385 protein-coding genes, 10 tRNA genes, 14 pseudogenes and 5 riboswitches (1 of these 414 running past the window's edge) are annotated in these 430,687 nt (G+C 35.4%); of the genes and pseudogenes, 138 read left to right on the top strand and 271 right to left on the bottom strand.

Features of this window, described 5'->3' with window-relative positions; translation table 11 throughout:
- Window positions 1-102 precede the first annotated feature (102 nt).
- The 11 genes from ACFOZ1_RS10205 to ACFOZ1_RS10155 form a co-directional block, all read right to left on the bottom strand.
- Window positions 103-179 (bottom strand) — tRNA-Ile (locus tag ACFOZ1_RS10205).
- A 13-nt stretch (window positions 180-192) separates the two neighbouring features.
- A tRNA-Gly gene (locus ACFOZ1_RS10200) sits at window positions 193-266 on the bottom strand.
- Between the two features lie 43 nt (window positions 267-309).
- A tRNA-Arg gene (locus ACFOZ1_RS10195) sits at window positions 310-386 on the bottom strand.
- A 63-nt stretch (window positions 387-449) separates the two neighbouring features.
- A tRNA-Leu gene (locus tag ACFOZ1_RS10190) sits at window positions 450-533 on the bottom strand.
- A 91-nt stretch (window positions 534-624) separates the two neighbouring features.
- Window positions 625-697 (bottom strand) — tRNA-Lys (locus ACFOZ1_RS10185).
- A gap of 119 nt (window positions 698-816) precedes the next feature.
- Window positions 817-891: transfer RNA gene (locus ACFOZ1_RS10180), tRNA-Gln, on the bottom strand.
- A 7-nt stretch (window positions 892-898) separates the two neighbouring features.
- Window positions 899-975: transfer RNA gene (locus tag ACFOZ1_RS10175), tRNA-Asp, on the bottom strand.
- A 21-nt stretch (window positions 976-996) separates the two neighbouring features.
- Window positions 997-1,068: transfer RNA gene (locus tag ACFOZ1_RS10170), tRNA-Glu, on the bottom strand.
- Window positions 1,069-1,080: 12 nt separating this feature from the next.
- Window positions 1,081-1,171, bottom strand: a tRNA-Ser gene (locus tag ACFOZ1_RS10165).
- 1 nt (window position 1,172) lies between these two features.
- Window positions 1,173-1,247: transfer RNA gene (locus ACFOZ1_RS10160), tRNA-Asn, on the bottom strand.
- 168 nt (window positions 1,248-1,415) lie between these two features.
- Complete coding sequence (locus ACFOZ1_RS10155) at window positions 1,416-1,868, bottom strand: SprT family protein (protein ID WP_390198990.1); 453 nt, start codon at window positions 1,866-1,868, stop codon at window positions 1,416-1,418.
- A 70-nt stretch (window positions 1,869-1,938) separates the two neighbouring features.
- Here ACFOZ1_RS10155 and cmpA point away from each other — a divergent pair, with 70 nt between their 5' ends.
- A complete protein-coding gene (gene cmpA / locus ACFOZ1_RS10150; protein WP_390198988.1) occupies window positions 1,939-2,052 on the top strand; it encodes a cortex morphogenetic protein CmpA in 114 nt (37 codons plus the stop codon).
- Between the two features lie 43 nt (window positions 2,053-2,095).
- On the opposite strand, the gene ACFOZ1_RS10145 is transcribed toward cmpA, so the two are convergent.
- The 15 genes from ACFOZ1_RS10145 to acpS all read right to left on the bottom strand — a co-directional run bounded on the left by ACFOZ1_RS10145 (window position 2,096) and on the right by acpS (window position 15,267).
- Window positions 2,096-4,294, bottom strand: a complete 2,199-nt coding sequence (locus ACFOZ1_RS10145; RefSeq protein ID WP_390198987.1) for a Tex family protein — start codon at window positions 4,292-4,294, stop codon at window positions 2,096-2,098.
- Window positions 4,295-4,611: 317 nt separating this feature from the next.
- Window positions 4,612-5,217 (bottom strand): SpoIIE family protein phosphatase, encoded by a 606-nt coding sequence (locus tag ACFOZ1_RS10140; RefSeq protein ID WP_390198985.1) that lies wholly within the window; start codon window positions 5,215-5,217, stop codon window positions 4,612-4,614.
- The gene (sigB, locus tag ACFOZ1_RS10135) at window positions 5,217-6,008 is read right to left on the bottom strand and encodes an RNA polymerase sigma factor SigB (RefSeq protein ID WP_390198984.1); all 792 of its coding nucleotides are present in this window, start codon (window positions 6,006-6,008) and stop codon (window positions 5,217-5,219) included. The genes ACFOZ1_RS10140 and sigB overlap by 1 nt, the downstream gene beginning before the upstream one ends.
- Complete coding sequence (rsbW, locus tag ACFOZ1_RS10130) at window positions 5,980-6,456, bottom strand: anti-sigma B factor RsbW (protein ID WP_390198982.1); 477 nt, start codon at window positions 6,454-6,456, stop codon at window positions 5,980-5,982. The genes sigB and rsbW overlap by 29 nt, the downstream gene beginning before the upstream one ends.
- A gap of 1 nt (window position 6,457) precedes the next feature.
- Window positions 6,458-6,787 carry an STAS domain-containing protein gene (locus ACFOZ1_RS10125; RefSeq protein WP_390198980.1) on the bottom strand — a complete coding sequence of 110 codons (330 nt, stop codon included), beginning with the start codon at window positions 6,785-6,787 and terminating at the stop codon, window positions 6,458-6,460.
- Window positions 6,788-6,879: 92 nt separating this feature from the next.
- Window positions 6,880-7,884, bottom strand: coding sequence for a PP2C family protein-serine/threonine phosphatase (locus ACFOZ1_RS10120; RefSeq protein ID WP_390198978.1), 1,005 nt, complete (start codon window positions 7,882-7,884; stop codon window positions 6,880-6,882).
- A gap of 73 nt (window positions 7,885-7,957) precedes the next feature.
- On the bottom strand, window positions 7,958-8,365 hold the full coding sequence (locus tag ACFOZ1_RS10115; RefSeq protein WP_390198976.1) for an anti-sigma regulatory factor: 408 nt from the start codon (window positions 8,363-8,365) through the stop codon (window positions 7,958-7,960).
- Between the two features lie 2 nt (window positions 8,366-8,367).
- Complete coding sequence (locus ACFOZ1_RS10110; RefSeq protein ID WP_390198975.1) at window positions 8,368-8,724, bottom strand: STAS domain-containing protein; 357 nt, start codon at window positions 8,722-8,724, stop codon at window positions 8,368-8,370.
- A gap of 12 nt (window positions 8,725-8,736) precedes the next feature.
- Window positions 8,737-9,603, bottom strand: coding sequence for an RsbT co-antagonist protein RsbRA (locus ACFOZ1_RS10105; protein WP_390198973.1), 867 nt, complete (start codon window positions 9,601-9,603; stop codon window positions 8,737-8,739).
- Window positions 9,604-9,909: 306 nt separating this feature from the next.
- The gene (locus ACFOZ1_RS10100; protein WP_390198971.1) at window positions 9,910-10,260 is read right to left on the bottom strand and encodes a type II toxin-antitoxin system PemK/MazF family toxin; all 351 of its coding nucleotides are present in this window, start codon (window positions 10,258-10,260) and stop codon (window positions 9,910-9,912) included.
- Window positions 10,261-10,263: 3 nt separating this feature from the next.
- Window positions 10,264-10,548 (bottom strand): CopG family ribbon-helix-helix protein, encoded by a 285-nt coding sequence (locus ACFOZ1_RS10095; protein WP_390198970.1) that lies wholly within the window; start codon window positions 10,546-10,548, stop codon window positions 10,264-10,266.
- A gap of 401 nt (window positions 10,549-10,949) precedes the next feature.
- The gene (gene alr, locus ACFOZ1_RS10090) at window positions 10,950-12,071 is read right to left on the bottom strand and encodes an alanine racemase (protein WP_390198968.1); all 1,122 of its coding nucleotides are present in this window, start codon (window positions 12,069-12,071) and stop codon (window positions 10,950-10,952) included.
- 175 nt (window positions 12,072-12,246) lie between these two features.
- Entirely contained in the window at window positions 12,247-13,263 is a 1,017-nt protein-coding gene (locus ACFOZ1_RS10085) for a LolA family protein (protein WP_390198966.1), read from the bottom strand.
- An 84-nt stretch (window positions 13,264-13,347) separates the two neighbouring features.
- Window positions 13,348-14,850, bottom strand: coding sequence for an NAD(P)H-hydrate dehydratase (locus tag ACFOZ1_RS10080; protein ID WP_390198965.1), 1,503 nt, complete (start codon window positions 14,848-14,850; stop codon window positions 13,348-13,350).
- Between the two features lie 57 nt (window positions 14,851-14,907).
- The gene (acpS, locus tag ACFOZ1_RS10075; RefSeq protein ID WP_390198963.1) at window positions 14,908-15,267 is read right to left on the bottom strand and encodes a holo-ACP synthase; all 360 of its coding nucleotides are present in this window, start codon (window positions 15,265-15,267) and stop codon (window positions 14,908-14,910) included.
- Window positions 15,268-15,594: 327 nt separating this feature from the next.
- Here acpS and ACFOZ1_RS10070 point away from each other — a divergent pair, with 327 nt between their 5' ends.
- Window positions 15,595-16,362 (top strand): rhomboid family intramembrane serine protease, encoded by a 768-nt coding sequence (locus ACFOZ1_RS10070; RefSeq protein WP_390198961.1) that lies wholly within the window; start codon window positions 15,595-15,597, stop codon window positions 16,360-16,362.
- Window positions 16,363-16,408: 46 nt separating this feature from the next.
- Window positions 16,409-16,846: a hypothetical protein gene (locus ACFOZ1_RS10065; protein ID WP_390198959.1), complete on the top strand. Its 438-nt coding sequence runs from the start codon at window positions 16,409-16,411 to the stop codon at window positions 16,844-16,846.
- 64 nt (window positions 16,847-16,910) lie between these two features.
- Here ACFOZ1_RS10065 and ACFOZ1_RS10060 read toward each other — a convergent pair whose 3' ends face one another.
- Complete coding sequence (locus ACFOZ1_RS10060; protein ID WP_390198957.1) at window positions 16,911-18,362, bottom strand: degradosome RNA helicase CshA; 1,452 nt, start codon at window positions 18,360-18,362, stop codon at window positions 16,911-16,913.
- A gap of 690 nt (window positions 18,363-19,052) precedes the next feature.
- Here ACFOZ1_RS10060 and ACFOZ1_RS10055 point away from each other — a divergent pair.
- Window positions 19,053-19,958 carry a DMT family transporter gene (locus tag ACFOZ1_RS10055; RefSeq protein ID WP_390198955.1) on the top strand — a complete coding sequence of 302 codons (906 nt, stop codon included), beginning with the start codon at window positions 19,053-19,055 and terminating at the stop codon, window positions 19,956-19,958.
- Here the strand turns inward: ACFOZ1_RS10055 and ACFOZ1_RS10050 are convergent.
- The 9 genes from ACFOZ1_RS10050 to ACFOZ1_RS10010 form a co-directional block, all read right to left on the bottom strand.
- Entirely contained in the window at window positions 19,955-20,683 is a 729-nt protein-coding gene (locus tag ACFOZ1_RS10050; RefSeq protein WP_390198953.1) for an alpha/beta hydrolase, read from the bottom strand. The two genes, ACFOZ1_RS10055 and ACFOZ1_RS10050, sit on opposite strands and share 4 nt — an antisense overlap.
- A 281-nt stretch (window positions 20,684-20,964) precedes the next feature.
- Window positions 20,965-21,309, bottom strand: coding sequence for a YppG family protein (locus ACFOZ1_RS10045; protein ID WP_390198951.1), 345 nt, complete (start codon window positions 21,307-21,309; stop codon window positions 20,965-20,967).
- A 66-nt stretch (window positions 21,310-21,375) separates the two neighbouring features.
- Window positions 21,376-21,618: a glutaredoxin family protein gene (locus tag ACFOZ1_RS10040; RefSeq protein ID WP_390198949.1), complete on the bottom strand. Its 243-nt coding sequence runs from the start codon at window positions 21,616-21,618 to the stop codon at window positions 21,376-21,378.
- 87 nt (window positions 21,619-21,705) lie between these two features.
- Window positions 21,706-22,173: a MarR family winged helix-turn-helix transcriptional regulator gene (locus ACFOZ1_RS10035; RefSeq protein ID WP_390198948.1), complete on the bottom strand. Its 468-nt coding sequence runs from the start codon at window positions 22,171-22,173 to the stop codon at window positions 21,706-21,708.
- A gap of 211 nt (window positions 22,174-22,384) precedes the next feature.
- Window positions 22,385-23,785 (bottom strand): hypothetical protein, encoded by a 1,401-nt coding sequence (locus tag ACFOZ1_RS10030; protein ID WP_390198946.1) that lies wholly within the window; start codon window positions 23,783-23,785, stop codon window positions 22,385-22,387.
- Window positions 23,775-24,467 (bottom strand): ABC transporter ATP-binding protein, encoded by a 693-nt coding sequence (locus ACFOZ1_RS10025; protein WP_390198944.1) that lies wholly within the window; start codon window positions 24,465-24,467, stop codon window positions 23,775-23,777. Before ACFOZ1_RS10025 ends, ACFOZ1_RS10030 begins: the two co-directional genes overlap by 11 nt.
- Window positions 24,468-24,572: 105 nt before the next feature.
- A complete protein-coding gene (locus tag ACFOZ1_RS10020; RefSeq protein ID WP_390198942.1) occupies window positions 24,573-24,893 on the bottom strand; it encodes a thioredoxin family protein in 321 nt (106 codons plus the stop codon).
- A gap of 69 nt (window positions 24,894-24,962) precedes the next feature.
- Entirely contained in the window at window positions 24,963-25,775 is an 813-nt protein-coding gene (locus ACFOZ1_RS10015) for a DUF368 domain-containing protein (protein ID WP_390198940.1), read from the bottom strand.
- Between the two features lie 18 nt (window positions 25,776-25,793).
- Window positions 25,794-26,954, bottom strand: coding sequence for a CapA family protein (locus ACFOZ1_RS10010; protein ID WP_390198938.1), 1,161 nt, complete (start codon window positions 26,952-26,954; stop codon window positions 25,794-25,796).
- Between the two features lie 151 nt (window positions 26,955-27,105).
- Between ACFOZ1_RS10010 and ACFOZ1_RS10005 the strand changes: the two genes are divergently transcribed.
- From ACFOZ1_RS10005 to ACFOZ1_RS09975, 7 genes are all read left to right on the top strand, one after another.
- Entirely contained in the window at window positions 27,106-27,798 is a 693-nt protein-coding gene (locus ACFOZ1_RS10005; RefSeq protein ID WP_390198936.1) for an ABC transporter ATP-binding protein, read from the top strand.
- The gene (locus ACFOZ1_RS10000; RefSeq protein ID WP_390198934.1) at window positions 27,795-29,126 is read left to right on the top strand and encodes an ABC transporter permease; all 1,332 of its coding nucleotides are present in this window, start codon (window positions 27,795-27,797) and stop codon (window positions 29,124-29,126) included. The genes ACFOZ1_RS10005 and ACFOZ1_RS10000 overlap by 4 nt, the downstream gene beginning before the upstream one ends.
- A gap of 312 nt (window positions 29,127-29,438) precedes the next feature.
- Entirely contained in the window at window positions 29,439-30,353 is a 915-nt protein-coding gene (locus ACFOZ1_RS09995) for a carbohydrate ABC transporter permease (protein ID WP_390199013.1), read from the top strand.
- Window positions 30,354-31,181: a carbohydrate ABC transporter permease gene (locus ACFOZ1_RS09990; RefSeq protein WP_390198933.1), complete on the top strand. Its 828-nt coding sequence runs from the start codon at window positions 30,354-30,356 to the stop codon at window positions 31,179-31,181.
- Window positions 31,182-31,244: 63 nt separating this feature from the next.
- A complete protein-coding gene (locus ACFOZ1_RS09985; RefSeq protein WP_390198931.1) occupies window positions 31,245-32,555 on the top strand; it encodes an ABC transporter substrate-binding protein in 1,311 nt (436 codons plus the stop codon).
- 119 nt (window positions 32,556-32,674) lie between these two features.
- Window positions 32,675-34,483: a cache domain-containing sensor histidine kinase gene (locus ACFOZ1_RS09980; protein ID WP_390198929.1), complete on the top strand. Its 1,809-nt coding sequence runs from the start codon at window positions 32,675-32,677 to the stop codon at window positions 34,481-34,483.
- Window positions 34,464-36,068, top strand: coding sequence for a response regulator transcription factor (locus ACFOZ1_RS09975; RefSeq protein ID WP_390198928.1), 1,605 nt, complete (start codon window positions 34,464-34,466; stop codon window positions 36,066-36,068). The genes ACFOZ1_RS09980 and ACFOZ1_RS09975 overlap by 20 nt, the downstream gene beginning before the upstream one ends.
- An 85-nt stretch (window positions 36,069-36,153) precedes the next feature.
- Here the strand turns inward: ACFOZ1_RS09975 and typA are convergent, their stop codons facing one another.
- The 3 genes from typA to ACFOZ1_RS09960 all read right to left on the bottom strand — a co-directional run bounded on the left by typA (window position 36,154) and on the right by ACFOZ1_RS09960 (window position 40,143).
- The gene (gene typA, locus ACFOZ1_RS09970; protein ID WP_390198926.1) at window positions 36,154-37,977 is read right to left on the bottom strand and encodes a translational GTPase TypA; all 1,824 of its coding nucleotides are present in this window, start codon (window positions 37,975-37,977) and stop codon (window positions 36,154-36,156) included.
- Window positions 37,978-38,107: 130 nt separating this feature from the next.
- Window positions 38,108-39,454 (bottom strand): sensor histidine kinase, encoded by a 1,347-nt coding sequence (locus tag ACFOZ1_RS09965; RefSeq protein WP_390198925.1) that lies wholly within the window; start codon window positions 39,452-39,454, stop codon window positions 38,108-38,110.
- Window positions 39,451-40,143, bottom strand: a complete 693-nt coding sequence (locus ACFOZ1_RS09960) for a response regulator transcription factor (RefSeq protein WP_390198923.1) — start codon at window positions 40,141-40,143, stop codon at window positions 39,451-39,453. The genes ACFOZ1_RS09965 and ACFOZ1_RS09960 overlap by 4 nt, the downstream gene beginning before the upstream one ends.
- Before the next feature lie 208 nt (window positions 40,144-40,351).
- Between ACFOZ1_RS09960 and ACFOZ1_RS09955 the strand changes: the two genes are divergently transcribed.
- From ACFOZ1_RS09955 to ACFOZ1_RS09940, 4 genes are all read left to right on the top strand, one after another.
- Window positions 40,352-41,581, top strand: coding sequence for a S1C family serine protease (locus tag ACFOZ1_RS09955; RefSeq protein WP_390198922.1), 1,230 nt, complete (start codon window positions 40,352-40,354; stop codon window positions 41,579-41,581).
- Between the two features lie 615 nt (window positions 41,582-42,196).
- Window positions 42,197-43,177: an oxygen-dependent tRNA uridine(34) hydroxylase TrhO gene (trhO, locus tag ACFOZ1_RS09950; protein ID WP_390198920.1), complete on the top strand. Its 981-nt coding sequence runs from the start codon at window positions 42,197-42,199 to the stop codon at window positions 43,175-43,177.
- A 183-nt stretch (window positions 43,178-43,360) separates the two neighbouring features.
- Window positions 43,361-44,731 (top strand): MATE family efflux transporter, encoded by a 1,371-nt coding sequence (locus tag ACFOZ1_RS09945; RefSeq protein ID WP_390198918.1) that lies wholly within the window; start codon window positions 43,361-43,363, stop codon window positions 44,729-44,731.
- A gap of 103 nt (window positions 44,732-44,834) precedes the next feature.
- Window positions 44,835-45,320, top strand: coding sequence for a glutathione peroxidase (locus ACFOZ1_RS09940; RefSeq protein WP_390198916.1), 486 nt, complete (start codon window positions 44,835-44,837; stop codon window positions 45,318-45,320).
- 252 nt (window positions 45,321-45,572) lie between these two features.
- Here ACFOZ1_RS09940 and ribH read toward each other — a convergent pair whose 3' ends face one another.
- From ribH to ACFOZ1_RS09890, 10 genes are all read right to left on the bottom strand, one after another.
- On the bottom strand, window positions 45,573-46,043 hold the full coding sequence (gene ribH / locus ACFOZ1_RS09935) for a 6,7-dimethyl-8-ribityllumazine synthase (protein WP_390198914.1): 471 nt from the start codon (window positions 46,041-46,043) through the stop codon (window positions 45,573-45,575).
- A 1-nt stretch (window position 46,044) separates the two neighbouring features.
- The gene (locus ACFOZ1_RS09930) at window positions 46,045-47,265 is read right to left on the bottom strand and encodes a bifunctional 3,4-dihydroxy-2-butanone-4-phosphate synthase/GTP cyclohydrolase II (RefSeq protein WP_390198913.1); all 1,221 of its coding nucleotides are present in this window, start codon (window positions 47,263-47,265) and stop codon (window positions 46,045-46,047) included.
- 11 nt (window positions 47,266-47,276) lie between these two features.
- A complete protein-coding gene (gene ribE, locus ACFOZ1_RS09925) occupies window positions 47,277-47,915 on the bottom strand; it encodes a riboflavin synthase (protein ID WP_390198911.1) in 639 nt (212 codons plus the stop codon).
- Complete coding sequence (gene ribD / locus ACFOZ1_RS09920; RefSeq protein ID WP_390198909.1) at window positions 47,915-49,003, bottom strand: bifunctional diaminohydroxyphosphoribosylaminopyrimidine deaminase/5-amino-6-(5-phosphoribosylamino)uracil reductase RibD; 1,089 nt, start codon at window positions 49,001-49,003, stop codon at window positions 47,915-47,917. Before ribD ends, ribE begins: the two co-directional genes overlap by 1 nt.
- Before the next feature lie 233 nt (window positions 49,004-49,236).
- A riboswitch (FMN riboswitch) is annotated at window positions 49,237-49,388 on the bottom strand.
- A gap of 60 nt (window positions 49,389-49,448) precedes the next feature.
- The gene (gene murB, locus ACFOZ1_RS09915) at window positions 49,449-50,360 is read right to left on the bottom strand and encodes a UDP-N-acetylmuramate dehydrogenase (RefSeq protein ID WP_390198907.1); all 912 of its coding nucleotides are present in this window, start codon (window positions 50,358-50,360) and stop codon (window positions 49,449-49,451) included.
- A 180-nt stretch (window positions 50,361-50,540) separates the two neighbouring features.
- A complete protein-coding gene (argF, locus tag ACFOZ1_RS09910) occupies window positions 50,541-51,476 on the bottom strand; it encodes an ornithine carbamoyltransferase (protein ID WP_390198905.1) in 936 nt (311 codons plus the stop codon).
- On the bottom strand, window positions 51,473-54,697 hold the full coding sequence (carB, locus tag ACFOZ1_RS09905) for a carbamoyl-phosphate synthase (glutamine-hydrolyzing) large subunit (RefSeq protein WP_390198903.1): 3,225 nt from the start codon (window positions 54,695-54,697) through the stop codon (window positions 51,473-51,475). Before carB ends, argF begins: the two co-directional genes overlap by 4 nt.
- A complete protein-coding gene (locus ACFOZ1_RS09900; protein WP_390198901.1) occupies window positions 54,690-55,784 on the bottom strand; it encodes a carbamoyl phosphate synthase small subunit in 1,095 nt (364 codons plus the stop codon). The genes carB and ACFOZ1_RS09900 overlap by 8 nt, the downstream gene beginning before the upstream one ends.
- A 333-nt stretch (window positions 55,785-56,117) precedes the next feature.
- A complete protein-coding gene (gene argH, locus ACFOZ1_RS09895) occupies window positions 56,118-57,542 on the bottom strand; it encodes an argininosuccinate lyase (RefSeq protein ID WP_390198899.1) in 1,425 nt (474 codons plus the stop codon).
- A complete protein-coding gene (locus ACFOZ1_RS09890) occupies window positions 57,539-58,798 on the bottom strand; it encodes an argininosuccinate synthase (RefSeq protein WP_390198897.1) in 1,260 nt (419 codons plus the stop codon). Before ACFOZ1_RS09890 ends, argH begins: the two co-directional genes overlap by 4 nt.
- Window positions 58,799-59,089: 291 nt before the next feature.
- Here ACFOZ1_RS09890 and ACFOZ1_RS09885 point away from each other — a divergent pair, with 291 nt between their 5' ends.
- Window positions 59,090-60,025: a DUF4349 domain-containing protein gene (locus ACFOZ1_RS09885; RefSeq protein ID WP_390198895.1), complete on the top strand. Its 936-nt coding sequence runs from the start codon at window positions 59,090-59,092 to the stop codon at window positions 60,023-60,025.
- A gap of 214 nt (window positions 60,026-60,239) precedes the next feature.
- On the opposite strand, the gene ACFOZ1_RS09880 is transcribed toward ACFOZ1_RS09885, so the two are convergent.
- From ACFOZ1_RS09880 to lepB, 7 genes are all read right to left on the bottom strand, one after another.
- The gene (locus tag ACFOZ1_RS09880) at window positions 60,240-60,677 is read right to left on the bottom strand and encodes a DUF4064 domain-containing protein (RefSeq protein ID WP_390198894.1); all 438 of its coding nucleotides are present in this window, start codon (window positions 60,675-60,677) and stop codon (window positions 60,240-60,242) included.
- A gap of 121 nt (window positions 60,678-60,798) precedes the next feature.
- Window positions 60,799-61,275 (bottom strand): DUF456 domain-containing protein, encoded by a 477-nt coding sequence (locus tag ACFOZ1_RS09875; RefSeq protein WP_390198892.1) that lies wholly within the window; start codon window positions 61,273-61,275, stop codon window positions 60,799-60,801.
- A 115-nt stretch (window positions 61,276-61,390) separates the two neighbouring features.
- Window positions 61,391-61,921 carry a type 1 glutamine amidotransferase domain-containing protein gene (locus ACFOZ1_RS09870; protein ID WP_390198890.1) on the bottom strand — a complete coding sequence of 177 codons (531 nt, stop codon included), beginning with the start codon at window positions 61,919-61,921 and terminating at the stop codon, window positions 61,391-61,393.
- Window positions 61,922-61,964: 43 nt separating this feature from the next.
- Entirely contained in the window at window positions 61,965-62,615 is a 651-nt protein-coding gene (gene thiE / locus ACFOZ1_RS09865) for a thiamine phosphate synthase (RefSeq protein ID WP_390198889.1), read from the bottom strand.
- The gene (gene thiM / locus ACFOZ1_RS09860) at window positions 62,616-63,419 is read right to left on the bottom strand and encodes a hydroxyethylthiazole kinase (protein ID WP_390198887.1); all 804 of its coding nucleotides are present in this window, start codon (window positions 63,417-63,419) and stop codon (window positions 62,616-62,618) included.
- Window positions 63,416-64,237 carry a bifunctional hydroxymethylpyrimidine kinase/phosphomethylpyrimidine kinase gene (thiD, locus tag ACFOZ1_RS09855; RefSeq protein WP_390198886.1) on the bottom strand — a complete coding sequence of 274 codons (822 nt, stop codon included), beginning with the start codon at window positions 64,235-64,237 and terminating at the stop codon, window positions 63,416-63,418. The genes thiM and thiD overlap by 4 nt, the downstream gene beginning before the upstream one ends.
- Window positions 64,238-64,333: 96 nt before the next feature.
- Window positions 64,334-64,445, bottom strand: a riboswitch (TPP riboswitch).
- A 14-nt stretch (window positions 64,446-64,459) separates the two neighbouring features.
- Complete coding sequence (lepB, locus tag ACFOZ1_RS09850; protein ID WP_390198885.1) at window positions 64,460-65,008, bottom strand: signal peptidase I; 549 nt, start codon at window positions 65,006-65,008, stop codon at window positions 64,460-64,462.
- Between the two features lie 199 nt (window positions 65,009-65,207).
- On the opposite strand from lepB, the gene ACFOZ1_RS09845 reads away from it, so the two are divergent.
- Together ACFOZ1_RS09845 and ACFOZ1_RS09840 are read left to right on the top strand one after the other, a co-directional pair.
- On the top strand, window positions 65,208-66,386 hold the full coding sequence (locus ACFOZ1_RS09845; RefSeq protein WP_390198884.1) for a CynX/NimT family MFS transporter: 1,179 nt from the start codon (window positions 65,208-65,210) through the stop codon (window positions 66,384-66,386).
- Between the two features lie 74 nt (window positions 66,387-66,460).
- On the top strand, window positions 66,461-66,772 hold the full coding sequence (locus ACFOZ1_RS09840) for a hypothetical protein (protein ID WP_390198882.1): 312 nt from the start codon (window positions 66,461-66,463) through the stop codon (window positions 66,770-66,772).
- 352 nt (window positions 66,773-67,124) lie between these two features.
- Here the strand turns inward: ACFOZ1_RS09840 and ACFOZ1_RS09835 are convergent, their stop codons facing one another.
- From ACFOZ1_RS09835 to pflB, 3 genes are all read right to left on the bottom strand, one after another.
- Window positions 67,125-67,544 (bottom strand): organic hydroperoxide resistance protein, encoded by a 420-nt coding sequence (locus ACFOZ1_RS09835; protein WP_390198880.1) that lies wholly within the window; start codon window positions 67,542-67,544, stop codon window positions 67,125-67,127.
- Window positions 67,545-67,675: 131 nt separating this feature from the next.
- Window positions 67,676-68,410 (bottom strand): pyruvate formate-lyase-activating protein, encoded by a 735-nt coding sequence (gene pflA, locus ACFOZ1_RS09830; RefSeq protein ID WP_390198878.1) that lies wholly within the window; start codon window positions 68,408-68,410, stop codon window positions 67,676-67,678.
- Between the two features lie 37 nt (window positions 68,411-68,447).
- Complete coding sequence (gene pflB, locus ACFOZ1_RS09825) at window positions 68,448-70,709, bottom strand: formate C-acetyltransferase (RefSeq protein WP_390198877.1); 2,262 nt, start codon at window positions 70,707-70,709, stop codon at window positions 68,448-68,450.
- 256 nt (window positions 70,710-70,965) lie between these two features.
- Here pflB and ACFOZ1_RS09820 point away from each other — a divergent pair, with 256 nt between their 5' ends.
- On the top strand, window positions 70,966-72,132 hold the full coding sequence (locus tag ACFOZ1_RS09820) for an iron-containing alcohol dehydrogenase (protein WP_390198875.1): 1,167 nt from the start codon (window positions 70,966-70,968) through the stop codon (window positions 72,130-72,132).
- Between the two features lie 317 nt (window positions 72,133-72,449).
- Here the strand turns inward: ACFOZ1_RS09820 and ytzI are convergent, their stop codons facing one another.
- Window positions 72,450-72,596: a YtzI protein gene (gene ytzI / locus ACFOZ1_RS09815; RefSeq protein ID WP_390198873.1), complete on the bottom strand. Its 147-nt coding sequence runs from the start codon at window positions 72,594-72,596 to the stop codon at window positions 72,450-72,452.
- A gap of 157 nt (window positions 72,597-72,753) precedes the next feature.
- Between ytzI and ACFOZ1_RS09810 the strand changes: the two genes are divergently transcribed.
- Window positions 72,754-73,002 (top strand): hypothetical protein, encoded by a 249-nt coding sequence (locus ACFOZ1_RS09810; RefSeq protein ID WP_390198871.1) that lies wholly within the window; start codon window positions 72,754-72,756, stop codon window positions 73,000-73,002.
- A gap of 59 nt (window positions 73,003-73,061) precedes the next feature.
- Window positions 73,062-75,662 carry a bifunctional acetaldehyde-CoA/alcohol dehydrogenase gene (gene adhE / locus ACFOZ1_RS09805; protein ID WP_390198869.1) on the top strand — a complete coding sequence of 867 codons (2,601 nt, stop codon included), beginning with the start codon at window positions 73,062-73,064 and terminating at the stop codon, window positions 75,660-75,662.
- Between the two features lie 600 nt (window positions 75,663-76,262).
- On the opposite strand, the gene ACFOZ1_RS09800 is transcribed toward adhE, so the two are convergent.
- Genes ACFOZ1_RS09800 through ACFOZ1_RS09790 form a run of 3 tightly spaced genes read right to left on the bottom strand, consistent with a single transcriptional unit; the run spans window position 76,263 to window position 78,400 of the window.
- Window positions 76,263-76,616 carry a DUF1360 domain-containing protein gene (locus ACFOZ1_RS09800; RefSeq protein WP_390198867.1) on the bottom strand — a complete coding sequence of 118 codons (354 nt, stop codon included), beginning with the start codon at window positions 76,614-76,616 and terminating at the stop codon, window positions 76,263-76,265.
- Window positions 76,617-76,663: 47 nt separating this feature from the next.
- Entirely contained in the window at window positions 76,664-77,614 is a 951-nt protein-coding gene (locus ACFOZ1_RS09795) for a bile acid:sodium symporter family protein (protein ID WP_390198865.1), read from the bottom strand.
- 9 nt (window positions 77,615-77,623) lie between these two features.
- Window positions 77,624-78,400, bottom strand: a complete 777-nt coding sequence (locus tag ACFOZ1_RS09790) for an ABC transporter ATP-binding protein (RefSeq protein ID WP_390198864.1) — start codon at window positions 78,398-78,400, stop codon at window positions 77,624-77,626.
- 335 nt (window positions 78,401-78,735) lie between these two features.
- Here ACFOZ1_RS09790 and ACFOZ1_RS09785 point away from each other — a divergent pair, with 335 nt between their 5' ends.
- The 5 genes from ACFOZ1_RS09785 (at window position 78,736) to ACFOZ1_RS09765 (ending at window position 83,556) form a co-directional block, all read left to right on the top strand.
- On the top strand, window positions 78,736-80,205 hold the full coding sequence (locus ACFOZ1_RS09785; RefSeq protein ID WP_390198862.1) for a catalase: 1,470 nt from the start codon (window positions 78,736-78,738) through the stop codon (window positions 80,203-80,205).
- A 464-nt stretch (window positions 80,206-80,669) separates the two neighbouring features.
- Window positions 80,670-81,188, top strand: coding sequence for a diaminobutyrate acetyltransferase (ectA, locus tag ACFOZ1_RS09780; protein WP_390198860.1), 519 nt, complete (start codon window positions 80,670-80,672; stop codon window positions 81,186-81,188).
- Between the two features lie 55 nt (window positions 81,189-81,243).
- On the top strand, window positions 81,244-82,512 hold the full coding sequence (gene ectB, locus ACFOZ1_RS09775; protein ID WP_390198858.1) for a diaminobutyrate--2-oxoglutarate transaminase: 1,269 nt from the start codon (window positions 81,244-81,246) through the stop codon (window positions 82,510-82,512).
- A gap of 51 nt (window positions 82,513-82,563) precedes the next feature.
- Window positions 82,564-82,950 (top strand): ectoine synthase, encoded by a 387-nt coding sequence (locus ACFOZ1_RS09770; RefSeq protein WP_390198856.1) that lies wholly within the window; start codon window positions 82,564-82,566, stop codon window positions 82,948-82,950.
- A 168-nt stretch (window positions 82,951-83,118) separates the two neighbouring features.
- Window positions 83,119-83,556 (top strand): YueI family protein, encoded by a 438-nt coding sequence (locus ACFOZ1_RS09765; protein ID WP_390198854.1) that lies wholly within the window; start codon window positions 83,119-83,121, stop codon window positions 83,554-83,556.
- 64 nt (window positions 83,557-83,620) lie between these two features.
- Here the strand turns inward: ACFOZ1_RS09765 and ACFOZ1_RS09760 are convergent, their stop codons facing one another.
- The 5 genes from ACFOZ1_RS09760 to ilvD form a co-directional block, all read right to left on the bottom strand.
- Window positions 83,621-84,808 (bottom strand): aminotransferase-like domain-containing protein, encoded by a 1,188-nt coding sequence (locus ACFOZ1_RS09760; RefSeq protein WP_390198852.1) that lies wholly within the window; start codon window positions 84,806-84,808, stop codon window positions 83,621-83,623.
- 98 nt (window positions 84,809-84,906) lie between these two features.
- The gene (locus ACFOZ1_RS09755; RefSeq protein WP_390198851.1) at window positions 84,907-85,701 is read right to left on the bottom strand and encodes an ABC transporter ATP-binding protein; all 795 of its coding nucleotides are present in this window, start codon (window positions 85,699-85,701) and stop codon (window positions 84,907-84,909) included.
- Window positions 85,694-86,680 (bottom strand): ABC transporter permease, encoded by a 987-nt coding sequence (locus ACFOZ1_RS09750; protein WP_390198849.1) that lies wholly within the window; start codon window positions 86,678-86,680, stop codon window positions 85,694-85,696. The genes ACFOZ1_RS09755 and ACFOZ1_RS09750 overlap by 8 nt, the downstream gene beginning before the upstream one ends.
- A gap of 130 nt (window positions 86,681-86,810) precedes the next feature.
- Window positions 86,811-87,845: an ABC transporter substrate-binding protein gene (locus ACFOZ1_RS09745; protein ID WP_390198847.1), complete on the bottom strand. Its 1,035-nt coding sequence runs from the start codon at window positions 87,843-87,845 to the stop codon at window positions 86,811-86,813.
- A 442-nt stretch (window positions 87,846-88,287) separates the two neighbouring features.
- Window positions 88,288-89,976: a dihydroxy-acid dehydratase gene (gene ilvD / locus ACFOZ1_RS09740; RefSeq protein ID WP_390198845.1), complete on the bottom strand. Its 1,689-nt coding sequence runs from the start codon at window positions 89,974-89,976 to the stop codon at window positions 88,288-88,290.
- 214 nt (window positions 89,977-90,190) lie between these two features.
- Between ilvD and ACFOZ1_RS09735 the strand changes: the two genes are divergently transcribed.
- On the top strand, window positions 90,191-90,724 hold the full coding sequence (locus ACFOZ1_RS09735) for a M15 family metallopeptidase (protein WP_390198843.1): 534 nt from the start codon (window positions 90,191-90,193) through the stop codon (window positions 90,722-90,724).
- A 32-nt stretch (window positions 90,725-90,756) separates the two neighbouring features.
- Here the strand turns inward: ACFOZ1_RS09735 and ACFOZ1_RS09730 are convergent, their stop codons facing one another.
- Genes ACFOZ1_RS09730 through ACFOZ1_RS09690 form a run of 9 tightly spaced genes read right to left on the bottom strand, consistent with a single transcriptional unit; the run spans window position 90,757 to window position 100,584 of the window.
- Window positions 90,757-91,758 carry an NAD(P)/FAD-dependent oxidoreductase gene (locus ACFOZ1_RS09730; RefSeq protein WP_390198841.1) on the bottom strand — a complete coding sequence of 334 codons (1,002 nt, stop codon included), beginning with the start codon at window positions 91,756-91,758 and terminating at the stop codon, window positions 90,757-90,759.
- A gap of 12 nt (window positions 91,759-91,770) precedes the next feature.
- Window positions 91,771-92,799 (bottom strand): type 2 isopentenyl-diphosphate Delta-isomerase, encoded by a 1,029-nt coding sequence (gene fni, locus ACFOZ1_RS09725; RefSeq protein ID WP_390198840.1) that lies wholly within the window; start codon window positions 92,797-92,799, stop codon window positions 91,771-91,773.
- A 13-nt stretch (window positions 92,800-92,812) separates the two neighbouring features.
- Entirely contained in the window at window positions 92,813-94,276 is a 1,464-nt protein-coding gene (locus ACFOZ1_RS09720) for a phytoene desaturase family protein (protein ID WP_390198838.1), read from the bottom strand.
- Entirely contained in the window at window positions 94,273-95,385 is a 1,113-nt protein-coding gene (locus tag ACFOZ1_RS09715; RefSeq protein WP_390198836.1) for a glycosyltransferase family 2 protein, read from the bottom strand. Before ACFOZ1_RS09715 ends, ACFOZ1_RS09720 begins: the two co-directional genes overlap by 4 nt.
- Window positions 95,382-96,080 carry a lysophospholipid acyltransferase family protein gene (locus tag ACFOZ1_RS09710; protein ID WP_390198835.1) on the bottom strand — a complete coding sequence of 233 codons (699 nt, stop codon included), beginning with the start codon at window positions 96,078-96,080 and terminating at the stop codon, window positions 95,382-95,384. Before ACFOZ1_RS09710 ends, ACFOZ1_RS09715 begins: the two co-directional genes overlap by 4 nt.
- On the bottom strand, window positions 96,058-96,774 hold the full coding sequence (locus ACFOZ1_RS09705; protein WP_390198833.1) for a carotenoid biosynthesis protein: 717 nt from the start codon (window positions 96,772-96,774) through the stop codon (window positions 96,058-96,060). The genes ACFOZ1_RS09710 and ACFOZ1_RS09705 overlap by 23 nt, the downstream gene beginning before the upstream one ends.
- A 13-nt stretch (window positions 96,775-96,787) precedes the next feature.
- Window positions 96,788-97,624, bottom strand: coding sequence for a phytoene/squalene synthase family protein (locus ACFOZ1_RS09700; protein ID WP_390198831.1), 837 nt, complete (start codon window positions 97,622-97,624; stop codon window positions 96,788-96,790).
- 4 nt (window positions 97,625-97,628) lie between these two features.
- Window positions 97,629-99,080, bottom strand: a complete 1,452-nt coding sequence (locus ACFOZ1_RS09695) for a phytoene desaturase family protein (protein ID WP_390198830.1) — start codon at window positions 99,078-99,080, stop codon at window positions 97,629-97,631.
- Complete coding sequence (locus ACFOZ1_RS09690) at window positions 99,070-100,584, bottom strand: phytoene desaturase family protein (RefSeq protein ID WP_390198829.1); 1,515 nt, start codon at window positions 100,582-100,584, stop codon at window positions 99,070-99,072. The genes ACFOZ1_RS09695 and ACFOZ1_RS09690 overlap by 11 nt, the downstream gene beginning before the upstream one ends.
- Before the next feature lie 218 nt (window positions 100,585-100,802).
- On the opposite strand from ACFOZ1_RS09690, the gene ACFOZ1_RS09685 reads away from it, so the two are divergent.
- The 4 genes from ACFOZ1_RS09685 to ACFOZ1_RS09670 all read left to right on the top strand — a co-directional run bounded on the left by ACFOZ1_RS09685 (window position 100,803) and on the right by ACFOZ1_RS09670 (window position 105,269).
- Window positions 100,803-101,714 (top strand): MerR family transcriptional regulator, encoded by a 912-nt coding sequence (locus tag ACFOZ1_RS09685; protein ID WP_390198827.1) that lies wholly within the window; start codon window positions 100,803-100,805, stop codon window positions 101,712-101,714.
- The gene (gene pepT / locus ACFOZ1_RS09680; protein ID WP_390198825.1) at window positions 101,711-102,952 is read left to right on the top strand and encodes a peptidase T; all 1,242 of its coding nucleotides are present in this window, start codon (window positions 101,711-101,713) and stop codon (window positions 102,950-102,952) included. Before ACFOZ1_RS09685 ends, pepT begins: the two co-directional genes overlap by 4 nt.
- A gap of 196 nt (window positions 102,953-103,148) precedes the next feature.
- Window positions 103,149-103,925 (top strand): class I SAM-dependent methyltransferase, encoded by a 777-nt coding sequence (locus ACFOZ1_RS09675; protein WP_390198823.1) that lies wholly within the window; start codon window positions 103,149-103,151, stop codon window positions 103,923-103,925.
- Between the two features lie 561 nt (window positions 103,926-104,486).
- The gene (locus ACFOZ1_RS09670) at window positions 104,487-105,269 is read left to right on the top strand and encodes a TIGR00266 family protein (protein WP_390198821.1); all 783 of its coding nucleotides are present in this window, start codon (window positions 104,487-104,489) and stop codon (window positions 105,267-105,269) included.
- Between the two features lie 47 nt (window positions 105,270-105,316).
- Here the strand turns inward: ACFOZ1_RS09670 and ACFOZ1_RS09665 are convergent, their stop codons facing one another.
- The 7 genes and pseudogenes from ACFOZ1_RS09665 to ACFOZ1_RS09635 all read right to left on the bottom strand — a co-directional run bounded on the left by ACFOZ1_RS09665 (window position 105,317) and on the right by ACFOZ1_RS09635 (window position 113,127).
- A complete protein-coding gene (locus tag ACFOZ1_RS09665; protein WP_390198819.1) occupies window positions 105,317-105,559 on the bottom strand; it encodes a MerR family transcriptional regulator in 243 nt (80 codons plus the stop codon).
- 12 nt (window positions 105,560-105,571) lie between these two features.
- The gene (locus tag ACFOZ1_RS09660; RefSeq protein ID WP_390198818.1) at window positions 105,572-106,312 is read right to left on the bottom strand and encodes an exonuclease domain-containing protein; all 741 of its coding nucleotides are present in this window, start codon (window positions 106,310-106,312) and stop codon (window positions 105,572-105,574) included.
- A complete protein-coding gene (locus tag ACFOZ1_RS09655; RefSeq protein ID WP_390198816.1) occupies window positions 106,303-107,265 on the bottom strand; it encodes a DUF294 nucleotidyltransferase-like domain-containing protein in 963 nt (320 codons plus the stop codon). Before ACFOZ1_RS09655 ends, ACFOZ1_RS09660 begins: the two co-directional genes overlap by 10 nt.
- 26 nt (window positions 107,266-107,291) lie before the next feature.
- Window positions 107,292-108,560 (bottom strand): ammonium transporter, encoded by a 1,269-nt coding sequence (locus ACFOZ1_RS09650; protein ID WP_390198814.1) that lies wholly within the window; start codon window positions 108,558-108,560, stop codon window positions 107,292-107,294.
- 245 nt (window positions 108,561-108,805) lie between these two features.
- Window positions 108,806-110,742 (bottom strand): annotated as a pseudogene (locus ACFOZ1_RS09645) (fructose-specific PTS transporter subunit EIIC).
- A gap of 88 nt (window positions 110,743-110,830) precedes the next feature.
- A complete protein-coding gene (locus ACFOZ1_RS09640; RefSeq protein ID WP_390198812.1) occupies window positions 110,831-112,750 on the bottom strand; it encodes a BglG family transcription antiterminator in 1,920 nt (639 codons plus the stop codon).
- Window positions 112,751-112,974: 224 nt separating this feature from the next.
- Window positions 112,975-113,127 (bottom strand): hypothetical protein, encoded by a 153-nt coding sequence (locus ACFOZ1_RS09635; protein ID WP_390198810.1) that lies wholly within the window; start codon window positions 113,125-113,127, stop codon window positions 112,975-112,977.
- Window positions 113,128-113,264: 137 nt separating this feature from the next.
- Between ACFOZ1_RS09635 and ACFOZ1_RS09630 the strand changes: the two genes are divergently transcribed.
- The gene (locus ACFOZ1_RS09630; RefSeq protein WP_390198809.1) at window positions 113,265-113,633 is read left to right on the top strand and encodes a carboxymuconolactone decarboxylase family protein; all 369 of its coding nucleotides are present in this window, start codon (window positions 113,265-113,267) and stop codon (window positions 113,631-113,633) included.
- Between the two features lie 295 nt (window positions 113,634-113,928).
- Here the strand turns inward: ACFOZ1_RS09630 and ACFOZ1_RS09625 are convergent, their stop codons facing one another.
- Window positions 113,929-114,639, bottom strand: a complete 711-nt coding sequence (locus ACFOZ1_RS09625) for an EcsC family protein (protein WP_390198807.1) — start codon at window positions 114,637-114,639, stop codon at window positions 113,929-113,931.
- A gap of 133 nt (window positions 114,640-114,772) precedes the next feature.
- Between ACFOZ1_RS09625 and ACFOZ1_RS09620 the strand changes: the two genes are divergently transcribed.
- Together ACFOZ1_RS09620 and ACFOZ1_RS09615 are read left to right on the top strand one after the other, a co-directional pair.
- Window positions 114,773-115,486, top strand: a complete 714-nt coding sequence (locus tag ACFOZ1_RS09620) for a DUF421 domain-containing protein (protein ID WP_390198805.1) — start codon at window positions 114,773-114,775, stop codon at window positions 115,484-115,486.
- Window positions 115,487-115,660: 174 nt separating this feature from the next.
- On the top strand, window positions 115,661-115,843 hold the full coding sequence (locus ACFOZ1_RS09615; protein ID WP_390198804.1) for a hypothetical protein: 183 nt from the start codon (window positions 115,661-115,663) through the stop codon (window positions 115,841-115,843).
- 63 nt (window positions 115,844-115,906) lie between these two features.
- On the opposite strand, the gene ACFOZ1_RS09610 is transcribed toward ACFOZ1_RS09615, so the two are convergent.
- Entirely contained in the window at window positions 115,907-116,791 is an 885-nt protein-coding gene (locus tag ACFOZ1_RS09610) for a glycerophosphodiester phosphodiesterase family protein (protein WP_390198802.1), read from the bottom strand.
- Between the two features lie 245 nt (window positions 116,792-117,036).
- Here ACFOZ1_RS09610 and ACFOZ1_RS09605 point away from each other — a divergent pair, with 245 nt between their 5' ends.
- The 5 genes from ACFOZ1_RS09605 (at window position 117,037) to ACFOZ1_RS09585 (ending at window position 122,160) form a co-directional block, all read left to right on the top strand.
- Window positions 117,037-118,230 (top strand): glycosyltransferase family 4 protein, encoded by a 1,194-nt coding sequence (locus tag ACFOZ1_RS09605; RefSeq protein ID WP_390198801.1) that lies wholly within the window; start codon window positions 117,037-117,039, stop codon window positions 118,228-118,230.
- A gap of 38 nt (window positions 118,231-118,268) precedes the next feature.
- A complete protein-coding gene (locus ACFOZ1_RS09600; RefSeq protein WP_390198800.1) occupies window positions 118,269-118,859 on the top strand; it encodes a TVP38/TMEM64 family protein in 591 nt (196 codons plus the stop codon).
- Window positions 118,860-118,876: 17 nt separating this feature from the next.
- A complete protein-coding gene (locus tag ACFOZ1_RS09595) occupies window positions 118,877-119,881 on the top strand; it encodes an LTA glycolipid anchor biosynthesis glycosyltransferase, IagA/BgsA family (RefSeq protein ID WP_390198799.1) in 1,005 nt (334 codons plus the stop codon).
- Between the two features lie 298 nt (window positions 119,882-120,179).
- On the top strand, window positions 120,180-120,932 hold the full coding sequence (gene map, locus ACFOZ1_RS09590) for a type I methionyl aminopeptidase (RefSeq protein WP_390198798.1): 753 nt from the start codon (window positions 120,180-120,182) through the stop codon (window positions 120,930-120,932).
- A 28-nt stretch (window positions 120,933-120,960) separates the two neighbouring features.
- Complete coding sequence (locus tag ACFOZ1_RS09585; protein WP_390198797.1) at window positions 120,961-122,160, top strand: DUF4317 domain-containing protein; 1,200 nt, start codon at window positions 120,961-120,963, stop codon at window positions 122,158-122,160.
- A gap of 52 nt (window positions 122,161-122,212) precedes the next feature.
- Here the strand turns inward: ACFOZ1_RS09585 and ACFOZ1_RS09580 are convergent, their stop codons facing one another.
- Entirely contained in the window at window positions 122,213-123,400 is a 1,188-nt protein-coding gene (locus tag ACFOZ1_RS09580) for an aminotransferase-like domain-containing protein (RefSeq protein WP_390198795.1), read from the bottom strand.
- Between the two features lie 135 nt (window positions 123,401-123,535).
- Window positions 123,536-124,900 carry a YjiH family protein gene (locus ACFOZ1_RS09575; protein WP_390198793.1) on the bottom strand — a complete coding sequence of 455 codons (1,365 nt, stop codon included), beginning with the start codon at window positions 124,898-124,900 and terminating at the stop codon, window positions 123,536-123,538.
- Window positions 124,901-125,134: 234 nt separating this feature from the next.
- Here ACFOZ1_RS09575 and ACFOZ1_RS09570 point away from each other — a divergent pair, with 234 nt between their 5' ends.
- The 4 genes from ACFOZ1_RS09570 to ACFOZ1_RS09555 all read left to right on the top strand — a co-directional run bounded on the left by ACFOZ1_RS09570 (window position 125,135) and on the right by ACFOZ1_RS09555 (window position 129,326).
- Window positions 125,135-125,689, top strand: coding sequence for an ECF-type riboflavin transporter substrate-binding protein (locus ACFOZ1_RS09570; protein WP_390198791.1), 555 nt, complete (start codon window positions 125,135-125,137; stop codon window positions 125,687-125,689).
- Window positions 125,690-125,714: 25 nt separating this feature from the next.
- Entirely contained in the window at window positions 125,715-127,433 is a 1,719-nt protein-coding gene (locus ACFOZ1_RS09565; protein ID WP_390198789.1) for an ABC transporter ATP-binding protein, read from the top strand.
- Window positions 127,424-128,254: an energy-coupling factor transporter transmembrane component T family protein gene (locus ACFOZ1_RS09560; protein WP_390198787.1), complete on the top strand. Its 831-nt coding sequence runs from the start codon at window positions 127,424-127,426 to the stop codon at window positions 128,252-128,254. The genes ACFOZ1_RS09565 and ACFOZ1_RS09560 overlap by 10 nt, the downstream gene beginning before the upstream one ends.
- A gap of 133 nt (window positions 128,255-128,387) precedes the next feature.
- A complete protein-coding gene (locus tag ACFOZ1_RS09555; RefSeq protein ID WP_390198785.1) occupies window positions 128,388-129,326 on the top strand; it encodes a magnesium transporter CorA family protein in 939 nt (312 codons plus the stop codon).
- A gap of 111 nt (window positions 129,327-129,437) precedes the next feature.
- Here ACFOZ1_RS09555 and ACFOZ1_RS09550 read toward each other — a convergent pair whose 3' ends face one another.
- The gene (locus ACFOZ1_RS09550; RefSeq protein ID WP_390199011.1) at window positions 129,438-129,974 is read right to left on the bottom strand and encodes a VUT family protein; all 537 of its coding nucleotides are present in this window, start codon (window positions 129,972-129,974) and stop codon (window positions 129,438-129,440) included.
- 129 nt (window positions 129,975-130,103) lie between these two features.
- Window positions 130,104-130,152: riboswitch (PreQ1 riboswitch) on the bottom strand.
- 59 nt (window positions 130,153-130,211) lie between these two features.
- Window positions 130,212-131,690, bottom strand: a complete 1,479-nt coding sequence (locus ACFOZ1_RS09545; RefSeq protein ID WP_390198783.1) for a malate:quinone oxidoreductase — start codon at window positions 131,688-131,690, stop codon at window positions 130,212-130,214.
- A 228-nt stretch (window positions 131,691-131,918) separates the two neighbouring features.
- Between ACFOZ1_RS09545 and ACFOZ1_RS09540 the strand changes: the two genes are divergently transcribed.
- From ACFOZ1_RS09540 to ACFOZ1_RS09530, 3 genes are all read left to right on the top strand, one after another.
- Window positions 131,919-133,007 carry a YibE/F family protein gene (locus tag ACFOZ1_RS09540; RefSeq protein WP_390198781.1) on the top strand — a complete coding sequence of 363 codons (1,089 nt, stop codon included), beginning with the start codon at window positions 131,919-131,921 and terminating at the stop codon, window positions 133,005-133,007.
- Window positions 133,004-133,756: a YibE/F family protein gene (locus ACFOZ1_RS09535; RefSeq protein ID WP_390198780.1), complete on the top strand. Its 753-nt coding sequence runs from the start codon at window positions 133,004-133,006 to the stop codon at window positions 133,754-133,756. The genes ACFOZ1_RS09540 and ACFOZ1_RS09535 overlap by 4 nt, the downstream gene beginning before the upstream one ends.
- Before the next feature lie 219 nt (window positions 133,757-133,975).
- Window positions 133,976-138,187: an endo-1,4-beta-xylanase gene (locus ACFOZ1_RS09530; protein ID WP_390198778.1), complete on the top strand. Its 4,212-nt coding sequence runs from the start codon at window positions 133,976-133,978 to the stop codon at window positions 138,185-138,187.
- A 206-nt stretch (window positions 138,188-138,393) separates the two neighbouring features.
- Here the strand turns inward: ACFOZ1_RS09530 and ACFOZ1_RS09525 are convergent, their stop codons facing one another.
- From ACFOZ1_RS09525 to ACFOZ1_RS09505, 5 genes are all read right to left on the bottom strand, one after another.
- Window positions 138,394-138,603, bottom strand: coding sequence for a heavy-metal-associated domain-containing protein (locus tag ACFOZ1_RS09525; protein WP_390198777.1), 210 nt, complete (start codon window positions 138,601-138,603; stop codon window positions 138,394-138,396).
- A gap of 16 nt (window positions 138,604-138,619) precedes the next feature.
- Entirely contained in the window at window positions 138,620-139,306 is a 687-nt protein-coding gene (locus tag ACFOZ1_RS09520; protein WP_390198775.1) for a Crp/Fnr family transcriptional regulator, read from the bottom strand.
- A complete protein-coding gene (locus ACFOZ1_RS09515) occupies window positions 139,287-141,209 on the bottom strand; it encodes a heavy metal translocating P-type ATPase (protein WP_390198774.1) in 1,923 nt (640 codons plus the stop codon). The genes ACFOZ1_RS09520 and ACFOZ1_RS09515 overlap by 20 nt, the downstream gene beginning before the upstream one ends.
- Window positions 141,210-141,291: 82 nt before the next feature.
- A complete protein-coding gene (locus tag ACFOZ1_RS09510) occupies window positions 141,292-141,996 on the bottom strand; it encodes a sulfite exporter TauE/SafE family protein (RefSeq protein WP_390198772.1) in 705 nt (234 codons plus the stop codon).
- A gap of 9 nt (window positions 141,997-142,005) precedes the next feature.
- Complete coding sequence (locus ACFOZ1_RS09505; protein ID WP_390198770.1) at window positions 142,006-142,905, bottom strand: LysR family transcriptional regulator; 900 nt, start codon at window positions 142,903-142,905, stop codon at window positions 142,006-142,008.
- Between the two features lie 110 nt (window positions 142,906-143,015).
- On the opposite strand from ACFOZ1_RS09505, the gene ACFOZ1_RS09500 reads away from it, so the two are divergent.
- On the top strand, window positions 143,016-144,206 hold the full coding sequence (locus ACFOZ1_RS09500; protein ID WP_390198768.1) for a coenzyme F420-0:L-glutamate ligase: 1,191 nt from the start codon (window positions 143,016-143,018) through the stop codon (window positions 144,204-144,206).
- A gap of 241 nt (window positions 144,207-144,447) precedes the next feature.
- Here ACFOZ1_RS09500 and ACFOZ1_RS09495 read toward each other — a convergent pair whose 3' ends face one another.
- Both ACFOZ1_RS09495 and ACFOZ1_RS09490 read right to left on the bottom strand, forming a co-directional pair.
- Window positions 144,448-146,379: a fructose-1,6-bisphosphatase gene (locus tag ACFOZ1_RS09495; protein ID WP_390198766.1), complete on the bottom strand. Its 1,932-nt coding sequence runs from the start codon at window positions 146,377-146,379 to the stop codon at window positions 144,448-144,450.
- A gap of 254 nt (window positions 146,380-146,633) precedes the next feature.
- Window positions 146,634-147,575, bottom strand: coding sequence for an NADP-dependent oxidoreductase (locus tag ACFOZ1_RS09490; protein ID WP_390198764.1), 942 nt, complete (start codon window positions 147,573-147,575; stop codon window positions 146,634-146,636).
- A gap of 211 nt (window positions 147,576-147,786) precedes the next feature.
- Between ACFOZ1_RS09490 and ACFOZ1_RS09485 the strand changes: the two genes are divergently transcribed.
- A complete protein-coding gene (locus ACFOZ1_RS09485; protein ID WP_390198763.1) occupies window positions 147,787-149,004 on the top strand; it encodes a dicarboxylate/amino acid:cation symporter in 1,218 nt (405 codons plus the stop codon).
- A 99-nt stretch (window positions 149,005-149,103) separates the two neighbouring features.
- Window positions 149,104-150,111: a GGDEF domain-containing protein gene (locus ACFOZ1_RS09480; protein WP_390198761.1), complete on the top strand. Its 1,008-nt coding sequence runs from the start codon at window positions 149,104-149,106 to the stop codon at window positions 150,109-150,111.
- Window positions 150,112-150,382: 271 nt separating this feature from the next.
- Here the strand turns inward: ACFOZ1_RS09480 and ACFOZ1_RS09475 are convergent, their stop codons facing one another.
- Entirely contained in the window at window positions 150,383-151,282 is a 900-nt protein-coding gene (locus ACFOZ1_RS09475) for an alpha/beta hydrolase fold domain-containing protein (protein ID WP_390198759.1), read from the bottom strand.
- Window positions 151,283-151,427: 145 nt separating this feature from the next.
- On the opposite strand from ACFOZ1_RS09475, the gene ACFOZ1_RS09470 reads away from it, so the two are divergent.
- On the top strand, window positions 151,428-151,991 hold the full coding sequence (locus ACFOZ1_RS09470) for an NAD(P)/FAD-dependent oxidoreductase (RefSeq protein WP_390198757.1): 564 nt from the start codon (window positions 151,428-151,430) through the stop codon (window positions 151,989-151,991).
- Window positions 151,970-152,605: an NAD(P)/FAD-dependent oxidoreductase gene (locus ACFOZ1_RS09465; protein WP_390199010.1), complete on the top strand. Its 636-nt coding sequence runs from the start codon at window positions 151,970-151,972 to the stop codon at window positions 152,603-152,605. Before ACFOZ1_RS09470 ends, ACFOZ1_RS09465 begins: the two co-directional genes overlap by 22 nt.
- Window positions 152,606-152,623: 18 nt before the next feature.
- Here ACFOZ1_RS09465 and ACFOZ1_RS09460 read toward each other — a convergent pair whose 3' ends face one another.
- Window positions 152,624-153,880 carry an EAL and HDOD domain-containing protein gene (locus tag ACFOZ1_RS09460; protein ID WP_390198755.1) on the bottom strand — a complete coding sequence of 419 codons (1,257 nt, stop codon included), beginning with the start codon at window positions 153,878-153,880 and terminating at the stop codon, window positions 152,624-152,626.
- Window positions 153,881-154,023: 143 nt separating this feature from the next.
- Window positions 154,024-155,043 (bottom strand): YeiH family protein, encoded by a 1,020-nt coding sequence (locus tag ACFOZ1_RS09455; RefSeq protein WP_390198753.1) that lies wholly within the window; start codon window positions 155,041-155,043, stop codon window positions 154,024-154,026.
- Between the two features lie 120 nt (window positions 155,044-155,163).
- On the opposite strand from ACFOZ1_RS09455, the gene ACFOZ1_RS09450 reads away from it, so the two are divergent.
- Window positions 155,164-156,039 carry a LysR family transcriptional regulator gene (locus tag ACFOZ1_RS09450; protein WP_390198751.1) on the top strand — a complete coding sequence of 292 codons (876 nt, stop codon included), beginning with the start codon at window positions 155,164-155,166 and terminating at the stop codon, window positions 156,037-156,039.
- A 46-nt stretch (window positions 156,040-156,085) separates the two neighbouring features.
- Here the strand turns inward: ACFOZ1_RS09450 and ACFOZ1_RS09445 are convergent, their stop codons facing one another.
- The 16 genes from ACFOZ1_RS09445 to ACFOZ1_RS09370 form a co-directional block, all read right to left on the bottom strand.
- On the bottom strand, window positions 156,086-156,730 hold the full coding sequence (locus tag ACFOZ1_RS09445; RefSeq protein ID WP_390198749.1) for a hypothetical protein: 645 nt from the start codon (window positions 156,728-156,730) through the stop codon (window positions 156,086-156,088).
- On the bottom strand, window positions 156,727-157,113 hold the full coding sequence (locus ACFOZ1_RS09440) for a pilus assembly protein (RefSeq protein ID WP_390198747.1): 387 nt from the start codon (window positions 157,111-157,113) through the stop codon (window positions 156,727-156,729). Before ACFOZ1_RS09440 ends, ACFOZ1_RS09445 begins: the two co-directional genes overlap by 4 nt.
- Window positions 157,106-157,546, bottom strand: a complete 441-nt coding sequence (locus tag ACFOZ1_RS09435) for a hypothetical protein (protein WP_390198745.1) — start codon at window positions 157,544-157,546, stop codon at window positions 157,106-157,108. Before ACFOZ1_RS09435 ends, ACFOZ1_RS09440 begins: the two co-directional genes overlap by 8 nt.
- A gap of 15 nt (window positions 157,547-157,561) precedes the next feature.
- On the bottom strand, window positions 157,562-158,209 hold the full coding sequence (locus ACFOZ1_RS09430) for a hypothetical protein (RefSeq protein WP_390198743.1): 648 nt from the start codon (window positions 158,207-158,209) through the stop codon (window positions 157,562-157,564).
- A complete protein-coding gene (locus ACFOZ1_RS09425; protein ID WP_390198741.1) occupies window positions 158,196-158,579 on the bottom strand; it encodes a hypothetical protein in 384 nt (127 codons plus the stop codon). Before ACFOZ1_RS09425 ends, ACFOZ1_RS09430 begins: the two co-directional genes overlap by 14 nt.
- 26 nt (window positions 158,580-158,605) lie before the next feature.
- The gene (locus ACFOZ1_RS09420) at window positions 158,606-159,187 is read right to left on the bottom strand and encodes a hypothetical protein (protein ID WP_390198739.1); all 582 of its coding nucleotides are present in this window, start codon (window positions 159,185-159,187) and stop codon (window positions 158,606-158,608) included.
- A 45-nt stretch (window positions 159,188-159,232) separates the two neighbouring features.
- On the bottom strand, window positions 159,233-159,814 hold the full coding sequence (locus ACFOZ1_RS09415) for a hypothetical protein (RefSeq protein WP_390198738.1): 582 nt from the start codon (window positions 159,812-159,814) through the stop codon (window positions 159,233-159,235).
- Between the two features lie 44 nt (window positions 159,815-159,858).
- Complete coding sequence (locus ACFOZ1_RS09410) at window positions 159,859-161,562, bottom strand: autotransporter outer membrane beta-barrel domain-containing protein (RefSeq protein ID WP_390198737.1); 1,704 nt, start codon at window positions 161,560-161,562, stop codon at window positions 159,859-159,861.
- A 51-nt stretch (window positions 161,563-161,613) separates the two neighbouring features.
- The gene (locus ACFOZ1_RS09405) at window positions 161,614-163,020 is read right to left on the bottom strand and encodes a vWA domain-containing protein (protein WP_390199008.1); all 1,407 of its coding nucleotides are present in this window, start codon (window positions 163,018-163,020) and stop codon (window positions 161,614-161,616) included.
- A gap of 46 nt (window positions 163,021-163,066) precedes the next feature.
- The gene (locus tag ACFOZ1_RS09400; protein ID WP_390198736.1) at window positions 163,067-163,270 is read right to left on the bottom strand and encodes a hypothetical protein; all 204 of its coding nucleotides are present in this window, start codon (window positions 163,268-163,270) and stop codon (window positions 163,067-163,069) included.
- A 56-nt stretch (window positions 163,271-163,326) separates the two neighbouring features.
- The gene (locus tag ACFOZ1_RS09395) at window positions 163,327-164,259 is read right to left on the bottom strand and encodes a type II secretion system F family protein (protein WP_390198734.1); all 933 of its coding nucleotides are present in this window, start codon (window positions 164,257-164,259) and stop codon (window positions 163,327-163,329) included.
- 4 nt (window positions 164,260-164,263) lie between these two features.
- The gene (locus ACFOZ1_RS09390; RefSeq protein ID WP_390198732.1) at window positions 164,264-165,190 is read right to left on the bottom strand and encodes a type II secretion system F family protein; all 927 of its coding nucleotides are present in this window, start codon (window positions 165,188-165,190) and stop codon (window positions 164,264-164,266) included.
- Window positions 165,187-166,533, bottom strand: coding sequence for a CpaF family protein (locus ACFOZ1_RS09385; RefSeq protein ID WP_390198731.1), 1,347 nt, complete (start codon window positions 166,531-166,533; stop codon window positions 165,187-165,189). Before ACFOZ1_RS09385 ends, ACFOZ1_RS09390 begins: the two co-directional genes overlap by 4 nt.
- Before the next feature lie 13 nt (window positions 166,534-166,546).
- Window positions 166,547-167,698, bottom strand: coding sequence for an AAA family ATPase (locus tag ACFOZ1_RS09380; protein WP_390198729.1), 1,152 nt, complete (start codon window positions 167,696-167,698; stop codon window positions 166,547-166,549).
- Window positions 167,699-167,739: 41 nt separating this feature from the next.
- Window positions 167,740-168,390 carry a Flp pilus assembly protein CpaB gene (cpaB, locus tag ACFOZ1_RS09375; protein WP_390198727.1) on the bottom strand — a complete coding sequence of 217 codons (651 nt, stop codon included), beginning with the start codon at window positions 168,388-168,390 and terminating at the stop codon, window positions 167,740-167,742.
- Between the two features lie 397 nt (window positions 168,391-168,787).
- Window positions 168,788-171,670, bottom strand: coding sequence for a glycosyl hydrolase 115 family protein (locus ACFOZ1_RS09370; RefSeq protein ID WP_390198725.1), 2,883 nt, complete (start codon window positions 171,668-171,670; stop codon window positions 168,788-168,790).
- 205 nt (window positions 171,671-171,875) lie between these two features.
- Between ACFOZ1_RS09370 and ACFOZ1_RS09365 the strand changes: the two genes are divergently transcribed.
- The 4 genes from ACFOZ1_RS09365 (at window position 171,876) to ACFOZ1_RS09350 (ending at window position 175,693) form a co-directional block, all read left to right on the top strand.
- Window positions 171,876-172,244, top strand: coding sequence for an ArsR/SmtB family transcription factor (locus ACFOZ1_RS09365; RefSeq protein WP_390198723.1), 369 nt, complete (start codon window positions 171,876-171,878; stop codon window positions 172,242-172,244).
- Entirely contained in the window at window positions 172,237-174,360 is a 2,124-nt protein-coding gene (locus ACFOZ1_RS09360; protein WP_390198721.1) for a heavy metal translocating P-type ATPase, read from the top strand. Before ACFOZ1_RS09365 ends, ACFOZ1_RS09360 begins: the two co-directional genes overlap by 8 nt.
- Window positions 174,361-174,598: 238 nt before the next feature.
- Window positions 174,599-175,207, top strand: coding sequence for a transglutaminase-like domain-containing protein (locus ACFOZ1_RS09355; RefSeq protein ID WP_390198719.1), 609 nt, complete (start codon window positions 174,599-174,601; stop codon window positions 175,205-175,207).
- A 141-nt stretch (window positions 175,208-175,348) separates the two neighbouring features.
- A complete protein-coding gene (locus ACFOZ1_RS09350; RefSeq protein WP_390198717.1) occupies window positions 175,349-175,693 on the top strand; it encodes a hypothetical protein in 345 nt (114 codons plus the stop codon).
- Between the two features lie 142 nt (window positions 175,694-175,835).
- Here the strand turns inward: ACFOZ1_RS09350 and ACFOZ1_RS09345 are convergent.
- From ACFOZ1_RS09345 to ACFOZ1_RS09325, 5 genes and pseudogenes are all read right to left on the bottom strand, one after another.
- Window positions 175,836-176,669: pseudogene (locus ACFOZ1_RS09345) on the bottom strand (DMT family transporter); the annotation flags it as partial.
- A gap of 616 nt (window positions 176,670-177,285) precedes the next feature.
- Window positions 177,286-179,175 (bottom strand): ABC transporter permease, encoded by a 1,890-nt coding sequence (locus ACFOZ1_RS09340; protein ID WP_390198715.1) that lies wholly within the window; start codon window positions 179,173-179,175, stop codon window positions 177,286-177,288.
- On the bottom strand, window positions 179,150-179,914 hold the full coding sequence (locus tag ACFOZ1_RS09335; protein WP_390198713.1) for an ABC transporter ATP-binding protein: 765 nt from the start codon (window positions 179,912-179,914) through the stop codon (window positions 179,150-179,152). The genes ACFOZ1_RS09340 and ACFOZ1_RS09335 overlap by 26 nt, the downstream gene beginning before the upstream one ends.
- Window positions 179,915-179,996: 82 nt before the next feature.
- Entirely contained in the window at window positions 179,997-180,998 is a 1,002-nt protein-coding gene (locus ACFOZ1_RS09330; RefSeq protein ID WP_390198711.1) for a sensor histidine kinase, read from the bottom strand.
- A complete protein-coding gene (locus ACFOZ1_RS09325; protein ID WP_390198710.1) occupies window positions 180,995-181,699 on the bottom strand; it encodes a response regulator transcription factor in 705 nt (234 codons plus the stop codon). Before ACFOZ1_RS09325 ends, ACFOZ1_RS09330 begins: the two co-directional genes overlap by 4 nt.
- Before the next feature lie 322 nt (window positions 181,700-182,021).
- Here ACFOZ1_RS09325 and ACFOZ1_RS09320 point away from each other — a divergent pair, with 322 nt between their 5' ends.
- The 4 genes from ACFOZ1_RS09320 to ACFOZ1_RS09305 all read left to right on the top strand — a co-directional run bounded on the left by ACFOZ1_RS09320 (window position 182,022) and on the right by ACFOZ1_RS09305 (window position 187,265).
- Window positions 182,022-182,348: a four-helix bundle copper-binding protein gene (locus ACFOZ1_RS09320; protein WP_390198709.1), complete on the top strand. Its 327-nt coding sequence runs from the start codon at window positions 182,022-182,024 to the stop codon at window positions 182,346-182,348.
- A 149-nt stretch (window positions 182,349-182,497) separates the two neighbouring features.
- Complete coding sequence (locus tag ACFOZ1_RS09315) at window positions 182,498-183,217, top strand: YebC/PmpR family DNA-binding transcriptional regulator (protein WP_390199006.1); 720 nt, start codon at window positions 182,498-182,500, stop codon at window positions 183,215-183,217.
- Between the two features lie 126 nt (window positions 183,218-183,343).
- Window positions 183,344-185,371, top strand: a complete 2,028-nt coding sequence (locus ACFOZ1_RS09310; protein ID WP_390198707.1) for a BMQ_0737 family morphogenetic spore coat protein — start codon at window positions 183,344-183,346, stop codon at window positions 185,369-185,371.
- 97 nt (window positions 185,372-185,468) lie between these two features.
- Window positions 185,469-187,265, top strand: coding sequence for a M3 family oligoendopeptidase (locus ACFOZ1_RS09305; protein ID WP_390198705.1), 1,797 nt, complete (start codon window positions 185,469-185,471; stop codon window positions 187,263-187,265).
- Between the two features lie 161 nt (window positions 187,266-187,426).
- Here the strand turns inward: ACFOZ1_RS09305 and ACFOZ1_RS09300 are convergent, their stop codons facing one another.
- Window positions 187,427-189,118, bottom strand: coding sequence for a methyl-accepting chemotaxis protein (locus ACFOZ1_RS09300; protein ID WP_390198704.1), 1,692 nt, complete (start codon window positions 189,116-189,118; stop codon window positions 187,427-187,429).
- 369 nt (window positions 189,119-189,487) lie between these two features.
- Between ACFOZ1_RS09300 and ACFOZ1_RS09295 the strand changes: the two genes are divergently transcribed.
- The 6 genes from ACFOZ1_RS09295 to ACFOZ1_RS09270 all read left to right on the top strand — a co-directional run bounded on the left by ACFOZ1_RS09295 (window position 189,488) and on the right by ACFOZ1_RS09270 (window position 193,752).
- The gene (locus ACFOZ1_RS09295) at window positions 189,488-190,000 is read left to right on the top strand and encodes a DUF6773 family protein (RefSeq protein WP_390198702.1); all 513 of its coding nucleotides are present in this window, start codon (window positions 189,488-189,490) and stop codon (window positions 189,998-190,000) included.
- The gene (locus ACFOZ1_RS09290) at window positions 189,997-190,203 is read left to right on the top strand and encodes a helix-turn-helix transcriptional regulator (protein ID WP_390198701.1); all 207 of its coding nucleotides are present in this window, start codon (window positions 189,997-189,999) and stop codon (window positions 190,201-190,203) included. The genes ACFOZ1_RS09295 and ACFOZ1_RS09290 overlap by 4 nt, the downstream gene beginning before the upstream one ends.
- A gap of 161 nt (window positions 190,204-190,364) precedes the next feature.
- Window positions 190,365-191,483 carry a hypothetical protein gene (locus ACFOZ1_RS09285; RefSeq protein ID WP_390198699.1) on the top strand — a complete coding sequence of 373 codons (1,119 nt, stop codon included), beginning with the start codon at window positions 190,365-190,367 and terminating at the stop codon, window positions 191,481-191,483.
- Complete coding sequence (locus ACFOZ1_RS09280; RefSeq protein ID WP_390198697.1) at window positions 191,480-192,253, top strand: hypothetical protein; 774 nt, start codon at window positions 191,480-191,482, stop codon at window positions 192,251-192,253. The genes ACFOZ1_RS09285 and ACFOZ1_RS09280 overlap by 4 nt, the downstream gene beginning before the upstream one ends.
- A complete protein-coding gene (locus ACFOZ1_RS09275; RefSeq protein WP_390198696.1) occupies window positions 192,246-193,112 on the top strand; it encodes a hypothetical protein in 867 nt (288 codons plus the stop codon). The genes ACFOZ1_RS09280 and ACFOZ1_RS09275 overlap by 8 nt, the downstream gene beginning before the upstream one ends.
- A gap of 1 nt (window position 193,113) precedes the next feature.
- Window positions 193,114-193,752: an ABC transporter ATP-binding protein gene (locus ACFOZ1_RS09270; RefSeq protein ID WP_390198694.1), complete on the top strand. Its 639-nt coding sequence runs from the start codon at window positions 193,114-193,116 to the stop codon at window positions 193,750-193,752.
- 64 nt (window positions 193,753-193,816) lie between these two features.
- On the opposite strand, the gene ACFOZ1_RS09265 is transcribed toward ACFOZ1_RS09270, so the two are convergent.
- From ACFOZ1_RS09265 to ACFOZ1_RS09255, 3 genes are read right to left on the bottom strand one after another with little or no spacing between them, the layout of a single operon-like run.
- Window positions 193,817-195,637 carry an SEC-C metal-binding domain-containing protein gene (locus ACFOZ1_RS09265; protein WP_390198692.1) on the bottom strand — a complete coding sequence of 607 codons (1,821 nt, stop codon included), beginning with the start codon at window positions 195,635-195,637 and terminating at the stop codon, window positions 193,817-193,819.
- Window positions 195,638-195,667: 30 nt separating this feature from the next.
- Window positions 195,668-196,000 (bottom strand): branched-chain amino acid transporter permease, encoded by a 333-nt coding sequence (locus tag ACFOZ1_RS09260; protein ID WP_390198690.1) that lies wholly within the window; start codon window positions 195,998-196,000, stop codon window positions 195,668-195,670.
- Window positions 195,997-196,716, bottom strand: coding sequence for an AzlC family ABC transporter permease (locus ACFOZ1_RS09255; RefSeq protein WP_390199004.1), 720 nt, complete (start codon window positions 196,714-196,716; stop codon window positions 195,997-195,999). The genes ACFOZ1_RS09260 and ACFOZ1_RS09255 overlap by 4 nt, the downstream gene beginning before the upstream one ends.
- Window positions 196,717-196,911: 195 nt before the next feature.
- A riboswitch (SAM riboswitch) is annotated at window positions 196,912-197,018 on the top strand.
- 83 nt (window positions 197,019-197,101) lie between these two features.
- Here ACFOZ1_RS09255 and ACFOZ1_RS09250 point away from each other — a divergent pair.
- Window positions 197,102-197,548, top strand: a complete 447-nt coding sequence (locus tag ACFOZ1_RS09250) for an OsmC family protein (protein ID WP_390198688.1) — start codon at window positions 197,102-197,104, stop codon at window positions 197,546-197,548.
- A 101-nt stretch (window positions 197,549-197,649) separates the two neighbouring features.
- On the opposite strand, the gene codA is transcribed toward ACFOZ1_RS09250, so the two are convergent.
- From codA to ACFOZ1_RS09225, 5 genes are all read right to left on the bottom strand, one after another.
- On the bottom strand, window positions 197,650-198,906 hold the full coding sequence (codA, locus tag ACFOZ1_RS09245; protein ID WP_390198686.1) for a cytosine deaminase: 1,257 nt from the start codon (window positions 198,904-198,906) through the stop codon (window positions 197,650-197,652).
- Window positions 198,907-198,909: 3 nt separating this feature from the next.
- On the bottom strand, window positions 198,910-200,163 hold the full coding sequence (codB, locus tag ACFOZ1_RS09240; RefSeq protein ID WP_390198684.1) for a cytosine permease: 1,254 nt from the start codon (window positions 200,161-200,163) through the stop codon (window positions 198,910-198,912).
- Between the two features lie 468 nt (window positions 200,164-200,631).
- Window positions 200,632-201,420, bottom strand: coding sequence for a DUF6339 family protein (locus ACFOZ1_RS09235; protein ID WP_390198682.1), 789 nt, complete (start codon window positions 201,418-201,420; stop codon window positions 200,632-200,634).
- Entirely contained in the window at window positions 201,410-202,258 is an 849-nt protein-coding gene (locus ACFOZ1_RS09230; RefSeq protein WP_390198680.1) for a hypothetical protein, read from the bottom strand. Before ACFOZ1_RS09230 ends, ACFOZ1_RS09235 begins: the two co-directional genes overlap by 11 nt.
- Window positions 202,259-202,261: 3 nt before the next feature.
- Entirely contained in the window at window positions 202,262-204,178 is a 1,917-nt protein-coding gene (locus ACFOZ1_RS09225) for a hypothetical protein (protein ID WP_390198679.1), read from the bottom strand.
- Window positions 204,179-204,773: 595 nt separating this feature from the next.
- Here ACFOZ1_RS09225 and ACFOZ1_RS09220 point away from each other — a divergent pair.
- On the top strand, window positions 204,774-205,253 hold the full coding sequence (locus ACFOZ1_RS09220) for a DUF2798 domain-containing protein (protein WP_390198677.1): 480 nt from the start codon (window positions 204,774-204,776) through the stop codon (window positions 205,251-205,253).
- A gap of 146 nt (window positions 205,254-205,399) precedes the next feature.
- Here ACFOZ1_RS09220 and ACFOZ1_RS09215 read toward each other — a convergent pair whose 3' ends face one another.
- A complete protein-coding gene (locus ACFOZ1_RS09215; RefSeq protein WP_390198675.1) occupies window positions 205,400-206,260 on the bottom strand; it encodes an AraC family transcriptional regulator in 861 nt (286 codons plus the stop codon).
- A gap of 146 nt (window positions 206,261-206,406) precedes the next feature.
- Between ACFOZ1_RS09215 and ACFOZ1_RS09210 the strand changes: the two genes are divergently transcribed.
- The 6 genes and pseudogenes from ACFOZ1_RS09210 (at window position 206,407) to ACFOZ1_RS09185 (ending at window position 210,760) form a co-directional block, all read left to right on the top strand.
- Window positions 206,407-208,377, top strand: a complete 1,971-nt coding sequence (locus ACFOZ1_RS09210; RefSeq protein WP_390198673.1) for a glycoside hydrolase family 31 protein — start codon at window positions 206,407-206,409, stop codon at window positions 208,375-208,377.
- Window positions 208,378-208,850: 473 nt separating this feature from the next.
- Window positions 208,851-209,270, top strand: a complete 420-nt coding sequence (locus ACFOZ1_RS09205; protein WP_390199002.1) for a VOC family protein — start codon at window positions 208,851-208,853, stop codon at window positions 209,268-209,270.
- 52 nt (window positions 209,271-209,322) lie between these two features.
- On the top strand, window positions 209,323-209,487 hold the full coding sequence (locus tag ACFOZ1_RS09200) for a hypothetical protein (protein ID WP_390198671.1): 165 nt from the start codon (window positions 209,323-209,325) through the stop codon (window positions 209,485-209,487).
- A 169-nt stretch (window positions 209,488-209,656) separates the two neighbouring features.
- A pseudogene (locus tag ACFOZ1_RS09195) lies at window positions 209,657-210,184 on the top strand (ATP-binding protein); the annotation flags it as partial.
- A 93-nt stretch (window positions 210,185-210,277) separates the two neighbouring features.
- Window positions 210,278-210,484, top strand: a complete 207-nt coding sequence (locus ACFOZ1_RS09190) for a transcription initiation factor TFIIIB (RefSeq protein WP_390198669.1) — start codon at window positions 210,278-210,280, stop codon at window positions 210,482-210,484.
- Window positions 210,485-210,544: 60 nt separating this feature from the next.
- Entirely contained in the window at window positions 210,545-210,760 is a 216-nt protein-coding gene (locus ACFOZ1_RS09185; protein ID WP_390198667.1) for a hypothetical protein, read from the top strand.
- Window positions 210,761-210,971: 211 nt separating this feature from the next.
- On the opposite strand, the pseudogene ACFOZ1_RS09180 reads toward ACFOZ1_RS09185, so the two are convergent.
- Window positions 210,972-211,409 (bottom strand): annotated as a pseudogene (locus tag ACFOZ1_RS09180) (ferritin-like domain-containing protein); the annotation flags it as partial.
- A gap of 151 nt (window positions 211,410-211,560) precedes the next feature.
- Here ACFOZ1_RS09180 and ACFOZ1_RS09175 point away from each other — a divergent pair.
- Window positions 211,561-211,965, top strand: a pseudogene (locus ACFOZ1_RS09175) (cupin domain-containing protein); the annotation flags it as partial.
- Window positions 211,966-212,088: 123 nt separating this feature from the next.
- Here the strand turns inward: ACFOZ1_RS09175 and ACFOZ1_RS09170 are convergent.
- From ACFOZ1_RS09170 to ACFOZ1_RS09155, 4 genes are all read right to left on the bottom strand, one after another.
- Window positions 212,089-212,628, bottom strand: a complete 540-nt coding sequence (locus ACFOZ1_RS09170) for a hypothetical protein (protein WP_390198665.1) — start codon at window positions 212,626-212,628, stop codon at window positions 212,089-212,091.
- Window positions 212,625-213,386 carry a MerR family transcriptional regulator gene (locus tag ACFOZ1_RS09165; protein WP_390198664.1) on the bottom strand — a complete coding sequence of 254 codons (762 nt, stop codon included), beginning with the start codon at window positions 213,384-213,386 and terminating at the stop codon, window positions 212,625-212,627. The genes ACFOZ1_RS09170 and ACFOZ1_RS09165 overlap by 4 nt, the downstream gene beginning before the upstream one ends.
- Before the next feature lie 78 nt (window positions 213,387-213,464).
- The gene (locus ACFOZ1_RS09160; RefSeq protein ID WP_390198662.1) at window positions 213,465-214,778 is read right to left on the bottom strand and encodes an LLM class flavin-dependent oxidoreductase; all 1,314 of its coding nucleotides are present in this window, start codon (window positions 214,776-214,778) and stop codon (window positions 213,465-213,467) included.
- 34 nt (window positions 214,779-214,812) lie between these two features.
- Window positions 214,813-215,565 carry a 3-oxoacyl-ACP reductase gene (locus tag ACFOZ1_RS09155; protein WP_390198660.1) on the bottom strand — a complete coding sequence of 251 codons (753 nt, stop codon included), beginning with the start codon at window positions 215,563-215,565 and terminating at the stop codon, window positions 214,813-214,815.
- Between the two features lie 115 nt (window positions 215,566-215,680).
- Window positions 215,681-215,781: riboswitch (TPP riboswitch) on the bottom strand.
- A 348-nt stretch (window positions 215,782-216,129) separates the two neighbouring features.
- Between ACFOZ1_RS09155 and ACFOZ1_RS09150 the strand changes: the two genes are divergently transcribed.
- Complete coding sequence (locus ACFOZ1_RS09150; RefSeq protein ID WP_390198659.1) at window positions 216,130-216,333, top strand: hypothetical protein; 204 nt, start codon at window positions 216,130-216,132, stop codon at window positions 216,331-216,333.
- Window positions 216,334-216,399: 66 nt separating this feature from the next.
- Here the strand turns inward: ACFOZ1_RS09150 and ACFOZ1_RS09145 are convergent, their stop codons facing one another.
- On the bottom strand, window positions 216,400-217,740 hold the full coding sequence (locus tag ACFOZ1_RS09145; RefSeq protein WP_390198658.1) for an MATE family efflux transporter: 1,341 nt from the start codon (window positions 217,738-217,740) through the stop codon (window positions 216,400-216,402).
- 86 nt (window positions 217,741-217,826) lie between these two features.
- Here ACFOZ1_RS09145 and ACFOZ1_RS09140 point away from each other — a divergent pair, with 86 nt between their 5' ends.
- On the top strand, window positions 217,827-219,107 hold the full coding sequence (locus ACFOZ1_RS09140) for a DUF2254 domain-containing protein (protein WP_390198656.1): 1,281 nt from the start codon (window positions 217,827-217,829) through the stop codon (window positions 219,105-219,107).
- 31 nt (window positions 219,108-219,138) lie between these two features.
- Here ACFOZ1_RS09140 and ACFOZ1_RS09135 read toward each other — a convergent pair whose 3' ends face one another.
- On the bottom strand, window positions 219,139-219,471 hold the full coding sequence (locus tag ACFOZ1_RS09135) for a hypothetical protein (protein ID WP_390198655.1): 333 nt from the start codon (window positions 219,469-219,471) through the stop codon (window positions 219,139-219,141).
- Between the two features lie 284 nt (window positions 219,472-219,755).
- On the opposite strand from ACFOZ1_RS09135, the gene ACFOZ1_RS09130 reads away from it, so the two are divergent.
- Complete coding sequence (locus ACFOZ1_RS09130; protein WP_390198653.1) at window positions 219,756-221,918, top strand: type IA DNA topoisomerase; 2,163 nt, start codon at window positions 219,756-219,758, stop codon at window positions 221,916-221,918.
- A 510-nt stretch (window positions 221,919-222,428) separates the two neighbouring features.
- Here the strand turns inward: ACFOZ1_RS09130 and ACFOZ1_RS09125 are convergent.
- The 3 genes and pseudogenes from ACFOZ1_RS09125 to ACFOZ1_RS09115 all read right to left on the bottom strand — a co-directional run bounded on the left by ACFOZ1_RS09125 (window position 222,429) and on the right by ACFOZ1_RS09115 (window position 223,690).
- Window positions 222,429-222,710, bottom strand: a complete 282-nt coding sequence (locus ACFOZ1_RS09125; RefSeq protein WP_390199001.1) for a nucleoside recognition domain-containing protein — start codon at window positions 222,708-222,710, stop codon at window positions 222,429-222,431.
- A gap of 174 nt (window positions 222,711-222,884) precedes the next feature.
- Window positions 222,885-222,992, bottom strand: a pseudogene (locus tag ACFOZ1_RS09120) (prolipoprotein diacylglyceryl transferase family protein); the annotation flags it as partial.
- 542 nt (window positions 222,993-223,534) lie between these two features.
- On the bottom strand, window positions 223,535-223,690 hold the full coding sequence (locus ACFOZ1_RS09115) for a hypothetical protein (protein ID WP_390198651.1): 156 nt from the start codon (window positions 223,688-223,690) through the stop codon (window positions 223,535-223,537).
- Window positions 223,691-224,030: 340 nt separating this feature from the next.
- On the opposite strand from ACFOZ1_RS09115, the gene ACFOZ1_RS09110 reads away from it, so the two are divergent.
- From ACFOZ1_RS09110 to ACFOZ1_RS09090, 5 genes are all read left to right on the top strand, one after another.
- The gene (locus ACFOZ1_RS09110; RefSeq protein ID WP_390198650.1) at window positions 224,031-225,884 is read left to right on the top strand and encodes a heavy metal translocating P-type ATPase; all 1,854 of its coding nucleotides are present in this window, start codon (window positions 224,031-224,033) and stop codon (window positions 225,882-225,884) included.
- Window positions 225,885-226,074: 190 nt separating this feature from the next.
- Window positions 226,075-226,308: a heavy-metal-associated domain-containing protein gene (locus tag ACFOZ1_RS09105; RefSeq protein WP_390198648.1), complete on the top strand. Its 234-nt coding sequence runs from the start codon at window positions 226,075-226,077 to the stop codon at window positions 226,306-226,308.
- 44 nt (window positions 226,309-226,352) lie between these two features.
- On the top strand, window positions 226,353-226,658 hold the full coding sequence (locus ACFOZ1_RS09100) for a hypothetical protein (protein ID WP_390198646.1): 306 nt from the start codon (window positions 226,353-226,355) through the stop codon (window positions 226,656-226,658).
- Between the two features lie 67 nt (window positions 226,659-226,725).
- Window positions 226,726-226,959, top strand: a complete 234-nt coding sequence (locus ACFOZ1_RS09095) for a heavy-metal-associated domain-containing protein (RefSeq protein ID WP_390198644.1) — start codon at window positions 226,726-226,728, stop codon at window positions 226,957-226,959.
- Between the two features lie 114 nt (window positions 226,960-227,073).
- Entirely contained in the window at window positions 227,074-227,781 is a 708-nt protein-coding gene (locus ACFOZ1_RS09090) for a Crp/Fnr family transcriptional regulator (RefSeq protein ID WP_390198642.1), read from the top strand.
- Window positions 227,782-227,932: 151 nt separating this feature from the next.
- Here the strand turns inward: ACFOZ1_RS09090 and ACFOZ1_RS09085 are convergent, their stop codons facing one another.
- From ACFOZ1_RS09085 to ACFOZ1_RS09070, 4 genes are all read right to left on the bottom strand, one after another.
- Window positions 227,933-228,652 carry a hypothetical protein gene (locus ACFOZ1_RS09085; protein WP_390198640.1) on the bottom strand — a complete coding sequence of 240 codons (720 nt, stop codon included), beginning with the start codon at window positions 228,650-228,652 and terminating at the stop codon, window positions 227,933-227,935.
- Window positions 228,642-230,390: a site-specific integrase gene (locus tag ACFOZ1_RS09080; RefSeq protein ID WP_390198638.1), complete on the bottom strand. Its 1,749-nt coding sequence runs from the start codon at window positions 230,388-230,390 to the stop codon at window positions 228,642-228,644. The genes ACFOZ1_RS09085 and ACFOZ1_RS09080 overlap by 11 nt, the downstream gene beginning before the upstream one ends.
- A complete protein-coding gene (locus tag ACFOZ1_RS09075) occupies window positions 230,387-231,190 on the bottom strand; it encodes a hypothetical protein (protein ID WP_390198636.1) in 804 nt (267 codons plus the stop codon). Before ACFOZ1_RS09075 ends, ACFOZ1_RS09080 begins: the two co-directional genes overlap by 4 nt.
- Window positions 231,191-231,317: 127 nt before the next feature.
- The gene (locus ACFOZ1_RS09070; RefSeq protein ID WP_390199015.1) at window positions 231,318-232,751 is read right to left on the bottom strand and encodes a hypothetical protein; all 1,434 of its coding nucleotides are present in this window, start codon (window positions 232,749-232,751) and stop codon (window positions 231,318-231,320) included.
- Between the two features lie 210 nt (window positions 232,752-232,961).
- On the opposite strand from ACFOZ1_RS09070, the gene ACFOZ1_RS09065 reads away from it, so the two are divergent.
- Complete coding sequence (locus tag ACFOZ1_RS09065; protein ID WP_390198634.1) at window positions 232,962-233,399, top strand: DUF2188 domain-containing protein; 438 nt, start codon at window positions 232,962-232,964, stop codon at window positions 233,397-233,399.
- Between the two features lie 65 nt (window positions 233,400-233,464).
- On the opposite strand, the gene ACFOZ1_RS09060 is transcribed toward ACFOZ1_RS09065, so the two are convergent.
- The 3 genes from ACFOZ1_RS09060 to ACFOZ1_RS09050 form a co-directional block, all read right to left on the bottom strand.
- Window positions 233,465-234,016, bottom strand: a complete 552-nt coding sequence (locus tag ACFOZ1_RS09060; protein ID WP_390198632.1) for a DUF488 domain-containing protein — start codon at window positions 234,014-234,016, stop codon at window positions 233,465-233,467.
- A gap of 300 nt (window positions 234,017-234,316) precedes the next feature.
- The gene (locus ACFOZ1_RS09055; RefSeq protein WP_390198630.1) at window positions 234,317-234,841 is read right to left on the bottom strand and encodes a DUF1129 family protein; all 525 of its coding nucleotides are present in this window, start codon (window positions 234,839-234,841) and stop codon (window positions 234,317-234,319) included.
- Window positions 234,831-235,175, bottom strand: coding sequence for a PadR family transcriptional regulator (locus tag ACFOZ1_RS09050; RefSeq protein ID WP_390198999.1), 345 nt, complete (start codon window positions 235,173-235,175; stop codon window positions 234,831-234,833). Before ACFOZ1_RS09050 ends, ACFOZ1_RS09055 begins: the two co-directional genes overlap by 11 nt.
- Before the next feature lie 558 nt (window positions 235,176-235,733).
- Between ACFOZ1_RS09050 and ACFOZ1_RS09045 the strand changes: the two genes are divergently transcribed.
- A complete protein-coding gene (locus ACFOZ1_RS09045; RefSeq protein WP_390198628.1) occupies window positions 235,734-236,576 on the top strand; it encodes a CvfB family protein in 843 nt (280 codons plus the stop codon).
- Window positions 236,577-236,639: 63 nt separating this feature from the next.
- Here ACFOZ1_RS09045 and ACFOZ1_RS09040 read toward each other — a convergent pair whose 3' ends face one another.
- The 6 genes and pseudogenes from ACFOZ1_RS09040 to ACFOZ1_RS09015 form a co-directional block, all read right to left on the bottom strand.
- On the bottom strand, window positions 236,640-237,071 hold the full coding sequence (locus ACFOZ1_RS09040; RefSeq protein WP_390198626.1) for an RpnC/YadD family protein: 432 nt from the start codon (window positions 237,069-237,071) through the stop codon (window positions 236,640-236,642).
- A 624-nt stretch (window positions 237,072-237,695) separates the two neighbouring features.
- Window positions 237,696-238,205, bottom strand: coding sequence for a hypothetical protein (locus ACFOZ1_RS09035; RefSeq protein WP_390198625.1), 510 nt, complete (start codon window positions 238,203-238,205; stop codon window positions 237,696-237,698).
- 48 nt (window positions 238,206-238,253) lie between these two features.
- Window positions 238,254-238,781, bottom strand: a complete 528-nt coding sequence (locus ACFOZ1_RS09030) for a zinc metalloprotease (protein WP_390198624.1) — start codon at window positions 238,779-238,781, stop codon at window positions 238,254-238,256.
- 262 nt (window positions 238,782-239,043) lie between these two features.
- The gene (locus ACFOZ1_RS09025; RefSeq protein ID WP_390198622.1) at window positions 239,044-239,514 is read right to left on the bottom strand and encodes a hypothetical protein; all 471 of its coding nucleotides are present in this window, start codon (window positions 239,512-239,514) and stop codon (window positions 239,044-239,046) included.
- 83 nt (window positions 239,515-239,597) lie between these two features.
- Window positions 239,598-239,732 (bottom strand): annotated as a pseudogene (locus tag ACFOZ1_RS09020) (recombinase family protein); the annotation flags it as partial.
- 77 nt (window positions 239,733-239,809) lie between these two features.
- Window positions 239,810-239,911, bottom strand: coding sequence for a helix-turn-helix domain-containing protein (locus tag ACFOZ1_RS09015; protein ID WP_390198620.1), 102 nt, complete (start codon window positions 239,909-239,911; stop codon window positions 239,810-239,812).
- 183 nt (window positions 239,912-240,094) lie between these two features.
- On the opposite strand from ACFOZ1_RS09015, the gene ACFOZ1_RS09010 reads away from it, so the two are divergent.
- Window positions 240,095-240,664, top strand: a complete 570-nt coding sequence (locus tag ACFOZ1_RS09010) for a recombinase family protein (protein WP_390198618.1) — start codon at window positions 240,095-240,097, stop codon at window positions 240,662-240,664.
- A pseudogene (locus ACFOZ1_RS09005) lies at window positions 240,654-243,613 on the top strand (Tn3 family transposase). Before ACFOZ1_RS09010 ends, ACFOZ1_RS09005 begins: the two are co-directional and overlap by 11 nt.
- Window positions 243,614-243,641: 28 nt before the next feature.
- On the opposite strand, the gene ACFOZ1_RS09000 reads toward ACFOZ1_RS09005, so the two are convergent.
- Complete coding sequence (locus ACFOZ1_RS09000) at window positions 243,642-244,190, bottom strand: Rpn family recombination-promoting nuclease/putative transposase (RefSeq protein ID WP_390198617.1); 549 nt, start codon at window positions 244,188-244,190, stop codon at window positions 243,642-243,644.
- A 157-nt stretch (window positions 244,191-244,347) separates the two neighbouring features.
- Window positions 244,348-245,055 carry a DNA alkylation repair protein gene (locus ACFOZ1_RS08995; RefSeq protein ID WP_390198615.1) on the bottom strand — a complete coding sequence of 236 codons (708 nt, stop codon included), beginning with the start codon at window positions 245,053-245,055 and terminating at the stop codon, window positions 244,348-244,350.
- A 142-nt stretch (window positions 245,056-245,197) separates the two neighbouring features.
- On the opposite strand from ACFOZ1_RS08995, the gene ACFOZ1_RS08990 reads away from it, so the two are divergent.
- The 4 genes from ACFOZ1_RS08990 (at window position 245,198) to ACFOZ1_RS08975 (ending at window position 250,529) form a co-directional block, all read left to right on the top strand.
- Window positions 245,198-245,998, top strand: coding sequence for a DnaD domain-containing protein (locus ACFOZ1_RS08990; protein ID WP_390198613.1), 801 nt, complete (start codon window positions 245,198-245,200; stop codon window positions 245,996-245,998).
- Window positions 245,995-246,330 (top strand): hypothetical protein, encoded by a 336-nt coding sequence (locus ACFOZ1_RS08985; RefSeq protein ID WP_390198611.1) that lies wholly within the window; start codon window positions 245,995-245,997, stop codon window positions 246,328-246,330. The genes ACFOZ1_RS08990 and ACFOZ1_RS08985 overlap by 4 nt, the downstream gene beginning before the upstream one ends.
- The gene (locus tag ACFOZ1_RS08980) at window positions 246,317-247,582 is read left to right on the top strand and encodes a replicative DNA helicase (protein ID WP_390198609.1); all 1,266 of its coding nucleotides are present in this window, start codon (window positions 246,317-246,319) and stop codon (window positions 247,580-247,582) included. The genes ACFOZ1_RS08985 and ACFOZ1_RS08980 overlap by 14 nt, the downstream gene beginning before the upstream one ends.
- 124 nt (window positions 247,583-247,706) lie before the next feature.
- Window positions 247,707-250,529, top strand: a complete 2,823-nt coding sequence (locus tag ACFOZ1_RS08975) for a DEAD/DEAH box helicase (protein ID WP_390198607.1) — start codon at window positions 247,707-247,709, stop codon at window positions 250,527-250,529.
- 351 nt (window positions 250,530-250,880) lie between these two features.
- Here ACFOZ1_RS08975 and ACFOZ1_RS08970 read toward each other — a convergent pair whose 3' ends face one another.
- Window positions 250,881-251,291, bottom strand: a complete 411-nt coding sequence (locus ACFOZ1_RS08970) for a (deoxy)nucleoside triphosphate pyrophosphohydrolase (RefSeq protein WP_390198605.1) — start codon at window positions 251,289-251,291, stop codon at window positions 250,881-250,883.
- Between the two features lie 202 nt (window positions 251,292-251,493).
- Between ACFOZ1_RS08970 and ACFOZ1_RS08965 the strand changes: the two genes are divergently transcribed.
- From ACFOZ1_RS08965 to ACFOZ1_RS08945, 5 genes are all read left to right on the top strand, one after another.
- On the top strand, window positions 251,494-253,029 hold the full coding sequence (locus ACFOZ1_RS08965) for a response regulator transcription factor (RefSeq protein WP_390198603.1): 1,536 nt from the start codon (window positions 251,494-251,496) through the stop codon (window positions 253,027-253,029).
- 124 nt (window positions 253,030-253,153) lie between these two features.
- On the top strand, window positions 253,154-254,800 hold the full coding sequence (locus ACFOZ1_RS08960; RefSeq protein ID WP_390198601.1) for a sensor histidine kinase: 1,647 nt from the start codon (window positions 253,154-253,156) through the stop codon (window positions 254,798-254,800).
- 245 nt (window positions 254,801-255,045) lie between these two features.
- Window positions 255,046-256,362 carry an ABC transporter substrate-binding protein gene (locus tag ACFOZ1_RS08955; protein ID WP_390198599.1) on the top strand — a complete coding sequence of 439 codons (1,317 nt, stop codon included), beginning with the start codon at window positions 255,046-255,048 and terminating at the stop codon, window positions 256,360-256,362.
- An 88-nt stretch (window positions 256,363-256,450) separates the two neighbouring features.
- The gene (locus ACFOZ1_RS08950) at window positions 256,451-257,365 is read left to right on the top strand and encodes a carbohydrate ABC transporter permease (RefSeq protein WP_390198597.1); all 915 of its coding nucleotides are present in this window, start codon (window positions 256,451-256,453) and stop codon (window positions 257,363-257,365) included.
- Window positions 257,362-258,189 carry a carbohydrate ABC transporter permease gene (locus tag ACFOZ1_RS08945; protein ID WP_390198595.1) on the top strand — a complete coding sequence of 276 codons (828 nt, stop codon included), beginning with the start codon at window positions 257,362-257,364 and terminating at the stop codon, window positions 258,187-258,189. The genes ACFOZ1_RS08950 and ACFOZ1_RS08945 overlap by 4 nt, the downstream gene beginning before the upstream one ends.
- 80 nt (window positions 258,190-258,269) lie before the next feature.
- Here the strand turns inward: ACFOZ1_RS08945 and lacZ are convergent, their stop codons facing one another.
- The 20 genes from lacZ to ACFOZ1_RS08845 form a co-directional block, all read right to left on the bottom strand.
- Window positions 258,270-261,386: a beta-galactosidase, LacZ type gene (gene lacZ, locus ACFOZ1_RS08940; protein ID WP_390198594.1), complete on the bottom strand. Its 3,117-nt coding sequence runs from the start codon at window positions 261,384-261,386 to the stop codon at window positions 258,270-258,272.
- 16 nt (window positions 261,387-261,402) lie between these two features.
- Window positions 261,403-262,029: a bifunctional 4-hydroxy-2-oxoglutarate aldolase/2-dehydro-3-deoxy-phosphogluconate aldolase gene (locus ACFOZ1_RS08935; RefSeq protein WP_390198592.1), complete on the bottom strand. Its 627-nt coding sequence runs from the start codon at window positions 262,027-262,029 to the stop codon at window positions 261,403-261,405.
- Window positions 262,030-262,044: 15 nt separating this feature from the next.
- On the bottom strand, window positions 262,045-262,998 hold the full coding sequence (locus ACFOZ1_RS08930; protein WP_390198590.1) for a sugar kinase: 954 nt from the start codon (window positions 262,996-262,998) through the stop codon (window positions 262,045-262,047).
- Between the two features lie 11 nt (window positions 262,999-263,009).
- On the bottom strand, window positions 263,010-264,158 hold the full coding sequence (dgoD, locus tag ACFOZ1_RS08925; protein WP_390198589.1) for a galactonate dehydratase: 1,149 nt from the start codon (window positions 264,156-264,158) through the stop codon (window positions 263,010-263,012).
- A 14-nt stretch (window positions 264,159-264,172) separates the two neighbouring features.
- On the bottom strand, window positions 264,173-264,934 hold the full coding sequence (locus ACFOZ1_RS08920) for an IclR family transcriptional regulator (RefSeq protein ID WP_390198587.1): 762 nt from the start codon (window positions 264,932-264,934) through the stop codon (window positions 264,173-264,175).
- Window positions 264,935-265,086: 152 nt separating this feature from the next.
- A complete protein-coding gene (locus ACFOZ1_RS08915) occupies window positions 265,087-265,905 on the bottom strand; it encodes a MerR family transcriptional regulator (protein ID WP_390198585.1) in 819 nt (272 codons plus the stop codon).
- 33 nt (window positions 265,906-265,938) lie between these two features.
- Window positions 265,939-267,279 (bottom strand): MATE family efflux transporter, encoded by a 1,341-nt coding sequence (locus ACFOZ1_RS08910; protein WP_390198584.1) that lies wholly within the window; start codon window positions 267,277-267,279, stop codon window positions 265,939-265,941.
- Window positions 267,280-267,437: 158 nt separating this feature from the next.
- Window positions 267,438-268,190: an isoprenyl transferase gene (locus tag ACFOZ1_RS08905; protein WP_390198998.1), complete on the bottom strand. Its 753-nt coding sequence runs from the start codon at window positions 268,188-268,190 to the stop codon at window positions 267,438-267,440.
- Window positions 268,190-269,023 carry a DUF817 domain-containing protein gene (locus ACFOZ1_RS08900; RefSeq protein ID WP_390198583.1) on the bottom strand — a complete coding sequence of 278 codons (834 nt, stop codon included), beginning with the start codon at window positions 269,021-269,023 and terminating at the stop codon, window positions 268,190-268,192. Before ACFOZ1_RS08900 ends, ACFOZ1_RS08905 begins: the two co-directional genes overlap by 1 nt.
- A gap of 15 nt (window positions 269,024-269,038) precedes the next feature.
- The gene (locus tag ACFOZ1_RS08895) at window positions 269,039-269,260 is read right to left on the bottom strand and encodes a helix-turn-helix domain-containing protein (RefSeq protein ID WP_390198582.1); all 222 of its coding nucleotides are present in this window, start codon (window positions 269,258-269,260) and stop codon (window positions 269,039-269,041) included.
- A gap of 9 nt (window positions 269,261-269,269) precedes the next feature.
- Entirely contained in the window at window positions 269,270-269,761 is a 492-nt protein-coding gene (locus ACFOZ1_RS08890; protein WP_390198580.1) for a DUF2975 domain-containing protein, read from the bottom strand.
- 225 nt (window positions 269,762-269,986) lie between these two features.
- Window positions 269,987-270,454: a hypothetical protein gene (locus tag ACFOZ1_RS08885; protein WP_390198578.1), complete on the bottom strand. Its 468-nt coding sequence runs from the start codon at window positions 270,452-270,454 to the stop codon at window positions 269,987-269,989.
- 10 nt (window positions 270,455-270,464) lie between these two features.
- Entirely contained in the window at window positions 270,465-271,361 is an 897-nt protein-coding gene (locus tag ACFOZ1_RS08880) for a hypothetical protein (RefSeq protein ID WP_390198576.1), read from the bottom strand.
- 748 nt (window positions 271,362-272,109) lie between these two features.
- Window positions 272,110-273,342: an endo-1,4-beta-xylanase gene (locus ACFOZ1_RS08875; RefSeq protein WP_390198575.1), complete on the bottom strand. Its 1,233-nt coding sequence runs from the start codon at window positions 273,340-273,342 to the stop codon at window positions 272,110-272,112.
- Between the two features lie 196 nt (window positions 273,343-273,538).
- Entirely contained in the window at window positions 273,539-274,069 is a 531-nt protein-coding gene (locus ACFOZ1_RS08870) for a GNAT family N-acetyltransferase (protein ID WP_390198573.1), read from the bottom strand.
- 157 nt (window positions 274,070-274,226) lie between these two features.
- Complete coding sequence (locus ACFOZ1_RS08865; protein ID WP_390198571.1) at window positions 274,227-275,795, bottom strand: BCCT family transporter; 1,569 nt, start codon at window positions 275,793-275,795, stop codon at window positions 274,227-274,229.
- Between the two features lie 174 nt (window positions 275,796-275,969).
- Window positions 275,970-276,641 (bottom strand): hypothetical protein, encoded by a 672-nt coding sequence (locus tag ACFOZ1_RS08860; protein ID WP_390198569.1) that lies wholly within the window; start codon window positions 276,639-276,641, stop codon window positions 275,970-275,972.
- 217 nt (window positions 276,642-276,858) lie between these two features.
- Window positions 276,859-277,032 (bottom strand): hypothetical protein, encoded by a 174-nt coding sequence (locus ACFOZ1_RS08855; protein WP_390198567.1) that lies wholly within the window; start codon window positions 277,030-277,032, stop codon window positions 276,859-276,861.
- A 246-nt stretch (window positions 277,033-277,278) separates the two neighbouring features.
- Complete coding sequence (locus tag ACFOZ1_RS08850; RefSeq protein WP_390198565.1) at window positions 277,279-278,064, bottom strand: MerR family transcriptional regulator; 786 nt, start codon at window positions 278,062-278,064, stop codon at window positions 277,279-277,281.
- A gap of 150 nt (window positions 278,065-278,214) precedes the next feature.
- On the bottom strand, window positions 278,215-279,780 hold the full coding sequence (locus ACFOZ1_RS08845) for a Vga family ABC-F type ribosomal protection protein (RefSeq protein WP_390198563.1): 1,566 nt from the start codon (window positions 279,778-279,780) through the stop codon (window positions 278,215-278,217).
- 430 nt (window positions 279,781-280,210) lie between these two features.
- Between ACFOZ1_RS08845 and ACFOZ1_RS08840 the strand changes: the two genes are divergently transcribed.
- Together ACFOZ1_RS08840 and ACFOZ1_RS08835 are read left to right on the top strand one after the other, a co-directional pair.
- On the top strand, window positions 280,211-280,732 hold the full coding sequence (locus ACFOZ1_RS08840) for a sigma-70 family RNA polymerase sigma factor (protein ID WP_390198561.1): 522 nt from the start codon (window positions 280,211-280,213) through the stop codon (window positions 280,730-280,732).
- Entirely contained in the window at window positions 280,725-281,654 is a 930-nt protein-coding gene (locus tag ACFOZ1_RS08835) for a hypothetical protein (protein ID WP_390198560.1), read from the top strand. Before ACFOZ1_RS08840 ends, ACFOZ1_RS08835 begins: the two co-directional genes overlap by 8 nt.
- Before the next feature lie 55 nt (window positions 281,655-281,709).
- Here the strand turns inward: ACFOZ1_RS08835 and ACFOZ1_RS08830 are convergent, their stop codons facing one another.
- The 4 genes from ACFOZ1_RS08830 to hxlA all read right to left on the bottom strand — a co-directional run bounded on the left by ACFOZ1_RS08830 (window position 281,710) and on the right by hxlA (window position 285,784).
- Window positions 281,710-283,809 (bottom strand): tetratricopeptide repeat protein, encoded by a 2,100-nt coding sequence (locus ACFOZ1_RS08830; RefSeq protein ID WP_390198559.1) that lies wholly within the window; start codon window positions 283,807-283,809, stop codon window positions 281,710-281,712.
- 467 nt (window positions 283,810-284,276) lie between these two features.
- Window positions 284,277-284,429, bottom strand: a complete 153-nt coding sequence (locus tag ACFOZ1_RS08825; RefSeq protein ID WP_390198557.1) for a small acid-soluble spore protein P — start codon at window positions 284,427-284,429, stop codon at window positions 284,277-284,279.
- A 160-nt stretch (window positions 284,430-284,589) separates the two neighbouring features.
- Entirely contained in the window at window positions 284,590-285,147 is a 558-nt protein-coding gene (hxlB, locus tag ACFOZ1_RS08820) for a 6-phospho-3-hexuloisomerase (protein WP_390198556.1), read from the bottom strand.
- Window positions 285,148-285,151: 4 nt separating this feature from the next.
- A complete protein-coding gene (gene hxlA, locus ACFOZ1_RS08815) occupies window positions 285,152-285,784 on the bottom strand; it encodes a 3-hexulose-6-phosphate synthase (RefSeq protein WP_390198555.1) in 633 nt (210 codons plus the stop codon).
- Window positions 285,785-285,916: 132 nt separating this feature from the next.
- Here hxlA and ACFOZ1_RS08810 point away from each other — a divergent pair.
- Both ACFOZ1_RS08810 and ACFOZ1_RS08805 read left to right on the top strand, forming a co-directional pair.
- Window positions 285,917-286,255, top strand: a pseudogene (locus ACFOZ1_RS08810) (winged helix-turn-helix transcriptional regulator); the annotation flags it as partial.
- A 6-nt stretch (window positions 286,256-286,261) separates the two neighbouring features.
- The gene (locus ACFOZ1_RS08805; protein WP_390198996.1) at window positions 286,262-286,573 is read left to right on the top strand and encodes a winged helix-turn-helix transcriptional regulator; all 312 of its coding nucleotides are present in this window, start codon (window positions 286,262-286,264) and stop codon (window positions 286,571-286,573) included.
- 49 nt (window positions 286,574-286,622) lie between these two features.
- On the opposite strand, the gene melA is transcribed toward ACFOZ1_RS08805, so the two are convergent.
- The 5 genes from melA to ACFOZ1_RS08780 form a co-directional block, all read right to left on the bottom strand.
- On the bottom strand, window positions 286,623-288,125 hold the full coding sequence (gene melA / locus ACFOZ1_RS08800; protein WP_390198554.1) for an alpha-glucosidase/alpha-galactosidase: 1,503 nt from the start codon (window positions 288,123-288,125) through the stop codon (window positions 286,623-286,625).
- A gap of 203 nt (window positions 288,126-288,328) precedes the next feature.
- Window positions 288,329-289,204, bottom strand: a complete 876-nt coding sequence (locus ACFOZ1_RS08795; RefSeq protein WP_390198553.1) for an AraC family transcriptional regulator — start codon at window positions 289,202-289,204, stop codon at window positions 288,329-288,331.
- Between the two features lie 679 nt (window positions 289,205-289,883).
- The gene (locus tag ACFOZ1_RS08790; RefSeq protein WP_390198552.1) at window positions 289,884-290,504 is read right to left on the bottom strand and encodes a hypothetical protein; all 621 of its coding nucleotides are present in this window, start codon (window positions 290,502-290,504) and stop codon (window positions 289,884-289,886) included.
- A gap of 774 nt (window positions 290,505-291,278) precedes the next feature.
- Complete coding sequence (locus tag ACFOZ1_RS08785; protein ID WP_390198551.1) at window positions 291,279-291,866, bottom strand: LysE family transporter; 588 nt, start codon at window positions 291,864-291,866, stop codon at window positions 291,279-291,281.
- Window positions 291,867-291,998: 132 nt separating this feature from the next.
- Window positions 291,999-292,904, bottom strand: a complete 906-nt coding sequence (locus ACFOZ1_RS08780; protein WP_390198550.1) for a LysR family transcriptional regulator — start codon at window positions 292,902-292,904, stop codon at window positions 291,999-292,001.
- A gap of 579 nt (window positions 292,905-293,483) precedes the next feature.
- Here ACFOZ1_RS08780 and ACFOZ1_RS08775 point away from each other — a divergent pair.
- The 4 genes from ACFOZ1_RS08775 (at window position 293,484) to ACFOZ1_RS08760 (ending at window position 298,749) form a co-directional block, all read left to right on the top strand.
- Window positions 293,484-294,956 (top strand): glycoside hydrolase family 5 protein, encoded by a 1,473-nt coding sequence (locus ACFOZ1_RS08775; RefSeq protein WP_390198549.1) that lies wholly within the window; start codon window positions 293,484-293,486, stop codon window positions 294,954-294,956.
- Window positions 294,957-295,272: 316 nt separating this feature from the next.
- Window positions 295,273-295,857 (top strand): helix-turn-helix domain-containing protein, encoded by a 585-nt coding sequence (locus ACFOZ1_RS08770; RefSeq protein WP_390198548.1) that lies wholly within the window; start codon window positions 295,273-295,275, stop codon window positions 295,855-295,857.
- 336 nt (window positions 295,858-296,193) lie between these two features.
- On the top strand, window positions 296,194-297,009 hold the full coding sequence (locus ACFOZ1_RS08765; RefSeq protein ID WP_390198994.1) for an alpha/beta hydrolase: 816 nt from the start codon (window positions 296,194-296,196) through the stop codon (window positions 297,007-297,009).
- Window positions 297,010-297,057: 48 nt separating this feature from the next.
- Window positions 297,058-298,749, top strand: a complete 1,692-nt coding sequence (locus tag ACFOZ1_RS08760) for a sugar-binding protein (protein ID WP_390198547.1) — start codon at window positions 297,058-297,060, stop codon at window positions 298,747-298,749.
- 43 nt (window positions 298,750-298,792) lie between these two features.
- On the opposite strand, the gene ACFOZ1_RS08755 is transcribed toward ACFOZ1_RS08760, so the two are convergent.
- The 8 genes from ACFOZ1_RS08755 to ACFOZ1_RS08720 all read right to left on the bottom strand — a co-directional run bounded on the left by ACFOZ1_RS08755 (window position 298,793) and on the right by ACFOZ1_RS08720 (window position 308,807).
- The gene (locus ACFOZ1_RS08755; protein WP_390198546.1) at window positions 298,793-299,557 is read right to left on the bottom strand and encodes an AraC family transcriptional regulator; all 765 of its coding nucleotides are present in this window, start codon (window positions 299,555-299,557) and stop codon (window positions 298,793-298,795) included.
- Between the two features lie 764 nt (window positions 299,558-300,321).
- Window positions 300,322-301,281: a carbohydrate kinase family protein gene (locus ACFOZ1_RS08750; protein WP_390198545.1), complete on the bottom strand. Its 960-nt coding sequence runs from the start codon at window positions 301,279-301,281 to the stop codon at window positions 300,322-300,324.
- Between the two features lie 91 nt (window positions 301,282-301,372).
- Window positions 301,373-302,827 carry a glycoside hydrolase family 32 protein gene (locus tag ACFOZ1_RS08745; protein WP_390198544.1) on the bottom strand — a complete coding sequence of 485 codons (1,455 nt, stop codon included), beginning with the start codon at window positions 302,825-302,827 and terminating at the stop codon, window positions 301,373-301,375.
- 14 nt (window positions 302,828-302,841) lie between these two features.
- Entirely contained in the window at window positions 302,842-304,443 is a 1,602-nt protein-coding gene (locus tag ACFOZ1_RS08740; RefSeq protein WP_390198543.1) for an ABC transporter substrate-binding protein, read from the bottom strand.
- A gap of 16 nt (window positions 304,444-304,459) precedes the next feature.
- The gene (locus ACFOZ1_RS08735) at window positions 304,460-305,356 is read right to left on the bottom strand and encodes a carbohydrate ABC transporter permease (RefSeq protein WP_390198542.1); all 897 of its coding nucleotides are present in this window, start codon (window positions 305,354-305,356) and stop codon (window positions 304,460-304,462) included.
- Window positions 305,357-305,372: 16 nt separating this feature from the next.
- Window positions 305,373-306,317 (bottom strand): ABC transporter permease, encoded by a 945-nt coding sequence (locus ACFOZ1_RS08730; RefSeq protein WP_390198541.1) that lies wholly within the window; start codon window positions 306,315-306,317, stop codon window positions 305,373-305,375.
- 801 nt (window positions 306,318-307,118) lie between these two features.
- On the bottom strand, window positions 307,119-308,102 hold the full coding sequence (locus ACFOZ1_RS08725; RefSeq protein ID WP_390198540.1) for a LacI family DNA-binding transcriptional regulator: 984 nt from the start codon (window positions 308,100-308,102) through the stop codon (window positions 307,119-307,121).
- Between the two features lie 300 nt (window positions 308,103-308,402).
- Window positions 308,403-308,807, bottom strand: a complete 405-nt coding sequence (locus tag ACFOZ1_RS08720) for a YkvA family protein (RefSeq protein WP_390198539.1) — start codon at window positions 308,805-308,807, stop codon at window positions 308,403-308,405.
- A gap of 509 nt (window positions 308,808-309,316) precedes the next feature.
- On the opposite strand from ACFOZ1_RS08720, the gene ACFOZ1_RS08715 reads away from it, so the two are divergent.
- The 4 genes from ACFOZ1_RS08715 to ACFOZ1_RS08700 are packed head-to-tail and all read left to right on the top strand — an operon-like array spanning window position 309,317 to window position 313,253.
- The gene (locus tag ACFOZ1_RS08715; RefSeq protein ID WP_390198538.1) at window positions 309,317-310,537 is read left to right on the top strand and encodes an extracellular solute-binding protein; all 1,221 of its coding nucleotides are present in this window, start codon (window positions 309,317-309,319) and stop codon (window positions 310,535-310,537) included.
- A complete protein-coding gene (locus tag ACFOZ1_RS08710; protein ID WP_390198537.1) occupies window positions 310,524-311,363 on the top strand; it encodes an ABC transporter permease in 840 nt (279 codons plus the stop codon). The genes ACFOZ1_RS08715 and ACFOZ1_RS08710 overlap by 14 nt, the downstream gene beginning before the upstream one ends.
- The gene (locus ACFOZ1_RS08705; protein ID WP_390198536.1) at window positions 311,360-312,214 is read left to right on the top strand and encodes an ABC transporter permease; all 855 of its coding nucleotides are present in this window, start codon (window positions 311,360-311,362) and stop codon (window positions 312,212-312,214) included. Before ACFOZ1_RS08710 ends, ACFOZ1_RS08705 begins: the two co-directional genes overlap by 4 nt.
- 1 nt (window position 312,215) lies before the next feature.
- Window positions 312,216-313,253: an ABC transporter ATP-binding protein gene (locus ACFOZ1_RS08700; protein WP_390198535.1), complete on the top strand. Its 1,038-nt coding sequence runs from the start codon at window positions 312,216-312,218 to the stop codon at window positions 313,251-313,253.
- Window positions 313,254-313,377: 124 nt separating this feature from the next.
- Here ACFOZ1_RS08700 and ACFOZ1_RS08695 read toward each other — a convergent pair whose 3' ends face one another.
- The 21 genes from ACFOZ1_RS08695 to ACFOZ1_RS08595 all read right to left on the bottom strand — a co-directional run bounded on the left by ACFOZ1_RS08695 (window position 313,378) and on the right by ACFOZ1_RS08595 (window position 331,086).
- Entirely contained in the window at window positions 313,378-314,394 is a 1,017-nt protein-coding gene (locus tag ACFOZ1_RS08695) for a Vps62-related protein (protein ID WP_390198533.1), read from the bottom strand.
- A 173-nt stretch (window positions 314,395-314,567) separates the two neighbouring features.
- Window positions 314,568-315,413 (bottom strand): metallophosphoesterase family protein, encoded by an 846-nt coding sequence (locus ACFOZ1_RS08690; RefSeq protein ID WP_390198530.1) that lies wholly within the window; start codon window positions 315,411-315,413, stop codon window positions 314,568-314,570.
- A 12-nt stretch (window positions 315,414-315,425) separates the two neighbouring features.
- The gene (locus ACFOZ1_RS08685; protein ID WP_390198528.1) at window positions 315,426-316,244 is read right to left on the bottom strand and encodes an inositol monophosphatase family protein; all 819 of its coding nucleotides are present in this window, start codon (window positions 316,242-316,244) and stop codon (window positions 315,426-315,428) included.
- The gene (locus tag ACFOZ1_RS08680; protein WP_390198526.1) at window positions 316,237-316,956 is read right to left on the bottom strand and encodes a GntR family transcriptional regulator; all 720 of its coding nucleotides are present in this window, start codon (window positions 316,954-316,956) and stop codon (window positions 316,237-316,239) included. Before ACFOZ1_RS08680 ends, ACFOZ1_RS08685 begins: the two co-directional genes overlap by 8 nt.
- Window positions 316,957-317,452: 496 nt before the next feature.
- Window positions 317,453-318,022, bottom strand: coding sequence for a hypothetical protein (locus ACFOZ1_RS08675; protein ID WP_390198523.1), 570 nt, complete (start codon window positions 318,020-318,022; stop codon window positions 317,453-317,455).
- Complete coding sequence (locus tag ACFOZ1_RS08670) at window positions 318,015-318,653, bottom strand: ABC transporter ATP-binding protein (RefSeq protein WP_390198993.1); 639 nt, start codon at window positions 318,651-318,653, stop codon at window positions 318,015-318,017. The genes ACFOZ1_RS08675 and ACFOZ1_RS08670 overlap by 8 nt, the downstream gene beginning before the upstream one ends.
- Entirely contained in the window at window positions 318,650-319,450 is an 801-nt protein-coding gene (locus ACFOZ1_RS08665) for a hypothetical protein (protein WP_390198520.1), read from the bottom strand. The genes ACFOZ1_RS08670 and ACFOZ1_RS08665 overlap by 4 nt, the downstream gene beginning before the upstream one ends.
- A 1-nt stretch (window position 319,451) precedes the next feature.
- The gene (locus ACFOZ1_RS08660) at window positions 319,452-320,063 is read right to left on the bottom strand and encodes a hypothetical protein (RefSeq protein ID WP_390198518.1); all 612 of its coding nucleotides are present in this window, start codon (window positions 320,061-320,063) and stop codon (window positions 319,452-319,454) included.
- A gap of 88 nt (window positions 320,064-320,151) precedes the next feature.
- The gene (locus ACFOZ1_RS08655; RefSeq protein ID WP_390198515.1) at window positions 320,152-320,967 is read right to left on the bottom strand and encodes a hypothetical protein; all 816 of its coding nucleotides are present in this window, start codon (window positions 320,965-320,967) and stop codon (window positions 320,152-320,154) included.
- Between the two features lie 183 nt (window positions 320,968-321,150).
- Window positions 321,151-323,085, bottom strand: coding sequence for an SGNH/GDSL hydrolase family protein (locus ACFOZ1_RS08650; protein ID WP_390198513.1), 1,935 nt, complete (start codon window positions 323,083-323,085; stop codon window positions 321,151-321,153).
- A gap of 195 nt (window positions 323,086-323,280) precedes the next feature.
- Window positions 323,281-323,580 (bottom strand): rhodanese-like domain-containing protein, encoded by a 300-nt coding sequence (locus ACFOZ1_RS08645; RefSeq protein WP_390198510.1) that lies wholly within the window; start codon window positions 323,578-323,580, stop codon window positions 323,281-323,283.
- Window positions 323,581-323,595: 15 nt separating this feature from the next.
- On the bottom strand, window positions 323,596-323,955 hold the full coding sequence (locus ACFOZ1_RS08640) for a rhodanese-like domain-containing protein (protein ID WP_390198508.1): 360 nt from the start codon (window positions 323,953-323,955) through the stop codon (window positions 323,596-323,598).
- A gap of 1 nt (window position 323,956) precedes the next feature.
- Window positions 323,957-324,247, bottom strand: a complete 291-nt coding sequence (locus ACFOZ1_RS08635; protein ID WP_390198505.1) for a metal-sensitive transcriptional regulator — start codon at window positions 324,245-324,247, stop codon at window positions 323,957-323,959.
- 97 nt (window positions 324,248-324,344) lie between these two features.
- Complete coding sequence (locus tag ACFOZ1_RS08630; protein WP_390198502.1) at window positions 324,345-325,127, bottom strand: sulfite exporter TauE/SafE family protein; 783 nt, start codon at window positions 325,125-325,127, stop codon at window positions 324,345-324,347.
- Between the two features lie 63 nt (window positions 325,128-325,190).
- Complete coding sequence (locus ACFOZ1_RS08625) at window positions 325,191-325,418, bottom strand: sulfurtransferase TusA family protein (RefSeq protein ID WP_390198500.1); 228 nt, start codon at window positions 325,416-325,418, stop codon at window positions 325,191-325,193.
- A gap of 43 nt (window positions 325,419-325,461) precedes the next feature.
- Window positions 325,462-326,589 (bottom strand): MBL fold metallo-hydrolase, encoded by a 1,128-nt coding sequence (locus ACFOZ1_RS08620; RefSeq protein WP_390198497.1) that lies wholly within the window; start codon window positions 326,587-326,589, stop codon window positions 325,462-325,464.
- Window positions 326,590-326,672: 83 nt separating this feature from the next.
- Entirely contained in the window at window positions 326,673-327,068 is a 396-nt protein-coding gene (locus ACFOZ1_RS08615) for a DsrE/DsrF/DrsH-like family protein (protein WP_390198494.1), read from the bottom strand.
- A 12-nt stretch (window positions 327,069-327,080) separates the two neighbouring features.
- Entirely contained in the window at window positions 327,081-327,632 is a 552-nt protein-coding gene (locus ACFOZ1_RS08610) for a sulfurtransferase TusA family protein (RefSeq protein ID WP_390198492.1), read from the bottom strand.
- 609 nt (window positions 327,633-328,241) lie between these two features.
- The gene (gene rbsK / locus ACFOZ1_RS08605; protein ID WP_277679931.1) at window positions 328,242-329,162 is read right to left on the bottom strand and encodes a ribokinase; all 921 of its coding nucleotides are present in this window, start codon (window positions 329,160-329,162) and stop codon (window positions 328,242-328,244) included.
- A gap of 18 nt (window positions 329,163-329,180) precedes the next feature.
- Window positions 329,181-329,840: a ribulose-phosphate 3-epimerase gene (gene rpe, locus ACFOZ1_RS08600; RefSeq protein WP_277679930.1), complete on the bottom strand. Its 660-nt coding sequence runs from the start codon at window positions 329,838-329,840 to the stop codon at window positions 329,181-329,183.
- A gap of 250 nt (window positions 329,841-330,090) precedes the next feature.
- Window positions 330,091-331,086 carry a LacI family DNA-binding transcriptional regulator gene (locus ACFOZ1_RS08595; RefSeq protein ID WP_277679929.1) on the bottom strand — a complete coding sequence of 332 codons (996 nt, stop codon included), beginning with the start codon at window positions 331,084-331,086 and terminating at the stop codon, window positions 330,091-330,093.
- A gap of 161 nt (window positions 331,087-331,247) precedes the next feature.
- On the opposite strand from ACFOZ1_RS08595, the gene ACFOZ1_RS08590 reads away from it, so the two are divergent.
- A complete protein-coding gene (locus ACFOZ1_RS08590) occupies window positions 331,248-332,621 on the top strand; it encodes a PTS transporter subunit IIC (protein ID WP_390198487.1) in 1,374 nt (457 codons plus the stop codon).
- Window positions 332,622-332,921: 300 nt separating this feature from the next.
- On the opposite strand, the gene ACFOZ1_RS08585 is transcribed toward ACFOZ1_RS08590, so the two are convergent.
- Window positions 332,922-334,565, bottom strand: a complete 1,644-nt coding sequence (locus ACFOZ1_RS08585; RefSeq protein WP_390198484.1) for an amidohydrolase — start codon at window positions 334,563-334,565, stop codon at window positions 332,922-332,924.
- A 161-nt stretch (window positions 334,566-334,726) separates the two neighbouring features.
- Window positions 334,727-335,494 carry a GntR family transcriptional regulator gene (locus ACFOZ1_RS08580; RefSeq protein ID WP_390198481.1) on the bottom strand — a complete coding sequence of 256 codons (768 nt, stop codon included), beginning with the start codon at window positions 335,492-335,494 and terminating at the stop codon, window positions 334,727-334,729.
- Between the two features lie 382 nt (window positions 335,495-335,876).
- Here ACFOZ1_RS08580 and treP point away from each other — a divergent pair, with 382 nt between their 5' ends.
- The 4 genes from treP to ACFOZ1_RS08560 all read left to right on the top strand — a co-directional run bounded on the left by treP (window position 335,877) and on the right by ACFOZ1_RS08560 (window position 341,575).
- On the top strand, window positions 335,877-337,826 hold the full coding sequence (gene treP, locus ACFOZ1_RS08575) for a PTS system trehalose-specific EIIBC component (protein ID WP_390198478.1): 1,950 nt from the start codon (window positions 335,877-335,879) through the stop codon (window positions 337,824-337,826).
- An 85-nt stretch (window positions 337,827-337,911) separates the two neighbouring features.
- Window positions 337,912-339,561 carry an alpha,alpha-phosphotrehalase gene (gene treC, locus ACFOZ1_RS08570; RefSeq protein ID WP_390198475.1) on the top strand — a complete coding sequence of 550 codons (1,650 nt, stop codon included), beginning with the start codon at window positions 337,912-337,914 and terminating at the stop codon, window positions 339,559-339,561.
- Between the two features lie 188 nt (window positions 339,562-339,749).
- A complete protein-coding gene (locus ACFOZ1_RS08565) occupies window positions 339,750-340,394 on the top strand; it encodes an FMN-dependent NADH-azoreductase (protein ID WP_390198473.1) in 645 nt (214 codons plus the stop codon).
- Window positions 340,395-340,612: 218 nt separating this feature from the next.
- Window positions 340,613-341,575, top strand: coding sequence for an aromatic acid exporter family protein (locus ACFOZ1_RS08560; protein ID WP_390198470.1), 963 nt, complete (start codon window positions 340,613-340,615; stop codon window positions 341,573-341,575).
- 281 nt (window positions 341,576-341,856) lie between these two features.
- On the opposite strand, the gene ACFOZ1_RS08555 is transcribed toward ACFOZ1_RS08560, so the two are convergent.
- From ACFOZ1_RS08555 to ACFOZ1_RS08425, 27 genes and pseudogenes are all read right to left on the bottom strand, one after another.
- Window positions 341,857-342,519: an ABC transporter ATP-binding protein gene (locus tag ACFOZ1_RS08555; RefSeq protein WP_390198467.1), complete on the bottom strand. Its 663-nt coding sequence runs from the start codon at window positions 342,517-342,519 to the stop codon at window positions 341,857-341,859.
- The gene (locus ACFOZ1_RS08550) at window positions 342,516-343,736 is read right to left on the bottom strand and encodes an ABC transporter permease family protein (protein ID WP_390198464.1); all 1,221 of its coding nucleotides are present in this window, start codon (window positions 343,734-343,736) and stop codon (window positions 342,516-342,518) included. Before ACFOZ1_RS08550 ends, ACFOZ1_RS08555 begins: the two co-directional genes overlap by 4 nt.
- A complete protein-coding gene (locus ACFOZ1_RS08545; protein WP_390198461.1) occupies window positions 343,733-344,173 on the bottom strand; it encodes a hypothetical protein in 441 nt (146 codons plus the stop codon). Before ACFOZ1_RS08545 ends, ACFOZ1_RS08550 begins: the two co-directional genes overlap by 4 nt.
- A 345-nt stretch (window positions 344,174-344,518) precedes the next feature.
- Window positions 344,519-344,848 (bottom strand): hypothetical protein, encoded by a 330-nt coding sequence (locus ACFOZ1_RS08540; RefSeq protein ID WP_390198458.1) that lies wholly within the window; start codon window positions 344,846-344,848, stop codon window positions 344,519-344,521.
- A 145-nt stretch (window positions 344,849-344,993) separates the two neighbouring features.
- Window positions 344,994-345,653, bottom strand: a complete 660-nt coding sequence (locus ACFOZ1_RS08535) for a response regulator transcription factor (protein ID WP_390198456.1) — start codon at window positions 345,651-345,653, stop codon at window positions 344,994-344,996.
- Window positions 345,650-347,992, bottom strand: coding sequence for a sensor histidine kinase (locus ACFOZ1_RS08530; protein WP_390198453.1), 2,343 nt, complete (start codon window positions 347,990-347,992; stop codon window positions 345,650-345,652). Before ACFOZ1_RS08530 ends, ACFOZ1_RS08535 begins: the two co-directional genes overlap by 4 nt.
- Window positions 347,993-348,033: 41 nt before the next feature.
- Complete coding sequence (gene comX, locus ACFOZ1_RS08525; protein WP_390198450.1) at window positions 348,034-348,198, bottom strand: competence pheromone ComX; 165 nt, start codon at window positions 348,196-348,198, stop codon at window positions 348,034-348,036.
- 18 nt (window positions 348,199-348,216) lie between these two features.
- Window positions 348,217-349,131, bottom strand: coding sequence for a polyprenyl synthetase family protein (locus tag ACFOZ1_RS08520; protein WP_390198448.1), 915 nt, complete (start codon window positions 349,129-349,131; stop codon window positions 348,217-348,219).
- Window positions 349,132-349,305: 174 nt separating this feature from the next.
- Window positions 349,306-349,404, bottom strand: a pseudogene (locus ACFOZ1_RS08515) (IS3 family transposase); the annotation flags it as partial.
- A 663-nt stretch (window positions 349,405-350,067) separates the two neighbouring features.
- Window positions 350,068-350,976: a class II fructose-bisphosphate aldolase gene (locus tag ACFOZ1_RS08510; RefSeq protein WP_390198446.1), complete on the bottom strand. Its 909-nt coding sequence runs from the start codon at window positions 350,974-350,976 to the stop codon at window positions 350,068-350,070.
- A 31-nt stretch (window positions 350,977-351,007) separates the two neighbouring features.
- Window positions 351,008-351,463, bottom strand: coding sequence for a PTS sugar transporter subunit IIA (locus ACFOZ1_RS08505; RefSeq protein ID WP_390198443.1), 456 nt, complete (start codon window positions 351,461-351,463; stop codon window positions 351,008-351,010).
- A gap of 5 nt (window positions 351,464-351,468) precedes the next feature.
- Window positions 351,469-352,878 carry a PTS fructose transporter subunit IIC gene (locus ACFOZ1_RS08500; RefSeq protein WP_390198441.1) on the bottom strand — a complete coding sequence of 470 codons (1,410 nt, stop codon included), beginning with the start codon at window positions 352,876-352,878 and terminating at the stop codon, window positions 351,469-351,471.
- Window positions 352,871-353,809, bottom strand: a complete 939-nt coding sequence (pfkB, locus tag ACFOZ1_RS08495) for a 1-phosphofructokinase (RefSeq protein ID WP_390198438.1) — start codon at window positions 353,807-353,809, stop codon at window positions 352,871-352,873. Before pfkB ends, ACFOZ1_RS08500 begins: the two co-directional genes overlap by 8 nt.
- A gap of 138 nt (window positions 353,810-353,947) precedes the next feature.
- On the bottom strand, window positions 353,948-354,724 hold the full coding sequence (locus ACFOZ1_RS08490; protein WP_390198435.1) for a MurR/RpiR family transcriptional regulator: 777 nt from the start codon (window positions 354,722-354,724) through the stop codon (window positions 353,948-353,950).
- Between the two features lie 548 nt (window positions 354,725-355,272).
- On the bottom strand, window positions 355,273-357,099 hold the full coding sequence (locus ACFOZ1_RS08485; RefSeq protein ID WP_390198432.1) for a DUF262 domain-containing protein: 1,827 nt from the start codon (window positions 357,097-357,099) through the stop codon (window positions 355,273-355,275).
- Complete coding sequence (locus tag ACFOZ1_RS08480) at window positions 357,092-358,393, bottom strand: DUF262 domain-containing protein (protein ID WP_390198430.1); 1,302 nt, start codon at window positions 358,391-358,393, stop codon at window positions 357,092-357,094. The genes ACFOZ1_RS08485 and ACFOZ1_RS08480 overlap by 8 nt, the downstream gene beginning before the upstream one ends.
- A 165-nt stretch (window positions 358,394-358,558) precedes the next feature.
- Window positions 358,559-359,425, bottom strand: coding sequence for a GIY-YIG nuclease family protein (locus ACFOZ1_RS08475; RefSeq protein ID WP_390198427.1), 867 nt, complete (start codon window positions 359,423-359,425; stop codon window positions 358,559-358,561).
- A 242-nt stretch (window positions 359,426-359,667) separates the two neighbouring features.
- The gene (locus tag ACFOZ1_RS08470) at window positions 359,668-359,886 is read right to left on the bottom strand and encodes a cysteine-rich CWC family protein (protein ID WP_337018484.1); all 219 of its coding nucleotides are present in this window, start codon (window positions 359,884-359,886) and stop codon (window positions 359,668-359,670) included.
- Between the two features lie 85 nt (window positions 359,887-359,971).
- Window positions 359,972-361,645: a LeoA/HP0731 family dynamin-like GTPase gene (locus tag ACFOZ1_RS08465; protein WP_390198424.1), complete on the bottom strand. Its 1,674-nt coding sequence runs from the start codon at window positions 361,643-361,645 to the stop codon at window positions 359,972-359,974.
- Window positions 361,632-363,905: an AAA family ATPase gene (locus ACFOZ1_RS08460; RefSeq protein ID WP_390198422.1), complete on the bottom strand. Its 2,274-nt coding sequence runs from the start codon at window positions 363,903-363,905 to the stop codon at window positions 361,632-361,634. The genes ACFOZ1_RS08465 and ACFOZ1_RS08460 overlap by 14 nt, the downstream gene beginning before the upstream one ends.
- Before the next feature lie 258 nt (window positions 363,906-364,163).
- On the bottom strand, window positions 364,164-365,012 hold the full coding sequence (locus tag ACFOZ1_RS08455) for a TIR domain-containing protein (RefSeq protein WP_390198419.1): 849 nt from the start codon (window positions 365,010-365,012) through the stop codon (window positions 364,164-364,166).
- 398 nt (window positions 365,013-365,410) lie between these two features.
- Entirely contained in the window at window positions 365,411-369,196 is a 3,786-nt protein-coding gene (locus tag ACFOZ1_RS08450) for a hypothetical protein (RefSeq protein ID WP_390198416.1), read from the bottom strand.
- A gap of 227 nt (window positions 369,197-369,423) precedes the next feature.
- Window positions 369,424-369,900 carry a TIR domain-containing protein gene (locus ACFOZ1_RS08445; protein WP_390198413.1) on the bottom strand — a complete coding sequence of 159 codons (477 nt, stop codon included), beginning with the start codon at window positions 369,898-369,900 and terminating at the stop codon, window positions 369,424-369,426.
- A 17-nt stretch (window positions 369,901-369,917) separates the two neighbouring features.
- Entirely contained in the window at window positions 369,918-370,586 is a 669-nt protein-coding gene (locus tag ACFOZ1_RS08440; RefSeq protein ID WP_390198410.1) for a hypothetical protein, read from the bottom strand.
- Window positions 370,587-370,702: 116 nt separating this feature from the next.
- On the bottom strand, window positions 370,703-372,247 hold the full coding sequence (locus ACFOZ1_RS08435) for a caspase family protein (protein WP_390198408.1): 1,545 nt from the start codon (window positions 372,245-372,247) through the stop codon (window positions 370,703-370,705).
- Between the two features lie 216 nt (window positions 372,248-372,463).
- Complete coding sequence (locus tag ACFOZ1_RS08430; RefSeq protein ID WP_390198405.1) at window positions 372,464-376,804, bottom strand: Eco57I restriction-modification methylase domain-containing protein; 4,341 nt, start codon at window positions 376,802-376,804, stop codon at window positions 372,464-372,466.
- On the bottom strand, window positions 376,804-377,541 hold the full coding sequence (locus tag ACFOZ1_RS08425) for an N-6 DNA methylase (protein WP_390198403.1): 738 nt from the start codon (window positions 377,539-377,541) through the stop codon (window positions 376,804-376,806). Before ACFOZ1_RS08425 ends, ACFOZ1_RS08430 begins: the two co-directional genes overlap by 1 nt.
- Window positions 377,542-378,419: 878 nt before the next feature.
- On the opposite strand from ACFOZ1_RS08425, the gene ACFOZ1_RS08420 reads away from it, so the two are divergent.
- The 14 genes and pseudogenes from ACFOZ1_RS08420 to ACFOZ1_RS08355 all read left to right on the top strand — a co-directional run.
- Window positions 378,420-378,926, top strand: coding sequence for a hypothetical protein (locus ACFOZ1_RS08420; RefSeq protein ID WP_390198400.1), 507 nt, complete (start codon window positions 378,420-378,422; stop codon window positions 378,924-378,926).
- Between the two features lie 25 nt (window positions 378,927-378,951).
- Window positions 378,952-379,710 carry a hypothetical protein gene (locus ACFOZ1_RS08415; protein WP_390198399.1) on the top strand — a complete coding sequence of 253 codons (759 nt, stop codon included), beginning with the start codon at window positions 378,952-378,954 and terminating at the stop codon, window positions 379,708-379,710.
- Window positions 379,711-379,905: 195 nt separating this feature from the next.
- Window positions 379,906-380,397, top strand: coding sequence for a JAB domain-containing protein (locus ACFOZ1_RS08410; RefSeq protein WP_390198396.1), 492 nt, complete (start codon window positions 379,906-379,908; stop codon window positions 380,395-380,397).
- A gap of 113 nt (window positions 380,398-380,510) precedes the next feature.
- Entirely contained in the window at window positions 380,511-381,596 is a 1,086-nt protein-coding gene (locus ACFOZ1_RS08405; protein ID WP_390198394.1) for a tyrosine-type recombinase/integrase, read from the top strand.
- 2 nt (window positions 381,597-381,598) lie between these two features.
- Window positions 381,599-383,512: a tyrosine-type recombinase/integrase gene (locus ACFOZ1_RS08400; protein WP_390198391.1), complete on the top strand. Its 1,914-nt coding sequence runs from the start codon at window positions 381,599-381,601 to the stop codon at window positions 383,510-383,512.
- A gap of 1 nt (window position 383,513) precedes the next feature.
- The gene (locus ACFOZ1_RS08395; protein WP_390198389.1) at window positions 383,514-383,879 is read left to right on the top strand and encodes a DUF6262 family protein; all 366 of its coding nucleotides are present in this window, start codon (window positions 383,514-383,516) and stop codon (window positions 383,877-383,879) included.
- A 107-nt stretch (window positions 383,880-383,986) separates the two neighbouring features.
- Window positions 383,987-384,355 (top strand): ArsR/SmtB family transcription factor, encoded by a 369-nt coding sequence (locus ACFOZ1_RS08390; RefSeq protein ID WP_390198387.1) that lies wholly within the window; start codon window positions 383,987-383,989, stop codon window positions 384,353-384,355.
- Window positions 384,348-386,480, top strand: coding sequence for a heavy metal translocating P-type ATPase (locus ACFOZ1_RS08385; protein ID WP_390198384.1), 2,133 nt, complete (start codon window positions 384,348-384,350; stop codon window positions 386,478-386,480). The genes ACFOZ1_RS08390 and ACFOZ1_RS08385 overlap by 8 nt, the downstream gene beginning before the upstream one ends.
- 77 nt (window positions 386,481-386,557) lie before the next feature.
- Window positions 386,558-386,842: pseudogene (locus ACFOZ1_RS08380) on the top strand (class I SAM-dependent methyltransferase); the annotation flags it as partial.
- A 181-nt stretch (window positions 386,843-387,023) separates the two neighbouring features.
- On the top strand, window positions 387,024-387,416 hold the full coding sequence (merR, locus tag ACFOZ1_RS08375) for an Hg(II)-responsive transcriptional regulator (RefSeq protein WP_001863748.1): 393 nt from the start codon (window positions 387,024-387,026) through the stop codon (window positions 387,414-387,416).
- 28 nt (window positions 387,417-387,444) lie between these two features.
- The gene (gene merA / locus ACFOZ1_RS08370) at window positions 387,445-389,085 is read left to right on the top strand and encodes a mercury(II) reductase (protein ID WP_390198380.1); all 1,641 of its coding nucleotides are present in this window, start codon (window positions 387,445-387,447) and stop codon (window positions 389,083-389,085) included.
- 159 nt (window positions 389,086-389,244) lie between these two features.
- The gene (locus ACFOZ1_RS08365) at window positions 389,245-390,567 is read left to right on the top strand and encodes an ISL3 family transposase (RefSeq protein ID WP_009374086.1); all 1,323 of its coding nucleotides are present in this window, start codon (window positions 389,245-389,247) and stop codon (window positions 390,565-390,567) included.
- Window positions 390,491-390,976 carry a class I SAM-dependent methyltransferase gene (locus tag ACFOZ1_RS08360; protein ID WP_390198378.1) on the top strand — a complete coding sequence of 162 codons (486 nt, stop codon included), beginning with the start codon at window positions 390,491-390,493 and terminating at the stop codon, window positions 390,974-390,976. Before ACFOZ1_RS08365 ends, ACFOZ1_RS08360 begins: the two co-directional genes overlap by 77 nt.
- Window positions 390,977-391,130: 154 nt before the next feature.
- Window positions 391,131-391,259, top strand: a pseudogene (locus ACFOZ1_RS08355) (JAB domain-containing protein); the annotation flags it as partial.
- Window positions 391,260-391,600: 341 nt separating this feature from the next.
- Here the strand turns inward: ACFOZ1_RS08355 and ACFOZ1_RS08350 are convergent.
- Window positions 391,601-392,431: a hypothetical protein gene (locus ACFOZ1_RS08350; protein WP_390198376.1), complete on the bottom strand. Its 831-nt coding sequence runs from the start codon at window positions 392,429-392,431 to the stop codon at window positions 391,601-391,603.
- Window positions 392,428-393,288 carry a hypothetical protein gene (locus ACFOZ1_RS08345; protein WP_390198373.1) on the bottom strand — a complete coding sequence of 287 codons (861 nt, stop codon included), beginning with the start codon at window positions 393,286-393,288 and terminating at the stop codon, window positions 392,428-392,430. The genes ACFOZ1_RS08350 and ACFOZ1_RS08345 overlap by 4 nt, the downstream gene beginning before the upstream one ends.
- Before the next feature lie 107 nt (window positions 393,289-393,395).
- On the opposite strand from ACFOZ1_RS08345, the gene ACFOZ1_RS08340 reads away from it, so the two are divergent.
- From ACFOZ1_RS08340 to ACFOZ1_RS08330, 3 genes and pseudogenes are all read left to right on the top strand, one after another.
- A complete protein-coding gene (locus tag ACFOZ1_RS08340; protein ID WP_390198370.1) occupies window positions 393,396-394,070 on the top strand; it encodes a helix-turn-helix domain-containing protein in 675 nt (224 codons plus the stop codon).
- Between the two features lie 32 nt (window positions 394,071-394,102).
- Window positions 394,103-394,249 carry a hypothetical protein gene (locus ACFOZ1_RS08335; protein ID WP_390198367.1) on the top strand — a complete coding sequence of 49 codons (147 nt, stop codon included), beginning with the start codon at window positions 394,103-394,105 and terminating at the stop codon, window positions 394,247-394,249.
- A gap of 13 nt (window positions 394,250-394,262) precedes the next feature.
- A pseudogene (locus tag ACFOZ1_RS08330) lies at window positions 394,263-395,297 on the top strand (recombinase family protein); the annotation flags it as partial.
- A 627-nt stretch (window positions 395,298-395,924) separates the two neighbouring features.
- On the opposite strand, the gene rlmH reads toward ACFOZ1_RS08330, so the two are convergent.
- The gene (rlmH, locus tag ACFOZ1_RS08325) at window positions 395,925-396,404 is read right to left on the bottom strand and encodes a 23S rRNA (pseudouridine(1915)-N(3))-methyltransferase RlmH (protein WP_390198991.1); all 480 of its coding nucleotides are present in this window, start codon (window positions 396,402-396,404) and stop codon (window positions 395,925-395,927) included.
- A 139-nt stretch (window positions 396,405-396,543) separates the two neighbouring features.
- Between rlmH and ACFOZ1_RS08320 the strand changes: the two genes are divergently transcribed.
- On the top strand, window positions 396,544-396,903 hold the full coding sequence (locus ACFOZ1_RS08320; protein WP_390198364.1) for a Lin0512 family protein: 360 nt from the start codon (window positions 396,544-396,546) through the stop codon (window positions 396,901-396,903).
- 23 nt (window positions 396,904-396,926) lie between these two features.
- The gene (gene mgrA / locus ACFOZ1_RS08315) at window positions 396,927-397,919 is read left to right on the top strand and encodes an L-glyceraldehyde 3-phosphate reductase (protein ID WP_390198362.1); all 993 of its coding nucleotides are present in this window, start codon (window positions 396,927-396,929) and stop codon (window positions 397,917-397,919) included.
- Window positions 397,920-397,998: 79 nt separating this feature from the next.
- Here mgrA and ACFOZ1_RS08310 read toward each other — a convergent pair whose 3' ends face one another.
- Complete coding sequence (locus tag ACFOZ1_RS08310) at window positions 397,999-398,193, bottom strand: hypothetical protein (RefSeq protein WP_390198359.1); 195 nt, start codon at window positions 398,191-398,193, stop codon at window positions 397,999-398,001.
- A gap of 95 nt (window positions 398,194-398,288) precedes the next feature.
- On the opposite strand from ACFOZ1_RS08310, the gene ACFOZ1_RS08305 reads away from it, so the two are divergent.
- Together ACFOZ1_RS08305 and ACFOZ1_RS08300 are read left to right on the top strand one after the other, a co-directional pair.
- Window positions 398,289-399,251, top strand: coding sequence for a LacI family DNA-binding transcriptional regulator (locus ACFOZ1_RS08305; protein WP_390198357.1), 963 nt, complete (start codon window positions 398,289-398,291; stop codon window positions 399,249-399,251).
- 25 nt (window positions 399,252-399,276) lie between these two features.
- Complete coding sequence (locus tag ACFOZ1_RS08300) at window positions 399,277-399,681, top strand: GNAT family N-acetyltransferase (RefSeq protein ID WP_390198355.1); 405 nt, start codon at window positions 399,277-399,279, stop codon at window positions 399,679-399,681.
- Between the two features lie 11 nt (window positions 399,682-399,692).
- Here ACFOZ1_RS08300 and ACFOZ1_RS08295 read toward each other — a convergent pair whose 3' ends face one another.
- From ACFOZ1_RS08295 to ACFOZ1_RS08230, 14 genes and pseudogenes are all read right to left on the bottom strand, one after another.
- Entirely contained in the window at window positions 399,693-401,414 is a 1,722-nt protein-coding gene (locus ACFOZ1_RS08295) for a methyl-accepting chemotaxis protein (RefSeq protein ID WP_390198352.1), read from the bottom strand.
- A 330-nt stretch (window positions 401,415-401,744) separates the two neighbouring features.
- A pseudogene (gene manA / locus ACFOZ1_RS08290) lies at window positions 401,745-402,700 on the bottom strand (mannose-6-phosphate isomerase, class I).
- A gap of 290 nt (window positions 402,701-402,990) precedes the next feature.
- Complete coding sequence (locus tag ACFOZ1_RS08285; protein WP_390198349.1) at window positions 402,991-404,208, bottom strand: S1C family serine protease; 1,218 nt, start codon at window positions 404,206-404,208, stop codon at window positions 402,991-402,993.
- A 39-nt stretch (window positions 404,209-404,247) separates the two neighbouring features.
- A complete protein-coding gene (locus tag ACFOZ1_RS08280) occupies window positions 404,248-405,045 on the bottom strand; it encodes an MBL fold metallo-hydrolase (protein ID WP_390198347.1) in 798 nt (265 codons plus the stop codon).
- Window positions 405,029-405,973 (bottom strand): two-component system regulatory protein YycI, encoded by a 945-nt coding sequence (locus tag ACFOZ1_RS08275; protein ID WP_390198345.1) that lies wholly within the window; start codon window positions 405,971-405,973, stop codon window positions 405,029-405,031. The genes ACFOZ1_RS08280 and ACFOZ1_RS08275 overlap by 17 nt, the downstream gene beginning before the upstream one ends.
- Window positions 405,954-407,318 (bottom strand): YycH family regulatory protein, encoded by a 1,365-nt coding sequence (locus tag ACFOZ1_RS08270; protein WP_390198342.1) that lies wholly within the window; start codon window positions 407,316-407,318, stop codon window positions 405,954-405,956. Before ACFOZ1_RS08270 ends, ACFOZ1_RS08275 begins: the two co-directional genes overlap by 20 nt.
- Window positions 407,315-409,147: a cell wall metabolism sensor histidine kinase WalK gene (gene walK, locus ACFOZ1_RS08265; protein ID WP_390198340.1), complete on the bottom strand. Its 1,833-nt coding sequence runs from the start codon at window positions 409,145-409,147 to the stop codon at window positions 407,315-407,317. Before walK ends, ACFOZ1_RS08270 begins: the two co-directional genes overlap by 4 nt.
- Window positions 409,148-409,153: 6 nt before the next feature.
- Entirely contained in the window at window positions 409,154-409,858 is a 705-nt protein-coding gene (yycF, locus tag ACFOZ1_RS08260; RefSeq protein ID WP_390198337.1) for a response regulator YycF, read from the bottom strand.
- Between the two features lie 258 nt (window positions 409,859-410,116).
- Window positions 410,117-411,541: a peptidoglycan DD-metalloendopeptidase family protein gene (locus tag ACFOZ1_RS08255; RefSeq protein ID WP_390198335.1), complete on the bottom strand. Its 1,425-nt coding sequence runs from the start codon at window positions 411,539-411,541 to the stop codon at window positions 410,117-410,119.
- A 362-nt stretch (window positions 411,542-411,903) separates the two neighbouring features.
- A complete protein-coding gene (locus ACFOZ1_RS08250) occupies window positions 411,904-413,190 on the bottom strand; it encodes an adenylosuccinate synthase (protein WP_390198333.1) in 1,287 nt (428 codons plus the stop codon).
- 189 nt (window positions 413,191-413,379) lie between these two features.
- On the bottom strand, window positions 413,380-414,765 hold the full coding sequence (gene dnaB / locus ACFOZ1_RS08245) for a replicative DNA helicase (protein WP_390198330.1): 1,386 nt from the start codon (window positions 414,763-414,765) through the stop codon (window positions 413,380-413,382).
- 134 nt (window positions 414,766-414,899) lie between these two features.
- Complete coding sequence (gene rplI / locus ACFOZ1_RS08240; protein WP_390198327.1) at window positions 414,900-415,346, bottom strand: 50S ribosomal protein L9; 447 nt, start codon at window positions 415,344-415,346, stop codon at window positions 414,900-414,902.
- Window positions 415,343-417,322, bottom strand: coding sequence for a DHH family phosphoesterase (locus ACFOZ1_RS08235; protein WP_390198324.1), 1,980 nt, complete (start codon window positions 417,320-417,322; stop codon window positions 415,343-415,345). The genes rplI and ACFOZ1_RS08235 overlap by 4 nt, the downstream gene beginning before the upstream one ends.
- A 32-nt stretch (window positions 417,323-417,354) precedes the next feature.
- Window positions 417,355-418,296 (bottom strand): YybS family protein, encoded by a 942-nt coding sequence (locus ACFOZ1_RS08230; RefSeq protein WP_390198321.1) that lies wholly within the window; start codon window positions 418,294-418,296, stop codon window positions 417,355-417,357.
- Window positions 418,297-418,493: 197 nt separating this feature from the next.
- On the opposite strand from ACFOZ1_RS08230, the gene ACFOZ1_RS08225 reads away from it, so the two are divergent.
- Window positions 418,494-419,276, top strand: a complete 783-nt coding sequence (locus ACFOZ1_RS08225) for an HAD family hydrolase (RefSeq protein ID WP_390198319.1) — start codon at window positions 418,494-418,496, stop codon at window positions 419,274-419,276.
- A gap of 50 nt (window positions 419,277-419,326) precedes the next feature.
- Here ACFOZ1_RS08225 and serA read toward each other — a convergent pair whose 3' ends face one another.
- The 7 genes from serA to ACFOZ1_RS08190 all read right to left on the bottom strand — a co-directional run bounded on the left by serA (window position 419,327) and on the right by ACFOZ1_RS08190 (window position 425,243).
- Window positions 419,327-420,913 carry a phosphoglycerate dehydrogenase gene (gene serA / locus ACFOZ1_RS08220; protein ID WP_390198317.1) on the bottom strand — a complete coding sequence of 529 codons (1,587 nt, stop codon included), beginning with the start codon at window positions 420,911-420,913 and terminating at the stop codon, window positions 419,327-419,329.
- A 499-nt stretch (window positions 420,914-421,412) separates the two neighbouring features.
- Window positions 421,413-421,643, bottom strand: coding sequence for a 30S ribosomal protein S18 (gene rpsR, locus ACFOZ1_RS08215; protein WP_390198314.1), 231 nt, complete (start codon window positions 421,641-421,643; stop codon window positions 421,413-421,415).
- Window positions 421,644-421,673: 30 nt separating this feature from the next.
- Window positions 421,674-422,210, bottom strand: coding sequence for a single-stranded DNA-binding protein (gene ssb / locus ACFOZ1_RS08210; RefSeq protein ID WP_390198312.1), 537 nt, complete (start codon window positions 422,208-422,210; stop codon window positions 421,674-421,676).
- A 15-nt stretch (window positions 422,211-422,225) separates the two neighbouring features.
- The gene (gene rpsF, locus ACFOZ1_RS08205) at window positions 422,226-422,516 is read right to left on the bottom strand and encodes a 30S ribosomal protein S6 (RefSeq protein WP_390198310.1); all 291 of its coding nucleotides are present in this window, start codon (window positions 422,514-422,516) and stop codon (window positions 422,226-422,228) included.
- A gap of 143 nt (window positions 422,517-422,659) precedes the next feature.
- Window positions 422,660-423,760, bottom strand: a complete 1,101-nt coding sequence (gene ychF, locus ACFOZ1_RS08200; protein ID WP_390198307.1) for a redox-regulated ATPase YchF — start codon at window positions 423,758-423,760, stop codon at window positions 422,660-422,662.
- A gap of 201 nt (window positions 423,761-423,961) precedes the next feature.
- Window positions 423,962-424,159, bottom strand: coding sequence for a DUF951 domain-containing protein (locus ACFOZ1_RS08195; protein ID WP_390198304.1), 198 nt, complete (start codon window positions 424,157-424,159; stop codon window positions 423,962-423,964).
- Window positions 424,160-424,226: 67 nt separating this feature from the next.
- On the bottom strand, window positions 424,227-425,243 hold the full coding sequence (locus tag ACFOZ1_RS08190; RefSeq protein WP_390198301.1) for a YkvI family membrane protein: 1,017 nt from the start codon (window positions 425,241-425,243) through the stop codon (window positions 424,227-424,229).
- A gap of 142 nt (window positions 425,244-425,385) precedes the next feature.
- Between ACFOZ1_RS08190 and ACFOZ1_RS08185 the strand changes: the two genes are divergently transcribed.
- On the top strand, window positions 425,386-425,892 hold the full coding sequence (locus tag ACFOZ1_RS08185; RefSeq protein ID WP_390198298.1) for a DUF1648 domain-containing protein: 507 nt from the start codon (window positions 425,386-425,388) through the stop codon (window positions 425,890-425,892).
- A 37-nt stretch (window positions 425,893-425,929) separates the two neighbouring features.
- Here the strand turns inward: ACFOZ1_RS08185 and ACFOZ1_RS08180 are convergent, their stop codons facing one another.
- Together ACFOZ1_RS08180 and ACFOZ1_RS08175 are read right to left on the bottom strand one after the other, a co-directional pair.
- The gene (locus ACFOZ1_RS08180; protein ID WP_390198295.1) at window positions 425,930-426,628 is read right to left on the bottom strand and encodes a DUF554 domain-containing protein; all 699 of its coding nucleotides are present in this window, start codon (window positions 426,626-426,628) and stop codon (window positions 425,930-425,932) included.
- A gap of 33 nt (window positions 426,629-426,661) precedes the next feature.
- On the bottom strand, window positions 426,662-429,628 hold the full coding sequence (locus ACFOZ1_RS08175; RefSeq protein WP_390198293.1) for a Tn3 family transposase: 2,967 nt from the start codon (window positions 429,626-429,628) through the stop codon (window positions 426,662-426,664).
- A gap of 145 nt (window positions 429,629-429,773) precedes the next feature.
- On the opposite strand from ACFOZ1_RS08175, the gene ACFOZ1_RS08170 reads away from it, so the two are divergent.
- On the top strand, window positions 429,774-430,349 hold the full coding sequence (locus tag ACFOZ1_RS08170; RefSeq protein WP_041098603.1) for a recombinase family protein: 576 nt from the start codon (window positions 429,774-429,776) through the stop codon (window positions 430,347-430,349).
- 114 nt (window positions 430,350-430,463) lie between these two features.
- Window positions 430,464-430,687, top strand: the beginning of a protein-coding gene (locus ACFOZ1_RS08165) for an AraC family transcriptional regulator (protein ID WP_010731423.1). Its footprint extends 622 nt past the window's final position; the window shows 224 of its 846 coding nt (coding positions 1-224); it begins with the start codon at window positions 430,464-430,466; its stop codon lies beyond the right edge, outside the window.

The following is a 430,687-nucleotide window of genomic DNA, read 5'->3' as shown; positions in this document are numbered from 1 at the left end:
TCTCAAATAAAGTTGACTTTAAGCTCGCTTCTAAAAGCTAGCATTTCTTACTATATATCATACTGGTTGTTTTGTTCAGTTTTCAATGATCAAGTTTATAAATGGTGGGCCTGAGTGGACTCGAACCACCGACCTCACGCTTATCAGGCGTGCGCTCTAACCAGCTGAGCTACAGGCCCATTTATGAGTTAATGGAGCGGGTGAAGAGAATCGAACTCTCGACATCAGCTTGGAAGGCTGAGGTTTTACCACTAAACTACACCCGCATATATAGTTATAATATTTTTCGGTTACGCACAATAAATTAAGTGGCGCGCCCGAGAGGAGTCGAACCCCTAACCTTTTGATCCGTAGTCAAACGCTCTATCCAATTGAGCTACGGGCGCTTGTTGAAGCGACATACTCTAATATATCACGAAGCGCTTGTTGTTGTCAAGTCTTTTTTTAAGTGCGGTCGAGAGGACTTGAACCTCCACGGGATTACCTCCCACTAGGCCCTCAACCTAGCGCGTCTGCCATTCCGCCACGACCGCAATATATCAATTTGATTAAAGCAAATTGTGCTACGGAAGTTTGTTGAAAAGTGGAAAACACATGAGATAATTATCCGTCCACAAGTAAAAATGAGCCATGGAGGATTCGAACCTCCGACCCTCTGATTAAAAGTCAGATGCTCTACCAACTGAGCTAATGGCTCGTGATTGTGCATCTGCTTTAAAGTGATCAAATAAAAATGTGAAAATTCGATCAAACTCTATTAAATAGTAATTCGTCATACTTGACGAATTCTCATTACTTACAAATGCAATAAAAAAATGGCTGGGCTAGCTGGATTCGAACCAACGCATGACGGAACCAAAAACCGTTGCCTTACCGCTTGGCTATAGCCCAACAAAAATGGCGGTCCGGACGGGACTCGAACCCGCGACCTCCTGCGTGACAGGCAGGCATTCTAACCAACTGAACTACCGGACCCACTTATCAAACTATAACTTATGACCCGTACGGGATTCGAACCCGTGTTACCGCCGTGAAAGGGCGGTGTCTTAACCGCTTGACCAACGGGCCAAAAAAAAATAATGGCGGAGAAGGAGGGATTTGAACCCTCGCGCCGCTTACACGACCTACACCCTTAGCAGGGGCGCCTCTTCAGCCACTTGAGTACTTCTCCTTGGCTCCACAGGTAGGATTCGAACCTACGACCGATCGGTTAACAGCCGATAGCTCTACCACTGAGCTACTGTGGAATAATGTTTTGTCATTTATTAGCGACGTTAAATATAATATATCATTTCGTTTGTCTTGTCAATACTTTTGAAAACTTTTTTAATAAGACAAACTTATTTAATAACGAAGCTTATATAACTTAACATATTTCAGAATGGTTCGTCAATAGTTTTTATGAAATTTCTTCTTTAGCAAAGCGCTAATTTCCCTCCACATTTCCCGCATCTATACTTATTCATATTTATTTTTCTTTTTCTTTTATATAGCCAATGACACTTTGTACACTCAAATTGATACGTATACGCTACTTTCATAGAAGGTAATGGATTGCAGTGTCTAGGTGAACCTGTTTTTGCAAGCAATGCCTTAAACTCTGGATCTCGATGCATATACCCTTTCCCCTCAATATGTAGATGGTAATGACATAATTCATGTTTAATAATGCCTATGAATTCTTCTTCACCTAATTCTTCTAAATATTTTGGATTCAATTCGATTTTTCTTTTCGATGGTAAGTACCTACCACCTGTCGTTTTTAATCGATTATTAAAAGAAACTTCATCGATAAAGGGCTTGTTGAAATAAGTTACCGATAATTGATGAACTAATTCTTTTAACTGTTCCTTATTGTATTGCTTCAATCTAATCACACCTTTTATTCATCCTCATACAATAATAGCATATTATCACAATAATTCGGAGGGATTCACTATGCCTACTTGGCTTAGAAACCAGTTAACAGGTGCTTTCTTAGAAAGGAATAAAAAACGCATCCTCATATTAAATCAATGTTGGTTTTTCTATTGTAACAAGATGGATGACTAAAAAAAGACTTTCAGGCAATGTCCTGCCCAAAAGTCTCTACTCACTATTCTTTTACCATTGTTAAAGCTATTCTTTGTTTCGCAACATCGACACTGTCCACCCAAACTGTTACAACATCACCAACAGAAGCAATGTCCATCGGATGTTTCACAAACTTATTAGACATCTTAGAAATGTGAACAAGCCCATCTTGTTTTACACCGATATCTACAAATACACCAAAATCAACTACATTACGAACAGTACCTTGCAGCTCCATCCCTTCACTTAAATCTTCCATTGACAAGACACTTTTCTTTAGTAATGGTTGTGGGAAATCATCACGTGGATCACGATTCGGACTAATTAATGCTTTTAGAATATCTTCTAATGTTGGTACACCTATATTCAATTTCTCGGCAATTGCTTGCTTATCTAATGTTTGTAATTGGCTCGTTAATTTATCTGTTCCTAAATCGTTTGTTGTACATTGAATTTCTTTTAACAATTGTTTTACAGCACTATAACTTTCTGGGTGTATTGGCGTGCGATCAAGTGGCTCATCACCTTCCACTACACGCAGAAAGCCGATACTTTGTTCATATGTTTTATTTCCAAGTCTCGGTATTTCTTTTAATGTCTTTCTATTTGTAAATTTACCGTATTCATCTCTATATTTTACAATATTATTAGCAACTGTTTTATTTAACCCAGAAACGTATTGTAATAAAGAAGAAGATGCTGTATTTACATTCACACCAACTTGGTTAACTGCAGTCTCAACGACAAATGTCAAGGATTCATTCAATTGCTTCTGACTTACATCGTGTTGATATTGCCCAACACCTATTGATTTCGGATCGATTTTTACCAATTCAGCTAATGGATCTTGCACTCTTCGTGCTATCGATACAGCACTTCTTTCTTCGACTTGCAAATCAGGGAATTCTTCTCTGGCTAACTTAGATGCTGAATACACACTCGCACCCGCTTCATTTACAATAATATATGCAACATTTAAGTTATTTTTTTCAATTGTATCTGCAATAAACTGTTCTGTTTCTCTGGAAGCAGTGCCGTTACCTATTGCAATTAATTCAATTGGATGTTGTTTAAATAAAGATACAACTTTTTTCTCTGCACCTGCTATATCATTTTTTGGCGCAGTGGGATACATAACATCCACTTCTTTTACTTTACCTGTATCATCAACAACTGCTAGCTTACACCCTGTACGAAAAGCCGGATCCACACCGAGCACATATTTACCTTTAAGCGGGGACTGTAATAGAAGATTCTTTAGATTCTTTGAAAAAATATCAATCGCTTGTTGTTCCGCTTTTTCTGTTAACGTCGCTCTGACTTCTCTTTCTACGGATGGTTGAATTAATCTTTTATAACTATCTTCTATTGTTTCTATAAGTAATGCTTTGTTTGTCTCATTTGTACTAGATCTTAATATTTTTTTCTCTAAGTAATGATATATTGCATCAATTGGAGGTTCGATTGACACTTTAATGACATCTTCCTTTTCACCACGATTCAATGCAAGAATACGATGCGAAACGATGGAGCGTACTGCTTCACTATACGCATAGTACATTTCGAAAACTTTCTTCTCATCAAGCTCTTCCTTCTTCACACTTGATTGAATAGTCCCTTTTTGTAATGTTTGCTCACGAATGTATTCTCTATATGTCGGTTCATCTGCAATCCACTCTGCAATAATATCTTGTACTCCCGCTAATACATCTTCTATTGTATGTAATTCGTTCTCTTCCGATAAATACGCATGAGCTTCTGCCCGGATATCGATATCCTCTTGCGAATACACGCGCTTCGCTAATGGTTCTAATCCTTTTTCTTTCGCAACTGTCGCTCTCGTTCTACGTTTTTGTTTATATGGACGATATAAATCTTCTACTTTTTGTAATTTTGTAGCTTTTTCGATTTCTTGCTTTAATTCTGCAGTGAGCTTTCCTTGTTCTTCAATCAATCGAATAACTTCTTCTTTGCGATCTGCTAAAGCATTCACATATTGCCATGATTCTTGTATTTCGCGAATCTGTACTTCATCTAATGAGCCTGTTACCTCTTTACGATACCTTGCAATAAAGGGCACGGTATTGCCTTCATTTAATAATTCAATTACACTTTTCACTGATTTCAATGCTACTTTTGTCTGTTCGGCTACAGACTTGATCAATACTTGTTTATCTGACAAATTTGTTCCTCCTCGTATAACAATAGCGTAAGCGTCCATTTAGAAACGTAGCGAATGGAGTGAAGCAAACATCACGATGTGCTTGTGAATCGGTAATGACTTATACTCACCAGTACAAGCGTGACTAAACCCCACGCATTCAGATGAGGTAAGTCTTCTATATTGATGGTTGATTCATAAAGTCACCTAGTTTCCGGATCATAGAGCTGGATATGGATATTGCTGTATGTAATCCACCTAGCAAATTCATGTGCTTTTCTAGCTTTCTCTTTCTTATTTTATCACAGTGTGAATCGTCTGTAACATTATCCCCAATTAATTTAATTATCATAATTAAAAAGACTTCCCCATTGTTTCTATGAGAAAGTCTCTTTGGTATATTTCATCGCTATTAATGTTGTATCATCATCTAACTTTTGTTGATATAAGTATGCAAATGTATCTGTTATATGATGGACATTATTATGTAAAAAGTAAGGATTAGAAATTTCTTTTTCCGTTACCCCATCTGAGAACATAATAAAAATCATATCTTCTTCTATCTTGTCTGTAATGATTTTGAACGGACGATCATATCCACTTAAATAACCTGCTTGAGGGATATTCCGTTTTTTTACATTCTTATTCAATGTCAATAAACCGATATTACCAATTGAAGAATAATGATATTTTTGCTCGATTAAATCAATTTGTAATATTCCTAATACGACTCCACGTTTACCGACTAATTGTTGATTGCATTTTTGTAATAATAACTTCACAGGCATATCACGATTACTCTTGATTGTTTCTATGACAATTTGCGATGATTCCTTTGCATATTCTCCACTACCTAAACCATCTGCAAGTGCACAGATAAAGTATTCCTCATCTTGCTCATAGTAATAGCTGTCTCCACAATAATAGTTTCCGTTTTTCGCTTTTTGAAAAACTGACACTTCTACTTGTTGACTATTTGGCATTAACGAGTTGCCTCCATATTTTCTGCTTGTAGTGCTTCTCTTAGTTTTTTAATCGCTTGACGTTGGATTCTGGATACATGCATTTGGGAAATCCCTAATAATTCACCAGTTTCTTTTTGACTCTTACTTTCAAAGTACGTGTAACGTAATATTTGTTGTTCTCTTTCACTTAGTATTGGTAGAATCTTTTCCAATAATAGTTGACGATCAATATGTTCGTATCCATCATCACTATTTCCAATTAGATCAAGAATAGAAACTTCACTACCATCTGAATCGGCTTCTAGCTTGCGATCAACAGATAAAGCATTATAACTTTGACTCATCTCCATTGTTTCTAGAACTTCTTCTTCCGAAACCTCTAAATATTCTGCAATCTCTTTCACAGTTGGTGACTTTTGGTTCTCTGTTGTTAAGAAGTCAATGGAGTGTTTAATCTTTGGTCCGAGTTCTTTAATACGTCTTGGTACATGTACACTCCATGTTTTATCACGGATAAATCGTTTTATTTCACCAATAATTGTCGGGATTGCAAAAGATTCAAAAGATTTACCGATTTCTGGATCATATCTTCTAATCGCCGCTAATAATCCTAACATGCCTACTTGTTCTAAGTCTTCATAAATCATGTTATTTTTCGCATATTTTCTTGCGAGTGATCGAACAAGTTTTTGATAGGTTAGGACGATTTTCTCTTGTATATCATTATTATCAGGGTTCAATTGAAAATCTTTAATCCATTGGTAAACCTCATCCTCCCGATTATGGTGTGGTTGAGATTTGGTCGCCATTCACATCCACCTCATTTTCACGGAGGTATTTCGTCATTAAAACAATTACTCCATAGTCGTTTTTGATTTCAACTTTATCCATCAATGCCTCAATCAAGAATAATCCAAAACCGCCTTCTCTTAACTCTTCGATAGACTGGTCACTTTTGTAAGGTCCTGTTTCAGATTTGACATTGTTTAAATCGAAACTTCCTCCGCGATCTGCTACCATCACTTCTAGTCTGTCTTCATACATACCAAATCCTATCGTTACTTCTCCTTGTTCACCATTGCTATAGGCATGTGTTGTCGCATTAGACATCGCTTCAGAAATGGCAACTTTCAAATCCTCAATCTCTTCATACGTAAAACCCATTCGATTCGCAATTCCAGACGTACTTAATCGCACTACACCTACATATTCTGCTTTTGCTGGCACTTTCATTTCAATGAAGTCAAAGGTTTCCATTTTATTTCCCACCTCGTACAGTTGAGTCAATATTTATAATATTATCAAGCCCTGTTATTTCGAATAATCGACGTACACGATCTTGTAATGAGACTAATTTCAGTTCACTTTCGAATTCTTTCGTTGCTTTTAGCGCGCTAATAAATACTCCTAAACCCGTACTATCCATATAATTGACATCTTCTAAATCGACAATTACGGTAGCTTGTCTGTTCTTCACTAATGGTAACAAAGCTTCTTTTAGTTTCGGCGCTGTATATGCATCTATTTCACCCGCTAGTTTAAGCGATTTTGTAACCTCTTGTTCATTTACTTCAATCGATAAATTCAATGTTCTATACCTCCTACTTCAGTCCATATAATCCAAATCGTTCTTTATATCGACTTGTACAAATTCTATTCCCTAATAAGTATTAGCTAAACTTATTTTTTTAAGAAAATCAATGTGAAATCATCCCTTAATTGGAAATCTTGTAATTTTACAAAATGACGATATACCTTCTCCACTGCTTCTTGTGCAGGTAAGTCCATATATTGCCTGATGACACGCAACACTTCATCTGATTCTACAAACTTCTCTCCTATTCGGCATTCTGTCACACCATCTGTAAGTAATACAATAATATCGCCTTTTTCTAGTTGAATTTCACATTGTTCATAGGAAGCATCTGTTGTGACACCTAACACAAGTCCATTTGCTTGTATTTCATGGAATGTATCTTCTTTTGCATTATAATAAAATCCTGGCTCGTGCCCTGCCGATGCAAATTTCAATGTGCTTGTGTCTGAATGGTATAACCCGTAAAACATAGTAATAAACATACTCGCATCTACATTTCTTTCCACGACACGATTCAAATTATCCAAAATAAAAGGTGGGTCCATTCTCGTTTCAGGTACACTATCTAAGGAATATTTAATCATCGACATCGCAAGTGCTGCTGGGATTCCTTTGCCAATTACATCCGCAATTGCGATACCTAAATTCCCATACTCATCTGAAACAAAATGAAAATAATCTCCATTCATTTGATTAGCTGGAACGCTTATTGCTCCAATATCTAAATGAGGTACCTCTGGAATCGTTGTTGATAAGAGTGTTTGTTGCATATTTGCTGCAACAGATATTTCTGATTCTAACTTCCCTTGTTTTTCTCTTAATGTTTGAAATTCTTGATGAGCAAGTCCATACGAAATCATTGTTTCAAGCAAGAAATTTAATGATTTATCAATCTCACAAGGTAAGTCAGGATAAAGGTCCTTCAATGCTTGAATATGAATATGAATAATTTCCTCTGGTAGAATATTTTTTTGCATCGATATTTTACTGAATTGTTCTGCTTGATATAACGAATTCTCATCTTCTGTAGTAATATATTTGTCTAATAACTTACGGTAACTGTCCACTTCTAAACGAAAGGGCTCCATCTTCACTACCTCCTAACTTCGGCATCAGCTATAATGTATAACTCTTTATCTATGATAGGTAGTATTCGCCTCTTTATTTTCTAACCCATTTTATTGATGTGATGATTGTTCCTTTATCTCTTTCTGAAACGATATCAAAATCATCCATTAATCTTTTTACCCCTGGCAGCCCAGCTCCAAGTCCACCTGATGTGGAATAACCATCTTCCATCACTTTACTTAAATCAGCGATACCTGGCCCCTCATCTGCAGCTATCACTTTAAGGCCAATCCTATTCATATCCCCAACAATTTCGAAGGAAACCATTCCTTTTTGGGCATATAAATAAATATTTCGTGCAAGTTCTGAAATTGCAGTAGCTATTCTTGCTTGATCGACAGTGCCAAAACCTAAATCTTTCGCTTTCTCGCGACCCATCTGTCTAGCTGCAACAATATCCCATTCTTTCTTTATTTGTACATAGGATGGAGTTGTTGTCATAATCACTCCTCCAATTCCTGGCGAAGTTTAATCAGTCCTTGTTCTAAGTCAAGCGCAGTCGGTACATTTCGCATATGAATGCCTAAATCAATTAACGTCATCGCAACGGCAGGCTGAATACCTGTCAACACCACTTTTGCTCCCATTAAATCTGACATTGATACAACATCGCCTAATACTTTTGCAATAAATGAATCAATGATATCTACAGATGTTAAATCAATAACAACACCAGTCGCTCCACTTTTATGTATTTTACTTAAAAGGTCCTCTTGGAATTCGATAGCTGTCTGATCGTCTAAATCAATTTGGATAGATACCAATAAGTAGTTGTGCAATTTCAATATTGGTATTCTCATAAACTCCCCTCCTTATTTTAGTGAACCTAGAATTTCTGTAATTTCTTTGCCTTTTGGTTCACCTTTTTCTACGATTTCTCTTTTCGTCATTTTCAATGCTGTCTTAAATCCTTTTCTTAAAGAACTCTTAGTTGGGAATTTACTTAAATCAATTCCTAAATTAACAATTGTTTGTGCAATCTCAGGTCTGATTCCTACCAAGATACATGTAGCACCGATTAACCTTACCGCTTCTGCAGCTTGGATAATGTGATGAGCCACCATTGTATCCACAACAGGTACACCTGTAATATCAATGAGAACGACTTCTGCATTATGTTTGATGACACCCTCAAGTAAATTTTCCATAATTAATTTCGCTCGATCTGTATCGATTGTTCCAATAAGTGGCATAATTGTAATATTATCCATTACAGGAATTAAAGGCGCTGATAACTCTTGCAATGCTAAACGTTGAAGTGATACAGTATGTTCCCAACTTCCAGAATATTCATTCACTAACTGGTTAATAATTGGTTCTACCCAATTATCTACAACAGACATAATTTTTGAAAAGCTATTGGAATCTACTACTTCTGATTGACTTAAAATAAAATCGATGGTTACTCTTCTAAACGTTTGCAACCCATCTGTAATATAACTTAATGGCCAACCTAAATTAATTAAACGCTCAGAAAAATCCTCGAATGCCGATGTATTACGTTTTTGGTTAATACTTGAGAATATGACATTCACAAATTCTCTGTTTGTTGTATGATATAACTCTTCTGATATATTTGCAGTATAATCATCTTGCTTTTTACTTGCTAATTCTTCTAGCCAATTTTTAGCGATTTCATCACTATTTTCGACTACAATTTTACGTAAAGCTTCTGGCATTTCTATTACCTCCGATAATTATCACTAAATATTTTATAAATGTATTTTGCATACATACTATTTTACATGAACTATTTACAAAAAACGATTATTTTGTAGTTTAAAGTACAAAAATTATCAATGATTGACATTTTTCTCTATTTATATGTGATGTTGCGTCACATGTGGCAGAGTATTTTTACTTACAATTGGTTTACACTGCATCTCAAAACACGACAACAAAAAACTCCCACGCCACAATTCGACATGGGAGTTAAACAATGAGGGAGAATCTAATCTACTGTGTGTTTATAGTAAAATAAAGCATTAGAAATCAGTTAACCCTAAGCTAATCTCTAATCCTTTATCAATCTTTTCCATCATTGCACTATCTAAATGCGTTATTTTATCAGTCAATCTTTGTTTGTCGATTGTACGAATTTGCTCTAATAAAATAACAGAATTCCGTTCAAATCCATATTTTTTAGCATCAATCTCTACATGCGTCGGTAATTTTGCCTTTTGAATCTGCGCAGTAATTGCTGCAACAATGACAGTAGGACTAAAACGGTTACCAATATCATTTTGCAATACTAATACTGGTCTTACTCCGCCTTGTTCTGAACCAACTACAGGTGAAAGATCGGCGAAATAAACATCGCCTCTTCTCACAATCAAAACCTACACCCCGCCGCTCACTAAGCGCTCAAGTGTAACTTCTGCCTCCTCTTCAGCTTGGAAAGCTTCTGAAGCAATATTTAGATTAATCTTAGCCATTTCCATATACCCACGTTGCATGGATTCTTGAATATGACGTCTTTTCTTTTCTCGCAAGTACGTTTTTGTTGCTTGACAAATAAAATCGCTTAAATTACTATCTTCACTTTTCATCAAGCCATCCACCTCATTTAGCAGGTTTTTAGGTAATCTCACCGCAACTTCTTGTAAGTCTTCAGACAAAACCATACACCTCCACCAACATTGACAAGCTCAAAATATTAATCCACTAATATCATACCATTCTAGAAAGCTGTTGCAAAGGGAATTCTGCAAATTTCTTGATTTTTTTCTATAGCGAGAAAGAATAAACAGGTGCTAAATATGGATATCCTTGATCGACAATCTTATCTAGCATACATGTCCAGAACCAAAGCCATTCCGCTACGTTTCTAAACGGGTGCTTTTTGCTTTTGTTTCGTCTAGCACAAGCACCCAGAAACTACGCGACTTCGTAAACCTCCCTACGATAAGTCATCTTCGGTTCGTTCCTCACCGTGATTCCTTTATCTCAGTTGGTTCACTCCAGTCGCTACGTTTCTAAACGGGTGCTTTTTGCTTTTGTTTCGTCTAACTAAATTATGCCACATTTATTCGATATATATTCGTGGGACACGGGAACTTAGCATGCATGCAATTTCGTAGTTAATTGTATTCAATTTATCTGCCCATTCATCCATCTCGATTGTGTCCTTTCCCTGTGTTCCAATTAACGTTACTTTATCGCCTAATTTTGCTTCTTTAGGAAGTCTAATCATAAATTGATCCATACAAATTCTTCCTACAATTTCACATCGTTCTCCATTCACTAAGACTTCTTGCCCTTGGAGCCCTCTGCGTATCCCATCTGCATAACCTAATGGCACAGTACCAATCCACTCTAATTCTTTTGCTTCGTATGTTGCTCCGTAACTAATTGTCGTCCCACGTTCTACTCTTTTTACATTGATCAGTCGACTATATAACGACATTGCTGGTTTTAGTGTAATTGGCCGCTCTTCTTTTACTACTCTAGATGGATATAAGCCATACATACTAATACCATAACGAATGTAATCAAGCATTTTATCTGGGAATCGCATACTTGCCGCACTATTTCCCGTATGAAGTAATACGTTCTCATGATTATCCCAATACTTTTGAAAAGTATCATATAGCTTGTCAAATTGTGTTTGCTGCATTTCAAAATGCGTCGTGTCTGTTTCATCTGCTACTGCAAAATGCGTAAAAATCCCTTCTAATTCAAAATTAGGATGTTGTAATAAAGATAAGATTGTGATCAATTCTTCTTCTGTTCTTATGCCAATCCTACCCATACCTGTATCCCATTTGAGATGGACTTTAATCGCCTTCGTTATATCCAGTGCTCTCACTTCTTCTATCCATTCCTTGTGAAAACATGTCACCGTAATCTCATGTTGAATCGCTAACGGCACATCTTCTGGTCTAATCCAACCTAATACAAGTATAGGTGCATTAATCTCTGCATTACGCAAATGCAATGCTTCATCCAATGTTGCTACTGCTAAGCGGTGTGCTCCTGCTTTTAACGCTGCCTTTGCAACTCTTATATCTCCATGCCCATATGCATTCGCCTTTACGACTGCGTATATCCTCGTATGATTCGGAAGTTTTTGCTTTAATTGTTCTATATTATCTATAATATGTTGTAGATTCACTTCTATCCATGAATCGCGGTAAAACTTATTCATTATGCCTTAACCCTTTCTGCCTTTTCTTTATCTATCCATTATACATCACCATAACGATCTACAACACAATAAAAAGTGAAAGCGATTATTTATGCACAATAGAATAATAAGTTTAAGCAAACAAAAAAAAAATAGCACAAACCAACTTTCTTAGTCTATGCTATCTTTTTACTAATTATTTAATTGCTTGTGTATGAATAGATGTTGCGACATCTATCATTTCTTGTTTTGTTAATTGATCACTTGCCAAATAATAGTTCACACCATTATATTGCCATTCTATCGATGCTTGAGACATTGCACCAACTGTAAATCCTAAATCTACTGGGTCGCCATTAATCACTTCAGGTGATCCTGTACTCGTAGGATATGTTGTGACTACCTCTTGAATAATTGTAAAATTCTTCTCACCTTCATACGATAGCATGACACGCTTTCCATTCTCCGTGTCCATTTGGTTCTCTTCTATAAGTTCTGCACCTAATTGTTCTGCTGGATAATACACTGTTAATTCCTTCGACGTATCTTCATCTGCCATTACAGGAATCCCCAAAATACTGCTTGTCATATTCTTCTCCATACTAAATGTATCTTCAGGTAATTCTGGGTCCAATGTAAATGACGTAAACTCTACTTCTACTAATTCGTTTCTGTCATGATCTAACACTTTCACTAACACAGGTGCATATGTTTTTTTGTCAAAATAGATTGTTTGATATGGTAAGTTACTATTACTCTCATAACTTGTCTTTGTTTCAAAAACAAAGTATTCTTCTGTTTGCGTAAATATTGCCTCTTTATCATCTACAATGTCTTGTATTAATGATTGCACTAAATATGGTTGGCTATTATTTGCAGGCCAATCACTTTGGAATTTAAAACTTTTGTTCAGTGCTGGAGTTAATACAAATACACCATCTTCATTACGAAGGATAATTTGGCTACTTCCTTCATCTTGTTCATTCTTCAATAACACACGGTAGAAATCATTTTTCTTATGAGTGACATCAATACGAAATGCTTGTTCTTCTTTGCCTGTTTTTAATTTCATTAAGGCTTGCGTCTCGTATGCATTCATCTCTTCTACCATTTTCTCTAATTTACCTACTACATCTTCTTTTGATTTTTCTCCACATGCTGCTAATGTAAACATAAAGCACAAACCTATTAGTAATACGATATATTTTTTCACCGTCACTACTCTCCTTTGTCTCATTTTAGAAAAGCGCTTCTATATTTACGCTACTTTTCTTGGGACAAAGGGAACGATAACACGTTAGAAAATTGTACGAAAGACTTGCGATAAACCATCAATTACATCAGATGCAAGTAAATCATATTCCGTATGTTGTCCACTTTCTACTAATAATTCTGCAGACTTCCCGTGAATATAACAAGCATTGCAAATCGCTTCCGTTATCGATTGGTTTTGCATAATCATAGAGAGCATGATCCCTGCTAATACATCTCCACTACCACCCTTAGCTAGGCCCGCATTACCAGTATCACTTACATATTGCGTACCATCAGGACATGTAATAATTGTAAATTTTCCTTTTAAGACAATATACACATTATTTGTCATGGCATACTGTTTAGCAAGGAAAAATGGTGACCGTTTCCATTCAGATATAGTTTTTCCTGATAACATCGCTATCTCTCCAAAGTGTGGTGTAAGGATAACAGGTGCTATTCTCTCTTCTCTTATCGGCAATAATGGTTTCAGATGCGTTAATCCATCCGCATCCACAATAATAGGTATCTCTTTTTGTTCAAGCAGATTATTCATTATATCTTTTGAAAAAGGTTCTTTGCCTACTCCCATTCCCATTGCAATTGCATCAAATCGTTGTACATCATTTCTATTGATTATAAAATGATTCCATTGTTCATACATCGCTTCTATACAATGAGATGCAATAATAGGAATGGTATCTTTCTCCGTAGCAACGGTAATCAACCCTGCTCCTGATCGCAATGCAGCCTTTGTAGCTAATACGACCGATCCTGGCATTTTATGACCACCAATGAGCAATCCTTTTCCATGCGTTCCTTTATGAGCAAATCGATCTCTTCTCGGAAGAGTTGATGCAATGTCCTCCTTTGTCCATTTCTTTACATAGCTATTTGATTGATAAGAAATAGAAGGAATACCAATTGACACCACTTCCCATTCTCCATAATACGGAGCACCCCATTCTGTAAACAATGATTGCTTTGGTGCCTCCACAACATAAGTCTTAGTTGCTTTCACACTTATGTCTAGTGCTGTCTGTTCGTCTGCAGGAAGTCCACTAGGAATATCTAGAGCAATCACTTTTTTTGACCATTGATTGATCGATGCAATGATTTCTTTCATTGGACTTCTAACCTTACCCTTTACACCAATCCCTAACATTGCATCAACAATGACATCAAATGGCTCTAATTCCTTGATGAACTCTTCTGGACTTTCCATGAATGAACACACACCATTTTGCAACAAAAATAATTGTTTATGAAAAAGCGCGTCTCCATTTATTTTCTCATTAGGAACTACTTGAAAGACATGAATAGAAAAACCTGCTTGCATTAAGTATCTTGCAATTACAAATCCATCTCCACCATTATTACCACTACCAACCAATATCGCAATGGAATTTGTTTTACACTCACTTTGAATGATGCGTTCTGCAATGCTTCTCCCTGCATTCTCCATCAATAATTGACCGCTCATTCCCCCTTGCTCTATCGCATGTCGATCTAATTCGTACATTTCTTCCGCGGTTACGATGTACATCTTGTTCCCTCCTACCCGCATTAAAATAGTATGAGACAACCTCTCTTAATATACCGATTATGATTCAATTATTACTTGTGCTATGGCATATTCTTTACTATGAGAAATCGAGAGGTGAAGCTTGTTAGATTCTAATCCATGAAGCGAGAGAATCGGTGCGCCTAACTCACTTCTCTTTATTTCCATATCCTTAAATCCAACTTCCCCTCCAATACCTGTTCCAACAGCTTTTGCACAAGCTTCTTTTGCAGCAAATCGCCCTGCAAAATATTCGATTTTTCTTTTTTCGGTTGGAAGCTGGTTATACAATTCTATTTCGTTTTGTGTTAACACACGAGCAATTATTTTCGGTTTTTTTTCTATTATTTCTTTGATTCGATCAAGTTCAATAATATCAATTCCTATTCCTTTAATCATGGTGATACTCCTATTTTTTAATTGATTTTTTATTATAATTATTAGTGAGATGAAGGGGCTTTTTTATTTATTTGGTTCGTTGGTTGGTTACTTTGGAATCGAGATGGCATGTGTTGCTCGTGGGATTCCTGCGTGGCTCGTGGAATTCCTGTGTGGCTCTTGGATTCCCTGTGTGGCTCTTGGATTCTCTAAGTCTCTTTTGTATTAGTATAGCGCACTACCCTTTTGTTGAGAAGTAAAAGTGTGGTAGTTACTATATCCTATCAAAGTTTTGTGCTAAGATTAGGAATAAAGCGGTAATGATTGAATGAATGATGGAGGTATTTTATGTTCTTAAGAACGGAAAGTTTCAAAGACTTTATGTATTTTTACCCTGTGACGTTCGTGCTCATTGTGATACAAATTTCCATTTGGTTAATTAGTAATATGATTGATCCTATTGGGAATATCATTTATAACTATGGTGTTGGAAATCACTACCTTATACAGCAAGGGGAGTATTGGCGATTATTCACATCTATTTTCTTACATGCAGGGATTGGTCACATTGTATTTAATTCCTTTTCTCTTATCTTATTTGCACCAGCATTAGAACAAATGTTAGGAAAGTTTAAATTATTATTTGCATACTTTTTTACAGGCGTAGCTGCAAATATCCTTTCATTATTCGCAAATGCAGAATCAATGAATTATTATTTAGGTGCATCTGGAGCTATTTATGGTTTATTCGGACTGTACATGTTTATGGTATTATTCGAAAAGAAATTAATCGATCCACAAAGCGCAAAAGTAATTACAGTTATTATTGTGATTGGAATCATTATGACTTTTATTCGACCAGGAATAGATATTACAGGTCATTTATTTGGATTTATTGCTGGGATTGCATTAGGGCCAATTATCTTAAAAAATGTAAAAGCCTATTCTCCTTACAGAAATAGACGTCGAAAATCTACAGATGACTCGATTGGTTTTGATCCAAATCGTTGGAACAAAAAAAGATATAAATATAAAAAATATGTCAAACCAATTATCACGACAATTTTTATCATTTTAGTATTACTTGGGGTTATGGCAACATTATTACAAAGATAGTACATAGTCCAAGTTTTATACATAAAAATAAGTGAGGGGGAACATTATGGTATCATTATCGTTATTCGTTATTGCTGGACTCATTGCTGGGATTGGCATTCTCGTTGTATATAAAAGACTTGTATACAGACTTGCAAATCTAATCAATGAGAACAAATTTAATCAACAATCCTTACAAAAGGAGCAAACGAAATATTTTATTTCCGTTGCGTTAATTGAAGCGTTACCAATTATTTTGTTTGTTTTTGGCTTTGTTAACGCTCAAGACGCAGCAATAGATTTTTCAAGTAAAATCATACCATTCATTATTATTTTGGGATTGGCTGCTTTTTGTATTGCTCAAGTATTTATTACAAAACAAGAGATTCCTACAGAAAAGTTGTCTTCAAGCGAGCAAAATTTGATTAAAACATTTCATTTTGTAGGAATCGCGACAATTCTCGCAATTCCTACATTATCGATTGTCGGAATACTTGTTGTATAATTTCCCAATCAAAAAACCTGAACATCGTAGTAGAAAATACTACATTGTTCAGGTTTTTTATATATTAATCTTTGCTACGTTTATTTTGGAATTTACGGTTACGTCCGCCTTGCTTCCCTTTTCTTGCATTGAATCCACGCTTGTTGTCGTTTCTAAATTTTTTGTTTTTTGAATTGCCTTTTCCTGCACCTTTCACACTAACAGGCTGTACAGAGCTTAATGTAACAGGTGTTTGGCGACGTTCTTTAGTTAACATTTTTAGTACTGCTGACACAATTGTTACAGAATCGTACTCTTCTAACAATTCCGTTGCTGTCTCACGATAATCTTGTAAGTCTCTCTTCTCGATTGTTTTCGCGATTTTTTGTACTGTTAACTGTTGTTGACCACGTTTTGCTTCATCAAAGCTAGGTGGTGTCATACGTTTCATTTTACTTTTTGTTACTTTTTCAATTAAGTGTAAATGCGGCACTTCTCTTGGTGTAATAAATGAAACTGCTTCACCCATTTTACCAGCACGACCTGTACGCCCAATACGGTGTACATAGCTTTCTGGATCTTGTGGAATATCGAAATTGTATACATGTGTTACACCTGAGATATCTAATCCACGCGCTGCCACATCTGTCGCCACCAATATTTCAATACGACCTAATTTAAATTTATTTAGTACAGATGAACGTTTCCCTTGTGTTAGGTCACCGTGGATTCCTTCTGCTCTAAATCCTCTAGCTTGAAGTCCTTCTGTTAACTCATCTACACGTTTTTTCGTACGACCAAAAATAATTGCTAATTCAGGTACATGTACGTCTAATAAATTTGTTAATGTGTCGAATTTTTGCTTTTCATGAACTTCAACGAAATACTGGTCAATATTAGATACAGTCATTTCTTTTGATTTCACTTTTACTTCTTCTGGTTCTTTCATCAATGTCGCAGCAATATTTCTAATTTCTTTCGGCATTGTTGCAGAGAAAAGTAATGTTTGACGGTCTTCTGGAATTGCTTTTAAGATGTCACGAATGTCATCAATGAATCCCATGTTTAACATTTCATCAGCTTCATCTAATACAGCAACTTTTACATCTTCGACACGGATAGTCTTACGACGCAAGTGATCTAATAAACGACCTGGTGTTGCTACAACGATATGCGGACGGTCTTTTAATGCACGGATTTGTCTTTCCATATGTTGTCCACCATATACTGGCAATGTACGGACACCTTTGATTTTTGCTAGTTTGTGCAATTCTTCTGATACTTGAATAGCCAACTCTCTTGTTGGAGCTACTACTAAACCTTGAATTTTACGGACACTTGTATCAATTTTTTCAATCATCGGAATACCAAATGCAGCTGTTTTACCAGTACCTGTCTGAGCTTGTCCGATAACGTCTTTTCCTGCAATTCCTAACGGGATGGTTTGTGCTTGTATTGGTGTTGCTTCCTCAAACCCCATTTTTTCTAATGCTTTCATAATTGAATCTGAAATACCTAATTGATTAAAATTTGTCACTATTTATTTCTACTCCTTTAACTTTAAAGTCTCATCTATTTATCATTTTTCTTCGTTATCTTCAGTTTACCCATATATTCGTTATTAGTAACGGAATTTTTGAACATGTAAGGAAGATGTTTGGCTACAAAGAGACAGAGGACCTGCCTTCTTTGTTGCAGAAGCTTTCACTGCGTGGCATCATAGAAATGTACTTGTGTGTTTGTTTGCATGAAATTAAATATCTCTCACATTACTTGTAAAAACAGTGATTACTATTCATAATAAAGTGAGACCTAAATCAGTATGAGTTATTTTGCCTTACTGATTTTGTAGCGAGACTTATCAGGCAGTTAGCGTTCGCTTATCCATAACTAATTTTTCAAATAGGATTCGGAACGATGACACCATGATAAACATATTCAGTAAAAACATGCAAACATGAATATTGTTTTATCTAAGTGCGTAAAAACTGCAGATTCAGCATATATCTGCAACTAGATATTCTATAATTTTCTGCAATGAAAAAAGCCTTCCTCCACATTTGGAAGAGGCTTTTAAATGACCAATCAATGGATTAGTCTATCATAACACATTCTTCCTGTTTATTCTATATATATTTTTAAAATTTTTATTATGTTCTTCAAATAATACGTAGTGATGCTTATTACAGTACCCCAAATATGAAAAGTCGAATTGGTAGGTGAAAATGTGAAAGACAACAAGTTCTATTCTTATATGATTATGATTATTGGTATCCTAGCAGTTTCTACTGCTGCCATTTTCGTTAAGCTTGCAACAGAAGTTCCACCTGCTATGATTGCAAATTACCGTTTATTATTTGCAACAATTACTTTGTTACCATTCTTATTGATTTTTAAACGAAGAGAACTAGTTCAGTTAACAAAAAAAGACTGGTTATTGATTGCACTTGCTGGTATTAGTCTCTGTATATACTTTATCCTTTGGTTTCAATCCTTACACTATACTTCTGTTGCTAGTTCTGCCATCTTTATTGCATTACAACCAATATTAGCTTTTTTGGCAACATCTTTATTGTTTAAAGAGCGATTTTCCCAAGGTGCTACTATTAGTATAATTATTTCTATAGCTGGTTGTTTTATTATTGCATGGGGCGATTTAAAGCAATCTAGTACGCTATTTTACGGAGATATATTAGCATTGCTCGCGACTTTCTTTATCACGGTTTATTTTTTACTTGGACAAAAAGTACGCAAACACGTCTCTTTATTAACATATACGACGACTGCCTATTTATTCGGAACCATTGGTGCAGTTCTATTCAATATCGTACTAAGAAATGATTTCTTTTCTTATAGTACTAAAGAATGGGGAGTGTTTGTTTCTATTGCGATTGTTCCAACTGTGATTGGTTTAAATTTACTTAATTTAGCACTAAAACGAATGCGCACATCTTTATTCTCCACAGGAATTATTTTTGAGCCTGTAGCTGCTAGTCTCTTAGCATTTATTATTTTACATGAAAATATTTCTTGGTGGCAATGGCTCGGAGGAATGATTTTGATTTTCGGTCTCCTTTTATTCATTGCAAGTACAAGAAGAAAGCGTAAAATGAAAGTAACCATAACACCTTAACTATTTTCAGCTAAGGTGTTATGGTTTTGTTTGTCTTGCAAAAATCTCACTACACTCGTAATTAATATATCCCGATCTTCTCCTAAACAAATTAAATGTTTTGAATCGTGAAAATACATAATTTCTGCATCTACAGGTATTTCTTTATCTAAGTAATGCACGGATTTAAATGGTACAATCCCATCTTGCATTCCTTGGGCAATAAACACAGGGCAATGAATATCCTGTAAATAAGGTTTGGTGAATTTCATACATTTTAAAAATTCAATTGTTGCCCTAACTGGAATCGACCCATATTTACTTTTATAATGATTAAATAGCGGATCTGTTCCTAGTTTTTTGCGAATTGCTTTTTGACCAAACATTACAATGTCAAGAGATATTCTCGGAATGCTAATGTATCTCCTACTAGTGGATAATAACACTAATTTCTCGCACGTATATTTAGCAGCTAAATATGCAGCAATCATACCACCCATCGAAAAACCGATAATGTATATCTTTTCGTGTCTTTTACTTAAATCAAAATAACACTGTTCACAATGTGTAATCCATTCCTCATAGGTCACTTTCGATAAATCTAATTCACGCCCTTCACCTAGTCCATGTCCTGGTAAACTAGGTGTTATAATTTCCCAATCGGTTGTCTCTTCCAAATAATTAGCCAAAGGCTCTACTTCATATGGCCCCCCTGTAAATCCGTGAATGACTAAGCACCCTGACACAACGATCCCTCCTTTAGTAGAATCCTATATTCTGTTCCTTTACCTACACGAACATGCCAGTTATTTATGTAGAATCATTCATGTATCAGTGGTTCATTGTATCTAAATTTGTTATCATTTTCGTACAAATAGTTTACCCTCTTTTCAACATCATTAGACATGATTTTAGCTAATGGATATAGTCTATCCTTCGATTGATTTATTTTTGCTCATACAAATAATCCGAACTATTGATATAGGCAACCTAAACAAGTCCGGATTTTACTAATATTATTTCTCTATTATGCTTTGAATGATTTAACTAAATTCGTCACATTTTTCACTAATGGTGATACTTGTTGATATGTTGCCGCTAACTGGTTCACCGTTTGGAATACTTTGTCAAAATCCATTTCGCCATCTTTTGTCTGAAAATAACTAATAAAAGGATTTGCCTGTTTTCCTAAATTTGGTGATGGTTGGTAGGTAGGATACGGCAATGGCAATGTCGGTTTTTGGTAATATTGAAATGGAGTCATTGTTGTTGCCTGTTGCATGTAGTCAGGTGATACATACGGATTTTGTTGATAATGTGTCTGTTGGTTTGGATAATTTTGATAATATTGATAAGGGGGTCTATGTTCCATACAACTTACCTCCGTTTCTATACACATCTATTCTTATAATAGGCTATGCACGAAAGGAGAATTTGTTCATCTCAATCCTAATACTTTGATTAAGTGTTCTTTTTGAAAACCTAACAAGAACTTACCTGAAGGAATTTTGACTGCTGGTGTCGCATAAACTTGGTTTGCTTGCAATTCCTTCAAATGTTCTTTTGTATTCGAAATATTCTTTATTTCATATGACATTTGATTTTTATCTAAAAAATCGATTAATTGTTCACATTCCTTGCAATTGTCACTAATATATACATCAAGCGTTTGTTTTGTCATTGTTGTTCCTCCTAATAGCAATTGTACCTATTAGTTTATACCCATTTTACTATATAAAGAAACATACAATATGCTTTTTTGTCATTTTTATTTATGTGATAATTCATTTGCAAAGTGTCCCAATTTTTTTAACAATTCAATTGCTTGTGTTTTTTCTTCTTCATCTAATCCAGCAGTAATTGCTTCGATTTGCTTCCAATGATTAGGGAAAATATCATTAAGTAACTTTTCGCCACTTTTCGTAATCGACGCAAAGATGATACGACGGTCTTTTTCATATGGCGTTCTTTTTACATACCCTTTTTTCTCTAATTTATCAACAACATATGTAATGCTCCCACTTGCCAATAATATTTTATCACCAATTTTCTGCAATGGTTGTTCCCCTCGGTGGTACAATAATTCTAATACACCAAAATCTGTTGTATTTAACCCATAACTTCTAATATCATCTGCTACTTGATCTGACACCGCTCTATATGCTTTTGATAGTACTACAAATAATTTGAGAGATGGGTCTTGCTTTTTCTCTTCATATAACGATCGTTCATTCATCTCTTTTCATCCTCTCATGTCTCTATGCACGTATTATATGGAAAGCAGTACAATACGTCAATATAATTATTACCATTTTTTTCTTATACATCTAAAATTAGTATCCTTTGTGGCATACATAAGCCTAATAAAGTATGAAATAATTTCAGAACAACAATCTGCCCTCTAAAACAATGTAGGTCTTAATCCTATCTCATTCTAATTAGATAATCTATAAAGTACGAGATAGATACAACCAATAAACAATCAAAATAACAATATAGACATAAAGTAATGGTTGATATGCTACGAAAAATATTATGATATATGTCACAGGACTAATGATTTGTTCTAATACGCTACTTTTATACCATTTATGATTCATTTTTTTCACCTGAACTGCTACATTTGTCTGAACGATACAAATAGTCGCAATGGACACTAGTATCACTTGCAATATAATCATCATTAATGAAACATGATGAATCATTAATAATACTACATAAACTATTAGTAACAAAAACAAAAATGGGGTAATACATGTAAGATATGCCTTCACAATATTTGTCATGCTCCATGGTATGCTATGCAAAAGTTTTTCACTGAAGCCTGCACGAAAATAACTTACTATGAATTGATTCACTAAAAAGATTGCGATAATAACAGATAATGCCTGTAACCATACTGTTTGGTAGCTCAATACTCCAAGACAAAGAACGATACAAGCAAGTGTATTCCATGACGCTTCTTTATGCTTTGCTAGTTCCTTTATCCACAATCTTCTAAATATGACTGTCTTATTCTTATAGTCAAAAGGCTTCTTCTTATAAGATTGTGGAATCACTTGTCGCATAAGTGATTTTCTTGCTGGTTTTATTTCTACTTTACTTATTTTGTTGATAAAAAACATATTCCATATTTTTCGATCACTTTCTTCTATTACCTTTTTCCAATCTACTTTTTTTACTCGTTTTTTCCATAAAACAATATTTAGTATGGCTAATACCACAATGAACAGGAAACTAAACAAGTCTTCTATTTCTAGCATAAAAAAGAGAAATCTTACTAAACCAAATGAAAATAGAAACGAAAAATAGACCTTTACTTTCGTCCATATCGACAAGGAATAAAGATACCATTGCGGTAATAATAATAGCACTGAAATAATGACACTAAAAACAAAGAATTGTAGCATGAATGTTGTTGTAAATGGCGTGAACAAAGTAACTAAGACAAAAACCACACCTTGCACAAGAAAAGTTTTACAAATGGTACGAACAAAGATGGCAAACCATACATCTTCTTTCTTAAATGGTAGTGTCATCAATTTATATTCCGCACTCGTTATATACATACCTGGAGATGCAGACGTGAGTGAAAGTGCACGTAAAGAATATATAATCGCTAGTATAGATAGAACATATACAGCATTGTCTTCTACTAAATCAAACCATTGTTTGTATTTTTTCAATTCATCATAGATAACGAAGAATCCAATACCTATGAAGAAACTTAAGTATACTGCAATGGTTTTGTCTATCGCTACACCTAGCGCCATTCGATAGAGAAGCTTTTTCTTTGCTCTTCTACTTTTGTGAATAAATCGAATGACAGAGCTCGTCTTACTCCCCATCTTCTCTTCTCCTCTTTAAATCATCAAAGTCACGCATGTCTCTTTCTTCTAATACTACTCCATTTTGTAACATCACATATTTGCTAGCGATTTTTTTTACACGATCAAGTTGATGGGAAGTAAGTAACACACTCGTACCTCTATCTGCTTTTAGCTTAATCAATTTTTCTAATTCCATTGCCGCATGCACATCTAATCCCATAAATGGCTCATCGATTAATAGTAATGCACAATCAGGTAATAGTGCACATATCGTTTGGACTTTTTGGCGCATTCCTTTTGATAATGATTCCGGATACTCATCTAATTTATCTTCAATTTCAAATAATCGCGTATATTTCTCTACCCGTTTCATCCAGATATCTTCAGGTATTTCATAACTTTGGCCATATAATTGAAAATGCTGCATGACAGTTAATTCGGATAATAAGAATGGTTCTTCTGGTATGTATGCAATTTCTTTCTTAAATGCAAGAAATTCATTGTCTTGATTCCATTGGTTAATGGTAATGGTACCTTCTTTCTTCTCTTGCCATCCCATAATTGCTTTCATGGTTGTCGATTTCCCTGCACCATTATGACCTAATAGTGCGAGAATCTCTCCTTTATTTATAGTAAAGGTAATATCTTTCAAAATTGTATGTAGCCCAATATCTACTTGTACATTTGTCAGCTGTAACATCCAATCCCTCCTATCATATATACGTTTAAACGATTAATAAGTTTCAAACAAAAAAAACTCCGTTATATACAAGGTTGTGCATGTATATAACGGAGTCTTAGCTATTTAACCCAATTCTTGTTGTAAAAATTCAATGACATCATCAGGCGTTTTTGTATAAGCACTATGGCGATGCGCAATTTTTTTGTCATTCTGAAAAATAAGCAAACTTGGAATTCCCATTACGTCATATTTTTGAGCTAATCCTTCTACTTCATCACTATTTACTTCATACCACTCATATCTATTATAGGATTCAAGAATATCTCCAATAAACATGTCCATACGCTTACAGTCTGGACACCAATCTGCGTAAAACTTAATAATTACAGGTTCACTTGATTGAATGATTTCATTAAATTGGTCAACTGATTTTATTGCATTCATTTTCATGCTCCTTTTTGTATGTTTATCCAAAACGTATCATTTTTTATTACTTAACGCAAATGGATTGTATTATTTGTACTCTACCCTGCCTAGAATATATGCTACAAGCAGACCTAGAGCGAATGTCAATATACATACGATTGACTGTATCATCGTAGTAGGGAAACCAGGAAAAATAACGAAGATTGATCCGATTACCATTCCAATAACAAAAGCATATGTAATGATCGGAAAGTGTTCTAAGCAATAATGTATGACTTTACTCATTAGTAAGATACCTAGAACAATTCCTATACCTACAACTGCAATCACGAATAAATTCCGCTCATTTATTGCATTAATAATAGTCGTATATGAACCAATTATCAATAATAGAAAGGATCCACTAATACCTGGTAGAATCATTGCAGCGCTTGCAACAAATCCAGAAAGGAATAACCATATATATGTAGATGTCTCGAATGTCTTTACGACCTCTGGTTCACCTGTATGAAAGAAGACCATAGAACCGACTATACACATACCAATTAGAATGAATAGGTAATGCATCAGCTTAAAGTTTTGCTTCGCATTTGATTTGTTAAATAAAAATGGTAACACTCCTATTATCAGACCAAGAAAAGCAAATTGTGTTGGTCTCGGATAGTACTCAAATAACCATTCAATTAGTTTGGCCAAGATGACAATTGCTGATAATATACCTATACCCAATGGGATTAAAAAACCTAGATGTTTTTTATACTCCCTACTAAATAAACCATTGATCGATTCAATCAATCGATCATATATTCCTAAAACAACAGCAATCGTCCCACCACTTACTCCTGGAACGACATCACTTGCCCCCATAATTAACCCTCGAAATATGTTCTTCCATTCCATCGAAATTTTTTCTCCTTTTTACTCGATAATTTGTAATTCCGGCATCCATTGTTGCACATGTTGTTGTATTTCTTCATAATGTGCTTGATGATTGTCCAGCTGTTCTTCTGTCACTTGATGAAAAGGTAATACTTGAAAATTAGCCATTTTCCCCTTAATAACATCATATTGAACGAATGTTGGTAAGAATGACGGATTAGACACTTCTATTATTGTATCATCACTATAACTGATTTTGCTAACTTGAAATTGCAACATCCCACCAATTCGTTGATACAATTGCTCTTGACCTGATAGGAAATTTCCTAATGAATACGCAACTAACGTTTTTTGACCATTCTTTCCTTCCAGCCATTCCACCGGTTGTACTACATGTGGATGATGACCGATTACAACTTCTACCCCTAAATCACTAGCAAATTGCGCTAACTCTTGTTGGTTATCATTTGGTAATCTCTCATACTCATTTCCAAAATGATAACTTAGAATAATGACATCTGCACTTTCTCTCGCCACTTTCACATCTTCTTCTATTTGCTCTTTATCAATTAAATTAACTAAATAGTCTTTCCCACTTGGAACTGGTATCCCATTCGTTCCATACGTATAACTTAGAAAACCTACTTTGATTCCTTCCGCTGTTTCGATTACTCTCACTTTTTCTCGGTCAGCAGGACTTTTGTAGCTCCCTGTATAGGGCATGTCGATTTTTTCATAATGAGCAATGGCGTTTTGAATGGCGATTTCTCCTCTATCTAATGTGTGATTATTCGCCATTGTAACGATATCTACTCCTACTTCTTGAAAATTGTCAGCTAACTCTTCTGGACTATTAAAGCTTGGATAGGAAGATAAACCGATATCCTTTCCACCAATGATGGTTTCTTGATTAGCCATTGTAATCGTAGGTGTCTTTAAATAATCATCCACTTCTGTTAACATCGGCAAAAAGTTATATCCTTCTCCCTCTACCGCAGTATTATATACTCTGTCATGTATCAAAATATCTCCAATTGCTGCAATTGTTATTTCTTTTATATCTGGTTTAATTGATTCTACAAAATTTCCTTCTGTTTGTTTCAATGTTATTGCAGTAGTAGTCTCTGTCTGCTTCTCATATGATTGACAACCAGCTAACACAATAAGGAACAGCAACAATAATCCTATTCGTTTGTTCATGATGTCATACCTTTCTCGACCTATACTTTTTCGAAAATCTCTTCTATTTTATCATAATGTATTCTTTTTTTTTGAAAAAATGAAATAATTAGCAAATATATTTCGTCTTACTAGAGAGATGGCTCTTATATTAAATCAAAGGGGAATTGTTATGATCGAAGTTAAAAATCTTTGCCAAACTTTTGAACTAGGCAAGAAACAAAATAAAATGAAATTAGATGTACTAAAAGATGTTAGCTTTCAAATGAACAAAGGAGATATATTAGCAGTGACTGGTCGTAGTGGTTCAGGTAAATCTACATTACTGAACCTTATTGGTGGGCTGATGAAACCTACGAGTGGAGAAATTATGATTAATCAGACTAATGTAACGAACTTTTCCGAAGGTGACTTTGCAACTTTCCGTTTGGATAATATTGGTTTTATTTTTCAAAACTTTCAGTTGATTCCGAGTATGACAGCATACGAAAATGTAGAATTGCCTCTTGTATTAAAAGGTGTAGCAGAAAACAAACGCGCTTCCATTGTTTTAACGACATTAAATCGCGTTGGACTTGAAGCTTATAAAGATCATTATCCAAGTGAATTATCTGGTGGTCAACAACAACGAATTAGCATTGCACGTGCATTAGTCATTGAACCACCTATTATTCTTGCAGATGAGCCTACAGGTAGTTTAGATAGCGAAACAGAACAAGAGATATTATCGATTATTCAACAGTTAAACAAAGAGTCTAATATTACATTTATTATTATCACCCATGATGATGCGGTAGCAAAAATCGGCAATAAGCACATACATTTACATGATGGCAAACTGGTAAAAGAAGAGGTGGCAATATGAATATAAGAGATCAATGGCGATTTGTATCAAAAAATATGAAAAAAAGTAAATCTCGTGTTTTTATGACGATACTCGCTACAGCAATGGGAGTAACCTTTCTTATTGTACTTGCTTCTGTTGCATTCGGCTTGCACGATACACTAATTAAACAACATCTTGAAAATAATACGGTAACTAAAATTGAGGTATATGGATATGAATCAGATGATACATTTAGATCTATCACGGATGAAGACATTCAAACATTTGAAGCATTAGATGGAGTGAAAGCAGTCACGAGAAGGGTTGAATTATATCAATCTCCACTCTTTACAATTAATGATTACTCTGCTCATTCTTCTACTATTGTCACTCATTTCCCATCTGAAATTGCCTCAGGATTACAATTAAGTGAGGGAGAGCTACCTACTAAAGATAATGAAATTGTAGTAGGACATGACTTTGTAAAGAATTTAGCACCTATAAATGTAGCAGAAGAAGAAATATATGATGAAAATTACGATATTAAAGAAGAATATCAATATACTGAATCGTTAGTTGGCAAAGAAATCGATATGACTGTTTCAAGCACGGTAGATGATGAGGAAGTAACAAAGACATTTCCAGTTACGATTTCTGGAGTTATTGAAAGCCCAAGCAGAGATTGGCTGACAGATAATTCTGTATATATTTCTGATGCGATGTTAAAGGAAATCGAAGCATTCACTAACTCGCCTAGAGGCGAAATGGAACCACAAGGTGAGGGAACAGAAGAAATGTCAGGCTATACAAGTGTCTATGTATACGCAAATAGCTTAGAAGAAGTAGAAGGAATTAGTGAAGCACTAAAAGATGATAATTATCTCGTTTACTCTGTTGCAGATGAAATGAAACAAATCAATATGATATTTACCATTATAAAAGCCGGACTAATTTTCATTGGAACCATTGCTATTCTTATTGCTTCCATTGGGATTTATAATACCATGACAATGGCGGTAACAGAAAGAACACCGGATATTGGTATAATGAAAGCATTAGGTGCACACCCTAAACAAATCAAACAGATTTTCTTACTTGAAAGTAGCTTCATTGGATTATTTGGTGCACTTGTTGGAACAATTGTCGCTTATCTTATTAGTATAATCGTCAATATTGGAATACCTATGATTCTAGAGAGTGTGTTTAGCGAGAAACTTCCTGAAGGGTTTCAGTTCTCATCCATTCCACTTACACTTGTTCTCATTTCTACAGTAATTTGCTTTCTTGTCACTATTCTATCTGGTCTCAAACCAGCGCGAAAAGCTACTCGGATTGATGTTTTAAAGGCATTACGACGAGAAATATAGCTATATCATGAAAAAAATAACGAAACTCCTTTATTATGTTTGAAAGGAGTTTCGTTATTTAAATTAGTGTAATCAAATAAAAATTATTTAAAAAGTATCTTATCAGACGCAAGAAAAAGGGCTGTATCTATTTCAAATTGCGACAAAGAACCTGTCCTTATATCCCCATGTCAATTTAGTACTCTTTTTTGGTCAATATTGTTTCTCTTAATTTAAAGCGTGAGCGTTTATAATTAATTTTGAAAGCGTTAACAATAAATGTAGGAGGTGGTGTGATCTATGAGAACGGAGGTTGATATAGATGAGACATATATGCGAAAAAAAACAAATGTAGAGTTGAAATCAAAGCGAAAGACACGTATAAAAAAAATATTGGTATACGCTACATTCGTTGGCCCTGCACTACTATTCTTTTTAACGATTCAAATTGTTCCTTTTATTATGGGAATTTATTATTCTTTTACATCGTGGAATGGAGTTAGTTCAGTGGTAGAATGGGTGGGTTTAGATAACTATATAAAAATCTTTACAGATGATTCTAAATTCTTTCATTCTTTCTTATTTACAACCAAGTTTATGTTTGCTTCCGTGTTAATTAGCAATATAATCGGGTTGGGCTTGGCTTTGCTTTTAAACATGGCACTAAAAACCAAAAACATTTTACGAACCGTATTTTTCATTCCAAACGTTATTGGAGGATTATTATTAGGATTCATATGGCAGTTCATCTTCATTAAAGGATTTGCATCCATCGGCGACTTGACTGGTTTAAGCTTTTTTAATCAACCATGGCTAGGTGATGAAGTAACTGCATTTTGGGGAATTGTTATTGTGTTTGCTTGGCAAATTAGTGGATACATGATGATTATTTATATCGCAGCACTACAAGGCCTGGATAAAAATGTGTTGGATGCAGCTCGAATCGATGGAGCGTCTAGTTTCGGAATGTTGACTAGAATTATCATCCCATTAATTTTACCAGCATTTACAATTTGTTTTTTCTTAACTATATCAATGGCATTTAAAATATTTGATTTAAATATTTCTTTGACAGGTGGAGGTCCATTTAACTCTACAGAGTCTGTTGCCATTAATATTTATCAAGAAGCATTCCAAAATAATCGATATGGATTAGGTAGTGCAAAATCTATTTTATTCTTCATCGTTGTCGCGATTTTCACAACAGTACAGGTAATGGTTACGAAGAAGAAGGAGGTGGAAGCATAAATGAATGAAAAATATACTTCAAAGACGTTTCTTGTCGAGGTTTTTGCGATCTGTTTAGGAATACTTTTTCTTATCCCCTTTTATTTCGTTATCATTAATTCTTTAAAAGGTTTTTCTGCCATTTTGTTAGATGCTGCAGCTTGGCCGAAGGAATTTTTATTTAGTAACTATACAACAGTATGGGAAGTTTTAAATTTCCCTAAAGCTTTTCTGAATTCCTTATTCATAACTATTTTTAGTATCATTGGGATCGTTTTAATTAGCTCGATGGCAGCCTGGAAGATGGTCCGCACACCCGGAAGAATTAGCTCGATTCTGTTTATACTATTTGTTTCGGCAATGGTCATTCCATTTCAAGCAGTCATGATTCCATTAGTTAAATTAGGTGGTATGATAGGAATCATGAATAGTATTCCAGGGATTGTCATGATGTATTTCGGATTCGGTGTTTCCCTATCTCTATTTCTTTATCACGGATTCGTTAAAACGATTCCGCTTGAGATTGAAGAATCAGCTAAGGTAGATGGATGTACGCAATTTGGAGTGTTTTGGCGGATTGTTTTTCCATTATTAAAACCAATCACCATTACGGTTGTTATTTTAAATACATTATGGATATGGAATGATTACTTACTACCACTCTTAGTCTTACAAGATGCTGAATTAAGAACCATTCCATTAGCAACCAGTTCATTTTTTGCACAATATACAAAGCAATGGGACATGGGATTAGCAGGACTAGTATTAGGGATTGCTCCTATTATTATCTTCTTTTTATTTTTACAAAAACATATTATTAAAGGAATTGCCGCTGGCTCAATTAAGTAAGCGATACACTTTACAAGGGATTTATTTAGTAAAATAAAATATATTCAAGGAGGTAATTAATTTATGAAACGTGTTCTATTTATATTTATTACAATGTTATTCGCGGTTGCTATCATTGCAGGGTGTTCATCAAGTAATTCTAGTTCAAATGATGATAGTACGAACTCTAATGAAGGGTCAGGAGAGTCTGAAAATGGTGCTGACAATGATGAAAAGGTAACACTTGACTTTTTCCAGTTCAAAGTAGAAATTGCTGACCAATTAGAAGCAATGATTAAAGAATATGAGAATGAAAATCCAAACGTTAAAATTAATCTAGAGACAGTTGGTGGAGGGGCTGACTACGGCGCTGCTTTAAAAGCAAAATTTGCCTCAGGAGAAGAACCGGATATTTTTAACAATGGTGGCTTTAAAGAATTAGAGCTATGGAAAGAGCATTTAGCTGATCTTTCTAATGAACCTTGGACTGAAAATGTACTTCCAATTGGAAAAGTGCCGATGACAGATACTGATGGTAAGCTGTATGGTATGCCAGTAAATCTTGAAGGTTATGGGTTCATTTATAATAAGGACTTATTTGAACAAGCTGGGATAACGCAACCTCCTACAACACTTACTGAATTGAAAGAAGCTGCACAAAAACTAGAAGATAACGGAATCACTGCATTTTCTGCAGGATATGGTGAGTGGTGGATAATCGGTCAACACTTGTTAAATATTCCATTTGCACAACAAGATGATCCAGTTGCTTTTATCGAAGGATTATATGATGGTAGTGAAACCATAGTCGGCAATGAAAAGTTTGAGCAATTCCAAGCTGTAATTGATACAGAAGTTGGGTTTGGAAATGACAATCCAATTACCACAGACTACAATACACAAGTGACATTGTTCGCATCTGGTGAGACGGCAATGCTTCAACAAGGGAACTGGACTGAAAATATGATTTATGAAATAAATCCAGATATGAATATGGCATTTTTACCGATACCATTAAATGATGATGCGGAAGCGGATCGTTTACCAGTAGGCGTTCCTAACAACTGGGTATTAAATAAAGACTCTGAAAATTTAGATGAAGCAAAAGCATTTTTAAACTGGATGGTTTCATCAGAAACTGGTCAACGTTATATCACAGAGGAATTTGCGTTTATTCCTGCGTTTGATAACATTGAGCCAGTTGGACTAGGGGCATTAGGTCAATCCATTCTCGAGTACTCAAAAGCTGAAAAAACAATCCCATGGACTTGGTTTAGATGGCCAGATGGTGCGAATCAAGAGTTTTCTGCCAAAATTCAAGAGTATGCATCTGGTAGAATTGAATACTCAGATGTTGTGCAGTCAATGCAGAGCATTTGGGACGATATGAAATAATCCACTTTGTGAAAAGCATGTCCTGTTCTTGGGCATGCTTTTCATATATCAAGTATATGCATGGAATAGTGCCTGTTGTATACTTGATATAGTACATCATTAAAAAGGGAGGGAACCTTATGATAAGGAAAAGCATTCGAAATAAACTTATCGTTCTATTATTAGCAATCACGATTATTCCTTTTGGTACCTCCATTGTGATTACGTATTTTTATACGAAAGAATCTTTAAAAGATGAATTTATTGAAGAAAATGTAAACCTTCTATATCAAGGGAAGCTTAATATAGAAAGTTATATCAATGATTTAAAAGATTTAACTCTCTCATTTTATAATAATCCAGATTTTATGAGCTATTTAAAAGGCCATGGACAAGATAATCGTTATATGACATTGGATACGATAAAAGATGTTATGGTGACCATTCTATATGCGGAAAATAATATTAAGCGTGTGACCATTACATTCCCAAAACAAGATAATGGAATGCAAAACTTAGTATTCGTATCAAAGCAATCAACCCTTACTTTTTCTTCAAGACTTAATCATGAAGATCAATCTTATTTTACAAAAGCGGATGCAAATCCATTTAACATGTATATCGAACCTGCTCACTCTCAAACTGATACTGATGAGAAAGCGGATGTGATTACCCTTCATCGTTCATTAAAGGATGTCCCTCTTAATAGACAATTAGGATATATGTCTATTGATATTTCACCAAGTAAAATTCTTAACATGAGCGAAAAACTTTACAACAAAGATTCAGAAGAGTTTTATATCTATACAGAGGAAGGGAATAGCATTTTTAGTTCAAATCCAGACATCACAAGGCGGCAATCTCATCCTGAATGGTTGACGTACTTATTAAATACAGAAGACAGTAGTGGTACCTTGGATTGGGATGATGCATCTTTTCAAGGTGTGATGGTTTATCATAAACTTCCTGAATCATCAGGAGGCTGGATTCTTGTCAAACAAATTCCTTATAGTTCTTTATTTCAAAGCGCCTTAAGTGTGGCAAAAATCAATATTTTATTTGGTATCGTTGGATTAACATTAGTCATTTTAGCTACATTACTTGTTTCCTTTAAAATAACATCTCCAATCCGAATATTACTCAAAAATATCCATCAAGTCGAAAATGGGAACATGGAGGTCCAATTTCAATCCTTAGGCGATGATGAAATTGGTATGTTAGGTCATCGTTTTAAAAGAATGATAGGGAGAATTAATGATTTAATAAATCGTGAATATAAATTAAAACTAGAGAATACAACAAATCAACTCAAAGTCCTTCAGTCACAATTAAATCCACATTTTTTAAACAATGCACTTCAATCGATTGGAACAGTAGCATTAAAAAATAATGTGCCACAAATTTATTCACTTGTAACACATTTATCACAGATTATGAGATATGGAATGAATATAGAAGAAGATATGGTCCCATTAATCCGAGAAAGAGATTATATCCAGGCGTACCTACTCTTGCAACAAGAACGATTCGAAGACAAATTAACGTTTACGATTGAATTTGAAGAGCAAATGTTAGAAGCAAAAATACCAAAAATGTTATTACAACCAATTGTTGAAAATTATTTTAAACATGGATTTGATAGTGGAGATAAGGTCGGTAAATTAAAAATTAAAGGGACAGTAGAATCAGGTAACTTAGTGATTAGAATACGAGATAATGGTACAGGGATATCTGATCAACGGATGAAAGAAATTTATCAATGTATCTATGATAGTGAAAATAACAGCGAAGCGAATATTGGATTAAAAAATGTGTACCGCCGATTGAAGTTGTATTATGGCGAACATGCGAATTTACAGCTTAACAACCTAGAGTTTGGAGGTTTTGTAGTTACAGTTCAACTTCCAATGGATATGGATGGTGATAAAAATGAAGGCCATTATTATTGATGACGAAAAACATGTAAGAGAAGGTATATTGTTATTAGCTAATTGGGAACATGTCGGGATTACAGAAGTACTTGAAGCAACCGATGGAGAAAAAGGCATTCAATTAATTAAAGCACATAAACCTGAAATTATCTTTACCGATATGAGTATGCCCAACAAAGATGGAATCACATTGTTGAAATGGATACACAGTTCTGAATTAAAAAGTAAAACAATTGTTGTGAGTGGGTATGATGATTTTCATTACATGAGAAGTGCTTTATATTATGGAAGTTTCGATTACATTTTAAAACCAATTGATCGAAATTTGCTAAATGAAACATTAGAAAGAGCTGTCCTTAAATGGCGAGAACAAGATGAAAAGAGACAATCTTTACTAGAAAAAAATCGAGTGATTAATGAAGTAAAACCTCTCTATTGGGATCAACTACTTACCGGAGTCATATACCAGAAAAACCCATCTACAGCAACGATTCAAAAAATACTTAAAGAATTTAAGATTAATGTAGATAAAGTAAAATGTATTGTGTCTATTCTTCCTATTCATAAGTTTTTAATACAAAAATTCAATGGTAATCGTGATGTTGCCTTTTTTGCAATATTAAATATTGTAAATGAAGTTGTTCGAAACAAAAATAGAGGGATAGGATTTCGGAATCTGAATAAAGAAGATGAAATCATTATTTTGTTATGGAATGCTCCACAGCCACACTTCATTGTAGAAAAGATATATGCCATTATTTATCAATTTATCAAAATGAAATGTACTATTTTTATGGGTGATGAGATGACTTGTACATTACATTCCTATCAAAGTGCATCAATGGTGCTGCAAAAGTATCCTTTATTAGAAGGCGAAATAGAAAAGAAAGTAGTCACACCAAAAGAAATCAATCATAAAACGAACCTCCATTTATTAGATTATGGACAGGAACTTAAATGGGCATTACAAAGATGTAGTAAGGATAACCTTAATGAGATTTTGCAGCGATTATTTAAGCAATTATGGGAGTCACATAACCTTTCAATAGAACAATTACAATTATGGGATAAGCAATTTAAGATATTAAGGAAAAACTGGCTAGAAGAATATGATATGGACGAATATGAAGATAATTTTAATGGGGATGGTTTTTGGAATGAGGATGGCAGCTTTTCTTTTCAAAAATTTACGGAAGTGAAACAGAAAGAATTTCATAATTTAATGAATTTACTTGAAAAAGAAAAGTATCAAAAAGGAAGAACGAGCATTCAAGAAATCGAGTCATATCTGAGAGAACATTATTATTTAGATATAAAATTACAAGACATCGCAGATCGATTCTTTCTCAGTCGTGAGTATATCTCTAGGAAATTCAAGCAAGTATATCATGTGACGCTTACAGAATATGTAACAGAGATACGGATAGAAAAATCAAAGGAATTATTAGAAAATCCACACCTAAAAATCTATGACATCGCAAAAGAAGTTGGATACAAAGACGAAAAATACTACAGCAAAGTGTTCAAAAAAATCAATGGTCAAACTCCAAACCAATATAGACAATACATTAGAACAGGTCTTCATACCCCTTCTAGCTCTTGAATTGGAAATAATTCTTATTATAGCAAAAAAGAACCTCTCTGTTAGATAAGAGAAGTTCTTTTTATTTATAGACATGATGTTTGTCTTATTTTTTCTTTGAAGCTTTTTCACGTTCATTTTTATTTAAAATTTTCTTACGAAGACGAATTGATTCAGGTGTTACCTCACAATATTCATCATCATTTAAATATTGAATCGCTTCTTCTAATGACATTTTTCTTGTTTTACGAATGGTTGCAGTTTGGTCTTTATTTGCAGAACGAACATTTGTTAAATGCTTCTCTTTTGTGATATTAACTGTTAAGTCATTCTCACGATTATGTTCTCCTACAATCATTCCTGCATATACATCTGTACCTGGATCAACAAAAATAATTCCTCTATCCTCTAAATTCATAATACCATATGTTGATGCTTTTCCATTTTCTAGAGCCACAAGTACACCTTCACGACGTCCACCTACTTGACCTTTTACAAATGGTGCATATTCTTCAAACGTATGGTTAATGATACCGTATCCTCTTGTTTGTGTCATGAATTCAGTTGCATAACCAATTAATCCACGAGATGGAACTTTAAATTCCATGCGCACTTGACCATTGCCGTGATTAATCATATCAATCATTTCACCTTTACGCGCACCAAGTGATTCCATAACAGGTCCAGTATAATCTTCAGGTACATCAATTTGCACACGTTCAATCGGTTCACATTTTACACCATCAATTTCTTTAATAATAACTTCTGGTTTAGATAATTGAATTTCGTATCCTTCACGACGCATGTTCTCAACTAGAATAGATAAATGTAATTCTCCACGTCCTGAAACAATCCATGCATCAGGAGACGCTGTTTGTTCCACACGCAAACTTACGTCTGTTTCTAATTGGGATAACAAACGTTCTTCAATCTTTCTAGATGTAATATGCTTTCCTTCACGTCCAGCAAAAGGACTATTGTTTACAACAAAAGTCATTTGTAATGTCGGCTCATCTATACGTAATACAGGTAATGCTTCTTGATGTTCTGTTGGACAAACTGTTTCCCCAACATTAATATCTTCCATTCCTGCAACAGCAATAATATCTCCTGCTTTTGCTTCTTGGATTTCAATTCTTTTTAGTCCAATAAAACCGAACAATTTAGATACACGGAAATTCTTAACAGAACCGTCTGTTTTCATTAAAGAAACTTGTTGGCCTACTTTAATCGCACCTCTAAACACACGTCCAATACCAATACGTCCTAAATAATCATTGTAGTCTAATAATGTAATTTGGAATTGTAATGGTTCTTCTGCATTATCAATTGGTGCAGGAATATTCTTTAAGATTGTCTCAAAGATTGGCTCCATTGATTCCTCTTGTGTATCTGGTTCATAACTTGATGTACCATTTAATGCTGATGCAAATACAACTGGGAATTCTAATTGATCATCATCTGCACCTAATTCAATAAATAAGTCTAATACTTCGTCAATTACTTCTGATGGGCGAGCATTCGGGCGATCGATTTTATTCAATACCACAACAGGGCGAAGTTTTTGTTCTAAAGCTTTCTTTAATACAAAGCGTGTTTGAGGCATACATCCTTCATATGCATCTACAACAAGTAATACACCATCAACCATCTTCATAATACGTTCTACTTCTCCACCGAAGTCAGCGTGTCCAGGTGTATCAAGGATATTAATATGAATATCTTTATAATTAATAGCTGTATTTTTAGCTAAAATTGTAATACCACGTTCTTTTTCGATATCATTTGAATCCATTGCACGCTCATCTACTTGTTCATTATCACGGAAAGTACCTGATTGGTGTAATAATTGGTCAACTAACGTTGTTTTTCCGTGGTCAACGTGGGCAATAATCGCGATATTACGGACATCTTCTCTGAATTGCGTCATGTAAATATTCTCTCCTCTTTCGAAAAACATAGGTAGTTTAATGTAACTATCTGTGTTTTGCTTCTTATCATGTGACGTTCACTTCTTAGCAACTTTTAGATTATATCACAAAAGTCTAAAAATAATATAGCTATTTGTCATATTTTACGAACTGTATACAAAAAACTGCACCACCATCTGCATGATTTCGGGCGAATATCGTTCCACCCGATTTCTCCACAATTGCTCTTGCAATCGCTAGACCTAATCCTGTCTCACCATTTTCACCTTTCACAAAACGATGGAATAATTTTGTTAATAACTCTTCATCAATTCCATCTCCGTCATCCTTCACTTCTATTCTTACATTTTTATTGATTTCATATACAGATAACTCCACTTTTGTTGTTGCATGACGCAGCGCATTCGTCACAATATTCATAATTGCCTGTAACATTTTCTCATAATCAAATGTTAAAGTATGTTGTTCTACCCGCTTTAACGTAATGTCCACATTTCGCTCATTAGCGATTGGCACCGCTCTTACCATTATTTGTTCCATAAATGTTTCCATTTCTATTTTTTCTTCTTTATAAATATTCTCTTCACTATCTAACTTCGCAAGTAATATAATTTCATTAATAATTTTTTTTAGTCGATAAATTTCTTCTACCATGACATTAAGGCCACGTTCTGCTTCTTCCCCTTCAAAAATCCCATCTTTAATTCCTTCTGCATAGCCTTGGATTGTCATTAAAGGTGTCTTCAATTCATGGCTTGCATTTTGGAAAAATTGACGTTGAGATTGAATGAAGCTATTTAATTCATTCGCCATTTCAACAACACTTTTTTCTACTTCTTTAATTTCACCTGTTGCACTAATTGCTTCCATTTGATCAAATTGACGTTTCTCTATTTTCTTCAATTGATAGCGTAATTTTGTTAATGGTGTAACTAATTTCGTTGTTAAATAATGACTTAATAGCACCGCAACTGCAATTCCAATTAAGAAAATCGAAATAAGTCTACCAATTAAACTCTCCCTTACCTCTTGCAAATCGTCTAGCGGTGTGAGTAAGACAAGTTTCTGTGTCGTATAGGAAGATATAATCGGGATAATAGAAACAACATATTTTTCATTTCCACTTTCCCACAACGGCTGTTCAGGATCGTCCATATCATAACGAGTCACAAATGAATCTAATTGATCCACATTCGTAATAGAAGAAAAAACAATTTTTTCTGTTTTATCATCATAGGCAAACACTTGTAAGTTATATGCATTTAACAAACGCAGTAATGTTTGTGCATTATAACTATTATTTAGATCTTCATATAAAATAAAATTAACGATTAATTCTCCCTTGTCTTCTAATTGTCGTTGTTCATCTTTAATTAACATTTGAAGCATCTGAGAATATACTGTAATTCCCGCAATTGTCATAATAATTACGAGTAATGTAGTGAATGCTATCGTTAATTGGTATTGTAATTTCATTCTTCTTCCCCTTGAAGATGAAGTCTGTATCCATATCCCCAAACAGTTTCTACAGGTAAACCATGTAACTTCTTACGTAATCGCTTCACAAGGTCATCTACTGCTCGGTCGCTCCCAAAATAATCATCACCCCAAATTAGCGTCAATAATTCTTCTCTCGAAAAAGCACGATTCGGTTGTTTTGCAAATATCTCTAACATATCAAATTCTTTTGTTGTCACATCAATCTCTTTTTCTTCCCAAAACACTTGTCTTGCTGCTTTATCCATTTTCAAATGATCTACTTCTAGTAAATCTGTTGATTGTGTTGTCATGATTGGTTGTAATTCCGTTCGTTTAAATAAACGCTTTACTCTTGCAACTAGCTCTCTTGGACTAAATGGTTTTGTTAAATAGTCATCACTACCTAATTCCAATCCTAGAATTTTATCCACTTCTTCATCTTTAGCCGAAATAATAATAATTGGTACTTCACTTACTTGGCGAATTCTCTTACATAACTCATATCCATCCATTCCAGGCAGCATAATATCTAATATCCACATATTCGGTTGTCCAGATTGTGCTAATTCCCACGCATCTTCTGCGCGTTCGGTTACAGTAACTTCATATCCTTCTTTCTTTAAATATGCTTTTACAATATCACGTATATTCGCGTCATCTTCCACAAGATAGATTTGTTGATTCACATTGACTTCCACCCTTCAGCACTATGCTAATATCGACAATCTTTGATTTATATTATATTTTCGCACATTTTTCTAAAAAAATTAAGTATAGATAGTCATTCCATCATCAGTTACACATTTTTTCTACAATTATCCCATTATTATGCCATAAGTAATGGATACAATAGCATTGTAAGAAACAATACTACTTGAAAGGAAGGGGACAACTATGAACGAACAAGATAAGCAATTATATACAGATCATTCGAATAAAGCGCCTAAAGAGAAAAACCTAGGGGGCATGTTATTAAGTGGTGTTGCAGGAGGTTTGATTGTCGCATTATTTAGTGGGGGGATTTTTCTTTCTATGTTAGATGATGACAGTGCGAATAATGAAGCACAATCTGCTCCTACTGAAGAAACTACCGAGACAGCTCAAAATACGGAAGCTGTTGCTACAACAAATGTATCCAATGATGAGACGACTTCGTTAAGTAGTGCGATTTCTAAAGTATCAGATGCAGTTGTTGGTATTTCTAATATCAGACAAGTGAATTTATGGGAAGAAGCAGATGCAGCTGGAACTGGTTCAGGTGTCGTATACAAAAAAGACGGTGAATATGCCTATGTCGTGACAAATAATCACGTTGTTGAGGGTGCACAAGATGTAGAAGTAGTATTAACAAACGGCGAACATGTACAAGCGAAAGTGCTTGGAACAGATGCTCTAACTGATTTGGCTGTACTACGCATCCCGAGCGAACAAGTAACGACAGTCGCACAACTTGGCTCATCTGAGAGCTTAACTGTTGGGGAAACAGCTATTGCGATAGGTAATCCTTTAGGTACTGAATTTGCTGGATCCGTTACCCGAGGAATCATTAGTGGACTGGATAGAGCTGTCGATGTTGATTTAAACAGTGACGGAACACCTGATTGGACAACAGAAGTAATCCAAACAGATGCTGCAATTAACCCAGGGAATAGTGGTGGTGCATTAATTAATACAAATGGAGAAGTTATTGGTATTAATTCCATGAAAATTGCACTAGAAGCTGTCGAGGGAATTGGATTCGCAATACCAATTGATGATGCGAAACCAATTATTGAACAATTAGAGCAAGGACAAGAAGTTAAACGACCATTCTTAGGTATTAGTGCGGTTGACCTTGATACAGTACCAGCTCGTCACAAACAAGAAACACTTCAATTAGAAGAAAGCATTGAAAATGGTGTAGTCATTGCAGATGTGGAACTTAGTTCACCTGCCGAAGAAGCAGGTCTACAAAGATATGATGTAGTTACAAAAATAAATGACCATGACATTCAATCTATGCTCGATTTAAAAACATATCTCTATCGTGAAACAAAAATTGGCGATGAAGTAACCGTCACGTTCTATCGCGATGGAAAACAACAAACAACTGAATTAACTTTAGTAGAACAAAATAACTTATAAAAATGCAAAAATCCAAATGATTCGAAAGCTATTTACCGAATTGTTTGGATTTTGTGCGTATAATCAATCTATATAAACTTTGAGATGGTGTATGTGCTTTGAAACCGCTTCGGCTTGTCTGCTTTTTTATCTTTACAATTGGAGTAATCATAAAAAATGTTGGCTTTATTCCATATCGATTATGTTATTGTAATTAGATTACAATTCATAATCGTTTCAAACCAAAATGCTAATACTCGCAAACATTGTAGAACTTCAACGTAGCGTGGGCGCCCACTCCCACTCCTATGGGGTCCTTTTTCCTGAAAATCCACTTTTCCAAGCGGTCTGTGCTTGGAAAAGTTAGTTGAAGGAAAAAGCCCATGGAAAGGGGAGTGGACAAGCCGGAGCGGGGTATACGCACACTATTTATTTCATTGCCAAACACTAAATATGGTATCATTCGTGGTTTGTGTGAAGAATCCTTTAATCCATAAAAACACTTGATTACAATACTTAATATTGATTTTAGTAGGGAAAGTTTGATACAATATATGCTTGCAAGAGACAATGAAATAAATAACCCAACCTAATACCTTGTATCTTGCAAATACAAATTAATAGGTGGTAGAGAAAATGGAAACAAAGGAAAAATATCAAGTATTACTGTATTACAAATTCGTAACAATTGAAGATCCAGAAACGTATGCCAATGAACACTTAAATTTCTGTAAAGAATTAGATTTAAAAGGTCGAATTCTAGTTGCAGAAGAAGGGATTAATGGCACTGTTTCAGGAACTGTTGAACAAACGAACAAATATATGGAAGCAATGCATAATGACCCTAGATTTAGTGACATGGTGTTCAAAATTGACGAAGCTGAAGGACATGCATTTAAGAAAATGCACTGCCGCCATCGTCCAGAACTAGTAACACTTCGACTAGGTGAGGAAAATGTTGATCCTCGTGAGAAAAATGCTGACTTCTTAGATCCACAAGATTTCTACAAAGCAATGCAAGAAGAAAATACAATCATTCTAGATACTAGAAATGATTATGAATATGAACTAGGTCATTTCCGTGGCGCAATTAATCCAGATATTGATAGCTTCCGTGAATTGCCACAGTGGATTGAGTCAAATCGCCAAGAACTAGAAGGTAAGAAAATTCTTATGTACTGTACTGGCGGTATTCGTTGTGAAAAATTTGGTGGTTGGATGAAAGAAAAAGGATTCGATGATGTTGCACAATTACATGGTGGAATCGTAACATACGGTAAAGACCCAGAAGTACAAGGTGAATTATGGGACGGTCAGCTCTACGTATTTGATGAACGTATTTCTGTACCAGTAAACCGCAAAGAGCATGTAGTAGTCGGCAAAGATTACTTCGATGGAAAACCATGCGAACGTTATGCAAATTGTGCAAACCCTGAATGTAATCGCCAAATTCTATGTTCTGAAGAGAATGAACACAAATATTTACGCGGTTGTTCCCACGAATGCCGAGTACACCCACGCAACTTATATGTAAAAGAACAAAATTTAACACAAGAAGATATTGACGCAAGACTAGCTATTATCGCAGAAGAAGAGAAAATGCAACAAGCACAATAAGCAATTTAAAGGAAGAGTCCATTCATAGAAATATGAATTTGACTCTTCTTTTTTATATCTATAGTTTCTAAAGCAATTCATTTAATTTACCCATAGTTTCGGTTCATTCTATTATGTAAAATAAACCTTGATAGCGCTTTATTATCAGGAAGACATCTAGGATAACTGAATTGGTGGGATATGATGACAACAGATGAACAAATAAGAAAAAAGATGCGCTTACTTGCAATTACATGGCCTATATTTATTGAAGTTTTTTTAAACACTTTCATGAGGATAGCAGATATATTCATGCTTAGCTTCGTATCTGATGAAGCAGTTGCTGCTATTGGTGTAGTAAACCAATTAATGATGTTTACATTCGTCTTATTTAATTTTACCGCAATGGGCACAGGTGTGGTTGTAGCACAATTTGTTGGTGCTGAGAAATGGCATGATGTGAGTAAAACGATTGCAAATGCAATATTTATTAATTTATTATTTGGTATCTTTATAAGTAGCGTCGTTGTACTATTTAGATATTCGTTTCTAGATTTATTTCAATTACCAAAAGAATTACTCGTATATGCAGATCAATACATTCTAATCGTTGGTGGAACTTTATTCACACAATCCATCATGATGACGATTTTCTCTGTTTTACAAGCACAAGGATTCACAAAAGAAGTGATGTATATTGCATTAGGAATGAATGTGTTTAACATTATAGGTAATGCACTATTTATTTTTGGATTGTTTGGTATACCTACATTAGGTGTAATGGGTGTAGCAATATCTACCGCTATTTGTCGAGGGATTGCCGTAATTGTTGCTTTTATTCTGCTATACAGAAAAACAACCATTCCATTGCACTTACGCGATTATTTTATATTAAAGAAAAGATATGTGAAGAAAATCTTACAAATAGGTATTCCTGGTGCTGGAGAACATTTATCTCACAACCTTAGTCAACTCACGATTACTGTCTTTATCACAATGTTAGGCACACAGGCTTTAACAACAAGAATTTATACACAAAATCTTACAAATCTAATGACGGTTTTCTCTTTATCGATTGCAAAAGGCATGCAAATATATATTGGACAGCTAGTCGGTGCAGGTAAATTAGAAGAAGCATATAAAGAAATGTATCGTGGCTTAAAAATCGCTACTATTGTTGCATTAATCATAGGAAGTCTCATTGCTATATCTGGTGAATGGTTACTCGGATTTTTCACAAGCGATTCGGATATTATTGCACTCGGATCTATTATTTTATTCTTAGGGATGATATTAGAACCTGGAAGGACATTTAATCTTGTTATCATTAGTTCATTACGCGCTTCAGGAGATGCCACTTATCCTGTTCTAATTGGTATTCTGTCGATGTGGGGAATTAGTGTAACGCTTGCCTATTTATTCGGATTGCCATTAGGATATGGCTTAATTGGTATTACTATTGCTATCATTATAGACGAATGGTTTAGAGGCGGCTTAATGTTCTGGCGTTGGAGAAGTAAAAAATGGCAAGAGAAAAAACTTGTAGAAAACGATACTCTCGTAACTTCAAACTAATGGTTTCTATACCAGAAACCTCTCATCCATACGTTCAAGACAGATAACTTCGTTGCTATCATTCCATATGTTATCATAAAAAGAAAAAGGAGCGATTTGTTGTATGTCTGTTTTTGATATTCAGGTTGAAAAGGTAAATGGAAATCAAGTACCATTAGAAGAATATAAAGCAAAAGCAATGATCATTGTCAATACAGCAAGTAAATGCGGGTTTACTCCACAATTTGATAGTTTACAATCATTATATGAAAAATACAAAGAGGATGGATTGATTATATTAGGGTTTCCTAGTAATCAATTTATGAATCAAGAACCAGGCTCTAGTGAAGAAGCTTCAGAATTTTGTAAATTAAATTACGGTGTCAGTTTTCCTATGTTCGCTAAGATTGATGTAAGGGGAAAAAATGCACACCCACTATTCAAGCACATCACAAAAGCTGCACCTGGAATTATTTCAGATCAAATCAAATGGAATTTTACCAAATTTCTACTCGATGAAGATGGAAATGTTGTAAAAAGGTATGCACCTAAGACTGACCCAAATGAAATGGAAGAAGATCTTAAAGAACTTTTAGGAATTTCAATGTAAGAGATTGTTACAAAACAATTCTATAATTACAAAAAATCCAAACGATTCGGCAAACAGCTTTTCAATCGTTTGGATTTTTACGTAATGAAAGATAAATTACAGATAACTCTATTTGGTTATCTAAAGCTTTTGTATGTGCTTAGCAATCGCTCCGACTTCTCCGCTTCCCTTTCCGTGGGTTTTTCCCCACAGGAGCGGAAACAGACGCCTTCGCTTTTTTATACTCTACAACTATAGTAACGATAAAGAACTTTAGTTACCCATTTCATTTAATAAGTTTGCCATTTCAATTGCGGAGATGGCAGCTTCTGCACCTTTGTTCCCTGCTTTTGTTCCTGCACGCTCAATAGCTTGTTCGATAGTATCTGTTGTTAGGACACCAAATATTACCGGAATCCCTGCATCTAATGATACTTTAGCAACTCCCTTTGATACTTCACCACTTACATAATCAAAGTGCGGTGTAGATCCACGAATGACTGTACCTAATGTAACAACAGCATCATACTTTCCTGATTCGGCCATTTTTTTCGCAACTAATGGTATCTCAAATGCACCTGGTACCCAAGCTACATCCACATCATCTTCATTTACCCCATGACGACGAAATGCATCTTCTGCGCCACTTAATAATTTGCCTGTAATAAATTCATTGAAACGCCCTACAACAATTCCTACCTTTAAACCTGTACCTACTAACTTACCTTCTAAAAGATTACTCATTTCAAATTCCTCCTCCATCTTGGTTATGTTTAACATGTAAAATGTGATCTAACTTCTCTACTTTTGTTTGTAAATATTTTTCGTTATTTTTATTTGCTGGTATTTCAATTGCTTTTCTGCCAACAAGCTCTAAACCATATTCTTCAATACTTTTTAGTTTACGTGGATTATTTGTTAATAACTCAATCTTACCAACACCGAGATCACGTAAAATCTGGACACTTATTGCATAATCTCTTAAATCATCAGGGAATCCTAATTGGTGATTTGCTTCCACTGTATCGTAGCCTTCTTCTTGCAATTTATATGCTTTCATTTTGTTAATAAGGCCAATACCTCTTCCTTCTTGTCGCATATAGACAAGTACACCTTTGCCCTCTTTTTCGATTAATTGTAGAGCTTTCTCTAATTGAGGCCCACAATCACATCGTAATGATCCAAACACATCACCTGTCAAACATTCAGAGTGTACTCTTACAATGGTTGGTTCATTCGGCTTAATGTCACCTTTGTATAATGCAATATGCTCTTTATTCGTATACTTTTCCGTGTATGCTACTAATTTAAATTCACCAAATGATGTAGGCAAATGAATCTCTGTCTCTCGTTGAATTAATTGGTCATACCTTTTTCGATATTTAATTAAATCCTGAATCGTAATCATTGGCATATCAAACTTCTCTGCAATCTCTTCTAAGTCATGCTTACGTGCCATCGTACCATCTTCATTCATTATTTCACAAATAACTGCAACTGGTTTAGATTCAGCTAAACGTGCTAAGTCTACAGCAGCTTCTGTATGTCCTGTTCGTTCTAAAACACCAGCATTTTTTGCAATTAACGGAAAAACATGTCCTGGTCGTTTAAATTCAAAAGGCTGTGCTTCATCATCTACTAATTTATTGATTGTCAATGCGCGCTCATGTGCACTAATTCCAGTATGTGTTGTATGATAATCTATACTTACAGTAAAGTTTGTTCCATGTGCGTCTGTATTGTTCGTAACCATTGCACCTAATTGAAAACGTTCTGCATACTTCTCTGACATTGGTGTACAGATTAAGCCTCTACCTTCTGTTGCCATAAAGTTAATAACATCAGGAGTAGTCTGTTCTGCTAACGCAACAAAGTCGCCTTCATTCTCTCTGTCTTCATCATCCATTACAATAATCACTTCGCCATTCTTTAACGCTTCTATGGCTTGTTCTATCGTTCCTTTCATCTGTGTGCCTCCTAAAAACCGAACTGTCTCAGTTTTTCTTCTGTTAAATTGGATTCCTGCTTATGATGAGATGTTTCCATTAGTCTCTCCATATATTTTGCCAACATGTCAAATTCTATATTGACAGTGTCCCCTTGATTTTTATCACCTAAAATAGTTGCTGCTTGTGTTTCTGGGATTAGAGAGATAGTAAAGCCTGAATCATCTACATTAAATACAGTTAATGACGTCCCATCTACTGTAATCGAACCTTTTAATGCAACATATTTTGTATGTGGAACATTAATGTATATATACTTCGCATTGTCTTCAAGCCACGTCCGTGCTATCTTTCCAACAGTATCGATATGTCCTGACACAAAATGACCACCAAATCGACCATTAAAGGACATAGCCCGCTCTAAATTTACAATTGATTGACTACTTAATTCCGAAAGAGAAGAACCACGAAATGTCTCTGGTATCACATCAACGGTAAATGTTGTGGTTGTATAAGCAGTAACTGTTAAACAAACACCATTCACTGCAATACTGTCACCTATTGATACATCTTCAAGAACCTTCTTTGCTTCAATTTGAAGTTTTAATGCATGATTTAATTGCTTGATGGAACGAATACTTCCTTTTTCCTCTACAATACCTGTAAACATCATGCTTCTTCCTTTCTTTTTGCGATAATTTTAATATCCGGTCCTATTTTTTCTACAGAGTCAATACATACATACGTCGCTTCACTCATCCATTGTGGAGAGATTCCTCCTACCACACTTCTAGCATCTACTCCACCTAATAACTTCGGGGCAATATACCAATGACATTGATCAAAAAGTTTTGCTTGTAGAAAAGATGCATGCACTGTGCCTCCACCTTCGACATAAATGGACTGCACCCCTTCTTCATATAGCCTTTCTAATACATCACGTATTACCAATTTATCTCCAGGCATATGAATGACTTTTATATGTGGATAGTTTTTTCTAAAAGCTTCCACTCTACTCGTCTCACTTGTCACAATCCAAGTAGGGGCTGATTTATCCAATATGTTCAGTTCTCCTGTTAAAGACAATTTAGAGTCCAAAATAATTCGAATTGGATTTTTCCCACCTTGTGGTAACCTTGTTGTTAAGCTTGGATTATCTAATAACACCGTGTTCTTACCTACTAAAATGGCATCATGACTATGCCTTTCTCTATGCACATCTACCCTTGCTTCCTCTGAAGTGATCCATTTGCTGTCGCCAGTACTCGTTGCTGTCTTGCCGTCTAGTGTCATGGCTGCTTTTAATGTAACGTACGGAAGTTTTTTTGACATATAATGAAAGAACTTTTGATTCACATTCCTTGCTCGCTCTTCTAATATGCCCACTTCTACTTCGATTCCAGCATCTCTTAATAATTGAATACCTTTACCTGCAACCTTAGGGTTTGGGTCTACACAACCGATATACACTTTTTTTAACTTTCGCTGAATGATTAACTCTGCACATGGAGGTGTTTTACCAAAATGCGCACATGGCTCTAGTGTGACATAAATGTCTGCACCTTCTGCTTTCTCTTTCGCTTGCTCTAACGCATGTACCTCTGCATGAGCTTCACCAGCGTGTAAATGTGTACCTACACCTAATAATATGCCATTCTTAACAACAACAGCGCCAACGGAAGGATTTGGGCTTGTTTGTCCATTCGTTGCCTCGGCTAAGTCTAATGCTAATGCCATCCATTCTTCTTTTGTTTTCATTTACTCCACCTAATTTCTCAGATGATTCTTATCTATCTATGAATACAATCATTCCTTTTACAAAAAGACGTAAAACCCCCTAAGCAATTATACCTAGGGGGTTCATCTTTATATGCATATATATAATGGTGTAATGGGTAACACAAATAAAGAAAATAATCGCGCATATTGTCATATCGCGTCATCTTCGTCGTACCCGAATAAACATAAATACTGTGATCTATGCTCTCCAACCATTCCTTTTCCCATCCAGACTATCACTGTCGGTTTTGGATTTGCACCAAATCAACTTTCACATGTGTACACATGATCCAGGTCACGGACTTAAAAGTTACGTCACTTTCTTACCGTCGGTCGGGAATTACACCCTGCCCCAAAGGAATTTCATCTATTCAATTAATTAAATTATATAGCAACATCACTTGTAATTGCAAAGAATTGAGTTCTAATCTTCACCTAATATACGTACTTCTCTTTCTAAATCCACATCAAATCGGCTTTTTACTTCTTTTTGGACCATTTCAATCACACCAATATAATCTGTTGCTGTTGCATTACTTTTGTTCACAATAAACCCTGCATGTTTTGTCGATACTTCCGCTCCTCCAATACCTTTTCCTTGTAAATGGCTGTCTTGGATTAACTTACCTGCGAAATATCCTGGTGGACGTTTGAACACACTTCCACATGACGGATATTCTAATGGTTGTTTTGATTCACGCTTATATGTTAAATCATCCATTGTTGCTTTTATTTGATCAAATTCTCCGTCCTCTAATTGAAAACATGCTTCTAGCACGATATAATTTTTTTCTGCTATATTACTCTTTCGATAAGATAAATCCAGGTCTTCTGCAAGCACTTTTTGGACATTTCCATCTTCATCAACTACAATAGCAGATTCTAAACAATCCTTTACTTCTCCACCATATGCACCAGCATTCATATATAATGCTCCACCAACAGTACCTGGAATTCCACAAGCGAATTCTAGACCTGTCAAACATTTCTCTAATGCATAACGAGATGCATCAATAATTCTTGCACCACTTTGGGCAATCAACTTTGTACCTTCAGTTCTAATGCCATCGAATTGTTTTAAATTTAATACAATCCCTCTAATTCCACCATCTCGTACAATCACATTCGATCCATTACCTAATAAAGTGAAGGGTAACTTCTCTTTTTTTGCATATTGAACAATTTTTTGCACTTCTTCCACTTTTGTCGGTGTAACGAAAAAGTCTGCTTTCCCACCTAATTTTGTGTATGTGTGATTTTTAAGTAATTCATCCATAAAAATGTTGTTCTTATCTATCAGTTTAGCTAAATCATTCATCATTTGTTGTTTAGTCATTTTGGTACCAACCCTTTACAGTTCTATTGTGTAAATGTTCTACACAATTAATCTTTATTATAGCAATAATGAAATATGAACTGCAACAAGTGAAAATATGCGAAAATATTCAGCACACAGTAAAAACGAACGACCCTTATTGGAATCGTTCGTTGGCGTTCATTTATTATTTCGTTCGCTTTAACCCATTAAAGCAACCATTAGTGCTTTTTGTGCGTGCAGACGATTTTCTGCTTCTTGGAATACAACAGATTGTGGTCCGTCTATGATATCTGCAGTTACTTCTTCTCCACGATGTGCTGGTAAACAGTGCATAAAAATGGCATCAGATTTTGCATGTGCAAACAATTCATTGTTCACTTGGTATTTTGCAAATGCTTGTTCACGTACTTTTTGTTCTGCTTCTTGCCCCATACTTGCCCACACATCAGAATAGATAATATCCGCATTAGCTACAGCCTCAATCGGATCTTCTGTCACCAACACTTCTGTTCCTTCTGCAAAAGACTTCGCTAATGCAGTAATATTCTCATTCGGTTGATAACCTTTTGGTGCAGCAATCGCAACATCAAGCCCCATTTTGGCACAACCAATCATTAAAGAATGAGCCATATTATTCCCATCACCAATGTATGTTAGTTTTAATCCTTCTAATGTGCCTTTTACTTCTTTAATTGTTTGTAAATCTGCTAATACTTGGCATGGGTGATAATCATCAGTTAAACCATTAATCACTGGAATGGAAGCATTCTCTGCTAAATCCTCTACATCTTTTTGAGAAAATGTACGAATCATAATCCCATCTAAATATCCTGATAACACTTGTGCAGTATCAGAGATCGGTTCCCCTCTCCCTAATTGGATGTCATTTGAGCTTAGGAATAGTCCTGTTCCACCAAGTTGATAAATTCCAGCTTCGAAAGAAACACGCGTACGCGTAGAAGATTTCTCAAATATCATGCCCAATGTTTTACCTTTTAAAGGTTCATATACTTCCCCGTTTTTCTTTTTTTCTTTAATTTGAGCAGCTAATTCCAAAATATATCCAATTTCTGCTTTCGAATAATCTGCTAAAGTTAATAAATCTCTGCCTTTTAATTGTTCTTTAAAACTCATCGTATCGCTTCCTCCTTTATATTTTGGTCTTTTTGATATGCCTGTATCGCAACAGGTAATTCTAGCTGCTCTTGTGTTGCCTGAATATATGCAACAAATGTTTCATTGGATGTAAAGCATGTTGTGTCAGACTTTAGACAAGCTTCTCTTAATGTGACATGTCCATCATGCTCTCCAGTACGATTTGTATCTACTACAAGTGCATATTCTTCTTCTAAGCAACTTGATTCTGCTTCTTCTAAAGAAACAACTCGATCGACCGCAATTTTATTGTCTAGCATTTGTTTGGTTTGTGCATCTGTTTCAATGACAACATGCAACTTTCTTAACGTATCTATGAAGTCTTCATTCACATTTGTTACAGATAAAAATACTTTGTCAGACTCCTTTAATTGTTTCAGACTATTTTCTTTCCAACCAAATGCTTTCGCCATTGCTTGATTTACACTTGTACCAATACCGATAGCTTCTCCAGTCGATTTCATTTCAGGTCCTAATAATGGGTCCACACCAGGTAATTTATTTGTAGAAAATACCGGCATTTTCACTGCATAATATGGGACATCTTTATGCAAGCCTAACTTCCATTTTTGACCCTTTAATTGTTCGCCCATTTGCACACGTGTTGCCAAATCTACCATTGGCACACCTGTTACTTTACTTGCAATCGGAACTGTTCTTGAAGCACGTGGATTCACTTCAAGTACATATACTGTCTTTCTGTCATGACTTAAAACAAATTGAATATTCATAATCCCTTTTATATCTAATTCTTTCGCAATTTGCTTTGTATATTGTTCAATTATTTGTTTATGAATCTCTGTTAAATTCGGAGCAGGGAAAATGGCTATACTATCACCTGAGTGCACACCTGCTTTTTCTACATGTTCAAAGATTCCTGGAATTAATACATCTTCTCCATCACAGATTGCATCAATTTCCACTTCATATCCCTCGATATATTTATCAATTAATAATGGGAAAATTCGATTTGCGTATTGCTTTTCAGATAGACTTACCAAATAATCTTTTAATTGTGTTTCATGATGTAAAATAACCATCCCTTGCCCACCAATCACATAAGATGGGCGCAATAAGATTGGATAACCAATTCTATTGGCAGTGTCCATTGCATCATCCAATGACAGGACAGTGTCACCTGGAATATGCGGAATCGATAATTTTTGTAATAATTGATAGAATAAATCTCTATCTTCTACTGCATCAATTGCATGTAAGGCGGTACCTGATATCGCAACACCTGCTTGAGTTAATCCTTGAGCTAAATTGATGGCAGTTTGCCCACCGAATTGAACTAGTACACCGTCCGCTTGCTCTTTTTTCACGATATGCAACACATCTTCTACTGTCAATGGCTCAAAGTATAGGTGATCTGCCGTATTAAAGTCTGTACTTACTGTTTCTGGGTTGTTATTAATGACAATTGCATCAATATCTTGTTCTTGTAGTGATTTGGCTGCATGTACAGAACAGTAATCAAATTCTACCCCTTGCCCGATTCGAATCGGACCTGAACCTAATACAACCATTCGTTTGTTTCCTTGTAAAGGTTCCACTTCATCTAGTTCATTCCAAGTACTATAGAAATATGGCGTTTCTGCAGAGAACTCTGCCGCACAAGTATCTACCATTTTGTAAGATGGCGCTAAATTAAATGACAGTACTTTCTCCATTACTTCTTCTTCTGTTACATGAAATAGTTTTGCAATTGTTTTATTAGAGATAGCAAATGCCTTCACATCTTTAAAGTCTTCTGAAGTAAGCTCATCCCACGACTTCTGTGCTAATTCTTTCTCTTTTTCGATCATTCTGTTTAATTCATATAGGAAAAATTTGTTAATTTCTGTGATTTGATGAATTTCGTCAACAGAATAATCTCGTCTTAGTGCTTCTGCCACGATAAATATACGTTCATCTGTCGCTTTATCTAAAGCTACTTCTAATTGTTCATTCGAATATTTCTCTACACCATCTAAATGTAAGGAATCTAATCCAATCTCTAATGAACGAATTGCTTTATTCAATGCTGCAGGAAAATTTCTAGCTAGTGACATGACTTCACCTGTTGCTTTCATCTGTGTACCTAACAGCCTATCTGCTTGTGTAAATTTGTCAAATGGCCATCTTGGTATTTTTGCTGCAATGTAATCAATGGATGGTTCAAAACTCGCATATGTATCACCTGTAATTGGATTAATGACTTCATCTAAGTGATAACCTAGTGCAACTTTTGCAGCAATTCTAGCAATTGGATAACCTGTTGCTTTACTAGCAAGTGCACTTGATCTACTTACACGAGGATTCACTTCAATTATGATATAATCATCATTCTCTGGATTTAATGCAAATTGAATATTACATCCACCAATGACACCTAATTCACGAATTACTTTTACAGAAGATGTTCGCAGCATTTGGTATTGTCGATCTGTTAATGTTTGTGATGGTGCCACAACAATACTGTCTCCTGTGTGCACACCAACAGGGTCGAAGTTCTCCATGTTACAAACAATAATGCATGTATCATTAGAATCACGCATTACTTCATATTCAATTTCCTTCCATCCTTTCACACTTTGCTCGATCAATACTTGATTAATTGGACTATAATGCAATCCATTTTTTACAATTTGGCGTAATTGTGTTTCATCATCTGCAATTCCACCACCTGCACCACCTAACGTATATGCAGGACGAACAATCATTGGAAACCCTACTTGATTAGCAAAACCAACCGCTTCCTCCACTGAACTTGTAGACAAACTCTCCGCAATTGGTTCGCCTATCTCTTTCATCATCGATTTGAAGATTTCTCTATCTTCTCCCTTTTGGATCGTTTCTAAAGGTGTACCGAGTAATGTTACGTTATGTTTCGCTAACACACCCGCTTCATCTAATAACACCGCCATATTTAAACCTGTTTGCCCACCTAAAGTAGGCAAAATACCATCAGGCTTCTCTAACTCTATAATTTTTGTAATAGATTCACATGTTAATGGTTCAAGATATACTTTATCTGCAATATTTTCATCTGTCATAATCGTAGCGGGGTTGTTATTTACTAATATTACTTCTACCCCTTCTTCTTTTAGTGCAAGACACGCTTGTGTTCCTGCATAATCGAATTCAGCTGCTTGCCCAATAACGATTGGACCTGAACCGATTACGAGTACTTTCTTTATATTATCTAACTTAGGCATGCAGTTTCTCTCCCTTAGTGATGAATGCTTGAACAAAATCTACAAATATATGATGTGTGTCAATTGGTCCAGGATGTGCTTCTGGATGAAATTGAACAGACATTAAAGGTTTACTTTTATGTTTTAATCCTTCAACTGATTTATCATTTACATTAATATGTGATACATAAAAATGATCATTATTAACCGAATCATAATCAACGACATATCCATGATTCTGTGATGTAATCATGACTTTTCCAGTTTGTAAGTCTTTGACAGGATGATTGCTACCACGATGGCCATATGGCAAACGTTTAGTTTCCGCGCCATACGCTAACGCAATCAATTGATGACCTAAACAAATTCCCATTGTCGGAAAATGTTCTGCTATTTGTTTGATATCATGTAATTGTTTCTTTAGTGCCTTCGGGTCTCCAGGGCCATTGGATAATAAAACCCCATCTGGATCCATCGACTGTATTTCTAAATAACTCGTATTATATGGAACTACTGTCACATCACAGCCAAGTTCTACAAGTGAATGTGCAATCGAATGTTTGTAACCAAAGTCCATGACAACAACTTGTGGTGTTGGAACAGCAGATGGACGGTTTGTTTTGTATACTACTTTTTCCTTTACAGATACCTCTGCTACAATAGATGGATTTACTTCGTTTACTAAAGGTGTGTCCTCTGGATTATCTGTAATCTTTCCATATACTTCGCCGTGTTCACGAATAATCTTCGTAAGAGCACGTGTATCAATATGAGATAATGCAGGAATATCGTATTTCTCTAGCATTTCTATTAATGTATGTGTACTCTCATAATGCTCTGGATTTTCACTAGGTGTGGATACAATAAATCCTGCTAATGATGGTTTGATACTTTCGTAATCAATACGATTCCATCCATAATTCCCGATTAGCGGATATGTCATTGTCACGATTTGTCCTGCATAGGAAGGATCTGTCATCACTTCTTGATAGCCCGTCATCGCAGTATTAAAAACTAATTCTCCTTCTACTTTAGATGGTTTACTTAACCATTTCCCCTCTAATACATCCCCTGTATTTAAAACAAGATAGCTTGTTGGTCTTTGCATAAACTCTCCTCCTTGTATTACATCCCTTATCTATATAAAAATCCTCAAGTTCAGTTTTTATAATTATACTATAATATTTATAATTATGCACTAAATATTATAAAAATACATTTATTTAATCTCAATATACGAGTTGCGCTAACTTTACTGTGTATAAATTAATCAAGATTATACTAAATGTAATGTAACACTTCCTTAGTTAAAAACATTGGCGTCGGAATTTGATACGTTATACTGGTCTACTATGTATCGCCACTATACTTAGAAAAACTAAATCTCAAATCACAAAAAAACTAAGTCAACTGCTTATGGCAGAGACTTAGTTTTTTCTTACTATTTCATCCATACATTTACTTTTTCAGCAAATGTGGATACCCATTCCTTCGTATCATTTAGACGTTGATTAGCAAAACTAATTTGTTCTTGTACTCTACCTTTAGCAGTGCCACCTGCTACATCTCTTGCATTCACTACAGTTTCTGGCTTTAATACATGATAAATATCTTCATCAATTAACTCAGAAAATTGTTTGAATTCTTCCATCGTTAGATCAAGCAAAAATTTATTTGATTGAATACAATATAACACGGCTTGTCCCACAACTGCATGTGCCTCTCTGAATGGCAATTCTTTATTAACAAGATAATCTGCTAGGTCTGTTGCATTAGAGAAATCCTCTGCAACTGCTGCATACATATTCTCTTTCTTCACTTCCATTGTCGAGATCATTGGAGCAAATAATGCAAGTGCACCTTTTAATGTTTCTACAGTATCAAACATACCCTCTTTGTCTTCTTGCATATCTTTATTATATGCAATTGGGAGGCCTTTTAATGTTGTTAACATCCCTATTAAATGACCATACACTCTACCAGATTTCCCACGAACTAATTCTGCGACATCTGGATTTTTCTTTTGAGGCATCATGCTACTTCCTGTACAGAACGCATCATCTAATTCAACAAATTTGAATTCCGCACTAGACCACTGTACTAATTCTTCACTCAATCGAGATAAATGCATAATTATTAAAGATGCATTTGCTAAAAACTCTACAACAAAGTCACGATCACTTACTGCATCCAAACTATTTTCGACAATTCCGTCAAAATTCAGCTGTTCTGCAACAAAGTGACGATCAATCGGGAATGTCGTACCAGCAAGTGCTCCTGCACCAAGTGGGGAGCGATTCACACGTGGAAAGCTCCCTTTTAGTCTTTCAATATCGCGCTCAAACATCGAAACATATGCCATCATATGATGGGCGAACAACACTGGTTGAGCACGTTGCAAATGTGTATAACCTGGTAAAATCGTCTCCAAGTTCGCATTTGCTTGTTCTATCAACGATGTTTGTAAATTGGATAACAATTCAACTATTGTGACAATTGCATCACGCAAGTATAAGCGCATATCCAATGCTACTTGATCATTTCTACTTCTACCTGTGTGCAATTTACCACCAACAGCTCCAATTTCATCGATTAACAGTTTTTCCACATTCATATGAATATCTTCATTTGCTTCTGTTAATTCCGCTTCACCTGCAGTAATCTTATCTGCTACAATTTTCAATCCTTTTTTTATCGTTTCCGCATCTTCATGTGGAATAATATTGCATTTAGCCAACATCGTAACATGTGCTAAGCTTCCTTGGATATCATATTGTGCCAGCTTTTGATCAAAGCGAATCGATGCTGTATATTCATCGACTAATTCATTTGTTGGCTTTGTAAATCGTCCGCCCCATAATTTCATTGTTTCACTGCTTCCTTCATATCTATTTTTGTTTTCTCCATAATCTTCGCTTTATCTGCATGTACATTATTTACAGTAGAATGTACTTTTGTTGGTAATCCCCATAACTTAATGAATCCAAGTGCTGCTTCATGATCGAATTCATCACCTTTGTTGTATGTCGCAAGATTGAAATCATATAATGAATTATCAGATTTACGACCAATGACAAATGCTTGCCCTTTATACAATTGTACTTTAGCTACACCATTTACATACTTTTGTGTTTCTGTGATAAATGCTTTTAGTGCATCTGTAAGTTGTGTAAACCATAATCCATCATAGATTGCTTGCTCTAATTGTTGTTCAACAACTGGCTTGAATTTTGTCACTTCTCTTGGTAATGTGATGGATTCAATCTCTTGGTGTGCTTTAATTAATGTAATTGCTCCAGGTGCTTCATATATTTCACGCGATTTGATACCAACTAAACGGTTCTCGACATGATCAATTCTCCCAACACCATGTTTACCCGCAATCTCATTTAATTTCAGAATAAGTTCATGTAACGGATATTCTTCTCCATTAATCGCAACAGGCTTCCCTTGTTTAAATTCGATTTCCACAATTTCTGGTTGATCAGGAGCATCTTGTGGAGATACAGTTAATTCAAACGCATCCTCAGGTGCTTCTGCCCACGGGTCTTCAAGAATTCCACATTCATTTGCTCTTCCCCAAAGATTTTGATCCACACTATATGGACTATCTAAATCAATCGGAATTGGAATACCATTCTTTTCTGCATATTTAATCTCTTCATCTCTTGTCATTTTCCACTCACGAACTGGTGCTACAATTTTTAAATCTGGATTTAATGCAGTAAAGGCCACATCAAAACGCACTTGGTCGTTTCCTTTTCCAGTACATCCGTGTGCAACAGCTACAGCTCCTTCTTTCTCTGCAATGTCTACTAATACTTTTGCAATTAGGGGACGAGAAAGTGCAGAAACTAATGGATATTTCTTTTCATACATTACATTTGCTTGTAGTGCTGGTAACACAAAGTCTTCTGCAAATAATTGTTTTGCATCAACAGAATAAGATTTAATTGCACCTACATCAATTGCTTTGTTTTTTACAAATTCTAAATCCTTTCCTTCTCCTACATCTAATCCTACTGCAATGACATCATAGTTATATTCATCTTGTAACCATTTAATTGCAACAGAAGTATCTAATCCTCCAGAATATGCCAATACCACTTTTTCTTTACTCATGTATATCTCTCCTCAATATATAATCTATCATTTTGTGTCGTTAGTAATTATGTATTATTATGCACTATTAAGTATATTAATTCAATAGTTATTGCCTAACTTTTTAAAAATTTTTATTTTTATCCCCATTTATTTAGTCACTAGTACAATTAGAAGGTTCGAAAAAATGAATAAATATAAAGTAAGACGTATATAGAAATCATTCGCCATTTTTAATCTGTAACTTATGCGATATTTATACGACAAATAAAGTAATAAATAAGTGAAGCAAGCAAAAAAGGGGGTTCTTTTATGTCAAAAAAATATTTGTTTCTCTGTCTTATTTTCTTTTTTTCACTAGTTGCTTGTTCAAGCGATGGTAACATGTCAAATGAAAGCGCTGATAGTCAAGTGGAGATGGATACCGCACCACAGATGGAGAAAGAGTCTCTTCATGAGATTGGAAGTAATGAGATAAGGAATGAAGAGATGAACAATACAGAGGACACAAGTGATCAAAGTAAAGTAGAAGAACAATTTACGGAACGAAAAATCATTTACAATGCGAATCTGTATGTAGAAACACCTAAGTTCGATCAATCTATTTCTTTAATTGAAGAAGAGGCAGTGAAAGTAGGTGGATATATCGTTTCTTCCTCTTCTTATGGTAATACGGATAAAGAAAACCGTAGCGGCTCACTCGTTGCAAGAATTCCATCTGATCACTTTCAAGCATATTTGACTATATTTGAACAAAGTAGTGATATGAAAATACTTGAACGGTCTGTAAGTGGAGATGACGTGACAGAACAATATGTCGATTTGAATGCGCGCTTGAAATCAAAGCAAGTTGTGGAAGAACGATTACTCGCATTCATGAAAGATGCAGATAAAACAGAAGATTTGTTAAAAATCTCTTCTGATTTAGCTAAGGTACAAGAAGAAATTGAGCAATTAACAGGTAAAATCAATTATCTAGAAAACCAATCTGATTATGCGACAGTTGAATTCTCCATCACAGAAAGGAAGAATGAGATTCCATCTGTTGAAAATGAGTCAAAGCATACTTGGGAGTTAGCAAAAGACCAATTTAAAGAAAGTGTGCAAGCCATTTTTGCATTTGTATCTAGCTTGTTCGTTTTCATAATTGGTAAATCTCCAATTCTTGTTCCGTTCCTTGTCATTGCTATTCTCATTTGGACAGTGATGAAAAAGAAGAAAAAAAGGAATGATACGACACCATCTTAATCCGTAATTATGAAATTAATTCTGATTGAATAATCTACGGAAAAGGAAATGAACAAGCCGGAGTGGTTGCAATGCACATAGCGAAGCTCAAAATGGTCATATAAAATTACATTTCATTCTCCCTTCTAAATACGCAAAAAATCCAAACAATTCGGTAAATAGCTTACGAATTGTTTGGATTTTTTTTCAAGTTCAAGAATTCTTTTATTTCTATTTAATACGATACTTCAACAGACTCGGTTTTTGGTTTACGTACTAGACCCATAATTCCTGCAATAATGTAAAAAATACCAGCAAAGATGGCAAAACCAAATGTAACAAGTGTTGTAAGGCCACCAACAACAATTAAAATAATAGATGCTGGTTTTGGCTTTTTATTATTACGGAACATAAACATTGCTACAATACCTAAAATAACACAAACAACAGCAATGATTGTAATGATCGTACCAAAAGTGCCCATACTGTTCATAACTAATTCGACCGCTTGTTGCTCTTCTGCAGATACACCTTGCATACTTTCTGCCAATATCTCATTCATTATTTCCTGACTATTATTTATCAAAATAAGAGATCCACCAAATGCTGCACCAATTAAGTACACAAATGCTCCTATCCCCGTTAAAATTACTTCCCCAATTCTACTTATCATTGATTTTCCTCCTCTACAAATTATACAAATTGTATGCGTATTATAGTTAGGTTATACGTATTATCATACCTAATGGTTTCAATTTTGTATAAAATTAATTTCTCTCACTTGATATATCTCATTAAATTGCAATAAAGAACCATATAATCATCACAATTTGAATAACTATTTTGGCAATCGTACCACCTAAAAAGCCTAATAAGGAGCCAAATGCCGCTTTTAGTGCTTCATCTGCACCTTTTTTCTGTAGTAACTCTGTAATAAATACAGCGATGAATGGCACAACAATAATACCGATTGGAGGAATGATAAAAGAACCAATAATTACACCAATTGCTGCGATTCTCTCTCCCCATTTGGTCCCGCCATATTTCTTAACAAAATAACTGTTGGCAATAATATCTGAGACAATCAATACAATCGTCAGCACAATCATTGCACTCCAAAATACCCAACCAATATTATCACTTGTTAACATAAATTGATAAAGTAAAAATCCTATCCATAGTACTAATACAGATGGAATAATTGGAAATATTATACCAACGAATGATAAGGCAAATGCAACGATGATGAGTGTCCACCATAAAAAGTCCATAAGAATCCTCCATTTTTTTATTACATTTTACCATATTAATAGAAATAAGTAGATTTTTTGTAGATTATCATCCAGAAGAAAAAGCCTCGTTTGTTAGCAACAAGGCTTATCATCATTACATTTCATTATTGGCTAATACATCTGCATATGCTTTTACATATGGAGGTAAGTCAGGTGGTCTTCTACTTGAAATAATATGACCATCTACGACAACATCTTTATCAAACCAAAGGGATCCTGCATTCGTCATATCATCTTTGATACCTGGTGTACTTGTTACTTTTTTTCCACGTAGAATGCCTGCAGATATTAATACCCAGCCCGCATGACAAATTTGTCCAATCGGTTTCTTCGCTTCATCCATTGCTCTGATCATATGTAGCACTTCTTTATATCTCCTAAGCTTATCAGGAGCCCATCCTCCTGGGACTAGGATGCCATCATATTCATTGACATCGATATCTGCAAAAGAGAAATCTGATTCAGCAGGTACCCCGTATTTACCGATATATTTCTTATTTCGTTCTTTTGCAACTAAATCGACCATTGCACCTTCTTCACGTAAACGCAAGATAGGATACCATAATTCTAAATCTTCAAAGTCCTCTTCTAATAGAGCTATTACTTTCTTACCTTCTAATCGCATGTTCTCTCCTCCTTCTCTTTTTAGTGTAACAGAAACTATATCATTACCTAAAACTTACTGCATAACTCGTATATGCATCAAACACTTGTGCAACACTCCTCGGATTGTTCGCATTACTTATTGCTGAAATGATAGAGACGCCATCCGCCCCCGCTTTTATAATTGGAAAGACATTCGTCATTCCAATTCCACCAATTGCAACAATAGGCAAATCACCCACAGCTTGTCGAATATACGCTAACCCTATTATATCTATTGGCTTTTTCGCATCACTTTTTGTCTTCGTACTATATATCGGACCAACACCAATATAATCCGCACCATCTTCCATTGCCTGTATTGCTTCATCCTTATTTGTAGCCGAAACACCTATAATCCAATCACTTGGACAAGTGCGTTTAATTACATCTACTTTCGCGTCATCTTGGCCAACATGAATGCCATCCGCATTTACAGCGATAGCAAGGTCTACATCATCATTCACAATAAATGGTACATTGTATTGATGACATAATTGCTTCATCTTCTGTGCTAAATCTAACTTCATGTCTCCAGTATAAGCATTTTTCCCTTTTTCACGAAATTGAAACATAGTAATACCGCCTTGTAATGCTTCTTCTAACACCTCTAACGGATTTCTTGTTGTATTATTACTACCCATTATAAAATATACGCGTAACCAAGAACGATTCATTTATATACTGCCTCTTTCTAACTTTGTTGTTGCGATAATGGATTGTGCATCCACTTCTTCACTTGTGATTGCATATAATTGATTAAGTAACTCTATCTGGAAGTCCCCTGGCATTGTCGCATGTTGACTTGCATTTTGTGCTACAACCCCATAATAACTTAGCGCATGACTACTCGCTTGCACTACATCTTCTTCCACCGCTAAAAATGCAGCAACGACAGAAGATAGTAGGCAACCAGCACCTGTAACTTTTGTCAGAAGCTCATGCCCATTACTCACTGTTGTCACATAGTCACCATCCGTTATATAATCCACTTGGCCAGTAATAATGATTGGTACCCCTAAATTTTGATATGCTACACGAATTAGTTCTTCCATATTATAGCTACCTGCTGTGTCTACACCTTTCACTTCTGCATCTATTCCTGCGAGTGTAGCAATCTCACTTGCATTCCCTCTAATAACAGTAATTTGAACCTGTTGTAAAATTTCTTTTGCCTTTTCTGTTCGAAACGTTGTGGCACCAACACCCACTGGATCTAGCACAACTGGAATGTTTCTCTTATTCGCAATCTTACCTGCCAAAATCATTGCATGTACTTGTTCTTTCGTTAATGTACCAATATTTAAGACAAGCGCATTTGCAATCGAAGCCATTTCCTCTACTTCTTCCGGTGCATTTGCCATCACAGGGGATGCACCCAATGCATACAAACCATTTGCAGTAAAATTAGTGACCACTTGATTCGTAATATTGTGTATTAATGGTGATTGTTCGCGAACTTTCGCTAAAATATGGCTCATTGTCTCACTCCTTTAGTTGGTAGCCCTTGTAATCGATAACCCCAATGGTTTGTTGGCCCATTCCCTTTACCTAGTTCTAATGAATACTTAATGGCATCTGTAATGAAACGTTTACTCAATTCTACCGATTCCTTAATTGTCCGACCTTTTGCTAGTTCTGCTGTAATACATGCAGAGAATGTACATCCAGTGCCATGTGTATGATGTGTATCAATTCTCTCTGAAGAAAAATAATGAAACGCTTCTCCATCATACAATACATCTTTCGCTTCGCCTTCCATATGCCCACCTTTTACGACAACAGATTGTGCTCCCAACTGATGCACAATCACTCGTGCAGCTTCTTTTTGATCTTCTATTGTTTTTATTGAAAAGTTCACTAGCCACTCTGCTTCTGGTACATTTGGTGTCACAACAGTTGCTAGCGGCAGAAGTGTATCCCTAATTACGGCACGTGATGCTTCTTCCATTAATGGATCCCCGCTTTTTGCAATCATTACTGGATCAATCACATATGGTATTTGACTATCTTTTATTTTGTGAGCGATTAATTTCATCATTTCATTTGTTGCAATCATTCCTGTTTTGATTGCATTTGGCTTTATATCATTCCAAACTGCATCGAATTGTTCTTCAATAAAATCAATTGGTAAATGAATTACACGTTGGACCCCTATAGTATTTTGAGCAACAACAGATGTAATCACACTCATTCCATATACTTCTCGCTCTTGGAAAGTTTTTAAATCTGCTTGAATTCCTGCACCTCCTGATGGATCTGTACCTGCAATTGTTAAAGCACTCTTCACATGACTCATAACAACTCTCCCTCTCATTTTTTCTTATTCAATAAAAAAGCCACTCCAATATAAAATGGAGTGGCTTTTGTATATACTTATCATGTGTATGATACATCTAACCATACTCCACTTTCCTACGTTGGTCTTAACCAATTCAGGTTCAAAGGGATTGAAAATCATTATTTTCATCTCAGCTATTTATCTAATAGCACCCCTAGCGGATAGTATCTATTTAATTGTTTAATTAATAAACCCGATTGCATCTAATGGCCATATACGTAACTTCACATCTCCAATTACAGATTCTTCATCAATAAAACCAAACTCTCGGCTATCTTTACTAATACGTCGATTATCACCAAGTACAAATAATTTGCCTTCTGGAACAACTTCTTCCCCAGTTAAATCATACAAAGTAAAGTTATTCGTTAATAATTCATCATCAGAAAGTCGCGACTTCGCTTGCGATAGATATTCTTCGTCATATTCTTTCCCATTAATAATGAGTGTGTCATTTTTCATTTCGATTGTATCCCCAGGAAAACCAATGACTCGTTTTACATAATTATCATTCGAATCTGGAGCTTCAAATGCAATTTCATCAAATCTATCAATTTGACTTATTTTACTTAAAATAATTCGATCTCCATCTTCCAGATTAGGCATCATTGACTCACCTTTTACAACGGATGGTGTAATTAAAAAGTGACGACACAACAATACAATGACAACAGCAATTAATAATGCTTTTACCCAAGACAATAATTCTCGTACCAATTTATTATCCATGCTTTACCTTCTTTCACTCACATCTTCATTGGTTTATTTCCTAGTTTACAATAAATGTGGTATTCTATATAGCATTGTTATGTATTTTTTTCCGTACATCATTTATTTTAACATAATTATCTAGTAATGAGTAAATGATTATAACATAAGATTTTCATTTTCATTCTTAGACGAGTCATAGACTAAAAGGAGTATTTACATGAACAAAAAAAATCACTATATATTATTTATTATTGCTATTATTTTTCTTGCATTTAATTTAAGGCCTGCAATTACATCTATTGGACCTATCATAGGTATTATTCGTGATGATTTGGAATTAAGTAATTGGACTGTTGGCTTTATTACAAGTTTACCTTTATTAGCATTTGCTGTAATGTCACCAATAGCACCTCGTATCGCTAATCGAACAGGAAATGAACGTGCACTATTGTATGGCTTACTTCTATTATTGCTAGGGATTATCGTACGCTCTATTCCTTTTATTCCACTTCTATTTATCGGTACAACTTTAATCGGGATTGGGATTGCAATGGTTAATGTTATTCTGCCAAGTTTGATTAAAGGAAGCTTCCCAACAAAAATCGGCCTAATGACAGGATTATATACCACATCTATGTCTATATTTGCCGCGATTGGATCTGGTGTAAGTTTTCCTATTACAGAAAAACTACAATTCAACTGGGAATTATCACTATTAAGCTGGGGTCTAATTGCTATAGTCGGAATAATCATTTGGATGTTTGCAATGAAAACAAAAGGGGAAGATAAAGATATTCAATTACATGAACCTAGTGCAAAAAAGATGCTTCGCTCCAGCATTGCTTGGCAAGTTACTGCATTTATGGGCTTACAGTCTTTTTTATTTTATGTCACGATATCATGGTTGCCAGAAATTTTAATTGCAGACGGCTATGATGCAACTACAGCTGGTTGGTTTGTTGCATACATGCAATTTATCAGCCTGCCTGCAACATTTCTTACGCCAATTGTTGCAGGGAGGTTGAAAGATCAACGAGTAGTTGTATATGTATTTGGAACGTGTGCAATTTTTGGATATGCAGGATTACTATATCATCCTACATTTTTGTTAACTGTTCTAAGCATTACACTTATAGGATTCGCGCTTGGTGCTAGTATTAGCTTAGCACTAGCTTTACTTGGCTTACGTACAAAAAATGCACGCCAAGCTGGGGAATTATCTGGTATGGCTCAATCATTTGGATACTTACTTGCATCGATTGGGCCAATATTAATTGGCTTTTTATTTGATATTAGTGGCTTATGGTTCTCATCTATTATTGCGCTTATTGTTGTGACAGTAATCATGATAGCATTTGGTGTTGGAGCAAGCCGTGATAAATATGCACTTGATTAAAATGGTTTACTTTTTATAAGAGGAAGCATATAATGAACTACTGCACTAATTTTTTAAAAATGGAGGTGGAAGATTTGAGAAAATTAATTATTTTTTTATGGTTAAGTATATTAATCGCTATTCCACTTCACCCATCCATTACATCCATTCATGATGGAACGCACTATCCAATATCTTTCACTTTGGATCTGCATGATACAGATACATCTTCAACAGAATTGCAAGTAGGAACAGATAAATTTATTGTAGCAAGCGGCATTTTCATTCTTATTATGTTCTATGCACTTCGTTTTTATCGCTCAATAGATTTCCTTCAACAGATCATTACGCAATTAACGGCTCGATTTTATCAATCGAATTATTTGATCTCTTCTACTAGTAACTAATATTTTTACTAGATTGGGAGGGGAAATATATGTTTTGGTTTCGTATGGCAATGATAGGATTATTTTCAGCAACAGCTTTATCTGTAACTATTTATCAAGGAATTGAAGTTTTCCATGCTTTTCAAAATATATTTCATGATAGAGTGTAATAAAACATATCAAAATTTAAAACAGGGATTCTCAGAATGATAAATAAGTCTCATGAGCATTATTCTTGAGTCTTCTATAATAAATAAATCGCACGAAACTAAAGTTTGAATTCTTTAGTTTCGTGCGATTTTATTTTTGCGTTATTGCTTTTGTTTCATCCAGCTCCAACACCCAGAAACTACGGGTGTTTCCGCTTTTGTTATTATACAGCTTTCGCTTTTAGTTCTACGTCGATATTTCCTCTTGTTGCTTTAGAGTATGGACAGAAATCATGAGCTGCTTTAGCTAATTCTTCTGCTTCTTCTTGTGATACGCCTTTAATTTCTACATGTAATACAACACCAATTTTGAATCCGCCATCTGCTTCGTCTTTTAATAGACTAACGTCTGCCGTAATTGTTGAATCGATTTCTTTCTTTTGTTTCGATGCAATTAAATTAAGTGCACCATCATAACATGCAGAATATCCAGCTGCAAATAATTGTTCTGGATTCGTTCCTTCACCTGAACCGCCTCCAGCAGGATTAACTAGATTTAAATCAATAATCCCATCATTTGACTTCACATGACCATCACGGCCACCTTTCGCAGTTGCTGTTGATGTAAATAATACATTACTCACACTATCCACTCCTTTAATTATTGTTTCAAAACCGTTATTGGTTTCTATTTCTATTCTACCAATACTATTCCTTTTTCACCAATAATTAAACATGAGTAATGAAGACTATTCACCAAACCATACACAACTGACTAATAATTTGTCACATTTAGAATGGCCTCTGCATTCTTCACACGTTCACTTGATGGTGGTTCAACACCTTCTAATGGATATTCGATTCCAAGCGCTTCCCATTTATATACACCTAATTTATGATATGGTAGCACTTCGACTTTTTTTACATTGGATAATGTCGCAATAAATTGTGATAACCTATTTAATGCCGCGTCATCATCACTTACTGTTGGTACAAGCACGTGTCTAATCCATACAGGAATGTTCCTCTCTTTTAAATATTCTGCAAAAGTGAGGATATGTTTGTTTGTCATCCCTGTTAACTTTTTGTGATTTATTGGATCAATGTGCTTTAAATCTAATAATACGAGATCTGTTACCTCCATTAATTCATCTAACTTTTCCAAAAAGTGAGGTGAAGTGGAGAAGCATCCACCGCAACTATCAATTGTTGTATGCACACCTATTTTTTTTAATTCTATAAATAATTCTGTTAGAAAATCGACTTGTAATAACGGTTCGCCACCACTTACTGTTACTCCACCACCAGAAGCTTGAAAAAAAGGTAAGTATGATTCAATATCATTCACTAATTCTTGAACAGTCACATGTCTCCCTTTATCTCTGCTCCACGTATCTGGATTATGACAATATTGACAACGCAATAAGCAACCTTGCATAAAGATTACATATCGTAGTCCAGGTCCATCGACTGTTCCACATGTCTCCACAGAATGAATTCTACCAATCATCATACTCACCTCTAAATATTTATTTCCTCACATTCGATTACATACTTTCATGGAATGTTCGGTTAATTACATCGATTTGTTGCTCTCTAGTTAATTTATTAAAGTTCACTGCATATCCAGATACACGTATCGTTAATTGTGGATATTGCTCCGGATGTTCCATTGCATCTAACAATGTTTCGCGATCAAATACGTTCACATTTAGATGGTGCCCGCGTTTTATAGCATAACCATCAAGCATACCAACTAAGTTATTAATTCTTGCTTCTTCTTCTTTTCCTAATGCTTTTGGCACAATAGAGAATGTATTAGAAATACCATCTAAGCAATACTCATACGGCAATTTAGCAACAGAGCTTAAGGATGCTAATGATCCATTTGTGTCACGTCCATGTAGTGGGTTCGCACCTGGAGCAAATGGTTCTCCAGCTTTTCTTCCATCAGGTGTGTTCCCTGTTTTCTTACCATACACCACATTTGATGTAATTGTTAAAATCGATTGAGTAGGTACAGAATTTCTATATGTTTTATTTTGGGCAATTTTGTTCATAAATGTTTTTACTAATTCTTTGGCAATTTCATCTACACGATCATCGTTGTTACCATATTTAGGGAAGTCCCCTTCAACTTCGTAATCTACAACTAAACCATTCTCATCACGAATTGTTTTTACCTTTGCATATTTAATTGCAGATAGAGAATCAGCGACAACCGACAACCCTGCAATACCACAAGCCATTGTTCGGAGTACTTCTCTATCATGTAATGCCATTTCAATACGCTCATAACTATATTTATCATGCATAAAGTGAATTACATTCAATGTATTTACATATAAGCCTGCTAACCAATCCATCATTTTATCGTATTTCGCTCGGACTTCATCATATTCTAAATACTCTGATGTAATTGGTTGATAATTCGGTCCCACTTGTAACTTTAACTTCTCATCCACTCCACCATTTATTGCATAAAGTAATGCTTTTGCTAAGTTGGCTCTAGCTCCAAAGAATTGCATTTGTTTACCAATTCGCATTGCAGAGACACAACATGCAATACCATAATCATCACCATATTGCTCACGCATCAAGTCATCACTTTCATACTGAATGGAGCTTGTTTGAATCGATATTTTTGCACAGTATTTCTTAAATCCAGCTGGTAATTGTGTTGACCATAATACTGTTAAGTTTGGTTCAGGTGCAGGCCCTAAGTTCTCTAATGTGTGTAAGAAGCGGAAAGAGTTCTTAGTAACTAATGGCCGACCATCTAAAGCAATACCACCTATAGATTCTGTTACCCATGTTGGATCCCCACTAAATAATTCATTATAGTCAGGTGTTCTTGAGAATTTCACTAATCTCAATTTCATGACAAAGTGATCCACTAATTCTTGTGCTTCCTCTTCTGTCAAAACTCCTGCACGAATGTCTCGTTCCATATATATATCTAAGAATGTAGAGACACGACCTAAACTCATTGCAGCACCATTTTGTTCTTTAATTGCTGCAAGATATGCTAAATATAGCCATTGCACAGCCTCTTTTGCATTTGTTGCTGGTTGAGAAAGATCAAAGCCATAAATCGTACCTAATTGTTTTAATTCTTGAAGTGCTCGAATTTGTTCCGCAATTTCTTCGCGATCTCGTATCACTTCTTCACTCATGATACCATTGCCACCGACTATTTCTAAGTCTTCTTTTTTCGCTTCAATTAATCTATCGACACCATATAATGCAACTCGACGATAATCCCCAATAATTCGGCCACGACCATAAGCATCAGGTAGTCCTGTTATAATTCCAGCTTTACGAGCAAGCAACATTTCTTTCGAATACGCATCAAATACGCCTTGGTTATGTGTTTTACGAAACTCTGTGAATGTTTTCACAACATTGTCGTCAACTTTATATCCATACGATTCTGCTGCTGCCACCGCCATTCGTATACCACCGAATGGTTGCAATGACCTTTTGAATGGGACATCTGTTTGTACACCGACGACTTTTTCAGTCTCTTTGTTTAAGTATCCTGCGTCATGTGAAGTGATTGTTGACACAATTTCTGTATCTAAATCATATACTCCACCCCGTTCCATTTCTTCCTTCGTTAATTCCATTACTTGCTTCCATAATTCTAATGTATTATTTGTAGGATTTGCTAAAAACTCTTCATCCCCATCATATAACGTATAGTTTTTTAGAATAAAGTCTCTTACATCAATTTCTGACTGCCACTTTCCTTTTTTAAAACTTTCCCATGCGTTTTCGCGACTACGGATTTCATCTAATACTTTCATTCTATATGACCTCCTGTATAAAGTTTGTGCATTATTGAACATATTTCATATTTTTATTATATTCCTCTTTATTTGATTTGTCATGTGAAATTCATCACATTTAACAGATAGAAAAGTAAAATTACGAATTTGTTCACAATTGTACATTCCTACTAACTATTCATTCCCAAAACAAAATACTTTACAGCAAAAAGAATAATTGCCATAGTAATACTACAATATAATGAAGAAATTCATTTTCAGGAGGTAATGATGGATGCAAAACTTTATTTTTCATAATCCAACAAAATTATACTTTGGTAAAAATCAACTAGAAAATCTCACGCAAGAACTTTCTAAATATGGGAAAAATATATTAGTTGTTTATGGTGGCGGAAGTATTAAACGAAACGGTGTATACGATCAAGTCATGACTATTTTAAAAAATGCAGACAAACAAGTTTTTGAGTTAAATGGTGTGGAACCTAATCCGCGTGTATCTACTGCAAGAAAAGGAATTGAATTGTGTCGTGAGCATCAGATTGACTTACTTCTTGCAGTTGGTGGTGGTAGCACAATTGATTGTACGAAGGCAATTGCAGTTGGTGCGAAATCTGATAATGACATCTGGGATATTGTTACAAAGAAAGCACAAGCGACAGATGCCCTGCCATTTGGGACAGTTTTAACACTTGCAGCAACTGGTTCTGAAATGAATGCAGGTAGTGTCATTACAAATTGGGAGACAAAAGAAAAGCATGGTTGGGGTAGCCCCTACTCGTATCCAGCATTCTCAATTCTCGATCCTGTATTTACAAAGAGTGTACCAAAAGACCAAACCATTTATGGAATCGTGGATATTATGTCACATGCATTAGAACATTATTTCCATCATGAACCAAATACATTCTTACAAGACAGAATGGTAGAAGGTATTCTACAAACAATGGTAGAAACTGGTCCGAAGCTTGTAAAAGATTTAGAAAATGAAACACTACGAGCAACTGTCCTTTATAATGGCACAATGGCACTAAACGGTATGGTGAATATGGGTTATCAAGGAGATTGGGCTACACACAATTTAGAACATGCCGTATCTGCTGTACACGATATTCCTCATGGTGGTGGACTTGCTATACTATTCCCACATTGGATGGAATACGTAATAGATGAGAATGTAGAACGATTTAAACAATTTGCTTTAAGAGTATTTCATGTCGATCCAGAAGGTAAGTCTGATAAAGAGATTGGACTAGAAGGAATCAAACAACTCCGCAGATTTTGGACTGAAATCGGCGCACCAAGTCGCTTAAGTGATTATTCTATTGACGAATCTACTATTGAAATGATGGCAGATCATACAGTAAGTGCGAGAGAAGAATTTGGTAACTTCAAAAAGCTAAACAAACAAGATTCGATTCATATTTATCGACAAGCATTATAATGAAGGAAAGCGGAGAGAATAAAACTCCTTATCTAAACAGAAGATGGACTTTGGATAAATGCAACAGATAGCTTGCTGTGCTGTATAGCGATTTATATGTTTTCATTGTTGCTAAGCATTTCTTCATACTTTAGGAAGTTTTTAGGCAGACGAACATAGCTTATGTCGTCTGCCTATTCTTTATAAGCAATTGTATTCTCCAAACAGAGAAAAGCCTTAAACCTACTTATGAAAGTGGTTTAAGGCTTTAACATTTATTACAACGCTATAGTTTTATAGTAATCTTGCTTCTATAGCCAATTAATTCTTCTTTACATCTAATTCTTCTTTACATCGTCAGAAAAGTGTTCTTCTGGTAATGGATCTACTGTTTGTTTATATCCATAACCTTTATTCAACGTCATAATAGATAGTGCTAACACCATAATTACAACAATAATACAGACAATAATCACAACCCACACATCGTTTCACCCTTTACAAAATGATGGATTAAGTATAACACATTTTTAATTGTGAAACATTTCACAAATTAGACAAAAATACCCCAAACTGTATGCGCTATCATCTGATATGATGATACCAAGAAAGAAATCACTATACAGAAAGGGGTAGAAAACAATGATCTCTTTTCAATGGATTGATTTTCAAACAGACACAAACATATATACACAAGATACTTTTGAACAAGAGGTTGGTGATACTTTTGAAGCATTATTTATAGAAGAAGGGCATAATTATCCTGCAATCATATGGACAACAAACTATGTCATCCTAATTAAAGCTTCAGCACGTATGTATCAAGATATTACTTTTGTAAAAGTTGCTCGTCATCCAACAAATGAATCAAATGTTATGCATTACTACTAATCTTTTATGCTCAATGTTTCACAAATATATATTTCATTTTACTTAGGAGGAAGAGAATAATGGTAACTAAACCGATTGAAAAAGAAAAAGTTTCTGTACAACAAGTAATTGACAATAAAGTGAAGCAAGGAAAGAAAGCATTACAAGCACTAAAACAATTGAACCAAGAAGAAGTGGATCACATTGTAAAGGAAATGGCACTTGCTGGGTTAGATGCACATATGCATTTAGCAAAAATGGCAATTGAAGAAACAAAACGTGGTGTCTACGAAGATAAGATTATTAAGAACATCTTCTCAACAGAATATATTTATCACAACATTAAGTACGATAAAACAATTGGAATTATTAGAAACAATGAGCATGATGGAGTCATTGAAATTGCAGAACCAATCGGAGTCATCGCTGGTGTAACACCTGTGACAAATCCAACTGCTACAACGATGTTCAAAACATTAATTGCAATAAAGACTGGAAACCCAATCATCTTTGCATTTCACCCATCTGCACAAAGAAGTAGTAGTGAAGCAGCAAACATTCTTTACCAAGCAGCATTAAAAGCAGGTGCACCAGAACATTGTATCCAATGGATAGAAGAGCCTAGCTTAGAAGCTACTCAATTATTAATGAAACATGATCATATTGCACTTATTTTAGCAACTGGTGGCGCAGGTATGGTAAAAGCTGCTTACAGTTCTGGAAAACCAGCTCTAGGTGTTGGACCAGGTAACGTACCTTGTTATATCGAAAAAACAGCGGAAGTGAAACGCTCTGTGAATGATTTGATTTTATCTAAAACTTTCGATAATGGTATGATTTGTGCATCTGAACAAGCAGTCATTATTGATAAAGAAATTTATGATCAAGTGAAGCAAGAAATGATCGACAATCAATGCTATTTCGTTAATAATGAAGAACGCCAAAAACTAGAAAAACTTGTTATCAATGAGAATACATGTGCAGTAAATCCGAATATCGTTGGAATGAGCCCAGTAAAAATCGCAGAAATGGCTGGTATTAAAGTACCTGAAAATACAAAAATTCTTGTAGCAGAATTACAAGAAGTTGGACCTCAAGCACCACTTTCACGTGAGAAATTAAGCCCTGTACTTGCATGCTATAAAGTTGGCAGTACGGAAGAAGGCTTACAACGCTGTGAAGAAATGCTAGAATTTGGTGGTCTTGGACACTCAGCAGTGATACATGCAACAAGTCAAGAAGTCATTGAAGCATTTGGTAAGAGAATGAAAGCAGGGCGTATTATTGTCAATGCTCCATCTTCTCAAGGGGCGATTGGAGACATATACAATGCCTACCTCCCTTCACTCACATTAGGATGCGGTTCTTATGGAGGAAACTCTGTATCTACGAACGTTGGTACAGTTCACTTAGTCAATACCAAAAAAGTTGCAAAAAGGAATGTGAATATGCAATGGTTTAAAGTTCCACCAAAAGTGTATTTTGAGAAAAACTCTGTACAATATTTAGCTAAGATGCCTAAAATCACAAAAGCATTTATTGTTACGGATCAGATGATGGTGAAATTAGGTTACGTAGATAAAGTACTTTACTATCTTCGCAAACGACCAGATTATGTACATTGTGAAATTTTTTCAGATGTAGAACCAGATCCATCTAAAGAAACCGTCATGCGTGGTGCAGAAGAAATGAAGAAATTCAATCCAGATGTCATCATTACAATTGGTGGTGGATCTGCGATGGATGCAGCTAAAGGAATGTGGTTATTCTATGAAAATCCTGATATTGATTTTAATGGATTGAAACAAAAATTCCTTGATATAAGAAAACGTGTTTATAAATATCCTGAACTAGGTAAAAGAGCTAAGTTTGTTGCTATTCCTACTACTTCTGGTACGGGTTCTGAAGTAACATCATTCTCTGTTATTACAGATAAAGAAAACAATATTAAGTATCCATTAGCGGATTATGCTTTAACACCTGACGTTGCAATTATTGACCCGCAATTCGTCATGTCTGTTCCACCAACTGTTACTGCTGATACTGGTATGGACGTATTAACACACGCGATTGAAGCATATGTATCTAATATGGCAAATGATTATACAGATGGTTTAGCTATTAAAGCAATTCAACTTGTATTTGAATATTTACCGATTGCTTATAAAGATGGTGCAAACGAAAAAGCTCGCGAAAAAATGCATAATGCATCAACAATTGCTGGTATGGCATTCGCGAATGCATTCCTTGGTATTAACCATAGCTTAGCACACAAATTAGGGGCAGAATTCCATATTGCTCACGGACGTGCAAATGCCATTTTAATGCCACATGTTATTCGTTACAATGCAAAAAAACCATCAAAATTTGTAGCATTTCCTAAATATGAGCACTTCATTGCAGATCAACGTTATGCAGAAATTGCTAAAGTATTAGGATTACCAGCTAGAACAACAGAAGAAGGCGTGGAAAGCTTAATTAAAGCAATAAATGATCTCGCAAAGAAATTGAATATCCCAATGAGCATTAGAGAAAATGGTGTAACAAAAGAAGAATTTATGAAACAAGTGGACAGATTAGCAGACAAAGCATTTGAAGACCAATGTACAACAGCAAACCCTAAATTACCATTAGTTAAAGAACTAAAAGAAGTATATTTACAAGCATTTAAAGGAATCTAAGAACAAAATCTAAAAGCGCTCGTTTCAAAACGGGCGCTTTGATTTGTCCATATATATCACGCTTTTATTATAGTCCCGAACATTTCTACAATATTCACATAAACTAATACAAGTAATGACACATTACAATCGAATATGAAGGGGTTATGTGTATGACTAATACATCAGAGACAACTACGACAGCGACTACTTCTTCTACAACTAAACGTAAAAAATCTAGACGTCGCAAATCTTGTAGCTGTAGTAGCTATAAGAAACAGAATAAAAATACCTAATTGCAATCTATTTAAGAGTTCGTATCTTCTTATATTATCAGTATTACGACTGTTTAGGATTTAAAATGAGATACGAATGAATACGGACTTATATCAATATGGCAAAAGCGCAACTGAGATTAGGACAAAAGAATTCTTTCATTGCAAAAATCCAAACGATTCGAAAACCATTTACCGAATTGTTTGGATTTTGTGCTTGTTAGGAATAAAATGAGATAGAACTCTATTTGGTTATCTTGAGCTTTTTCTGTGTACATTGCAACCGTTTCGGCTAGTCACTTATTTTAAACCTAGTGGTGCAAAGTCTTTTTTTAATTTAGCAGGATTATATAAAGTATGAAACAATCACTTCTATAATTGCTGCAAATGCCGCTATTGCTAAAATAATAGTGAGCGGCATAAAAATTATTGGAAAATAAGTAAATCCGAAAAACAAAAATATAGAAACCCATACACCTACACACCAATGGCAACTTAATAATTCACCTATCCACCGTCTCAATCCAGTCCCTTTATAAGATACGATTTCTTCTACAGTGCCGTCTGCAAGTACATTCTCTTCTCTTTCCAAGAATGGCGCTCGAATAAATCCTGTTATTTTATCATAAACAATTAACCTAGTTAATCGAAATGCGGCTAAAGATAATAGCAATAAGGACAGCCATGTAATCATATACACACCTACTCTCTCTGATTTACTATTATCTTATTACCTTTTTGCTTCAATCATGACTCTTTTACATGTTGCTTTCTTTGCAAAAATTTACTATAGAATGATGCCAATACTTGCTGGAATAGCATGCCTGTCACTACAGGAACCGCCACTGGACCTGGAAAATATTGAACAGCAATGACTGCACCCACACTAATATTCCTCATTCCTCCACTAAATGTTAAAGAAATAATATCTGCATTCTCTCTTTTAAAACTTTTTGCAAAAAACCATGCTAACAAATACCCTGTTCCTGCGATAAAGAACATAGCAATGGCTATCTTAATCAAATTCCAATTAATGTTACTTAAATATGGTGCGACCTGAGCACTATTAATCATAATAACAAGTGCTAATGTTATTTTAGAGAACGGAGCGAGCCTTGGACTCCACACTTCATGCACTTTTCCCTTTGTCCATTCATGTAACAACATCCCCATAATGGATGGAATCACAATCATTATCAATAATCCCTTCATCAATTGCCATACTTCGAGATCAATCGATTCCCCAACAAATAAAGAAAGTGTAAATGGCACAAGAAATGGCGACAATATCGTATCAATTAATATAATGGATAATGTCAATGCAACATTCCCTTTATTCATCGATACCCAAATAAAACTTGTCACACCTGTTGGGATAATCATTGCTAATACAAAACCAATAATGGTTAGTTCATCCCCTGGAAATGTGAGCGCACCAATTAACCATGCCCATAATGGCATAATAATATGTAATAATAGTAAAGCAATCAAGACAGAAAGTGGATGTAAAATTACTCGATGTAATGCAACAAAATTTAAACTCAAGCTTCCCGCGAATGTCATAAATGCGAAAATATATAATACAAATGGCTCTAATTGAGAAAATATTGATGCAAAATAGACACCAATAATGACACTACTTGGTGCAATGAATGGCATAATTCGTTGTAATTGTTGATTAAGTTTGTTTAACATCATGATGTTCTCCTAATTCATTCTGCGTAGTAATGGCCTTTCATTCATCCAATCTATTGTCACTTTTATCCCAAAAAATTCACTCAACATTTCTCCTGTAAGCATACTACTTGTATCTCCACTCGCAAATACTTCCCCACGTTTCAATAATAATGTTTTATTAAATGTTGGTAAAATCTCCTCGACATGGTGTGTCACGAAAATCATTGTTGGAGTAACTTTTTTTGCTAATGATTCGATTGTATCTAACAATTTCTCTCTAGCAATAAAGTCTAGTCCATTCGTTGGTTCATCAAGTATCAATAGTTTAGGGTTCCCCATTAATGCTCGTCCTATTAATATTCTTTGTTGCTCTCCTTGAGACAATGTTCGGAATTCTCGGTTTGCATAGTCATAACAGTCTAGTTCTTTCAATAGTTCTATCGCCTTTTTTCTCATTGTGTCTGTTGGTTCTTCATATAATCCAATAGAGGCAAATCCCCCACTTAATATAACTTGATACGCTGTGTCTGTGCCATATAACTTCCCTTTAATAGAGGAAGATACGATACCGATTTGTTGACGCAATCGCTCCCCTAACACATCTTTGCCAAATGTCTTTCCAACAACAGATAATTGCCCATTAGTAGGAAAATAATCAGCAACAAGCATATGCAATAATGCACTCTTGCCTGCTCCATTTAATCCGACTAACGCCCAATGTTCTCCCTTGTTCACTTGCCAGTTAATATTATGTAAAATCCATTTGCCACTTTTCCTTAGAGAAATACCTTTCATATCTATCACCATTCTTCTCACCTCACCTTAAGTATACATCTTTCTCCCATCCTCACATACAATTTATCATATTTTTTCAAAAAACTATTGAAAATGATTATCATTATCGTTATAATGAATTTAGAGCACGATACAAACGTGCACGAAACATTCCCTTTACACATATCTTTTGTTACCCCCAATCAACAAAAGTTTCTAGGATGTTTCCCAATCCATTGAGTGCAACTATTTTTAATAGCTGCCTCTTTTTTTATGTTCTTATTTAAAATAATTTTAAATAAATATTGATTTTTATGAGATTTGTATTATAATAAAAGATGAATTCTTTATTAAGGAGAGGTGCTTACATGAGTGAAGAAAAAAAATATCTAACTACTGCATCTGGTGCGCCAGTTGGCGACAATCAAAATTCCATTACTGCAGGTCACAGAGGTCCAACATTAATCCAAGATGTACATTTACTAGAGAAATTAGCGCATTTTAATCGTGAAAGAGTACCTGAACGTGTTGTACATGCCAAAGGTGCGGGTGCACATGGTTATTTCGAAGTAACGAATGATGTTTCTAAATATACGAAAGCAGCATTTTTATCAGAAATCGGAAAGAAAACGCCAATGTTTATCCGTTTTTCTACAGTTGCAGGTGAATTAGGTTCAGCTGATACTGTTCGAGATCCTCGTGGTTTTGCTGTGAAATTCTACACAGAAGAAGGTAACTATGATTTAGTTGGTAACAATACACCAATCTTCTTTATTAGAGATGCAATTAAGTTCCCTGACTTTATTCATACACAAAAACGTAACCCACAAACAAACTTAAAAGATCCGAATGCCGTTTGGGATTTCTGGTCACTATCACCTGAATCATTACACCAAATTACTTATTTACATTCAGATCGTGGAATTCCAGCTACTTTACGTCATATGAACGGATATGGTAGCCATACATTTAAATGGGTAAATAATGATGGAGAAGCAGTTTGGGTGAAATATCACTTTATTGCAGACCAAGGTGTAAAAAACTTAGACCCTGCTACTGCAACGACAATTGCTGGAGATAATCCAGATTACCATACACAAGATTTGTTTAATGCCATCGCTGAAGGTGACTATCCATCATGGACATTAAAAGTACAAATCATGCCAATTGAAGATGCGAACACATATCGTTACGATCCATTTGATGTAACAAAAGTATGGCCACACGCTGATTACCCATTAATTGAAGTTGGTCGTATGGTATTAGATCGTAATCCAGAAAACTACTTTGCTGAAGTAGAACAAGCTGCATTCTCTCCTGGTCATTTTGTTCCAGGAATTGAAGCATCACCTGATAAAATGCTTCAAGGTCGTTTATTTGCATATTCTGATGCACACCGTTACCGTATTGGTGCAAATCACGAAGCATTACCAATCAACCGTGCGAAATCACCAATTAATAATTACCAACGTGATGGACAAATGCGCTTTGATGGTAATGGTGGCAGTGCACCTAACTATGAGCCAAATAGTTTCAGCAGTACACCAAAAGAAACTCCTGAAAGCAAAATTAGTCCATTTGAAGTAACAGGATTTGCTGATAGTGTTGCATACGATAGTGATGATCACTATTCACAACCACGTGCATTATTTAATGATGTAATGAATGACGAAGAACGCGAACGCTTAATCCAGAACTTCGCTGAATCAATGAGCGGCGTAACTCGTGAAGGTATTATTGAACGTCAATTAGAAAACTTCTATAAAGTAGATCCAGCATTAGCTGAAGGTATTGCAGAGAAATTACAAGTAGAAGTGCCAGCACATTTAAAAAAGTAAATTAAATCAATAAATAAGATTGAAATAAGAGATTTCTTTCATTAAAACAATCCAAACGATTCGAATGCTATTTACCGAATCGTTTGGATTTTATTTGTATTAGAGGATAAGTCTATTTAATGATTTTGAAAAAAGGAAAAAGCCCATGGGAAGGGGAGTGAGTAAGCCGAGTCGGGTTATACGTAATCGTTTCATACTTAAAACAAAAAAAGAAGTTTACTCTTTTGAAAAATGGTTATATATCAAATGAGTAGAAAAGCAAATCTTGCCTATTTAAGAGAATACATGACAATATGAGAGTATTTATTAATCATTCATAAAAGAGATACTTGTAAAGATAGTAAATCAACATTAATCCAGAATAATCAGATTATTAGCGGTTTGCGAATCTCTTTGTTTGTCTGTAACATTATATATGTACGATTTGCGCAACGAAAAATTGCCAAATACGAAAGGAGTAAGTTGTGATTAATACTAACAATAACAAAAAAGCGGTATCTCTTGATGTAGAATATAAGCATCCTACTAAAGAAGATGGTGCTGCTATGTGGGAATTAGTTACACAATCAACACTCGATACTAATTCATCTTATAAATACATTTTAATGAGTGAATATTTTGATGAAACATGTGTAGTAGCAAAACAAAATAACAAAGTAGTCGGATTTATTACTGCATTTATCCCTCCAAAGAAACAAGACACCATTTTTATATGGCAAGTAGGAGTAGACGCTTCCCAACGAGGTAAAGGAATTGCATCACAAATGTTACACTTTCTAATGCAAAGTGACGCTTGTGAGAATATTAAATATGTGGAAGCAACTATAACACCAACTAACCGTGCTTCTCAATCGTTATTTGAACGTTTAGCGAGAGAGTACAATACTAACATCCATTCTAGTTCATTTTTCACGAAAGAACTGTTTCCAGGTCCTGATCACGAAGAAGAGTTAAAGTTTGTTGTGGGCCCTATTGTAAAGTAGTAATTCAGAATATTCAAAGTATTCTGTATTTAATTATGAGGAGGAATTTATAAAAATGAGTAAACATATTGATATTATTAATAAGTATGAATCTGTTGTACGAAGCTATGTGCGTAATTTCCCAACAGTATTCACAAAAGCGAAAAAACATAAAATGTGGGATGAATCTGGTAAAGAATATTTAGATTTCTTCTCAGGTGCAGGTGCCCTTAATTATGGCCACAATGATGACAAAATGAAACAAAAACTTGTGGATTATATTATGGAAGATGGCATTACACATTCCCTTGATATGGCATCTATTGCAAAGGCAGATTTCATTGAGAAGTTCCAAGAAGTCATCTTAAAACCAAGAGAGCTTGATTATAAAATGATGTTCCCTGGACCAACTGGAACAAATACAGTAGAAAGTGCATTAAAACTTGCACGTAAGGTAACAGGTAGAACAGACATTATTAGTTTCACTGGTGGATTCCATGGAATGACAATTGGTTCTTTATCTGTAACAGGGAATTCTATGAAGCGTCAAGGAGCAGGTATTCCATTACAGAATACTGTAACAATGGCATATGATAACTATGTTGACCATGATACTTTAGTATATTTGGAACGTTTCTTAGAAGATAATGGTAGTGGTGTAGCCATTCCAGCCGCAATGATTGTAGAGACAGTACAAGGTGAAGGTGGAATTAACGCTGCCCGCTTTGAATGGTTAAAGAAAATTGAAGAGATATGTCGTCGCTGGGGAATATTATTAATTATTGACGACGTGCAAGCAGGTGTAGGGCGAACTGGTACATTCTTCAGCTTTGAAGCTGCTGGCATTAAACCTGATATTGTATGTTTATCTAAATCTCTTAGTGGTTATGGTGTACCATTAGCTGTGACATTAATTAAACCAGAACTAGATATTTGGAAACCAGGTGAGCATAATGGTACGTTCCGTGGTAATAACCATGCATTTGTTACAGCGACAGCAGCATTAGATTATTGGGAAGATGAATCTTTTGAGCAATCTATCCATGAAAAATCTGAGATTATCTATGCATCCTTACAAAAAATTGTTTCTGATTATCCTGAATTAAAAGGAGAAGTTAGAGGACGTGGATTTATGGTAGGGATTGCGTCAGAAGTAGAAGGGCTTGCTTCTAAAGTAGCCGAGAAATGCTTTGCAAAAGGCTTAATCATGGAAACAGCAGGGCCAAATGATGAAGTATTTAAACTATTCCCGCCACTTACTATTCCAAAAGAAGATTTGGAAAAGGGCTTAGCAATTATTGAAGAAAGTGTTAGAGATTCTGTTAAAGACCCTGTTACTAATTAATTTAGTAATATGGTTAATTATATAGATTACAATTAGGAGGCAATTTATTTTATGAAAGTAGTAAAATTAAACGATATTTTAGGTACAGATAAAGATGTAGATGGCGGTAATTGGATTAGCCGACGTCTAATTAATAAAAGTGATGGAATGGGTTATTCCGTTAACGATACAATTATTAAAGCAGGTACAGAAACTCATATTTGGTACCAAAACCATTTAGAATCTGTGTATTGTATTGAAGGTGAAGGCGAAGTAGTTACATTAAGTGATAACAAAGTATGGCCAATTACAAAAGACACTTTATATGCATTAGATAAAAATGATGAACATTTATTAAGAGCTAGAACAGATATGAGAATGGTATGCGTATTCAACCCACCACTAACTGGGAATGAAGTTCACGATGAGAATGGTGTATATCCAGTAGACGAAGATTAAGATTGCATAGGGAAATTTATCCTTAACTATTGACCAATAATATACAATAAGAAATCCCCGTTTCTTATCTTAAAAAGGAAATCGTCCATCGACATTTGTTTCGATGGACGATTTTATTTCCATTTTGTTGTATACTATATATAGAATTGTTTAATTAGAGGTGTGATCATGAGTCAAAAAAAGATGGATGATTATATTCAAGAAGGCATTTATGGTCCGAAAGAAATACGACCAGATGAACGAAGGAGATTTTTAGGTACAATAAGAGAAAGAGTTGTGCTTGTATTAACGCAAGCAGAAGTACGCGGCGAAAAAGGGATAAAAGAACTTACTGAAGCAATGAAACAATACCCTTCCTCTAAAATGTTATTAAATGGGGACATGAACTTTCGCTTTTTCAAACCTTATAGAGAAGTAGCAAACCAACATAAGATTTCGTACACTTCCATAACAGACAAAGCATCTACATCTAATTATGGATTAGTTCTCACAATGCCAGATGCAATTGACAAGGAAGAAATATTTCTTCCAGAAGAAAAAGAAGTACCACAAGAAGAAGAAACTAAAAAGACGAGTTGGTGGAAGAAGTTATTTGAGACCGACTAAAAATATAACGCTAGGAACAAATTGTATCGTTGTTCCTAGCGTTTTTTTGAACGAAGCATTAGTATTAATTGTGTACTTTTGCATTTTCTAACACTTTCACGAGTTTTTCCATTCCCTCGCGAATAAGCGCTGGAGAAGAGTTCGTGAAGTTTAAGCGTAATGTATTCTCTTCTGCATCGGATACATAAAATGGCGCACCAGGTACAAAAGCCACACCTTCTTTTACTGCCTCGTCTAAAAGTGCTGTTGTGTTCATTTCCTTTGGTAGAGATACCCAGAAGAACATCCCACCTTTAGGAGCAATGTAACTCAATCCTTCAATAGATACAGAATCTAATAACTCTTTCATTACCAACATTCTTTCGTAATACGTATCTCGAATTGTTTGGATGTGTTGATCTATATCAAAGTCCTTCAATAAATGTACGAGCGCATGTTGGCTAATAGAATTTGTATGCAAGTCTGATGCTTGTTTTGCTTGTGCCATTATTCGAATAATTTGGTACGGACCTACAATCCAACCAATTCTCATCGCAGGTACTACTGTCTTTGAGAATGTACTTGTATAAAGCACAAGGTTATTTTCATCTAAAGATGCGATGGATGGTGGTGCTTGTTCTTTATCAAATTGCAATTCCCCATATGGGTCATCTTCAAAAATAACAACATGGTACTTGTTCGCGAGCTCTAACAATTTAAGTCGACGTTCTAATGACCAAACCTTTCCTGTTGGATTAGAATACGTTGGGACAACATATATACATTTTGGTTTAAATTTAGCGATTTTTGCTTCTAAATCCTGAATGATCATTCCATCATCATCAGAATCCACTGCTACTACTTTTGTCTCATAGGATTCAAACACTTGTAGTGCTGCTAAATATGTTGGGTTTTCTGTTAAAATCACATCACCTTTGTTAAACATTACACGTGAGAATAAATCTATTGCTTGTTGACTTCCCGATGTTACAAGAATATTCTCTGCTTGTCTAACCAATCCTTTTTGTTTCATGCGTTCTGCTAGTAAATCACGTAGTTCCTTTACACCTTCTGTTTCTCCATATTGTAACGATTTTGTGTTTGTTGTTACAGCTTTATGAAAAGCTTGGTCAACTGCTTCAATCGGAAACAGACTTTCTTCAGGTAATCCCCCAGCAAATGAAATGATATTCCCTTGATTAATAACCTTTAATATATCCCTTACTGCAGAGGATTTCAGGTACTTTACACGTTCTGAAAAACCATATTTCATAGTCCTATTCCTTCCTTCTCCTATATATGCTCACACTTTTTTCTTTCATTGTGTTTAGAAAAGACAGCTACTTGTTATAAGTAACTGTCCTGTAGAATTTAACCAAGTACTGCTCGATCGCTTTCTAACTGCTTACCTCTTATTCGCTGGAATTCCTTCAAAAGCTTCTCTATCGTTAATGCTTGTTTTTCTTCACCTGATACTTCTAAAATAATCTGACCTTTATCCATCATAATGAGACGATTTCCTAAGTCTAATGCTTGTTGCATATTATGTGTAACCATTAATGTAGTTAATCCAAATTGTTGGACAACTTCACCTGTTAGCTTTGTAATTAATTCTGCTCTAGATGGATCTAATGCAGCAGTATGTTCATCTAATAATAAAATATTCGGCTCCGTAAATGTTGCCATTAATAAAGACAAAGCTTGACGCTCTCCTCCAGATAACAAACCAACTTTTGCATTGAGTCTATTTTCAAGACCGATGTGTAGCGTTTCTAAATGTTCTTTAAATAGCGCTCGTCTCTTTTTGTTTACGCCAAATTTCAATGTGCGTTTTTTGTTACGTGCATATGCCATGGCTAAATTCTCTTCAATTGTCATAGTCGGAGCTGTCCCTGCCATCGGGTCTTGGAACACTCTACTAATATAGCGCGAACGTTTATATTCAGGTAATATGGTGACATTTTCACCATTAATGGAAACGGAACCGATGTCTGGCTTTAATGAACCTGATATCATATTCATTAAAGTGGATTTTCCTGCACCATTACTACCAATTACAGTAACAAAATCCCCTTGCTTAAGTTCTAAATTTATTTTTTGTAGTGCCTTCTTTTCATCTAATGTTCCTTCATTAAAGGTTACAGAAAGGTTATCTACTTTAAGCATGGTTATCCCCCATTCCACTAGAAAGCATTGCCCGCTTCTTCTTCCTTCTTTTTTCTTTGTTTGCTTTAATTAACTTAGGGGCAATCAATGCAATAATAACAATCACAGCAGTAATCAGTTTTGCATCCCCTGTCTCTAAAAACTTCACTTTGAGTGCAAGTGTTAACACGATACGATAGACAATAGCTCCACCTATAACAGCTAGTGTCGTTCTTGCAATTGTCTTTGTTCCAAAAATAGCTTCACCAATAATTACAGATGCAAGCCCTATAACAATCATTCCAATTCCCATATTCACATCAGTGAATCCACTATACTGGGCAACAAGCGCACCAGATAATGCTACTAATGCATTCGAGATTCCTAGACCAACAATTGTTAATGTATCTGTATTCGCTGAAAAACTACGTATCATTTTTTCATTATCACCTGTCGCTCGTAATGCCAATCCAACCTCTGTCTTCAAGAAGTAATCCGTGATAAATTTAATAATGAAAGTAATAAATATCATGACAATTAATACAACCCAAGTACCCGGAAGTCTATCTGCACCGAGTGTAGTTAAAATACCATTAAAAAAGGCATCTATCCCTAATGCTTCCCAAATACCTTCTAATTGATTGAATAGTGTCGGTTCATTCAATAGAGCGACATTGGGTTTACCCATAATTCTAAGATTAATAGAATACAGTGCAATCATCATTAGGATCCCTGATAATAAAGGATTAATCTTCCCTTTCGTATTTAGAATTCCTGTAACCATCCCTGCGAGAAATCCTGCAATAATCGCATAAAATGTCGCAATAATTGGAGGTACACCATTGACTATAGAAATAGCTGCAACAGCCCCACCTGTCACAAAGCTACCATCTACTGTTAAATCAGGGAAATCTAAAATACGAAATGAAAGATATACCCCTAACGCCATCAGCGCATATATCATCCCAGATTCTACTGCACTGAACATCGAAATTAACATCCTACTCTCCCTTTCTGTCCGATAACACGTATGCTTATAGAAAACCTCGACACCGACTATGTCCATGTCGAGGTTATATGTTCGTGCACAAGCGTCCCTTTACCTAAGTACGCTTATTTTAGAAACGCATTTACTCTTTTTCTAACAATTCTGCGTCAGCATCCCAATCTTCATTCCATTCTACACCTTGTGCATCTGCAGCTTCTTTATTAATGAATAATTGCATGCTCGGTGGAATTTCTACAGGGATATCTGCAGTTGTCTTTTCTCCTGTTAAGATTTCTACTGCCATCTCTCCAGTTCTATATCCTATTGTAAAATAATCAATTCCGAATGTCGCAAACCCACCACGTTTTACAGAATCTGGCTCACCAACAAGTAATGGAATATCTTGTTCCTCTGCAACTCCTATTACTGCTTCTAATGCAGAAACTACTGTATTATCTGTAATAATAAAGAATACATCTGCATCCCCAACTAATGATGTGGCTGCTTGTTGTACTTCTGAAGAATTACCTACAGTTGCTTCAGACGTAGACAAACTTGTTCCCTCTACCGCTTGATTTACTGCTTCAATTTGTGCAACAGAATTCGCTTCACCCGCACTATAAATCAAACCAATTGTTGCTCCTTCAAAATATTGATCAATAAATTCAACTGTTTGTTTGATAGAATCAGGATGTAAATCTACTACACCAGTAATATTCTCACCCGGTTGGTCCATTCCCTCAACCAAACCACTTTCCACTGCGTCTGTTACAGATGTAAACAATATCGGAATATCCTTTGTTGCATTTAATGCACTCTGCGCACTCGGTGTTGAGTTTGCAAAAATTAAATCCACACCATCTGCTACGAAATTATTTGCAATTGTTACTGCATTATTTTGATCATTTTGAGCGGATTGGAAGTCATATTCCACTTCTAATCCTGCATCTTCTAATGCTTTTTGAAACCCTTCATATGCTGCATCTAAAGATGGGTGCTCAACAATTTGTGTTGCACCAATTGTATATACTTCATCCGTTGTATTTGCATCGCCTTCTTCTACGTCGTTCTCTCCCGAAGTCGAACCATTACTTGAATCGTCCCCACTTGTTCCACAAGCCGATAATACCATAATTGATACGAACGTTATTAACAATAACCATATCCCTTTTCTCATATTCTCTAATCTCCCCTTATTGTCTAAATATTTTGTATATTCATGATAATTATTTAACATTATAGCATAGCTTTGGTGCAATCGGTATACTTTCTTATCATAATAATAGATTGAAATAATTGGATTTGATTTGAGAGTTGAGGTGTGACGCAGGAATCTGTTGAGCCATACTGGGATTATTCGCGGGACGCTGGAATCTGGTGAGCGACGCAGGGATTATTCGTGTGACGCAGGATTTATTGAAACTCATCATTAATTATTTAATAAAAGGCATGTTATTAACTTCTTGGTTAATGGATTTCTGGTGTGTCTGCTGGAATTCGTGCGTGATTTCTATTTTCCCTGCGTCACTCTCGCGCTCCCTGCGTGGCTCCCATTTTCTCTGCGTCACGTTAATTTTGCATATAATAAAAAACAAGAGGTGCTACCCTCTTGTTTTTTATTAATCTTTACGGTTTATAAAATCTGTTACTGCCCCTTGAGATGAGCATGATACATTGTGTGCGTATTTACCTAAAACTCCTCGTTTGTACAACTCTGGTGCTTGCCATTTGTTACGACGACTCGCAATCTCGTCTTCTGATACTTCCATTGTAATTTCTTTTTGTTCAGAGTCAATTGTAACGATATCGCCCTCTTCTAGGAATGCGATTGGTCCACCAACTTGTGCTTCTGGTGCAATATGTCCAACGACAAGCCCATGTGTACCTCCAGAAAAACGGCCATCTGTTAATAATGCGACTTTTTGACCTAGTCCTTTTCCTACTAATATGGCTGAAATGGATAGCATCTCAGGCATTCCTGGTCCACCTTTTGGTCCAACATAACGAATAACAAGTACATCTCCTTCTTTAATGTCGTTATTCATCACTGCTTTTGTCGCTTCTTCTTCTGTATTAAATACACGTGCAGGCCCTGTATGGCGTGTTACTTTCACTCCGGAGACCTTCGCTACAGCCCCACTTGGTGCAAGATTTCCTTTTAACACAACAAGTGGACCATTTTTGCGGTAAGGATCACTAAATGGACGAATAATATCTTGTTCTTCCCCTAGAATTGGTGCATCTGTATAATTCTCAGCGATTGTTTTACCTGTAACCGTTAGACAATCACCATGTAAGTAACCATTTTCTAGTAGCAATCGCATTACAGCGGGAACTCCACCAATCTTATGCAAATCTTCCATTACATATTTACCGCTTGGCTTTAAATCAGCTAAATGTGGTACTTTTTCTTGAAGACGATTGAAATCATCTATTGTCACGTCTACTTGTGCAGCATTCGCAATTGCTAATAAATGAAGCACAGCATTTGTCGAACCTCCTAATGCCATCACGACTGTAATTGCATTTTCAAACGCCTTCTTTGTTAGGATATCTTTTGGATAAATTCCTTTTTCTAATAACTGATAAACTGCTTCTCCTGCTTTGTGACAATCTTCTAATTTTTCTTTAGATTCTGCTGGATTAGATGAACTTCCTGGCAAACTCATACCAAGTGCTTCCACAGCAGTTGCCATCGTGTTCGCTGTATACATTCCACCACACGATCCCGCTCCTGGGCATGCAGCACATTCTATTCCTCTTAATTCTTGATCATCAATATCCCCATTATTATGTTTACCAACACCTTCAAATACAGAAACAATATCAAGCTTTTGACCATTACGATAGCCTGGTGCAATCGTACCACCATATACGAATACTGCTGGTACATCTGAACGCGCTATCGAGATTAAACAACCAGGAATATTCTTGTCACATCCACCTATTGCTACATATGCGTCTAGATTCTCTGCTCCTACAACCGTTTCAATCGAATCTGCAATGACATCTCTACTCGGTAAGGAATATCGCATTCCAGACGTCCCCATAGAAATACCATCAGAAACAGTGATAGTATTGAAAATCATCGGCACACCACCACTCTTACGTGCACCTTCTTTTGCTTGAATTGCTAAATCATCTAAATGAATATTACATGGGGTCACTTCACTCCATGTACTTGCAATCCCGATCATCGGTTTCTTAAAATCTTCATCTGTCACTCCGACTGCACGTAACATGGCGCGGTTCGGTGCTCTTTTTGCATCATCAAATACATGACTTTTAATACGTAAATCTTTTTTCATACGATTTGGCCTCCCAATGCTCTCTAAATTTTATCTTGATGTTATGCGAATCTTTCACACTAACCACCATGATATGTCTTACTTTATTCCTTTATTACGCATGCTATAATAGATACTGGTTGTCCATATAATCGATAAAAACTTGCATATATCCATCGTAACATATTACGTAATATTTTCGAAATAATCAGAACATTTATACAAGGAGAATTTCATGAAATTTCGCTTTCTTATCTTTATAGCCATTATCATTGGGGCTATTTTTATCTATCAATATAGTATGTATAAGGAATATAGCAATAGGCCTTTACCTACAAGTTTACATCCTATTGTTGCTGAAAAAGCAGATGCGCTTCAAAATCAAGCAGAGAAAATTGGTATTCCTATTATTATTACAGATGCATTTCGTTCATTCGATGAACAAGATGCGATATATGCGAGAGGACGAACAACGGATGGCCCTGTCGTTACCTATGCTAAAGGTGGCGAATCTTATCATAATTATGGTTTAGCGATTGACTTTTCCCTATTGCCAAGTCCTGAAAGTGCTATTTGGGATTTAGAGTATGACGGGAATCAGAACGGACAGAGTGATTGGATGGAAGTAGTGGATTTAGCGAAGGATTTAGGATTTAGTTGGGGAGGAGATTTCACCAATTTTAAAGACTATCCCCATTTACAGATGGATTTGGGATTAAGTATTCGTGAATTAAGAAAAGGAAAAAGACCTGAAGATGTCATAGAATAATGACATCTTCTTTATATCTCCGTTATTAGCTGTCACTTTCTGGTCTGATAGATTACTGTACTATATACTTGTTCTTTCGCTTTTGGATTTATTTGCATATGTGCATGGTTAATTGCTGTCATTGCATCTGTATACCCTGTTGCAATTAACATAGTCTTCCCAGGATATTGGACAATATCTCCTGCAGCAAAAATTCCTGATACATTTGTCTCCATACATGCATTTACATTGATGCGGCCTTTTTCCATAACGATACCCCATTGTGTAAATGGTGTCTCTTGCAATGAAATACCGTTATATGTAATCAAACAATCTGCTTTAATTGTTTGCTCCACATGATTGCTTGTTTCCTTTATAATCATTCCTGTCAATGTGTCATTTTCGATAAGAAAGTCTTTTATTTTCGTATTCTTATAAATGTTTACTTGTGCGTTCTGTAATGCTTCTTGCTCTTCTTCTGTAATATGCTGAAATGTTTGTTGATTATTAATAATCGTCACTTCACTTGCGACTTTACTTACATATAGTGCCCAACTCACATTCACTTTACTGTTTCCTGTAATTACGACATGTTTGTCTGTATAAGATACTAAATCATCTAATGTAGTTGGGACCGTTTCTTTAAAGGATTGAGGGGATAATGCATCCCATTCTTCTGGTCTTTTTGCATGAAAAGTTCCAGCACCTGTTGCTAAAAGTACTTTCTTCGCTTGATACTTTTCTTTTGTGGATGTTGTTAAAGTGAACCCATCTTCTTGTTGATCTATATTTGTAACAAATTGACCTACTACTACTGGTGGTTGATGTCTTCTTGCTTGTTCCTCCATTTGTTTAACTAGTTGTTCTCCTAATATTTCAGGTAATCCACCAACATCATAGATTAATTTTTCTGGGAAGAATTGCATAACTTTTCCGCCTAATCGTTGTTGCGACTCAATTAACAAAACATCTAATCCTCGCATTGTCGCATAATATGTCGCGAATAAACCTGTTGTTCCACCGCCAATAATAACAATATCAAATGTTTTCTGCATATCCTCACACCTTTATATCTTTTCGATTCGATTCGTTTTCTTTAATAGAGGGATATCTTTACAACCAATACCAAACATGGTCATTTGCATTTCTAATTCTTTTATTTCCATCCATGTCAATAACTCATCTATAGATGTCACTGCTTCTTTTAACACAGATCGTGCAAATCCAACATGACTGGCACCGAGTGCAATAGATTTACAAGCATCCATTCCGTCCTTAATCCCTCCGCTTGCAATTACTTTATCATTTGGTAATATACGACATACATCCTGTAAACACATAGCAGTGGGATTTCCCCATGAAGCAAATACTTCTGCAGCAGCCTTCTTGATTGGTTCATTCGAACGTAATTTTTCAATTTGGCTCCAAGATGTCCCACCTGCACCAGCTACATCAATAAATTGAATCCCTACATCCTTTAGCTGTTGCGCAACTTCCCCATCAATTCCAAAGCCGACTTCCTTTACACCTATTGGTACTGGTAGCTTCTTTACGACATGTTCAATTTTAGGCAATAAATTAGAAAAATTCGTGTCTCCACCTGGTTGAATAACCTCTTGTAATGTATTTAAGTGTAACACAAATGCGTCTGCTTCTGTCCATTCCAGTATTTGGAGTAATTCTTTTTCTGTTAATCCTTCATTCAATTGCACTGCTCCTATATTGGCAATAATCGGGATTGTCGGTGCATACTTTCTTAATTGAAAAGAAGTGCGATATGCTTCACTCTCCAGCATAATTCTTGTTGAGCCTAATCCTAGCATCCAGCCTCGTTCCTCTGCCGCTGTCGCTAGGCGCTGATTAATGGTTTCTGCTAATTCCACGCCACCTGTCATCGAACTAATTAAGAAAGGTGTCTTCAATTGCTTACCAAAAAAAGATGTGGATAATGTGATTTCATTAAAATCAATTTCAGGAAGTGCATGATGAATGAATCGAAATTGTTCTAAGCCATTTGCCATACCCTTGCCTAGAGATTGCTCAGATAAACTTAACTCAATATGTTCACTCTTTCGCTTCTGTATCGAATCTGCCATGTGTATCCTCCTTCTATTCGTTCACGATTGCCCTTGCTGTAACTTGTCCTGATTTTACTACAATAGGCGTCCCACCACCCGGATGGACAGATCCACCTACAAACCAAAGATTATTGTATTTTTTTGATTTATTCGGTAAACGAAAAAATGCCTGTCTCCAATTATTCGAACTCAGTCCATATATACTGCCTTGATAGGCTTCTGTATGTGTATATAAATCCGCTGGCGTCATTATTTCTTCATATTCAATATGCTCAGATAAATCATGCAGTCCTCTTCGCTCTAACTCTGCTATAATTTCAGATTTGTATCGTTCTTTATTCGTGTTCCAATCTTGTTCACTAGTAAGTGCTGGTGCATTTACTAGAATAAATAAGTTACTAGAATCCATATTCGGAATCACCGAATCATCCTCATAACCAGAATAACATACATAAATCGTTGGCTTGGTTACCATCTGTTTGTCTATGAATATTTCTTTAAATTCATCCTGATAATTTGCCGGAAAGAAGACTTGATGATGTTTTAACATAGAATAGCGCTTCTTTATTCCTAAGAGAATAGCAAAACCGGATAATGACGGCTCAATATGTTTGATTTTTCTAAAAGTCGGATCATCTTGTAACCATTTATGATAGAATGTCAATGCATCCATATTACACACAATCGTATCCGCTGTATATGTAGAGTTATTTGTCCTCACACTAACAATCTCATCCGATTTTTTCTCCAAATCGATGACCTCTGTATCAAAATGAAAAGTCACTCCAAGCTCTTCAGCAAGTTTTTTGAATGCTAGAGCAATTTGAAAAGTCCCACCTTTTACACGATATACTCCTAAATTCCCTTCAATATGTCCCATCATACCAAATATTGCTGGTGCTTTATATGGTGATGACCCAACATATGTTGCATAACGCCCGAACATAGCTAGTGTATTCGGGTGCGTAAAGAATTGGTTTAACCATTTTTGGTATGCTGTAAATGGATGGATTTTTAAAAAATTGGTAATAAGTGAAACATCCAATGTACTCTTCCACCCTATCATCGCACGATTTAAAAAATGCTTCTCAGCCGTTTCAAATAATTTCTTACTTGCATACAAAAATTCTCGATACTTATTCGCATCTGTCACACTATACTTCGCAATCATTGATTCTACTTTTTCTATATTTGTCGAAAACTGTACAACATGATGATTGGCAAAATAATTGGTCGTACCTGATTCTACATGCTCAAACTGTACATAATCTTCCATTCTTCTTCCACAATCACTAAATACAGACTGAAAAACAGACTTCATCGTAATGGTACTTGGGCCTAAATCGAATGTATATCCATTCACTTGGCGTTGTTGAAGTTTTCCACCTACTTGTCTATTTTTCTCTAATACATCTACTTTATACCCATTGTTCGCTAAGTAAATAGCTGTTGTTAGGCCCGCTAATCCTGCTCCAATTACTATAGCTGTCTTCATTCGTAATGTCGTCCCTTCCATGTGTATCCTTTTTTTACATATGATTGACTAGCAGCATACACTAACAAACCTATAACAAATATACTACTCACAGCGATAAACAATGAATGGGTGATGGATAATCTATTTACTTTATCCACTATTGCCTTTGTCAGTATAGCTATTCCTATACATATCATAGAAAGTATGCGAACACTTCCATTCATCATAAGACCAACAACTGGAAGTAAATATAAGAATAGATAGTAGCTACAAATACCAATTAACAATAGATTATTTTTGTTGATGCCATGATAGCTATTCTTCGCATATCCTTCGATCACTTCTTTTGGTGTATGATACATTCGCATATACACATATCGGTCAATTTTTAATAATAATGCAGGGTCATGATACGCTTTTACTCTTTTAAATAATGCCATATCATCTACCATTGCATCTTTTATTGTTTCATGCCCACCGATTTTATTGTATGTATGTCTGTGGATTGCAATAAATCCCCCATGTGCTGCTGCGAAGATTGGATTCGTTGATTTCTGAACATACGCAATTGGTAAATGTGTATAGATTAAATATGCCATCATTGGAACTAGTAATCTTTCTAACCATGTACCTACAATTTGTCTAGGAAACCCTGAAATAATACCTTGCTTCTGTCTAGTAAGATGCGGCGTCAATTTCTCGATTGCGTCTTGTTGCAGACGAACATCTGCATCTATAAATAACAACCACTCACTTGTTGCAAGTTCTCCTAATTGATGACATGCATAGACTTTCCCTTTCCATCCTTCAGGAAGTTCTTGTCCTTTCACATATTGAATCAAAGCAGGATACTTCTCTTCATAGTGTTTGATTATATTTTTTGTAGCATCAGTAGACTGATCATCTACTATAATAATCTCACTTGGTACATGACTCTGGTTTAAAATCGATTCCAAACATGCTTCTATATTTCTTTCTTCATTTCGTGCAGGGATACATACAGATAGATGGACAGATTCCCTCTGTCCATCTATTGCACCCATTTTAGGAATGGCGATGATATTCCAAATAACAAAGCCACATTGAGACAATAAACAAATAAGACAAACAATAATCAGCACCATCATTGTCGTTTCCACCAATCTAACCAATCACTTGTCGACTTGGTTGGCTTTATCAATGAATAGGAATCCGTCATTTCTTTCTTTATCAGGATATTTTTTTGCCTAGTTAGTTGATTCGTCATCGCTTGTTCATACATACTCAATGATTCACTTTCGTCTTCTGTCTTTATAGTATCACTGCAGATCAATAATACAGAGGGCTTTTGTTTCTCTGTAAAGTAATAATGCAATGTAACTATTTGAACATTTGCAATGGGATTATTGTCGAGAAGATGAGCTAGCCCTCTTTCAAATGTGATGGGTGTGTCTTGGTGCTGAATACGTCCTTGCGGAAATAACCATATATGCTTATTTTGATGAAGAAGTGTTTCACAATACTTAAATGTGCGAAGAATGTCTTTGGGTTTATTCCTGTTTACAGAAAATGCACCAAGCTTCCGAAAAAAGGGGTATTTCTCGATTCCTTCTTCCTCCATCATCATATAATGAGCATCTGTAGATGTCTGATGAATCAAATAAAACAGCAGTAATCCATCCCACCATGAGCTATGGTTTGCGATGTGAATCGTTGGTGTACTTGATGAATGATGAAGCTTGCCAATTACATCAACGGATGAAAAGTGTCTTCGGATTAAATAATAATGTAAATAGAAATAGAAAAATTTTGCAAAGTACTTATTTTTCTTTGCTTTTTGCATAATGATACCTTCCTTCCGCGAGCGTCATTCCCGCAATCATTGGCACAAGCATAAATAAGTATCCTTCTTTGACAGTCAACATCCCAAACATAAAGAGTATTGCTTGAAAAATACATGTACCCTTTCTTCTTTCACGTAATGATATGTTTCGAATAGGTACAAAAAGACTCAAAAAACTTCCAATAACAAACCATGCAATGAAATTAGAGAGAGGAATAGAAAAATAGTCTCCATCACCTGTCCACTCCCAAAAGTTTAAAACTACAGCAGCTGGGTCTAGAACCAGATCTAATATGACAATCCAACACCCTACTTCAATCGCTCGATACACTTTTGATTTTGTGTTCGATAATAGAATCGCTGTATAAATGACACCTAACCATGCAAATCCTAAAGTAAATGGTACCCCAAATAGTTTTGCACCAAGAATTGATGTGTACGTATATTCGCCAAATGGAAAACCTGTTGCCACACCTATCGCCTCAATTGCAAAAGTCACGATACATATAAGACATGCAATCAGCCAATCAAAGTTTCCCTTTGCGTACAGGCTTATGGATGCCCATGCAAATAAAATAAGAAAGATTGCTACTGAAAATAATAAGTAGTCTGGCAATGTGAAGAAGAACATTAGTGTGAATCCAATCCCGTACCATACTAAAAACAATGGATACACAATATTTCGTTTTGGCATATTTCTATTCTCCTTACTGATGTACTTGTTTGAGTAACAACCCTTTTCTTGCATTACTTACAATTGCTCGCTTATTAAATACATCATATTGATTTTGTTTCACAACTTCTAATATCTCTCTATAATATTTCGTTGCAAGATTGATAGAAAATGCACTTTCGTTTGGATATGTGCTAATACCATTTAAGCCTTCATAAAACCACATTTCCGCTCTATTTTCTAAATCTTTCAAAACAGATATAAAAGCATCATTAATGATACCTTGTCGAAAATGATCAAACGAATAATTATAACGCTGAAACAACTCCATCGGTATATAACGTCTTCCTAACCGTTTATCTTCGCCAACATCTCTTATAATGTTCACAATCTGCATTGCTTTTCCTAGCGCAATTCCCGCTTGCTTCACTTGCTCATTTGGTTGATTATGCAAAACCGGGAGTAACATTTCACCTACAGAACCAGCTACATGATAGCAATATGACTCCAACTCTTCCATCGTAGAATAGGATGTTTGTTCAAAATCCATACGCTGGCCTTTCATCTGTGTAAAAAAGGGTTCCTTCGTAATAGGGAAATGATCAAATAAATACCGTAATGCTGGCCAAATAAAATGTCCATTTGCTTTATCTAAATGAATAAAATGCTCTTCCAATTCATCTAATGTATATGGGGATTTGTCTGGTTCATCTACCGCATCATCTATCATTCTACAAAACGCATACATTATGTATACGGCTTCTCTTCTAGGGGAAGGTAAATATTTAAATGCATGATAAAAGCTAGAAGAACCTTTTTTGATCATCATGGTACATGGTTCTATAAACGTATGTTGTCTTGCTGTCAACATATGATCAACTCCCTTTTTGATTAATATATTCTGCTAGTAATTTCGCTCCTTGCATGACAATTGGTATACCGCCACCCGGATGAACAGATGCCCCAACCGCATATAAACCTTGGATACTTGGATGGATTAGTTGTGGTCTAAATCCGCCTGATTGAGATAAATGTGGTGCAATGCCAAAACTCCCCCCACCATATAACCCACTTTCTTTCGCATCTTTTGGTGAACGGATGGATAGCCAGTCGATTGCATCCATTAATCCTGGGAAAGCTTGCTTCTCGATTCGTTCTAATTGTTTTAGTACTATCTGTTCTTTCACTTCATCCCACGCGATATCATCGTTTGCAGGTACTGGGATGAGTAAGTAAAGAACACTCTCGTTCTCCGGTGCTGCTTCGTGATCAATCGTAATTGGATTAAAAACATAACATGACGGATTTTCGGTGAGTTTTTTCTTAACAAAAACATCTTCCATATGTTTACTAAAATCATCTGGCATAAAAAATTGATGTGTTGTTGTATGATAGAATCTTTTTTTTACACCTACATATGCTAGGAGACATCCTGAGGACGGCTTGTATTTCTTCTCTTTTTTTCTAGACGATTTTGGGAGCATCTTATTCAAATACGGATATTCCCCATTAAATATCACCACATCATAGTTCACTTGATCGCCATTTTCTAATTCCACACCAACTACTTGTTTATTTTCAATAAGCATATTGGTTACTTTTGTCGATTGGTGGATGGTAATCCCTCTATCTATACAAACTTCCTCGATGATGTCTATTAATGATGCATATCCACCTTTAAGGTACCAAATACCAAATGCATGCTCCGCATAACCGATTAATCCATAAAGTGCAGGCACACTATACGGAGAACCTCCAATATACAAACTTTGCAAACTATACATCTCTTTAAGCAATGTGTGATCAAAATATTTCTTTACATACTTATCTAAATCAAGGTAAGATCGTGATTTTGTAATAAATCGAATATTCTCATAGGATAGAAACTCTTTTAATTTATGAAAAGACTTACTTAAGAAAGCATCAAAACCAAACGTATAGACTTGCTTCATATCTTCTGTATATTGCAGAAATCGTTCACCATATCCAGGGAAATTCTTCTCTATTTCTTCTGCCTGCTTATCGATATCACGCCATTTCGTTAGTTTGATACCTGAATAAAAATACATATCATATAAAGGGTCGCATGGTATAAGGTGTAATTTTTCCTTTGGAATACCTGCATCTCCTAAGATAGATAGTAAGACATCTGGTAATAAAACAATCGTCGGTCCTTGATCGATTTTGTACTTTCCATTCGTTTCAAAGGTTAATCTTCCACCGAGTTTTTGTTCCTTCTCATAAATAGTCACATCATGCCCGTTTGTCTCTAGCAATAATGCTGTAATCATTCCACCAATACCCGCACCAACTACACTAACTTTCATAGGTTACAACCTCTTTAGACACCGTTTTTTCTTTAGAATATTGTTGCATTAATAGATCTGTACTTATAATGGCTGATTGGAATATTGTCGGTAATCCACTACCAGGATGTGTTCCTCCACCTACAAGAAAACAATTTGCTACATCTTCAAATTTATTATGTGGACGAAAATACATCATTTGATCTAAGCTATGTGCTAAGTTAAATGTTGCCCCTTTATACACATTGTAAGTATCTTGCCAATCTCTCGGTGTAATGACATGTTCCACTTCAATGAATGGGCGAATTGCTTCTCCTACTTCCTTCTCTAATCTATCTATCATCGATTCTTTTAATCTATTTTTCTCCTTATCCCAATCGATATCTGCTTCTAGATTCGGTACAGGCATTAATAGATAAACAGCTGATTTATTCTTACCTGCTAATGTTGGATCAAGCACACTAGGATTGTGAATATACATCGATGGGTCTTCAGATAATGTTTGTTGTACTGTCATTTCTTCTACATTCTTCTTATAATCTTCAGCAAATAAAACCATATGATGCGGTAACGCGATAGGTTTGTTCATCCCGACATATACCATAAATGTCGAACAAGATAATTTCTTTTTCTCTACATAATTGTTTGTATATTTTTTTCTATCCGATTCCTTCAATAAGTTCGTCACAGCATAACCGAAGTCTGCATTAATAATCACATCATCTGCTTTTATAATTTGCCCATCATGTAATTTAATCCCTTTTGCCTTCCCATTCTCTGTCACTATTTGTTTAACTTCTTTATTCAGATGGATTGTTCCATTGTATTCTTCCACTACTTTAGCCATAGCGTCACAAAGTGCATTTACCCCACCAATGGGATGATACAAGCCATACCGATGCTCTAATAAAGAAAGGATAGTGAACGTACCAGGACAATCCCAAGGCGACATGCCTAAATATTTCGCTTGAAAAGAAAATGCCCATTTCAGTCTTTCATCATTGAAATATTTACTAAGTCTTCCATATACCGTATCTAGTGCATGTAATTTCGGTAATGCTTGCCACATTTCTTTTGTAAAAAAATGACCGATAGAATGAAATGGTTGCTTAAGTAATGCGAGTACACGATCGAATTTCTCCCCTTCTAAACGAAGAAATTTCTCGTAACCTGCTTCATCCCCAGGAAAGTGTCTTTTAATTTGTTCGTATGTTTGATGAAAATCTTTGCTAGGCTCGAACTTCAAGTCACCGAATTTCAACGTATAAAGCGGATTCACTTCTTTTAATTCGACATAATCAGCTAATTTACGATTTACTTTACTAAAAATTTCTTCTAATACTTGTGGCATCATAAAAAAGGTTGGGCCTAAATCAAATGCATACTCTTCTAATTGTAATCTAGAGGTACGACCACCTATTATCTTTTGTTTTTCGTACACTTCTACTTTGTAGCCATTTCCACTTAATAGCATTGCTGCTGCTAGTCCACCTGGTCCTGCACCGACTACGATTACTTTCTTCATCAATACCACTCCTCTCTCTTCATTATTTCGTGACATTGTGTTTCACTTATTATAAACTAAGTGTATAACTTTTGTATAGATATTTGTATAACTTTTGTATAACTTTTTGAAATAGGAATAAAGAATGTATAGGAAAATGATTTCTGCTTAAAATGAAAGTTGGCATGCAAAATATACTAATTTTGTGCTAATATTACTTGTTAGAAGGGAGTTTCACCATGTATGGGATTAAAAAGGTAGCTGAATTAACTGGTATATCTCCTATTACATTAAGAGCGTGGGAAAATAGATATGATGTTGTTAAACCATCTCGTACTGATGGTGGAACGCGTTTATATACGCAAGAAAATGTAGATGATTTACTGTGGGTTATATCTGAACGAGAAACAAAGAAAATAACGGTAAAAGAAGCCATGCGATTATTACAAGAAAAGAAAGAAAATAATCGTACTTCATCAATCCAACCACTAACTTTGGACCTCGCATATGCTTACGAAACTAAATTATTGCTAGCATTGCGATCCTTTCATACAGAAAGCGCGGATAAATTGGTTGATGAGATGATGAAGATGTATGACTATGAAGACGTATTTCATCATATCTTCATTCCAATCCTCTATAGAGTAGGAGAGTTATGGGAAACAAAGGAATTACAAGTTGCCCAAGAACATTATATTAGTCACTATTTACAACAAGTGATAGAACATTATTTATTTAAAATTCGCACAACAGCTGATGCCCCGAAAGCATTGGCTCTTTGCCCACCTAAAGAACTGCATGTAATCGGGCTTTACCTTTTTTCTCTATTTTTAAAAAGAAGAGGAATGGATGTTATTTTTATCGGAGAGAATACGCCTTTTGCTAATGTGAAGGCAATTGTAGAACAACAGAACATTGCACTTGTGTGTTTGTCAACAACGATGCATGATTATACAGAAGATATCATTGATCTCATTCAACAACTAGAGCAAATAACAGTGAATAAACCAGATATTCTTGTAGGTGGGAATGGCACTGTCAAACTCCCTACAGAGCTCCAACAATATATTATTCCAAATTTACTTAATGAATGGGAAGAATGGTGGAAGTCAAAATCTTTTTCTACTGATATAAAAGGAGAATTTACATGAAACAACAGTTAATCGAGCGGCTCGTAAGATATGCCAAAATCAATACACAATCAGATGAATCCTCTAATGAGTGTCCATCAACGAAAGGACAGTGGGATTTAGCGAATTTGTTAGTTGAAGAATTAAAAAGGATAGGAATGGAAGACGTTACAATAGATGAACATGCATACGTGATGGCAACATTACCTAGTAATATTAGTGAAGACGTACCGACAATTGGGTTTTTAGCGCATGTAGATACGGCAACAGATTTCACAGGTGATGGCGTCAACCCGCAAATCGTAACAAATTATCAAGGTGGACCAATTACACTTAATGAAGCAAAACAAATTCATCTATCTCCTAGTGAGTTCCCTGAATTATCTAATTATATTGGAAAGACATTAATTACAACGGATGGCACTACACTTCTTGGCGCAGATAATAAAGCAGGAGTTGCAGAAATCATGACTGCAATGCATTATCTTATCGAGAATCCGCACATTCCACACGGGAACATTAGAGTGGCATTTACTCCTGATGAAGAAATTGGTAGAGGGCCTCATTTATTTGATGTAGAACGATTCCAAGCAGATTTCGCCTATACCATTGATGGCGGACCATTAGGAGAATTGCAATTCGAAAGCTTTAATGCAGCTGCTGCAAAGATCACAGTAAAAGGAAATAATGTGCATCCTGGAACTGCAAAAGGGAAAATGATCCACGCACTAAAGATTGCAATAGCCATACATGATGCACTACCAAAAGACGCTACACCTGAAGCGACAGAGGGATATGAAGGGTTTTACCACCTCTTATCATTAAATGGAGATGTAGAAACAGCCCAGCTATACTACATTATTCGAGACCACGACAAGGAAGCTTTCCTAGAAAAGAAAGCAAACTTGGAGCAGATTGTGGCGAAAATGCAACAACAATATGGTGAGAAACAAATTATTTTAGAAATGAAAGACCAATATTATAATATGGCAGAAAAAATCAATCCAGTTAAACATATTGTCGAGCTTGCATCTGATGCCATGGAAGCAGTTGGAATAACACCTGATATTAAACCAATTCGTGGAGGTACAGATGGATCTCAATTATCCTTTATGGGATTACCTACACCGAATATCTTTACGGGCGGAGAAAACTTCCATGGAAAATATGAGTATGTGTGCGTAGAACATATGGAAAAAGCTGTACAAACCATAACCAAGATTATTGAATTAAATGCAAGAAAACAAGGAGACAAATAAAAATACCTTTCTAGAAGCGTTATTGCCCCAACTCTTTCATCGTGTTAGAGTTGGCTTTTTTTAGTCAGAAAATTATAAAATGAAGCCTTACGGACAAATTTAACAAGCTAAATCGGCAACGTCCAAAAACTAGACGTTTCTATTTTTGTTCATTTATTTGAATTTACATTCTCAAAAAAAGTAGGTGGCTAAATAAGTGAAAATTACGACAGCAGGTAGGGTAACGAACAAGCTAGTACAGAAAGCAAAACAACTGTCCTCAACACATCAACTTGACTATGTTGAACGTACAGGACATTCTATCGAAGGATTAAAGAACATAGTGATGGATGATTTACTTATTGTAGGTTCTGATAAAATCTTTTTTTCTCCATATAAGAGTTCTGATAAAGTATTCTTCCACCCTAATTTATCTATGATTCGTGCAAAAAGAATTGCGAATCGTGAGCAGGACCCTTTTATTGAAATTGCACAATTAGAGAAGGGAATGTCTGTACTAGATTGCACACTTGGACTTGCTTCAGATAGTATCGTAGCAAGCTATGTTGTTGGCCCATCTGGCACAGTTGTCGGTGTTGAGGGGGACCGTGCATTATCTATACTTACAGAAGATGGATTAAAAAATTTCACTAGTGGATGGAATGATATAGATGATGCGATGAAGCGAATCCATGTACACTATGCCGATCATTACGAGTATTTACAAAGCGCACCGACAAATGGGTTTGACGTCGTTTATTTCGACCCGATGTTTGATAAGGCTATCTCCACTTCACATGGGATTAATACAATTAGAATACAAGCCATTCATACGGAATTATCCAAAAATGTGATTACGGAAGCAAAGCGCGTTGCTAAAAAACGTGTCATTTTAAAAGACCACTGGCAAAGTAGGCGATTTCATCAGTTAGGCTTTATCCAACATACAAGAAAAACCTCTGCCTTTCATTTCGGAACAATTGAATTACAGTAAAATAATTAAATATATACATTTTTCATTAAAGAAGCCTCCATGACACGAAGTCTGGAGGCTTTATCTTATCTAGTTAAATACTTACACAATGAACTAGTTCGGATTAAATTATTGATGTTTCACAATAGCTGGTTGAACTTGGGAGTTTGTGTCTAAATTCATATTTACTTTTAGCTTCTTACGTCTGGAAGAAATCTTTTCAACCACTGATAAAACTAAAAAAGTAAGTAGAATAGTTAAAGTTACCATGTATAGAGAAGTTACCATAGTCAACTATCCCCTTTCCCGTTTAAATTTCTTCATTTATTAATGAATTCATCTATATACTATCATATTTTATTGATTTGTAAATATATTTTATATAATTCTTTTAAATTCTTTTTTATTCTCTATATTGTATGCAAATACTCAAGATTTGCGTTAACAAATTGGAGGTGGAACAATCAAATAAATCATGTCTTCATCTGGCTATTTATTTGCAAATATTTTTTTGAATTAAATGAAACATAACGTAAAACTGTGCGTATACATAGTAAATTCGAATTCAGAGGAGATGGCAAAGTGAATAATCATGAGATTGATTTCAAGTTGTATGGAGATGATATGCAATTCGTCGAGGTAGAGTTAGATCCACAAGAAACTGTAATCGCTGAAGCAGGTAGTTTAATGATGATGGATCAAGAAATTAAGATGGAGACTATTTTCGGTGATGGCTCATCTAATCAAGGTGGGTTAATGGGAAAATTAATCGGCGCAGGAAAACGTGTCATCACTGGTGAGAGTTTATTTATGACGACATTCACAAATACAGGTGTTGGTAAAAAGCATGTATCCTTCGCCTCTCCTTATCCAGGTAAAATCGTGCCAATGGATTTAAGTGAATTAAATGGAAAGATTATTTGTCAAAAAGATGCTTTTTTAGCTGCTGCAAAAGGCGTTTCTGTTGGTATAGAATTCCAAAGAAAAATTCGAACTGGCTTCTTTGGAGGAGAAGGCTTTATTATGCAAAAATTAGAAGGAGATGGCTTAGCATTTGTTCATGCAGGGGGAACCATTCATTCTAGAACATTACAACATGGCGAAAAACTAATAGTGGATACTGGTTGTTTAGTTGCAATGACAGGTTCTGTTGATTACAATATTGAGTTTGTCGGTGGTGTGAAAACAGCACTTTTTGGTGGAGAAGGTCTATTCTTCGCAACATTAACAGGTCCTGGAACAGTATGGGTACAATCATTACCATTCAGCCGTCTTGCAAGTAAGGTATTTGCAGCCTTACCAGAGAAGGGCGGAAACAAAGGAGAAGGCGGTATAGGCGGATTGTTTAATATGTTTAATGAATAATATAAAAAAACACCTATTTTGTTCATACATCTTGAACAAAATAGGTGTTACTCTTTTAGCATTGCTTTCACACCCGCAATATTAATACCTTGATCTATTAACCCCTTAATTTCTTTTAACCTTTCAATATCATTGAATGAAAATAACCTTCTGTTCCCCATATTTCTAGTTGGGGAAATTAAACCTTGTTCCTCGTAGTAACGGATTTGACGTCCAGTCAGATGTGTGAGTTCTTCCACCACACTAATAGGGAATGTAGCTTTATTATTTGGTATATCGCTTTTCAACATACTTACTCCTTCCTATGAAGATGGTAAGCTTGCAATATGTGTATACGCATCTTTTAAGTTACGAAAACCCATTTGCTCTACCCTTTGTATACAAATAGACCAAATTCTTGCTGTCGCTAGTGCATCATATAATGCATGATGTCTTTTACTTACTTCAATGTTGTAATAACTACACCAATCGTCTAATGTTACATATTTCACTTCAGGAACAATTACTTTGGTTAAAAAGGACGTATCAATAATACGATGTTGAAAATTCGTTTTTAAAATTGTCCAACTAGCATGCTTCATAAATTGCTTTTCGTGACTGGAATGATGTGCGACTAATGTATCACTTTTGACAAATTGAAAAAAATGTCTCAATACACTTTCTAATGGAGCAGCTCTTTGTAATTCGAATGAAGTAAGTCCTGTCAATTCCATAATATCATGACTTAAAGGCACATCATACTTTACCGTTCTATAAAATAAATCTTCTTTTTGAATCTCCGCTCCAATCATTTTCACTGCACCAATCGATAATATTCGATCTCCATTATATGGGTAAAAACCTGTTGTCTCCATATCAAATACAATCACCGGTAATTCTTTCAATGGGATATTTAAAACATCCTTCTTTTTTAACTCTCTTTGTAAATTCCGTATATATGCTGCCTTACTAAAATCTGATGAATTAGAAAGTGCACCCGGATTCTGTCCATAAAGTTTGCCACCCATTTGTTTTAATAGTTGCAACATTTGATTCATTCCCATATGGAACACTCTTTTTTGATTTCTTTTTTCACTATTTCAAACAATTGTGCTCCTTTTTTCATATATTCTTTCAACTCCTGTTTTTCACTTTTTGTTAATGTATGGACAGATAGATAATGCACATCATCATAGTCTGTATTATTTTTCGTATGATTAAAACGAAATTGTAATAACTGTTTGAATAATTCTTCATACTCTTCCAAAAAAGGATACGTGCCTTTTAGTTCAGCTATACGTGAAGTTGTCGAATGTTGATCACAATTATTTAATAAAGCTAGTAGTCGTATTGCATTCACATACGGAAAAAACGCTGCTGTTTTTAAATGAATCGAGCCAGTTCTTCTACCTGATCTTTCTGGCAATAGTTGGCCAAAAATACCAATACTTTTTCTAATAAATCCTACATTATCCACTAACCTCATATATGTGGATGGATTTCTTTTTAAATACAGAAATGCTACCTGCTTTATTTGAGATAAAAAATCTGCGTTTCCAACTAATACACGAGAATCAAAAAATGTAGAAAAGTGACGGAGCGATTCCCAACTGGACTCCTCTAGCCATTCCTTTACTTGCCTATGCCAACCATCTATCGAATTCGTCCATAATGGTTCTGAGGCCATTACTTTACCATCACACATTGGATAACCTATATATTCTAATCCAACAGCAATTTCTTTGCCTAATAGCAAGAAAGGTTCCTTTTCTACCTCTCCATCATAAATAATCCCATGATCTTGATCAGTAATAACAGATTGTTCACATCTCGCAGCACTCCCCATGACAAAAAAAGCGAAGGAGGCAGGGAGTGTCCCCTGCTCTTCTTGATACTTCTCGACAGCAATATTCACTGTTCTACTCATCAATTGATTGTGGAAAGTATTCCAATCTTGATATGTCATTATTTTCTTTTGCTCTATTTCTTTAAAAGCTCTCAATTCCTCATAATCCATAGCAGAAGTCAGCTCCTTCTGTGTCGTTACTTCGCTTCTCTTTCTGTTGGATGCGGAATATTTTCTGGATACCCATAGCTACCATGCTCACTTAAATCCAAACCAATAATTTCTTCTTCTTCTGTAACTCGGATACCACCCATTACTTTATCCATCACTTTTAGAATAATAAAAGATACGATAAATGCATAGACGCCACTTGCTACAACTCCAAGAATTTGCACACCTAACTGTTCAAATCCACCATTATAAAATAAACCTGGTAAGCCCCAATCCATTCCTACTGACAATGCTTCTGTTGCAAAAAATCCTGTAGAAATGGTTCCCCATACACCTACAGTACCGTGTACAGATAATGCAAAAATCGGATCATCAATTCGTGCTCTATCGAAGAAACGCATACTACCATATACAATAAGTCCGCCGATTGCACCAATTAATACAGCTGCCCACGGTTCTACAAATCCACATGATGCTGTAATTGCAACTAAACCTGCCAGTGCACCATTTAACGTTGTAGGTACATCTGCTTTCCCTGTCAATGCCCATACGAGAAACATTGCTGCAATAGCCCCCGCTGCTGCTGCTAATTGTGTGTTTAAAATAACATATCCAAAGAACGCATCAGATAGACCAAACGTACTTGCACCATTAAATCCAAACCAACCTACCCATAATAACAATACCGCAAGTGCTGTATATACTTGATTATGACCTGCTAATTCATTGGAGGAACCATCTTTGTTGTATTTCCCAATTCTTGGTTTTAAGATAATCGTTGCAGCAAGTGCTGCCATCGCACCAGTTAAGTGAACAACTGTTGAACCAGCGAAGTCCTGCTTCCCATGATCTGCTAACCATCCTCCACCCCATATCCAGTGTGCAACAACTGGATACACAAATGCGGAGAACAATACTGCAAAAACAACATATGCAGATAGTTTAGCTCGTTCAGCAAAGCCACCAAATGCAATCGTTAAAGCAATTAAGGCAAACATCATTTGGAACATAAAGTCTACTGCAGGCGATAATCCTTCTTCACTAAATGAAGCATCACCATAAAAGAAATTAGATAATCCTATAAATGCATTTCCTTCTCCATAAATGAAACCATATCCGACAGCCCAAAATACTAAAGAACCAATTCCAATTGTAAAGATGGTCTTTCCAGCAATATGTCCTGCGTTTTTCATTCGTGTCGATCCTGCTTCAAGTAAAATAAAGCCACCAATCATCAAGAGAACCAAAAATGTTCCAATAATAACCCACAAATTATCCATAAGTACCATTTCCATTTGCTTTCCTCTCCTTGTAAATAGTATTAACATTAACTGTTAAATACAGTTTACTTATGATTGGAAATATCAGCTATTATTGTGTGAGGTTTTCTAACATGGTTTTTACATGGATGTTTTTTATACGATATTTCATGATGGATTGTGCTTACTTAAACTCTAGATTGTTAAGCGTGCCATACAAAAAAAGAGGCTAAACTATCTAAATATAGATAAAGTTCAGCCTCTAATTCCATTGATTGTATTTATTTAATTTGGTCTAATAATTGATATGCTTCTTCATTAGATTTTACATGAATTAATTGTTCTCTAAAATCGTCATCCATTAGTTTTCTTGATAGCATTTGCAGAATTTTTAAATGTGCATCTCCTTCTGCATGCTTTGGAACAGCAATCATAAAGATTAATTTTGCTAATGATTGATCCGCACTATTCCAGTCTACTCCATCCTTTTGTACACCAAAGACAACTCTAGGTACTTTAACTGCATCCGACTTACCATGCGGGATCGCTACATTCATCCCAATTCCTGTTGAACTTTGGTTTTCTCTTTCAAGAATAGCTTGTTTAAATTCTTCTGTTGACGATAACGCATTCGAATTGGCAAGCTTTGCAATCATCTCATCAATAACTGCATCTCTTGTCTTCTCTTTTAAATTTGTATCAATTAACTCAATAGAAGTAATATCCGTTAATTTGTGGATGTCTTCTACTTTATTTTCTTGCGGTAGATCTTTTTCTACTTTTTCTTCACTTTTAGAACTATTTTTGTTTTTGATCATAGATGTATCTTCATCTTTTTTAAGTAATTTAATCATCAATGCCGTTACAATCGAACCAACAATAATAGCGACAAAGAACATAAGAACATTATCCACAGCACCTAATATACCAACAATAGGTCCACCATGTGCTACTCGATCACCAACATTACTTAACATCGCAATAACAGATCCTGTCATGGAACCTACCATAATACTTGGGATGACACGTAATGGATCTTGTGCTGCAAACGGGATAGCACCTTCTGTAATACCGAAGAATCCCATCGTAATGGAGGCTTTACCTGCTTCTCGTTGTGATTTCTCAAATTTACTTTTGAACAACAATGTAGCCAATCCAAGACCAATTGGTGGCACTGCAATCGCAACAGCAATTGGACCCATTATTTCATAATTTCCTTCACCAATCATGGCAGAACCAAATAGAAATGCTACCTTATTAACCGGACCACCCATATCAAATGAAATCATTGCACCTAGTATTAATGCTAATAGAATGGAACTTGTTCCTTGCATTCCTGCTAACCAACCAGTTAATGATTCAAACACTTGTGCTACTGGCGCACCGATAACTAAAACAAATAAAATACCAACAATTAAAGAAGACAGGACAGGAATAATAATAATTGGCATGATTGGTTGCATCATTTTTGGAACTTTCACTCGCTTAATCCAAAGCGCAACATACCCAGCTAAGAAACCTGCAATAATCCCACCTAAAAATCCTGCACTTGCTTCACTTCCATAAAAACTACCATTTGCTGCAATAAAACCACCAATCATACCTGGTGCTAAACCTGGTCGATCTGCAATACTATATGCAATATACCCTGCTAAAATAGGTACCATAAAGCTAAATGCTGCTGCACCAATTTGTTCAATTGTTTTCCAGAATGAGTCTTCTGGAATAACGATCCCTGACTCAGTAGGTTGGCCACCAATTGTTAATGCAATGGCGATAAGTAACCCACCGACAACGATAAATGGTATCATGAATGAAACCCCATTCATCAAATGTCTGTATATTGGATTTTGTTTCGTAGACTCTGATGAAGTTGGCATCTTATCTTTGTTACTACCTTCCCCTTTATATACAGGAGCATCGTTAGACATTGCCTTTTCTATTAACCCTTTTGGATTTCTAATTCCTTCTTGCACACCTGCAGTAATTATTTTTTTCCAACAAAACGACTTTTATCTACCGCTTTATCTGCTGCAATAATAATCGCATCCGCTTGTTCAATATCGGCTTTTGTGAATTCGTTTTCTGCGCCAATAGAACCTTGTGTTTCCACTTTCATTGTTACATTCATTTCTTCAGCTGCTTTTTCAATATTTTCAGCTGCCATATACGTATGCGCAATTCCATTTGGACATGATGTAATCGCTAATAATTTCATATTTACTCACCTCTTCCTTTTTATTATAGCTTTTACTATTTACTTATTAATTGCTTCTTATTACCGCAAGTTGTGGAAATTCAAACATTTATGATAATAATTGTAGGATTGCCTCTGGAGTTTTTTGTTCTCTTAATTGTTCAACTAAGAGAGGGTTTCCTGCAAGTCGCGATAATTGATGAAATAAATGACGTCTTTTTTCAGAGCTTTCTTTCTTTAACATAAGGAAAAAGACAATCGATACTTTTTCTGTTCCCCAATCAATTGGTTGCTTAAATGTTGCTAGTACAATTATTGATTTTTTTACACTATTCGGATTTCCATGAGGAATAGCTATACCACCACCAATAGCTGTAGCTGCGATTCTTTCTCGTTGTAATGCCTCTCTTATATAATTCTTCTCCACAATCCCTAATTCATACATCTCTGTTGCTAATTTTTCAACTACACTAAAGCGATGCATTGGTTGTAGATGTGGATAAACAAATTCTTCTTTCACATAATCTTGTAAGGAATTTTTGTCTTCTTCTTGTTGAATTGTCAAATTGTTTAATTGTTTGATTAATTTTGCCTTGTCTTCTTCTGTGAATAATGGAGAGACTTTTAAAAAAGGTATACGAACAATAGGAATGTCCATTGTCGAAACAATAAAATCCACTTGATTATGACGCAAGAACTGTGTTAATTCATTGTGTGGTAATGTTCCTACAATCGTAATATTAGATAAATTGGATACAATTCTTGAGCGCAAGATTTCTGATACACCAATTCCCATATGACAAACAATCACCATTTTGATATTACGCTTATTCCATTCCTTAATCCTTTCCATTGATGCTTGAAAGTGCAATGTTAAAAATGCAATCTCATCTTCTGGCAACACGTACGGTAGGGTTTTCTTCATATCTGATAGTACAGAAACTAAAGCGTCAAACATAAACGGATACATTTGTTTAATATCTGCAACCAATGGGTTCTTAAGTGGTAAATTGTATTGTAGCCTTTGTATAACAGCATATAAGTGCTTTTTTAATCCATCAATCAACTTGTCGTCTTGTTGGAAAGAAGTTAAAAGCAAAACCGCTAATCGTTTAGATAATTCACTTGTAATGGACTCCGCTTGTTCTTTTACTGCCAGATCAATTGGGTAAGGATATGCTTCTTTGTCTGATAACTTTGATCCTATTAAATGAATGGCGATATAAGTTAATTCCTCCTCTGGTACCTTCATAACAAAATACTTCTCTATTTTCCCCATACATGTTGCTATTAATTCATATTCCCGTTTGTGTATAATTTTACTCTTCATATGTTCGTCTATTTCCACATAGCATTGCTTTTTAACTCTTTTTATCGTCAACAATATATAAAGTACAAGTGTATGTAAGCTTTCATCTGTGATAGAAAGACGATATGCTTTTAACTGTTCTAGTACAATATCCTCTATTTGATTTGCATCATGAAATACATCTTTTTGAATCAATGGGTGTGTAGATAATTCAAACTCATTTAATTCAATAATTGATTGACGTATATCTTTCTCTTTTCCTTCTACAATAAGACCAATTCTTTGTTTTGATGTAATAAAAACATTTCTTTTATTTAACCAGCTATTTAATTCTGTAATTGTTTTTCTTACTGTCTTTACTGAAACATAGTACTCATTCGCAATTACTTGTAATGAAGAGTATTCAGACATAAGAATGCCATACAATATTTCTTGTTTTTCGTCATTAGTAATCACATGTTCTTTGGATTGGAAACGTTCTTTTTCTATGTTCTTCAATAAAGCTGTTCTGTTCTCAGTTGAAATACTTAAAGATACTCCCTTACTTGGTTTGCGAATAATATGTGCATGATAATCGCGTAAGTATTCTTCGATTTTATCTAAATCATTTCTAATCGTTTTCTCCGAACATTGATAGTCAGTTGCAATTTGTTGAATTGGCAAAAATGATCCTTCATATCTAATTAATGTAAGAATAATCTCTAAGTGTCTAGTCTTCAAAAGTTCTCACTCCTTTCATCCCTATCGTTCACTTCAAAAAATGCAATGTGCGTATCATTCAAGTTTCTTACTGTTTATTTTTCTAAATAGTTTTCCTTTCTTTCAAAGAAAACATTCCTTTCCATGCATAGAAACTTGTATCATAATAATGCCAAAAGACCTAGTCAGCGGAATGAGACTAGGTCTTATTATCATAAAACTTTTATCGAATTTTGTCACATTTTTTAGAAAAGATTAAATACATAATTAATTAAAAACCAAATAATTCCGAAGAAAATAATTAAATACGTAATATACTTAATTGCTGCCACACCGACTTTACTAGAATCCGACTTCTTTTCCGTTTTTTGAACTTCTACATCTTTATTCTCTGTCATACTCATCACTCCTTGTAGTGTTTGTTAATACATGTAATACCCAGCGAATGATTTCATCAAACATTCAAAAGTGATCCTCACTTCACGAATAGAAATAGCAGAACGTGAAACATTATAGTGAAAGGTGGTATGAAAAAGTGGAAAAACCTAATTATTTTGATCAATCTATTGAAGATTATAAACGCGGCACAACAAAAATGAAGCAATATTTACCTGAATTGACGCAAGGTTATGATAATTTTACACAAGAGGCGTTTAAAAAAGGATCCATTGATCAAAAACAGAAGCAGTTAATGGCATTAGCAATTAGTATATATGCACAGGACGAATATTGTATTATTTACCATACGAAAGGTGCAGTAGAACATGGAGCTACAGACACAGAGATAATGGAGACTTTAGGCGTCAGTGCAGCATTAGGCGGTGGTGCAGCCTTTGCTCAAGCAGTTACTTTAGCGTTAGATTGCTATGCACATTACAAAAATGGAAATATGAGTCATGATTAGGTGAGCAAGCACAAAAAAATTGACCAATGTTAGAAAGCCCTGAATGTTTACTATTAGTAAGCGTTCAGGGCTTTTTTCTCTCAGTTATTTCATTTTCTGCTAATGTCTCTAGTTCATCTATACGATCAATGATACCTTCTAATGTGGTAATGTCTTGCCTACATAAGAATGTATGTTCTACACAAACTATACAACATGTCTTACAATCTGTATAGCTATTTCAAGTAACTTTACATTTAATTTACAATATACGTAATTCTTAATCCTCTATCACATTTAACAAGAGAAATACTTACTATTTATCTGCCATTATTCTTAATCGATAACTATTCTTCGCTGTTTCTCCTAATTGATCTAATAAATTGTAATTTGCATATGCTCCTATAATTGCCCCAAACCCAGGAATCATTTGAAATAATTTTACTAAATCAATATAGTCCCTGTATTCTTGTTGAAATGTACGCCAATCCATATCCATCACTTTATGCTTTTCTTCTGCCCAGTTTTTCAATAAATGATACGTCTCACGCTTTTTGTTATCATTTGAGAATGCTAATTGAAATACATGTAGTAAATATAGTCTTTCTTCATATGTGGAAGTATCATGACCATAAATTGTGGCAACTTCAAATAGAAATTTCATCTTAATAGATAACAACAAAGGAAAATCAGCTAATCCTAATAGAATCCCCCCGGCACCTGTTCCTGCCCCTTCTAACATCGCAGTCTTTCGATATGTGACTAGTTTTTGTTCCACAAGCGTCTCTCTTTCTTCTAGAGACAAATCTGGATACACTTGCTTTGTCGTAAAATCTGACCCAACTAATGTTGCTTTTATCATTTGTTTCATTGCTTCTGTAACTGTTTGGTGTGCCTTCTCAGGTATCATTCCATTGATTTTATCTTGTGCTTTTTTTGACCATTGCTTCCATACATTATTATTTTTTAAAATTTGTAGTTCCCATTTCAATAGTTCTTGGTATGCTTTTTGTTCATACGCATTCATCGATTTGTAGCATCCTTTCTAACAGTTGTATCTTTATATACGTGTGAACCTTAAGAATGTTCCAATAAAATACACGAATCGTATGTTTCTTGTTTCTTTGTGCAAACTAATTCAAATGAAGGAGGCTTCGTTTATGATAGAAGATTTATTAATTGTTGTTGGACGAATTATTACGATTTTGCCATTATTACTACTTATTACATTATTTATGGGAAAGAGAGCAATCGGAGAGCTACCAGTCTTTGATTTCCTTGTCATTATTACTTTAGCATCTGTTGTTGGGGCAGATATCGCGGACCCCAACATTCATCACTTGCCAACAATCATTGCAGTCATTGCAATTGGCTTACTTCAAAAAATTGTTTCCCATCTAAAATTAGCTAATCGAACAATTGGGCGTTTTTTAACATTTGAACCAACCGTTGTCATCACAAACGGATTGCTCCTACACAAGCAATTAAAGAAAATAGGATATTCTGTAGATAATATTTTAGAGATGTTAAGAGACAAAGATGTGTTTGATATAAGTGAAGTAAAATTAGCCATCATTGAAGCAAATGGCTCTCTTACTGTATTAAAAAGGCCTGAGTTATTAACTGCAACGAAACAAGATATTGGAAAACAAACAGCCTTTTCCCCCATCGCTTATCCTGTTATTTTGGAAGGGACCATTTGCACAGATATTCTCACTTTTCTTCATTTAAATGAACAATGGTTAGAAGGGCAGTTAAACCAATACCATTATACACCTAGTGACATCTTTTTCGCTTCTGTTAACGAGAAAAATCAATTACATCTGTGTCCATATACAGTGCCGTCTGAGTCTGTACCACCTATTAGGCATTAATGAATATTACAGTTTAATTACATTTATAAAAAAATGCATTTTTTGAGATTAATAAATCTATAATGTGGTATCTGTACATTATAAAAGCAACATGAAAAAAGACACTTCGCCAAATGGTTACATTAGTCGTCTCAGCTTATTATTAACCTACCAAAATTTTGAGGAGGAATCATGATGAAATGTAAAAGTTGTGATGGAGAAGCTTTAGTTCGTTGTTCCAGTTGTTCAGGTGAAGGGATTGATTATGGTATTCACAAGTGTGAAACATGTGCAGGAGAAGGACAATTAGCATGTTTAGAATGTGAAGGTACTGGTAAGGTAAGTTTATTCAAAAAATTTGGTTCAAAAACCTCTTAATCCAATTGTAGAATATATTCACTTTGAGATAAGACAAGGAGCAGCTATTGGAAATGCCTCTAGCTACTCCTTTTTTAATTTGGTTAAATAGTCCGGAAAATCTGTAAAAATACCTGTCACACCCATTTGAATGAGTTCTTTCATTTCCTTCTCATTATTTACTGTATATGCATGTACCAATAAATGATTGGCTAGAATTTTCTCGACAAAATCGTGATGCAATGATTGGTAATTCACACCAATTCCTATTGCATATTTTTTTATCTCTTTTATCTCTCTCTTCGTTAGTTCTGCACTTTTCTTAAATGAATACAATTGGATTAGTGGCACGCTTGGTTCTAGTTTTGCAATGCTTTTTAGCGTTTCATCATTAAATGACTGGATGATTACTCCACCTTCACGATCATTCTGTAGAATGCCTGTTTCTCGTAATACATCTAGGAGAAGTACCTCCAAGCCATTTGCCTGCTTCCATTCAATATAATAATTCACTTCTTGCCCAAACATTTCTATTATTTCTTCAAGCGTCATCAATTGACTAGAGACTGGTTCTTTTTCAGGATGTTGTGTATAAAACCATGTACCTACATCCATCATTTTTAGTTCAGCTAATGTATAGTCACTTACCTTTCCTTTCTTATTTGCCACACGATTCAAATCTTTATCATGAATTGCAACGAGGTGCTTGTCTTTTGTAACATGCAAATCGATTTCTAAATAATCTGCTTCCATCTCTTTAGCTAATTGATAGGAACGAGCCGTATGTTCTGGGGCATGTCCAGAAGCACCTCGATGCGCAATGTTCAACACTCGTTCTTTACTTAACAAGCTCTCCTGCTTATTAAAAATTGATACGGGCAATGCCTCTTCTTCCTTTGATGGAATGGATGTGAACATGATGATTCCGAAAATAAGTGCAATAATTAAAATAGCGATTGTCCTTTTCATTGACTCACCTTTCTAGAGAATAATTTTTATAAATAATTAAAGGAATTTTGTATTTTATATCGAATATGTTACAAGTGAGGGGATTTTATTTTCTACATGTTACTATACTGGATTTGTATACATTTGCGTTGTTTGTTAACAAATCTTTATTAATAATTAATATGGAATTAAAACTACTCACTTATACTAATGAAGTACAATCAAGCATATGGTTTCCATGAGTAAATAAATTTGGGGGATTACATATGAAAATATTAATTACAACAGAATGGTATTCTCCTGTGATTAACGGAGTCGTGACTTCTGTTATAAACTTAAAAAAGGAACTTGAACGCCTCGGCCACGAAGTCAAAATACTCACATTATCAGAAGAAAAAAAATCGTATACGAAAAAGGATATTTTTTACATTAGTTCATTAGGTGTCGGTAAGATTTATCCTGGTGCAAGAATTACTTTGTCCAAACATAATAAATTGCTTCAAGAAATAATTGACTGGCATCCAGACATTATCCACAGCCAATGTGAATTCAGCACATTCAGATTAGCAAAACATCTCTCCAGACAATTACACATCCCAATTGTGCACACATACCATACTGTATATGAAGATTACACACATTATTTTTCGCCAAATCAAAAATGGGGCAAAGCGATGGTTGCACTATTTTCTAAGAAAGTACTTAAGCACACAACAAATGTCATTGCACCTACAGAAAAAGTTAATAAATTGTTAGTTGGATATGGTGTGAAAAGGCCTATTTCCGTGATACCTACTGGCATTGATTTAACTAAATTCCAACAATCCATTAAAAAAGCAGAATTACATAAACTACGCATAAAACTCGGCATTCCTAAGGAAAATAAAATACTACTATTTGTCGGAAGGTTGGCAAAAGAAAAGAATGTAGAGGAAATTTTATATTACTTAAAAAAGTGGAACCCAAAAACGACCACATTTCTCATTGTTGGGGATGGGCCTTATAGAGAAACACTAGAAAATTATGTAGCAACAAATCATATCCAATCAATGGTGAAATTTGCAGGTATGATCAAACCTAGCCAAATCGCAGCATATTATCAATTAGCAGATGTATTTATAAGTGCATCGAATAGCGAAACACAAGGATTAACCTATATTGAAGCAATGGCTAGTGGACTCCCTCTCCTTTGTAAACAAGATCCATGCCTAGATCATGTCATTATAGATGGATATAATGGTTGGCAATTCTCATCATACGGAGCTTTTCACTGCTATATCAATCAGCTTTTTCAGACACTACACTTACACGAATACATGGTGAATAATGCAAAAGAAAGAGCATATGCTCACTACTCGTCTGTAATATTTGCAAAATCTGTGGAAGCATTATACTATGATGCGATTTCTTTATATAAAATGAGACCTCAACCTGTCACCATTCTAGACTCACATTCTTAATTTGGATGGTAAGAAATAAAAAGGACACTATTTAAACTATGAATAATCAACTTTTTAAAATTATTTGGCATACGGTGACAGTTCTCGGGATTGTTGCGACAATTTTATTTTTTATTTATGGAATTCAAACAGAATTATTTTACTCTGAACAGGCATTAGAGGATTTTTTAAATCAATTTGGTATATGGGCACCATTGTTTTTTGTCTTTTTTCAATTCATCCAAGTGGTTTTTCCTATTGTTCCTGGTGGAATTGGATGTCTTGGTGGTATTTTAATTTTTGGTCCTGTCATGGGGCTTATTTATAATTATATTGGCATATGTCTAGGCTCTATTGTTGCATTTCTTATCGCAAAAAAATATGGCGATGGTGTACTGACACTTTTATTTAAACCAAAATTGAGAAAAAGATATCGCCGATGGGTTGGTGATAAACGTTTTGACATGTTTTTTACATTTATGATCTTCTTCCCATTGTCACCTGATGATTTTTTGTGCTATTTAGCTGGTACAACAAAGATGTCCTTAACTAAATTTACGATTATTATTCTAATCGGTAAGCCATTGCCAATCGCTGTCTACAGCTTTGGATTAGAAATTATTTTTCGTTACATTGTTTCATTTTTTTAATTTATGGAGGGGTATGTGTGAAAGTATTATTATATTCTGGATCGATGAATTTAGTAAATCGCAGCGGAATTGGTCAAGCAATGAAACATCAAAAAAAAGCATTGGAATACATGAATATTTCTCACACGATGGACCGTAAAGAAGCATTTGACATCATCCATATTAATACGATTTTTCCTAACTCACTCTGGATGAGTATGGTAGCAAGACGAAAAGGAAAAAAAGTCGTGTATTACGCACATTCTACAATGGAGGATTTTAAAAACTCTTTTATTGGTTCGAATCTCATCGCACCATTATTTAAAAAATGGATTACTTTTTGTTATAATCGTGGCGACATTATCATTACACCAACAGATTACTCCAAAAAAATATTGCAAACCTATTCAATAAAGCGCCCTATCTATAATTTGTCGAACGGCATTGACACAAGCTTTTTCGCAAAATCTGAGGAAGCGCGAAAAAGATTTAGAAAAAAATATAAACTTGCGAATGATGAAAAAGTTGTGATTTCTGTTGGTCATTATATGGAGCGCAAAGGAATTCTTGATTTTATCGAACTCGCAAAACAATTACCCCATTACCAATTCTTTTGGTTCGGACATACTAATTTAAATATCGTACCGTCAAAAATAAGACGAGCATTAAAGACAGACTTACCTAACCTCCACTTTCCCGGATTTATTAGCAGGCAAGAATTACGCGATGCCTATAGTGGGAGTGATTTGTTTTTATTTCTCACTCACGAAGAAACAGAAGGAATCGTATTATTAGAAGCATTAGCAGCAAAACTCCCGATTTTACTTCGTGACATCGAAATATATGAAAACTGGCTAACAGACGGCGAACACGTATATAAAGCAACCACACTAGAAACATTCCAACAAAAGTTAGAACAAATACTAGAACAACAATGCCCTCCCCTAACCGAAAAAGGGTACAAGCTAGCCCAAGAACGAGACATCACCACCATCAGTAAAAAATTAGTAGAATTATATACCAAAAGCGAAAGTGCCCGTTAAGAAACGTAGGGACTGGAGTGAACCAACTGAGATAAAGGAATCACGATGAGCTTGCGAATCGATGATGACTTATCGTAGGATGGTTTACGAAGTTCCCTAGTTTCTGGGCACTTGAGCTAGACGGACCAAAAGCGAAAGCGTCCGATTAGAAACGTAGGGATTGGAGCGAACCAATAGAAGGAAAAGTTCCCTGTCATCCATGCAGTTTTTCGTGTAAGTGTAGTATAATAAATATCTAATGGCATTTTCAACACAATGATTAGATCGTAAATTATCTTAAAATAAGGATGGTTGCAACATGATTGTGAAAACAACGGAAGAAATACAAAAATTAAAGGAAATCGGGAAAATTGTTGCAGAAATAAGAGATACTCTCGTTTTGGCAGCAAAACCAGGTGTCACAACAAAAGAATTAGATTTGTTGGCAAAAGAGCTTTTTGATAAAAATGGAGCTATCTCTGCACCGAAGGGAGAATATGATTTTCCTGGGTTTACATGTATTAGCGTAAACAAAGAGGTTGCACACGGGATACCGAGCGACAGAGTAATTCAAGATGGTGATTTAGTAAATATTGATGTGTCTGCATCAAAAGATGGTTACTTTGCGGATACTGGCATTTCTATTGTGATTGGGAATGGTTCAAAGTTAAAACAGAAACTTTGTGCTGTAGCTAAAGAAGCATTTGATGCAGGATTAGCCTATGTTCAACCAGGTGCAAAAATTAGTCAAATCGGTAATGCTGTTGAGCAAACAGCAAAGAAAAATGGTTTAACTGTCATTAAAAACCTTACTGGACATGGAATTGGAAGAAAGATTCATGAGGCTCCTAATCATATTTACAACTTTAAAAATACATGGGATGACGAAGTATTAAAAGAAGGAATGGTTATTGCGTTCGAACCTTTTATCTCTTCCAATGAAGAAGAAGTATTTCAATTAGATGATGGTTGGACGATTGCTGCAGAAAGAAGTTTTGTTGCGCAAATTGAACATACAATTATTCTAACAAATGACGGCCCAATCCTTACAACAGTAACAGAAAGTAAATAATGAGCAATACAATGATGGAGTGTTTTAAATGAATAAGAAAGATATAGCAGATATTCGCAAACAATTTAAATTAGATAATGATTTATTAAAGCTAAAAGAGATTTTTAATGTATATATTATGAAGGAATCAAGTGACATCTATCATCAACAAAGTCAACCATTTGAGATGCTAGATCAAGACGAACAAGAATTATTTTTGTCCAATTTCAAAAAAGTTCTTACAGGTAACTTAGATGAGAAGATATTTGAATTGAAATTCTCACCGAACGCAGAAAATCATAGTCAATATATTTTACATCGTGGATTGCTTACAGAAGATATGGATGCATGGAAGGAAGAAATGTTGTTACTTGTTGAAAAAATGTTACAAGAACATACATATGAAATGGATATTGTCGTTACATTCATTCGCGGAGAATATTACAAACCGATGAAGCGTCGTAGTACGGAAGATGAAGAAAGTGCCCGAAACGCGGTATACTCTCATCCGTTTATTCTGTGTAGCTTAAATAAAACACAAGACCCCAAAAAGGAACTTCACTTTGACTATGTAGAACGGTCTTTTAAATATAATGTAGTCGTCGATCCTGTTATCAATCTAAATGCCCCTATCGCTGGGTTTTTGTTCCCATGTATAACAGATAATGCACAAGATGTAAATCGTGTCTTGTATACAACTGGAAAGGCAAATGAACCTGATCCTCATTTTATTGAGGATGTGTTGAATGCGGAAGAAACGCTAACAGCAAAAGATGACAAAATCGTCTTTGAAGAAGTGGTCCGGGATGCTGTTGGTCACCAATTAAGTACGACAACACTTGCAAATGTATATGAAGAGATTCATAGAGTCATGGAAGAGAACGAAGAAGAAGAGGAAGAACCACGACTTGATTACAGAGATGTGGAAAGAGTACTTAAAGTAAGTGGCATTGAAGACGTCGATACAGAAACAGTAGAAACAGCCTTTAAAAACGTAATAGACGATGAGAAGTACGAAATGAAAGCACGTAATATTGTACCAAAATTCGAATCCAAGTCGATAAAAATAAATACAAAAGTAGCAAATATTGCAGTGAGTCCACAAGATTTAAAGTTTGTAAAACAAGTTCACTTTCATGGAAAAAGGTATTTAATGATTGAAGTGGAAGAAGATACTATTATTGATGGATTTACAATGATACCAGAAGCATTTACAGCAATTCGACCATTAACAGACGAAGAAAATTAATATCTAAACAACGAAAAAGGTTCGCCTATACCAAATGGCGAACCTTTTCTAATCATAAGTTTTGTTTTTTCTCTTTTATCAAATCTGCCAACAGCTTCACACCTGTCTCGATTTCTTCCATTGATGCATAGCTAAAAGAAAGACGCAAATAATGTTTTCCATTATTCGGATTTAAGAAGAAATAACGACCAGGTAAATACGCAACACCACGGTCTAGGGCATCTTGCAATAACTGATTTGTATCGATCCCTTGTACTTCTACCCATACAAAATAGCCACCTTCTGGTACAATCCAATGCACAATAGAAGGCATGTGCTCATTTAAACTTTTTATCATGCAATCCCGTTTTTGCATATATGCTTTTCTAAGTATTTCTAAATGTGTTTGTTGGTCATTATTCGCTAAATATGTCGACATAATCGCTTGTGTAAATGGGTGATCTAAGTCTTTTTTGAACCAATAAAGTGATGTAATTAGTTCTTCTGTTGCGACAATGTAGCCAATACGTAAGCCTGGTGCGACTACTTTTGATAATGAACCAACATAGAGTACGCGATTCTCCTTATCGAGCGATTTTAATGTTGGCAACTCTTTATTGAAATATAATTCCCCATACGCATCGTCTTCTAATATATGAAAATCATAATGAGAAGCAAGTGCTAAGAGATGCCTTCTTCTCGCTAATGGCATTGTCGTACCAGTCGGATTCTGGAATGTCGGAATCGTATAAACAAAGCGTGGTAAAGACTGACCTTGACTTTGTCTCATCTCCAAAAATTCCTCTAGCTTATCTGTTCGTAATCCTTTCTCATCTACAGGTATACAAATTAATCTGTTGGTATAATTACGAAAAATTTCTAATGCTTCCATGTATGTTGGATCTTCTACCACAACTAATGTCTCTTCATCTAGAAAAATACGTGCAATTAAATCAATAGCTTGGCAAGCACCTGCTGTAACTAATAGCTGATTACTATTTGCTCGTAAGTCGCGCTTTTCTAACCGATGGATTAATTGTTCTTTTATAGCATCTAACTTTGGTGTGCCTAAATAATGTAATGGTAAATCCTGTTCCTCATCAAGAAGCTTGCTCGTTGCTTTATTTATTTCTTTAACTGGTACTAACTCTTTTGATGGAAAGCCTGAACTTAATCGAATACATTGATCAGGCAATGTCGGCATCCATTCACCTGGTGGATCGTTTTGTAATGCATGTGTAATATGTTTAGAGTAATTCAATTCGACCGAACACCTTTCTCTTCATTCATAATCTATGATGATCATTTTATAAACATGGATAAACAGTAAAATCCGAACCATTCCATCGAATAAGTTCGGATATATCGCCACTCTTGTTATAATTGTTTCTATTCGTTAAAAAAACAAGAAATGTGCCATTAATGCAACAACAGGTAATGTAATAATCGTTCTTTGTAAGAAAATTATAAATAATTCTAGGAACGATAACGGAATCTTAGATTTCAATAATAAGATACCTATTTCCGACATGTAGATCAATTGTGCCAATGACATAACACCAATTACAAAGCGTGTTAATTCTGATTCGATTCCACTACCAATTACTGCAGGCAAAAACATATCTGCAAAGCCTACAATCATTGCAGGTGCAGCTTCTTTTGCTTCTGGAATCTGTAAAAGTTCTAAAAACGGAATAAATGGATACGATAAGAAATCAAAAATCGGTGTCATTTCTGCAATAATTAATGCAACCGTTCCCAATGCCATCACGAGCGGAATTAAAGAAAACCAAATATCGATTACATTAAGGATACCATCTTTTATTACATTTCGATAGCTTTTTACTTGTGTTGCTTTTTCAACAGCTTTTTCCACACCAAATCTAAAGCTAGATACACCACTTGGTACATCTTCATCAATTTGTTTCCCTATCGACTCTTCGTATGTGTCTTTTTTAAGCGAAAGTGGTGGAATTCTTGGGACAATAATTGCTGCAAAGATACCTGCAACCACAACAGTAAAATAAAATTCCACAAACATATGGTCAATTTCTAGAAATTTTGCAATTACTAAACTAAATGCAATCGATGCAATCGAGAAGTTTGTTGCAACAACTGCCGCCTCACGCTTCGTATAATAGCCTGATTCAAATTGTTTGGTTGTAAGTAATACACCAACAGTTCCACTACCCATCCATGAAGCTAGTGCATCAATAGAAGAACGACCTGGTAATTTAAATAATGGTTGCATTACTTTTCTAACAATCGTACCAATAAAGTCCATCAGCCCAAATTGTAATAATAATGGCATAAATAAACATGCAAAGAAAAACCACACCATTAATACAGGAATCAGGTCAAATAACACCACACCACCTGTTAAACTAGATGAAATAAAAGATGGTCCTGTCTCTGTTAATGTCATAAATGCAAAGATTGCCCCAATACAACGCATCACAAGCCAAAATGGGGAAATATCGAATAAACTTGTTAAGAACGGACTATTTTTTATACTAGACAATGGAATGATTTTTGCAATAATCGCTCCAAGTGCCGAGATGATTAAGATAATTGTCATAATTAATGGAATATAATCTGCTAATAATGCTTGTAAACTATCTGCAAAAATCCCTAGTACAATCGTTACTTTGTCTCCATCTGAGACAGGTATTAAAAATAAGATAATCCCTAACAAAGATGGTAGCCAAAACTTCATATATTGAATTGCTGTATATTTTTTATGTTGATGTATCGTATTCATGTTGTTCTCTCCATATCTATCAATTTTCGTAATTATAAATATATCATTTTATTGTATAATTATGCAAGGACCATTTATTAGAAAGTTTTCATAAAACGACATATTTCGCGATGTTCTAGATATCTCATACTCTCACAAAAAAATAGTAGTAAAAGATTACAAATTTATATACGCAAACAGGAGAAAATCGTATATAGTAGAAGAAAATACATAAGAGAAAAAGGAGATCACGGAATGTTAGGAAAATTATCTATTAAAACAATTGTGGCAATCGGTATTGGGGCTGCTGTGTATGTCATTCTCGGACGGTTCGTTACAATTCCAACAGGGATACCTAATACAAATATAGAAACAGCTATTGCCTTTCTTGCATTTATGAGTGTGCTATTTGGCCCTATTGCTGGTGGACTAATCGGTTTAATTGGCCATGCATTGAAAGATGTACTAATGTGGGGTTCTATATGGTGGAGCTGGGTGCTTGTATCCTTATTTGTTGGTTTCTTTATTGGTTTACTTGTCAAACGAATTCGTATGGAAGACGGGGAATTCGGTGTTAAACAGATTGTGACATTTAATGTCGTACAGGTATGTGTGCAGATTGTTGGTTGGTTTATTCTAGCGCCATTATTAGATATTATCATATATGCTGAACCAGCGAATAAAGTCTTCACACAAGGAGCCGTTGCAGGGATATCAAACATCATCTCTGTTGGTGTGATTGGTACATTATTATTAATTGCATATGCAAAAACACGTAGCAAAGGAAATAGTCTTTCAAAAGAAGTGTAATCGTTACTAGTAGAAGGAGAATGACATGAAACAACCTGTGATACAATTTGAACAATTTACATTTAAATACCATAGTCAAACAGAACCTTCTCTAATAGATATGGATTTAACGATATATGAAGGCGAGAAAGTCCTCATTGTAGGACCTTCTGGCTCTGGAAAAAGCACACTGGCTCATTGTCTCAATGGGCTAGTTCCTTTTTCATATAAAGGTAACATGACAGGTAATCTACTCATAAAAGGCACCCCAACTGCTTCATTAGATATTTTTACATTATCTAAAAGGGTTGGAACTGTGCTTCAAGATACAGATGGACAATTTATCGGATTGTCTGTTGGAGAGGATATCGCCTTTACTTTAGAAAATGAGTTAGTACCACAAAAAAAGATGCATGATATTGTTGAAAAGACCGCAAAATTAGTTGATATTCATCACCAAATGAATTATTCCATACATGAATTGTCAGGGGGACAAAAACAACGGGTATCCTTAGCAGGTGTAATGGTAGATGAAGAAATAGACATCTTATTATTTGATGAACCATTAGCGAATCTTGACCCAGCTACAGGAAAATATGCAATGGAACTCATTGAACGGGTTCACACAGATACAAATAAGACCATTATCATGATTGAACATAGAATAGAGGATGCACTACACATCCCTTTTGATAGAATTATTGTCGTAAATGAAGGATGTATTGTTGCAGACATGACACCAGATGCCTTACTTGCTAGCGATATATTGTCTGATGTACACATTAGAGAACCATTATATACGAAAGCACTTAAATATCATCAATGTCTGGTAACAGAGGAAATGCAACCAGCCCATATCGACACATTACACATTTCTAACCAAACAAAGCTAGCATTACAACAAAAGATGGACGAGGACTTTTCTACATCGACGCAACCTAGAGCCAACCACACTGTACTTGATGTAAAAGATGTTACCTTTTCTTATGACAAGAAAAAAATTATTGACTCCATCTCTTTTCAAATAAAGGCAGGTGAAATGGTGGCAATTATCGGAAAGAATGGTGCTGGTAAGTCGACATTATCCAAAGTCATCTGTGGATTTGAAAAGTATTCAGATGGAACGATTATGTTTCATGATCAAGATATACGTGATAAAACGATTTTTGAGCGGGCGAAGCATGTTGGATATGTGCTACAAAACCCAAATCATATGATTTCCAAACATATGATTTATGACGAAGTAGCATTAGGGTTAGTACAACGCGGACTTACTGAAGAAGAGATAAAAGAACGAGTATATGAAACATTACGCATCTGTGGATTATATCCTTATCGAAATTGGCCGATTTCTGCATTAAGCTTCGGTCAAAAGAAACGGGTGACGATTGCTTCTATTCTTGTATTGAATCCTTCCATTCTTATTTTAGATGAACCGACAGCAGGACAAGATTTGCGTCATTATACAGAAATGATGGAATTTCTTCTTACATTGAACCGACAAGGGATTACCATTATTTTCATTACACATGATATGCATCTCATGCTAGAATACACCAATCGTGCACTTGTATTAGCTGATGGCAAATTGATTGCAGATAAAGCACCTGTTGATATCTTAACAGATGACCAGATTATTGCTAAAGCAAATCTTAAACGAACTTCTTTATTTGATTTAGCAATAAAGTCTGGAATGACGCATCCAAAGGCATTTATCGAACAATTTATTTCGCATGATAGAAAGGTTAGAAAAACATGGCAGTAACAAATATGCTTGGCTATATAGACAAACAATCACCTGTGCACAAATTATCAGGTGTTTCCAAACTAATTATTTTCTTGCTTTGGTCTACGATTGCAATGTTGACATATGATACTAGAGTCTTACTGATTCTGTTCGTGCTCAGTTTAGTTGTTTTTAAGCTTTCTAAAATTAAATGGCAAGAAATATCATTTGTCGTGTGGTTTATCCTATTTTTCCTCGCATTAAATAATGTGGCGATTTATTTATTTTCACCTGAAGAAGGTGTCTCCATTTACAATAGTTCTCATGTCCTTTTTGAAATGACAAATAGATATACTGTGACATTGGAGCAACTTTTTTACCAATTTAATATTACTTTAAAGTATTTTGTTGTGATTCCAGCAGCATTATTATTTATTGTGACAACACATCCAAGTGAGTTCGCTGCATCCTTAAATAAGATTGGAGTCCATTACAAAATCGGTATGGCAATTTCGCTTGCATTGCGATATATCCCAGACATCCAACGTGACTTTAGAACAATTGCGCAAGTACAACAAGCACGTGGGATTGATTTGTCGAATAAAGAGAAACTCACCAAACGATTAAAAAATGTTGTAGCGATTATTATGCCATTAATTTTTTCGAGTCTAGATCGTATCGAAACAATTAGTAACGCAATGGAATTACGAAGTTTTGGTAAACATAACAAACGCACATGGTATAGTGAACGACCTTTAACAAAATTAGATTACCTTACATTACTGATTAGCAGCCTACTATTTATCTTGTTTATGATTATCACATTCCATGATGGAACAAGATTTTATAATCCTTTTTAAAAAGCGTGGAAAGTAAAGTCCGCGCTATTTTTCTTTTTTAAGAAAGATTACACATACAGTAAAATGGGTATAACGTTACAAAGGCACCTACCAAGATAGCGGTGTGTCGTTTTTAGATAAGGAAGTGTGTCGTATGTATACAATTTATAAATCAAATGAAACTGGTGTGCTAGAAGAAATCCAACAAATCGAAAAGAATTGCTGGATTCAATGTATTGCACCAACAAAAAAAGAAATCAATGAATTACTAGAATCATGTCAAATTCCTGATTATTTCATTGAAGATGCACTAGATTTAGAAGAATCAGCAAGGGTCGAACATGACGCAGACTCCAATGCAACATTAGTTATTCAAGACTTACCTGTAACTGTCCCTACAGAATCGGATATGTTCGCATTTAAAACCATTCCGATTGGGATTATTCTAACAAATGATGTGATATTAACAGTATGTCATCAAGCAGTCCCTTCTCTAAACAATTTAGAAAAAGGGATTCACACATCCATGAAGAGTCGCTTTGCATTACAGTTATTGCTAATGATTGCTAGCATGTATGTCGATCATTTGAAATCATTAAATAAGCAACGTATTCGTATCGAGAAAAATTTAAAAGATGCTTTGACGAACAAAGAACTGTTTAAATTAATGGAAATAGAAAAAAGTCTGATTTATTTCCTTACATCACTAAAAGCAAACGATGTAGTATTAAAGAGATTATTGCGTACACAATCAATTAAGATGTATGAGGAAGATAAGGAACTGTTAGAAGATGTGCTAATTGAATCACAACAAGCAATTGAAACAACAGAATTGTATACGAACATTGTCGAATCAATGTCCTCTACCTATTCCTCTTTGATTTCAAATGAAATGAATAGTGTAATGAAAACTTTGACGTTATTTACCATATTCCTCACATTACCAACACTTGTTTTCAGCTTTTTCGGGATGAATGTGATTCTACCTATTTCTGATAGAAGTCCGATTGGTTGGATCATTACATTAGGCATCTCTCTTTTATTATGCATTGTTGTCGCAGTCTTCTTATGGAGAAAAAGAATTTTCAAATAAAAAGTGATATAGCTATTAAGATTGCGGATTGATTTGTTAATATAGTTAAATCTAACAAAAGAAAAAAATGAGCGGAACATGACACAATTGTTTGTCTGTCCCGCTCCTTATTTATGCTGCCACTTGGCTTTGTCTACTCACGTATACTTTGTTCACAACAAGTGCACCGATCAATTGAATCATTGTTTTTGCAATGACTTGACCAAGAATAGCAAAAGGAATAGCTTCCCAAGGCAGTATTCCTGCACCTATTGGACTTAAACCAATAATGACAAATACAACAGAATCGAGCAAACCACCAGCTAATCCGCTATAAAACACTCTCCATGCAAGTGGTAACTTTAATCTTGTATAGATTTCCGTATCTGCTGTCTCCGAAATGGCGAAGGACAATGCAGATGCCATCACAATCATCAAACTATCTCCTAACATAAATGAAACAAGTGCAGACAATACCAACGCAATAAAGATAAAGCCATATGTTTTCGGACGACCATACTTATTCTGTACTAAATCACGAAAAATAAATGTTCCTCCAATAAATAATGTACCTGCTGGAATAATGAACATCCCAACTTGTAATGGCATAAGTGCCGCCGTAACTACATTTGCAGTCACGATTGACACAAGATAAAGTAAAACTCTAATCAATGTAATTTCCTCCTTCAAATCAAAAACCCTCTCATCTGCCGAATATAACGGTATCTAAGAGGGTTCATAGCACAACATATGTAGAAACAAAAAAAAGCCACATCCAATATGGACATGACTTTCATTGTATCCATAGTTTTTTATAGAGGGTTAAAAAGCTATGAACCTCTCCCGAGCGGGTATTTTATTATTCATTTATAGTAAATGCTTTTTTTCTTTTTGTCAATCTCTCCATTATTTTAAACCTAGTTGAGTTGACGTCATGTTGTTTACATTCGTCAATAATTCTGGATTGTGTTGAAGAGATTCGCCATAGGATGGTACCATCTCTTTAATTTTCGGCTCCCATTCTTTTATATGCTCTGTGAAACAACGTTCTAACACTTCAAGCATGACTGTAACTGCTGTCGAGGCACCAGGAGATGCGCCTAATAGTGCTGCAATCGAACCGTCTTGTGCTGTGACCACTTCTGTACCAAATTGCAATGTTCCCTTGCCTTTTTCAGTATCTTTGATCACTTGTACACGTTGACCTGCAACTAACAAATCCCAATCTTCACTCTTTGCATTTGGGATAAAATCACGTAATTCTTCCATCCGCTTCTCTTTAGATAATAACACTTGTTCAATTAAATACTTCGTTAATGCAAAGTTCTTCACACCTGCTGCTAACATTGTAAATAAATTATGTGGCTTCACTGATGTAAGTAAATCAAACATTGAACCTGTTTTTAAAAATTTAGGTGAAAATCCAGCAAATGGACCAAATAATAATGACTGCTCCCCATCAATATATCGTGTATCTAAGTGCGGAACAGACATTGGTGGTGCACCAACCTTTGCTTTCCCATAAACTTTCGCATGATGTTGAGCGACAATTTCTTTGTTCTTACATACCATAAATAAGCCGCTAATTGGAAATCCTCCAATATGCTTGCTTTCTGGTATACCTGACTTCTGGAGCAAATGCAAACTTCCGCCACCTGCACCAATAAAGACAAATTTCGCTTGATGCTGTTGCGTTGTTCCAGTCTTCAAGTCACGAACACGCAGCTCCCAAGCCCCATCTGTTGTTCGTTTCAATGTATCTACACTATGATTATAAGAAATTTCTACACCGTTATCGCCTAGTTGTTGTAGTAATTTCCTTGTTAATGCACCAAAATTTACATCTGTACCTGAATCGATTTTTGTTGCCGCGATGGGTTCCTTGCTTGTACGATGTTGCATCATTAATGGAATCCACTCACTTAATTGTTCTGGTTGATCTGAAAATTCCATTCCATGAAAGAGCGGGTTTGTAGAGAGCGCTTCAAAACGCTTTTTGAGAAAGTTGACATTGTCGTTTCCTTCGACAAAACTCATATGTGGTAATGGCATAATAAATTCACTTGGGCGCTCTATTAATCCTTTGTTCACTAAAAAAGCCCAAAATTGCTTGGATACTTGAAAATCTTCATTGATTTTAAGTGCTTTTGTAATGTCAATGGAACCATCTGCTTTTTCCACTGTATAATTTAGTTCACATAAAGCGGAGTGTCCTGTTCCAGCATTATTCCATTCATTCGAACTTTCTTCTCCAGCTTTGTCTAATTTCTCAAAAACTTTGATATTCCAATCTGGAGCTAATTCCTTTAATAGCGATCCAAGTGTCGCGCTCATAATTCCTGCACCAATTAAGATTACGTCTGTTTTCGTAGTATTGCTGCTCATTTTTAGACCTTCCTTATTCCATTAGATTTTAACGAACCTATATAAAGTTGTATCATCCTCTAATCGCTTACATACTATTAGTTTATCATTATTAGAGTTGGAAGAAAATATCTATCTATGATTATATAATAAGTTATTGTTTGTTGCCTTACTTCTCTTAAAAAAGTTGATTATCGAATCATTATTCACATTCATGATATAATCGGTACGGACTTGGAGGTATATATGATGACATTTTTTAAAAAAATCCATCCTTTCTATTTCATTATGGCTATCTTATTTCTGCTATCCCTTCTATTTGTTACGAACAATGAGGCGTTTTATTCTGACACCATTGTTGATGTTACAGAAGTGAAAGAAATTGCCAAGGAAGAACTAGTTGATGGAAATGGTAATAAAGATAGGCTATACACACTAGAAATTACCGGAGAAATACAAAATGGAGAAAGTAAAGGTACATCAATCACAATAGAACATCAATATAGTCAGTCACAAGCGATCTCTTATCCATTAGCAAAAGGAGATACGTTTTTTTTGGGAGACGATGGTGACTCTGTAGGCAATCTTAAACGAGATGTCTATATTGTATTAATCGGTTGGCTATTCATTCTTGTCTTACTATTTGTCGGCCGAAAACAAGGTGCGTTATCTGTACTTAGTTTAGCAGTAAATGCCATCATCTTATTTGTTGCTTTGGATATCTATGCACAACATCCAAATATAAACTTATTAGTGATTTGTGGAATCAGTATTGTATTATTCACTATTTTGTCATTATTTATGGCTAGTGGCAATAGTGCAAAAACATATACTGCTATTCTTGCGACATTTATTTGTACATCTATGTCTTTACTCATTACATTTGTCGCCTTTTATCTTACAGGGGAACAAGGATTACGGTACGAAGAAATGGCATTTGTGAGTAGACATCCACAACTCATTTTCCTTGCTGGTTTGTTAATTGGTTCGTTAGGTGCGGTGATGGATGTAGCAATCACAATGGCTTCTTCCATGTTTGAATTATATGAAAAAAATCAGGCAATCAAAGTGTCTGTATTGAAAAAAGCTGGAAAAGAAATTGGACGAGACATTATGGGAACAATGACGAATATCCTTTTTTTCGCATATGTTAGTGGTTCGATTCCGATGTTGCTATTGTATTTCAAGAATGGTTCTCCGTTAGACTTTACCATTACGGTGAACCTATCAATGGAAATAGCCCGTGCATTAGCTGGTGGAATTGGGATAGTGTTAACGATTCCTATTACGATTTACTTATCGATATTTTTCATTAAAAGAAAGCAGGCGATAAAATGAATGTCCTTCTGTTACTATCCATCATTTTATTTATTTTAATGGCAAGTATTGGAGGTAAAAAAGGTGTGCGTTCATTTATTGCTTTATTCCTCAATTTTGTTATTGTCATTAGTACAGTACTTGTGATGAATGATCCTGATGCAAATCCGATTATCTTAACACTCGTAGCATGTAGTTTAATTAGTGCAATTAGTTTATTTTACATTAACAAAGTAAACAGTAAGACAGTGCTTGCCTTTCTCGCTACTATTGTGACGACACTCTTGTTGTTGTCCTTTATCTTTCTATTAACGAATCAAGCGATGATTCACGGATTTGGTGAAGAAGAATCTGATTCTTTAACGATTTATTCTGTCTATATTGGTCTAGATTTCTTAAAAATCGCGATATCTGTCATCATTATGAGTACAATTGGTGCCATTGTTGATGCAGCTATTTCTATTACCTCACCAATGCGAGAAATATTTGATCAACATCCTAAGATTTCAAGACAAGAATTATTTCGCTCCGGAATGACCATTGGCAGAGATATATTAAATACAAGTAGCAACACGCTATTCTTTGCCTTTTTTGGTGGATATATCGGTCTTTTGATTTGGTTTAAAGATTTAGATTATAGCTTTGGTGAAGTACTCAACGCAAAAGTTTTCGCAAATGAGCTCATTACTATTTTTATTGCAGGAATGGGTGTAATCATTGTCATACCTATTGCCGCATGGATGACAGCAAACTATTTAGTAAAAAAATAACAAGCAGGGATTCTCTCCCCTGCTTTTTTGTTCATTAAGAATAAACCTATTCTCCTATTTATCTATAGTATTTAAAGTTTTACACCACATTTCTAAAAAGAGGTTTAATTTTTATAGTTTTTCCTTTAGTTTTCGTATTTCCTTACGGTAGCAATGTCGTTAAAATTACAAATTGTAAGCGTTTTAATTATTATAGTATTGAATGGAGGAAAGAAAAGAATGAGGAAAAACTTCAAGAAATTCTTTGCATTATTACTTATTTTCACACTAGCTTTTCCTACAACATGGTTAAACCCTACTGTACATGCAGAAGAAAGCGACGAAGCAATACCTGTGTTGTTATACCATCGCATTGTAGACAATCCTACAAACGAATGGACAGACACCAGTGTCGAGGAATTGGAACAAACTCTAGAACATTTACAAGAAAATGGGTTTACTAGTTTAACTGCTGAAGAATATGTAAAAATAAAAGACGGGGATTTGGAAGCGCCTGATCGCCCTATTTTACTTACATTTGATGACGCAACTCCAGACTTCATTACACACGCACTTCCAATATTAGAAAAATATAATATGCATGCAGTACTTTTTGTTGTATCCGATTGGATTGATGGAGATTATAGCATGACTAGTGAACAACTAACATCATTGGTGAACAACTCCTTAGTAAGTCTTCAAAATCATACGAAAACACATACACAAGATACAATCTGGACACCTAACATTACAGCTGAGCAAGCGAATGAAGAGATTGCTGCAGCTAACGAATACTTAAAAACACTTACAGGAACTGATCCAATTCTAATGGCATATCCATATGGTGCCTATAATGAACATGCTATAAAAGCAAATGCGGATAATGGCATTCGATATGCTTTCAAAGCATGGTCAGGTGATGAGGGTCCATTCGAAATGGGAAGATATTATATCAAAATGGAAACAACCGTAGCCGACATCGCTAACTGGTTAGGTGTTCCTTTAGAAGAAGACCCCACTGATCCTAACACCGATGGCAAAGTTATTTTGCATCACAATTTTGAAGATGGACAAACAAATGGTTGGTCTCATATTTCATGGGAAGGAACTGCAGTAACAGAGGTTACTTCAGAGCAAGCATATGAAGGAGCACATGCACTTCATTTCCATAGTCGAGAAAAACGTGCAACGAGTCCATCACTTGATTTAACTAACGTATTAGAAGAAGGGAAAGAATACAACATTTCCTTTAAAGCAAAAATTAGTGAAGGAGCAGATGATTTTCACCTTGCAAGTAAAGTAGAATCTCCTGAATTAGATAATAAGAATCCATGGCTTATAGGTAACAAAAATGTGACAGCAGACGAATGGGTTGCATTTGAAACAACCTATACTGTTCCTAAAGATACAACTGAATTCCGTATTTGGTTTGAAGCAAATGATGCACAGAATCAAGATTTAGCAAAAGCAGATATTTTTATCGATGATTTCATAATTAAAGATCTGACAGAAGAATCAGTAGAAGAACCTACTCGTCCGCCTGCAGAGGAATTCACACCAATTACATTTGAAGATGGGACTACAAGTGGATTTGAAGGTCGTAGTGGCACAGAAACATTAACAGTAACAGATGAAGCAAATCGTACAGAAAATGGTACTTCTTCTTTAAAAGTAGAGAACCGGACAGAAACTTGGCATGGTCCTTCATTAAACGTAGCTAAATATATCGATAAAGGTGAAGAGTACCGCATTACCGCTTGGGTTAAATTGATTTCTCCTGAATCTTCACAATTACAACTGTCCACACAAGTAGGAACAGGTGATAGTGCAAGTTATAACAGTATTCAAAGCAAAACCATTACAACTGCTGATGGTTGGGTTCAATTAGAGGGAACATATAGATATAACAGTATTGCAAATGAAGCATTAACCATTTATGTAGAAAGTACTAATAATGCTTCTGCTTCCTTCTATATTGATGATATTACATTTGAACCAACAGGATCAGGTACTGTCGATATCGAAAGAGACTTACAACCATTAAAGGATGTATATAAAGAACATTTCCTGATCGGGAATGCCGTATCCATGACAGAATTTGAAGGTACTCGACTAGAATTATTAAAGATGCACCATAATTTAATTTCTGCAGAAAATGCAATGAAACCAGGATACGCTTACAATGGAGATGGTGAATTTGATTTCACAGCAGAGAATGAACTAGTTCAAAGAGCATTGGATGAAGGGTTAAAGATTCACGGACATGTGCTTGTATGGCATCAACAATCAGAAGAGTCGTTACATACGGATGCTTCTGGTAATCCATTACCACGTGAAGTAGCACTTGAGAACCTTCGTACACATGTGAAAACAGCTGTGGAGAACTTTGGTCCTAACGTCATTTCATGGGATGTAGTTAATGAGGCAATGAATGATAACCCTCCTAATCCGTCTGATTGGAAAGGGGCACTGCGCCAATCTGGTTGGTTAAAAGCTATCGGAACAGATTATATTGAAGAAGCATTCAAAGCAGCAAAAGAAGTCATTGATGAAAATGGCTGGGATATAAACCTTTATTACAATGATTACAATGATGATAATCAAAATAAAGCAGAAGCCATTTATCAAATGGTTAAAGAAATAAATGAAAATTATGCGAGTGAGCATAATGGCGAGAAATTAATTGATGGCATTGGTATGCAAGCACACTATAATTTGGCCACAAAAATCGAGAATGTGAGAAGTTCTTTAGAGAAATTCATTTCATTAGGTGTCGAAGTTGGTGTAACAGAACTTGATATCGCAGCAGGAACGAACAGTGTATTAACAGCAGAAGAGGAAAATGAACAAGCATATCTTTATGCACAATTATTCTCATTATACAAAGAACATAGCGAGCATATCTCTCGTGTAACTTTGTGGGGATTAAATGATGCTTCAAGCTGGCGTAGTGAGCAATCACCACTCCTATTTGATAAAGATTTAAAAGCAAAAGCTGCTTACTATGCGATAATCGATCCAGAGAAATTTCTTGAAGATTATGAACCACCTAAACTTCCTGATGCAAAAGAAGGCACAGCAGCTTATGGTACACCAACAATTGATGGAGATGTGGATTCCATATGGGAAGATGCGATGACATTACCAGTTTCTCAATATCAAACAGCATGGCAAGGTGCAAATGGTACAGCAAAAGCATTGTGGGATGAGGAGAATTTATATGTACTTGTAAAAGTAAGTGATTCTTCTTTAGACAAGTCGAGTGAAAATCCGTGGGAACAAGATTCCGTAGAAGTTTTCGTTGATGAGAATAATGGTAAGACTACTTTCTATGAAGAAGATGATGGACAATATCGCGTGAACTATAGTAATGAAGCATCCTTTAATCCTGCTGGTATAGAAGAAGGATTTGAATCAGCAACTGTCACAGCAGACAACGGGTATACAGTAGAATTTAAGATACCATTACGCACAATAGAGCCAAGCGACCAACATAAAATTGGTTTTGATGTGCAGATTAATGATGGAAAAGACGGTGCACGTCAAAGTGCCGCAACATGGAATGATTTAACAGGTGTAGGTTATCAAGATACTTCTGTTTATGGTGTATTGACATTGGAACAAGCGACATCAACACCAGATCCGGATCCAGACCCGACACCGAATCCAGATCCTGAGCCGAATCCAGATCCAGAACCAACACCAGATCCTGAGGAGCCGAACAAGCCAGGTGAACCAAATGACACACCGAAAAAAGATCTAGTTATCGTTAACCCAACTGTAGAAGATGGCAAAGTAACGATAACGAATGAAGACATCGAGCTATTAAACGAAAATGGTGTACTACACATAGACTTGAGCAATCACAACTCTACAGTAGAGATTACGTTAACAAGTGAACAAGTCAAACATTTAAAAGCACAACAAGCAACGGTCATCATTCAAAAGCAAGATGTTCAATTACACATACCTGCTTCTAACTTTACAAATGGCGATGAAGCAGTAACGATTGCGTTAACAAAAATGAAAGACATCGAACAAGCGATTAGTGCCGTATATGATTTTAGTATCCAACAAGGAGAAATCGAAGTCACTCAGTTCGATACACCAATTTTATTAGGATTTACTATCGACACAGAACAAACGAAAGATACTACTAAAGCTAAAATTTACTATTGGAAGGAAACAGATGAGAAATGGGAAGAAATCGGTGGCGAACTAGATAATAATCGTATCGTAGCAGAAACATCTCATTTTAGTACATTTACTGTGTTCGAAAAAACAACAGAAGGCGAAGAAAATATAGATCCAAAACCAGAAGAAAACAACGGAACAAACGAGCTACCTAATACAGCAACAGATATGGGTAACTATTTGATAATTGGAATTGTACTCCTAATAATCGGAGCAATAGCAATCCTCATCATTAGAAGGAGAGATTCAAAAGCGTAAGCGTCCGGTTAGAAACGTAGTGACTGGAACTAAGCAACTGAGATAAAGGAATCACGATGAGCTTGCGAATCGATGATGACTTATCGTAAGGCGCTTTGTGAAGTCACCTAGTTTCTGGACGCTGAAGCTAGATGATTCAAAAGCGTAAGCGTCCGGTTAGAAACGCAACCACCGTAAGCAATTCCTAATTGCTTACGGTGATTTTTTTATTTTTTCACAACATAACCCAAATCCTGTATCACTTTCTCAAGTGCATGATGTGACGTCTTTTTTTCATCATAATCTACTTTCACTTTGCTTGAATGGAAATACATTTTCGCACTTTCCACTCCTGTTACTTTTGTTAAAGCACTTTCTATCTTTTTTACACATGATGGGCAACTTACTTCTTCTAAATAAATATTTGCTTTTTCCATATTCACACACGCTCCTTTATTTATCTAAAGATAACAAGCCTTCGACATCATTCATTTTGATTTTTTTATTTGACAGCTGTTCAATATAGCCTTGGTTCTCGAGTGATGTGAGCTTTCTACTTAATGTTTCAGGTGTTGTACCTAAATAGGATGCAATGTCTTTCTTCGACATAGGTAATTCGACTATCTTTTTATCTCCATCTAGTAATTCAACTAAATACAATGCTAATCTTGTTTCCACTTTTTCTGTTGCAACAAGCGCTGTCTGTCTTTCTGAAACTTCTAAACGGCGAGAAAATTCCTCCATAATCTTCCACGCAATCTTAGGATATTTTTCTAACAATTGTTGCAACGCCTTTTTGGTTAGGACACAAATCGTTGCATCTATCATGATTTCGGCATAAGATTCATAGCTTGAGGAATGAAATATTGCTAATTCACCCGTGAAATCGCCCTGTCTTAAAAACCGAACTAATTGTTCCTTCCCTAGATCATTTAATCGATAAACTTTTACAATGCCTGTATGCACAATATACAATGCGTCTGCATCTATCTGTGGTTGATAAAGAAATTCCCCTCGCTTAAATGATCGTGGTGTCGCTAGCGCGGTAATTTCAAGCATTTCTTCCTTAGACAAATGGTTAAAAATTGGTACAGCTGCGACACAGTGCTCCATATGATGATTACATCCTGATTGGTGCATGTTGTTTCCTCCTTGCTTTCATGAAGTGAAAAATAGGGTTGTTTCCCTTTTGATTTGAACGAAAATGATGCAATCGCATTGCGTTCAGTATAACAAGTAAAACACTTGCTTCATGTATGAACATCCCATTAGCTAAATGAATGTGTCCTTGTAATACTCCGATAAGTAAAAAGGCAACTGTAAGCATGGCAATGGCAATATTTTGTTTCATATTTCTTATCGTCACTTTAGCTAAAGAATGAGCATGGGCGAACTGACTTAATTGGTCTGCCATTAAGACAATATCTGCTGTCTCCATTGCCACATCTGTGCCACCTTCGCCCATTGCAAGTCCAATATCCGCTCTTGCAATTGCTGGCGCATCATTCACACCATCCCCAACCATCGCAATCATGTGCCCTTTTGCCTGCATTTGCTTAATGATTTCTGCCTTGTCTTCTGGAAGTAATTCTGCTTTAAATCCATCTAACTCTAATCGATTTGCAACCATTTTTGCTGTATGTCGATTATCCCCTGTTAGCATCATGACATTTTTCACGCCACTATTTCTCAGTTGTTGAATCGCACTAACTGCGTCTTCTCTTATTTGGTCAACAATCGCGATCATCCCAACTACTTTTTGGTCCATTGCAACAAATATGACAGTACTACCGATTTGTTCTTGTGTTGTGGCGTCATTTAGTACTTCTTCTGGTAACTGTATATCCTCTTTCAGCATTAATTTTCGATTACCTATATAAAGCTTCTTGTTTGAAAGGACTGCTTTTACACCTTTTCCTTTTACAAATGTGACAATTGATGCGTCTTTACTTATGTCTATCTTTTCTTTTTTTGCTTGTTGAACAATGGTCTTGCCTAAATGGTGTTCCGACCTCTTCTCAGCAATAGCAACATATTGTAACAATGTCTGTCTATCCATAGATCCATAAACGGTGATATTCGTTACTTCAGGCTTCCCTTTTGTTAACGTACCTGTTTTATCAAAAAATAATGTATCGATTTTTCGAAGTCTGTCTAGCACCTCTCCACCTTTGATTAACGCACCATGCTTCGCTCCATTTCCAATCCCGACAACCGTGGATACAGGTGCACCAATCACAAGTGCACCAGGACATGCGATAACAAGAAAAGTAATAGCAATAGAAATCTCTTTTGTAAAAAGGTATACAAGAATCGCTAGGACAATAATAGACGGTGTATAGATAGATGCAAAACGATTAAGGAATCTCTCTGCTTTTGTCTTTGTTTCCTGTGCTTCTTCTACTAGATTGATAATTTTTGCATACGTAGTATCTTCACCGACTTTTGTTGCATACATCTCGATATAGCCATCTTCAACAATTGTCCCTGCATATACATGATGCCCAATTGTTTTAACTGCTGGAATGGATTCACCTGTAATGCTCGCTTCCATAATAGATGCAGAACCATCATACACTTCCCCATCTACCGGTACTTTCCCGCCAGGCTTAATGCGTATCTTTTGCCCTACTTTCACTTGTTCTGTCGGCACTTTGTATTCTATATTGTTTTCTAACACTATCGCTTCTTCTGGCTGCAAGTCTAATAATGCTTGTAGAGAGGATCTCGTCTTCCGTAATGTTCGTGCCTCTAAAAAATCCCCAAGTAAAAATAAAAAAGTAACCATAGCTGCTTCGATATATTCCTGTATAAATAAAGCACCTATAACAGCAATCATCACAAGTAATTCAATACTGAATGTTCTGTGCATACTCGCCTGGATTGCCTTATATAGGATTGGCATACTTGCTACGATTGTTGCTAGTAAATAGAACATATTACTCCAAGTTGTTTCATCTCTCCAATCAAGTACAAACGCTAATGCAATACAAATCGCTGTGATAACTAATAACTTATTTTTATGTTGAATGAATAGGTACATCGCACTCTCTCCTTTCGATACATTTATCATAGTTGATAATGAAAGAAGAGAAATTGACCTAAATCAATTTTTTAAAAAATATTTACAACAATAAATAGATTGCTGTAAATAGTAATAATGCATAAACAAGTTTTTGGAAGACTTGTTGATTCATTTTACGAAATAGTAGTTGCCCTAGAAATAGTCCGATAAATACGAATGGCAAGGTAAGGCCACTTGCTATCCACATCTTGCTCGTCGTTCCTGCGAAGAGCAGTTGAATGATAAGACTAATGCTGTAGATAAATAAATAGAAAGCTAGTGTGGTGCCTCTTAATTTCTCTTTGTTTGTATTTACACTCGCAAAATACAGTAACAATGGTGGCCCTGGCATTCCCATACTTGTTGTAAATAAACCAGATAATGTTCCGACAAAAATATCTCGATTCTTATTTTGCTTCACTCGTAATTTTGCAATTAATAATAGTGTGAGAATAAATAACACAATACTTACCCATAACTTTAACTTCTCTACATCGAGTAGTAGAAAAAGAAGCATGCCTAATGGAAGGCCTGCGATACTTCCGATAATTAGTCGCTTCAATGTTTGGAATTCTACATCTTTTTTTATTTTTGTATAAAGTAAAATTGAAATAACTAGCGACAATAGTAAATTGATTTGGATTGCTTCATTTGGTGCAAATAATAACAATAAAAAGGGTGTGGCTAAAATAGAGAAGCCAAAGCCCGTACTTGTTTGTAATATCGATGCAACTAATATAATGACAATAAGTAATACACTATCCATTTTTTACTCCTAACATGATTCATTTTGGCCCTCTTGAATGACTTCGACGAATTTCTTTGATGCCGGAGACAATGGGACACTTTTCAAATAGGCAACCCCGACGTTTCTCGGTGGTATTTGATCCTTCATCTGGATCTCGTGTACAATGCCTTTCTGTAAATACTCTTTAGAAAATTCCCTCGTCACACATGCGATACCTAAGTTAATCTTAGCAAACTCCAGTAACAAATCATATGAGCCTAATTCGAATTCTGGTTCTAATTTTATTCCTTTTGATAGTAAGAAATCTTCTACATAATGACGTGAGTTAGAATTCGGTTCTAAGAAGATGAGCGGTAATTCATTCAATGCTTTCATTGCTAACGGTTCTTTTATCTTTTGTTTATATACCTCTCCACAAACAAAGATATCTTGAATTTCCATACATGGTAGTTGTTCTAATGTTGGGTCTTTTAATGGGAAGTTACAGACAATGACATCTACATCGCCTGATTTCAATAATGCCGTAACTTCTGTTGTGGTACCATTTACTAATTTGAATCTAATTTTTGGATAATTGTTATGGAATGTCTCTAAATAGGACAACAAAAAATATTTAGAAATGGTGTCCCCTACTCCAATCTTCAATTCTCCTGCTGTTAAATTCTTAAATTCCAAAATTTTCTCTTCTCCTGTACGGATTAAATTGATTGCAGAATAGACATAATCAAACAACAATGCTCCTTCATCAGTTAATGACACGCCTTTTTGATTACGAGTAAATAGTCTTGTGTCTAATTCTTTCTCTAATTGCTTCATTGCTTGACTGACAGCTGACTGTGTCATATATAAATGTTTGGCAGCCTTCGAAAAACTCTCATGTTGACCTACTATAATAAAGATTCGATACAAGTCTAACTTGTTTACCATCCATTAATTCTCCTTATATATATTATTACTAATATTAATTTTACTTATATAGTAACATTATTGTATAGTGAATGTATCATTTATTATTTACTTTAAGGGGCGAATATCAAGTGGAAAGAGTTATTGGAACTGTAGTAAGAGGCCTTCGTGGTCCAATTATTAACCAAGGAGATGCGATTGAAGAGATTGTTGTGGATACAGTTTTGCATGCAGCATCTGTTGAAGGCTTTGATATACAGGATAAAGATATTGTCGCAGTAACAGAATCTGTTGTTGCTCGTGCACAAGGAAATTATGTAACAATGGATCATATTGCTAGTGATGTAAAGAATAAGTTCGGTGATGAAACAATTGGGGTCATCTTCCCAATTTTAAGTAGAAATCGTTTTGCGAACTGCTTAAGTGGTATTGCAAAAGGCGCAAAGAAAATTGTGCTTATGTTAAGTTATCCATCAGATGAAGTTGGAAACCACTTAGTAGATTTAGATACATTAGATGAAAAAGGAATCAATCCATGGTCAGATGTTCTTACAGAAGCAACATTCCGCGAACACTTCGGATATAACAAGCACACATTCACTGGTGTAGATTATATTGATTACTATAAATCTTTAGTTGAGGCAGAGGGTATTTCTTGTGAAGTGATTTTTGCCAATGACCCTAAAGCGATATTAGCACATACGAAGCATGTATTAGCATGTGATATCCATACACGTCAGCGCACGAAACGTATCTTACGCGCAAATGGTGCAGAAACGGTATATAGCCTTGATAATATCTTATCAGAATCCATTGATGGTAGTGGATATAATGAAGCATATGGCTTACTCGGATCTAACAAAGCAACAGAAACAAGTGTGAAATTGTTCCCGAGAAATTGCCAGCCAATTGTAGACAAAATCCAAGCATCATTAAAAGAAAAGACGGGAAAAAATGTCGAAGTGATGATTTATGGCGATGGCGCATTCAAAGATCCTGTCGGTAAAATATGGGAGTTAGCAGATCCTGTTGTTTCCCCTGCTTATACAAGCGGATTAGACGGCACACCAAATGAAGTGAAATTGAAGTATTTGGCTGACAACAATTTTGCTGACTTAAAAGGTGAGGAATTAAAACAGGCCATTTCTGATTACATTACAAATAAAGAGGACGACCTTGTTGGTGCAATGGAAGCCCAAGGAACAACACCACGTCAACTGACAGATTTAATCGGTTCCTTATCTGACTTAACATCAGGAAGCGGCGACAAAGGAACACCAATGATCTACATCCAAGGATACTTTGATAACTATACAAAGTGAAATACAAAAGCGGAAACGTCCGCTTAGAAACGTAGAGACTGGAGTGAAACGACTGAAATAAAGGAATCACGACGAGGTACGAGTCGATGATGACTTATTGTAGGGAGTTTTGCGAAGTCTCCTAGTTTCTGGACGTTGCAGCTGGACGATACAAAAGCGAAAACGTCTGGTTAGAAACGAAAAAGACTAGAACAAAGAAAGGAATTAACCTTCCCTATGTTCTAGCCTTTTTTTCTATCCTTTAATCAATATATTTATATTCCATCAGCATTTTTAATCTATCAATCTGGTCTTGTAATTGTTCTCCAGTATTGGTTTCTCTTACTTTCTTTCGTTCTAATTCTTTATCCACGACACGCTTTACTGATAAAACATCTGCACCATTTTCTATCATTTCTGCTTTCGAATTGAACTGTTGGTGCGCAACTAATTGCATGCCAAAAGAATTATACAGTAAAGTATATCCTGCTATTCCTGTTGTCGATTGGTAAGCTTTTGAGAAGCCCCCATCAATCACAATCATCTTACCATTTGCCTTAATCGGATTCTCTCCTTCAATCTCCTTCACAGGTGTATGACCATTAATAATATGTCCTTTATCAGGATCCAAATCAAATTCTGTTAAAATGCGACGACACACCTCCTCGTCTTCTCTCAAATAATAATAAGGGTTTTTCACTTCTTTATGTGTATGCTTATCTGCAATAAAATAGCGCTCAAATGTAGTCATGGCACGTTTTCCAAATAGTGAGGAATACTCCCCTGTCCATAAGTACCATACCATATCTGTAGCTAAATCATCTGTCACGTCGCGATGTGAAAAGGCATAACGCAAAAAGGATTCGAATGTATCAAGCAATGCGCGTCCTTTATAGACTGTCCCTTCCATTTCCATTGAGGCAAGTTCTCCTGACTCGTTAAGTGGAATACAACCATGGATGAGTAAGTTCCCATTGTAAGGTAAATAAAGGCTACCTTTTTTCATCAAAAATTTCATATGTCTAGCTAGCTTCTCGGAATGTTGGACAGAAACTAGTAATTTATGAATGACTTCTTCCTCTTCGTCTAATAACGCTGTCGGATTATCTGGATTAATCGTATGGAAACATGTATTTTCTAATGGATACATTGTGTCACCTATAGATATTTCACCCGTATCATAATTGATTTTTTCTAATACTAAACGATCTTCCATATTGAAAAATGGACGTCTCTTAATAATCGGACTTTCTAATTTGAATTGAATCATCGCAATCGCTTGGTGAATTTTTGTAATTTGTAATGCTTCATGTTCTGATAATGCTTTGTCTTTATGTTGTTTCGGTCTAAATGCTGGATTATCTTCATAATATTTCTCTGCTAATGTTAATAATGGACGTAAATTAATGCCATATACATCTTCAATAATATCCAGGTTGTCATATCTTGCACAAATCCGAATAATATTAGCCAGACATACTTTTGAACCTGCATATGCACCAAGCCACAAAACATCATGATTTCCCCATTGAATATCTACAGAATGATACTGAATGAGCGTATCCATAATTTTATCAGGATCTGGTCCACGGTCATAAATATCGCCGACCACGTGTAGATGATCGACAATTAGTCGTTGGATGGTGTAGGAAAGGCCAGTAATTAATTTATCAGACTGCCCTAATGTAATGATTTGTTGCATGATTTGTTCGTAATATGTCTTTTTATTGGAATATTTATCTGATTTATATAGTAATTCCTCTATTACATAAACAAATTGTTCTGGTAATGCTTTACGTAATTTGGATCTTGTGTATTTAGATGAAGCATATGGAATCAGTGTAATCATGTCACAAATCACTTGTTGATACCATTGGTGCAATGCGTCTTTATTTGTTAGTTGGTTCTTCATTAGTTTGATTTTTTCTTCTGGATAATACACAAGTGTTGCAAACTCATTAATCTGTTGTTCTGTCATTGTATCTTTGAAAATATCTTTGATTTTTTCTTTTACTTTACCTGAAGCATTTCGAAGGACGTGTTGAAATGCATGGTATTCTCCATGTAAATCACTAACAAAATGCTCTGTACCTTTAGGCAAATGTAGAATTGCTTCAAGATTAATAATTTCCGTTACGACTTTCTCTTCTGTATCATACTTTTCTGCAAGTAATTCCAAATACTTTGTATCCATTATTACAACACTCCCTCGTTTCTCTTCACTCTAATTATACGAACTATTGTAACAATAAATACAACGTATATCCACTATTATTATCTAATAATGCAACATATTTAATTCAATGTGTTGTTTTTAATAAAAACAGAAGTTTCTGCCTCATTTCGTCAAAATAAGCTTCATTTCCCAGGAAATATACACATATTTATCTTTTATAAAAAAATAAACTAGGTGCCTCTATAAAAGAAACACCTAGTTTGTCATTATGATTAATTCATTGATATAACAATTTTTCCTGTTGCATGATGCGTTTCGCTTAGTGCATGGGCATCATAGATTCCTCTACCTGAGAATGGTAATGTATTCCCCACAATGCTTTTTAATTTACCTTGCTCCATCAATGCGGCTAATTCACTTAATTGTTTTCCATCAGGTTGTAACCAAATGCTTTTTGCTACAACATTTTTCTCTTTTGCTTTGTCTTGATTCGGTTCACCTACAATCGAAATGATACGCCCTCCTTGTTTTACAATGTCAAAACTTTCTTCTTGCGTTTTTCCTCCGATTGTATCTATTACTAAATCCACTTCATGTCTGATATCTTTTATATCTGTTGTATGATAATCAATCACTTCATCTGCGCCTAATGATATAAGCAATTCATTGTTTTTTGGACTTGCGGTTGTGATCACATATGCTCCTTTTTCTTTCGCTAATTGGATTGCATATGTTCCTACACCACCTGCACCTGCGTGAATCAGTACTTTTTGGCCACTTTCAAGCTGACCATGGTCAAACAATGCTTGGTATGCTGTCAGTCCAGCAAGTGGAACAGCAGCTGCATCTTCAAATGACACATCCGTTGGTTTCTTTGCTAACAAATTCGTATCTACAATCGTATATTCAGCATACGTACCAAATCTCGTTGTATCAGGGCGAGCGAAGATTTCTTCTCCGACTTTCCATTCTGTTACCTCTTCACCAACTGCTTCTATAACACCTGCTACATCCCAGCCAAGAATAATTGGAAATTCCCAATCAAACATTTGCTTCAAATATCCTTCACGTAATTTCCAATCTATCGGATTAATAGACGTCGCTTTTACCTTTACTAGTACTTGATTTGCACCTAACTCTGGTAATGTCACTTCTGCTTCTTCTAATACATCTTTACTACCATATTTATGAATAACAACTGCTTTTGTTTGCATCTATTACACTCCTAGCAACTGATTTATTTGTAGTATTCACTACTTACTTTAAGTAATACCACAAATCCACACAATTTCAAACATTGCTGCTTATGGGCCAATTCATTACATTTTTTTCATCGATGATTAGCGATTTAAATGTTTGTCCAAGTTATATATAAGGGATATAATGAATAGTTGCTAAGAAAAAAAGAGAAAGGTAGGAGGTTGAATGAATCTCTGGAAAACATATAAACAGACAAGCTTGGTTATTAAAATGTCGATTGGCTTTTTATTAGGTATCATTATTGGAGTGATTGTTGGTCCTTCTATTGAGGTAATCAAGCCGCTTGGAACGATTTTAATCAATTTATTAAGTATGATCGCAATTCCTGTTGTTTTCTTGACAGTCGTACTTGCAGTAAATAATATGAATCCGAAAGAACTAGGGAAAACAGGTGGAAAGCTTGTCTTATACTACAGTATCACAACAGCAATGGCCGTACTGATTGGATTAGGACTTGCACTTATCATCAATCCTGGAGCAAATTTGACGCTTCCAAACGCACAAGTAGATGAGCCTGCGAATCCCTCTTTCAGCGATATTTTGTTAAATATTGTACCAGATAATATCTTTGCCGCATTTAACTCTGGTAATTTAATGGCTATTTTGTTTCTAGCAATTATTATTGGTTATGCATTATCTACAATGAAGCATGCAAATGATCCAAAATTAGTGAAATATGGCACGGTGTTGCAAGAAGTATTAGAAGCATTGAATGAGCTATTCTTTAGAGTATTAAAAGGAATTTTGTTATATGCGCCGATAGGAATTTTTGCTATTGCAGCTTCGACATTCGGTACGCAAGGATGGGATACATTCGAGTCCTTACTTAAGTTTACCGCGGTATTTTATCTTGGAGTGATCCTGCTGTGGGCATTTGTCTATACTGGGTTTTTAAAGTTTTCTCGTGTGTCTATTCGAAAATTCTATACAACGATTCGTCGTTCTTTTACAACTGCTTTCTTCACATCTAGTAGTGTAGCAACATTGCCCATCGCGATGGAAGATGCAAAAAAATTAGGTGTATCTGATAAAATTGTTCATTTCAGTCTTCCATTAGGAGCTATTTTCAACTCTGATGGCGGTGCACTTCGTATGGGAGCATCGATTGTTTTTGCCGCAAATGTGACAAACGCAAATTTTTCAGCAACTGATTTAGCAATGATTGTTGTGATAGGAACATTACTATCTATTGGAACAGCTGGTGTACCTGCAGCTGGATTAGTAACTTTGGCCGCTGTATTAACATTGTTTGACTTGCCGCTAGAAATTGTTGCATTAATCGCTGGTGTAGATGCTTTAATTGGGATGGCTGGAACTGCATCTAATGTAGTCGGAGATATTGTTGGTGCAGTTGTAGTGGACAAGAAAGGGAAAAAGGCTTAGATTCTATCACGCATCTTCTATCTGCATATAGCTAACACATAGGTATTTTGATATAATTATATTAAAATACCTACTACATCTTGATGGGGCGTAATAATGATGAATCAATATGAAAAACTAAAAAGACAAATGTATATGATTATCTTGCCGATTATTGTAATTGCAAGCATAATGGGTCTTTTATTGTCTTCTTATTCGAATCCAATGAATACGTTTATGTTATCAATTTTTATCATTGTTTTCACATTTTCATTCATTTTATTACTCTTCCCAAACACATTACAGATAGTAGAATACTTGAACCTTACCGTTATCAGTCTTTTATTACTCGTAAAGTTTTATAATATTGTCACATTCGATATGATTGAATTACAGCATCCACATACAGGTAGCTTTACATATTGGACGCCACTTATTCTCGTATTTATTTTTATTTCCTTGTCTAAAAAAGCTGGATTAATCTATGCTTTCCTTATCTGGATTTGTCTTGTTGTCATTGGTTCTATTCATTTACATGATATCCCAGCAGTAGGGGTAGAACGTCTACTACAATTCTATCTATCTAATTTTGTATATATTATCTTTATCTTTTTTGTACGTAATGTCATTACTTACTATACCGAAAAAGAGATGGTTGAGAAATTAGCTTATTACGATACATTAACAGGTGTAGCGAATCGAAGAAAGATTTACTTGTGGCTAGATGAATGTGTAAAAAAGAAGCAAATATTTTCAGTTATCTTGTTCGATATTGATTATTTCAAATCCATTAATGATACATTTGGTCATGCTATTGGGGATTCTGTCTTAAAAGAAATTACAGATGTTGTCATCTCTCAATTAGAACATAGTGATAATATGGGCAGATGGGGTGGAGAAGAATTTATCATTGTATCAAGAAGACGACGTGAAGATACTGCCATACTTGCAAATAAAATAAGAAAAGCCATTGAAGATCATACTTTTGAAACAGCAGGGACAATTACTGCGAGCTTTGGAGTTTCTATTTACGAAAACCAACCAATGCCATTATTATTAGAGCAAGCAGATCATGCTTTATACCAAGCGAAACAAAACGGGAGAAATCGAGTGGAAATTTCACCATAATAAATACCTGAGTTGGGACATAAATATTGTTCTTCAAACAAAACACGAAGGATGATACGACAAGACTATAACTAGTTATTGTGTGCTATGATTCGTGTGCGTATACCCCACTGCTGCTCACAAGCACATATAAAATGCTCCACATTACCAAATAGAGTTACCTATTAATGTGCAAAAAAATCCCAATGATTCATAAATTAATTTCGAATCATTGGGATTTTTGTAATGAAAGAATACTATTATCTCCATCTTTCGGTTGATAGTATTTTAATCAAATTGGCTTTTTTAAATGTGCCTGTAAAAACTTCTCTGTCACATCTAACACTTGGGCATTCCAAATACCCGGTCCATGATCTGCGCCAATCACTTTGTAAAATATCGCTTGCTGGTCATTTTCTCTTAATGCTTTGTACATTTCAAGGCTTTGATGAATATGTACAACCCCATCACAATCTCCATGAACAATTAAAATTGGTGGTAATTCTCTCGTTAAATCTTGATGCAATGGACTCGCTTTTTTCGCCGCTTCTGAATACTCTTTTACACTTCCACTGATCAATAACCCTTCCGGCGCATCGTCGGCATCATGATCCAAAATATCATTATATTTTCCTAGAGTTAACAAATCCGTTACACCATAATAATCAATGACTGCGTTTACATTATCAGATTCATCTGCATATAAATCATTTGTATACTCTCCCATTGTTAGTCCTGTCATTAATGCAAGGTGCCCGCCAGATGAATCTCCCCACACTGCTACTCGCTTTGTGTCTACATGATATGTTTCTTTATTTTTTCGCATAAACCGGATTGCACACTTTACATCTTCTAATGCTGCAGGAAATGGTGCGAGATCTGTTTCGCGTATTTCTACACTTGCAACGGTATACCCTTTTGCTGCAATATGTGCGAGATTCGAAATATTAGCATAGATATCTTGCTTCCTCCATGCAGATCCTTGGATAAATACAACTAAAGGAAAAGTTGTGTCTTGCTGTTGTGGACAAATAATTTGAAGTTTTCGAGTCACTTCACCGTATGTTGCGTACACGATATCTGGATGAAACGCACACGAATAATAGTTGCCCGCTTCAGGATAATCCCCATACAATACTTGTGTCCCACTTGGTAATTCATTTGCAACTTTACGCGCTTTTACCTTATCCATCTATTTCACTCTCTTCTATATTTTTCTTTATTTTACCACACTAAAATGTTAAGAGTTCTTTGAAGATTACAAATATAGAAAAAGGAATGAAATAATCGCTGATGGTTATATTAAAAATATCATTTTTCATATGGAGGAATACACAGTGGATTTACAAGCAGATATTTCTTGTGATGTATTAATTATTGGTGGCGGAAGTTCCGGAGCTCAATGTGCCTATTATTTGGCAAAGAGCGAATTAGATGTGGTTATCATAGAGAAAAATACCATTGGTAGTGGGAGTACGAGTAATAATACTGCACTGATTCAGTATTCTGGTGAGAAGATATTTACAGATATGATACATACTTTCGGTGAAGACTATATCAATACACATCTTCGCCTATTAAAAGAAGCAATAAACGAGATGGAGATGGCAGCTAAGGAAGCCTCTATTGATTGTGAGTTCCATCGCAGAGATACATTATATGCCGCAAGTAAACCAGAAGACTTACCGAAATTGAAACAAGAATATGACTATTTAAAACAACAACAATGTGAAGTGGATTTTCTTTCTAAAGAAGAAATAGAAGCGAAATATCCTTTCACAAGATCTGGAGCAATCTATTCGTATAATGATGCAGAAATTAATCCATTTAAATTCACACATGCACTCATAGAAGATGCTGCCAATAAAGGGGTGTACAGATTTATGAAAACACAGAAGTAAATGGGCATCGTTACAATAAAGAAACAGACACAGTAGAGATTACTACAAGGAATGGGCAAACGATTTTCGCAAAAAAGGTGATTTACTCTGCTGGTTACGAAGGCACTGACATTAAAAAGGAGAAGACCGTATCCTTTGTAAGCACGTATACTGTGACAACAAATCAAATAGCAGACCTCTCCACATGGTACAAGCGGACACTCATTTGGGAAACGGCTCGACCATATTTATATTTACGTACGACAGATGACAATCGGATTATTATTGGTGGACTTGATGATCATACGAACTATCCGGAAGACAGAGATAGCAAATTAATGCATAAAAAAAATAAATTAATACAAGAATTAAAACACATGTTTCCTGCAATCCATGCAGAGCCCGAATTCTTTTCGGCTGCTTTTTATGGCGGAACCGTAGATGGAATCCCAATCATCGGCAAATATGATGCATTTCCAAACAGTTATTTCCTTTATGCATTTAGGGATAATGGGACAGTATATAGTCAACTACTCGCAAAATTAATTGTACAAGAGATTACAGAAGGCTATTGCGAAGAGGTCTCTTTATATTTAGAAGACCGTCCACAGTTGGATCAAAAAAACGTGCACTGAAATCACTCTGTGCACGTTTTACTCTATCGTATGTAATTCTTCTTTTAATACATCTAACACCCATGCATTCGCACATTGATACGCATTTGCGACATCTTCTTTCGATAAGTTTAATTTCGATATGTAGAAATCAACCTCTTCCCACTTCACTCGTTCAAATGCTACTGCGAGATGATACACATCTGTTAATATGCCTGGTATTTCTTTTAGTGCATGTTCAATTGTTTCTTCTAAGGATAAATTTTTGATTAAGCGATCTAATGGTTGACGTAAAATGGCTGGTAATTGTGAGAAATAGCCAACCAAAAATGCTTCCTGCTTGTACTCTGGTACGAGCATTTCTGCAATATTTTCACACATTTTCGCACGGTAATATGAACTTTTCACAAGTACATCGGCACCATTTATCGGATTTTGCTTTAAAGAATCTCTTAGTGCAAGAACATGTAACCATTTCTTTATTTCCTTTTGGCCTAATAATACAACAGCTCGTTCAATCGAATTGATTCTTTCTACCCTTCTATATGCAGGTGAATTAATTAATTTAAGTAACTTATATGATAAAGAGAGGTCCTTTTGAATAATTTCCGCGATTTGTAATAAATCAAATTCTTTACGATTGATACGCTCAATTAATTGGACATATGTGAAGTAATTAGATGGTATTTCATGCGACTCCATCACTTTTGGTTTCATAAAAAAATACCCTTGGAATAATTCAAATCCTATCTCCCGAGCTGCTTTAAAGTCTTCCATTGTTTCAACTTTTTCTGCGAGTAAAGTAATATGCGGATACAATGCTTGGATTACTTTTGCAAGCTTCGCCCTTTCTTCGTGGCTCGTAATCGCGAGAAAGTCTACTTTAATATACGTTAAATAGGAGATCATCTTCTCTTTGTGCCATTGTAAAAATAACTCTGATGTAACATCATCTAATGCAAGTCGATAGCCATGGTGTGATAATAGAATGATTTTTTCTTTCATTTCTTCTGTGAGGGTAATGTCCTCAAGTAATTCTATAATTAGGTCTTTTGGTGAAAATTGTCTTGCTAACTCTTGCGTAATTAAATTGTCTGTAAAATTAATAAATACTGGCTTTTCCCCTGCTAACTGCTCCATTCCGATATTTAAAAAGGCATTTATCATCACTTCTACAGTTGCTAAGTCCCCATTCCACTCTTCTGTAGGTTGTTCACTTCGATACAGTAATTCATATCCATACAAATGACGCTCCCTATCAAGAATAGGTTGCTTTGCTAACATCACTGAATTCACTCAAACCCCACCCGACTGTATTCTCGTTACAATTAGAATAAAAAATGATAAATAATTATCAATCAACTTCTTTTATATCGGCATTTTTTGTCTATTTATTAGTAAATATTAGCATATTTATGAGAGGATTTGAAATAAATGATCTAAGCAACAAAGAAAGTAACTAAAATATAACCCAAACATACTAGTAAAACTGAACCAATAAATCCTGCAACAAATGGTCTTATTCCAATTTTACGTAGTGCTTTGAATTCTACTTGTAAACCAAGTCCTGCCATAGCCATTGCGAGTAGAACATATGCGATGTTCACAATGTTTGTTGCAACCTGCTCTGATACTATGCCTAATGTATGCACACCACTCATTAGAAGGAAACCAAAGATAAACCATGGAATAATCGATACTGTCTGTCCTTTTTGTCTTGACCCAGATTCTTTTCTTTGAAAGAGATATCCAATAAGTAAAGCAACTGGTACTAATAATGCGACACGTGTTAATTTCATAATAATCGCTTGGTTCATTGCTTCTTCTCCACCGACATTCGCTGCTGCAATCACATGTGCTACTTCATGCAAAGTACCACCTGTCCATACACCATAAGCTTCTGATGACATCGACAAGAATGGATAGATACTTGTATACAGCAATGTAAATAATGTACCTAATATAGCTACATTTGTCGCACTAACAGCGACTTCCTCTTCTTTTGCTTTTACTTGAGGTGCAATCGCCACAACTGCTGCCGCTCCACAAATCGCTGTCCCGCATGCTGTTAATACACTGATTTCTTTTTTGACATGGAGCATCTTAGCTATCACATATACCACCACAAGGGTAAAAATAATATGGATAACAGCAATCAAGAATACTTTTGCTCCCGCATGATAAATATCAAGTAAATTCAATCGCACACCAAGTAAAATAATACCAACTTTAAGCAGTCTCTTACTGGAAAAAGTTACACCTAGCTTGCTTCCGTCATTTAACCCAATTACTGCTCTCCAAATCATTCCTATAATGATTGCAATAACTAATTGCCCCATCACAGATAAAAAAGGTATCTTGGCTAATACACTAGCGATGATTGCAATACCGAATGTCAGTAAGATACCCTGTCCATATCGCTTCATTACTTCCATCTGCTTCTTTGCTGTCATTCCCATTGTTGTCACTTCCTCTAAATATTTTACTAGTTTTACTTTAAGTGCTATGCAATAATTAGTAAAATACATATATGTGATTGCAATGATTAGTTTTATTAATGATAAAAAGGTGGTGTGGCTATGAATGAAGATGCACTAAAAACATTTATTACGATTGCAGAGGTCAAGAATTTCACGAAAGCTTCTGAAATCCTGCATATATCCCAACCAAGTGTCAGTTTACAAGTCAAAAATTTAGAGAAGGAATTCGGTACAGAACTATTTATACGTTCCCCAAAACATGTACAAATTACACCAACAGGGGAAATACTGTACAAACGTGCCAAACAGCTACGTTCTCTCTATGAACAGACAAAAGAAGAAATTGTTGCCTATCATCACAAAATTCAAGGAGTATTAGTAATTGGAGCTAGCTTTACAATTGGGGAATTTATCCTTCCCTCATTATTGAAAAAGGTGCAAGATTTCTACCCTGAACTTGAATTACAAATCATTATAGGTAATACGGAGGAAATTATTGAAAAGGTGCGGATGTTTCAAGTAGATATTGGCTTAATCGAAGGACAAACAAATGATACCGAATTGCAGATTCAGCCATTCATGGAGGATGAACTTGTCCTCATCTCTTCACCTACACACATGTGTTTAGAAGAGTGTGTCGACATACATGAATTACACGATCAACAGTGGATTATAAGAGAAGATGGCTCTGGAACAAATGAATATGTGAAACATTTTATTCGTACAAATGGACTGAAGGTAAAGCGCCTTATGACAATTAGTAGTAATCAAGGCATTAAAGAAAGTGTGATTAATGGAATGGGAATATCTTTGTTATCTTCCTATGTGGTAGAACGCGAACGAAAACACGGGGAATTAGCAGTAACTAGAGTGAAGAACAAACCCTTTACCCGCACACTATCTTACATTTACACACCGATTGGCAAAACAAAGAAAAGTGTGACAGCGTTTATGGAAATCATCGATTCGATGTAAATATGAAAAGGAAGCATCGTCTCCAAAATTGGCTACTATGCTTCCTTTACTCATAGATTAATCGTAAATAATCTAATGTGGGACCTATCCCTTTCCCTGCAATCTTATCTTCAATCTCAGGGATATAGGTTTCATCAGCTATACTTGTATAATTAATGGTTGTCTCTACTTCTAAGCGCCATTCTTGGTTTGACAAAATGATTTGGGTGTCTGCCTGATTGCCATGATTGTCTTGGACGACACCAGTTACTGTCGCGTATATTTTGTCATTTAATCCTTCTTGAATAAAATGCTCTCGTATCTTATCTTTTAATAATGGATGTGTATTGATTTCATTTAATAGTACTGTATCCAATGCTTTTACATATGCTTGGTCATCTGTCATTCCTGATGATCTGTAATCCGATTGTTTCTCATCAACTAATTCCTCGATTGTTTTCATATCATGGTGTACTCTACCCGGAATCGATAATGGATCATCATCATATGCTTCAATCGCTTTTTTTGTTTCTGTAATGATCACAGAAGTCCCTGCAATTGCTGCTTGTTCTGCAGAGTTCGATGATTGGACACCTGTCACAAAAATATTCGAGATATTGATGACAAGTAGAAATAATAAAGCAACAATACTGATTAACCATATTAAGTAAATCGCCGCATTTCCTCGCTCATCTGTGCTTATACATCTCATCTTACTAACACCTGACTCACAATCGATTCATCGAGTGTAATCGATGTACTTGGTTTCCATTGAGTCGGAACAAAAATTAGCGAATGACGCACCTTCACATTTAATTCGAACTTGCCATTACTATCTAGCATCACCACTTGCATATTCTCGTAATCTACAACAGAAGTGTCACCAATTGCTTGCTTCACTGTATCTTCTGCTTCATATATATCTGTTGTTGCAGCAAATGTCTTCGCACCAGCATTTGTGGCCGTTTTGACAGTATGAATCGCGTAGCCTGAAGCAACAACTTGCCACAATAGCAGAAAGAAGAGAAAGAAGAAAGGCAAGATTCCTAAAAATTCAATGCTTAATGCTCCCTTTTCATTTTTTAGTTTATCCATTTTGAAGCCCCCTGCTGGAATGCTTATTTAACTTGTATTGGATATACCAAATATGAAAAAAGAATAATAAATAGGAATTAAACTCAATCTCACTATCTGCATCCTCTAGTACCTCTTTTATTCTAAAGATAGAATAGTAAAGCAATGCGATAAATAAATAGGCACAAATCAAATCAATCGAATCAAGTACATACAGTCCATAAAGAGATAAGATGAATTCACTAATCACTGAAATAACTAGGGATAGACTTAAATAAATTGTTGCAACAACCCACCATTTGAAGGGAATCTCGTTCTTTTCCTTCACGAATTGAAATGCAGGTTTTGTTGAAAGAAACCAATATCCAATATAGATACCGAATGTAACAATGGAAAGAAGCACAACAATAAATAGATTTCTTTTCTTAAAGTCTTGCGTCGTATCTTTTTTCATTTACTTTTTCATCCTTTATGAATTAAGTCGATAACGTTGCGTAAGGTAAAATATTAAGAAAGGGAAAATACATGCATTGACGATTGCCTTTGTTATGCCATAGACATAGAAATTACTTTCAAACTGGTCAAATGCTTGCAGTAACAAACTGTAGACTAAAACTTGGGAACAGATAACAACAAGCAAATCAAACAATACAAAGATGTTTTCTTTTTTCAAAATACTCCCAATTGATTGCATTATTTTTTTTGCATTTAGGTAATGAATGGTGAATGGAAAGAGTAATAAGAGTACACCACAAATCACTGTCGGGATAAATCCAATTGGCATGCCTATCATTGCGACAATATATAATGGGATACTAATACATAGCACGATACCAAAATGCTTGATAAATTCTTTCATTAAATCTAGTAATGTCGGTTCTTCTTCATCTTCTAAATCACTCTCTGCTAGCCTACGATACATTGGAATAATACAGATAAAATTCAACAAGATAAAATATAATGTGTACATACTCGGATACTGGTCTTGTGCTAGCACGTCATATAAATAATATGTCGCAAAATAGAGAAATAAGGACAATGGAATTACAATAAGTAAGCTACTCATCATGATTTTGATAAGGTATCGATTATATATTTCCAAACTAGTTTTGATCATTGTTTGTTCGCTCAATTCTTTTATTAATTTGCATAAAAATACATGCTGTTACCAATGCCATCACACTACTTGAAATCAGATTTTCGTTGACAGCAATTGGATTAAAAAGGACTGGTATTCTAAGGACAATTACAGAGAACAAGATATTAATAACTGTAAAGACAATTGCCGCTAAAAATGTTGCGAAATATGGTGTTTTTTTATTCCATAAAGGCGCAAAAACACCAATCGCACCATAAGAGAGAAGGAATGTCGTAATCACAACCCATTCAACAGGTAACAAATTAAACATACCAATGATAAATCCATAAACAAGTGTAAGCAGAAGACTCACACCGATTGCTTGTATAAAACCCCGAAATTGAAACATAATTATCCTCCAATTAATTTGACAAACTATTTCTTCATCAACTCATCCATTTCCTCTGGTTTAATTAACAAAATTGGTGCAAGGAAGAAAAACATTAAAGATAGAAGAAATACAACTACTGCTACTACAAGTGCATCTGCATTTGCATGATATAACGAGCCCATATAGGCACTTATCCCAAACACCATGACAAGCACCGTATAGATAAGAAAAATCTTTCCTAATTTTGATTTGTACGGTTTTTGGACACCAAACGCAATTTCTTTTGCATATAAATATGGCACTATTATCATAATGAGTAACATACCTATTCCAAACCAAAATGTGAATGTCAGAAAATAAAGTCGTAATAAGGGAATGGCGAAATAAATTGCCAGTGTATTGGTCATGACATAAGACAATAAGGAATAATATCGTTTCGATTGAAATTTTAATTTTCGCCAAAATGTATAGAACAACACAAAGGCAATGATTGCTAGAAACAAATTAAATAAAAATAAATTTAAATTCACTTCTGGAACGACACTTGCTAAGAATCCCATACCTACAAGTAGAAGAGTTGTAGCGATGATCCTACTCTCTTTGAATGTTACTTCTTTACCACTCATAAGTGCACCTACCTAACTTTTTTTAGAGTAATGGCAGCCTCCAAACTATTTCTTCATCAACTCATCCATTTCCTCTGGTTTAATTAACATGATTGGTGCAAGGAAGAAAAACAATAAAGACATAAGAAATGCAACTACTGCTAATACAAGTGCATCTGCATTTGCATGATATAACGAGCCCATATATGCACTTATCCCAAACACCATGACAAGTACTGTATAGATAAGAAAAATCTTTCCTAATTTAGATTTGTACGGTTTTTGGACACCAAACGCAATTTCTTTTGCATATAAATATGGCAATATTATCATAATGAGTAACATGCCTATTCCAAACCAGAATGTGAATGTCAGAAAATAGAGTCGTAACAAAGGAATGGCGAAATAAATTGCCATTGTGTTAATCATGACATAAGACAATAAGGAAAAATATCGTTTCGATTGAAATTTTAATTTCCGCCAAAATGTATAGAACAACACACAAGCAATGATTGCCAGGAACAAATTAAATAAAAATAAATATAAATTACCTTCTGGAATGACACTCATTAAGAAACCCATACCTACAAGTAGAAGAGTTGTTGCGATGATTCTACTTTCTTTAAATGTTACTTCTTTACCACTCATAAGTACACCTACCTAATTTTTTTTAGAGCAATGGAGGGATCTCCTTACCCTCCAAAGAGACTGCCGATTTTGGAGATCCCTGCTGAAATGCCATCTTTCACTGACTTCGCGGCGTTAACTACACCATCATAGCCTTTCTTGACAAATCCGGTGACTGCTTTTTTCACTTTTCTCCCTGTTGCTGTTCCATTGATTAAATAGGTTGTACCGAATCCTGCTAACAACCCGACACCTGCTCCAATAATGGTACCAACACCCGGAACAACAGAACCCGCAAGCGCGCCTGCTGCTGCACTTGAAGCCATACTACCGATTGCAGTTGACGCAACGCCTACTGCCACATCTGTTGTTAAAGATGCCGCAAAATCTGTTGTCTTTAGTCCACTAAAATCGGTGAAGCCATTCGAATGTGTCGATACCGAACCGATAGATGTCAAAGCAACACCTACTGGTCCACCTAGCTTTAACATATTCGACGGTTTCCAAAAACTACTTGATGCAACATTCCAAGAACTATTCAAGGATGATTTCGTTGCACCAGCTACCGTTCCCCATAAACTAGGTCCACCAATCTTTTTCGTACCCATAAATGCATTGTATCTTGCTTCACCAATTCGTCTGGAATTCGGACCAAATTGTGTACTGTTTCCATCGTAATTATAAGAACGATAGCGATCATAAAACCAATTACCAATCGAACTATTTAAACTGTTCTTACCATATACCGCATAATACTTACTATCAGCGATTTGCTTAATATTAAAACCTGCGTATGTAGCAATCGCGCCTTGTGCAACAGTATCGGCAAAGCCTAATATATATTTCTTCACATCACCTGTTACATTGACAATTGCATCTACTACATTATTACTGTCTTTTGTCGAACTAAATGCTAAGTTTAATAGAGAAGGTGCTTCTCCACCATCTGTTGCATTTCCATTCGTGCTATTTCCATTTGCGCTGGTGTCACCAGTAGAACTGTTCCCACCATTAACTGGATTACCGTTTGCGTCGACATTAGCTCCATCAATTGGATTCCCATTTGCATCGACATTCGCTCCATCAACTGGATTGCCGTTTGCATCAACATTTGCCCCATCAATCGGGTTGCCGTTTGCATCGACATTTGCCCCATCAATCGGGTTGCCGTTTGCATCGACATTTCCTGTACTAGATCCATCTCCGCCAGTTACCGAGTCACCACTCGTGACATTATTACCAGTAGAACTAGTCTCGCCACTATTAATAGCAGAGCCACCTGTTGTTGCATCTCCACTCGTGATGCCAGATCCGTCTCCACTAGCATTCCCAGCGTCTGTTGCATTCCCATTTATTGCGGTTCCACCGGTTGTGGCATTTCCTGAATCGACTTGGCTGCCACTTGTAATGGCATTCCCAGCTTCTAGAGCATTTCCGCTTATGATAATCGAAAAAGATGGTGGTGCATTTGGTGTAATAAATTGTCCATTTGTTAGCAGACTTCCTTCAATAATTGGCTGTCCTGCGTTCAATCCTTCTGATGTATCTATACTTGTCCCATCATTGTAAGCTTCCCCGTATTCATAGACTTCTCCAGGTGCAATAAATTCACCACCTGAAATGGGATTCCCTGGAGTAATCGCAGATCCTGGAGTGATTGCTTGACCTGGTGTAATAAAACTAGCTAAACCTACAAGTGGGAACATGTTCCAAAAAAGAATGACACTTACTACAACAATCGATAGACGCCTAGTAAAACTTCTTTTCATGACTGCTCCTTTCAATAAAGGGCGGGAAAAACCCCACCCTATATACACTACTTACTCCTGATTTTGATTATACTTCTTCTCTAGCTCTGCTATCGCATCTTTGAAGGAATTTTCGTTCCATTTTTCCAATTTATCTTTTAATGCTTTATTCTCTACTCTCATTGCATCATGGTATTCATCATTGATTACACGTAATGCTTTATGTGTGTCTTCCGTTATTTGATTTGTTGTCAAATAAGCATCAAACAAATATTCAAGTGAGTCCTCTTCTTCCCATAAACGCTGACCATTTATGGTTGTATGCACAAAAATATCAATGCTATTCTGTGACTCTTTTAGCTCGAGCTTCTCCATGCCTTTTTCTTTCCACGTCGCCCATGCTTCTGCCAGATCATTGATTTTATCAAATTCCGCTGCTAACTCCTTTTGGTCTTTCACTGTTTGATAAATTCCTTCTGCAGCTGTAGCAATTTCTTTCAAATGGTTTTGTCCTTCTCCATCAACATCAAATCCAATAACATTAATAATTGGTTGGATATTCGAATCATAGAATGTCTTCGCTACTTTGACAGGCTCTGTCTCACACGTCTCGATGCCATCACTCACGAGATAAACGATGTTCGTATTACTTTCTCCATCAAATGCTTGCAAATCTTCTTGTGCCTTTTGTAAAGCCAAGCCATTTGGTGTCCATCCTGCAGGTTTAACAGATGACAATGACTCTGCAAATGCTGCCTTATCGTAAGAATCAAACCCATAAATGATGTCTGAACTACTACAAGATAATGCTTTATCACTATCTGCACCTGTTCCCTCATGACCGAAGACACGTAGTGCTACATTCGCATCACTTGGTAGTTCTTCCATGAAGGCTGTTATGGTTTCTTTGGCCACATCCATTTTTGTTTTATTGCCAATGGGTTGTGCCATACTACCAGAGGCATCTAGTAAAATACTAATATTTAATTGTTCTTTAAAGGCATATCTAGGGTCCTCTACTTCAGGTGTTCCCAATAATTGAAATTTTAATTGTGTTAAAATTTCTTCTTCTCCAATGAAGTCATCCTGCACAAGCTTTAATGATTCACGGAAAAAATGGTCTATTTCTGCCTCAGTAGGTTGCTCACTTATACTAGGCGCATTCTCTCCTAACGCTTCGATTAATTGCGCACCTTCAAGCATGACGCCATCTTTGTTATTGTATATTTCACGTGCATACTCGCCTTGTGGTTCCTTTGCTAATTCTTCCATGGTAGTCGGCAAAGGCTCTGTATCAAAATTTTCTTCACTTGTTGTTTCTTGATTGGCGTCTTCTGGTTCTTCCTCCTGCGTCGTATCTGGTTCTTCATCTGGTGTAATGACAGTCCCAGCATCTAAAGCATCTTCTTCTGGTGCTTTCGGTTCCTCGCTACAACCAATTAAGAGAGCGAAACATAACATCGTTAGACATATTCTCATTTTCAACAAAATAAACCTCCCGTGAAAAGCACATTCCGATATACAATTAACCTACCATCTCTTGAATTTTGCTTATGATATTAGAAATGATAGTTGTAATTCCACCTTGTTGATCACTAATTGCTGTAGATACAATTCCTAATACTAGAATTAATAATGCTGCAATTCCTAACCACTCTAATGACTGTGCACCTTTCTCATTGTTTAAATACCCCATTGCTTTTGTATACCATTCTGTCATTTTTTTCATTTTTACCTCTCCTTTAATAGTTTTTTATATTGGAATGGTGAACGAGTCACCATTGCTTATTGAAATAAATCAAAGATATTACTATTCTGACTAAACATATTCAATACCATTAAGCCACCGATTAATACAAGGGCAGACGGTAAGACAACAAATGTCGTAATTAACGTTACCTTTGGTGATGCCTTTGCTGCTTTTTCCTTGATTAATTCTTTTTTTAACTTTCGCATTTCTAGTGATTGTTGATGAAATGTTTTGGATATTGGAATCCCTAACTTTTCTCCTTGAATCAATGCTTTAATTAATAGCTGAAATTCTTTACTTGTGTTTCGTTTCAGTAACATTTGATAAGCGGCTGTTCTCGGTACACCTACTTGTACTTCTTGGATAAATCGCCCGAATTCTTCTTGTACCGGCCCTTCAAAGTATGGGACAATATCGCGTAATGCTTGGTCAAGTCCAACACCCGCTTTCAATGTCACACTCATTGTATCTAAGAAATCTGGTAGCTGATAAGATAATTCCTCTTGCCGATTTTTAGCCTTTGACTTAATCCAAAATATTGTTGCTAAATAACCAACAATTGGATAAATAATGACAGTAAGCTCGGAAAATGGGAATCGCAAAATCATTGCAACACCACCGACAATTAATCCAATGATAAGAAAGAAAATCTTCAATCCTTGGAATCTTTCTGTTGTTAAGCGGTATGGATGACCTGCTTCTGTGAGCCATTTATCGACATCATGGTCTTCACTGTAGAAGTTGATGCGTTGACCAATTGATGTGAAATCATCTGCATAGTGAAATATTTTGGATACTAACTTTTCTTTTCTTGATTGTTTCTTATGAAAAATATCTTCTAAATAATGCTCTTCTTTCGCCTTTTTCTTCAACTCACCTTTGTATACCGTATATTCATACCCATACTTCAGCGCTAAGCCTATAAAGAAAAGCGTCAGAATGATAAATAAAATGATTAAACCATCCATTTGCTCACACCTTTATATTGGTCACTTTCTGTACTAAATAAAATGTTAAGGCAGTACCGAGAATAAAGAACACGAGTAAAATCAACCCGATTCCTGTAAAGAGTGGATCAAGAAACCCATCAATGATATTATTCATCATCAACACTAAGAAAATTGGAATAATCGGAACAAGAATAGCTACATAGCGTTGTTCTGCTGTCATTGTTTTTATCTCTTGCTTTAACAATTTTCGATCATCTAATGTCTGGCTCATCTCATCTAAAATGGAGGAAATGCTTCCACCCGCTTTTTTCTGAATCAGAATTGTCGCAACAAATAGTTTAAATTCCTTGTTATTGACACGTGATTCCATTTTTTTAATTGCCATATCAAATGGAATTCCTAATGATAGTTCATGTGCTAGTTGCTTAAATTCTACTTTTGCTGGGTTGGCAATTTCTTGTGCGACCATCTGAATGCCTTGATTTAATGTCATTCCAGATCGTGTAGAGTTTGCAAGTATTCTACAAATCTCTGGTAACTGCTCTACTAATCTCTCATTCATCTTGTTCTTTCTAACAAGGAACATAATCCTTTTTCCACCTTCTACAAGCAACAAAGATAAAAATATACTAATCAAAAATTTCAGGTTAAACATGTTGACTAATAAAAGGATGATTCCCATACATGCAACAAATTGTGCTGCAATAAATTCAGATGGAGTAAAAGGGATATTTGCTTGTTTGAGCTTTCCATACATAGGCTCAGCCATTTCTGAATGGTCGTATTTATCTCCAATTAAGACAATAAAACTTTTTCTTTCTTGATCTGGTTTGTAGAAATCTTCTGCCTTTTTGCGCCATGTTCGTTTTGTCCTTCTGTAATCTAAGAAATATGCTAGGAACAAAATAAAACATAGTGTAGCAAGTGTTGTGACAATCATTGGAATCATACGCGAACCTCCTCTTTTTGAGGGGTGAAAAGTGCTTCTGTAATATCATTACCAAATGTCTGCAGTCTTTCTAAACATTGTGGAATATAGCCTGTTGGTGTAAAGTGTCCGACTATTTCTCCTTTTTCTGTCATGTGTGTGCGTTTGAATGTGAAAATCTCTTTAATACGATGCTCTCCATCCGTATCTTGCACGACTTCAGAGATTGCAACGACTTTACGTGTTCCATCTGTCAGCCTTGTGACTTGGACAATAATATCCAATGCGCCAACAATGTATTCCCTGATGATTCTTGCTGGGAGTTCTAACCCTGCCATAACGACCATTGCCTCGACACGCCGTAATGCATCATCTGTGGAATTAGCATGGACTGTTGTAATCGAACCTTCGTGCCCTGTATTCATTGCTTGTAACATATCAAATGCTTCACCACTACGGACTTCCCCAACAATGATTCGGTCTGGACGCATTCTCAGCGCATTTCTTACTAATTGACGGATGGTTATTTCCCCTTTTCCTTCCACGTTCTCAGACCTTGCTTCCATTCCGATTACATTCGGACGATCAAGTCTTAGTTCGGCAGAGTCTTCAATTGTAATGACTCTCTCACCATGCGGGATATGTGCTGCTAATACATTCAGTAATGTTGTCTTACCAGAACCTGTACCGCCTGAGATAAGTGTATTCAATTTCGATTTGGTTACAGCTTGTAAGAATGTTGCCATCTGTTGATCGAATGTATGGAATTGGAGCATATCCTCGATTTGAAAAGGTTCTTTTCGGAATTTACGAATCGAAACAAGTGTCCCATTTAAACTAACTGGTGGGATTACTGCGTTCACACGACTTCCATCAGGTAATCTTGCATCAACCATTGGCGAACTCTCATCAATTCTTCTTCCAATTGGTGCAACAATTCGGTCGACAACATGTCTGACATGCTCATCATCTCTGAATGTAATCGTACTTAGTTCTAACTTACCGAATCGTTCAATATAGACTTCATCATGTCCATTAATCAATATCTCTGTAATCGATTCATCTGCAATGAGCGGTTCTAAAGGGCCAAAGCCAACAGATTCATCTAATATTCGACTAATCAAAAGGCTTTTTTCTTGTCTTGGAATAATAACTTTTTCCTCTGACATGAACTGAGAAACTAACTGTTCAATTTTAAGTCTCATCTCGCCTTGACTTAAACTTGTTAATGCTTCTAAATTCGTATCTCTTAACAATCGACTTTTGTAATGCTCGACAAGTCCTTCAATATACTGATTATTTTCACTGTTAACCGGTTTTGTTGTAATTGTCTGATTGATTCGTCGGTCAAATAATGATGCCATCCGAACACACCTCCTAACTTAAAACCGATTTGGCGAACTTGCGAATATCTTTGGAAAAAGGGATGAGCTTCTCCTTTTGTGCTTTACGAATGGGCTCACCTTTATTCATAAATGTCTGCACTTTCTTATAGTCTTTCCTAATGGATGCTGTAATCGGATATCGAACTAATTCTTTTAAATCCTTTTCTTTCAGTTCCATTTCTTTTGATGTTTGATTTAAAATGATTTCCATGCTTGACTTTAAGTCCATTCCTAAGCGTTCACTTAGCTCTTCAAAATGCTTTAATACTTTTAATGACGGCGTATCTGCATGGAGTACATAATAGAGCTTATCCGCCTCCTCCATCGCTGTGACAGTATTCTCGTCAATGGCAGATGGCAAATCAACAATACAGAAATCAAAGGAACGTCGACATGCTCGTAATAAGCGACTAATAAAGTCTCCATCAATGATTTCTTGCGCTTCTGCATCTGTTGGACTTATGAGTATCTCTAATTTAGAATGACTCTCTGTCTGTGAAACATTTCTAATATGATTCTCATTCAATTCATGGATGACAGGTTTCAAATCAACAAGTGATCGATTGGTTTCTAATGACATGATTGTTTCGACTCCACCAAACTGGAGATTCAAATCAATTAACAATACTTCTGCTGCTGATTCCAATTTAATCGTTTGGGCAAAAGTAGAAGCAATCGTTGTTCTTCCTGTGCCACCTTTTCCGCTATAAAATGCATAAATCTGTCCACGACCACGCCCAAAAACAACAGCCGACTCTTGATCTGAATGGACTCTTAATTTGTAATTTTGTTGCATCGTTGGAAAACGGCTAATAAATAAACTCAATTCATCAGGCAAAATAAAGAATTCCTCTGCGCCTGCACGCATGATATTCCGTAATAAACTAATATCAGAATCTGTCGCTAAGAAAATCACATAGGTAAGGGCATGAATCGATTTCACATATTGGACCTGTTCCACAGCATAATCAGTATTTGCTTGAATAAAGATGACAAAATCCCTTGTCTGGCGATTGATTTCTCTCGATACATCTTTCGATTCAATTACAGTTACACTATTTTCCTCCCTATTAATGGAGTTTAGCACTTGATTGGTTATCGTTTCTTCTTCACTAACAATTAATATATCTAACTGTTCACTCATGATTTCTCTCCTTGGCTACATACATGCGTTATAGTTATGTACTACTCTTTCGCTTGTTCTGTCTCTTCTTGATCGTTCCCACTCACTTGTGCGTCATTTCCTACATTTGCTTTTAAAATACGAATATATTCCGCATAATTTTGTTGATGGATTAACTTTTCTGCATCTTCTGTAGATAACTCAACAGCAACCCCTTGGAAATTCTCCTCTGTTCCTTGCGCATATACGACAGGGACATCTGTTAAAAATGTCGTTGTTTCTTCATCACTGGATACAATAATGTCAATTCGATCTAGCGCTTCAATCACTTGGTCAAATTGAATGTTCTCTGTTCTGTGGATGGAGACTAGTCTATGATTCTGATCTTTTAGATTGGATACTGGCTTAATCATATTCTTTGTCAACATATCCCCTGCACTTAATGGGACAACAGATACTTTATTTCTAATTTCTGCTATATCCGTGATGTGTGAATCTGTAACGAATTTATTAGGAATTTCCATCACTGTGAGTTGATTCTCTTGTAACAGTACTCTTGAGGCGATATCTCCTTTTGCCACATAGATTTCTGTCATTCCACCAAGTTCTGCATTCAACTCTTTTACTTTTTCGTATACAAGGTATCCTGCAACAAGTGCTAATATAAATGCTAGTATAAAAAATATTCCTGCTCTTTTCTTTGACTCTATCATCTGTGGATCTCCTTATCTTCATGACTCTGTTATTCACAAATTGTTCACACTTTTATCAGTTTACTATGTTCTAACAACAACAAAAATTTGTCAAATGCACAAATTAGTTACAAATGACTATGGAACTTTTTTCTACAATTTTCTACATTTACATTTTTATAAAAACATGTTGATAGTCTTTCAAAGTCTGTAAATAACTACCACTTGTTTAGGCGTTTTAAACCGTTTTTTATAAAAAATGATTCTATCTTACCATTTTTATTTTTTTTGTGAAAATGGTGTAATCCTTGATATCTCGAATGCGAGATGATTAATTCGGACTATTTCTCCTACTTTTGAATATAGAAAAAAACCGAACCTTTTCTATTATTTACATAGAAAAAATTCGGCATAGTGATTAATATACTTTACCTGTGTAATACGTCTCTTTTGGTCCTAAATAACTTTGTAACGGTTCTTTGCCAAGTGGATAGAGGACGATTTTTTCGAGGACAAATCCCGGGCTTCCTGCATAGATTCGCAAGGTATTCTGTCCTTTTCGGCATGCTACTTGTACTTCTTTTATACGAATATGATTTAATACACCTACTGCCCAATCCTTATCATCTACACGATAGTGCTTCGGTAATAATAGGACTTTTTCTGGTTGTGCATCATTGAGTTGGAGATGACAATAGATTGTCGTATCGTAAGCTACAGGATTCGATGGTTGCATATACAATTGAACAGTGTAGTCTCCTGCTTTCGATACGACAAAGGAATAGTCCACATATGGTGCATCAGATGGCTTAAGATAAGTAGCTGTCGTCGGAAATGCTTTTATTGCAGACAGTGTTTTCCCATATCCATGGATGACTTCAAATTGATGATGCTCACCACTGTTAGCCACGCTTGCTTTATTGGAAACAAAATGCTCTGCTTCTATCGAGATATATCCTAAAGTATCGACAAACGTGTAATCAGGTAATTTGTCTAGATACATCGGTCGAACTGGCACATGAATCGTGCACATTCCTGTTGGTGTCTTCACGTAAATGTTCCCTTCTGTCTCTTCTAGTATCTTCTCTCTGTCAACAGTAACTTCTATCCTCACAGTGTGGTTCTTTGCATCTAGTATGCCTTCCAATGTGGACAGATGGAGCCAGTCTTCCTCACATGTTATGGTAAAGCTTGTCTCTCTATCACTAAGTGTACTTATCGTAAACGATGCGCTCGCTTTGTCATATTGCAAGAAATCTTTTAAATGTAAATGATGTGTGTGCCATAAGCTTCCTTCACTTTGCTCACCAGTCCCTGTTATTTCCACTAGCAATCTCTCTTTATTTTTTGGAAACACATGCATTGCAATGGGATATTGGCACTCATCTTCATTCCAATTTACAAAACCAATATGTTCTGAAAGGCCCATCCCATACCATTTGCCATCATCGATTGTATGGTATTCTTCGACAAGTGTTTTATCTCGATCTAAGCATTCTTTTATTTTTTCTGCATAGCTATTTGCTGCTAGTTTCCCTTTTTCCGCTGCATCATGATTCTTTGTTGTCCACAACCATAATTTATGTACATTCAGGTTCGCGACAGCAGGATAATATAAAAGGGAGAAGAATGCAGAAAAATCACTTGCGTCTACCTTTTGATATAAATCCTCTGCTATTTCAAGCAAATCATCAATCATTGCAAGTAAGTCATCTGCCTCTTCGTTATGCACAGGATGATACACATGTGCGTTCACATGCTCTGGTCTACGTCGATGAGCGATTTTCGTATACCCATTGATGAGTTCTACTGCCTTCTCTAATTGGTCTTCTGTGAACTTCCCTGTAAATTGTTTTCGGATCCATTGCCTTGTGTATACATCCGTTTGATTAATTGCATTTGTTCCCCATTTGTCAAAATCATAGGCTAAGTCTAAAAAGTAAGACAGCGGAAATTCTTGTGTTGCTATATCTCCAACATTCACCACCCACAAGTCTCTGACACCATAATCATAAGCCATCGACATTTGCTCCCATATCTTAGGTAAATAAGAACTATTCACCCACTCATACGAAATCGGCCCTCCATGATAATCGAAATGGTAATACATACCGTATCCGCCTTTGTGCTTACGCATTTCTTCTGTTGGTAATGTGCGCAAATTCCCATGATTGTCATCACAAAGCATCAGAATCACATCATCTAACAAATCTGTTTCGATCAGACCTTTCGCATTTTCATCCCCATAATAAAATGGTTCTACTTCTTTGTACAACGCGAGCATTCGTGGTACCTCTTTTAAATTGGCATCGACATGTTCTTCGATTAATTGATGCTGTGTTTCGATAACATCACGTAATAAGTCAATATTATCTTGTAATGTCGCATCTTTTCCCATAATCGAAGTATCCTGCTCCCCTCGCATGCCAATTGTAATCACATTTTCAAATTGGCCACAGCGTTTTAACCCATCTTCCCAAAATTTTGTAATGCCTTGTCGATTCGTAATGAAATTCCATGCATCACCATAAATCGAATCTTTCCCTCTGAGATATTTATATTCTTCCCCGTACCGTAAGCACGGTTCATGATGGGATGCACCAATCACAACACCTAATTCATCCGCAAGCTCTACACTTTGTAGGCCTGGTCCTTCGTCATTAAATCTTGCTGACCACATTGCTGGCCACAAATAATTCCCTTTTAGACGGAGTAATAATTCAAAGACGTGTGCATACATTTCCGCGTTAAACCCACCAAAACGTTCCATTGCCCAATTACCAAATGCAGGCCATTCATCATTAATAAAGAACCCACGAAATCGGACAGAAGGCTCTTTCGATACATACTGAAACGCTTCTTCTAATGTGAATTGCGTCTTTTTCTCCGGCTTTACATTCGACCAATTCACAAGTGGCGATACACCTAGTAATTCCGACAAATGGAACAAGCCATAAATAGTTCCACGCTTGTCACTACCTGCGATGACTAACGCGTTCTCCACTCCAGGAATCGGTTCTTTCACTGTTTGGATTAGAAAAACTTCTCTTTTTCCTCGTACTTTGGTTAAATCTATTTGCTTATTTTTCTCTAATTGATCGAGAATTGGGCTATGTTGGATCGTTCCATAAATAATAGCTGTTGATGCCAATTCACTCTTATCAGACGTTTCCGTTGGTTTGTTATCAAAAATAAGTGCAATGTCTGCCATCACTTTTTGAGCAATTTTCCTGACACCACTGTACGCTTCTTTTTCGACGTAAAATAGTGCTTGATGATCTTTACTTGTCAGATTGAACATGATTCGCTCCCACCTTTATTTAAAAACTATTTGTATCTAGCTTAAATTATTTTGTATACGCTTTCCTTTTTGTGCGTAATTGTATATAGTTTTCAAAGGATTTGATGAGAAAAATGAAGATTTATTATTCAAATGCCTATTTGAATATTTTTTCATCTATTGTATACTATATTCAAACATTCATTTGAATAAGGTTGGTGAGAAAATGACGAAGAAGGATACATGTGATATCTATTGTTATGACGAGGAGAAGGTGAACCGCATACAAGGTGCCTTACAATCTGTTAATATACGGGGTGTCGCACAAATGTTAAAAGCAATTGCTGATGAAAATAGAGCTAAAATTACTTTTGCCCTTTGCCAAGACGAGGAATTATGTGTCTGTGATATTGCAAATGTAATCGAATCATCGATAGCGACTGCCTCCCATCATTTGCGTACATTACACAAACAAGGAATCGTGAAATTTAGAAAAGAGGGCAAGTTAGCTTTTTACTCATTAGATGACGCACATATTGAACAAATTATGATAATCGCATTAGCACACCAGAAAGAGAGGGAAGTTCATGTCTAATCAACTTACAGAAGAAGAAATGACAACATATCGTGTACAAGGATTCTCTTGTGCTAATTGTGCAGCTAAATTTGAAAAAAATGTGCAAGAACTACCTGGTGTGCATCATGCAAAAGTAAATTTTGGTGCATCTAAAATCTATGTACATGGAAATACAACAATTAAGCAATTAGAACAAGCAGGTGCATTTGAAAATTTAAAAGTTCGCAATGAAAACGAACAAAGAGTAGCTCGAGAACCATTTTGGAAGCAAAAGGCGAATCGTAAAGTATACATTTCTGCATTAGTACTTGTGATTAGTTGGTTTCTAGCAATGCAATTAGGTGACGATTCACTGATTCCTACAATTGGCTATGGATTATCTATCGTTATTGGTGGTTATGCTTTATTTATGAAAGGCCTGAAAAATTTGCGTACGTTACACTTCGATATGCATACATTAATGACCATTGCAATTATAGGTGCAGCGATTATTGGGGAATGGAGTGAAGGAGCAACTGTTGTCATTCTATTTGCAATTAGCGAAGCATTAGAACGCTATTCGATGGACAAAGCTCGACAATCGATTGAATCATTAATGGACATTGCGCCAAAAGAAGCATGGATTCTCCGGGACAATCAAGAAATGTTGGTGCCTGTGGATGCTATACGAATTGGAGATCTGATGATAGTTAAACCTGGGCAAAAATTAGCAATGGACGGCATCGTCGTAAAGGGAACCTCGACAGTAAATCAAGCGGCGATTACTGGAGAAAGTGTGCCAGTATCTAAAACAGTAGAAGATGAGGTTTTTGCAGGGACACTAAATGAAGAAGGGTTACTTGAAGTAAAAGTAACGAAGCGAGTAGAAGATACTACATTAGCGAAAATTATCCATTTGGTAGAAGAAGCACAAGCAGAACGAGCTCCTTCTCAAGCATTTATTGATACATTTGCAAAATACTACACGCCATTTATTGTCATTCTCGCTTTCCTCATTGCAGTCATTCCACCATTCTTCGGTGGTGATTTTAGTGAATGGTTGTATCAGGGATTGGCTGTATTAGTTGTTGGTTGTCCTTGTGCTTTAGTTGTTTCTACACCTATCACTATTGTGACTGCAATTGGAAATGCAGCGAAAAATGGTGTGCTTATTAAAGGTGGCATTTACTTAGAAGAAACAGGCTCACTCCAAGCAATAGCTTTTGACAAAACAGGGACATTAACAAAAGGGACCCCGACTGTCACAGATATCTTGACATATAGTGGTAATGAACAGCAATGGTTGGCAATAACAGCAGCAATGGAAAAAGGCTCGAATCACCCTCTTGCTAGTGCCATCACTAGAAAGGCAGATGAAGCCGGAGTACCTTTTAATCATATAGTAATAGAGAAATTCCAATCCCTCACAGGGAAAGGGATTAAAGCACACATGGATTTAGAGCAATATTATGTCGGAAGTCCTGCGCTTTTTGATCACTTATCCATGGAGATACATGTGCAAGAACAAATCACCGCATTACAATCTGAAGGTAAAACGGTCATGGTTGTAGGAACAGAAAAAGAAATAGGTGCGCTTATTGCAGTAGCTGATGAAGTAAGAGAATCATCGAAAGAAGTCATTCATCAATTGAATCAGATGGGTGTCGAAACAGTGATGTTAACAGGAGATAATAAACGTACCGCGGAAAAAATCGGGCGTCAAGTAGGGGTATCCGATATACAAGCAAATTTACTTCCTGAGGATAAATTACATTTTGTAAAAGCACTTCGAAAAAAATATCCGCGTGTTGCAATGGTCGGTGATGGCGTCAATGATGCTCCTGCACTAGCAGCCTCAAATGTTGGTATTGCAATGGGTGGCGCTGGAACGGATACGGCACTCGAAACAGCGGATATTGCTCTTATGTCGGATGATTTAAATAAATTGCCATACACTATTTCCTTAAGTCGGAAAGCACTAGTGATTATTAAACAAAATATCACTTTTTCTTTAGTCATTAAATTAGTTGCGCTACTACTAGTTGTACCAGGTTGGTTAACACTATGGATCGCCATATTCGCTGATATGGGAGCAACATTACTCGTGACATTGAATAGTTTGAGATTGATGAAGTATAAAAGTGGGAGTGTCTGAAGTGAACCTACAATCTATGCTAATTTCCATACGTATATTAACTAAATAATTATTAAGAAGGTTTTGCTAAGTTTAGTTGTCGATTATTGATTTCAGGAAGTACTGATGCTTATTCAACTCCCTCCGTTCGATTCATTTTACTCGTGAATATTTGCTAACGGGGGTAGTTTATCCTCATAAAAACATTTGAATAAACTTTCATTTATTGTATAATTATGCAAACGAGAGGGGGATTTCCATGCAATTAGTTCCTGAGTCGTCAAATTTAATAGAATATATAGAAGAATTAGAAACTGTTGATTATTCACACCCTTTAATTCAAGAGAAAATAAATGTATTGTTTAATGATGAATTATCAGAGCTAGAGAAAGTTAAAACAGCATTCGAATTTGTACGAGATGAAATATCTCATTCCTGGGATATACAAAGTACAAGGGTAACCTGCAAAGCATCCGAGGTTCTTAAATATAAAGAAGGTATCTGTTATGCGAAATCAAATTTATTAGCAGCTATATTAAGAGCTGTAAATATTCCAACTGGTTTTTGTTATCAAAGATTGATGATATTTGATACGCCTGAAGAGGGTTATTGTTTACATACATTGAATGGTGTATATATAGAATCCTTGAATCGTTGGATACGGTTAGATGTTCGTGGAAATAAACCAGGAGTGCAAGCTGAATTTTCTATAAATGAGGAAATTTTAGCATTCACAATTCGAGAAGAGTTTGACGAAAGAGACTATCCCATCATATATACTTCACCTACTGAGAAAACTATTGCTACTTTAGAATCAAACACAAATGCTTTAAAAATGTATATAAATCATTTACCTGACGCTTTATAATCATACAATTATGTCCACATATTTCTTGAACTAACGGCACGAATGTTTCATAACTGGTATTAGCCTTCTTTCGTTATAGTGCATTAGAGTTCAGTAACAAATAAGAATACTAAAAATCGATTCAGATTTGAGGGGGATTATTTGAGTATAGATAGTGACAAATTGGTTACATTTCTTATTATGTGGGGAATACCTATTTTTATGGTAATCAGAACTTATCTAAAAATGGATGTACATGATAAAAAATCCGTAAAAAGCGATTTTAAGAAACCCCGATTCGTTTTCACAATTGGTTTTATTTATACTGGTATGTTGATATCTCAAATTGGAAGTATTCTTCTATCAGAAATAATCAACTTGGTTGGAATTATCATACTCGCAGTAGGTGGCATTGTATCAGTAGTTGATATGTGGAGAAAAAACAGAATGAAAAGTATATTTGTATTTTTGCTAATTACGCTAGCAATATATTTTTTGTATGGATAAAGCAGAAAAAAGTGCTTTAGTTATAGACACTATTACTAATTTTCCACTCTTATATCAACAATAACCTTTTCACATAACCCTAAAAAAGCTAGATCCAATGGAATATCATGTTGCATTGGATCTAGCTTCATTATTTGTACAACTATTTTTCTGCTTTCCGATAATTCACAATAATAATTCCGAACGCCACCATCACAATGGATGCGAGTATCATGATATTGAGTGTCTCACCACTAATAAACATCGCAGACAATAACACACCAGACACTGGAACGATAAATTTATACATCGTGATTTTACCCGCTTTATTGTATTTTAATAAGGAATACCAAAGCGCGAAAGCAACTGCAGATAAGAGTGCAGAGTACAATAATAACCCCCAGCCAAATGGTGTAAATGTAATCGCACCTTCTTGCAATTGAGGATACCCGATTAGTAATAACACAATCGCACCTAATGTAAGTTGCCAACCAGTAATAGCAAATGGGTGGATCCCTGTTGCTAGTTCCTTCGCCATAATTGTTGCAATCGCACTAGTCAATCCAGAAAGAATCATAAATCCTTCCCCATCCCAGCTAAAACTCAACTCAAACGACTGGCCCCAATTTGCCAAGACAATCCCTACAAATCCTGCAAGAATCCCTAGCCACTTTTGCTTCGTCAGACGGTCATTTTTGTAATAATAATGTGCAAGTACTACAGTCAAAAAGACCCCACTTGATGATAAAATAGACCCTTGCATACCTGATACAACCGCTAACCCATTATAGAAAAAGTAGTATTGTAGTGCTGTTTGAATCACACCTAGTAGTACTAACACAAGTAACTGCTTTTTCGTCACAAGCAGTTGTTTTCGATCAATAAAAAATAAACAAAGTAATACAAGTACCCCAGCTATTAAAAAGCGAATGCCTGCAAATACCATTTTCGCAATCACATCATCAGCCGCCATCTGTAGTTCGATATAACTTATTTTGAGAACAGGGAATGCACTCCCCCAAAGTATCGAACAAAAAACAGCAATGAATACAGCTGACAATGGATTGATTAAAAGTTTTTTCAACACCTGTCATCTCCCACTAATTACTAGCAAAACATCTTAAAGGACATATCTCCCATGAAGATAAGCCCTAACCTTATTTCACTACGCAAATAAGATTATCGTATGCCAGAAAGAAAGAAGAAGCAAGTAAATTGCATCAAAAGCGAAAGCGTCCGATTAGAAACGTAGATACTGGAACGCATCAACAGAAATAAAGGAATCACGGTGAGCTTGCGAATCGATGATGACTTATACTCACCAGTACAAGTGCGACTAAACCTCATGTATCCACATGAGGTAAGTCTTCTATGTTGATAGTTGATTATCGAAGCCACCTAGTTTCTGAGCGCTTGAGCTAGACGATTCAAAAGCGAAAGCGCCCGTTTAGAAACGTAGAGACTAGAACGCATCAACAGAAATAAAGGAATCACGGTGAGCTTGCGAACCGATGATGACTTATTGATCGTTGATTCGTGAAGTCTCCTAGTTTCTGGGCGCTTCAGCTAGACGATTCAAAAGCGAAAGCGCCTGCTTAGAAACGCTATCCCTATCAAACCATATTCCGCTTCACTTGTTTCACATAAAAATATCGCGCAATAAAGAAGTATGCAACTTGAATCACAGCAAAAGAACCTAATACAATCGCGGATTCTGTTACTAAATTATAATCAAACATATGTGATAATGCTGTTAATGCAACAGCACCATGGATTAAGGCTACGAGAATTGGTGAGAAAAAGAGGATAGCTAACTGTTTCGTTAATACTTTCGAAAGCTCTTGATCTGTTAAACCAATTCGTGAAATAGAGCGGAATTTTTGGCTTTCTGCTTCAAAATCTGTGAATACACGGAAGTAAAGAAAGCTTCCTGCTGAGACAAAGAATACTAACCCTATGAATAAACCAATAAACAAGACAGGTCCATAGCCTTTTTCAATTTGGTAAAGGGTATAATCGACATAATGTGCCTTATATTGCAATGTCTCCTCTAATCGCTCCCCAATTTGAATGACTTTTTCTGTATCTAAATCCTCAAATTCTATCGCAACAGTGACATCACTATATGTCGGTGTCCCTAATTGAGCATATATATCATCACTTACAATATACGCACCATTTAATTCATAAAGAACCGAAGAATGAATCACATCACTAGGCTTGATGACTTCACCATTTTGGAGAGGAATCGTCCCTTTTTTTAATTGTTCACTTGCTTCGGGGCCTTGAGTAATCATTGCTTCACCTTGCTCCATAATCAATGCTTCATCATTACTAGGATGCACTTCTTCTTCACCTATTAATCTAGCAAAATTATTATAATCAGATGCTTTTACTACAAGTACATCTGAATCGACATTGTTGATTTCAAAATTGGTTTCAGTCATTTGTGCTGATTGTGCTTTGATTTGCTTTTCCTTTAATATCGTATGCAATTGTTCGATATCTTGCTCGATTTCTTCCTCTGTATCATCACCAAATGGTGTATACGTAATCGCATATGGTGTATACTCTTTTACCCCTTTAGTTAAATACGCGTGAAATCCAAACAATGTCCCTACCGCACTGAAAGCGACTGTTGAGATAATTGCAACCATAAAAAATGTGCGTGCATTATCTTTCATTCGAAATGATAAATCAGAAAATAATAGCATGTTGGTTTTATGCCAGAATACTAGTTTGTTTTTCTTAAGTAATCGAATGATGTATACACTTAATTGTGTAAATAATAGATACGTGCCGAGAATAACGACAATCACGACAGGAATCATTACAAATATAACCTCGGCACCTTTTGCATACATTGCCGTCACATAGCCAGCTACTAATAGAAGTGCAGCTAGAATGGACAAAATAATAGATGCTTTCGGCTCTCCTTTAGACTGCTTATCCCCTTTAACTAAATCGACTAATTTGCTTGTACGTAAAATAAATGTGACGAGTATAGAGATACAGAAAAATAACACGACAAAGCTAACTAGTGTCACGATAATAGCCATTGTTGGGAAATAGAAATATAGAGACTCGTCAATAATCAATACATTCTCTGCAATTAATAGAATCGCTTTTGCAAACAACAAACCACTTAAGATTCCAGCAACAGTTGATGCGATTCCGATAAACATATTCTCAAGGAACACCATCCATCTGATTTGTCTGTCTGATGCACCAAGCATGAGTAATAGCCCAAATTCTTTCTTCCTCGATTGCAAAAAAGCACTCATCGAATACAAAATAAAGAAGAAAGAAAAGACATAAATAATACCACCAGCAACGCCCATCCCAATTAACGCATTTTCATGGATATCTGCTAATGCTGGATGAAATGCAAAAATAGCAAAAGTAAAGAAGACCATTACAGTGAATAAGCTACTTAAGAAATACGCGATATATAACCGTTTATTCCTAAGTACATTCTTAAAGGCGAACTGACGAAAAGTCATTATTATCGCCTCCCATCAATGAAAGCATGTCAATGATTTTCTGGAAGTATGCTTGTCTACTCTCCCCACAATAGATTTCTGCATGTAGCTTTCCATCACGTATAAAAATAACACGATCGGAATAACTAGCAGCTTGTGGATCATGTGTCACCATTAACAAACTTGTATTTTCCCTTTTATTAATGGACTCAAGCATCCCCATCACGTCTTTGGATGCTTTTGAATCAAGGTTCCCTGTTGGTTCATCTGCCAATAACAATTTAGGTTGGTGAATCATCGCTCTAGCAATTGCCACACGTTGCGCTTGACCACCAGATATTTCGTAAGTTCGTTTTGCTAAAATAGAAGCAATCCCTAAACTATCCGCAATTCTTTTTGCTTTTTTCTTCATTTCCTTTACACTGACACCTTCTAATGTGAGTGGTAAGACGATATTTTCTTCGACTGTTAATGTGTGAAGCAAATTGAAATCTTGAAAAATAAAGCCTAATTCATTTCGTCTGAATTTTGCTAAATCATTTTTCTTCAGAATATGTGGATTTCTCCCTTCAATCTCCACTGTTCCGGTTGTTGGCGTATCGTTTGTGGAAATAATATTTAATAATGTTGTTTTTCCACTACCTGAGGGACCCATTATTGCGACAAACTCGCCCTTATCTACTTCTAATTGGATATCTGTTAATGCGCGATACGCTACTTTACCTTCATATACTTTGCTTACTTTGGTTACTTTCAGCATCATCATTCTCCTTTTTTCTTGTTCTTAATGTAAGTATAGTGGCATCCGCACATAGGAACTATCGATTATGCTTTCAGTAACCTTACACCTTTGTAAGGTTTTGTGATTCTGTAAAAATGATACGCACAATAGTCCCTTCTCCAACAACAGATTCTAACTCTACTCTATGCTCTAATTTATTCATAACTTCTTTCACTAAATATAAGCCCATCCCTGTTGACTCTCGGTATGTACGTCCATTTTCCCCTGTATAAAATTTGTGAAATACCCGTTTTTGATCTGCTATAGGTATCCCAACACCGAAATCCTTCACTTCCAGTACGACATTTGTTGACCTTTCGTATAAAGAAATGTGAATATGATTCGCGCTCCCTGCCGAATATTTCACTGCATTATGTACGAGCTGTGTCAAAATAAAGAAAAGCCACTTCTCATCTGTTTCGACTGTAATGCCTTCTTTTTGCTCGATGATTTGTGGAAATACTTCATTTCTTATGTAAAATCGTTTATTTTCTACATTCACTTCCCGAATGAGCTTAGATAGTACGACTGGCATAATATGAAAATCCCCTTCAATTGTCCGAAGCCTTGCCATATACAAAACGGTGTTAAGACCATCCCGCATCCGATCTGTCTCCTCACGTATACTAGATGATTCTGGTTCATCTAACCCTTGTGCGGTCAATTCAATCACGGACAATGGTGTTTTCATTTGATGCACCCAACGATCCATAAATAAAAGGTGCTCATCCTGTTGTTCTTCTGCTCTTTGCAATTTGTCTTGATACAGCTGATATTGTGTTCGCAATAATTGATCAAGTGATTCGGCAACAGGTGCTTGGTCTGTCGTTTCTAAGGAAGCATCAAGTGATTGTAATGTACTTTCTAATTTCATATAAAAGTTGCGACGACTATGATAGCGATAGATTAAAAAGGCAATAAGCACTACTGTAGACAAAAAGTTAGCATAGATGATGACATTCATGCCTCTGTAGCCATCGAGGTAAAATAATAAAGATAGAAGCGCTAATTGACTGAGATGAAAGACGATATACCCGATATGTTCTCGCAAAAATAGTCTCATTTGGTCCCTTCTCTCCATGTAATACGCATACGATACCCCGCACCCCTTACTGTTTCCACTGCATGTTCGATTCCGATTTCTTGAAATTTCTTTCTTACCCGTGTGATGTTGACATTCAATGTATTTTCATCGACAAAGGATTGATCATCCCATAATTTTTCCAACAAATCATGTCGTCCTGCAATTCGTGGGTATCTGTCCATTAATACTTCAAGAATATCTGCTTCCTTTTTTGTTAATGTCGTTGTCTGCTTGTGACATGTCAGCTCTAATCTCTCTGGATAGAGCTCTAACCCATGTAAGCTAATGACTCTTTCCTCAAACTTTGTCGCATACTCTCCGTATGCTCTGCGCAATTGGCTACGAATTTTTGCCATTACAATATCAGGATGGAATGGCTTTGTGATAAAATCATCGCCACCATTCTCAATTGCCATCACTTGATCCATCTCTCCAGTCCGTGCAGATAAAAATATGACAGGGCAAATCGATGCTTTACGAATTTGGCGACACCAATAATACCCATCATAACTAGGTAAATTGATATCCAACAACAGAAGGTGCGGATTCTCTTGATGAAAAAGCACATCAATTTGATCAAAATCAGTAGCAACAATTACTTCATACCCATATTTTTCGAGATGTGAAGCTAGATGTGCTGCGATTTTTTTGTCATCTTCTACAATCATTATTTTTTCCATAGCCACCATATCCTTCGTTTGTTTTGTTTATGTTTGTTTATATGAGTAGTATATCAAAAAGTGGGGTTGTGGTGGATTCCGGCGTGGTGATGGGAATTCCTGTGTCGCTCTGTTTTTTCCTGCGTGGTGGGTGGAATTCCAGCGTCGCTCATTTTTTTCCTGCGTGGCGGGTGGAATTCCGGCGTCGCTCTGTTTTTTCCTGCGTGGTGTGTGGGATTCCTGCGTCGCTCGTAATATTCCTTTATGATGTTTAATTCATTTAGCTCTGGGAATAGTAATAGTGGAAATCAATTTACAATAAATCTAGGAGGTTACTTATCTTATGACACAACACACACATACTGAACTTTTGGAAACTTTACATGAATGTATGACTGCTTGTAATCACTGTTTTGATGCTTGCCTTGGTGAAGAGGATGTTAAAATGATGTCTGCTTGTATTCGCCTAGATCGTGAATGTGCGGATATGTGTAATTATTTAGAAAATGCGATTACACGTAACTCACCATTTGTTGCGGAACTTGCTGCAGCTTGCGCAAAAATTTGTGAGGCTTGCGGGAATGAGTGTAAAAAGCATGAACATGAACACTGTCAGCGCTGTGCGGAAGCTTGTTTGAAATGTGCAGAAGCTTGTAAAAAAGTTGCTTAATATACAAAAGGATCTGAAGAGCGTATTGCTTCAGGTCCTTTTTAAATTGAAAAAAATACCTTTTTATATAATATACATCACTACACGCATAGATTAGATTGGTGTATAATGAAGTGAAACAAATAAGTCAATCGAAAGAGAGTGTTAGTATGGGTCGTAAATGGAATAATATTAAAGACAAAAAAGCAGCAAAGGACAAGAATACTAGTCGTATTTATGCTAAATTTGGTCGAGAAATTTATGTGGCAGCGAAGCAAGGAGAGCCTAACCCAGAATCAAATCAAGCATTAAAAATTGTCCTAGAACGTGCCAAGACATATAGTGTGCCTAAATCGATCATTGACCGTGCAATCGATAAAGCAAAAGGCGGCGATGAAGAGAATTTTGATGAACTACGATATGAAGGCTTCGGACCAAGCGGATCGATGCTTATTGTAGATACATTAACAAATAACGTGAATCGAACAGCAGCAGATGTACGTGCGGCATTTAATAAAAACGGCGGGAACATGGGTACTTCTGGTTCTTGTTCTTATATGTTTGACCACACAGCAGTATTCGGTATAGAAGGCATTGAAGCAGATGAAGTGATTGAACTTTTGATGGAAAAAGATGTGGATGTACGTGATGTCATTGAAGAAGATGGCACTGTGATTGTATATGCAGAACCAGATCAATACCATGCTGTTCAAGAAGCATTGAAAGAAAAAGATATTACGGAATTTACTGTAGCAGAATTGACCATGCTCCCACAAAATGAAGTAGCATTAGCAGAAGAAGACATCGAACAATTTGAAAAACTAATCGATGCACTTGAAGATTTAGAAGATGTGCAACAAGTGTATCATAATGTGGATTTAGGAGAATAAAAGCAATAGGAATACGTCTAATGGGTAGATGAAGGATTTTATCTATACATTAGGCGTATTTTTTATCCCGATTTCATAGGTGGTTGCATAACTTATTATGGATAATAAAAAAAGTAGGTGTAAATAATGAATCCTGAGTTATGTGAGCTATTAGACAATGGGGGGATTGTAAGCTGTCATATTACGGACGAATATGGTAATCCAATCAATCCATTGTCACACCATTCAACTTTATGCGAAGAAATATCTAGTGAAAAAAGAGAAGACGTCACATTTACGATTGAAAATGGCACACAAATCACCTTACAAAATGTGACACTACGTAAATCTGGGTATGTTGTAGTTCAAGTATCTAATGGTATCGATACATGTGTGTCTGAACCCATCCCATTCTGCAAAATTGAACATGTACTGTTATGCGCACCAAAAGGAACGGATATTCTTTGTACTATTACAGGTTTCTCATGTGATGCTACTATTCACTGTATGAACGGACAATTTGACTCTGTTGACATCGCACTAAACTTTTGCCAAGATATAAAAGCTATTTATCCTATCACCATTCAACTCACTGCTGATTTTTGTCAGCCAAGAGAAACATTTATTCCTAATGCATGCACATATCCTATACCACCTAATTCATGTGAAAACATCGATAATACAACCATTCTTCATCCACAACAAAATCAATCTAGACAACAACAAACGGAAGATGTGTGTATTCAAACAGAAAAAGTATACGATTGGGTTACAAGCCAGACGAATATTTCGATACGAAAAACAGCTGATCAAGCACCATTTATATGTGATGTATGTTCTATTGGGATGTTCGTACCAGCTGTTATCGTATGTGAACATATCATCTCAGGTCAAGTAACTTGTAATGGGGAACCTGTTGCAAATGCACCTGTTACCTTCTCTGCAACTTCTGATGCTATATCTTTCAATCCTAACCCAGTATTTACAGATGCAACTGGTCATTTTGAAACTGTCGCAACAGTCGATGAGGGTACAGAAGATACTGAAATTACTATTACAGCAACAACCGTCGCAAATGATGAAGAACTATCTATCACTTTACCAACCATAATTCGTTGCGCAGAAGAACCTTGTCTTTTATTGCTATTTGGTCCTGAAATCGTAAATTGTAGTGATGTGATTTCTGGACGTGTTCGTTGTGGTAACACATTCATCCCTGATGTGGAAGTAACTCTATCAGCCAATCCAGCTATTGTCACTTTTAATCCAAATCCTACCTTTACTGGTTTGAACGGGAACTATTTCTCAGGGATCTCTGTCCCACCTGGTACACCTCTGACAGATGTAGAAATAACTGCTTCTGCAACTGTGGAAGGAGAGCTATTAAGCGAAACTATTACGGTAAGTGTCCTATGTGAACGGGATTGTGAGTTAACGATCTCAGCGCCCCCACTCATTACTTGTGAGGGCGAAATTACCGGCACATTACTTTGCGACGGGTTACCAGTATCAGGAGTAGAAGTAGCATTTAATGATTTCCCTAATATAGGCACTTTCTCACCAAATCCTGCTATTACCGCTGCTGATGGGACTTTCTCCACAACTCTAACAATACCTGAAGGCACGCCATTATTATCGACAACGATTATAGCTACAGCGACAGTAAATGGCGACACTCTTGAAAGCGTCGTAAGGGTACAAGTGGAATGTCCTGAAGAAGAATGTCCATGTAAATTTAGAATTGGCGTGGAAGGTGGCGCTGCTCCAGCTAGTGTAAATATAACAGTAAATAACACACCTGATACATTGTCCGGTACAATTAACGTTACGGCAATACAATGTTTTGTTGCTGCACCAATGTGTAACCCAGCTGTAGATAACTTCAATGTGGCATTCGGTAGCGGTGGAGATACGATTAATTTTATTTTAGGTAGAAGAATCGAGATCGAATGTGAAGGAAATACTTTCGCACGTGTCAGAGGGACTGCTAGAGCTACTGGAAATGTCCTTCCTGATGGCATTTATGAAGTAACGATTACATTAACAATTGGCGCAATGAATATGGGCTTATGGACAGTTGATGCAACAGATTTCCATGGGAATACATTCTCTACTACCTTTTCAAGCATGATTAATCCGATGACATTTATTGGGGAATGTGAAGATACCCCTTAATTTTAAATAAAACAGCAATGAGGTTTTCTTGACTTATTGCTGTTTTATCGTTTCAATTAGTTTATGAAATGGACAATAAAGAAAGGAGCTATCTCAAATGAAATACAACCAAACATGGGACCTTGATTCCATCTTTCCTGGTGGAACGAAATCAGAAGCATTGCAAGCAAAAATTGCAGAGGTAAAGCAACAAGTTGATACATACCATACATTACTCATGAATTGGCAAGAAGCGACTCCAACAAGCGAACAATTCATCCAAATATTACAGGCACAAGAGACATTTACGAATGGATTATCACAAGCTAGTACATTCGTGAATATGTGTCATGATGCATATATGGATGATGAACATGCCAATGTAGTAAAAGGTCAATTAATGGAACTTGCAAGTAGTGTCCAGATATTATTTAATACATTTACCAAAAAGATTGTAGCGATTCCTGAAGAGGCCTGGCAACCATTAATCCAGACAGATGGATTAAAAGAAGTGATGTTTGCATTAGAAGAAATTCGCACAGATGGAAAACGACTGCTATCAGACGAAGAAGAAACACTTATTGCCGAATTGAGCAAAGATGGCCTAAGTGCATGGAGTTCGACATACGATACGGTTGTTTCGATTATGACGATTCCATATACAGACAAAGACGGAGAGACTATAGAGCTTTCGATCGGTCAAGCGATGAATCGAATGTATGGTGATCCAGATCCTGATATCAGAAAGCAACTTTTTGAAAACTGGGAAATCGCTTGGAAAAAACACGCACCCATTTTTGCTGATTTATTGAACCACTTAAATGGCTATAGACTCACATTACAACGTAAACATGAGTACACCAATCATTTAGAAGAACCGCTTGAGCTAAACAGAATGAAAAAGGAAACACTTGATGCAATGTGGTCAGCTGTAAGCAAAAAGAAAAAAACTTTCCTACAATTTTTAGAGACAAAGGCTAGATTATTAGGCTTAGAAAAGTTAGGTTGGCAAGATGTAGACGCACCGCTTTCTTTCGCAAAAGAGGAATCCAAGTCTATGTCTTACGAAGAAGCATGTGATTTTATCATAAATAATTTCGCAACATTCGGTCCGAAATTAGCTAGTTTTGCAAAAAAAGCTTTGGAAAATCGTTGGGTTGAAGCAGAAAATAGACCAAATAAGCGCCCTGGAGGCTATTGTACTAGCTTGCCTGAATGGAAAGAATCACGCATTTTTATGACATTCACTGAGACGACTAGTGATACTAGCACATTGGCGCATGAATTAGGTCACGCTTTTCATAGTGATGTGATGAAAGATTTACCTACATTAAACCAACACTATGCAATGAATGTGGCCGAGACTGCGAGTACATTCGCTGAGACCATCATTGGTAATGCTACAGTGAATCATGCGACAACAGCAGAAGAAAAACTGTCTCTATTAAATGCAAAATTAGAAAATGCTACAGCGATGTTTATGAACATTCATGCTCGTTTTTTATTTGAAGATGCATTTTACAAAGAAAGAGCAAATGGCATTGTGTCTACTTCTCGTTTAAATGAGTTGATGTTAGCAGCACAAAAAGAAGCATATGGCGATAGTTTGGCAAGCTACCATCCACATTTCTGGTGTAGTAAGCTACATTTCTTTATTGATGACGTCCCTTTTTATAACTTCCCTTATACATTTGGCTATTTATTTAGTTTGGGAATTTATGCGAATTATTTAGATCACGCGGAAGGTTTTGAAGATAAATATATCGCCTTATTAAAAGACACTGGCTCTATGTCTGTGGAAGACTTAGCAGAGAAGCATTTGGGTGTGGATATTACAGAAGAGGCATTCTGGCTACATGGGATAGAATTAGTGGAAAGAGATGTGCAGGCATTTCTAGAATTGGCAAATCAATAACAAGAGCAAACTATAGAATTAGAAAAATAGGTCCCTAATCCATTTAGGTCAATCACCGTATATTGTCATGGTGATTGACCTAATTTTACATGTGTTTATACATGCTACCTACTTGAGATGTCAAAAAAACTTTTATCTGAACAGACATCTTTCAACATAATTTATACTTTATATTTACTTACAAGATCATTTAACTCTTCCGCTAATTTAGCAAGTTGCTCTGAACTATCCGCTACTTCATCCATCGAACCGCTCGCCTGTTCCGCAGATGCAGCTGTTTGTTCTACACCAGCAGCAGCTTCTTCAGAAACAGAAGCAACTTCTTCTATCTTTTCATTCATCTCTCGGCTACTTGAAGCAATTCCTGAGAGACTTTCAGATACATATTTCACGCTTGATACCATCTCGGAAACAGCGCTACTAATATCATTAAATGTTTCACTTGTCGTCTTAATTTGGTCTGTCCCTTGTATCACCTCATTATATCCCCCTTTTAATGAGTCAGCAACAACACTAGACTCCACTTGGATATTGGATACAATTCCTGTAATATCATTAACAGACAATGCTACTTGCTCTGCCAATTTTCTTACCTCATCTGCAACTACCGCAAATCCTTTGCCATGCTCTCCTGCTCTTGCTGATTCAATGGCAGCATTTAATGCTAAAAGGTTTGTTTGTTCTGCTACATCTTTAATTACTGAAACGAGTTTGGAGATTTCCTGTGATTGTTTGTCTAAATTTTGCATTTTATCCACTGCGTCTTTCACAATCGTATCTATCTTCGCCATCTGTTCCGTGGATGAATGCATTAATTGACTTCCTACTGTCGTCATTTCTAATACTCGTCCTGAATTTTCTTGTATTCTTACTCCATTTTCATTTGCTTGTTCTACTTTATCAGAAAATGTACCCATGATTGTGGACAAATCACTTGCACTACTCGCCTGTGTCTCCGCTCCAGTTGCTAGTTCCTCCATCGTGGTTGCCACTTGTTCTGTCCCAGCTTTTACCTCACTTGCTGCCTGTGTCAATTCCTCACTTTGACTCGAAACCGTTTCAGACACTTCCGCGATTCGATTTAAGAGATTACGATTATTTTGACTCATTTTGTTTGTTGACATAACTAGTTCTGCTACTTCATCTCGCGCTTTTGTTTCTAAAGGCGGCTGGCTCATATCCCCATCTGCTAGTTGATTCATTCGGTTTCTCACTGCTAATACCGGCTTTGTAATAGAAGTAGATGTGACTAGCGCAATAATTACACCAATTATTAGAATGATACTTGAGATAATGGAGATAAATATGATAATTGCTTTACCTATATAGACACTTTTGTTCGCGATTCCCATTACATCGGAAGTTTTTTCATTCGCTAACGCTTCAATCTCATCTGCAATATTTTGTGTAAGTTGTTTCGCTTCCAGTAATATATTCAAGGCTTCTTCTTGATTACCAGATTCATATTCTGTAATGGCATCTGTCAGTGTGGATTCCCATTCATGTTTTGTGGTGAACAAAGCATTCATTTTCTCTTGATTCCCTAACGCTAACAATTCTTCTTCTATTTGCTTTCCTTTTTGGATAGTTTCTTCAAATTGTTTTTTTATATCTTCATCATTATATAGGAAATATCCGCGTATCAATGACGAACTCTGCGCCATATTGTAAGAAAGGTCTTTATCTAATATCAATAAAGGAAGTTGTTCTTCCACCATTTCTTTTGTATCATTGTTGATTCTTTCAAAAGAAAGATATACCAACACACTCATTGTAAAAACTAATGCAATAACAATTCCAAAACCAAACATAATCTTTGTTTTAATACTTTTAAAATTAAACAGTTTTTTCATTTTAGTACTCCCATTCCTATTTAATACTTCCTAGTACATATTGCTGATTCTACTGTATTCTTCATTGCCAAACATATGTGTAGTTATTTGTTTAATTTGTTTCTAATCTCTTTAGTCACCTGATTTCTTAATAAGTTGATTGTTTATTTAATAAATATGGAATAGAACCAATCATTCATACTCTTTCATATATCGGTTACTCTCACGATAAAGTGAAGCTAAAAAAAGGTGGTATTATAAGGGACTTGTATTACCGTCATATGAAGGTACAGTAATTTTTATTTTACCTTTTGTTATATATATATTGCATTATGACATGTATTTAATTTATAATGTAATCAATAACAAACATAAAAGGACGTGTATGCCATGCAATTATTTAAGAAAAAACATCTGGATGAACGAGTAGAAGCGGAGAAAAATAAGATTTATCGTGAAACCTATCTGCTTATTGCTGCAATATGTACCATTTCTATTTTGTTCAAATTTATAACAAATGGGATTTCCATCGACATCATCTATACGGAATTAATTATTACTGTCGCAGCAAGCTTTTATATTGCCTTTCGCTCTACACAAAAAGGGATTTTCTCATCAGATATAGAATTAGAGGAGCAGCATAGCAAATCTAGCTATATAAAAAAGAATCTAGTACTCGGTATTGTAACAGGGGTCATTTTGGGGCTTATCTTTGGTTTGAATAGTGCGATTAATTATGCCGATACAACAGGACAATCTATTTATTACTTTTTCCTGACTTTTGTTACTACTCTTCTTTTCTATGTTCCTGTGCTTGTTGTGATTCTTCTAGTAGGCTATACTGCTGCTAAGAAAAGTAGTGACAAAGCAATTGAAAGACAATTAGAGGATGACGAAGGATGAAAAATATCAAATTAAAAGTCGCAAGAGTGGAGCATGATCTCTCTCAAGCAGAACTCGCAAAAAGAGTAGGTGTCACAAGACAAACCATTGGATTAATTGAACAAGGAAAATATAATCCCACATTGCAATTATGTATTGCCATTTGCAAAACATTAGATCGTACATTGGATGAGCTGTTTTGGGAAGATGAAACAAAATCTTGAGTAAAGCGGGTTTTCCCCCTCTTCACTCAAGCTTTTTTGTTATTTCAAATAATTTCAAAAAAAAAAGGATATTGTAAATTATTATCGAATTATACTATATATCCATTTAATATAAATTGTTGTGATTTATTGAAATTTTCTCACAAAAAAGGAGTCTAAAAATGAAGACAGTTAACTTTGTTTTTTATATCTCAATATTATTTCTTGCAGCATGTAGTAATGACGTACAGCCTTCTACACCATCTATAGGTAATCTAAAAATGGACGTGAACATAGAGGATGTGAGTTATCCAGATCAAGTGAAAGTCTATGAAGCAAACTATATTGAACTGGATGTAAATGATGTTACTGATTTACTAATCAAAAATGAAATTATAGATGATGAAATATATGCAATGGGACATCAATTCCAAACAGATACAGAATCACTAATTATCTACGATGGCGGAGAAGCAATGGGCATGCAATCTGGTGTTAATGGTGGGTTTCTTTATATTCATAGACCTACTAATGATATGATTGATTACTATACGATAGCGTCCATTCATGCAGGTCCCCCATTATTAGATGCCCAATTAGATAAATATAATCAAAATAAAGATTTTGCTACATTTCAGGATTTAGATTTCAAACCATATAAAGAGGCTGAAAAAGAAATAGATAGTGTATTGTCTTCCATTGGTATAGAAGGTATCCAAACAGAACTGGTTTATGCATTAGATACAGAAACAATGAAACAGCATGAGGCTTTGTATCGCAAGTTAGATACAGAAACAGATTTAAAAGATGTCAATTGGAATAGCAATCAAGAAGCTTACCTATTTATTAGTCGTCAACAAATAGATAATATTCCGCTTATCAATTTTATTTGGCAAGAGAAGACAAGAGATGTAGAAGAGGCAACTGAAACAGAAGTATACGCGATTTATAATTCAAATGGTATACATCAATTAAGCGTTACTAATTACTTCTCCATAGTGGACAGTCAGGCCCCTGTTGATATTCTTAATCTATCAGAAGCGCTAGATATTGCAGAAAAATATTATTCTTCGATTATCTTATCTAAGGGAACTGTAATGGACAAAGCAGAATTATTTTATATTGCTATAGAACAAAACCATTCATACAAACTAACTCCAGCATGGGTTTTTCAACTAGTAAAAGAATCAGAAACACCCGATACTCCTAATAGCAAACCTGAGAAATATGTTGATTACAGTTATTTTGTCATTGATGCAATAACAGGTGATATCTTAACACAGACTGGGGAGAGCCAATGAAACGATATCTTTTCTTACAATGGACGAACATGAAACAAGCTCTATTTTCACTAAAATTTATGATTGTTACATTATTAATATGCTGCATTCTCTTTTTAACTGTATTACCAGCATATACATCTACTATGGATGTAGTGGGTTTATTAAGTATTGGGTTAGGTGGAACACATGGTAATTTAATGCTTGTACTAGGCACATTACCAATCATTCCTTTTGCTATATCCTTTGCTACTGATTGGGAGCAGAAAGTAATTCATCCTTGGATTATTCGATCAGGTATGTATCCGTATGCTACAGCAAAGGTAATAACAAGTGTGCTATCTGCCTTCCTTGCTACATTTTTCGGTTTAAGCATATTTGAACTCCTTGCATCTATCGGACTTCCTTTCCATCTAAATAGTTATGGAGTTGAACCATATATGTACTTTATCGACCATGATCAAACTGTGTTGTATTTTATATTTTACAACACACATATGGCACTCAGTTCTTTTATATTTGCAGGAATTGCGTTTTTTGTATCTACAATGATTCCGAATAAATTCGTTACAATTGCGGCACCAGTCGTTTTCTATTATCTCTCTCATCGTTTCACTTCAACATTAGATATACCTATGTATACAAAAGCACTAACTATTTTTGAAGGAGTATATAACCCAGGTACACCTGGAGAATCTATTCTGTACAAATTTACTACTTCTATCATTATTGTAGCAATACTTTCCGTCTTATCCATCATACAAATTAGAAGGAGGATGCTACATGCTTAATATGCAAAACATTTTCCTTTGTTCAACGATGACTATTCGAAAATGGGGTGTCAATCCTAGAATATATAGTATCTTTATCTTACTTTTTGTTTTCTTACTCTACCATTCATATGGTTTGTATGCGTTTTCTGAAGAGGTTGGACATAGAATATCACCATGGCTATTTTCCCATTTAACTTCATCACCTGTCTTACAAATATTTGCGTTTTTTGCTGTTTTACTCTATTGTGATGCTCCATTTCAAGATCGACATTCACCATTTGTCATGATACGTACAGGTAGGATGAATTGGATTATTAGTCAAATTGTATATATCATTTTTTCCTCATTTATTTATACGTTCTTTATTTTTTGTAGTAGCATCCTTGTAATACTTCCACGTGTTGTGTTTCAAATGGAATGGGATACGATTATGGTTTCTCTAGCTAGAGATGTCTCTCTTGCATCAAATAATGTCACCATTTTCTTCAATCCGTTAATTATTGATACTATCACACCCATTTACGCTACTTTAATCGGATTTTTATTTTTTTGGATGGGCACTACTTTTATTGGAATGACTACATTTTGCTTTAATATTATGTTCAGAAACATGGCTGGTATTGTCGCAAGTGGGATTTTTATTGGTATTTCCTATTTTTCTAATTATCTTGGTTTTTTAGTTTTCGGCTATACTATATTTTATTTCTCACCACTCAGTTGGATGAGTATATCGAATATAGATATTACAGGACAAACTTCCCTTCCATCCCCATTGTATTGTTTTGTGATATTGGTTACTTCAATTATTGTTATGGGGATTATTGCGGTTACCTTATTTAATAAACAAGATATAACAAATAGAGTTGGAGGAAATTAAATTGACAGAATATATAGTAAGAGTATCCCATGCGACCAAACGCTTCAAAAATACACTTGCATTAAAAGATATTACTGTAAATTTTGAAAAAGGGAAAATTCATGGAATTATTGGGAGAAATGGATCAGGAAAAACACTTTTATTTAAAGCAATTTGTGGATTTCTTAAATTAGATGAAGGTGAGATTTATGTACACAATAAAAAAGTAAAACCAACCATACCACAAGATATTGGTATCATTATAGAAGAACCCGGATTTATCGATCATTTAAGTGCATTTAAAAACCTAAAGCTACTTAGTTCTATTAAGAAAAAAATAACAGATACTCAAATAAAAGAGGCCATTGCAATAGTAGGTCTTAATCCTTCTAGTAAAAAGCATGTACATAAGTTCTCTCTAGGAATGCGTCATCGCTTAGCAATTGCTCAAGCAATTATGGAAAATCCAGAGCTGCTAATTTTGGATGAGCCCATGAATGGTTTAGATAAAGAAGGCGTACTTGAAATGCGTGAACTATTCAAAAAGCTTAAACAAGACGGACGAACCATTATATTATCATCCCACTACGCAGAAGATATTGAAGTACTCTGCGAAACCGTACATGAAATGGATCAAGGAATCATGACGAAAATAAGTTGAAACAAAGGCTTGAGAAAACCGGTTCCCCCTTCTCCTCAAGCCTTCTCACATTCCTTCTATACCATTACCCAAAAAACTTCTTCTCACATTGTTTTACAAGTTCTATTATTTCTTTTTCCACTGCTATTTTATCTTCTTTTGCTAATTCTTTAATCAATGCCTTGATTGTTGAGGTGAATTCTTTGTAATGCGTTTTGCTCATATATTGGTCATACATGTCGAATATATCCTTTGTGAAAATAGCTTTCCAAAAAGACATGTCACATGCGTCCCAACTCTCTATCTCTTTTTCCTCTAATAAGTCTCGTAAATCATACAGATTCGTGCGATATTTTTTCTCTGTTGCTGCGGATTTTCCTTTTGTTTTCTCCACATAGAAAGAAACTATATCTGCTGTATAAAATGCGTCCACTGTCGCTGGAGTGAAGCCCAATCCTTCGTATATCGGAATATCACTTCTTAATATAACCGTTTTGCGTTCTTTCTCAAGTGGTACCTCACTAACAGAACTATAGCGTTTCTCTCCTCCTGTCACAAATGGAGACAAAGGTAATCCTAACTCTTTACGCACAGTATTGAAGTCTGCTGTCACATCCACTTCCTCAAATGTACGCATGACGTGATGATACATATTGTATTCGGAATCTTTTAGATGGACGTCCACTACATCTGTCTTCCCTTGTGCCATTAACTCTCGTAGTGATTGATTGTTGTATGCAGGGATTGGCTGATTTATCTCTTCTTGATTGTTCAATTGCGCATATAATCCAAAATAGTGCGGCGTCTCTTTACTTAATCTGACAACAGACTGCTGGATACTTACATTTAACGGCGATAAGAATGTCTCTTCTTCTTCATTTTCAAGTTCCATCGCATCATTTAATTTCGCTATTTTCTTAGAGAATGTATGCGGAATCTCTTCTTCATATGTAGCTAAAAGTAACTTATTGCCGCGGATTTCTATATGTGCATGTAAGTTCATGAGAATAACTTGTTCATCCAACATGTTATCAGTATATATTTTCTTCGAGTTTACCCATATTAATTGCTTCTTCTCTTCATCCCACACATCTATTTCAAATAATTCATTATTGTAGAAGAAATTCTCGACACGTTCAACATCATGTAACTTATATTGACGACGGTAGTGTGTCACTTCTGTTTCTTTTATATCGTCGTCTTCTAACGTACTCTCTGTTGCTTGAAGTATCTCTGGATAATAGTCACGCATTACTTGCTCATGACTCAGCCCATGTTCCTCTACAAGCTTATCTACATATTTTTTGGCACGAACAATCCTTTTTGGACTCTTAATTTCCCTCACACCATTAAAGTAATACAAATCACCCATTTTCTCTAATAAACCAATTGTAGACATCCACGGAAATTTAGATGGCAAATTCTCAGGTGCATTCGATACTTTGTATGTTTCTTCTGTATTCAAATCTTTAAAAAGTGTATAGTCTTCGGTTTGGTCGACTGCTTCTACAAATTGGAGCTTTAATTGTGCCCATTGCTCTGCCATTTCTCTTTCCTCTTGTGTAAGGCGATTCCCTTTCTCTTTTAGGAACCATTCAATCCCACGCATGCCATTATCAAATGTATAGCAAAAAGTTAGCCAAAATTGAGTGAATGTTGGATACGCACTCGTTTCTAATTGATGATTCGTTCTTTTCTTAAATTGAGATTCTAACGGTATGAACTTACTTGTTGGCAATTGGGTATAAAGGAAATCTCTAATTTGTACTACTAGTGCTTCTTTTTGTTGATAAAACTTCTCTTCTCTCAACCCTTTTAATTGCACAACGGTCTCTTTTTTCATACAACATTTCTTATATTTTTTACCACTACCACAAGGGCATGAATCATTTCTTCCTACTGACATCATAACACTCCATTCACACATATATTTACGTCAAAAAATAGTCTGTACCAATACCATGTACACAATTGTCCCACCAGCAATTGATAAGAACATCTGCTTTTTCCACACATGTAGTAAAACAACAACAGCTACGCCGATCAATTCTGGTATGCCATGGCTCCCTTTGAATACATGGATATCTTTCAATGAATACACAACCAAAAGCCCGATTACCGCAGCAGGCAGGACTTTCCCAAGGTATTGGATGTATTTCGGTGTTGGTTTCCCTTGAGGAAAGACAAGAAATGGGAGAAATCTCGTTACCATTGTACCAAGTACAACCATTGCAACGATCATGATTTGTTGACCTATACTCATTGTCATTGTACGGAGACCCTCCCTTTCTCTAATGGCTTTCTAGCTAATGTAAGTATTCCTAAAATGGCAATCATTGCTGGAATGATAAATGCGCCCTTACCAAAAAGAAGAAGACACACGACAGATGCAGCAATCCCAACAAGGGAGCTCACATGCCTGTCTTCTTTCATCCATTGTTCTATAAAAATCACGACAAACAATGCTGTCATGACAAATTCTAGACCTTCTGTATTAAATGTAATCAAATATCCGAAGACTCCACCAATCGTCGCACCAACGACCCAATAGATTTGGTTCAATATTGTCACGAAAAACATGACTAAGCCTTTATCTACATTTTTTGGCACATCAATAGATTGGTTAATCGCAAAGGACTCATCACAAAGCCCAAAAATCATGTACCATTTCTTCTTGCCAATGCCTTTATATGTATCTAGTAAAGAAATGCCATAAAATAAATGACGTGCATTCACCATTATTGTAAGGAAAAAAGCATACACCGGATTAAATGCACCAAGCAACAAATTGGCTGTAATAAATTCCATGGATCCTGCAAATACCACCATACTAATTATAAATGGATACATTGCATGAAACCCTAATGAATGCATAAAAATCCCATATGCAATTCCTAAAAAGGTAAACCCTGCTAAAATCGGAATGGTATGGGGAAATGCAACCTTGAGTGCTTGTATCCATATGGTTCGTTTCGGGGTATCCATAGGAGTCTGTTCTTTGTCTAATGGAATAAATTCTCTCTGTTCATGCAATTTCTTTTCCTCCTACTTCCTCTATCCATTACTTACTATACACTATTTTTGCGTAACTATAGAAGTATAACATATTTTTACGTATTGACAGGCCTTTATAGTCGTGGTATATTATCTGAAAATTCATACAATAATAGATTTGTACATGACTCATCTCGAGAGAGGGAGGGACTGACCCTAAGAACTCTCAGCAACCGCTTTTCACTAAAAGTAAGGTGCCAATTTCAGAAGCAAGTATTTGCTAAAGATGAGAAGACACGGCAAAAAGCAATTAGCCCCTTCTCATCTTTTTTGAGAAGGGGTTGTTTCGTATGATAAAACAAAGGGAGAGTATACAATGACCATCCAAACATTTAAAGCAACAGCACAACTAAAGGAAAAATATCTAGTAGAAGCTACTGCAAGAAATCATTCTGTGTTAGTCGATGAACCAAAATCACTAGGTGGTACAGATGAAGCAATGAACCCAGTCGAATTATTGTTATCTGCATTAGGCGCATGCCAGTCTATCGTTGCACGTACCTATGCAAAGAAATTCGACATTGACCTGCGTGATTTTCAAGTGCAGCTAGAAGGCGATATTAATTTAGATGGCTTCTTTGACAAAGCAGATGTGCGGGCAGGTTATTCCGATATCCGTGTTACGTATACGACTGATACAGACGCACCTGCTGAAAAAGTAGAAGCATTCATTGCATTCTTAGAAGCGCATTGCCCTGTTGGTGATACAATCGAAAATACAGTAAATGTAACATCGACATTTCATATCGAGCAAAAAGCTTAAGATGAGATAGGTGTGTGAACAGAGCTACTTTTGCTCTATTCACACACTTTTCATCCTTCATAAAGAAAAACTCGCCACTAAAAAGTAGCAAGTTCTCTCATTTATCTCTCAAAATCTATTTTCATTTCTTCTTTTAAATACACAGATGCTTCTTTCGGCTTTGTCTCGGCAATCTTCACACCATTACGGTAAGATGCTAGCACTTCTGCTTGCTTACGAATCGCATCATAACGATTGGTTGCATTCAAAATAATAAAGTTAGCAGGCTTGCCTTCTTCAATTCCGTAGTTGTCTTGAATATTCAATGTTACGGCACTATTCTCTGTAATAAAATCAAACGATTCATTGATTTGGTGATAGCCCATTAATTGTGTGACATGGATACCCATATGAAGAACTTGTAACATATTACCAGTACCTAGTGGATACCATGGGTCAAAGATATCATCATGACCAAAGCTCACATTGATGCCAGCTTCTGATAATTCTTTTACTCGTGTAATTCCACGACGTTTTGGATAATCATCAAATCTTCCTTGTAAATGTATATTTACTAACGGGTTCGCAACAAAATTAATCTTCGCTAAACCTAATAGCTTCATCAATTTCGATACATATGCACCATTATAAGAATGCATTGCCGTTGTATGACTTGCTGTTACTTTACTTCCAAGTCCACGCTTGTACGCTTCAGCTGCGACCACTTCAACAAATCTCGATTGTTCATCATCAATTTCATCACAGTGAATATCTACAAGACGATCATATTTCTCTGCTAAATCAAAAGCAATCTTCATCGATTCGACGCCATCTTCACGCGTGAATTCAAAGTGTGGAATTCCACCAACAACGTCTGCACCCATTTTTAATGCTTCTTCTACTAATTCCACTCCATTAGGGAAAGATAAATAGCCATCTTGCGGAAATGCAACTAATTGCAAATCAACATAATCCTTCATCTCTTCTTTTACTTCCAACAATGCCTTCATTGCTGTTAAAGATGGATCACATACATCCACATGTGTTCTAACATGCTGAATACCTTGAGCAATTTGCCATTTCAATGCTTTTGTTGCTCTTAATTTCACATCTTCTACTGTCAATGATTTCTTACGTTCTGCCCATGTCGAGATTCCTTCAAATAATGTACCACTTTCATTCCATTTCGGCTCACCTGCAGTTAATGTTGTGTCCAAATGGATATGTGGCTCAATAAATGGTGCACTCACAAGCTTTCCTTGTACATCTATTGCACCTTCTACCGGTTTTGCCGCTTCTATTTTTGAGAATTTCCCGTTTTCTATATGAATATTCCATAGACCTTCCTGTTTTGGCAATGCTGCATTTTGAATAATCATCAATTACGCTCCTTTTTCTATTGCCACCTTCTTATTCGTGCTTGCCGCTCTCTCTGTCACTAATACCAATACAACAAAGATGATGACTGCACTAATAATTCCATTTAGTGGCGGAATTCCTGGTAACCACTGTGCTGATGCAAATCCACCTACCCATGCAATAATTGCTGGCCAGCGAACGGTTTGGAATGTCATCTCCTCTAGTTTCTTGTAACGACCTTTATTTAAAATAAAGAAGTCTGCTAGCAAGATTGCACCAATTGGAGGTAATGCACCACCAAGCAATGTTAACCATCCTACAAAGTTATTATACAACCACATTGCAAAGATTGTCCCGATAATACCATTGAAAATAACCAATTTACTTTTCTTAATTTTCGTAATGTTGGAAAAACCTAGTCCTGATGCATATAACGCATTGTCATTTGTTGTCCAAATATTTAACCCTAACACGATAATCGCTGGAATAATTAATCCTTGTACGAACATCACTTCTGAAATATCTCCAAGTCCTGTAGAGATTGCTCCTACAGCTCCGAATAAGAACATTAATGAGTTTCCGATAAAGAATGCGATCAATGTTGTAATTACAGCTGTCTTCTTTGTGTTCGCAAATCGAACAAAGTCAGGTGTCAATGTACCTGCACTCGCGAATGACCCAACACAAATCGTTAAGGCTGCTGCAAGTCCGATGGTTGCTTCTGGTTCGTATGCAAACAACTCACCGATTCCACCTAAATCTTCTACTGCAATTCCTACAGAAATACTCCCTAGTATCGCAATCGCTGGTACTGCAATAAAGCTCAAAATCGCTAATGCTTTCATTCCGAAAAAGGCACTCGCTGTCATCACCACACCGGATACAACGATAAGTATCCACATATCGATTCCTGTAACTTTGTGAACAGGTACTGCAAACATCGCAAGTCCTACTCCGAACCAACCAACTTGTGTTGCTCCTAATAGAAAGGATGCTAAATAAGATCCCTTTTCACCAAATGCATAACGTGCAAGTAAATGTGTCGACAAGCCTGTCTTTGCTGCAATGAATGCTAATCCACTCGTATACAAGCCTAAAATTAAATTCCCTAATAACACCATCCAAATAAATTCTTTCATTGTAAGGCCAAGTCCAAGTTCCCCACCTGATAACATACTAGCAGAGAAGAAAGTCAGACCTAACATAACAACAAACATTTTTAGAAACCCAGCTCTGTGGGATTGTGGTACAGCTTGTAATGAAAATTCTTTATCCATTTATATTTCCCCCTTGTCTTGTTACTGGTACCGTGCCGAACGAGGGACTCTTCAAAAGCGAAAAACGCCCGTTTAGAAACGTAGAGACTGGAGTGAACCAACTAAGATAAAGTGAGACTTCAATCAGTTAGAGTTGTAAACTCTGACTGATTGGTAGCGAAACTTATCATAGGGCAGTTTGCAAAGCCTCCTAGTTTCTGGGTGCTGGAGCTGGATGTTGCCATATCAACTCACTAATTTTATCCACAAAAAAAGCTCCTCGTCCGACTGACAAGAAGCTCATGGAAATCAACTACCTATATGCACAGTTTGCGCACATAAGTCGTCCATTTTCCAAATCCGTTATCCTTGTCAGCCTCACTGGACTGAATTAAAGGTACCAATATTCATTTGCATATATTATCTCAAGATAGAGGAAATCTGTCAATCATCAGATAATGGAAATTGTCGAAAAATGTTGCGCATTTGTTAAGCAAATGCATTTTCCTCTACAGAAGTATTCTCTTCGACATTAATCATTCCTTTATAATAGTATCCTAAATACTCCACGAATAATTTCTTTAATTCTTCCTTCTCTAGCATTGGTGATAAGACAATAGGATAACTTTTGTTAAATTCAAAGATTACTCTTCTTCCATAACGCTCGTCATCTCCGAGGTCCTCTCGCCCTTTTATCTGTGCCTTTAATATCTGTGATAAATTCAATTCCTCAATAATATCTAAAATGTGAATAAGAAACAGATCGTTACGGAATATCTCAGATTTAATAATATAATTATACACATCTAAATTATCAACAATCTGTTCATAATACCTAACTTTGTCCTCTTCACTAGTAATAGTATCATGAATATATTGTGCAGCAAGTATGCTCTTGTAAATATAATTCTCCCAATCAAATTTTTTCAGAACAACATTATGAAACTTACTCTTGTTATCTAGTACAACTGGATATTTGTCGATAATATAATCACGTTTTTTTGTTAACAATAAACTATGCCAGAAACGCTCATCAAGTAGGATTTCTCGGTCGATATCTAAATATGATTCAGAAATAATGCGAAATGCTTCCAAAAAATCCCGCTTTTTCTGTACTTCACTGCCTCTTCCCATATAAATAGGGAAATCTGGTGCTTCTCTCAGATAAACGGTTTCCTTTGAAAAATATTCTTCTTTATCATTTAGCTTATTTTTTACGAAATCCTCATATAACTTATCATTTGCTTTGTATCCTTTTTCTAGCAATTTAATTTCCATGAGAGACCATCTCCCCTAATGTTGTCGTATACTTCTCGATAATTCGATCAGAAATCGAATAAATGACTTCATCCACATTATCAAAATTCAATTCTGTCACCTTTTTGGATTTCATTAAATGGTATAATTTCAAATCTAATGCCCCACTTGGTTCCTCTATCTCATCGATATCCACATCTCCATCCACACTATTATTCACAATAAACGTGTGCAATGCCTTTGTCAGTCCTGCATAGATATATGGATTATTCAATATTTTACTATTGGAAAGATGATTAAATTGATACGCTTCTTTTTTATAATGAATAATTATTGTTTCTTGTCCAAGCTCTATTTTAATATCTGATTTTAAATGTTCATCTAGTCGTTTTTCAAAAATGTCATACGGTTTTTTCATACTTCCATCAAATATGACCACGTTCGAGTATCCTAGCAATCCAAATTTAGGTACTTGAATTTCTTCTTTAAATTGTTGATAGAAGTCATTTAAATCTTCATTTAGTGCAAAAGGAATTTGTTCTTTCGCTTGTATGTGTAATTGAATAGAAGTACGATTGCCTAATGATAAGCGTGATTTGTGAATTTTAACCATTTCTTGGCCTTGTGCTAATCGATAAAATTTGTTGTCCTTTGATTGAATGATTAGAATCAGTTCTGCTTTTTTATTTCGTATAAGGTTATTTATAAAAGCAGATTCAATCTCGTATGAAATGGTTATATAGTAATAATCTACATTTTCATTTACATTCACATCTAGTTCGAAATGATTTTCCGTATAACTATTTGTTCTTCCTGATAATACAGGGTATGGGAAGTTTGCGTCTTTTTTATAAATCATCTATCACACCTCCACATAATAGATAAATTTTAGAGATCGATTGATTGTTGGATTTAACGTACATTCTAGTTGTGCCATACCATTTCTAATTGCAACATTTTTTATTTTATTTTTACTAGACTCACAGATTTTATTTATCTGTCGATCATAGATAGTGTGGTAACTTTGGTTAATACGAAATTCGTCATTATACTCCACTCCCATTCCATCAATTACTGCGATGACTATATCACATGTTGTCGCATCTTTTATTTGTTTACTTTTCGTAAAATAAAACTGAATGATCTCTTTATCACGTAAAATAATTCTTTCTACCATTTCTGGATGTGCACTATATCTTTCTTTATCGACATTTCCTTTTTCCGTGTTTACTTTTTGCCACTTAAGTGGGTCTCTTTTCTTCTTTTGCTTGTTCTCATCGGCTGGTTTCGTCTTTGCATTCGGGTTTCCATCGCGCTTTTCTTTTTTTGATTTCTTTCCCGAAGATTTGACTAATGTCTTGCCATTATTTACTCGAACGGTTTCCATTGTTTTTTCTAGATCTTTCTTAAATTGGGTCTCTACAACATACAGAATATCTTCTGTGTCCATAAATCCATCAGTTTCATTATGTTCTCTAATTGCTTCATCAATAATTTTCGTGATTTCTTTTGAGAGATTATTAATAAATCTAGTTGCTTGGCGTTTTAATTTAGGATCATTAAATTGTTCCTTTGATAATTTGGTATGTGATTCATTTTCTAATGATTTCAAGTATGCATCTTCTTTATGTCCACCTATCAAGACAGCATTGAACGGTTTTGTAGCATTGCCATTTACAGTGAAGTCTTCTATTTTCATACCAACTGTACGAACAATGGCTACTCGTCCTTTGGGAATCCGTTCATCATATTGAAAGTACAAATCAAATGCATAGGTATCCTCTATATTAGACACCACAATCCTTCTTGGTTCACAATTTTTATATGTATCGACATATAAAGGTGTAAATACCTTTTTTGTTTCTTGGATCGACTGATTATAATACATTTCACTTTTTATATAGTCTAAGACAGTATCTTTGTTAATCTCTTTTTCATTTACTCTTACTTCTAACTTATTATTCAAAATAGAGATAAAGAAACTGTCACAAATACTCTTAATAATTTCTATTTCATCATCATACTCTTTGCGTAAATAAGGAATAATGATTTTTAATCCTCTGGTATCTTTTCTAAATATTTCATGAAAATTATTTTCGTATGGGTAAAATTTTGTTTTATTACTTTCATCTTGCTTCATATCAGTAAAATATCCTGATGAACGATAGGCCTTTTGCTCATATTCGTGTTCAATTAACTGCACTGTTCCACCTAAATGCTGATCGCCATCTTCGTCACAATTAGCAAAATACATGATATGTAAATCGGATGCAGCATTTGAGGCGATTTTACCAATACCGTGCGAACCGCCTCGCACAACTTCTACTTGTTTGTCTTCTTCTTCAAAGTGCACACCTTTATTGTAAGCATAAATTCCCCATGTATCTGTTTTAGAATTACTCTGGCCATTTTTTGCTCCTGTTAGTCCTTTTGTATGAACATCTTCAAAGGATATGTAGCGTACCACTTCTTGATCTAATTGTTTTTTCATATGATGAATGGTTTCTCTTGTATAACTATTTCTACCCTCTAGACACATAATTCTCTTTTTCACATCATCTATGCCAGGAATATCCTGTACACGTATATCTCCAGTACAAATCTTCACAATTACTGGTTCTTCACTTCCTGGTAAATGCCCATCTAGAGAGTTTTGTATATTCTCTCTTGTTAAACCTGTCACTCCCATTCCGAAGAAACGTTCTAAACTACGATTAAAGTTTGATTCTTCTATATTAGGAATGGGTGAAAACTTCCATTTATCTTCATATTTACTCACTTGCTGCACCCCTTACATTTGATCACCATTTTTTCATTTAGCAAATATTATGAGAAGGCGTAGTTGCATACCCCACAACTAAACTCAATTCTTCGTAAATGTTTGATCTCCAATTAAAATAGCATATGTATTATTGATTATTGCTAGCACACCTAATGGATAAAATTGTCTCATAATCTCGACTTGTACTACTTTTTTCTATACAAGAACATTATGTAGATGCAAAGTATTCAAAATAAAATCCATTGCTACCTCATGCTAAAAATCAGAATAGAGAGGCATCTCTTTTGTAACAACCATAGATAAGTATGGCTGTTTCTTACATTCTGTTACATGATTTTTTCATATATTAGTAACTACTATTCTGACATTGATATATAATTACGTTTTCTAGTAGAACATCATATATTACTTAATCCGCATCTATTCATCACCTAATTCTAGACACATAAGTGTGTCTATTTTACCATATTCTATCTTATATGGAAGCTGCATTTAGTAAAATATACACAAATAATGTTCACAAAATGTTCACTTATGAAGAAAAAATTATTCTGCTATACTCATTTCTTGTGTAAGAGAAAGGATGAGGAGATTGCCAACAAATAAAAAGGAAAGCTTACAATTCGGAATCATCATGTGCTGTGGGATGGTTGCAGTTATGTCTATTTACAATATGTGGATGAATGGAGGGATCGGTCACTTGACTTTTGCGGACATAGCCATCGAGGTCGGAATCGGGTTCGTTGTGGCATTATTGTTAGACTTATACATTGTCGGACCACTTGCCAAAAAAGTCACGCTAGCATTGCCATTTACCCAATCTAATAAAGTAGCATTTGTTCTATGTATGTCTACAAGTATGATCATAGGCATGGTATTTTTTATGTCGATGTTTGGGTTAGTTTTATCTTACTTCCATCACAGTATTGGGGATCAATCAGTCGCTGTCGCATACAGTACCATTTTCGCGAAAAATTTTATTCTTGCATTGCCATTGCAATTACTTATTATGGGTCCATTAGTGCGGTTTATTTTTGTGAAGTTTGTGAAGAAAGAGAATCGGTTTGCTTGATGTGAGATCACTTAATAACTAACCATACAATGAATAGCAATCATGCTTCTGTTCGATTATTTATGATTACAACGTTCTTCAAAAAATTACAATTGGGTCTGATTCTCTCTATAGACAAATGTTTATAGCAGAAGTCAGACCTCTTTTTAATTATTTTTAAAATATTCACTTGGCGTAGCATTTTTTAGTTTTTTGAAGACTCTTCCAAAATACGTTAAGTTTGTATAGCCAACCATAAAGGCGACCTGCTGGACGGTATACTTGCGCGTCCTTAGTAAATGCTCCGCTTCATGGATTCTTAGCATGTTCATGTATTCCGTTAATGTTTTTCCAGTTGCCTTTTTGAAGAGAGAACAAAAGTAATTAGGGCTTAAGCAACACATACTTGCTGCCTGTTTTATGGATAATGGCTCATGGGAAGAATGACTCAAATGTACGAGAACTGGATCAATGGAACCTTTCTCTTGATTTTGCTTTTGAAGAGAAGTATCTCCCGCCTTCTGAAAAATATAGCCAATTGACTCTAGTAATCTTGCCTTCACTAATAATTCATAACCAAATGGCTTATCGAAATAATCACGCATAACATTCATCAAACACTCTTTAATTAGGAGTGATTCAGGGCTATTCGCTTTAAAATAAGAGGGAATGTCTCTATCCTTGGAGAGTAAAGGCAATATATATTTCTTTTCCGTATTGTCTAAGCCGAGATTTCTAATTAAAGAATCATTAAAAACAATCGCATATAGCTCACTATCCCTAGATTTAGGAAAAGCAGAGTGAATTTGTTTGGTATTGACAAATACGAGGTCTCCTTTTACTAAGTCTTGAAATGTCGATCCTACTTGAACACGAAAAGAGCCATTTGCAATAATAATCCATTCTAAATGTTCATGCCAATGAAGTGGAATGATGTGAGGCTCAGGGTAATGAATGTGAAAGATATTAATTGGAAAAGTTTGATCAGGGATTTGTGTATGCTCTTTCTTCGATAACATAAGGGACATCGCTAATCTCCTCAAAATCGTAATATTGTACGAGTCTTTCTTAATATTCAAAGTAGATTATTACTCCAAATCATACGTATAATTCCATTATACAATGCCTTTTGTCGCAAAGTAAATCGGCATATATTAAGGAGGAGAGTCGTACTATGTTCAAAACAAATGGAAATTGTCTAATCAGAGAATATGATTCAGAAAAATTATGGATTGAACCATGGGGAGAGAATTCTCTACGAGTCAGAGCATCCTACACTGCAATTGAAGATTGGGATTGGGCGCTTTTGCCAAAGGAAGATATACAGGTAGAAATCCAATTAAAAGAAGATGTTGCCACAATTGTAAACGGCAAAATTAAAGCAGAAGTGAAGAGCAATGGGCAAGTCACTTTTTATAACGAAAAAGGTAAGATATTACTAAGAGAATCAGAAAATACCTATCAATTAAAGTATGGGGGCAGAGAATTAATTCCCCATCCAGGAAGCAGTGATTATAAACTAACCCTGCGTCTTGAATCAGATCCAAAAGAAAAACTCTATGGAATGGGACAATACCAACAACCTTTTTTAAATCTTAAAGGTTGCATGTTAGAACTAACACATAGAAATAGCCAAGCTAGTGTGCCATTTGTAATGTCTAGCTTGGGATATGGTATGCTTTGGCATAATCCAGCAGTAGGCCGTGTCAACTTTAACTTAAATGTAACGGAATGGACAGCACCTTCTACAAAGCAATTGGATTATTGGATTACAGCAGGAGATAACCCAGCGGAAATCGAAGAATCCTATGCTTCTGTTACAGGTACCGTACCGATGATGCCTGACTATGGGATGGGCTTCTGGCAATGTAAACTAAGATATCAAACACAGGATGAGTTACTAGAAATTGCTAGAGAGTATAAAAGAAGGAAGCTTCCCATTTCGGTGATTGTCATTGACTTCTTTCACTGGACAAATCAAGGAGATTGGAAGTTTGATCCTCAGTATTGGCCTGATCCAGAAGGAATGGTAAAAGAACTGAAAGCAATGGGGATTGAATTAATGATTTCTGTATGGCCAACGGTACAAACAGAGAGCGAAAATTATCAAGAAATGATTGAAAAAGGATACCTTGTTCGATCAGATCGTGGTGTACGCACACAATTTCAATTCTTAGGGCAAAACGCGATTTTTGATGCGACAAATCCTGATGCACGTCACTTTTTGTGGAAAAAGATTAAGAAAAATTATTATGATAAAGGTATTCAAGTATTTTGGCTAGATGAGGCTGAACCAGAATTCACCGTATATGATCATGATATTTATCGATATCATCTAGGTTCTAGCTTACAGGTGGGGAATATCTATCCAAGTAAATATAGCCAGACTTTTTATGATGGAATGAAAGCAGAAGGGCAAGAAAATATTATTAACCTCGTTCGTTGCGCGTGGGCTGGTAGCCAACGTTATGGCGCCCTAGCATGGTCTGGTGACATACATTCGAGTTTTGAAGTCCTAAATAATCAAGTACGTGCAGGCTTAAATATGGCTATCGCAGGTATTCCTTGGTGGACAACTGATATTGGTGGCTTCCATGGAGGTAATCCTGATGACCCTTCTTTCCGCGAATGTATTATTCGCTGGTTCCAATACGGTGTGTTTTGCCCTGTATTCCGCTTGCATGGGGATAGAATGCCTATGCAAAAGCCAATAGGCACTACTGGCGGTGGGCAATGTCATAGCGGTGCCGCGAATGAAGTATGGAGTTATGGTGATGAAGCTTATGAAATATTTAAGGAGTCTTTACATCTGCGCGAGCGTCTTCGCCCTTATATTTCAGAGTTGATGCTACAAGCACATAAGAAAGGCACCCCACCAATGCGCCCATTATTCTATGATTTCCCAAACGATCAGACAGCATGGGATGTTGAGGATCAATACATGTTTGGGCCTGATATATTAGTAGCACCTATCTTGAAAGAAGGACAAAGAAACCGTCGTGTATATTTACCAGCTCATGCAGATTGGGTCGATCCTTATTCTAGGAAAAGGTATCAAGGTGGGCAAATGATAGCTGTGGATGCTCCATTAGAACGAATCCCATTATTCTTAAAAAACGACGCTAATTTACCAATTGTTGATTAAGAAATAATATAGATGGACGTATCGTCACAATCGGTAATATTTTTCCATAACGCATAAGTAGCTCCACTTACACATACAGTGCTAGCACTTGTAACTGTAAGTGGACTACTTTTTTAGTATATTACCTCCTATCTATTTTTGGAACTCATTCATAATTTTATGGGGTATTTGGCAATTTTGTGGTAAAATTACCAAGAGGCAGTTTTCTAGATATGTATTAATAATTCTTCCAATAACATAAGAAGAGGATGGTCATGAAACGATATGTTAAGATTTTCTTTAGTGTGCTTGCACTCAGTGTCATTATCTTTTTTATTCTTGTCCATTACATATTTAAAAGCGATAGTGGTTACAGCTATGCGCACTTAGAAACTATGATATTCGCCTTTGGGTTTACTATTATTCTACTACTCTGTTTTATCACAGCATTACTTTGCTACTTCTTAGAATCTAAGAAAAAGAACGCAAATTTAATGAACAAAAAATTGCTACGCATCGGTACCAACTATATTCCTGTAACGGATGTGGAACGTGCTACAGACTGGTACATCCACAATTTAGGTGCAGAATTAAGTTATCAAGATGAAGATAAAGCAATCATAAATCTTGCCAATCAGAGTATATTTCTTGTTCAATCAGATGCACAACAAAGTTCTAATTTTGTAGATATTCATGGAGAAGAATGGGCTTCTGTCACTTTTGAAGTAAATGGATTGGAAGCACTCGAAAAGATTCACAAGGAATTTTTAGAGAAAGGCGTGCGAGTTGGTGAGTTAGAAGACAGAGGCCATCCCGGACGAAATTTTGTCTTTTATGACTTAGATGGCAATAAATTTGATGTATGGAGTGAGCTAAGTCCTGTTTTCAAAGAAAAATTCATGGACCAAACATAACATTCACTTTTTAACAGATGAGATCAACAAATAAGGAAATGGGGGAATTGAAATGAACGATTGGGTTATTCTGATTGCACTTTTTCTATTGGGAATTTCCATTGAAATTGTTGCTGCAAAATATATCGAAAACAACAAAGTGAAAGTCCCTGTCATTGTTCTGACATGGCTGATTATAGCAACTGTACTTATTACGATATGGTTGCTTCGTAAATAGTTTTTTTCTTATAAAGGCGATATCTTTTTACTACCTATAGTATTACTTCTATTAGTATATCTTGTCTTGACTTCACCACACAAACACTTACACCTCAAGAATCATCATTTAGTATTAATCTAACTTTTATTTTATTAATCTAACTTTTATTTATGGAACAGGAGGATACATGTTGACTAGAATTCATATTATGGGAGCTTCTGGGTCTGGAACTTCTACTCTTGGTGCTGCATTATCTGAAGTTCTAAACTATCCACATTTAGACACGGATGATTACTATTGGACAACGAAATATACTGTTCCAAGACCAATAACGGAGAGAAAGGCTTTATTAGAAAAAGATATTACATCCATAGATAACTGGATTCTATCTGGTGCAGTCTGTCGTTGGGGAGATGAATATAAAGAGCATTTTGACCTTGTTGTATTCTTATGGATTCCACAAGAATTAAGAATGGAAAGATTAAAACAGAGAGAATTAGAGCGATATGGAGAAGAAATCTTGACTGGTGGCAGTAAGTGCGAGCAATCAAAAACCTTTTTGGAATGGGCCGCATTATATGATCACGCCGGTGTAGAAGTCAGAAGCAAAGCCCTTCATGAACAATGGATGGCGGCTTTATCTTGTCCAGTATTAAGAATAGAGGGTGACTATACGGTTAATGAACGAGTAAACTTTGTCAGGGATTATCTACATATTATCCACACGAAACACAACAATATGAAACGAATTTCTCATCCATTCGTATACATACCAAGAACATAACTGAAAATGGAGGTTGGTTTTCAAATGATGCATCCTACAAATGTGACAGAATGCCCTAAATGCGGAGGCAAAGAATTAGGTAAAGGCAAACAAAGAGGCTATGCAGTATTATATCCAGATAATAAGATGAGCTTTGGATCGGATATCGAACACATTATTTGCATTGAATGTGGATTTATTCTGGAAAGTTATGCGAAGAAACCGGAGAAGTTTAAGGGGACGATTTATTAAAAGTGTTGCGCATAACACTTGACATTAAAGGAATTCCAGAAAAGAAGCGGAGGAGATGAAATGAATATACGAACAAAAATAAGTATCGCCTTAGGTGTGTTAATTTTCGTAACAATAACCTTTTTCATTGCTACCCAATCCTATTTAAACAACAAAGAACTTAGACTTGCTAGTGATAGATGTTATGAAAATGGTGGCTATCCAAAAGTTGAAAGTGATTCACTAACTTTACATTATTCATTTACCTGTGAGAAAGTACAAAAGTCGATGAAATAAAAATATCCTTATATGGATTTTTGCCATAATCAACAAAAGCATTCGAAGATAGAATTCGAATTGCAAGCGAATAATATATTCATTATATTGATTATTTGTAGGATTATAACTTATTGAAGAGCGATGCAATAAACCGTTTCATTTCGCTTAAAAAAAACCAGAGTATAATAGGAAAATAAGTATTCTTATTATACTCTCATTTTGTACAACATTAATTTCTAGCGAGCCCTCTTTCAAACGCTTCAAGATGATTCAAAGAAGCATTGCGAAGTTGTTGGAATACAAACCTCACATCTGCCGGAATAACGTATGTTAAAAACTTTTCATACATAGATATATTCTCTATCTCTCCTTGAACCCCAACCCTAAATGCTTCTTTTATACTTTGTGGCGTGATCACAAAATTCATCGATATATTTTCGGGTAAAGGCACTTGATACTGTTCGAAAAGTGGTAATAATGCCTGTATATGTCTCTGTTCTGCTTGTTTTATTTGGGAAAAAGTACGAATATCTCCAAAAGTCCTTAATATAGTATCATATCTTGCTTGTGCAAGGTATTCATCTTGAAGAGCAAATATTAACATTTGAGGAAGTGTGAGAGAGGTAGCATTTAATGCCGCTTTAGCTCCATAATCATTCCATTGACGATGATTATCTTCTAGATAAAAATTCATTGGTGTTCTCCTTCTCGTTCATTTTCACTATAGTTTATGCGATAGGTGTAGGTTACCGTGCACGTCTTTTCCTTCTGTTAGAGGATCTGTTAGAGGAAATGTTACTTTTTTAAAAATATAAAAACTTTATGATGATTCTGCAATCAAGATCCCTGCTGGAACATGGCATAATTTAATCAATACTGGTAATACTCCTCTCGAACTATATTCCATTTATGCCCCGCCTAATCATCCATTTGGAACGGTTCACTTTACCAAAGCAGATGCAATACTTGCAGAAGAAGGGCATGGAAATAAACATGTCTTTGGTAAGACCCGGGATGAATGGGTAAAGTATACGGAATTTTTAGTTGATGAGGGGCTAGAAGATGTTAAAAGAGGTATAAATGCTACACATATACTTCAAGAGTTTATACTAATGGGAGTTCTTGTAGGGAAAGGTTATTCTCCTGAAAAGGCATATGAAACAGTAGAAGAGTGGGAACGGACAGGAGAATCGAAACTTCTCCAGCAAAGTAAAAATATGTAGGGATTGAACAATTTACACATGAAGAGACTCATCTTTTTTCTTGTAAAAGTATAGTAAAAAGTCACGTTAAAAGAATAACCACCCCCACTTCCAACAAAAACGAAGTGGGGCCAAAACTATCCTTTAAGCCTTTACCCCTCGTGGCCAAATAAAATAGGAAATAGCTATAATCAAATCAACTCCTACTATGAGTGTCCACAATCGTATCATCCCAGACATTGCTTCTGTCTTCGTCGCATCATTAATAAAAAAGATGACAAAGGCCAAAATCCCCGCTCCGATTACATAAGAGAAAACGTGCTTCCCCCACCCTTTCAAGTAATGAAATGCATATTCCCGTCCAACTAACTTCACTGGCTTCGGGCCTTCTTTTGTCACATAATAACGAAAACGCTCATCTGCCCATTGAATCATACTTTTTCCGAAAACGATGGAGACACCGATATACACCGCTGCTAATCCATGTGCCATCGTTGCTGTCGCGCCTTGTGCTAAATCGTATCCTGTAAAAACTAACAGCATTAAATCAATAATTGGTGTTAATGCCAGGATAAATAAACCTAGCATTGGCTTTTTCCAAATGTATCTAGTAAACAATCCTAGAAGAATCACAAGCCAGAAGCTGATTTCACAAATAATAATAATCCATGCGATAAGATTCATTTCTCTTCCTCCTGGCCTTTTTCGTTTTCCATAAATATATGAAACGCAACTTCTAAAAATTCAGTGACTTCTGGCTCAATCGGATAAAAGCCCGCACGTTCCGATTTCTCAGGTGATTTTCTAATTTCCCATACTTTTTCACCAAAATCTGTCTCATTCCCATATGTCTCTTGTTCCTTTTCCAACATCCGTTTGACAATACGTTGGATTTCCGGAGAAGACGGCCCTTTCGACATCTCCTTTTTTAATCGGCCTAATAAAGCAATCCACTCCAATGTGTCCGGATCTCCGCTGTTCATATTTGGCAACATATCCAATAACTCTTGGTCATTGTCATCAAACATTTCTTCTCTATACACTTCTTTTTTATCTGCATTTTGTTGGTATAATTGAATCAATTTTTGGACAGATGGTAAATCAATCTTTCCATTTAACATGACTTCATTCAGTAATCCTTGAATCGTTTTTTCCATTTCTATGATTCTCTTTTTTTCGTTTCTGACATAGCCTAATTGTTTCTTCAATCCTGTAAACCAATCATGCTCTGTATCTGCTAACATCTCTTTGATTTCCTCTAATGTGAAGCCAAGTGACTTGAGAAACTGAATTTCTTGTAGCTTTTTTAACTCTTTTTCTCCATATAACCTATGCCCACCTTCTGTCTTACCTGCTGGTGGTAGCAAGTCGATTTGGTCATAGTAGCGCATTGTCCGAACAGTGATACCTGTTTGCTTAGTAACTTCCTTAATTGTTAACAAAAGCGACACTCCCATCTTTGTATTAAGTATAGTATACAAAATGACGTAAGGTCACTTTCAAGAGGAAATTTAAAAAAGTTACACAGTTGTTAAATCTAAATGCTCGCGAAAAGTATTTCCTGTATATTCTGTTCTGAAAATACCTCTTCTTTGCAATTCTGGAACAACTAATGCAACAAAATCTTCTAAACTACCAGGCAATGTAGGTGGCATCAAATTAAATCCATCCGCTACACCTGCGTCCAACCATTCTTCCATCTGATTCACAATATCTGTTGGTGTGCCTACGATAGTGAAATGTCCACCTCCTGCATTTAGATATCCTAATAATTCCCTTACAGTCGGATTCGTATCATGTATAATCTCGAGAATTGTTTCATAACGACCAACAGGACCAGTAAATGCTTCAACTGGAGGTAGTGGTGGTACTTTTTGATCTAATTCCCAATTGGAACAGTCTTGTTGAACAAAAAAACTCAGTTGTTTTAAAGCCGTTTCAATAGGTAACAACTCATCTAAAGCTCTTTTTTTCGCTAAAGCTTCCTCGTAGGTTCGTCCAACATATGTAACTAATCCAGGAAATATTTTAATATGTCGATGGGTAGAGAGTGTTTGATTCATTTGGTCATCTAACTTTTTCCTGAACCTCTTTGCTTGCTTTATGTTCCAAGAAACGGAATATACGGCATCTGCATAGTTGACAGCTAGAGCAATACCTTGTTTCGAAGCGCCTGCTTGCATAGCTACCGGTTTACCTTGTGGGCTCTTTGGTGTGGTGGAAGGTCCTTGTACTTGAAAGTAATGCCCATCATGATGAAAAGGTTGAATGCTAGATGCATCGATTAACTTTCTTTCGGAACGATTGTGTAAAAATGCGTTTTTGTCCCAAGACTCAAACAGCTTATTCATTACTTCAGCGAACTCTTCTGCCTTCTCATAACGTTTCGCATGTGGTGGGAGTTCTTTCATACTATGGTTTTGTGCCTCTAAATCTGTCATAGATGTAACGAGATTCCAACCAACACGTCCTTTTGTTATATGATCCAAACTTAATAGTTGTCGTGCAGCTGTGTAAGGATTGGAAAACGTACTAGAAATCGTAGAGACCAATCCAATATGTTTGGTCACTTGTGCAATTGCTGTTAAATTAATGAGTGGATCAAACCAAAATGCTGGCATCATATTAGGATGATTAGCCGCGAATGATTGGTTGTCAGCAAAGAATACAGCATCAAAGAGCCCTTTCTCTGCTAACTGTGCTAAGGATTGGTAATACGTGATATCACCAATCCGTTCTACACTTGAATCAGGCAACAGCCATGCCGCTTGATGATGGCCCGTTCCATATAGTAACACACCTAAATGAAGTTGCTTCCTTTCGTTTCTTTCCATTTATAGAACACCTCAAAATCTATCATTTTTTCTATTAATTCATTGTCAATCCGCCGTCGACTGTAATATTCTGCCCTGTAATTCCATCTGCATTTTCTGAAGCTAAAAAAGCGACCATATTGGCTACATCTTGAGGTGTCGTTACTTTTTTCAATGGAGTGGATTGTGCAATCAAGTCAAATACTTCAGGCGTTGTAACAGCACTTGCATCTGTTGTTTTCAATAGACCACCTGAAACTACATTTGCTTTTATTCCGAAAGTACCTAGTTCTGCAGCGATATTTCGCGTAAAACCTATCAATCCAGCTTTTGCCGTCGTATATTCATGATATGGGACAACTGGATTTTGATATAAATTCGTTCCAATATTAATGATTGTTCCTTTTTTTCGTTCGATAAATTGTGGAATTACACTTTGACATGTATGAAATGCCGCCTTTAGAGTCCCATCTAGCTGCTTTTGGTAATCCTCCCAATCTAGCTCTGCAAAAGGCTTTTGTTGTGTTGGGTCAAATTTGAAGTCTACTAGTGCATTGTTTACAACAACATCTATTTGGCCAAAATACGCTGTTGCCTTCTCTACCAGTTGATTCACTTCTTCTCTATTCGTTACATCTGCTTGAAGTGCAATGGCTGTTCCTTCCACTGCCTCCGCTACAAGCGCCAACGCAGCCTCTTTACTTTTGTTGTAATTAACAACAACTTGGAATCCTTGCTGCAACAATGTTTGTACAATTACTTTTCCTAAACCTCGACTACCACCTGTTACTAATACTGTTCTAGACATTTTGACAACTCCTCTATTTTTTTGCATCAAAAAATGCACAACAGACCCGTAGGAAAGTTGCGCATAAACAAATAATGACATATCAAAAAACAAAGCACACGTGTACTTTATGTATGTATTATAGTTAACACTTTCCTACGCTAGTTCTAACTAGTTCAGGTTCAAAGGGTTTGAGTACACACTCATCTCAGTTAAAAAACACCCCTAGTGCATCTATTTGAATTATCTTCGATGTTACCTTTGTCAGAAAATTATGTCAAGTCATAACAATATTTACTTTTACATCCAACCATCTTTAATTAACAAACTTAGACGGTGGTATGTTGTAAAATTTATTAAATACTTTGGAGAAACTATATGAATCTGGATAGCCGAGCTTACTTATGATTTATAGAACAGCATATTGTTTCGGCTTACACTTATATCTCCCAGGCCACCAACTAAAATTGTGAATATCACTTAACAAGGTACTACTTTTTTATTAAAAGCACTCTTATATTTGGCTTTTAATGTTAAAATAGTAATTAATTACGATTACAATATGTGGACAGGAGGAAGGTAAGAGTGAATAGAAAATTACCTAAAAAATATTCCATACTATTTTTTATAGCTATTTCTTTAACCATTTTGATAAGAGTTTACAGTGTAGTAACTGATGGCAAGAACTTGTTCTCCATCTATAGTTTAGACATACTAATTCTATTGATTATATTGATTGTGAACGTCATCGTATTTATGTTTAGTAAGTCTAATAGCGAGGAAAGTTGAGAGTTTTTTTGCTCTGCAGATGTTTGTGGTACTTATCACATTGAAGGAACAATCCACCTCTGAAAATCAAACCCCCAACTCTTTCTCTCGCCATTTCCCAAACCGAAAATACATGTAAGCCAAAATACTACTAATTACGAAACTACTGCCAATCCCAATAGCGATACCTGCTTCCCCGAACAGTTTGGCACAAAAGGCAGACAACGGATAACGGAGCACCCAAAAGGAAATAATGTTCAGAAAGAGTACTTGATACATCGCACCAGATGCTCGTACAATACCGTTTAAAACAAAATTAATACCTAAAAACGGATAACATAATGCGACAATTTGAATAAATGTAGTACCGAAAGAAGCTGCATCCACTTCTTGGACAAATAAGCTAATGCCATATTTAGCTAATGGAATCGTAAGTAACCCTAGTGCGAACATTATGACAAAATTATAAAGAACAGCAACTTTCGTGATTTGATGCACACGTTTATAATTTCCAACACCAATATTTTGTCCTGCCATGCTATTTACCGCTGTACCCAATGCATGTGCTGGTAACATAATAATACTATCAAGTCGCTGTGCTGCACTATAACCTGCCACAACCGCTGGTCCAAATCCTGTTACGACAGTCATAATCGCAGCCATCCCAGCTGATATCATCATCATTTGTAACCCTGAAGGAATCCCTAGGTTTAAGATGAGTTTCACTTCTTTACTTTTCGGAATATAAGGTATCGGAAATGGAGCGAGCTTACGCTTAATAATCAATGCAATTCCAATTACACAAGACAACCCTTGGGAAAAAATCGTCGCATATGCCGCTCCAGCAACTCCTAATTGCGCACCCCAAATAAGCAATGGATCTAATACAATATTACATACAACCGCAATAGCGACAATGCGAAGTGGAGTTCTGCTATCGCCAATCGCTCTCAGAACTGTACTAATAAAATTGTAGCCAAACAAAAACAATATTCCGACAAAATTAATCCGTAAATACGTGGTCGCCTCTTTTATCATGCTTGAAGGGGTACCAAGTAATCGTAATAATCCTTCAGAGAAGACATATCCAAATGTCCCCATCACCAGTGCTAATACTGTCAAGACGACGACAAACCCATTTAAATAACGCTTTAATCCAGCTTCGTCTTTCTTCCCTTTTTGTTGAGACAAGATTGTTAAAGATGCATTGCTAAGCCCGATTGCAAATGCAAGCATCGTGAAAATGATTGTACTTGCCACACCGACAGCACCTAACGCTTCATCACCTAGCAAATTCCCGACCCATAAGCTATCAACAAATTGATACGATGTCTGTAATAAATTTGCAATAATTAATGGCCCTGAAAAGACAATTAACTGTTTCAAAATATTCCCTTTTGTAAAATCATGTTGTTTCTTTGTATTCAATGCAAACAGCCTTTCTTCACAATGGTTATCAAATCCAATATCACTTATAATAATACTACAACTTACTAAAGAGAGAAGGTACAATCATGCTCAAGCATTTTTGGTATCGGATTCAGCAACAACTATGGGTCATTCCAGCCATTTATGTACTTGTCACAACAATACTCATTCTATTCATTCAATTGATTGACCATCAAGTACTCGCAAAATGGAGTGATTTCTTCCCATCTGTCATTCTTACAAGCCCAGACCTTGCGAAGGATACACTTGGTGTGATTGCTGGTGCCCTGTTAACAATGACAACAATCACATTCTCGACGACTATGGTTGTACTTACAACCTATTCGTCTCAATTCTCACCACGAACGTTACAGAACTTTTTGACAGATAAAAAGACATTGCACGTTCTTGGTGTCTTTATCGCAGGATTTTATTATTCTGTTGTGTCATTAGTTCTCGTACGATTAAATACAGATGCAGAAGTATTGTTATCTGCGACTGTTGGTGTATTGATTTCGTTACTATGCTTAGGTTTTTTCGCCTTTTTCATCCAACATGCAGGAACATTTATGCAAGTATCCAATTTGATCCGAAATCTTGTGAATGAAGGGAACGACCGTGTCGAGAAATTAGAATCCTTTTACAAAAAAGAGTGTGTGGTTACAAGTCCATCTACTGTCGACACTTATTCCTACAAGCACGAATTATTTTTTCCATCACATGGCTATGTCCAAATTATCGATACAGACCTTCTATTTCAACAAGCAAAGAAAATCGATGCAAGAATAGCTATCCAAGTAGAAATCGGCGTATATGTCACACCGAAAGACTGCGCATTACTCGTACACACAAATGAAGAAGAAATCGATGAAACAGCTCTACTTCATGCCATTACAATCGGGAATGAACGAAACGAAAAAGAAGATTCCATGTTCACGATTCAAAAGTTAGAAGAAATTGCTTTACGTGCGATTTCACCAGCAGTCAATGACCCGCACACTGCGATTGATTGTTTGGAACAAATCGGAAGAGTGTTAGGATTATTAATTAAGCATGATTCAGAATATGCCGCATATCATGAGGACGGGAAACAACGCGTCGTGCTGAAGCAACGTTCGATTCAAGACATGCTTTATACTAGTTATAACAAAATCGTTGCATATGCTAGCGATATATCTGTCATTCTGGCTGTACTCAGAAGTTATAAAACAGTAGTGAAATACAATCACGGAAAAGTAAAAAAAGAGATGCTTGTCATGCTTGATTATGTCGATCATAGGATGAAAGACTTATCGATGCATACATTGGACGATCGTTATTATGAGAGACTCGTGCATGAAATTCGTGAGGAGCTGGATAAGGAGTAGTGGGGATTTCACTACTCTTATGCCAACAAATTTATAAAGAGAACATATCCATCTGCTCTGTTTGCCCTAATCGATCAATTACAGAAGGTTCATGATCTTGGAAATAGGCATGATGGAGCCATTTGCTTGTTGCCATCACCTTTTTATTTGCATCCTTTGATGTACGTAAGCGACAGCTATAAATGATTGGGAAGTAATCTTGCAAGAACTTACCCTCTGCATGTGCGGTTAATGCAATCATTTGAAAACCTAACTGTTCAGCAATGAAAAAGACTGGACTTAATACATGATCACTAGAAGCTTTGCCAAATGGATTGTCTAATATGACCACACGATTTTGTAATGCAATCGATGGCTTCCTCATTGCTCGTCCATTTCAACCCCGCCTAATCTCCTAATCATTCTCTATCTTCATCATAGCTTATTTTATCTATACTTTCACCTATCTAAATCTACTATTTCTATATGTATTTACATGACATTGCAATAAAAATAGACAAAATGTGTCATCTATTCCGTCGAATATTCGTCAAAATGATTGAAATTGTTATTTAATCTTTTGCAGCGAATCTGTTAAACTAATGAATAACCTCAAGTCTACTTCTTCTCACATCACACCCCTAAAATTATGTACATGGAGGAAACAATATGGTTCAAGTTATACTAACCGAAAAGCCATCTGTCGCGAAAAACATTGCAGATGCTTTACATATCACCCAACGAAAAGACGGCTACTTCGAAGGAAAGGACTATGTCATTACATGGGCGTTTGGGCATTTACTACAACTATACGATGCAAAAGATTATGATAAAAAGTTAGCAAGATGGCGAATGGACTATTTCCCATTCATCCCACCGTCCTTTCAATATAAAGTCAAAAATAACCCACGTAATAAAGACAAGGAAGATCTTGGTGCAAAGAAACAGTTAAAAATCATTTATCAATTAATCAAACGCCCAGATGTTGATGCAGTCATTTCAGCATGTGATTATGATAGAGAAGGACAAGTAATCGGGGATACGATCATCTATCAATTAAAAACACAAAAGCCAGTCTATCGCCTTCTCTTGAACGAATGGACACAAGAAGAAGTGGTAAAAGGCCTTGGAAATGTGAAGCCAAATACAGAGATGCGCCCATTATTAGATGCTGGTATTAGTAGGCAATGGGCAGACTGGGTGATTGGTATTAACTTAACATCTGTTGCGACATTGAAGTATCAAAAAGGTGCGGGCAAAGCATTGAATATTGGTAGAGTATTATTGCCTACATTAAAAATTATTTATGACAGAGACGAAGAAATCGCGAATTTTGTCCCGGAGAATTATTTCAAATTAGTTGCTACATTCCAAACAGCAGATGAAAAACAATATGAAGGCATCTATACAGAAGGTAAAGAAGACAAATTTAAAGACAAAAAAACACTAGAAACCGTTAAGCAACTACTAGAACAGCAACAACTAGCGACAATTACAAAGAAGAGTGTGGAGAGAAAAAAGGAATATCCTCCATATTTATTTAACTTATCTAGTTTACAAGGTTACATTACGAGTAAATACAAAGGCTTCAGTTCAGACAAAGTGTTGAAAGTAGCGCAATCATTATATGAAAAGAAATATATTACCTATCCTCGTACAGCAAGCGTGGTGCTAGAAGAGAGCTTAGTCGACAAAGCAGCAAAAGTCCTAAATAAGCTGAAAAAGGGCCTTCCATATGAAGAAGAAATCGTTTTTGCTAAGAAAAGACGTGTGTTTGACAACAAAAAAGTCGAGAGCCATAGTGCCATTATCCCAACATATATGATGCCCTCCTCCTTATCACGAGACGAGGAACTCATTTATCAAGCAATTAAAAATCGTTTCATCATGCAATTTATGCCAATTGCAGAATATGACGAAACGAAAATGACGACAACAATCAAGGACACGTCATTAGAAGGGCACTTCCTTTCTAAAGGGAAAGTTCAACTTGCTGAAGGTTGGAAAAAGGTCGAGAAAATTGAGTCAAAAGATACGATTTTGCCACTTGTGAGTATCAATGACATGGTAGACATAATGAACCATTCTATTTCATCTCATGTTACCAAACCAAAAAAGCAACATACCGAAAAAACACTTCTAAAAATGATGGAAACATGCGGGAAGGGTCACGATAATGAAGAAAGTGAAAAAATGATGATTGCTATTTTAAGTGGTTTTAGTATTGGAACACCAGCTACTAGAGCTGAAACAATCAAAAAATTAAAAGATGTTGGATATATTGCTATGCAAAATAAAAATTTAGTTTGTACAGAACTTGGAAGAAAATTAGTAGAAACATTTCCAATCAAAGAATTGTTTGATTTGGAGTTTACTGGACGGTTAGAAAAAACATTGTCGGATATCGAAAAGGGGAAATATACGAAACAGGAATTTCTTAATGTAATTTTTAATTTTACTTCCAAAGCTGTTGATAAAATAAAAAAAGAACAACAAGTAATCATTAATGAAGTGGAAAGGAATAAGAAGCAAAATGAAGTGTTAGGCAAATGCCCACTTTGTGGTCATGGAGTTATCGAGGGAAGAAAAGGATATGGCTGTAGCAATTGGAAAAGTGGATGCAAATTTGTTATTTGGAAGAATGATAAATTTCTAGCTACGATGGAGAAAAAACCGTCCAAAACAATGGTGAAATCGCTTTTGAAAAATGGTGTCGTGATGGTAAAAGGCTTAACAAGTAAAAAAGGAAATAAGTTTAATGCCAATATGAGATATGAAAAGAATCCAGACAATGAATTCTTCAGCTGGAAAATGGAATTTAATAAACACTAATAGCAAAAGAACGGTAAAGGTAATGCCGCAGCTTTGAAACAAAGTCCGATAATTTATAAAAGAGTTTGATACAATTACTTTTTATGAGACGAATCGGGACAATTCAACAATCATGGTCAGATTGTGGCATAAAACAATAATTAACACAGTTAGGAGGGTTATGAATGGGAAGGGAAGATATTAGCTACCTTTAGGAGTATCAGGACTTATACTTATCTTTTAGGTTTGTTTATTAATTTTATAAGTAAACTGCGTCAAAACAGTAGTAAAAATGGTGAATCAACACATAGGAAGTGTTAGATTCTTACTTTCCATTAACTGGGCGCAATTGCCGAACAACACAGATAGAAAATGATCAAACTTTTTTATGAAAATGGTATACCTATTCACAAAGAAAGAATCCGTTTTGATCAATCCTTTTTCATGACGGGTTCTTTCTATTACACACGAAATCTGGATTTATGAGATATTATTGATTAAACTTTCAAAGGTATGATAACCAAGTAAGAATTACAAAGTGAACATTTTTTTCCTGAAGTTATTCAACGAGCTGTAGCATTTGTACCGTATTTCTCCCGAGACGATAAGAGCATTTCCTAGAACCAATGGTACAGCGGCCTCACCAGAAAGACCAAGCAATCCCATAACTGGTTCTATCAACGCAATAATCCATGGCAATACCGGCGTGAATTGTAAAATGGTAACAAGTAATGTAATAGGAAAAATAACTTTCCCCAATGTCCATATGGTTGCTAATCCTTGTTTTAGACCATGGTACAACATCACCGACATTAAAGATAACCCCTCTTTGTTAAATCTTTCTTCAAAGAAAATCTTTTGTTTTTTCTTTTTCTTCGAATTTTTATTCTTTGATTTTGATTTATTTGTATTAGAAGATTTCCTCTTTTTTTCTCTGGAAACATGAATATATCTTACTGTATTTGTCTTACGACGGTAGACCATTAATATAATGGCACCAACGATAGTTAGTAGGGAAACGAGTTGTGCTGTCCGCAAATCACCTGCAACATACAAACTGTCAGTCCTCATACCCTCAATAAAGAATCTACCAATCGAGTAACCAATTCCCTAGGTATTTTTTTAGATTTTTGATGCATTCATCTTTGTTTAACCTGTCCGTCATCGTTCGCATACTATCTAAATTGCATGCATTTTTCAATATCATCATCAATAGGACGACATCCGTATCATAGGAAATGTAACTTTGAAAAAATGCTTTTTAATTTTGAAACTCGAAAAAATAATTGTTCTCTTTTTCTAATTCTCTTTTTTCTTTTCTTGTAACTACATAAAATCCCCCTAAAATACGCGGTTTACTTAGATCTTATATAGTTTTAATATCCCATATTTAGTGCATTTTGAGGAATATTATCCCGGAAAACTTTTACTCTTCATTGCTGACCCTATTGGTATAATATACTAAAAAGATAGGAGCCTGTGTTATGCATTCAATGCATCGTTAGCCTGTTCTAGTAATTGGTAAGTAGTTTTATATCCTTCACATGCGTCACTTGAGATTTTATAGTTATTTGTTATAGACTGAAGTTCTTGAAATGATTTGCTGATCTCCTCATTTACCACACCACTTCTTTTTGCTACACGAGTTGCTTTATTAACTTTCGAAAATATTTGGGAACTTCCTTCAACTCTGGATGATTAGCCCCATGTTTCATTACGATAGCAGCAGTCAATAGCCTAAGTTTTGGGAACTCCTTTTTAGCAAACTCAAAATATTCAGTTGTTTTTACCATATTTATTCCTCCTCGTAATGTTATAACAACAAGTTTAACTAATTATTAGGAAGTATGGTTCAGCTATTTCCTTATTTCAATAGGAATCTTGACAACAGTCAATTTAATTACTCGACTTTCCATTTATCATAAAGCTATAAACAGAACACAAAATAAAAAGGAAAGGAAAAAACAAAATTATGGACACAGTGAATTATCTAGAAACAACGTCCACCTATACTTACGTTAAAGTAAAACAAAAATTACTTTAAAACTTGATCCCAGTCAATTATTATTTTCACAAAACATCCTATACTAGAGTCATCAACAAGAAAAAAGTATCAAATTGGAGGAAGATAAAATGCAAAGATTTATATTAAGTAAGAAGAATCTAATTACACTAATTAGTGCGATTTTAATTGTGTTAGGGTTTATTGGCAAATTTAGTTTAGACAACATGGTGTTATTCAATTGGTCGCTCATCATTGCATCCATTCTTGGTGTGGCGCCGATTGCAATCCAAGCCTATCAAGCATTAAAAGTAAAAGTTGTTAGTATTGATGTATTAGTTACGATTGCTGTTGTTGGAGCAGTATTAATTAAAAACTATGAAGAGTCTGCTATTGTGACTTTCCTATTCTTATTTGGTTCTTATTTAGAACAGCGTACCTTGAACAAAACACGTTCTGCCATTAAAGAATTAACAGAGCTCGCACCAGAAAGTGCTTTAAAGCAAATGGAAAATGGCGAATTTGAAGAAGTAGATGTCGATGATGTAGACGAAGGTGACATTTTATTAGTTAAAACGGGTGCAAAAGTTCCGGTAGATGGAACAGTGTTAACTGGTGAAGGTCACATCAATGAAGCAAGTATTACTGGAGAATCTCTACCTGTAAGTAAAAAGGTTGATTCTGAAGTATTTGCTGGATCTATCTTAGAAAATGGAACGATTCAAATTCAAACTGATCGTGTTGGAGAAGATACAACATTTGGTAGAATTATCGAATTAGTTGAAGAGGCACAGGATTCCAAATCAGAAGCAGAACGTTTCATTGACCGATTCTCAAAATACTATACACCAGCTGTTTTAGTCCTTGGTTTTATTGTTTGGTTGTTCTCAAAAGATATTGAATTGGCAATCACCATCCTTGTATTAGGATGTCCTGGAGCATTAGTGATCGGTGTACCTGTATCTAACGTCGCTGGTATCGGAAACGGCGCACGTAATGGTGTACTTCTAAAAGGTAGTGAAGTTATCAATGACTTTAGCAGAGTGGATACCATCGTATTTGATAAAACAGGAACATTGACAGTAGGAAACCCTGAAGTTGCCGAAAAAGAATTTTACGGAAATAATACCGAGGAAGTTCTAGGATACTTAGCTAGTGTGGAACGTGAATCGGAACACCCATTAGCAAAAGCAGTCCTACAAGATATTGGTGAGACGACTTTCTCCACAGTAGAAGAAACCAAAGTTGTTAAAGGTGGCGGGATTGTAGCAAAAGTAAATGGCCATCGTATAGCAGTTGGTAACGTAGCTTTAATGGAAAAAGAAAATGTGGAGTTAAGCGAAAAAGCCAAAAAAGATGTCGAACGCTTTGAAAAAAACGGGAACTCTCTTGTTTTAACCTCGGTTGACGGAGAATTAAACGTTCTAATGGGTATTCGAGATCAAATCCGCCCGGGTGTGAAACAAGATCTTCAAAAACTGAAAAAACTAGGGGTCAAAAACCTTGTCGTTCTTTCTGGGGACAACCAAGGAACCGTAGATTTAGTTGCTCGAGAACTTGGGTTAACAGAAGCACATGGTCATATGCTACCGGAAGGAAAATCTGCTTATATCGAAAAAATGCAAGCAGAAGGCGGGATCATTGCCTTTGTCGGTGACGGAGTGAATGATAGTCCTTCACTAGCCTTAGCAGATATCGGAATCGCCATGGGAAGTGGAACAGATGTTGCAATTGAAACATCAGATGTTGTTTTAATGAACTCTGACTTTAGCCGTTTGCCACACGCACTAGGCCTGACAAAATCAACATCAAGCAACATGAAACAAAACATCATCATTGCAGTGGGTGTGGTATTGATCTTACTTGCTAGCTTACTCTTTAGTGAGTGGATGAACATGTCCATTGGGATGTTGGTTCACGAATTAAGTATCTTAGTAGTTATTTTAAATGGTATGAGATTGTTAAGATATCGTTTGAGAGGATAATTTTATTAGAAAGTGGTCTCTACGAACGATAAACGGGAAGTATTCTTTCTGAAAAACAAAATACTTCCCTTATTTTTTCCGAAACTTGATTTCCGTCAATTTCATTTCGTTTAACCTAAACTATACTTAAGTTGTAAGGAAGAAGAGGGAATACAAGCAAAATCAGCGATTGATGAAAGGAGAATGGTTCATGCAAAAAGCAGTTATTCAATTAGAAACTTTATCTTGTCCATCATGTATGCAAAAAATTGAGAATGCCGTCAAAAGATTGAATGGGATCCATCAAGATAGCGTAAAAATATTATTTAATGCAAGTAAAGTTAGATTAGACTTTGATTCAGAAACAGTTGCCGTTACCGATATCGAAAAGGCAATTGAAGACTTGGGATATGGAGTTCTCCATTCAAAAGTAAAATCTGCCTAAGATAAAGGCGCATAAAAACACATTTGGGAAAGAGGGAAATAAGAATGTCTGAACAAAATAAAACATTTGACGAACTAGTAAGACGCAATTTTGAAAAACTGGATTTATACACCACTGCGATTACACGTGCACATGGTAAGAATCATCCAGAAGCCTTTGAAGTACGTGAATTATTCGAAACAATTAGTGGAAAAGTAAAAGATGCAGGCACAAACAAACCTGACTTGGATGCCGAATTTGCTCAGTTACGTAAAATCACAGACAACTACACCATTCCTGGAGATGTATGTGAAACGTATGCAGGCACATTCGAGATGTTGTCAGAAGTAGATAAAGCTTATCAAGCTTAAATTGATTCAAAATGATACGCAACATACTTGATTTATAATTATTAAAAAAAGGAAGGGGAAATGATTTATGCAAAAAGCAACTATTCAATTAGAAACTTTATCTTGTCCGTCTTGTTTACAAAAGATTGAAAGTGCGGTGAAAGGATTAGACGGGGTGAATCAAGATACCTTAAAAGTTTTGTTCAATGCAAGTAAAGTAAAAGTAGATTTTGATTCGGAAGCGATTGCTATTAACGAAATCGAAAAAGCAATTGAAGACCTAGGATACCCTGTCATCAAAACAAAGGTAAAATCTGCTTAATCTGTACGAAATTTTGTTTTAGACTAACCGATCGATTAGAAAGTGGAAAAAGAAGTAGAACGTAGGCCTAAGATGCTCTCTTAGGCCTTTTTATAAAAAAGGGAGATGTTATTTTTGGAACAAAGTCAATGTTGCAATCACCACCATGGGCATGCACAATGTGTCCGTTTGGTTCCCATCTTTAATCATCTCGAAGATCGCCAAATGGATATGATTGCAGAATCAACGAAAACACTTCATTTACAAAAAGGTGAGATGTTATTCCATGCTGGCGAGGAAGACGATACTTTATATATTATTAACTCAGGTAAAGTTCGAATTTACCATTTATCTGATTCTGGAAAGGAACAACTTGTTCGAATTTTAAATCCAGGCGAATTCACAGGGGAAGTAGCCATTTTCCAACCTGGAAGTGTCCATGAGAACTATGCGGAAGCACTACAGAATACCTCCATTTGTCTAATTAGACAAGAGGATTTACAAAAGTATTTGGTGGATTATCCGCAGATTTCTTTAAAAATACTATCAGAGGTTACAATAAGGTTGAAGAATTCCGAAAAACAAACAACTCAAGTAGCGATTGAAAACGTTGAATCTCGAATTATATCCTTTTTAGCTGAAAGTGTTGAAAAAGGGAGTGGCAATAGTCCAACTATTACCTTATCGATGTCTAAAAAGGATCTAGCTTCGTATCTTGGTACAACACCAGAAACAATAAGTCGTAGATTTACTTCTCTTGAACAAAATGGACTCATCGAACAGTTACCTAAAAGGAAAATTAAAATCCTTGACTTGGATCAGTTGTTACTTCATGCTGAATGAACAAAAATGCCTAATACATGTCAACAGTGCAAAACAACACTTAAAATAGGTGCAAAATAAAATCGAAAGTGACACTAATTTGAGATGCTGTTTTTTGTGGTTAAATAATATTTTTAGTAACAACATCTATTACAATTTTTTTATTATAAAACTAAAAGATATCTGAAAATTCATCTGCTAACGTTTTTTCCTTTTTTAATGGGATTACATTATCTGTTGTATTTTCAGTTATTTTTTGATTTGTTTCATACCAATTGTAAAAATCTGACGGATTGCTAAAGATATTTTCTAGAGCTTTTTTAACAATGGCAGTTTGTTTATGTCCTGTATCTAAATGATTAACAATAGGGACTTCTTTGTTTGAGCTATATCTTAGTAATTTAAATAGCACATCTTGAAGATCATCACAACGATTTTCTGATTCAGAAAGCTTGCTCTTGTATTCTTGTAATCTTCCTTCGTCTTCTGTAAGTTTTAATTCTAATGCTCTGCTTCGTTCAATATTTTTATAAAATTTACGTTCAATCACAATTAATTCCCTAATCAGTGTTTCTTTATCATCGTAATGTTTATTAACAATACCGGAAAGATTTGGAACGTTGTCGTTCAGAAAATCAGAAGTGGAAGGTTTAGAAGTAAAGACATTATTGGCTTTATCAATCATTATTCTTCCAAGCCTATTTTTCTTTCTCCAAAAGTCTTCTCCAGCTGCGGTATGGAATCGTCCTTGTTGAACTAGTTTCTTGTTGAAATGATACATATCATTGTATTTTATTTTTCCATTCATTTGATTCTCTGTTTTAAATAAATAAATTAGTTCGTTGACTTCATTTTCAGTTAATTTAGTTTTACGCCCTGCCTTATTGACCATTATTTTGAACCTCCAGTATTTTAAGCTCTGTAATTTCTTTAACGCAATCCTTAATCTGATATGAAATGGACTTTAATTTGTTAAAATTTTGAGGATTAACTCTAGAAAATTCGTCATTGAGCATGATAGAATGTAAGTTTTTCATGAATATAATCAACTCATAAACATTCCCTTTCCTATTAGCCAACTTTTCTTTTATAATATGGAAATTTTCAGCTATTTCTTCAGAAGATGTTCTCCAGTGACTACAAAAAATACATTCCTCAGTTTCACAACGTTGCTGTTCATCTGAACAATACCCGATATCTTTTAAAGTTTTTTTGCAACCAGGCGTGGTAGGTGGTCTAAACGCTTTAAGTAATATGTTATTCGGAATATGGGGAGATAAATCTAGAGTAACTCCCAAAGTTTCTTCCTCTTTTTTATTCTCAACAGATATACTTTCGGGATTCGAGTTAGATGATTGCGTGAACTTAAACTTTTGTAGTAATGAAAATACTTCCGAATCTATCCAGTATTCAGTATGATGAGCATAATTCAACTGCATTGAAATGGTTTTATGGTTTGCTAACCTTGCTATTTCAATAGGTGATACTCCTTGCATCATTAGTGAAAATATAGATAAATGTCTAGTGTCATTCGGCTGTAGTTGGATTTCCAGGGGTATATTAAATCCGAACTTTTGTTGTACAATTTTTTCGTAAAAACTTTGGATCGATAAGTATAATTGTTCGATGGTAAAGACTTTAATATTTATTTTCTGTGACATTCTTATGGCACGAACAAAAGCTGAACTGGTTTCTAAGATGGAATTATATGAAATTAGTGTATCACTAGGACCAAACTGATCAGTCTCACGAATGTAAGTAGAAATTAGATCAAAGGTAGATTGATCAATTTGGACTTTATCAACTACATTTGGATGTTTCTTTGGATACTTATGCCTTGGTAAATGTAAATAATAATTTTCCCTTTCTTCGGAAAGGCAATCTCTTTTTATCGAACAAAACTCGGAAGGGCGTATAGGAATAATGGTTGTAAGTTTCCACCAAATTATAACTGGATAGTACGAGACCTTTTCACTAATCCACTCCATAGTTTCGTTACTATTGGATTTAATTTCTTGAAAATAAGCATCGATACTTTGCGAAAAGATTAGTATATCCTTAGAAGGAGGTAAGGCACGGTAACTCTTTTTTCGTACGACTTTTTTCTTTAAATTAAGGAGTGGCTTGATGTACACTTCTCCAGCTTCAATATCAGCATAGTCCAAGAAATTCAAAACGACAAAAATGGTATGCTGTTTGTCTTTATTCGAAATAGTTTGTGTAGATGTTAACCACTTTACAAATTCGTCAACTTTCTCTTGTTCAAATCCGTTGGTATAAGTTAAAAATTTCAGCAGTTTCGAATAATAGTTAGCGACTGTCGTAATATGGTATTTCGAAACCAAGTCGGCAATCCAACACTTTACAATGATTTGAAAGTTTCTTGGAATGTGAACGGAATCATATGCTTTCAGTTCTTTAAAATTAATTCTTCTCTTTAAGCCAGTATTTAAATTGTCTTTGAAAAAAATCCACTCTTCATCTTCAAAATCACCACTATAATGTAATGGTTCATTTTTCAGTATTTTTACAGCCTCATTAATACTTTCGTTAGTTAAAAATGTTGAATCAGATAGAGTTCCAATTTCTTCAACAATACTTGGATTAATACTTAACCGTTCATTATTCATCTTTTTACCTCACTATTATTCGTGTTATAAGTTTTGTACTTATGTATTTCAGCAACAGAAATTTGTTTCATTTTTTCTTTAAGAGCTTGACTTCCACCTTCTATGAATTGATAAATTACCTCTTTACCGAACTTTTCTCCAGCCCTTTTCCATTGATCGATTTCAACGGAAAAAATATTAGCTAGTTTTGTCTTTTCGGCTTCAAATTCTTGTTTGCCGAGATTAGTGAGTTGTTGAACTCTATTAGTCAAACTTTCAGCAATTGAGGAGAGAACGTAAAAATTAGGGACTGACATCGGGCAATTTCTGCATGAAATATTATGTTTGTTGCAATACTCTATACCTTTAAGACACTGCACATGGTCTTCTTTACTAGGCAACAATTGTGCATCCAGCTTAAACATGTATTCAGTTGCTTCATCAACTCCCATGCTCAAAATCATGTCTGCAACCTTTCTTTTTTCTGCTTGTATAGTATTTAAGAAACCAGCAGTACTTTCAATATTGTAAATGTCTCCGAACATTTTTTTAATTGCTACTATCTCTTTAGTTCTTTGCTCACAATCATTTTTACTTCCAAATAGCACCTCAGCAAATAGATCAGGGATATATCCAAAATGTTCTCTGATGAATAATTGGTGCGTTAAATCATTTAACTCTTCTTCGGGTATAAAAATATAAATATTAGTAGTCTCAAAGTCAAAATGTGCACGTAGACGCTGGGCTACTTCTAGTGCGGCTTGCGTGTGTCCTTTTTTTACAAGCAAGTGATACGTATAAGATAATAAAGTACGATTCATTTTCCTATTTTCGAATATGAATTCCGCATTAAAGCCCTTGAAAAAACTCATCTTATATCTTGATGTAAACTCGTTCCTAACGGAATTAAAATTTATTAGATACTCATAATTCGGTGTAATGGCAGCCCTACGTAATTCGCAAATAACTGCTGCTGATGCTAATGCAAGGGTTACATCTTTTGAACAAAAAAAAACGGTTAGTAGCATTAGTTTTAGTTGTTCTTAAATCCTTACGCATTACTTGATGAATGATACGGCGGGCATCTTCATAGTTTAATTCATTTTGCTCTAACCAATCCAAATTAATATTTTGAATAGAAAGTTCGGATAGGTTAATCTTTGGAAATCTAATAACATCCTTATGCCGCCATGCATTGTTAAGATGTATAAGCACATAAAGCCAAGAAGAGTCATAGTTATAAATGCTTTGTCTCTTAATTTTGTTAGAAGAATTTTGGGTAATAGTCTTCTGGTTTACTTGTCTTTTTACATCTTCAATAGCCTTTCTTTTATGCAAATGTAAATTGGTGGCAAAACTGAATAATGACTTATAATCCTCGTAATTATAGATGGTTTTATCTTTAGGAACAATTTTCTTTTGGTGTGGATTTATGATACGTTCTAATTTGAATAATTTCTTTCTGTTTTTTTCGATAAGTTTGCCATAAATTACATTAATGAAGCTATAGAATATTTTTTGATAGCTAAACGGTATATTTTCATTAAATAACGCAAGATTAATATGGTTAGCAGTCAATTCGTATATCTCTTTTTCTGCTAGAAAATCAATTAGTATTTCTGTACACTTGGCATATTTAAATATGGTGTAATGGATAGTCTCGGAGCTTTCACTAGTATTTCGTAAAACTTGATGTACACGTTTTTTCCATTCTTTGCATGTAAAGGAATCGTTATTGTAAAAGTTAATATCTAAATTTTTAAGCAGGAATTCGTAGGCATCTATATTATCTACATAAGAAGTGACAATATCTCTAAGTTTATTTTCTTGAACAATTTCATTAACGATTGACTTAGGATAGATGTATTCTATTCTTTTTTGTGGATAATTACCGCGAAAAACAGTGGGCACTCTCTTTCTCGATCCGACTATCTTTGAATGTTGGCTATGACATTGAAGCCCCAGTAGCTTTTGTACCTGATCTGAGGTGTAGTAATCATCTTTAAGTTTTAGCTGTTGGGTTTTTAACTGATCAATGGGTTCCTTTAGGTAGTGACGAATACCACCAAAATTGGTTTCACCTAAGTTTTCTTCTTTTCTTAATAACTTCCACTGATACTTAGTTAATTTCAAAAGATTTCTAGCTTCACTAGCTGAATAATACCCTTTTGTGTTATAAACTTTTCCCCTGATTCGTGTTCCAGTACCTACGGTATTATCAGGTAAAACATCTTGATTATATTCTTCAATCAAAGATTCTACTATTTGTCTTGGATGGAACACATGATGTTGAGATATGTAAATGTTTTGTACATTATTGTTTTTAAGAATTCTCCCAAGAATAATATCTTTCGCATTTAACTTTTCAAGTGGTAATGGCACATTAGATAGACGTCCAAAGAAATCCTTCTACTGGTACAAAAATGTGATTGAAAGTAATGGAGAAACTTTATCCTAACGATAGAACGGCGGCTGGCAGATACATGATGTCAGCTGTCGTTTTTTTATTTCCATAAATTCATGTTTCATCATCCAAATAAGTGGAAGAATAACACTAAGATGATTCTAACTATTTGAAAGGAGTCGTGCATTATGCCGTGGGATACAACGAACTACCCAAGTTCATTGAAAAATTTAGAGACAGCTGTACGGAAGAAAGCAATTGATATTGCGAATGCAATGATAGATGAAGGATACAAGGAAGATCAAGCCATTCCAATTGCAACAGAACAAGCGAAAAAATGGTATGACGATGCATCCGAAAAGGAACGCAATCAAATGATTCAAATGAGCGATGAGGAATTACGTTCTCGTGATGAAGATGCACAATCAAGTAGACCTGAATTATTAGAAAAGGGCGAGCATATTGTGCCACATGAGGACGGATGGGCAGTCCAAACACAAGATGCGAAGCGAGCTTCAGCTGTTTTTGATACGAAAAAAGAAGCAATCGATCGCGCAAAAGAAATAGCACATAATAAAGGGACATCTGTGATTATTCATAATAAGGATGGGTCTATTTCTGGGTGAGAAATGACTAGTACACATAGCTTCTGAGAGCAATCTATGCTTACAGAAGCTAGTGTATTTTCCCATTAATTCAACTCCGGATACACCACTGTCTCATCCTTTTCGACTACTGGAATTGCGCCCCATTTACCTAATTCATGCAGCACCTGTTCACTTTTTCCGTCACGATTTGGAATGAGATGAATGACTTCATACCCTTTTACCGTCAAATCATTACTAATAATCAATCGATGACACCTTGATGGATGACGTTCCGAACACATAATCACACAACAATGCTCTTTCATTAAAGAAAGTAATGATTCTCTTCCCTGCTTAAACAAATCTGTTAGCGTATAATCGGCATAATTGTGGAAAGAACGATTCTCCCATCCTGCATTTAATCTTTCACCAATTTGGCTAGATAACTTTCTTCTTCCACCCAATTTTTCTAAATGCACATAGGTAATTCCTGCATCGTGAAGCCATCGTTCGATTTGGTCTTTGTTAAAATGCGGGCTGCGATTACTTCCAGGTAGTGCTCTAATATCTACCACACAATCAATCGAGCATGACTCTAACATTGTCACAAATTGTTCCTGCGTATGGTTATAATGGCCAACGGTATATAGTTTCAACTTCCTACCCCTCTTTCCTATCAAAAGTTCTCTATATACCTTTTCCCTACTCATTATTCTTTTAATCAGCCATTACTTTTTGCTAAATGTAGTAAGTATCCAAAGGTACAGTCCGATTCCTACAAAGGTGATCGTTGTACTTAAAATAAGCTGTGTTTCCTCTTGCAAGGAAGTGATACTAAGGACATATTCTGGGACAATTAGTAATAAAGTAATGATAATGAGCGCAATAGTTTTGGCCCAAATCGATATCCCTATCAGTAAACCAACCATTAATAGACCAATTACGATACTTCCCGTTTAGCCAAAGTGAATCACTGGTGTGGCGATCGCTTTGTTAAGATAAATCAATCCAATAAATAAAACCATCGGCAATAATGCTATTCCGACGTATACCATGATTTGTTTGGTAAGAGATGTGACTGTAGAAATATACTTAAAACCAATCAAAATTGTAGCGATAAAAATCGCCGCAATCGTGATATGCCCAATCATTTCAAGAATAGAATATGCAAGGTTACCATTCAATAGGTCTAGAAACACCGTAAAAGAAAAAGATCCAAAAACAACCACACAAATATACTTGAACATTGTACGATAATCGACAACCATCTCATCAGAAATCATCTTCATATATTCTTTTCGTGAGTTTCCAATGATTTTATCAACTGATTTTCCATTCTTTTCTGCTTCAGATAAATGATTTTCTAACTCTTCAACAATTGCATCTATCTCATCTGATTTTTTTCCACTTGAAAATAAATAGATTCGTAAGTTATCCAAAAAATCTTGACTCTTTCTCGAAAGCTGCATATTATTTTCCATCTAGTCTCTCTCCTTTTTGAGTTTCTTCTGATTGATTCTCTAGCACATTATTCACACTGTCCTGTAACGTTGCCCAACGATCCATAAAGTTTTGCAACTCTTCTTCCCCCTTCGTTGTTAAAGAGTAATATTTTCTTTTCGGACCAGCTGTCGATTTTTTTAATGTGGAAGTAACAAGTTCTTCTTTCTGCATCCGCATCAATAATGGATAAATAGTCCCTTCACTAAAAGACTCGAATCCATAACTGTCTAGCGTCTCTGCCAGTTCATATCCATACACTTCTTTTCCTTTTATGATTGCTAAAATACAACCATCAATAATCCCTTTTAACATTTGGGTAGATGACACATTTCTCTCTCCTTACTCTCCAGTAACTTGTAATACAAGGTATATAGATATTAGATATCTTGCATTACATGGTAATGATAGATATAGTATAATACTAATTATCTTGCATTACAAGATATATTTTTTATCACCTTGTTTTTATCTTCATCCTTGACAATTTTAGTTAATTATGAGATGATTAATCAGTTAACAAAAAAAGAAGTAACAAATAAGTGTAGCTGGCATTCTACTTGTATTTTCGGAAGATGCTTACTCACACTGGCGCGACTTCGGGGTCGCAAGGACGTAAGAGCAGGTAGGGCTTACGTTGCTTAAGTTAAAAATCCCAGTGGAATATTTACTGCGGTAAAGTGAAATGGATAAATTGAAATTTCCCACCCGATATTATCGGGATTAATAAATAATATACCTTATGTGTTACTTTTTTAGAAAAACAACGATTTTTGAATGAAGATGGATGTTTTTCTTATACTATCAAAGGGGTACTCTTTTAAGTAGGAGTGCCCCTTTTCCAATACTTACTCATAAGAAAGAAGGGTTTATATGCATCAAAAAATTGGTACAATTCAAACATTGCAAGTTCTACGACAAATCGATACTGGCTATGTATTAGAAAATGACATATTATTGCACCATAATGAAGCAAACATAGAACTGACAGATGAAGACACTGTAGAAGTATTTCTTTATCAAGATAAAAAAGGACAAACTGTTGCTACTACTCAATTACCTACAATTCAAATGGACGTATACGGTTGGGCTCCAGTTGTAGAAGTAGTACCGCACTTAGGGGTATTTGTAAATATCGGCACAACAAAAGAAATTCTAGTTTCAAAAGATGACCTTCCGTTATTCGAAGACGTATGGCCAGCTGTTGGTGATGAGCTTTATGTGACTCTTGGCAAAGACCAAAAAGGACGTTTGCTAGCCATTCCAGCAACAGAAGGTGTATTGGAACGCCTATTTGAATTTGCACCAGAGAATATTTTGAACAGTACCGTTACTGGTCGTATTTATCGAACAGATCGAGAAGGTTCTACTGTTATAACAGAAGACGGTTATCGTGGATTTATCCATCATACAGAACGGAAACAAGAGCCTCGATTAGGCGAGCATGTAGAAGGACGTGTGATTGATGTGAAAGAAGATGGCACAATTAACTTGTCTTTACGCCCATTAAAACAACATAGCATGGGTGAAGATGCTGATGCGATTTTAGCCCATCTAGAAGATAATGATGGGGTCATTCCGTTCTCTGACAAAAGCGATCCTGAAGACATTCGTGACACGTTCCATATCAGCAAAGCAGCATTTAAACGAGCACTAGGCAAGTTAATGAAAGAAAAAAGAATTGAACAGCGAGATGGGAAGACTTTCTTGCTATAATTTAGAGAGAAGCCCCACATTCTTTAGGTTCCATTTTATAAGGATGTGGGGTTTCTTTTTTCATCACTTCACCCAAGCTTCCACTTCTGCTAATGTCTCTAGCTCATCTATCCGATCAATGATACCTTCTAATGTGGCAATGTCTTGCTTTTTAATCTTCTCTTCCAGTTCCTTATGAATAGGGGCTACAAATTTTATGATTAAACGAATTGCTGTATTGGCTAAGGCTTCTTGTTTTCCTTCTTGTTTTCCTTCTAGCTTCCCTTCTCTTATTCCTTCCATTATTCCTTCCTTCTTCCCTATCTCTCTACCTTCTTCACGCAAAATATCAGCTAAAGTCATCACTATTTCGCTCCCTTCGTTATATGTTTGTTCTATATACTGTATCATATCATGGAATGTTGTTTTTGTAAGCTGCTGGTCTACTTGAAATACATAGCGCAATAACGTCTCTAGATAGCGTAATCCTGTTTCTTGATCTTCAAGTTGTTGCAAATAATAAATGGCTCTTTTCAGTGTTTTGACCACATCCGTTTTATGACTATTAGAAATATCTCGCCATAATGTGAGGATGATTTTTAACTGCGCTATTCCTATAACAAAAGTGGAAACGACCGTTTAGAAACGTAGCGACTGGAGTGAACCAACTGAGATAAAGGAATCACGGTGAGGTACGAACCGATGATGACTTATACTCAAAGAGTACAAGTGCGACTATACCTCACGTATTCTCATGAGGTAAGTCTTCTATGTCGTAGGGCGGTTTTCGAAGTCGCCTAGTTTCTGGTCGTTGGAACTGGACGTGGCTGACACTGAATATCATCTATTAGGGGTCTCGGCAGAAAAAAGCGGAAAATATACGCTAAGACAATATTTGGAAATGAAAAACCGATTTTCATTACTCTAAGGTATGAAAGCCGGCTTATTATTTCATGTTAAGTGCGTAACTCTCTTAATTCCTTCTTTGTGTTTAAATTAAATTTGTATTCACCTAAAAAGTTGATATGTTCCCATGCTAAATAATCAATTATTTGCTTCAATAGAAACGAAGGAAAAAATATCAATTATCAATTAAAAATCCTGGAGCGCTGTTGCTCCAGGATTTTTAATTGAAAAGTATTATTTTTCTTCGAGATCTTTTAATTTGATTTTCACCTTTTTATCTAATTCTCCAGAAGTATACGTTCCCTCTAGACCATCTGTTTTAACTTTAAATTTACCATTTTTGCTTTGGATTAAGGAATTTCCATCCATTAAGTAGTATAATCCGTTTTCTTCTTTTAAGAAAAGTAAATAATCCTTACCGACTTCGACAGGGTTAATAGCTTGATCCAATGTAATTGTAGATTCTGATTCTCCATAAAGAGTCTTCTTAACCTTAAGTTTAGAAAGTGTCGCTTTCGGCATACCTTCTACTTTTTCTTTTTGTTTATTTGAAATGGGTTCTACAAGTGCTATAAGTTCTGCTTTCCCTAAGAGGGTTTTTGCATCGTAAGTTGGAAAATCAGCATGTACTTCTGGATTGAATGTATTACCACTTGGCGCTGTGTTACTTTTAAGAACATGTGTTGTTAGCGTACCACCAATAATCATACATGTAATTAGCACAGTACCTAATATATATTTCAAAAATATCACCTCTTATTTATATGGTTGAGCTGATTAAAAAACGAATAATTATTGATAAGACTTAACATCAGATATATCATGGGGTTGTGGATGTGTAACAGTATTGCGATCTCTTTCATAGCTCATAATGGAGTTATCTCCCCAACCACTCTCTAAATCATCCAGGAATAATGCATGTCCAAATTCATGGGTAGCCGAACTTTTATATGCAGCTACATAGTCATAGTGTTCAGGATCTTCTCTTATTGATTCACTGTTAACATATATGTCGAAAAAATCAGTATTACCATCACTTCCTACAGTTGGTGAATATAATCCGAACCATGAATAAGCCAAGCTTTTTAAGTAAACATCATTTGAACTATAGGATGATCGATAAAAATTAGTTCCTACATCTTCCTCCCACCAAGATGCCGGGTCATCAAAAACTGAATAGCTTCCAGCTTCAACATCGTAACTAACAGAATAAACACTATAACCAGTTGACAAGTAATGAGCGAATACAGGTGTTGAAAGAAAAAATACTGACAATAAAGCTACAAAAATAATCATTAATTTGTTTTTGTATTTTTTCACTTTTATACCTCCTTTCAACAAATTTTACTATTAATGGATAATATGTGTAAAATCGATTGAAATAGGATTAATTCTAGTGAGCGCTATCATACTTGTTATATCTACTACATACGCTATTTATCTCAAAATTGCATGCATTTTTCTATTAATTTATCATATTTATTGTTAATCAAAATAATTACCAATAGATTGATATATTTACTTAAATCAAAATAAACCCCTTCAACTGAGTAGAGAAGGAGTAAGTGTAACGTCGTTACTGTTACTTTAATATGAGTTTTTTTACTTCTGCTTTAGTATATTCACCTTTACTTCCTAGTTTGTCACTAATATATTTTCCGTCTTGCTCTTGGATAAGACTAGAAGGACTTAAGGAATAAAAATATCCGTTTTTATCTTTTTTAAGAAAAACAAGGTACTCTCTTCCTTGTTCTACGAAATCATTCGATTGATCTAGTTTTATTTCTCCCGAAACACTTCCAGATATAGTCTCAATCACTTCTAATGTTGAGATTTGAACATTTAATTGGTTCTCTTTTTTCTGTTTTTTTGTGTCTTTAACTTTTGCAAAAGCAATTAGATCTGCTCTTTCAGTCATTTCATCTAATGAGAGTGATGGCCAATCTCCTTGTTGAGATCCATCAAATGAACTTTCTTGATTGCTATTACTTTGACATGCGGATATTACGGTAATTAATAATAATACTGAAAGTAAAATAAATAACTTCTTCACAAAACCACTCCTTTCTTTATCAGTCGAATAAAATTGATTATAGGTTACAACTTTTTTCAGATTTATTAGTTACATCCAGTTATCTAATTCACTTGTAAATTTATTTCAATCCTTGCTTCATTTTTTTCATATTCCTTTACTTTTCTATAAAATGTGGGTTTAGACATGTTTACTCTTTCCATAGCAACAACAGATGTAATTTCATTGTTTTTCCATTCATTATTGGGTACCGTCAGGAAAATGCATATTTACAACGTTAAGCCCATTTTTCTGATGCTATCCTTGATGATACCCCTTAACTAGAAGTATTTAAGTACCTATACAATGTTGCACGACTAATATCCGTCATATCAACAATTTCTTTTACACTATACTCTTCTGTATGATATAGTTTCATCGCCTTCATTAGAATTATATCATAAAGGGTCGTTTTTGAGACTAATCTTATTGATACAAAAATAATCTACTTAATTTACAAATCACGTATCAAAACTTATCTAAAAAACAAAATATTAATACTTCCTTTTTTATTGAGTTATGAGACAATAGAAGCATAATTTAACTATTTGAGGTGATTCATATGTTAGTTGGTTATGCTCGTATTTCAACTCAAGATCAAAGTCTTGATTTACAGAAAGATGCCTTGTTACAAATTGGATGTAAAAAGGTATTTACTGATGTTGCAAGTGGTGGGAAAGCATCGAGAACAGGTTTGGAAGATGCTCTAAATTTTTTAAGAAAAGAAGATACCCTCGTTGTCTGGAAATTGGATAGATTAGGACGTTCTCTAAAGCATCTAATTGATTTAGTTAATGATTTAAATGAGCGAGGGATTCATTTTAAAAGTTTACAAGAGAGTATTGATACTTCTACAAGTGGTGGGAAACTGGTATTTCATGTGTTTGGTGCACTAGCAGAGTTTGAACGTGAAATAATCAAAGAACGAACTAAAGCTGGCTTATCTGCTGCAAAAGCAAGAGGTCGTTTAGGCGGTCGCCCCAAAATAATGGATGAAAAGAAAGTAGCAATGGCAAAAAAATTAAGAGAAGATCCTAACCATTCAATTGAAGATATATGTCAAATTCTCGGTGTATCAAGAGCAACATTTTATAGATACTTAAAAGCTGGAGAGAATACAAATGCCATCTAGAGGAAGAGAGATTTTATCGTCAGAACAAAGAGAAGAATATTTGAAAATACCATCACAAATAAATGAAGGTTTATTAAGTGCTTATTTCACACTTACAGAATATGACTTAGAGGTTATTAATAAAAGAAGGAGAGATCAAAATCGGTTAGGCTTTGCTATCCAACTATGTATCTTACGTTACCCAGGTTGGTCGCTTACAGATGTAGAGCCTATTCCTAAGTATATTATTGATCATTTAGCTAAGCAATTACATGTTCGTTCTCAGGAATATGAATCTTATGCTAAGAGGATTTCAACTAAATATGAACATTTAGAAGAAATTAGACAATTATATGGTTATACAAATTTCAATCCATCGGTGTACAGAACTTTTTCTAAATGCCTTTTTAAGTATGCGCTACAATCCGATAATATAACATTTTTGATAACCACATTAATAGATGAACTTCGTAAAAATAAAGTCATACTTCCTGGTATCACAACTTTAGAGCGAATGGTCTGGGAAGCTAGAAAACGTGCTGAGAAGAAAACCTATAAAGAGTTAATAGCTTCACTATCAGGTATGCAAAAAAGGAGTTTATTAGATCTTATTACCGCTCCTGGTAATCAGAATAATAAACGAACCCCTTTAGCTTGGTTAAGAGAAATACCAGGACAATCATCTCCAGATGCCTTTATAAAAATCGCTGAAAGATTAAGATATTTACATGATCTAGACCTTAAAATTAACACTGAAAATGTACACCCAAATCGACTTTTACAGTTAGCACGAGTAGGAGCTCGCTATGACAGCAACTCTTTTTCAAAAAATTTTCAAACACTGATAAAAAATTTGCTATTTTAGTAGCACATCTACATTCTTTAAATCAGAGTTTAATAGATCAAGCAATCGAAGTCCATGACCGGCAAATGATGACGCTACAATCTAAAGGAAGAAAAACACAGGAAGAAATCCAAAAACAAAACGGAAAATCGGTGAATGAAAAGATAAACCATTATGCAAATATAGGCGACGCTCTCATTAAAGCTAAAGATGAAGGTTTAGATCCTTTTAATGTGATTGAATCCATAATGAAGTGGGAAGATGTTTTAGAATCTGTAGAAGAAGCAAAAAGATTAGTACGACCCATGGACTACGATTACTTAGATTTATTAAAAACAAGGTATTCGTACCTTCGAAAGTACACACCAACATTGCTGGAGGCTCTAGAATTTAGATCTACTCAAGCCTCCAAACCATTATTGAATGCCTTAGATACGATTAAAGAGATGAATGAAAACAATAAACGAAAAATTCCTAAAGGAGCACCATTAGATTTTGTTACTAAACGTTGGCAAAAGCATGTTTATGATGAAGAAGGAAATATTAACCGTCAGTATTATGAAATGGCTGCATTAACGGAGTTGAAAAATCAAATACGTTCTGGTGATGTTTGGGTAGTAGGCAGTCGTTTACATAAAGATTTTGAAGAGTACCTTGTGCCAAAAGATAATTGGAATATTGCCCGTAAAAAAGGGACTAACTTAGGTGTGAAAATATCTTATGGTGAATATATTAGCGAACGAATACAATCTTTAAATCAGAGGTTAAAATGGGTGTCAGAAAATATAGAGTCACTTGATGGAATAAATATTGAAAAAGCCAAACTTCGTGTGAATCGTCTAGAAAAAGATACCCCTGAAGATGCTAGAACATATAGTTTATCGTTGTATCATCTACTTCCTAGAATTAAATTAACAGATTTGCTTATTGAGGTTTCAAACTGGACTAAGTTTGATGAACAGTTTATACACGCCTCCACTAATAAGCCGCCAAAAGGGGAAGAAAAAGGAGTATTGATGGCAGCCATTATGGCAATGGGTTCAAATATAGGATTGTCTAAAATGGCAGATGCTACACCAGATATATCTTATTATCAAATGGCAAATACGGCTCAATGGAGACTTCATGATGAAGCAATGATTCGTGCCCAAGCCACTCTTGTTAATTATCAGAATAAACTCCGGTTAACCGATTATTGGGGAAAAGGAACAGCATCATCTTCTGATGGGATGCGTGTACAGGTCGGAGTTTCGTCTTTACATGCCGATTCAAATCCACATTATGGAGTTGGGAAAGGAACCACGATTTATAGATTTACAAGTGACCAATATTCAACCTTCTATACAAAAATAATAAATACAAATGCAAGAGATGCTGTTCATGTAATAGATGGATTACTTAACCATGAATCAGACTTAAATATTGATGAGCATTATACAGATACTGCGGGTTATACTGATTTAGTATTTGGATTAAGTCATTTATTAGGATTTAGATTTGCACCGCGACTCAGAGATTTATCTGATGTTAAACTTTTTACTATCAATCAGCCAAATGAGTTTCCCAATCTAGAAAAGATTCTTCGGGGAAGAATCAACCTAAAGCTAATTGAAAATAACTATGACGATGTATTACGATTAGCTCATTCGATTCGAGAAGGTACCGTTTCAGGATCACTTATAATGGGGAAACTAGGTTCCTATGCTCGCCAAAATAAATTAGCAGCAGCTTTAAGAGAAATGGGAAGAATAGAAAAAACTATTTTTATATTAGATTACATTTCTAGTGAAGCATTGCGTCATCGTATACAAAAAGGGTTAAACAAAGGGGAAGCTATGAATGGACTAGCAAGGGCTTTATTCTTTGGGAAACGTGGGGAATTACGTGAAAAAGGTATACACCAGCAATTACAACGAGCGAGTGCACTTAATATTTTAATAAATGCTGTAAGTGTATGGAATACAGTTTATTTATCAGAGGCAATTAAAGTACAAAAACAGAACGGTACTTTTCGAGAAGATCTAATTCCCCATGTATCACCATTAGCATGGGAACATATCAACCTTTTAGGTGAATACAAATTTAATTTAAATACAAAGAAGGAATTAAGAGAGTTACGCACTTAACATGAAATAATAAGCCGGCTTTCATACCTTAGAGTAATGAAAATCGGCTTTTCATTTCCAAATATTGTCTTAGCGTATATTTTCCGCTTTTTTCTGCCGAGACCCCTATTAGTATATACTCAAAATCAGGAACATATGCCCACAGTTCTTGTGGCATGTCATCTGCATTTTCGATATGTTCACTTAAAGCAATCGGTGCACGCCATTTGTGCTTACTGTGGAAAAATACGACAGGTAAAACGAACGGAACTTTACTAGCTTCAGACTGATTGTTTTTCCAGATTTCCAACATATACTGTAATAATTGAAAAATCACGGTTGGAGAAGGATAACTTTTGTGCTCTAGTAATAAGTACAAATAGCCAATACTCCCGTTTATCTCTACTCGAAATAATAAATCTGAAAAAAACTCCTCCAATTCTTTTGTAATAAAACTGTCCTTTTGTGTTTCTAATGTGTTGGAATTGACGTATGCAGCAATGTCAGGTGGCAAATAATGTTCAATAAATGATTTCGTCACTTCGATGTTGGAAAACGTTTCTTTGAAGAACTTGTCGTGCGGATTGTGGACAGACATGTGGATTCACCTATTTCGTTATAGTGTGATGCGAAGTACGAATGTATGTTCTATACACACTATACAACATGCCTCACAATCTGTATAGCTATTTCAAGTAACTTTACATTAAGTTTACAAAAAAGAGAGGGACACTCCCCCTCTCCCTACTATTCCATTAACAAATACATGTCTCCCGCTTTTTTCCTAATCTGTCCATTGCCTCAACTTTTTCAATATAATCAAGCGCAACAGGCACCTTACAAGCAGTATTTCCTACATTCACTTGTACTTTTCCTATTGCTTCTCCCACCTTTTTTGCCTCTTGGGTCAATGTTTCCACATAGCTTCCTACAGCAATCACAAATGTATTCATCACATAACGGACGCGATTCCGCTCCTCATGCACATGCTCTTTTACTCTATTTAATAGCGTGCGAATTTCATCTAGGTCTAATGCTTCATCAGGTGTGATGGATACATAATTTGCATACGTGCTCCAGCCAGCAACAGCAATCATTTCTTCCTCTGCCTGGATCCACTCTCTTGCCAACTCGATTGCATGATTACTTTCAGCAGTAACCTGTGCGACCGTATATTCCGCAAGCATATACCAATTCGCCTTCTTTACCCAATCCTGTAGTAATTCTTTCGACAATAGCTTCGGTTGAACGGAAAGGCCTGCTAAATACATCGCATCATGATTCCCTGATTGATACAGCTGTAATGCTAATTCTTGATCTTTTTTCACAAATTTGACCAACTTTTTCAAATCACCAATCTTTACACCATAATAGGACCCTTTTACCCCATGGTTATGATAAATCTTCCTTGTTTGCTCTGAACCTAATTGCTCCAATTGTCGCATTATCTCTTCATAAGTCATATCCGTCACCCCTTCAGCATTTTTGCTATTTACACTATCTTAACAAAAAAATTTCATTTTCGCCCCAACCTTTTGTCTAATAAAATTGATAATACTAGTAAAAGGAATCTTTTATTTTACAAAGCAAAGGGGAAATAAAATCATGAATTATCTAAAAGAACTACAAGCATTTCGAGAATACTTATTACAACACCACCTGCCAACAAGCTCCATCGTTCTATGGCACACATTGATGCTCGTGAATAACTCCACTGGTTGGAAGAGGAAATTTGAAGCATCCAACTCGCTCATCCATCAGCTATGCGGACTATCAAGACAGACGCTTGACAATGCCCGAAAAACATTGCAAGAAAAAGGGTTACTTCAGTATATTCCAGGCAAAAAAGGCACCGCACCAATGTATGTACTCCACTCTGTCACAGAACAACTACCATCCTATGCCACAACAGATAAATCATTAGCAACATCTAAATCCATTCGTCAAAAAAACGAGACAATATTTGACAATAATCCTGCCACAAAAACAGATATGCACCTACAACAAAACAATCATTTTGACCAATCGATTGACACATATCCTACAGCAAATCAGCACAAACCTAAAGATATACAAAAAGAAAAAGAGAGAAGAAGACGCACGCATGAAGAAGAAGTTTACAAGACCTTTGACGAAAATATTGGCACATCGAGTAAAATCGTCCGTGATTATCTACGAGAATGGACCACAAAACTCAGTGCAGATATGGTCATCGCAGCAATCAAGCTCGGTGCGAGAAATGGCGCACGGACTTTTGCCTATATCGAGAAAATTTTGCAAGAATGGGACACTGCCAAAATTGAAACAATCGAACAACTTGAAAAACAACAACACCGTAAAATACAAGCGCAACAAAGCAATAACAAAAGAGTGCTAGACAAGCTACGAAAGGGTGGTGCGCAATGACAAGAGAGGAGGCCATTCTCATTTTGGAGAATATTTCCGCACTCTATTCCAAATTCGAATTGTCCGAACGAAAAGCAGAGCTACTCTTACCAATACTCGAGCAAATGGATTACAATGGTGTCATTAAAAAGTTGACTGCATATGCAGCAAAAGAACCATTTCCACCAACGATTGATGCTATTTCCTGTTACTTACCTGAAACCAATCTGAACCTAAAGCAAATGCATATATGGAAAAAGGAAGCAGCACAAGTCTCGACAGAAGTGAAGCGAGCATTCTATTCTCAATTCCAACAACTTATTGAAGGAAAAGCAACCAATGACAATGATTAATCATGACGCAGAAGTCGCTGTATTAGGATCATTACTAGTCGATGGTACGTTAATCCGAACGTTAACATTACAACCCGAACACTTTTACCATATACATCACCGTAAAATCTTTGAAGCAATGGTTCATGCAGAAAAAGAAAAGCAATGCATCGATTTCGTCATTGTTACGACATATTTAGGGAACGATATTCAGGAAATTGGTGGCGTATCTTACTTATCTGAGCTGACAGAATCTATTGCCACAACAGCGAATATCCTACACCACGAGCAATTAATCAAGGATAGTTATCGTAACCGCAAAAGTCGTGAAATCGCGCTACACTTTTCCAAAAATCCAACAGAACAAGGGCTAGATGCTTTAATCAAAAATCTACAAGCATTACAAGATGAGATAGCCATAACTACAGAAAAATCAACATTTGACTATTTAATCGAACTTACAGAAGATATGTTTGCAAATCACGGTCCGACTGGTTGGTTGTCTTCTTATAATGAGCTTGATGACATGACAGGCGGTTGGCAAAAAGGAGACCTCATCATTGTTGCAGCAAGGCCTTCTGTTGGAAAGACCGCATTCGCATTAAACTTAGCTGCAAATCATTGCACAAATGGCTATGCCACGACGATTATTAGTTTGGAAATGGGGACAAAACATCTATTACAGCGCATGATTTCTGCAAAAGCACATATTAACAATCAAAAATGGCGAAATGCATTATTTTCAGAAACAGACTACAAACGCGCAAGCATCGTCGTAGGGCAAATGGCGGAGTGGAATTTGAAAATTTTCGACAAAAAACGAACCATTAGTGATATTCGTTCCACAATTAGGCAACAAATTTACCACCAACAAGCACAGAAGCATTTGATTATTATTGACTACTTACAACTCATCACTCCAACGAAACAATATGATAGGGAAGATATCGCAATCGGTGAGATTACACGCGAACTAAAGCTTCTAGCTATTGAACTAGACATCCCAATTATACTCATTTCTCAACTCTCTCGTGGTGTCGAATCAAGGCAAAACAAACGTCCACTCATGTCAGACTTAAGAGGGTCTGGCAATATTGAACAAGATGCAGATGTGATTATGTTCTTATATCGTGATACGTATTATGAAAAAGGAAGTAATAACGAAAGTACAGTTGAAGTCATTTTGTCCAAACAACGAAATGGTCCAGTCGGCACTGTCGAATTAGGTTTTCATTCAGAGTATGGGGAATTTATTAATGCAACAGAAACATGACTTATTTCTCACTCCACATTTCCTATTATTTTACTAGATCAAAATAGCCCAAGCTGCTACAATAAGATACAAATTAGTAAAACTTGGATTCTAGAAATGGCGGAAATTAGGAGGGGCATGTTCGTTGGAAATAGATAAGCGACTGATCACAAACTCAGCTACAGGAAATATGTTGAAGGAAATCGCGTCAAGCTTACAAGAATGTAAACAATTTTACTTCAGTGTAGCGTTTATTAACTTTAGTGGACTTCAATTATTGCTTGATCCACTGAAACAAGCAGGAAAAAAAGGTGTCAAAGGAAAAATTATTACATCTACCTACCTTCATTTTACGGATGTGAAATCATTAGAAAAGATAAACACATTTGATACGATTGACTTGAAGGTATTCGTGACAGATGAATTAGACAGAGGTTTTCATACAAAAGCATATATTTTTGAATACGACGACTTTTACAAAATCTTTATCGGTTCCTCTAATATTACCCAGAGCGCATTAAAAAGTAATGTCGAGTGGAATGTCGAAATTATTTCTAAGCATGAAGATGATTTTGTCCAAACAATACTAAAAGAATATGCCGAAATATGGGATCTAAGCACTGTTGCAGACGCAAAATTTATGACAAAATACCAAGAAATGCTCGAGAAAATGGAACAAGTCGTCACACAGCAAAAACAACTTGTTGCACAAAAAGATTCCTATATTATCCCGAACAATATGCAGCGCAGAGCAATGGATAATTTACATAGATTACGAGAATACGGCGAAACAAAAGCACTCGTCATCGCTGCAACAGGTACAGGGAAAACATATATGTCTGCATTCGATGTAAAAAATGTGAGGCCAAAACGGCTATTATTTCTTGTGCATCGTGAGGAAATTTTACGAAAAGCAAAGGAAACATTCGAACTACTTTTGCCAAATGAGAAGATTACTTTTGGTTTACTAACAGGTAACGCAAAAGACTACAATGCGGAGTATCTATTCGCAAACATTCGTACAATGTCTAAGCATTACGAGAAATTTCAATCAGATACTTTTGATTATATTATTTATGATGAAGCACACCATGCTACAAGTCCTTCTTATCAACATGTGATGGAGTACTTCCAACCACAATTCACATTAGGTATGACAGCGACACCGGAGCGAGCAGACCACCATAATGTGTTCGATTTATTTGATAACAATGTGGCATTAGAAGTGCGTCTACACGAAGCATTAGAAGAAGATTTAGTGATTCCATTTCACTATTTTGGTGTGACAGATATTGACGAGGTAGACCTTAGTGATGTAGACATTGACAATATTGCGGAAATAACGAAACGACTAAAAGTACACGAGCGCGTAGATTTTATCATAGAAAATATGGAGTTTTACAGTCATGACACGAATAAGCGCAAATGTATTGGTTTTTGCGTAAGTAGAGATCATGCACAATACATGGCAGAGGAGTTTAACAAGCGTGGCTATACGAGTATTGCTTTAGATGGGGACGATTCCATTGAAAAGCGAGCGATGTATATTACGCGTCTAGAAGATGAAAATGACCCCTTAACCGTCATTTTTACTGTCGATATTTTCAATGAAGGTGTCGATATTCCATCAATTAATTCTGTATTAATGCTACGGCCGACGAATTCACCGATCGTATTTATCCAGCAATTAGGGCGAGGGCTACGTAAGCATCCAATGAAAAGTTATCTTACTGTGCTTGATTTTATCGGTAATCATAGTAAAACATTCTTAATTGCACTCGCACTGAATGGAAATAGATATTATGACAAAGAAAGCTTAAAAGTGGCGATTGCGACAGGCTTTGCGAACATTCCTGGCAACACACATATCCAACTAGATGAAATCTCGCAAGAACGAATTCTTGCACAAATTGACCAAGAAAATTTTAATTCGATGAAATATTTGAAAGAAGAGTATTTTGAATTCAAAAAACTGAATAGTGGTCGCACACCGCTTTACTTAATGAATTATCTCAAATATGATGGTGCGCCAGATCCAGTCAAATTCATCGATAAAGCGAAGACATATATCGGGTTTGTTGCAAAAGTAGAGAAGGATGAACAGCTAAAAGTGTTGTTATATGATGAAACATTTGAAGCTGTACTAAAAGAATTGTCTAGTATGCTGCCATTGAAAAGAATCTATGAATTTGTGATATTGCGTTATCTATTGACACACACTTCCATCTCTATTCCACAAGCAATGCAAGAGATTAAAAAGGAAATAGCAGATGTCGACGAAGATAGTGTGTTGCATGCATTCCAATGCTTGAATCAAGACTTCTATGATCACTTGCAACAAAAGAACAAGCCAAAACTTTGCACACATCACAACAGTGTATTAACAAAAACAGAGACATTCGCACAGTTTGTGGAGACAGATCATGAGAAAAGTAGATTGATAGCTGATGTCATTCATTTTGGTATTTTTAGATACCATAAAGAATTTAAGAACACCTACTATGGCGTACCTTTCCTGAAGCTTTATGAGCAATATCAAATGATAGATGCAGCATTATTATCTAATTATCGAAAAATACACTCTTCCTTCAGAGGCCAAGGATTATTAACAAATGGGAAGGAATATTTTTTATTCGTTGATTTGCATAAAGAAGAGGATATTAAAGACAGCATCAACTACAATGACATGTTTTTAGATCGGAAGTATTTCCAATGGGAAACGCCAAACAGTACAAGACAAGCATCCGAGCGTGGAAAGAACATACTTTTCAATCAACAAAATCACATTCATTTGCACCTATTCGTTCGAAAATACAAACAAATTGAAAAAGGGAAAACAGAGCCTTTCATCTATATCGGAAAAGGAAATACCGTATCCTACCAAGGAGAACAACCAATACAAGTAAAGCTAGAACTAGAACACGAAGTCCCAGAACGACTGTATACAGAATTTACGGAGAGAGTATAACAAAAGCGGAAACGCCCGTTAAGAAACGTAGGGACTGGAGTGAACCAACTGAGATAAAGTGAGACTTCAATCAGTCAGAGTTGTTAAACTCTGACTGATTGGTAGCGAAACTTATCAGGGTGTTAGTGACTGTTTACCCACAACACAGAATTACCTTTTCACACTTCATATTATGTTGTGGGTATTACAGTCGCTTCACCGTGGAAAAGGAATCACGGTGAGCTTGCGAATCGATGATGACTTATTGATAGTTGATTAGTGAAGTCTCCTAGTTTTTGGTCACTTGAGCTAGACGCAACAAAAGCGAAAGTGACCGATTAAAAACGTAGAGACTGAAAAAAAGAGAAAGCACTACCCAAGTGCTTCCTCTTCTTTCCCCATCACTTTATTCACTGCTGGTATATCTGCAGGCGCCCAGTCAATAGATCGCAAATACGGAATCGGTAACCAGATTAACTTCGCATGTTCTGTTGCGATTGGCGTACCTTCTACTATTTTTGCATCCATTGCAATTAAATGAATAATGAACGTCTCATATTCATGTGTATGTTTATTTAAGATATCACCTGCTTTTATTTTACATTTCAATTCTTCTTCTATCTCACGCTCTAACGCTTCCTGATAATTCTCGCCTTCCTCTACTTTGCCACCAGGAAATTCCCACATATTCGGAATAGCCATTTCATGTGACCGCAATGCACACAATATCTCATTCGCTTCATTACGAATCACAGCAGCTACTACATTGACTGTCTTTTTCATTTTGAATGCCTCCATTTAGTTGATGGTTTTATTATAGCAGATCTAGTTATGTGTATCTTTATCCGCTATGTCATTCTTTATATAATGAAAAGGCTTTCTTTAACAAATAGCATACTCTCCAAATGTTTGATATGATAATACTATAAAAATGTTTCGAAAGTCTTTCCATTTTTAGTAAATGAAAAAGGGGGCTATTTCATTCGTGAAAGAATTCTATAAAGTCCTAATAGTGGATGACGAGATGCTTATTCGTCAAGGGATCATTAATTATATTGAATGGGAGAATGAAGGATATAAAATAATAGGGGAAGCATCAAATGGGGAAGAAGCGCTTGAAATATTAGATAGAGACCAACCACACATACTTATCACAGATATTGTCATGCCAGGAATGGATGGTATAGAACTCGTCAAGTATGTAAAAGAACATTTCCCTTCCATTGAAATCATAGTATTGAGTAGTTTTGAAGATTTTGATTATGTGAAACAAACATTCCAAAATGGAGTTGCTGATTACATTCTCAAACCAAAATTAAATACGAAAGATTTATTACATACACTACACAGAATCACACAAGAACAAACCAAAACGCATCGTCCTCAAGTGAACAAATACTCTATTGAAGATGCACTCAAAAAAACAGTCGAAGGCTATCAATCTATCCGGGAAATGGAAATGATTCGCAATTTATTTACATTTGATACCTTTATGATACTCGAGATACTTTTTAAAAAGGACTACACTAATACATGGACTACTACTAGAATAAAAGCCGTATTAAGCAATATAACAAGTGATTTTATATGCTATCAAATACCATTGCACGAAGATAACTTGATTATTCTATTCAATTTTAGTAAAGATGACCTTAATAAAATAAAAGAAAAAATCCAAACTATCTCTAATCAACAACCAACATCTGAACACAAAAGTAAATGGCTTATTAGTAAAACTTTTGACTCAGTTAATGATTTAAAGAAAATATATGAAACCAATCATACTACAATGCAAAGATATATGTTTTATCTACCAAATCAAGTATTTCTAACTTTTGATACATTACCTGAAGGGGACAAAAAAATCATTCAATTTGATTTAAATCACATGATTTATTTATTTAAAAGAAAACAATTTCAAGAAGCATATCAATATGTAAATCAACATATCGAGATATTATCCAATCACTATGAAAAAGACGTATTCGAATTCAAATCATGGTTAGAAAATATCCTCTTTAATATCATTGTTTTACTAGGCAACATGGATTATGACACAAGCGAACTTGATGCATATAAATATAACTACTTTTCTGATATAAACGATGCATTTCACGTTCAAGATGCCATTAATACATTTCAACATTTTCTTAAGAAAGTGGATGAAGTTCTTCTACCTGATATAAGCGAAAACGTAACAAATATTCAATTAATATTAGATTATATCGAGAATCACTATAATGAAAATTTGACATTACAAACTTTAGCCGATCACTTTCATTTTAATCCTTCTTACCTTTCTAGTTATTTTAGCAAGCATCATAAGGAAGGATTTAGTGAGTATTTAAATACTATAAGAGTAAAAAAGGCAGCAGAAATACTTATTCAATCAGACTTGTCGATTTCAGCGATTAGTGAAGAAGTGGGCTATTCCAATCCAAGTTATTTTACTAAAGTTTTTAAACGGATTATTAAACAGTCACCTAGCCAATATCGAAAATTGAATAAACAGATGAATTGAGGACTAGACCATGGGTAGCATTTTACGAATCATCAAGAGAAACACTCTATTTTTCAAAATTTTTGTAGTTATGGTTATTAGTATTATCATGGTATCCTTATTAATCACGTATAGTAGTATACGTATGTCTAGCAATTTATTTATTGATACGTTTAGCATCACGAATTCCAAAATAATGGACCAAATAACAGAACAATTTGATGAATTCACTGAATCTACTGTATCCGCATCACTTGAAGTAGATACGAACGGTACAATTAAACAAGCCCTTTTAGAAAATCACCAGACTGCTATTGATAAATATTCACTTTACTATGATATGAAATATGAAATGAATCGAATCTATGCAGAAGTGGATCCTAATGATGCCAATATGATTATCATGAACAAACAAAATGATATTTTCAACATGAATTATATTAAATGGCCTGTACAAGCAGATCAATTAGTGAATCATGAAATTATTACACGGATGGAAAATAATCCTGACCAAATGATTTATCAATTTGAAGATTCTGAAGTTACGAATCATGTACCAATGATTATTATTTCTAAAGCTCTGACACTTCAAAATGGGTACATTTATGGTTATCTATTCTTTTCATTAACGGAAAAAGACTTGCGGGATTTTTATGAAAGCTATACGAGTGAAGGAAATAATGTGTTACTACTCACTCCAAAAGGGGACATTATTTCAAGTAACCAACAAAACTTAATCGGAGAATCTTCGCCGGAATTATTGGACTACGCGCAAAGTTTTGAAGGAAAAGAATTAGAATACCGTAATGCAGAAGTTTTTGGACAACAGTTCACTTTACTCTCGCAATATATACCTAGCCTAGATATTTATCTCATTAATTTGATTGATCAAAAAGTCGTGTCAAATAACCTTGTGGATACAAATGAAATCATCTTTATTAGTATTGTAATAGTAGGAATCTCTGTTCTTGTTACATTTTTAATTTTAAGAAGAATGACTGTAAGCATTAGCACACTTGTTCATCAAATATCTGATATGGCTCGATATCAGTTCACGAAACCATTAAAGGAAACAGGAGGTTATGAAACAAGAAAAATCGCAAAAGCATTTAATTATATGTTAAATGAACTACAAGATTATGTACAAATTCTAATGAACACACAAGAAAAGCAAAGAAAGGCAGAATTAGAAGCATTACAACACCAAATTAATCCACATTTTATATATAATACACTTGCTTCTATCAAATTTATGATTAAACAAGAAAAAAAGGAAACGGCTTCTAATACAATTGATTCATTTATTGCTCTTATCCAAAATTCGCTAAGTAATATTGATGAAACAATAACAGTAGAACAAGAATTGGAAAATTTAAAGAATTATGTGCAGATTAATCAGGCACGATATGGTGATCGCATTAGAGTAAATTATTTAATCGCACCAGACTGTTTATCACTCACTATTCCAAAGCTTGTCCTCCAACCATTTATTGAGAATGCCTTTTTTCATGCATTTACAAAGAAAAAAACTGGTTATATTCAAATACTTATTGCACAAAAGCAAGATAAGCTCATTTGTGAGATCATTGATAACGGAGATGGGATGGTGCCAAATAGATTAGAAAATAATATTGTAAAATCTAAAGGGAAAAGACAACTCTTTAGCGGTATCGGTGTTAAAAATGTTCACGAACGAATTCAATTACTTTATGGAAAATCATATGGAGTGACAATCACAAGTGAACCCGGAAAAGGGACAAATGTTGTCATTACACTCCCCGCCAAAAACTAACTATCTCTATCACCAGCGACTTAATACGCTGGTGAGTTTATTTTTTATAGAAATCTAATCATCTAAAAATTTTTCTAAATCTAAAAATATTACAACTACACTTTAGGATAATATTATATTCTAAAAATAATTTTATTTTTTGCTAAAAATCATACAAGTAGGCTAAAAACAAATTTGTTACAATTTGATTACAGTGATGGAAACGTTTACATCACTAGTATAAATCAATTAGGGGGTTTTTACCGATGAAACAATCTTTATCAAAGAAATTATGGTTATTACTAGTAGCACTATTTACAGCCGCTATCTTAGTTGCTTGTGGTGACGACACAGATGGGGAAAACGCAGATAGTGATGGTGGTGAAGATGCTTCAGGCGGAGAAACAACAGATATCATTGCTTGGGCTTGGGACCAAAACTTTAATATTGCAGCATTAAACCTTGCGAATGAATATTATGAAAATGAAGATTTTAATATGGAAATTGTGGAAAATGCACAAGATGATATTGTTCAGAAATTAAATACTGGCTTAAGTTCTGGAACAATGAAAGGAATGCCTAATATTGTATTAATTGAAGATCAACGTGCACAAAGCTTTCTCCAATCCTATCCAGACGCTTTTTATCCAATTGGAGACTATTTTAATACAGAGGATTTTGCAGAATACAAAATTGCTCCAACTAGTTTAGATGGGAAACAATATGGACTTCCATTTGATACAGGTGCAACTGGTTTCTTCTATCGTACAGATTACTTAGAAGAAGCAGGTTATACTCATGATGATTTGGTTAACATTACATGGGCTCAATTTGTTAACATTGCAAAAGATGTTAAAGAAAAAACAGGTCATCCAATGCTTGCACTTGATCCGAACGACTTAGGTATTTTACGTGTCATGATGCAAACAACAGGAACTTGGTATACAACTGAAGATGGGAAAATTAATTTAGTAGACAATGAACCTTTAAAATTAGCTCTTCAACATTACAAAGAATTAATGTCAAATGATTTAGTACATTTAGTTTCTGACTGGAGTCAATATTTAGCTGCTTTTAATAGTGGTGATGTTGCATCCGTTCCAGCAGGTAACTGGATTGCACCAAGTATTGAAGCAGAAGCATCTCAGTCTGGTCTTTGGAAAGTCGCTCCAACACCTCGCTTAGATATGGAAGGTGCAGCAAATGCTTCAAACCAAGGTGGTAGCTCTTGGTACGTACTTAATATTGATGGGAAAGAAGCAGCAGCTGAATTCCTTGGAAAAACTTTTGGATCAAATTCTGAATTCTATCAAGAATTATTAACAGAAGTAGGCGCTATTGGTACGTATAAACCAGCATCAGAAGGTGATGCATACCAGTACGAAAATGAATACTTTGGCGGTCAAAAAGTAATCTATGAAATCTCTCAATGGATGGAAGAAATTCCACAAGTTGATTATGGTATGAACACATATGGTATTGAAGATATTTTATCTGCTGAAATTCAACAATACCTAGATGGCAAGAGCTTAGAAGATATGTTAGCTGATGCACAAGCTCAAGCTGAAAACCAATTTAAATAATTGATAGAAAGTCCTTAAGAGATACCTCAGGAATCGCTTTTCTTAAGGGCTTTCTTACCATCATGTTCAATGAATAAGGGGGATCGCTATGAGTCAATCGATAAACACAACTTCTAATCAAAAAAAACCAATACTTCAACGTTTAAAAAGAAATTATATTGGATGGTTATTCATCCTGTTATCTATTATTGGTATTTCATTATTTTACTTCTACCCGATGATTCAGGCATTTTTGCTATCATTACAATCAGGAATGGGTGCAAACTTAGACTATGTTGGATTCGACAACTATGTAAGGTTATTTAATGATCCTACTTTCATTACGGCATTAACTAATACAGTATTATACTTATTAATCCAAGTACCAGTGATGATTGTATTAGCTTTAATTTTTTCCGTATTATTAAATGATCCTACATTAAAATTCAAAGGGTTTTTTCGTACTGCTATTTTCTTACCTGCAGTTACTTCCCTTGTAGCATATGCAGTAATTTTTAAATATTTATTTGGTAACAACGGTTTAGTGAATGATTTTCTAATTAATCTTAATCTGATATCTTCTCCTATCGCTTGGCTTTCAGATCCATTTTGGGCGAAGGTTACGATTATTATCGCAATAACATGGAGATGGACAGGTTATAACATGATTTTTTACTTATCTGCATTACAAAATGTAGATAGATCGATGTATGAAGCAGCACGAATTGATGGGGCTAGTGCATTCCAACAATTTTTCTTTATTACTATACCGTTACTGAAGCCAATCATATTATTTACTTCTATTGTATCCACGATAGGTACACTACAATTATTTGATGAAGTAATGAATATTACAAGTGGTGGTCCTGGTAACTCAACAATGACCATATCTATGTATATTTACAATTTATCTTTTGAATATACACCAGACTTTGGATATGCGGCAACGGTATCCTATGTGATTTTGATTCTTGTTGTAATTCTATCCTTTATTCAGTTTAAAGTGGCAGGTGATAAAGAATGAAAAAGATAAAGCGAGTATTTACCTATATATTTTTAAGTATTGCATCCTTAGTATCTATCTTTCCATTCTTGTGGATGTTAATCAGTATGACAAATAAGTCCGTAGATGTCACCGCAGGCCGTTTACTTCCTGGTGGGCACTTGATAGAAAATATAAACAAACTAATAGAGCAGACTCAGATTGGTATTGCTTTATGGAACTCCTTTATTATCGCGATTATAACCACAATATTAACATTATTAATTGGTTCGTTAGCAGGCTATGGATTCGAGATTTATCGATCCAAAGGAAAAGATATGATATTCAGCATTCTGATTCTGTCAATGATGATTCCATTTGCAGCAATCATGATTCCTTTATATCGTTTGTTTGGTCGTATTTCGGCTGATGCTCCGTTCATTGGATTGGACACATTAGCAGCTGCCTTTTTACCAACCATTATCACGGCTTTCTTCATCTTCTTCTTTAGACAAAATACAAAAATGTTTGCTAGAGAATTGGTAGAAGCTGGGCGAATCGATGGATTAAGTGAATGGGGCATCTTTTTCCGTATCTATATGCCTACAATGAAAACAACATATGCAGCAGCATCGATTATCGCTTTTATGAACAGTTGGAACAATTACTTATGGCCATTAGTTGTATTGCAATCACCTGAAAAACAAACAATACCATTATTGATTTCTAATTTAGGTGCTGGTTACACGCCTGATTATGGTGTAATCATGACAGCGATTGTTGTCGCAACATTGCCAACTGCACTCGTATTCTTCTTAATGCAGAGATACTTTGTCGCTGGTATGATGGGTTCTGTAAAAGGATAAGATGTAGTTAAGAGTAATCAAAGAAATAGCTCTATTAAGGAATTTATTTTCCTTCAATAGAGCTTTTTTATATTATTAGATTAATTTGTTAAAATTGTCTTGGCTAAATAAGTCGGGTCTTCACTAACAGAAAAAGGAACGATACGAATGGAAAAAATGAAATCTTCTGCGTTCAGTTGATATTTCTTCAAAACGTCTGGCCCACAACTTGCTGATCCTAATCCATGTTGCTTATAATCCACATGTACTGTTAAACTATCTTGTTTCTTCAATTCATGTGTGTGTCTTGCCTCGTCTATGTTCTTTCTATCATACTTTTGAACACTAAAATCAAACTCTGGTGCACCTATAATAAGTAACCCTTGTCCCTTTTCTTCTGATAACGACATCCATTTTGTTTGGTGTCGATTACCATTTTCCTGTGGGACAGCGTAATTTGTAAATAATTGATCGACATTTCGATGCCATATACCAAATCGATTTGCTTCTTTACTATCTACATACGCTTCTCCAGGTCCCCTACCATACCATTTGACAATGTCAAACACTTGTGGCATTTTCATTTGTAAACCGATTCTAGGGAAATATGCTGGTGTATCTCCATTTAGTTCTCCACTAACAGTCACTTTCACATCACCACTAGCATATATTTCATAACTATAGCTCGTGTCAATTGACCACGCTAATTTCGGTGGTGCTATTCTTAGTTTTGTTTCCACTTTCACCTTTTTGTTATCTAGATCCATTTCATATTCAATACGTTCAAGTCGATGTTGCAACAAGTGGAGACCATATTGTTCCCAATACTTTTTATTACTAACAGGTTTCCATTGATTCGTCTCATACATATCATTATCAATCAAAGCACGCCAAAAATTTAACTGTGGTGATTGCGTAAGAAGCTTTTCCCCACGATACACCCATTCACTCAACTGACCGCTGATTTTATTAAAGGAAATGGTAAAATCTTCTCCTATGACTTGTAAACAACTATTTTGCTCCTTCACTTTAAGCGTGTGACATTGTAGTCTTGGTAATGGTGGTAATGTGGCTTTTGTTGGAATTTGATATTGCGCCCATGCTAATTCATAGCCTTTTTTTGCCCATATCGTGTCTCTTGCTAAAACAAATTGTATATTTACATAATAATCGGTATTTGCCGATATTTGATAAGGAAGCGTATAATCTAACTTCACTGCTTTCGTTTCCCATGGTTGGGTTCCTTCTAAGCACACAACGTTACTGTCTAGAATTCTTCCATCGACTTCGACTGTCCACACTAATTGTAAATGATTAAGTGAGATAAAGTCATATCGATTTGTCACATAGACAGTCTGCTTATCCCATTCTACACGTTCTACGATAACAGGCTCTAATACCTTTTTATACTCTAACAGAGCTGGGGATGGGGTATGATCAGACATGACTAATCCATCCATCACAAAGTTGGAATCGTTAGGCTCGTCACCGAAATCGCCGCCATATGCGAAGTACTCTTCCCCTGATTCGGTTGTTTTGCGAATACCATGATCCATCCATTCCCAAACAAAACCACCTTGAAGTCTTGGATAACGATAAAAGGTCTCCCAGTATTCCTTCAATGCGCCAGGACTATTTCCCATTGCGTGGGCATATTCACATACAATATGCGGTGTTTTTAAGTTTCCTTTTTTCCCTACTCGTTCCAGTATATCGATATCTGTATACATTGTCGTAAACACATCTGAGGAGACAGGATCTTCATTAGGGTTCTTATCACTCGCATTCATTATTGTACGGCATTCCCCTTCATAATGAACAAGTCGGGATGGATCACGTTTCTTTGTCCACTGATACATTGCATCATGATTCTTTCCATATCCAGATTCATTTCCTAATGACCACATAATAATACAAGGATGATTTTTGTCACGTTCAACCATACGAATCATGCGGTCAAGATACGCTTCTTGCCACTCGCTATCCTCACTTATTTCATGCGGTTTTCCAATGTATTCAAAGCCATGGCATTCTAGATCTGCTTCATCGATTACATACAAGCCGTACTCATCACATAATTTATAGAATGCAGGATCATTTGGATAATGCGCAGTTCGTACTGCATTGATGTTATGCTGTTTCATCATTTTTACATCTTCTATCATCCAGTCAATTGGAACAGCCTTCCCATAATCGGGGTGGTGATCATGCCGATTCACCCCTTTTAATTTAATTGCTTTTCCATTCACCAAAAGTAAGCCATCCTTCAATTCAATGGAACGAAACCCTACCTTAATTGGTATGACCTCCATTGTTTTCCCATCTTTTTTTACGGATAAAAATAGCTGATACAAATATGGATTCTCTGCACTCCATTTAACAGGATTGGTAATGGAACAAGAGTGTGTTATCTCTTGTGTGCTAATTATCCTCTCTTCTTGCATCACAAGTTCGTTATTTGCGTTATACAATTGATATTCGATGTGGTAACCTGCCACTGAGGCCTGATTAAGTGTTGATTCGATAGACAATACTGCATTCTGATATGCACTATCCAAGTCTGTTTTAACAAAGACATCTTGGATATATACTTGTGGTCGTGCCATTACATATACATCACGGAAAATACCACTTAACCACCACATATCCTGATCTTCAATATAGCTAGCATCAGACCACTGATATACTTTTACTACAATTGTATTTACCCCAACTTTTGCGACGTTCGTAATATCAAATTCAGCTGGAATTCGACTGCCTTGACTATAGCCAACCTCCTTATTATTAACCCAAAGGTGAAAAGCACTATCGACCCCTTCAAAACGTAGAAAAATATTCTTTTTGTCCCAGGTAGAATCAATCTTAAATTCCCTCTGATATACGCCAGTAGGGTTTTCAGTCGGAACCCTAGGTGGATCGATGGGGAATGGATATTGTTTATTGGTATAATGCGGCTTTCCATATCCTTGTGTTTGCCAATTTGAAGGAACATATAATTCATCCCATTCTATATGTTCCATCTTCTCCATATGAAAGGAAGCTTCTTCTGGTGTCTGAAAATAGGCAAATTTCCATTTACCATTTAGCAATGTAACATATTCAGAATTATGCCTTTGTCCTGTCCATGCAGTACTGAGATTAGTATAAGGAATATAGTGTGCTCTAGCTGGTTGACGGTTACGATGTAATACAGATACATTCTCCCAATCTTTTATCATGTGATGCACTCCTGTTCTATATTTGGTTGACGAATAATTTGGTTCTTTCTGTTAGTTCACTTAACTCTTTCTCTCCATAGTTCGGAAGCTTTTTCACTAAAGCACTTCCTAATCCTACAGCAACTGCTCCTACTTCGAAATAGTCAGACATATTGTCAAGCTGTACTCCTCCAGTTGGCATTAACGGAATTTGAGGTAGCGGCCCTTTGACGTCTTTTAAATAATTGGCACCTAACGCCGTTGCCGGGAAGACCTTCACAATATCTCCTCCAAATTCATATGCTGTTAAAATCTCTGTTGGAGTCATTGCCCCTGGAATACTAATGACACCATATCTTTTTGCAATTTTTATCGTATTTTCATTTACTGTAGGTGAAAAAATGAATTGAGAACCTGCCATAATGGCAGCCCTTGCCGTTTCTGCATCTAATACAGTTCCCGCACCGACAATCATTTTACCATCGTACTCTTTTCTAACCTGTTCAATCACTTGTAACACATTCGGTGTATCAACCGTTATTTCTACTATTCGTATTCCGCCTGTGTATAGTGCTTGGGCCACTTGTAATATCTGATGAGAAGGCACACCTCTTATAATCGCTACCAATTTATTATCATATATACTATTTAATACATCAGTCATACAACATTCTCCTTTCTATCGTCTAACATCTTCCTTGTCTCTTTGAATAAAATAATGAATTTCTTCCATGCTTGGTAATCCTTCCACATCACCATTAACCATTGTCACCATTGCACCAACGGCGTTTCCACGCGTAACTGCGTCTTCCATTGATAACCCTTCCAAAAGTCCTGATAAGAAACCTGCGGCAAACCCATCTCCTGCTCCAACAGGATCTACCACTCGATCAACTGAAAAACTAGGTACAAATCCGCTTTCATTTTTGGTAAAGTAATGTGCACCTTTACTACCCTCTTTTAACACAACTTTCGAGGGACCGTTTTCTAAAAAGAAATTTGCATACTCAGAAATGGTATAGTCGCCGAATATATACTGAGCTTCACTAACTCCCGGCAATACGATATCTGCTCTCTTTGCAATTGTTTTTATCACTTCACGTGCCTTTTCCTTCGAACTCCATAGCTTCACCCTAATATTCGGATCAAACACAACAGGTACATTATGTTTATTCGCTAATGATATCGCATACATAATTGTTTCATAACAAGTTTCACTTAATGCAGGAGTAATTCCTGTAACATGTAGGTATCTTGCATTTGCAATATACTTCTCATCTATATCTTTCTGTGATAACTGGCTAGCAGCAGAACCCGCTCTGTAATAATACACTCTCACATCTTGTTCATGACGTAGCTCTTTAAAATAGACCCCTGTCGGTAAGGATGCATCTCGTGTAACTTGCGAAACATCTACACCTTCTCCTCGCACAAAGGAAAGTAATGCCTCTCCTAGTTCATCTTCACCAATTCTACTAATCCAACCAGTTTGATAACCTAACCGTTGTAATCCAATCGCTATATTGGTTTCTGCCCCTGCAAATTTTCTAGAAAATGTATTGGCATATCTCATTTTTCCCTCTGTATTCGGGGTAAACAATGCCATACTTTCTCCAATAGTTACTACGTCCATTTGTATCCCTCCTACCATTCTGCAACTGTGCCATCTTTGTGTCTCCAGACTGGATTACGCCAATCATGACCATTTTTAGACATTTCCCTTACTTTATCTTCATTAATTTCAATTCCTAACCCTGGCCCTTGTGGGATATTTACATGACCATTTTGATAATCAAATACAGATTTATCTACAATATAATCCATTAAATCGTTTCCTTTGTTATAATGAATGCCTAAACTTTGTTCTTGAATAAAGGCATTGTGTGTCGTTGCATCCACTTGCAAACACGCTGCAAGCGCAATTGGACCTAAGGGGCAATGTGGTGCAATTGCAATATCATACGCCTCTGCCATTGATGCTATTTTCTTCACTTCTGTAATACCACCTGCATGTGACAAATCTGGTTGAATGATATCTACATAACCTGATTCAAAAAGTGGTTTAAAATCCCAACGTGAATACATTCTTTCACCAGTTGCAATTGGAATACTTGTATGTTTTGTAATCTCAGCTAATGCCTCGTTATTTTCTGGTAATACTGGTTCTTCAATAAACATTGGGCGAAAAGGTTCTAATTCCTTTGCTAAAATTTTTGCCATTGGTTTATGGACCCTGCCATGAAAGTCGATACCAATACCCACATATTTACCTACAGCTTCGCGTACAGATGCAATTCGATCTACAACACGATCTATTTTTTCATAGGAATCTACATATTGGAGTTCTTCTGTCGCATTCATTTTTACTGCTGTAAATCCTGCATCTACTACTTGTGTTGCGGCTTTCCCTACATCACTCGGTCGATCTCCACCAATCCAGGAATATACTCGAATCGTATCTCGACAGGCACCACCTAATAATTGATACACGGGTGTGTCAAAAAATTTCCCTTTAATATCCCATAAAGCTTGATCTAGCCCGGCAATCGCACTCATTAATATAGGACCACCTCGGTAAAATCCAGCACGATACATCACATTCCAATGATCCTCAATTTTTAATGGATCTCTTCCTATTAAATATGTGGATAGCTCCTTTACTGCTGTTTCTACAGTAGCAGCTTTTCCCTCAATTACAGGCTCTCCCCATCCAGTAATTCCTTCATCTGTCTCGATCTTCACAAAGCACCATCTCGGTGGCACGATAAATGTTTCAATATTTGTTATTTTCATATTTTCCATTCTCCCTAATTAGAGACATATCCTAATTTACTAGAAATACGTGCACTATGTTTTTTTATTTCCACAGCTAATTCACCATTCACTCTTTCTTTTGTCATTCTATCAATTGGACCTGCAATACTAATAGCTGCAACAACCTTCCCACTATAATCATAGATTGGTGCAGCAATACACCGAATTCCATTTTCATGTTCTTGTTCATCTATTGCATATCCGCTTTCCTTAATCATATCTAATTCTTCTAACAATTTTTCCTTCGTTGTGATAGTTGTATCTGTAAACACAGGCAATCCTTTATCTGTAATCAATTGTTCAATTTCCTGTTCTTTGAAACCTGTTAATAAGGCCTTCCCCACTCCTGTACAATGCATATATGCTCTTTTTCCAATTTGTGAATACATACGGATGGTCTGATTACTCTCCACCTTATCGACATAAACAACTTCTTGTCTATCGTGGATACATAAATGCACCACCTCTTTAGAACTTGCTGCTAACAATTCTAAGGAATCTTTAGCTAATGAACGGATATCCAAGTCATTAAGCAATGAACTTGCTAATACCAAACATTGTATCCCTAGTTGATAGTGTCCATTATGTGTTTGTTGGACATACCCTCTATTTGATAACGTTTTCAAAAGTCGGTGAACAGTACTTTTAGCTAAGTCCATTTCACTTGCTAATTCCGTAATTCGAATACCGTTTGGATACTGCGCAAGTAATTCTAGAATAGTAAATGTCCGTTCAACTGATTGCACTTGTGACATAAAACACCCCTTAATTGTTCCACAATACGGAACATGATTCTTTATAATGGAATATATTTATTTTATCTAATTACTCATCCATTCGTCAAGATATTCTACAAAAAAATACCTTTTAACAAGTACTGCTTACTTGTTAAAAGGTATTCCATTCTCTAGTCCCCCACCAACACCGAAATCTTTATCAAATACTTATCAAATCCTTTCACAGATAATTCGTCCAACAATATATCCTCATAAAAGTACCCGTGAAGGTTTAAATCATAATCGTTCGCATACTTAAGTAATCTCGTATATGTCTCCTCAATGGTTGCATATCCACTCGTATGATAGGCAGTTAAATAACGACCTTTTTTCTTACTGAAATTCTTATCCCCTGCATTATTTACTTTCGAATAGAGATAATCATATCTCAAATTATCTCCACTTAGAATATGTTCGACACGAATCATCCATCCCTCAGTCACTGTGGTAATATCCAACTTTTCTAAATTTGTATAATGACGTTGAATACAATCGTAGATATTCTTCTCACTAGTAATAGCTTTAGCATTTGTCACAATAAGGAAATCTTCTACATCCTTATACTCTACAGTGATGTCGGATGTATTAATTGCAATCGCTTCTTGCGTAATTGCTATCTTTTCCTTTACTAACACCTTCATTTTTTCTAATTGTTGCATTTTTCTAGTGATGGTCTTCTCTTCCGCTTCTAATACCTCAATCAATTTTTCTGGGGAACGATGATCTAGATATACTTTTATGTCCTTTAACGGCATATCTAATTCCTTCAATGTCGCTATCGTATGGAACACATCCGCTTGATAAATAGAATAATATCTATAGCCATTCGAAGTAATGTGCTCAGGTGAAAAGATGCCCATTTTATCATAATAAAACAATGTATCTTTACTTACATTCATTAATTTTGCAAATTGACCTGTCGTTAAATGAATTTGTGGATTAATGTCCATAAATCGCTTGACCTCTTTTCGTTTTTACCATGATTACAAATAACCATACATATGTCTCTTTCTTACTACAAAATAGAAACATACAAGTACAGAGAGAAATTCCGCTATTGGTAGCGCCATCCATATCCCTGTTACTCCAAATACCAATGGCAGCACGATTAAGCCACCTAGTTCAAATACCAATATTCTCAAAAAGGAAACAATAGCTGAGATCTTTCCATTAGAAAGGGCTGTAAATAACATCGATGTAAAGATATTCAAGCCCATAAATAAAAAGGCAAAACTAAAAATAGGAAAGCCCTCTATTGCGATAGAATAGACAACCGTATCTCCACCAATCATTGCCTTAATGAACAATGGTCCAAATACATACGCCATCACGAGCACGGCAAGTGAACTGATACTAATAAAAAAATAACTTCTCTTCACAATAAATTGTAACTGCGTCGTTTGTTTGCTTCCATATTTGTAACTGATAATTGGTGCGATACCAATGGAATATCCCATAAAAATAGGTGTAAGAAACATCATTACATATAGCATAATTGTAATAGCAGCAACACCATCTACCCCAATATAATGTAACATCATGAGATTAAAGGCAATCGTGACAACAGAGGAAGAAAGATTCGTCATCATTTCAGATGAGCCATTTATACAAGCATGTAGTAGAACTTTTTTCTCTATTAATGGCTTCACAAAATGTAGGACACTATTTTTAGAAAAAAGGAAATATACAACCCCTATTAATGCAGGAACTATAATACCAATTGCCGTCGCTATTGCCGCACCTTTCATACCCATGCCCATCACCGCAATGAATATGTAATCAAGCACAATATTTAACCCACCACCAATTAGTGTAATGAGTAAATTCAACTTCGGCTTTCCTGCTGTCACAAAAAAGTTCTCAAACATTACTTGAAGAATAAGGAACGGACTAAATGCAAGGATTATTCTCGCATACGTAATCGTATAGTCGAAAAGTTGCGCTGTTTCATTCGCCCCAAGCAATCCCAATATCTGCTTAAGAAACACTTGCCCTATAATCATAATAAGCACACCAAGCAAAAATCCACATACTACAAGAAACGTAAAATTACTCCGCGCTTCTTTATTATTCTTTTCTCCCATTTTTTTTGCAATAATCGCACTCCCACCAGTACCAAGCATTAATGCTATCGCAAATATGACAGAATAGAATGGCATAAATATATTAATTGCCGACAATGCCGTTGCATTCACGTATCGTGCTACAAACATCCCATCCACCATTGTATAAATCGAAATAAATACCATCACCGCAATGGTAGGTGTAGTATATCCAATCAGTGATTTTAATGTATAATTTTTTTCAAATTGCTGTGTTTCCATTCCTGACATCTCCTCTACCCTAAAACAATAAACCTATCCTAAAGTATGGAGTAACACTATAGTCAAGAGCAAAAGTAGAAATAACAGTACATACAAAAAAACTAGACCTACACCACATCTAAATAGTGGCAAGCCTAGTTTTCCTTAGGGGCATATTCTCACAATCCCCCATATCTCCTATGTCGCTGTTGATACTCTTCAATTGCCCGCAAGAATTCCTCTTCATTGAAGTCTGGCCATAGGACATCTGTAAACAGAAATTCTGTATAGGCTAATTGCCATAATAAGAAATTACTCAAACGCTTCTCGCCACCAGTACGAATAAGCAAGTCTGGTTCTGGAATATCTGCTGTATATAAATAGGATGCGATATGTTCCTCAGTGAGATCCTCTTGTGCTAACTTCCCTTCTTTTATATCTGACACCACTTCTTTCATCGCATGAAGGAGTTCACTTCTACTACCATAGTTCAATGCAAAATTCAGTTGCAACCCTGTATTATCCTTTGTCCGTTCGATTGCATACGCCATTGCTTCCCTTGTATGTGCAGGGAGATTATTCACATCACCAATTGCTTGCACACGCACATTATTTTCAATCAATTCAGGTAAAAAAACATGCAAGAATTCTTTCGGTAATTTCAAAATAAAATCAACTTCTGCCTTTGGTCGTTTCCAATTTTCTGTAGAAAAAGCATATAACGTCAAATACTTCACATTACGAGAAGACGCTGCTCTCACCACTTTCATTACTGTCGATATTCCCTCTTTATGTCCTGCAACCCTAGGAAGCCCACGCTTTCTCGCCCATCTACCATTCCCGTCCATAATCATCGCAATATGGTCAAGTGTAAAATCATCTTCTGTATATACTTTTTTATTATTCAAAAATGGGATTTTCTTTAACATAATTATTTCCTCCATTCCATTCCTGTCTTTAAATTATTCGTATGCTTCACATTCTTTAATGTAGCAACAATAAGAAAGCTCACAATGAGTAACAATACCCATGAACTCACTTTTCCTAAATGCACAAGACTCCACGCATCGCTTTGATTCGGATATTCCCATGCCCCAAAAAATGTAGCAATATTCTCAGCAATCCAAATAAAAAATCCAATGAGAAAAAAGGAGAGTGCAATCGGCATTTTGTAGCGAATGCCACCTACTTCATATGTGACCCTTGCCTTCCAAAATACGAGAAGGACAAGCACTGCAAGAAAATAACGGATATCTATAACATAATGATGTGTAAAAAAGTTCAAATAAATACTTGCAGCAAGTGGCACAACAATGATAAAAGGAGGCCAATTCTCAAGCTCTACTCGAAGTCGTCTCCATGCTTGGCATAAGTAACTCGCCACACTTGCATACATAAAGCCACTATACAACGGAACACCAAAAACTTTGCTATACCCTTCTTCTGGATATGACCATGAACCCATATGGACTTTGAATAGCTCAAGTGCTAAACCAATAAGGTGAAAAAGAGTAATAACTTTCAGCTCATCCGCAGTCTCTAGTCCTGAACGATACATCCACCACTGCATCAGCAAAAAAATCAGAAGTAGCCAATCATATCGAGGCAAAAAAGGAAGAGAAATCCATTGCGTGAGTGCAAGTGAACCAAAGATGACGACAGGAAACACACAAGATTTTGCCTGTTCCATACCAAATCGAAACAATTGTGCACACATGTGTATGACTTTTTTTCTTAATGGTGTGGACATCACTAGCTCATTCATCCCATACAACCTCCATCACTCTTTTAATTCTTCGTCCTTTCTATATTCCAATATATCTCCAGGTTGACAGTCTAACGCTTTGCATATTGCCTCGAGTGTTTGGAGTCTGATTGCTTTCGCTTTCCCATTTTTCAAAATAGAAAGATTCGCCATTGTGATTCCAACACGATCCGACAATTCTGTCACACTCATTTTTCTTTTTGCTAACATTACATCTATATTAATAATAATCGCCATGTTTTCACCTCAGACTGTTAAATCATTTTCCGATTTGATGTTAATTGCCTCTTCTAATAATCGCTGAAGAACAGAAGCAAAAACTGCTACAACGAGTGAGGATCCCATGATGACAAGTCCAATGACAATAAGTCCAGGCGCATCATCCCACTCCGCAATCATATAAGCAAATGGCAATGCAAGTAAGTATAAACAACTGATTATTTTGGAGCTATTCTTAATCTTTTTTAATGCAACGACAGACAAATCAGAGAATGCTTGATTGCTATCGATATATCCTAATAATTTAATCGTTTGAAATAAGGCAAGATAAAATGGCACTGCGGAAATATACATAATTAGTAATGTAAGTAATACAATATAACCAAGTTCTCCTCCATTTTGAACTTCTTCGATTGCTTTTAGTGCAATTTTCGGCAATGTAAATACGCCTAATACAAATGCTGGTACACCAATCAGCATCACAACTAATTTCAAAAATGATGTGGACACTTGTTTCAAAAAAATCACCTCATTCATTATTCTATATCGATAATAGCAAAGTATTTATCGTAAATCAATAAATTTTTAACGTTTTTATATATTATTTTTGTCAAATTGTGGCGTTTTATGCAAAAAAAGAAAAAAGATGTATACCATTTTATTTAATCAGATGGTATTACACCTTTTTATACTTCAAACTATTTATTAATGTATATCAATTATAAGTTTACTTTTTAAAATAAATTACACTATATATTTATTGTTATTATTTAACTTTAAAATTTTTAATACAGTTTCTGGTTGTAGCTTTCTATTTATATTATTAAGAAATGTCCCATAATAACTTTCCAAATCTTCTATAGTTTCTTTTAAATCAATAGGTTTAGAGAACTGTTCGCCCTCAACTTCCCAAAATGAAACAAAATTGTTATGATTCTCAAAAATAGAAGGTGGTATTTCATCTCTATCTAATTTCCACTTTAGAAAATATAATCCCACAATATAATTTCTGTTAGAAATCTTTTCTACAATAAATATGCCATCACCTTGTTCGCAAGCATCTCTTTTAAACGCTATTGTCTCCGTACTTGATATTATTTTAGAATTTATATTATTATTAATAAATAAGATTCTAAAGGTTAGTTTATTTTTAACAATTTGGTTAATTAATTCCTTATAGTCAACAGTGTTTTTCATTATACTAGTAATCATAATAAACCTCCTATTCATTTAGTAAAATCAGTAAATTCTCTGCATTTTTACCAGTTATATAATCAATTTCATACTCATTGAAAAGATTCTGAATATATAGGGGGAAACTAGCTTTATCCACAGTTTTAAATATCGTAGTAGTATGCTCGAATTCATTATAATTTGCATCTACAATTACTATGGTATAAGTAGAAAATCCATTTTCTGTTGGTTGCTTAAATATAAATAATCCAATTGTTTCCAACAATTCTTCATCCTCTGAATCTTCTCGTTCTAATTCTACAAATTTAATGTCTCCACTAAGCAATCCAAAGGAGGGGAAATGCTTAATAACTGCATCTTTATCGATTTCGTCTTTGTAAAAGTCCGGGGAAATTTCAATCATATTTTCATAAATTTCCTCATTAGTCAAAAATTGAATATCTTTATTTAAAGTGTTAATTAACATATCTTTTCTATCTCCTTCATGATAATTTATTAACTCATTTCTAAATTTTTTAGTTAGCTTATCAAGTTTATTTACATCAATTACTAATCCATGTTTAGAATAAACATAATTATGATCTTGCAAATAAGTAGTATCCTGAACATATCGTTCCAATAAAGTACAAATATCCAATAGCATTTCTATATCTTTAGGACCGTACTCTTTGTTTGGATAATTCAAAACTTTTCTTGTGAGTTTCTTTGCCATTCTATTCACATCAGATTTAACATCCTGCGCATACCCAAATTTTCTTACATCTATTTTTTGTTCATCAACAAAATGTTTTAAATCATCCACGCCTCCTTTATTTATTGCCAAATTAAGAATTCTAGCATGCCCATTTATTGAAATCTTTGAGTTACCACCTGTTTTAAAACATCCTCGTATTTCTTCTAAAGTAGTATATAATTCTTTACTCAACATTTTTTTCTCCTCTCATTTGATATAATTTTATTATATATTACTAAACAATTAAGAAATGAGACAAATTGCGAGACAAAATTTAATTCTTTTTATAAAGACTCCATCAGTAAAGTATTAGAAAAATTTTATATATACCAAAATTATACAACAACGTTATCCTGACTTTTAATAGTAAAAGAGCATCCAAGCACATATCATATTAAGAATGAAGTAATTCATGTTAAAATTTATTATATTTTACATAAATTCCTCAATTCAAATTTAAATACGGTTATGAATAAAAAAACTCGCCTCTTATACGTGTATACGTACTTTTTTGAAATATTGAAATTAGTAAATTGCTACAGATATCAATAGAATATGATTACCTATTAAACGCTTGTTAGGACTGTCTATGTCCATACTTGAATTTACCAAAGTCTTAATATACCCTTTTTAACAGAATTAGCACTTAAGAACTATTTAATTTATTCCAATAACTGTAAATTCTACATAACGTATTTTTTAATCAACAAAAAGCATAAATAATAATGCAAATAAATAACAAAGGTAGAATAATACTTTGATTTATTTACATTACCTATCATTTAAGAAAGTATGTTTATTATAATGATAGACTAAGTGAATCATATATTAATAATCTTAATCAAAAATACAATTAAATTAAAAACGCATGAATTTTTAAATAAAAAAACCTCCAAAACATCACAATTGCAATGTTCTGAAAGCTCTCCCACCATTCACATTATAAAACTAGTTGAACCCTCTCTCCACTTCCCTCTAACTTAAAACTCACTTTTTCCCCTTCACATATTAACTCATAGTCACCAAGAAATCCTTCTAATGTAACGACACCTTGCTCATCTGTTTTCCCTTGGTGATTCGTAGACCAGTCTTCTTTGATTAATTTTTTCAACACTTGATAAGATGGCTTTTCGCTATTATCTTTTCGCAAAAATCCTGCTGGGGCACCGAGCCATGCGCCATCATCACTGAAAGACCATGTCGTCACTGCTTCTACTAATGGATGTTCAAATAATACTGTATACATTTCCTCTACTTCCTTCGCTTGGCGCTCTTCGAATTCCTCAGTAGATGGCCATTCTGGAATTTGATAATCATTTAAATCCTCTATTTCTGCAGGCATTAAATGACCAGAAGTCAATGTATTTTCCGTAAAGTGTATCGGTAAACCAAATGAAGAGAAGCGATCCAACACTTCCTCTAGCTTTTCAAGTCCCCAATAACCTTGGTGTTGATGTGACTGAATTCCTATTGCATCAATAGAAATTCCTGCATTCAAGCAACCATCAATTAATATTTCATAATTAATCGATGTGTTAAAGTCATTTAATAATAATGTCGCCTCAGGATTATACAGACGCGTTTTCGCAAACATTTCCTTAATGATTCCCACACGCCCAAGGTCTTGGCTGATTCTTGTAATCCCATTATCATATTTGTCGAAAATCGGCATAATCACAACTTCATTAATTACATCCCATGTATCAATCAGCCCTTTGAAATCTGTGACATCCCGTTTAATTCGGTCAAATTGCGCTCGTAATATTTCCTCATTCGTCATATCAAGAAGCCATGGGGCTGTTAATGTATGCCAGCATAATGGATGCCCCTTCACACTAATATTTCTATCTTTTAACCACTTTGCCGCTGTCTGCAATTCCTTCGTTCGAGGCTTTCCTTCTTCTTGTTCGAACATGCCCCAATAAAAAGGTAGTGTTGCTGCATTGAATAGATCCAAAAATTTGTCTAGCTTTTCCTCTTGAAATGCAAGCCGATCTGCAGGTACTTTTTTGTTTGCCACATCGATCACATCAAAAATACCACAGCCAAATAAAAATTCATGATTAGTCTGCTTCATTTCCACTTCTTTACCCACAACAGGATTACCTGATGCGTCCACAAGTTGTATCGCCTTTGTTGCCATTCGGTGTGCTAACATATTCACTTTGCTCATTTTTCTACCTCCATATGATGTTAGTTAGAAAACGCTTACTTTTTTAAATTCTAACAGACATACGTAAGCAGAAAAACAGAGCAAGCTATAGTTTTTATTGTAGAAAGTATAGGTATTTTTATTAGAAAATTTTACTTTCCCTAAAATCCATCATTCACCAATAAAAATGTGAATAAAGGAGGTTGAATGAACACACTTACGAAAATGCCTCACTGTATTCCACAACACCTTGTACCTTTTCTAAAGCACCTTCTCTTAACTCTAATACCATAAATGCTTCTTGTGGTACATCAAACGGCGGTTGAATCTGCCATAAGGCCGCTTCTCTAAATCCAAATCGGGGATAATAATCTTCATGACCTAATACGATGATAGACAAATAACCTAACTGCTCAGCTTTTTTTATAGCTTTATAAATTAACTGACTGCCTACACCTTTTCTCTGATATGCAGGCAATACAGAAACAGGAGCCAACGCTAGTGATACTGTCTCTTCACTTTGATACTTTATTTTTATTTCAGACAACATAATATGTCCAATAATTGTCTGATCAGGTAAACATGCAACTAGCGATAGCTCTGGTATAAATGCATCTGTCTTCCTTATTTTGTTCACTAATAGGTGTTCTGTTTTGTCACTTTGTTCGACATGACGAAAAGCTTCTTTTACCACGGCCTCTGTTGCCTGATAGTCTAAACCTTGTTCTTGACGAATAATTATCTCCATTTAAACATCTCCTCGTATACTATTTATCAGCTATTCGTTACATCTATCCTAATTAAACTATATTCATCGTGAGAATACGATAAAATCCGAAATATTTTTTTCACCTCCATAAAAAATCCCTCCTACCAAAAGCAGGAGGAAAAAAACTATACATCCACTATTCTCTTTCCACATTCCCATCATTCTCAATATATTCTTTCATTCTCTTTTTATTCGGCGTGATGGTCAATCCTAAATATTTTCTTTCTTTATTGGCATCTTTGTAGAAGGCAATTGCCATCAATATGACAACAACACTAAATGGCAATGCCGAAATAATTGCTGCAGATTGTAGTGCGTTTAAGCCCGTTTCTCCACCTGCTAGAAGTAATACATATGCGATTGATGACAACAATAGTCCCCAGATTACTTTTACAAAATTGGCTGGACTTAATGTTCCAAAAGCAGTCTGCATACCTAAAACAAATGTTGCTGAATCTGCTGAAGTAATAAAGAAAGAAGAAATAAGCGCCAATGTAATAATAGATAAAAGAAAACTTAATGGTAGTTCATTGAAAATACCAAACAACTGCGTTTCTGGCGGCATATCAAAAATTTGCGGTGCATTTTGGGCAACGTCAAGACCTGTCAGACCAAAGGCACTAAACCAAAGAATACTTACAAACGTTGGAACAAGTAATACCGCAATGACAAACTCGCGAATCGACCTTCCTCTTGAAATCCTTGCGATGAATATACCTACAAACGGACTCCAACTCATCCACCAACCCCAATAATAGATCGTCCAAGACTGAAGCCATTCATGCTTTTGATCATTTAATGGTGCAACATCAAAGCTATTAGATAAAAATGAATTCAAATAATCCCCTGTCGAAGTTGTGACCATGTTGAGGATAAATAAAGTTGGACCCAAGATTAACACAGCAGCAAATAATAGACCCGCTAATATCATATTTAAATTACTCAAATACTGAATTCCTTTACTTAAACCGCTCCATGCACTATATAAAAACAGAACAGTAACGACAGCAATGATAATCCCTTGAACGAGCTTATTGTTTGGAATTCCAAATAAATAATCCAATCCTCCATTGATTTGCATTGCACCTACACCTAGAGAAACGGCTACCCCAATCACTGTTGCAAAGACTGCTAACACATCCACAATCGTGCCTATAGGGCCATCTACTCTATCTCCTAAAATAGGTCGCAATGTTTTCGATATTAAGCCAACTTCCCCTTTTCTAAATTGAGAATAGCCTAACGCAAGTGCCACAATACCGTAGATCGCCCATGGGTGAAATCCATAGTGCAAAATAACCGATCTCATCGATTCGGCTAAGGCAGCTTTCGTTTCTGGATCAGCAGTCGGTGGTGCAAGATAGTGTGAGATTGGCTCAGATGAACCATAAAACACTAGCCCAATCCCCATCCCGGCACTAAACAACATCGTTAACCATGAAATCGTGCCAAACTCAGGCTTATCAGATGGTTTACCGAGCTTCAATTTACCAATTGGACTAAAGATTAAGAATATACAAAAGAACAATATTAAAGTGAATATAGTAAGATAATACCAGCCAAATGTCTCTGTAATCCATGCACCAACAATTCCTGACACTTGTCCAAATCTATCCGGAAAAACAGCACCTAAAAGTACTAATATTCCGACAAATATGGCTGCATATGTGAATACATTGGAAAATTTCCTTTTATTTCCTTTCATATTGTAGTCTCATCCCCTTCGAAGTTTCTCAATCGTAGAATTTCTCACAAAAAAAGATGGCAACTGTCCTTTCTTATATAAGTACAGCTGCCATCTACTGTTGAGGGAAAATAGATCCTCTCTGCTTGCATTGTAGCATTGATTTTTTTAAAATGTTCAGGCTTCTACTATAACTTATAAGTCCTCTTCTTCACGATAAACTGGTGTGAATCTATCTTCATTTTTCAAATCATTAAAAGATACATGCAATCCATGACCACAAATGACATCTTTATCTGTCAAAGCCACAATCATAAACCTCGTGTCTTTTTCCTTGTCTATATAAATATCGCCAACAGATGGTTTGACATGACTATCTGACTCCAGTAACAAACTTGGTGATTCGTCCTCTTGTAATTGCTCCGCTGAAACCAAGTTACGGTCAAAGTAAGCAATATCTGTGCTTCCTTCTTTCTTTCCAGGAACCATCGTTACATATTCATGATGCTTCACGCCATTATCTCTTGATGTGACCACATTCCCATCTTCTATTTTCTCCACTTTTTCAATTTCATTCAGTGAATAGCGATCAAGGAAATCCGGTGCAGGTTTAATAATTAAAATATAATCGCCTTTTTCAGGCACCTTCTCCTTGTCAATCGTATAGCGATGACCATAAAATATAAATGAATCCATATGCTTGGGCTTACACAGTTGAATCTCACTAGCACTTGTCAAAATTTGTCGCATATCTTTCAAACGGTACAAATGAACAGATTTTCGGAACATTGGTTTGACAGAATACACCTTATGCAGTTCATTATTATAATAAACGAACTGTCCCTTTCTAACTTGAATAAGCTTCAATTTCACTACCTCCCTCTATAAACTATCCATACATAATTATAATCCCTTAATTACGCATCAAGTAAACATTCTACATCATCTTTATTTTCATGAAAAGTGAAAGAACTTGTTTCATTTATTATGGACGAATTATTCGGGAAATATTACGAAAGTATTGGTTGGATGGGGAGGGGTGTGTAAATCTTATTTTATTGTCATTCTATTTGGTGGTTCACTTCTAGAAAAATAATCCAATCACAGCAATTACAAATAACAAGAGCATTAACACAAATGGCATGATTGCTTTTCTAATCTCTTCCTCTGTCTCCGCACGTCGCAATTTGCCTCTCATTTCGAACCAATCTAACATCACAACAACAAAAATTATGAAGACGATAGCAAATTCCCACATAAACGTGTCACACTCCTTTTGGAAAATAGAGCGATTACTTTATAATTATTATTAGTGTAACATGAGTTCATCTCGTGAAGTAAAAAAAGTTAGAACTTCACTATACAAATGTTGTGAATTTCTAACTGAATCCTAGACGGATGTGTGGGAATACTGGTCATCTTATTTCAGATTTTTTTCCAAAGGACTTCCACACTCGCATACTTTAAGATATCTTCTTCCATTAAAAATATTCTGTCGTATTGTTCAATAGTATCCTCCATCATTATTTTCATTACTGTCACCTCTTTTTTGATTATTCGTAAAGACCTCCATTGCCTCACTCATAAATTTTGCTAAACCCTCACCATATCGATCTATGTTTTTCGTAAAACGTTCATCACAAATATAGAGTTGACCTAATCCATTAAAGGCATCAAGTGAGTACTTACTAAAGTTTTTATTTAAAAAGTCATACCATTCTTTGATTGTTACTTGTACCTCTTGGGATTCTGGTGATTGATCACGAAGACATGCAAGTTTATTGAAAATCATATCCCATCTATTGGATAAATCTTTTTGGTCATCTTCGGACATTCCCTTTAGTTTTGCGTTTGTTCTATCGATAGTTTGATTTCCCCAAAGGCGACGAGCCTCTTCTTCAAATTGGTTGAATTCAAATTTAATTCCCTCAAACCTTTCTTCATTTGTCATTTGTATCTCTCCCTCCATATGCTTAATCGTCTTGTCAATGGTTTCAAGCATTTTGTCGAATTTATTTCGTTTTTCTATTAACATTTTCCGTTGTAAAATCAACGCTTCTTGTCGGTTAAATGTAGGACTATTCATCATCTTTTTTATTTCTTTTAAAGTAAATCCAAGTTCCTTGAAAAATAAAATTTGTTGTAATGTTTCAAGGTTTTCTTTCGAATAGAGTCGATAGCCAGAATCCGTTATTTCCATTGGGGTTAACAATCCAATCTGATCATAATGATGCAGTGTACGAATACTAATACCAACCAATTCTGCCACTTCTTTTACCTTCATAGCCATCACTTTACACCTCCTTCAATTACCACTATAAAGTATTACGTTACGTTAGAGTCAATAGAGAGAAGATATTTTATGAAAAGGAATTGAATATGGAAATAATTATTTTTAAAGAAAGCTAGACAAACGCAGTCTGCCTAGCAAATATTCGCTCTATATCCCCTCCAACTCCCTCTTTTTACGAAGAAGGCGCTTAAATTCCTGCTCTAATTCTTCAGATGGTTCCACACTTAGACGACTAAGCACCTCAGATATTTTTGTTTCAATCAACAACTGTTCATCCTGATGATGACTTTGTTCCTGTTGTCGTAGCCTTTCTGAGTATTCCTCGTACGTCCCCTCAAATAAGTGAATATGTTGATCGCGAATTTCCATCATACGAGTCGCAATATTTCCGATAAACTTCCTGTCGTGAGAAACAAAAATCACTGTCCCCTCATACTCTTTCAACAACCCTTCTAACGCTTCCATTGCAATTGTATCGAGATAGTTCGTCGGCTCATCTAGCACAAGCGTATTGATGTCACTTACAAATAACTTCGCAAGTGCAACTTTGACCCGCTCCCCACCACTCAGCACACCAACTAGCTTATGCACATCCTCATTCACTAACTGCATTCTTGCCAAAATGATTCGAATGAGCACTTCACTTTGCTTAGATGTAGCTTTTACATTTTCTAAAATGGTCTTTTCGACATCCAATATACTTAAATTTTGACTAAAGTATCCGATTCTTATAGCTGGAGATACTCTCACTCCAGCTTCTTGATGGATGATTTTTTTCAGGAGCGTTGTTTTTCCACTTCCATTCGACCCGATTATCGCTACTTTATCCCCACCATGGATTTGAAAACTGATGCGATTCCAAAGAACACGAGAGCGAATTTCACAAGCTACATTTTCTACACGAATGATTACTCGATTTCGGATACTCTCGCTATTTGGGATATCCATCTTAAGAGGTTGTATGTCTTTTGGCTTTTGTACCGCTTGTAGATTCTCCAATCGTGTTTCCATTGATTTTGCAGACTTTACTAACTTCTTTTGCTTTTTGGCATAATACGGCTTGGTAATTCCCACTTCAGAGTGACTGACACTTTTAGGCTTTTTCACTGCTCTCTGTGCTTTCTCCTCTTTTAATTGGATAGCTTCCTTCAGCCTAGCCTGTTCCTTTTTATATTGTTCATACGCTTGCTGTTGCTGATTCGTCTCCATCTCTTTTTGCTTGCGATAAGCACTGTAATTCCCTTTGTATTGTGTGATATGCCCATCTTCTAATTCCCAAATAGTTGAGCAAAGGTTATCGAGAAACTGACGATCATGCGAAATAATCATACATGCACCTTGCCAATTGTGTAACTTTTTCTCCACCCATTCAATATGCGCTTTGTCCAAATTCGTTGTTGGCTCATCTGCCAATAGAAGTTTTGGCGCATTACTTAATATCTGTTGAATATAATGCTGGCTAACTTCACCACCACTTTTTGCTCCTTCTGATTGCTTCAATTGTGGCAAAAGTTCGACATGAGTATATGGAAGTACACTACCTTCATCAGGCATAATTTTTTTGTCGAAAATTTGGAACAATGTCGTTTTTCCACTTCCATTTGCACCTATCAATCCAATACGATCATTTTGGTACACATGTAATTGGTCAATATCTAATAATAACCGATCCTTCACATAATGCTTTAGGCCATTTACCTCCAGTAAAAGCATAGCCACATCCCCTTTCATTCGAATGTAGGGAATACAAAAATACCCCCTATTTCCATTCAGAATAGGAGGCATACATCATATAAGGGTACACAAAGAGACACTAGTATCCTCTAGTACCAATTATAGAAATATAATCCTATTCTGAACAACGACAATGCAAGGCATAGAAAATAAAACAGCAATAATCTGTTCAAAAGCCTTCATTGTTTGTTTTCGTAAAATAGGATTAATACTTCATGTAATTGGGTCACCCTTCCTTTTTTTGTTATGTTCATCGTACAATGGTACAGGTATATTTGTCAATGCCTGTATAATTTTAATGTAGAGATAGAAAGTATTGACTGATTGATAATTTTTTTAAAAAAACAAAGCCAAATAAAGCAATGATTCGTCTAATAAACAAAAGGGAGTATAGGGAGGTGGCTTTTGTTTGTTACATTTAATAAAGAAAGCTCAAAAAGGGGATGACAAGGCATTTTTGATTTTATTTCAGAAATATGAGCAAGATTTGTATAGAATCGCCTTTGTATATCTAAAAAATCAAAATGATGCCCTTGATATCGTTCAAGAAACAGCGTATCGCTCATTCAAAACAATCAAAAATCTAAAAGAGCCAAAATATTTTAAAACTTGGCTCATACGAATAGCGATCAATTGTTCATTAGATTTACTTAGAAAACAAAAGAAAGTCGTCCCATTAAAGCCAGAGCTGGAGGAATATATATCAGGGGATATAAACGAGAATATTGATTTAGAAGTGTCGATTGGTCAATTAATGGATCGTTTGAATGAAAAAGAAAAAAGTGTCGTTCTTTTAAGATTTTACGAGGATTTCACCTTTAATGAAATAGCAGAGACACTTGGTATTCCTTTAGGCACGACAAAAACCATTCTATATCGAGCGTTAGAAAAACTCCGCCATAGCATGAAAGGGGATGAGTTCCATGAATAATGGAATCAAACAAGCAATGCATACGATTGAAATACCTGAAGAATTGAGCAAAAGAAGTAAACTAGGTATTTCACAAGCGAAACAAGAACAGAAAAAAGGAAAGCGTGTAAAAGGCTTAGGCATTGCTGTTGCATTATTTGTTTCTATTGGTACGTTTACTTTATTAAATAATCCTACAACAAATCACTCACCCACTCCTATTGTAACAGAAGAGGGTGCCGTACATCTCCCTGCTATTACATTACCAGAAGAGAATAGCGTTGCGGATATGATTGGATTAATCGTGTACAACGGGAATATATACACACAAACAAGAACTGAGATAGATGTAGAAGCGATAGAAGGTCTTATAGGTGAAAAACTAGGCATAACAAAAGGGACAATTGATGAATGGAGTAAACAAGAAGCTTATGACGAAGAATTTGCATCGACAATCGGTGTGGCAGATGTCTACTCTGTTAATGGATACGATAAAGAATTTAGAATTATGACATATAGAGAACAAGATGGGGAAATGCATGCTGAATTTTATGAGCACCTTAATGGAATCACCATAAAAAGTGGTGAGGATATTTTTGGCAAATTAAAGTTGAAAGGCAATATAGCTTCCGCATACTATAGAACATTTAATGATTGGGACAACGATATGGATCATCATCAGCCTATCACTGATATGGATACAGTTACTACTTTTGTCACAGAACTATACCATGCCAAGCCTTTGTCACGAACAGAAGAATCAGATCCTATCGGTCATTCACGGTCCGACGAGCAATTTAGAGAATTAAGTTTAAAGTTGAATGACGGTACGATTGTGCGACTAACACTTTTAAAAGGTGGTTATATTTATTATGGATTTATGAATGCCTATTTTAAGATGGAAGAAGATGACTTTTCAAAATTATGGGCGACACTTAACTAACTATCACTGAAAAAAAAGCGCTCATACATGACGTTTTGAGCGCTTTTTCAACAAGCTACCTATCTACCCGAATACCATGAATCAACGCATACTGATACAGCCTTAATTCAAATAATGTGAGTGGGTCACGGTAGGTTTCAGGATTTTCATGCATCTTTTGTAAGGCAGACGTATGGCTCTCCATCTCCGCTTCACCATGTTCCATCTCCACTTTGATGATTTCTAATGGTTGGGAGAAAAATCGACTGACATCCCACTCGATAGACCCTTCAAAAAATTCTAATTGTTGTAGAAAAGGGTCGAGGAGATCTTTAACTACTTGATTATAATCCTCATTTTCTACATAGCTTCTATATTTTTGATAGAGCATATCATTATTCTTTGAAAAAGAACCAATTAATTTGCCTGCACCTTTTAATAAGAGTTGAGACGCTGTATTTCGATTAAATAGATTCACTTTCTGCAGACGCAGAGAACCACGTGATATCCGTTCCAAATCTCTTTGCCAATCTTCCAATACTTTTCCATCACATTGTAGCGCGATTTTTTCCTCACCGAATTGTTGATTGAGTGCATGACTAAGTTCATCACATGCTACTTGGTGTTCGCGGAATTCCCTTTTACAACCGTCCAGCCACTCATGTACCTTATGCTTCACATCATTGTTTACAAACTGATTCATAAAACGAACAATGCGTCTATTCATTTCTTCATTCAAATCTTGTTGAATCGTAGAAAAATCACTATCCTCCTGAATAATACTAGCACTCTGCTGTAATTGTTTCGGCAACTCTGTATACACCTGTTTCGTTAATGAATCTTTCATTTCATGGAAAGAATCTGTCATGTACGCGACCGTTTTCTGCTCCATTGCACCAATTTGCTCATGTGTATGCTCCAACATAGCTAGCATATCTTCATTCCAATGAATGTCTTCTTCCATCCCTTTTTCCAATGCTACTCGTTGTTCTAGTAGAAATGCGATAGATGTTTTGATTACTTCATACATTTTTTCAGGGCTTGCTGCTTCCATATTTTCCATGGGACGAATTGCTTCCTGTAATGATTCGTACAAGCCTTCCTTAGTTGCCCACGCTTGAATAGAATCAAATATCTGCACTCCATTTATTCTATCTTGACGATGCGAGGTTGCATTTTCATAAAGGTATGCTGCTCTGCCGATGACTTCCACATCAAGCATAGAGGGAATCGTCTCTTCCCATGCTAGTATCGCAGTAGCAGACATGAACGCATCCGATTCGGCAGTAATCTCTAACCAATTTGCTAAATGAAGTTGTAATAAACCTGCAATATCGTTAATTAGAAATTGGCCACTAATTAATTCAAAATATGCCTCTTGATATAAATCAGGCAACTTCTCCCACACAAATGGCAGGTCATGTTGTAAATCAGTAAGAAGCTGATTGATGACATGTAACCAGTCCAAATAATACGCACTCGACTTATAACTATTCCATAATACTTCCGTAAAGTTCTCAAATCGCGCACTATCCATTTGAAGTAAGTGAATCAGAAGTGGACTAAAATAATCTGGTTGTCGATTCGCGTTCCATCCTTTTTGAACGTACCCAGACAACACATCGATCCAATAGATAGAGTGTGTGCGAATCGCCTCCCCAAATGCTAACTCCATTGCATGATCCCAATCATTCCTATCTTCAAAATACGCCTTTGCTATCTCTGTTAGATTAGGATAATCCGGATTCAATGTTACCGCTTCTTTAATCACACTTACCGCTTTCTCATGATTCGATTGTTGTACATATAGAGAAAATAATTGCAAGAGTACTTCCGTTTGAAGGACAAGAGAGGATGTGACAACTTGTTGATAAAGCCCCTCCGCATCATCCAACAAACCTAATTCCATATGGGCATCCGCTATATTTTTCTCAGCCCATGGAATCAGTTCCTCTTCTAGTGGCTGTTGCCATTTGAAGATGGCTGCTTCATAATCCTGATGCAAAAAGTAGACTTCCCCTTGCGCAAAGCGAATCGAGGATAGATTAGGTGTCTGTTTTTCCATCTCTTCCATATACATCTCGCCCAATACCTTGACAGCACTGCCTTGTTTCTTACTTTCATTTATAATCGTTTGATAATAACATTTATGAATTCGTTCATTCTCCCATGTCACAGTAATCCCTCACATTTTTGTATGATTCAATGATTGTATAATTTTATGTTAAAAGTTCCCTATATAGTATACGATGGGGAGATTTTATTTATGGGGATATTTATAAATCAGCCACGGATATGTAATACAATTATTATCAAAAAAATAGAGACAATCGTTAAATTAGAAATAACCTATAAACCTACAAAAATCAGTTTATAATTTTTTATAAATAAAATTGATAGAGATTTCTTAAAGTGTAGTAGGAAAGATTAAAAAGAATCAACGTCCCATTACCTTGTAATCAGAACCTAAAAATAAACTGAATGAGAAAGAAAAAGAAGAAGAAATACTAGAAGTCGGCAAACATTTAAAAACGCTCAAAAACATTCAGAGCGTTTTAGTTTGCTACTTTTTAATGCGAAAAGGGATACGAAATGCACACAAATTATCGTGTTATTTCGATTGTTACTAATGGAACGAGCTTCTTACATGTCATGAGATGCATGATTTTTTTGCCTGGAGTGATTGCTATTTTTTACTTTGTGTGATCCTGATAATGGTTCACCGTAGGGCTGTTGTACGCTTTTGGGTAAATTAGGTTGTTCCTGTTGTTTCGGTCCTTTACGATTTTTACTCATAGTCATTCATCCTCCATGATTGAATTAGGCTGTTTTAGAACACTTTAATATGGACATTTTATTTTCTCTAATTACCTCTAAATTATACCAAGGCTTTACTCATGTTACACAAAAAATAAGAGGTAAAGCCTGATCTCACATAGGCCTTACCTCTATCTTTTTATTCTAAATTAGCATGATGTCCATACATTTGATTCGTGTCGTACCCTTTCAGTTCCATGAACCTTAAGATGACTGCATCAAAAAACAGTAAAAGGGTTTGTTCAAAAAGAGAGCCCATTGGTTGGATGGTTTGAGATTCGCTACCGGATTGATCTTTTGCCGCTCCAGATAATTGAATCGTAAAGTCAGCAAGTTTTCCAATGGTAGATTGAGGAGTCAATGTCACAACCGCAATGGTTCCACCAATACTACGCGCCTTTTCAGCAATAGTAACTAATCCCTTCGTTTCTCCAGAGCCAGATCCGATAATCAGAATATCCTCTTTCTCAAAGTTCGGCGTTACCGTTTCGCCTATCACATATGCGTCAATTCCCATGTGCATCATTCTCATAGCAAAGGATTTTGCCATAAAACCTGATCTGCCAAGTCCCGCTACAAACACTTTTCTTGCCTTCAGGATTTCACTCACTAATTTTTCTGCTTCGTCATCCGCGATTAAATCTGCTGCTTGGTTTAGCTCATTGATAATTTCTTGTAAAAATTGAGTGGTTTTCATCAGATTAGCCTTGTTGAATCATTTCTTGCATTTTTGCTGCAACTGCTTTTTTATTTTCTTGTCCAGCAATTCCACCACCAACAATCACTAAATCCGGTTGAGCTTTGATTACTTCAGGCAACGTTTCTAGTTTAATTCCACCTGCGACCGCTGTTTTCGCATTCTTCACTACACGTTTAATTGTTTGTAGATCTTCGAATGAGTTTTTGCCAATTGCCTGGAGATCATACCCTGTATGTACACAGATATAGTCTACTCCTAATCCATCAAGCTCTTTTGCTCTTGTTTCGATATCTTTCACAGCGATTAAATCAACTAGTACTTCTTGCCCTTGCTTTTTCGCCTCTTCTACAGCACCTTTAATCGATTCATCTTCTGCCACACCTAGAATCGTCACAATATCTGCATTTGCTTCCGCAGCTTTCTGTACTTCATATGCTGCAGCATCCATTGTTTTTAAGTCGGCAAGTACTTGCAAATTCGGGAAAGCTTCTTTCATTTCCTTTACAGCTTTTAGTCCCTCAATTTTAATAATGGGAGTTCCAATCTCCACAATATCAATATGTTCTTCTACTTCTTTTACTACTTCTATCGCTTCCGGTATATTCACAAGGTCTAACGCTAATTGTAATTTCATCCATGATTCCTCCTACTATTTTTCATCAGATTATTCATACTCTATACTAGAGACTAAATCTAATTGATGTAAGTAGGCACTTTTTTCTGATATAGTATCTTTTACTAGACTAACTTATGAGAGAAGGATTCGATGATTACAAAAACACTTAATGGAATTTATCCGGAAAAAGAGTTAGCATTGTCCATTTTAGAGGGCAAATGGAAACTGACGTTGTTGTGTCATTTAGGCTTAATCGGGACCAAACGATTTGGGGAATTGAAACAATTAACACCTAAGATCACACAGCAAATGTTAACAAATCAACTTAGAGAATTAGAGGAACACAAACTCGTCCACAGAGAGGTTTATCGTGTGGCACCTCCTAAAGTAGAATATTCTTTAACAGAACTAGGAAAAAGCCTATTGCCTATTTTGGATCTATTAAATGACTGGGGAAAAAATCATTTAGACCACAGTAGAAACAAGGATACCGATATGTATTCGGAAAAAATACGCACTTTATCCGTAATTGAGGGAAAGTGGAAATTAGTTATTTTGTGCCATTTAGGCTTAAAAGGCACAAAGCGATTTGGAGAACTTAGAAAACTCATCCCTAACATCACAAAGAAAATGTTAACAAGCCATCTACGAGAATTTGAAGAAAATGGGCTTGTTCATCGAGAAGTATATCCCGTCGTCCCTCCTAAAGTAGAATACTCTCTGACAAAGGAAGGAGAAAGCTTGCTCCCAATACTAAAAGCACTGGAAGACTGGGGAAGCACGTATATGGAACAACATTGCAAATAAACCTAGGGAATACCCTAGGCTTATTTTTAAACAAATCGTGCTATTTTTTTTAGTTTAAAGCAGGTCTTTCCTTCGCCTTATCCGCTTCTCCAGCATTACTATTCGCAGCTTCTCTATCCAATGCCATTTCTTCAACAGTTTTAACCGGTAATCTCGCTGCACCTTCATAATTTTTTGTCGGAATAAGGTTCGATTGAGATAGACGATTCTTGGCAGCTTCTATCTGTTCCGCATATTGTGGCAACCATTGTGCTTGTGCTACCAACATCTCATCAACCATTTGCCAAATTTCAGGTGGGTTACACACTGCACCTACTAATGGATCCATCATCATTGCTTGACGTAATAATTCAATATCCCCATGCACAGCAGCTTCTACTGCTAAGCGTTGTACAGAGATACTTACATTACATACAGCCGCACATCCTAGTGGTAACGAACCAACCAGTCCCATATTGATTCCATTTGCATCTACATAACCTGGCGCTTCAATAATCGCATCATCTGGAAGATTAGAAATCACTCCATTATTCACAACATTGAAATGCCCTCTGTAGATTCGCCCTGTCTCCAATGATTCGATAATGTACGAACCATGCTCTTCACTTCTCTCTTCTTCTTTGTAAGTAAATGGCTCTTCTTTCATCCAGTTCGGAAAATCTACCTCAAACCAGTTCCTACCTTCCGTACACACTCTGAGATAACCACCAGTCTCGCCATTAATCCATGTACCTAAATCAATCCATTGATGAATCTCCTCAGGACGCTTTCTATACCATGGCAGATATTCGCTTAAATGCCCATTGGATTCTGTACTGTAATATCCAAACCTTCTGAGCATATCAATTCGGACTTTCTCTGTCTTACTGAATTCAGGATGTGTCTCAAATGCTTCTAACAGTTGTCCTGTCATGTCTTTCCCTTCATGCTTCACACTGATATACCATGTCTGATGATTGATTCCTGCACAAATAATATCGATTTCTTCTTTTGATTTTCCTAATACTTCTGCAATTTGACGGTGTCCGCCTTGTACCCCATGGCATAATCCAACTGTATTCACTTTGCCATATTTGTTACATGCCCAAGTAATCATCGCCATTGGGTTAGAGTAATTTAACATGAGACAATCTTCAGCAGCATATTCTCTTATGTCCTTGCAAATTTCTAACATTTCTGCAATGCCTCTCTGGCCATACATAATCCCGCCAGCACTTAACGTATCCCCAACACATTGATCGACACCATACTTTAGTGGAATTTCAATATCTGTTTGAAATGCATCAAGCCCTCCAATTCTTACTACATTAATAATGTACTTCGCATCACGTAATGCTTCTTTTCTATCTGTTGTTGCTTCAATTTTAATACGTAATCCATTCTCTAAAATATCTCTCTGACATAGCTGTGTCACCATTTCTAAGTTCTTACTTGAGATATCTGTGAATGCAATTTCGATGTTGTGAAATTCTGGAACAGCCAATAAATCTCGCAATAAACCTCTTGTAAATCCAATACTTCCTGCACCTATAAACGTTACTTTAAAAGTCATTTTTTTGTGCCTCCTTTACAAGTGATTCTATCACCACTTGATAGGAAATCGCTTTAATTATTCTCATTGAAATGAAATATTTTGTGTATTATTCTAACTTGTCATAACAATAAATGGGGAATGGATTTTCTATGTCCTTCCGTTTGGGAGGATGAACTACATAGAAATAGCTAGATAACTGAACTACTACTACATAGCCGACTCTACTCGCCACTTTGTATATATGACAATGCATTTTTTCTATAATCCGTCGGCGTACTCCCTGTCTCTTTCTTAAACACTTTGCTAAAATATTGACTGCTGTTCATCCCAATAAAACTTGCAATATCCGTAATTGGGATATCCGTCTGGGTAATAAATAGCTTTGCCTTCTCGATTCGAACTTTCGTTAAGTATTCCACAATCGTACAACCCATCGTTTCTTTAAAAATTCGGTGCAAATAATTCGCGTGCAAATGTGTCAAAGCTGATAATTGTTCGACTTTGATGTCATAATCATAATTTTCATGAATATACTCGACTACCTTTTTCACATACATACTCGATTCTTGCTGGGACTGGTTCTTCGCTTCATCAATGTTCCTTGCGATCAGCAATAACACTTGCGTAATCAGAATATGTACCATCAAATAATTATCTTTGTCGTTATTCAAGGACGTATCCAATTCTAATACTAATGTTCTTAATGAATGGAATACGCCATTCGTATCTTTCAAAAAGTGAAAAGTATACGCATGTGTTAAAAGTTCATGCAAATCTCGACTTTCTTCCGCAAGCTCAAATAAAGACGGGAACTTTCGATGCATATTCGTTAATTTAAACTCTAGATTAAGCATTCTACAAGGCTTTTCACCAACAATTAAGCGGTGCGGTACTTTGCGATTAATTAGTACAAATTGATTCTTCTTCATCAAAAGCCTCTCATCCACCACTTCAACCGTACATTCACCTGAGATTACATACATAATTTCAATCGAATCATGTGTATGAAAATCCATGTGGAAATTAGTCCATTCTTTAAAGTAATATGCGGTGACTTTGGGATGAAGCGCTGTTGCTTTGGTTGTATTTGTAGACATGGGATCATTCCAATCTTTTTTTGTGTGGATTTGAGTAGTTGGAGGGATATTTTTATTTTATAGTAGGGGTTCTGGAGCGTCAAATGGGGATTTTGTTATATTAGGGTTGTATTCTTACATTTGCACTTATAGCAACTTAAATCAATTTATCCACTTCCATTTTTACAATAAAATGTTAACATATATAACAAGATACGAAAAACGAGAGGAAGGAAATGGATATGCATGTATTCTACAGTTTAATTTCTTCTATATTTTTACTATTAAGTATACTTCCAATATTTCTTATTCAAATTAATTACGAATATTTTACTATATTCACTTTTGGACAAAAGGGGTTAATCGTGCTATTAACGCCCATATGTTACAGTTTACTTAGTTTGATATTTGCTCTACTCAGTCATAAATCAAATATAAAAATCATCTTGCTTATTTTCAGTATAGTATTCTTATTATTAAATACTATCTTTGCCTTTGTTGGTATATTTGGTTTTAGAAATCCTTAGATTAGACCAATTCTGAGATGAAAGATTTTATACTTGATATTGTGGTGTGTCGCATATTGTTCTTTTAAAAATATGACTTCGCCTCTGCCAAAAATATATTAAGTCGTTCATATTGTCTTCCCATTTGCGCAATAAGTGTGTACTCCATTTGTTTAATCCTAACTCGCAAACCATCACTCCATAAATTCAGCCTTAATAAGATAAACAACATTATATGCTTTTAATTCATCCATATGGCCCTCCACATCTTTATAAAAATCAGAGGTCAGTGAATTCATCCCATTACTATCTGAGTAACAAATACTTGCCAATACCACTTCATCCTCAATCGAGGTGCTCTTTTCTTGAAAGCTAGCTGATACATTTAACATATTCTCTAGTTCATTTGAATTTGCATCAAAGCCGCTTATGGAACCTGTTGAACCTTCACTGCTTATTCCAACATTAAAATTAAATTGTTGATTGTCGCCTATTTTCGGAATTGCAACGACAATGGACCCATTTTTCTCTACTTGTGTAGTTAATTGGCCCATTTCATCATCAACAAATTTACCAAATTCGTATTTTTCAACCCATACAGATGCATTTTTATATTCATCATCTATGTTGAAGTCAAAAATAAATGCTTGATCCGTAGTAGTTGCAAGGATTGCATTTTCCCTCTCTGTTAATTCAACAACTGAAATGGTATTATCCTTCGAAGCATTGGTATTAGCCTCCGAATTATTCTCATCACAAGCACTTAAAGTAAATACCAGCAGAGCGAATATTAGTAATATAACTATTTTTTTCATATTAATTCTCCTTCTTCTTGGGTATTCTTTCAACTTGATTCTTGTTATTCATGTGCATACTGAAATTACATATATTATTTCCATCAAATTATGTATGTGAAAGTCTATGTGAAAATGGAGTTATTCTTTGAAGTAACCTACTCTAACTTAAAAATGCTACGCTGTTGATTAGATCAATTGAAGTATTTAGGGGTCTACAATTATTTTATGGTAAAAATTTGAATCCGTCAAATGATGATGGAGAAAAGATTCGTGATATATTATATGTCTCTATTTTAGAAATAAATCTTCCGTTATATTACATTAATTTAAACATTTCCATTTTTATAAAAATAAGTTAATATTTATAATAAGTTGTAATAAACGAAAGAAAGGATTGAATTTTAGATGCATGTATTCTACAGTTTAATTTCTTCTATATTTTTACTATTAAGTATACTTCCAATATTTCTTATTCAAATTAATTACGAATATTTTACTATATTCACTTTTGGACAAAAGGGGTTAATCGTGCTATTAACGCCCATATGTTACAGTTTACTTAGTTTGATATTTGCTCTACTCAGTCATAAATCAAATATAAAAATCATCTTGCTTATTTTCAGTATAGTATTCTTATTATTAAATACTATCTTTGCCTTTGTTGGTATATTTGGTTTTAGAAATCCTTAGATTAGGCCAATTCTGAGATGAAAAATTTTATACTTGATAGTGCAGTGTGTGGAATATTACTTCTTTAAAAAATGTAATCGTTCGTATTGTCTACCCATTTATTTAATGTAGTAAAAGGGTAACTGCACACTGCAACAGTAATATCGCTAATATAATATTTACTATTCGATAATATTTGATATATGTTTTTTGTAATAAACCACCAAAAAGTATCCAAGTCAAAGTAGCTATCGTGCCTACTGTCGCAATAACCATTTCAAAAAATAATAGTATCCCTAATGATGAATAATAAGGGGTAATATATCCTGTTAATGCTGTAATCCCAAATAAAAATATCTTCACATTCACAATTTGTAGGACAAAGCCTGTCCAAAAAGAGGGTTGTTTTTCAGAAGTTTTATTTTCTGGCTTACTAATTGCAACCTGATAGGCAAGGTATACAATATATACAGCTCCCGCATATGTAAGGACATTCATAATTGGATTGATTAAGTTGTCTAGCCCAAAAATAAAGAAAGCACATAATGCTTGTACAAAAAAGTAACCAACAAAGATACCGAGGTATAAAGGTTTTCCCTTTTTCCACCCATAATTCGTCATCGTATTTAATGCTAGAATATTCCCCGGCCCTGGTGTAAAGGCATTTATTATTGCATAGATTACAAATGAAACTACAACTTGAACTCCCATATCAAAACACACTCTCCAATTTTACTGCTTTTGTCATTCATAATTATAAGGGAGTTCTCTAGATATAGCATAATACCAAATCAACATAACCTGATATAACAAAAAGTTATATCAAGCTATATTGATTGCCAATTAGAATTGTTGGGCAACGTTTTTTAAGGCATCCACATATATTTCTCCAAGTCTCGTTAATGTTACATCATTATGCTTTATGATGCCTACACGTATGACTTCCTCTACATTAAGAGGAACAGCAATAATATCATCTCCATGAAGGTATTTAGGAAAAAACCCTGAAGAAATAGTGTACCCGTCAAGACCAATCATAAAATTAACAATAGCCGCTCGATCACTTACCTTTATACTTTTCTTTACTATTCTTGTACTTAATATTTCTTCTGAAAAATAGAAAGAATTGTATTCTCCTTGCTCAAAGGAAAGGCAAGGATAGTCATCTAAATCATCCAAATGAATGGATTGTTTGCCAGACAACGGATGGTATTTATTAATAAAGACATGAGGTTTTGTAATAAATAGTTCAGAAAAGGTGATGTTTCTTTCTTTTAACATCTTTAATAACACTGTCTCATTATAGTTACTTAAGTAGAGAATACCTAACTCACTTCGTAAATTTTTTACATCTTCAATAATTTCATAAGTTTTTGATTCGCGAAGGGTAAATTCATATTCATCAGCACCATATTCTTTTACAAGTTCAACAAAAGCATTAGCTGCGAAAGTATAATGCTGGGTTGAAACACAAAAATGTTGCTTCGTTGGTTCTTCACTTAAATATTTTTCTTCAAGCATATTAAACTGCTGTAATACCTGTCTAGCATAACCTAGAAACTCAGACCCTTTATTGGTAATAGTAACTCCTCGATTCGTTCTTATGAATATTGTAATTTTAAGTTCCTTTTCTAATTCCTTAATCGCATTCGATAATCTTGGTTGGGAGATGAATAAACTTTTTGCTGCTTCATTCATGGATCCCTTACTTGCTACTTCTAATACATACATTAGTTGTTGTAAAGTCATCATACACACCTCTCTTTCCTTTAATTATAATTGATGGAGAGTTTGTTTTCATTGGTTATAGTACAAACTGTGCAACAACCTACTACTTTATATAATGAAATGACATATATCATCTCCATCGGATTATTTTTTTGAAAGTTTATGTGAAAATGGATTCTTTCTTTGAAGTAATAAGATAGAACGTTGAGATGAAATGCTATTAATTGGGCATACTCCTGATAATTTGGAAGTATATAATTATTTATAGTAGGGTGCTAGTGCGTCAAAAGGTGTTTCAGATATAAATCATTACTTTCTATGCCGATAAGTGCAATTTCCATCCAAAAAACAAGTATATAATACCCAAATTAAGTTATAATCGACTATATTAAAGCTTAGTATATTTGTTAAATAAGGTAATTATATTCATTGACAAGGTTATCGATAACCTTTATATTAACAACAGTGTAAGCGTATACATTGTATAACACATTCTTTACACGTTTACATTCTCTCTACGAAAGGAGGATAGATACAGAGAGTAGTATCTATAACACCACGATTTAACATAGTTAATTCTAGATTAGGAGGCTATTCATTTTGAAAAATTTATTTTACAGGACTTGTTTAATTGTCATTTTAGTATTAACTTGTGTTTCATTTGTTCATGTGAATAATGTACAAGGTACTGGCCAGGGGTTTTCAGTTAATGGAACGCAACTACTGGATGCCAACGGAAACCCATTCGTGATGCGTGGTGTGAATCACGGACACACATGGTTTAAAGATACGTATGAAACAGCTATCCCAGCTATTGCAGCAACAGGAGCAAATACTGTACGATTTGCACTTTCCAATGGCGATCAATGGACAAAAGACGATATTCATACAATTCGACAGATTATCTCTTTAGCAGAACAACATCAGCTTGTGACTGTTCTTGAGGTGCACGATGCTACAGGAAATGACTCTTTACACGCATTAAATCGTGCTGTCGATTATTGGATTGAGATGAAAGATGCTTTAATCGATAAAGAATCGACAGTAATTATTAATATTGCAAATGAATGGTATGGAACATGGGATGATGGAAATAATTGGACTAACGGCTATAAACAAGCTATACAGCGAATGAGAAATGAAGGTTTTCATCATACATTGATGGTAGATACTGCTGGATGGGGACAATACCCGCAGGCAATCCTCAATCACGGACAAGAAATACTGAATAGTGATCCAGATAAGAATACAATGTTCTCTATTCACATGTATGAGTATGCAGGTAGTGATGCAACTACAGTGCAATCTAATATAAATCAAGTGTTAGACTTAAATTTGGCTTTAACTATTGGAGAATTCGGGCACTATCATACAAATGGTGATGTGGATGAAGATACTATCTTGAGCCATTCTGAACAACGAAATGTTGGTTGGTTAGCTTGGTCTTGGAAAGGAAATGGAGAAGAATGGGCATATTTAGATTTAGCGAATGATTGGGCTGGAACGAACTTATCATGGTATGGAGACCGAATAGTAAATGGTCAGTTCGGCATTCGCGAAACGAGCGAACTCGCAACAATATTCCAAAATGCACCGAATCCAACAAACCCAGGTCCAACTCAACAGGTATTAGCTAATTTTGAAGGTACGACAGAAGGTTGGCAAGGGGCGCATGTAAGTGGTGGTCCATGGTCAACTACTGAATGGTTATATGATGGTAATCATTCATTAAAAGCAGATGTTATATTAGGTAGTGAAAAATCCATTAGCTTATTTAAAACAGGTCAGCTGGACTTATCCGCATTCTCTCACTTGCAAATCAATGTTAAACAGGCAAATTGGGGTACACTCCACGCACCTATACAAGCGAAACTTTACATTAAAACAGGTGATAATTGGACATGGCATGATAGCGGGATGGCTTCTATAAGCACAGACGGCACTAAACTCTACATGAACCTTAGTGGAATACCAAATTTAAATAATGTAAAAGAAGTAGGTGTTGAATTCAGTATTCCTGCAAATAGTAATGGCCAAACAGCAGTATATGTGGACCATCTAACTACTTGGTAAGAGATATTTTGATATCATGATGTGATACACGACAAAATTTACTTAAGTGTATTTTGTCGTGTATCCTTCTGCTTTCAAAGAGATTAATATTATCCTAGTTAGTTAAATCTTCTCAACTCCAAAACATTCTCTCAAAATACACTTTTCATCACCTATCACTATAATAACTAGCAATTCTAGAATACGTTTGCTATTTAAAATTATATACACTTAGTAGTAATCCGCTAAATCCCCACCAATACGAAACTCCACGGAGCGTTTGTTGCTAACAGCTATTTAAACAACTAATATGTAAATAGAGCAGGAGGAGAGAAGGATGGATAATAGCAAAGTTGGAGAGTTAATTTATCATTTGCGCAAAGAAAAAGGATTCACCCAGAAACAATTAGCTGATCAAATGAACATATCTGATCGAACAATTTCTAAATGGGAACGTGGCTATGGTTGTCCAGATGTCTCACTATTACCAAGTTTATCTAGCTTATTAGGAGTAAATATTGAAAACATTTTAGATGGTGACCTATCATCAAATGAATTTATTGGAGGAAACATGAAAAAGTCTAATTATTTTGTCTGTCCATCATGTAATAATATTGCAGTAGCTACAGGAGATATAACGATATCATGCTGTGGGAGAAAGTTAGAACGATTAGAAGCAAAGAAAGCAACAGATGAAGAAAAACTATCGATTACAGAAGTTGATCAAGAATGGTTTGTCTCAAGCGATCACCCTATGTCAAAAGATCATTATATATCTTTTATCGCACTTGCTACTGGTGACCAAATTCAGATTATCAAACAATATCCCGAATGGGGGTTACAAACACGTATCCCAAAACGTAAGCACGGCAAATTGTTGTGGTATGATACTCAATTTGGTTTGTATTATCAGGTTTTGTAAAATACCATAACTTTGAATTATTCCATGTAAACGAAAAATCACACAGCGCCTATAATTAACAAATAGAGGTAGAACAGTTATAATGACCTGTTCCGCCTCTTTTTATATACGAATGATATACCACATCCCCAAACATGAGAATACATCAATTTTACATTCGTTTACATCATTGTCACAAGCAAACACAATATAGTAACTTTGTATATAGTAAGCGCATTCACATACTACTAAAAGGTGGTGAGAAGGCTAGATCTTGTTGTACGAAAAATTGAGAATTCTAACTATAGGAAGGTGAAAAAATTGAGGAAAATGTACTTATTTGCACTATCATTTTGTATGTTCTTTGCACTGGCTCCAAGCTCCATCTTTGCTTCAGAGGAAATAGAAGCAGCACCTCCAGGATACGATGAATACAGAAGTGACATTCCTCATGGCGATATGAAACTGATAACTTATTATTCGACTACAGTTGGCGTTGACCGTAATGCAATGGTGTATACTCCTCCAGGCTATTCACCAAAGAAAAAATATAATACATTGTATCTTCTTCACGGAATAGGTGGCGACGAGTATGAATGGGTGAACCAAATGAACCCGCAGAATATTCTCGATAACCTATATGCAGAGAACAAATTAGAACCAATGATTGTAGTTTTTCCTAATGGGCGTGCAATGGAAGATGACAGACCAATTGGAGACATATTTGACCCAGAAAAAGTTGCCGCATTTGAACGGTTTGAGGGTGATTTACTCAATGACCTGATCCCATATATCGAATCCGAATACCCAGTCTGGAAAAACCGCCATCACCGCGCATTGGCAGGATTGTCTATGGGAGGTGGCCAATCACTTAACTTCGGATTAACTAATCTTGATACATTTTCTTGGATTGGCGCATTCTCATCCGCTCCAAATACAAAGGCACCAGAAGAACTACTTACAGATCCAAAGAAAATTTCCAAGCGTCTACAATTACTATTTTTATCATGTGGAGACACAGACTACTTACTTGATGTGAGCGAGAACTTTCATCATAGCTTAACAGAAAAAGATATCCCTCACCAATGGTTCTTAGACCAAGGTGGCCATGAACCAGCAGTCTGGAGCAGCGGACTCTATCACTTCTCTCAACAATTGTTTAAGAAAAAGTAACTCGCACACTTGAAAATTTTTACCCAGAGAGGAAGAATCCACAACATAATGGAAATCACATCTGTCAAATTAGCTGTAGACAGTAATGGGCTAGATGCCAATGGACGAATGGTTGCTTATTTCGGCTCACCACGTATTGACGGAGAAATAGATTCAATCTGGAAGAAGGCACCAAAGGTTATCCCGCAATATGCATCTACGGATCAAACTACCGCAACATTTCAAGCATTATGGGACGATGATGCACTTTATATCCTTGCAGTAGTGAAAGACGCACACTTGTCTGCCCAATCAGACACACTACACAATCAAGATTCAGTGGAAATCTTTTTAGATGAACATAATGACAAAAGCGAAGAATATGGCGTAGATGATCTGCATATTCGCATCAATTATAAAAATAGCCTGTCCGCAGATGTTGGCAATACGATAAATTATTATACTGCTGCAAAAATAACGGAAGATGGCTATATCATCGAAGCACGAATCGCACTCAAACAAAAACCAGAGAATGGTAAGGTGCTAGGGATTGAATTACAAGTCAATGATGCTATGGGAGAGGACAGAGTTGGCAGCATACATGTTTTCGACTCGACAGGGCAAGCATGGAATAACCCGAGCACATTTGGCGAGATCATCCTTGTTGGAAAAACTAAACAGCAAGAAAGTGGTTCGAACCCTTATGATTTGATCAATTTAATCAAACATACGACGAAAATGGACTTTACACGATATAAAAACCCAAGCATTGTCATGGACACAATAGGAACCATCTCAGAGCGTACACTTCTCATTCCTCACATCAGTCAACAGGAGATGGATACACACTATCATGCATTAACGAAGGCAATCAGCGAGTTGGAGTTAACAGAAGAAGCAGTAAATGAGAAATATTTCGAGCCAGTGCCAGATGATTATCGAATCCCTTGTGCGAATCAGGGAACGATTCAAACATTACACTATGACACACCTAATTTGGATAACGGTATAGACAAGAAGAAGTTACATGTATACCTGCCATACGGGTATGATGCTTCCAATTCGAGTAAGCAATATAATGTTCTATACCTGATGCATGGTGGCGGTGAGAATGAAGACCTCATTTTTGGTGGCCCAGGTGAAAATAAAGAATTGAAGAATATTCTAGACAATCGGATTGCAAAAGGAGACATAGAACCCCTTATTGTTGTCACACCAACGATTTATGGCGGAAAAGGTGACCCCGCTTCTTTCCATGAAGAGTTAATCCATGATATTGTTCCATTAGTGGAAACAACCTATCACACGTATGCCAATATAGATGATTTACAAGCATCCCGCGCACACCGCGCATTTGGTGGATTCTCGATGGGCTCTGTCACTACTTGGCACCTATTTACCACATGCCTAGACTATTTCAAGTATTATCTGCCATTATGTGGCGACAGTTGGGCACTTGGTTTAACAGGAGGTGGAAAGATGCCAACAGAAACAGCTGCATACATTGCGGATGCTGCTAGAACGTCTGGCTATGCACCAGAAGATTATTACATTTTTAGCGCAACAGGCGACAAAGATATTGCCTATCCAAACTTAAAGCCTCAAATCGACGCAATGAAGGAATTAACCGATGTCTTCCACTATTCATCTGATACGGAAAAAGGGAATTTCTACTTTATTGTCGCAGATGGCGGGACACATTCCTGGTATTGGGTGAATCAGTACATTTACGATATCCTACCAGATTTATTCAAAAAGTAACATGTCAATCAGTGGGGGTTTGGAGCTCTCACTGATTGTTGATTTAAATTGAATCCTTTTTTTGAAATTCCCTCGGCGTTTCCCCTGTAATTTGCTTAAATTGTCGATGGAAGTGCTCGACATTTTGATACCCACATTGAGAAGCAATTTCTGCAATGCTTTGGTTGCTATGCAGTAAATATTCTTTCGCTAACCGAATTCGATTATCAATCACATCATCCATACACGAAATCCCAAACGTTCTTTTATAGACATTTTGCAAATAGCCTGGACTTATGCGGAGATGTGCTGCCATTTTTGAAACAGTCCAATGATCTCCGGGATTATTCTGAATTCTTGTACGCATTTCTAACAAATTGTAATATTGCGGCGAAATATCTCCATGAAAATAGGATTCCATTAGCTTGTTGAATAAAGTCCTCAACAAAAAGTCGATGGATGATTTTTTATAATCGCGATTGAAATGATGTTCAATCGATAATAGCTCGAATAGCTTTTGGCAATAGTTCGGATCATTCACGGAAAATGGCTTACCAAATGGAAGTGGCGATTCCGTAATATAAGGCGCGTCGGTTTCAAAGCGCATCCAGTCATTGATGAATTGATCTGTACAGGCACTGTAATACACTTTCTGATTAGGACGGTAGAGGACAGCTGTGTGTGCCGGATACTCTTTCAGCTCACCATCCACCCAGAACTTTGCTGGGGTCTTGGTAATCACAATAAGCCAATGATAGCCATTTGGAACATCAATTACAAAATTGTTACTATGCGACACATTGCACTCCACATAATAAATATGCGTCATCCTACTCGACCTCCTTCTGAGCATTGGTACTATTCTTGTTATGCCAACTAGCTGGGGAGAATTCCTTTTTATAGTCTTCCATTTCTATACATTCATGTTTCTACAAAAAGAATAGCATAGTTGTACATATGGTGGTAGGGATTTTATTATTCGCTTACATTTTTGAGAGAAAAGTATTCAGAGGCCTTTTTGTTTCTACTACACTCAGAAAAAAGAGGTAGAACTGCTAATAGGTTGGTTCTACCTCTTTTGTTTATAAGACTTTTTCCTCCTAGATTGTTGCTTTCTGATTACACAAAAAAGGGTGATATAGTTTGGTTTAACGAGGTGTTCGAGTATGTGTAAAGATGTTATGAGGAGTTCAGTTTTAAAAAAAATAATACACAAATTAGTGAAAATATAATCCCCATTAATGTAGCATCCCAAGGATACACTGGTGTTTTAATTAAAACGGTCGAAAGTAATAACATTTCAAACAATTCAATCGCTGGAAATACTCCATAAGATTAAAAAGTGGTAGTCTATTCTTTAGCAGTTTCTACAATTATAATAGATAGTGTTTAAGATAAAGAATTCCAAAACGATGGAAATAATAGCAACATAAATGTACCGCTTCTTGATTAATACCAGCAACCATATATTTTTTCCATCACGTGTTCAATATTTGCTTACTCACTGCTAATCCACCTTTACTGTAAAAAAATGGGCTAGATTAAGTGATTCTCAATCTAACCCATCTTCTTCTAAGTTGCTTCGTCTAGAAATTAATCTAACACTTCCTTAAAATTTGGAATCGCAGAAATAGCACCGACTTTTGTACAAACAATTCCTGCAACCTTATTACTTGTATAGGTTATTTTTTTTAATTTCTCGAAGCAATCCAAAGTTTTTTCAATCTGTTTTTCCTTTGCCAATTGGTACAGCATTGCTCCAACAAATGCATCTCCTGCACCTGTAGTATCTATTGCTTTTATTTGTATACTAGGAACAAATTCTTGCTCTTTTGAATTTGATATAAATGTCCCATCTTTACCTAACGTAATCGAGACAAACTTTGCTCCCAATTGATGAAGATGTTTTACACCTTCTTTTAGGTCATTAGTCTCTGTAATAATTTCAAGCTCTTCTTCGCTCAGTTTAACAAAATCAGCTAAACCAATTCCATGCTTTGCTAGTCTTATAAACTCTTTGTTATTTCCTTTCCAAAGGTCTGATCTAAAATTGGGATCAAACGAAACAAAGTTACCATTATCTTTCGCTGACTTCATCGTATTCAAATATGTAGTCTGAAATGGCCCATCTAGTAATGCTGTTGCAGATCCAAAATGGAGAATAGCCGCTTCTTTTAATTGTCTTTTATCTAGCTCTTCTTCCTTCAAGAATGAATCGGCACCCCTATAAAATACAAAGTCTCTATCTCCGTTTTCCATTAAAGAGACAAACGCCAATGTAGTTGGATGCTTATCATCAAACGATAACATCGAAGTATCAACATTCAACTCAACTAACGTGTTTTTTAAATATAATCCAAATGGGTCATTTCCGACTTTTCCACAGAATTTAGCGTTTCCGCCTAGTTTTGTAATCGTTGCAGATACGTTAGCAGGAGCACCACCAGCTTGCTTTTCAAACATCCTTCCATCTACTAAATTATCTCCTTGATCCCTGCAAAAAAAGTCTATTAATAACTCCCCTATACATACAACATATCTATTCTCATCCATAGATATTTTCCTCTCTATACTATACTTATGTATTATTCTCAATTTAAAGAGGAAGAAACATTCAAACTGCTTCTTCCTCACCACATACATTTTAATTCGAAGGTGTAGCTAGATAGCCATCATAAATGGACAGCTTACCCTTCTTACTAGAAATAGTTACAGTTTCACAAATTTTCTCTGGATATACCAGACTGGTCATAGCATATATGCCCCCATTAATAAAAATCTCTACTGATGATGCGTCTGCAATAATTTGTAGTGTTAAAGTTGCGCTATCATCAATCGATACGCTTTGTTCTAATGAAAACATCTCAGAGAATGCAACCTCTCCTGACAAGTCTCTATTTAATGCTACTGTATTACTTTTTGAATCATATTCAATCGTTGTCCTATTCGTTTGTGTATGGTTCAGTGAAATACCAAACTGATTTTCATCACCCTTGGCTATTTCTAAAAACAACTCAAAATAGGGCTCATCTACGTTATACATTTTACTTTCACCTTGATGGATAGCTATATCTTTGATATTTACATTTCGCTCAAAATAACGATTTAATTCTCCTACAGGCTTTTGATTAATTATATATTTATCTCTTACTTTTCGAAGTGAAAGCTCTCTAGGTAATGTCATCTGGCTTCTCCAACCAACTGTTGGTACTTCATTTGCATACCTCCAATTACTCATCCATCCAAGATAAATTCGTCGTCCATCTTCTTCTGGAATATCGGAGAAACTTACTCCTGCATAGTTATCCTTTCCATAATCTAACCATCTCACATCATTATGTTCCTCTTTAAATACAGAACCATCAAAACTACCAACGAAATACTGCGTACGTGATCCCATATCTGATCGACCATTATCACCTATACTCACAAATAAAACCCATTTTTCTTCTTCAGTTTCTTCCGTTTTAAATTTAAATAAATCTGGGCATTCCCATACACCATCATGAGAACCCTTATCCTCACCGAACTCACTTTCAAATTTCCAATCTATTAAGTTTGGTGATGAATAAAACGTAATTGTATGTCCAGTTGCTAGAGACATAATCCATTTATTATTATCTGAATCCCAAAAAACCTTTGGATCCCTAAAATCGATTTTTGTTTCATGTGAAAGGACAGGATTGCCTTCATATTTGAACCATGTACGTCCTTTATCAGTACTGTATGCAAGGCTTTGTGTCTGTTTAGCTGGGCGTCCATCCTCACTGTCCTTATGATGCGTGAAAATTGCGACTAAACCCGGTTCATCATGAAAGAAACCTGTTGTATTATTCCAATCCACTACTGCACTTCCGGAAAAAATAGTTCCATGATCGTCTGGATACAATGCGATATCTAATTCCTCCCACGAAATCAAATCCTTACTTATCGCATGTCCCCAATGCATTGGACCCCAAATAGTATCATGTGGATTATGTTGAAAAAATAAATGATATTCACCTTTAAAATATATTAACCCATTAGGATCGTTTAACCAGTTTTCCTTAGGTGCAAAATGAAGATTAGGTCTGTATTTTTGAAATGCTTTAATTGTCAATTAATTCTCCCCCGTTATTCTGTACTTCTATCGTATCCATCCTGTTTAATTTTAAGCCACTCTTGTAATCCAAGTCGCTCTAATTCCTGTAAATATTCATCCCATTCCGTTTCTACATTACCGTTTGCTATCCATTCAGCCTTTTTTCGTTCAATATAAGGCAATAAATCTGCTTCTATAGTAGAGAGACTGTTTAGCTCCTCGTGACTAAAAAATACTTTAGGATATATATTATCTGCTTTCATGTGTGGTACCATGACTTCTTTCATCAGATCTAGCCGCCAAGCTGCATCATCTGGCTTAGTAGTTATCTCACCATAGTAGCTATCTAAGATCGCCAAAGGTCCACCAACCGATGTTCTTTCTCTTAATTCAACTGGAGCTGTTCCGTCTAAAGGTAGGTGTCTCAACATCTTTTCTTCTTCATCAAATTCAAAGATATTTTTCATATCCTCATCACCATACGTTCCCCAGTTATTCTGTACAGATTGATATGGATCATAGAATTGATCAATCCATTTCGCTGTAAGCTCTAAATTCTGATTTGCACTAGTAATAACCATTTTTGAACGATCAAACCCCATACCATTTGTTCTTGCAACATTTTTATGACCATCAGGGCCTTCTAGAGGTGGCATAAGTTCATAATCGTCATTCATACCTGAAATATTTGCCTTATCCCAAGTGAAATACAAGCCATAACGACCTTCCTGACCTTTAGCTACATATGTTGGCCAGTCTTGCTCAAAAGCTTCGATATCTATTAAATCCTCAGAATATAATTCATGCATATATTTAATCGCTTCTTTATATCCTTCATCACTGGCAGTTAATTTTACTTCCCCATCGTTCGTTACAACGGTGTGGTCCCAATTATCCCCTAAGCCAAATGAACCGAATAAAAATCCCGGATCCTGTCCTCCATCATTTATAATGAATGACATTGGAATAGTTTTACCATTACCAGCCGGATCATTTTCCTTAAAGGCAATTAATACTTCTTTTAAATCCTCAGTAGTCTTCGGCATCTCTAATCCCAGTTCGTTTAGCCATTTAACGTTGATCCAAGGAAAGTTATCAACAGAATGAATGCTCTCTCTTCCCTCACCTAATTCTTCAATCCAAGGGAATGCATAGATATTACCATCTGGCGCAGTCATCATATCTTTATATTCTGGCGCCTTCTTCAACACTTCTTGTAGATTCGGCATATACTTATCTATTAAGTCATTTAAAGGAATTATCGCCTCATCTTCTGCTAGATTTAGTAATTCATAATCACTATAGCCTGCATTATGAATGGCATCAGGCATATCTCCACTTGCCATTGCTAAATTTCTTTTTTCTCCAAAAGCTTCCCCAGTGAAATTACGCCACTCAATATGAACATTTGTTTCTTCCTCTAATCTCTGATATATTAATTTTTCATTTGGATCTTCCGGAGCAAGTGGCGAACTTTGCGTCATAATCTTCAAAGTAACTTTTTCATCTAGTGGAAAAGATACATCAGAAAGCTCATAATCTTTAGACCAAGTATTATTTTCATCTTTACTACATCCAACGATAATAGCTAACATAATCAGCAACGTTAACATTGTTTTTAAATATCTTTTCATTATAATCCCTACCTTTTTATTTTAATGAGCCTACCATTACACCTTTCTCAAAATACTTTTGGAAGAAAGGATACATGATTAATAATGGCAAACTAGAAACCACAATTGATGAATACTTTATCATCTCTGCTATTTTTTGAATCTCAGCTCTTGCAAGCTGATCTGCAATCATACCAGGCTGCACTTCATTTTGGATAAGAATTTCGCGTAATACCAATTGCAACGGATAAAGAGATCTATCCTCAAGGTAAATCATTGCATTAAAATAAGAATTCCACTGACCAATAAAAGCATATAATGCAAGAACAAAAATAATTGGTTTGGATAACGGCAAGATAATCTTTAAAAATATCTTAATATCTGAAGCACCATCTATTCTTGCAGCTTCTTTCAGTTCATTTGGCAGACCTTTAAAGTAAGTTCTAGACAAAATAATGTTCCATACACTCACAGCCCCCGGCAAGATAATTGCCCAAGGTGTGTTTATCATACCCATTTCCTTAATAAGCAAATATGTAGGAATCATCCCACCATTAAAGAACATAGTTACTATAAAAAATCCCATAAATATTCTTTTCCCTGGCAAATCATCTACAGACAATGCATAGCCAGCAAGAATAGAAAATAATACAGACACAATAGTAAAGCCACCTGCATACAAAATAGAATTAAAAAACCCTCTAATAATAGATCCGTCTTCCAATATTCTTCTATAGCTATCAAGTGTCCAATCATTAGGATTAAGTGATATACCTTTTGTCAATAAAATATTCGGGTGAAGAAAAGATCCAAACAAAACATACAAAAGTGGGACAGTTACAATAAGAACTATTAAAACCAAAATAATTTTGTTAATTGAGAGGAGCATTCTATCTGTTTTTGAATTGTTTACTAGGTCTTTTTTGTATTTCATTAAACTGCGCTCCTTCCTAATAAAGTGTTTCTCCATTTAGTCTTTTGATTACAGTATTGGCAACTACGAGTAGAATAAGACTAATAACTGAATTGAATAATCCTACAGCAGCACCAAATGACCAATCGCCCGCTTGTAAACCTCTTTTATATACATAGGTATCAATAATCTCTGAAGCAGGTATGTTCATATCCGTTTGAAGCAAGTAAGCCTTTTCAAAACCTACTCCCATTATTCCGCCAATTGCCAAAATAAATAGTACAGATATTGTCGGTTTTAGCGCTTGAATATCTATATGAATAATTCTCTGCAATAAAGTGGCGCCATCAATCGTTGCTGCATCATGGAGTTGCGGATCAACATTCGAAAGTGCCGCAACATAGATAATAGATGAAAAACCTGCAACTTGCCAGATACCAGAGGCTATGAATACGCTTCTAAAATATGATGGGTCTGTCATAAAATTTACCGGTTCATCCATGAATAATGTAAGAATCCCATTAACTGGACCAGCTGGTGATAAAAAGATAAATAGCATCCCCGCTATCACAACTGTTGAAAGAAAATAAGGTGCATACACTATTAATTGAATATTTTTTTTAACTTTGGCTCTTCTCACTTGATTTAACATTAATGCCAGAATGATTGGTACAGGAAAACCAATAAGTAGTTCAAAACCACTTAATTTAATTGTGTTCATAAAAATTTGTTGGAAGTTGGGCGACTCTAGAAAATCTATAAAATGACTAAAACCTACCCAATTACTCTCTAATATACCTTTAATTGGACTAAAATCTTTGAAAGCGATTGTTACTCCGTACATAGGTATATAATTAAATATAAATACCAATATCACTGCTGGTGCTAAGAATAAATATAGAATAAAATTACTTTGATAATTTTTTTTAGATTTATTCTTTTTATTTTGTATTTTTGCTGTGTCATTGTATGCCTTAGCCATGATTTCCTCCTTTTCCGTCAAGTAGTTATATGCAAATAATTAATCATAAAACTACTCCTTCTTTTTTGTTAGCGATTTCAATTAGGATTTAGAATAAACTAATTCAAATATGTCAACCGGTTGACTTATTTATGTTATGGATTATAATTTATTTTTGTTTGTGTGTCAACCGGTTGACTTATTTTTTTTAGTGCTCATGAAAAAATGAACAATTTATAATAATCATACATAAATAACGCACCTGTTGTTACAGTGGTATTATCACAATGTCTTCACCAGAAATTCACTACAATATTCGTGTGAGCAGTTCCTCCTTCGTTCGATATGGAGATTTTAAGATATTACGCTATTCTTCTTTTAAAAACCCGATAGACTATAATACACACATTCAAAAGCACAATTGTTTCGTCAAAAGTTGAACAATTTATTTTTGAATCTTCTAGCAAATACATTTGTAAACAACCATATTTGCCTTATAGTATTGTAGGGGAATTTTAACTTCTAAAAATTGTTTACTCATTTTTACTAATGTTGTGATGGACAATTAAATCAAAACAGTCCTGCGCATTGGATAAAACACCTTGATACATAGAGTCCATTAACTCTCATTTCCACCATACAATATTTAGTTTTGATTACATCAGTAAGATCCAAAAAGGAACATCCCTAGCATTCATTGTTTTATCTAGCAATCAATTGTGGAAAGTCCATTCTAATTCTCTCAATACCAATAAACTTTTTATAGTTTTTATTTAAGCTTTAGCCTTAATATTGAACTTTAGGAATACTGTTTATATTAGATTATGTTGTCTTACCTTCCATTAATTTTACTGGTAAATTCCATTCGTTTTTCGAGATATTTTCACCATTAATTTGACTTACTAAAAGTTTAATTGCTAATTCTGCTATTTCCTTAACAGGTTGTTGAATAGTACTCAACTCTGGAACTAACCTTCTAGTTATTTCTGCTCCGTCATAACCAACTACTTTTAATTCATCAGGTATGCTTATATTTCTTTTTTTTGCTTCTCTCATCACATCTGAAGCAATTAAATCATCACTGGCAAAAATACCATCTACATGGGGGTTTTCATCAAATATTGTTTCTATAGCATTGTCTTCATTTACATATGTGCAAGGGGTTAATAGATTCTTTTCCATAACATCTTCGTAAGCTTTCCTTCTTAAATTAGCAGGGGTCTCCAATTCTGGCGAACCATTAATATGAATAATGTGCTTACAACCTTTTTTTAACAACAATTCCGTAGCTTTTTTTCCACCGTCATAGTTATCACTAGATACAACAGGTATACTTTCAGACAAATATCGATCTATAGCTACTAATGGAAGACGGGAATTGTTATATTCTTCTATCCCTCTATTATGTGCTCCAGCTATAATTCCATCAACTTGGTGTCTTTGTAACATTCTTAGATAATCTCTCTCTTTATCTTCACGTCCCTGGCTATTACATAATAATACTTTATAACCAAGCGATTCACTAATATTCTCTAGATGGAATATTAATTGACCATAGAAAGGATTACTTGTGCTTGGGAAAATAAGACCAATAATGAATGTCTTATTAATAAATAACGATCTAGCTATCTCATTTGGCTGGTAATTTAGTAATTCCATTGCCTCATGTACTTTTTCTCTAGTTTTAACACTAATATAACCTCGATTATTTAATACTCTTGATACTGTTGTTTTAGAAACACCAGCTTTTTCCGCAACATCATCTAACTTGACTTTTTTAAACAGATTTTTGTTTATTTCTCTCACTATACATCACCTTTATTATTTTTCTTTATCCTATTGTTTTGTTTGACATACATCTTAATCAAACCTACCTTCTTAATACAACTGAAGCTATGTTATTATATTTTTATCCTAATTCAACATAATCGAATGCGAATGTATTTACCTTCTGTAATCAAAATAATTTATATAAACCAGATCCAAAGTAACACTCACTCACAACATTTTAGATTATTTCCGTTTTTGTAACCAGTAAAAAATGCATTTCTCCTCAAAACTTTACTTACTTTTTGTGTGGAAATCACCAGAAAAAGCGGTACATGCTCAATTAATCTTCGCATCAATATCAGATGTATCTACCCCATCCCCAAACCAATCTTTCAATTTAGCTCTTGCTTTTTCCTTCACGTCCTCATCAATGTACATTGCCACTTGAAACAATGCGTAACCTAATGCGCCCAGGTCATCTGCATAACCAATACCTACTGCAAAGTCTGGAATCAAATCAACAGGAAGAATAAAATATCCGAGTGCCCCGATAATTACAGCCTTCACTTTCATAGGAATTTCAGGTTTTTGAAGTGTAAAATACAACAATAATACGGCATATACAACAGAAGAACCGGCCTTTTTAGCAAACTTCGCAAGTTTATTCCAAAGCTTTTCATCAGAGTAATGCTTGCCTGCTGTTTCCATTTCTTTTTCTAATTTTTCTTGGGATTGTTCCATTGGTGTGCTCCTCCTTTAATTGTTGGGATTGGTATAAGTATATCATTGACTAGATTTTGAGAGATGGCAAGTGTTTTGGTTTTTATTTTGAGGTTTAGTGAATGGATTGCTTGTCTGTTTTTTAAGTTGAATGCAGTTATTATGGAAAACACAAACTCTCATGAATTTCATTTTTTATTTTATATATCTTTATCTTTTTTGATTTTGAAGTTAATCAAACATGAGGTAAATTCCGTCAGTGGAGTTCGGGATTGTTTATTAATGGGATCAGCAAAGGTTAAGTATTGATCTAAAGGATACTTACTTAGGTTTGTCACTGCTTATAAATAGCTTTACCTACTTTTCTTATTTGTTTCACTTCCCCACGTTATCTAGACATTACAATTAATTCCACATACGAAATTTTCATAAGTTTACTGTAAATTTGCATTTCTTACACATTTCCTTAACAATTCTCTGTCATAATCAAGAACATAGGTCTAGACAAATAACTTAAAAGAGGTGTCAAAATGAAGAAAATAGTTTTTAGTTTAGTATGGTGTTGTTTGTTAGTTATGCTTGTTGCATGTGGAAATGACTCAGAACAGGCGAATGCAGAAGAAGAAAAGGAAAGCACTACTACTGCAGAAACAAATACAGAGCCCGAAGAAAAAAATCAAAAAGATTTTGAAGAATTAAATATTGCCACAGCTGGGGATACAAATATGGTAGACATCCAAGAGCAAGAAATCAAACCAATTTTCCACTCTAAAATTTCTGAAGATACGAAGATTAGAGTGGTAGGAACCGGTGCAGGAGATGCAGGTTCCCTCTCCATTTTTGAAAAGTTACATGCACAAGAGATGGCAGGTTCAGAAGAATGGGATATTGACTTAGCGATTGTTCACCAAAGTGTGATGAGTCAATTAATTGAAAATGGCCTAATTGAAAAATGGGTGCCAATGTCTGCGAACAAAGAATATGTTGTATCAGAAGATAGTAAGCAATCATTAGGTACAAATGTAGAAGACTATGTAATCCCAATGTTCCATAGTCAAGTAGCCATTGCTTATAATCCTGATAATATTAAGAATGGACTAAACTCATTTGAAGAATTAGAGTCATGGGTAAAAGAGAACCCACAACGTTTTGGTTATAATGGTATCACGAATGGAGCAAGTGGAGTAGCATTCACAACAGCCTACCTATATTGGAAGACAGGGGATTATGAACAATTAACACAAGGACCTTATGACGAACAACTAGAGTCTAAATGGGAAGATGTATTTAAAGAATTAAAGTCACTTCCTGTTACATATACTAATGGAAATAACGGAACATTAGATATGTTAAATCGTGGAGAAATCGATGCTGGACCAGTATGGGTCGATATGTTCAATTCATGGGTGAATGAAGGACGCCTCAACCCTAATCTAGAATTAGCACTTCTTGAACCTGGTTTACCTGGGCAACCGATGTATGTCGTTATACCGAAAAAAGCTAAGAATAAAGAAGCAGCACTAGCATATGCAGATCTATTAACATCTCCAGAAGTACAATCAGACGTTATTGTAGAGAAATACAATTGGTATCCAGGAATTGATGCAAATGCTGTATTGCCACATGTAAGTGAAGATGGAAAAAATCGCTTATTCAAAAATATTTCCGCCGATATTTTAAATGAAAGAGGACAATCTTTACCTATCAATGAATACTTCGAGCGTTTGAAGGAAGCTTATGAAAAGTACTAGTTTGAGAGAATCCATTTTTACGAGATTAGCAGGAATAGGTATCGCTACTCCTGCTCTCCTCACTGTAAGTCTATTATTTGTCTATCCATTTATCCTATCTTTTGCAGAGAGCTTTCAGTTAAAAGATGGCGGAATTGGGTTGGCGAATTATATAGAAGCATTTACTACATATGGCGGAGATATGGTCTATACAATAATTATTTGCGTCATCAGTCTAAGCCTGCTTTTACTCATTACTGTTTTCATTGCAGGAATACTGAGGCTTTATGCATTTCCAGTTGTCGAATTCTTATTCAAAATTCCATTGTTTGTTCCGTATGTGGTAGTAGGACATGCTATGCGTGTATTCCTTGCCCCTAATGGAACATTAAATGCAGCAATTGATGCAATGACCCTTTGGGATGTGAGCCAATTACCTTCAATTGCCTACAGTTCAGCCGGTCTCATTGCTGCATTGGTTTGGAAGAATCTCGGGATTGCATTACTCATTTTGCTAGGTGCATTTCGGTCTGTGAATGAAGAAATGTTAGAGGCGGCACAAGGTTTAGGAGCAAATAAACTCAAGGTTATTACACAGTTCCTTATTCCATTATCAAAAGGAAGCTTTGGCGTCATTGCAATATTAACCTTTACATCAATGATTAGTTCGTTCTCTATACCTGCGATGATTGGAAGTGGTGGGGGCAACCACATGATTATGATTGATCTCTATCATCAGATAGTATACCAACAGAATCCTGGACTTGCTAATGCACTCGGCGTCTTTTCTTATATTATTTCATTAGGAGCAGCAATTTACTACATAAGGGGGCTTTCCAAAAAATGAACACCATCACATCAAAAGAAAGATATACAGAGAAAACCACTCTAACCAAGCTTCCGATTATGAGAATGACAGGGAAAATCATCTTATATGTACTAGCGATTTTTATCATATTCGGTCCATTGTCTAGCTTGTTCATTTGGTCTTTTGCGGAAGAGTGGTTTTACCCAAATCCATTTCCAACAGATTGGGGTTTAAGCTATTGGAAGCGAGCATTAGAAGGAAATATGGTACAAGCTTTTGGACTTAGCTTTGGTATTGCAATCATTGTTACCATTCTAGCACTTGTATTAACCGTACCATTAGCATACTTAATTGCGCGTAATCGTCTACCATTGAAATATATTATTCTGATTATCTTTTTGTTACCACAGGCATTCCCACAACTACCTGTTTTTACAAACACGATGAGACTTATGTATCAATGGGACTTAGTTGGAACAATTAGTGGCTTAACACTCATTCATTTAGTCGGAGCACTTGTATTCTCTGTTTGGACGCTTGTCTCGGTGTTTCAATCTATTGCTATCCCGCTTGAGGAAGCATCTTATATGCTTGGTGCAGGGAAAGTGTATACCTTTTTTCATATTGTGTTACCAATGGCATTACCAGGGATCATTGCTGCAGCTTTACTAGTTTTCTTATATTCTTTGGACGAATTTACTGGAAGTCTATTAATTGGTGCCCCTTTCCAAATCACCATGCCTGTCTTTATGTATAATGCATCGACCGGATATGAGATGCAGATTGCCTCTGTAACAGCTGTCTTACTAATGATTCCAGGAATTATCCTATTATTACTTTTACAAAAATTTATGAAATCAGAATATTTATCTGCTTTTGGGAGGGTGTAAATTGGTCGACATTCAAATACAACAATTGACGAAACGTTACGGCAAGAAAAGAGGGATAGAAGATATTAATCTGACTTTACCTTCAGGTGGATTGACAGCAGTTGTCGGTCCAAGTGGTTGTGGCAAGACAACACTACTAAGAACACTAGCAGGATTTCATCAACCAGATGAAGGCAATGTGTACTTTGGTGAACGTGATGTAACCAAACTATCTCCACAAAAGCGTAATGCAGCAATGGTGTTTCAACAGTATGCATTATGGCCACATATGAGTGTATATGACAATATTAATTATGGATTAAAATTGAAAAAAGTTCCTGTCACTGAACAAGAAAGAAAAGTCTACGAAATATTACGAAGAATAGAAATTGATGTGACAGATGTAAAAGAACGCTATCCGCAACAATATTCAGGTGGGCAGCAACAGCGGATTGCCTTAGCACGCGCATTAGTCGTTCAACCTGATGTCATGTTATTAGATGAACCATTATCTAATCTTGATGCTAAAGTTCGCCAGCGCCTCCGTGTTGAGATTAGAGAAATTCAGCAAGCATTTGGCATTACTGCTGTATATGTCACACATGATCAAGAAGAGGCATTATCAATGGCAGATTATATTATTATCATGAACAATGGACAGGTAGAACAAGCAGGTACACCTAAAGAAGTATACGAAAATCCAAAATCGCTATTTGCCGCACAATTTCTCGGTGAAAGTCATACAATCCAGTTCCAATTAAACAGTATCGATAAGCAAATGGTAGTAAGATCGGATGAATCGGCATTGATTCCATTACAAGCATCACCTGACAATCATCCAACATACTTTGAAGATGAGACATATTATTATCTTTACGGAAAGGTAAATAGCTATTTATATATGGGATCATATTATCGTTATATGATTGAAGTGAATGATGAATCGATTTTTGTTGATTCGAATGAAATAATAGACTCGCAAATGTGTAAGGTGAAAATTAACAAGAATAATGCTCACGTTTTTGATGTAGAGAAGAAAGAAGCGCATATAATCGTGTAGTCAGATAATAAGAAGCGGTATGTACAACAGATGTTGTGCACGCCGCTTTTTATGTATACAAACATACCTCATTTAACACTGTTAATTAAGTTTTTACGTTATAAGCATATATATTATACTAGTATTACTCATTGAACCAAGCTGATTGAAAAGCGGGACCTTTTGGACCGGTAGATATAGAAGTATTACCTATTTCCCCCCATAGACCACCATATTGTATAAATGTTTGACCATTTAAAGGCGCTTCTTTTTCACCTACATTAATTACTTTAGTTACTGAATTCCACACTTGTCCATTCCCAGTGTAATCAGTTGGAAGAATTCCCCTATCTTGCGTACCTGCTGTCGGGTAACTAGCATGTGTACCCTTTGCGGAGTATATGACTGGATGTGTGAAATTACCGGTTAATTTTTCATTGCTAGCAGCATAGATACCATTCGGATTTGCAAAAGTTAATTCACTCGCACTGTATCTTTTTCCTTCATCATTATGAGAAGCGTAGTAAGCATTATGAAAGTTGAGACTATTATCCACTGTTACTGTGATATGTTCCCAATCTCCTTCATGGTTCAATTTAACTCCCGCTACACTAGGAGCCTCATTAAAAGGATAAAAAAACCAATATTGAATATCATAACCATTATCCAGAGTTGTACTTTGTTGTATATGTGCATATATCCGCCAGTTAGCCTGATTAGAGTCCCCTTTGTAAACTAATTGATCAAACTCATTTTCATTTGATGGCTGTAGGAAAAATCCACCGTCTTTATATGTGTCTCTTGCATCTGTAGAATATACAATCGTGTTATTATCGATACAAAAATTTCCCTTTAAATAATTTTGTTGTAATAAAAGTGAACTCTGATTTACATCACCTGAATTCAAAATCTGCTCATCTAGACATCCTCTATGGTGAAATCTCATTGCTACTCTTTCTAAATACCAATTCACACTGGAAATCGCATAATCTTCATCTGGATGCAGAATCAACTGTGGAGCATATTTATCCATTATCTGATTTTCTAGAGAATCAAAAATCCCGTCATTATCATTATCCCCACTAGATGCATGTAAAGGTGTTGCCATTAAATATAGTACAAACAATCCTAAGAAGCTAAGTTTCCATAAAAATTTTTCCATCACTCTGTTCTCCTCCATTTTTCTTTAAAGTCTAGACAAATAAATCTTATCAAGACAATATGAAGTACTTATAAAGGTAATGTAAATCTTTAATGAAGCTTGAGGTACAGTAACCAAAAGGAGAGTCAAAAAGTATAATAAATAGTTGTATAGAAGAAACTCCGAGGAAAAGATTATTCCCGATACTCCACCCACTCCATTCCAACTTGATACTCCCCCACTCGTAACTCGACAACAGAATATACACCATTTGGTCCACCACTTGGTGTTTCTTGTCGATGTCGAATCATAGGCGGGAACACAATACCAGGAAACATAAGCCCTAGATTGCTAAAGTGTTCAGGTTGTTCTGGATGACTATGACCTGCCATGCTCATTACTTTTACTTCTGGATGAAGAGTAGTATATGCTTGAACTATTGTTGCTATTTGTTTTGCTTGCTTTTCAAAATAAAGATGGTTTGAATCAAATTGATGTGGACTTACATGGCTACATAATAGGATATAATCTTCTTGATTTTCCTCAAATTGTGCTTGTAACCAATCTAACGCTGCATCATGTAGCTTACAATGCTGCCAATGATTACTTTGCTGATTAGCCTCATCAAAACTACTATCTAACATAATAATACGGCAGGACATGTTCCCTTTTCGTATGACATATACTTGATTAAAGGAACTGCCTGCTACAATTGGCTGATTGGAATAACCAAAAAAGGTCGCCAATTCCTTTGAATCATATATATCTAGATCATGATTTCCTAATGTAAGTAGTTTGGGAGAATGAATGGATTCCCATATTTCCATAAATTTGTTTGGTGGGCACGAACCGTGGAAACAATCCCCTAACAATAGAACAACATCAGGATTTTCTTTATTAGCAATCTGGGCATATGTACGGAAATTGGCAGGTACAGCATAAAAAAGCCCTTGCTCTCCAATGGATTCCACATGATTCGGGTTCCCATCAATATCCTTCATATGTAAATCTGTTAAGACATGAATAACGATGCTCTCCAACCTTAAGCCCTCCTATATAAATCGATTTATGCTACTCAAAATCCGCTTCATTGATGCATTAATTTTTCCATTAGATGCGAGGACACATGTCGAGGACAAAATAGGTTCATCGTGTAAAGTAGTACATGTGCCTCCAGCTTCTTCAATTAGTAAAATACCTGCAGCAATATCCCATGGTTGTAAGCCAAAATGCCAAAAACCATCTATACGCCCTGCAGCTACATCTACTAAATCGAGACAAGAAGAACCTGTAATACGAATCCCTCTCGCTTTGCCAGCAAAACCTTTCATCAATAAAGGTACTTCATTTTTTCCTACCCATTGTTGAGCAGAGAATCCAAATGCAATCAAGCTACTCTCTATTTTTTCTTCATTAGATACAGATAATAACTTTCCATTACAATACGCACCTTTATCCTTAATGGCTGTATACATGCTTTCTTGATGGATGTCGTACACCCATGCAGCAATTGGAGTATCTCCATTGCATAGAGCAACAGATATCGCAATCCGCTCAAACCCATGGACAAAATTCATCGTGCCATCAATTGGATCCATCACCCAAGTCATTTTTTCCTGTTCCAATGCTTGGTGTGGATTAGTCTCTTCTGTCAAAAATAAATAGTTCGGTGTTATTTGTCGTAATGCGTCAACTAGGTACTTCTCGACATTACGATCCATTTCCGTAACTAAATCTGACTGATTATGTTTGTACGTATACGCATGTACAGCTAAACCTCTTCTAATCATATTCCCTGCTTTCTTTATACTATCTGTCACTTTATCTGTAATGAGATTGAGTTCCTGATTAGATACTAGCAAATTATTCATCTCGCACCCTTCTTATTGTAAATTGAAACACATCATTCCGGAAATAATCCATGGAATAGAGCACTGGCTCATTTGATTGATTATAATGAAGTTGTTTCATCATTAAGACTGTTGTTTCTGGTCTGATAAGTAATTTTTGACAATGACGATCTGTATGCAGTGGCACATGTAATTCTGCATCTGCACTTGTAATATAGATACCGCATTTTTCTTCTAAATAAGCGAATAAAGAGCCGATTATTTTTTGATTTAAAATATCTTTCCCAATAATGTGTTCTGGAATGATATTCACAGACACTACAGTTGGTTCACCATTTGCTGTTCGAATCCGTTCGTTCACAATAACTGGATCGCCCTCTTTTAGTTCTAATACTTCTGCCCATTCTTTTCTACAAGTTGCGAGACGAATGGATTCTTGTCTTTCTCCTTCTCTTAAACCAGCAGATAAAATCATTTGTGTCACGCTATCTAATTTCTCTAATCGATTCGGAATATGCGGAAGTGGTTTGACGACAAATGTGCCAGCTCCTCGCTTCACAACAAGTCTCCCTTCTTTCTCTAACAGTTTCACAGCAGAACGAAAAGTTTCACGTGACACCTCAAACTTCTTCGCCATTTCAATTTCTGATGGCAACTTCTCCCCAGGCTTTAATCTGCCATCATGAATCGATTGTAAGAGTTGATCTCGAATTAATACATAACTTGGTTTCATTTCCTCACAGCTCTTTCATTTATTTTATAAATTGTCTAGACATTAATTATAGCGAATAATAATAATGATAACTATACATATAAAGAGAATTAACAAAAAATTAATATAAGAGAATCTTTCTATACTCATAGTGTATGTATATTTGAGTGTGATATGTCTAGTCATTTTAATCAAAAAGACTTTACATATAAAAAATAGCCTCCAAGCCTATACCCTAGACTTGCGGACTACCCAATAGAGCTTATCGAAGTTTGGTGGAGCCTCCAGCCTCGTCCACTATAATCGTTTGTCCTGTAATATAAATCTTCACTTGCTAAGAATCCAGTCACTCTAAGCAGACAGCCATTATTTGGTAATGAATCCACTAAAGAAACGTTCTTATTTCGTGGGGAAATGGAGAAAGGAATAACCTACTCTGATTACAAGGCTGCTTATATTTTTAAATAGATTTATTTAAACACTTCCACCCCTTTTAAACAACAATACCCGCCAACCCCTAAACATCCCCTTCAAGCTCATAATAATAAATCGGCGTACCCTTTTCACTACGTCCACCAACAACAACAATGTACGCAGGCTTATCTATTTGATAATTATCATAATAGTAATAAAAATTGCCCAACAAAAGATTCGTTGTAATTACCAGTTCCGTTGATTCACCAACTTGAAATTGATTAAGGGCATCAAACACATTTTGCATTGCCTCTGTTGTAATATTTTCCTGAATATTCACCAAATTATGGTATCCCTCATAGTGTTCATAAATCGCAAACTTACTATCTGCTTCAAGAGATTGATCGTTTTTCCGCGTTATGTTGATGGGAAGCGTATAATTTGCAGCTTTTTTCCCTTCATAGACTGGGTCTAGTGCTATCTGTGGTTCGCTTGCTTCGCCAAACTGGAATTCTAGACTACCAATCATCACCGTATCTCCTGCTTCTACGTCCACTCTATACGCTTTATAGTACTCTCTATCTTCATTTATAACTTTTATCCTTATCGATACAATAACAACTAACAGTATGAAAAAAAACACAATGAAATATCGCCACTTTTTCTTAGCCATGTGTCATCACACCTTCAGAAATAGTGTAAATCTCATCTGCTGCTTGCTCTAAAAAGTCGCGGTCATGACTCGTAAGAATAATCGCTTTTCCTTTCGCCTTCAAATCCTTAATAATTTGTACCATCAAAGCTACACCTTTCTCATCAAGTGCATTCGTTGGCTCGTCTAATAGAATAAGATCCGGACTTTCCATAATTGCCTGGGCAATGCCTAACCGTTGTTTCATACCCAATGAATATTTCTTATACTTTCTTTTATCATCTGGATCTAAACCAACAAGGCGGATGGTTTCTCTTACAACACTCTCATCAATTTTGTTGTTAATTTTCGCTAAGAAAAGTAGGTTATTCAGACCCGTATAATCAGGAATAAAACTAGGGTATTCAATTAACACGCCTACATTATCAGGGAATGGCGTATCCTTTCCGATTATTTTATTATCTACACGTACTTTACCTTCCGATAGTTTGATCAATCCTGCAATAGCACGTAAGAGCATCGTCTTTCCAGACCCATTATGCCCCCTAATACCAAGGATTGTCCCTTTATCAACTGACAGATTGATATGATTTAAGATCACAGTATCTTTTATTTGTTTTGTCACATTTTCGCATTGTACATACATATCTATTTTTCTCCCTTCTCATCAAGAATATCCATTCGACTAATCACTAGCCACTCTGCCATACAGCAGCATAAGAACACGATCACAATCCATACCAATAGGAAGGGAATGTGCGAAGCCAATACCACCGATTCTTCCCACCGGCTATACATCGAATAATTGCCGATTAATAATACATTTGTACTGAACATGGATATAAAATTGAAAATAAATACTATTAAAAAGGAAAGGATTTCTCCAATTAGAACTGTAATCATTTCAAAGAATAATGCTTCTATGAACAGTGTTACAATCAAAAAAACGAAAAACACTGCCGTAATTCTCCATTCCAAAACAAAAGAAGGAGGCACCTGAAACAAAAGGAATTGCAGCAAGGAAACACTTATAATAAACGCCATAAATAGGCATACATAGATTGCCGTATACAAAAACAGCGAGGAAATTTTACTAATCATAAATTTCTTCAAACCTGTGCGCAAAAGGATAAAACCACTGCTGCTAGTCAAATCCGTAACAAAAAATGTTCTTAAAGAGAGAAAAAATAATAATTGAAAAAAAAGCCAACCAAAAGGAAGGTGAAAATCTCCACTCTCTCGAAACAGTTCCAGATCCATGATAGAAAATCCATTCCAGAAACGTGCAGGAGACACCCACATCGCTTGTCTCGTCAATTCATTGACTTCAAAGACAAATATATAAAATAGAGTCACAATTACAAAAAAGAGCAACTGCGTAAGAATCAATTTTCTTCCATAGTAAAGGCGCATCTTAAGATCACGCTTAATTAACAAAAACATAGTCAAGTCATGCCCCCTTCTTATGCAACTGCATTGATAATAGCAAAAGAAAGACTGCCATTATCAATAAATTCTCTATTAGCGGAAACATAAACCCTTGCCATGACCATATTGGCCGATATAACAATCTTGTAGATGTAAAAATAATGTGACCAAATACATATTGATCCGCTAGTGACATCAGCATGACTAATAAAAAACCTATTTGCACGGAGAATCTTTTTGCTAAGAGAATAAGTAGTAAGCCAATATTTATTAAATTAATATAACAGAAGAATAATAGACAACAGATATGTAAGAAATCATCTATCGTAACCTGCTTAGATGCTATAGGAAAACATAAGAAGGAAATGACACCGATTAGACAAGTTCCCCATAATGCCATCATACTTGTCTGCGTAAAATAAAAGCCTAATAACTTCCGATAACTATTTACCCGTATCTGCAACTTAATAGGAATGGCATGGATATGACTTGCCAAGGCAATCAATAGCGTAAACGGAGTTAAGAGTAAATATACCCATTTATAATGAAAATCGATATTATATGTAATGATATGATATGGTCTGGGAATCTCAGGAAATGATGAATGATAGATAAATAAAACAAGTCCATACATCAGTAATAAGATACACCCAGAAAAAAAATACAAATAAAGTCGTCGACGATTAGCAAAAAAATATCGGATATTAAATAACAAAAAAAACTTATTTCCCAATATTTCTCACACCTATCCCATAAAAAGCGGCTGTACCTAATAATAATAGTCCAAAGAATATATATACATAGAAAAGTTCTGTCGGTAGAGCATTGACCATATGTAAAAAGTCGTAAGGAGCCAGACTAAGCTGAAGAAACTCATCTATCATAGACAGTATGAATGTAAATAATAATGGGACTACTACTAATAGCAATTGAAAACGAACAATCAGCCCTAAGCTTGTTGCGAACATAGCAAAAAAACCACCAACCAATCCAGCTAATGTAATATAAATCATAGTATGTAAAAAAGGAAAGCTTTGGTGTAAATCAAAAAATAATACTTGATAAGAGCCAGGACTGTACATATAGTAAAGAAATTGATTTGGTGCAATAGAAGGAAACGTTATCGCAAATAATAAAAAGTTTAGTAAAAGCGGTAATACAATAACAAGAAAACCCGCTGCCGCACTAACTGCCAGCATAGAAAACAAATAGCGATGTTTTCCTGCTTTCATAATCATTAATTGTGCATAATTCGTCTTTCGGTCTGTCAGTAGTTGGATGCCATATGGTATTACAGCTAAAATAGGTAATAACACAAGAGAAAGATTGGCGATTTCAGATAAACTGGAATACATCCATAACAAATAAGAAGAGTCTGGAATAGCAGGTGAGTGTCCAGACAATGCTCTATCTTTCAAATCAGCAAAGACCATACTTGTTATTTGTGCGTATTGAAAAATCGCAATCAGAGAGCCAATAATTAAGCTTAGATAGAAATATTTACTATAAAATAATCTTTTAAATTGAACAGATAGCAAGTAGCAGCACTCCTTTTAATCATTTGAATAAATGTAGCAGGTGCATAAGTTTTAATACTCATCCTCCTAACTGATAGAACGTATAAATACAGTATTTTCACGACAAATTCCTTCATTTACCAGTTTATATCCACAATATGTATGTGTTAATATGGTTTTCCGTTTTTTTACACACGAACCATATTATGTTACTCGCGTCCATTGTATACCATTCTCCACCCCAATCGGATGACTCAACACCCACATAAAATACAATGCCTTAGCTGCCTTCGCACGTGTAACCACTTCTCTCGGTTCAAAGTACGTCCCATTTGTAATTTTCCCTCTAACCATACCTTCCTCAGACCGCGCGAGTCCAAGTTCATACGCCCCTTTTACCTTCCTATATAACACAGGGGAAATCTCAGCTATATCCTTCAATTTTTCAAAAGGTGTAAGTGGATCATAGGTAATATGATTCTCCACATCATTATAATCTGTCATATAACGAAGCTTGTGACCATCGAATCGTTCCATGTATGCATCATATAAGACGACAGCCATCCTTTCCCTTGTGATATATCTTTCTTGAAAAGTTGTCAGCTGATCCAGATTTACTTTCATTATAGATGCGACAGCTCTCCGGAATTCCTCTGTCTCCATCGGACGATTCGGATAGAAGTAACCGCATTCATCTTTATGCATCACCTTTAATTGCACGACCTTTTCAATCTGATTCCGATAGTAAGCCTGATCACCAGTCATCGTATCTTTACAGCATTGGTCCAACACTTCATCCCAATTACCTGTTGTGATTGCCTTTTTAACAGAATCTGTGATAAAACTCGTGATTGCTTTCGCGACTAGATTCCCTTTGCTACCCAACAAAGCAAACTCTGTCACAATTATACGTGCGAATGGATGTGCAAGTGCTTCTTTAAAATGGGTGCCATCAATCTTATTGGATGGGTGACCATTGGCATAGGTCCCGTCATTCGTCTTCCCCGGTGTCTCGCCTGCTTCGATGGACATGAACAATGCTTTCGTTGCCTTTACGCCAATTTCATTATAATATTCTAAACTTTTTGTGTTTAAATCAATTGTCGTGATTTTTAATTCTCTTCCGATTTCCTTCAACATGTCAGGGAACATTCTTTTTACAAAAGAGTTACGATAGCACCCTTCTGTTAACCTACTATCAATCCGAGACATTGGTGTGACAAAGATAGGAATAAGACCACGAGCACGAATTGCAGGAATATACAGATGCTTGATATAAGCCCTGTACATATTCTCTGTGGAACCACGCCCGAATCGCTCGCCTTCATCTGTTCTCTCATCATTGTGACCAAATTGTAGAATGATATAATCCCCCGCTTTTGCTGTGAGCAAAATATCATTAAACCTGCCTTCACTATACGCGCTTTTAAAAGACCTGCCACCCATCGCATAATTGACCACATTCACTTTTTCTTCATTAAAAAATGAATAAAAAACCTGGCCCCATCCATGCATCGGCGCTTCGTCAAATGTGTAGGATTTAACCGTAGAATCCCCAAGTAAAAACAAAGTCGGATTCTCCCTCTCCCGACGCTCTAAGGCAGGAATTGGCGTAATGATGATTTCCTTTATACCAACAGTCCTATTTGTCACTTTTGGCTCTACCTCTATATCAATAAATTCACGCCCGTTTGCATAAGAAAAATGCCATTCATCCTCTTTAAACTTAACAAATTGTTTTACTGGAATCTGTTTAGCCGCATCCCAGTAACAATCCCTCTCGGGGGCATTTGGACGCATACCTGAAATAGATATCATGGCATCATTAATAGGACAAGTTGTCTTTACATTGATGTGATACCCACCAGGAGGTAACTGCACTCGAAATGCGAAACCAAAATGATTGTAATCATCCGGGCTCTCTGACATACACTTTTGAAAATAAGGTTCCGAGAGGATATATCCATCTTCCGTTGCCTGTATATTCCTCAGATGAACAACCCGCGGCGGGAAAGCACTCGTTAAAGGCACAAAACCATATCCCACTTCTTCATTGTATACAGGAATCGCATCACTGTTTACTTGGATAAAATCCGCTTTTACTGCACTTGTGAAATTGAATGAAAATGTTTGTGTCATCATTTTTTCTCTCCTAATCTAGTATTGGATGGTGAGCTGCATCATTTCTCTAGATGTGGTAGATTGACTGTATTCTATTTTAGCAAGATTATTGGGTTTTGGTAATCGTTTTAAGGAAAATATCACCAAATTAAACCATTTTACTACACAAAAAAAACAGTAAAGATTGCTTAACTCCTTACTGTTTTGACCTATTCACTCCATCGTTCCATTCCAATTATTCATTCCGCCGATCATATCTTCCACTTCAAAACCTAATGCCTCTAGTATGCCGCAAGCTGCTTTACTTCGATTACCTGATTGACAAACAACTACATAGCGCTTCTCCTTGTCCAGTTCACCTTTGCGTAACGCAAGCTGACCTAAAGGAATATGATGTGCACTTGGAATCTTACCATCAGATATTTCTCTATTTTCACGAACATCAATGATATACACTTCTTCATTCGTTTGAAGACGTCTAGCTACTTCTTCTGGTGCGATTTGTTTCGCCATCACTTGTCATCCTTTCTAATACCAAGCATTCATGCCACCTCGGACATTAGAAATGTTCGCAAACCCTTTTTTTCTCAGTATATTTGCCGCTTTTGCACTTCTCATACCACTTTGACATATCACAACGACTTCCTTATCTTTTTTCAATGTATCTACTTGATTAGACAAATCGAAAAGTGGAATATTTTTAAACGGTTTACGATGATTTGCTTTATATTCATTAGGTGTACGAACATCAATAAACTGAACATCTTTATCCCTTAATTTATCTTTTGCTTCTTGAACTGTGATGTTTGTAATGCCCTTTTTGGGTATAAAACGATTTATTATAAAGAGTCCAATCAATATAACAAGAATCCATTGTATCATATCCATCTTATCGCACTCCTTTGCTTTCATTATGACGTTTATCTGCTTTCACTAATAAATTGACTGCTTCTTTTACAAGTTCTTTCGTGTCTTCGCCATTATCCATATTCTCTCGAACACATTGTTCTAAATTCATGCTTACAACCAATCCAATTGTACGATCAATACCGGTGCGAGATGCTGATAATTGAGTAATGACTTCCCCACAATCTTTATTTTGCTCCATCATATTTAATACGCCTCTAATTTGGCCTTCAATACGTTTTAAACGATTTACAACAGATTTATCATACTCCATCTATTATTCCTCCTGTACGCGAACAACCGATAATCTCAAAACTACTAATAAGATATCCTCCTATATTTTCATTTGTTTTCTCAAAAAATCTAGACATTCATTGAGTTAAGATATCTATCCAAATTTTTATAGCCGTACCCGCAATGAGGAGTGCCAATATTACTTGTAAAATTTGAGTATTCATTCTCTTTCCTACTTTGGCTCCAAGTGGTGCCGCTAATAAACTTGCTACAATCATAATAGCAGCAGGCCAATAGTCTACTTGTCCAGTAACTAATTTACCAACACTTCCACCGACGGAAGAAATGAACGTTACTGCTAAACTTGTTGCAATCGTCATGCGTGTTGGGATGTGTAATACCGTAAGCATGATTGGTACAAGTAAGAATCCACCTGCCGCACCAACTATACCAGATGCTATACCTACAATTAATGCCAATATTGCCGCTAATGGCTTATTGAAGATAACATTATTTAAAGGTACATCGTCCATTTGTTTCTTTGGTACGAACATCATTACAGCCGCAGTCACAGCTAAAATACCATACACAACGTTCACTGCTTGTTCAGATAAGAAACTCGAACCATAACTACCAATTAAACTCCCAATTAAAATAGCTCCACCCATATAAATGATGAGCTGTTTGTTTAAATATCCACCCTTACGGTATGCCCATACACCTGCAATCGAAGCAAACAATACTTGTACTGCACTTATTCCAGAAACTTCATGGGCTGTAAATGCTACTAGACCAAATAAAGGGGGGATATACAGTAACATTGGGTATTTAATAATGGAACCACCAACACCTAACATACCGGATAAAAAAGAACCAATAAACCCAATTGCAAATACAACGATGATAAAAATTACATCCATGACTAATCCTTCTTTCTAATTTGGAAAAGCGAGTAGTTCATGCTACTCGCTATGTGTTTTTCATTATCCTTTTTGAATATAGAAATACAGAACATCTTCTTCTGTTTTTTGTTCTAATACAGTATGACCACCTGATTTTGCCCATGCTGGGATATCATTTATTGCCCCTTTATCTGTTGCAAGCACTTCAAGTACTTCACCAGAGTTAATCATGTCAATGGACTTTTTGGTTTGCACAATTGGCATAGGACATGCTAAGCCTTTTGCATCTAATGTTTTTGTAATGTTCATTTCATTTTTCCCCTTTTTCATTTTCTACTTTAGTTATATTACACTAGCGAACCGCACAACGATTTGGACCAATTTCCATTTCTGTTTGTTCGTCATTGTCAGGTGTGATTTTACCCATATTTACCTGCCGAATTTGTTCATATGCATTTGGCTGTGGCGGTAAATTATCTGTAACGGTACGACGGAATTCTGTTTCATCCTCGATATTTAAGCCGTGATTTTCTTTGAATAAATCACCAAGTCGTTTAGACACCATTCCGTCTTCATTTAATTCATCAATAATCATGAAGTGTGCAGGTAACACAATTAAATTCTCTGCTAATTCACGATAACGGGAATATAATGTTTCTCTTAAGTCACCTACCCAATCTTCTGCAAGTCCTGCTAAATCGGGACGACCAATGGAGTCGATAAATAAGATATCACCTGTTAGCAAGAACTGATTGTCGATTACGAATGAGGTAGAACCAATGGTATGACCAGGTGAATACAGTGCATTTACATCGATTTGAGATGCTCCAATTTTTACATGTAATCCTTCTGTAAGAGGAGTGTAATCAAATACCACCTCTGTTGCATCTTTTGGTGGTAGGTAGTACGTTGCTCCTGTATTTGCAGCAATGTGACGTCCACCTGAAATATGATCTGCGTGTAGGTGCGTATCAAATACGTGCTTGATTTCTACCCCTTTTTCTTTCGCAAAGTTTGTGAATACATCTGTGTAACGTACTGCATCAATAATAGCTGCTTCGCCTTCAGAAATAACCATATAAGATAAACAACCTTTTCCTAAGCGAACGAATTGGTATAGCTCCCCACCATTTTCTAAATCAGAGACTTTGATTGGTTCTAGGTAACTACTCCAAGACTTCATCCCACCTTCAAGATAAGCAACTTCACGACCAGCATCAGATAGCATGTCAGCTACCATAATGGAAGACCCTTCTTTCGCACAAACTACTAATATTTCCTTATCTGTTGGAAGTTTAGGCAAAATCTCTTCTACACCATCTAATAAATCGAAGTAAGGAATATTTACATACTCAAATGTATGCCCTTCAATTTTCCAATCCTCAAATGCATCCTGATTGCGAACATCTAAAATAAACAATGCTTCATTATCAATTACTTTTCGAGCAACTTTTGCTGCTGTCCATTTATTTACTGTCATTCTTTAATTACCCCCATAGGTATAATTTTATTTATTTTTTTGCAATGGAGAATTTCCCCACTGCTTGAAGTTTAATCATCTCTTTAGAAAGTTAATGTTGGTGATGCATCTTTTGCATACTCTAGGAATGTTACTGCTCCACCAACTTCAATATCATCAACGAAATCTTCTTTCGTAAGACCCATCACATCCATTGTCATTTGACATGCAATAAATGTAACACCTAGTTCTTGTGCCATCTCAACTAATTGTGGGATGGTAGGAACATTTGCCTTTTCAAATCCTTCAGCAAAATGTTCTTTTCCTGCTGGCATTTCTAATGCATGCATAGATTGTTTATGAATTAAATTTAGTCCTTCAAATGTGAAGAAAATTTGTACCTCTTTATCTGAAGCTGCTGCTGCTGTTGCAATATTGAATACTTTGTATGCATCAAACAATCCTCCGTTTGACGCGATAATAGCTACTTTTTCTGACATGATCCATTCCTCCTAAATTTCTTTTGATATATTTCCGTTCCACTCATTCATACCAGGTAGAACGTTATAGACTTTTGTAAAACCTTTGTTTGCTAAAAGTTGTGCTGCTAAATCAGACCTTTTCCCTGTACGGCAAATCACATAAATTTCTTTTTCTTTATCTAATTCTTCAAGGCGTGATTCTAATTCACCCATTGGTATCGATTTTGCACCATGAATATGACCAAATGCATACTCTGCTGCTTCACGTACATCTAAAATCAAACCATCACCTGATTCTATTTCATCAAGTGAAACAGTGTGTTCAAATGCTTTCTCCACTTCTGGTTCATTAGAGCCTTTGCGAATGTAATGATAAAGAACCTCGCCTTCCTCTACAGTTCCTAAATACTGGTGTCCAACAGAACTTGCCCATGCTGCCAGGTCTGCTTTGGAACCTTTGTCTGTAGCTTGCACTTCCAATACTTGACCATCTTCAAGATCCTTGACTGCTTTTTTTGTCTTTACAATTGGCATTGGACAAGCTAAGCCTTTTGCATCTAATTGATAATTTGCTCGTATCATTCATTTACCTCCCATGGTATGACTCTCAATAGAAAAATTTTGATTACATATTTTATACCTATATGGGTATATTTTTTGGCATGAAATAAGTCGTTATTATTAACGACGTTCAAAAGATACCTTTTATAATTTCCATTGATTTAACTTGTTGAAAATCAATTACATGATTAATATATACCCATAGGGGTAAAATGTCAACTCTTTTTATTTTTTTAGATGGGTTTACATGTGTTGTGTTCCGTTTTACGTTTATCTTATATAGGATATTGGAGCATACAACTGCCACTTTTTTTGTATAATTGAGTATTGTCATCTTATAATCCACGGTTCCTCGCCTTTATAAGTGGTTTCACTTACTTTAATTTTAGAACTTAGTGAATTACGATAATCATACATTCTCCTTTCTCACTAAATATCAGCGAACTTTCCATTAATTAATCTACTATTACATTCGAGATATTTGTGTCAAAAAATTAAGAATAAGATCAAGAGCACGTATTGCAAACATATACAAAATTCAAGCATCAAAAAAACACGCTTTCGCTACTTAAGTCAGCAGAAAGCGTGTGAAAAATTAACTTCATCTATCTAGTTAGTATTTCTCAACAATTATTTTACTTGCTCTTCATATTCCTTCATCTCAATCAATGTAGGAATGGAGTTATGACCACCTGTTCTTGAAACTTTAATACTTGCCGCAACACTAGCAAATTTAGCTGCTTGCACAAGATTATTAGAATCTAAAAACTCACATGCTATAGCGCCTGCATAACAGTCCCCAGCACCTACAGTATCTACTGCATCGACTTTAATAGAATCCACAAGAGTGCTTTCTCCATTTTGATAAACAAGACTTCCTTGTGCACCCATCTTGACGATTACATTTTCAATACCAAGGCTATTTATCTTTTTAGCTGCCTCTAACGCAGTTTTCTCATCCGTTACCTTGATGCCAGTGATTTTCTCTGTTTCTTGCTGATTCGGTAAGATTAAATCTGCATACTGGAATGCTTCTTCAAAAATTCCACCAGCTGGAGCCGGATCAAGAATCACAAACATACCGCGTTCTTTTGCGATTTTCATTGCCGCAATAATAGATTCTTTACTTGTTTCCATTTGTAAAAGAAGAATAGTTGATTCAATGTTTTCAAATGCTTTTTTAACATCTTCTTCCGTAATGTAATCATTGGCACCTTTAGTACCAACCATAGTATTTTCGCCTGTCTCGTCAACAATCGCCACGAATGTACCTGATCCTTTTTCAGTAATTTCAAGAACATTTGTTGTATCTACACCTTGACTTTGCAAGTTTTTTAATAACTGATTACCTGCATTATCTTTACCAACTGCTCCAATTAAAGAAATCTTTTTTCCTAGGCGAGCAACTGTTACAGCTTGGTTCGCACCTTTTCCACCAGGAGTCATTGAGATTGCATCACAAAACAATGTTTCACCATAATTTGGATATTTAGGTGACTCTACTATTACATCCATATTAATACTTCCTAAAACAACGATATCATATTTCATGTCGGAATCCTCCATTAATTAAATAAATAATTTTCTAGTATTTTTGACATTTTCTTTCAAGCTATTTTCACTATTAAATACAGCACTTGTTCCCAATACATACATGTCTGCTCCACTTTCATGACATTTCGGAATAGTATTCGGGCCAATATTACCGTCTACTTGAATTTCAATTGGACGTCCAAGTTCCTCAATTTTGCTATGTAGTTTTGCAATTTTGTCATACATCGTCGTAATGAATTTCTGACCTGCAAAACCTGGGTTAACTGTCATCACTACCACATAATCAATCACATCATACACGTAATCAATAAACTCTAAAGAAGTTGCAGGGTTAATAGCGACACCTGCTTTAAGTCCTTTACTTTTAATTTCTGTGAGTGCACGTTGGAGATTTTCTGTTGATTCCTGATGAATAGAAATCATATCGGCACCAGCATCCGCAAATAAATCAATGTATAGCTCAGGTTGTTGAATCATTAAATGTACATCAATCGGAGTTTTGGTTAAACTTCTTACTTTCTTTACAAAGTCTGGACCTAGTGTAAAATTTGGTACAAACCTTCCGTCCATGATATCTATATGGTAGAAATCCACTCCCGCATCATCTAATGCTTTTATATCTCTTTCTATATTTCCTAAATCTGCACACATCAGTGACGGTCCTAATTTACTCATATTTTCTACTCCTCTTCCGTTCCATACTAGTTTTTTTTAACTCGTATAGATACACTAGTAAATCTCGAGCGTAATCGGTTACGTTACAGTCCGATTAAGCTCATATAATCTTTTTAGTCGATGTACTCTTACAAATAAGAGAATGTAATGTATTGGTCAAATCATAATACGGACTACTTAAGTACATATGAGCGTAACCGATTACGGAATACCCATAAAAAGCCATTATCTAATGGCCATTAGAGTTTTCTTATCGTGATGACTCACGGATAATTAGTTTCGGCTTTAACTCATAGTGATTAGGTTTTTCACTTCTATTATTAAATAGATTTATTAATTCCTTAATTGCCAATGCGCCTATCTCTTCTTTACATTGATCAACAGTTGATAATCTTGGGTGCAAATAAGACGTCATATTTATATTGTCATATCCCACGATTTTTACTTGCTCCGGGATTTGAATTCCAAATTCATAGCACGCTCGTATTGCACCAATTGCCATCGCATCATTTGAGCTAAAAATCCCATCAAACTTCTCGCCGTCCATTAATAACTTTTGAATGAGTTGGTAACCACTCTCTGTTTCAAAATCTCCATATACAACTTTTGTCTGAATAGGAAACTCTACCTGTTCAAGAGCCATTTTGTAACCCAACAAACGATCAATCGCACTCTTCTCGTCTCTAGGGCCTGAGATAAAAACAATATCTCTACAATGATTATCTTGAATCAGATGGTTTACCGCACTCTGAGCACCTGCTTTATGATTTACAGTGATAGCAGAATAAGAGTGGTCAAAATTTGCGCGGTCAATCGTAATGGTTCTAATTCCTCTTTCTTCTAGTATAGATAAATCATTTTCGTCTACATGTAAGGAATTTATAATTGCACCACTGACATAGTGATTTACCATAGAGTCCAAATAATATTCTACTTTTTCTCTTTGATCATCACTGTTGCAAAGATAGATTTGATATCCATTTTTATTTGCTTCTTTTTCAATCTCTCGTACCAATTCAGGAAAAAATGGATTATTTAATGTTGGAACAAGCAATGCGATAAGGTTCGATTTACGCTCAGATAACCTCTTAGCAAGCAAATTTGGTTTGTAATTTAGCTGTTCAATGACTTTCTTTACTTTTGCAATTGTTTCTGGGCTTGCTTCGCCTTTACCATTCATAATTCTTGATACGGTAGCAACGGAAACACCAGCCTTTTTTGCAACATCTCTCATTGTATAAGACATCTACATCCCTCTCTACGTAACCGGTTACCAAGAAGTATAATCATTAATTTTACTTTTGTCAATTCAAAAAAAATCTATTGCTTTTTAAAAGTTTATCTGATAAATTTAAATTAACCTTCCCTTACGTAACCGGTTACTTACGTATTTGGGAGGTAATGAAAATGATAGATGCAATAAATTCAGGTTTTAACTTTTTTATAGGTTTAGGTGGATCAGCAATTATGTTTGTTGTGATCACTATTCTTTCTTTAATTGTTGGGGTTTCCATTTCGAAATCCATTGAAGGCGGTCTCAGAATGGCTGTCGCACTTACAGGTATGAGTGCTGTTATTTCCTTACTAACAAGTGCTTTTGGGCCAGCTTTAGAGAGTTTTGTTGAATCAACTGGCGTCTCTTTATCTGTAACAGACTTAGGATGGGCTCCCCTTGCCGTTATTACATGGGGATCTGTGTATACACTTTATTTTGCTTTTATTTCATTAGTTGTAAATTTTATTATGCTAGTAACAAAACAAACAACAACATTAAATGTGGATCTATTTAATATTTGGAATTACTCTGTATTAGGTTTACTGTTAATGTATTATTCAAATAATAATCTTTTAATTACATCACTATTTATCGCAATGCTTTATGCACTAATGTTAAAAAATGCAGATGTGATTAAGCCAACAATCAATGAGTTACTTGGTTACGATGAAAGTAACATTACAACAACTGCGCACCCATCTTTACTAATAGCGCCTGTAGTGATGGTTGTGAATAAATTTATTGATTTAGTATTACCTTTTATTGATAAATTCGACTTTGATGCAGAAGCGCTTAACAATAAAATCGGATTCTGGGGAAGTAAATTTGCTATTGGTGCTTATTTAGGTATCTTTATCGGATTCCTCGGACAACAATCTACAGCTGAAATCTTAACACTAGCATTTACTGGTGGTGTGGCATTAGAGTTATTCGGTCTAGTTGGAGGCTGGTTCGGTCCTGCAATTGAACCATTATCAAATGGGATTACGAAGCATATGAGTAAGCGTTTCAGAGGAAGAAAGCTATTGATTGCCATTGATTGGCCAATCCTTGCAACAAAAGCAGAATTATGGGCTGTTGCAAATATTCTTGCTCCAATCCTTTTAGTAATCGCTATTTTCCTTCCGGGTAATACTGTACTACCATTAGGTGGTATTATTTTAACTGTATTAGCACCAGCATTGCTAATTGTTACAAAAGGGAAAGTTGTTAGAATGACACTTATAGGAACGATTCTCATTCCTATATTCCTATGGGGAGCAACTTTGATCGCTGATTTTGTAACTCAAACATCTATAGCAATGAATAATTTCCCAGCGGGATTACCAACAGATGCTTTAATTTCCGCAGTGGATTCTGATCCAATTGAAAAAATGATGGCTATTTTAATAGGTAAATCTGTCACTACATTGGATTGGACATACATTTCCTTCTCAATCCTATCGATTGTAGCGTATGTTGGTCTATTCTTCTGGTATTTCAAACAGATGAAAAAAGCGCATTAAATAATTGTTAAATTAGAATATGACATTACATACAGTCTAAATTTAATGAGTTAAGCGAAAAGGACTTGTATGATTCCTTTCTCCATTTAGATAAAAGTAGATAATTGGTTGACGTGAGTATGAGACTCATGTCAACCAATTTTATTTGTTACTTTTTTTAAATACTTCTTTTCCTATATACACGAATAATTGCAAATCTTCTACTGTCTAAATCAGTGGTGCATCCAATGATTACTACATTCCTATTTTACCTATTTCATCAATTTAATTGACACACGATGGAAATCAGCATGTTCATTCCTAATGATTGGATAAATCTTTTGCGTCATACACTATCTGCCCCTCAATATAGGTAGCTTGTATCTTAATATCTTTAATTCTATCTGGCTCCACAGAGATAGGATCCTCTTCCAACACAACAAAATCTGCACATTTTCCAATTTCAATACTACCAACATTTTCTTCATCCATTATTAATTTTGCGCCATAGATAGTCATAGACTTCAAGGCAGTAATCACATCAATACGTTGTTCCGGTCCTAAGATTTTACCACTACTTGTCTTACGATTTACAGCAGCGCACACTGAGAATAATGGTGAAATCGGAGTAACAGGGCAATCCGAATGTAAAGTGAACAATACATCATTATCCACTGCATCTTTCAGAGGACTAATTCGTCTCGCTCTTTCAGGTCCAAGAAAAATTTGTTCGTGACGATCTCCCCAATAGTAAACATGATTGATAAAGAAAGAACCTGCAATTCCCAATTGAGCCATTTTAGCAATATCTTCACTTGTAGCTGATTGTAAATGCTCAATTCGATGTTTATGATTGTTGCGTGGATTTTTTTTAAGTGCATTTTCATAGGCATCAATAATTGAACCTATTGCTCTATCTCCATTTCCATGGGTTGTAACACGAAATCCCCGTTGATGTAAATCTAATACTTCTTGCTCTAAATCTTCTTGAGTGAACATCAACTCACCATATACATCAGGGTTGTTATAGTAAGGCTTACGTAATGCACCTGTTAATCCTTGAATAGAGCCATCCTGAAACATTTTTGCACTATCTAACCGAGCTAAACCATTTGATTTCTTTTTAATTTCCTCATCCAGCATTTCATTTGTAAACTCACCAAATGCTTCCCCTTTACGCAATAGATGATGCATTAACATCAGGTGTGTCCTCATTGGATTAATACCGCTCGCTGCAGCTTTGGTATGAACCTCTAATTCAGCTAATGTACTCACAGCAGCATCCGAATTTGTTGTTATTCCTTGTGCAAGATATTGCTTAGCAGCAAACTCCAAATCTTCTAGCATTTCTTTTTCTGTTTTTACTGGCATCTTCATCCTTACTGGCATCTGAGCTGCTGATTCATATAAAACGCCATTTAATTTCCCATTACTGTCACGTCCATAATGTCCACCTTTTTGAGGATCTTTCGTATCATCAGATAAGCCTGCCAACTCTAATGCTACCGTATTAGCAACAGCTAAATGCCCGGAAGTATGAATTAACATCACTGGATGATTAGGTGACACTAGATCAATATCCTTAAGTGTAGGATGACGTTTTTCAGCTAATAACGTATCATCATACCCAAATCCGACAATCCATTCACCAGTAGGCGTGATACGTGCTTGTTCTGCAATTAACGTTTTAATATCTTCTATTGTTTCATTTGGAGGCGTACTACAATTAAGCATATTTCGCATTGTTCCATACATTAATATGTGGTTATGAGTATCGATAAATCCAGGGAGCAATGTCGCTCCTTTTAAATCTACTACGTTTGTTTTCTCGGTTATACTTATTTCTCCTTCTGGCGGCTCATTCTTTTCCCATATGCCTATGATTCTTCCTTCAGCTACCGCTACGGAACCCGCTATTCTATTTTCATTGTCTAAAGTAATTACATTTGCATTAATGAATAACAAAGATATTTCTTTATTTGGCCCCTTTCTTTCAGTTATTTGCAATGACATCATGATGTATTTACAAGTATTATTACAAGTTTTGCTTTACTAATCAAAGAATTTGTCAAGGCTTTTAACACACTATTTTTTTGAATATGGATTACCTAAACCAATTGGCAATGTTAAAAATGAAGTGTACTTAATTCTTTCCATTCTTCCATAACCTGAGTACTATTGTTGTTATCTCTCGATTGCTCAATGAAAAATTGATAACCTAAATATACTGCTCTCATTTGTTCAATTGGTCTTCCACCCTCACCAAAGACAATACCGTTCCACAACAGGAGTGGATCACCTTCTTTTATATTTAATAAATCTGCTTCTTCTGGTAATGCACCTACTGCTTGGAATCGTTGAGTTGATTTCATCGGTATAATATTATTTCTCCCTAAGATATCGTAGACCAAGTCATTCTCTAGATCTTCTTCCAATAAATTAGGGTATATGGAATAGGGAATATAAGAAGTTCGAATAACCACTGGCTCACCATCTGCTAAACGAAGCCGAACAAACTTAAAAATATCGCTCTCTTGCGGAATTTGTAAGTCAAGGGACATTTTCTTCGTTGCTGTCACTATTCTTTTTTCAATCAGCTTAGCACTATGCTTGTGCCCAGTTTGATTCATTTCTTCGGCAAATGTGGTAAAAATTTGTGCGTTGTTCTTTACAATCGGTTCCGCTACGAATGTCCCAAGACCTCTTTTCTTTACTAAATATCCCTCTTGTACTAACTCGCCCAATGCCTGCCTTACTGTCGGTCTACTAATCCCATGTTCATGAGCAAGTTCTGATTCAGAAGGTAATTTTTGACCCTTTTTATAATATCGATTTGACATTTGTTCATACAACAAATCTTTCAACTGTAAATAATAAGGTACTTTACTATTCAAATTAACGATAGTATCTCCTCCTATCTAACTACTTCTCCAGTTGTAACGACAAGCAGTTGTATTAACAAGTACTTTACTAGATAGAAAGGAATTTGTATTATACCTTGTAAATTAATCTACCACGCTTTTTCTTCATTAGTTGGGATCCTAACCTATTTAATTAATAGATGTAGGTATGACAAATCCCACTGTTTTCTTGAATCTAATTCTCCTTGTTCATAGTTTTTCCACGTGGAGTGTACTATTTTTAAGTGATGGTCGAAATAATTCTTCAATTGCCTTCTGTTTCATCCAAAAAAGTCTGGGTATATATAGATATATAAAGTAGATCGGCATTCATTTGTCCAAACACGCCGAAAAGTGATGTGAAGGAGGATATTTCATGGCAAATAAAGAAAATAAAATGTTAATTTATGCTCCTATGAGTGGAGATGTCGTACCATTAGACAAGGTACCAGATCCTACTTTTGCTCAAAAAATGATGGGAGATGGCATTGCAATTGACTCAAAAGACGGGAAAGTAGTCGCTCCAGTGGATGGAGAAGTCGTTCAACTTTTTCCGACGAAACACGCCATTGGTCTTGTAAGTGATTCTGGAATTGAATTATTAATCCATATTGGAATCGATACGGTGAAACTAGATGGAGAAGGGTTTGAAGCACATGTAAAGCAAGGGGACAAGGTCAAAGTCGGCGATCCATTAATCACATTTGATGTAGAGCTGATTAAGGAAAAAGCAGATAGTCACCTCACTCCAATCATTGTAACGAATGGAGATCAATTTGAGACACTAGAGAAAACAAAGGAAAAAGAAGTAATCGCCCTCGACTCGGTACTGTTCACTACAAAGGCGAAAGCAGAAACAACCGGAACCGAACCAGTTGAGGAAAAAAATAAACCATCCATGAAATCGCCTTCAAGTGGCATGCAGTATAGTGAGGAAGCATTAGACATTGTTGCGGCAATTGGCGGCGTCGAGAATATCCAGGCAGCTACGCATTGTGTGACACGTTTACGCTTTGCATTAAAAGATGAGGACAAAGTAAACGGAGAAGCATTAGAAGAAATGCAAATTGTCAAAGGATCCTTTTCTGTAAATGGCCAATATCAAATTGTAATTGGTCAAGGTACTGTTGATAAAGTATATAAAGCAATGGTTGCTGAAACAGGAATTGAAGAAGCATCCAAAGATGACGTGAAAGCTGCTGGTGGGCAAAAGCAAAATGCTCTGCAGAGAGCGATTAAAACATTAGCAGATATTTTTATTCCGATCTTACCTGCCATTGTAACTGCCGGTCTACTAATGGGTATTAATAATATTTTAGCGAATCCAGGAATTTTCGGTAGAGAAGCACCTGCACTTATAGAAACATACCCACAATGGGCTGGCATTGCAGATATGATTAATATTATCGCAAATACCGCCTTTACATTCTTGCCTGGATTAATCGGTTGGTCTGCTGTCAAGCGGTTTGGCGGTAGTGAATTATTAGGTATTGTGTTAGGTTTAATCCTTGTGCATCCAGCATTAATGAATGCATGGGACTACAGTAGTGCTGTCAACGAAGGGGATATCCCTGTCTGGAACATTTTTGGTTTAGAAGTACAAAAAATAGGTTACCAAGGTCAAGTACTACCCGTTTTAGTTGCTTCATGGGTATTAGCAAAAATAGATATTTTCTTACGTAAACGAGTACACGATTCCCTTCAGCTATTAGTCGTTGCTCCAGTGGCATTACTTGTAACAGGATTTCTTTCTTTTATTGTAATTGGACCAATTACCTTCACCATTGCCAACTGGATTACAGAAGGATTAGTGACAACATTTGAGGCGATACCAGTAATCGGTGGACTACTTTATGGCGCGATCTATGCTCCACTTGTTATTACAGGGATGCACCATACATTCCTAGCAGTAGATTTACAACTGATTGGAAGTACAGGATCGACATTTTTATGGCCAATTCTGGCACTATCCAATATTGCACAAGGTGCCGCAGTATTTGCGATGATGCTCGCTACAAGAGATGAAAAACTAAAAGGATTAGCAGGAACATCAGGTATTTCTGCATGGCTTGGAATTACAGAGCCAGCGATGTTTGGGGTCAATTTACGCTATAAATACCCATTCATTGCCGCAGTAATTGGTACGTCAATAGCTGGTGCGTTTATTACATTACAAGGCGTAAAGGCAAATTCGATTGGTGTTGGTGGTATTCCAGCTCCATTATCGATTGTGCCAGCTGGATGGATCTCTTTCTTAATCGGCATGGTAATTGTTATTGTCATCCCATTTTTAATTACGTATTTTATTGCAAAACGTAAGTTATAGAAAGAATGCAACGAGTACCAGATAGCAATACTAATATCTGGTACTTGTTCCTATACACAATTCAAACAATGTAGGAGTGAACAGAATGAATGAAGCATGGTGGAGAAAATCAACCATTTATCAAATATATCCTAAGAGCTTTAACGATACTACAGGAAACGGGACAGGAGATATCCAAGGAATCATTGAGAAGCTTGATTATTTGAAGGAGCTAGGTGTGGACGTCTTATGGTTGACACCTGTTTACAAATCGCCACAAAAAGATAATGGCTATGATATTAGTGATTATTATGCAATTGATCCAGCTTACGGAACGATGGATGATTTTCAGCAATTATTAGATGAAACGCATGAGCGTGGAATGAAGCTCATCATGGACTTAGTGATCAACCATACGTCAACAGAACACGAATGGTTTAAACAAGCAGCTACATCGAAGGACAATCCGTATCGTGATTATTATATATGGAAAGACCCTATCGACGGCGAGCAACCGAACAATTGGGAATCAAAGTTTGGTGGCCCTGCTTGGCAATATGATGAAGCATCCGGCCAGTATTACTTACATTTATTTGATGTCACGCAAGCAGATCTCAATTGGGAAAATCCCGAGCTTAGAGAAAAGTTAGTAGAAGTGACTCGTTTTTGGGCGGAAAAAGGAATCGATGGGTTTAGGCTCGATGTCATTAACCTTGTTTCGAAAGATCAGCGATTCCCAAATGACTCCACTGGTGATGGAAGAAAATTTTATACAGACGGTCCACGTGTGCATGAATACTTACATGAATTCAATCAAAAAGCATTTAAGCCCTATCAGATGATGACAGTTGGAGAAATGTCCTCGACGACATTAGAAAATTGTATTCTATATACAAAGCCAGAACGACAAGAATTAGATATGACATTCCAATTTCATCATTTAAAGGTAGATTATCCAGAAGGCAAGAAATGGACAAATGCTCCGTTTGATTTCGTGGAACTAAAACAAATCCTATCCCATTGGCAAGTCGGTATGCATGAAGGTGGCGGATGGAATGCACTATTCTGGTGTAACCATGACCAACCGCGTGTCGTTTCCCGATTTGGTGATGATAAAAAGTACCATAAGGAATCCGCCAAAATGCTGGCAACGACCATCCATATGATGCAAGGAACGCCCTATATTTATCAAGGCGAAGAGTTTGGTATGACAAATCCTGGTTTCACATCGATTGAGCAATATCGTGATGTCGAATCATTAAATGCTTATGAAAATCTGAAGCAACAAGGAAAGTCCGAGCAGGAAATCATAGCAATTTTACAACAAAAGTCCAGAGACAATGCAAGAACACCGATGCAATGGTCAAATGAAGAAAATGCAGGCTTTACAAGTGGAACGCCTTGGATAGAACTAGCATCTAATTACAATCAAATTAATGCAGAAACATCCCTTCAAGAACCTAACTCGATCTTCCGTCATTATCAAAAACTCGCTAAGTTGAGAAAACAATATGACATCATTACGTATGGCGATTATGAGCTACTATTAGCAGATCACCCGCAAATCTTTGCCTATACACGAAAATGGAAGAATGAAAAATTAGTAGTTGTGAGTAACTTTTATGCAGAAGAAGTCACCATTGACCTTCCCATAGGTGATGCTGACATATGGATATCTAATTATGAGGATTCGATTACAGGTCAGGATGTTGTAACGTTAAGGCCATATGAGTCTGTTGTGTATTATGAGGGATAGCTTTTCATAGATAGGGTACGTTTCATTGCACAATGTAATGAAACGTACCCTATCCAACTTTTATCACCTAAGAGTATCTTCAAGTATACTATGCCACTTCAAAGTGCGTACTACCTAAAAAAGTTCTTTTCATGTATAATATTATTTCGCAAAAAATTAATTAGACATACAGGGAGAGTACTTTAAATATGAATATTTTAGTAGTAAAAGCAAACAACCGCCCATCAACAGAGGCGATTTCTAGCAAAATGTATGAAACATTTATGGCTGAATTAGAAGGTAAAGAGGTAAATGTAACAACTTACGATGTGTATGAAGAAGATACACCATACTTCGGTCAAGATGCCTTCAACGCTTTTGGTAAGGTACAAAATGGGGAAGAATTAACAGATGTGGAAGCTCGTCTTTTAGCTGCCAAACAAAAAGCCATGGATGCAGTCACTGCTGCAGATGTAGTCGTATTCGCATTCCCATTGTGGAATTTAACCATTCCAGCTAAATTACAAACATTTATTGATTATGTCTATGCTGCAGGATTTGCATTTAAATATGATTCTAAAGGTAACATGATTCAATTAATGACAGATAAAAAAGCTATTTTCCTAAACGCTCGTGGTGGGATTTACTCCACACCAGAAGCAGCTCCAATGGAAATGTCTGTGAACTATATGCGTAACGTATTTGGTGGCATTTTCGGTATGGAAATTATCGACGAAGTAATTATTGAAGGTCACCAGGCAATGCCTGATAAAACACAGGAAATTATTCATAATGGCCTGGAAGAAGTAAAAGCTTCTGCAAATCGCCTGTTAAAAATGGCAGTTACAGTTTAATTTGAAAAAAATAGTACAACCACACGCACGGAGTTAATGCGTGTGGTTGTTTTATTTTCCCTCATCCGTTCTCTCCAATCCAAACTAGAGCCATCTTTCCTCAAATTAAACCTTCCTCTTCAAATATTGGCCTACTCGTTATTGGTTTTTAACATGGAACATTTGGATTATAATAAAAATACACCTTTACTGCATATCATGAAATGAGGAAAAGCTATATGTTCAAAATCATCGGTCACCGCACACTAAAAACTGCTGTAGGTGCGGCACTTGCTATATTCATAGCAGAACAGTTGAAGCTTGATTTTTATGTGTCAGCTGGAATTACCGCAATCCTTTGTGTGTTGGCGACAAGAAAAGATTCTCTAAAGGCTTCATGGCAGAGGATTGTTGCCTGTGTCATTGGATTGGCTTTAGCGACAGTCATATTTGAATTAATCGGGTACAATGTGATCGCCCTCTGTGCTTTACTGCTCGTGTTCATCCCGATAGTCGTGTACTTTAATGCAAGACAAGGCATTGTGACAAGTACTGTGTTCATGCTGCACCTTTACACACTCAAACAAGTTTCACTCGGTATTCTGTTCAATGAAATCTTGCTATTATTGATTGGGGTCGGAGCGGCACTCTTAATGAATACATATATGCCAAGCAACGAAAAGCAAATGCGCAACCTCCAACGAGAAATCGAACAGTCTTTTAAGAAAGTCTGGTATGAATATGCGCGCTATTTACAGAGGAATAATACGGATTGGAGCGGAGAGGAACTCATCACCATATCTAAGAAAATTGATGATGGGCTTGCATATTCATTAAAAGCAATGGATAATAATTTATTTCGACAGGATGATTACTTTTATCATTATTTTAAAATGAGAGAAAAACAATTTGAGATTATCGAACGTATGCTATCACTAATCTCAACGCTTGACCAAACAGTCCTACAAAGTCAAAAAATAGCTGCCTTTATGGAAGAATTGAGTAAAAGTGTGCACCCAGGAAATACTGCACTCCTCTATTTATATCAGCTGCATAAATTGACAGAAGAATTCCGGGAGATGGAGCTTCCGATTTCCAGAAAAGAATTCGAAGTACGATCTACATTATTTCATTTACTGTATGAAATAGAAAATTATTTAAAGATTCAGAAGAAATTTGAGCCGTTATCATCTAAGAGGTAGATACACGGTGAATACAAACAGAGTTATTTGGTAAGAAATAACTCTGTTTTTCTATATCTGAGAAGGATAACAATACTTATCATTACCTCAGATAACAAATATAACTCCTACATAACTATGATTCTTAACGAGGCATTGCCAGATAAACAGCTAAAAGAATGAGAATGACTCCAAGCACCACGAAAAACTTGTATAAAAAATTCCGTTTCCAACGAGAAACCCCAACAATAGCGAAAAATACGCCAAGTATGAACGACATAATCATTATATAAAATCCCATTTTAATCATTCCTTTCTAGAGTAATTACTCGGTCATGGCGATTGGCTAAATCTAAATCATGAGTCACTGTAATAACAGTAGTATTAAATTCTTTATTCATATCAAAAAGTAGACTGATAATTTTTTCTCTATTTTCCAAATCTAAAGACGCAGTTGGTTCATCTGATAAAATTATTTGGGGATTCATAATTACAGCCCTAACAAAAACGGCTCTAGCTCGTTGGCCACCAGAACAATCAAGTGGTTTTTTTTTCAAAATGGACTCAATCCCAATTTTATTAACAATTCGGTTAAAGCGATCTTCAGTAGTTGAGTCTTTTTTTATGTTAGCGTACATAAGCGGCAATTTAATATTATCCTCTATGGTCAAGGAATTAATTAGTGCAGACTCCTGAAGAACAAAACCAATTTTTTGATTACGCCACTCAGCTAATTTATTTCGTGATAAATCCTTAACAGATGAATCAAACAGCGTATAGCACCCTTGATATTGTGTATCAAGTAGACCGATAATATTAAGCAAGGAAGTTTTTCCAACTCCAGACTCTCCTATAATAGAAACTCTTTCCCTAGGTTTAACCTCCAACTCGAAATCATTTAAGATAGAAAAACCTTTCTTCTTGAATGTTTTTTTCTCAATTTCCAGTTTAATTATACTATTCATTGTAATACCCCCACGGAGATCGGAATACTTTTAATTTTTCTTATCGAAAGTTCAACAATCATAAATCCAATAATAAAATCTATTAACAGAACAATAAGTAAAGCCAACCAATCCATACTTATTATTCCAAACACTCCGTAAGTAGAAAAAATTGGATCTTTTCTTAACCAGAAACCGTATCTATCAAATGCGGTTATCCCAATTAAAATGGCAAGAATTATAGAAAACAAGATTCCAAAGTAACTATAAAAAATTGCTCTTAGTTTTGAATAACTTAGTCCAACTAATAAATTGATTGTAAAATCCTTAATCATTAATCGAATACTTATTAACGTATTCCATGTAGCTAGACAAACAATAATTATGAGTAATATAAAAGTGATAGCACAGATGATTTTTAATGAATTAACATAATATTCTTCAAAGTACTTAAAGTTTTCTTCTTGATTAAAAAAATTAAACTCTAAACCTAGATTTTCCTGGATATGTTCTTTTAAATTCATTGCTTCCTCTTTCGTTGAATTAAGAAGCACCATGTCCATCAAACTATTAACGTGGAGGTCAAGACCCGCACTTTTAATAAATTCCTCATTAACAGGTATAAAAATTGAAAAATTAAAATAATTCTTTGAGTTGGGAGCATAAAAATTAGAACGATAAGCATTCTTCTTCAAAACTCCTTGAACGTTTAATTGAACTAATTGTTGGGTGACAGGATCTGTAATCTCAATATTTGACCCTACAGGATATGTTTTGGCCAAACCTGCACCTACTAAAATAGGTATTTTTTCTTTATTGAATTTATAATTAAAATTTAAATGGTTTCCATGAGATAAGTTAAATGGATTTATCTTATAAGCCTCTTCATTGATATAATTGAAAATAACATCCATATTATGTTCATTTTGTAATGAGGTGACAAAACCATTAGCTTGCAGAGCATAAGTATAGTTGTTGTTTAAATATTCATATACTTTTTGTGTATCGCCTATTTCAATTTTATCAAAATCAGCTTCACTATTCGGATCGAGATTAGCAACAAAGGTTCCTTCTTGATTTAGATTTTCTAGTTCTTGGTAACCTTGAAAAGTTGAAATAATGGAACGAGCAGCAGTAAAAGAAACATAATTAGCTAAAAAAAGTAATAATATCATACCCAAAACAAGTATCCATCTTTTTAAAAAGATTCTAGTTATAAAAAAACGTAAAATTCTCATTCCTTTTTCACCCAACCTGCACTAATTAATATATATATAGTAAAAATAGAAACCAAGTAGAGATTGCTGGTTACATTCAGCTCTAAATAAAAATTTAATGAGAGTGACAGTAAAAAGCTAAATATTAATATAGCCAAACTATTCAGTATATAGCGAATTGTAATATTTACCATGGTGTCTCCTACAAGGATGCGGCAGAATATTTCTTTTTTCCTACGATTTAAAAATTGATAGTGAAATACTATTAAAATAGATGTAAGAAAAATATTTATTATAAGCTGATAATCTATCATACTTTTTAAGAAAGACTTTAAAATAGAAGAACCTTCTAAATTCAAAGTTTGTACATAAATAAATATTAAATTTGAAGCAAAACAGATAAGATAGCCAGCAATCGCCTCAAAAACATCGATAACTCTAAATAAAGAATATTTCACAAACTACTTCCTTCCTTAAATGAGTGAATCTCCAACAGAGTGAACGTTCTTTGTCACTATTATAAGCATTTATGTGCATATTAGAACCTTTTTGGGTTAGAATCCTAGTTGGCATCTATACATTTATTGTATCAACTTTTAATAAATACCAACTACACAGCTGTATAAACAATAAGTTATTCTTCATAATTAAAGTAATATGGTACTTTATAAGATTTAAATGTTGATATCAATATAAAACCGGGCCCAGTAAGAAAATACCTATCAGGCCCGAACCATTTCCTATCATTCATTAATAAATAAAATTTTGTTATGCAAAAATCTAATAAATCTTAACCGGAAAAATTATTTACGTGCTCCACGGGACCAACTAAATTTCGTAGTATACTTGTCTCCCCATCTAATATCGTCCCAAACAGAACCTGTCACTTTACCACTATAGGCTGTTTTACTCAGTAAAGTCCTACCATTTCGTGTATATTTAAACGAAGTGGATTTATAGTTCGAATTGCTATAATTCCAGGCTGCACCATTATATTTAATTTGAAAAACTTCTTCAGAAGAAGCTCCACTAGAAGCACTGCCAAAAGATGCCGCAAACACTGTATTTGCTCCTAATATAATTGTGCTAAATACCAACATCGTGCAAATCAACTGTCTCGTTTTCTTTTTCATAACACAATCTCCCTTTCTATTAGTACTTAAAGGATATCCTCACAATAGATTCTCTCATAGGTTCTATAACATTTCACCGTAAATCTATCTGCTGTTTTCCGCAATCTATTTGCGGGTATTCTAGTATGACGAAATACAAATATAACTACCTCATTAACTGCTCTGATAATAAGCCAAATTCTTTTGCTTTTAATAGCGCTTCTGTTCTTGACCCGACATTTAGCTTAGAAAAGATTTTTGTTAAATGGTATTCAATTGTACGTTGACTCATAGAAAGGTTCATTGCAATTACTTTATTAGTTAAACCTTTTGAAATACCATCTAATATTTCCTGTTCTTTACTTGATAGCGTAATATCTCCTAAATTCTGCAGGCCCTCATCAGATGAGGGCCTGACTTCTGTTCTTCTTAGCTGTCTTAATAACGAAAGGGGTATCACCGCTTCCTCTCTCATGGCGCACCTGATTGCGGTAATCAATTGTTCCTCTGTTGTATCCTTGCTAATAAATCCAGCAACACCAGCTTCCACTAGTAAATTATAATGTGCTATTAAATCAAAACCAGTATAGATGAGTATTTTTGCGTCAGGATCAACTTGCATAATTATTTTTGTGAGCTCAATACCATTTACTTTCGGCATGTATAAGTCAATCAAATAAATGTCAAATGTATTAACCTTAATGATATCCAAAACCTGATCACTATCAATGATAATGGTAGCTTCTATATCCTCTTCCTGCTCAATAATAGCTTTCGTACCTTGACCAACTGCAAGATGATCATCTACAATCAATACATTAATCAAACTACATTCCTCCCTATGTTTATTTCAACAAACACCTGTGTTCCTTGTCCTACAGCAGAATCCATCTTCATCGTACCACCTATACTATTTATCCGTTCCCTCATTCCTATAATTCCCATTGTCTTAAATGATTGTGTTACATTCACCATATCGATTCCTATTCCATTATCCCAATATTGTAAATATAACGTTTGATTATTTTCTCGTAGTGATATCTTTACCTCAGAAGCTAAGGAATGTTTCATGGCATTGCTTAACAGTTCTTGAATAACACGATATAGAGCTAATTCGCATTCTCTATCTAAATATCGAATCGATTCATCTAATTCAGTGGTTAATATAAAATGGCAGCGAAGCTTTGTTTGGTTCACTAAATTTTGGATAGATGGAATAATTCCAATCTCCGTTAAAAAAGGTGGACGTAACTCATTACAGGTTTCTCTTATTAAGTGAATACTGTCTAATACTCTTTCCTTAAGATTTGATATGTCATTCTTTATAGCTACATCTAAATCTGCCTTTTTTAGCTTATCAACTTCTCGTAACAGCTGTAATTGTTCTTGTAACACGGAATCGTGTAAATCAATAGATAAATTAGCTCGTTCTTTTTCTGATAATTTAAATAATAATCTTGAAAACCAATGCGGGTAATTTGTCTTATCTCCTTCTTGCTCGCCTTTATACTTTTCAATTTCCTCCACTAGATTCTCAATTAATTGGAAATTCTCAAGAAGAATGCTTGAAAAATACGCCAAAGTTTCTAGCCATATCTTTTCTTGAATATTCAAGTTCGTATTAGAATTTTTCATGCCAAAGAGTATGATATGTTTAGTCGAATAATCTCCGCCAATGATTATTCCAAAATCCCCCTTTACTTCAAACAAAGAGCCTATATGATAGTTATCCCAAAGTGTACTTTCTATACTTTTGATAAAAGAACGTGAATACTGATTTTGATTCTTTAGAAACCAATTTTTCTCGTTAACCTTTGTAACTACCTCTATATATAAAACTTTTTTCACTCGTAATACATCTTGAATTTCCTGTACAATACTCGCAATCAAACTCTCTACCTTAGTTTCATAAGTTGCTTTTTTAAAAAAAGTGTACAAACTTTTTTCAAAGTTGTTCTTTGGAGAAAAGAAATGACCTCTCATTTTATAATCTACAAATTCTTTGATATACAAAAATAGAACTACGAAAGTGAATATCAATAAAAAAAGAAAGACTGTCACTCTAGACAATAGCTTCATTTGAGTAATGATACTTATAATTAAGATGGTGAAAGCAGTGAATGGAAAAGCTAATAAAGAATAATATCGTAATTTACCCAATAAAAATTCAATATCAAATAATCTCTCTGCCAATTGTAAATAAACAAATGCTATTGGAATAATAATAAGGAAAATGGCTGTAAATTCAGCCGGAACAAATGCTTCGCTAAATATAATAATCGGCATGACATATAAACAAACAAAAGGGCTAAATGCTGCTAATAAGGTCATCCAAAGTATTTTCAAAACATTATTTCCTTCAGCATGCCTATGCTTCAAATAAAACACAATTAAATGAAAGAACAAATAGGCTACTAATAACAAAATAAAAAATAACTCAAGTTTTACAATAAAGTCATTATTTAATTGATAGAATATCAGATTGCTGATCACTAGTATTAAAACAATACTATAAAGTACATAAATGATGAGTAGTGACTTACTTTTGATAAACTTCAATTGAAATTGTAATAAATAGCTTCTTATAAAATGAGCAAATAGAATTAAAGAACCGGGTAACGTGAGAGTATTTATAATAGTTCCGATGATGTCCCCTCTGGCAGACACAGAAGCACTTAAGTAAGTAACTCCAATGGACAGTAAAAAATAAATGAGAATGATTGCTGATTTCTCAGTCTTTTTTCTTCGATATAGATAAAAACTTAATGCTAAGGTTATAGTCGCAAAGAAAAACGGCAATATTAAATAAATGACATATTGTGAGCTCAAGTCACTGTATGAAATAAAAAAGGTGTTTTCTATTAAGTTTTCATCTGAAATCGTGATGGAATGAGCCTTTTCTACCCTGTCAAATAATAGAATAGAAAGATGTTGTTCGGGGGTTTTTCCATCAACCAGTTTTATAATGTCTCCTTCATCTATTGCTTGATTCCCAACCCATCCTTTTTCGTACGTTTTTTCCACTATCCATTGGTTATCCTTTTCCTTTACTTCTATGCCTACTAATGGATACTCCAAAATAATGAGGGCAAAATAACAAAATGCTCCCAATACAAACAAGATAGATAGCAAGCCAAAGTTGTATATGCTAGTAAATTTTTTCATGTTAGCTCCCAAAAATAAGGTGATTATTCTATATACATTATTTATTGCCAATAATAATAGCTATCTAGATTATCATGTTGTTCAAAAAAAACTTCTACAATTGCCTTTTGCTCTTCCGAACTAACTCCAACCAAGCTTGCTTTTCCTTCTTTTACTTTGCTTAATACATCACCATTGTTAATTAAAAATTGAATTATCTGTTGCATATTTTTTCCTCCTATTGATTAATAAATATATTTTTTTAGTAGTTCAAAATAACGTCGTTCTACATTAAGTTTTTTTAGTTCCTTTATTACTTTATTTTGATATATTTTCTTAATAACTTCGGTATAAGCCATTGCTCCTGTTTTTATAAGCTTATTAGTAACTAACATTTGCTTTTCTATTATTTCACCTTTTTCTACCTTACCAGCGTAATAATCATGAATAAAATGAAGGTCTGTATCATTGCAATTTAATAAATAAATGATAGGAAGGCTATATTTTTTTTTGATTAAGTCATTCTTTTCATTCCATATTTTAATATCTGCCACATCATTGTTAATTTGTCCTATCAAACCAATATACTTAGAGTAGATCTCTATTTCAGTTGGATAGTCATTTACTGCTAAAACTGTGCCGACTAAACAAGAAAGAGTAACTAAAGCACCTGATTTTTCTATAGTCATATCAATATAATCTGCTTCACTTCCACAAATATTTAATAGATCCTTGTGTTGTCCATTTATAGACAGAAGAGTATATTGTAGTAAAATGGAAATAGCTCTATCTTTATTTTTAAAATCTGTATTTCTTATAACCATACTACACAAAAAAAGAAATGCTGTGGTTGCATTTAATGCTAATTGAGGTTCTTCTGACCAAGGTTTTCCTTCAAAGTCGTTGTCTTCAAAGTCATCTAACATATCAAAAGATAGTATTAACAATTCCACAGCGGCTGCAACTTTATAAATTTGTTCCGTTTCTCTCCCATTGAACATACAATGGTGCAAGACAAGCAATTCTCCAAAAGGAACCCCCTTTTTTAAGTGAAAATCAATATATTCTAAAAGTTGTTCTTTCAATTCCTGTTGTTTAATATGTTGATTAATAATACTGTGTAATGATTTATTTATCATCTCAGTGTTTATGAGCTCCAATTATTTCCTCCCCCCTTCATTGCTTATCTATTATATGTTTATTCTATCCTGTTTCACTTCATATTTCACCGTAAGCTTATTGTCGTAATACCGCAATATTAATTGCGGTATTTGTCGAGCGAAATAATACACTTTCTAATATTCAGTATGCCGACATTCATTTTAAAGGTTCATTCACTTGTATTCATTCGGTGTTTGATAATTTAATGATTCATGAATTCGAATTCGATTGAACGAATGCACATAATTAAAATGGTCAAAATCAAGTTCTTGTTGGTTAGTAAATAAGCTCCTTTAACTTTCGCTATTTATCTCCCTATTTTGTTTAGCAGACTATTAAAATCAATTGCTACATCATATGTATCTAGAAATAATCACAAAAATGGTTCCGATTTTCCATGTATTAATTCATAATATATTATTCGACAATCTATCTTATATTTCCTTTAAATTATTGACAAAAATTATAAATTTTCCTTCTTTTAAATATTTTCTCATATTATCATTAGACTGTTATTTATGGAGAGATTTAGAAAATGAAAAGAATGAAATATTCAGATTGTTAGGGGGAAGCTAATTTGAAAAGGAGAAGAAAATTATAATGTTAGATCCCTTAAACAGGCCTTTGAGAGTGGAGAAGAATACAATCTTTGCCCAATATTCATTATCGAGGCTTTTCTTTTTGTTTCATTGGACTCTTAATAATCAATTTTATTTCCTTAATTAATGGTGAAAGGATCCCGTTCACTTTTAAATTTTATTAGTTGCTTCTTTAGTATTCAAATCTATGGACAACCTCTCCCTATAATATTATGCAATCCCAAAGAAACAATAATATAAAATAAGGCCGCTACAACAATCATCAAATTTGATTGTGCAACAGCCCTTTTCATAACAAATTACGATACTTCAACGATGGAATACTCCGAAGGCTATTTAACCTATTAAAGCCCCATCTTTATACTCATTTCCATACAATGCTTGAACCTCAGATGCCTTCCCTTGACAACCTACCAACTTAATTTTGGATTGGGCCAAGTCTTTCGCTGCTTGTTTTGCCTTTGTTAAATATTGTCTCGGGTCTAAAGCATTTGGTTTATCCTCAAAATGTTCTTTAATTGCTTGCGAATAAGCATTTTTTAATTCTGTTGATACATTCATTTTTGACATTCCGAGTGATACACAACGTCTCACATCTTCATCTGGAATCGCTGATCCTCCATGGAGGACAAGTGGGACATCTACTAGATTAGCTATTTTCTCAATTCTTTCAAAATCTATATCCGGATCCCCACTATAAATACCATGTGCTGTACCAATTGCTGGTGCTAGTGTTGGAACACCAGTAAGTTCTATAAATTTAACACATTCTGATGGCACTGCTTTTTGGGCATCTGCTTCATCAACAACAATATCGTCCTCAACGCCGCCGACTTTACCTAATTCCGCTTCCACATTTACATCAAGAAATTTAGCTACATCCATCACTTGATTTGTACGACGGACATTCTCATCAAACTCATGCATCGAAGCATCAATCATTACAGATGTATAACCTGCACGGATACATTTAATTAGAACGTCATAATCCGTACAATGATCTAAATGAAGTGCCATTGGTATTTTATATTCTTCTGAGGCTGCCTTTGCAGCAGCAACAATGTTCTCAGGTCCTAAGTTCCGTACAGTTCCTACTGTTGTTTGTACAATTAATGGTGCGTCTAATTCTGCAGCTGCTTCAGCTACTGAATATAACATATCTAAGGAATGCACGTTAAAAGCAACAATTCCATATCCTGATTTTCTTGCTTCTTTTAACATTGGTGTTGAATTAACTAGAACCATAAAATAGTTCCCCCTTCATTTATCTTTCTTCTTAGTTAAGTGCATCTAATATTACTTCTAAAACCTGCTCACTACTGTCTGCATCTACAAGTGCCACGCGGTTACTCTCATGAATTAACATTCTTGAAACAGATGCTAGTGCATTGATATGAGTAGTTCCAGCCTGACTTTTTGGAATTAGCAATGCGATAAAGAAAGATGCTGGCTTGCCATCTAATGAGCTCCACTCTATTCCTTCCTTACTAGAAACCACTACAATTCCAGGCTCAGAAATGGCATCTGTTTGTGCATGTGGTATAGCAAATCCATCTTGAAATCCTGTTGTACTTTCCTGCTCACGTTTGATTAAACCTTTTACTACCTCTCTAGAATTAGAAGCAATTCCTCTTTCCACTGCAATCGAGGCAATAAGTTCAAAAACCTCTTGTTGAGATGTAAGATGTTGATTAATTTTTATATGTTCTAGTTCAAGCAATTTGCTACCCATTATTATCAGCCTTCCTGTTCAACTTTGTTATATTGACGTTTTTTGTAGAATCCGTAAATTACAGCACCCACTAAAGAACCTACTAGAATTGCAAGAACCCACTGAAATGCTCCTGTAACTACTGGTAATACTAGAAAACCACCATGTGGCGCTGGAACTTCAACCTTCATAATATATGTGAGAATAGCTGAGATAGATGAACCAATCATTAAGATTGGAATAACTACAATTGGGTTCTTCGCTGCAAAAGGAATTGCCCCCTCTGTAATATGTGTCGCACCCAAGATAAAGTTAACCCCTCCAGAATTACGTTCCGCCTGGTTAAAGTACTTTTTAAAGAATACTGTTGCGAATGCTGTGATTAATGGTGGTGTAATACACGCAGCAGATACGCCTGCCATAAATAAGTAGTTACCTTCCCCAAGTAAAGCTGTTCCAGTTACATATGCTGCTTTATTCACTGGTCCACCCATATCAAAGGCACTCATTGCCCCAACGATTAAACCTAATAGAATTGGATTTGCATCTTGAAAATTCCCTAAGAATGTTTTCATACCTTCATTAATTGCTGTCATTGGTTCAACTAATATAGTCATTACCGCACCAATTAATAAAATACCAAATACAGGATATAAGAAAATTGATTTTAGTCCATTTAACGATTTTGGCATGCGGTCTAGTAATTTAGATAATAAAACGATAATATAACCAGCTAGAAAACCTGCAGCGATACCACCAAGGAAACCCGCCCCTCCATTACTTGCAATTAATCCACCGATAAAACCTACAATCATACCTGGCCTTTTAGCAATCGATTCTGCAATAAATGCAGCTAGGATTGGCACCATTAAAGAAAAGGCAAGGCCTCCAGTATCGTTAAGGAATTTTGCTATTTCATTAAAGGATTCATGATCTGGATTTGCTGAGTGAATACCAAACAAGAATGAAATAGCAATGAGAACACCACCGCCAACCACAAAAGGAAGCATGTGGGATACACCATTCATTAGGTGTTTATAGATCGTATGAGCGATGGAACCTCCACTATATGAATCGCTTTCATTCTCTTCATCAGACGCATTTTTCTTTGCCTTGTAGACCGTTGCCTTACCATCAATGATTGTTTGGATAAGCTTCTCTGCTTCATGGATACCTTTCGCAACAGAGACTTCCATAACATTCTTACCAACAAATCGTTCTGCATTTACGTCTTTATCTGCCGCAAGAATGACACCATCTGCTTCTGCAATCTCCTTCTTCGTTAACTCGTTCTCCACACCTACTTGCCCGTGTGTTTCCACTTTAATATCAACGCCTAATTTTTTAGCTGCTTGCTTTAATGCTTCCTCCGCCATAAAAGTATGGGCAATACCTGTAGGACATCCAGTTGCAGCTACAATTTTGATGTTAGCCATTCATTTTCTCCTCCTTTAACGTACTAATTTTAGTTTCGCTTATTAGTAAATCAATATGAGACAGTTCCCCTAACCCTTTACTAAAGGCTGTTGCAGATCCTGCTGCTGAGGCAAATCTTAATGCTTCCTCTAAAGAGTATCCTTGTTCTAACTTCCCAATGAAACCACTTAACATCGTATCTCCTGCACAAGCTGTATTGATTACTTCTCCTTTAGGGGATGTAACTTTTAATATATTGCCATCTTTAACATAAATCGCACCTTTTTCTCCTCTTGATACAAGTACTTGTTGTGCACCTCTTTCTAAGAGAATATTGCTACATTCAATAATCTTTGACTCTGTCATTTCAGAAACATCTAAATCAAAAAAGGTAGCGAGTTCCTCATCATTTGGCTTGATGAGATATGGCTGATAATCTAAGCAATCTAATAAGGCCTTAGAACTAATATCCAATACTAGCTTTATTCGTTTATGGTCACATATCTTAGCCACTTCCACAAAGAACTCATCACTTACTCCACCTGGTAAACTACCAGATACAAACAGAATACTTTTTTCTGGAAGACTAGAAATCATATCTAGCATTTCCTTTACCTTTTCCGGACTGATTTCAGGTCCCTTATTTACTATCTTGTATTCTTTATCTGCATTGGCAAAAACATTAATTCTTGTTATCCCATCAATATGAACAAAAGAAGTATTAATGTCCATCTTCTCTAATTCATCTTCAATGAATTTTCCTGAAAATCCCCCTAGAAAACCTAGAGCTGTGTTCGCTAAGCCCAATCGCTTTAACATAATCGAAACATTAATTGCTTTCCCATTTGGTTGATAATCTTCTTCATAGGTTCGATTCACTATTTCTGGTTTTAGTTGATCTAATCCAACGTATAGATCAATAGCTGGATTTGGCGTTAATGTGTATATCATTGTCTCACCTGCCTTGTTGTCTATTTATCTTTCGTTGCATTCATTATGGCACAGTTTTTCATGTAAAGGTTTTCAGAATTTGTAAACATTTTCACTCATCATGAAAAAGTTTTCGGACAACAAAAAAGAATGCCGTTATTACAGCATTCTTATTGCATATGCATCTAATAATATTCGAGAAATCACACTTAATGGTAATCTTGACCTAACCTCATAATCTGGAAAATAAGAGTGACTTCCCTTAAATCCAACAAAGGTCATCTCAGACATGACACCCAGGCTAGATTCCATCCTACAAGTTAGGGTAATTGTTGTTATTTGTTTAATGTTTAAATTCTTACATGCCTCTACTAACTCTTCTGTTTCACCATTTAGCGAAACAAAAATCGCCAGTTCATTCTCTTGTATACTTGTTGATTTAATCTTAATAATATTAGGGTCATCATGTATTTCGCAGTTCTTGCCCATTAATTGAAGCTTAATCGCCATTTCTTTTCCGATCATTTCAGAAAACCCACGAGCAAATATATATATCTTTTCCGCATTGTATAGTTTCTGAACGGCATCCTCAATTTGACCTATACTTTGTAATTGGATTGTTTTACTCACTTCATGCTCATTTTTCTTTATCGCTTGGGTGATTTCATTACCGATATACTCCATTTCATTACTTTCATCATTAAAACTGTTCTTTTCTTTCAAACTATATTTAAATGAAGTATAACCATCATAACCAATCTTCTTCATTAACCGCACGATGGTTGCCGTAGACACACTTGCATTTTCGCTAAGCTTTACAATCGACATTGTTGATATTTCCTGTAAGTGATTTGTTATATATTCAAGTAAATATTTTTCTGAATCACTCAAAGTTATATAAACATTTTTAGGTATATCAAAAAGAATATTATACACTAACTTTCCTCCCTAATTTTCGCACAGACATCCGCGATTTTCCTTACTTTTTATGTTAACCTATTCTACTTCTTATTTATGTTCTGTGCAAATGGATAAATTAGTAGTTTTTAATAGTATATCTCTTGATAGTGGAGAGTAAAAAGCAATGTGCAAATGCTGGGTTTTGGAAGGTTTAATTAGTTAGGGGAAAGTGCAATAGATAAAGCTATGTGCTCTTGTAGCAAGGTAAATAGGGGATATTTCTTAGGTGAAAGGCTATTTAAAGTTAAAATAGACCAATTACTTGTGATACGGTTCACCGTACCGGTTTGTAGGGTAAAATAGTACATTCTATACCATCAAAATACGAGGTAAAACCCGATTACAAAAGGTTCTACCTCGTAATTTCCTCTTAATGTCCCAATTATGTCCCTATTTTTGTCCCTATTCCTCCCTGCCACTTTATATATAAAGGATTGAATTTCCAATTATGTCCCTATTTGTCCCCATTTTAAGGAGCATAGATATATTTAGTTCCCGCCCCTTTTCCAACATCCTTTACACCATCAAGAGTAGCGGGGAACTGACCCTTTTTTAAGTTCCTGCTCTAAAATTTCATACATCTTTGCACCATGTTCTTTAATAACTTCCTCATTCCAATCTTTATTTTTAGCAATAGAGGCCATAATACGCAATTTCTGAGAGCTTTTGATTGTGTTTTCATTAGTTAATTTTGCTTTAGGACTCTGGTTAGAAAACTTTGAGTTAGCGGAACTAGTGATTAAACAGAGATTACCAAAATGATTTAAATCAGTAACACCCATTCTTTCATACCCTTCATTTCCATCAGGATTTTGCGGGTAAAAGTGTTCCACGGAATTTCTAAATGTAAATTCATAATCTTCCAGCTGCTTAATTTCATCCTCATAACCATCTCGCCATAAAACATAGTCTAAGTATGTGAATACAACCCTTTCTATGTTAAAGCCATCATTCTTTTTATATCCACTTTCTCTAATTTTCTGGCGGGCATAATTTTCTAATAGCCATAGATAATCTTGAGAGATATCCTCTTTATTTATATTTTCCATTAGAAATGCTAATGAATCTGTTATCCAGTGCATCGTTTTGGGGGAAGTATACGTAATTCTAAGTGCTGATTGTATCATGCGAATCTTTTTATGCCTGTTATCTTCATCGTTCCTAGCACTATTATTAGAAAATGTATGAACATAATCCACTTTATTATTGTTGTCCGTTTTATAATATTTTAATTTGCTTAATGACCAAGCACCTTCTTCTGAGTGTTTTCCGTAATACTCTCTCTTTATAATAAATTGATCAAATAAGTACCTGGCTTTTAATAATTGAACAATGAATTTTTCCGGATTTATTTCATCATTCATGATTTCCAGCATTTTTTTATCATCCAATGCACCGTCATCATCAGTCTTCTTATTCTTATATAGCCTCATAACATGCAGCAAAAAATTCGGAAATGTTATAATTGATTCAAAACGTTGATCTCCTTCATCTTCACTCTCGTTATCTTTAATATTATTAATCTTACTGTACTCCTCAATTGCATCTATCACGGATAATGTAGTAGATAGCTTACCTTCTTTTCCATCCGTTGCTGAATAAAGATTCTGGAATACATCTCCAAAATCGCTAAAGTTTAATTTCTCATATTTTGAACCAAATAACTTTTTTCTATCCTCAACAGTAAAAGACATCTGGACATACTTTTCCATATGAGAACAAGCATCCCAAACCTTAGAGAATACACTTCTTTTTTCTTGCGCCTCTTCCCCTACGATGTTTGACATCAGTCTTGCTTTCACGATTTCATGAGCTTCTAATTGTTCACCACGAGTATTCATAATTTCGAAGTAATGATTTAAATCTGTATCCTTAGGTACAATGATCCTTAATAATTTGGTATTTTGAAGCTTGTCTATTATTTCGCTATCAGGATCGACTTCCTTTTTGAAGTGATTTAGGGCGTCTAAAAGTTCTTTCGTGTAAAATTCTTCATCAAAATCTGTAGATCCATTGGAGATCTTTTCTAAAGTTCGATTTGATTTTCTTCTTGCTTCAAACATTAAACTTTTAAACGGAGGATTTTTCTTTAGTGCAGCTAACAACATAAATAAAGTCGTTAGGCGTTGTTGACCATCAATTACCTCGTATACGGCATCATCTCGCTCATATACAACTAGACTCCCCAAAAAGTACTCTTGCTCAGCGTCTCGAATATCCTCGAGTAATTGTTCTCTCTCTATATTACTCCAAGCATAATTTCGTTGGTAAATTGGAATGATATATCGCGCACTTTCATTAAATAATTCGTTAACGGACAGCTCAACTAGCGCTCCAGACTTATCAGTCACCTTCAATCACCCCAATTGCTTGTCTTAATTTGTCAAAACTTTTCTTCTGGTATTTAACAGCAATATCTTCGAATGTTATATCGTCGATTTCAATCATTTCTATATCCCTTGGACTTCTCGCATCTCTTATAGCTGTAAATAAATTTAGTTTATTGTTTAAATATTCATTTCTTCCCAAAGCATATTTGTTAATTGACTTTTCATATACAGCTTGATTGATACAGCGTAATTGATAACAGTATTTGAAAAATAATTGCTCAATATTGGGGTTTTTATTGTTTATTCCAAATCGATCGTAAAAGTACAGCAGTAAACACTGGAATAATTCCCTAATATATCGAGTTCCAACCTGTTCATGTCCATTATTAGGGGAAACGGATTCAGGAAGCATTTCCAACGCTATCTTTTCTACTTCTCTCTTTAAGTACATATAGTGATATGTACTTTCAAAAAACCTTCTTCCAGCCAAAAGAGGTTGATCGATTTGAAACGGGATCAAAGCGTCTATCCCTAGTAACTCTTGATGATTTTCTCTATTAAATTGTTCAATAAATAAGTAGGCTGCTTTATGGTATTGGATAAAATTAAATTGTTGATCTAGCGGAACACCTTTAAACATTTCTATACCATCTCTATTAAAATAATGTGCATTTCCTTGGTTAGACCATGTCTTAATCTTGTATAAGTATCCCGTAAATAAGTTCGCTAATTCACTTGTGATCTGCGCTTCCCATTTTTCTATGAGCTTTAATTTGGTTTCCTCACTATCGGCTGTCATTTCACGTAAATGGTAGGCTTTCAATAAATCATGTGCTTCCAATGCTTTACCACGTGCATTTTGTGAATCAAAAAATTGGAATGCTTCCATTTCATTGTCAATTTCAATGATAATTACATGGCATTTTTTAGTCATATAATCATACAATCTACGTTTATCTTCTGAAGTTAAGCTACTGCATAATCGTTTAATTTCATTATAATTTTTGCTAATATTACTTTTGTTTTTAGGTATTGATAGCCCTGATGAATTTTGCAGTACATCATTTATTAAATGTAAAGAAATTGTTCGCTGTTGACCATCTACAATATCTCGTCTCTTATCTTTATGCTTATGTATAACGATTGTACCAATACGATATTCTGATAAATTATCCCGATATGCCTCTAATATATCGTTAAACAACTGATTGATATTACGAACAGTCCACTTATAAGGCCTTTGATAATCAGGAATTGATAAGTTTAACTTAAGTAAGTTTTCGACACTAATTATATCTTTTTTGCTAATAGACATTGCGATCCCCATTTTTTATATTTTAATAACTATAGCATATCAAAAGTTAATCTATTTAAATAAACTTTTGATTATCGGCATGTTTGTTTTAAAAACTTTCTAGCTATGATAGCTGCACAAAGGTCATATTCTGGATATCTTTTTAATCCCAAAGCAATTCAACCATCAGTCCTCCTGAAAACCTTCCATATCCCTAAGAGTTTGCCCTTCTCTATTTTTCCACTCAGTTAGTCCATTTGCATTTCTTCCCATAACAATTGACGCTGCGGTTGATGGGCTAGAGAATACACGATTGTCTGTTAATATTAATTTCCCGTCTTCTATAATTAATAATTCTTTCTCCAATAACAATTCTCTAATTTTATTTAATGAAGGTGGAAATGAATTAGCAACTGGATCAGCAAATCTTGATCCTTTAATAACAGCGAACCCTTCTGTTGTTTGAACCATTGAGGCATCGGCTCCACGCGCTGCTTTTATAAAATATATTTTTTCTTGATCCAATTCGTCTTTATTTGTACTAATCTTATCTTCAAATAAATTGTGTCCCAAAGTTCCGATTAACAACTTGCTATTGATGATGTATTCTTCCATTTCTGCTTCGTCAGATTCAGAAATAGCTGGTAATGTGGGTATCGTATTATTCTTCATCTTATATCGTCCAATTTTTTCAGCTAATTGATGAAGCTTATGCTCCAAATACTTTATATGAGCTTTATTCAAATTGTCGTCCTTACTTGTAAATACAACAACCTCCGTCCAAAAGTCCTTCTCTCTTAAATGACTGTTCAAACGGCTTAAGACATTTTCCGCTTCACCGATATAAGCGACATTATTTCCTTCATCGTCCTCACCAAATAGAAAGTAGACTCCTGTACCACTTAGCTCGGGTCTATCTATGCTGTCTTTAATTTTATTTCTGGGAATTTTATATGCCTTACCAGTCCAATTAGAAAGTTCAGCACTCATTCTTCCTGTTGGTTCACCGTCTATTAAGAATATTTTAATTGTTTTTCTATAGATATTACTCATTTAATATCACCCCGTTGTATCCTGAAATCTAATTTGTACTTCTTTGTTTGTATTTACACCAGGAAACGTTTGACTACAGTACGAACAAACGATAAGATATCAGCTACTATTGTTAAAGTGACTTTTCTTTATAATCTTCCATCCTATATCGATAATAAGGATTATCCCATGAAAAACCATTAACAATAGTGTCTGTTATTTTCCTATTAAGGACTTCATAACATTCGGAAAGAGACAATCACCTAGTAAGTATTATTAGATATATTTGAATCTCTAAGATTAGTATATGTTTCCAAACAATTTTTACATATACAATGTTTTCGAAGACTCTCTTCAGGCAATAATGCAAAGATTTCCTTAGGGAATTTTTCTGTCGCACACCAGCAACTATTTTTGTTTTCTCCAGCTCCAGTTTTACATTTATTTTCGTCTTTACAAATAGGACATATTGTATTTGCCAATGAAATCCCCTTCTCAAATAAGATTCGAGATTTTAATTTTATTACATTTTTTTATACGCTAAGAACTTATAGCCATTCTAAAATCTTATGAAAGCAATTCAAAATCGGCTTCGACAATCTCACCTTGATGTTGCCACTCTTCAAATTCTCTTTGGAAGTTTTCTCTTTTATCTACTTCCTCTCCCATTGCAGCTACACGGTTAATTAGTTCAATATAATCTGGGAAGAGTTCATTAATAAATTTCTCATTATCATTGATAAAATCAAGATATTCTTGGCGCTGTTTATTGAAGTTTTGAACAGTCCTTTCAATTAAATTTTGAAATTCCTGTTTCTTCTTCCTTTCATTCCAGCTATCCCAAGCTTCTACCCCTATGCCCAATACTGCACCAAATAATGCAAACCCTTTTGATGCTCTCTCAGCAATTTTAACTGCTCCCCAAGGCTTAAACTTCATAGATGGCATTAATAAATCTCTCGCAGCAAGAACCTTAGTGTTTGTCACTTGAACACCACCTTTTTTTAGAAATTCACCACCTACCTTCATACCATTTAACGCTATATCACCTACGATATGATTGTAGTGATTAATACTAGAATTAAAACTCATCTCCACTTGTGAGATTTCCTGAACCATTTTCCCTAATTGGCTTTCGAATTCATTTTGTATGTTAGTATCTAACACAACTCCTTCTTCGCCAATATTTCGTTCAAAAAAAGCTTCTATTGTATCTAAATTAGTTCCCTTTACTTGAAGGATCAAGTCGGTAAAATATTCAGTAATAAAATTTCTCAAATCAATTCGAACATTACTAATTTTTCTTTCAGATTTGTTAAGCTCTCTTTGTATATCCATACAAGCACTCTTAAACTTTTCGATTTCCTCTGTTGCTTTAGCAACTCGCTCTCTAGCCACTGGCATTTCACGTATAATAACGTCTCTAACAATACTTTGTTGTGATGCAACTACTAACGAGTTTTTACCACCAGATTCCTTAATTTTTTGAGTCGTGGCTACTTGTAAATCACTTATATGTGAGATTTTCTTATATTCATCAAGATTAGATAACCAATAATCAATTCCTTCTCCAAATGGATTAGCTGAAACAGCTACTATTGAAGCTTCTTGTTCTACTTGAATGATTCCAAAATCATGCAATCTCGATATTATATTTTCGCGCTTCGTATGGAATCTTTCATTGAAATCATCTTCATCTTCTAGATCTACTTCCTCATCAAATCTACTTATAACAAAAACTGTTCGGGGCAGAAGATTCAGGTCTTTAAATAACCAAATCAGAACATCTTTATGACTCTCCTTAATTGGATTGTTAGGATTCATCACATAAATCACTAAATTTGCTTCGCTTACATATTTCTTTGTAATATCATTATACTTTTCTCGTTCTTCCGTCTCTTTAAAACCGAATAATCCAGGGGTATCAATTAGCTCAAAATCATCCATTTCATAAATATTTACTTCATCTGTTGACTCTGTTTGGCTAATTTTCATTGTTGAAGTATCATAACTCTCCGACCAAGCTGCTGCAATCGAAGTTTTTCCTTCAGAGAATCCACCAACCAATGCAACTTTGAGTTTATCACTTGCTATTTTATTGATTCCTACTTCTATTTTCTTAGTGATTTCTTCGTTAAGTACAATTCCAAATTTCTGTCCGCCCTTTAAGAATTCCAGTAGTCTTTCCAGTATTTCGATTGTCCTTATTTGTTGTTGTTTGAAATAATCAATCGTTTCCATACATAAACTTCCCTTCCTGTTCAATATCTATGGCCATTAATTTAAGTTCATCTTCAACTTCTTTAAAAACTTCAGCCATCACTTCAACTTGACTAACTGATTTCTCAATTTCTTTTTTAATAACGTTTACTCCTTTATTTATAGGGTTTACTGTATTTTTGATTTGTCCCTCTAAACTCTCTCGCAGTTCAATCGCAACTGTTTCAATATTTTCATCTGCACTTTTCCTTTGTTGCGATTTACGGTAGTCTTTATCTAAGTATGTTCTAACTTTCTTTCCAACACTTAATATTCCTCCAAGAATAGACAATGCAAGTACCACCCACCCGACAGGATTTGTAATATTCATTGCAAGAAAAATTACCCCTAAAATATCACCTATTATCGAAGTTACTGCTCCAGCCATATGTACATTATTTTTAATATTTATCTCCGGGTTAAATTCAAAGTTAAAAACAACTGATTCTGAATATGACTCTAATAATTCCTCAACATATCGTTCATATTTTTTAACAATCTCTAACATTTCATTTTCAAATTCCTTGGAATTCTTATCAACTTTTCTCTGAAAGTCTTCAATTAATTGCTTAGCCTCTGCCTCAGTTCTTTTTTTAATATTATCTGTAAATTCCTCGTTATCTATCTCCCTATCAATATCCGAATACACTTTCTTTCTCAATCTATTTTTGAAGTTATTTATTGAATTATTCATGGAATTAAGTAGATTTTGATGAAATATCCCCCCTATTTCATCTAATTGGTAGGAAGTATCTTTCAACGTACTTTTTAACCTTCGCTCTAAAAGATTGATACTTTTTGAGACTTCATTGATATTACTCCTCGTTTCATTCAGTGAGAGGGCAACTTTCCTAAAATTTGACTTCACTATTTTATACTTTACGTTATCAACTAATTGTGTAGTCATCCATTTTGAAAAAGCCGCGACTTTGCTATACTCCAATATAACGTCTGAAGATCCGAAAGCCTCTATAAACTTCACTTTTGATCTTTCAAAACTCGACTTCCAATAGTTTCCTATAGAAGCTAGAGCTGGATAAGCGCTTAGTACGACGTGCCCCATGTATTGTTTACCGAGCGTATCTTGCATCACTTGATTTACTACTTCTAAACTTTCAGATTCTCCAACAGAAATTAATTCCTTCGATAATTGTCTGGGGTTCTTTACTCTTTTGTTGTATACAAAATATACCTCAGATTGCTTTTTTAATTGTTTCCTGATTTTCCCTATTGTTCCAAGACTTTCATCATTTCCTTTTTGTGGAGGTGTTGCCTTCCCACTAACATAAAAAACAACATGTGCTTTTTCAACAGCAGAATCAATCTCTTTCTGCACAATCTTTTCTTTACCCTCTATTCCTGGCAAATCCAAAACACAAAATTGTTCACTACCTATATTAATCCTATATTCACTAACCTTTTGCGTATAATCAGAGCGACCATCACCGACTATCTTACCATCACTATTTTCTGTTATCTTTTCTTCTAGTTCAACTAACGTTACATTCAAAGGTAAAATTTTATTAGTGATGTATTGCTTATCATTTTGATATGCTAATTCGATGTCGTTAATTTCCTCTTGATTCTTAAGAATGATTTTTTTAAGTTGTTCGACTTGCGTATCTAAATTGGCAATCTCTGAATTAAGAATATCCAGTTCTTTTTGTTCATCTAGCTTGTTGACAATACTTTTTAGAAAATCAGCAAAGCGAAAAATAACTTTATGTATCATTTCATAATTTAATTTATTTACTCTACTTCGCTTTTTTTCCAAAGAAGTTTCAAACACACCTTTTCTCAATAACAACTCTTGTATAATGTTGTCATACGCTTGAATTTTGTTTTCGTTAATAACTTCAAGATTGTCTAGATTGTTCTGTAATTCAGCAATTTTTAATTCTATTTGTCTGAATTCATCAATTGCCTTCACGTAATTGTCACGTTCCTGTAATTTTTTTTTCTCGTTTAGTAAAATACGCAAAATATCTATCAAGGTTGATTTCCCTGCATTTGTTTCACCATAAAAAGCAATAGTAAATACGTCCCACTCCGCATTCTTTTCGAGTGATTGAAGCGTTTCTTGCAGTGATTGATAAAGAGAACCCAACTTATTTTTACCTTGTTTTTGGTACTCTGCTATCTCTGAATCAATACTTTCACTTTCAAGAGTTACAAGTAACTTTTCAACTTTACGCATTACTTTTTGATAAATAGCTTTTGGTTTAACGCTGTTTTCTCGCATCTAATCACCCATCTGCTCTGTCAGTTACCTCTAATACACGATATAAACTATGTATATTACCTTGTACAAGTTAAAATAAGTTAGGAAAAAGTGTCTCCTTTTCCTGTGTTTGAAAAATGCAAGCATGTTTTTTTACTATATTAATCGGTGGGTTTATTTAATTATAGACTCTAGCCATATCTCATCGAGCTTCTTTCAATGTGATTAATAATGGTGAAAATTTCTAGAGAAGCTAAAGACTAAACCCTCATTCACTGATTAATCTGCTTCCTTTGATTGAAAAATCACCTGATAAATATGTTCTACCATTTCATCTACCGTAAACTTTTCCGTACTTAGAGCAAATTTATCAACCAAATACGGATTATATTGACGTACCTGTTCAGCCGACACATCGTGCCATATCGGCAATATAATTATTTTCTTTTCATTAATTTCTCGGTTTAAAAAGCTCTTAAATTCGTACTCAGACCATCCACTCTGAATAAAATTAGATGATAGGAAGACTACAACAAATCTTGAATTTAAAATTCCGATATTCATCATATCTGTTTGACTTTGTCCTATTTTAAAAACTTTAACATCCTCAAAAACTTTAAGCCCTTTTTCACTTAGCTTTTCAGATAGCTCAGTAACAAAGATTTCCTTGTCAAGACTTGAATGAGATAAAAATACGTCAAATTCTATAATCTCTTTTTCATGTGCAGTATGCTTAACATCTATAGCCAGTTCATTTAACCTTTCTGATACTTCCGATAACCTGTTCATATAATTTTCATTCGTGTTTGTTTGAGATTTAATAGCTTTCATCATTTTTTCGTATTCCCGTTTTTGTTCTTTGTCGACTCGTTCTTTATATCTGTTAATATCATCATTATTTTTACGAACCCGTTCCATTAATTGTGTCATTTCTTTTTCATATTTTAGTAGATTTTTCTGATATCGTTCTAACCTTTGTAAATCTGAACTCGTAACATTACGTTTCTTGGTTATTGTATTTATTTTCTTTGCTTCATCATCTCTTTTTTTCCTCACTGCTACTAGTTTTTTTGAAAGTTCACCATCATTTCTAATGGTTCTTCTTAAATTAGTCTCGTTGATGCTCATTACCTTACCCCTTTTCTACCTTTGTAGAGCCAAATTATTAGTATCCTATAAATAAAACGCGAAAGAAACTGCAATATTAAAATTAACAGTCTTTAGCGTTAAGTTAAAATCCTGTGATGTCTGAGCTAAACGCTCAAGCGATAAATTGTTTGAGGTTGAAAGGGTCAGACCCCTATGAGCTCAGGTATTAGATGCATTTCTGGGATACTGGGGTCAGTCAGACCCTTATCTTCATTATTTACTTTTCGAAATGTATTCCGAAATCTATTATTCTTTCAACTCGCATTTGACAGTAAAAAGGCATTCATTGACTTTCTATCTAGACCTTTTCTTTGATCCTTTTTATTTTCTGAATCCTATTTACTGTACAAACACAATAAACATATAAAATTGTTATATTAACTTAGTTCCACATCCTGATCTTCCATTTTTGCATAACCTTCATAAGATCTTGCTATTGATCTTAAAACATTAGCTGTTCTTGGGAAAATCAATTGGAGAGCATTTGCATTTTCATAATATTGTTTTGCCAAATTAGCTTCCTGTGCGCCACCATCATATGGATTTCTCCAAGTCGCACCTCTTGAGTTTAACATTCCTGTTACCATCCCATGTTCAAAGTCTTTACTTTTAATGGTTTCAATGATTTTTCTAACAGAATTATGTGGCCAGATATTATCATCTCCTAAAGGAGACTTTGATAAATAGTTTCCAATGTAAATATCTCCTATTCCAGCCCTACCAGCTTTTTCAAGTTCTTCTCTAGATTTAGATATCCATTCACCTAATATATGAATATTTACAGTTGTATCCTTTTTATTTTGTTGTCCTGGAATAATATTAACAGCTTTTAATAAATCGTATGCATTTTCAGCCCTATTCCTTTTTATATCCTCAGATATATCTTCAACAGCATCCTGTTTATTATCATTTCGTTTTGTAACCCATATTACCAGTTGAGTGAAAAAAGACGGTTCATTTTTTACTTTATTAATTAAATTTATAGGTTTAATTCTCTCGTTTCTAAACATTTTTAAAAAGAACCACTCTATTATAATAATTTCATTCTCCGCAAAATCACCTGAGCTTTGAACAAATTTAATTGCTTCCAATATTCCATAACGAATATTCTGTAATAGATTCCCTTCATTATTCGGTTTGGTTGCGATATCAACAAGAATTGCCCCTATTAATCTAGAATCTATCTTTGAACTAAACTCTCTCTTCCTAAAAAGGTGCGATATAGAATGTATAGCAGTCAACGGCCTACCATTTTCAAAAAGCTTATTTGCAATTTTACACGCTAAATCTAATTTATCACCCATGACCCTATAATATTTAGTATTGTTCCAAAATAATGTTTTTTCTTCAATATCCAACTTGTCTACAATTTGAATTACTTTTTCTGAAATAGGTATAGATAGCAAATAATGTACCTTTTTATTTGAAGACCAATTTTTATCTATTATTTCAATAGCCATATCATTATCTTGTCTAGCCAGTTCCGAAATATACCCTGTTGCAAATTTATCGTTATTATTCTCTTCTAAAGAATCCAGGGCGAGTTGTTGTACTAAATCAGATATTGTAGACTTCCAGCATATTTCTCCCACTAAACCAGGATATAAACAACTTTCACTTAATTTTAAAATACCATCTACCCCATATTTCTCGTACACATTTTCTACTGAAGAGATTCTCTTTTGCAATATCAGCTTTTCTTTTATGTCATAATCATTCCTATAGCTTTCTACAGAGTCAATTATATTTGGCCAGTAATCATTAAAAAGATATTTATTATCTTCAATGACATCATTATATAAATATAAACTATAGACCTTTTCTAATTTGTCTAGTAAAGGTTCTGGCCACGACCAGTCTTCTTTAGGAAACTCACGATGTCTAGATAAAATCTCTCTTAACTTTTCTAATATTTTATCTCTGGAATCAATATCTATTAAATTTATCTCCACCTCGAATAAATAACTAATTACACGTTTTTGTTGCTCAACATTATATGAGCCAAAATTATCCAATAAGTCAGGAATCCTGTTAGCAATATCATCATTTACCTCAACTAGAATTAAATCAACAATGGCACCTATATAATTAAAATAATCCTTGTTGGTGATTTTTGAATTGTCTACATTTTGCCATTCTCTATATTTAGGTTTATAAATACCTGAGCTTACTGTTGTGTTGTCAACAAGTAACTTAATCATTAAATTCCAGGAAACTCCTGGATGGCTTGGTATCAAAACCTGCTTTAGAATTTCTACTCTTTCCTGATGTGTAGTTGTTGTATTATTTAGCCAACCTAAAAAAATTTCAACCAATGAATTAAATGGTCGATTACTCCATTTACCACCCGGGTCTATTTCTGTCAAACGTGCTAGGCATAAGCTAGCTCTTGAAGTATATTGTTTATTCCAGGATATAAGTTCAATTCCCCATAATAAACCTGAATGATAACACCCCCCAAAGATGCCTTCACCCTCTGCATTAAATAATCCTAGTAGAACTGGGTCATTCCCTATACTTGCTTCTTCAACAGCATCAAGAAATGCATTTGGTGCTGATTCCGCTAATAAAGGTGTTATAGTATTAAATGAATACCAAAACTCAGTAATATTATTATTCTTATATACTTGTCTCATCCAATATTCAACGAGTTCAGAAGGCTTATCTCCCCCTAATTGTTCTGAATACTCATCACCATAAGCCGATAATAGTGATAAGCTATCAGCTATACCATGTTTCAATTTTTGAGAATATAAAGGCTCCACTCCTTTAATACTAGCAAATCCCCGTTCTTCTGAACTAAGATCATATGAGGGATCAATATCACTTAAAACTTTTTCAAGGACTATTCTGAAACGCTCTATATTAGGTTTAGATATTCTATAGGATATTAACAGCCATAAGTCCATTTTTGAAATTACTTGCCATACCGCCCCTATCTTCCTAATCGGAGGATCATGTTTTTTAGAAAGTGTAATTATTTCCCTTTCAAACTTTTCATAGGATAAGCCAGATAATAACTCCATTACTTCTTTGTCTGAGTCATTATTATCCATCCATTCTGTAGCAAAGAATACAGCAAACAAAACATCCGATGAAGTCTTTTTTGGCCATTCTGGATAAATTTTATTGATTGGTTTCATTAAAGGGTGGCGTAAAACAGGTTCTATGAATCCTTTGGTATCCTGATATATCTTTACAGCTTCCTCACTATCAAATCCTAGCTTTTCAATTGCACGTTGCCTTTCAATTCTTGAATGTTTATTAATATTAATTGACACATTATCAATACTTTTATCATCCACCGCCATTAATACAGAGTGATTTTTATCTAAGGCATATCCAATACCTTTAGGATCAAATTCATTGGGTATTAATATTAAATTTTGGTCACTACTTGCCATATGATCCCACGATGTTTGTTCATTTATTACTAAACAACGAGAACTCATTTCAGGATACTTCTGAATTACAGAAAGTAAAAATCCATAGGCCTCACTTTTAGACTTCGACTTAATTTTAATAACATTGGATTTTTCCTTTAATAGTTTTATTAATTCTTTTTCCTCTTGTCCCCGTGAATATAAGAAAAATTCCTTATTTAAATGAATTCCTGTAGACTTTGAAAACATATTCCATGCTTGATCTATATCAAATGTGTCACTAGACCGCTTTCCAATTAATTGTGAAAACCATCGGTGTACTGCTGGACATTGTTCTAACCAGTTTTGTAAACTTTCTGCGTTCAGTCCAATAACATTTCCCCATTCTTCTTCCTTATTTTTCTCCTCGACCCACTCATCTTTATTTTTCCAAACACGCGAAGTCACAAATACAAAGCTTGAACCCTTTTTATCTACTGGGCTTGGTTCTTCTGTTCGCTTACTATAATCACCATCTGCTTTACTCTTTACGTTTACACTTGTACCAAACTCCCATCCAGATACTCCAGACGGAATAAATTCATTTCCTTCATCTACTTTTAAAATACCATCCCAGCCGCCTATAGTTATTGAATCTTCTGATGGAAAATGTAACTCATCAGGATTGCTCGAAGCGTATATTAACTTTTTTACCAATAAAGGTAAAAGTTCTTCCGCTCTCCTCTTATTAGTCTCTGTCCAAACCTTAATATCATTAGCTGTAACATACCATCCGCTCATAGACAACACTCCCTCATAATATTAATTCAGGTTGAAAGCACAGGAAGGATTACCGTTTCGAATTGTATAGGTGCACGAGCCGCTTATCACGCTTCTCTAATACAGAGCTCCATCAAATATGAGTACTTGTAAATTCTTATTTTACAAGAAGTCCTACCTTGCTCTTTTTGTAATTTTTCAATGCAATCTTCCTTTATGTACTAACATGCAGCTTTTTTCAAAAGATGTTAATCAAACATCTCCGAATATAAATCTACTTTATCTTTATAATTAGGATATTGAATTGGCCATTCCTTAAAAGCATGGACTATCGCACTCTGTGTAAATGGTATATGGACAACTGGCTTATCTCTTAAAATAGGTGGACATCGATCCATGTCTATTCTGTTTTTTTTATTTAAGTTAACCGCGATTATTGGGATATCTAACTTTAACGCTAATTCTATTTCCCACCTTACATATTTATATAGATTACGGGTTTTCTCACCGATTAACACAATTAGTAACTTAGTATTTAACATTCTCTCTCTTAACTTTCTTTTTATAGTTTCTTCACTGCTGTATGGCATTAATTTGTTTATCTCATGGGCATTGCTAAATGAAAAATCTATCTTGCTATTTTGCTTCCACATTTGAAGTGTTCGGTAATAATTCATATCAATATCCGCATCGAAACAAACGTAGGTTTTGTTTCTATAAGCCATGTTACTTCCTCCTTAATTTAATTTTTGGCTACTGGTAATGACCTTGCTAATATTAAAGTAATAAAAATAAACATCATTATTGTCTGTGATACTTTTATCATTTCTCCCAGGTCATTTAATGGAATTAACTCTTGATAAGTACCAGCAAATGAATTTGAAATACTAAACAAGATTGCCTTCTTTGAATCTATTAGATTATTTGACCATATAAAATTCTCACTAAAAACAACCTTATATAGATACGAGTAAGTAATAATCATATAAATTATTGATAAGAATAAGGCTATGAATCTTCTTCTTACTCTGTGCAGAGTTAGATATTGATCACGAATAGCTACTTCTGACCACAAATGGTGGTAGAAATATGTAAACAGATTATAAAATAATAAGTAAAAAATGATTACATTACTTAATATGCTTGAAAAGTCTAAATACCACAGTAGAGCAACTAATGAGAACTTAAAAATTATAAATACATCAATGGTAATATTTAATGCAAATCTTTGCTTCCGCTGTATAGCTTCTTTACTGTACTTCTCTTTATAACGTTTCCATACAATATTGCCTATGATTTTTTTTAACCACTCTACGATACTCAATTTCTGTATAATTGAAACAATAAAAGATATTAAGAAATATATTAATCCATTATCTAAATGTCTTTCTTTTCTCCTGTTACTGTACAATATCTTTTTTCTCCTTATTCTTCTTCAAAACTATAATAAAAAAGACATGACTTTACCCTGCTCCGAGTTGTCATGTCCTTTATTAGAAGTTTTAATATTTTTTTCGGTAATTTTAATTAAATTATATCATAATCAAAAAACTCTGTAAGCCCAGATTCAATGATCGCTAGTTCATTAAGGTCTTCACGGAACAATTTAATAGAACTATCCATACATTGTATCCGATTAGCTTTATCCCTCTTTTCAAGGAAATCCTTTCCGTAAAACAAAACAAAATCATTTAAAGTTCCAGTAAGCCCTGTTATTTTTTCTACCCATGGTTTTAACTTTTGAGAAGTATAACTCAGATTGAGTGATCTATCTATTAACTTAGCTATTTCGATTGAGTATGAATCAATAAAGTCTATTAATTCGCTCTCTACTATTTCCTTATTTCGATAGGTTTTAAATTTATTAATTACTTTTTCACCTATTTCGATAGTATCAGCTTTTATAGCTTTAGCAACTAAAAACACATCTGAATCACTTTCGGTATTCTGTTCAATAAATTTTTTTAATGTCAAATACTGTGTATTATAAATTATCAATGTATCTTCTATCATTTCGCTACTTTTTGCAGGTTTTAGCCAATGTCTCTTATCCTGAAATTTATTTACCCATACACTACGACAATAATAATTATTATTTATCATATCCTCATCGGTATATCCAAAGTAACAAAAAATATGACTTACGCTTCTATTTATAAGCTTATGTTGTTGTCGATTATTTTGGTAAACCTCAAATGATTCTGATAATGACAGAATCTCATCTGCTGCCCTTTTAATTTGGATATTTGAAAATGACGACTTTAAGCGAATCATAACAGAATATCTTTTATTGTATCCGGAATGTAATGGCTTAACTTCTTCCAGCACAAAATCATCTGATTCAAAAAATACATCCTTAGGATGGTATTTCTCGGGTTGAGGTTCAATAAGATATATATCACCAATACTATTTCCAAGTTGAACAAAAGTCTGCTTATATCGAACGTTCTTTAAACCAATCTCAAAAAAACGTCTCAAGTAACTTGTTAAATCCCTTACCGTTAGTCCTTTTCGCTCATTTCCTTGTATAGTATCAAGTGTTTTTGAAAAAACATTAGTAAAAAAACCACCTGTATTTTCGTACTCATATGACAATTCATCGCTTTTACAGGAACAAAAGACTTCCGTACCACTTCCAATAATTTTAGATAAATTATTTTCTAAATCTAAAGCCTTGGATTCTATGCTGACATTACCTGCAAAACAGCAATCTAAGATAACTATATTGTTTTTACTACGGCTATTTTCCAACAGTTGAATGATTTGCTCCGTTTCGATACTATCATCACTGAAGTGAATTTCATGCCTTCCATAAGAGTTATTACTTCCATGGCCACTGAAATAAAATATTACGGTCTCGTCTTCAGAAATTGATCCCGTAAACTCCATAAATCTTTGAACAAATTTACTTTTCTTAACATACTCTTGTTTTAATCCCAATAAATGAATATCTGATATGTGTATATTCAGCCTTTGGGCAATTGCATTATATATATTTTCAAGGTCAGTTTTACTTCCAGCTATATTTGAAAGGCTTAAATATCTTCTTACACCACATAGGAACGCTTTCATAACTTTCACCCACTTTTATATAGTTAGCTTTGCACTAGTTCCAATAAAAAAACGCCAAAACTGCCATTGGGAAAGTGTGCAATCTTAGCGTTTTGAGAAATAATATTGGATCCATTGAAAACCATTTTTATCATAATTTAGCAAATATTCACTTGTATAAAAGTGATTGAAAAGATATTGTAATGATTTTACACATTTTTTAATATTTTTCTATTTCTAGTCCATAGGTTTTACTTTTTCTTCAATAAAATTAATTTCATTCTCACTCAAATTATATTTTTGGTACAATTGTTTATCAATCTCAGGTATTGACTTTGACCAATCAATTTCGGAACCATTAGTAAAATCTTGATTAGGAATATTTGACCATGAAGCTTTCTTATTATCTTGTGTAACTTTTAACGTGCCCAATAATGCCCGTAAAAATTTAGTTTTAATATACTTTGCCACTGCCTTGGCTTCATATTGAGTGTCAAAATTTCCAATACTAATAAATGTTTGGGTGTGTCCCTCAAATGGTGATGCTATAACAGGCTCAGTAAGACTTTCCCCAAATGAACCACTACCATTAGACTTAGCAAGGAATACTTTATACTTTAATAAGTTGGGATGAGATTCAATATATTTAGTCTTTACCCATTTATAGACACGTTCATTGTTCTCTCTTCCAAAAAATCGATAGTATTCCTCAGTATCATTCGGTTTTGAATCTAAGAAAATAAAAGGTAGCTTACCAAAAATATTTGTCATTACTGCATACTCATGCCCTTTACTCAACAGCCCTTTTACATTATCGTGGTCTTCATGGATTGCTTCAGTAAACTTATAGCTCTCCGGTGCGTGTACTAATTCACTAAATGCATTAAAATTTCCGCTTTTTACTTTAGTTAAAATATCATTCAACTCTTTATGAACAACGAAAGTACCAATTGCTCCAAACTTTTTTTCCTTATCTCGATATGTGATTGCAATTCCACCCTTAATATCCGTGTTAGGGAATACTTTAGAGCTATCATCAATATAATCAACAACTTTCAGATGCTCATCAGAAAGCATCTTCTTATTCCATGCTTTTGGAGTACTTCCTGCATTAAATAAGAATCGAGAAGGATGAATCATCTCAACTTTATCCGCTAGCTTATATGACTCTTCCAGAAATTTATGATAGATAGGAGGGGCATAAGTTTTATTGTCTCCTATAGTCTCATCTTGATAAGGTGGGTTTCCAATAATTACATCAAATTTCAATTTATCATCTCCAAATGACTCATATATCTCAAAACTTAATTTTTCCTCACTAGCTAATTTCATTGTATCTTCTTCTATAAGATTTTTAGTAGACACATTTACCATATCATTATAGATAAAATTTTTAACAATGTTATATATAATGTTACTTGGCGCACAAGCATATACTTGATTTTCAAGAATCCATTTAATACGTTCCTGTTGATTCGGAATTTGGTCTTTCAAGCCATTATTTAATTTCTTGACTATTTCTGTAATATACAAACCGCTTTTTACATATAAGTCAGCAAATTTTATTGTTTTGTCAGAGAATATACCCGGGTTTTCTTCTTCTAAAATATTAATCATTTTTTTAACTACTCTTTTTGGCGTAAAAATTTGATTTGTTTTTTGTGGAGGAATGTAATCGAATATATCCTCTTGTAAACTGTCGTCAAAGTAATTTGCTAAACGCTTTTTCGTATCTAAAAACTCTTGAATACTTGCATTAAACACAACCTCATTGAATAAACCTGGAATTTCCTTTTTTTCACCTTGATTATCAACATATTCAAATCCATCACGGAGCTGCTTAAATTCCTTTATTGTTATACTCGTTAAATCCTCAAACGCATCTTCATCAATATTCACTTCAAAATTCGCCAATTTTGTATCGTCATCCCCGTATGCCATTAAGAATGCTGGAATTGTACGTGCAAACCCTCGTAAGTGATCACGAACATCATCTTCTGTTGTTTTCTTTTTCTTCTCTTCTACTTTTTCTATCTGTTCTTCCACAACTGTATTGATTGTTTTTTCTACTTCTTTGTTAATTTCTTCTGTAAAAGACTTTTCAATTTGCCTTTTCTCTTCTTCATACTGTTGAGTTGCAGCTCTCAACATATTCTCATCTTTAGTTGTTTCTGCTTCTTGTTTTTTGCTTTCATATTCCTTTTCTATTTCTTTTACTTGGTTACTTAAAGTCAAACTCTTCTCACTTATAATATCTTCAATGACAGTATTTACAGTACCTTTTATTTTATCAGTTTGTCCTTTATTTAAATTAAATGAATCCTTCAAGTTAGTAAAGCCATCGGAAAACGACTCTGTTATATCTTTAGCTAAATTTTTTATGGACTCTTTTTGCTTTTCTTCTGCTTCTTCAAATGAAAATACAACTTCATCAATAACCTCTATTGTTGCATATATCTTTTCACCAAAAAGTTCCTTTGATTTACCTAACACTACTTCCTTTGGTATTTCTACTTCCCCGTCATCATTTAAATGTGGATCTGTAACAGGTATTTCTCGTCGTTTTTCTAATCTTTTATTTTTTTCTGGTGGTATTTTATCCAAAATCTCTTTAAATGGTGAATCCCCTGAAAAGATACCTGAAATATTAGCAAATAACAAATTGCTCATAAATCCTCTTTTTACTACTTCTTTCGATGTGATTCGAGTAGGAATTGCTAAAACTTCTGAAGCGTTTATTTCATGCATTTCACCGTCTTCATCTTCAGCAATAACTGGAAAAAAGTTTAATAACTTTTTAATTTTATTTTTTCTTTCATCTGTCGTCTTGGATCCACTACCCGATAAATTATTAGCAAAATCATCATAAAGCCTTAAAGTCCTATCGGGTGAAAAATCAAATATATATGCATTCTCTTTTCTATATAATTTTCCATCCTTTTCAAACTCAAATGGATTTTGTGACCTAAAAGCAGCCTGAAAGTATAAACTAGGAGACTCAATATTATTTAACATTAATACAGCTGTCCATTCCGGGATAGTTACACCTGTTGTCAATTGTCCCACGGATAACGTTATCGTTTTATCAAAATTTTCAATCGCACTTTTAACTTTGTCAAAACTTTTTGTGTTCTCTTTAAAGTTAAGAGCCTCCTCTTCTACACCACCATCTAAGCTAACCCCATCCCCTGCTGCAAGGATCACCTTATAATCTTTAAAAGTAGGATGAGCATTCAATAATTTTTCAAGTGCCTTTGCAGCATTGACACGTGGCAGTAACCAAAAAGTATGATTTAGTTCGTTACGGTATTGGTTTTTAGAGAAAGGAAATTTCCCTGTTGAAAGATTATCTAAAAATCGGATGACGCTTTGTTCGTATTCAAAGCTTCCATTTTCCTTCACTCTAAAAAATTCATTTAAATCAAAAGCATAATCTACGTTTTTTTCCTCTTCTAATGTTATCCCTTCAGACACTTCTGCTTCTATCATTTTACTCATTTGATAAGTAAACAGATTTAAAGTTGGTAAGCTTTCATAAGGGTTACTACTTATTGTTGGATCCCATTTTTCTTTTGCTTCTTGTTCATCCACGTACGACCAATTAAATATTTGCTCTTCGGAAAATTTATTATTAGCCAATGCCTTAAAGGGAGTACCAGATAGATGTAATGTAAAGTCTCTCTTTATTTGGCTAAATGCTATATCTGTCTTTTTCGTATCAATTCCTTCATGGGCTTCATCAATAACTAACAAATCCCAATTTAATCCAGCAACCCATTCTAGCTTTTCATAACTGCCCCCAGCAAACTTTGCTCCTTTTAAGTCTTGTAAGGATATAAACGTAATTTGTGAAGGGTTAGGATAAGAGGTATTATCTAGATAGTCTAAATACTGTTTTCTAGTCATAGCTTTTCCATTCAATGCTTCCGTTTCTGAAACGAATTTCATATGTGGCTCTTGCCATGCAATGAATTTTTGGAAATCGTCAAACCATGAATTGGCAATCGCAGGTCTATTAGTTACTATTAAAACATTGGTTGCTTTTAAGTTTCTTATAAAATCATAAGTTGTTAAAGTTTTTCCAAAACGAGGTTTTGCATTCCACAAGAATTCTCTTGGTTCTTGTTCACTTTGAAAATACTCATACGTTTTCTCAACAGCTTGCTGTTGTTCATTTCGTAAAACATAGCTTGAATGTCTATCATCAATTTGACTCTCATCATAATCAAGGTTAATAAACTTATCTGTTAGCTCTTCAGCCTTTTCTGGTGTTCCATTAAAATAGAACCACTCATCAGCACGACCATTAAAATCTTTCTTCTTAATTCCATTTAAAGTCAGGAATCTATGTAAATCTTTATCACGAAACCATTCACCATCAGATTTTCGAGCCATTTTATTAAATAATATTTCTGGGTTTAAGCCTGCTGTACCTACTTGTTCGAAGATTCTTGTTACCGCTTCACGTGTGGTATCGCCTATTTTCACATAGCCATCATGGTTGGGAACTTCAGGTAAAGTGTAACCATACACTTTATATTGAATTTCATAAAAAGGTTTAATAATTGTTTTATCCATCATACTTCCTCCATTTCCTCTTTATATACATCGTTTATATTAACTGGTATATAGCGCATTTCTTTTTTAACTTCATCGTCAACATCCTCTACCTCTAGTATATCGAATATATCTAATTGCAAATCTCGTTGTTCGTCTCTACTAATAGTCATTCCAGGTTCTTTTTCTACGCTTTCGTATATCTCGTCTAATGTATATTCTGTTCGTTGTATTTTAATGTTCTTAGTTGATTTCCTCATATTAACTGGAAACCATTCACTGAAAACTAAAGGTTTACCATCTACCGCTTTCCTCGTTAAAAAATTCCCCTGCCTAATATTTGACGAAATGATTTCTTTAGCACTATCCAATACCTTTTTCTTTACAATTCCATTATGATGTTGAACTTGTTCTTTATAATTATCATAATACAGTTGAAACATATTCATCACACATGTTTGAGCATTATCTTCTAATAACTCTATGCCATAAAGTGTCGTTAGGGCGAGCAAGGAATAACTTTCATAGCTAGTTAAATCATTATTATGTTTTTCAGATACCATTTTTAGTTTTCGATCAAGTATTTCTACAAGAAAGGCACCTTCCCCAGCAGACGGCTCTAAAAACGTAGCTGATAAATTTTCACAAGCCTCTTTTATTTCTGGTATATTTAGCATTTTATTTACTATTTTTTTAGGAGTAAATACTTCTCCATGCTTTTGAACACGAAGCTTAGATTTAATTATTTCTTCTTCCAAACTTGGTGCCCTCCTTTCTTTGTTAATAATTTCAAGTAGTATATTCTTTTAACTATATTTCATATTAAACGTTATTTTAAATCATTATTGACCTATATCGTATTTATAACATATTTACATAGGCCGTACTCAGGATGGAACTTTGTAGATAAAGAACAATAATATTTTGTCCCTTTCATTGTTTCCATAATGCATCTTTTTGCTTCTATTCTATCATAAAGTATTTTATTAATTTAAATAATACTTGTTTTACAGTAGTAGAAAACGACTATCCTTTACCTTTAATACTAGCGATTCATTATTGGAAACAAAAGTTTTAACCATTATAATAATCATTTCCTGTATATTAATCGCCTTTTCCCAATACTGATTAATAACATATTGGTTTCTGGTGAAACATCCTTTTGTTTTTCGAAAATGTATTAATAAAATCACTTTCAATTTTTCTATAGGGAGGAATTCCGTATATATTTCCCCTCAGCACCACAGTTATATTAACAAAGGGGGGTACCCATCCGTTTCATGCCCCACCCCTTTATATAAACCGTTGTTTATCCCTATGGATAGATAACGGTTTTTTGCGTTACAGAGACGACTTGCGTGGTGAAAGGAGCGCACTATGAAAGGAGGTATGAAGATGAACAACTCATTGGTCAAGATTCTAATTGAAGCTAAGAAGCTAAACAGATGGATCCCTACAAAGTTCCTAGTGAAGTATGACATTCAAAAGGTTAATCTGTCTGAACTCGAGGATGATGGACTCATTCTGACTATGAAAACTAAGTCAGATGGATTGGTATTGAAGTTAACACTTAAGGGGTATCACCACTTCAACAAATAATTAGGATTATCAAATAACATTTAGGAGGAATTTTATTATGCGGAAGAACTTATGGATGGATCATGAATTGATTAATGGGAAAGGAGTTCCTATTCCAGAGATTAGAACAATCTATCAATCTTTATTAAATGAAAATGAAAGAATTAAAGATGAGATAGTTGATTCCATTGAATGCAATGACTACGTAAGGCTATCTCAATTACTAGATAGTAGAAGTAAAATCCAGACCGCTCTATTATCAGTCGAGGCATTACATGAAGATGATTTGAAAGACAAAGTTTCTACTAAAGAGCGAGTTTCTTATGTACTTACCAACGTTGCTGAATCCCTGGAATCAAGAGGAGAAGATGCGCTGTTGAACGTTATCCAGGGCTTAGAAAAGATGAATCAATCTACATATAGATTGGTCACTAAGTCATTAGATATCTCATCTAAGGCATTTAGTAAAGGTATTCAATTAAATCATAAGGCAGGAAAATATCTGGTTACAAAGACATCTAAAGGATTATCCAAACTTGCAGATGCAATTAATAAAAAATCTTAATCTATTGAAGGGAGGTGAGAAATATATGAGATCAGGTATGCAATCCCAAAGAGACAATATAGTACCATTTTCTAGTATTGAATCTGAAAAAGTTCCACTGCCTAATATTGTCGTATCGACTACTGAATCAAAACGACGTGTAGAGGAACTGCAAACGTTTGTTGAAGAGGTGATGGTGAAAGGTGTTGATTATGGTTTAGTAGATGGATTTTCAAAACCTACATTACTTAAACCAGGTGCAGAAAAGCTATGCGATGTATTTGGGTTCTCGAAAACAGCTGATGTAGTTAATCGTATTGAGCAATGGGAATCAGGTATATTTGCTTATGAAGTAAAGATGACGCTTATACGCAAAGACAATGGACTCGTTGAAGCTGAAGGACTAGGTTCATGCAATAGCAAGGAATCTTCTTTTAAGCAACAAGATCCTTACACAATCGTCAACACCGTATTGAAGATGGCAAAAAAGAGAGCGTTGATTGATGCTGTCCTATCTGCAACACGTTCAAGTGGTATCTTCACTCAGGACATTGAAGATTTTCCACAAGCAAAAACTAAAGCTAGTAAAGGAGGTGAACAAGTAACAGAAGCTCAACTACAGAAGATCTTCCGTATCGTCAGTGAAATGAACATGCCTACAGATGTTGCAAAAGAGATGATGAAGATGACTTTTGGTGTTGAGCGTAGTACACATCTAACCAAGAAACAAGCATCAGACTTTATTCAAGATTTACTGGTGCTGAAGAAGGTAAGAGCTTTGGATGAACAAAAGGATATTGGTTGAAAGCACATGAATTGCAAATGCAGTCGATGTGCTTTTTTAATGCACAAAAATAGATGAGCTCATCGGCACATGAACTCATCTTCAGGTAATCAATCAACAACAGTATATCGAAAAGTTAATACCTATTCAATCTGGAGGGGCGCATATCGCCTCTCCTTTTTTAATTCAATCAAACAATTAATGGAGGAATTTATTATGAACAATACAATCGATAAAGTCACTTTTAGAAATCTATTAGCAACAACAACTCGTGAAAAGGAAGATAGTTATGTAGTAACAGAGCTATTCAACCGCTACCCATCTATTCAGGAATTATTAGCTGTAACTAAGGAAGAGTTACTGCAAATTAAAGGTATTGGGAAAGTAAAAGCTGAGCAAATCATCGCTGCCTTACAACTTGCTCGTATGAACCCATGCCCAGTAGAACAACGGTATACAATACGTTCGCCACAAGACGCTTATGATTACTTAAAAGACATGCAATATTTAAATCAAGAGCATTTTGTAGTTTTGGGATTGAACACAAAGAATCAGATAGTTTTCCGTGAAACAGTATTTGTCGGTTCACTAAATGCTAGTATCGTACATCCGCGTGAGGTGTTCAATCATTTAGTACGCCGCAGCTGTGCTAGTGCAATTGTCGGGCATAACCACCCTAGTGGAGACGTTATAAACATAGTATCCTAAACTAGAGTACTCTAAGTACTCAAAGTTTAGGATTTTTTAATTTCAATACTTTAACTAATGAATATATAAAGGTATTATTTATAGTAGTTAAAGTATCTAAGGGTGGTGGAGAAATGAAAGTTCAAAAAGTAGTTGTGGAGGAAAAACCATATCCATTATACATACTACTAGACAAAAATTTTGAAGTGGTAGAACCGGTTAAGAGATATATAAAGTACTTGGATAATACAGGGAAAGCACCAAACACGATTAAAACATATTGTTATCATCTCAAGTTGTTTTATGAATTTATGAGCCAGAGAGGAATTGCATTAGAAGATTTAAAATTTGAGGAAATGTCAAACTTTGTTGGATGGTTAAGAAATCCAACGGGAGATGTAAAGGTAATAGATTTACAACCAAAGAAGGCTAAAAGAGAAGAAACATCTGTTAATGCCATACTTAATGCTGTAACTAGTTTCTTAGAGTATTTAAATCGTACAGAAGATTTTAGGGCTATAGACATGACTAAAGAAGCAAGGAGGAGAAATTTCAAGGGGTTTCTTCACCATATTTCTAAAGGAAAATCTTATCAAAAAAACATTTTAAAGCTTAGGGTCAAAAAGAAACTTGTACAAGTATTAGAACACGAACAAGTTAAAGCAATAATTGATGCGTGTCATACAAAAAGAGATAAGTTACTTATTATGCTTATGTATGAAGGAGGACTTCGGATAGGAGAGGTATTATCCCTTCGTATCGAAGATATTTCTACTTGGGATAATCTGATTAATATCACACCAAGAGATCATAATGAAAACGGGGCTTATATTAAGCTTAGAAAAGAACGAACAATCGATGTTAGCAAGGAATTAATGGCTTTATATACCAATTATTTAGTTCATGAATATGGAGAAGATTTAGAGCATGATTATATATTTATAAATCTCAAAGAATCTTATTTTGGGAAACCTCTAAAATATCAAAGTGTATTAGACCTTATAAGGCGATTGGTAAAACGGACAGGGATTACCTTCACCGCCCATATGTTACGTCATACGCATGCCACAGAACTCATTAGAAGTGGATGGGATGCTGCTTATGTACAAAAAAGGTTAGGTCATGCACATGTACAAACAACACTTGATACGTACGTTCATCTTTCTGATCAGGACATGAAAAATGAATATAAAGCGTATCTCCAGGGGAGAGAAACATAAAAATGAAATTTCCGAGCGTTGCAACTAATCGAAAGCTTGTCACTAGCACAGAGATTAATAAAAAAATATCGGATATGACTAGTGTTTTACAAGGGTTTTGGGCAGCAGATAGATGGGATATAAGAATTTGCCCACATCCTAGTGCGATTGAGTTAAGTAAGAATCCATCATTAAAAAATCGTTGGGTAAATTTTGATAAAGTAGAAAACATCTGGTTAAAAACAGAATTAAAATATTTTTATTATGTTCACTTAAATAATGGAACATGGAATGCAAAATCTGTTTGGATTAGAAAAGGAACAGTGATAAGCCGAATGTTAGGATTTTTAAATTTAAATTATCCTGACATTACATCTATAACTGAAGTGCCTATAAAAAAGGCTTTGTCGGAATACCGAACTTACTTAGCAGAACAAGGAGTAAGAACTACGACTACAAATTACAAGCTTGATATAAATCAAAAAAAAATTCCTGTATATGCGAACTCCTACTACGTTACTAATCTTAAACAGTTTATGGAGTTCTATGAGGATTTCTATTTTGACGGCGATGAATGGGAGAAAGATGTTTGGAATCGAAGAAAACTTTCATTATCGGAAGATAAGGTAAATCCAACATCCTATGAATACACAATCAATTTCAAGGGGTTTGAAAATGATTATTTTAAAGAATTAGTTAAGCGGTATTGTAAGTTAATGTTAAATACACGCAGCTTTTCTCATGTTGTTGATACAGCATCAAGATTAAAAGAGTTTTTTAATTTTATAAACAAAAATTGTAACGGCATACGAAGAATTCATCAATTAACTAGAAATGAAGTTGAGCAATATTTAAATGAAATTAATTTAAAAGGTTTAAAACCTAGTACGGTAACTGGACGAATATCTACTTTAGATGTTTTTTTCTTTACTATTCAAAGGTTTGAATGGAATGATTCTCCTTCTAAGATCCTTATCTTTCAAGAAGATTATCCTAAAGTGCCGAAGGCACAACCACGTTATATTGATGAACATGTACTTGAACAATTAAACGGGAAATTAGATAAATTAGAACCTTATATAGCTACTATGGTTATGGTACTTCAAGAATGCGGAATGCGTATCAGTGAACTTTGTACGTTGGAAAAAGGAAGTGTTATTACGGATAAAGAAGGGGATTGCTTCTTGAAGTATTATCAGTGGAAAATGAAAAAAGAACATGTCATTCCCATTTCCAAAGAAATTGCTGCATTGATACTCGTTCAGGAGCAAAGGGTAGCTGATGACTTTGATAATGGTTGTGAGTATTTATTTCCAAGAAAAGACGGTTCTCCATTGAAGCAGGATACCTTTAGAGTGAAATTAAATGAATTAGCTTATGAAGAAAAGATAATGGATAAGAAGGGAGAAATTTTTCGATTTCATGCTCATGCCTTTCGGCATACAGTTGGTACTAGAATGATAAACAACGGAGTGCCACAGCATATTGTTCAAAAATTCTTAGGTCACGAATCACCAGAAATGACCGCAAGGTATGCCCATATATTTGATGAAACTCTAAAAAAAGAGTTCATAAAATTCAAGGAAACTTTGGTGACGAATAACGGTAGCATTCTGGAGTTAAGTGAAGATAATAGTGAAGCTGACAATACAGACCTTCAATGGTTTAAAAAGAATATCAATGCACAAGCTCTTCCTAATGGTTACTGTCGCTTACCAGTAATTGCAGGACCTTGTCCTCACGCTAACGCTTGTTTAACTTGTACGAACTTCTGTACAAGTAAAAGTTTTTTAAATGAACATGAGGAGCACTTAGACCGAACTAAGGAAATACTAAATAGGGCTAAACAGAATCAATGGCAGCGTCAGGTTGAAACTAACGAACGTGTTAAAAATAGGTTAGAGCAGATTATTCATTCTTTAAAGGAGACGAATTAAGATGATAAGAAAGAGTAACACAACTGCTATAATTCAACTTTCAAAAGAGAAGTCGGAGAAAACAAGAATTAGAGTTGAAAAGACCATATCAGAGATGGCAATTAAAAAAGAGAAAATTAACTTTAATTCTGTTTCTGAAAAAGCAAATGTTTCAAAGTCATGGCTTTACAAAAATAAAGACATTAGAAATAGAATTGAGACATTAAGAGGGATGCAAATAAGTGAATTAGTTCCCCGTAAACAAAGTAAAAGCCCTCGTTCAGAGGAAGTATTAATAAAGACATTGAAAAGCCGTATAATGGCATTAGAGGACGAAAATAAACAATTAAAAGATCAAGTTCAAAAATTACATGGCAAGTTGTTCTAGCTTTATTGTGAAACCGATTCTTTTCCATTCAAGTGTTCACTTGATTAATAATTTCAAAAGAGTATACTGTAATCAAGTAGTCACTTGAATGAGAATGAGGTGAGAAAATGAATGAGAAGGATACTTGTGAGATTTATTGTTATGACGAAGAAAAGGTAACTCGAATACAAGGAGAATTACAAACAGTTGATATCTCCGGTGTTGCCCAATTATTTAAAGCTGTTGCAGAAGAAAACAGGGCGAAAATTACCTTTGCCTTGTTAAAAGGTGAAGAGTTATGTGTTTGTGATATAGCAAATATTATTGATGTCACGATTGCAAATGCTTCCCACCACTTACGCACACTCCATACGCAAGGGGTTGTTAAGTTTAGAAAAGAAGGAAGATTAGCATTTTATTCGCTGGATGATGACCATGTTGAGCAGTTATTTATTAATGCATTAGCACATGAGAAAGAAGGGAAAGTAAATGTCTGATCAACAAGCCAAATTATCGGAACAAGAAATGAAAACTTATCGCGTTCAAGGATTTACCTGTACGAGCTGTGCAAATATCTTTGAAAATAACGTAAAAGGAATACAAGGCGTTGAGGATGCTAAAGTAAACTTTGGAGCATCTAAAATCTATGTTCATGGAAGTACAACGATTGAAGAATTAGAAAAAGCAGGTGCTTTTGAAAATTTAAAGGTTCGAGATGAAAAAGAACAAAAAATAGAGCGTGAATCGTTTTGGAAACAAAAAGCAAATATTAAAGTTTATATCTCAGCTGTATTGCTTGTTATGAGCTGGTTATTGGGTGAGCAATATGGGGAAGATCATATTCTTCCAATGATTGGTTTTGCAGCAGCCATTTTAATTGGTGGATATTCATTATTTATTAAAGGTTTTAAAAATCTAAGCAGATTTAAGTTCGATATGAATACGCTAATGACTATTGCCATTCTAGGAGCTGCGGTGATTGGTCAATGGGGAGAAGGAGCAATGGTTGTTATCCTGTTCGCTATAAGCGAAGCGTTAGAGCGCTATTCAGTGGACAAGGCTAGGCAATCCATTGAATCGTTGATGGATATTGCTCCAAAAGAAGCACTAATTCGTCGTGGAAATGAAGAAATGCAAGTACACGTTGAAGATATTCTAGTGGGCGATATTATGATCGTAAAACCTGGTCAAAAGTTAGCGATGGATGGAACAGTTATTAAGGGTATATCGACATTAAATCAGGCTGCCATTACAGGAGAAAGTGTTCCAGTAACCAAAACCATTGATAATGAGGTTTTTGCAGGAACATTGAATGAAGAAGGATTACTAGAAGTAAAAGTAACAAAAAAGGTAGAAGATACCACGATATCAAAAATCATTCACTTGGTAGAAGAAGCCCAAGCAGAACGAGCACCTTCTCAAGCGTTTGTCGATAGATTTGCACAGTACTATACACCAGCTATTGTCGTCTTGGCTCTTTTAATTGCTGTTGTTCCTCCATTACTATTTGGAGCTGATTGGAGCATTTGGGTCTATCAAGGCTTAGCTGTGTTAGTGGTTGGTTGTCCTTGTGCTCTGGTTGTTTCAACACCCGTTGCCGTAGTTACTGCAATAGGAAATGCGGCCAAAAACGGTGTATTAATTAAAGGTGGCATCCACTTGGAAGAAGCAGGAGCTCTAAAAGCAATTGCTTTCGATAAAACTGGAACATTAACAAAAGGTGTTCCAGCCGTAACAGACTTCATAACGTATAGTGGAAATGAAAATGAATTAATGACTATTACAGCAGCTATTGAAAAGGGATCACAGCATCCACTTGCTTCGGCAATTATGAGAAAAGCAGAAGAAAACAGATTGAACTTTAATGGAGTATTGGTTGAAGATTTTCAATCTATTACAGGTAAAGGCGTAAAAGCAAAAGTAAATAATGAACTATATTATGTAGGAAGTCCAAATCTCTTTGAAGAAGTACATGGAAGCATTGAAAGGAATCAAGAACGACAGATTAATGAAATGCAGTCGCTGGGAAAAACAGTCATGGTGTTAGGAACGGAACAAGAAATCCTATCTCTTATTGCAGTGGCAGATGAAATTAGAGAATCATCAAAAGAAGTCATCAGTAAATTGAATAGCATTGGAATTGAAACAGTGATGCTGACAGGTGATAACCAAAGAACAGCAGCAGAGATTGGAAAACAAGTGGGCGTTTCGGATATTAAAGCAGATTTGCTTCCAGAAGATAAATTGAATTTCATTAAAGTACTTCGTGGAAAGCATAAAAGTGTGGGAATGGTTGGAGATGGCGTGAATGATGCACCTGCTCTTGCAGCTTCCACTGTTGGCGTGGCAATGGGTGGTGCTGGAACTGATACAGCACTAGAAACAGCTGATATTGCTTTAATGTCAGACGACTTAAGCCAATTACCATATACCATTAATTTAAGCCGTAAGGCTTTGGCGATTATAAAACAAAATATTACCTTCTCATTAGCAATTAAATTAGTGGCATTACTGTTAGTTATACCTGGTTGGTTAACGCTATGGATAGCGATATTTTCCGATATGGGAGCAACATTACTTGTAACACTAAACAGTTTAAGGCTATTGAAAAGTAAAGAATAAAAACTTTTTTCGAAAATGTAAGGGATAACGTTTCGTTATCCCTTTTCATATTTTGTTTTATTTGGGAGTGGTGAAAATTGAATAATTTTTGGAATAAAGTAATATATAAAATTTGGTCTCCAATTTATGATGGAATTTTTAACTCAGGGATTTTTCTAAATGCAAGAAAACAAATATTTGAAGAGATACCATTCAATAAAGAACAACGAATTCTTTTTGTTGGTGTTGGTACAGGTGCTGATTTAGAGTTAATAAATCATTATGACTTAGATATAACAGCTATTGATTTTTCACCTGATATGCTTAGAAAGGCAAGAAAAAAATTTAGGGTCTTCGGAATATATAGTGGAATTACTTTCTTAATAGTTTAAAAACAACTGGTGTTTAAATCGGATTTTCTGGTGGGATGTTAGGATAATCAATAGTATTATATAAAAGTATCAATCACATACGAGTGATACTTTGGGAAAAAAATAAAATAGTCCAATTTACTTGACCGTGTACTATGGTACACGGTTTATAATATTCATGGGGTGAAATAAGATGATTTATCGCATTAGTGAGTTTGCAGATAAATGTGGAGTTAATAAAGAAACGATCAGATATTACGAGCGAAAAAATTTATTACAAGAACCTCACCGAACGGAAGCTGGTTATCGGATATATTCATATGATGACGTTAAGCGTGTTGGGTTTATTAAACGAATACAGGAACTTGGTTTTTCTTTAAGCGAGATTTATAAATTACTTGGTGTTGTAGATAAAGATGAAGTTCGTTGTCAAGATATGTTCGAATTTGTTTCTAAAAAACAAAAGGAAGTGCAAAAACAAATAGAGGATTTAAAACGAATTGAAACTATGTTAGACGACTTAAAACAACGATGTCCAGATGAAAAGCAATTACATTCGTGTCCAATAATAGAAACATTAACATGAGAGATTAATTAACGAAAGGAGCTTTTTTATGAATAAATTTAAGGTAAACATTTCAGGAATGACTTGTACGGGTTGTGAAAAACACGTAGAATCAGCACTTGAAAAGATAGGTGCTAAAAATATTGAGTCTAGTTATCGTCGTGGTGAAGCAGTATTTGAACTGCCCGATGATATTGAGGTTGAAAGTGCAATAAAGGCGATTGATGAAGCAAATTACCAAGCCGGAGAAATTGAAGAAGTATCATCACTAGAAAACGTGGCGTTAATTAATGAAGACAATTATGACCTTCTTATTATTGGTTCTGGTGCTGCTGCCTTTTCTTCGGCAATTAAAGCTATAGAATACGGTGCAAAAGTTGGAATGATTGAGCGTGGAACGGTTGGGGGAACCTGTGTGAATATTGGCTGTGTTCCGTCAAAAACTCTTCTTAGGGCAGGGGAAATCAATCATTTATCAAAAGACAATCCGTTTATAGGTTTACAAACATCCGCTGGAGAAGTGGATTTAGCTAGTTTAATCACGCAAAAGGATAAATTGGTGAGCGAACTTCGGAATCAAAAATATATGGATTTAATTGATGAATATAATTTTGATTTAATTAAAGGTGAAGCAAAATTCATTGATGCTAGTACGGTTGAGGTCAATGGGGCAAAGTTATCTGCAAAACGCTTTTTAATTGCAACAGGTGCATCGCCTTCGTTGCCCCAAATTTCAGGACTTGAAAAAATGGACTATTTAACTAGTACAACACTTCTTGAGTTAAAGAAAATACCAAAACGATTAACTGTAATTGGTTCAGGATACATTGGAATGGAGCTTGGACAACTATTTCATCATTTAGGTTCAGAAATAACGCTTATGCAAAGAAGTGAGCGACTTTTAAAGGAGTATGATCCTGAGATTTCAGAGTCAGTTGAAAAAGCGTTAATTGAACAGGGTATAAACCTTGTCAAAGGGGCAACTTTTGAGCGTGTTGAACAAAGTGGAGAGATAAAAAGGGTTTACGTAACAGTAAATGGCAGTAGAGAAGTCATTGAATCAGATCAGTTACTTGTTGCCACTGGAAGAAAACCAAATACGGATTCTTTAAATTTAAGTGCAGCAGGTGTTGAAACTGGAAAAAATAATGAAATCCTGATCAATGATTTTGGTCAAACAAGTAATGAAAAGATTTATGCAGCAGGAGATGTGACTTTAGGACCACAATTTGTATATGTAGCAGCCTATGAAGGTGGAATTATTACTGATAATGCTATTGGTGGATTAAACAAAAAAATAGATTTATCGGTAGTTCCTGCTGTTACGTTTACGAATCCGACGGTTGCAACGGTTGGTTTAACAGAAGAACAAGCAAAAGAGAAAGGGTATGATGTGAAGACATCTGTATTACCTTTAGATGCTGTTCCAAGAGCAATTGTAAACCGTGAAACAACCGGTGTATTTAAACTAGTAGCAGATGCAGAAACACTAAAAGTATTAGGGGTTCATATTGTATCTGAGAATGCAGGAGATGTCATCTATGCAGCATCATTAGCTGTTAAATTTGGCTTAACGATAGAAGATTTAACAGAAACCCTAGCACCATATTTAACAATGGCTGAAGGGCTAAAATTAGCTGCACTTACGTTCGATAAAGATATTTCGAAATTATCTTGTTGTGCAGGCTAAGGGAACTTTTTTACAACTCCCTATTCAAGTGAACCAGCTAATGCTTTAAGGGATTTTCTAAGTGCATTTGTGGTCACAAAAATAATTTAACACTGATGATTTCGACATCAAATCTATAATTGATACCTTAACACCGCAGAGTAATAAAGGATGAATAATATGTCAGACTTATTATCCCTACCAGACATTAAAACAATAGAACCGCCACAAGAAAATGAAACCGATATGATGTTTAAAGTTGAAGCAGTCGGACCACCTGAACGTTGTCCTGAATGTGGTTTTGACAAGTTGTACAAACACAGTTCAAGAAATCAACTAATTATGGATTTGCCCATTCGTTTAAAGCGAGTGGGCTTACAATTGAACCGTAGACGATACAAGTGTCGTGAATGCGGATCTACCTTCTGGGAACGCCTAATATCTGTAGATGAAAAGCGTAGTATGACCAAAAGGCTTTTAAAGTCCATTCAAGAGCAATCCATGTCTAAGACCTTTGTAGAAGTCGCAGAAAGCGTTGGTGTTGACGAGAAAACCATTAGGAACGTTTTTAAGGACTATGTGGCACTCAAAGAACGTGAATACCAGTTTGAAACTCCTAAGTGGCTTGGGATAGACGAGATACATATTATCCGTAGACCTCGGCTTGTATTGACTAATATTGAACGCAGGACTATTTATGACATCAAGCCTAACCGTAACAAGGAAACAGTCATCCAACGTCTTTCAGAAATCAGTGACAGGACTTACATTGAGTACGTCACAATGGATATGTGGAAGCCCTACAAAGACGCAGTGAACACTATCCTTCCACACGCTAAAGTTGTCGTAGATAAGTTTCATGTAGTTAGAATGGCTAATCAAGCCTTAGATAACGTCAGAAAGTCTTTGAAAGCCCATATGAGCCAAAAAGAAAGACGTACCCTTATGCGTGAAAGGTTTATCCTTCTAAAGCGTAAACACGATCTAAATGAACGTGAATCATTCCTCTTAGATACTTGGTTAGGTAATCTTCCTGCTTTAAAAGAAGCCTATGAACTCAAAGAAGAGTTTTACTGGATATGGGATACTCCTGATCCAGATGAAGGTCATCTTCGTTATAGTCAATGGAGACACCGTTGTATGTCCAGCAACTCTAAAGACGCATATAAAGACCTCGTGAGAGCCGTAGACAACTGGCATGTCGAAATATTCAACTACTTTGATAAAAGGCTCACTAATGCTTATACGGAGTCAATTAACAGCATTATTAGGCAGGTAGAGCGAATGGGTAGAGGTTACTCGTTTGATGCCTTACGAGCCAAAATCCTTTTCAATGAGAAGCTCCATAAAAAGCGTAAGCCACGATTTAATTCAAGTGCTTTCAATAAAGCTATGTTATACGATACTTTCAATTGGTATGAAGTGAATGATCACGACATTACAGACAACTTTGGTGTCGATTTTTCCACACTTATTAAGAATTTGGAGAAGGGTGATTTATAAGCCCTTTTCCACCATAAAATCCGAATACCCAAAATTTATAAATACCCCTATTATTTTTTTAGAAATGGATGCTCAAAATATGGTGTTTAACAATAAATCGTTCGACTATGTAGTTGGAAGTTTAATCCTTTCAGTAGTACCTGATGCAGATAAGTGTTTTCAAGAAATGGTCAGAGTTTTAAACCAAAGTGGGAAAATAATTATTTTCGATAAATTTACTCCTAAAAATAAAAAACTTTCGTTATCAAAAAAAATAATCAGACCCTTTGTTAGAGTCTTAGGAACAGATATAGGATTGAATTTTGAAGAGTTGTACCTCAGAAATAATAATGATTTAAGGGTAGAAAAAGATAAACCTGTAATGATGAATGGAATGTATAGAGAAATAATTATTTCTAAAATTAGTTGATTATGTTTTTACATACTCCACAATCGAGCATAATTCTACGATTTTGAATTAACTACCATCAAATATGTGGTTCACTTTAAGGACATGTAGTTAAAGTGAAGCAATTGATTTAATAATATTTTTAACACTTTACTATTGATATGACCCATCACCAAGCATGGAAGACATTAATGTAACAAAACGTCTAGGTGAGGCTGGAAAGATGATGGGTATTGAGATTTTGGATCATATCATTGTGGGCCATGAGAAATATACTAGTTTGAAAGAAAAAGGATATCTATAAAAAATTTTTCAAGAAAGTCAGTGAAGGTGCTAGAAGTTGCGCCATCACTGACTTTATTTTAATATCATCAAGTTATGGGCTAAAGTTAGCCAAATACAATTCCTTCTTATTAGGTACTACCACCTAATCACGGTATAGGCCTTGATACTAAGGGATTTTTACAAATTACGTATATATCTTATAAACTATAGAATAACCTAATAATCCCACTCACTTTGTATATATCCGTAAAATGCCGTAATTGTAACATTGAATTTTAAAATAATAGTATTACCTCTAGTATATGTTGCATAATACTAGTAAGTAAGTGTGTAGTGATTACTTGATATACATGACTTTATCTATGGTTGCATACTATTACAATCTACTCGTATATCAATGTAGCCGATAGAATTTGATACATGCTCTTTTGATAGTTCAAGTTTAACAATGTTAAATGGTGTTACTATTTGTGTTCCATATAAAATCGACAAATAGGTCTTTGCCATGTTATCTAAGTCCTTTGATTGTATCGCTCCATTAAAGTGTAGTTTTACTGCATAATGATTTGCAGCCGCTATTTCAAATCCATCTTTGTAAAGTAGTTCTCTAATTGGTTGATGTAACAGCTCGATGTGCGGATAGAAATTCTCATCATCGAAGCCACCAGAAAGTATTGGATTGCTCTTTGACACAATATAGGTAGTAAGACCGTTAAACTGAAGTTTCGTGGTTTGAGTCACCACGTCATAAATACGAAGGTCAATACTGTCATAAGGCATGCTCGCCCTCATTCTTGAACCCGGTTTACTTGAGTACAAGTTTACCCTTAAAGAATAGATTTCCGCATCATTAGAGACTATTTCATTGTTAATTGCATCTATAATAGCTTTCACTGATTCTATTATTGGAAGCTCTTTGCGTGCCCTTGGTGTTGAAATATTAATCTCTACCCCATATTCACCTTTCAGGAGGGGAAGTATAACCCCCTTTTGGCTTGCTATTGCACGTAAAACCATCGATATCTTTCCTTGAAAGTCCATCATTGAAGTACTTTGCAATCGATTAGTTCCTTTTGAGCTAGTATGTGGCATTTCCAATGGTTGATCATGTAAAAGTATATGACTTCCTCCATCATGTTCTATTAATACATTCCTATCCATTATCCTTGCTTTTATCTTTTTGTATGTCATAGAATCATACTTCCCCTTTTGCTATCTAACTCTTTGTTGTTCACTTTTTTTGCTGATAAATGATATGGTCGTAAAACATAACATTCCTTTATACCTTTTCGAGTAGATACTAATAGACTATCCCCTATATACTCACCTTTTACAAAGCAAACCTTTACAACCTTAAATAAACCCATAGTCAGTAACAGCTTTATTGTATTAACTACCTGTACCTCTGATTTTTTAACATTGTAATAGAAAGAAGGATCTACGTGTATGGAATCTATTTCTACGTGTATAGATTCAGGATTTACTCCTCCAAAATAGCTCAACCAGCAATTTGCATATAAAAGTAGATATACTTTTAACTTTGTATAAGTCCATGTTCTATCTGCTGTGGATGTGTTCTCCAGCATTCTATTTGTAACAGCATCCGCCGGCACCATAATAAACCCTTGATTCCTTTGCTTTAGATTACTTGTATAGAATGGTATTGAATTACAGCTTATATAAGTGTTCGTAAATGGATCATAATCAGGTGCAGTTAATAATTCAGTCTGATACATTTGCTGTTTATGGGAATTGGTTCTCGCAATAAAATAGTTTACCTCCAGCCAATCTAAGGCCTTATTTAGTTCATTACGACTCAACTTCAAGTCCAATTGCATTTGGGCTTTTGCCTTCTTTACTCTTTGGTATTTCCATTCATATGACTTACACAAATAGATGTATAATTTAAACGTTTTAAGATCCGGAAAATCAGGATAAATGTCGGAAAAGATTTTCCTTTGGATAATAAATTGGCCGTTTGTTGAAACATTAAACTGATTAACTCCTGTTAAGTCCTCTGGCTTCACCTTAAAGCTATTTAAATTCATAAACGTCTCCTTTTATTAAAATATAATGGATTATAACCCGTGTATTTGCATTTATATTATAATAGTGTTAGTATTAATTCAAGAAATAATTATTAGGAGGTGCTGTTTTGTCTGCAATTAATATTGACTCATATGATTTTAAACACCTTAAAGAATGTACATTAGGTGAACGACTACGTTTTTTTAGACAACACATGGTACAGTACCATGGATCTGATTACACTATAACCTCACTTGGATCCAGAATTGGTGTTGCACCACAGTCAATTTCAGCAATTGAAAGAGGCGATTCTAAAAACCCATCTTTTCAGCTGATTCATAAGTTAACTCAAGAATATAGAGTTCCTCTGGAATCTGTTACAGACGAATTTTATCTGGGCGAAGAAAGATTGTTTTCTATTGGCATACCTGAAGTAATAGAGACTGATATCGACTTTGATGATGTAGATGAATTAGTTATCGCAGTCGAAGATAATGAGAGTAATGAGGATGAAAGCTATTTCGATTTTGATGATACGAAAGGAATCTTGCTTTATCATTGCCTAGGCAAAAATGAATTTAAGCCTATTTACCACATTCATTTCAAAGAAGACATTACTGATTTTGAAATGGAGCGTTTAATCTCACGAATGCTAATGGAGACCACTTCTCTGACTCAAGGGAATTTTGATAGTTCTAAGGCTAATCACCCATTACATGAGGCCCGTCAAATCATCAATTCTCAAAACAAGTTGTTGTCATCTGGAGAGTTAATAAACCTTCTTGTTAATAAGAAGAAGTAACAAACAACGAAACTTATAGGAGTGGATTTAACATGGTGGAATACCCAAGCCACAACATGATTGGGGAACTTGAGGCAGATGATCGAAAGAGGGAGGCATTCTTAGATCAACTGGCATCTATTATTGAAAGTATTTTGTCTAAGAGTGATGTAGCTGGCAACGAAAAAAATCGCTTTTGAAGGAGGAGTTTTAATGATTAAAGGAGTAATCTACGCACGAGTAAGTACAGAGGAACAAGCAACAGAAGGATACAGTATTGAAGCACAGAAACAGCTTCTCTACGATTATGCAAAACAACGTGACATTCAGATCATTGATGAATATATCGATGAGGGGAGAAGTGGAAAAAGTATTCAGGGTAGACCACAAATGCAACGTCTACTGAAGGAATCAAAAAATGGAGAATTTGATACTGTTATAACATATAAACTAGACCGGTTGGCACGTAAAACAAGGGATTCGCTTGAAATTGTTGAAACTCTTGAACGCCACAATGTTCAACTAATGAGTTATTCAGAGAATATTGATACTACTACACCTGGTGGAAAGATGTTCTACACAGTAATGAGTTCTGTTGCTGAAATGGAGCGGGCAACGATAATTGATCGTGTTAAGATGGGAATGAATCAACGAGCTAATCAAGGAATGTGGAATGGTGGAATAGTACTTGGTTATGATGTGATTAACAAGGAACTTATCATCAATGAAGATGAAGCAAAGATTGTAAAAGAGATATTTATCTTAGCAAGTAAAGGCCATGGCTATAAGAAAATTGCTTATGAAATGAACAAGCTTGGTTATAAAACAAAAAAGAAGAAGGATTTCTCCATTGCTACTATTAAAGGTATTTTAGAGAATCCATTATACATAGGAAAAATCCGTTATAATCAGCATGAAAATTGGTCTGAGAAAAGAAGAAAAGGTAAAAATGATAATCCGATCATAAGAGATGGCATACATACTCCAATAATCGAGATGGAGCTTTGGAATCAAGTGAAGCAAAAATTGAAAACACGCTCCTTCCGTCCAGCACAATCGTCAAAACCATACTTCTTAGGTCGATTACTTCGTTGTCCCGAATGCGGATATGGAATGACTGCAGCAAAGTCCAGGGGTAAAAATGGCAAACAATATAGACTTTATCAATGTGGTCAGTATAAAAACAAAGGTAGAACTGCATGCCAAGCCCATACCATAAATGCGGACAAGGCTGAACAATATGTAATCAATGAATTAAAGCGTATTGTAACACTTCCCTATTTTATTGAGAGGTTAGTCAATAAAATGAATGACGAGAGATTGAATGCTGAATCTCCATTACTAGATGAGAAAAAACGGCTGCTTAAAAACAAAAAGAAAACTGAAAAGCAAATAGACAATTTAGTTACATTGCTAATGGATGATCCCGATTTAAGGGATATTTATAGTAAGAAAATGCTAGAACAGAAAAAACAACTCGTTACCATTGAGAGTCATATAGAGAAGGTTGAAAAAGAGCTACAAACTATCAGTAAAAATCCCATCGATGCTGAAGCACTGACTCATCTACTCAAAAACATTGATACTCTTCTGGATAAAGCAGATGCTACAGAAAAGAAGGAGCTGCTTTCACTCTTTATAAAGGATATCCAAATAACCAAAGAAAGGGTATCTCATAAGGAAGGCAGACAAATCAAGTGTATCAATTTGATGTTTGACTTCACCATTGAGGCTTTACAAGGTAGCTCTAGTGTCTTAATTAATAAAATGTCTGAAATAAACTGCATTGCACCTCTCGATACAACCTTCATGGAAGAGCAATTTTCAAAGGAGGAAAACTTTAGGGAAGCCTTATCTTCCCTTAATATTTTACCCTTATTTATGGTACGGTTCCCCCCTAATAATCCTATACCCCCGATAAACCTGTTCCACCAACACCAACCGCATCAACTGATGGGGAAATGTCATTTTGGAAAAAGACATCGCATAATCACTTCGATCCATCACTTCTTGACTCAATCCGAGCGATCCGCCAATGACGAAGACAATTTTACTTTTTCCTGTTACCATTAGTTGCTCTAATTTTTCGGCAAATTTCTCGGAGGTTAACATTTGCCCCATTATTTCCAGGGAAATAACGTAGGCATCTTGGGAAATTTTCGACAGAATTCGTTCGCCTTCTTTTCTTTTCACGGTTTCCTGATCTGCTTCACTCATATTTTCTGGTGCTTTTTCATCAGGGACTTCGATGATTTTGACTTTGGCATATGCATCAAGCCTTTTCGTGTATTCTGCTATCCCTTGTTTTAAATACTTTTCCTTCAGCTTTCCTACTGCTACGATTGTAATTTTCATCATGTATAAGTAATCCTTTCCGTACTTTCTTTCTCTTAGTGTACCAAAATATTCGCATAATCACGAGTGAGCATATTTGATTTTACTTAGCATTTCCCTTAATCTAAAAGTACATATAAAAAGAAATGGAGGCGATTGCATGGAGAAAATTATTTTCATAGAAACAGGAACAGGCACGGACGTACATGGGCAGAATATTACGAAAGCATGTGTACGTGCAGTAGAGAACGCCATTCATTTTAATTCCATGCCAGGGATTAAAGATTACTTACCAGACCACGACTTACATAACATGAAAGTGAATGTGCGTCTAGCCGTGCCATGTGATAAAGAATTAGTAGATATCGAGCGTGTCAAAGAAGAGATTCCATATGGCACAGTCACTGTAGAAGTAATAGATGGTGGAATGGCAACAACATCTGGCATCCTCTTAGAAGATAAAGATGATAAGAATGACTTAATGTATATTGTAAACGCTGCTGTAGAAGTAGGATACTAATTTAATATATTGGAGGAATAGAGATGACGTATATAGCTGATGAGAAACGTTATGAAGAGATGATCTATAATCGCTGTGGCCAGTCTGGTATTCAATTACCTGCAATCTCTCTTGGACTTTGGAACAACTTTAGTGACAATGACGCTATCGAGAACCAACGCGAGATGTTATTTAAAGCATTCGACCTTGGTATTACCCATTTTGACCTTGCAAATAATTACGGGCCACCACCAGGATCTGCTGAAAGTAACTTTGGACGTATCATGAAAGAAGACTTAGCTAGCTACCGTGATGAGCTGATTATCTCAACAAAAGCAGGCTATCGTATGTGGGACGGGCCATATGGCGATTGGGGTTCACGTAAATACCTAATCTCAAGTTTAGACCAAAGCCTCACACGCATGGGACTAGATTATGTCGATATCTTTTATCACCATCGTCCAGATCCAGACACACCACTTGAAGAGACGATGCTTGCATTAGATCAGATTGTACGCCAAGGAAAAGCGCTGTATGTCGGGATTTCTAACTATGATGCAGAACAAACAAAAGCAGCTGTAGAGATATTAGAAGCACAAAAAACACCTTTTATCATCCATCAAGCAGCATATTCCATGCTTGATCGTACCATTGAACAAGGATTAACAGATGTCTTAGAACAGCATGGGGTCGGCTGTATTGCCTTTGTTCCACTAGCACAAGGACTACTCACAAATAAGTACTTGTCAGGTATTCCAAAAGACTCCCGTGCAGCGAAAGACCATATTCCTTTCTTAAATGAAAAGGATATTTCTTCACATGTATTGCAAAAGGTGAAGCAGCTAAATGATATTGCAGTAGAACGTGGACAATCCCTCGCTCAAATGGCACTTGTCTGGGTATTACAACAAAAGTCTGTCGTATCTGCATTAATCGGAGCAAGTCGTGCAAGTCAAATCGAAGAGAATGTCCGTGCATTGTCACATACACATTTTACAGACGAAGAAATCAAACGAATCAACCAAATTCTAGCATAAAAATAAGTATACTCGGTATTCGCCAACTACATATGGTGAATACCGATGTTTGTAAGAACGGATTAAGATGCCTTTCTTCCTAATCCTTCTCATGCAATGGTCTCGTATCATAGACACTTTTGGCATACACATCAAATAAACTATCAAAATAATTCGTAGGCTTCATGCTTTTCCCGTGTTTACTTCTTTCATATTCTTTAATCGGGAACATGGCAAACAATAGAATGACACTACATAGTACAATAATACTCAACATCCCTATAATGAAAGACATTTTCTTCCCCTCCTTTATAATTAATGTCAGTGTAATCTATGAAACGCGTACCATAGCAAGCATAATTTTCAAATAAGGAGAAAAGGAGGAGCGAGATGGCAAATATTAAAGACATCGCCAAAGCAGCAGGTGTGTCTGTTTCCACAGTCTCCCGTGTGCTGAATCAGCATCCATATGTGAGTAAGGAGAAGAAGGAAGCAGTACTAGAAGCAATGAGGCAATTCCATTACCAAAGAAATATGAATGCCGTCCATTTAAGTAAAGGGAAGACATTTCTGATTGGCGTCATCATTCCATTTACGAACCATCCTTACTTTGGTCTATTAATAGAAGGGATTGCGAATGAAGCTGTCAAAAATAATTATAAGCTCGTGATATTTCAAACCAATTATGAAGAAGAACGTGAGCTAGAAGCATTAGAGATGCTCCAAACAAAGCAAATTGATGCATTGATTATCTGTTCAAGAAGTGTCGATTGGTCTATTCTGAATGACTATATCCAATACGGGCCGATCGTATTATGTGAAGATGCAAGAGAGCACCCTGTCTCCTCCACCTTCATTAATCACTACCAATGCTTTTTAGATGCGCTGAACTATTTGTACGAACACGGACATCGCAAAATTGGGTATTCCTTATACAGGAAGACAGGTACAAATAGTACACAGAGAGAGCGAGCATACCGTGACTTTTTACAACAACATGGATTACCATTCCAGGAATCGTACATTTTCTATAATTGTTTAGGATTTGAAGATGGGGTCAAAGTCGTGGAGCGATTAACAACACTAGAAGATCCCCCTACAGCTCTATTAGTAACCAATGATATTCTTGCTGCAGGTATTATGACATATTGTCGTGAAAAGGGGATTACGATTCCTCACGATTTGGCTATTATTAGCTTTGATAATCAACCAATTGCCAAAATCATGCATTTGACTACATTAGAAATTCCATTAGTGGAAATGGGCAAAAATCTTTTTTTACAAGCAATCATGTCCAAACCATCCGCTCATAAAGAGATACAAGTGAAGTTAATCGAACGAGAGACTGTTTAAAAAACTAGAGAAAGAAGGCATATCAATGGAACTACAATACACCATGTCAATTGATCACATTACAGAGGAGAATCTTACTGCATTATTCAAGGCTGTAGAATGGGAATCAGCCAAATTTCCTGAACAATTAGTAGAGGCAATCAAAGGATCCCATACTGTCATCACAGCATGGGACGGAAATCGTTTAGTAGGATTAGCGAACGCTTTATCAGACGGTGCTTTAACTGCCTATTTCCATTACGTATTAGTAGACCCAACCTATCACGGAAAAGGTATTGGAAAAGAAATGATGCACAGGATGCTAAAGAAATATAGTGGCTTCCAAACAAAAGTGCTCATTTCCTATCCGAATGTAGTCGATTTTTATGAAAAATTAGGTTTTACAAAAGAAGATGGGCCCACACCTATGTATATATCTGACTTAATATAAGAAAGACCTCTTTAAGTTAATTGATACCTGTCCATTTGTTGTTGCAATTGTTGGCTAGAGTCTGTCACATCTTTTACACCTGCATGTACTTCTCCAACAATTGCTTGCATCTCTTGTGTGATTGCAGCTATTGTCTGGGCATGTGATGCATGATGATCTGCTGTTCCTTTCACTTTACGCGAAAATTCCATGACTTCCTTCACCTTTTCACTTACTTCTTTCATTTGCATGGCAATCGTAATATTCTGTGTCGATACATTTGTCGCCATTTGGTCAATTGCTTTAAATTGCTTGTACGTTCTCTCCATATTCGTGCGATTTTCGATCGTATGCTGTTTCGTCTTTTCCATATTTGCACTAACATGGTCCTTTTGTTGCTTAATCGATTGAATCATTCCAGTAATTTCCTTTGTTGCAATTTTGGATTGATCTGCTAATTGCCTCACTTCATCTGCTACCACACCGAATCCCTTGCCATATTCACCAGCACGTGCTGCTTCTACTTGGGCATTTAGTGCTAACAAATTGGTTTGACTCGCCATTGACTCAATTGTTTGAATAATTTTATCAATTTGATTCATTTGCTCATCGAGTGTACTCATTGCTTCGACAGATTGTCCCATACTCTGCTCCATTTTGTCCGTATTCTCTTGCATCACGTCCATATCACGAAGCCCGCTTGCCGTCGCACCTTTTACTTCATCACTTAATTGTTGCATTTCTGTTGCCACATGCGACACACCTTCCACCACATCCTTCACATTATGCAAAAGTGTCGCAGAATTCGAGATTTCACTTACTTGCTCTTGAGATTTTATTGCCATCTCATCCATCGAAGCAGCGACCTTTTCCATACCTTCTAATGCATGTTGCATCTGTTCATACAATTGATCTGCTGTCACTGTTGTATGAGAATGGTGCGTTTTAATATTAGAAAAAATAGAGTGGATCGCATCTTTCATTATTGTCACACCTTTTGCTAGATGACCTAGTTCATCCTTCCCTTTTATCTCTAATGTACCCTTCGATAAGTCACCATTTGCAATGTGCTCCACATAAGACGAAATCACCATAATCGGTTGGCGTATATACCTTTGCGTAATAAAACTCAATCCAATTGCTAGTGCAATCGCCACAACGCCGAATAGGACACTAGATATCATTGCTAGCTCACTTTTATTGACAGTGTCATTCGCTTGTTCCTTCATCTCATTTTGGATTGCAGTTTGAATCGTTTCCATTTGCAAACTCGCTTGGTCAAAGAATGCGACACTTTTGAATTGTTCATCTTGTGCAACATCCCAATTCTTCTCTTTTGCCTCTCCTACCACTTTTTCACTAACTTCCTCATAATGCTTCCAATTCGTCACATAATTGGTATAGAGTGTTCGCATTTCATCTGTGTGCATTTCTTCAGTGAAACTCTCTAATAATGCTAGATTTTCTTCTATTTTACTGCTTGCTTGTCTTACCTCTTCTTCTAAATTTAATGTGGTAATGCCCATCGATGGACGTGCGATTTCCTGGAGTGTTGTATGTAACTTGTACATTTGTTTACTTGTCTCTGTTGATGTAAGTAAAAATGGAATATGCTTTTCTTCCATCTCTTTATTCTCTTGCGCTATGGATTTAAATGCCTCTACATTCCACATCCCAAATATCATAAATAACATTAGAAATATGCTAAAAGATGCAATTATGCGCATTTTAATCGTTAATTTATCCAAAAACATAAGACTTTCCCCCTATTAATCTCTATATATTCATTATATAGAACACATGATTGAATAGGAATGTAGTCCCGATTGAATTTACATAAATTTTACAAAGGGTGAAATGAATGAGATGATTAATGGAAGGTTGTACCGCACGACACAGGGATTCTCTCAGCCACACAGGAATTACCCACAACCACGCACGAATTCTCTCAGCCACACTGGGATTACCCACACCACGCACGAATTCCCATCCCCCACACACAAACCCAATCCCCCCCAATCAAATAAAAAAACTACCTGCCAACTCAACAGATAGTTTTCCCCATTCTATATCATCACATGCCATTACGTATGTGACACAATTAATTCCGCTTTCCCGTCCAATGTAAATGTATCTACTGTATGTGGAATAATAAAATGATCCCCTTTTGCTACAGTAAATGTTTTACCATTCACCGTTAATGTTGCTTCACCTTCTACTACACTACATTGAAGAAAGTCGTGTGTGCGAGTTTGCTCCATTACACCATGTAGATTCCAGTGGTATACAGTGAAATATTGTTCTTCCACTAATTTTTTGCTTGCGTAACCTGCTTCTTCTTCTACCGTTTGATGCAATACTGGTGTTTCATGTGGAACAATCGTTACATCTTTTGCTTGTTTCATATGCAATTCACGTGTATTTCCGCTCGCATCTGTTCGATCATAGTCATAGACACGGTACGTAATATCAGAGCTTTGTTGTGTTTCTAGAATAACAATGCCTTTTCCGATAGCATGAATCGTACCGCTCGGAACATAGACAAAATCGCCTGCCTTTACTTTTACTTTACGTAATAATTGATCCCAATTACCTTCATCCATCCACTGTTCTAATTGTTCCTTCGTTGTTGCATGATGACCAATAATTAATTCTGCATTTTCATCTGCACTTAATACATACCAGCACTCTGTCTTTCCATAAGGCTCATTTGCTACTTCTCTAGCATACGTATCGTCAGGATGCACCTGTACAGATAATTGATCATTTGCATCCAAAATTTTAATTAATAAAGGATATGCTTCGGTATTGGAGGGTGCTTTGTTAAATAATTCCCCATGTTCTTCCCACGCATGTAATAGTGTCTTACCTTCTAATGGGCCATTCGTAATTTTACTTGGACCATTTGGATGTGCAGAAATTGCCCATGCTTCACCAGTTTTTTCATATGGAATCGTATATTGGAATTCTGTATGTAATTTTTGGCCTCCCCAAATACGTTCTTGGAAGATCGGTTGTAAAAAATCGGTTCATTATACATATTATATCCACCTTTATCTCTTTATTTTCTAGTTTAAAGATACAATTAATTTATCGATAAATCAAATGTTACTTTATTTGATTGATTTTGATTTATTCACATGTTAATAACTATAAATCGGGTTATATCCACAAAGTTATCCACATACTCACATTTTCTTATACATATATCGTATAGAACGTGTATTCTAATACTATATATATACATGATTTTTGCTTTCATCCACAAATTGTGGATAATTAAACAAAAATTGTGGATAAAAGAAATGTTATTCTCTTATCCACATATTTTTAGTAAGATAATGTTGATAATTGGACAGTTGTCTGTTGCCTTTCTCCGTCACGGTAAAACGTTACTTCTAAATCTTCGCCTACCACTTTTTTATCGTATAAATGCTTGCGCAAATCTACAATGTCAGAAACTTGTTCGCCATCTAACTCTGTGATGACATCATATGCTTGTAAGCCACCTTGTTCTGCTGGTGACATTGGTTCTACACTGCGAATATAGATCCCGCTTTCCACTTCTTTTGGTAAGTTAAGACTTCTTTCCCATTCAACCTCTGCAACTTCTGTTAAAGCATATGCTTCCACACCTAAAAATGGTCTTGTTACCTCACCTGTTTGTTCTAACTCTTCCATGACCGGGATGGCATCATCAATCGGGATCGCGAATCCAATCCCCTCGACAGCAGACTGTGCAATCTTCATGGAATTGATTCCGATTAGTTTTCCTTCTAAATTGAGTAGTGCTCCACCACTATTCCCAGGGTTAATGGCTGCATCTGTTTGAATAACTTCTGCTTGCCAATCTGCTCGTCCATCTCCATTGAAGTCTTGTGGAATGGCGCGTTGTTTTCCACTAATAATGCCTTGGGTAACAGAGCCTGACAAATGCATGCCTAATGGATTCCCAATTGCGATTGCTGGTTCCCCAACATGTACATTTTCTGATGTACCAAGCTCCATCACTTTCTCCGCATACTGTGCATCCATAGAGATGACAGCTAAATCTGTGAATAAGTCACTCCCAATAATTTCAGCAGGGACATTGGATTCATCTGATAAAATAATTTCTACTTCATCTGCCCCTTGAATCACATGATGATTTGTCACAATAAATGCTTTGTCACCTTCCACTTTATAAATCACTCCAGAGCCTGTCCCAGATTCACCTGACTCCTCTACAAAAAGACTGCCTTGAGCTTGAATATTAATGACACCAACAACAGCTGGAGCAACATTTGCCACAATCTCTGTAATATTTGATTGAATATCTACATTGACTTGTTCTGTCGTTGTATTGTTGTGATCCTTCTCATCGATTGGAATTCCAGGTGATTCCTTCTCTCCAACAACTACTTCATATGGCAATAAGTCATATTTCACAAGTGCTGGTAGAACAAGTGCAAATAAAAATGCACCAAGAACGATTCCAACAATAAGTGGGGTGAGCCAGCTAGATTTTCTTCCTGTTCGTTTCGGGTAATGATCATCATAATATCCCATATATCGTCACCTTTCACCTTTTATTTAGATGAATATTATTTAGACAACATTGTACAGTGGTGTAGGTACTTTAGGGTCTGTATCATGTAACGTGATACGTCCCCCAACTTCAAATCCATATTCTTTTAGACCATTTGTCACAGACATATTCGCAAGTTCCTTCATATTATTATCTTTGCTTAAATGTGCTAAATAAATACGCTTTGTTTGATCATTTATAATGTCAGTTAATGCTAATGCACAATCTTCATTCGAAACATGCCCCATATCACCTAATATTCGGCGCTTGACACTCCATGGATATCTACCCATTTGTAACATGCCGACATCGTGATTTGCTTCAAACACAAGCGCATCTGCACCTTCTACTGTTTTCTTAATTCGTTCCGATACATAGCCAAGGTCCGTTACGAGCGCTACCTTTTTCCCGTTATGGTGAAATACGTAAAACATCGGCTCTGCTGCATCATGAGACACGGCAAAGGATTCAACATCTATGTCACAGAATGTCTTTGTCTCTTCCATATTAAATACAAATTTCTGGTCAACACTTAACTTACCAAGGGAATGTTCCATCGCTTTCCAAGTCTTTTCATTTGCATAGATTGGTAGATTATACTTACGCGCGAAAATGCCAAGGCCTTTAATATGATCACTATGTTCATGTGTAACTAAAATCCTTGATAACTCACTTGGATTAATCTGAATATGTTCAAAAAGCCTAGTCATTTCCTTCCCGCTTAAGCCAGCATCAACTAATATTTTTTCTTTTTCTGTACCGATATAAAAAGCATTCCCCGAACTACCGGATGCTAATACACTAAAGTGTAGTGTCATCTGTTTTCACTCCATTTGTTGTCTCCATATTCTGTAACCACGTGTTGATTAACATTGCAGCATCATCTGCATCTAATTCCTCATTGAGAGGTCGCAATGTATTCTTTTGAGTTAATGTATAATTCTGAATGGTCTTATTCATCTCTACGACGAAGCTCTTCTCATCTCTTGTTAGAATATGACCTTCAATTGCGTTGGCATAAAAGTAATTCGCATCATTCACTTCAATTTCCCATGTTGGTGTGAGTACTTGAACGCCATCAGGTAATGGCAATAAGTTCTGGTACCCAAATGTCACGTCAGAAATCGTCGCACCAGAGATAATATTACCTTTCTCAAATAAATTCGTAATAATCGTGAGTGGTTCTTGCACCCCATATGTCTCTTCTTCTTGCTCTTCTGCTTTCTCTAGCATTGTTTGGACATAATGGGTCATTTCCCCTTTGTCATTGACACGAACGAGTAATGCACCACTTTGATTATAAAAAATCGGCTCCTCAATCTTTTGGAAGAAGATATACGTATTTGTGTCTGTATCTAAGGAATAATCTTCAAAATTGTAACTCTCATCATTCCAAATATGTGTGCGAATATTCTCCTCTGTTTCTTCTATATCAAAAGGTACAGGTTTATCTAATTGGGATAAGATGAGATGATGATCCACGACGACAATTTCTTGATTCTCAAGCCCTTCTAATTCCTTTATGTCTTCCTCAGTAATTTCTTTCCTTTTTGCATATAACATAGATGCTTCTTTCGGACTCTCTGGCACATCCTCTAACCCACTCAAGTTATCTTGTAAATTCACTTCCACATCAGGTGCTGCAGCGTATTCTTCCTCTTGACCCGTAATAAATTGGCGTAAAAGAAAGATATTTAAAATGAGAAAACATAATATAAATAGTGTCTTAATTTGCCCCCATTGCATTTCCATACCCTCCTTGGTAGTTAGACATGGACATCTCGCTCGTAATCATCTGCCAACCTTGTACTGTTTCCACACACCATGTAGGAATTAAATCAAATACTTGCGCACCTGCCTGTTGTTCAATCCGATAACCTAATTGGATATCTAGAATTTGATCTAACTCATACATTTCATTTTGTTCTAAATAGTCGACTAACTGTTCCCCACTCATTAAGTTTGTTTCTGCTCTGTCATACGATTGCGTCAATTTCATCAATGGTCGAGCATATTGGTATAGACTTAAGTCATGGAATTTCATGAACATTGTCGCTAACCCTTGATTAGAGAAGACCGGATGATTTTTGTAAATCATACGAAATTCAACTTCTTGCAACAATGGATTAAGGTCAGATAATCGATAGTCAATTCCTTCTTCTACTAACCAACCTTTATGATAGTTCACATAATTAATTGCATTTGTAAAAACTTGTTCCCCAAGATTGCCTTCCCTCGCATTTTCGCTTGAGTCAATGGTAGACTTTTCTGCAGTAAAGAAATTTGTATATTCCATTGCATACCCTTTGACTACCATCTCACGAGAACTATCTGAATACGTCTTGCCACCGTCTGGATTCGTGGAACTCTTTACATTCGACGGATTCCAGAAAAAGATGCTCTGTAACGAATTCGCATCAGGATTAATCGATGTATAGCTGAACTTCTTCCCGTTCAACTTCACTTCATTCGGGATATAGATTGTCCGATTAAAGCGCAATTCTACAGGTAAATAAGTGATAAATTGTTCCACTACATTCAATTGATCAAAATACGAGATAATTTGTGGGAGATTTTGGATATTTGCAAGAATATCAATTGCATATGGATCACTATTATTAAAGACGACATGATTATTCGTTCTGTCTTCATTTAAATATAAAATAATACTATCGAATTCCGAATCAATCAAAATTTGTTCATCAATTGTAAAAATATCGTTAATAAAGCTAGATGGCATCGATGTAGGGAATTTAATCTCTACTCGATTGACAGCCTCATCAATTACCGCACTCTCTTCTGCAATTCGAAAATTATATAATCTTAAATCTGTAATATCACGAAATACATTTAGTTCCTTCGTCTTATCTTCAAGACCTTGTGCGACATTATTCCAATGAAAAATAATTTGATCTGGTTGGATGATCTCTTGCTTAGATATTTCTACCCCACCTAATTGGGCATCACTTGTCGGATTCTCCACACCTTCGTAATTATAATTACCTTGGAAATTCCAAATAGCAACAGTTAACAATAGACTCAGACCAACTAAGAAATATAATACAATTGTTTTGATAAATTCTATGTTCATGACCTACCACCTCGCTTTCTAACAACTAGTGGTAAAGTAAAGTAAATGGTCGTTCCTTGTCCTTCTATACTACTTGCCCAAATATGGCCATGATGTGCTTCTACAATCTCTTTGGAAATCGCAAGTCCAAGCCCTGTTCCACCTAATTCACGTGACCTTGCTTTGTCCACACGATAGAATCGATCAAAGATTTTGTCGACTTTCTCACGGGCAATTCCAAGTCCTTGGTCTTGGATACTAATCTTTATTCGGTTGCGTTCTTTCGCCACTTGTAAGGTGATTTTTCCGCCTTCAGGTGAATATTTAATCGCATTTGACATGATATTATCAATAACTTGGGTAATCTTATCTGGATCAATCCATACTAGAATTTCTTCGCGCGGTATCTTTCTCCTAATTCCAATATGTTCTAATTTGTTCATTTCAAATCGGTCCAGAATATGGTTTACAAGCTGGATGATGTCTATTTGGACAACATTCATTCCGCTCTCTTTATGATCCATTTTTGATAATTGTAATAAGTCATTCACCAATCGAATCATTCGTTCTGTCTCATTTTGTGTCACTTCAAGAAACTGTGGTGCTAAGTTCTTATCTTCCCACGCACCATCTGTTAATGCTTCTAAATAGCTTCTCATTGTCGTAAGTGGTGTACGCAATTCATGTGACACGTTCGATACGAATTCGCGGCGTTCTCTTTCTACCTTTTCCTGTTCTGTTACATCACTGATTACTGTAATTAAACCAGTGAAGGTCTCTTCTTCATCTTGTACAATCGAGAAGCTCGCTTTAACTAAAAACAACTCTTCCTCTGTACTAAAATCAATCGTAAGAGAACCAGTCTCTTCTAATTCCTTCACATCAATGACTTTATCCTCAAGCTGTAATACTTCTACAATGAGGCGACCTTTTGCTTCTTCAAAAGGAATCCCGATCAGTTGTGTAGCAGGGTCATTCATTAAAGAAATGCGTCCCTTTTCGTCTGTTGCAATGACACCATCAGACATATTCGCAAGCACAGAACTCAGCTTTCGTCTTTCTTCTTCTGTTGTCTGATTAGCAAGCATCAATTTGTCATTCATATTGTTAAATGTCATTGCTAATTGGCCAATTTCATCTGTACCATATACATTTACCCTTTTGGAGAAATCTCCTCTAGCCATAATGGTTGCTTGTTTACGCATTTCTTGGATAGGCTTTGTAATAGATCTCGCTACTAAAATCCCTAACACAACAGACACGAGTAACGCAATCATTGTCGCATTTAAGAATATCTTAGTCGTTTGCTCTAACTGCTCATAAATTTCTTCAATGGATGCATCCACTTGGAGTACCCCAATTGGCGTTTCGGTTTCAGAATCTATAATAGGTACTGTCTTTCGAATCGTTCGATCATTAGTATATCGAGTACGGAACCTATCTTCTGCTTCAAGACTAAATTGTAATGCACCGTCAATATCACTATCTCCAGTAATTCGTTTCCCAACTCTGTCACTACTACCTACTGCACCAACTACACGAAATTGGGAATCAATCACTTGTAAATCGGTAAAAATATCTGTGGAATACCGATCAATAATGTCTCGTATCTCTTCTTGTAATGTTGGGCCTTCATCTGTCTCTTCACGTTCTTTTTTAAAAACTTCTTCTAAATTTGTCGTGAGAATTTGAATTCGGTCTTCTAAATTATCTTCAAAGCTTGCATGTAAGCTCTCTTCCAATTGATTAATGAAGTAGGATCCAATCACTTGAATCGCAAGTAATAAAAATAATGTCAAAATTATAATGATTTTCAGCCTGATCGACTGGAAAAAACTCACTCGATTCATATACTCTTACTCCTGTTCAGGATTACGCAAATAATAACCAACACCTCGTCTTGTTACAATCCATAATGGGTTACTAGGGTTATCTTCAATCTTCTCACGTAGACGTCTTACAGTAACATCGACTGTACGGACATCCCCATAATAATCATATCCCCATACTGTTTCTAAAAGATGTTCTCTTGTCATTACTTGGCCAATATGGCGAGCTAAATAATGCAATAACTCAAATTCACGATGTGTTAATTCAATATGTTGGCCATTTCTCGTCACTGTATAAGCATCTGGATGAATGACAAGTGTACCTATCGTAATATCATTTGTATCTCGTTGTTGTGGTTCTGGCTCTTGGTTTCTTCTTCTTAAGTTCGCCTTTACTCTCGCAATTAATTCACGATTACTAAATGGCTTTGTCACATAATCATCTGCACCTAATTCTAGACCAAGTACTTTGTCAATCTCGGAATCTTTTGCTGTGAGCATAATGATTGGCATTGCGTGTGTCTTTCTCACTTCTCGACACACTTCATTCCCATCTTTTTCTGGTAACATAATATCTAATAAGATTAAGTCTGGATTCTCATTTGTTGCTAATTCAATTGCCTTATCCCCATCGTTTGCAACAATGACTTCATAACCTTCTTTTTCTAAGTTGAATTTTAATATATCTGCAATCGGCTTTTCATCATCTACAACAAGTATTTTTTGACTCATAAAAGCACGTCCTTTTCCAATTTTATTCTTTAACGTTTGTTTTGTGTAGTGAGTGAATAGAAGTCACTATACGCCTATTCATTGTTGTCTCACTTTATCTATTTTAACTGAATTTGATGCAAATGTCTTTTATTCTCTTTATTTATCGGTATAGAGTCGAACAAATCGATAACAGAAAAACTCTTGCTACTATATTTCGTAACAAGAGTTTATATCATTCATAATAGGGTATATAGAAATTGTGAGAAAATCATTTGCTTAATATAGTGTTGCCGGGTTTACTAAAGAACCATTATCATACACTTCAAAGTGTAAATGGATACCTGTAGAGTCTCCAGTTGATCCCATGACACCGATTGTTTGGCCTTTTTCTACTGTTTGTCCTGCTGATACATCGATGGAATCTAAGTGTGCATAAATGGTGCGATAGCCATTGTTATGGTCAATGACAATTTTGTTACCATAGCCACCATTATCCCAACCTGCAGATACGATTGTTCCATTATCAGCAGCTAAGATAGATCGATTACTTACACCAGCAATGTCTAAACCTTTATGGTAAGAACCCCAACGTTCACCAACATGACTAGAGATATATCCGCCAATCGCTGGCCAGTCAAATTGTCCTGTTCCTCTTTCAGATACGACTTTTGTACCTTTAATGATGACTTCTTTGACAGGTTCTTTTGTTACTGTTTCTTGTACAGTTTCTTCTGATACTTGTTTGCCATTTACTTTTTGTGTTTTGTAAACAACTTCTTTCGTACCATCCGCACCTTCTTGTTTCACTTCTTCTTCGCCTTTATACATCGTTTCTGATTCTTCTACTTCTGTCTCAAAGGAAACTGTTTCTTCTTTTTTCGCTTCCTCTGTTACAACAACAGATACAAATGGCTTAAGTACCGTTACTTGTAGCTCATCACCAATTTTGATTAAAGAATCTTCTTTTAATCCTGGATTAATTTCCAATAATTGCTTTAAAGATAAGTCATGTGCACTAGCGATTGATCCAAGCACATCGCCTTCTTGCACCGCATATGTCTTTGTTTCTAATGTGCCTTTTTCAAGTAATGTGACACCTTGTTCTACTGTCAGCACGTCTTTTGCGAATACAGTCTCTTCTGATGTCGTTACTTCTTCTGTTAACGTTACATCAAGGATACGTGTATCGCCAGTCTTTAATTCTGTTTCTTTATTTGTATTTTCTTCCAGTTGCTTCAGCGTGTCTTTATCTACAAACTTCTCTTTGTACTTTTGAATCACTGCTTCCGCTTCTTCTTCTGATGCAAAATAGCCTACTGTTTCTTCACCAACAACTAGCGCTTCTGCGTCTACTTTTACTGTTAACTCATCAGCTAAATACTTGAGTACTTTTTCTTCATTTGTCTTTGTTTCAAAAACTGTCTCAGGTACATAACTGATTTCTTCTTCAATCGTGTATGTATAATCAAGTTGATTATTCTCTTCTTTTGTTGTTTCTAGTTTGTTTTGGATGAAGTTCTCTACCTCTTGCTGATCATCAACAACACCAATATGTTCTCCATCTACATATACGTGATAAATAATAGGTAATGTAGTCTCATCAGCAAAAGCAACCTGTGTTGTTAAACCTAAACCTATCACACTAGCAATCATCGTGTTTCTAAATAATTTCTTATAACTCGTTATCTTGCTTTCTCGCATCTCACTTTTCCTCCTATATACCTATCATGATTCAAATTATCTCTATTTCAAATGAATCACCTTTATAAAGGTAACATAGGCATAGTAAGTATGAAAACCCTTTTCTACGTAATGTAACATAACTGTATAATTACTTCCATTATTTGAGAAAAGGTGCTCAGTATATGTCGATTGCTACGGTTTGGATAAGGAGAAGCTTATTTTGATATACAGTCTAAAGACAAAATTACAATGAAATAGGGAGTCTTTTCCCCTCTGAATACGTAAAAAATCCAAACGATCCAGCAAATAGCTTTCGAATCGTTTGGATATTTTTAGATTAAAGAATTCTTTTATTGATTAAGTTTTTCGTACACGCTCTATTAACTATATACACTACGTACAACGTTTGTTTGAGAACGATCTGGTCCTACTGAGAAAATGGATAGTGGAATACCAGTTAATTGAGAGACACGTTCTAAATAATGACGTGCATTCTCTGGTAATTCATGCAAGCTTTTTACACCTGTAATATCTTCTGTCCAACCAGGTAACTCTTCATATACTGGTTCACAGTCTGCTAATATTTTTAAGCTTGCAGGGAATTCTTCCATAATTTCTCCCTTATATTTATATGCGACACAAATCTTTAATGTTTCAATACCTGTTAATACATCAATGGAGTTTAGTGACAAGTCCGTAATCCCACTTACACGGCGAGCATGACGAACAACGACACTATCAAACCATCCAACACGACGAGGACGACCTGTTGTTGTACCATATTCATTTCCTACTTCGCGAATACGATCTCCAATTTCATTCGTTAATTCTGTCGGGAATGGACCATCACCAACACGTGTCGTATATGCTTTCGACACACCAACAACATGGTTGATTTTAGATGGACCTACACCTGAACCAATTGTAACCCCACCAGCAATTGGGTTAGATGACGTAACAAATGGGTATGTTCCTTGGTCAATATCCAACATAACACCTTGTGCACCTTCAAATAATACACGTCTGCCATCATCTAATGCATCATTTAATACAACAGAAGTATCCACAACATATTGTTTAATTTGTTGGCCATATTCGTAATATTCTTCTAGAATATCTTCTATTTGAACAGAATCTGTTTCGTATACTTTCTCAAATAAGCGATTCTTTTCTTTTAAATTGATTTCTAATTTTTCTTTAAATGCTTCTTTATCTAATAAATCTGCAATTCGAATCCCTACACGCGCCGCTTTATCCATATATGCTGGACCAATACCTTTACGTGTCGTACCAATTTTGTTCACGCCTTTTTCATCTTCTTGTAATGCATCTAATTTCAAATGATATGGAAGAATCACATGTGCGCGATTACTAATACGAAGATTATCTGTATTCACATCTTTATCATGTAAGTAAGCTAACTCCTCTACTAATGCTTTCGGGTCAATAACCATACCATTTCCTAATACACATACTTTATCTGCAAAGAAAATCCCTGAAGGAATTAAATGTAATTTATATGTAATACCATCAAATTTAATTGTGTGCCCTGCGTTGTTTCCACCTTGATAACGTGCTACAACTTCTGCGTTTTGAGAAAGAAAGTCTGTAATCTTTCCTTTACCCTCATCTCCCCATTGCGTTCCTACTACGACTACTGAAGACATAAAAACGGCACCTCCGCCTATTAGATTAATTTCACAACTCTCATTTTAGCAATCAAAAGTACAGATGTCAATCCGAATCACGAACATTTTCATCTATTAGTATACCAATGTTCGTGATATTGGTGGTTTACAGAATAGTAAGTTAATAGGTTAGAAACAAAAAAATAGCATAACTAATGAGCTATGCTACTAAGCTGGTGGTATATCGCTCTCTTGGTAACGGTGATCTAAATCAACGAATTTGTTATACTCTTTCACAAACGCTAATTCTACTGTACCAACAGGACCATTACGTTGTTTTGCGATAATGATTTCAATTATATTTTGTTTTTCTGATTCTTTATCATAATAATCATCACGGTATAAGAATCCAACGATATCGGCATCTTGCTCAATACTTCCAGACTCCCGTAAATCGGACATCATTGGACGCTTGTCTTGTCTTGACTCTACCCCACGAGATAGCTGGGACAAGGCAATTAACGGTACATTCAATTCACGCGCAAGCCCTTTTAAGGAACGTGAAATTTCGGATACCTCTTGTTGACGATTCTCTTTGGAATTGACACTACCTTGAATTAACTGCAAGTAATCAATCAGAATCATCCCTAAGCCGTGTTCTTGTTTCAGACGACGACATTTTGAGCGAATCTCACTTACACGGATTCCTGGCGTGTCATCAATATAAATACCTGCATTGGACAAACTCCCCATTGCAAGGGATAATTTGCGCCAATCTTCATCTTCTAATGAACCTGTTCTTAGTCGCTGTGCATCAATATTTCCTTCCGCACAAATCATACGTGAGACAAGCTGTTCTGCCCCCATCTCGAGACTAAATATCGCCACATTTTCATCTGTACGAATGGCAACATTCTGAGCGATATTTAACGCAAATGCCGTTTTCCCTACAGAAGGTCTGGCAGCAACAATAATGAGATCATTCCGCTGAAAGCCTGATGTAATCTTATCTAAATCACGGAAACCTGTCGCAATTCCCGTTACCTCTCCACTCTGTTTATGGAGCTGATCAATATTATCATATACGCCAATTAACACATCTTTAATATTCTTAAAAGCAGAAGCATTCTTTCGATTCGATACCTCTAATATTCGCCGCTCCGATTCATTCAACACAGCTTCCACTTCATCTTCTTTGGAAAAACTATCTGTAACGATATCTGTTGCTGTTCGAATTAATCTTCTTAAAATCGACTTTTCCTCTACAATCCGACAATAATAAGCCACATTGGCTGCTGTTGGGACTGCATTTGCTAAATCACTTAAATAAGATACGCCACCAACGTCGTCTAGTTGCTTACTATTTTGCAGACTTGTTGTAACTGTAACTAAGTCAATTGGCTCGCCTTTATCGGCTAATGTCATCATGACTCGAAACGTAATTTGGTGACTTGCTCTGTAAAAATCTTCTGGCAATAATATCTCTGATGCCGTCGAAAGCGATTCTGGTTCTAGGAAAATGGCACCTAATACTGCTTGCTCTGCTTCAATATTATGCGGTGGTGTCCGACCTTGTAATGCCTCACTCAATTCAATCACCTCTTCACTAACCATACATTTACAAACGATTCATTTCTTATCAGAAAAAATCAAAAAAAGAATCCGAACAATCAAATGAAAACAAAATATGTTGCCAAAGTGACGATTACACTTTGGCGGTCATGTTCGGATGGAATCTAGCTATTCTATTATTTTTCTACCACATGTACTTTAATTGTACCATGCACTTCTTGGTGTAATTTCACAGGTACATTGGTATATCCTAATGAACGGATTGGCTGATCTAGTTCGATTTTGCGCTTATCCATTTTGATATTATGTGATTTCTGTAGTTCTTCAGCAATTTGTTTACTTGTAATAGAACCAAATAAACGCCCGCCATCACCAGATTTTGCAACAAGCTTCACTTCTAGATTAGCTAGTTTTGCTTTTAATTGTTCTGCTTCTTTTACTTCTTCTTCTGCTAATTTTGCTTGCTTATTTTTCTGTGCTTTCAATGCACTTAGATTCGCAGGTGTTGCTTCTACTGCTACATTATTTTTAAGTAAAAAGTTTCTTGCATATCCATCAGAAACATTTTTTACGTCACCTTTTTTCCCTTTGCCTTTTACATCTTGTATAAAAATTACTTTCATTCTGTGTCTCCTCCTTCATAATACTCGTCAATAATCTCTTTTAACCATTCATACACTTCAATTACGGACATATCATCTAATTGTGTCGCTGCATTCGTTAAATGCCCGCCACCATTCATTTTTTCCATAATAATTTGGACATTGACTTTTCCTAATGATCTCGCGCTAATACCAATTCGACCATCCTTGCGTTCTGAAATCACAAAGGATGCTTCAATGCCTGTCATTGTTAGTAATGTATCTGCTGCTTGGGCAATGACGACAGGGCCATATGCCTCTCTAGAATTCCCAACAGATATCGCAATATTATCCCTGTAAATCTTCGTGTTCTCAATTAATCTACTTCGTTTCACATAAATATCGAGGTCTTCTTTTAAGAACTTCTGCACTAATACGGTATCTGCACCTTTTGAGCGTAGGTAAGATGCTGCATCAAATGTTCTAGAACCTGTTCGTAATGTGAAACTCTTCGTATCGACTATAATTCCTGCTAATAGTGCTGTTGATTCTAACATATTTAAGCTTAATTTGCTCGGTTGGTATTCTAATAATTCTGTCACAAGCTCTGCTGTAGACGAAGCATATGGCTCCATATACACTAATGTCGGGTTATTAATAAATTCCTCCCCACGACGGTGGTGATCAATAATCACAACATGTTCTGTTCTGTGTACTAATTTCTCTTCAATCGTAATCGATGGCTTGTGTGTATCTACAATAACAAGTAATGTATCTTTTGTCACGATATCAAGCGCAGATTCTGGGTCAATGAAATGGGACCATAATTGCCCATCATCTTTAATCGATTCCACGAGTCGCTGTACACCTGTATCGATATCATTCTCATCTAACACGACATAGCCATCCACTTCATTTGCCAACGCAATTTTTAACACACCAATCGATGCCCCAACTGAGTCCATATCTGGTGAACGGTGCCCCATGATTAATACTTGGTCACTTTCCTTCACCAATTCTTTTAACGCATGGGAGATGACACGTGCCCTTACTCTTGTTCGTTTTTCCATTGGATTGGTTTTCCCACCATAGAAGCGAACCTTACCAGATGTGTCGTCTTTAATCACTACTTGGTCTCCGCCTCGACCTAATGCAAGGTCTAAGCTAGATTGGGTTAACTCCCCTAATTGTGGCAATGTCCCGCTACCTAATCCAATACCAATACTTAATGTTAATGGGACATTATTATCTGAAACAAGTTCCCGTACATCATCTAATATTTCGAATTTCGTTTTTTCTAATTCTGCCAAAATCTGTTGATTACATACAGCTAAAAAACGCTCTTGTGAAATTCTTTTTAAATAGATACCATTTTCACTCGACCAATTATTCAACAAAGATGTCACTTTCGAGTTAATGTGGCTTCTTGCTGTATCATCTAAATTCTGTGTCGTTTCTTCGTAATTATCTAAGAAAATAATGCCAAGAACTGTTTTTTCTTGATGATAAATTTGTCTTATTTCGGTTTCTTCTGTACGATCAAAAAAGTAAACAAGTCTTTCTTCCCTTTTATGATGAATCTCATAATCATTCTCTTGAATATGTAAACGAAAAATATCTTTATCCGTCTTTAATTGTGAGATAAGCTCATCAGATATAATAGTTAAGTTCTCTCCAACTAATGTTTCTTCGTCAGACAAATTGTTCAGATACGGATTTGCCCATTCAATCTGATATGCTTCACTATACAAAAGAATTCCAATCGGCATTTCTAACAATGCTTCTTCTCCGACTTTCTTCACCCGAAAAGACAGTGTAGAAATATAGGCTTCTTGCTTATTCACCAATTCTTCTTCTTTCTTCACACTATAATAAAGAGATACTGCAAAAAGAACGGCCATAACGATTCCTATTATCCAATGGTAATAAAATAAAAATACCAATAACGCAAAGGATAATAAGTAGATGCCAATAATATGCCTACCCATCACCGGTTTCTTGAAGAACTTAAACGGCATGTTTGTCAGCTCCTAACTAAAGCATTCATATATTATTTAGATATTCTTTTCTTTAATTCAAATCCTAAGTCAATTATACCTAAGATTCTCATCAAATAAAGTCCTAGCATCGGAAAAAATACAAGAATAACGATACTGACAATTGGTAATGCTTTTGATTGTTTTTTGACATAACTATAATGGAATATAAACGATAAGCCTTGTAGCACAAGTAGAATTCCTGCCAAATGGGAGACGTTTAGTATCGCCATATTCACTGTTGCATTTTCTGTATTCACCGTCATAATCGACAATAAAAGTGTCAGAAAGTAGATCCACAAAATCAATTTTGGCAATTGAAAATTTCGGAATGGTGGAAATCGATAAGCTTCCTTCGCTGAACGATTTAACCATTTATATGTGAGCCATTGTGTAAGAATTGCAAAACACATCGCAACTGCAACTAGTACAATTGGAATCAACTGCAAAAATGCCATCATTTGCTCTCTAATGAGATTCATTTCTTCCAATGAGAATTGAAAGACACCTACAGAACCCATTAGTTCCTCTGTCATCTTCAATGAATCATCCATTGCGTCTATATACATTTCCTTAATCGATACACCTAAGATTAGTTCAATGTATGCATACACAGCAACAAAGCCTAACAGATAACCTAATGTTCCTTTTGACCATGTCTCATATGGATGATGTTTTTTCGTAATCGAGTTTGCAATAAATATACCACTTAACAGTGCAATCACCGTTAATGGAATAGAAATAAGTGGTGCGATGACCACACTTACTACGATAATAATAAGACTTCCAATATAGAAATGCGTTCCACGGAAGTGTACATATAGTAATACAATTGGGATAGGTAAGAAAAATACTGCTAATAGTGAGAATAATGGCACAAATGCAGCCATTAATAATAGGAGTAGATAACTACCTAAATAGAGAAAATAGGATGTTTTCCATTGTTTTTGGTTCATTTTTGTCCTCCTTGATACAACAACATACTTCTTCAAATTATATACGATATAGCTGTAGGATGCGAATGTAATCAATTCGTAAATCAGAGAATTGCCCTATACGAACATGGTTACTTCTATTATAATATAGTGTAATGACAACAAGTCCAAAAACATACACGAAAGAAATATGATTTTTTCTAATTAGGGGGATAATAATGGTAAATACAGTTATTTTTGATTTAGATGATACACTTTTATGGGACAAAAAGAGTGTAAAAGAAGCTTTTCGTGCAACTTGTAAGCTTGCACAAGAGAAGTACCAATTAGATCCAGATGTGTTAGAGGATGCTGTAAGAGAAGAAGCAAGAGCATTATATCAAGGATATGAGACATATGAATTCACTCAAATGATTGGCATTAACCCATTTGAAGGATTATGGGGCAATTTCTTAGATGATCATACATATTTTAAGAAAATGGCAGAGATCGTACCAAATTACCGTAAAGAGGCATGGACAAATGGATTAAAACGACTTGGGATAGATGATGCAGAATTCGGTGCACACCTTGCAGAACAATTCCCAATGAACCGCAAAAAGAGCCCATTTGTATACGAAGAAACATTCTCTGTATTAGAGAAATTACAAGGAAAATACCAATTAATTATGCTGACAAATGGCTCCCCTGATTTACAAAATACCAAATTAACGATTACACCAGAATTAAAACCATATTTTGACCATATTATTATTTCAGGTGATTTCGGAAAAGGAAAACCAGACCAATCGATTTTTGAGCACGTATTAGAAGTAGCAGACATTTCAAAAGATGATGCCATTATGGTTGGAGATAATCTTATGACAGATATTTTAGGGGCGAACCGCACTGGAATTAAGAGTGTGTGGATTAATCGAGAAGATAATCGCGCAACAGATGTGAAACCAACATATGAAATCCATCATTTAGATGAATTAATCGATTTATTAGAGACAGTTTAAAAGAAAAAGAAGAGCACTTCCCTCGTAAACATGGGAAGTGCTCTACTATTTTATAATTCCATTGCTGTTAACTTTTCGATTTCTTCAATTTGTTGTAATGCTTCGATATCATCATCTTCTAAATATTTATCCACATTTAAAACCATGATTGCTTCTCCGCCTACACCAGAGCGTCCTACTTGCATTGCACCAATATTAATATCACGTGCTGCAAACAAGCTACCAACTTTACCAATCACACCAGGACGGTCATTGTGTTTAATCACAACTAAATTGCCTTCAGGTACAAGGTCCACACTGTAAGCATCAACTTGGACGATACGTGCACCTAATCCATTTAATAGTGTACCAGCTACAGAACGTGTCACGTCTTTTGTTTTCACTTCTACTTTTAATAGATTCGTAAATCCTTTTGGTGTAGAAGATTTATTCTCATTTACTTGAATACCACGCTTCTCAGCTAAGTAAGATGCATTGACATCATTGACATGATCTCCTAAGTGACGTTTCAATAATCCTTTAATGGTATTACGCGTAAGTGGTGCCACTTCTAATTCTGTTAAATCGCCAGAGTAAGAAATGTTAATCTCTTCAATGACACCTGTTGTTAAATAAGTTAAGAATGTACCTAATTTCTCAGATAAATGGAAATATGGTTCGATTTTATTTAACACTTCTTTTGGTACAGATGGTAAGTTAACAGGGTTACGTGCAACCCCTTCTGTCAAATAACGAACCACATCATGGCTTACATCAATCGCAACATTTTCCTGTGCTTCTACTGTACTTGCACCTAAGTGTGGTGTTGCAATCACTTCTTTTAGCTCTAATAAACGGTGATCAGTTGCTGGCTCTGATTCGAATACGTCTAATGCAGCGCCTGCTACTTTACCAGATTTAATTGCTTCATATAATGCATCCTCATCAATAATTCCACCACGAGCACAGTTTACAATACGCACGCCATCTTTCATTTTTGCAAATGCTTCTTTATTGATTAAATGCTTTGTTTCTTTAATTAAAGGTGTATGTACAGTAATAAAGTCTGCAGCTACAATGACATCTTCTACAGAACCAAAATCTACACCTAATTTATCTGCTCTTTCTTTTGTTAAGAATGGATCATATGCGATGACATTCATTCGGTTTCCTTTCGCACGGTGCGCAACTTCTGCACCAATACGTCCCATACCAATGACACCTAAAGTCTTTCCTTTTAATTCTACTCCTACATGTGTTTTTCGATCCCATTTGCCATCTTTAAGGGCAACAAATGCTTGAGGAATCTTACGTGCTAATGACATTAACATCGCAACAGTATGTTCTGCAGCCGAGTTTGTATTTCCATCAGGTGCATTTACTACAATAATTCCATATTCCGTTGCAGCACTTAAATCGATATTGTCAACACCTACACCAGCTCGTCCAATAATTTTAAGATTTTTAGCTTGGCTAATAATATCTCTCGTTACTTTTGTCTGACTACGTACTAATAATGCATCATACTCACCAATCTTATCAGCAAGCTCATCCGCAGATAAATCTGTTTGTACATCTACTTCAATATTACTTGCTGCTCTTAATGGTTGAATTCCGTCTTCACTTAATGGATCACTGATTAATACTTTAAATGCCATGATTGTCCCTCCAATAATTGATTCTGCAATTTAGTAAGTGAAACATTTCACTTTATAACATCTGTTTATTCATCACACCCACATTATAACACTAATTTACATCATTTAGCGATCAGAATTTGTCTGAATTAACAAAAAATTCGATTTTACAATTGGTTGGTAAGAAACACTACCAAGTTTGTTCTATCATAGCAAAAATACGATTTTTGTCAAGATATAATTGATAATAATTCGTGTTTGGACGATTTTATATGGATTAATTGTGATTTTTAAACTTATAATGATTTTATATACGAACATTGCAATATGGGATTATAATATAGGAGAAAGAAACAACTATCTCATTTGGAAAACAATCAGAAGATATTCAAGTACTTGATACAATATCAAATAAGTTCCACTAGTTATATGACATAGATCATCCAAAATAGTATTAGAACGAATCTTTACACAAAATAAAAGGAGAGTTTAAGCATTAGCCTAATCTCTCCTTTCACTATTACTCGCTCACATATGGCAATAAAGCCATTTGACGAGCGCGTTTAATTGCTTTTGTTAATTTACGTTGGTATTTTGCAGAAGTTCCAGTTACACGGCGAGGAAGAATTTTTCCACGCTCAGAAACGAAACGTCTTAATAAATCAACGTCTTTGTAATCGATGTGTGTAATACCGTTCGCTGTAAAGAAACACACCTTACGTCTTTTTGCACGACCACGACGAGCTGCCATTAGACACGACCTCCTTCTATATTGTCATTTTTAGAATGGTAAATCGTCATCAGAGATATCAATCGGTTCGCCGCTATCTTGGAAAGGGTTGTCCGAATTGTTATTTGATTGTGAATTACCTTGATTATTGTTAGAATTGTTATTTTGATTGAATTGGTTCGTTTGATTTTGTTGATTCTGGCCTTGGTTATAATTTTGATTATAATTAGGCGCTCCTTGATTTCCTGATGCACCACTTGACTGGCCACCTTTAGATTCTAGGAACTGAACAGAATCAGCAACAATTTCTGTTACGAATACACGCTTGCCATCTGTATCATCATAGCTACGTGTTTGTACACGACCGTCTACACCAATTAAGCCACCTTTACTCATAAAGTTAGCTAAATTTTCTGCTGGTCTTCTCCAAACAACACAGTTAATGAAATCCGCTTCCCTTTGTCCTTGTTGATTAGAAAAAGGTCGGTTTACTGCAATGGTAAAGTTAGCTACTGCTACTCCACTTGGCGTATAACGTAAGTCTGGATCTTTCGTTAACCTGCCGACAAGAACGACACGATTCAACATCAGAACCACTCCTTATTATTGATCATCTTCGCGAATTGCGATGTAACGAATTACATCATCAGAGAACTTCGCTTGACGATTAAATTCATTAATTGCTGCTTCATCACCTTTGAAATTGATTACTACATAGTAACCATCACGGTAGTCATTGATTTCGTAAGCAAGGCGTTTCTTACCTACTTCTTGGACTTTTTCAATCTCCGCACCGTTATCAGTAAGGATTCCGTTAAAACGCTCAATTAAAGCCTTTTGTGCTTCCTCCTCGATATCTGGGCGGACGATGTACATGATTTCATATTTATTCATCCGTTTTGCACCTCCTTTTGGTCTTAGCGGCTCTTGTAACTATATTACAGAGCAAGGAGTAATAAACTGTCATTACTCACAATATGATATTATATCAAATATCCATCACTAATGCAAATTAAATTATAAACAGGCGATTCAGACTATACGTTAAATCGGAAATGCATCACATCTCCATCTTTCACCAAGTATTCTTTACCTTCTAAACGCACTTTTCCTCTTTCTTTTGCAACTTGCATTGTTCCAGCATCTACAAGGTCATCATAAGAAACGGTTTCTGCACGAATGAACCCTTTTTCAAAATCACTATGAATAATTCCGGCAGCTTGTGGTGCTTTAATACCTTTTTTGAATGTCCATGCACGTACTTCTTGTTCCCCTGCAGTAAAGTATGTTGCTAGTCCTAGTAATTCATATGTTGCTTTAATTAATTGATCAAGACCAGACTCAGGAATCCCTAATTCAGCTAAGAATTCTGCTTTCTCTTCCCCATCTAGTTCTGCGATTTCCGATTCCACTTTCGCGCTAATCACAATCACCTTTGCCCCATCTGTCTCTGCAAAATCTCTCACTAATTGCACATATTCATTTGTATCTACATCAAGCAACTCATCTTCCCCAACGTTTGCCACATACAAAACAGATTTACTTGTTAAAAGATGTAATCCTTTCACAAGCTTCGATTGCTCTTCTGTAAATTCTACTGCTCTCGCTGGTTTTTCTTCTTCAAATGCGTCCTTTAATTTTGCTAACACATCTAATTCTGCTACTGCCTCTTTATCTTTTTGCTTTGCTAATTTCTCCACACGTTGTAATCGTTTAGATACCGTTTCTAAATCTGCCAAAATTAACTCTAGATTAATTGTCTCAATATCTGAAATCGGATCTACTTTTCCACTTACATGCGTAATATTGTCATCTTGAAAACAACGTACGACATGACAAATTGCATCAACTTGACGAATATGTGAAAGGAATTGATTCCCTAATCCCTCCCCTTTACTCGCACCTTTTACAATACCTGCTATATCTGTAAATTCAAATGCTGTTGGAACAGTTTTCTTTGGTTTTACTAATTTCGTTAACTTTTGTAAACGTACATCTGGTACCTCTACAATTCCAACGTTTGGATCAATTGTACAAAATGGATAATTCGCAGATTCTGCACCTGCTTGTGTTATTGCGTTAAATAACGTTGATTTTCCTACGTTTGGTAAACCAACGATTCCTGCTGTCAATGCCATTCACTTTCACTCCTTAAGGGATTACCGTCCATCTGAACGTTTCGCTCCATCTAATTATAATTTTACTTTATAGTAAAGACAAGTTTAATAAATACATTTTCCCAAAAGAAAAATAGCGAAATCACTGAAGATTTTGCTATTTTTCTATCTCATTTATTTAAAATGTATCGTAATTTTGAGAATGTTCCACGTGAAACATTTCTATTCAGGTGCAGATTCTAACACCTTTTTCATTTTTTGTTCGAATCTCCGTCTAGGTAATAATACACTATGTCCACACCCTTGACATTTTATCCGAATATCCATTCCCATACGAATAATTTGCCACCTGTTTTCACCACAAGGATGTGCCTTTTTCATTTCGACCACATCATGTAATTGAAATTCCTTTTTTTCCACTTCATCACCTACTTGCTCTTCATCTTCCTAGTCCTATTATAATACAAAATCTATTGAAATGATAATGTTACTTCCCTTTTTTTGAACTGATTGGATAAAAGAGAATTGCTGTTAATAATAATAAGTTGAGTATACCATAAATCGGATAGATCCATTCAATTAGTGTAGAAAAACGGATTTGTGTTAATGGAAGAATCATCAGTAATAGGACGGATACAATTTTCCATAAAGGTACTTCTATTTTATTCTGTATACGTGTTGAAATACCTAATAATCCAGACACTGCAGTTGTAAAAATAGCTATCCACAATAATATCGACATGAATATATACGTATAGGTCGGATAGTTTTTCAATATTGCAAATAAAGGAATCTCATACAAAATAATGACTTCTGAAATTTGAATCAAACTATTGTTGTAAATATAAGAAATCACACCAAGTATCATGCCACTTCCGATGCTTGCAATCCATATCTCTCCTTTGGATTCAATGTTTTTCCCAACAGCGCCTATCACAGCAACAATCGATAGAATATTCAGTGCAGTAAAAGTAAATGCCGCATGCCAATTGTGTTGATGATCCCAGTCTAATATATATACTAATTTTTCATCCATCGTGTATTTAATTAATACCGTTAATAGCCCAATTATTAAAATCGGGAGAATCCAAACATTTATATGTAAAATACCATTAATTCCTTTAATAAAGACAAGAATAATCATGACAATGATAAAACAAATCCCTATCCATGAAGGAATGCGAAATGCTTCAAATGTCGCCCCACTCCCAGCAATCATGACAATAGTGGTAGAGAGTAAATAAAAGAAAATTAACACATCATAATAGTTCGCTAACTTTTTTCCCATCAATACTTCTAATAAATGCGCATAATTAGTTGTACGTTCGCTATACGCAATGAACATAATAATAGTAACCGCACATGTAAATAGAATCGTGAATAACAGTATAGCTAGTCCACTTTCATGACCGAAAAATTGCCATAACTCTCTTCCAGATGCATATCCTGCTCCAATCATTGTTCCAATAATTAAGAACAACCACTTACTCCCATTTCGTAACATGTCCCTACCCCCATAAAACATTCCTACATTACTATCAATGTATGGTCTGACATCAGGAGATATGAGCAAATCATTGAAACTTCCTTCCTTTTGAAACGTATATTAACTATCCGATATTTTAATAAAGGAAAGGAGATGCAATATGGTAAATACATGGAATAAACCAAAATTAAAGCTAAAGAAAACAAGAAGTGAATGGTTATGGGATATCGTGGGCTATTCCGTATTTATTGGTGCAATCATCTTTTTAATTTATCATTGGAACGCACTTCCAGCAGAGGTTCCAGCACATTACAATGCAGCTGGAGAAGTAGATCGTTGGGGATCAAAGTTTGAATTACTATTATTACCTATTATAGGTGTCTTTCTTACATTACTCATGCAATGGTTAGAAAGAGTTCCACACATTCACAATTATCCTGAACGATTGAATCATGAGAATGCAGAAGCGTTCTATTTTATCAGTAAAAAACTAGTCAATCAATTGAAAAATATTTGCCTTATCCTATTTTCTGTCATTCTAATTGAATCTGTTTCTATTGCACTAGAAAAGGGAAATGGATTAGGTATATGGTTTCTACCTTTAGCAATAGGAGTGCCACTTATTCCAATCATAATCGCATTGATAAAACAAAGTAAAATCAAATAAATCGACTCTCGTAAGAAGTCGATTTATTTCATCCTATTCACACCACAAAAAGAAAGAAAAACAAAATAAACAACAAAATAGATGGTAAGTAATCCCCTATTTTGAATTTGGTTACTTGTAATATATTTAAACCAATCGCAACAATTAACAAACCGCCTAATGCCGTCATTTCTGAAATAAATTGTTCTAACAACTGTTGTGGTACCAAATTATGTATTTGACTAGCTAATAATGCAATTGTTCCTTCATATAGGACAACAGGAATGACAGAAAAAATAACCCCATAACCTAAAGTTGAAGCAAGCACTAATGACATAAACCCATCCAAAAAAGCCTTTGTAATAAGTACTTCATGGTCGCCTCTAAGTCCACTATCCATTGCACCGATAATGGCCATCGCTCCAATAACAAAAATCAACGTAGCAGTCACAAATGCTTCTGTTATCTTCCCATCACTATTTTTATTCACTTTTAATTCAAGTAATTGTCCTACACGATTCAATCGATTTTCTAATTGAATCGCTGTGCCAATCATGCTTCCAAGCAAAATAGCAAGCAAAATTAACACAATATTGTCTGCTTGTATTGCCATTTGTACACCTATGACTGTAACAACCAATCCAATCCCTTGCAATGCTGTTTGTTTTAAACGCTCCGGGATATTCCGAAATAATAATCCGAAACATGTACCAATAGGGGTACCGTCAGGAAAATGCGGATTTACAACGCTAAGCACATTTTCGGGACGATTCCCCCATTTTTTACAACGTTAAGAAAGTTTCAATGGTCTTAAAGAATCTAACGAGACCACTTTCTCCAAATTAAAATGATATTCCCCTAGTAAATTAATATGTTCCCAACCTAGAGGCGACATATGGTGCAATAATTCTTCATTAAAACGACCAGACCGTTTTTGATATTCAACTGCTTTTGTTAGATGTAAAGTATTCCAAATACTGATGGCATTGATGATTATGTTTAGAGCACTGGCCCTTTGCAATTGATGCTGTATGGTTCGTTCCCTAAGCTCACCTTGCTTTCCAAAGAAAATAGCTCTTGCTAATCCATTCATGGCTTCGCCTTTATTCAATCCTCTTTGTATTTTTCTTCTTAATGATTCATCCGATATATAATTCAAAATAAAGATCGTTTTTTCTATTCGGCCCATCTCACGTAAGGCCGTAGCCAAGCTGTTTTGTCTTGAATAGGAACCTAGTTTTCCCATAATAAGGGATGCTGAAACTGTTCCTTCTCTTATAGAATGAGCTAATCGCAAAACATCCTCATAATTTTCTTTAATGACCTTTGTATTTATTTGTCCACGTAAAATGGCTTCTAATTTTGGATATTCACTTGCTTTATCTATTGTAAATAATTTTGAGTCTGATAAATCTCTTATTCTAGGAGCAAATTTAAATCCTAATAAATGAGTCAGCCCGAATATTTGGTCTGTGTAACCAGCTGTGTCTGTATAATGCTCTTCTATATTTAGATCCGTCTCATGGTGCAACAATCCATCTAAAACATGAATCGCATCTCTTGAATTTGTATGAATAATTTTTGTGTAGTAAGAAGAAAATTGATCACTAGTAAAACGATAGATAGTTGCTCCTTTTCCAGTCCCGTAATGAGGGTTTGCATCTGCATGCAGTGATGAAACACCTAGCTGCATTCTCATACCATCTGACGAGGATGTTGTACCGTCACCCCAATAGGAGGACAACTGTAATTTATGATGGAAGTTTACTAAAATGGCTTGGGCTTTATTCATTGCATCTTCATACATGCGCCATTGAGATACATTGGCTAATTGCTTATATGTAAGTCCAGGTGTGGCTTCGGCCATCTTGCTCAAGCCAATATTCATTCCCATTCCTAAAAGAGCAGCCATGATAATGATTGTTTCTTCCTTATCTGGTTTTCGATTATTGGAAGCATGAGTGAATTGCTCATGAAATCCTGTTATATGAGCCACATCCATGAGTAAATCAGTTAATTTTATTCTTGGTAGCATCTGATAAAGGCTTGCACTAAACTTTTTTGCCTCTTCTGGAACATCTTTTTCTAAGCGTGCAAGTGACAGTTTTCCTTTTTCAAGAGAAACTCCATCCAACTTGTTGGAATTGGAAACTAACCATTTTAACCTTTCATTAAGGCTGCTGGTTCTCTCCGTTATATAATCCTCGAATGATAAACTAACTGATAATCTCGTATTCTCCCTCGTTTGGTTCCATGTATCTTCCGAAAACAAATATTCCTCAAAATCTCTATATTGTCTGCTACCAATAATGGAAACATCTCCCGCCCGAACATGCTCCCGAAGTTCTGATAAAACAGCCATTTCATAGTAATGACGATTTATTGTTGTACCATCATCCTCGTATAAATGCTTTTTCCACCGTTTTGAAATAAAATCCAAAGGTGAGTTATCAGGTACTTTTCGCTTCCCAGATTCGTTCATTCCTCGTATAATCTCTACAGCTTGTAAAAGTGGCTCATTTGCCTTTGTGGAATGAAATTCCAATACCCTTAATAGGGTTGGCGTATATTTTCTAAGAGAATAAAATCGTTTTTGCAGTAAGTCTAAATAGTCATAGTCGGCAGGACGTGCAAGCTCCTGAGCTTCTTCGACCGAAGAGACAAAAGAATACCATTCGATAACGGATTCTAAAACCTCAAAAACGTCTAATTTTTCCTTTTTTGCTTTGATTAAAGCTTGTCCGATGTTCGTAAAGTGTATAACTTTCTCATTCAGCTTTTTACCGTTTTGTTTCTGAATTTCCTCTTGAGCCTTACGGCCTTTTGATAACAGACTAAGTATTTGTCTATCATGAATTTCAAAAGCTTTATCCGTTAACTCTTGAGTAAGATGTAATAAATAGACGGTTAATATCGAATATCGCTTATTTTCTTGAAAGTCACGGAATGCATATGGCTCATATCTTGAGCCTAAGCGAGATAGTTGAAACAGGCGATTGCGATGCAAATGACTAATTTGTACCGTTTCTAATTCCATTCCTCGTATGTATTCGAGTCGTTCTATTACTTTTAGAAATGTTTCGGGTGAAGGATGACCCGGCGGTTCCTTTAACCAACCCAATATCGTTTTATTGGATTCGGATGGATGCTGCGAAGTAATGATCTCTTCAAGCTTTCCTTTTTGTTCCTTTGTTAGAGACTGACTAACCGTATTAAATAGTTTCTTTTCAGCCATTGCCCTTGCCTCCCACACCATTCTTTCAAGTGTAGTAATAGCAGGCAGTATGATTTTGTTTTTTCTTAGAAAATCTATACATTCATGTAGTAGATGTATGGCATCGCCATTTTCAAAAGCTAATTGATGAAGATGCTTAAATGCTATTCGATATTCTCTTAGAGTAAAAGTTACAAAGTCGTATTCACTTCGAAGTTCTTTCAAATGATCCCAAAGTGTATTTTCTCTTTGAGGATAAAGACTAAGCGAGGATGGACTGGCACCGATCTGTTTCGATATATATTGTAAGACTGAATCTGGGATGCTTTTGATATGAGTGTATGGCCAACCGGGATACCGCAGAACAGCTAATTGAACGGCAAATCCTAAACGGTTTTCATCCCTCCTTCGCTTATTAACTATTTCTAAATCCCGTTTGGAAAAAGTGAAGTAGGTCCCCAGTATCCATTCATCTTCAGGGATTTGCATAAAAGCCTTTCTCTGTTCTGGTGTAAGTAATTCTCTACCTCTCGCAATTTTCATTCAGTATCATCCCATTTCTGTATTTTCAATTTCTTAGTTCAATTATATATCAATAGAGTGTACTCTATTGATACAAGTGTAGTAGACTGATAAAATCATAGTTAAGAGTGTCTCATAAGACTTGTCTCAAAAACGAGGTGATATTTTGCGAAAAATCGGTTATATACGTGTCAGTTCGACTAGCCAAAATCCTTCAAGACAATTTCAGCAATTAAACGAAATCGGTATGGATATTATTTTTGAAGAAAAAGTTTCTGGGGCAGCAAAGGATCGCGAGCAACTTCAAAAAATGTTAGAGGATTTACAGGAAGGGGACATTATTTATGTTACAGACTTAACTCGGATCACTCGGAGTACGCAGAACTTATTTGAATTGATTGATTTAATACGCAGGAAAAAGGCAAGCTTAAAATCACTCAAGGATACATGGCTAGATTTATCAGAGGATAATCCATACAGCCAATTCTTAATTACAGTAATGGCTGGTGTGAACCAATTAGAACGAGATCTTATCCGTATGCGTCAACGAGAAGGGATTGAGCTGGCTAAGAAAGAAGGGAAGTTTAAGGGTCGTTTAAAGAAATATCATAAAAATCACGCAGGAATGAAATATGCAGTAAAACTATATAAAGAAGGCGGTATGACTGTAAATCAAATTTGCGAAATTACTAATGTGTCTAGGGCTTCATTATATAGAAGGCTATCGGAAGGAAACAAATAGTTTGTCCTGATTCTATCAAAAGGTTTATTTTTTGATACCAACATTTTTAGGCATGAAATGTCGGCAATTATTATCTATTTTGTTTTAAAGTAAATATTGAAAGGGAGTAAACTTATGGATTGGCTAGAAAGAATGAACAATGCGTTAAACTACATTGAAAATAGCTTGAATGAAGAAATAGACTACAAAGAGATTGCAAAAGCAGCTAATTGTTCTGAGTTTCATTTTTCAAGAATGTTCTCTTCAATCTCAGGTATATCGCTATCAGAATATATTAGACGTAGACGGTTAACACTCGCAGCATTTGAAATTCAAAAAAGTGATATTCGGATCATTGA

Origin of the sequence: Gracilibacillus marinus, from assembly GCF_042651725.1 — a bacterium.
Classification (GTDB): Bacteria; Bacillota; Bacilli; order Bacillales; family Amphibacillaceae; genus Gracilibacillus; species Gracilibacillus marinus.
Note: the sequence above shows the minus strand (reverse complement) of the source record. Positions and strands in the feature narration are given on the sequence as shown.

Bases quoted from the DNA above. Each gene is read 5' to 3' on its own strand.
- cmpA (WP_390198988.1), top strand. From the start codon at position 1,939: ATGCCTACTTGGCTTAGAAACCAGTTAACAGGTGCTTTCTTAGAAAGG.
- ACFOZ1_RS10145 (WP_390198987.1), bottom strand. From the start codon at position 4,294: ATGGACGCTTACGCTATTGTTATACGAGGAGGAACAAATTTGTCAGAT.
- ACFOZ1_RS10140 (WP_390198985.1), bottom strand. From the start codon at position 5,217: ATGCCAAATAGTCAACAAGTAGAAGTGTCAGTTTTTCAAAAAGCGAAA.
- sigB (WP_390198984.1), bottom strand. From the start codon at position 6,008: ATGGCGACCAAATCTCAACCACACCATAATCGGGAGGATGAGGTTTAC.
- rsbW (WP_390198982.1), bottom strand. From the start codon at position 6,456: ATGGAAACCTTTGACTTCATTGAAATGAAAGTGCCAGCAAAAGCAGAA.
- ACFOZ1_RS10120 (WP_390198978.1), bottom strand. From the start codon at position 7,884: ATGGAGCCCTTTCGTTTAGAAGTGGACAGTTACCGTAAGTTATTAGAC.
- ACFOZ1_RS10115 (WP_390198976.1), bottom strand. From the start codon at position 8,365: ATGACAACAACTCCATCCTATGTACAAATAAAGAAAGAATGGGATATT.
- ACFOZ1_RS10110 (WP_390198975.1), bottom strand. From the start codon at position 8,724: ATGAGAATACCAATATTGAAATTGCACAACTACTTATTGGTATCTATC.
- ACFOZ1_RS10105 (WP_390198973.1), bottom strand. From the start codon at position 9,603: ATGCCAGAAGCTTTACGTAAAATTGTAGTCGAAAATAGTGATGAAATC.
- ACFOZ1_RS10095 (WP_390198970.1), bottom strand. From the start codon at position 10,548: ATGGTTTTGTCTGAAGACTTACAAGAAGTTGCGGTGAGATTACCTAAA.
- alr (WP_390198968.1), bottom strand. From the start codon at position 12,071: ATGAATAAGTTTTACCGCGATTCATGGATAGAAGTGAATCTACAACAT.
- ACFOZ1_RS10080 (WP_390198965.1), bottom strand. From the start codon at position 14,850: ATGTACATCGTAACCGCGGAAGAAATGTACGAATTAGATCGACATGCG.
- acpS (WP_390198963.1), bottom strand. From the start codon at position 15,267: ATGATTAAAGGAATAGGAATTGATATTATTGAACTTGATCGAATCAAA.
- ACFOZ1_RS10070 (WP_390198961.1), top strand. From the start codon at position 15,595: ATGTTCTTAAGAACGGAAAGTTTCAAAGACTTTATGTATTTTTACCCT.
- ACFOZ1_RS10065 (WP_390198959.1), top strand. From the start codon at position 16,409: ATGGTATCATTATCGTTATTCGTTATTGCTGGACTCATTGCTGGGATT.
- ACFOZ1_RS10045 (WP_390198951.1), bottom strand. From the start codon at position 21,309: ATGGAACATAGACCCCCTTATCAATATTATCAAAATTATCCAAACCAA.
- ACFOZ1_RS10040 (WP_390198949.1), bottom strand. From the start codon at position 21,618: ATGACAAAACAAACGCTTGATGTATATATTAGTGACAATTGCAAGGAA.
- ACFOZ1_RS10035 (WP_390198948.1), bottom strand. From the start codon at position 22,173: ATGAATGAACGATCGTTATATGAAGAGAAAAAGCAAGACCCATCTCTC.
- ACFOZ1_RS10030 (WP_390198946.1), bottom strand. From the start codon at position 23,785: ATGGGGAGTAAGACGAGCTCTGTCATTCGATTTATTCACAAAAGTAGA.
- ACFOZ1_RS10025 (WP_390198944.1), bottom strand. From the start codon at position 24,467: ATGTTACAGCTGACAAATGTACAAGTAGATATTGGGCTACATACAATT.
- ACFOZ1_RS10020 (WP_390198942.1), bottom strand. From the start codon at position 24,893: ATGAATGCAATAAAATCAGTTGACCAATTTAATGAAATCATTCAATCA.
- ACFOZ1_RS10015 (WP_390198940.1), bottom strand. From the start codon at position 25,775: ATGGAATGGAAGAACATATTTCGAGGGTTAATTATGGGGGCAAGTGAT.
- ACFOZ1_RS10010 (WP_390198938.1), bottom strand. From the start codon at position 26,954: ATGAACAAACGAATAGGATTATTGTTGCTGTTCCTTATTGTGTTAGCT.
- ACFOZ1_RS10005 (WP_390198936.1), top strand. From the start codon at position 27,106: ATGATCGAAGTTAAAAATCTTTGCCAAACTTTTGAACTAGGCAAGAAA.
- ACFOZ1_RS10000 (WP_390198934.1), top strand. From the start codon at position 27,795: ATGAATATAAGAGATCAATGGCGATTTGTATCAAAAAATATGAAAAAA.
- ACFOZ1_RS09995 (WP_390199013.1), top strand. From the start codon at position 29,439: ATGCGAAAAAAAACAAATGTAGAGTTGAAATCAAAGCGAAAGACACGT.
- ACFOZ1_RS09990 (WP_390198933.1), top strand. From the start codon at position 30,354: ATGAATGAAAAATATACTTCAAAGACGTTTCTTGTCGAGGTTTTTGCG.
- ACFOZ1_RS09985 (WP_390198931.1), top strand. From the start codon at position 31,245: ATGAAACGTGTTCTATTTATATTTATTACAATGTTATTCGCGGTTGCT.
- ACFOZ1_RS09980 (WP_390198929.1), top strand. From the start codon at position 32,675: ATGATAAGGAAAAGCATTCGAAATAAACTTATCGTTCTATTATTAGCA.
- ACFOZ1_RS09975 (WP_390198928.1), top strand. From the start codon at position 34,464: ATGAAGGCCATTATTATTGATGACGAAAAACATGTAAGAGAAGGTATA.
- typA (WP_390198926.1), bottom strand. From the start codon at position 37,977: ATGACGCAATTCAGAGAAGATGTCCGTAATATCGCGATTATTGCCCAC.
- ACFOZ1_RS09965 (WP_390198925.1), bottom strand. From the start codon at position 39,454: ATGAAATTACAATACCAATTAACGATAGCATTCACTACATTACTCGTA.
- ACFOZ1_RS09955 (WP_390198922.1), top strand. From the start codon at position 40,352: ATGAACGAACAAGATAAGCAATTATATACAGATCATTCGAATAAAGCG.
- trhO (WP_390198920.1), top strand. From the start codon at position 42,197: ATGGAAACAAAGGAAAAATATCAAGTATTACTGTATTACAAATTCGTA.
- ACFOZ1_RS09945 (WP_390198918.1), top strand. From the start codon at position 43,361: ATGACAACAGATGAACAAATAAGAAAAAAGATGCGCTTACTTGCAATT.
- ACFOZ1_RS09940 (WP_390198916.1), top strand. From the start codon at position 44,835: ATGTCTGTTTTTGATATTCAGGTTGAAAAGGTAAATGGAAATCAAGTA.
- ribH (WP_390198914.1), bottom strand. From the start codon at position 46,043: ATGAGTAATCTTTTAGAAGGTAAGTTAGTAGGTACAGGTTTAAAGGTA.
- ACFOZ1_RS09930 (WP_390198913.1), bottom strand. From the start codon at position 47,265: ATGAAAGGAACGATAGAACAAGCCATAGAAGCGTTAAAGAATGGCGAA.
- ribE (WP_390198911.1), bottom strand. From the start codon at position 47,915: ATGTTTACAGGTATTGTAGAGGAAAAAGGAAGTATTCGTTCCATCAAG.
- ribD (WP_390198909.1), bottom strand. From the start codon at position 49,003: ATGAAAACAAAAGAAGAATGGATGGCATTAGCATTAGACTTAGCCGAG.
- murB (WP_390198907.1), bottom strand. From the start codon at position 50,360: ATGACTAAACAACAAATGATGAATGATTTAGCTAAACTGATAGATAAG.
- argF (WP_390198905.1), bottom strand. From the start codon at position 51,476: ATGAGTTTTAAAGAACAATTAAAAGGCAGAGATTTATTAACTTTAGCA.
- carB (WP_390198903.1), bottom strand. From the start codon at position 54,697: ATGCCTAAGTTAGATAATATAAAGAAAGTACTCGTAATCGGTTCAGGT.
- ACFOZ1_RS09900 (WP_390198901.1), bottom strand. From the start codon at position 55,784: ATGCAAAGACCAACAAGCTATCTTGTTTTAAATACAGGGGATGTATTA.
- argH (WP_390198899.1), bottom strand. From the start codon at position 57,542: ATGAAATTATGGGGCGGACGATTTACAAAGCCAACAAATGAATTAGTC.
- ACFOZ1_RS09890 (WP_390198897.1), bottom strand. From the start codon at position 58,798: ATGAGTAAAGAAAAAGTGGTATTGGCATATTCTGGAGGATTAGATACT.
- ACFOZ1_RS09885 (WP_390198895.1), top strand. From the start codon at position 59,090: ATGTCAAAAAAATATTTGTTTCTCTGTCTTATTTTCTTTTTTTCACTA.
- ACFOZ1_RS09880 (WP_390198894.1), bottom strand. From the start codon at position 60,677: ATGATAAGTAGAATTGGGGAAGTAATTTTAACGGGGATAGGAGCATTT.
- ACFOZ1_RS09875 (WP_390198892.1), bottom strand. From the start codon at position 61,275: ATGGACTTTTTATGGTGGACACTCATCATCGTTGCATTTGCCTTATCA.
- ACFOZ1_RS09870 (WP_390198890.1), bottom strand. From the start codon at position 61,921: ATGCGATTAGAAGGTAAGAAAGTAATAGCTCTATTAGAAGAGGACTTT.
- thiE (WP_390198889.1), bottom strand. From the start codon at position 62,615: ATGAATCGTTCTTGGTTACGCGTATATTTTATAATGGGTAGTAATAAT.
- thiM (WP_390198887.1), bottom strand. From the start codon at position 63,419: ATGAGCCATATTTTAGCGAAAGTTCGCGAACAATCACCATTAATACAC.
- thiD (WP_390198886.1), bottom strand. From the start codon at position 64,237: ATGAGTCATGTGAAGAGTGCTTTAACAATTGCAGGTACAGATCCATCA.
- lepB (WP_390198885.1), bottom strand. From the start codon at position 65,008: ATGGATAATAAATTGGTACGAGAATTATTGTCTTGGGTAAAAGCATTA.
- ACFOZ1_RS09845 (WP_390198884.1), top strand. From the start codon at position 65,208: ATGAACAAAAAAAATCACTATATATTATTTATTATTGCTATTATTTTT.
- pflA (WP_390198878.1), bottom strand. From the start codon at position 68,410: ATGATTGGTAGAATTCATTCTGTGGAGACATGTGGAACAGTCGATGGA.
- pflB (WP_390198877.1), bottom strand. From the start codon at position 70,709: ATGAAAGTATTAGATGAAATCCGTAGTCGCGAAAACGCATGGGAAAGT.
- ACFOZ1_RS09820 (WP_390198875.1), top strand. From the start codon at position 70,966: ATGCAAAACTTTATTTTTCATAATCCAACAAAATTATACTTTGGTAAA.
- ACFOZ1_RS09810 (WP_390198871.1), top strand. From the start codon at position 72,754: ATGATCTCTTTTCAATGGATTGATTTTCAAACAGACACAAACATATAT.
- adhE (WP_390198869.1), top strand. From the start codon at position 73,062: ATGGTAACTAAACCGATTGAAAAAGAAAAAGTTTCTGTACAACAAGTA.
- ACFOZ1_RS09795 (WP_390198865.1), bottom strand. From the start codon at position 77,614: ATGATGTTAAACAAACTTAATCAACAATTACAACGAATTATGCCATTC.
- ACFOZ1_RS09790 (WP_390198864.1), bottom strand. From the start codon at position 78,400: ATGGTGATAGATATGAAAGGTATTTCTCTAAGGAAAAGTGGCAAATGG.
- ACFOZ1_RS09785 (WP_390198862.1), top strand. From the start codon at position 78,736: ATGAGTGAAGAAAAAAAATATCTAACTACTGCATCTGGTGCGCCAGTT.
- ectB (WP_390198858.1), top strand. From the start codon at position 81,244: ATGAGTAAACATATTGATATTATTAATAAGTATGAATCTGTTGTACGA.
- ACFOZ1_RS09770 (WP_390198856.1), top strand. From the start codon at position 82,564: ATGAAAGTAGTAAAATTAAACGATATTTTAGGTACAGATAAAGATGTA.
- ACFOZ1_RS09765 (WP_390198854.1), top strand. From the start codon at position 83,119: ATGAGTCAAAAAAAGATGGATGATTATATTCAAGAAGGCATTTATGGT.
- ACFOZ1_RS09760 (WP_390198852.1), bottom strand. From the start codon at position 84,808: ATGAAATATGGTTTTTCAGAACGTGTAAAGTACCTGAAATCCTCTGCA.
- ACFOZ1_RS09755 (WP_390198851.1), bottom strand. From the start codon at position 85,701: ATGCTTAAAGTAGATAACCTTTCTGTAACCTTTAATGAAGGAACATTA.
- ACFOZ1_RS09750 (WP_390198849.1), bottom strand. From the start codon at position 86,680: ATGTTAATTTCGATGTTCAGTGCAGTAGAATCTGGGATGATATATGCG.
- ACFOZ1_RS09745 (WP_390198847.1), bottom strand. From the start codon at position 87,845: ATGAGAAAAGGGATATGGTTATTGTTAATAACGTTCGTATCAATTATG.
- ilvD (WP_390198845.1), bottom strand. From the start codon at position 89,976: ATGAAAAAAGATTTACGTATTAAAAGTCATGTATTTGATGATGCAAAA.
- ACFOZ1_RS09735 (WP_390198843.1), top strand. From the start codon at position 90,191: ATGAAATTTCGCTTTCTTATCTTTATAGCCATTATCATTGGGGCTATT.
- ACFOZ1_RS09730 (WP_390198841.1), bottom strand. From the start codon at position 91,758: ATGCAGAAAACATTTGATATTGTTATTATTGGCGGTGGAACAACAGGT.
- fni (WP_390198840.1), bottom strand. From the start codon at position 92,799: ATGGCAGATTCGATACAGAAGCGAAAGAGTGAACATATTGAGTTAAGT.
- ACFOZ1_RS09720 (WP_390198838.1), bottom strand. From the start codon at position 94,276: ATGAAGACAGCTATAGTAATTGGAGCAGGATTAGCGGGCCTAACAACA.
- ACFOZ1_RS09715 (WP_390198836.1), bottom strand. From the start codon at position 95,385: ATGATGGTGCTGATTATTGTTTGTCTTATTTGTTTATTGTCTCAATGT.
- ACFOZ1_RS09710 (WP_390198835.1), bottom strand. From the start codon at position 96,080: ATGCAAAAAGCAAAGAAAAATAAGTACTTTGCAAAATTTTTCTATTTC.
- ACFOZ1_RS09705 (WP_390198833.1), bottom strand. From the start codon at position 96,774: ATGCCAAAACGAAATATTGTGTATCCATTGTTTTTAGTATGGTACGGG.
- ACFOZ1_RS09700 (WP_390198831.1), bottom strand. From the start codon at position 97,624: ATGTTGACAGCAAGACAACATACGTTTATAGAACCATGTACCATGATG.
- ACFOZ1_RS09695 (WP_390198830.1), bottom strand. From the start codon at position 99,080: ATGAAAGTTAGTGTAGTTGGTGCGGGTATTGGTGGAATGATTACAGCA.
- ACFOZ1_RS09690 (WP_390198829.1), bottom strand. From the start codon at position 100,584: ATGAAGAAAGTAATCGTAGTCGGTGCAGGACCAGGTGGACTAGCAGCA.
- ACFOZ1_RS09685 (WP_390198827.1), top strand. From the start codon at position 100,803: ATGTATGGGATTAAAAAGGTAGCTGAATTAACTGGTATATCTCCTATT.
- pepT (WP_390198825.1), top strand. From the start codon at position 101,711: ATGAAACAACAGTTAATCGAGCGGCTCGTAAGATATGCCAAAATCAAT.
- ACFOZ1_RS09665 (WP_390198819.1), bottom strand. From the start codon at position 105,559: ATGTTGAAAAGCGATATACCAAATAATAAAGCTACATTCCCTATTAGT.
- ACFOZ1_RS09660 (WP_390198818.1), bottom strand. From the start codon at position 106,312: ATGGGAATGAATCAAATGTTGCAACTATTAAAACAAATGGGTGGCAAA.
- ACFOZ1_RS09655 (WP_390198816.1), bottom strand. From the start codon at position 107,265: ATGGATTATGAGGAATTGAGAGCTTTTAAAGAAATAGAGCAAAAGAAA.
- ACFOZ1_RS09650 (WP_390198814.1), bottom strand. From the start codon at position 108,560: ATGGAAATGGTACTTATGGATAATTTGTGGGTTATTATTGGAACATTT.
- ACFOZ1_RS09635 (WP_390198810.1), bottom strand. From the start codon at position 113,127: ATGACAGAGAATAAAGATGTAGAAGTTCAAAAAACGGAAAAGAAGTCG.
- ACFOZ1_RS09625 (WP_390198807.1), bottom strand. From the start codon at position 114,639: ATGAATGCGTATGAACAAAAAGCATACCAAGAACTATTGAAATGGGAA.
- ACFOZ1_RS09620 (WP_390198805.1), top strand. From the start codon at position 114,773: ATGATAGAAGATTTATTAATTGTTGTTGGACGAATTATTACGATTTTG.
- ACFOZ1_RS09615 (WP_390198804.1), top strand. From the start codon at position 115,661: ATGAAATGTAAAAGTTGTGATGGAGAAGCTTTAGTTCGTTGTTCCAGT.
- ACFOZ1_RS09610 (WP_390198802.1), bottom strand. From the start codon at position 116,791: ATGAAAAGGACAATCGCTATTTTAATTATTGCACTTATTTTCGGAATC.
- ACFOZ1_RS09605 (WP_390198801.1), top strand. From the start codon at position 117,037: ATGAAAATATTAATTACAACAGAATGGTATTCTCCTGTGATTAACGGA.
- ACFOZ1_RS09600 (WP_390198800.1), top strand. From the start codon at position 118,269: ATGAATAATCAACTTTTTAAAATTATTTGGCATACGGTGACAGTTCTC.
- map (WP_390198798.1), top strand. From the start codon at position 120,180: ATGATTGTGAAAACAACGGAAGAAATACAAAAATTAAAGGAAATCGGG.
- ACFOZ1_RS09585 (WP_390198797.1), top strand. From the start codon at position 120,961: ATGAATAAGAAAGATATAGCAGATATTCGCAAACAATTTAAATTAGAT.
- ACFOZ1_RS09575 (WP_390198793.1), bottom strand. From the start codon at position 124,900: ATGAATACGATACATCAACATAAAAAATATACAGCAATTCAATATATG.
- ACFOZ1_RS09570 (WP_390198791.1), top strand. From the start codon at position 125,135: ATGTTAGGAAAATTATCTATTAAAACAATTGTGGCAATCGGTATTGGG.
- ACFOZ1_RS09565 (WP_390198789.1), top strand. From the start codon at position 125,715: ATGAAACAACCTGTGATACAATTTGAACAATTTACATTTAAATACCAT.
- ACFOZ1_RS09560 (WP_390198787.1), top strand. From the start codon at position 127,424: ATGGCAGTAACAAATATGCTTGGCTATATAGACAAACAATCACCTGTG.
- ACFOZ1_RS09555 (WP_390198785.1), top strand. From the start codon at position 128,388: ATGTATACAATTTATAAATCAAATGAAACTGGTGTGCTAGAAGAAATC.
- ACFOZ1_RS09545 (WP_390198783.1), bottom strand. From the start codon at position 131,690: ATGAGCAGCAATACTACGAAAACAGACGTAATCTTAATTGGTGCAGGA.
- ACFOZ1_RS09540 (WP_390198781.1), top strand. From the start codon at position 131,919: ATGACATTTTTTAAAAAAATCCATCCTTTCTATTTCATTATGGCTATC.
- ACFOZ1_RS09535 (WP_390198780.1), top strand. From the start codon at position 133,004: ATGAATGTCCTTCTGTTACTATCCATCATTTTATTTATTTTAATGGCA.
- ACFOZ1_RS09530 (WP_390198778.1), top strand. From the start codon at position 133,976: ATGAGGAAAAACTTCAAGAAATTCTTTGCATTATTACTTATTTTCACA.
- ACFOZ1_RS09525 (WP_390198777.1), bottom strand. From the start codon at position 138,603: ATGGAAAAAGCAAATATTTATTTAGAAGAAGTAAGTTGCCCATCATGT.
- ACFOZ1_RS09520 (WP_390198775.1), bottom strand. From the start codon at position 139,306: ATGCACCAATCAGGATGTAATCATCATATGGAGCACTGTGTCGCAGCT.
- ACFOZ1_RS09515 (WP_390198774.1), bottom strand. From the start codon at position 141,209: ATGTACCTATTCATTCAACATAAAAATAAGTTATTAGTTATCACAGCG.
- ACFOZ1_RS09510 (WP_390198772.1), bottom strand. From the start codon at position 141,996: ATGGATAGTGTATTACTTATTGTCATTATATTAGTTGCATCGATATTA.
- ACFOZ1_RS09505 (WP_390198770.1), bottom strand. From the start codon at position 142,905: ATGGTAAACAAGTTAGACTTGTATCGAATCTTTATTATAGTAGGTCAA.
- ACFOZ1_RS09495 (WP_390198766.1), bottom strand. From the start codon at position 146,379: ATGGATACAAAGTATTTGGAATTACTTGCAGAAAAGTATGATACAGAA.
- ACFOZ1_RS09490 (WP_390198764.1), bottom strand. From the start codon at position 147,575: ATGCAAACAAAAGCAGTTGTTATTCATAAATATGGTAGTAAAGATGTA.
- ACFOZ1_RS09485 (WP_390198763.1), top strand. From the start codon at position 147,787: ATGAATCTCTGGAAAACATATAAACAGACAAGCTTGGTTATTAAAATG.
- ACFOZ1_RS09480 (WP_390198761.1), top strand. From the start codon at position 149,104: ATGAATCAATATGAAAAACTAAAAAGACAAATGTATATGATTATCTTG.
- ACFOZ1_RS09475 (WP_390198759.1), bottom strand. From the start codon at position 151,282: ATGGATAAGGTAAAAGCGCGTAAAGTTGCAAATGAATTACCAAGTGGG.
- ACFOZ1_RS09455 (WP_390198753.1), bottom strand. From the start codon at position 155,043: ATGGGAATGACAGCAAAGAAGCAGATGGAAGTAATGAAGCGATATGGA.
- ACFOZ1_RS09450 (WP_390198751.1), top strand. From the start codon at position 155,164: ATGAATGAAGATGCACTAAAAACATTTATTACGATTGCAGAGGTCAAG.
- ACFOZ1_RS09445 (WP_390198749.1), bottom strand. From the start codon at position 156,730: ATGAGATGTATAAGCACAGATGAGCGAGGAAATGCGGCGATTTACTTA.
- ACFOZ1_RS09440 (WP_390198747.1), bottom strand. From the start codon at position 157,113: ATGGATAAACTAAAAAATGAAAAGGGAGCATTAAGCATTGAATTTTTA.
- ACFOZ1_RS09435 (WP_390198745.1), bottom strand. From the start codon at position 157,546: ATGAAAAAAGATACGACGCAAGACTTTAAGAAAAGAAATCTATTTATT.
- ACFOZ1_RS09430 (WP_390198743.1), bottom strand. From the start codon at position 158,209: ATGATCAAAACTAGTTTGGAAATATATAATCGATACCTTATCAAAATC.
- ACFOZ1_RS09425 (WP_390198741.1), bottom strand. From the start codon at position 158,579: ATGTTTCAATTTCGGGGTTTTATACAAGCAATCGGTGTGAGTCTTCTG.
- ACFOZ1_RS09420 (WP_390198739.1), bottom strand. From the start codon at position 159,187: ATGAGTGGTAAAGAAGTAACATTCAAAGAGAGTAGGATCATCGCTACA.
- ACFOZ1_RS09415 (WP_390198738.1), bottom strand. From the start codon at position 159,814: ATGAGTGGTAAAGAAGTAACATTTAAAGAAAGTAGAATCATCGCAACA.
- ACFOZ1_RS09410 (WP_390198737.1), bottom strand. From the start codon at position 161,562: ATGAAAAGAAGTTTTACTAGGCGTCTATCGATTGTTGTAGTAAGTGTC.
- ACFOZ1_RS09405 (WP_390199008.1), bottom strand. From the start codon at position 163,020: ATGAGAATATGTCTAACGATGTTATGTTTCGCTCTCTTAATTGGTTGT.
- ACFOZ1_RS09400 (WP_390198736.1), bottom strand. From the start codon at position 163,270: ATGAAAAAAATGACAGAATGGTATACAAAAGCAATGGGGTATTTAAAC.
- ACFOZ1_RS09395 (WP_390198734.1), bottom strand. From the start codon at position 164,259: ATGGATGGTTTAATCATTTTATTTATCATTCTGACGCTTTTCTTTATA.
- ACFOZ1_RS09390 (WP_390198732.1), bottom strand. From the start codon at position 165,190: ATGATTCCAATGATTGTCACAACACTTGCTACACTATGTTTTATTTTG.
- ACFOZ1_RS09385 (WP_390198731.1), bottom strand. From the start codon at position 166,533: ATGGCATCATTATTTGACCGACGAATCAATCAGACAATTACAACAAAA.
- ACFOZ1_RS09380 (WP_390198729.1), bottom strand. From the start codon at position 167,698: ATGAGTGAACAGTTAGATATATTAATTGTTAGTGAAGAAGAAACGATA.
- cpaB (WP_390198727.1), bottom strand. From the start codon at position 168,390: ATGATAGAGTCAAAGAAAAGAGCAGGAATATTTTTTATACTAGCATTT.
- ACFOZ1_RS09370 (WP_390198725.1), bottom strand. From the start codon at position 171,670: ATGTTCAATCTGACAAGTAAAGATCATCAAGCACTATTTTACGTCGAA.
- ACFOZ1_RS09365 (WP_390198723.1), top strand. From the start codon at position 171,876: ATGACGAAGAAGGATACATGTGATATCTATTGTTATGACGAGGAGAAG.
- ACFOZ1_RS09360 (WP_390198721.1), top strand. From the start codon at position 172,237: ATGTCTAATCAACTTACAGAAGAAGAAATGACAACATATCGTGTACAA.
- ACFOZ1_RS09355 (WP_390198719.1), top strand. From the start codon at position 174,599: ATGCAATTAGTTCCTGAGTCGTCAAATTTAATAGAATATATAGAAGAA.
- ACFOZ1_RS09340 (WP_390198715.1), bottom strand. From the start codon at position 179,175: ATGACTTTTCGTCAGTTCGCCTTTAAGAATGTACTTAGGAATAAACGG.
- ACFOZ1_RS09335 (WP_390198713.1), bottom strand. From the start codon at position 179,914: ATGCTGAAAGTAACCAAAGTAAGCAAAGTATATGAAGGTAAAGTAGCG.
- ACFOZ1_RS09330 (WP_390198711.1), bottom strand. From the start codon at position 180,998: ATGAGACTATTTTTGCGAGAACATATCGGGTATATCGTCTTTCATCTC.
- ACFOZ1_RS09325 (WP_390198710.1), bottom strand. From the start codon at position 181,699: ATGGAAAAAATAATGATTGTAGAAGATGACAAAAAAATCGCAGCACAT.
- ACFOZ1_RS09320 (WP_390198709.1), top strand. From the start codon at position 182,022: ATGACACAACACACACATACTGAACTTTTGGAAACTTTACATGAATGT.
- ACFOZ1_RS09315 (WP_390199006.1), top strand. From the start codon at position 182,498: ATGGGTCGTAAATGGAATAATATTAAAGACAAAAAAGCAGCAAAGGAC.
- ACFOZ1_RS09310 (WP_390198707.1), top strand. From the start codon at position 183,344: ATGAATCCTGAGTTATGTGAGCTATTAGACAATGGGGGGATTGTAAGC.
- ACFOZ1_RS09305 (WP_390198705.1), top strand. From the start codon at position 185,469: ATGAAATACAACCAAACATGGGACCTTGATTCCATCTTTCCTGGTGGA.
- ACFOZ1_RS09300 (WP_390198704.1), bottom strand. From the start codon at position 189,118: ATGAAAAAACTGTTTAATTTTAAAAGTATTAAAACAAAGATTATGTTT.
- ACFOZ1_RS09295 (WP_390198702.1), top strand. From the start codon at position 189,488: ATGCAATTATTTAAGAAAAAACATCTGGATGAACGAGTAGAAGCGGAG.
- ACFOZ1_RS09290 (WP_390198701.1), top strand. From the start codon at position 189,997: ATGAAAAATATCAAATTAAAAGTCGCAAGAGTGGAGCATGATCTCTCT.
- ACFOZ1_RS09285 (WP_390198699.1), top strand. From the start codon at position 190,365: ATGAAGACAGTTAACTTTGTTTTTTATATCTCAATATTATTTCTTGCA.
- ACFOZ1_RS09280 (WP_390198697.1), top strand. From the start codon at position 191,480: ATGAAACGATATCTTTTCTTACAATGGACGAACATGAAACAAGCTCTA.
- ACFOZ1_RS09275 (WP_390198696.1), top strand. From the start codon at position 192,246: ATGCTTAATATGCAAAACATTTTCCTTTGTTCAACGATGACTATTCGA.
- ACFOZ1_RS09265 (WP_390198692.1), bottom strand. From the start codon at position 195,637: ATGTCAGTAGGAAGAAATGATTCATGCCCTTGTGGTAGTGGTAAAAAA.
- ACFOZ1_RS09260 (WP_390198690.1), bottom strand. From the start codon at position 196,000: ATGACAATGAGTATAGGTCAACAAATCATGATCGTTGCAATGGTTGTA.
- ACFOZ1_RS09255 (WP_390199004.1), bottom strand. From the start codon at position 196,716: ATGGATACCCCGAAACGAACCATATGGATACAAGCACTCAAGGTTGCA.
- ACFOZ1_RS09250 (WP_390198688.1), top strand. From the start codon at position 197,102: ATGACCATCCAAACATTTAAAGCAACAGCACAACTAAAGGAAAAATAT.
- codA (WP_390198686.1), bottom strand. From the start codon at position 198,906: ATGATTATTCAAAATGCAGCATTGCCAAAACAGGAAGGTCTATGGAAT.
- codB (WP_390198684.1), bottom strand. From the start codon at position 200,163: ATGGATAAAGAATTTTCATTACAAGCTGTACCACAATCCCACAGAGCT.
- ACFOZ1_RS09235 (WP_390198682.1), bottom strand. From the start codon at position 201,420: ATGGAAATTAAATTGCTAGAAAAAGGATACAAAGCAAATGATAAGTTA.
- ACFOZ1_RS09230 (WP_390198680.1), bottom strand. From the start codon at position 202,258: ATGATTTATAAAAAAGACGCAAACTTCCCATACCCTGTATTATCAGGA.
- ACFOZ1_RS09215 (WP_390198675.1), bottom strand. From the start codon at position 206,260: ATGTCCCTTATGTTATCGAAGAAAGAGCATACACAAATCCCTGATCAA.
- ACFOZ1_RS09210 (WP_390198673.1), top strand. From the start codon at position 206,407: ATGTTCAAAACAAATGGAAATTGTCTAATCAGAGAATATGATTCAGAA.
- ACFOZ1_RS09205 (WP_390199002.1), top strand. From the start codon at position 208,851: ATGAACAAAAAATTGCTACGCATCGGTACCAACTATATTCCTGTAACG.
- ACFOZ1_RS09200 (WP_390198671.1), top strand. From the start codon at position 209,323: ATGAACGATTGGGTTATTCTGATTGCACTTTTTCTATTGGGAATTTCC.
- ACFOZ1_RS09190 (WP_390198669.1), top strand. From the start codon at position 210,278: ATGATGCATCCTACAAATGTGACAGAATGCCCTAAATGCGGAGGCAAA.
- ACFOZ1_RS09185 (WP_390198667.1), top strand. From the start codon at position 210,545: ATGAATATACGAACAAAAATAAGTATCGCCTTAGGTGTGTTAATTTTC.
- ACFOZ1_RS09170 (WP_390198665.1), bottom strand. From the start codon at position 212,628: ATGAATCTTATCGCATGGATTATTATTATTTGTGAAATCAGCTTCTGG.
- ACFOZ1_RS09160 (WP_390198662.1), bottom strand. From the start codon at position 214,778: ATGGAAAGAAACGAAAGGAAGCAACTTCATTTAGGTGTGTTACTATAT.
- ACFOZ1_RS09155 (WP_390198660.1), bottom strand. From the start codon at position 215,565: ATGTCTAGAACAGTATTAGTAACAGGTGGTAGTCGAGGTTTAGGAAAA.
- ACFOZ1_RS09140 (WP_390198656.1), top strand. From the start codon at position 217,827: ATGCTCAAGCATTTTTGGTATCGGATTCAGCAACAACTATGGGTCATT.
- ACFOZ1_RS09135 (WP_390198655.1), bottom strand. From the start codon at position 219,471: ATGAGGAAGCCATCGATTGCATTACAAAATCGTGTGGTCATATTAGAC.
- ACFOZ1_RS09130 (WP_390198653.1), top strand. From the start codon at position 219,756: ATGGTTCAAGTTATACTAACCGAAAAGCCATCTGTCGCGAAAAACATT.
- ACFOZ1_RS09125 (WP_390199001.1), bottom strand. From the start codon at position 222,710: ATGTCGGTGATGTTGTACCATGGTCTAAAACAAGGATTAGCAACCATA.
- ACFOZ1_RS09115 (WP_390198651.1), bottom strand. From the start codon at position 223,690: ATGGTAAAAACAACTGAATATTTTGAGTTTGCTAAAAAGGAGTTCCCA.
- ACFOZ1_RS09110 (WP_390198650.1), top strand. From the start codon at position 224,031: ATGCAAAGATTTATATTAAGTAAGAAGAATCTAATTACACTAATTAGT.
- ACFOZ1_RS09105 (WP_390198648.1), top strand. From the start codon at position 226,075: ATGCAAAAAGCAGTTATTCAATTAGAAACTTTATCTTGTCCATCATGT.
- ACFOZ1_RS09100 (WP_390198646.1), top strand. From the start codon at position 226,353: ATGTCTGAACAAAATAAAACATTTGACGAACTAGTAAGACGCAATTTT.
- ACFOZ1_RS09095 (WP_390198644.1), top strand. From the start codon at position 226,726: ATGCAAAAAGCAACTATTCAATTAGAAACTTTATCTTGTCCGTCTTGT.
- ACFOZ1_RS09085 (WP_390198640.1), bottom strand. From the start codon at position 228,652: ATGGTCAATAAGGCAGGGCGTAAAACTAAATTAACTGAAAATGAAGTC.
- ACFOZ1_RS09080 (WP_390198638.1), bottom strand. From the start codon at position 230,390: ATGAATAATGAACGGTTAAGTATTAATCCAAGTATTGTTGAAGAAATT.
- ACFOZ1_RS09075 (WP_390198636.1), bottom strand. From the start codon at position 231,190: ATGAATCGTACTTTATTATCTTATACGTATCACTTGCTTGTAAAAAAA.
- ACFOZ1_RS09065 (WP_390198634.1), top strand. From the start codon at position 232,962: ATGCCGTGGGATACAACGAACTACCCAAGTTCATTGAAAAATTTAGAG.
- ACFOZ1_RS09055 (WP_390198630.1), bottom strand. From the start codon at position 234,841: ATGGAAAATAATATGCAGCTTTCGAGAAAGAGTCAAGATTTTTTGGAT.
- ACFOZ1_RS09050 (WP_390198999.1), bottom strand. From the start codon at position 235,175: ATGTTAAAAGGGATTATTGATGGTTGTATTTTAGCAATCATAAAAGGA.
- ACFOZ1_RS09045 (WP_390198628.1), top strand. From the start codon at position 235,734: ATGCATCAAAAAATTGGTACAATTCAAACATTGCAAGTTCTACGACAA.
- ACFOZ1_RS09015 (WP_390198620.1), bottom strand. From the start codon at position 239,911: ATGAAACTATATCATACAGAAGAGTATAGTGTAAAAGAAATTGTTGAT.
- ACFOZ1_RS09010 (WP_390198618.1), top strand. From the start codon at position 240,095: ATGTTAGTTGGTTATGCTCGTATTTCAACTCAAGATCAAAGTCTTGAT.
- ACFOZ1_RS09000 (WP_390198617.1), bottom strand. From the start codon at position 244,190: ATGTCTGTCCACAATCCGCACGACAAGTTCTTCAAAGAAACGTTTTCC.
- ACFOZ1_RS08995 (WP_390198615.1), bottom strand. From the start codon at position 245,055: ATGACTTATGAAGAGATAATGCGACAATTGGAGCAATTAGGTTCAGAG.
- ACFOZ1_RS08990 (WP_390198613.1), top strand. From the start codon at position 245,198: ATGAATTATCTAAAAGAACTACAAGCATTTCGAGAATACTTATTACAA.
- ACFOZ1_RS08985 (WP_390198611.1), top strand. From the start codon at position 245,995: ATGACAAGAGAGGAGGCCATTCTCATTTTGGAGAATATTTCCGCACTC.
- ACFOZ1_RS08980 (WP_390198609.1), top strand. From the start codon at position 246,317: ATGACAATGATTAATCATGACGCAGAAGTCGCTGTATTAGGATCATTA.
- ACFOZ1_RS08970 (WP_390198605.1), bottom strand. From the start codon at position 251,291: ATGAAAAAGACAGTCAATGTAGTAGCTGCTGTGATTCGTAATGAAGCG.
- ACFOZ1_RS08960 (WP_390198601.1), top strand. From the start codon at position 253,154: ATGTCTAGCAATTTATTTATTGATACGTTTAGCATCACGAATTCCAAA.
- ACFOZ1_RS08955 (WP_390198599.1), top strand. From the start codon at position 255,046: ATGAAACAATCTTTATCAAAGAAATTATGGTTATTACTAGTAGCACTA.
- ACFOZ1_RS08950 (WP_390198597.1), top strand. From the start codon at position 256,451: ATGAGTCAATCGATAAACACAACTTCTAATCAAAAAAAACCAATACTT.
- ACFOZ1_RS08945 (WP_390198595.1), top strand. From the start codon at position 257,362: ATGAAAAAGATAAAGCGAGTATTTACCTATATATTTTTAAGTATTGCA.
- lacZ (WP_390198594.1), bottom strand. From the start codon at position 261,386: ATGATAAAAGATTGGGAGAATGTATCTGTATTACATCGTAACCGTCAA.
- ACFOZ1_RS08935 (WP_390198592.1), bottom strand. From the start codon at position 262,029: ATGACTGATGTATTAAATAGTATATATGATAATAAATTGGTAGCGATT.
- ACFOZ1_RS08930 (WP_390198590.1), bottom strand. From the start codon at position 262,998: ATGGACGTAGTAACTATTGGAGAAAGTATGGCATTGTTTACCCCGAAT.
- dgoD (WP_390198589.1), bottom strand. From the start codon at position 264,158: ATGAAAATAACAAATATTGAAACATTTATCGTGCCACCGAGATGGTGC.
- ACFOZ1_RS08920 (WP_390198587.1), bottom strand. From the start codon at position 264,934: ATGTCACAAGTGCAATCAGTTGAACGGACATTTACTATTCTAGAATTA.
- ACFOZ1_RS08915 (WP_390198585.1), bottom strand. From the start codon at position 265,905: ATGGACATTAATCCACAAATTCATTTAACGACAGGTCAATTTGCAAAA.
- ACFOZ1_RS08910 (WP_390198584.1), bottom strand. From the start codon at position 267,279: ATGGAAACACAGCAATTTGAAAAAAATTATACATTAAAATCACTGATT.
- ACFOZ1_RS08900 (WP_390198583.1), bottom strand. From the start codon at position 269,023: ATGAATGAGCTAGTGATGTCCACACCATTAAGAAAAAAAGTCATACAC.
- ACFOZ1_RS08895 (WP_390198582.1), bottom strand. From the start codon at position 269,260: ATGGCGATTATTATTAATATAGATGTAATGTTAGCAAAAAGAAAAATG.
- ACFOZ1_RS08885 (WP_390198578.1), bottom strand. From the start codon at position 270,454: ATGATTACTAGTATAATGAAAAACACTGTTGACTATAAGGAATTAATT.
- ACFOZ1_RS08875 (WP_390198575.1), bottom strand. From the start codon at position 273,342: ATGAGCAAAGTGAATATGTTAGCACACCGAATGGCAACAAAGGCGATA.
- ACFOZ1_RS08870 (WP_390198573.1), bottom strand. From the start codon at position 274,069: ATGGAGATAATTATTCGTCAAGAACAAGGTTTAGACTATCAGGCAACA.
- ACFOZ1_RS08865 (WP_390198571.1), bottom strand. From the start codon at position 275,795: ATGAAAGGAAATAAAAGGAAATTTTCCAATGTATTCACATATGCAGCC.
- ACFOZ1_RS08855 (WP_390198567.1), bottom strand. From the start codon at position 277,032: ATGTGGGAATTTGCTATCGTCTTCATAATTTTTGTTGTTGTGATGTTA.
- ACFOZ1_RS08850 (WP_390198565.1), bottom strand. From the start codon at position 278,064: ATGGCTATGAAGGTAAAAGAAGTGGCAGAATTGGTTGGTATTAGTATT.
- ACFOZ1_RS08845 (WP_390198563.1), bottom strand. From the start codon at position 279,780: ATGCTTTTACTGGAGGTAAATGGCCTAAAGCATTATGTGAAGGATCGG.
- ACFOZ1_RS08835 (WP_390198560.1), top strand. From the start codon at position 280,725: ATGAATAATGGAATCAAACAAGCAATGCATACGATTGAAATACCTGAA.
- ACFOZ1_RS08825 (WP_390198557.1), bottom strand. From the start codon at position 284,429: ATGAGTAAAAATCGTAAAGGACCGAAACAACAGGAACAACCTAATTTA.
- hxlB (WP_390198556.1), bottom strand. From the start codon at position 285,147: ATGAAAACCACTCAATTTTTACAAGAAATTATCAATGAGCTAAACCAA.
- hxlA (WP_390198555.1), bottom strand. From the start codon at position 285,784: ATGAAATTACAATTAGCGTTAGACCTTGTGAATATACCGGAAGCGATA.
- ACFOZ1_RS08805 (WP_390198996.1), top strand. From the start codon at position 286,262: ATGTATTCGGAAAAAATACGCACTTTATCCGTAATTGAGGGAAAGTGG.
- melA (WP_390198554.1), bottom strand. From the start codon at position 288,125: ATGACTTTTAAAGTAACGTTTATAGGTGCAGGAAGTATTGGATTTACA.
- ACFOZ1_RS08795 (WP_390198553.1), bottom strand. From the start codon at position 289,204: ATGTCTACAAATACAACCAAAGCAACAGCGCTTCATCCCAAAGTCACC.
- ACFOZ1_RS08790 (WP_390198552.1), bottom strand. From the start codon at position 290,504: ATGAAAAAAATAGTTATATTACTAATATTCGCTCTGCTGGTATTTACT.
- ACFOZ1_RS08785 (WP_390198551.1), bottom strand. From the start codon at position 291,866: ATGGGAGTTCAAGTTGTAGTTTCATTTGTAATCTATGCAATAATAAAT.
- ACFOZ1_RS08780 (WP_390198550.1), bottom strand. From the start codon at position 292,904: ATGACTTTACAACAACTAATGTATGTATTAGAAGTAGCAAGTAAGGGA.
- ACFOZ1_RS08770 (WP_390198548.1), top strand. From the start codon at position 295,273: ATGGATAATAGCAAAGTTGGAGAGTTAATTTATCATTTGCGCAAAGAA.
- ACFOZ1_RS08765 (WP_390198994.1), top strand. From the start codon at position 296,194: ATGTTCTTTGCACTGGCTCCAAGCTCCATCTTTGCTTCAGAGGAAATA.
- ACFOZ1_RS08760 (WP_390198547.1), top strand. From the start codon at position 297,058: ATGGAAATCACATCTGTCAAATTAGCTGTAGACAGTAATGGGCTAGAT.
- ACFOZ1_RS08755 (WP_390198546.1), bottom strand. From the start codon at position 299,557: ATGACGCATATTTATTATGTGGAGTGCAATGTGTCGCATAGTAACAAT.
- ACFOZ1_RS08750 (WP_390198545.1), bottom strand. From the start codon at position 301,281: ATGGATGAGAATAGATATGTTGTATGTATAGGGGAGTTATTAATAGAC.
- ACFOZ1_RS08740 (WP_390198543.1), bottom strand. From the start codon at position 304,443: ATGAAAAGATATTTAAAAACAATGTTAACGTTGCTGATTATGTTAGCT.
- ACFOZ1_RS08735 (WP_390198542.1), bottom strand. From the start codon at position 305,356: ATGAAATACAAAAAAGACCTAGTAAACAATTCAAAAACAGATAGAATG.
- ACFOZ1_RS08730 (WP_390198541.1), bottom strand. From the start codon at position 306,317: ATGGCTAAGGCATACAATGACACAGCAAAAATACAAAATAAAAAGAAT.
- ACFOZ1_RS08720 (WP_390198539.1), bottom strand. From the start codon at position 308,807: ATGGAACAATCCCAAGAAAAATTAGAAAAAGAAATGGAAACAGCAGGC.
- ACFOZ1_RS08715 (WP_390198538.1), top strand. From the start codon at position 309,317: ATGAAGAAAATAGTTTTTAGTTTAGTATGGTGTTGTTTGTTAGTTATG.
- ACFOZ1_RS08710 (WP_390198537.1), top strand. From the start codon at position 310,524: ATGAAAAGTACTAGTTTGAGAGAATCCATTTTTACGAGATTAGCAGGA.
- ACFOZ1_RS08705 (WP_390198536.1), top strand. From the start codon at position 311,360: ATGAACACCATCACATCAAAAGAAAGATATACAGAGAAAACCACTCTA.
- ACFOZ1_RS08695 (WP_390198533.1), bottom strand. From the start codon at position 314,394: ATGGAAAAATTTTTATGGAAACTTAGCTTCTTAGGATTGTTTGTACTA.
- ACFOZ1_RS08685 (WP_390198528.1), bottom strand. From the start codon at position 316,244: ATGAATAATTTGCTAGTATCTAATCAGGAACTCAATCTCATTACAGAT.
- ACFOZ1_RS08680 (WP_390198526.1), bottom strand. From the start codon at position 316,956: ATGAAACCAAGTTATGTATTAATTCGAGATCAACTCTTACAATCGATT.
- ACFOZ1_RS08675 (WP_390198523.1), bottom strand. From the start codon at position 318,022: ATGGCTAAGAAAAAGTGGCGATATTTCATTGTGTTTTTTTTCATACTG.
- ACFOZ1_RS08660 (WP_390198518.1), bottom strand. From the start codon at position 320,063: ATGTATGGACTTGTTTTATTTATCTATCATTCATCATTTCCTGAGATT.
- ACFOZ1_RS08650 (WP_390198513.1), bottom strand. From the start codon at position 323,085: ATGACACAAACATTTTCATTCAATTTCACAAGTGCAGTAAAAGCGGAT.
- ACFOZ1_RS08645 (WP_390198510.1), bottom strand. From the start codon at position 323,580: ATGGCGAAACAAATCGCACCAGAAGAAGTAGCTAGACGTCTTCAAACG.
- ACFOZ1_RS08640 (WP_390198508.1), bottom strand. From the start codon at position 323,955: ATGGATATGATACAATGGATTCTTGTTATATTGATTGGACTCTTTATA.
- ACFOZ1_RS08635 (WP_390198505.1), bottom strand. From the start codon at position 324,247: ATGGAGTATGATAAATCTGTTGTAAATCGTTTAAAACGTATTGAAGGC.
- ACFOZ1_RS08630 (WP_390198502.1), bottom strand. From the start codon at position 325,127: ATGGATGTAATTTTTATCATCGTTGTATTTGCAATTGGGTTTATTGGT.
- ACFOZ1_RS08625 (WP_390198500.1), bottom strand. From the start codon at position 325,418: ATGAACATTACAAAAACATTAGATGCAAAAGGCTTAGCATGTCCTATG.
- ACFOZ1_RS08620 (WP_390198497.1), bottom strand. From the start codon at position 326,589: ATGACAGTAAATAAATGGACAGCAGCAAAAGTTGCTCGAAAAGTAATT.
- ACFOZ1_RS08615 (WP_390198494.1), bottom strand. From the start codon at position 327,068: ATGTCAGAAAAAGTAGCTATTATCGCGTCAAACGGAGGATTGTTTGAT.
- ACFOZ1_RS08610 (WP_390198492.1), bottom strand. From the start codon at position 327,632: ATGATACGAGCAAATTATCAATTAGATGCAAAAGGCTTAGCTTGTCCA.
- rbsK (WP_277679931.1), bottom strand. From the start codon at position 329,162: ATGAAATATGATATCGTTGTTTTAGGAAGTATTAATATGGATGTAATA.
- rpe (WP_277679930.1), bottom strand. From the start codon at position 329,840: ATGAGTAAATTAGGACCGTCACTGATGTGTGCAGATTTAGGAAATATA.
- ACFOZ1_RS08595 (WP_277679929.1), bottom strand. From the start codon at position 331,086: ATGTCTTATACAATGAGAGATGTTGCAAAAAAGGCTGGTGTTTCCGTT.
- ACFOZ1_RS08590 (WP_390198487.1), top strand. From the start codon at position 331,248: ATGATAGATGCAATAAATTCAGGTTTTAACTTTTTTATAGGTTTAGGT.
- treP (WP_390198478.1), top strand. From the start codon at position 335,877: ATGGCAAATAAAGAAAATAAAATGTTAATTTATGCTCCTATGAGTGGA.
- treC (WP_390198475.1), top strand. From the start codon at position 337,912: ATGAATGAAGCATGGTGGAGAAAATCAACCATTTATCAAATATATCCT.
- ACFOZ1_RS08565 (WP_390198473.1), top strand. From the start codon at position 339,750: ATGAATATTTTAGTAGTAAAAGCAAACAACCGCCCATCAACAGAGGCG.
- ACFOZ1_RS08560 (WP_390198470.1), top strand. From the start codon at position 340,613: ATGTTCAAAATCATCGGTCACCGCACACTAAAAACTGCTGTAGGTGCG.
- ACFOZ1_RS08555 (WP_390198467.1), bottom strand. From the start codon at position 342,519: ATGAATAGTATAATTAAACTGGAAATTGAGAAAAAAACATTCAAGAAG.
- ACFOZ1_RS08550 (WP_390198464.1), bottom strand. From the start codon at position 343,736: ATGAGAATTTTACGTTTTTTTATAACTAGAATCTTTTTAAAAAGATGG.
- ACFOZ1_RS08540 (WP_390198458.1), bottom strand. From the start codon at position 344,848: ATGAAAAAGAAAACGAGACAGTTGATTTGCACGATGTTGGTATTTAGC.
- ACFOZ1_RS08530 (WP_390198453.1), bottom strand. From the start codon at position 347,992: ATGAAAAAATTTACTAGCATATACAACTTTGGCTTGCTATCTATCTTG.
- comX (WP_390198450.1), bottom strand. From the start codon at position 348,198: ATGCAACAGATAATTCAATTTTTAATTAACAATGGTGATGTATTAAGC.
- ACFOZ1_RS08510 (WP_390198446.1), bottom strand. From the start codon at position 350,976: ATGGTTCTAGTTAATTCAACACCAATGTTAAAAGAAGCAAGAAAATCA.
- ACFOZ1_RS08505 (WP_390198443.1), bottom strand. From the start codon at position 351,463: ATGGGTAGCAAATTGCTTGAACTAGAACATATAAAAATTAATCAACAT.
- ACFOZ1_RS08500 (WP_390198441.1), bottom strand. From the start codon at position 352,878: ATGGCTAACATCAAAATTGTAGCTGCAACTGGATGTCCTACAGGTATT.
- pfkB (WP_390198438.1), bottom strand. From the start codon at position 353,809: ATGATATACACATTAACGCCAAATCCAGCTATTGATCTATACGTTGGA.
- ACFOZ1_RS08480 (WP_390198430.1), bottom strand. From the start codon at position 358,393: ATGTCTATTAGCAAAAAAGATATAATTAGTGTCGAAAACTTACTTAAG.
- ACFOZ1_RS08475 (WP_390198427.1), bottom strand. From the start codon at position 359,425: ATGAGTAATATCTATAGAAAAACAATTAAAATATTCTTAATAGACGGT.
- ACFOZ1_RS08465 (WP_390198424.1), bottom strand. From the start codon at position 361,645: ATGGAAACGATTGATTATTTCAAACAACAACAAATAAGGACAATCGAA.
- ACFOZ1_RS08460 (WP_390198422.1), bottom strand. From the start codon at position 363,905: ATGCGAGAAAACAGCGTTAAACCAAAAGCTATTTATCAAAAAGTAATG.
- ACFOZ1_RS08455 (WP_390198419.1), bottom strand. From the start codon at position 365,012: ATGAGCATCAACGAGACTAATTTAAGAAGAACCATTAGAAATGATGGT.
- ACFOZ1_RS08450 (WP_390198416.1), bottom strand. From the start codon at position 369,196: ATGAGCGGATGGTATGTTACAGCTAATGATATTAAGGTTTGGACAGAG.
- ACFOZ1_RS08445 (WP_390198413.1), bottom strand. From the start codon at position 369,900: ATGGCTTATAGAAACAAAACCTACGTTTGTTTCGATGCGGATATTGAT.
- ACFOZ1_RS08435 (WP_390198408.1), bottom strand. From the start codon at position 372,247: ATGAAAGCGTTCCTATGTGGTGTAAGAAGATATTTAAGCCTTTCAAAT.
- ACFOZ1_RS08430 (WP_390198405.1), bottom strand. From the start codon at position 376,804: ATGGATAAAACAATTATTAAACCTTTTTATGAAATTCAATATAAAGTG.
- ACFOZ1_RS08420 (WP_390198400.1), top strand. From the start codon at position 378,420: ATGCGGAAGAACTTATGGATGGATCATGAATTGATTAATGGGAAAGGA.
- ACFOZ1_RS08415 (WP_390198399.1), top strand. From the start codon at position 378,952: ATGAGATCAGGTATGCAATCCCAAAGAGACAATATAGTACCATTTTCT.
- ACFOZ1_RS08410 (WP_390198396.1), top strand. From the start codon at position 379,906: ATGAACAATACAATCGATAAAGTCACTTTTAGAAATCTATTAGCAACA.
- ACFOZ1_RS08405 (WP_390198394.1), top strand. From the start codon at position 380,511: ATGAAAGTTCAAAAAGTAGTTGTGGAGGAAAAACCATATCCATTATAC.
- ACFOZ1_RS08400 (WP_390198391.1), top strand. From the start codon at position 381,599: ATGAAATTTCCGAGCGTTGCAACTAATCGAAAGCTTGTCACTAGCACA.
- ACFOZ1_RS08395 (WP_390198389.1), top strand. From the start codon at position 383,514: ATGATAAGAAAGAGTAACACAACTGCTATAATTCAACTTTCAAAAGAG.
- ACFOZ1_RS08390 (WP_390198387.1), top strand. From the start codon at position 383,987: ATGAATGAGAAGGATACTTGTGAGATTTATTGTTATGACGAAGAAAAG.
- ACFOZ1_RS08385 (WP_390198384.1), top strand. From the start codon at position 384,348: ATGTCTGATCAACAAGCCAAATTATCGGAACAAGAAATGAAAACTTAT.
- merR (WP_001863748.1), top strand. From the start codon at position 387,024: ATGATTTATCGCATTAGTGAGTTTGCAGATAAATGTGGAGTTAATAAA.
- merA (WP_390198380.1), top strand. From the start codon at position 387,445: ATGAATAAATTTAAGGTAAACATTTCAGGAATGACTTGTACGGGTTGT.
- ACFOZ1_RS08365 (WP_009374086.1), top strand. From the start codon at position 389,245: ATGTCAGACTTATTATCCCTACCAGACATTAAAACAATAGAACCGCCA.
- ACFOZ1_RS08360 (WP_390198378.1), top strand. From the start codon at position 390,491: ATGATCACGACATTACAGACAACTTTGGTGTCGATTTTTCCACACTTA.
- ACFOZ1_RS08350 (WP_390198376.1), bottom strand. From the start codon at position 392,431: ATGACATACAAAAAGATAAAAGCAAGGATAATGGATAGGAATGTATTA.
- ACFOZ1_RS08345 (WP_390198373.1), bottom strand. From the start codon at position 393,288: ATGAATTTAAATAGCTTTAAGGTGAAGCCAGAGGACTTAACAGGAGTT.
- ACFOZ1_RS08335 (WP_390198367.1), top strand. From the start codon at position 394,103: ATGGTGGAATACCCAAGCCACAACATGATTGGGGAACTTGAGGCAGAT.
- rlmH (WP_390198991.1), bottom strand. From the start codon at position 396,404: ATGAAAATTACAATCGTAGCAGTAGGAAAGCTGAAGGAAAAGTATTTA.
- ACFOZ1_RS08320 (WP_390198364.1), top strand. From the start codon at position 396,544: ATGGAGAAAATTATTTTCATAGAAACAGGAACAGGCACGGACGTACAT.
- mgrA (WP_390198362.1), top strand. From the start codon at position 396,927: ATGACGTATATAGCTGATGAGAAACGTTATGAAGAGATGATCTATAAT.
- ACFOZ1_RS08310 (WP_390198359.1), bottom strand. From the start codon at position 398,193: ATGTCTTTCATTATAGGGATGTTGAGTATTATTGTACTATGTAGTGTC.
- ACFOZ1_RS08305 (WP_390198357.1), top strand. From the start codon at position 398,289: ATGGCAAATATTAAAGACATCGCCAAAGCAGCAGGTGTGTCTGTTTCC.
- ACFOZ1_RS08300 (WP_390198355.1), top strand. From the start codon at position 399,277: ATGGAACTACAATACACCATGTCAATTGATCACATTACAGAGGAGAAT.
- ACFOZ1_RS08295 (WP_390198352.1), bottom strand. From the start codon at position 401,414: ATGTTTTTGGATAAATTAACGATTAAAATGCGCATAATTGCATCTTTT.
- ACFOZ1_RS08285 (WP_390198349.1), bottom strand. From the start codon at position 404,208: ATGGGATATTATGATGATCATTACCCGAAACGAACAGGAAGAAAATCT.
- ACFOZ1_RS08280 (WP_390198347.1), bottom strand. From the start codon at position 405,045: ATGACACTACACTTTAGTGTATTAGCATCCGGTAGTTCGGGGAATGCT.
- ACFOZ1_RS08275 (WP_390198345.1), bottom strand. From the start codon at position 405,973: ATGCAATGGGGGCAAATTAAGACACTATTTATATTATGTTTTCTCATT.
- ACFOZ1_RS08270 (WP_390198342.1), bottom strand. From the start codon at position 407,318: ATGAACATAGAATTTATCAAAACAATTGTATTATATTTCTTAGTTGGT.
- walK (WP_390198340.1), bottom strand. From the start codon at position 409,147: ATGAATCGAGTGAGTTTTTTCCAGTCGATCAGGCTGAAAATCATTATA.
- yycF (WP_390198337.1), bottom strand. From the start codon at position 409,858: ATGAGTCAAAAAATACTTGTTGTAGATGATGAAAAGCCGATTGCAGAT.
- ACFOZ1_RS08255 (WP_390198335.1), bottom strand. From the start codon at position 411,541: ATGCGAGAAAGCAAGATAACGAGTTATAAGAAATTATTTAGAAACACG.
- ACFOZ1_RS08250 (WP_390198333.1), bottom strand. From the start codon at position 413,190: ATGTCTTCAGTAGTCGTAGTAGGAACGCAATGGGGAGATGAGGGTAAA.
- dnaB (WP_390198330.1), bottom strand. From the start codon at position 414,765: ATGGTTAGTGAAGAGGTGATTGAATTGAGTGAGGCATTACAAGGTCGG.
- rplI (WP_390198327.1), bottom strand. From the start codon at position 415,346: ATGAAAGTAATTTTTATACAAGATGTAAAAGGCAAAGGGAAAAAAGGT.
- ACFOZ1_RS08235 (WP_390198324.1), bottom strand. From the start codon at position 417,322: ATGCCGTTTAAGTTCTTCAAGAAACCGGTGATGGGTAGGCATATTATT.
- ACFOZ1_RS08230 (WP_390198321.1), bottom strand. From the start codon at position 418,296: ATGAACCAAAAACAATGGAAAACATCCTATTTTCTCTATTTAGGTAGT.
- ACFOZ1_RS08225 (WP_390198319.1), top strand. From the start codon at position 418,494: ATGGTAAATACAGTTATTTTTGATTTAGATGATACACTTTTATGGGAC.
- serA (WP_390198317.1), bottom strand. From the start codon at position 420,913: ATGGCATTTAAAGTATTAATCAGTGATCCATTAAGTGAAGACGGAATT.
- rpsR (WP_390198314.1), bottom strand. From the start codon at position 421,643: ATGGCAGCTCGTCGTGGTCGTGCAAAAAGACGTAAGGTGTGTTTCTTT.
- ssb (WP_390198312.1), bottom strand. From the start codon at position 422,210: ATGTTGAATCGTGTCGTTCTTGTCGGCAGGTTAACGAAAGATCCAGAC.
- rpsF (WP_390198310.1), bottom strand. From the start codon at position 422,516: ATGAATAAATATGAAATCATGTACATCGTCCGCCCAGATATCGAGGAG.
- ychF (WP_390198307.1), bottom strand. From the start codon at position 423,760: ATGGCATTGACAGCAGGAATCGTTGGTTTACCAAACGTAGGAAAATCA.
- ACFOZ1_RS08190 (WP_390198301.1), bottom strand. From the start codon at position 425,243: ATGTTACGAAATGGGAGTAAGTGGTTGTTCTTAATTATTGGAACAATG.
- ACFOZ1_RS08185 (WP_390198298.1), top strand. From the start codon at position 425,386: ATGGTAAATACATGGAATAAACCAAAATTAAAGCTAAAGAAAACAAGA.
- ACFOZ1_RS08175 (WP_390198293.1), bottom strand. From the start codon at position 429,628: ATGAAAATTGCGAGAGGTAGAGAATTACTTACACCAGAACAGAGAAAG.